The 457,496-nt window shown below is 64.1% G+C and carries 388 protein-coding genes, 2 tRNA genes and 11 pseudogenes (2 of these 401 running past the window's edge); 230 read left to right on the top strand and 171 right to left on the bottom strand.

What is annotated here, in order from left to right; translation table 11 throughout:
* The 3 genes from ACZ9A3_RS09805 to ACZ9A3_RS09795 all read right to left on the bottom strand — a co-directional run.
* Positions 1-744 carry the start of a UxaA family hydrolase gene (locus tag ACZ9A3_RS09805; protein ID WP_045198906.1) on the bottom strand. The gene continues 804 nt to the left of window position 1, outside the view, so the window shows 744 of its 1,548 coding nt (coding positions 1-744); the start codon lies at positions 742-744; its stop codon lies beyond the left edge, outside the window.
* A gap of 165 nt (positions 745-909) precedes the next feature.
* The gene (locus tag ACZ9A3_RS09800) at positions 910-1,875 is read right to left on the bottom strand and encodes a LysR family transcriptional regulator (protein WP_258597679.1); all 966 of its coding nucleotides are present in this window, start codon (positions 1,873-1,875) and stop codon (positions 910-912) included.
* Between the two features lie 34 nt (positions 1,876-1,909).
* On the bottom strand, positions 1,910-2,857 hold the full coding sequence (locus tag ACZ9A3_RS09795) for a LysR substrate-binding domain-containing protein (protein WP_476252471.1): 948 nt from the start codon (positions 2,855-2,857) through the stop codon (positions 1,910-1,912).
* Positions 2,858-2,958: 101 nt separating this feature from the next.
* On the opposite strand from ACZ9A3_RS09795, the gene ACZ9A3_RS09790 reads away from it, so the two are divergent.
* The 3 genes from ACZ9A3_RS09790 (at position 2,959) to ACZ9A3_RS09780 (ending at position 6,028) form a co-directional block, all read left to right on the top strand.
* Entirely contained in the window at positions 2,959-4,272 is a 1,314-nt protein-coding gene (locus tag ACZ9A3_RS09790; RefSeq protein WP_045198901.1) for an L-fuconate dehydratase, read from the top strand.
* Positions 4,273-4,339: 67 nt separating this feature from the next.
* Positions 4,340-5,641, top strand: coding sequence for an MFS transporter (locus ACZ9A3_RS09785; protein ID WP_093383117.1), 1,302 nt, complete (start codon positions 4,340-4,342; stop codon positions 5,639-5,641).
* A 186-nt stretch (positions 5,642-5,827) separates the two neighbouring features.
* Positions 5,828-6,028 (top strand): hypothetical protein, encoded by a 201-nt coding sequence (locus ACZ9A3_RS09780; protein WP_143013286.1) that lies wholly within the window; start codon positions 5,828-5,830, stop codon positions 6,026-6,028.
* Here the strand turns inward: ACZ9A3_RS09780 and ACZ9A3_RS09775 are convergent.
* Positions 6,012-7,118, bottom strand: coding sequence for an alkene reductase (locus tag ACZ9A3_RS09775; RefSeq protein ID WP_093383120.1), 1,107 nt, complete (start codon positions 7,116-7,118; stop codon positions 6,012-6,014). The two genes, ACZ9A3_RS09780 and ACZ9A3_RS09775, sit on opposite strands and share 17 nt — an antisense overlap.
* A gap of 19 nt (positions 7,119-7,137) precedes the next feature.
* Positions 7,138-7,548, bottom strand: a complete 411-nt coding sequence (locus ACZ9A3_RS09770; RefSeq protein ID WP_476252470.1) for a VOC family protein — start codon at positions 7,546-7,548, stop codon at positions 7,138-7,140.
* A gap of 390 nt (positions 7,549-7,938) precedes the next feature.
* Here ACZ9A3_RS09770 and leuA point away from each other — a divergent pair, with 390 nt between their 5' ends.
* The 11 genes from leuA to ACZ9A3_RS09715 all read left to right on the top strand — a co-directional run bounded on the left by leuA (position 7,939) and on the right by ACZ9A3_RS09715 (position 23,621).
* Positions 7,939-9,636 carry a 2-isopropylmalate synthase gene (leuA, locus tag ACZ9A3_RS09765; protein WP_476252469.1) on the top strand — a complete coding sequence of 566 codons (1,698 nt, stop codon included), beginning with the start codon at positions 7,939-7,941 and terminating at the stop codon, positions 9,634-9,636.
* Positions 9,637-9,646: 10 nt separating this feature from the next.
* Positions 9,647-10,381 (top strand): AraC family transcriptional regulator, encoded by a 735-nt coding sequence (locus tag ACZ9A3_RS09760; RefSeq protein ID WP_045198892.1) that lies wholly within the window; start codon positions 9,647-9,649, stop codon positions 10,379-10,381.
* Positions 10,382-10,524: 143 nt separating this feature from the next.
* Complete coding sequence (locus tag ACZ9A3_RS09755) at positions 10,525-12,018, top strand: efflux transporter outer membrane subunit (RefSeq protein WP_476252468.1); 1,494 nt, start codon at positions 10,525-10,527, stop codon at positions 12,016-12,018.
* Positions 12,015-13,169, top strand: coding sequence for an HlyD family secretion protein (locus ACZ9A3_RS09750; protein WP_476252467.1), 1,155 nt, complete (start codon positions 12,015-12,017; stop codon positions 13,167-13,169). Before ACZ9A3_RS09755 ends, ACZ9A3_RS09750 begins: the two co-directional genes overlap by 4 nt.
* Positions 13,159-14,673 carry a DHA2 family efflux MFS transporter permease subunit gene (locus ACZ9A3_RS09745; protein WP_045198886.1) on the top strand — a complete coding sequence of 505 codons (1,515 nt, stop codon included), beginning with the start codon at positions 13,159-13,161 and terminating at the stop codon, positions 14,671-14,673. Before ACZ9A3_RS09750 ends, ACZ9A3_RS09745 begins: the two co-directional genes overlap by 11 nt.
* A gap of 370 nt (positions 14,674-15,043) precedes the next feature.
* Positions 15,044-15,820 carry a DUF3050 domain-containing protein gene (locus ACZ9A3_RS09740; RefSeq protein WP_045198884.1) on the top strand — a complete coding sequence of 259 codons (777 nt, stop codon included), beginning with the start codon at positions 15,044-15,046 and terminating at the stop codon, positions 15,818-15,820.
* The gene (locus ACZ9A3_RS09735; RefSeq protein ID WP_045198882.1) at positions 15,817-16,164 is read left to right on the top strand and encodes a DUF4437 domain-containing protein; all 348 of its coding nucleotides are present in this window, start codon (positions 15,817-15,819) and stop codon (positions 16,162-16,164) included. Before ACZ9A3_RS09740 ends, ACZ9A3_RS09735 begins: the two co-directional genes overlap by 4 nt.
* Before the next feature lie 17 nt (positions 16,165-16,181).
* Positions 16,182-17,111 carry a diiron oxygenase gene (locus ACZ9A3_RS09730; protein ID WP_045198880.1) on the top strand — a complete coding sequence of 310 codons (930 nt, stop codon included), beginning with the start codon at positions 16,182-16,184 and terminating at the stop codon, positions 17,109-17,111.
* Between the two features lie 20 nt (positions 17,112-17,131).
* On the top strand, positions 17,132-20,599 hold the full coding sequence (locus ACZ9A3_RS09725) for an amino acid adenylation domain-containing protein (RefSeq protein WP_045198877.1): 3,468 nt from the start codon (positions 17,132-17,134) through the stop codon (positions 20,597-20,599).
* A 19-nt stretch (positions 20,600-20,618) separates the two neighbouring features.
* A complete protein-coding gene (locus tag ACZ9A3_RS09720; protein ID WP_093383132.1) occupies positions 20,619-21,086 on the top strand; it encodes an SRPBCC family protein in 468 nt (155 codons plus the stop codon).
* A 147-nt stretch (positions 21,087-21,233) separates the two neighbouring features.
* A complete protein-coding gene (locus ACZ9A3_RS09715) occupies positions 21,234-23,621 on the top strand; it encodes a DUF3772 domain-containing protein (RefSeq protein WP_476252466.1) in 2,388 nt (795 codons plus the stop codon).
* A gap of 520 nt (positions 23,622-24,141) precedes the next feature.
* Here the strand turns inward: ACZ9A3_RS09715 and ACZ9A3_RS09710 are convergent.
* Positions 24,142-25,200, bottom strand: coding sequence for a GlxA family transcriptional regulator (locus ACZ9A3_RS09710; protein ID WP_476252465.1), 1,059 nt, complete (start codon positions 25,198-25,200; stop codon positions 24,142-24,144).
* 33 nt (positions 25,201-25,233) lie between these two features.
* On the opposite strand from ACZ9A3_RS09710, the gene ACZ9A3_RS09705 reads away from it, so the two are divergent.
* Both ACZ9A3_RS09705 and ACZ9A3_RS09700 read left to right on the top strand, forming a co-directional pair.
* Positions 25,234-26,187: an ABC transporter substrate-binding protein gene (locus ACZ9A3_RS09705; RefSeq protein WP_476252464.1), complete on the top strand. Its 954-nt coding sequence runs from the start codon at positions 25,234-25,236 to the stop codon at positions 26,185-26,187.
* A 63-nt stretch (positions 26,188-26,250) separates the two neighbouring features.
* Positions 26,251-27,372 carry an aryl-sulfate sulfotransferase gene (locus tag ACZ9A3_RS09700; protein WP_476252463.1) on the top strand — a complete coding sequence of 374 codons (1,122 nt, stop codon included), beginning with the start codon at positions 26,251-26,253 and terminating at the stop codon, positions 27,370-27,372.
* A gap of 76 nt (positions 27,373-27,448) precedes the next feature.
* On the opposite strand, the gene ACZ9A3_RS09695 is transcribed toward ACZ9A3_RS09700, so the two are convergent.
* The 3 genes from ACZ9A3_RS09695 to ACZ9A3_RS09685 all read right to left on the bottom strand — a co-directional run bounded on the left by ACZ9A3_RS09695 (position 27,449) and on the right by ACZ9A3_RS09685 (position 29,014).
* Entirely contained in the window at positions 27,449-28,009 is a 561-nt protein-coding gene (locus ACZ9A3_RS09695) for a cupin domain-containing protein (RefSeq protein WP_093383143.1), read from the bottom strand.
* Between the two features lie 35 nt (positions 28,010-28,044).
* Positions 28,045-28,191 carry a hypothetical protein gene (locus ACZ9A3_RS09690; RefSeq protein ID WP_156160215.1) on the bottom strand — a complete coding sequence of 49 codons (147 nt, stop codon included), beginning with the start codon at positions 28,189-28,191 and terminating at the stop codon, positions 28,045-28,047.
* 88 nt (positions 28,192-28,279) lie between these two features.
* Positions 28,280-29,014 (bottom strand): TraX family protein, encoded by a 735-nt coding sequence (locus tag ACZ9A3_RS09685; protein WP_093383146.1) that lies wholly within the window; start codon positions 29,012-29,014, stop codon positions 28,280-28,282.
* 122 nt (positions 29,015-29,136) lie between these two features.
* On the opposite strand from ACZ9A3_RS09685, the gene ACZ9A3_RS09680 reads away from it, so the two are divergent.
* Positions 29,137-29,337: a hypothetical protein gene (locus tag ACZ9A3_RS09680; protein ID WP_045198863.1), complete on the top strand. Its 201-nt coding sequence runs from the start codon at positions 29,137-29,139 to the stop codon at positions 29,335-29,337.
* On the opposite strand, the gene ACZ9A3_RS09675 is transcribed toward ACZ9A3_RS09680, so the two are convergent.
* The 3 genes from ACZ9A3_RS09675 to xth form a co-directional block, all read right to left on the bottom strand.
* Complete coding sequence (locus ACZ9A3_RS09675; protein WP_476252462.1) at positions 29,334-30,611, bottom strand: NTP/NDP exchange transporter; 1,278 nt, start codon at positions 30,609-30,611, stop codon at positions 29,334-29,336. The two genes, ACZ9A3_RS09680 and ACZ9A3_RS09675, sit on opposite strands and share 4 nt — an antisense overlap.
* A gap of 4 nt (positions 30,612-30,615) precedes the next feature.
* Entirely contained in the window at positions 30,616-31,527 is a 912-nt protein-coding gene (locus ACZ9A3_RS09670) for an aldo/keto reductase (RefSeq protein ID WP_476252461.1), read from the bottom strand.
* Between the two features lie 132 nt (positions 31,528-31,659).
* A complete protein-coding gene (xth, locus tag ACZ9A3_RS09665; RefSeq protein WP_093383155.1) occupies positions 31,660-32,439 on the bottom strand; it encodes an exodeoxyribonuclease III in 780 nt (259 codons plus the stop codon).
* Positions 32,440-32,696: 257 nt separating this feature from the next.
* Between xth and ACZ9A3_RS09660 the strand changes: the two genes are divergently transcribed.
* A complete protein-coding gene (locus ACZ9A3_RS09660; RefSeq protein ID WP_476252460.1) occupies positions 32,697-41,288 on the top strand; it encodes a glycoside hydrolase family 94 protein in 8,592 nt (2,863 codons plus the stop codon).
* A gap of 60 nt (positions 41,289-41,348) precedes the next feature.
* Positions 41,349-42,089 (top strand): Crp/Fnr family transcriptional regulator, encoded by a 741-nt coding sequence (locus tag ACZ9A3_RS09655; protein ID WP_093383161.1) that lies wholly within the window; start codon positions 41,349-41,351, stop codon positions 42,087-42,089.
* Positions 42,090-42,117: 28 nt separating this feature from the next.
* On the opposite strand, the gene ACZ9A3_RS09650 is transcribed toward ACZ9A3_RS09655, so the two are convergent.
* Positions 42,118-43,077, bottom strand: a complete 960-nt coding sequence (locus tag ACZ9A3_RS09650; RefSeq protein WP_045198850.1) for an HlyD family secretion protein — start codon at positions 43,075-43,077, stop codon at positions 42,118-42,120.
* Between the two features lie 2 nt (positions 43,078-43,079).
* A complete protein-coding gene (locus tag ACZ9A3_RS09645; protein WP_045198848.1) occupies positions 43,080-43,448 on the bottom strand; it encodes a DUF3302 domain-containing protein in 369 nt (122 codons plus the stop codon).
* 150 nt (positions 43,449-43,598) lie between these two features.
* On the opposite strand from ACZ9A3_RS09645, the gene napE reads away from it, so the two are divergent.
* The 10 genes from napE (at position 43,599) to ACZ9A3_RS09595 (ending at position 52,400) form a co-directional block, all read left to right on the top strand.
* Positions 43,599-43,769 carry a periplasmic nitrate reductase, NapE protein gene (gene napE / locus ACZ9A3_RS09640; RefSeq protein WP_045198846.1) on the top strand — a complete coding sequence of 57 codons (171 nt, stop codon included), beginning with the start codon at positions 43,599-43,601 and terminating at the stop codon, positions 43,767-43,769.
* A 22-nt stretch (positions 43,770-43,791) separates the two neighbouring features.
* Positions 43,792-44,052, top strand: a complete 261-nt coding sequence (locus ACZ9A3_RS09635) for a chaperone NapD (RefSeq protein WP_045198844.1) — start codon at positions 43,792-43,794, stop codon at positions 44,050-44,052.
* Positions 44,049-46,553, top strand: coding sequence for a nitrate reductase catalytic subunit NapA (gene napA, locus ACZ9A3_RS09630; RefSeq protein ID WP_476252459.1), 2,505 nt, complete (start codon positions 44,049-44,051; stop codon positions 46,551-46,553). Before ACZ9A3_RS09635 ends, napA begins: the two co-directional genes overlap by 4 nt.
* An 11-nt stretch (positions 46,554-46,564) precedes the next feature.
* Entirely contained in the window at positions 46,565-47,050 is a 486-nt protein-coding gene (locus ACZ9A3_RS09625) for a nitrate reductase cytochrome c-type subunit (protein ID WP_476252458.1), read from the top strand.
* A gap of 9 nt (positions 47,051-47,059) precedes the next feature.
* Complete coding sequence (locus tag ACZ9A3_RS09620; RefSeq protein ID WP_045198838.1) at positions 47,060-47,656, top strand: cytochrome c3 family protein; 597 nt, start codon at positions 47,060-47,062, stop codon at positions 47,654-47,656.
* A gap of 186 nt (positions 47,657-47,842) precedes the next feature.
* Positions 47,843-48,442, top strand: coding sequence for a paraquat-inducible protein A (locus ACZ9A3_RS09615; RefSeq protein ID WP_045198836.1), 600 nt, complete (start codon positions 47,843-47,845; stop codon positions 48,440-48,442).
* Positions 48,439-49,065, top strand: a complete 627-nt coding sequence (locus tag ACZ9A3_RS09610) for a paraquat-inducible protein A (protein ID WP_045198835.1) — start codon at positions 48,439-48,441, stop codon at positions 49,063-49,065. Before ACZ9A3_RS09615 ends, ACZ9A3_RS09610 begins: the two co-directional genes overlap by 4 nt.
* Positions 49,058-50,710, top strand: a complete 1,653-nt coding sequence (locus tag ACZ9A3_RS09605) for a PqiB family protein (protein ID WP_476252457.1) — start codon at positions 49,058-49,060, stop codon at positions 50,708-50,710. Before ACZ9A3_RS09610 ends, ACZ9A3_RS09605 begins: the two co-directional genes overlap by 8 nt.
* 16 nt (positions 50,711-50,726) lie before the next feature.
* Positions 50,727-51,272 (top strand): PqiC family protein, encoded by a 546-nt coding sequence (locus ACZ9A3_RS09600; RefSeq protein ID WP_213601354.1) that lies wholly within the window; start codon positions 50,727-50,729, stop codon positions 51,270-51,272.
* Positions 51,273-51,302: 30 nt separating this feature from the next.
* The gene (locus ACZ9A3_RS09595; RefSeq protein ID WP_093383186.1) at positions 51,303-52,400 is read left to right on the top strand and encodes an AI-2E family transporter; all 1,098 of its coding nucleotides are present in this window, start codon (positions 51,303-51,305) and stop codon (positions 52,398-52,400) included.
* Between the two features lie 2 nt (positions 52,401-52,402).
* On the opposite strand, the gene ACZ9A3_RS09590 is transcribed toward ACZ9A3_RS09595, so the two are convergent.
* Entirely contained in the window at positions 52,403-54,019 is a 1,617-nt protein-coding gene (locus ACZ9A3_RS09590; RefSeq protein WP_093383189.1) for a mechanosensitive ion channel family protein, read from the bottom strand.
* A gap of 155 nt (positions 54,020-54,174) precedes the next feature.
* On the opposite strand from ACZ9A3_RS09590, the gene ACZ9A3_RS09585 reads away from it, so the two are divergent.
* Positions 54,175-55,071 (top strand): universal stress protein, encoded by an 897-nt coding sequence (locus ACZ9A3_RS09585; protein ID WP_093383192.1) that lies wholly within the window; start codon positions 54,175-54,177, stop codon positions 55,069-55,071.
* Positions 55,072-55,078: 7 nt separating this feature from the next.
* Here ACZ9A3_RS09585 and ACZ9A3_RS09580 read toward each other — a convergent pair whose 3' ends face one another.
* From ACZ9A3_RS09580 to ACZ9A3_RS09545, 8 genes are all read right to left on the bottom strand, one after another.
* Positions 55,079-55,900: a helix-turn-helix domain-containing protein gene (locus ACZ9A3_RS09580; RefSeq protein WP_476252456.1), complete on the bottom strand. Its 822-nt coding sequence runs from the start codon at positions 55,898-55,900 to the stop codon at positions 55,079-55,081.
* 73 nt (positions 55,901-55,973) lie between these two features.
* Entirely contained in the window at positions 55,974-57,392 is a 1,419-nt protein-coding gene (locus tag ACZ9A3_RS09575) for an aminotransferase (protein ID WP_093383194.1), read from the bottom strand.
* Between the two features lie 32 nt (positions 57,393-57,424).
* On the bottom strand, positions 57,425-58,528 hold the full coding sequence (locus ACZ9A3_RS09570) for a polyamine ABC transporter substrate-binding protein (RefSeq protein WP_476252455.1): 1,104 nt from the start codon (positions 58,526-58,528) through the stop codon (positions 57,425-57,427).
* A gap of 113 nt (positions 58,529-58,641) precedes the next feature.
* Positions 58,642-59,343 (bottom strand): NAD(P)H-dependent oxidoreductase, encoded by a 702-nt coding sequence (locus ACZ9A3_RS09565; RefSeq protein WP_195883949.1) that lies wholly within the window; start codon positions 59,341-59,343, stop codon positions 58,642-58,644.
* 9 nt (positions 59,344-59,352) lie between these two features.
* Positions 59,353-60,999: an ABC transporter ATP-binding protein gene (locus ACZ9A3_RS09560; protein WP_476252454.1), complete on the bottom strand. Its 1,647-nt coding sequence runs from the start codon at positions 60,997-60,999 to the stop codon at positions 59,353-59,355.
* A gap of 2 nt (positions 61,000-61,001) precedes the next feature.
* Positions 61,002-61,829, bottom strand: a complete 828-nt coding sequence (locus ACZ9A3_RS09555) for an ABC transporter permease (RefSeq protein ID WP_093383204.1) — start codon at positions 61,827-61,829, stop codon at positions 61,002-61,004.
* A gap of 3 nt (positions 61,830-61,832) precedes the next feature.
* Complete coding sequence (locus ACZ9A3_RS09550) at positions 61,833-62,792, bottom strand: ABC transporter permease (protein ID WP_093383207.1); 960 nt, start codon at positions 62,790-62,792, stop codon at positions 61,833-61,835.
* A gap of 54 nt (positions 62,793-62,846) precedes the next feature.
* A complete protein-coding gene (locus ACZ9A3_RS09545) occupies positions 62,847-64,448 on the bottom strand; it encodes an ABC transporter substrate-binding protein (RefSeq protein ID WP_093383210.1) in 1,602 nt (533 codons plus the stop codon).
* Between the two features lie 220 nt (positions 64,449-64,668).
* Here ACZ9A3_RS09545 and ACZ9A3_RS09540 point away from each other — a divergent pair, with 220 nt between their 5' ends.
* Positions 64,669-65,109 carry an Rrf2 family transcriptional regulator gene (locus tag ACZ9A3_RS09540; protein WP_093383213.1) on the top strand — a complete coding sequence of 147 codons (441 nt, stop codon included), beginning with the start codon at positions 64,669-64,671 and terminating at the stop codon, positions 65,107-65,109.
* Positions 65,110-65,123: 14 nt separating this feature from the next.
* On the opposite strand, the gene ACZ9A3_RS09535 is transcribed toward ACZ9A3_RS09540, so the two are convergent.
* The 13 genes and pseudogenes from ACZ9A3_RS09535 to ACZ9A3_RS09475 all read right to left on the bottom strand — a co-directional run bounded on the left by ACZ9A3_RS09535 (position 65,124) and on the right by ACZ9A3_RS09475 (position 81,851).
* A complete protein-coding gene (locus ACZ9A3_RS09535; protein ID WP_476252453.1) occupies positions 65,124-66,539 on the bottom strand; it encodes an aldehyde dehydrogenase family protein in 1,416 nt (471 codons plus the stop codon).
* Entirely contained in the window at positions 66,532-67,722 is a 1,191-nt protein-coding gene (locus tag ACZ9A3_RS09530; protein ID WP_476252452.1) for a pyridoxal phosphate-dependent aminotransferase, read from the bottom strand. Before ACZ9A3_RS09530 ends, ACZ9A3_RS09535 begins: the two co-directional genes overlap by 8 nt.
* A gap of 28 nt (positions 67,723-67,750) precedes the next feature.
* Positions 67,751-69,359, bottom strand: a pseudogene (locus tag ACZ9A3_RS09525) (5-guanidino-2-oxopentanoate decarboxylase).
* 10 nt (positions 69,360-69,369) lie between these two features.
* Entirely contained in the window at positions 69,370-71,460 is a 2,091-nt protein-coding gene (locus tag ACZ9A3_RS09520) for an acetate--CoA ligase family protein (RefSeq protein WP_476252451.1), read from the bottom strand.
* A 14-nt stretch (positions 71,461-71,474) separates the two neighbouring features.
* Positions 71,475-72,635, bottom strand: coding sequence for an acyl-CoA dehydrogenase family protein (locus ACZ9A3_RS09515; protein ID WP_045198812.1), 1,161 nt, complete (start codon positions 72,633-72,635; stop codon positions 71,475-71,477).
* A gap of 31 nt (positions 72,636-72,666) precedes the next feature.
* Positions 72,667-73,458, bottom strand: coding sequence for an enoyl-CoA hydratase/isomerase family protein (locus ACZ9A3_RS09510; RefSeq protein WP_258597645.1), 792 nt, complete (start codon positions 73,456-73,458; stop codon positions 72,667-72,669).
* Between the two features lie 255 nt (positions 73,459-73,713).
* Positions 73,714-75,117 carry an amino acid permease gene (locus ACZ9A3_RS09505; protein WP_045198808.1) on the bottom strand — a complete coding sequence of 468 codons (1,404 nt, stop codon included), beginning with the start codon at positions 75,115-75,117 and terminating at the stop codon, positions 73,714-73,716.
* A 202-nt stretch (positions 75,118-75,319) separates the two neighbouring features.
* Positions 75,320-77,575: an ATP-binding protein gene (locus ACZ9A3_RS09500; protein ID WP_476252450.1), complete on the bottom strand. Its 2,256-nt coding sequence runs from the start codon at positions 77,573-77,575 to the stop codon at positions 75,320-75,322.
* Positions 77,572-78,345, bottom strand: a complete 774-nt coding sequence (locus tag ACZ9A3_RS09495; protein ID WP_258597643.1) for a substrate-binding periplasmic protein — start codon at positions 78,343-78,345, stop codon at positions 77,572-77,574. The genes ACZ9A3_RS09500 and ACZ9A3_RS09495 overlap by 4 nt, the downstream gene beginning before the upstream one ends.
* A 4-nt stretch (positions 78,346-78,349) precedes the next feature.
* Positions 78,350-79,066, bottom strand: coding sequence for a response regulator (locus ACZ9A3_RS09490; RefSeq protein WP_045198803.1), 717 nt, complete (start codon positions 79,064-79,066; stop codon positions 78,350-78,352).
* 69 nt (positions 79,067-79,135) lie between these two features.
* Positions 79,136-79,780, bottom strand: coding sequence for a TetR family transcriptional regulator C-terminal domain-containing protein (locus ACZ9A3_RS09485; RefSeq protein ID WP_093383240.1), 645 nt, complete (start codon positions 79,778-79,780; stop codon positions 79,136-79,138).
* Positions 79,781-79,986: 206 nt separating this feature from the next.
* Positions 79,987-80,742, bottom strand: a complete 756-nt coding sequence (locus tag ACZ9A3_RS09480) for a class II aldolase/adducin family protein (RefSeq protein WP_045198799.1) — start codon at positions 80,740-80,742, stop codon at positions 79,987-79,989.
* A gap of 71 nt (positions 80,743-80,813) precedes the next feature.
* Entirely contained in the window at positions 80,814-81,851 is a 1,038-nt protein-coding gene (locus tag ACZ9A3_RS09475) for an ABC transporter substrate-binding protein (RefSeq protein WP_258597641.1), read from the bottom strand.
* A 184-nt stretch (positions 81,852-82,035) separates the two neighbouring features.
* Between ACZ9A3_RS09475 and ACZ9A3_RS09470 the strand changes: the two genes are divergently transcribed.
* Genes ACZ9A3_RS09470 through ACZ9A3_RS09460 form a run of 3 tightly spaced genes read left to right on the top strand, consistent with a single transcriptional unit; the run spans position 82,036 to position 85,408 of the window.
* Positions 82,036-83,985 (top strand): oxidoreductase, encoded by a 1,950-nt coding sequence (locus tag ACZ9A3_RS09470; protein WP_476252449.1) that lies wholly within the window; start codon positions 82,036-82,038, stop codon positions 83,983-83,985.
* A gap of 46 nt (positions 83,986-84,031) precedes the next feature.
* Positions 84,032-84,637 (top strand): helix-turn-helix domain-containing protein, encoded by a 606-nt coding sequence (locus ACZ9A3_RS09465; protein ID WP_045198793.1) that lies wholly within the window; start codon positions 84,032-84,034, stop codon positions 84,635-84,637.
* Between the two features lie 24 nt (positions 84,638-84,661).
* Entirely contained in the window at positions 84,662-85,408 is a 747-nt protein-coding gene (locus ACZ9A3_RS09460; RefSeq protein ID WP_213601380.1) for an enoyl-CoA hydratase-related protein, read from the top strand.
* Positions 85,409-85,534: 126 nt separating this feature from the next.
* Here ACZ9A3_RS09460 and ACZ9A3_RS09455 read toward each other — a convergent pair whose 3' ends face one another.
* Positions 85,535-86,035, bottom strand: coding sequence for a GNAT family N-acetyltransferase (locus tag ACZ9A3_RS09455; protein ID WP_213601383.1), 501 nt, complete (start codon positions 86,033-86,035; stop codon positions 85,535-85,537).
* Between the two features lie 78 nt (positions 86,036-86,113).
* Entirely contained in the window at positions 86,114-87,187 is a 1,074-nt protein-coding gene (locus ACZ9A3_RS09450) for an NAD(P)-dependent alcohol dehydrogenase (protein WP_093383257.1), read from the bottom strand.
* A gap of 165 nt (positions 87,188-87,352) precedes the next feature.
* Between ACZ9A3_RS09450 and ACZ9A3_RS09445 the strand changes: the two genes are divergently transcribed.
* The 4 genes from ACZ9A3_RS09445 (at position 87,353) to ACZ9A3_RS09430 (ending at position 91,754) form a co-directional block, all read left to right on the top strand.
* Positions 87,353-88,030, top strand: a complete 678-nt coding sequence (locus ACZ9A3_RS09445) for a DUF3313 domain-containing protein (protein ID WP_093383260.1) — start codon at positions 87,353-87,355, stop codon at positions 88,028-88,030.
* Positions 88,031-88,121: 91 nt separating this feature from the next.
* Entirely contained in the window at positions 88,122-89,780 is a 1,659-nt protein-coding gene (locus ACZ9A3_RS09440) for an alkaline phosphatase D family protein (RefSeq protein WP_476252448.1), read from the top strand.
* 44 nt (positions 89,781-89,824) lie between these two features.
* Positions 89,825-90,913, top strand: a complete 1,089-nt coding sequence (locus ACZ9A3_RS09435; protein ID WP_093383266.1) for an HNH endonuclease — start codon at positions 89,825-89,827, stop codon at positions 90,911-90,913.
* Between the two features lie 76 nt (positions 90,914-90,989).
* Entirely contained in the window at positions 90,990-91,754 is a 765-nt protein-coding gene (locus tag ACZ9A3_RS09430) for a hypothetical protein (protein WP_476252447.1), read from the top strand.
* Here ACZ9A3_RS09430 and ACZ9A3_RS09425 read toward each other — a convergent pair.
* Positions 91,751-93,049, bottom strand: coding sequence for a serine/threonine transporter (locus ACZ9A3_RS09425; RefSeq protein ID WP_258597633.1), 1,299 nt, complete (start codon positions 93,047-93,049; stop codon positions 91,751-91,753). The genes ACZ9A3_RS09430 and ACZ9A3_RS09425 overlap by 4 nt on opposite strands.
* A 114-nt stretch (positions 93,050-93,163) precedes the next feature.
* Entirely contained in the window at positions 93,164-94,540 is a 1,377-nt protein-coding gene (locus tag ACZ9A3_RS09420) for an L-serine ammonia-lyase (protein ID WP_093383272.1), read from the bottom strand.
* Positions 94,541-94,686: 146 nt separating this feature from the next.
* On the opposite strand from ACZ9A3_RS09420, the gene ACZ9A3_RS09415 reads away from it, so the two are divergent.
* Positions 94,687-95,646, top strand: a complete 960-nt coding sequence (locus ACZ9A3_RS09415) for a LysR substrate-binding domain-containing protein (RefSeq protein WP_093383275.1) — start codon at positions 94,687-94,689, stop codon at positions 95,644-95,646.
* Positions 95,647-95,679: 33 nt separating this feature from the next.
* Here the strand turns inward: ACZ9A3_RS09415 and ACZ9A3_RS09410 are convergent, their stop codons facing one another.
* The gene (locus ACZ9A3_RS09410; RefSeq protein WP_476252446.1) at positions 95,680-100,770 is read right to left on the bottom strand and encodes a dermonecrotic toxin domain-containing protein; all 5,091 of its coding nucleotides are present in this window, start codon (positions 100,768-100,770) and stop codon (positions 95,680-95,682) included.
* An 85-nt stretch (positions 100,771-100,855) separates the two neighbouring features.
* Positions 100,856-102,565, bottom strand: coding sequence for a sulfatase-like hydrolase/transferase (locus ACZ9A3_RS09405; RefSeq protein ID WP_476252445.1), 1,710 nt, complete (start codon positions 102,563-102,565; stop codon positions 100,856-100,858).
* A 405-nt stretch (positions 102,566-102,970) separates the two neighbouring features.
* Between ACZ9A3_RS09405 and ACZ9A3_RS09400 the strand changes: the two genes are divergently transcribed.
* The 16 genes from ACZ9A3_RS09400 to ACZ9A3_RS09325 are packed head-to-tail and all read left to right on the top strand — an operon-like array spanning position 102,971 to position 120,877.
* Complete coding sequence (locus ACZ9A3_RS09400) at positions 102,971-104,323, top strand: UDP-glucose dehydrogenase family protein (RefSeq protein WP_476252444.1); 1,353 nt, start codon at positions 102,971-102,973, stop codon at positions 104,321-104,323.
* Complete coding sequence (locus ACZ9A3_RS09395; protein WP_476252443.1) at positions 104,320-105,390, top strand: NAD-dependent epimerase; 1,071 nt, start codon at positions 104,320-104,322, stop codon at positions 105,388-105,390. Before ACZ9A3_RS09400 ends, ACZ9A3_RS09395 begins: the two co-directional genes overlap by 4 nt.
* A complete protein-coding gene (locus ACZ9A3_RS09390) occupies positions 105,387-106,133 on the top strand; it encodes a sugar transferase (protein WP_476252442.1) in 747 nt (248 codons plus the stop codon). Before ACZ9A3_RS09395 ends, ACZ9A3_RS09390 begins: the two co-directional genes overlap by 4 nt.
* On the top strand, positions 106,134-106,781 hold the full coding sequence (locus ACZ9A3_RS09385; protein ID WP_476252441.1) for a CpsD/CapB family tyrosine-protein kinase: 648 nt from the start codon (positions 106,134-106,136) through the stop codon (positions 106,779-106,781).
* A gap of 22 nt (positions 106,782-106,803) precedes the next feature.
* Positions 106,804-107,826: a polysaccharide biosynthesis/export family protein gene (locus tag ACZ9A3_RS09380; protein WP_045198770.1), complete on the top strand. Its 1,023-nt coding sequence runs from the start codon at positions 106,804-106,806 to the stop codon at positions 107,824-107,826.
* A 20-nt stretch (positions 107,827-107,846) separates the two neighbouring features.
* On the top strand, positions 107,847-109,436 hold the full coding sequence (locus tag ACZ9A3_RS09375) for a GumC family protein (protein ID WP_045198768.1): 1,590 nt from the start codon (positions 107,847-107,849) through the stop codon (positions 109,434-109,436).
* Entirely contained in the window at positions 109,433-110,521 is a 1,089-nt protein-coding gene (locus ACZ9A3_RS09370; RefSeq protein WP_476252440.1) for a glycosyltransferase family 4 protein, read from the top strand. The genes ACZ9A3_RS09375 and ACZ9A3_RS09370 overlap by 4 nt, the downstream gene beginning before the upstream one ends.
* Positions 110,518-111,888, top strand: a complete 1,371-nt coding sequence (locus ACZ9A3_RS09365) for an O-antigen ligase family protein (protein ID WP_093383291.1) — start codon at positions 110,518-110,520, stop codon at positions 111,886-111,888. Before ACZ9A3_RS09370 ends, ACZ9A3_RS09365 begins: the two co-directional genes overlap by 4 nt.
* Positions 111,885-112,850, top strand: coding sequence for a glycosyltransferase family 2 protein (locus ACZ9A3_RS09360; RefSeq protein WP_093383294.1), 966 nt, complete (start codon positions 111,885-111,887; stop codon positions 112,848-112,850). The genes ACZ9A3_RS09365 and ACZ9A3_RS09360 overlap by 4 nt, the downstream gene beginning before the upstream one ends.
* On the top strand, positions 112,843-113,979 hold the full coding sequence (locus ACZ9A3_RS09355; RefSeq protein WP_476252439.1) for a glycosyltransferase family 2 protein: 1,137 nt from the start codon (positions 112,843-112,845) through the stop codon (positions 113,977-113,979). The genes ACZ9A3_RS09360 and ACZ9A3_RS09355 overlap by 8 nt, the downstream gene beginning before the upstream one ends.
* A 9-nt stretch (positions 113,980-113,988) precedes the next feature.
* Positions 113,989-114,999, top strand: coding sequence for a polysaccharide deacetylase family protein (locus tag ACZ9A3_RS09350; RefSeq protein WP_045198758.1), 1,011 nt, complete (start codon positions 113,989-113,991; stop codon positions 114,997-114,999).
* Positions 114,996-116,300 (top strand): oligosaccharide flippase family protein, encoded by a 1,305-nt coding sequence (locus tag ACZ9A3_RS09345; protein WP_045198756.1) that lies wholly within the window; start codon positions 114,996-114,998, stop codon positions 116,298-116,300. Before ACZ9A3_RS09350 ends, ACZ9A3_RS09345 begins: the two co-directional genes overlap by 4 nt.
* A complete protein-coding gene (locus tag ACZ9A3_RS09340; protein ID WP_476252438.1) occupies positions 116,297-118,216 on the top strand; it encodes a hypothetical protein in 1,920 nt (639 codons plus the stop codon). The genes ACZ9A3_RS09345 and ACZ9A3_RS09340 overlap by 4 nt, the downstream gene beginning before the upstream one ends.
* 34 nt (positions 118,217-118,250) lie before the next feature.
* On the top strand, positions 118,251-118,940 hold the full coding sequence (locus tag ACZ9A3_RS09335) for an N-acetyltransferase (protein ID WP_258610551.1): 690 nt from the start codon (positions 118,251-118,253) through the stop codon (positions 118,938-118,940).
* 4 nt (positions 118,941-118,944) lie between these two features.
* Complete coding sequence (locus ACZ9A3_RS09330; RefSeq protein ID WP_476252437.1) at positions 118,945-120,117, top strand: GNAT family N-acetyltransferase; 1,173 nt, start codon at positions 118,945-118,947, stop codon at positions 120,115-120,117.
* Positions 120,089-120,877: a carbohydrate deacetylase gene (locus ACZ9A3_RS09325; protein ID WP_045198749.1), complete on the top strand. Its 789-nt coding sequence runs from the start codon at positions 120,089-120,091 to the stop codon at positions 120,875-120,877. The genes ACZ9A3_RS09330 and ACZ9A3_RS09325 overlap by 29 nt, the downstream gene beginning before the upstream one ends.
* A 140-nt stretch (positions 120,878-121,017) precedes the next feature.
* Here ACZ9A3_RS09325 and ACZ9A3_RS09320 read toward each other — a convergent pair whose 3' ends face one another.
* Positions 121,018-121,320: a DUF6124 family protein gene (locus ACZ9A3_RS09320; RefSeq protein ID WP_082075459.1), complete on the bottom strand. Its 303-nt coding sequence runs from the start codon at positions 121,318-121,320 to the stop codon at positions 121,018-121,020.
* A 763-nt stretch (positions 121,321-122,083) separates the two neighbouring features.
* Positions 122,084-124,324 carry a putative bifunctional diguanylate cyclase/phosphodiesterase gene (locus tag ACZ9A3_RS09315; protein ID WP_045198747.1) on the bottom strand — a complete coding sequence of 747 codons (2,241 nt, stop codon included), beginning with the start codon at positions 124,322-124,324 and terminating at the stop codon, positions 122,084-122,086.
* A gap of 139 nt (positions 124,325-124,463) precedes the next feature.
* Between ACZ9A3_RS09315 and ACZ9A3_RS09310 the strand changes: the two genes are divergently transcribed.
* The 4 genes from ACZ9A3_RS09310 to ACZ9A3_RS09295 all read left to right on the top strand — a co-directional run bounded on the left by ACZ9A3_RS09310 (position 124,464) and on the right by ACZ9A3_RS09295 (position 128,323).
* Positions 124,464-126,083 carry an NADP-dependent glyceraldehyde-3-phosphate dehydrogenase gene (locus ACZ9A3_RS09310; protein ID WP_476252436.1) on the top strand — a complete coding sequence of 540 codons (1,620 nt, stop codon included), beginning with the start codon at positions 124,464-124,466 and terminating at the stop codon, positions 126,081-126,083.
* Between the two features lie 109 nt (positions 126,084-126,192).
* A complete protein-coding gene (locus ACZ9A3_RS09305; RefSeq protein ID WP_093383327.1) occupies positions 126,193-126,660 on the top strand; it encodes a VOC family protein in 468 nt (155 codons plus the stop codon).
* A gap of 83 nt (positions 126,661-126,743) precedes the next feature.
* On the top strand, positions 126,744-127,937 hold the full coding sequence (locus ACZ9A3_RS09300) for a hypothetical protein (RefSeq protein WP_476252435.1): 1,194 nt from the start codon (positions 126,744-126,746) through the stop codon (positions 127,935-127,937).
* 80 nt (positions 127,938-128,017) lie between these two features.
* Entirely contained in the window at positions 128,018-128,323 is a 306-nt protein-coding gene (locus ACZ9A3_RS09295; RefSeq protein ID WP_045198739.1) for a hypothetical protein, read from the top strand.
* Positions 128,324-128,569: 246 nt separating this feature from the next.
* Here ACZ9A3_RS09295 and ACZ9A3_RS09290 read toward each other — a convergent pair whose 3' ends face one another.
* The 5 genes from ACZ9A3_RS09290 to ACZ9A3_RS09270 all read right to left on the bottom strand — a co-directional run bounded on the left by ACZ9A3_RS09290 (position 128,570) and on the right by ACZ9A3_RS09270 (position 136,996).
* Positions 128,570-129,997: a sigma-54-dependent transcriptional regulator gene (locus ACZ9A3_RS09290; protein ID WP_258717020.1), complete on the bottom strand. Its 1,428-nt coding sequence runs from the start codon at positions 129,995-129,997 to the stop codon at positions 128,570-128,572.
* Complete coding sequence (locus tag ACZ9A3_RS09285; RefSeq protein ID WP_476252434.1) at positions 129,972-131,459, bottom strand: sensor histidine kinase; 1,488 nt, start codon at positions 131,457-131,459, stop codon at positions 129,972-129,974. Before ACZ9A3_RS09285 ends, ACZ9A3_RS09290 begins: the two co-directional genes overlap by 26 nt.
* A gap of 112 nt (positions 131,460-131,571) precedes the next feature.
* The gene (locus ACZ9A3_RS09280) at positions 131,572-132,507 is read right to left on the bottom strand and encodes an SCO family protein (protein WP_093383339.1); all 936 of its coding nucleotides are present in this window, start codon (positions 132,505-132,507) and stop codon (positions 131,572-131,574) included.
* A gap of 15 nt (positions 132,508-132,522) precedes the next feature.
* A complete protein-coding gene (locus ACZ9A3_RS09275; protein WP_401290346.1) occupies positions 132,523-135,303 on the bottom strand; it encodes a multicopper oxidase domain-containing protein in 2,781 nt (926 codons plus the stop codon).
* Positions 135,304-135,538: 235 nt separating this feature from the next.
* Positions 135,539-136,996, bottom strand: a complete 1,458-nt coding sequence (locus ACZ9A3_RS09270; RefSeq protein ID WP_476252433.1) for a sensor histidine kinase — start codon at positions 136,994-136,996, stop codon at positions 135,539-135,541.
* A 249-nt stretch (positions 136,997-137,245) separates the two neighbouring features.
* On the opposite strand from ACZ9A3_RS09270, the gene ACZ9A3_RS09265 reads away from it, so the two are divergent.
* From ACZ9A3_RS09265 to ACZ9A3_RS09220, 10 genes and pseudogenes are all read left to right on the top strand, one after another.
* On the top strand, positions 137,246-138,592 hold the full coding sequence (locus ACZ9A3_RS09265; RefSeq protein ID WP_476252432.1) for a hypothetical protein: 1,347 nt from the start codon (positions 137,246-137,248) through the stop codon (positions 138,590-138,592).
* A 35-nt stretch (positions 138,593-138,627) separates the two neighbouring features.
* A complete protein-coding gene (locus ACZ9A3_RS09260) occupies positions 138,628-140,856 on the top strand; it encodes an Ig-like domain-containing protein (protein WP_476252431.1) in 2,229 nt (742 codons plus the stop codon).
* Positions 140,857-140,872: 16 nt separating this feature from the next.
* Positions 140,873-141,343: a curlin gene (locus ACZ9A3_RS09255; RefSeq protein WP_045198721.1), complete on the top strand. Its 471-nt coding sequence runs from the start codon at positions 140,873-140,875 to the stop codon at positions 141,341-141,343.
* Positions 141,344-141,359: 16 nt separating this feature from the next.
* Entirely contained in the window at positions 141,360-142,805 is a 1,446-nt protein-coding gene (locus ACZ9A3_RS09250) for a curlin (protein WP_476252430.1), read from the top strand.
* A gap of 149 nt (positions 142,806-142,954) precedes the next feature.
* Positions 142,955-143,467, top strand: coding sequence for a sigma-70 family RNA polymerase sigma factor (locus ACZ9A3_RS09245; protein WP_249744355.1), 513 nt, complete (start codon positions 142,955-142,957; stop codon positions 143,465-143,467).
* Positions 143,464-144,408: a FecR domain-containing protein gene (locus ACZ9A3_RS09240; protein WP_476252429.1), complete on the top strand. Its 945-nt coding sequence runs from the start codon at positions 143,464-143,466 to the stop codon at positions 144,406-144,408. The genes ACZ9A3_RS09245 and ACZ9A3_RS09240 overlap by 4 nt, the downstream gene beginning before the upstream one ends.
* A 115-nt stretch (positions 144,409-144,523) precedes the next feature.
* Entirely contained in the window at positions 144,524-147,448 is a 2,925-nt protein-coding gene (locus tag ACZ9A3_RS09235) for a TonB-dependent receptor (protein ID WP_476252428.1), read from the top strand.
* 183 nt (positions 147,449-147,631) lie between these two features.
* Entirely contained in the window at positions 147,632-149,878 is a 2,247-nt protein-coding gene (locus ACZ9A3_RS09230; RefSeq protein WP_093383373.1) for a FepA family TonB-dependent siderophore receptor, read from the top strand.
* A gap of 244 nt (positions 149,879-150,122) precedes the next feature.
* A complete protein-coding gene (locus ACZ9A3_RS09225) occupies positions 150,123-150,737 on the top strand; it encodes a response regulator (protein WP_476252427.1) in 615 nt (204 codons plus the stop codon).
* Positions 150,738-150,744: 7 nt separating this feature from the next.
* Positions 150,745-154,056, top strand: a pseudogene (locus ACZ9A3_RS09220) (transporter substrate-binding domain-containing protein).
* Here ACZ9A3_RS09220 and ACZ9A3_RS09215 read toward each other — a convergent pair.
* The 3 genes and pseudogenes from ACZ9A3_RS09215 to gntR all read right to left on the bottom strand — a co-directional run.
* Positions 154,031-154,462: pseudogene (locus ACZ9A3_RS09215) on the bottom strand (methyl-accepting chemotaxis protein); the annotation flags it as partial. The pseudogenes ACZ9A3_RS09220 and ACZ9A3_RS09215 sit on opposite strands and share 26 nt — an antisense overlap.
* Positions 154,463-154,567: 105 nt before the next feature.
* A pseudogene (locus ACZ9A3_RS09210) lies at positions 154,568-155,245 on the bottom strand (PAS domain-containing protein); the annotation flags it as partial.
* 212 nt (positions 155,246-155,457) lie between these two features.
* A complete protein-coding gene (gntR, locus tag ACZ9A3_RS09205; RefSeq protein WP_258597605.1) occupies positions 155,458-156,477 on the bottom strand; it encodes an HTH-type transcriptional regulator GntR in 1,020 nt (339 codons plus the stop codon).
* Between the two features lie 206 nt (positions 156,478-156,683).
* Here gntR and ACZ9A3_RS09200 point away from each other — a divergent pair, with 206 nt between their 5' ends.
* Together ACZ9A3_RS09200 and ACZ9A3_RS09195 are read left to right on the top strand one after the other, a co-directional pair.
* Entirely contained in the window at positions 156,684-157,223 is a 540-nt protein-coding gene (locus ACZ9A3_RS09200) for a gluconokinase (protein WP_093383393.1), read from the top strand.
* 99 nt (positions 157,224-157,322) lie between these two features.
* Positions 157,323-158,675, top strand: a complete 1,353-nt coding sequence (locus ACZ9A3_RS09195; protein WP_045198708.1) for a GntP family permease — start codon at positions 157,323-157,325, stop codon at positions 158,673-158,675.
* 62 nt (positions 158,676-158,737) lie between these two features.
* Here ACZ9A3_RS09195 and yiaY read toward each other — a convergent pair whose 3' ends face one another.
* The 3 genes from yiaY to ACZ9A3_RS09180 all read right to left on the bottom strand — a co-directional run bounded on the left by yiaY (position 158,738) and on the right by ACZ9A3_RS09180 (position 162,128).
* On the bottom strand, positions 158,738-159,886 hold the full coding sequence (gene yiaY / locus ACZ9A3_RS09190) for an L-threonine dehydrogenase (RefSeq protein WP_213601455.1): 1,149 nt from the start codon (positions 159,884-159,886) through the stop codon (positions 158,738-158,740).
* Positions 159,887-159,957: 71 nt separating this feature from the next.
* Positions 159,958-161,520, bottom strand: coding sequence for a threonine ammonia-lyase, biosynthetic (ilvA, locus tag ACZ9A3_RS09185; protein WP_052676528.1), 1,563 nt, complete (start codon positions 161,518-161,520; stop codon positions 159,958-159,960).
* 179 nt (positions 161,521-161,699) lie between these two features.
* Positions 161,700-162,128, bottom strand: a complete 429-nt coding sequence (locus tag ACZ9A3_RS09180) for a PACE efflux transporter (RefSeq protein ID WP_045198705.1) — start codon at positions 162,126-162,128, stop codon at positions 161,700-161,702.
* A gap of 98 nt (positions 162,129-162,226) precedes the next feature.
* Here ACZ9A3_RS09180 and ACZ9A3_RS09175 point away from each other — a divergent pair, with 98 nt between their 5' ends.
* From ACZ9A3_RS09175 to ACZ9A3_RS09140, 8 genes are all read left to right on the top strand, one after another.
* A complete protein-coding gene (locus ACZ9A3_RS09175; RefSeq protein WP_176794263.1) occupies positions 162,227-163,111 on the top strand; it encodes a LysR substrate-binding domain-containing protein in 885 nt (294 codons plus the stop codon).
* A gap of 113 nt (positions 163,112-163,224) precedes the next feature.
* Entirely contained in the window at positions 163,225-164,379 is a 1,155-nt protein-coding gene (wecB, locus tag ACZ9A3_RS09170; protein WP_213601460.1) for a non-hydrolyzing UDP-N-acetylglucosamine 2-epimerase, read from the top strand.
* Positions 164,376-166,550, top strand: coding sequence for a cyclic di-3',5'-guanylate-activated glycosyltransferase NfrB (gene nfrB / locus ACZ9A3_RS09165; RefSeq protein WP_476252426.1), 2,175 nt, complete (start codon positions 164,376-164,378; stop codon positions 166,548-166,550). Before wecB ends, nfrB begins: the two co-directional genes overlap by 4 nt.
* The gene (locus ACZ9A3_RS09160) at positions 166,547-169,516 is read left to right on the top strand and encodes an NfrA family protein (RefSeq protein ID WP_476252425.1); all 2,970 of its coding nucleotides are present in this window, start codon (positions 166,547-166,549) and stop codon (positions 169,514-169,516) included. The genes nfrB and ACZ9A3_RS09160 overlap by 4 nt, the downstream gene beginning before the upstream one ends.
* The gene (locus tag ACZ9A3_RS09155; RefSeq protein WP_213601463.1) at positions 169,516-170,361 is read left to right on the top strand and encodes a DUF4434 family protein; all 846 of its coding nucleotides are present in this window, start codon (positions 169,516-169,518) and stop codon (positions 170,359-170,361) included. Before ACZ9A3_RS09160 ends, ACZ9A3_RS09155 begins: the two co-directional genes overlap by 1 nt.
* A gap of 30 nt (positions 170,362-170,391) precedes the next feature.
* Entirely contained in the window at positions 170,392-171,480 is a 1,089-nt protein-coding gene (locus ACZ9A3_RS09150; RefSeq protein WP_476252424.1) for a GGDEF domain-containing protein, read from the top strand.
* A 286-nt stretch (positions 171,481-171,766) separates the two neighbouring features.
* Positions 171,767-175,720, top strand: coding sequence for an amino acid adenylation domain-containing protein (locus ACZ9A3_RS09145; protein WP_476252423.1), 3,954 nt, complete (start codon positions 171,767-171,769; stop codon positions 175,718-175,720).
* Positions 175,717-175,905, top strand: a complete 189-nt coding sequence (locus ACZ9A3_RS09140) for an MbtH family protein (RefSeq protein ID WP_045198690.1) — start codon at positions 175,717-175,719, stop codon at positions 175,903-175,905. The genes ACZ9A3_RS09145 and ACZ9A3_RS09140 overlap by 4 nt, the downstream gene beginning before the upstream one ends.
* On the opposite strand, the gene ACZ9A3_RS09135 is transcribed toward ACZ9A3_RS09140, so the two are convergent.
* Positions 175,902-177,200 (bottom strand): ATP-binding protein, encoded by a 1,299-nt coding sequence (locus ACZ9A3_RS09135; protein ID WP_045198688.1) that lies wholly within the window; start codon positions 177,198-177,200, stop codon positions 175,902-175,904. The genes ACZ9A3_RS09140 and ACZ9A3_RS09135 overlap by 4 nt on opposite strands.
* A gap of 6 nt (positions 177,201-177,206) precedes the next feature.
* Positions 177,207-177,908, bottom strand: a complete 702-nt coding sequence (locus tag ACZ9A3_RS09130; protein ID WP_045198685.1) for a response regulator — start codon at positions 177,906-177,908, stop codon at positions 177,207-177,209.
* 156 nt (positions 177,909-178,064) lie between these two features.
* Here ACZ9A3_RS09130 and ACZ9A3_RS09125 point away from each other — a divergent pair, with 156 nt between their 5' ends.
* The 3 genes and pseudogenes from ACZ9A3_RS09125 (at position 178,065) to mobA (ending at position 183,024) form a co-directional block, all read left to right on the top strand.
* Entirely contained in the window at positions 178,065-179,243 is a 1,179-nt protein-coding gene (locus ACZ9A3_RS09125; protein ID WP_093383439.1) for an efflux RND transporter periplasmic adaptor subunit, read from the top strand.
* Between the two features lie 11 nt (positions 179,244-179,254).
* A pseudogene (locus tag ACZ9A3_RS09120) lies at positions 179,255-182,387 on the top strand (multidrug efflux RND transporter permease subunit).
* Between the two features lie 61 nt (positions 182,388-182,448).
* Complete coding sequence (mobA, locus tag ACZ9A3_RS09115; RefSeq protein WP_195883889.1) at positions 182,449-183,024, top strand: molybdenum cofactor guanylyltransferase MobA; 576 nt, start codon at positions 182,449-182,451, stop codon at positions 183,022-183,024.
* A 13-nt stretch (positions 183,025-183,037) separates the two neighbouring features.
* Here the strand turns inward: mobA and ACZ9A3_RS09110 are convergent, their stop codons facing one another.
* A complete protein-coding gene (locus ACZ9A3_RS09110) occupies positions 183,038-184,438 on the bottom strand; it encodes a M16 family metallopeptidase (RefSeq protein WP_476252422.1) in 1,401 nt (466 codons plus the stop codon).
* 136 nt (positions 184,439-184,574) lie between these two features.
* Here ACZ9A3_RS09110 and ACZ9A3_RS09105 point away from each other — a divergent pair, with 136 nt between their 5' ends.
* Genes ACZ9A3_RS09105 through ACZ9A3_RS09095 form a run of 3 tightly spaced genes read left to right on the top strand, consistent with a single transcriptional unit; the run spans position 184,575 to position 186,410 of the window.
* Positions 184,575-184,868, top strand: a complete 294-nt coding sequence (locus ACZ9A3_RS09105) for a DUF7693 family protein (protein ID WP_476252421.1) — start codon at positions 184,575-184,577, stop codon at positions 184,866-184,868.
* A gap of 57 nt (positions 184,869-184,925) precedes the next feature.
* Entirely contained in the window at positions 184,926-185,621 is a 696-nt protein-coding gene (locus ACZ9A3_RS09100) for a helix-turn-helix transcriptional regulator (protein WP_093383461.1), read from the top strand.
* Between the two features lie 3 nt (positions 185,622-185,624).
* Positions 185,625-186,410 carry a PhzF family phenazine biosynthesis protein gene (locus ACZ9A3_RS09095; RefSeq protein WP_093383466.1) on the top strand — a complete coding sequence of 262 codons (786 nt, stop codon included), beginning with the start codon at positions 185,625-185,627 and terminating at the stop codon, positions 186,408-186,410.
* Here the strand turns inward: ACZ9A3_RS09095 and chrA are convergent.
* The 10 genes from chrA to ACZ9A3_RS09045 form a co-directional block, all read right to left on the bottom strand.
* Positions 186,403-187,602 carry a chromate efflux transporter gene (chrA, locus tag ACZ9A3_RS09090; RefSeq protein WP_476252420.1) on the bottom strand — a complete coding sequence of 400 codons (1,200 nt, stop codon included), beginning with the start codon at positions 187,600-187,602 and terminating at the stop codon, positions 186,403-186,405. The genes ACZ9A3_RS09095 and chrA overlap by 8 nt on opposite strands.
* Positions 187,603-187,747: 145 nt before the next feature.
* Entirely contained in the window at positions 187,748-188,482 is a 735-nt protein-coding gene (locus ACZ9A3_RS09085) for a TorF family putative porin (RefSeq protein ID WP_045198667.1), read from the bottom strand.
* 41 nt (positions 188,483-188,523) lie between these two features.
* On the bottom strand, positions 188,524-190,266 hold the full coding sequence (locus ACZ9A3_RS09080) for an amidohydrolase (protein WP_476252419.1): 1,743 nt from the start codon (positions 190,264-190,266) through the stop codon (positions 188,524-188,526).
* Positions 190,267-190,347: 81 nt separating this feature from the next.
* Positions 190,348-191,337, bottom strand: coding sequence for a helix-turn-helix transcriptional regulator (locus ACZ9A3_RS09075; RefSeq protein WP_045198664.1), 990 nt, complete (start codon positions 191,335-191,337; stop codon positions 190,348-190,350).
* A gap of 109 nt (positions 191,338-191,446) precedes the next feature.
* Entirely contained in the window at positions 191,447-193,933 is a 2,487-nt protein-coding gene (locus tag ACZ9A3_RS09070; protein ID WP_476252418.1) for a TonB-dependent siderophore receptor, read from the bottom strand.
* 114 nt (positions 193,934-194,047) lie between these two features.
* The gene (locus ACZ9A3_RS09065) at positions 194,048-194,998 is read right to left on the bottom strand and encodes a FecR domain-containing protein (protein ID WP_045198659.1); all 951 of its coding nucleotides are present in this window, start codon (positions 194,996-194,998) and stop codon (positions 194,048-194,050) included.
* A gap of 3 nt (positions 194,999-195,001) precedes the next feature.
* Positions 195,002-195,511, bottom strand: coding sequence for a sigma-70 family RNA polymerase sigma factor (locus tag ACZ9A3_RS09060; protein WP_045198658.1), 510 nt, complete (start codon positions 195,509-195,511; stop codon positions 195,002-195,004).
* Positions 195,512-195,547: 36 nt separating this feature from the next.
* Positions 195,548-196,738: an MFS transporter gene (locus ACZ9A3_RS09055; protein ID WP_476252417.1), complete on the bottom strand. Its 1,191-nt coding sequence runs from the start codon at positions 196,736-196,738 to the stop codon at positions 195,548-195,550.
* 90 nt (positions 196,739-196,828) lie between these two features.
* Entirely contained in the window at positions 196,829-198,733 is a 1,905-nt protein-coding gene (locus ACZ9A3_RS09050; RefSeq protein ID WP_093383489.1) for a M14 family metallopeptidase, read from the bottom strand.
* Positions 198,734-198,806: 73 nt separating this feature from the next.
* A complete protein-coding gene (locus ACZ9A3_RS09045) occupies positions 198,807-199,700 on the bottom strand; it encodes an AraC family transcriptional regulator (RefSeq protein WP_045198654.1) in 894 nt (297 codons plus the stop codon).
* Positions 199,701-199,876: 176 nt separating this feature from the next.
* Here ACZ9A3_RS09045 and ACZ9A3_RS09040 point away from each other — a divergent pair, with 176 nt between their 5' ends.
* Positions 199,877-200,929: an NAD(P)-dependent alcohol dehydrogenase gene (locus tag ACZ9A3_RS09040; RefSeq protein ID WP_476252416.1), complete on the top strand. Its 1,053-nt coding sequence runs from the start codon at positions 199,877-199,879 to the stop codon at positions 200,927-200,929.
* 5 nt (positions 200,930-200,934) lie between these two features.
* Here the strand turns inward: ACZ9A3_RS09040 and ACZ9A3_RS09035 are convergent, their stop codons facing one another.
* Positions 200,935-201,420, bottom strand: a complete 486-nt coding sequence (locus tag ACZ9A3_RS09035) for a DUF2199 domain-containing protein (protein ID WP_093383494.1) — start codon at positions 201,418-201,420, stop codon at positions 200,935-200,937.
* A 188-nt stretch (positions 201,421-201,608) separates the two neighbouring features.
* On the opposite strand from ACZ9A3_RS09035, the gene mddA reads away from it, so the two are divergent.
* Positions 201,609-202,358 (top strand): methanethiol S-methyltransferase, encoded by a 750-nt coding sequence (gene mddA / locus ACZ9A3_RS09030; RefSeq protein WP_476252415.1) that lies wholly within the window; start codon positions 201,609-201,611, stop codon positions 202,356-202,358.
* Between the two features lie 72 nt (positions 202,359-202,430).
* Here mddA and ureG read toward each other — a convergent pair whose 3' ends face one another.
* From ureG to ACZ9A3_RS08990, 8 genes are read right to left on the bottom strand one after another with little or no spacing between them, the layout of a single operon-like run.
* Positions 202,431-203,054 carry an urease accessory protein UreG gene (gene ureG, locus ACZ9A3_RS09025; protein WP_045198646.1) on the bottom strand — a complete coding sequence of 208 codons (624 nt, stop codon included), beginning with the start codon at positions 203,052-203,054 and terminating at the stop codon, positions 202,431-202,433.
* A gap of 10 nt (positions 203,055-203,064) precedes the next feature.
* Entirely contained in the window at positions 203,065-203,739 is a 675-nt protein-coding gene (locus tag ACZ9A3_RS09020) for an urease accessory protein UreF (protein ID WP_195883877.1), read from the bottom strand.
* Positions 203,739-204,284, bottom strand: a complete 546-nt coding sequence (locus ACZ9A3_RS09015; RefSeq protein WP_093383515.1) for a HupE/UreJ family protein — start codon at positions 204,282-204,284, stop codon at positions 203,739-203,741. The genes ACZ9A3_RS09020 and ACZ9A3_RS09015 overlap by 1 nt, the downstream gene beginning before the upstream one ends.
* Before the next feature lie 22 nt (positions 204,285-204,306).
* Positions 204,307-204,786, bottom strand: a complete 480-nt coding sequence (gene ureE, locus ACZ9A3_RS09010; RefSeq protein WP_093383518.1) for an urease accessory protein UreE — start codon at positions 204,784-204,786, stop codon at positions 204,307-204,309.
* Positions 204,787-204,795: 9 nt separating this feature from the next.
* Entirely contained in the window at positions 204,796-206,499 is a 1,704-nt protein-coding gene (gene ureC, locus ACZ9A3_RS09005) for an urease subunit alpha (RefSeq protein WP_045198637.1), read from the bottom strand.
* The gene (locus ACZ9A3_RS09000) at positions 206,496-206,813 is read right to left on the bottom strand and encodes an urease subunit beta (protein WP_045198635.1); all 318 of its coding nucleotides are present in this window, start codon (positions 206,811-206,813) and stop codon (positions 206,496-206,498) included. Before ACZ9A3_RS09000 ends, ureC begins: the two co-directional genes overlap by 4 nt.
* A 9-nt stretch (positions 206,814-206,822) precedes the next feature.
* Positions 206,823-207,125: an urease subunit gamma gene (locus tag ACZ9A3_RS08995; RefSeq protein WP_093383521.1), complete on the bottom strand. Its 303-nt coding sequence runs from the start codon at positions 207,123-207,125 to the stop codon at positions 206,823-206,825.
* A gap of 9 nt (positions 207,126-207,134) precedes the next feature.
* Complete coding sequence (locus tag ACZ9A3_RS08990; RefSeq protein ID WP_093383524.1) at positions 207,135-207,968, bottom strand: urease accessory protein UreD; 834 nt, start codon at positions 207,966-207,968, stop codon at positions 207,135-207,137.
* A gap of 414 nt (positions 207,969-208,382) precedes the next feature.
* Here ACZ9A3_RS08990 and ACZ9A3_RS08985 point away from each other — a divergent pair, with 414 nt between their 5' ends.
* The 4 genes from ACZ9A3_RS08985 (at position 208,383) to ACZ9A3_RS08970 (ending at position 213,158) form a co-directional block, all read left to right on the top strand.
* Positions 208,383-210,233: a caspase family protein gene (locus ACZ9A3_RS08985; protein WP_476252414.1), complete on the top strand. Its 1,851-nt coding sequence runs from the start codon at positions 208,383-208,385 to the stop codon at positions 210,231-210,233.
* Complete coding sequence (locus ACZ9A3_RS08980; RefSeq protein ID WP_476252413.1) at positions 210,230-211,117, top strand: alpha/beta fold hydrolase; 888 nt, start codon at positions 210,230-210,232, stop codon at positions 211,115-211,117. Before ACZ9A3_RS08985 ends, ACZ9A3_RS08980 begins: the two co-directional genes overlap by 4 nt.
* 124 nt (positions 211,118-211,241) lie before the next feature.
* The gene (locus tag ACZ9A3_RS08975; protein ID WP_195883871.1) at positions 211,242-212,216 is read left to right on the top strand and encodes a quinone oxidoreductase family protein; all 975 of its coding nucleotides are present in this window, start codon (positions 211,242-211,244) and stop codon (positions 212,214-212,216) included.
* Positions 212,217-212,234: 18 nt separating this feature from the next.
* Positions 212,235-213,158 carry a LysR family transcriptional regulator gene (locus tag ACZ9A3_RS08970; RefSeq protein WP_476252412.1) on the top strand — a complete coding sequence of 308 codons (924 nt, stop codon included), beginning with the start codon at positions 212,235-212,237 and terminating at the stop codon, positions 213,156-213,158.
* Here the strand turns inward: ACZ9A3_RS08970 and ACZ9A3_RS08965 are convergent.
* Genes ACZ9A3_RS08965 through ACZ9A3_RS08935 form a run of 7 tightly spaced genes read right to left on the bottom strand, consistent with a single transcriptional unit; the run spans position 213,155 to position 221,423 of the window.
* Entirely contained in the window at positions 213,155-214,969 is a 1,815-nt protein-coding gene (locus tag ACZ9A3_RS08965; RefSeq protein ID WP_476252411.1) for a dipeptide ABC transporter ATP-binding protein, read from the bottom strand. The genes ACZ9A3_RS08970 and ACZ9A3_RS08965 overlap by 4 nt on opposite strands.
* On the bottom strand, positions 214,966-215,784 hold the full coding sequence (locus ACZ9A3_RS08960) for an ABC transporter permease (RefSeq protein ID WP_476252410.1): 819 nt from the start codon (positions 215,782-215,784) through the stop codon (positions 214,966-214,968). The genes ACZ9A3_RS08965 and ACZ9A3_RS08960 overlap by 4 nt, the downstream gene beginning before the upstream one ends.
* A 12-nt stretch (positions 215,785-215,796) precedes the next feature.
* Positions 215,797-216,858 carry an ABC transporter permease gene (locus ACZ9A3_RS08955; RefSeq protein WP_476252409.1) on the bottom strand — a complete coding sequence of 354 codons (1,062 nt, stop codon included), beginning with the start codon at positions 216,856-216,858 and terminating at the stop codon, positions 215,797-215,799.
* The gene (locus tag ACZ9A3_RS08950) at positions 216,851-218,422 is read right to left on the bottom strand and encodes an ABC transporter substrate-binding protein (protein ID WP_093383562.1); all 1,572 of its coding nucleotides are present in this window, start codon (positions 218,420-218,422) and stop codon (positions 216,851-216,853) included. Before ACZ9A3_RS08950 ends, ACZ9A3_RS08955 begins: the two co-directional genes overlap by 8 nt.
* Positions 218,423-218,432: 10 nt before the next feature.
* Positions 218,433-219,608 (bottom strand): LLM class flavin-dependent oxidoreductase, encoded by a 1,176-nt coding sequence (locus tag ACZ9A3_RS08945; protein WP_213601489.1) that lies wholly within the window; start codon positions 219,606-219,608, stop codon positions 218,433-218,435.
* 9 nt (positions 219,609-219,617) lie between these two features.
* Positions 219,618-220,352 (bottom strand): class II aldolase/adducin family protein, encoded by a 735-nt coding sequence (locus tag ACZ9A3_RS08940; protein ID WP_045198608.1) that lies wholly within the window; start codon positions 220,350-220,352, stop codon positions 219,618-219,620.
* A 12-nt stretch (positions 220,353-220,364) separates the two neighbouring features.
* Positions 220,365-221,423 carry an ABC transporter substrate-binding protein gene (locus ACZ9A3_RS08935; protein WP_093383571.1) on the bottom strand — a complete coding sequence of 353 codons (1,059 nt, stop codon included), beginning with the start codon at positions 221,421-221,423 and terminating at the stop codon, positions 220,365-220,367.
* A 41-nt stretch (positions 221,424-221,464) separates the two neighbouring features.
* Here ACZ9A3_RS08935 and ACZ9A3_RS08930 point away from each other — a divergent pair, with 41 nt between their 5' ends.
* The 9 genes from ACZ9A3_RS08930 (at position 221,465) to ACZ9A3_RS08890 (ending at position 235,063) form a co-directional block, all read left to right on the top strand.
* On the top strand, positions 221,465-221,737 hold the full coding sequence (locus ACZ9A3_RS08930; RefSeq protein WP_143013291.1) for a hypothetical protein: 273 nt from the start codon (positions 221,465-221,467) through the stop codon (positions 221,735-221,737).
* Positions 221,734-222,951 (top strand): acyl-CoA dehydrogenase family protein, encoded by a 1,218-nt coding sequence (locus ACZ9A3_RS08925; protein WP_093383581.1) that lies wholly within the window; start codon positions 221,734-221,736, stop codon positions 222,949-222,951. Before ACZ9A3_RS08930 ends, ACZ9A3_RS08925 begins: the two co-directional genes overlap by 4 nt.
* Positions 222,952-222,982: 31 nt before the next feature.
* Complete coding sequence (locus ACZ9A3_RS08920) at positions 222,983-224,752, top strand: ABC transporter ATP-binding protein (RefSeq protein WP_476252408.1); 1,770 nt, start codon at positions 222,983-222,985, stop codon at positions 224,750-224,752.
* Positions 224,745-226,583: an ABC transporter ATP-binding protein gene (locus tag ACZ9A3_RS08915; protein WP_476252407.1), complete on the top strand. Its 1,839-nt coding sequence runs from the start codon at positions 224,745-224,747 to the stop codon at positions 226,581-226,583. The genes ACZ9A3_RS08920 and ACZ9A3_RS08915 overlap by 8 nt, the downstream gene beginning before the upstream one ends.
* Before the next feature lie 209 nt (positions 226,584-226,792).
* Positions 226,793-227,947, top strand: a complete 1,155-nt coding sequence (locus tag ACZ9A3_RS08910; protein WP_045198601.1) for an LLM class flavin-dependent oxidoreductase — start codon at positions 226,793-226,795, stop codon at positions 227,945-227,947.
* Between the two features lie 12 nt (positions 227,948-227,959).
* Positions 227,960-229,000 carry an ABC transporter substrate-binding protein gene (locus ACZ9A3_RS08905; protein WP_476252406.1) on the top strand — a complete coding sequence of 347 codons (1,041 nt, stop codon included), beginning with the start codon at positions 227,960-227,962 and terminating at the stop codon, positions 228,998-229,000.
* Positions 229,001-229,030: 30 nt separating this feature from the next.
* A complete protein-coding gene (locus tag ACZ9A3_RS08900) occupies positions 229,031-230,089 on the top strand; it encodes an ABC transporter substrate-binding protein (RefSeq protein ID WP_045198597.1) in 1,059 nt (352 codons plus the stop codon).
* A gap of 233 nt (positions 230,090-230,322) precedes the next feature.
* Positions 230,323-232,566, top strand: a complete 2,244-nt coding sequence (locus ACZ9A3_RS08895) for a TonB-dependent receptor (RefSeq protein WP_476252405.1) — start codon at positions 230,323-230,325, stop codon at positions 232,564-232,566.
* 37 nt (positions 232,567-232,603) lie between these two features.
* Positions 232,604-235,063, top strand: coding sequence for a TonB-dependent receptor plug domain-containing protein (locus ACZ9A3_RS08890; protein ID WP_476252404.1), 2,460 nt, complete (start codon positions 232,604-232,606; stop codon positions 235,061-235,063).
* 65 nt (positions 235,064-235,128) lie between these two features.
* On the opposite strand, the gene nfuA is transcribed toward ACZ9A3_RS08890, so the two are convergent.
* From nfuA to ACZ9A3_RS08875, 3 genes are all read right to left on the bottom strand, one after another.
* A complete protein-coding gene (gene nfuA / locus ACZ9A3_RS08885) occupies positions 235,129-235,713 on the bottom strand; it encodes a Fe-S biogenesis protein NfuA (RefSeq protein ID WP_045198594.1) in 585 nt (194 codons plus the stop codon).
* Positions 235,714-235,782: 69 nt separating this feature from the next.
* Complete coding sequence (locus tag ACZ9A3_RS08880; RefSeq protein WP_093383619.1) at positions 235,783-236,805, bottom strand: acyltransferase family protein; 1,023 nt, start codon at positions 236,803-236,805, stop codon at positions 235,783-235,785.
* A 112-nt stretch (positions 236,806-236,917) separates the two neighbouring features.
* Positions 236,918-239,218, bottom strand: coding sequence for a fatty acid cis/trans isomerase (locus tag ACZ9A3_RS08875; protein ID WP_476252403.1), 2,301 nt, complete (start codon positions 239,216-239,218; stop codon positions 236,918-236,920).
* A 156-nt stretch (positions 239,219-239,374) separates the two neighbouring features.
* Here ACZ9A3_RS08875 and metH point away from each other — a divergent pair, with 156 nt between their 5' ends.
* Positions 239,375-243,082, top strand: coding sequence for a methionine synthase (gene metH / locus ACZ9A3_RS08870; protein ID WP_213601507.1), 3,708 nt, complete (start codon positions 239,375-239,377; stop codon positions 243,080-243,082).
* Positions 243,083-243,208: 126 nt separating this feature from the next.
* Positions 243,209-243,427 carry a DUF2970 domain-containing protein gene (locus tag ACZ9A3_RS08865; RefSeq protein WP_010223692.1) on the top strand — a complete coding sequence of 73 codons (219 nt, stop codon included), beginning with the start codon at positions 243,209-243,211 and terminating at the stop codon, positions 243,425-243,427.
* 261 nt (positions 243,428-243,688) lie between these two features.
* On the opposite strand, the gene ACZ9A3_RS08860 is transcribed toward ACZ9A3_RS08865, so the two are convergent.
* Positions 243,689-244,771 (bottom strand): ABC transporter substrate-binding protein, encoded by a 1,083-nt coding sequence (locus tag ACZ9A3_RS08860; RefSeq protein WP_045198586.1) that lies wholly within the window; start codon positions 244,769-244,771, stop codon positions 243,689-243,691.
* A gap of 217 nt (positions 244,772-244,988) precedes the next feature.
* On the opposite strand from ACZ9A3_RS08860, the gene ACZ9A3_RS08855 reads away from it, so the two are divergent.
* Together ACZ9A3_RS08855 and ACZ9A3_RS08850 are read left to right on the top strand one after the other, a co-directional pair.
* Positions 244,989-246,641 (top strand): nitrite/sulfite reductase, encoded by a 1,653-nt coding sequence (locus ACZ9A3_RS08855; RefSeq protein ID WP_093383634.1) that lies wholly within the window; start codon positions 244,989-244,991, stop codon positions 246,639-246,641.
* Positions 246,625-247,119 carry a DUF934 domain-containing protein gene (locus ACZ9A3_RS08850; protein WP_045198582.1) on the top strand — a complete coding sequence of 165 codons (495 nt, stop codon included), beginning with the start codon at positions 246,625-246,627 and terminating at the stop codon, positions 247,117-247,119. The genes ACZ9A3_RS08855 and ACZ9A3_RS08850 overlap by 17 nt, the downstream gene beginning before the upstream one ends.
* Before the next feature lie 33 nt (positions 247,120-247,152).
* Here the strand turns inward: ACZ9A3_RS08850 and ACZ9A3_RS08845 are convergent, their stop codons facing one another.
* The 3 genes from ACZ9A3_RS08845 to sohB form a co-directional block, all read right to left on the bottom strand.
* Complete coding sequence (locus ACZ9A3_RS08845) at positions 247,153-248,187, bottom strand: tRNA (adenine-N1)-methyltransferase (protein ID WP_258597567.1); 1,035 nt, start codon at positions 248,185-248,187, stop codon at positions 247,153-247,155.
* A gap of 162 nt (positions 248,188-248,349) precedes the next feature.
* The gene (locus ACZ9A3_RS08840; RefSeq protein WP_476252402.1) at positions 248,350-250,329 is read right to left on the bottom strand and encodes an NEL-type E3 ubiquitin ligase domain-containing protein; all 1,980 of its coding nucleotides are present in this window, start codon (positions 250,327-250,329) and stop codon (positions 248,350-248,352) included.
* A gap of 129 nt (positions 250,330-250,458) precedes the next feature.
* On the bottom strand, positions 250,459-251,478 hold the full coding sequence (sohB, locus tag ACZ9A3_RS08835; RefSeq protein WP_093383647.1) for a protease SohB: 1,020 nt from the start codon (positions 251,476-251,478) through the stop codon (positions 250,459-250,461).
* 196 nt (positions 251,479-251,674) lie between these two features.
* Here sohB and ACZ9A3_RS08830 point away from each other — a divergent pair, with 196 nt between their 5' ends.
* Entirely contained in the window at positions 251,675-252,385 is a 711-nt protein-coding gene (locus ACZ9A3_RS08830) for a histidine phosphatase family protein (protein ID WP_093383652.1), read from the top strand.
* A 56-nt stretch (positions 252,386-252,441) separates the two neighbouring features.
* Positions 252,442-252,759, top strand: coding sequence for an SCP2 sterol-binding domain-containing protein (locus tag ACZ9A3_RS08825; protein ID WP_045198572.1), 318 nt, complete (start codon positions 252,442-252,444; stop codon positions 252,757-252,759).
* A 54-nt stretch (positions 252,760-252,813) separates the two neighbouring features.
* Here the strand turns inward: ACZ9A3_RS08825 and ACZ9A3_RS08820 are convergent, their stop codons facing one another.
* Positions 252,814-258,000: a dermonecrotic toxin domain-containing protein gene (locus ACZ9A3_RS08820; protein WP_476252401.1), complete on the bottom strand. Its 5,187-nt coding sequence runs from the start codon at positions 257,998-258,000 to the stop codon at positions 252,814-252,816.
* A 201-nt stretch (positions 258,001-258,201) separates the two neighbouring features.
* On the opposite strand from ACZ9A3_RS08820, the gene ACZ9A3_RS08815 reads away from it, so the two are divergent.
* From ACZ9A3_RS08815 to ACZ9A3_RS08805, 3 genes are all read left to right on the top strand, one after another.
* Complete coding sequence (locus ACZ9A3_RS08815) at positions 258,202-259,269, top strand: phosphotransferase family protein (RefSeq protein WP_401290192.1); 1,068 nt, start codon at positions 258,202-258,204, stop codon at positions 259,267-259,269.
* A 22-nt stretch (positions 259,270-259,291) separates the two neighbouring features.
* The gene (locus ACZ9A3_RS08810) at positions 259,292-260,059 is read left to right on the top strand and encodes an SDR family oxidoreductase (RefSeq protein ID WP_045198566.1); all 768 of its coding nucleotides are present in this window, start codon (positions 259,292-259,294) and stop codon (positions 260,057-260,059) included.
* Between the two features lie 142 nt (positions 260,060-260,201).
* A complete protein-coding gene (locus ACZ9A3_RS08805; protein WP_045198562.1) occupies positions 260,202-260,981 on the top strand; it encodes a TSUP family transporter in 780 nt (259 codons plus the stop codon).
* Here the strand turns inward: ACZ9A3_RS08805 and nudC are convergent.
* Together nudC and ACZ9A3_RS08795 are read right to left on the bottom strand one after the other, a co-directional pair.
* A complete protein-coding gene (nudC, locus tag ACZ9A3_RS08800; RefSeq protein WP_093383666.1) occupies positions 260,949-261,779 on the bottom strand; it encodes an NAD(+) diphosphatase in 831 nt (276 codons plus the stop codon). The two genes, ACZ9A3_RS08805 and nudC, sit on opposite strands and share 33 nt — an antisense overlap.
* Before the next feature lie 33 nt (positions 261,780-261,812).
* Entirely contained in the window at positions 261,813-262,625 is an 813-nt protein-coding gene (locus tag ACZ9A3_RS08795) for a crotonase/enoyl-CoA hydratase family protein (protein WP_045198558.1), read from the bottom strand.
* 158 nt (positions 262,626-262,783) lie between these two features.
* Between ACZ9A3_RS08795 and nhaB the strand changes: the two genes are divergently transcribed.
* On the top strand, positions 262,784-264,289 hold the full coding sequence (gene nhaB, locus ACZ9A3_RS08790) for a sodium/proton antiporter NhaB (RefSeq protein WP_476252400.1): 1,506 nt from the start codon (positions 262,784-262,786) through the stop codon (positions 264,287-264,289).
* Positions 264,290-264,817: 528 nt separating this feature from the next.
* On the opposite strand, the gene ACZ9A3_RS08785 is transcribed toward nhaB, so the two are convergent.
* The 3 genes from ACZ9A3_RS08785 to gnd are packed head-to-tail and all read right to left on the bottom strand — an operon-like array spanning position 264,818 to position 269,120.
* Positions 264,818-266,614 carry a glycoside hydrolase family 15 protein gene (locus ACZ9A3_RS08785; protein ID WP_476252399.1) on the bottom strand — a complete coding sequence of 599 codons (1,797 nt, stop codon included), beginning with the start codon at positions 266,612-266,614 and terminating at the stop codon, positions 264,818-264,820.
* Positions 266,615-266,637: 23 nt separating this feature from the next.
* Positions 266,638-268,140, bottom strand: coding sequence for a glucose-6-phosphate dehydrogenase (gene zwf / locus ACZ9A3_RS08780; protein ID WP_213601516.1), 1,503 nt, complete (start codon positions 268,138-268,140; stop codon positions 266,638-266,640).
* Complete coding sequence (gene gnd, locus ACZ9A3_RS08775; RefSeq protein WP_476252398.1) at positions 268,137-269,120, bottom strand: phosphogluconate dehydrogenase (NAD(+)-dependent, decarboxylating); 984 nt, start codon at positions 269,118-269,120, stop codon at positions 268,137-268,139. Before gnd ends, zwf begins: the two co-directional genes overlap by 4 nt.
* Positions 269,121-269,317: 197 nt before the next feature.
* On the opposite strand from gnd, the gene ACZ9A3_RS08770 reads away from it, so the two are divergent.
* From ACZ9A3_RS08770 to ACZ9A3_RS08730, 9 genes are all read left to right on the top strand, one after another.
* Positions 269,318-269,485, top strand: a complete 168-nt coding sequence (locus ACZ9A3_RS08770; protein ID WP_476252397.1) for a DUF6026 family protein — start codon at positions 269,318-269,320, stop codon at positions 269,483-269,485.
* Positions 269,486-269,938: 453 nt separating this feature from the next.
* Positions 269,939-271,498, top strand: coding sequence for a glycogen synthase GlgA (gene glgA, locus ACZ9A3_RS08765; RefSeq protein WP_045198548.1), 1,560 nt, complete (start codon positions 269,939-269,941; stop codon positions 271,496-271,498).
* A gap of 16 nt (positions 271,499-271,514) precedes the next feature.
* A complete protein-coding gene (gene treZ, locus ACZ9A3_RS08760) occupies positions 271,515-273,293 on the top strand; it encodes a malto-oligosyltrehalose trehalohydrolase (RefSeq protein ID WP_476252396.1) in 1,779 nt (592 codons plus the stop codon).
* A complete protein-coding gene (gene malQ, locus ACZ9A3_RS08755; RefSeq protein WP_476252395.1) occupies positions 273,286-275,358 on the top strand; it encodes a 4-alpha-glucanotransferase in 2,073 nt (690 codons plus the stop codon). The genes treZ and malQ overlap by 8 nt, the downstream gene beginning before the upstream one ends.
* On the top strand, positions 275,355-278,120 hold the full coding sequence (locus tag ACZ9A3_RS08750) for a malto-oligosyltrehalose synthase (protein WP_476252394.1): 2,766 nt from the start codon (positions 275,355-275,357) through the stop codon (positions 278,118-278,120). Before malQ ends, ACZ9A3_RS08750 begins: the two co-directional genes overlap by 4 nt.
* A gap of 18 nt (positions 278,121-278,138) precedes the next feature.
* Positions 278,139-278,390: a DUF2934 domain-containing protein gene (locus ACZ9A3_RS08745; RefSeq protein ID WP_093383704.1), complete on the top strand. Its 252-nt coding sequence runs from the start codon at positions 278,139-278,141 to the stop codon at positions 278,388-278,390.
* Between the two features lie 128 nt (positions 278,391-278,518).
* Positions 278,519-280,675, top strand: a complete 2,157-nt coding sequence (glgX, locus tag ACZ9A3_RS08740) for a glycogen debranching protein GlgX (RefSeq protein WP_476252393.1) — start codon at positions 278,519-278,521, stop codon at positions 280,673-280,675.
* Positions 280,665-281,432 (top strand): endonuclease/exonuclease/phosphatase family protein, encoded by a 768-nt coding sequence (locus tag ACZ9A3_RS08735; RefSeq protein ID WP_093383713.1) that lies wholly within the window; start codon positions 280,665-280,667, stop codon positions 281,430-281,432. Before glgX ends, ACZ9A3_RS08735 begins: the two co-directional genes overlap by 11 nt.
* Before the next feature lie 311 nt (positions 281,433-281,743).
* Positions 281,744-282,814: an autotransporter domain-containing protein gene (locus tag ACZ9A3_RS08730; protein WP_093383718.1), complete on the top strand. Its 1,071-nt coding sequence runs from the start codon at positions 281,744-281,746 to the stop codon at positions 282,812-282,814.
* A 15-nt stretch (positions 282,815-282,829) separates the two neighbouring features.
* Here the strand turns inward: ACZ9A3_RS08730 and glgB are convergent, their stop codons facing one another.
* Genes glgB through ACZ9A3_RS08715 form a run of 3 tightly spaced genes read right to left on the bottom strand, consistent with a single transcriptional unit; the run spans position 282,830 to position 290,390 of the window.
* Positions 282,830-285,040 carry a 1,4-alpha-glucan branching protein GlgB gene (gene glgB / locus ACZ9A3_RS08725; RefSeq protein WP_093383722.1) on the bottom strand — a complete coding sequence of 737 codons (2,211 nt, stop codon included), beginning with the start codon at positions 285,038-285,040 and terminating at the stop codon, positions 282,830-282,832.
* A complete protein-coding gene (gene treS / locus ACZ9A3_RS08720; protein WP_258597549.1) occupies positions 285,041-288,352 on the bottom strand; it encodes a maltose alpha-D-glucosyltransferase in 3,312 nt (1,103 codons plus the stop codon).
* A gap of 13 nt (positions 288,353-288,365) precedes the next feature.
* Positions 288,366-290,390 carry an alpha-1,4-glucan--maltose-1-phosphate maltosyltransferase gene (locus ACZ9A3_RS08715; RefSeq protein ID WP_258597547.1) on the bottom strand — a complete coding sequence of 675 codons (2,025 nt, stop codon included), beginning with the start codon at positions 290,388-290,390 and terminating at the stop codon, positions 288,366-288,368.
* Positions 290,391-290,497: 107 nt separating this feature from the next.
* Here ACZ9A3_RS08715 and ACZ9A3_RS08710 point away from each other — a divergent pair, with 107 nt between their 5' ends.
* Positions 290,498-290,692: a hypothetical protein gene (locus tag ACZ9A3_RS08710; protein ID WP_476253355.1), complete on the top strand. Its 195-nt coding sequence runs from the start codon at positions 290,498-290,500 to the stop codon at positions 290,690-290,692.
* Between the two features lie 58 nt (positions 290,693-290,750).
* Here the strand turns inward: ACZ9A3_RS08710 and ACZ9A3_RS08705 are convergent, their stop codons facing one another.
* The gene (locus ACZ9A3_RS08705; protein WP_476252392.1) at positions 290,751-292,424 is read right to left on the bottom strand and encodes an AMP-binding protein; all 1,674 of its coding nucleotides are present in this window, start codon (positions 292,422-292,424) and stop codon (positions 290,751-290,753) included.
* A gap of 269 nt (positions 292,425-292,693) precedes the next feature.
* Between ACZ9A3_RS08705 and ACZ9A3_RS08700 the strand changes: the two genes are divergently transcribed.
* The 4 genes from ACZ9A3_RS08700 (at position 292,694) to ACZ9A3_RS08685 (ending at position 298,367) form a co-directional block, all read left to right on the top strand.
* A complete protein-coding gene (locus ACZ9A3_RS08700; RefSeq protein ID WP_045198521.1) occupies positions 292,694-293,857 on the top strand; it encodes an isovaleryl-CoA dehydrogenase in 1,164 nt (387 codons plus the stop codon).
* A gap of 132 nt (positions 293,858-293,989) precedes the next feature.
* Positions 293,990-295,594 (top strand): carboxyl transferase domain-containing protein, encoded by a 1,605-nt coding sequence (locus ACZ9A3_RS08695; protein ID WP_045198519.1) that lies wholly within the window; start codon positions 293,990-293,992, stop codon positions 295,592-295,594.
* 2 nt (positions 295,595-295,596) lie between these two features.
* The gene (locus ACZ9A3_RS08690) at positions 295,597-296,415 is read left to right on the top strand and encodes a gamma-carboxygeranoyl-CoA hydratase (RefSeq protein ID WP_045198517.1); all 819 of its coding nucleotides are present in this window, start codon (positions 295,597-295,599) and stop codon (positions 296,413-296,415) included.
* The gene (locus ACZ9A3_RS08685; RefSeq protein WP_093383750.1) at positions 296,412-298,367 is read left to right on the top strand and encodes an acetyl/propionyl/methylcrotonyl-CoA carboxylase subunit alpha; all 1,956 of its coding nucleotides are present in this window, start codon (positions 296,412-296,414) and stop codon (positions 298,365-298,367) included. Before ACZ9A3_RS08690 ends, ACZ9A3_RS08685 begins: the two co-directional genes overlap by 4 nt.
* A gap of 51 nt (positions 298,368-298,418) precedes the next feature.
* On the opposite strand, the gene ACZ9A3_RS08680 is transcribed toward ACZ9A3_RS08685, so the two are convergent.
* Positions 298,419-299,078, bottom strand: a complete 660-nt coding sequence (locus ACZ9A3_RS08680) for a LexA family protein (RefSeq protein WP_045198513.1) — start codon at positions 299,076-299,078, stop codon at positions 298,419-298,421.
* A gap of 131 nt (positions 299,079-299,209) precedes the next feature.
* Here ACZ9A3_RS08680 and ACZ9A3_RS08675 point away from each other — a divergent pair, with 131 nt between their 5' ends.
* The 4 genes from ACZ9A3_RS08675 (at position 299,210) to ACZ9A3_RS08660 (ending at position 303,123) form a co-directional block, all read left to right on the top strand.
* On the top strand, positions 299,210-299,542 hold the full coding sequence (locus ACZ9A3_RS08675) for a DUF6124 family protein (RefSeq protein WP_213601532.1): 333 nt from the start codon (positions 299,210-299,212) through the stop codon (positions 299,540-299,542).
* 445 nt (positions 299,543-299,987) lie between these two features.
* Positions 299,988-300,500 carry a DUF4880 domain-containing protein gene (locus tag ACZ9A3_RS08670; protein ID WP_045198509.1) on the top strand — a complete coding sequence of 171 codons (513 nt, stop codon included), beginning with the start codon at positions 299,988-299,990 and terminating at the stop codon, positions 300,498-300,500.
* Positions 300,501-300,549: 49 nt separating this feature from the next.
* The gene (locus tag ACZ9A3_RS08665) at positions 300,550-301,698 is read left to right on the top strand and encodes a M14 family metallopeptidase (RefSeq protein ID WP_476252391.1); all 1,149 of its coding nucleotides are present in this window, start codon (positions 300,550-300,552) and stop codon (positions 301,696-301,698) included.
* Between the two features lie 108 nt (positions 301,699-301,806).
* Positions 301,807-303,123 (top strand): hypothetical protein, encoded by a 1,317-nt coding sequence (locus ACZ9A3_RS08660; protein ID WP_476252390.1) that lies wholly within the window; start codon positions 301,807-301,809, stop codon positions 303,121-303,123.
* Here the strand turns inward: ACZ9A3_RS08660 and ACZ9A3_RS08655 are convergent.
* The 3 genes from ACZ9A3_RS08655 to amaB all read right to left on the bottom strand — a co-directional run bounded on the left by ACZ9A3_RS08655 (position 303,120) and on the right by amaB (position 306,676).
* Positions 303,120-303,617: a PaaI family thioesterase gene (locus ACZ9A3_RS08655; protein ID WP_045198503.1), complete on the bottom strand. Its 498-nt coding sequence runs from the start codon at positions 303,615-303,617 to the stop codon at positions 303,120-303,122. The two genes, ACZ9A3_RS08660 and ACZ9A3_RS08655, sit on opposite strands and share 4 nt — an antisense overlap.
* Before the next feature lie 109 nt (positions 303,618-303,726).
* A complete protein-coding gene (locus ACZ9A3_RS08650; RefSeq protein WP_213601538.1) occupies positions 303,727-305,136 on the bottom strand; it encodes an amino acid permease in 1,410 nt (469 codons plus the stop codon).
* Positions 305,137-305,185: 49 nt separating this feature from the next.
* Positions 305,186-306,676, bottom strand: a complete 1,491-nt coding sequence (gene amaB, locus ACZ9A3_RS08645; protein ID WP_213601540.1) for an L-piperidine-6-carboxylate dehydrogenase — start codon at positions 306,674-306,676, stop codon at positions 305,186-305,188.
* 150 nt (positions 306,677-306,826) lie between these two features.
* On the opposite strand from amaB, the gene ACZ9A3_RS08640 reads away from it, so the two are divergent.
* A complete protein-coding gene (locus ACZ9A3_RS08640) occupies positions 306,827-307,744 on the top strand; it encodes a LysR substrate-binding domain-containing protein (protein WP_213601541.1) in 918 nt (305 codons plus the stop codon).
* 79 nt (positions 307,745-307,823) lie between these two features.
* Entirely contained in the window at positions 307,824-309,074 is a 1,251-nt protein-coding gene (locus ACZ9A3_RS08635; RefSeq protein WP_093383769.1) for a 2-aminoadipate transaminase, read from the top strand.
* Here ACZ9A3_RS08635 and ACZ9A3_RS08630 read toward each other — a convergent pair.
* The gene (locus ACZ9A3_RS08630) at positions 309,071-309,706 is read right to left on the bottom strand and encodes an ArsR/SmtB family transcription factor (protein ID WP_476252389.1); all 636 of its coding nucleotides are present in this window, start codon (positions 309,704-309,706) and stop codon (positions 309,071-309,073) included. The genes ACZ9A3_RS08635 and ACZ9A3_RS08630 overlap by 4 nt on opposite strands.
* A gap of 75 nt (positions 309,707-309,781) precedes the next feature.
* Here ACZ9A3_RS08630 and ACZ9A3_RS08625 point away from each other — a divergent pair, with 75 nt between their 5' ends.
* On the top strand, positions 309,782-310,270 hold the full coding sequence (locus tag ACZ9A3_RS08625; protein WP_258597536.1) for a DUF2938 domain-containing protein: 489 nt from the start codon (positions 309,782-309,784) through the stop codon (positions 310,268-310,270).
* A 9-nt stretch (positions 310,271-310,279) separates the two neighbouring features.
* Here the strand turns inward: ACZ9A3_RS08625 and ACZ9A3_RS08620 are convergent, their stop codons facing one another.
* The gene (locus tag ACZ9A3_RS08620; protein WP_045196837.1) at positions 310,280-310,567 is read right to left on the bottom strand and encodes a hypothetical protein; all 288 of its coding nucleotides are present in this window, start codon (positions 310,565-310,567) and stop codon (positions 310,280-310,282) included.
* Between the two features lie 172 nt (positions 310,568-310,739).
* Between ACZ9A3_RS08620 and ACZ9A3_RS08615 the strand changes: the two genes are divergently transcribed.
* Positions 310,740-311,171: a hypothetical protein gene (locus ACZ9A3_RS08615; RefSeq protein WP_045196835.1), complete on the top strand. Its 432-nt coding sequence runs from the start codon at positions 310,740-310,742 to the stop codon at positions 311,169-311,171.
* A 522-nt stretch (positions 311,172-311,693) separates the two neighbouring features.
* Here ACZ9A3_RS08615 and ACZ9A3_RS08610 read toward each other — a convergent pair.
* Entirely contained in the window at positions 311,694-312,638 is a 945-nt protein-coding gene (locus tag ACZ9A3_RS08610; RefSeq protein ID WP_093383788.1) for a LysR family transcriptional regulator, read from the bottom strand.
* Between the two features lie 83 nt (positions 312,639-312,721).
* Here ACZ9A3_RS08610 and ACZ9A3_RS08605 point away from each other — a divergent pair, with 83 nt between their 5' ends.
* From ACZ9A3_RS08605 to ACZ9A3_RS08590, 4 genes and pseudogenes are all read left to right on the top strand, one after another.
* Positions 312,722-313,774, top strand: a complete 1,053-nt coding sequence (locus tag ACZ9A3_RS08605) for a Gfo/Idh/MocA family protein (RefSeq protein WP_258610463.1) — start codon at positions 312,722-312,724, stop codon at positions 313,772-313,774.
* 53 nt (positions 313,775-313,827) lie between these two features.
* Positions 313,828-315,220, top strand: a pseudogene (locus ACZ9A3_RS08600) (MFS transporter).
* Positions 315,217-315,672 (top strand): type II 3-dehydroquinate dehydratase, encoded by a 456-nt coding sequence (aroQ, locus tag ACZ9A3_RS08595; RefSeq protein WP_045196826.1) that lies wholly within the window; start codon positions 315,217-315,219, stop codon positions 315,670-315,672. The pseudogene ACZ9A3_RS08600 and the gene aroQ overlap by 4 nt, the downstream one beginning before the upstream one ends.
* Positions 315,669-316,835, top strand: a complete 1,167-nt coding sequence (locus tag ACZ9A3_RS08590; protein WP_476252388.1) for a Gfo/Idh/MocA family protein — start codon at positions 315,669-315,671, stop codon at positions 316,833-316,835. Before aroQ ends, ACZ9A3_RS08590 begins: the two co-directional genes overlap by 4 nt.
* On the opposite strand, the gene dsdC is transcribed toward ACZ9A3_RS08590, so the two are convergent.
* The gene (gene dsdC, locus ACZ9A3_RS08585; RefSeq protein ID WP_476252387.1) at positions 316,828-317,760 is read right to left on the bottom strand and encodes a DNA-binding transcriptional regulator DsdC; all 933 of its coding nucleotides are present in this window, start codon (positions 317,758-317,760) and stop codon (positions 316,828-316,830) included. The two genes, ACZ9A3_RS08590 and dsdC, sit on opposite strands and share 8 nt — an antisense overlap.
* Positions 317,761-317,762: 2 nt before the next feature.
* Positions 317,763-319,115 carry a D-serine ammonia-lyase gene (locus tag ACZ9A3_RS08580; protein WP_258610459.1) on the bottom strand — a complete coding sequence of 451 codons (1,353 nt, stop codon included), beginning with the start codon at positions 319,113-319,115 and terminating at the stop codon, positions 317,763-317,765.
* 176 nt (positions 319,116-319,291) lie between these two features.
* On the opposite strand from ACZ9A3_RS08580, the gene fusA reads away from it, so the two are divergent.
* The 7 genes from fusA to ACZ9A3_RS08545 all read left to right on the top strand — a co-directional run bounded on the left by fusA (position 319,292) and on the right by ACZ9A3_RS08545 (position 328,226).
* Complete coding sequence (fusA, locus tag ACZ9A3_RS08575) at positions 319,292-321,397, top strand: elongation factor G (RefSeq protein ID WP_258597530.1); 2,106 nt, start codon at positions 319,292-319,294, stop codon at positions 321,395-321,397.
* A gap of 148 nt (positions 321,398-321,545) precedes the next feature.
* Positions 321,546-323,996 carry a DNA ligase D gene (gene ligD, locus ACZ9A3_RS08570; RefSeq protein ID WP_476252386.1) on the top strand — a complete coding sequence of 817 codons (2,451 nt, stop codon included), beginning with the start codon at positions 321,546-321,548 and terminating at the stop codon, positions 323,994-323,996.
* Positions 323,993-325,006, top strand: a complete 1,014-nt coding sequence (locus ACZ9A3_RS08565) for an acyl-CoA dehydrogenase family protein (protein ID WP_476252385.1) — start codon at positions 323,993-323,995, stop codon at positions 325,004-325,006. The genes ligD and ACZ9A3_RS08565 overlap by 4 nt, the downstream gene beginning before the upstream one ends.
* Positions 325,003-325,767, top strand: a complete 765-nt coding sequence (locus tag ACZ9A3_RS08560; protein ID WP_093383806.1) for a PIG-L deacetylase family protein — start codon at positions 325,003-325,005, stop codon at positions 325,765-325,767. Before ACZ9A3_RS08565 ends, ACZ9A3_RS08560 begins: the two co-directional genes overlap by 4 nt.
* A complete protein-coding gene (locus ACZ9A3_RS08555; protein ID WP_476252384.1) occupies positions 325,764-326,363 on the top strand; it encodes a class I SAM-dependent methyltransferase in 600 nt (199 codons plus the stop codon). The genes ACZ9A3_RS08560 and ACZ9A3_RS08555 overlap by 4 nt, the downstream gene beginning before the upstream one ends.
* Positions 326,360-327,019: a glycosyltransferase family 2 protein gene (locus tag ACZ9A3_RS08550; protein WP_476252383.1), complete on the top strand. Its 660-nt coding sequence runs from the start codon at positions 326,360-326,362 to the stop codon at positions 327,017-327,019. Before ACZ9A3_RS08555 ends, ACZ9A3_RS08550 begins: the two co-directional genes overlap by 4 nt.
* 112 nt (positions 327,020-327,131) lie before the next feature.
* Positions 327,132-328,226 (top strand): serine hydrolase domain-containing protein, encoded by a 1,095-nt coding sequence (locus tag ACZ9A3_RS08545; protein WP_258716927.1) that lies wholly within the window; start codon positions 327,132-327,134, stop codon positions 328,224-328,226.
* Positions 328,227-328,239: 13 nt separating this feature from the next.
* On the opposite strand, the gene ACZ9A3_RS08540 is transcribed toward ACZ9A3_RS08545, so the two are convergent.
* Positions 328,240-329,175 carry a LysR family transcriptional regulator gene (locus ACZ9A3_RS08540; protein ID WP_093383815.1) on the bottom strand — a complete coding sequence of 312 codons (936 nt, stop codon included), beginning with the start codon at positions 329,173-329,175 and terminating at the stop codon, positions 328,240-328,242.
* 114 nt (positions 329,176-329,289) lie between these two features.
* Here ACZ9A3_RS08540 and ACZ9A3_RS08535 point away from each other — a divergent pair, with 114 nt between their 5' ends.
* Both ACZ9A3_RS08535 and ACZ9A3_RS08530 read left to right on the top strand, forming a co-directional pair.
* Positions 329,290-330,486, top strand: coding sequence for an MFS transporter (locus tag ACZ9A3_RS08535; RefSeq protein WP_476252382.1), 1,197 nt, complete (start codon positions 329,290-329,292; stop codon positions 330,484-330,486).
* A 9-nt stretch (positions 330,487-330,495) separates the two neighbouring features.
* Positions 330,496-330,885 carry a nuclear transport factor 2 family protein gene (locus tag ACZ9A3_RS08530; RefSeq protein WP_476252381.1) on the top strand — a complete coding sequence of 130 codons (390 nt, stop codon included), beginning with the start codon at positions 330,496-330,498 and terminating at the stop codon, positions 330,883-330,885.
* On the opposite strand, the gene ku is transcribed toward ACZ9A3_RS08530, so the two are convergent.
* Entirely contained in the window at positions 330,886-331,746 is an 861-nt protein-coding gene (gene ku / locus ACZ9A3_RS08525) for a non-homologous end joining protein Ku (RefSeq protein ID WP_476252380.1), read from the bottom strand.
* Positions 331,747-331,924: 178 nt separating this feature from the next.
* Between ku and ACZ9A3_RS08520 the strand changes: the two genes are divergently transcribed.
* The 3 genes from ACZ9A3_RS08520 to ACZ9A3_RS08510 all read left to right on the top strand — a co-directional run bounded on the left by ACZ9A3_RS08520 (position 331,925) and on the right by ACZ9A3_RS08510 (position 333,482).
* The gene (locus tag ACZ9A3_RS08520) at positions 331,925-332,434 is read left to right on the top strand and encodes a DUF4142 domain-containing protein (RefSeq protein ID WP_093383824.1); all 510 of its coding nucleotides are present in this window, start codon (positions 331,925-331,927) and stop codon (positions 332,432-332,434) included.
* 14 nt (positions 332,435-332,448) lie between these two features.
* Positions 332,449-332,736: a hypothetical protein gene (locus ACZ9A3_RS08515; RefSeq protein ID WP_045196801.1), complete on the top strand. Its 288-nt coding sequence runs from the start codon at positions 332,449-332,451 to the stop codon at positions 332,734-332,736.
* Positions 332,737-332,867: 131 nt separating this feature from the next.
* A complete protein-coding gene (locus tag ACZ9A3_RS08510) occupies positions 332,868-333,482 on the top strand; it encodes a Yip1 family protein (RefSeq protein ID WP_476252379.1) in 615 nt (204 codons plus the stop codon).
* A gap of 20 nt (positions 333,483-333,502) precedes the next feature.
* Here ACZ9A3_RS08510 and ACZ9A3_RS08505 read toward each other — a convergent pair whose 3' ends face one another.
* Positions 333,503-333,775, bottom strand: a complete 273-nt coding sequence (locus ACZ9A3_RS08505; RefSeq protein WP_093383830.1) for a DUF1652 domain-containing protein — start codon at positions 333,773-333,775, stop codon at positions 333,503-333,505.
* A 292-nt stretch (positions 333,776-334,067) separates the two neighbouring features.
* On the opposite strand from ACZ9A3_RS08505, the gene ACZ9A3_RS08500 reads away from it, so the two are divergent.
* The 3 genes from ACZ9A3_RS08500 to ACZ9A3_RS08490 all read left to right on the top strand — a co-directional run bounded on the left by ACZ9A3_RS08500 (position 334,068) and on the right by ACZ9A3_RS08490 (position 335,185).
* Positions 334,068-334,247, top strand: coding sequence for a con-10 family general stress protein (locus ACZ9A3_RS08500; RefSeq protein WP_082075430.1), 180 nt, complete (start codon positions 334,068-334,070; stop codon positions 334,245-334,247).
* A gap of 49 nt (positions 334,248-334,296) precedes the next feature.
* Positions 334,297-334,857 (top strand): ATP-dependent Clp protease proteolytic subunit, encoded by a 561-nt coding sequence (locus tag ACZ9A3_RS08495; RefSeq protein WP_045196795.1) that lies wholly within the window; start codon positions 334,297-334,299, stop codon positions 334,855-334,857.
* 100 nt (positions 334,858-334,957) lie between these two features.
* Complete coding sequence (locus ACZ9A3_RS08490; RefSeq protein ID WP_093383833.1) at positions 334,958-335,185, top strand: DUF6555 family protein; 228 nt, start codon at positions 334,958-334,960, stop codon at positions 335,183-335,185.
* A 1-nt stretch (position 335,186) separates the two neighbouring features.
* Here ACZ9A3_RS08490 and ACZ9A3_RS08485 read toward each other — a convergent pair whose 3' ends face one another.
* The 4 genes from ACZ9A3_RS08485 to ACZ9A3_RS08470 form a co-directional block, all read right to left on the bottom strand.
* On the bottom strand, positions 335,187-336,104 hold the full coding sequence (locus ACZ9A3_RS08485; protein WP_476252378.1) for a DNA-3-methyladenine glycosylase family protein: 918 nt from the start codon (positions 336,102-336,104) through the stop codon (positions 335,187-335,189).
* 107 nt (positions 336,105-336,211) lie between these two features.
* A complete protein-coding gene (gene ycaC, locus ACZ9A3_RS08480; RefSeq protein ID WP_093383839.1) occupies positions 336,212-336,838 on the bottom strand; it encodes an isochorismate family cysteine hydrolase YcaC in 627 nt (208 codons plus the stop codon).
* A gap of 51 nt (positions 336,839-336,889) precedes the next feature.
* Entirely contained in the window at positions 336,890-337,576 is a 687-nt protein-coding gene (locus tag ACZ9A3_RS08475) for a hydrolase (RefSeq protein WP_093383842.1), read from the bottom strand.
* Positions 337,577-337,604: 28 nt separating this feature from the next.
* A complete protein-coding gene (locus ACZ9A3_RS08470; RefSeq protein ID WP_476252377.1) occupies positions 337,605-338,495 on the bottom strand; it encodes a pirin family protein in 891 nt (296 codons plus the stop codon).
* A 96-nt stretch (positions 338,496-338,591) separates the two neighbouring features.
* Here ACZ9A3_RS08470 and ACZ9A3_RS08465 point away from each other — a divergent pair, with 96 nt between their 5' ends.
* A complete protein-coding gene (locus tag ACZ9A3_RS08465; RefSeq protein WP_045196855.1) occupies positions 338,592-339,500 on the top strand; it encodes a LysR family transcriptional regulator in 909 nt (302 codons plus the stop codon).
* 13 nt (positions 339,501-339,513) lie between these two features.
* Here ACZ9A3_RS08465 and ACZ9A3_RS08460 read toward each other — a convergent pair whose 3' ends face one another.
* The 4 genes from ACZ9A3_RS08460 to ACZ9A3_RS08445 all read right to left on the bottom strand — a co-directional run bounded on the left by ACZ9A3_RS08460 (position 339,514) and on the right by ACZ9A3_RS08445 (position 342,502).
* The gene (locus tag ACZ9A3_RS08460) at positions 339,514-340,389 is read right to left on the bottom strand and encodes an alpha/beta fold hydrolase (RefSeq protein WP_045196783.1); all 876 of its coding nucleotides are present in this window, start codon (positions 340,387-340,389) and stop codon (positions 339,514-339,516) included.
* Between the two features lie 17 nt (positions 340,390-340,406).
* Positions 340,407-341,036 carry a LysE family translocator gene (locus tag ACZ9A3_RS08455; RefSeq protein ID WP_176794269.1) on the bottom strand — a complete coding sequence of 210 codons (630 nt, stop codon included), beginning with the start codon at positions 341,034-341,036 and terminating at the stop codon, positions 340,407-340,409.
* A gap of 79 nt (positions 341,037-341,115) precedes the next feature.
* Entirely contained in the window at positions 341,116-341,724 is a 609-nt protein-coding gene (locus ACZ9A3_RS08450) for a 2-hydroxychromene-2-carboxylate isomerase (protein ID WP_213601567.1), read from the bottom strand.
* 46 nt (positions 341,725-341,770) lie between these two features.
* Positions 341,771-342,502 carry an SDR family oxidoreductase gene (locus tag ACZ9A3_RS08445; protein WP_258597506.1) on the bottom strand — a complete coding sequence of 244 codons (732 nt, stop codon included), beginning with the start codon at positions 342,500-342,502 and terminating at the stop codon, positions 341,771-341,773.
* Positions 342,503-342,593: 91 nt separating this feature from the next.
* Between ACZ9A3_RS08445 and ACZ9A3_RS08440 the strand changes: the two genes are divergently transcribed.
* Together ACZ9A3_RS08440 and ACZ9A3_RS08435 are read left to right on the top strand one after the other, a co-directional pair.
* Positions 342,594-343,148, top strand: coding sequence for a TetR/AcrR family transcriptional regulator (locus ACZ9A3_RS08440; protein ID WP_093383857.1), 555 nt, complete (start codon positions 342,594-342,596; stop codon positions 343,146-343,148).
* On the top strand, positions 343,135-343,731 hold the full coding sequence (locus ACZ9A3_RS08435) for an eCIS core domain-containing protein (RefSeq protein ID WP_093383860.1): 597 nt from the start codon (positions 343,135-343,137) through the stop codon (positions 343,729-343,731). Before ACZ9A3_RS08440 ends, ACZ9A3_RS08435 begins: the two co-directional genes overlap by 14 nt.
* On the opposite strand, the gene ACZ9A3_RS08430 is transcribed toward ACZ9A3_RS08435, so the two are convergent.
* The gene (locus ACZ9A3_RS08430) at positions 343,732-344,328 is read right to left on the bottom strand and encodes a TetR/AcrR family transcriptional regulator (RefSeq protein WP_045196771.1); all 597 of its coding nucleotides are present in this window, start codon (positions 344,326-344,328) and stop codon (positions 343,732-343,734) included. It abuts the gene before it with no gap.
* A gap of 110 nt (positions 344,329-344,438) precedes the next feature.
* Here ACZ9A3_RS08430 and ACZ9A3_RS08425 point away from each other — a divergent pair, with 110 nt between their 5' ends.
* The 19 genes and pseudogenes from ACZ9A3_RS08425 to ACZ9A3_RS08335 all read left to right on the top strand — a co-directional run bounded on the left by ACZ9A3_RS08425 (position 344,439) and on the right by ACZ9A3_RS08335 (position 363,002).
* Entirely contained in the window at positions 344,439-345,494 is a 1,056-nt protein-coding gene (locus ACZ9A3_RS08425; protein WP_093383865.1) for a sugar phosphate isomerase/epimerase family protein, read from the top strand.
* A gap of 29 nt (positions 345,495-345,523) precedes the next feature.
* Complete coding sequence (locus ACZ9A3_RS08420) at positions 345,524-346,390, top strand: alpha/beta fold hydrolase (RefSeq protein ID WP_045196767.1); 867 nt, start codon at positions 345,524-345,526, stop codon at positions 346,388-346,390.
* A gap of 91 nt (positions 346,391-346,481) precedes the next feature.
* Positions 346,482-347,528, top strand: a complete 1,047-nt coding sequence (locus ACZ9A3_RS08415; protein WP_213601570.1) for a class I SAM-dependent methyltransferase — start codon at positions 346,482-346,484, stop codon at positions 347,526-347,528.
* Positions 347,529-347,582: 54 nt separating this feature from the next.
* Positions 347,583-347,690, top strand: a pseudogene (locus ACZ9A3_RS08410) (GntR family transcriptional regulator); the annotation flags it as partial.
* A gap of 80 nt (positions 347,691-347,770) precedes the next feature.
* The gene (locus ACZ9A3_RS08405; RefSeq protein ID WP_045196763.1) at positions 347,771-348,442 is read left to right on the top strand and encodes a GntR family transcriptional regulator; all 672 of its coding nucleotides are present in this window, start codon (positions 347,771-347,773) and stop codon (positions 348,440-348,442) included.
* A gap of 122 nt (positions 348,443-348,564) precedes the next feature.
* Positions 348,565-349,497: a 4-hydroxyproline epimerase gene (locus ACZ9A3_RS08400; protein ID WP_476252376.1), complete on the top strand. Its 933-nt coding sequence runs from the start codon at positions 348,565-348,567 to the stop codon at positions 349,495-349,497.
* Positions 349,494-350,609, top strand: a complete 1,116-nt coding sequence (locus ACZ9A3_RS08395; RefSeq protein WP_476252375.1) for an NAD(P)/FAD-dependent oxidoreductase — start codon at positions 349,494-349,496, stop codon at positions 350,607-350,609. The genes ACZ9A3_RS08400 and ACZ9A3_RS08395 overlap by 4 nt, the downstream gene beginning before the upstream one ends.
* Positions 350,602-350,838, top strand: a complete 237-nt coding sequence (locus ACZ9A3_RS08390; RefSeq protein WP_045196758.1) for a (2Fe-2S)-binding protein — start codon at positions 350,602-350,604, stop codon at positions 350,836-350,838. The genes ACZ9A3_RS08395 and ACZ9A3_RS08390 overlap by 8 nt, the downstream gene beginning before the upstream one ends.
* Positions 350,835-352,085 carry an FAD-dependent oxidoreductase gene (locus tag ACZ9A3_RS08385; protein ID WP_476252374.1) on the top strand — a complete coding sequence of 417 codons (1,251 nt, stop codon included), beginning with the start codon at positions 350,835-350,837 and terminating at the stop codon, positions 352,083-352,085. Before ACZ9A3_RS08390 ends, ACZ9A3_RS08385 begins: the two co-directional genes overlap by 4 nt.
* 56 nt (positions 352,086-352,141) lie before the next feature.
* On the top strand, positions 352,142-352,891 hold the full coding sequence (locus ACZ9A3_RS08380; RefSeq protein WP_093383887.1) for an AraC family transcriptional regulator: 750 nt from the start codon (positions 352,142-352,144) through the stop codon (positions 352,889-352,891).
* A 231-nt stretch (positions 352,892-353,122) separates the two neighbouring features.
* Complete coding sequence (locus ACZ9A3_RS08375; protein ID WP_401290058.1) at positions 353,123-353,941, top strand: ABC transporter substrate-binding protein; 819 nt, start codon at positions 353,123-353,125, stop codon at positions 353,939-353,941.
* A 10-nt stretch (positions 353,942-353,951) separates the two neighbouring features.
* Positions 353,952-355,733 (top strand): cis-3-hydroxy-L-proline dehydratase, encoded by a 1,782-nt coding sequence (lhpI, locus tag ACZ9A3_RS08370; RefSeq protein ID WP_476252373.1) that lies wholly within the window; start codon positions 353,952-353,954, stop codon positions 355,731-355,733.
* Entirely contained in the window at positions 355,726-356,397 is a 672-nt protein-coding gene (locus ACZ9A3_RS08365) for an amino acid ABC transporter permease (protein ID WP_045196750.1), read from the top strand. The genes lhpI and ACZ9A3_RS08365 overlap by 8 nt, the downstream gene beginning before the upstream one ends.
* Positions 356,398-356,407: 10 nt before the next feature.
* A complete protein-coding gene (locus ACZ9A3_RS08360) occupies positions 356,408-357,058 on the top strand; it encodes an amino acid ABC transporter permease (protein ID WP_045196748.1) in 651 nt (216 codons plus the stop codon).
* On the top strand, positions 357,051-357,773 hold the full coding sequence (locus tag ACZ9A3_RS08355; RefSeq protein WP_038995715.1) for an amino acid ABC transporter ATP-binding protein: 723 nt from the start codon (positions 357,051-357,053) through the stop codon (positions 357,771-357,773). The genes ACZ9A3_RS08360 and ACZ9A3_RS08355 overlap by 8 nt, the downstream gene beginning before the upstream one ends.
* A gap of 98 nt (positions 357,774-357,871) precedes the next feature.
* Positions 357,872-358,900 (top strand): trans-3-hydroxy-L-proline dehydratase, encoded by a 1,029-nt coding sequence (locus ACZ9A3_RS08350; RefSeq protein WP_045196745.1) that lies wholly within the window; start codon positions 357,872-357,874, stop codon positions 358,898-358,900.
* 124 nt (positions 358,901-359,024) lie between these two features.
* Positions 359,025-359,942 carry a dihydrodipicolinate synthase family protein gene (locus ACZ9A3_RS08345; RefSeq protein WP_093383901.1) on the top strand — a complete coding sequence of 306 codons (918 nt, stop codon included), beginning with the start codon at positions 359,025-359,027 and terminating at the stop codon, positions 359,940-359,942.
* Positions 359,943-360,011: 69 nt separating this feature from the next.
* Positions 360,012-361,394 carry a fosfomycin efflux MFS transporter AbaF gene (gene abaF, locus ACZ9A3_RS08340; RefSeq protein WP_258597496.1) on the top strand — a complete coding sequence of 461 codons (1,383 nt, stop codon included), beginning with the start codon at positions 360,012-360,014 and terminating at the stop codon, positions 361,392-361,394.
* A gap of 27 nt (positions 361,395-361,421) precedes the next feature.
* The gene (locus tag ACZ9A3_RS08335) at positions 361,422-363,002 is read left to right on the top strand and encodes an aldehyde dehydrogenase (NADP(+)) (protein ID WP_093383911.1); all 1,581 of its coding nucleotides are present in this window, start codon (positions 361,422-361,424) and stop codon (positions 363,000-363,002) included.
* A gap of 9 nt (positions 363,003-363,011) precedes the next feature.
* On the opposite strand, the gene ACZ9A3_RS08330 is transcribed toward ACZ9A3_RS08335, so the two are convergent.
* The 10 genes and pseudogenes from ACZ9A3_RS08330 to ACZ9A3_RS08285 form a co-directional block, all read right to left on the bottom strand.
* The gene (locus tag ACZ9A3_RS08330) at positions 363,012-364,019 is read right to left on the bottom strand and encodes an Ldh family oxidoreductase (RefSeq protein ID WP_093383915.1); all 1,008 of its coding nucleotides are present in this window, start codon (positions 364,017-364,019) and stop codon (positions 363,012-363,014) included.
* A 96-nt stretch (positions 364,020-364,115) separates the two neighbouring features.
* A pseudogene (locus ACZ9A3_RS08325) lies at positions 364,116-364,208 on the bottom strand (DUF1330 domain-containing protein); the annotation flags it as partial.
* Positions 364,209-364,256: 48 nt separating this feature from the next.
* On the bottom strand, positions 364,257-364,445 hold the full coding sequence (locus ACZ9A3_RS08320; RefSeq protein ID WP_045196737.1) for a hypothetical protein: 189 nt from the start codon (positions 364,443-364,445) through the stop codon (positions 364,257-364,259).
* 240 nt (positions 364,446-364,685) lie between these two features.
* A complete protein-coding gene (gene ahpF, locus ACZ9A3_RS08315) occupies positions 364,686-366,248 on the bottom strand; it encodes an alkyl hydroperoxide reductase subunit F (protein ID WP_476252372.1) in 1,563 nt (520 codons plus the stop codon).
* 121 nt (positions 366,249-366,369) lie between these two features.
* A complete protein-coding gene (gene ahpC, locus ACZ9A3_RS08310; protein ID WP_258716910.1) occupies positions 366,370-366,933 on the bottom strand; it encodes an alkyl hydroperoxide reductase subunit C in 564 nt (187 codons plus the stop codon).
* A gap of 206 nt (positions 366,934-367,139) precedes the next feature.
* A complete protein-coding gene (gorA, locus tag ACZ9A3_RS08305; RefSeq protein WP_045196735.1) occupies positions 367,140-368,495 on the bottom strand; it encodes a glutathione-disulfide reductase in 1,356 nt (451 codons plus the stop codon).
* Positions 368,496-368,584: 89 nt separating this feature from the next.
* Positions 368,585-369,424 carry a UTP--glucose-1-phosphate uridylyltransferase GalU gene (gene galU / locus ACZ9A3_RS08300; protein WP_045196734.1) on the bottom strand — a complete coding sequence of 280 codons (840 nt, stop codon included), beginning with the start codon at positions 369,422-369,424 and terminating at the stop codon, positions 368,585-368,587.
* A 181-nt stretch (positions 369,425-369,605) separates the two neighbouring features.
* Positions 369,606-370,511, bottom strand: coding sequence for a c-type cytochrome (locus tag ACZ9A3_RS08295; RefSeq protein WP_093383938.1), 906 nt, complete (start codon positions 370,509-370,511; stop codon positions 369,606-369,608).
* On the bottom strand, positions 370,508-371,158 hold the full coding sequence (locus tag ACZ9A3_RS08290; RefSeq protein WP_476252371.1) for a c-type cytochrome: 651 nt from the start codon (positions 371,156-371,158) through the stop codon (positions 370,508-370,510). Before ACZ9A3_RS08290 ends, ACZ9A3_RS08295 begins: the two co-directional genes overlap by 4 nt.
* Before the next feature lie 132 nt (positions 371,159-371,290).
* Positions 371,291-371,641, bottom strand: coding sequence for a hypothetical protein (locus ACZ9A3_RS08285; RefSeq protein WP_093383941.1), 351 nt, complete (start codon positions 371,639-371,641; stop codon positions 371,291-371,293).
* A gap of 158 nt (positions 371,642-371,799) precedes the next feature.
* Here ACZ9A3_RS08285 and ACZ9A3_RS08280 point away from each other — a divergent pair, with 158 nt between their 5' ends.
* The 8 genes from ACZ9A3_RS08280 (at position 371,800) to csrA (ending at position 377,527) form a co-directional block, all read left to right on the top strand.
* Positions 371,800-372,102, top strand: coding sequence for a DUF1883 domain-containing protein (locus tag ACZ9A3_RS08280; protein ID WP_038995738.1), 303 nt, complete (start codon positions 371,800-371,802; stop codon positions 372,100-372,102).
* Positions 372,103-372,106: 4 nt separating this feature from the next.
* On the top strand, positions 372,107-372,277 hold the full coding sequence (locus tag ACZ9A3_RS08275) for a hypothetical protein (protein WP_093383944.1): 171 nt from the start codon (positions 372,107-372,109) through the stop codon (positions 372,275-372,277).
* Between the two features lie 29 nt (positions 372,278-372,306).
* Complete coding sequence (locus ACZ9A3_RS08270; protein ID WP_093383947.1) at positions 372,307-373,380, top strand: NAD(P)H-dependent flavin oxidoreductase; 1,074 nt, start codon at positions 372,307-372,309, stop codon at positions 373,378-373,380.
* Between the two features lie 82 nt (positions 373,381-373,462).
* Positions 373,463-374,221 (top strand): molybdate ABC transporter substrate-binding protein, encoded by a 759-nt coding sequence (gene modA / locus ACZ9A3_RS08265; protein WP_476252370.1) that lies wholly within the window; start codon positions 373,463-373,465, stop codon positions 374,219-374,221.
* Positions 374,221-374,901: a molybdate ABC transporter permease subunit gene (gene modB, locus ACZ9A3_RS08260; protein ID WP_045196720.1), complete on the top strand. Its 681-nt coding sequence runs from the start codon at positions 374,221-374,223 to the stop codon at positions 374,899-374,901. Before modA ends, modB begins: the two co-directional genes overlap by 1 nt.
* A gap of 2 nt (positions 374,902-374,903) precedes the next feature.
* Positions 374,904-375,992, top strand: coding sequence for a molybdenum ABC transporter ATP-binding protein (gene modC, locus ACZ9A3_RS08255; RefSeq protein WP_476252369.1), 1,089 nt, complete (start codon positions 374,904-374,906; stop codon positions 375,990-375,992).
* Between the two features lie 42 nt (positions 375,993-376,034).
* The gene (locus tag ACZ9A3_RS08250; RefSeq protein ID WP_476252368.1) at positions 376,035-377,048 is read left to right on the top strand and encodes a DNA topoisomerase IB; all 1,014 of its coding nucleotides are present in this window, start codon (positions 376,035-376,037) and stop codon (positions 377,046-377,048) included.
* A gap of 281 nt (positions 377,049-377,329) precedes the next feature.
* A complete protein-coding gene (gene csrA, locus ACZ9A3_RS08245; protein WP_010223936.1) occupies positions 377,330-377,527 on the top strand; it encodes a carbon storage regulator CsrA in 198 nt (65 codons plus the stop codon).
* A gap of 78 nt (positions 377,528-377,605) precedes the next feature.
* Here csrA and ACZ9A3_RS08240 read toward each other — a convergent pair whose 3' ends face one another.
* The 4 genes from ACZ9A3_RS08240 to ACZ9A3_RS08225 form a co-directional block, all read right to left on the bottom strand.
* Positions 377,606-377,977: a response regulator gene (locus ACZ9A3_RS08240; RefSeq protein ID WP_045196714.1), complete on the bottom strand. Its 372-nt coding sequence runs from the start codon at positions 377,975-377,977 to the stop codon at positions 377,606-377,608.
* A 19-nt stretch (positions 377,978-377,996) separates the two neighbouring features.
* Positions 377,997-379,442 (bottom strand): ATPase domain-containing protein, encoded by a 1,446-nt coding sequence (locus tag ACZ9A3_RS08235; RefSeq protein WP_476253324.1) that lies wholly within the window; start codon positions 379,440-379,442, stop codon positions 377,997-377,999.
* A 1-nt stretch (position 379,443) separates the two neighbouring features.
* Positions 379,444-380,604: a two-component system sensor histidine kinase NtrB gene (locus tag ACZ9A3_RS08230; protein ID WP_258597490.1), complete on the bottom strand. Its 1,161-nt coding sequence runs from the start codon at positions 380,602-380,604 to the stop codon at positions 379,444-379,446.
* Between the two features lie 80 nt (positions 380,605-380,684).
* Positions 380,685-380,966: a hypothetical protein gene (locus tag ACZ9A3_RS08225; RefSeq protein WP_213601589.1), complete on the bottom strand. Its 282-nt coding sequence runs from the start codon at positions 380,964-380,966 to the stop codon at positions 380,685-380,687.
* A gap of 138 nt (positions 380,967-381,104) precedes the next feature.
* On the opposite strand from ACZ9A3_RS08225, the gene ACZ9A3_RS08220 reads away from it, so the two are divergent.
* Complete coding sequence (locus ACZ9A3_RS08220; protein ID WP_045196707.1) at positions 381,105-381,299, top strand: hypothetical protein; 195 nt, start codon at positions 381,105-381,107, stop codon at positions 381,297-381,299.
* On the opposite strand, the gene ACZ9A3_RS08215 is transcribed toward ACZ9A3_RS08220, so the two are convergent.
* A complete protein-coding gene (locus ACZ9A3_RS08215; RefSeq protein ID WP_123567729.1) occupies positions 381,293-382,054 on the bottom strand; it encodes an AraC family transcriptional regulator in 762 nt (253 codons plus the stop codon). The genes ACZ9A3_RS08220 and ACZ9A3_RS08215 overlap by 7 nt on opposite strands.
* A gap of 108 nt (positions 382,055-382,162) precedes the next feature.
* Here ACZ9A3_RS08215 and ACZ9A3_RS08210 point away from each other — a divergent pair.
* The 3 genes and pseudogenes from ACZ9A3_RS08210 to ACZ9A3_RS08200 all read left to right on the top strand — a co-directional run bounded on the left by ACZ9A3_RS08210 (position 382,163) and on the right by ACZ9A3_RS08200 (position 383,698).
* A pseudogene (locus ACZ9A3_RS08210) lies at positions 382,163-382,952 on the top strand (sulfite exporter TauE/SafE family protein).
* Between the two features lie 103 nt (positions 382,953-383,055).
* Positions 383,056-383,140, top strand: a tRNA-Leu gene (locus ACZ9A3_RS08205).
* A gap of 144 nt (positions 383,141-383,284) precedes the next feature.
* On the top strand, positions 383,285-383,698 hold the full coding sequence (locus tag ACZ9A3_RS08200) for a DoxX family protein (RefSeq protein ID WP_045196701.1): 414 nt from the start codon (positions 383,285-383,287) through the stop codon (positions 383,696-383,698).
* Positions 383,699-383,737: 39 nt separating this feature from the next.
* Here the strand turns inward: ACZ9A3_RS08200 and ACZ9A3_RS08195 are convergent, their stop codons facing one another.
* Positions 383,738-383,941: a hypothetical protein gene (locus ACZ9A3_RS08195; RefSeq protein WP_093383976.1), complete on the bottom strand. Its 204-nt coding sequence runs from the start codon at positions 383,939-383,941 to the stop codon at positions 383,738-383,740.
* 123 nt (positions 383,942-384,064) lie between these two features.
* Here ACZ9A3_RS08195 and ACZ9A3_RS08190 point away from each other — a divergent pair, with 123 nt between their 5' ends.
* Positions 384,065-384,307, top strand: a complete 243-nt coding sequence (locus ACZ9A3_RS08190) for a hypothetical protein (RefSeq protein ID WP_093383979.1) — start codon at positions 384,065-384,067, stop codon at positions 384,305-384,307.
* A gap of 73 nt (positions 384,308-384,380) precedes the next feature.
* Positions 384,381-385,046 (top strand): SOS response-associated peptidase family protein, encoded by a 666-nt coding sequence (locus ACZ9A3_RS08185; RefSeq protein ID WP_093383984.1) that lies wholly within the window; start codon positions 384,381-384,383, stop codon positions 385,044-385,046.
* On the opposite strand, the gene ACZ9A3_RS08180 is transcribed toward ACZ9A3_RS08185, so the two are convergent.
* Positions 385,010-385,342 (bottom strand): hypothetical protein, encoded by a 333-nt coding sequence (locus ACZ9A3_RS08180; protein ID WP_045196693.1) that lies wholly within the window; start codon positions 385,340-385,342, stop codon positions 385,010-385,012. The genes ACZ9A3_RS08185 and ACZ9A3_RS08180 overlap by 37 nt on opposite strands.
* Before the next feature lie 127 nt (positions 385,343-385,469).
* Positions 385,470-385,757 (bottom strand): hypothetical protein, encoded by a 288-nt coding sequence (locus ACZ9A3_RS08175; RefSeq protein ID WP_093383989.1) that lies wholly within the window; start codon positions 385,755-385,757, stop codon positions 385,470-385,472.
* A 155-nt stretch (positions 385,758-385,912) separates the two neighbouring features.
* Between ACZ9A3_RS08175 and ACZ9A3_RS08170 the strand changes: the two genes are divergently transcribed.
* Positions 385,913-386,383 (top strand): hemerythrin domain-containing protein, encoded by a 471-nt coding sequence (locus ACZ9A3_RS08170; protein ID WP_045196688.1) that lies wholly within the window; start codon positions 385,913-385,915, stop codon positions 386,381-386,383.
* A 37-nt stretch (positions 386,384-386,420) separates the two neighbouring features.
* Here the strand turns inward: ACZ9A3_RS08170 and ACZ9A3_RS08165 are convergent, their stop codons facing one another.
* The 6 genes from ACZ9A3_RS08165 to ACZ9A3_RS08140 form a co-directional block, all read right to left on the bottom strand.
* Complete coding sequence (locus tag ACZ9A3_RS08165; RefSeq protein WP_213601597.1) at positions 386,421-388,007, bottom strand: sensor domain-containing diguanylate cyclase; 1,587 nt, start codon at positions 388,005-388,007, stop codon at positions 386,421-386,423.
* Positions 388,008-388,189: 182 nt separating this feature from the next.
* Positions 388,190-388,546 (bottom strand): I78 family peptidase inhibitor, encoded by a 357-nt coding sequence (locus ACZ9A3_RS08160; protein WP_093383999.1) that lies wholly within the window; start codon positions 388,544-388,546, stop codon positions 388,190-388,192.
* Positions 388,547-388,608: 62 nt separating this feature from the next.
* On the bottom strand, positions 388,609-389,052 hold the full coding sequence (locus ACZ9A3_RS08155; RefSeq protein ID WP_213601599.1) for a GNAT family N-acetyltransferase: 444 nt from the start codon (positions 389,050-389,052) through the stop codon (positions 388,609-388,611).
* 28 nt (positions 389,053-389,080) lie between these two features.
* Positions 389,081-389,275, bottom strand: a complete 195-nt coding sequence (locus ACZ9A3_RS08150; protein ID WP_093387579.1) for a hypothetical protein — start codon at positions 389,273-389,275, stop codon at positions 389,081-389,083.
* 193 nt (positions 389,276-389,468) lie between these two features.
* Positions 389,469-389,897: a hypothetical protein gene (locus ACZ9A3_RS08145; protein WP_045196679.1), complete on the bottom strand. Its 429-nt coding sequence runs from the start codon at positions 389,895-389,897 to the stop codon at positions 389,469-389,471.
* 106 nt (positions 389,898-390,003) lie between these two features.
* Entirely contained in the window at positions 390,004-390,855 is an 852-nt protein-coding gene (locus ACZ9A3_RS08140; RefSeq protein WP_476252367.1) for a phage tail protein, read from the bottom strand.
* 321 nt (positions 390,856-391,176) lie between these two features.
* Between ACZ9A3_RS08140 and ACZ9A3_RS08135 the strand changes: the two genes are divergently transcribed.
* Positions 391,177-392,682: an MFS transporter gene (locus ACZ9A3_RS08135; RefSeq protein WP_476252366.1), complete on the top strand. Its 1,506-nt coding sequence runs from the start codon at positions 391,177-391,179 to the stop codon at positions 392,680-392,682.
* Here the strand turns inward: ACZ9A3_RS08135 and ACZ9A3_RS08130 are convergent.
* Positions 392,679-393,314: a TetR/AcrR family transcriptional regulator gene (locus ACZ9A3_RS08130; protein WP_476252365.1), complete on the bottom strand. Its 636-nt coding sequence runs from the start codon at positions 393,312-393,314 to the stop codon at positions 392,679-392,681. The two genes, ACZ9A3_RS08135 and ACZ9A3_RS08130, sit on opposite strands and share 4 nt — an antisense overlap.
* A 148-nt stretch (positions 393,315-393,462) precedes the next feature.
* Between ACZ9A3_RS08130 and ACZ9A3_RS08125 the strand changes: the two genes are divergently transcribed.
* The 4 genes from ACZ9A3_RS08125 to ACZ9A3_RS08110 all read left to right on the top strand — a co-directional run bounded on the left by ACZ9A3_RS08125 (position 393,463) and on the right by ACZ9A3_RS08110 (position 398,669).
* The gene (locus tag ACZ9A3_RS08125) at positions 393,463-393,957 is read left to right on the top strand and encodes a hypothetical protein (protein ID WP_476252364.1); all 495 of its coding nucleotides are present in this window, start codon (positions 393,463-393,465) and stop codon (positions 393,955-393,957) included.
* Positions 393,957-394,667, top strand: a complete 711-nt coding sequence (locus ACZ9A3_RS08120) for a fimbrial biogenesis chaperone (protein WP_476252363.1) — start codon at positions 393,957-393,959, stop codon at positions 394,665-394,667. The genes ACZ9A3_RS08125 and ACZ9A3_RS08120 overlap by 1 nt, the downstream gene beginning before the upstream one ends.
* Positions 394,664-395,686 (top strand): M23 family metallopeptidase, encoded by a 1,023-nt coding sequence (locus ACZ9A3_RS08115; RefSeq protein ID WP_258716894.1) that lies wholly within the window; start codon positions 394,664-394,666, stop codon positions 395,684-395,686. The genes ACZ9A3_RS08120 and ACZ9A3_RS08115 overlap by 4 nt, the downstream gene beginning before the upstream one ends.
* A gap of 133 nt (positions 395,687-395,819) precedes the next feature.
* The gene (locus tag ACZ9A3_RS08110; RefSeq protein WP_476252362.1) at positions 395,820-398,669 is read left to right on the top strand and encodes an HD domain-containing phosphohydrolase; all 2,850 of its coding nucleotides are present in this window, start codon (positions 395,820-395,822) and stop codon (positions 398,667-398,669) included.
* A gap of 50 nt (positions 398,670-398,719) precedes the next feature.
* On the opposite strand, the gene ACZ9A3_RS08105 is transcribed toward ACZ9A3_RS08110, so the two are convergent.
* Positions 398,720-399,283 (bottom strand): recombinase family protein, encoded by a 564-nt coding sequence (locus ACZ9A3_RS08105; protein ID WP_093384026.1) that lies wholly within the window; start codon positions 399,281-399,283, stop codon positions 398,720-398,722.
* 289 nt (positions 399,284-399,572) lie between these two features.
* On the opposite strand from ACZ9A3_RS08105, the gene ACZ9A3_RS08100 reads away from it, so the two are divergent.
* The 4 genes from ACZ9A3_RS08100 (at position 399,573) to ACZ9A3_RS08085 (ending at position 403,198) form a co-directional block, all read left to right on the top strand.
* Positions 399,573-400,640 (top strand): fatty acid desaturase, encoded by a 1,068-nt coding sequence (locus ACZ9A3_RS08100; protein ID WP_258597479.1) that lies wholly within the window; start codon positions 399,573-399,575, stop codon positions 400,638-400,640.
* Between the two features lie 73 nt (positions 400,641-400,713).
* Positions 400,714-401,859: a serine hydrolase domain-containing protein gene (locus ACZ9A3_RS08095; protein WP_093384033.1), complete on the top strand. Its 1,146-nt coding sequence runs from the start codon at positions 400,714-400,716 to the stop codon at positions 401,857-401,859.
* A 50-nt stretch (positions 401,860-401,909) separates the two neighbouring features.
* Positions 401,910-402,251: a hypothetical protein gene (locus ACZ9A3_RS08090; protein WP_213601616.1), complete on the top strand. Its 342-nt coding sequence runs from the start codon at positions 401,910-401,912 to the stop codon at positions 402,249-402,251.
* Positions 402,252-402,880: 629 nt separating this feature from the next.
* The gene (locus ACZ9A3_RS08085; RefSeq protein WP_476252361.1) at positions 402,881-403,198 is read left to right on the top strand and encodes a hypothetical protein; all 318 of its coding nucleotides are present in this window, start codon (positions 402,881-402,883) and stop codon (positions 403,196-403,198) included.
* Between the two features lie 7 nt (positions 403,199-403,205).
* On the opposite strand, the gene ACZ9A3_RS08080 is transcribed toward ACZ9A3_RS08085, so the two are convergent.
* On the bottom strand, positions 403,206-403,415 hold the full coding sequence (locus ACZ9A3_RS08080; RefSeq protein WP_476252360.1) for a hypothetical protein: 210 nt from the start codon (positions 403,413-403,415) through the stop codon (positions 403,206-403,208).
* 396 nt (positions 403,416-403,811) lie between these two features.
* Here ACZ9A3_RS08080 and ACZ9A3_RS08075 point away from each other — a divergent pair, with 396 nt between their 5' ends.
* Together ACZ9A3_RS08075 and ACZ9A3_RS08070 are read left to right on the top strand one after the other, a co-directional pair.
* Positions 403,812-405,641 (top strand): hypothetical protein, encoded by a 1,830-nt coding sequence (locus ACZ9A3_RS08075; RefSeq protein WP_476252359.1) that lies wholly within the window; start codon positions 403,812-403,814, stop codon positions 405,639-405,641.
* Between the two features lie 297 nt (positions 405,642-405,938).
* Complete coding sequence (locus tag ACZ9A3_RS08070) at positions 405,939-406,451, top strand: GNAT family N-acetyltransferase (RefSeq protein ID WP_213570595.1); 513 nt, start codon at positions 405,939-405,941, stop codon at positions 406,449-406,451.
* A gap of 94 nt (positions 406,452-406,545) precedes the next feature.
* Here the strand turns inward: ACZ9A3_RS08070 and ACZ9A3_RS08065 are convergent, their stop codons facing one another.
* The 5 genes from ACZ9A3_RS08065 to ACZ9A3_RS08045 are packed head-to-tail and all read right to left on the bottom strand — an operon-like array spanning position 406,546 to position 411,033.
* Entirely contained in the window at positions 406,546-407,070 is a 525-nt protein-coding gene (locus ACZ9A3_RS08065) for a lysis system spanin subunit (RefSeq protein WP_476252358.1), read from the bottom strand.
* Entirely contained in the window at positions 407,067-407,498 is a 432-nt protein-coding gene (locus ACZ9A3_RS08060) for a lysozyme (protein ID WP_401291454.1), read from the bottom strand. Before ACZ9A3_RS08060 ends, ACZ9A3_RS08065 begins: the two co-directional genes overlap by 4 nt.
* A gap of 41 nt (positions 407,499-407,539) precedes the next feature.
* A complete protein-coding gene (locus ACZ9A3_RS08055; protein ID WP_476252357.1) occupies positions 407,540-408,151 on the bottom strand; it encodes a tail fiber assembly protein in 612 nt (203 codons plus the stop codon).
* 11 nt (positions 408,152-408,162) lie between these two features.
* Complete coding sequence (locus tag ACZ9A3_RS08050; RefSeq protein ID WP_476252356.1) at positions 408,163-410,430, bottom strand: tail fiber protein; 2,268 nt, start codon at positions 410,428-410,430, stop codon at positions 408,163-408,165.
* Between the two features lie 6 nt (positions 410,431-410,436).
* Complete coding sequence (locus ACZ9A3_RS08045) at positions 410,437-411,033, bottom strand: YmfQ family protein (protein WP_195883552.1); 597 nt, start codon at positions 411,031-411,033, stop codon at positions 410,437-410,439.
* Positions 411,034-411,096: 63 nt separating this feature from the next.
* Here ACZ9A3_RS08045 and ACZ9A3_RS08040 point away from each other — a divergent pair, with 63 nt between their 5' ends.
* The 3 genes from ACZ9A3_RS08040 to ACZ9A3_RS08030 are packed head-to-tail and all read left to right on the top strand — an operon-like array spanning position 411,097 to position 412,294.
* The gene (locus ACZ9A3_RS08040; RefSeq protein WP_476252355.1) at positions 411,097-411,480 is read left to right on the top strand and encodes a response regulator transcription factor; all 384 of its coding nucleotides are present in this window, start codon (positions 411,097-411,099) and stop codon (positions 411,478-411,480) included.
* A gap of 20 nt (positions 411,481-411,500) precedes the next feature.
* On the top strand, positions 411,501-411,770 hold the full coding sequence (locus tag ACZ9A3_RS08035; protein ID WP_150776802.1) for a hypothetical protein: 270 nt from the start codon (positions 411,501-411,503) through the stop codon (positions 411,768-411,770).
* Positions 411,767-412,294: a hypothetical protein gene (locus tag ACZ9A3_RS08030; protein WP_476252354.1), complete on the top strand. Its 528-nt coding sequence runs from the start codon at positions 411,767-411,769 to the stop codon at positions 412,292-412,294. The genes ACZ9A3_RS08035 and ACZ9A3_RS08030 overlap by 4 nt, the downstream gene beginning before the upstream one ends.
* A 182-nt stretch (positions 412,295-412,476) precedes the next feature.
* Here the strand turns inward: ACZ9A3_RS08030 and ACZ9A3_RS08025 are convergent, their stop codons facing one another.
* Positions 412,477-413,346 carry a hypothetical protein gene (locus ACZ9A3_RS08025; protein WP_476252353.1) on the bottom strand — a complete coding sequence of 290 codons (870 nt, stop codon included), beginning with the start codon at positions 413,344-413,346 and terminating at the stop codon, positions 412,477-412,479.
* A 119-nt stretch (positions 413,347-413,465) separates the two neighbouring features.
* Between ACZ9A3_RS08025 and ACZ9A3_RS08020 the strand changes: the two genes are divergently transcribed.
* Entirely contained in the window at positions 413,466-414,245 is a 780-nt protein-coding gene (locus tag ACZ9A3_RS08020; RefSeq protein ID WP_476252352.1) for a DUF2786 domain-containing protein, read from the top strand.
* 97 nt (positions 414,246-414,342) lie between these two features.
* Here ACZ9A3_RS08020 and ACZ9A3_RS08015 read toward each other — a convergent pair whose 3' ends face one another.
* Positions 414,343-415,068: a hypothetical protein gene (locus ACZ9A3_RS08015; protein WP_476252351.1), complete on the bottom strand. Its 726-nt coding sequence runs from the start codon at positions 415,066-415,068 to the stop codon at positions 414,343-414,345.
* Between the two features lie 55 nt (positions 415,069-415,123).
* On the opposite strand from ACZ9A3_RS08015, the gene ACZ9A3_RS08010 reads away from it, so the two are divergent.
* Entirely contained in the window at positions 415,124-416,047 is a 924-nt protein-coding gene (locus ACZ9A3_RS08010) for a DNA cytosine methyltransferase (RefSeq protein ID WP_476252350.1), read from the top strand.
* 14 nt (positions 416,048-416,061) lie between these two features.
* On the opposite strand, the gene ACZ9A3_RS08005 is transcribed toward ACZ9A3_RS08010, so the two are convergent.
* A complete protein-coding gene (locus ACZ9A3_RS08005; RefSeq protein ID WP_476252349.1) occupies positions 416,062-416,358 on the bottom strand; it encodes a hypothetical protein in 297 nt (98 codons plus the stop codon).
* Positions 416,359-416,410: 52 nt separating this feature from the next.
* On the opposite strand from ACZ9A3_RS08005, the gene ACZ9A3_RS08000 reads away from it, so the two are divergent.
* Complete coding sequence (locus tag ACZ9A3_RS08000) at positions 416,411-416,887, top strand: hypothetical protein (protein ID WP_476252348.1); 477 nt, start codon at positions 416,411-416,413, stop codon at positions 416,885-416,887.
* Between the two features lie 36 nt (positions 416,888-416,923).
* Here the strand turns inward: ACZ9A3_RS08000 and ACZ9A3_RS07995 are convergent, their stop codons facing one another.
* Positions 416,924-417,223 carry a hypothetical protein gene (locus ACZ9A3_RS07995; protein WP_476252347.1) on the bottom strand — a complete coding sequence of 100 codons (300 nt, stop codon included), beginning with the start codon at positions 417,221-417,223 and terminating at the stop codon, positions 416,924-416,926.
* A gap of 227 nt (positions 417,224-417,450) precedes the next feature.
* Here ACZ9A3_RS07995 and ACZ9A3_RS07990 point away from each other — a divergent pair, with 227 nt between their 5' ends.
* Positions 417,451-417,693, top strand: coding sequence for a DUF4224 domain-containing protein (locus ACZ9A3_RS07990; protein ID WP_476252346.1), 243 nt, complete (start codon positions 417,451-417,453; stop codon positions 417,691-417,693).
* Position 417,694: 1 nt separating this feature from the next.
* Positions 417,695-418,744, top strand: a complete 1,050-nt coding sequence (locus ACZ9A3_RS07985; protein WP_476252345.1) for a phage integrase — start codon at positions 417,695-417,697, stop codon at positions 418,742-418,744.
* A gap of 99 nt (positions 418,745-418,843) precedes the next feature.
* Here the strand turns inward: ACZ9A3_RS07985 and ACZ9A3_RS07980 are convergent.
* Positions 418,844-418,917 (bottom strand) — tRNA-Cys (locus ACZ9A3_RS07980).
* A 309-nt stretch (positions 418,918-419,226) separates the two neighbouring features.
* Between ACZ9A3_RS07980 and alkB the strand changes: the two genes are divergently transcribed.
* Together alkB and ACZ9A3_RS07970 are read left to right on the top strand one after the other, a co-directional pair.
* Entirely contained in the window at positions 419,227-419,883 is a 657-nt protein-coding gene (alkB, locus tag ACZ9A3_RS07975) for a DNA oxidative demethylase AlkB (RefSeq protein WP_258597476.1), read from the top strand.
* A gap of 105 nt (positions 419,884-419,988) precedes the next feature.
* The gene (locus ACZ9A3_RS07970; protein WP_123567679.1) at positions 419,989-421,266 is read left to right on the top strand and encodes a bifunctional O-acetylhomoserine aminocarboxypropyltransferase/cysteine synthase; all 1,278 of its coding nucleotides are present in this window, start codon (positions 419,989-419,991) and stop codon (positions 421,264-421,266) included.
* Positions 421,267-421,335: 69 nt separating this feature from the next.
* Here the strand turns inward: ACZ9A3_RS07970 and ACZ9A3_RS07965 are convergent, their stop codons facing one another.
* On the bottom strand, positions 421,336-423,186 hold the full coding sequence (locus tag ACZ9A3_RS07965; RefSeq protein ID WP_093384052.1) for a polyurethane esterase: 1,851 nt from the start codon (positions 423,184-423,186) through the stop codon (positions 421,336-421,338).
* Positions 423,187-423,438: 252 nt separating this feature from the next.
* Between ACZ9A3_RS07965 and ACZ9A3_RS07960 the strand changes: the two genes are divergently transcribed.
* Positions 423,439-425,379, top strand: coding sequence for a DNA topoisomerase III (locus ACZ9A3_RS07960; RefSeq protein WP_476252344.1), 1,941 nt, complete (start codon positions 423,439-423,441; stop codon positions 425,377-425,379).
* 44 nt (positions 425,380-425,423) lie between these two features.
* Here the strand turns inward: ACZ9A3_RS07960 and ACZ9A3_RS07955 are convergent, their stop codons facing one another.
* Positions 425,424-426,248 carry a class I SAM-dependent methyltransferase gene (locus ACZ9A3_RS07955; RefSeq protein ID WP_258597471.1) on the bottom strand — a complete coding sequence of 275 codons (825 nt, stop codon included), beginning with the start codon at positions 426,246-426,248 and terminating at the stop codon, positions 425,424-425,426.
* A gap of 98 nt (positions 426,249-426,346) precedes the next feature.
* Between ACZ9A3_RS07955 and ACZ9A3_RS07950 the strand changes: the two genes are divergently transcribed.
* Entirely contained in the window at positions 426,347-426,739 is a 393-nt protein-coding gene (locus ACZ9A3_RS07950; RefSeq protein ID WP_476252343.1) for a VOC family protein, read from the top strand.
* Positions 426,740-426,748: 9 nt separating this feature from the next.
* Here the strand turns inward: ACZ9A3_RS07950 and ACZ9A3_RS07945 are convergent, their stop codons facing one another.
* The 5 genes from ACZ9A3_RS07945 to ACZ9A3_RS07925 form a co-directional block, all read right to left on the bottom strand.
* Positions 426,749-428,842, bottom strand: coding sequence for a TonB-dependent siderophore receptor (locus tag ACZ9A3_RS07945; protein ID WP_093384077.1), 2,094 nt, complete (start codon positions 428,840-428,842; stop codon positions 426,749-426,751).
* Positions 428,843-428,945: 103 nt separating this feature from the next.
* Complete coding sequence (locus ACZ9A3_RS07940) at positions 428,946-429,893, bottom strand: p-hydroxyphenylacetate 3-hydroxylase reductase component (RefSeq protein WP_476252342.1); 948 nt, start codon at positions 429,891-429,893, stop codon at positions 428,946-428,948.
* Between the two features lie 58 nt (positions 429,894-429,951).
* Positions 429,952-431,121 (bottom strand): p-hydroxyphenylacetate 3-hydroxylase oxygenase component, encoded by a 1,170-nt coding sequence (locus ACZ9A3_RS07935; protein WP_093384089.1) that lies wholly within the window; start codon positions 431,119-431,121, stop codon positions 429,952-429,954.
* 218 nt (positions 431,122-431,339) lie between these two features.
* Positions 431,340-432,752: a DOPA decarboxylase gene (locus ACZ9A3_RS07930; protein ID WP_476252341.1), complete on the bottom strand. Its 1,413-nt coding sequence runs from the start codon at positions 432,750-432,752 to the stop codon at positions 431,340-431,342.
* Positions 432,753-432,836: 84 nt separating this feature from the next.
* Positions 432,837-433,781, bottom strand: a complete 945-nt coding sequence (locus ACZ9A3_RS07925) for a LysR family transcriptional regulator (protein ID WP_476252340.1) — start codon at positions 433,779-433,781, stop codon at positions 432,837-432,839.
* A gap of 159 nt (positions 433,782-433,940) precedes the next feature.
* On the opposite strand from ACZ9A3_RS07925, the gene ACZ9A3_RS07920 reads away from it, so the two are divergent.
* From ACZ9A3_RS07920 to ACZ9A3_RS07905, 4 genes are all read left to right on the top strand, one after another.
* Positions 433,941-435,428, top strand: a complete 1,488-nt coding sequence (locus ACZ9A3_RS07920; protein ID WP_258597465.1) for an aldehyde dehydrogenase family protein — start codon at positions 433,941-433,943, stop codon at positions 435,426-435,428.
* Between the two features lie 139 nt (positions 435,429-435,567).
* Positions 435,568-437,001, top strand: a complete 1,434-nt coding sequence (locus ACZ9A3_RS07915) for a purine-cytosine permease family protein (RefSeq protein ID WP_476252339.1) — start codon at positions 435,568-435,570, stop codon at positions 436,999-437,001.
* On the top strand, positions 436,998-437,828 hold the full coding sequence (locus ACZ9A3_RS07910; RefSeq protein ID WP_093384109.1) for a nitrilase family protein: 831 nt from the start codon (positions 436,998-437,000) through the stop codon (positions 437,826-437,828). Before ACZ9A3_RS07915 ends, ACZ9A3_RS07910 begins: the two co-directional genes overlap by 4 nt.
* Before the next feature lie 80 nt (positions 437,829-437,908).
* Positions 437,909-438,772, top strand: a complete 864-nt coding sequence (locus ACZ9A3_RS07905; RefSeq protein WP_045196624.1) for a LysR family transcriptional regulator — start codon at positions 437,909-437,911, stop codon at positions 438,770-438,772.
* Here ACZ9A3_RS07905 and ACZ9A3_RS07900 read toward each other — a convergent pair.
* Together ACZ9A3_RS07900 and ACZ9A3_RS07895 are read right to left on the bottom strand one after the other, a co-directional pair.
* Positions 438,746-439,949, bottom strand: a pseudogene (locus tag ACZ9A3_RS07900) (HPP family protein). The gene ACZ9A3_RS07905 and the pseudogene ACZ9A3_RS07900 sit on opposite strands and share 27 nt — an antisense overlap.
* Positions 439,950-440,234: 285 nt before the next feature.
* Positions 440,235-441,158, bottom strand: coding sequence for a hypothetical protein (locus ACZ9A3_RS07895; protein WP_258597457.1), 924 nt, complete (start codon positions 441,156-441,158; stop codon positions 440,235-440,237).
* Between the two features lie 227 nt (positions 441,159-441,385).
* On the opposite strand from ACZ9A3_RS07895, the gene ACZ9A3_RS07890 reads away from it, so the two are divergent.
* The 3 genes from ACZ9A3_RS07890 (at position 441,386) to ACZ9A3_RS07880 (ending at position 443,506) form a co-directional block, all read left to right on the top strand.
* Complete coding sequence (locus ACZ9A3_RS07890) at positions 441,386-442,006, top strand: hypothetical protein (RefSeq protein ID WP_476252338.1); 621 nt, start codon at positions 441,386-441,388, stop codon at positions 442,004-442,006.
* A 99-nt stretch (positions 442,007-442,105) separates the two neighbouring features.
* Positions 442,106-442,630: a P-loop NTPase family protein gene (locus ACZ9A3_RS07885; RefSeq protein WP_093384146.1), complete on the top strand. Its 525-nt coding sequence runs from the start codon at positions 442,106-442,108 to the stop codon at positions 442,628-442,630.
* A gap of 45 nt (positions 442,631-442,675) precedes the next feature.
* On the top strand, positions 442,676-443,506 hold the full coding sequence (locus tag ACZ9A3_RS07880) for an alpha/beta fold hydrolase (protein ID WP_123567646.1): 831 nt from the start codon (positions 442,676-442,678) through the stop codon (positions 443,504-443,506).
* 21 nt (positions 443,507-443,527) lie between these two features.
* Here the strand turns inward: ACZ9A3_RS07880 and ACZ9A3_RS07875 are convergent.
* Positions 443,528-443,887: pseudogene (locus ACZ9A3_RS07875) on the bottom strand (glyoxalase superfamily protein); the annotation flags it as partial.
* A gap of 187 nt (positions 443,888-444,074) precedes the next feature.
* Here ACZ9A3_RS07875 and ACZ9A3_RS07870 point away from each other — a divergent pair.
* From ACZ9A3_RS07870 to ACZ9A3_RS07830, 9 genes are all read left to right on the top strand, one after another.
* The gene (locus ACZ9A3_RS07870; protein WP_093384152.1) at positions 444,075-444,689 is read left to right on the top strand and encodes a dihydrofolate reductase family protein; all 615 of its coding nucleotides are present in this window, start codon (positions 444,075-444,077) and stop codon (positions 444,687-444,689) included.
* Between the two features lie 56 nt (positions 444,690-444,745).
* Positions 444,746-445,417: a class I SAM-dependent methyltransferase gene (locus ACZ9A3_RS07865; RefSeq protein WP_476252337.1), complete on the top strand. Its 672-nt coding sequence runs from the start codon at positions 444,746-444,748 to the stop codon at positions 445,415-445,417.
* Positions 445,418-445,453: 36 nt separating this feature from the next.
* Positions 445,454-445,672, top strand: a complete 219-nt coding sequence (locus tag ACZ9A3_RS07860; RefSeq protein ID WP_093384159.1) for a DUF4287 domain-containing protein — start codon at positions 445,454-445,456, stop codon at positions 445,670-445,672.
* Positions 445,673-445,688: 16 nt separating this feature from the next.
* Positions 445,689-446,354: an ABC transporter ATP-binding protein gene (locus ACZ9A3_RS07855; protein ID WP_093384163.1), complete on the top strand. Its 666-nt coding sequence runs from the start codon at positions 445,689-445,691 to the stop codon at positions 446,352-446,354.
* Complete coding sequence (locus ACZ9A3_RS07850) at positions 446,354-448,807, top strand: ABC transporter permease (RefSeq protein ID WP_476252336.1); 2,454 nt, start codon at positions 446,354-446,356, stop codon at positions 448,805-448,807. The genes ACZ9A3_RS07855 and ACZ9A3_RS07850 overlap by 1 nt, the downstream gene beginning before the upstream one ends.
* Complete coding sequence (locus tag ACZ9A3_RS07845; RefSeq protein ID WP_476252335.1) at positions 448,797-449,861, top strand: lipocalin-like domain-containing protein; 1,065 nt, start codon at positions 448,797-448,799, stop codon at positions 449,859-449,861. Before ACZ9A3_RS07850 ends, ACZ9A3_RS07845 begins: the two co-directional genes overlap by 11 nt.
* A 277-nt stretch (positions 449,862-450,138) precedes the next feature.
* A complete protein-coding gene (locus ACZ9A3_RS07840; RefSeq protein ID WP_476252334.1) occupies positions 450,139-451,146 on the top strand; it encodes a hypothetical protein in 1,008 nt (335 codons plus the stop codon).
* Positions 451,143-451,544 carry a hypothetical protein gene (locus ACZ9A3_RS07835; protein ID WP_258597446.1) on the top strand — a complete coding sequence of 134 codons (402 nt, stop codon included), beginning with the start codon at positions 451,143-451,145 and terminating at the stop codon, positions 451,542-451,544. The genes ACZ9A3_RS07840 and ACZ9A3_RS07835 overlap by 4 nt, the downstream gene beginning before the upstream one ends.
* A gap of 37 nt (positions 451,545-451,581) precedes the next feature.
* On the top strand, positions 451,582-451,974 hold the full coding sequence (locus ACZ9A3_RS07830; RefSeq protein ID WP_093384178.1) for a GFA family protein: 393 nt from the start codon (positions 451,582-451,584) through the stop codon (positions 451,972-451,974).
* On the opposite strand, the gene ACZ9A3_RS07825 is transcribed toward ACZ9A3_RS07830, so the two are convergent.
* Positions 451,971-452,474, bottom strand: a complete 504-nt coding sequence (locus ACZ9A3_RS07825) for a GNAT family N-acetyltransferase (protein ID WP_258597444.1) — start codon at positions 452,472-452,474, stop codon at positions 451,971-451,973. The genes ACZ9A3_RS07830 and ACZ9A3_RS07825 overlap by 4 nt on opposite strands.
* A gap of 94 nt (positions 452,475-452,568) precedes the next feature.
* Between ACZ9A3_RS07825 and ACZ9A3_RS07820 the strand changes: the two genes are divergently transcribed.
* The gene (locus ACZ9A3_RS07820; RefSeq protein ID WP_258597442.1) at positions 452,569-453,597 is read left to right on the top strand and encodes a DUF1176 domain-containing protein; all 1,029 of its coding nucleotides are present in this window, start codon (positions 452,569-452,571) and stop codon (positions 453,595-453,597) included.
* Position 453,598: 1 nt separating this feature from the next.
* Here the strand turns inward: ACZ9A3_RS07820 and ACZ9A3_RS07815 are convergent, their stop codons facing one another.
* Entirely contained in the window at positions 453,599-454,528 is a 930-nt protein-coding gene (locus tag ACZ9A3_RS07815) for a LysR family transcriptional regulator (protein WP_045201313.1), read from the bottom strand.
* Between the two features lie 139 nt (positions 454,529-454,667).
* On the opposite strand from ACZ9A3_RS07815, the gene ACZ9A3_RS07810 reads away from it, so the two are divergent.
* Positions 454,668-455,795 carry an alkene reductase gene (locus ACZ9A3_RS07810; RefSeq protein ID WP_213601644.1) on the top strand — a complete coding sequence of 376 codons (1,128 nt, stop codon included), beginning with the start codon at positions 454,668-454,670 and terminating at the stop codon, positions 455,793-455,795.
* 112 nt (positions 455,796-455,907) lie between these two features.
* On the top strand, positions 455,908-457,496 hold the 5' portion of the coding sequence (locus ACZ9A3_RS07805; protein WP_476252333.1) for a TonB-dependent siderophore receptor. The gene runs 829 nt beyond the window's last position; the window shows 1,589 of its 2,418 coding nt (coding positions 1-1,589); its start codon is at positions 455,908-455,910; its stop codon lies beyond the right edge, outside the window.

The following is a 457,496-nucleotide window of genomic DNA, read 5'->3' as shown; positions in this document are numbered from 1 at the left end:
AGCGATGGTCTTCGAGGTACCGCCAATGCCCTGGATGGTAAAGGCGCGCAGCTGATCACCGGTTTGCAGCTGCTGGGTTTGCAGCAGGCTTTCGATCTGGTTGGTCTCGCAGCCCAGGCCGATGATCAGCACGGCGGCAAAGTTGGGGTGGATAGCGTAGCCGCCCAGGGTCCGGCGCAGCAGGCCCAGGGCTTCGCCGCTGGGGTCTACCGCGCAACCGGCGCCGTGGGTCAAAGCGACCACGCCGTCGATGTTCGGGTAGGCGGCCAGCGCCTCGGGGTGGATGTCGCGGCGAAAGTGGTCGGCCACGGCGCGGGCGACGGTGGCCGAGCAGTTCACCGAAGTCAGAATGCCAATGTAGTTGCGGGTCGCGACCCGACCGTCGGCACGCACGATGCCCTGGAACTGCGCCTCGCTGGCAGGCGTTGGCCTGGCATCGACGCCGAAGGCATAGTCGCGGGCAAAATCGCCCATCTCGACGTTGTGCACGTGCACATGCTCGCCGGCCTCGATCACTTGCGAGGCAAAACCGATGATCTGCCCGTAGCGGCGCAGCGGCTGGCCTTGCTCCACGCGCTCGGTGGCGACTTTATGCCCGGACGGGACCGCCTGGCGCACGGTGATGGCTTCGGCGTCCAGGTGCTGGCCTTCAACCAGGGCCTGGCGGGCAATCAGTACATTGTCCAGGGGGTTCAAGCGGATAACGGCAGGGTCGCCGCTGCGGGTGCTGGCAATCAGTTGCATGGGACCTCTCAGGGCGGATGCGGCCGGCTTCTTGTTATGGCGCCGCCCGTGCTGTGCCGGGCGAATCTGCGATAACTCTAAGGAGCCGGGCGCAACATTCCCAATGAGATGATCCGATCAAGCGATAACCCAGGGTTATCGCAAGCTGTCAGTCAGCCGCTTTTATCAATCGCCAGCACTGCCCTGCTCTGCCCGTCGCTGGCGGGCGAACTCCAGCAACAGCTCGACAAACGCCTGCGCCGAGGCGCTCAAGGGTTCGTCCTTGCGGGTGATCACCCCGTACTCCAGCGGCGCCAGTTGCAACGGCGACTGCAGCTCGCAGAACTGGCCGCTGCTCAACTGCGCAGCGACCATCGAGCGCGGCAACATGGCGATCATCGGCCCGGACTCGAGCAAATGCAGGAACATCGGCATCGAGATGGTATCGACACTGTCTGCCGGGGTGGCGATGCCGACCGCCCTGAAGGCCTGCTCCAGGCGCTCGCGCAGCGGTGTGCCGACCGGGTACAGCACCCACGGCCAGTCGCTCAGTGCCTGCAGCGAGGCACTGCCCGGCTGGTTGAGCGGGTGATCCTTGTTGACCACCAGGCTGAAGGGCTCTGGCTCCAGGGCCTGGAAGTCGAACAGCTGGCTGAAGCGCTCCTCGGTGAAGCGGCCGATCATCAGGTCGAGCTTGTTCTGCTCAAGCATGGCCAGCAGATGGTCGCTGGATTGCTCGACCACTTCGATCGACAGCAGCGGGCTGCGCGCCTTGATCGCGGCAATCGCCTGGGGCAGCACCAGGGGCGTTGCGGCAAAAATCCCGCCAACGCGAATAAAGCCATGGCCGCCCTTGCGCAGGCGGTTGACCTGGTCGACGAACTGCTGCGACTCGGCCAGCGCCCCTTGCGCATAACGCACCACGTACTCACCGAGTTCGGTGGGCGGCATGCTGCGCGGCAGGCGCTCGAACAGGGCAAAGCCGAACTGCTCTTCAAGGTCGCGCAGCATCTTGCTCAAGGCCGGCTGGCTGAGGTTCATGCGCGTGGCGGTGGCGTGCATGTTGCGCGTGCGCGCCAGGGTGTCGATCAGCACCAGGTGCTTGAAGCGGATCCAGTTGCAGAAACTGGCGTGGGTAATGTCTGAAGCCATCAACGAACTGCCTCTTGCCGATGAATACGCGGGGCTACTGCGCCCGCAGGTAGTGCAACAGGGTTTCCAGGGCCACCGAGCGCGGCCGCGAACGCAAGGTCAGCAGCCCCAGGTTGACCATCGAGATCGGCAGTTCCACCGGCAGAATGGCAACCATGGCGTAACGGGCATAATGCTCGGCGACGTCGTTGGGCACCACTGCAATCATGTCCGAGGCCTCAAGCATCGCCGTGGTGGCGAGGATCGAGGCGGTCTCGACGATGTCCAGCGACTGCACCATGCCGGCTGCCTGCAGAGCGTTCTCGACCCGCCGGCGCATGGGGCTGCCGATCGGGTGGAGGATCCAGGTCAGCTCGGCCAGGTCGGCCAGCGCAAGGCGTGCGGCGCTGGCCAGCGGATGCCCGGCACGGGCGACCACGCGCATCTGCTCGTCGCTGTCGAACAGTTCGATGTTCAGCCCGTGACTGTCGCTCTGATCCGGCAGGCGCCCGACCACCAGGTCGAAATCGCCGCGCAGCAGCGACGGCAGCAAGGTGTCGCTGGTACCGACCTCCAGCGAAATACGCACCTTGGGGTGCTCGCGCTTGTAGGCCAGCACCGCCTGGGTCAGCAGCCCCGGCACCGGACCCATGACACTACCGACCCGCACCAGGCCGGAGGCGCCGCGGGCCAGTTCAGCGATCTGCGCCTGGGCGTGCTCGAATTCGTGCAGGGCGCCCTGGGCGTAGCGGATCATCACCTCGCCATACAGGGTCGGCTGCATGCCCCGGGGCAAACGCTCGAACAGGCGCACGCCGAGGCGCTCTTCCAGTTGCTGCAGCAACAGGCTGGCCGCAGGTTGCGTGGTGTGCATCGCCGCCGCGGCGCGGCGCAAATTGCCGAACTCGCCCAGGGCGTTGAGCAAGGTGATCTGCCGGCTGGAGATCTTCAGCGCCCCCAGGCTGGCAGGGGCCGGTAGCGCGACGTCGGGTTTAGGAGGCATATCAAATCCGGTATCCATACTTAGGAATTGGCGATTATGCCTGTATCGCTCGACAACCTACAGTCAGGCCTCCCTGTGCCACCCCAGAACAAGAGCCCGCCATGAGCATACGCATTACCCACTTGAGTGTTCGCGACATCCGCTTTCCTACTTCGCTGTCGCTGGACGGCTCCGACGCGATGAACAGCGCCCCGGACTATTCGGCTTCCTATGTCGTGCTGCACACCGATGCCGACAGCCTCGAAGGCCACGGCCTGACCTTCACTATCGGGCGCGGCAACGAGATCTGCGCCGCCGCCGTGCAATCGCTGGCGCCGCTGATTGTCGGCCTGACCCTTGAAGACATCACCGCCGACATGGGCGGCTTCTGGCACCGCTTTACCGCAGGCGACAGCCAGCTGCGCTGGCTCGGCCCGGAAAAAGGCGTGATCCACCTGGCCACCGCCGCCATCGTCAATGCGGTCTGGGACCTGTGGGCCAAGCACGAAGGCAAGCCGGTGTGGAAACTGCTCGCCGACATGAGCCCCGAACAGCTGGTGGGCTGCCTGGACTTCAGCTACGTCACCGACGTGCTCACCCCCGAAGAAGCCATCGCCCTGCTGCGCCGTCAGGTGCCAGGCAAGGCCGAGCGCGAGGCGCAGATGCTGCGCGAAGGCTACCCCGGCTACACCACCGCGCCCGGCTGGCTCGGCTACAGCGAAGAGAAAATGCGCCAGCTGACCCGCGAGGCTATCGCTGACGGCTGGACCCACATCAAGCAGAAAATCGGCGCCAACCTTGAAGACGACATGCGCCGCGCCAGCATCCTGCGCGACGAAATGGGCTGGGAGCGCACGCTGATGATGGACGCCAACCAGGTCTGGAGTGTCGATGAGTCGGTGGCCAACATGCGCCGCCTGGCAGTTTTCGAGCCGCTGTGGATCGAAGAGCCAACCAGCCCCGACGATATTCTCGGCCACGCCGCAATCCGCCAGCGCATTGCGCCGATCGGCGTCGCCACCGGCGAACACTGCCATAACCGGGTGATGTTCAAGCAGATGTTCCAGGCCGGCGCGCTGGATTTCTGCCAGCTCGATGCCGCACGCCTGGGTGGCCTCAACGAGGTGCTGATCGTGCTGCTGATGGCGGCCAAGTACGATGTGCCGGTGTGCCCCCATGGCGGCGGCGTCGGCCTGTGCGAATATGTGCAGAACATCGCCCTGTTCGACTACATCGCCGTCTCGGCCTCGTTGCACAACCGCGTGCTGGAGTACGTCGACCACCTGCACGAACACTTCATCGACCCGGTGGTGATCCGCCGCGGTCGCTACATGCCGCCGCAACGCCCTGGCTACAGCATCGAAATGCACGCGCAAACCCTGGAGCGCTACCAGTATCCCGATGGCGCCGTGTGGCTGGACATCAACCGTGACTGACTGACCTGAGCCTGCGCGCCGCAACACGTGCGGCGCGCAGTACGCACATTTGAACGGGGAAAAAACAATGACAATCCTCACTAACGCGACAGCGGCCGCCGCGCCTGCCGTCGCCGACGACCAGCGCCTGAACCGTCTGCTGCTGCGCAAGCTGATGCCGCTGCTGATCGTGGTCTATGTGATGAGTTTTCTGGACCGCACCAACATTGCCCTGGCCAAGGCCAGCATGGGCATCGACCTGGGCCTTTCGGCCGCAGCCTATGGCCTGGGTGCCGGGCTGTTCTTCCTGACCTACGCGCTGGCCGAAGTGCCGAGCAACCTGATCATGCACCGGGTCGGCGCGCGTTTCTGGATCACCCGCATCATGATCACCTGGGGCCTGCTGTCGGCGGGCATGGCCTTCGTCCAGGGCGAAACCTCGTTCTACATCATGCGCCTGCTGCTGGGCGTGGCCGAGGCCGGGTTGTTCCCCGGGGTGATGCTCTACCTGACCTACTGGTTCGACCGCGAGCAACGGGCGCGGGCTACCGGCTATTTTCTGCTCGGGGTGTGCCTGGCGAATATTCTCAGCGGTCCGCTGGGCGGCGCCTTGCTCGAACTCGATGGCCTGCTGGGCTGGCACGGCTGGCAGTGGCTGTTCGTCATCGAAGGCCTGCCGGCGGTAGCTCTGGCCTATGTGGTGTGGAAGAAACTGCCGGACGGCCCGGCCTCCGCGCCCTGGCTGTCGGCGGCCGATGCCCGCGACATCGAGCAGCGCCTGAACGCCGAAAAAGCCTCGGCGCCGCAACAGAGCCGGCTCAGCCAGATGTTCGCCGACAAACAGATCTGGCTGGCGATCGCGGTGTACTTCGTGCACCAGATCACCATCTATACAGTGATCTTCTTCCTGCCGGGCATCATTGGCACCTACGCCGCCCTGACCCCGTTGCAGATCGGCCTGCTGACCTCGGTGCCGTGGATTGCCGCCGCCATCGGCGCCGCCACCCTGCCGCGCCTGGCCACTTCGCCGGGGCGCTGCCGCACCCTGCTGTTCTTCGGTTTGCTGACCATGGCCGCCGGCTTGCTGCTGGCGTCGTTGTCGAACTCGTTCATCGGCCTGATCGGTTTCTCGCTGACCGCGCTGATGCTGTTCGTGGTGCAGTCGATCATCTTCGTCTTCCCCTCCAGCCGCCTCAGCGGCAATGCCCTGGCGGCGGGCCTGGCCTTCGTCACCACCTGCGGGTTGCTCGGCGGTTTTGTCGGGCCATCGGTGATGGGCCTGATCGAACAGACCACCGGCAATACCCGCAACGGCCTGTGGCTGATCGCCGCGCTGCTGGTGCTGGCGGCGCTGATCAGCACGCGCTTGCGCCAGGGTCAGGAGCCCTAGCACAGCCCGAGGTGACTCCGTCCATCGCAAACCGGCCAGGCCTGTCCATTTTTTGACAAGGCTTGGCCTGCGGATTGCAGAGGCTGGCAATCACCGTCGGGCAGTGACGTAATACTGACGCGACGGCCAGCCCCCCAACGCTTATGGACGCCAGCAATCGCCTTGCTCGGTCACCGGAGAAGTCACGTGTCTACCCTCACTGAAATTGCAGCCAACCACGCCAGAATGATCAACGCCGTGGCCGCCGGCACGAGCGAACCGAGCGAGCGCCCGGCGCTGCTGGTGGTGGGCTTGCAGGCCCCCGCCGGCCTTGACGGGGTAGTCCCGGTACCGCTGGAGCTGATGCTTGCAGCCCAGGAACCCAGCCACTTCACTTGCCTGTCATAAAGGCTGGATAGTCGCTGTAGCCCAGCTCATCTCCGCCAAACAAGCGGCTGCCATCGAACTGCGCCATCGGCCAGCCGTTTGCCAGCCGCGCCGGCAAGTCCGGGTTGGCGACAAAGGGCCGGCCGAAGGCAATCAGGTCGACCAGCCCGGCCTCGAGCAAGGCCTGCGCACGATCCTCGTCGTAGCGCCCGGCAACGATGATGGCGCCGGCAAACACCTGGCGCAGCTCATGGCGGAACGGCTCGGGGATCTGCGGGGCATCGTCCCAGTCGGCTTCGGCCAGGTGCAGGTAGGCAATGCCTTGGGCGCCCAGGGCCTTGGCGGCCTGGAGGATGGTCGGGATGACGTCCGTGCAGTCCATGCCGCGGGCGGTGATGTAGGGCGCCAGGCGCACACCGGTGCGCTGCGCACCGATTTCGTCGGCCACCGCCGCGGCCACTTCCAGCAGAAAGCGGATACGGTTTTCGCGGCTGCCGCCGTAGGCGTCATTGCGCAGGTTGGAGGTGGTGCGCAAGAACTGGTCGATCAGGTAACCGTTGCCCGCGTGAATCTCGACGCCATCAAAACCCGCCTCGCGGGCATGCCGGGCGGCAAGCCGATAATCCTCGATCACCGCTTGAATGTCTGCCTGGCTCAGGGCCCGTGGCGCGCTGACCTCGACCATGCGCCCGACGCCATCATCGCCCACCACCCACACCTGGGCATCGGCACGCAGCGCTGACGGCGCAACCGGCTGGCCATCGGCATGGAAGCTCGCATGGGACATGCGCCCGACATGCCACAGCTGCAGGAAAATCCGCCCGCCTTGGCCATGCACGGCGTCGGTCACCTGACGCCAGCCGGCTACTTGCCCGGCACTGTAGATGCCGGGGGTAAAGCTGTAACCCTTGCCCTGCGGGCTGATCTGCGTGGCTTCACTGATGATCAGGCCGGCACTGGCGCGCTGGGCGTAATAGGCCGCCATCATGGCGTTGGGCACATCACCGGGCTGGCTGCTGCGCGAGCGGGTCATCGGCGCCATGACGATACGGTTGGGCAACTGCAGTGGGCCCAGTTCAAAGGGTGTGAACAACGAAGCTGAAGTAGACATGCGTGTGGCTCTCCTGAAGTCAGACAGGTGCGTGGTCGCACTGCTGGTAGTCGTGGGTAATGCCGAGGTCGTCGCGATCGAGCGGGCAGTCCAGTTCCAGGACCAGGCCGCCGGGCAGGCTGACAAACAGTTGGCAGATGCGTTGCTCCGGTACCAGCGCGACCTGGTAGGCCAGGCCACTGGCGCGGACGCGTTCGAGCACTGCCGACGCCGGCTGCCGGGTACGCAGGGCCAGATGGCTGAGCTCGGTGTGCGGCCCCTGGATCAGGTGCACCAGGGCCTGGTCGCCCTGGTACAGCCATTGCCCGGGAAATGGAAACGCCGGCCTCGGCCCGGGCTCGACGCCCAGCAGGGTTTGCAGCACAGCCTTAAGCTCGCCGTCGGCGGCGGTGGTGAAGGCCAGGTGATCGAACTGCAGGTCAAGGGTCATGCTGAGCACCTCTGTGTGGGGTGTCAGCATGATGTTTGATTGAAAGTCGCTGATAAACAGGGCTGGACTGCAATGACTTGTTAGCAATTTTTATAGATCAGTCGAAACCCGCCACTAGGTGCCGGCTGAGGCCAGGTGCAATTTGCGGCTGAGCGTCGCAGGCAGGCGCTCAAATGGTGAGGATATGCTCATAAAAATCCTTCAGCGCAATAAATCACCAATAACTGCAACTTTCAGGCGATCAGCAAAGGCTTCTTCACCCGTCACTGGCAAAATTAGCAATTATTTCTAGATGTAACAGCGCTAGAATTGGATCCCATCTGCGATTGGCATCGGTTGCTTGCGGGCAACCGGCGCTGCGCAAAACCGTAGGCACAGGAGAACGCCGCCATGATGTTGAAGGATCCTTCTACCAAGTACCGTCACTTCACCACCGTCGACCTGCCGGACCGCCAGTGGCCGAACCGGGTCCAGCAGGTCGCCCCGACCTGGTGCAGTGTGGACATGCGCGACGGTAACCAGGCGCTGATCGAACCGATGAACGCCGAGCGCAAGCGGCGCTTCTTCGACCTGCTGGTCAAGGTCGGCTTCAAGCAGATCGAGGTGGGTTTCCCGGCGGCGTCGCAAACCGACTTCGATTACGTGCGCGAGCTGGTCGAGAGCGGCGCGATTCCTGACGACGTTACCATCCAGGTGATGACCCAGGCCCGCAGCCACCTGATCGAGCGCACCTTCGAAGCCCTCAAGGGCGTGCCCCGGGCGATTGTCCACGTCTACAACGCCACCGCACCGGTGTTTCGCGAGGTGGTGTTCGGGGTCGACCGCGCCGGCTGCATCGAGATCGCCACCCAGGCCACCCGCGAGATCAAGGCCCACATGCAGGCCAACCCGCACACCCAGTGGACCTACCAGTACTCGCCCGAGACCTTCTGCTTTACCGAGCTGGATTTCGCCCTGGAGATCTGCGAGGCGGTGACCGAGGTGTTCCAGCCCTCGCCAAGCAACAAGATGATCCTCAACCTGCCGACCACCGTCGAGGTCTCGACCGCCAACGTCTTCGCCGACCAGATCGAGTGGTTCTGCCGCCACTTGAGCTGCCGCGACAGCGTGGTCATCAGCGTGCACCCGCACAATGATCGCGGTACCGGCGTGTCGACCGCCGAGCAGGCCTGCCTGGCGGGCGCCGAGCGGGTCGAGGGCACCTTGTTCGGCAACGGTGAGCGCACCGGCAACGTCGACATCCTGACCCTGGCAATGAACCTCTACACCAGCGGTATCAGCCCGCAGCTGGACTTCTCGGACATCATCCACGTGCAGCGCGAAGTCGAGTTCTGCAACCAGTTGCCGACCCACCCGCGCCACCCCTATGCCGGCGAACTGGTGTTCACGGCGTTTTCCGGCTCGCACCAGGACGCCATCAAGAAAGGCTTCGCCCACCGGCGCAACAACCCCGAGGGCTACTGGCAGATCCCTTACCTGCCGATCGATCCGGCCGACATGGGCCGCAGCTACGAGGCAGTGATCCGGGTCAACAGCCAGTCCGGCAAAGGCGGCGTCGCCTACCTGCTCGAGCAACACGGCATCGTCTTGCCGCGGCGCCTGCAGATGGAGTTCAGTGGCCTGGTGCAACAAGTGGCCGACGAGGCCGGCCAGGAGATCAGCAGCGACATGATCCTGTCGTGCTTCACCGACAACTACCTTGAGCAAGGCAAGCCCTACACCCTGCAGCAACCTCGGCTTGCCAGCGAAGACAGCTGCACCTACCTCGATGCCCAGTTGGACATCGCCGGCGCGCGCCTGGCGCTCAGCGGCGAAGGCAACGGGCCGTTGGCGGCGCTGGTCAATGCCTTCGCCCAGCAGGGCCTGAACTTCGATATCGCCGACTATCACGAGCACGCCATTCGTGACGGTGCCCAGGCCGAAGCCATCGCCTATGTCGAAATCCGCGTCAACAGCCAGCTGCTGTTCGGCGTCGGCAAAGACAACAGCATCCTCCAGGCATCGCTCAAGGCCGTGGTCGGTGCCGTGTCGCGTGCCACCCGCCAGGGCTTGCTCAAACCCCTGCACGCCGCCAGCGTTTCTGCCTGAGGAGAAAGGCATGGAACCATTAGCGATGGACTATGAACATGGCGAGGTCGTGGGCAGCCACTGCCATGCCGAGGACCAGTTGATCTACGCCACCAGCGGGGTCATGCGCGTGTGCAGCGACGAAGGCAACTGGGTGATCCCCTGCGGGCACGCCCTCTGGGTGCCGGCAGGGGTCAGCCACGAGGTGCGCATGAGCGGCGAAGTGAGCATGCGCACCTTGTTGCTCAGCGCCCACGTCGACCGCTGTCAGGTGATCGTGGTCTCGGGGCTGCTGCGCGAGCTGATCCTGGCCTCATCACGCATGCAGGAGCAGCGCGACGAGTCGTTGGGCGAGCATGTGCGCGCGCTGATTCACCGCGAGCTGGAGGCGGCTGAACGCATCGAGGCGCATGTGCCGGTGCCGCAGCATCCACGCCTGCGGGCCTGGTGCGAGCGCTTTCTCGAAGACCCTGCGCAAGACCTCACCCTGGAGCAATGCGGCGCGCAGTTGAACATGAGTGCGCGCACCGTGGCGCGATTGTTCCAGCGCGAGGTGGGGATGTCCTACGGTGAATGGCGCACCCGCACGCGCATGATTCTCAGCCAGCAGCGCCTGGCCGGTGGCATGCCGATCCTGCACGTGGCGCTCGAACACGGCTACCAGAGTGCCAGCGCCTTTGCCGCGATGTTCAAGCGCATCCTCGGCTACACCCCACGCGACTGGCAGGTCAGCGCCCTGGAAGGCAGCGCCACGCGCAGCCACTGAGACCCGCAGCGAGGATGGCGGCCACGCCCTCCTCGCTGCCGGGCCAGGTTGTCCCGGTCACGGCCATGGTTGTCCCGCTCGCGGCAGAAGCGCTGCCCTCCCCTCGTTAATCTGGCATCACGACCCTAGATGTGACTTTCGTGATGCGTGCACTTCGATCCCCGCCGTTCCCCGCCCGGCTTCTCGCCGCCACCAGCCTCCTGACTGTGCTCTGCGCTTGCACCAGCCAATCCGTAACGACCCCGGCGCCATTGGCACTGCAAGCCGATCCACTGGCCAGCCTGCCCGCCGGCGTCAGCCAGCAGGCCTTGCCCGAGCGCTGGTGGGAGCTGTACCAGGACCCGCAGCTCAACACCTGGGTCCAGCAAGCCCTGGCGCATAACCAGGACCTGGCCCAGGCCGAGGCCAACGTGCAGGCCATGCTCGCCGGTATCGGCGAGTACGACGCCAGACGCTGGCCCTCGACCAGCGTCGAGTTCGGTGCCAGCTACGGCAAAAGTGCCGACGACCAGACCCTGGCCCAGGCCACCGACAGCCATGCGCCGTCGCAATGGGAATTCAACCCGGGCATCGAGCTGGCCTATCAGGTCGATGTCTGGGGCCAGGTGCGGGCTGCCATCGAGCGCGCCCGGGCCCAGGCCGACGCCTCCCGCGAGGCCATGGAGCTGGTGCGTTTGCAGGTGGTGACCCAGACCAGCCGCGCTTACATCGACCAGTGCGTTTACGGCGCGCGCCTGCAGGAAACCGAACAATCCCTGCAGACCCTGGAGCGCAGCGTGCAGCTCAGTGACCGCCAGCGCCAGGCCGGGATCGCCACCGAACTCGATGCGGTGCGCCTGCGCGGGCTGCGCGAGCAGGTCCGCGCGCAACTGCCGATGCTGGAAGCGCGGCGGCAAATGGCGCTGTTCGAACTCAGCGTGCTCAGTGGCCAGCCGCCTGCGGCAATCAGCGCCGGTGCCGCCAGCTGCCGAAGCATCCCGACCCTGAAAGCAGCGTTGCCTGGCGGCGATGGCTGGCAACTGCTGGCCCGCCGCCCGGATGTGCGCAAGGCCGAGCGCGACCTGCGCGCCGCCGACCTTGAAGTCGACATCGTCAAGGCCGACCTGTACCCGAAGGTCAGCTTCGGCGCCTCTTTGACGTCCTCGGACCATCACCTGTCCAACCTCGGTGACAGCCAGGCGGTGATGTTCGCCGTCGGCCCGCTGATCAGCTGGGAGTTCCCCAACATCAAGGCCAACCGCGCCCGGGTCAGCAAGGCCCGGGCCCTGCAGCAAGCGCAGATCGCCCACTACCGCGGCGTGGCCCTGGGCGCGCTCAAGGATGTGCGCCAGGCCCTGGCCGGCTACGACGGCGAACGCCAGCGGGCGCAAGCCCTGGATGCGGCCCTGGCGCACAGCCAGCGCGGCTTTGCCCTGGCCCAGGACAACTACCGCGCCGGCACCGTCGATGCCCTCGAGGTGCTCGACAGCGAGCGCGACCTGATCAGCGTCCGCGCTCGCCACGTCGAGGCCCAGGGACGCCTGGCGCGGGCACAAATCAATCTGTTCCGGGCCCTGGGCGGCAGCTGGCAAACGCCACCGGCCGCGGCCGCGACCCTGGTGCAGAGCGCACCTACCGACACTGGAATCCAACCATGAATATTGCCGTTGAAAAACCACCGCTGGCTGCCGATCAGCAGCAGCGCAAAGCCCCTTTGCCCACCCTCACCCGGCGGCGCCTGGCGCTGTACGCCACAGGCGGCCTGAGCGTGGTGGCGGTGCTGGTGTTCGGCGGCTACTGGTTTAGCACCGGGCGCTTTCTGGAGACCACCGATGACGCCTACGTGCGCGCCGACTGGGTGGCCTTGAGCCCGCGCGTGGCCGGCTATGTCGCCCAGGTTGAAGTCGATGACGACCAGGCGGTAAAAGCTGGCGACGTGCTGGTACGCCTGCAAAACCGCGACTATCAGGCCCGCCGCGACCAGGCCGAAGCCGGGGTGGCCGAGGCCCAGGCTGCGCTGACCGCCGCCCAGGCCAGCCAGCAGGTGGCAGTGGAGCGCATCAACCAGCAGCAGCAAGCCATCCTCCAGGCCGAATCGGCCGTGCACAGCGCCGAGGCCGAGCGGCGCCGCAGCGAACTGGACATGCAGCGCTACCAGGGCCTGGTGCGCGACAACGCCGCCACCGTGCAGCGCCTGGAATCGGCCAACGCCAATGCCATCCAGGCCCGCGCCGCCTTGCAGAGCGCCCAGGCCCGCCAGCGCGAGCAGCAGTCGCAACTGGCAATGGCCAAGGCCCAGGCGCTGCTGGCCGAGGCGCAGATCAAACAACGTTCGGCAGCCCTGGCCAGCGCCAAGGCCCGCCACGCCCTGGCCGACCAGGACAGCCAGGACACAGTGATCCGCGCGCCCATCGACGGCGTGGTCGGCCAGCGCCGGGTGCGCGCCGGGCAATACGTGGTGCCCGGCCAGCCGCTGCTGGCGGTGGTGCCGCTGCACCAGACCTACGTGGTTGCCAACTACAAGGAAACCCAGCTGGCCCACATGCGCCCGGGGCAGCCGGTGGAAATCAGCATCGACAGTTTTTCCAGCCAGCACCTGCGTGGCCGGGTGGCCAGCTTCTCGCCGGCTTCGGGCAATGTCTTCGCCCTGCTGCCCTCGGACAACGCCACCGGCAACTTCACCAAGATCGTCCAGCGCTTTCCCGTGCGCATCCTGCTCGACCCGGCCGAGGACGGCGTGCAGGTGCTGCCGGGAATGTCGGTGGTAACCACCGTCGACACCCGTGGGGAGCCTGCCGATGAGCAGTGAACAGCCGGTCTCGTTGCGGGCCTGGGTGGCGGTGATCGGCGGCTTGTTCGGCTGTTTCATGGCCGGCATGAACGTCCACGTCACCAGCGCTGCGCTGCCGGAAATCCGCGGTTCGCTGGGCGCCAGTTTCGAGGAAGGCTCGTGGATCTCCACCGCCTACCTGGTGGCGGAGATCGTCATGATTCCGCTCACGGCCTGGCTGGTCGAAGTGTTCTCCATGCGCCGGGTGATGTGGACCGGCTCGTTCATCTTCCTGCTGGCCTCGATCGCCTGCTCCTGGGCACCCAACCTTGAGGCGATGATCATCATCCGGGTGATCCAGGGCGCCGCCGGCGCGGTGCTGATCCCGCTGTCGTTCCAGCTGATCATCACCGAACTGCCGGCCAGCAAGATGGCCATGGGCATGGCCCTGTTCAGCCTCGCCAACAGTGTCGCCCAGGCCGCGGGGCCGTCGATTGGCGGCTGGTTGACCGATGCCTATTCCTGGCGCTGGATTTTCTACCTGCAGCTGTTCCCCGGGGTGGCGCTATTGATTGCCATCGCCTGGTCGATCGAGGCCAAGCCGATGAAGCTTGAGTTACTGCGCCGCGGCGACTGGCTGGGGATCTTCGCCATGGTCGTGGGCCTGGGCGGCCTGCAGATCGTGCTCGAGGAAGGTGGGCGCCTGGACTGGTTCGGCTCGGGCTACATCCTCGGCATGTCGGTGGCCGCCGGCATCGCCCTGGTGGTGTTTGTGGTCACCCAGCTGTACGGCAGCCGCGCCTTCATCAACCTGCGCCTGCTCGGGCGCTACAACTTTGGCGTGGCCAGCGTCGCCATGTTCATCTTTGGCGGCGCCACCTTCGGCCTGGTGTTCCTGGTGCCCAACTACCTCTCGCAGTTGCAGGGTTTCAGCGCCCGCGATGTCGGCGTCAGCCTGATCGCCTATGGCCTGGTGCAATTGCTGCTGGCGCCGCTGATGCCGCGGTTGATGGCCTGGACCAGCGCCAAGTTCATGGTTGCCAGCGGCTTTCTGATCATGGCCCTAGGCTGCTGGCTGGGCGCCAGCCTCAACGTCGACAGCGCCGACAACGTCATCATCCCCTCCACCGTGGTTCGCGGCATCGGCCAGCCGTTCATCATGGTGGCGCTGTCGGTGCTGGCGGTGGCGGGCCTGGACAAGCGCGAAGCGGGCTCGGCATCGGCGGTGTTTTCCATGCTGCGCAACCTCGGTGGCGCCATCGGTACCGCCGGGCTGACGCAAATCGTTGCCACCCGTGAGCGCTACCACAGCGAGCGTATTCACGAACATGTCACGGTGTTTTCGCCAGGTTTGCAGGAGCGCCTCAACCAGGCGGTGCACACCTGGCTGCCGCAACAGCAGCAGATACTGGAGGGTCTGGCTGCAACCATACGCCGCGAGGCGTACCTGATGGCCTACAGCGATGCGTTTTATGTCGCCTGTCTGGCCCTGATTGGCTGCGCAGTAGCAGCGCTGGTGCTGCGCACCCAGCGGGCGGCCTGAAGTTTACATGTAATTAATAGTTATAACGGTATTAGCGAACAGGGAGTTCAGTGGTATGGCATGCGCTAAATCTAATTAAATAGCGATAAAAAACGCTATTAACAGCCTCTTGCCGCTTGGCAACTTCAGTAATGAAGTTGCCTTTTTCGCGTGCCTGCAAGTTATTAATCCACCCCTAAATTTTATGTTTGCGAAGTCTTGATTTGTAACTTCTTATGTCTTAGCTTTCCGTTGCCTGGCGCCATAACGGTTCCGGCCACTGCATGACGCAAACGCGCCAACGGGCCAGTTTCTGGCCACCTGTGCGGCTGCCCTAAAAACGATAACGCTGTTTTATATCCCGACAAAAAACCTGATAACCGAGGAAAACATGCACAATCAAAAAGCCGTTCTTGAACACAACAAAACCGAACTTGGCAACCACCCGATCTTCGCTGAAATCGGTTCTTTGCAGGTATTGCGCACGTTCATGGAGACCCATGTTTTTGCGGTCTGGGACTTCATGTCGCTGACCAAGCGCCTGCAGCAGGAACTGACCTGCACCCGCCTGCCGTGGCTACCACCGCTGGACCCCGCCGCCGCCCACCTGATCAACGAAATCGTCCTCGGTGAAGAGTCCGACCAGAACCTGCAAGGCGGCCACTACAGCCACTTCGAACTGTACCTGCACGCCATGCGCGAGATTGGCGCGAGCACCGACCGTATCGAGCATTTTGTCCGTCTGCTGCGCGGCGGCGTCGAGCTTGACGAAGCCCTGCAGCACTGCCATGCCTCGCCGGCAGCGGTGCGGTTTGTCAGCAACACCCTCGACACCGCCATCAACGCCAAGCCTCATGAAGTTGCCGCAGCCTTTCTGCACGGGCGTGAAAGCGTGATCCCACGGATGTTCCAGACCATTCTCGATGACTGGGACATTGGTACCGACCAGGCCCCGACCTTCCGCTACTACCTGCAGCGCCATATCGACGTCGACTCCGACGACCATGGCCCGGCCGCCGAAAAACTGCTCGATCGCCTGGTCCAGGGCGACCCGCAGCGCCAGCAGGAAGTCTACGCCGCCGCCATTGCCGCAGTCGAAAGCCGCCGCGTGCTGTGGGACGAACTGCGCGCCGAAATGGCCGTGCAGATCGCCGAGTGTGTCGCATGAAGTTCGAAGTCATCGAGCACGACCAGGCCACCTGGCAAGCGGTCAGCAGCGAGCGCGGCATCACCCTCACGGTGTTCAAGGACACCCTCGATGCCAACACCCGTACCGGTATCCGCACACGCCTGGTGCGCTTTAACCCCGGCGGCGGCACGCGTGAAATCTATACCCATGATTACCACGAAGAAGTGTATTTGATCGAAGGTGATCAAACCGAACAGGCCGCGCCGGGGCGTGCACAAAAGACCTACGGGCAAGGCAGTTACTTCTTTCGCGCGGCGCACACGGAACATGGTCCGTTTCATTCGGAGCAGGGCTGCCTGTTATTTGAAGTTCATTACTATTGAACGGTGGGCAAGGTTAAATGAACGCACATGAGTATCAGTCTTTCGCCGACTCCTGGGAGCGGCGAGCGACCATTCGCACGCGTCCGCGGCGCACTGTGGAAGATGACGGCAAGTTGATTTACCCGACCAGCCGTCAACCCCTGGTGACCAGCGCCGTCTTTATGGAACAGTGCCCGCACTTGACAGACTTTGCCCTGGTGCAAAGTCTCTACAAGTTCATTAATGACGTGGTGATCTTCGAAACCGAGATTGTCGACAAAACCGCACGCAGCATTGCCAAGGACAGCTTTGCGATCCGCTTTCCGTTTGCCTGCCGCTACGACGCCATGACCGTGGTGGTGGATGAGGACTACCACGCCCTGGTGGCCATGGACTACCTGCAGCAGACCATCGAGCTGACCGGTATCGAGCCCATCGCCCTGCCGCGGGAAATCGAGCTCAGCCGCTCGATCCCCAAAGCCATGGAGATGGCCCCCGAACACCTGAAAGCGGCGGTCGAGCTGATTTGCGTGGCGGTTGCCGAGAACACCCTGACCAATGATGTCGCCGCCTTCGCCCGCGACGACACGGTCAAGGAATCGGTCAAGGGCCTGATGGCTGACCACCTGGCCGACGAAGGCCGGCATTCGAGCTTCTGGGCGCGGCTGACGCGCATTTACTGGAGTGCGGCGCCGGCTGAAGACCGGCAGATCCTCGCTTCGATCATGCCGGTGTTCCTCAGCCACTACCTGACCAACGACATCCAGAAAGCCTTCGACCTGGCGCTGATTGCCCACCTGGACACCAGTGAGCAGGTCAAGGCAGCGCTGCGCCTGGAAGTTGAAGCCATGGACTTCCCGATCACCCCGGGGCATCCCCTGGTGGGCAACATCATGCGGTTTTTCCGCGCCAGCGCAATGCTCGAAGATCCGGCCGTGCAGTCTTCCCTGGCCGCCTACCTGATCTGACATCAAAGGAATCAATGCCGATGAGACGTCTTGAAATTCTGCTGTGCGGGAGCAGCCGCGGGCTGGCCTGCCTGGCGGACGAGTTGCGGCGAATGGGCCATGGTGCCCATTTGCTCGACACGCCGGCCAGTTACGATCACTGGCAACTCCACGCCTCGGACCTGGTCATCGACGACGCGACCCTGGCGCCGTGGCCGGAAACGGGCAACACCTGGCAAGTCTCGTTGCAGGTCAGCGGCAGCGACCTCAGCGACCCGCTGCAAGACCTGCAACTGCACCTGCTGGGCCGCCAGGGCAGCCAGCCCTGGCAATGCCTGGAACGCCAGGATGTACCTGCAGAGGCCTCGGGCAACGGCGCCGACCTGGTGAACAGGGCCGTGCAGGAACTGGTCGAGGCGGCAGCGGCGCATGTCAGCGGCTACTCGCGCCATGACGACTACTTCAGCCAGTACCGCTTCCAGGCCCTGGGCCAGGTGCCCAGCGCCGGGCTGGGCGTGCTCGACACCCTGGCCTTCGCCCACCGTTGCAACCGCACGGCAGCACCGGCCATTAGCGAGGCGGCCAGCGTGCCGTTCATCCAGCGCCTGGCCGCCAGCCTGCGCCAGCACCATGACGCCCCGGCCTTGCTGGTCGAAGGCCGCAGCGTCAGCTATGGCGAGCTGCATGCCCTGAGCGTGGCGATCCAGGAGCGCCTGGTGCCGCTGCTGGGTGAAGACCGGCAGCAGCCGGTGGTGGCCATCGCCCTGGGCAAGGGCGTGGCCCTCTACGCCTCGATCCTCGCCGTGCTTGGCTGCGGTGCCCTGTACCTGCCGCTGGACCCCAGCCACCCCGCCGAACGCCGGGCGCTGATCGTCGAACATGCCCGGGCGCGGATCGTCATCCACGACGATAACCTGGCCATCCCCGCCGGTTGCATCGGCCTGGATGTCAGCCACCTGAGCGCCGTGCACCAAGGCGCCGATGGCCACCAGGGCATTGCCCTGGCCCAGCATCAGTCGCTGCTGCGCGGCACCTGGGAAGGTGCGCGGCCGTGCGTGGCGATCTACACCTCGGGCACCACCGGAACGCCGAAAGGCGTGCAGTTGACCGTTGCCAACCTCAGCCACTTCTGTGCCTGGTACGCCGAGCATGTCGAGGTCGGGCCCAAGACCCGCGCCTTGCAGTTCTCGACCATCAACTTCGATGCTTCGCTGCTGGACATCTTCCCGACCCTGCTCGAAGGCGGTTGCCTGGTGGTGCCCAACGAGGACCAGCGCCGCGACCCGCTGGCCCTGGCGCAACTGGTGGTCCAGGCCGAAGTCAGCCATGCCTTCTTGCCACCGGCGCTGCTGAGCATCCTGCCGCTGCACAGCCTGCGCGGCATGACCCACCTGATCACCGGCGGCGATGTGTGCGAGCCGCACGTGATCGACGCCCTGGCCGAGCACTGCCACCTGCACAACATCTACGGCCCCACCGAAACCACGGTGCTGGCCACCAGCCGGGTGATGCGCGCCGGCGACTCGAACCGCCTGCTCGGCCTGCCGATCGCCAATACCCGCCTGTACCTGCTCGACGAACAAGGCCTGCCGGTGTCCGAAGGCCAGAGCGGCGAGATCTACATCGCCGGGCCCGGCGTCGGTGCCGGCTACCTGCACAACCCCGCCGCCAGCGCCGAGCGCTACCTGAACGGCAGCGGCGGCCTGCACGGCGAGCGCCTGTACCGCACCGGCGACCTGGCGCGCTGGGGCCGCGCCGGCGTGGAAATTATCGGCCGCCTGGACAATCAGGTGAAGATCCGCGGCTTTCGGGTCGAGCCCGAAGAGATCGAGCACGTGCTGCGCAGCAGCAACCTGTTCGGCCAGCAGGCCGTGGTGATCGATGAGCAGCGGCGCATCCTGGCGTTCTTCGCCGAACCGCGCAACGGTGATGCGCACAGCGCCACCGAAGCCTTGAAGGCCCATGCCCAGCAGCACCTGCCGGACTACATGCGCCCTGCCCGCTGGCGCCTGCTCGAGACCCTGCCCGCGACCACCAACGGCAAGATCGATCGCAAGGCCCTGCGCCTGATGCCCGACGACAGCCGTCAGCGCCAGGTGCGCGCCCAGCCGCTGAGCGCGGCCACGCAAAGCCTGCTGGCGATTTGGGCCAAGCTGCTGGAAATCGACGCCGACGACATCGGCCTGGACGAGAGCTTCTTCAACCTCGGCGGCCATTCGATCCTGCTCTCGCGCATGCTCATGGACATTCGCGAGACCTTCGCCAAGGGCGTGTCGATCAACCGCTTCATCGAGCAGCCAACCCTGACCAACCTGGCGCGCCTGCTCGAGCAGGACGACACCGCCGATGCCGTGGTCAGCGCCCGGGCCCTGGCCGACGCCAACCTCAGTGTCGACCTTGAGGTGCTGCCGCTCAGCCGCCAGGGTGACGTGCACAAGGTCATCGTCACCGGCGCCAATGGCTTTCTTGGTGTGCACCTGGTCGAGGCACTGCTCGAACTGGGCTCCAGCGAAGTCGCCTGCCTGGTTCGCGCATCCCCCGGGCAATCGGCGCAGCAGCGTTTTGCCCAGGCCCTGGTCGACAACCGCCTCGAACACCTGGACATGAGCCGTGTGCGGGTGCTGGCCGCCGACATCAGCCAGCCGCTGCTGGGCCTGAGCGCCGAAGAGTACGAACACCTGGACCGCGACTACGGCGCGCTGATCTACAACGCGGCCAACGTCAACCACGTGCTCGACTACGAGTCGCTGATCAAGGACAACGTGGCGCCGCTGCTTGAATGCCTGAAACTGTGCGAGGGGCGCAGCAAGAAGATCTTCAACTTCATCTCCACCCTGTCGGCCTCCAGCAGCATCGATGCCCAGGGCCGGGTGCTGGAAACCCCGCCCGCGGCGACGCCGCCGATCTACATCCGCAATGGCTACAACCTGTCCAAGTGGGTCGGCGAGCGGATTCTCTGGAACGCCTGCGAGCGTGGCGTGCGAGTCAATATCTATCGCCCCGGGAACATTGCCTTCAATACCCGCACCGGCGTCTGCCAACCGCACCAGAACCGCCTGATGCTGATGCTCAAGGGCTCGCTGCAACTGAAGGAAGTGCCGCAACTGTCGCTGAACTTCGACCTGATGCCGGTGGATTTCCTCGCGCGCTTCATCGGTTTTCATGCCAGCCGCCACACCATCAACCGCGCGGTGTTCAACCTGCACAACCCGACGCCGCTGAGCTGGGACAACTACGTCGAGGCGTTCCGCCACATGGGCCACGACTTCCAGCTGGTCCCGGTCAGCCGCTGGCAGCAGCGGCTGTCGACCATCGGCAGCGACAACGCCCTGTTCGGTGTAGTCGGTTTCTACCTCAACGGTTTTGAGGAAGACATCGGCGACATCTCGATGATCGAGCACGGCAATGCCCGCCACGGCATCGACAACATGGGCGAGGAGTACCCCGCCAAAAGCCCGACCCTGCTGCGCCGGGGTTGTGAATTCCTCAAAGAAATCGACTTCATCTAACCCGTCAAAGGAGCTCGACATGTCACATCTGGAACCCGATACCCTGATCAAAAACCCTGTTGGCGAGCCCGTGGTTGCCACGGTGGCCGTCAATGCCGACGCCCGCAGCGTGTGGAACATCGTCGGCAACTTCGCCGGTTTTCCGGTGTTTATCCCGGCGCTGTCGCACATTGAAATGACCGGCAGCGGCGTGCGCTCGGTGCGCAAGAAGCTGTTCAAGGATGGCAACGTGGTGATGGAGCAACTCAATAGCCATGATGACCAGCAGATGGTCATGACCTGGTCGTTGATCTACACCTCGCTGAACATCGGCAACCTCTGGGCGCGCATGGAGGTCAAGGCCCAGGGCGCCAATCAGTCACTGGCCACCTGGACCATCATTGGCGAGCCGCAGACCGGCGGCGCGCAAGACCTGCCGGCGTTCCAGGCGTTCCTCCAGGGCTTTGCCGATGGTGCCATGAACAACGTCAAGCAGATGTTCGCTTAAGCCGCAGCGCAAGCCCGCTCCCACCGCCCGGTAGGCGCGGGCTTTGCCTCGCGGTTCACTACACAACGCACAAGCGCAGCCGGGCAAATGCCCGCCGATGTCCTACCCTCATAAGCTGGGAGATCAATAACCGAACCGGGCATAACCATGCGCAGTGCTTTGCAGATCATCGGCTTCATTGCCCTCACCCTGCTGCTGTCCAGCCCTCCCGGGCAGGCCGCACAACCCCCTGCGCCAGCACCCGCCAGTGCTGCCGCGCCTGTGGTCAAGGTCACCCAGCAAGACCTGCAAGCCCTGCAACTGCGCCTGGACAGCCTCAAGCAGCAGATTTCCCAGGCCAACAACTACAACCAGCTCGAAGGCCCGCAAGACCGCTTGCAGGCGCTGATCGTCGATATCGACCGGCTGAGCGCGGCGCTGTTGCCCGAACAGGCGCAGTTGCGCGCGCAACTGGAAGTGCTCGGCCCGGCGCCGGTCGAAGCCCTGGTGCCCGGCACCTCGGACATCGCCGCGCAACGCACGGCGCTTACCGAGCAAAAAAACCGCCTCGACACCACCCTCAAAGCCCTGGCCGCGCTCAAGGAAAACGCCAGCAACCTGCTGACGCAGATTTCCGCCATTCGCCGCACCATGCTCGAAAGCGAGCTGACCCTGAGCACCCACAGCTTGCTCAACCCGGCATTCTGGTCGCCGGTGCTCACCCCTTCGGCAGACGACCGCCAGCGCTTGCAGGCGTTCTTCGACGAGGTCAACGATACCGCCAACGCGGTCTGGCAGCCCGGCCAGCGCTTCGCCACCCTGCTGTTGGTGCTGCTTGCCATACTGGCCTGGACCCTCGGCCGCCGGCTGCTGGAGCGCTGGCTGGCCTGGTTATGCATGAACCGCGTGCCTGAAGGCCGCCTGCGCCGCAGCTCGCTGGCTCTGGCCTCGGTAATGGCCACCCTGCTGGCCACCGGGGTAGCCCTGGAGCTGCTGTTTTACGCCTGCACCCACCACCTGCCGTTGCCGTCGATGCTGGCGACGTTTTCTGAAGAGTTCGAAAAGCTTGCCTATACCTGCGTGCTGATCACCGGCTTGAGCCGCGCACTGCTGTCGACCTCGCATCCGTCCTGGCGGCTGCCGGACATCGCCGACCCGGTGGCGCTGGCCTTGCAGCCCTTCGCCCGCTGGCTGGCCAGTACCTTGCTGGTATTGGTGGCCCTGGTGCAGATCTCCAACGCCGCCGGCATGAGCAGCCAGCTGGTGATCGCCGGGCGGGGAATCGCCGCGCTGGTGATCAGCGCCCTGATCATCGCCCTGTTGGTGCGCACCAGCCGCGCGCGCCGGGTCATGGCCGCCGCCGGCGATGCTCCGGAAGCCGCCTCGACCATGGCCGGGCTGATCTACAGCATCGCCAGCATGGCCATGGTCATCTCGGTGATTGCCCTGCTGACCGGCTACGTGTCGCTGGCGCGCTTTGTGACCTACGAGGTGGTCTGGGTGTTCATCCTGCTGGCCGGCTTCTATGTGCTCATCCAGGTGTTCAAGGACGGCTGCGAATATGTCTTCTCACCGCGTCAGGCCAGCGGCAAGGCGCTCAAGGAACTGCTGGGCATCGGCGACCGGCGCCTGGACCAGATCGAGACCCTGGTCTCCGGCTTCGGCCGTGCCGCGCTGTTGCTGCTGGCGGTAATCACCCTGTTCGTTGGCGGCATCGGCACCACCCTGGGGCAGTTGATCAGCAACATCGTCGCGTTCCTGGGCGGCGCCGGCTTGCGCCAGTTCAACATCATCCCCGGGCACCTGTTCAATGCCGTGCTGGCCCTGGTGCTGGGCATCTACCTGATCCGCACGCTGCGCCGCTGGCTGGACAACGAGTTCCTGCCCAAGACCGACATGGACCCGGGCATGTGCGCCTCGCTCAGCACCCTGTTCGCCAACATCGGCTATGCCCTGGTGATCCTCCTGACCCTGTCGTCGCTAGGGGTGAAGTGGACCAACCTGGCCTGGATCGTCAGTGCGCTGTCGGTGGGTATCGGCTTCGGCCTGCAGGAAATCGTCAAGAACTTCGTCTCCGGGCTGATCCTGCTCACCGAGCGCCCGGTCAAGGTCGGCGACCTGATCAGCATCAGCGGGGTCGAGGGTGATATCCGCCGCATCAATGTGCGCGCCACCGAAATCCAGCTCAGCGACCGCTCGATCGTCATCGTGCCCAACTCGCAATTGATCTCGCAGAACCTGCGCAACGTCACCCTCGGTGGCAGCGCCCAGGGCGTGGCGAGCCTGGAGCTGGTGTTCCCGCTGGATATCGACCCCGAGCAGGTGCAGACCTTGCTTTACGATACCTACTGCGAGCACGAAACCATCCTCGACAAACCGGCGCCGTTCGTGCGCTTCAGCAAGCTCACGGCCGACGGCATCACCCTGACCGTGACCGGTTACGTCAGCAGCCCGCGGATTGTCGGTACCACCAAGAGCGACCTGCTGTTCGAGATCCTCAAGCGCCTGGGCGCGGCGGGTATCGAACTGGCCAAGCCGGCCGCGCCGGCAAGCTGAACATTGTGGGAGCAACTGCCTTGGAAGGCTTACAAGTGTTGGGGCGGCCAGGCTGTGTTTGAGTTGATCCATTTGATGATGAGGCGCTGCCGGCGCCTTCCGCCCTTACGGCGGGTCACTTTTGCTTGGCGGCAAAAGTAACCAAAAACGCCCTGTCCCTTCATCGGCCCTGCGCTGCGCTCCGGGTTCCCTCCTTCCACCCTTGCTCCCGTGGGGGCGCGCCGAAGGGCCGTCCCTGGCCCTGCGGCGCTCGCCGGCCATCCATGGCCGTCGCCCCACTACGCAAGGGTTCCACTCGGCCTTCTGCAAGGGACGATCGGTGGCGCCTGCGATTACGTACATCTAGAAGCAAAGCGCTTCTTTGCTTTCGCTTTTCGTGCATCGCCGATCCATTCACCACCACTCGTAGCCCGCCACAAAAGCGTAAAGGTGAGGTGTGAGCAGCGTCGCCAATGGATCCGCTCACGCCTCTCAAGGCCTACGCCACCTGTGGGAACCGGCTTGCCGGCGATGAAACCTGCTAGCGCGCAAGCTGCAGCCTTGACTGCGAACGGTAGCCCAGCGGGCTGGTGCCCAGTTGCCGCTGAAAACTGCGGCGCATGCGTTCTTCGTTACCGAAGCCGGTGGTTTCGGCGATGCGCTTGATCGGTTCCTGGCTGGTTTCGAGCAAGCGGCAGGCAGCTTCAAGCCTCAGGGTTTCGACGGTTTGCGCCGGGGTGCCGCCCGTAGCCGCGGCATAGGCGCGGGCAAAGTGCCGGGGGCTCATGCCGAGTTTTTCGGCCAGGCGTTCAACCCGCAGGTCGCCATTGAGGTTTGCCGCGATCCAGGCATGCAGGCGCACCAGGCGCTGGTCGCGGTCGCGGTGCAGGGCTTGGCTCTGCGCCTTGAGCGGCGCGCTGAGCTGGGCCTGCTCGGCCGAGCGTTGCAAAAACACTGTGAAGTAACGCGCCAGGGCCAATGCCGCCTGGGCACCCAGGTCCTGTTCGAGCAGGGCCAGGCCCAGGTCGATGCCGGCCGCGGCGCCGCCGCAGGTCCATAAGCGCTCATCATGCAGGTACAACGCCTGGTGTTCCACGCGCAGCGCCGGGTAGCTGTGTTGCAGAGCCTGGGCAAACTGCCAGTGGGTGACCACCCGGCGTCCGTCCAGCAGCCCGGCGGCGGCCAGGGCGAAGGCGCCGGTGCCGATCGAACACAGGCGCCGCGCCGTCGGCGCCCGGCGTTGCAGCCAGGCGATTGCCTGCTGGTCACGCTCAAGCTCGGCAACCCCCGGCCCACCGATGACGATCAGGGTGTCGATTGCAAGCGTGCTGTCGACCTCGGCCAACGAACGGGTCATCACGCCAATCCCGGAGATCGTCTCGATCTCGCCGCCCTGGGCCGACGCCAGTATCACCCGGTAAGGCGGGTTATCGGCCAGTTCGCCGCCGAGCACCCGCGACGCCGCGGCAAATACTTCAAGGGGCCCAGCGGCGTTGAGCAGCAGCGCGCCGGGAAATGCCAGTACCAGCACCGTCCGGGCGCTGTGCATGGCAGAAAAGGTGGGGTGTTTGGCATGGTGGCTGGCAGGTTGCGTCGACATACTCAAGGCACACGTGATTCGAGAGCCCAGACGATGCCGAGAAAGTCCTTCACTGCCAAGCACCTTGGGTTGCTGACCAGCCTGCTGGCCACCTTGCAGGTTTGGGCCGCGCCCGCGCCGGAACTTGAAGTCGGCGACCAGAGCGGCCTGACCCAGGCGCTGCTGGTGGCCGCCGGCCAAGACCAGGGGCTTGCCTACCGCCTCGACTGGCACCCGTTCGGCGCCGGCACCGCGCTGATGGAAGCGCTCAATGCCGCTGCCATCGACGTGGGTGTAGTCGGTAACGCGCCACCGGTGTTTGCCCAGGCCGGCGGCTTTGCGGTGCGCGTGGTCGCCGCGGCCGAAGGTGCACAGAACAACAACGCGCTGCTGGTGCAGGCGGACTCGCCGATTCGCCAGGCGGCCGACCTCAAGGGCAAGCGCATCGCCGTGGCCAAAGGCAGCAGCGGCCACTACCTGCTGCTGGCCACCCTCGCCCGCGCCGGGCTGCAGCTCAGTGACGTCAACGTGGTCTATGCAAGCCCGGTGGATGCGCAGAACGCCTTTGCCAGCGGCAAGCTCGATGCCTGGGCGGTGTGGTACCCCTTTGTCGGCCAGGCCACCGCGCGCGGTGCGCAAAAACTGCTGGACGGCAGCCAGTGGCCGGAAACCGGGCTGAACTTTACCGTGGCAAGCCTCGCCGCCCTCGACGATCCGCACAAAGCCGAGGCGCTGGGTGATTTCGTCCAGCGCCTGGCCCGCGCCCAGGCCTGGGCCACGGCCAACCCCGAAGCCTGGGCGCAACAATTGGCCAGGGTTACCCGCCTGCCCCTGGGGCTGGTGCGCGACATGCTTGCCCAGCAGCACTTGCAGTACGTGGCCCTGGACGCCCGGGTCATCGGCCTGCAGCAACGCCTGGCCGACAGCTTTGCCCAGGCACGGTTGGTTCCGCGGCCGATCAAGGTCGCCGAGGCCTTCGACGACCGCTACAACCCCCTGCTGCCCTAACCCCCCTGCCCTTGTCGCTATGCCGCAAACGCCGGCAGGGCGGCGTTCATCTGGAGAAATGTGATGCCCACCCTCGATAGCACCACCTTGCGCCGCCAGGCCACCGGCCTGCTGGCCGTCGACACCGAACGTTCGGCCGGCGGCTACACCCTGTTTGCCCCGCAAACCGCCGGCGGCAAGGTGTTTTTGATCGACCTGCACGGCGAAGAAGTGCACCGCTGGCAACTGCCCCAGCGCCCCGGGCGCGACGCGGTGATCCTCGCCAACGGCAACCTTGGCTACAACGGCAATCACCCGGATTCGCCCGAGCTGTTCCCCGGCTGGTCGGTGTGGCACGGCGGCGCCTTCAGCGAGGTAACGCCCGAGGGCGAAGTGCTCTGGCAGCACACCGACCTCGGCCATCATCACGACGCCCAGTGGCTGGCCAACGGCAACCTGCTGTACACCACCGCCGAGCCGTTGCCGCTGGACATCGCCCGCCGCGTGCAAGGCGGTATCCCCGGCAGCGAAGCGCCTGGCGGGGTGATCTACGGTGATGTGGTCAAGGAAGTCGATCGCGCCGGCAACCTGCTCTGGCAATGGCGCAGCTGGGAACACCTGGCCCCGGAAGACTACCCGCTGCACGCCTGTTTCGAGCGCTATCACTGGCCGATGACCAACAGCGTGACGCCGGGGCGCGACGGCAAGGTCATCCTCAGCCTGCGCAGCGTATCCTCGGTAATCGCCGTCGACAAAGCCAGCGACCGCGTACTCTGGCGCCTGGGCCATGACCTGGTGGCGCAGCAGCATTGCCCCAGCGAGCTGGCGGACGGCCGTATCCTGGTGTTCGACAACGGCATCTCGCGCCCGCAGGTGTCGATGCCGCATTCGCGGGTGATCGAGATCGACCCCGTGCGCCAGCGCATCGAATGGCAATATGCCGATACCCCAGGCTACGCCTTCTTCACCCCGTTCATGGGCGGCGCCCAGCGTTTGCACAACGGCAACACGCTGATCACCGAGGCCAACTTCGGCCGCCTGTTCGAGGTCACCCGCGCCGGCGAGGTGGTCTGGGAATACATCAACCCGCACTTTGCCGCCTACCCGGACGCCGCCTCACAGGCTTACCTGCCGGGTGAAAACAATGCGATCTTCCGTGCGCACCGTTACCAGGCGCAGGATATCGCCTGGCTGCAACGCGACTAGCGTTTTAAATCCGCCAGCAGCCGTAGCCACGGCTGCCACGGATTTATCGCGCAAAACATCATCACCTACAGGGCCGCTACGCCGGATCAGCAAGCACATGCCAGGCCGACGCCAGCCAGCCGCCGGCGCCGATCACCGGGTCCTGGCAAGGTAACGGCACCTGGGCGATGCGCGCCTGGCACGCCTCATGGGTCTTGGCGCTGGGGCGCTGGATATCGTAGCCCTGCTGGCCCAGCGGGTAAGCGCCGACCACCAGAAAGTCCTCGCTGCTGTCGATGCAGCAGTGCCCGGTACCGGCCGGCAGCACCAGCACATCGCCGCGCTTGAGCCCCAGGAGCTGGCCCTGCGCACCGCCGAGCATCACCTGGGCGTGCCCGCAGGCAACGCCCAGGGCTTCGTGGGCGTTGGAGTGATAATGCTGGTAGGCAAAGATGCCCGCACGCCACAAGGGTGGCCATTGATGGGCGCGGAACAAGGCTTCGAAGCCCGCCGCGGCATCGCTCTGCGGCGCGAGCCGAAGATGATAGAGCAGCACCGGCAAGCGGCTGTTGGGGGTCGCGCCGTCATCCTCGAAATACAACAGCCGGCGATTGCCGAGCATGGTTTGCGGGTCGATCTCACTGAGGTGCGGGTTCATCACGGTTGTCCATCTGACCTGCGCTGCTGGCACCCTTAGCGCTGATTGTCGCGCTCGTGCTCGCGGGCGATGCGCTCTTCGCGCCGTCGGCGCCGGGCCAACGCCGCGCCCCAGGCCAGTACCCCGACCGAGGCGATCAGCATCGCCGCCAACAGCAAGTAGCCCCAGTGAACTTCCATCATGCTGCGACACCTGGGGCCCGAATCAAGCCCTCACTGATCGATACACCTGGGTCCGCGCGACTTCGACCGGTGAGCCAGTACCTGAAGCTCAAGTATAGTCAATGATGGTAATGAGTTTGATCAGCAACAGATGCAGCGGATAGAACCAGTAGCCCCAGCGCCCGACGCGCCATACCTGACGTTGCAGCTGCAGGCGCAACAGCCCGAGGCCGAGCGGGGCCGACAGCAATGCGGCGCCCAGGGCCATGACTGAAATGGCCTGCAGCGGATGGGCGCGCAGCCAGAGGTTGCTCAGGTTGGCCGCCACCGCCAGGCCCGCAGGTAGCAGCCAGGCCAGCGGGCCCAGGCGCAGGGCCAGCAGGAATGCCGCCGGCAGCAGCACCCCGGCCAGCCCGTACATCAACCCGTCGGCTGCCAGCGTCGCCACCACAGCTATTGCCAGGGCAACCCACACACTGCTGCGCCGACGGTGATGGTGCAGGCCCCAGGCAATCAACAGGCCCAGCGCCAGGGTCGGCATGATGTTGAGCGTCGGCGACGGGCCGTTGAGCCAGCGATACGGCCACTGCGACAGCACGGCAAAAATCACCAGCCCTTGCAGGTAGCGCGCCGTGCCCGCGGTAAAGGCCTGCCCGGGTGGGGCGCGGGCCACGTTGGCGGCAATCGCCAGGCAAAACCAGGGGAACGCCAGGCGGCCGACGACAAACAGCCAATGCTCGGCCGGCCAGATAAAACGCAGGTGATCGGCGATCATGCTGATGATCGCCAGCCACTTGAGCAGGTCCAGGCTGATGTGCCGCTGGGCGCCACGCTGCTCGCTCATGTCCGTCCCGGTCGGAAAAAGGTTAGCGAACAATGCCACAGGCACCTGCAGTTTGTCGGCTGGACTGGAAAAAGGTTGTAAACATGGATTACTGTATATGCATACAGCAACAACGAGTAACCATGATGACCGACTACGAAGAAGACTTCGCCGCACCGGATTCACCGACCCTGGTGGAAATGTGGAAGCATCAGGTGGTCCTGATGACCAACGAAGCCGAGTACCTCAACAGCGAACTGCTCAAGGCCCGGCAGAACATTGCCAAGCTGGTGGCGATCAATGCCGAGCTTGCCGCGCAGTTGCGCGGGGTGCGCAGCAGTTAAACATGGCCCGGCTGATCCTCGCGCCGGCGCTGCTGACGCCCCAGCCACCAGCCGCTGCCTGCCCAGCCCAGGGCAATCCCCGCGCCGATGAGCATCGCCAGCTGCGGATGATCGCCCATCACATCCAGGCCGCGCTTGAGCCAGCCACTCACGGCATCGGCACCGCGATAAACCACGGTGTCGGTAAAGTTCTTGGCCTTGTACTTGTGCCCGGGCTCAACCACGGTGTAGAGCATTTCGCGTCCCGGCCGCACCAGCGCGTACTCGCCCACCCGGCGCACCACCATGACCAGCACGAACACGGCAAACAGCGGCGCCAGGGCCAGCCAGATGAACCCCAGCACCATCACCAGCGGCACCGCCACCAGCAACACCCCGACCCCGAGCTTGCGGGCGACATGCCCGGTGACAAACAGCTGGGTGAGGATCGCCAGGGCCTGCACGGCGCTGTCGATCAGGCCGAACACCTGGGTCTGTTCGGTACGGCTGGTGAAGTGCGCGGCCACCAGCCGCGCCTGCTCGAAATACAAGAAGGTGCTGACGCTGGCCAGCAGCACCACGAACAGCGCTATACCCAGCAGGTAGGGCGAACGCAACACCTCGCTGGCACCGGCAAAGGGGTTGCCGCCCAACGCCTGTGAACGCGGATGCTCGGTTTGCGCCGGCAGCGGGTACAGGTCGCGCCAGTGCTGCAGGTACATGGCCGCCACCACACTGGCGAACAGGCACACCGTGGCCAGCAGCACCAGCCCAGCATGACCGATCAGGCCCACCAGCAACGTCCCAAGCAATGGCCCGAGCAAGCCACCGCCGCTCGCCCCCGCCGCCAGCAGGCCGAACAGGCGTTTGGCCTGCTCGCTGGAGAACAGGTCGGCGAGCACGCTCCAGGCCAGGGAGATGGTCAACAGGTTGAACATCGACAACCAGATATAGAACGCCCGCGCGCCCCAGAGGTTATCGGGTTGCACGGCGAACAAGGCCGCAAACAGCAACAGGTTGCTGGCCTTGAACGCGTAGGTCCAGGGCAGGATGCGCCGGCGCTGTACTTTCGAGGCCAGCCAGCCGAACAGCGGCAAGGCGATCAGGGTGACGACAAAGGTCCCGGTGAACAGCCACTGCAGGTTGTCCACGCCACCGGCCACGCCCATGGTTTCGCGCACCGGGCGCAGCATGAAGTAACCGGCGAACAGCAAAAAGAACAGCGCCAAACCGGCAACCACCGCCGGTGCCTCGCCAGGCCTGACGTTGAACACGCGGGTGCCCAAGCGTTTCATGGCTTCAGGCGAACTGCTTGATCAGGTCTTGTTGCTGCGCGCTGGTGAGCAGTGGCCCGCTACCGGCCTTGAGCTGGTCAAGCTGGCGGTCCGGGCGGCTGGTGGCCGGGATCACCGTGGTCACCGCCGGGTGGCTGATGGCGAACTTGAGAAGCAACTGCGCCCAGCTACCGATCCCCGCCTCGGTCGCCCAGCCGGGCAGCGCCTGGCCCTTGACCTTGGCAAACAGCCGGCCATCGTCGAAGGCGCGGTTGATCAACACCGCCACGCCTTTGTCCTGGGCCAGGGGCAGCACGGTGCGCGCAGCCTTGGGCGAATTGACCGAGTAGTGGATCTGGATGAAGTCCAGGGCTTCACTGCGCAGAATTTGCTCAAGCGCTTCCAGGCCACTGTCAATGTAGTGAGTCACGCCGACATAGCGGGTCAGGCCCTGGGCTTTGAGCTCGCGGGCATAGGGCAACTGGCGTTGCCAGTCGCGCAGGTTGTGAATTTGCAGCAGGTCGACCTTGTCGGTGCGCAGCTTTTGCAGGGTCCCGGCCCACTGCGATTCGGCGTCGGCGCGGCTGTCGGCGGCGATCTTGGTGGCGATAAAGGTTTTGTCCCACCAGCCGCCCTCCTCCAGCAGCTGGCCAAGGATGGCGTCGGCGCCGCCGTAGTTGGGCGAGGTGTCGATAACCCGGCCGCCACCATTGAAAAACACCTTGAGCACTTGCTTGAGCTGCTGGTAATCAGGCGAACCCGCCTCGACCTCGAAACTGCCAGACGTACCGGCACCGATCACTGGCAGCGCCTCACCCGTGGACGGGATCTTGCGGGTGAGCATTGCGCTGCTGGCCTGGGCCAAGGGCAAGCCAGTGAGGGCCAGCCCGGCGGCCAGGGTGGCACTGGCGGCAAGAAAGTGGCGACGGGTGGGCATGGCACACCTCCTGATAAAGCCTGCACTCAAGGGCTAAAAGCTTAGTGCGCGAGAGCGCTTTGCACCGCAGTATTCGTAACTGCATATGTAGTCGCTAGCTGCACTCAATCCCGAGGGCCGTTGTACGCAGGCTCACGCCGGGGCCTTGAGCTCGATCCACACCGGCGCATGATCGCTGGCGTGCGCTTCGTTGCGCACCCAGGCATCGACCCCGGCGTTTTTCAGCTGCGTGGCCAGGGCCGGGTTGAGCAGCAGGTGATCGATACGCAGGCCGGCGTTTTTCTGCCAGTGCTGGCGAAAGTAGTCCCAGAAGGTGTAGACCCGCTCATCCGGGTACAGGTGGCGGATGGCATCGGTCCAGCCCTGGGCCAGCAGGCGCTGGTAGCAGTCGCGGCTCTCGGGCTGGAGCAAGGCGTCCTTGAGCCAGGAGCGGGTGTTGTAGATGTCGAAATCGGTGGGCACGACATTGAAGTCGCCGGCCAGCAACACCGGGTGATCGTTGCCGACCAGGGTCTTGGCATGGTCGATCAGCCGCTCGAACCAGGCCAGCTTGTAGGCGAACTTCGGCCCCGGTTGCGGGTTGCCGTTGGGCAGGTACAGGCAGGCGATATGAATGCCCTGTACGGCGGCCTCCAGGTAGCGGCTCTGGCTGTCGTCCTCAAGGCCCGGCAGGCCGCGGCGGATCTCCAGCGGCTGGGCCTCGCGGGCAAGAATCGCCACGCCATTCCACGAGGCCTGGCCGTGGTGCAGCGAGCCATAGCCAAGGGCCTCGAAATCGGCGGCCGGAAACGCAGCATCGGCGGCCTTGAGTTCCTGCAGGCAGACCACATCGGGCTGTTCGCGCTGCAGCCAGTCGAGCAGGTTGGGCAGCCGCGCGCGAATGCCGTTGATGTTGAAGGTGGCGATCTTCAAGGGGCTCTTCCTCTGGCTTGCCAGCGATGGGCTGCAGCGCAGCCCTCAAAGCCTCAGACCGCCACCGTCAGCATTTGATCAACGAGATTTTCGTCCCTTCGCTACGCACCCCGGCCTGCAAGCCCCAGGAGCCGGTGACCGAGTTGTACACCTCAGCCTAAGCGCAATGGACCAAGCGCTCTGTTCGCTAGCGTACAGACCCGCCACCGCCACCGCGGCACACTGCAGCTGTCAGCCTCAGCCCATACAAGGACATCATGGACAAGCCCTGGCCCCGTGCCCTGATGCTGCTTAAGCGCCTTTCATGGCGATCCGCACCGCGTACTTTCGGCTACGAGGCGCTGCTGCGCGCGGAGCTGCTGAGCGCCGAACAAATGGCCAGCCATGGCACCCTGCTCGCCCGCCAGCACCGGCTGGACCCGACGCCCCGTGCCGATGGCCTTTTAGCACGCCTGGCCGACAATGAACGGGTCCTGGCCAGCAGTTGCGCACGCTTCATCGACGCCCAGCCCAGCAGCCGGCGAGTGACCCCCGCCGCCGAATGGCTACTGGACAACTACTACCTGGTCGAAGCCCATATCCGCCTGGCCAAGACCCACTTGCCCAAAGGCTACAGCCGCCAGTTGCCGCGCCTGGGCAACGGCCCGTCGACCGGCTTGCCGAGGGTCTACGACATCGCCCTGGAAACCATCAGCCACGGTGATGGGCGGGTCGACGACGAAAGCCTGAGCCGCTTCGTCGAGGCCTACCAGAGCGTCACCGCGCTGACCCTGGGCGAGTTGTGGGCGATTCCGATCATGCTGCGCCTGGCCCTGATCGAGAACCTGCGGCGCATCGCTGCGCGGGTCATGGCCAGCTGGGCTGACCGCAACCTGGCCAATGACTGGGCCGACCGTCTCAGCGAAACCGCCGAGCGCGACGCCAAAAGCGTGGTGCTGGTGGTGGCCGACATGGCCCGCTCCGAACCGCCGATGACCGCCGCCTTCGTTGCCGAACTTACCCGCAGGCTGCAGGGCCAGAGCGCAACCCTGATCCAGCCGTTGACCTGGATCGAGCAACTGCTGGCCGAATCCGGCCTGACCATCGAGCGCCTGGTGCACCTGGATGCCCAGCAACAGGCCGCCGACCAGGTGTCGATCAGCAACAGCATTGCCAGCCTGCGGTTGCTCTCGACCAGCGACTGGCGGGCCTTCGTCGAGCGCCTGAGCCACGTCGAGCGCCAGCTGCGCAACGACCCCGCAGGCGCCTACGCGCACATGGACTTCGCCAGCCGCGATCACTACCGCCACGTCATCGAGCGCCTGGCGCGGCATTGCCGGCACAGCGAGGAACAGGTCGCGCAACAGGCCATCGCGCTCGCCCAGCAGCGCGGCCAACCGCCGCCGGCAGCGGATGTCGCCGGGCATGTCGGCTTCTACCTGATCGGCCCGGGCCTTGAGCAACTGGAGCGCCACCTGGGCGCCGGTGTGCCGCTGGCCCAACGCTGGCAGCGGCTGTTGCACCGCGCGCCGCTGGCGTTTTTTTTAACCCCGGTAGCGCTGCTGTCGCTGGGCTTTGCCTGGCCCTTTCTGCTCGACGGCCATCGGGCCGGTTGGCCCGGTTGGGGCCTGGCACTGCTGGCCGTGGCGCTGCTGCTGATGACCAGCCGCCTGGCCATCGGCCTGATCAACTGGCTGGTGACCCTCACTGTTGCGCCGTGCCAGCTGCCGCGCCTGGACTACCGCGAAGGGCTGCCGGCCGAGGCCCGCACCCTGGTGGTGGTGCCGACGCTGATGGCCAGCAGTGCCGATGTCGAGGAACTGGTCGAAGGGCTTGAGGTGCGTTTTCTCGCCAACCGCGACGAGCAGCTGTACTTCGCCCTGCTCACCGACTTCATGGATAGCCCGGTCGAGGTGCAGGAGCAGGACGCCGGCCTGCTGACCGAGGCCAGCGAGCGCATCAGCGCCTTGAACCGCAAGTACCCGGCGTTGCTTGGCGAGCGGTTTTTGCTGTTGCACCGGCCGCGGCGCTGGAACCCCGCCGAACGCGCCTGGATGGGTTACGAGCGCAAGCGCGGCAAGCTGGCCGAGCTCAATGCGCTGCTGCGCGGGCACGGCGTTGAGCGCTTTGCGCTGATCGTCGGCGATATCGCGGCGTTGCCAGGAGTGCGCTATGTCATCACCCTGGACACCGACACTCAGTTGCCCCGCGATGCTGCTCGCCAGTTCATCGGCGCCATGCAGCACCCGCTCAATCAGCCGCACTTCGACGCCCACGGGCGGATCCATCGCGGCTACGCCATATTGCAACCGCGGGTCGGCATCAGCCTGCCCAGCGCCGCCCGTTCGCGCTATGCGCGGCTGTTCGGCAGCGATGCCGGGGTCGACCCGTACACCCGCGCGGTGTCCGATGTGTATCAGGACCTGTTCCTGCATGGCTCGTTCATCGGCAAAGGCATTTACGCGGTCGATGCCTTCGAACAGGCACTGGACGGCCGCTTTGCCGAGAACCGCATCCTCAGCCATGACCTGATCGAAGGCTGTTACGCCCATTCCGGGCTGCTCAGCGACGTGCAACTGTTCGAGGAATACCCGGCCCGCTACAGCGCCGACGTCAAGCGCCGGCACCGCTGGATTCGCGGCGACTGGCAACTGCTGCCGTGGCTGCTGCCCTGGGCGCCGTGCTGTAGCGGCTTGCAAAGCAACCACCTCAGCGCCCTGGCGCGCTGGAAGCTGTTCGACAACCTGCGCCGCAGCCTGGAGCCGGCGGCGTTCCTCGGTGTGCTGCTGTGCGCCTGGTTGATTGCCCCGCAACCGGGGCTGTGGACCCTGGCCGTGGTCGCCCTGCTGCTGACTCAGCCGCTGCTGGACAGCTTGCTCGCGCTGCTGGGCAAAACCACCGACGTGCCGCTGGCCGAGCACCTGCTGGCGGTGCTGCACGGCGCCGCGCAGCACGGCATACGCGCCACTTTCAACCTGGCCTGGTTGCCGTTCGAGGCCCATTACAGCCTGGATGCGATTGCCCGCACGCTGTGGCGCATGCTGGTGAGCAAACGGCGCTTGTTGCAATGGAGCCCGTCGCGGGAGGTCGAGCGCACCAGCGTCAACAGCCTGGCGGGGCTGTATCGCACCCTGTGGGTCGCGCCGGTACTGGCCCTGGCGCTGATCGCCGTGCTGGCGCCAACGCCGGGCCTGCTCGCCCTCGCCGCACCGTTTTTGCTGCTGTGGCTGGCTGGCCCGGCCCTGGCCTGGTGGGTCAGCCGCGCCGACAGCGGCGCCAGCCAGGCCATCTCGCTCCAGGGCGTGCAGTTTCTGCGCTTGCTGGCCCGGCGTAACTGGGCTTTTTTCAACCAGTACGTCAATGCCGAAGATCGCTGGCTGCCACCGGACAACATCCAGCAAGCGCCTTACGCCAACGTCGCCCACCGCACCTCGCCGACCAACATGGGCATGGCCCTGCTTGCCCACCTGGCCGCCCATGACTTCGGCTACCTGGGCAGCGCGCGCCTGCTGCAGCGCCTGGCAGCGATGCTACAGAGCATGCACAGCCTGGAGCGTCACCAGCAGCACTTTTACAACTGGTACGACACCCGCAGCGGCTTGGCGCTGCACCCCCTGTATGTATCGACGGTGGACAGCGGCAACCTCGCCGGCCTGCTGCTGACCTTGCGCCCCGGCTTGCTGGCCCTGGGCGATGCGCCGCTGCTCGATGGGCGCCTGCGCCAGGGGCTGTTGGACAGCCTCGATGTGCTGCTGCAAGCCTACAAGGCAGCGGGCATTGCCGATGAGCAATGGCAGGTGCTGCGCGCCGAGCTCGAGATCAACCAAGCACCGCAGCAACTGCCGGCGCTGCTGCAACAGCTGCTCGACTGCCCGCTGTCGCCAGCCGAGCCCAGCGGCGATTGCGCCTTCTGGCGCGCTGCGCTGCAGGAGCACTGCCAGGACCTGCTCGATGAATTGCGCGCCTTCGAGCTGCCTGCTGGCGACGACCCGGCAGCGCAGCTACCGCTAAGCTGGCGGCAACTGGCGCAGCTCGACGCCCAGCGCTGGCCGGCAGCCGAGCGCGCGCGGGTTAATGCCGTGCGCAACCTCGCTCGCGAGCGTATCGCCAGCGCCGCGCACCTGGCCGAACAGGCTGGCGCCCTGGCCAACATGGATTTCCGCTTTCTCTACGATCTGCAGCGCGACCTTTTCGTGATCGGCTACAACGTCGACGAACAACGCCTGGACAGCGCCTTCTACGACCTGCTGGCCTCGGAAATGCGCCTGACCAACTTCGTCGTCATTGCCCAGGGCCAGGTGCCTCAGGACAGCTGGTTCGCCCTTGGCCGCCTGCTCACCAGCAATGCCGGTGAGCCGGTATTGTTGTCGTGGTCGGGGTCGATGTTCGAGTACCTGATGCCGATGCTGGTGATGCCCTCCTACCCGGGCACGCTGCTGGAGCAGTCCTGCCGCGCGGCGGTCAACCGGCAGATCGCCTACGGCAACCAGCTGGGCATCCCCTGGGGGGTGTCGGAGTCGGCCTACAACAGCCTCGATACCCACTTCAACTACCAGTACCGGGCCTTCGGCGTGCCCGGCCTGGGTCTGAAGCGCGGCTTGGGCGAAGACCGGGTGGTAGCGCCCTATGCCAGTGCCCTGGCGCTGCTGGTGGCGCCCGCGGCGGCCTGCGCCAACCTCCAGCGCCTGGCCGCACAGGGGGTTGCCGGGCGCTTCGGGCTTTATGAGGCGGTGGACTACAGCGAAGCACGGCTGCCGCCCGGGCAGGAGGCGGTGGTGATCAAGTCGTTCATGGCCCACCACCAGGGCATGAGCCTGCTTGCCCTGACCTCATTGCTGCTCGATCGCCCGATGCAGCGGCGTTTCGAGTCCGACCCGCAGTTCCAGGCCAGCGCTCTGCTGCTGCAGGAGCGCGTGCCGAAGACTGCCGCCGCCTACCTGCACGCCGCCCAGGCCCCGGTCAGCGAAGACGCCAGCGCAGGCGAGCAACAGTTGCGGGTGTTCACCGAGCCCAACCGGCGCTGCCCGGCCGTGCAACTGCTGTCCAACGGCCGTTACCACGTGATGGTCAACAACGCCGGCGCCGGTTACAGCCGTTGCAACGACCTGGCCGTGACCCGCTGGCACGAGGATATCGCCAGCGATAGCCTGGGCATCTTCTGCTACCTGCGCGATGTTGCCAGCGGTGCGTTCTGGTCCACGGCGCACCAGCCGACCCTGTACCGGCCACAAAGCCAGGAGGCGATCTTCAGTGACGCGCGGGCCGAATTTCGCCTGCGCGAACGCGACATCGATTGCCACACTGAAATCATCGTCTCGCCCGAGGACGATGTCGAACTGCGCCGCCTGCACCTGACCAACCATGGCCGCCAGCGCCGCCAACTGGAGCTGACCAGCTACGCCGAGGTGGTGCTGGCCCCGGCGATCAGCGATGCCCTGCACCCGGCGTTCAGCAAGCTGTTCGTGCAGACCGAGCTGCTGCGCCCGCTGCAGGCCATTGTCTGTAGCCGCCGGCCACGTTCGCAGCAAGAACCGGTGCCATGGCTGTGCCACCTGCTGGCCGCCCATGGTGTGGACATCGAAGCGCTCTCGTACGAAACCGACCGTGCCCGCTTCATCGGCCGTGGCCGCACGCTCAAGGCCCCGGCGGCGTTGCTGCCTGAGGTTGAGCGGTTGTCCGACAGCGCCGGGGCGGTGCTCGATCCGATCGTCGCCATTCGCTGCCTGATCAGCCTTGATCCCGGGCAGAGTGCGACCATCGACCTGGTCACCGGCATCGCCCCAAGCCGCGAAAGCTGTCTGCAGCAGATCCACAAGTACCGCGACCGGCACCTGGCAGACCGGGTCTTTGACCTGGCCTGGACCCACAGCCAGGTGCTGCTGCGCCAGCTCAACGCGTCCCTGGCCGATGCGCGGCTGTTCGAGCAGATGGCCGCCTCGGTGATCTATGCCAACCCGTCGCTGCGCAGCGAAAGCGCAGTGCTGACAAGCAATCGGCGTAACCAGTCCGGGCTCTGGGGCCAGGCGATTTCCGGCGACCTGCCGATCGTGCAGGTGCAAATCAGCGACCCGGCCAACATCGAACTGGTGCGCCAGATGGTCCAAGCCCATGCCTACTGGCGGCAGAAAGGCCTGAGCCTGGACCTGGTGATCTGGAACGAAGACCAGGCCGGCTACCGCCAGCAACTGCAGGAGCTGATCATGGGCCTGGTGACCTCGGGCAGCGAAGCGGCGCTGCTCGACCGCCCGGGCGGGATCTTCGTGCGCCCGGCCCAGCAGTTGTCCAGCGAAGACCGCACGCTGATGCTCAGCGTCGCCCGCCTGGTGCTCAGCGACAGCCGTGGCAGCCTCGCCGAACAGGTACAGCAACGGCGCAGCGAGCACGCCTTGGCGCGCTTCGAAGCCAACCCCGGCAGCCTGGTGCAGGCGCCGGTACGGCCGGGGCCTAGCGTGCAGCCAGGGCTGCTGATGGAAAACCCCTACGGCGGTTTCAGCGCCGATGGCAGCGAGTACATCATCAATCACCGCCCGGGGCAGCCGACGCCGGCGCCCTGGGTCAACGTGCTGGCCAACCCGCAGTTCGGCTCGGTGATCAGCGAAAGCGGTGGCGCCTACACCTTTGGCGACAATGCCCATGAGTTTCGCCTGACGCCCTGGCACAACGACCCGGTCAGCGACCCCAGCGGCGAGGCCCTGTACCTGCGCGACGAAGACAGCGGCCGCTACTGGTCGCCAACCCCGCAGCCGTGCCCTGGCCAGGGCAGCTACCGCACCCGCCACGGCTTTGGCTACAGCGTCTTCGAGCATGACGAGGACGGCCTGCACAGCGAGCTGTGGGTATTCGTCGCCCTCGATGCGCCGGTGAAGTTCTCGCGCCTGAAGCTGCGCAACACCTCGGGCCGGCCGCGCCGGTTGTCGGTAACCAGCTATGTGGAATGGGTGCTGGGCGACCTGCGCAGCAAGACGGCCATGCACGTGGTCAGTGAGGCCGACCCGTTCAGTGGCGCGCTGTTTGCGCGCAATGCCTACTCCATCGAGTTTTCCGCGCGGGTGGCGTTCCTCGACAGCGACCTGGCCGACCGCAGCCTCAGTTGCGACCGCCTGGAGTTCATTGGCCGCAACGGCAATCTTGGCGCGCCGGCAGCCATGGGCCGGGCGCGGCTTTCCGGGCGCAGCGGCGGTGGCCTGGACCCTTGCGCAGCGCTGCAGGTGGCGCTGGAACTGGCCGACGGTGAAAGCCAGGAAGTGGTGTTCCGCCTCGGCGCCGAGCACGACGCCACCGCCGCCACCCGCCGGGTGCAGCAGTACCGTGGGCTGCGCGCGGCAGCGATCGAACTGGAACGGGTGCGCGCGCACTGGCGCGAAGTCCTCGGCGCCATCCGCATCGAAACCCCGGAGCCGGCCCTGAATGTACTGGTCAATGGCTGGTTGATGTACCAGGTGATTGCCTGCCGCTTCTGGGCGCGCAGTGGTTTTTACCAGTCCGGTGGCGCCTTCGGATTCCGCGACCAGTTGCAGGACAGCATGGCGATGATCCACGCTGACCCGGCCGCGGCGCGCCAGCACCTGCTGCTGTGTGCCAGCCATCAGTACCGCGAAGGCGACGTCCAGCATTGGTGGCACCCGCCGCTGCAGCGCGGCGTGCGCACCCGTTGCGCCGACGACATGCTCTGGCTGCCCCTGGCCACCAGCCGCTATGTGCAGGTGACCGGCGACCTCGGCGTGCTCGATGAACAGGTCGGCTATATCGAAGGCCGCGCGCTGAACCCTGGCGAGGAGTCCTACTACGACCTGCCGAACCGTTCGGCACTCACCGAGAACCTCTACCAGCATTGCCAGCGGGCGCTGCAACACGGCCTGCAGTGCGGCGTGCATGGCCTGCCGCTGATGGGCAGCGGCGACTGGAACGACGGCATGAACCGCGTCGGCGAACAGGGCCTGGGCGAAAGTGTGTGGCTGGGCTTTTTCGGCGTCGAGGTGCTGCAGCAGTTCGCCCGCACCGCCCAGCGCCAGGGTGACGGCCCGTTCGCCGAGGACTGCAACAGGCGCGCCGCCACCCTGCGTGGCAATCTCCAAGCCCATGGCTGGGACGGCGGTTGGTACCGCCGCGCCTATTTCGATGACGGCCAGGTGCTGGGTTCGGCGAGCAATGAAGAATGCCGCATCGACTCCATCGCCCAGAGCTGGGCAGTGCTCTCGGGCGCCGCCGCCCCTGAACGGGGCCGCCTGGCCATGGAGGCGCTGGACCGTTACCTGGTGCGCCGCGACATCGGTATCGTCAAGCTGCTTGATCCACCCTTTGACCAGGGCAGCCTGGACCCTGGCTACATCAAGGGCTACGTGCCCGGCGTGCGTGAGAACGGCGGCCAGTACAGCCATGCCGCCGTCTGGGCGAGCATGGCCTTTGCCCGCCTGGGCGACGGCGCCAGGGCCTGGGAACTGCTGCGCCTGATCAACCCGTTGCGCCAGGGCAGCGCCGAGCGTATCGACACCTACAAGGTCGAGCCGTACGTGATGGCCGCCGATGTCTATGGCGCGCCGCCCCATGCCGGGCGCGGCGGCTGGAGCTGGTACACCGGCGCCGCCGGCTGGATGTACCGGCTGATCGTCGAGTCACTGCTGGGCTTGCAGCGCAGCGGCGAGACCTTGAGCCTGCAACCGCTGCTGCCGGCCGAATGGCCGGGCTACGTGCTGCACTATCGCTATGGCGCCAGCCGCTACCGCATCGAGGTGCGCCATGCGGGCGCGGGCGCGTTGAGCCTGAGCCTGGATGGCCAGCCCCTGGCCGACGGCGTGGTCAGGCTCGTGGATGACGGTCAAACCCACCAGATCAGCGCGCATTGCCTGCCGGCCACTGCCAGCCTCCCCTAGCCTGCGCGGATAGGAGTACCCTGAGGCCAGACAGCTCTCGTCTGCCATCGGTGGCTCCGTATGCCCGCATCACCCAAGCCACAGGTCAGGCCACAGGACAATCACCTGCTGGCGGCCCTGCCGACAACCGCGCTGGAGCGCCTGCTGGTGCACCTGGAACTGATCGCCCTGCCGCTGGGCAAGGTGCTTTATGAGTCTGGCGATGCCTTGCGTCACGTCTACTTCCCGACCAACGCCATCGTCTCGCTGCTGTACGTGATGGAAAACGGCGCCTCGGCGGAGATCTCCGTGGTCGGTAACGAAGGCCTGATCGGCGTTGCCGTATTCATGGGCGGCGAAAGCACCCCGAGCCGCGCCATCGTGCAGAGCGCCGGCCACGCCTACCGCCTGCCCGGCCAGCGCCTGAAAGACGAATTCAACCGCCACGGCGAGCTGCTGGTGCTGATGCTGCGCTACACCCAGGCGCTGATCACGCAGATGGCGCAGACCGCGGTGTGCAATCGTCATCACTCGATTGACCAGCAACTGTGCCGCTGGCTGCTGTTGTCGCTGGATCGGCTCAAAGGCAACCAGCTGACCATGACCCAGGAGCTGATCGCCAACATGCTCGGGGTGCGCCGCGAAGGCGTCACCGATGCCGCCGGCAAGCTGCAGCGCCTGGGCGTGATCGAGTACAGCCGCGGGCATATCAAGGTCCTTGATCGGGCGCGCCTGGAGCAGTTGAGTTGCGAGTGCTACGCGGTGGTCAGAAAGGAAACCGAGCGCCTGCTGCCGTATCTGCCGACCCGGCCGCAGGCGTGAACCCGGCGCGGAGTACATTTGTACTCCACTAGTGGAACGGGAAGATGTAGTTCATCCACGCCGCCATGCGCAGGAGGATCTTGCGCATGGTGGCGATGTGCGGAAAGTGCTTGCTGTACAGCGCCGCCTGGCCATAGGCACCGCCGGGCATCTGCGCGCTGTACTGGGCGTACGCCGGGTCGTCGATTTCAATGATGACCGGCACCCGCCCGGGTGGCGGTGAACCGGTGTAGCCGATCAGGGTGCCGGACGGCTGCACCTGGCCCTCGGCGATCACCGCGATGACGTTCTTGACCTTGCCATGAAAGACCTTGCCCGGAATGCCGTCGAAGGCCACTTCCGCCTCATCCCCGGGCACCAGGCGCAGCAGGCTGTTCTGGCGCATCCAGGCAGCAAAGTACTGGCCTTCCTGGGGAATGAACACCATCGATGGGCGCAGCGGCAAGGCACTCGCGCGCATCCCGGTGCGCAGCGACACATGGGTGACGTAACCCTTGCTCGGCGCCCGCACCACGGTGCTATCGAGTTCGAACTGGGCGTTGTCCAGTTGCGCCTGCAGGTCATCGACCTGGGCGATGGCCGCTTCCTGCTCGCGGCGGGTACCGAAGTTGCGCTTGATCAGTTCGTTGATGCGGTACAGATCGCCCCGCGCCGCAACGATCTGCGCCTTGAGCGAGCGCACCCGGTACTCGAACGGCGCCGGATCGATACGAAACAACACATCGCCCTTCTCCAGCGGCTGGTTGCCTTTGACCGGCACCTCGATCACCTGGCCGGTAACCGCCGGGATCACCGGCACCGAGACGAAGTAGGAACGCGCCACTTCCGAATACGGGTGGTTGTAGTTCATGGTGAAGATCAGCGCGCCGATCATCACGATCCCCCCCAGCACCGCCGTGGGCACTGTCCACTTGTTCAGGGGGATGCGAAACAGCTTGAAGATCGCCACGCAAATGGCCGCGTAAGTGAGGATCAGCAGCAAGTCCATGCTCAGTGCCCTCCGTTGCCATCGTCGTGGCCGGGCGCAGGCTCGGCGGGCGCTACGCCTTCGAGGCGGGCGATGCGTTGCTGCAACTCGGCGACCTGTTGTTCAAGGCGCACCACGTGGTTTTGCGGCGACTTGCCATCGCGAAAGCCCCAACCGCGATCTTCGCGGTAGAGCATTGCCCAGATCCACAGGAACGGCCACAGCGCATGCAGGGTGAACAAGCTGACCCAGCCGGTGGCGTGGATCGCATCCTGGTGCGGGTGGTTGCGGTGTACGGCGATTTCATAGGGAATGTCGTGCAGGACGATGATCCCGTAGAACAGCACCAGGCCGACAAAAATCAAAATACCCAACGCGAAGTAATCAAGCATGTTCGCTTTCCACCGCAGCCAGGGGGTCCGTGCCAGCAGTGTAGTTCACCTGTAGTGTTTTCAAGGCCGTGTTGACCGTTGGTCGCGCCAGCCGACGTGGGCAGAGCACGCTGATCTAGGCTCAGTTCACGCTCGACAGGAGGCCGCTCCATGTCATTGGCTGAAGAACAGAAAATCGCCCGCAGAAAAGAAACGCTGCTGTTCCTGTTTCTGATCGTCTGCCTGTTCCCCTTGATGTCGGTCGCCATCGTTGGCGGCTACGGTTTTCTCGTCTGGTTTTTCCAGTTGCTGTATGGCCCACCCGGCCCTCCCAACGGCTAGCCGAGACTGCCGGAGCCCGCCCATGGACGACGTTCTGCACATTGCCAGCCTGGTGGTACATGCCCGCCCCGAACTGTTCGAGGCGGTGAAGGCCAACCTGCTGCTGCTCGACAACCTCGAACTGCATCAGCACAGCCCCGCCGGCAAGCTGGTGGTGGTGCTCGAAGCCCACCATGAACAGCAGATCCTGCAGCGCATCGAGCAGATCAACAACCTGCCCGGGGTGCTCAATGCCGCGCTGATTTACCACGAACTCCTCGCCCCAGAAGGAGACTCACCATGAGCATGACCCGCCGTGAATTTGCCAAGGCCCAGGCCGCCGCCATTGCCGCCGCCGCGGCGGGCCTGCCGATCTTCACCAGCGCCAGCAACCTGGTGACCGAAGCCGACCTGGTGACCCTGAACTGGAACAAGGTGCCCTGCCGCTTTTGCGGCACCGGTTGCAGCGTCATGGTGGCGACGCGCGACAACCGCGTGGTGGCCACCCACGGCGACGTCAAAGCCGAGGTCAATCGCGGCCTGAACTGCGTCAAAGGCTATTTTCTGTCGAAAATCATGTACGGCAATGACCGCCTGACCCAACCGCTGCTGCGCATGCGCAACGGCCAGTACCACAAGCAGGGCGAATTCCAGCCGATCAGCTGGGAAAAAGCCTTCGACATCATGGCCGAAAAGTACAAGCAAGCGCTGCACAACAAAGGCCCGGAATCGATCGGCATGTTTGGCTCCGGGCAATGGACGGTGTGGGAAGGCTACGCCGCCAACAAACTGATGAAGGCCGGCTTTCGCAGCAACAACATCGACCCCAACGCCCGCCACTGCATGGCTTCGGCGGTGATGGGCTTCATGCGCACCTTCGGCATGGATGAACCCATGGGCTGCTACGACGACATCGAGGCCACCGATGCCTTTGTGCTGTGGGGCTCGAACATGGCCGAAATGCACCCGATCCTCTGGAGCCGGGTCACCGACCGGCGCCTGAGCCAGCCGCAGGTCAAGGTTGCGGTGCTGTCGACCTTCGAACACCGCAGCTTCGACCTGGCCGACATTCCCATGGTGTTCAAGCCGCAAACCGACCTGCTGATCCTCAACTACATCGCCAACCACATCATCGAAAGCGGCGCGGTGAACAAGGACTTCATCAGCAAGCACACACGCTTCGCCCTCGGCGCCGATGACATCGGCTACGGCCTGCGCGCCGACGATCCACGCGAAGCCAAGGCCAGGAACGCCGACAAGGCCAACACCTGGAGCGACATCGATTTCGAGCAGTTCGCCGCCTTTGTGCGGCCCTACACCCTTGAGCGCGCAGCCACCGAATCGGGCGTGCCGCAAGAGCGCCTCAAGGCGCTGGCCGAGCTGTATGCCGACCCCAAGCGCAAGGTGGTGTCGTTCTGGACCATGGGCTTCAACCAGCATACCCGCGGGGTGTGGGCCAACAACCTGATCTACAACATCCACCTGCTCACCGGCAAGATCAGCGAGCCGGGCAACAGCCCCTTCTCGCTCACCGGCCAGCCCTCGGCCTGTGGCACCGCCCGCGAAGTCGGGACCTTCTCGCACCGCTTGCCGGCCGACCTGGTGGTGACCAACCCCAAGCACCGCGCCAGCGCCGAAAAAATCTGGAAGCTGCCCGCCGGCACTATCCAGGAGAAAGTCGGCTTTCATGCCGTGCAACAGAGCCGCATGCTCAAGGACGGGGTGCTCAACGTCTACTGGACCCAGGCCAGCAATAACATGCACGCCGGGCCCAATATCATGCAGGAAGTGCTGCCGGGCTGGCGCAAGCCGGACAATTTCGTGATTGTCTCGGACGTTTACCCCACGGTGTCGGCCCAGGCTGCCGACCTGATCCTGCCCAGCGCCATGTGGGTAGAAAAGGAAGGCGCCTATGGCAACGCCGAGCGCCGCACCCAGTTCTGGCATCAGTTGGTGACCGCCCCGGGCGAAGCACGTTCAGACCTGTGGCAACTGATGGAGTTTTCCAAGCGCTTCACCACCGACGAGGTCTGGCCTGCCGAGTTGCTGGCCAAGGCCCCCGAGTACAAAGGCAAGACCCTGTTCGAAGTGCTGTACAAAAATGGTCAGGTCGACCAGTTCCCGGTCGAGCAGCTGCAAGCCGGCTACCACAACGATGAAGCCAAGGCCTTTGGCTTCTACCCGCAAAAGGGCTTGTTCGAAGAGTACGCACAGTTCGGCCGGGGCCATGGTCACGACCTGGCCGCATTTGATCGCTACCACAGCGAGCGCGGCCTGCGCTGGCCGGTGGTCGACGGCCAGGAAACCCGCTGGCGCTACCGCGAAGGCCTCGACCCGTACGTGGAGAAAGGCAGTGAAGTGCAGTTTTACGGTTACCCGGACAAGAAGGCGATCATCTTCGCCCTGCCCTACGAGCCGCCGGCCGAAGCACCGGATGCCGACTACCCGTTCTGGCTGAGTACCGGCCGGGTGCTGGAGCATTGGCACACCGGGAGCATGACCCAGCGCGTTGAAGAGTTGTACAAAGCAGTGCCCGATGCCCTGGTGTACATGCACCCTGACGATGCCAAGGCCCTGAATGCACGGCGCGGCAGCGAAGTGAAACTGATCAGCCGGCGCGGCGAGATTCGCGCGCGCATCGAAACCCGCGGGCGCAACAAGCCACCGCGCGGCCTGGTGTTCGTGCCGTTTTTCGATGCCAACAAGCTGATCAACAAAGTCACCCTGGACGCCACCGACCCGATCTCCAAGCAAACCGATTACAAGAAATGCGCCATACGCATCGAGCTGATCAGCGCGGCCTGAGGAGAACCGTCATGCCCATTCGCAGCCTGCCTTTGCTGCTGTTCGCGGTCATCGGCCTGGTGGTCGCCGCCGAAGTCGACTACCCCCTCGATGCCCCCGGCCCCGATGGCCGGCGCCCGGGCGGCACGCTGAGCCAGAGTTTGCCGGCGCCGCCGCTGGCCAACGACGAGAACAAGGACCTCAAGCGCGAACGCAATTACCCCGACCAGCCGCCGACCATCCCCCACACGATTCGCGGCTATCAGGTCGACCTCAACGGCAACAAGTGCCTGTCCTGCCACAGCCGCGCCAACAGTGCGCGCAGCCAGGCGACCATGATCAGCATCACCCACTACATGGACCGCGATGGCCAGGCGTTGGCGGCGGTATCGCCACGGCGCTACTTCTGCACCCAGTGTCATGTGCCGCAAAAAGAGGTGCAGCCACTGGTGGGCAACAGCTTCGAAACCATCGACAAGCTGCTGCAAGACGACGCCAACGCCGCGCAAAAACCCTGAGGAGGCGCCATGCGAGCACTGTTCGGGCTACTCAAGCAATACTGGGGCATTCTCTGGCGGCCCAGTGTCTACTACAGCCTGGGCTTTCTGACCCTCGGCGGGTTCGTCGCCGGGATCATCTTCTGGGGCGGCTTCAACACCGCCCTGGAGGTGACCAACACCGAGAAGTTCTGCACCTCCTGCCATGAGATGCGCGACAACGTCTTTGTCGAACTCAAGGAGACCATTCACTACAGCAACCGCTCCGGGGTACGCGCCAGTTGCCCGGATTGCCATGTACCGCACGAATGGACACACAAGATCGCGCGCAAGATGCAGGCGTCCAAGGAAGTCTGGGGCAAGATTTTCGGCACCATCGACACCCGCGACAAATTCCTCGCGCACCGCCGTGAACTGGCCGAGCACGAATGGGCGCGGCTCAAGGCCAACGATTCGCGCGAATGTCGTAACTGCCACAACTTCGAGTTCATGGATTTCACCCGCCAGAGCAAACGCGCCGCAGCCATGCACTCGACCTCGCTGGCCAGCGGGCAGGCGACCTGTATCGATTGCCACAAGGGCATCGCCCACAAACTGCCGGACATGCGCGGGGTGCCGGGTTGGTAGCCGCTGCCTCATCGCGGGTCAAGTCGGGTCGCCGCACCGCCGCTCCCACAGGTCCGGTGTGTAGGAGCGGGCTTGACCCGCGATGAGGCCGGTGCAGCCAACTCCCGCAGTGGGTAAAAAATCCGAAGCCCCGCGCCAGCGCCGACTATATTGAGCTAGTCCCCGCCCGCAGCCAGAGCGCGCGCCATGCTGGATACCCATCAGTTGATCATCTGCGAACATTGCGACTGCGTGTACCAGAAAGTCAGCCTCGGCAAACATCAGAAGGCCCTGTGTCAGTGCTGTGGCGCGGTGCTGCAGCGCTATAACGGCCTGAGCGTGCAGCAACGCCTGGCCCTGAGCGTCACCGCGTTGATCCTCTGGGTGTTCGCCAATTTCTACCCGATCATGAGCATCAGCCTCAAAGGCCTGCACAACAGCGCCACCCTGTGGGACTCGGTGCGGGCCCTGGCCAATGGGCCGATCACCTTTATCGCCCTGGTGGCGGCGATTTCGATCATCATCGCCCCGGTGTTCCAGTTGCTGCTGTTGATCTGGGTGCTCGGTTTTGCCCTGGCCGGCGGCCGCGCCCCGGGCTTCAGCCTGTGCATGCGCTGGCTGGAAACCCTGCGCCCGTGGAGCATGCTCGAAGTCTGCCTGCTCGGCGCCATGGTCGCGGTGTTCAAGCTGGCCGGCATGCTCGATGTGCTGCCGGGCATCGGCCTGCTGGCACTGGCGGCCCTGAGCCTGTTGATTCTGCGCATCGCCGGGCGCGATATCCGCGAGCTCTGGGACCTGCTGCCATGAGCCGCCCACCGCGCGCCGCCGAGCTCAACCTGGTGCTCTGCCATGCCTGCGGCATGGCCTGCGACAACACTCATCAGCCGCACGAATGCGAACGCTGCGGCGCGCCGCTGCATGCGCACAAGCCCGATTCGCTGACCCGCACCTGGGCCTACCTGGTCGCCTCGCTGGTGCTCTATATCCCCGCCAACCTGCTGCCGGTGATGAACACCACGCTGTTCGGCAGCGGCGCCGACAGCACCATCATGAGCGGCGTCATGGAGTTCTGGGAGCATGGCGCCTGGGACATCGCCCTGATCATCTTCATCGCCAGCATCGCCGTGCCGGCGACCAAGTTCGTTGCCCTGGCCCTGCTGCTGATCACCGTGCAGCGCCGCAGCACCTGGGCGCAGACGCAACGGGCGCGCCTGTACCGCTTCGTCGAGCTGATCGGCTACTGGTCGATGCTCGATGTGCTGGTGGTCGCCCTGGTGGCGGCGCTGGTCAAGTTTCAGGCCCTGGGCGATATCGAACCGCGCCCGGGCATTCTGTTCTTCGGCATGGTGGTGGTGCTGACCATGCTTGCGGCAATGAGCTTCGACCCTAGACTGATCTGGCAGCACGACAAGGAGCAGGCCGATGACTGATACCCGCCAAGACAGCCCCCAACCCGGCCAGCCCGGGGTCAAGACCCGGCGCTTCAGCATCTCGCTGGTGTGGATCGTGCCGCTGGTGGCGGTGCTGGTGGGCTTGTCGCTGGTGGTCCATAACGTCATGCAGCAAGGCCCGACCATCGAGATCACCTTCAAGACCGGCCAGGGCCTGGAGGCCAACAAGACCGCGGTCAAGTATCGCAACGTGGTGATCGGCCAGGTCACCGCAGTGGAGTTGAGCAAGGACCAGAAGAGCGTCACCGCCACGGTCAAGCTGGTCAAGCAGGCCGACAATTTTACCCGCGAGGACTCCAAGTTCTGGGTAGTGCGCGCGCGCATCGGCGCCGGCGGCGTGTCGGGCATCGACACCCTGCTGTCCGGCGACTTCATCGGCGCCGATTCCGGCGAATCTCACACCCGCGCCAAAGCCTTCGTCGGCCTCGAATCGCCGCCGCCGATCACCTACGGCGAGCCCGGCAAGCGCTTCTTCCTGCACGCCAGCGACCTCGGCTCGCTGGGGGTCGGTTCGCCGGTCTACTACCGCAAGATCCCGGTCGGCCAGGTGGTCGCCTATAACCTCGACGAGAACGGCAAAGGGGTGAGTATCGAGGTGTTCATCAACTCGCCCAACGATGCCTTCGTCACCGACAACACGCGGTTCTGGAACGCCAGCGGCGTCGATGTCGAGGTCGGCGCCAACGGCTTTGCCTTTCGTACCGAATCGCTGTCGTCGGTGATTGTCGGCGGCATTGCCTTTCGCGCCCCCGACTACAGCCCCGATGACCAGGTGGCCGCCGAAGACCGCCAGTTCGAACTGTTCGACGACCGCGCCCGGGCCCTGTCGCCGCCGCATGGCAAGGCGCAGTACCTGAGCCTGCGTTTCGACCAGGCGCTGCGCGGCCTCAAGGTCGGAGCGCCGGTGGAGTTCCTCGGCGTCGAGATCGGCTCGGTGGTGTCGGTCAACCTCGATTTCGACGTCGACAAGCGTACCTTCCCGGTCAATGTCGGCATCGTCATCTACCCGCAGCGCCTGGGCCGCGCCCACACCAAGCTGCTCAAGGCGCTGAACCACGACCCCGACGACGAAAAAGCCGCCGCGCAGTTGCTCGGCACCTTCGTCGACAACGGCCTGCGTGCCCAGGCGCGCAGCGGCAACCTGCTCACCGGGCAGTTGTACATCGCCCTGGATTTCGACCCCAAGGCGCCGAAAGTGGTGTTCGACCCGAGCGCCCGGCCGATTACCATCCCCACCGTACCGGGTAGCCTGGAGCAACTGCAGGAGCAGTTCCAGGCCATAGTCGAGAAGCTCAACCGCCTGCCGATCGAGCGCATCGCCAACAACCTCGACGCCAACCTGGTGGAACTGCGCAAGGGCCTGCAGCAGTTCAACAGCCGTACCTTGCCGGGCGTCCAGGGCACCTTGCAGGAGGTCAGCAAGACCCTGCAGTCGGCCAACTCGACCCTGGCCGAGGATTCGCCGCAACGCGAGCAACTGACCCAGACCCTCGACGAGCTGGGGCGCATGTCGCGCTCGCTCCGGGAGCTGGCCGACTACCTGGGGCGCAACCCCGAGTCGCTGTTGCGTGGCCGGCCCAAGGACGCACCCGCTGACGCTTTGAAACCTTCGTCGCGCAACTGACCGCAGGAGCACACCCATGGCGCATGCCTTCAAGATTGCCGTGTTGAGCCTGGCCTTGCTGCTGGCCGCTTGCCGCAGCGACCCGATCCACTACCACACGCTGATCCCGCAACAGCCGGCCGCGGCCAGCAGTGCCGATGTGCTACTGGAACAGGTCAGCGTGCCGCCGCAGGTCGATCGCCCGCAGGTGGTGATTCGTCAGGGCAACAGCAGCCTGGCGATCCTTGAGACCGAATGGTGGGGCGCAAGCCTCGCCGACGAACTGCGCAACGCCCTGGTCAACCAGTTCGCCAGCAGCAGCGCCCAGCCACGCCTGGGCCTGCGCGTGGAAGTCCAACGCTTTGACTCGGTGCCTGGGCAGTACGCCCTGTTCGATGCCCGCTGGCGTCTGCGGGCCGCCAACGGCGGCGCGGCGCTCAACTGTCGCAGCGTGATCCAGACCCCGGCCGGGGCCAGCATCGACGCGCTGGTGCTGGCCCACCAGCAGAACCTCAAGCGCTTCACCGAACTGGTCAGCCAGGCGGCCAGCGGCGGCGCCAGTCGCTGCCCAGCGCTGCGCTAAAGCGCCGATTGCCCGCCCAAGGAGACGCCGATGGCCAACAACCGCCCCCTGCACCTGGGCACCGCCCGCGAACTGCTGGATGTGCTGATCCGCGCTGGCCTGATCGCGGTGCTGGTGATGTTCTGCTTCGAGATCTTCCGGCCGTTTTTGAGCCTGATGCTCTGGGCGGTGATCCTGGCGATCACCCTCTACCCGCTCAACCAGCGCCTGGGCAGCTGGCTGGGTGGCCGCCCTGGCTGGGCCGCGGGGGTGCTGGTGATTATCGGCCTGGCCTGCCTGATCGGGCCGTTGAGCCTGCTCGGCACCTCGGTGGCCGACACCGTGCAGCAAGGCATCCACGGCTTTGAGGACCAGCGCATCGAAATCCCGCCGCCGCCGGACAACGTGCGTGACTGGCCGCTGATCGGCGCACCGCTGTACGGTATCTGGGCCCATGCCAGCAGCGACCTGAGCTGGGCGTTGTCGCAGGTGGCCCCGCACCTCAAGGGCGTGAGCAAGACCTTGCTGACGCAACTGGCCGGGATCGGCTCGGGCATCCTGGTGTTCGTGGTTGCCCTGGTGGTCGCCGGGGTGATCATGGCCAAGGGCGACAATGGTCAGCGCACCGCCGAGGCCATTGCCATGCGCATTTCCGGGCCACAGCGCGGCGAGCAACTGGCCGCGCTGTGCACCGCGACCATTCGCGCCGTGGCCCAGGGCGTGGTTGGCATCGCCTTCGTGCAGATGCTGCTGGTGGGCATCGGCCTGGTGGTCATGGGCGTGCCCGCGGCCGGGGTGCTGGCGCTACTGGTGTTGCTGCTGGGCATCACCCAGCTGCCGGTGCTGCTGGTGACCTTGCCGGTGGTGATCTATGTGTTTGCCCATGACGGAGTCAGTGCCAGCACGGTGATCTTCGCCATCTGGACCCTGCTCGCCGGGCTGTGCGACAACGTCCTCAAGCCGCTGCTGCTGGGCCGCGGGGTTGCCGTGCCGATGCCGGTAGTGCTGATCGGCGCGCTCGGCGGCATGTTGACCAACGGCATCATCGGCCTGTTCATCGGCCCGGTGGTGCTGGCCGTGGGTTACGAGCTGTTCATGAGCTGGGTGGCGCAGCCGCTGGCCGCCGACAGCCCGGCCGAAGAGCCCTGAGTTCAGGGCGCCCCGGGCGGCTGCGCCGGGGCGCTGTACCACTGCGCCGGGGGCACCGACTTGGGCTGTTGCGGGTCGCCCAGGTAATGCGGCGACATGATCTGCACGCCGTACTCGTTGAACACGTCCTGGATATGCCCGTGCAGTTCGCTGAGCAGCACCGCCCGCGGCCGGGGCTGGCTGGGAATGGCCTGGGCCACCAGGCGGTACTCGGGATAGAAGTCCGACAGGGCGGTCTGGAACACCTGCGGCAACGGTTGCTCGAGGATGCCATTGGTACGCCGCGCCGCCTCCAGCAGCATCGCCTCGACTTGTCGCCAGGGCGTGTCGTAGCCAATGGTCACGGTGGTGTCGACCACATAGCCCTCGCCCTCGACGATCCGCGAGTAGTTCTTGGTCACGCTGGCAGTGATCAACGAATTGGGCAGCGTCAGCACTTCACCCAGGCCAGTGCGGATGCGGGTGGTGAACATGCCAAGCTCGGTGACCGTGCCCTCGTACTCACCGATGCGCACGAATTCGCCAGGACGCAAAGTGCGCGTGTAGGTCAGGATCAGCCCGGCAGCGGCCTGGCCGACGACGCTGGTGGCGCCCAGGGAAATCATCAGGCCGATCAATACCGACAAGCCCTTGAACGCGTCGGTACCCGCACCAGGCAGGTATGGGTAGGCCATGGCCAGGGCGAACAACCAGATCGCCAGGGCAGTCAGGCGCGTGGTCGGGGCCAGGGTTTCCTGGTTGAGCCAGCTCAGGGTACCCGGCACCGCCAGGCGGCGCAGCAAGCGGCGGCTGAAAGCGACCGCGCCACGGGCAATGAAAAAAATCGCCAGGGCCACCACCAGCCCCGGCACCGCGCTGATCATGCCTTCGAGCAGGTAGCGCAGCAGCTCCAGCAAGTATTCATTGAGGCGCTCGCCCCATGGCCGGGTATAGGGAAAGCGCGACAGGACAAAACCCAGCCATTCATAACTGAGCAAGGCGATCAGCAACCAGCGCACGCTCTCCAGCACCCGGCGTATCAAGGTGTAGAAGAAATTCGCCTCGATCACCGGCGTCTGCCCCACGCTCAGGGTCCGCGCGTGACGGCGCATCAGCCGCGGCAGGCGCGCTTGCAGCTTGCCTCTGGTAAACGCGATAGCCCACAACAGCGCCAGGTACAGCGCGGTGGCCAGCGCTGCTGCCAGCCCCGCGCGTGCCAGCCGTTGCAGGTTACGCGCCTCGCGCTGCTCGCCCACGGCCTGGCGCAGGTTGGCCGCGGCCTGCTCGGCGGCCTCGCGCACCGTGCCCTGGCTCAGCGGGTCAATGTCGCGGCTGGAGACAATGAACGCACGTTTGTCGCCCAGCAGCACCAGGTAGCTGGACTGCACCGGGTCGAGGCTGACCTGCGGGTCGGGGCTGTCGTCCAGGGTTTCGCCGATCACCGTGCGGGCGCGCTTGACCCGCAACTGCGGGGTTTCGCCCAGCACCGTCGCGCGAAACAGCATGATGCTGCGGTTGAACACCTTCAGCTCCACCGGCTCGGCGCTGGCCGACACTGCGCCTGGCTCCTGGGCCCAGGTCAGGGCGCCCAGCAGCAACCCGCCAATCAGCAGCCACGCCTTGAGTACCGCATTGCTCATGCCCTCACCCTCGCCCGCCCGGTCCTGTAGCGCAGCCTAGACCAGCGCGGACCGCTTGTCAGATAGCCCGCCCCGGAGCCTGCGGGCGCCCCGCTGCGATGGACTAGACTTCAAGCACCGGGGGGCTGGCAACACAACGCTACCGGAGGTACCCCATGAGCCAGTACCAACGCCTGTTCCTGATGGTAGGTTCCGACCTGCGCCACACCCCGGCGCTGGAGCGCGCCGCTGCCCTGGCCCTCGCCACCGGCGCCACCTTGCATATCTGCGCCTTTGTCGACGAAATCGATACCCTCGGGCTCATGAGCGGTGACGAACACCGCCTCGATACGCTGATGCAGAACAACCGCCAGTGGCTGGCCGATGAAGCGACCTTGCTGCACGAAAACGGTATTCGCGTCAGTACCGAGGTGATTCTCGCCCGCGACGTGCTGCAAGCGGCCCTGGCGCAAGTGGCCGAAATCACCCCCGACCTGCTGATCAAGGACGTACAGCACGAGCCGCTGCTCAAGCGCCTGGTGGTCGCGCCGCTGGACTGGCAACTGCTGCGCGAATGCCCGTGCCCGGTGCACCTGGTCAGCGAGGTGCACTGCCCGCTGCCGCGCATCGTGATTGCCGCGGTCGACCCGACCCACCCCGAACACCCCCACGACGATCTTAACGAAAGCGTGATCAACGCCGCCGCCGACCTGGCCCGCCAGTGCAACGCCGAGCTGCACCTGTTGCACGTATGCGACAGCGCCCACACCCACATGGCCGACTTCGGCGCTGGCACCGTGACCATGCCGGGCTTTGGCAGTGACGTGCGCAAGTCGATCCACAAGGCTTTCGAGCAAATGGCCGCGCGCCATGGCGTACCGGTTGAGCGCCAGCACTTTTTGTCGGCGCCGATCACCCGCAGCATCGCCGAGTTCATCGCCCACAGCCGCGCCGACGTGCTGGTGATGGGCAACCACCCGCGCAAACTGCTCGAACGCCTGACCGGCAGCACCACCGAGCATGTGCTGGAACAGCGCTTGTGCAATGTTTTGGCGATCAGGGCCGCGGCGTGAGACAGCCTCAGCCTAGGCGCAGCCAGTCGATAAAACGAGCAAACAGTTCGGACTGGGAGTTGATCTCAAGCTTCAGGTAGAGGTTCTTGCGGTGCATGCGCACGGTTTCTGGCGAAATGCCCATTTCGCCGGCGGTGGACTTCACCGAGTGGCCGCGCAGGATCATCTGCGCCACCTGCCGTTCGCGCTCGGTCAGTTTGTTGCAGCCGAAGCTGTCGAAGGCGGCCTGGACGCTGCCCTGGCTGGCCGCTTCACTGCCGGGCTCAAGGCCATGCTGGGCAAAGCGGCGGATCAGTTCGCGGACCATCGGCTCGACCGCCTGCAACACGTGCAGTTGCTCGACGCTCAGGCTGCTGCCGCCACAGCCCTGGAACAGGCTCAGGGATATTTTGCTGTGCGGGTCGATGTCGACGATGTAGTAGCTGTCTTCGCTGCAGCCGGTGCCCAGGTAGTAGGTCTTGTAGTAGTCGCTGTCGAAGAAGTGGTCCGGGGCGATGTCCTGCAGGTGGTAAAAACCCTGGGCCAGGCCTTTTTCTACCGCCAGGCAGAACGGGTCGAGCAGGTAGCCGGCGGTAAAGTAACGGTTGAGGATGGCGTCGCGGTGACGCTCGGGAATGCCCTGCTGGTACAACAGTTGCGGTGGCTGGCCCTGGCGCTCGAGGCTGATCATCATCGACTCGACCGCCACCAGTTGGCTCAGGGCGGCGGCGAGGCTTGCCAGGGCGTCGGCCTCGCCGCTGCGGGCAATGGCATGCTGCAGCGCCGCATGCCATTGCTGCAGGGCTGAGAACGACAGGCAGATCGGGGTGTCGGCAGTGGCTCGGGTCATGCCCGGCAGTCTAACCCGCCGGGGGGCTGCGATGCAGCCCATCGCCGGCAAGGTCGGCTCCCGCAAGCGCTTGTCATGCACCCGCGTACAACCCTTCGCGGCGCAGTTCTTCAGCGGTTTCGATGATGCACTGGCGCAGGGTTTCGACGATTTCGTCGACCTGCGCGCGGGTGATGATCAGCGGCGGCGACATCACGTTCAGGTGCATGATCGGCCGCACCAGCAAGCCTTTGGCCTGGGCCCGGCGGTGGATGCGCTCGCCGATGTTCACTTCATCGGCAAACAGCGCCTTGCTGCGCTTGTCGGCGACGAACTCGACGCAGGCCATCAGCTTCATGCAGCGCACCTCGCCGACCAGCGGCAGCCCGGCCAGGCTCTGCAGGCGCTGTTCCAGATAACCACCCACCTCATCGACATGGGCCAGAAGCTGCTCACGCTCGATGATTTCGATGTTCTTCAGCGCCGCCGTGCAGCACACCGGATGGCCGCTGTAGGTAAAGCCATGGGTGAAGCAGCGGCCCTTGCCCGGCTCGGCAATGACCTTCCAGATGCGCGCCGAGAAGATGCACGCGCCCAGCGGCAGGTACGCCGAAGTCAGGCCCTTGGCGGTGGTGATGATGTCCGGCTGCACGCCGAACAGCGCCTCGCTGGCGAAGAATTTGCCCAGGCGGCCAAATGAGGTCACCACCTCGTCGGCCACGAAGAGGATGTCGTAGGTCTGGCACACCTGCCACATGCGCAGGAAGTAGTCCTTGGGCGGGATGATCACCCCGCCCGAGCCCATGATCGGCTCGGCAAAGAACGCCGCGACGTTGTCGGCGCCGAGCGAGAGGATCTTGTCTTCGAACTCGGCCACCAGAAAGTCGAGAAACTCTGCTTCGTCCATGTCATCCGGCGCCCGGTAGGGGTTGGGGTTGGAGACGTGGTGGATCAGCTCGTTGGCATAGTCGAACTCGGGCACGCGGTCGGCGGCCTTGTTGCCGATCGACATGGTCAGGCAGGTCGAGCCGTGGTAGGCGTTGTAGCGGGCGATCACGTGCTTTTTATCCGGCTTGCCACGGCAGTTCTGGTAGTACTGGATCAGCCGGTAGGCAGTATCGACCGCGGTCGAGCCGCCAGTGGTGAGGAACACGTGATCGAGATCGCCCGGGGCCAGGCTGGCGAGCTTGGCGCAGAGTTCGATGGCGACGTTGTTGGCCATGTCCGAAAACGGGTTGGAATAGGCCAGCTGACGCACCTGGTCGGCGATGGCCAGGGCCATCTCTTCGCGGCCCAGGCCGATGTTGGTGCACCACATGCCGCCGACAGCGTCGAGAAAGCGGTTGCCCTCGGTGTCGTAGATATAGGCGCCCTCGCCTTCGACGATGTTCAGCGCGCCTTGCTCGGCATGCTCGTCGAACACGTGGTATCCGTGCATGTAGTGGGCTTTGTCGGCGGCCACCAGGGCATCGTTGGCAGCATTTGTTGGCAAGGCTTGGTTTGGCGTGGCCATGGCAGTGTCCTTGGCGAAGGGAAATTGAAATGTCAGCTACCGGTCTTGACCGTGCTCCAGACCCGGGTGATGGCGCGCATGTCCTTGCCGCTCTGGGTTTTCTGCGCGAACAGGCGCTGGCGGGTGGCGGCGTCCGGGTAGATCGCCGGGTCGTCGCGAATCTCGGCCTGCACCAAGGGCGTGGCAGCGGCGTTGCTGTTGGCGTAGTGGATGTAGTTGCTGACCTTGGCGATGTTCTGCGGCTGCAGGAGGAATTCGATGAAACGGTGGGCGTTGGCCGGGTGCGGCGCGTCGCTGGGCAGGTAAAGGTTGTCGAACCAGATCAGCGAGCCTTCCTCCGGGATGAAGAACGACAGCTTGATGTTGTTCTTCGCCTCCTCGGCCCGCGCCTGGGCGGTGGCGTAGTCGCCGGACCAGGTCAATGCCAGGCAGGTATCACCGTTGGGCAGGCTGGTCAGGTAGTTGACCGAGTCGAATTTGTTGATGAACGGCCGCACGCCGAGCAGCAACTGCTGGGCCGCCTTGAGGTCATCGGCGCTGGCGCTGTTGGGGTCGCGCCCCAGGTACTTGAGGGCCAGCGGGATGACTTCGCTGGGTGCATCCATCAAGGTCACGCCGCAGTCGGCGAAGCGCGAGACGATCTTCGGGTCGAACAGCATGGCCAGCGAGCCGATGGGCGCATCGGGCATGCGTGCCTTGATCTTGTCGACGCTGTAGGTCACCCCCGAGCTGCCCCAGGTGTAGGGCGCCGAATACGCAAGGCCCGGGTCGTAGCCTTGCAGGGTGCTGAGCACCTGCGGGTCGAGGTTGTTCCAGCTGGGCAGCTGCTTTTTGTCCAGCGGCTGGAATACCCGGGCCTTGATCAGCGGCGGCACCAGGGAGGCGTTGAGCACCACCAGGTCGTAGCCCGAGCGCCCGGTCAGCAGTTTGGTCTGCACCGTTTCGTAGCCGTCGAAGGTGTCGTAGATGACCTTGATGCCGGTGGCTTGTTCAAAGTCGGCGAGGGTCGTTTCGCCGATGTAGTCCGTCCAGTTGTACAGCCTGAGTGTGTTGCCCGCCCCGTCGTCGGCGGCAAGGGCCGCCGCTGCCAGGGGCGCGAGCAACAGACTGGAAATCACCTTCAGTGTCTTTCGCATAGCCACTCCGTCGTGTCACCAGATCTGCTCGGTGTGAGCCGACGGAGTTACTATCGCGGGAGCCGGTGATGGCGACCATACCCCGAATGGGTAGGTGTCGTTTTTATCGCGGGTCAAGCCCGCGGATACAACGCCTCATCAAACTGCGCCAGGCGCGGAAACACCAGCGGCTGGTCATCGGACAGATGCTCCAGGCGCTGCTGATAGCTGCGCAAAAAGTCCTTGCGCGCCTCGTCGCTGATATACGGCACGTGCCAGGCCACGAACGGCTCCAGCACCTCGAAGCCGACGTAGGCCAGGGTGCCGCGCAGGATCGGTCGCAGCATGTCCTCCAGCGGCCCGTGAATCGCCCCTTCGCCGAACATGTGCTCGCGCCCGCCGAGGGTCACGGTGACCAGCGCCTTCTTGCCCGCCAGCCCGCCCTGGTCATAAAAGCGCTTGCCGCCGTAGCACACCCCGGACACCAGCACGCGGTCGATCCAGCCCTTGAGCATGGCCGGTGCCGAGAACCAGAAGATCGGGAAGTTCAGCACCACAAGGTCCGCCCACAGCAGCTTGTCGAGCTCCTGCTGGATGTCGGCGGCAATCGACTGACTTTTGACTCCCAGGCGCTGCTCCAGGGCATACACCAGGTAATCGGGGTTCTCGCGGCTGACGAAGTCAGCGGCGCTGGCCACCGGGTTCCAGTTCATCGCATACAGGTCGCTGACCTGCACCTGGTGACCCTGGGCGGTGAAGGTTGCAACGGCCTGGTCGCGCAGGGCGGCAGTGAAGGATTGCGGCTCGGGGTGAGCGTGAACGATCAGTACATTCATGAGGGGTCCTTAAACGGTTTGCACAGGGGAAATCAGCGCCCGCTTGGCCAGCAGGCGGTCGAGCCAGTCCGGGTCCATTTCCGGCTCGCTGGAGAACAACAAGCCGGTGTAGTCGCGGTGCGGTGGGGTAAAGATCGCCTCGCGGCTGCCGTGATCGACCACCTGCCCGCGCTGCATCACCAGCACCTCGTCGGCGATGGCGCGCACGGTGGCGACGTCGTGGGTGATGAACAGATAAGCCACGCCCAGTTGCTGCTGGATGCGGGTGAGCAGCTTCAGAACGCCTTCGGCCACCAGTTGATCGAGGGCCGAGGTAACTTCGTCGCAGATGATCAGCTGCGGCTCGGCCGCCAGCGCCCGAGCGATGCAGATGCGCTGCTTCTGCCCGCCGGACAGCTCGCGGGGCTGGCGGTCCATGTAGCGCGCCGGGTCGAGCTCGATCATCTCCAGCAGTTCGGCGACCCGCTGGCGCAGGGCCTGGCCTTTGAGGCCGAGGTAGAAGCTCAGCGGCCGGCCGATGATGTCGACGATGCGCTGGCGCGGGTTGAGGGCGGTGTCGGGGATCTGGTAGATCATCTGCACCCGGCGCAGTTGCTCTTTGCTGCGCTGGCGATAATCGGCCGGCAGCGCTTCACCGTCATACAACACCTGGCCTGAAGTCGACGGCAACAGGCCGGTGATCAGCCGCGCGGTTGAGCTCTTGCCGCTGCCCGACTCACCGATCACCGCCAGGGTCTGGCCGCGATGGAGCGTGAGCGAGACCTCATGCAGCACCGGCTGGTGGCCATAACTGGCACTGGCCTTGCGCACCTCCAGCAGCGGCGTCGCCTGCGCCGGGTACGGCTTGGGTTCGGTACGAAAGCTGCGTACCGCCCACAGCGACTTGGTGTAATCCTGCTGAGGGGTGTCGAGCATGGTCCGGGTGTCGGCCTCTTCCACCAGCTTGCCGTGGCGCAGGACCATGATGCGGTCGGCCATCTGCGCCACCACCGCCAGGTCGTGGCTGATGTACAGGGCGGCGCTGTCGTAGGTTTTCAGCGCCTCGCGAATCGCCGCCAGCACTTCGATCTGGGTGGTGACGTCCAGCGCCGTGGTTGGTTCGTCGAAGATGATCAAGTCCGGGTGGCAGGCCATGGCCATGGCGGTCATGACCCGTTGTAACTGGCCGCCGGAGACCTGGTGGGGGTAACGCTGGCCGATCTGTTCGGGGTTGGGCAGGCGCAGCACGCGGTACAGCTCGACCGCTTCGGCTTGCGCCTTGGCACGGTCGATACCGCCGTTCTTCACCGCGGTCTCGACATGCTGGTCGATCAGCCGGTGTGCCGGGTTGAACGAGGCCGCCGCGCTTTGCGCAACATAGGCGATACGCAGGCCGCGCAACTTGCGCAGGGCTTCGGGCTTGGCGCCGACCAGCTCCCGGCCGTCGAAGCGCACCGAGCCACCGGTGATGCGGCAACCGTCGCGCACATAGCCCATGGCGGCCAGCCCCAGGGTCGACTTGCCCGCCCCCGATTCACCAATCAGACCCAGTACTTCGCCGCGTTGCAGGCTTAGGTCGATGCCCTTGATCAGTGGGTGCCAGGTGTCCTGGTAATGGCCTTCGATGCGCAGGTCGCGGATGTCCAGCAGCGGCTTGTCAGTTGAATGTACGCTCATGCTCAGCACTCCTTCAGGCCACTGGATTGATGCAGCACCCAGTCCACGACAAAGTTGACGCTGACGGTGATCAGCGCCACCGCCAGGGCCGGCAGCAACGGGCTGATATCGCCGAAAGTAATCAGCACGGCGTTGTCGCGGACCATGCTGCCCCAGTCGGCGGTTGGCGGCTGGATGCCCAGGCCCAGGAACGACAGCGCACTGATGAACAAAAACACAAAGCAAAAGCGCAGGCCGAACTCGGCAATCAGCGGCGCAGCGGCATTGGGCAGCACCTCGCGGCTGACCAGCCACCACAGCCCCTCGCCACGAAGCCGGGCGGCCTCGACGAAGTCCTGGACCACCACGGTCATCGCCACCGCCCGCGACAGGCGAAACACCCGGGTAGCATCGAGCAACGCGATCACCAGCACCAGCGAGGTGGCATTGGTGCCAACCACGCTGAGGATCAGCAAGGCGAAGATCAGCTGCGGGATGGCCATGAGGATATCCACCAGGCGCGACAGGCCCTGGTCGATCCAGCCGCCCCTGATCGCCGCCACCAGGCCGCAGAAACCGCCGACGGCAAAGGCCAGCAAGGTGGTCAGGAAGGCGATCCCCAGGGTGTTGCGCGCGCCATACACCAGGCGGCTGAACATGTCGCGGCCAAGGTTATCGGTGCCCAGCAGGAACTGCCCGCCCCAGGGTGCGAAGCCCTCGCCAACCACTTCGGTCTCGCCAAACGGCGCCAGCACCGGCGCGAACAACGCCACCAGAATGTAGGCAACAATCACCAACAGGCCGAACTGGGCGCTCAACGGCGCCCGCAACAACGCTTTGATCAGGCTCATGGCTTACCCCTTCGGATGCATCAGGCGTGGGTTGCTGGCAATCGACAGCACGTCGGCCGTGGTATTGAGCAGAATGTAGGTGGCGGCGAAGATCAGGCTGCACGCCTGCACCACCGGGATGTCGCGCTTGGACACCGAATCGACCAGCAACTGGCCGAGCCCCGGGTAGACGAACACCACCTCGACCACCACCACGCCAACCACCAGGTAGGCCAGGTTCAGCGCCACCACGTTGATGATCGGTGCCAGGGCATTGGGCAAGGCGTGGTGGAAGATGATCCGCGCCTGGCTGATGCCCTTGAGCCGGGCCATCTCGATATACGGGCTGGCCAGCAGGTTGATCAAGGCCGCGCGGGTCATGCGCATCATCTGTGCGATCACCACCAGGCTCAGGGTCAGCACCGGCAGCAGCGACCGCTCCAGCACCTCGGCGAAGGACGCACCCGGGGCCAGGTTGGAGATGCTCGGCAACCAGTTGAGCTTGACCGCGAACACCAGGATCAGGATGTAGGCGACGAAAAACTCCGGGAACGACACCGCACTCAGGGCGCTGGTGTTGAGCAGCCGGTCGAACCAGCTGTTGCGGTACAGCGCCGCGAGCATGCCCAGCAGCAAAGCCACCGGCACCGACACCAGCGCCGCCAGCAAGGCCAGGGTAAAGGTGTTGCCCAGGCGCGTGCCGATCAGCTCGGCAATCGGCCGCTGGTTGGCCAGCGACAGGCCAAGGTCACCGTGCAGCAGTTGCCAGGCCCAGTGGCCGAAGCGGGTCAGCGGCGGCAGGTCCAGGCCCAGTTGGGCGCGAAAGGCGGCGACGGTCTCGGGGGTTGCCGCCTGGCCGAGCATGGCCTGGGCGACGTCGCCCGGGAGCATGCCAACGGCCAGGAAGATGATCACCGACACCGCCAACAGCGCCAGCAGGCCCAGGGCCAGGCGCTGGAGCAGCAGTTTGCAAAGACTATTCACCGTACAGCTCCTCGAACAGGCTCAACGAAAGAAGGTGCAAGCAACGTGTCGGGCTTACGCCTGCCACCAACGCTCGATCAGCCGCAGGCCGTCGAGCTCGCCGTAAGGCGCGGTCAGCCCACCGTGGGCCACCCGTTTGGAGCGCGCGGCCACGGAGTTTGCGAACAGCGGCACGATCGCCCCGCCCTCGTCGCGGCACAGGGCCTGCATTTCGTTGTACATCTCCTGGCGCAGCGGCGCGTTCATCTCGCCGCGGGCGGCGTTGAGCAACTGGTTGAAGCGGGCGTTGTCCCAGTGCGTCTCGTTCCAGGCCGCGCCCTTGGCGTAGCCGATGCTGAACATGCGGTCGGCGGTCAGGCTGCTGTACCAGAACGAGGTGGTGAACGGCTGCTTCATCCACACATTGGAGAAAAAGCCGTCGGCAGGTTCGCGCACCACGTCGATGTCGATGCCAGCCTGGCGCGCCTGTTCCTTGAACAGCACCGAGGCGTCGACCGCGCCGGTGTAGGCGGCGTCGGAGGCCTGCAGGCGCACCTTGAGCGAATCGACCCCGGCCTGGCGCAGATAGAACCGCGCCTTGTCCGGGTCATAGCCGCGCTGCTCCAGGGCGCTATTGATGAAGCGGCTGCCGGGCTGGATCGGGTGATCGTTGCCGATCTGGCCGTAGCCGTAGAGCACCGAGGCCAGCAGGGTTTCACGGTTGATCGCATGCTTGAGCGCCAGGCGGATGTTGTTGTCCTGGAACTGCTGGCTGTCGGTGAGCATCGGGAAGGTGTAGTGCTGGGCGCCCTTGGTCTCTTCGATGACCAGGTTGGGATTACGCTTGAGCAGAGCGACGGTCTTCAGGTCGACCTTGTTGATCACATCGACTTGCCCTGTGACCAGGGCGTTGACCCGCGCCGCGCCATCGGCGATGGCCAGCAGTTCGGCGCTGGCGAAATGCGCGCGGCCGGCTTTCCAGTAATCCGGGCTGCGTTCAAGGTCCATGCGTACGCCGGGCTCGAAGCCCTTGAGGCGATAGCCACCGGTGCCGACCCCGGCCTGCCAGTCGGCGGCGCCGTCCTTGGCCGGCATGATCACCAGATGATAGTCGGCCACCACGTAGGCGAAGTCGGCATTGCCCGAGTGCAGCTCGAACACCACGGTGTCGGTGCCCTGGGCGCTGACCTTGGCGACATCGCCGAGCACGGTCTTGGCCGCCGAGGTGGACTTGTCGCCCAGGTGGTGCTGGATCGAGGCGACCACGTCGCCGGCATCGAGGGTCTTGCCGTTATGGAAGGTCACGCCCTGGCGCAGGGTGAAGGTCCAGACACGCGCGTCGGGGCTGGACTCCCAGCGCTCGGCAAGCTCGGGAATCGCTGTGCCGTCGACGCTGATTTCGCTCAAGGTGTTGTAGACCGCAGAGAAACCGACAAAGGTGAAGGTGTCGCTCCATGAGCCCGGGTCGCGGGAGTCGGTGGTGCTGCCACCGGCCAGGCCCATGCGCAGTACGCCACCGGCTTTCGGGGTGGCCTCCTCGGCCCGGCCGTGCAGCGGCAAACCCAGGGAAAACGCCCCGGCCACGGCCGCCGCAGCGGCGCTGTACTTGAGAAAATCCCGACGCGGCAGGCCGCTGTCGTGCATCGCTTGAGTAATCTTGTTGTTGTTATCGCTCATGGCATTGCCCCTGTAGAACTGCAGAGAAAAGGATTCAGCCAACCTCGCACGCATCGATGCAAATATTTGTAATTGTCATCGTGACAAATACATTAAACTCAAAAACACGTCGCTGCCAATCCCCTTCCTCTGTAGGAGCGGGCTTGCCCCGCGATAGGTTTTTTTCAGTCACATCGATTCGCGGGGCAAGCCCGCTCCCACAAACAAGGGACTTCGCCAGATGAGCCAGTCGACCCGCCTGATCACCGCCTCGTACATCCTCTCGTTCGTGGCCGCCAATGCGCCGCAAAAGCTGCGCACCGAGACCATCGCCAAGTGGGTCAAGACCCACCCCACGCGGGTGCGCAGCCTGGTCTCGCTGATGGTCAAGGCCAATATCCTCAAGTCCTGGCGTGGCGCCCATGGCGGCCTGACCCTGGCCCGCCCGGCCAGCGAGATCACCCTGCGCGAGGTCTATGACGCGGTGCAGGAGAGCTCGCTGATCGCCGAGAAAATCGACAACCCGTTTTCCGGCATGGAAGATCATTGCAAAGTGTTCGAGGTGTTCACCCGCCTGTTCGCCATGCTCGAAGCCAACATGCGTCTGGACCTGGGGGCCATCACCGCCGACCAGTTGTTCGTCGCCTTCGACAAGCCGCAGGACAACATCGGGCAGGCCTGAGCCTGCCCGACACTTCAGAGCTGAATGGCCTTGGTCTCGACGAACTCGGCCAGGCCCTCCTCGCCCCATTCGCGGCCATTGCCCGAGGTCTTGTAGCCGCCGAACGGCGCCTGGTAGTTGAACGCCGCACCATTGATGAAGCACTGCCCGGCGCGCAGTTGCCGGCCCAGTTGCAGGGCCCGCTCGCGGTCGGCCGCCCACACTGCGCTGGACAAACCAAAGGGCGAGTCATTGGCGATGGCCAGCGCTTGCGCCTCATCGGCATAGGGGATCAGGCACAGCACCGGGCCGAAGATCTCTTCCTGGGCGATACGCATGCGGTTGTCGACGTCAGCGAACAGCGTTGGCGCCACGTAGAAGCCACGCTCGAAACCTGGCGCCGTGTCGCCGCCACACAACAGCCGTGCGCCCTCCTCCTGGCCGATGCGGATGTAGTCCAGCACGGTGCGCCGCTGCGCTGCCGAACACATCGGGCCGAGGAAGCTGCCGGGGTCTTGCGGGTCGCCCATGACCAGGCTGCGGGTTTCATCCACGGCGATTGCCAGGGCCTCTTCATAACGGCTGGCCGGCAACAGCATGCGCGTCAGTGCCGTGCAGGTCTGCCCGGAATTGATCATTACGTCCTGCACGCCATAGCGCACCGCGGCTTCCAGGTCGGCGTCGGCGGTGATCAACAACGGCGACTTGCCGCCCAGTTCCAGGCACACGCGCTTGACCGACGGCGCCGCCGCCTGGGCCACGCGCACACCGGCGCCGGTAGAGCCGGTGAACGACACCATGTCGACTTGCGGGTGGCGGGCCAGCGCCTCGCCGACCTTGGCGCCGGGGCCGCTGACCAGGTTGAAGACCCCGGCCGGCAAGCCGATGGCATCGATCATCTCGGCCAGCAAAAAGGCATGCAGCGGGGTTTCCTGGCTCGGCTTGAGCACCACCGTGCAACCGGCGGCCAGGGCCGGGGCGAGCTTGCCGATGAACTGGTGCAGCGGGTAGTTCCAGGGGTTGATGAAGGCGCACACACCGACGGCCTCGCGCACCACCAGCGAGTTGCCGACCTCGCGCACCTCATCCATCAGCCCGGCCAGTTCGATGTACTGCTCAAGGCCGACAATCGGCCCGTCGACCTGCACCGCCCGGCACCATTGCACCGGCATGCCCAGCTCGCTGGTGATCACGGCGGCCATCTCATCGGCGCGGGCCTTGAGCTGCTCGGCCAGGGCGCGGATGAAACCTGCGCGCACGCTGGACGGGGTTTGCGACCAACTGCCAAAGGCATGGCGCGCAGCTGCCACCGCGCGGTTGACGTCGTGCTCGTCGCCCAGCGGCACCCTGCCGGCCACGGCTTCGGTGGCCGGGTTGATCACCTCGGCCAGGCCCTGCCCCGACGGCAGTTGCCAGCTGCCATCGATAAACAGCCGCGAATAGTCAGCCATGAGCCTTGCCCTCCATCAGTTCGGCGGCGCAGCGGGCAATACGCTGGCAAGCCTCGCGCAGCGGTTCGGCGCCGAGCACCAGGCCCAGGCGGATATGCCCGGCGGCGCTGGGGCCGAAGGCTTCGCCGGCAAGTACCGAGACGCCATGGTGATCGAGCAGGCGATAGGAGAACGCCTGGGCGCTAAGGCCGGTTTCGCGGATATCGACCATCACGAACATGCCGCCATCGGGCTTGAGCGCACGCAAGCCCGGGCAATCGGCCAGGCACTCGCAGACCAGGTCACGGCGCTGGCGGTAGGCTTCGCGCATGGCCGCAAGCTCCGGCAGTTGTTGCTCCAGGGCCACCACGGCGGCGTCCTGGATGAAGTCCGGCGAGCCGTAGAGCATGCACAGTGCGAGGTTTTCCAGGTGCGTGGCCAAAGCCTGCGAGCCGACCACCCAGCCCACCCGCCAGCCGGTCATGGCATGGGACTTGGACAAGCTGTTCAAGGTTGCGGTGCGCTCGGCCATGCCCGGCAGGCTGCCGGGGCTGATGTGCTCGCCGTCGTACAGCAGCTCGCTGTAGACCTCATCGGAAATCAGCCACAGGTCATGGGCAATGCACAATTCGGCCAGCGCCTCCCAGGTGCTGCGCGGCAGGCTGGCGCCGGAGGGGTTGTGCGGGCTGTTGAGAGCCAGGGCGCGGGTCTTGGGGGTGATGCGCGCGGCGACATCTTCAGCCTGGACCCGAAAACCGTTCTCCGGGCGCACCGGCACCGGGATCACCGTCGCGCCACAGGCGCCGAACACCGCTTCGTAGGTGACATACATCGGCTCGGCGACAATCACCTCATCACCGGGGTTGAGCAGGCACTGGGCCACGCAGAACAGCGCGCATTGAGCGCCGGCCAGCACGGTTACCTGATCGGCGCCGGTCGGCTGGCCGCTGCGTTGCTGATGGCGGCGGGCAATGGCCTGGCGCAGGGCCAGTTTGCCGCGCACATCGGAGTAATGGGTGTGGCCGCTGCGCAGGCTGTCGATGGCGGCCTCAACGATCGGCGCCGGGGTGTCGAAATCCGGGTCGCCGACCGACAGCAGCAACACGTCCTGGCCTTTTTCCAGCAGCTCAAGGGCGCGGTAGTGAATCTCCCAGGCAGCGGCGCCGTCACCGGCGATACGTTGGGTCAGAGCGGAAAAACGCATGGCAGTCTCCCAAAAATACGGTGTAGGCTCAGCGCGCGCAGGCGTGCTTGAGCTCGATCAGGGTCACGCCATTGCGGGCAAAGCCGCTGCGCAGTTCCCGTTGCAGGTCATCCAGGCTGTGTGGCTGCGCCACGTTGCAGCCAAAGGCCCGGGCCAGGCCGATGAAGTCCGGGTTGCGCGGCAGCACGCCGATCGGCTCGATATCCAGGCCGAGCATGTCGTCGCGAATCTGCCCCAGGGCATCGTTGTTCCACAGCAGGACCACCAGCGGGCGCTCCAGTTCTTCGACCGCAGTGGCCAGTTCCTGGGCGGTGTAGAGGAACCCGCCATCACCGACCAGCACCAGGCCCGGGCGGTCATCCGTGGCGAACATGGCGCCGATACCGGCAGGCAAGCCGTAACCGAGGGTGCCGTAGCCGGTGGGGTGCAGCCAGCTACGGGGCGCGCGGCTGGCATAGACATAGTTGCCGGTGTAGGCCAGCTGGGTCATGTCGGTGCTGATAAAGGCGTTGGCCGGAAGCGCTGCGCCAACCCGGTCCAGGATTGCCTGGTGGATTGCCTGCAGCGGGCCATGGCTGGCCTTGACCGCCTGGCGCAGGCTGGCGACCGCAGCACTGGCGGCAGCGGCATCGCGCGGTGCTGGCGGCAAACGTTCGAGCAACGCCGCGACGGTCTGCCGGGCATCGCCCTGCAAGGCCACCGCACAGGGGTAGAAGTCGTTGAACTTGCGCGGATCGATATCCACCCGCAGCAACTCACCATTGAGTTGCAACCGTTCACGCCAGAAGTCGGTGTCGGCCATTTCGGTGCCGACCGCAAGGATCACATCGGCCTCGGCGATCAGTTGCCAGCCTGGCTCCACGCACAACGCTGAGCCGGCATTGAGCGGCGCATCGGGTGGCAGCAGGCCTTTGCCGGCAACGCTGGTGAACAGCGGCGCGGCCAGGCGGGTGCTCAGTTGTTGCAGCTCCTGGGCCGCGGCCAGGGCACCGCCACCGGCGATGATCATCGGCCGTTTGGCGCCGGCCAATTTGCCTGCGGCCTGATCCAGCACGCTGCTGGCCGGCACGCCCCGGCCCGGGCGGCGCACCACTTCATTGCTCCAGTCGCGGGCGACCGGTGCGGCCAGCACATCCAGCGGCACCGAAATATGCACCGGGCGTGGGCGTTCGCTGTCGAACACCGCGTAAGCACGGGCGATCAGCTCGGGCAGGTCCTCGGCGCTCAGGGCCACCGCAGAAAACGCTGTGATCGGCGCGGTCATGGCGCGCTGGTCCTGGGTTTCGTGCAGGCAGCCCCAGCCTTTGCCGAGGCTCGCGGTATGGTTGACGCTGGAAATCACCAGCATCGGAATCGAATCGGCGTAGGCCTGGCCGATGGCGGTGGCGGCGTTGGTAACCCCGGGGCCCGGTGATGACGAAACACACCCCCGGCTTGCCGCTGACTCGCGCATAACCGTCAGCCATGAAACCCGCGCCCTGCTCATGGCGGGTCAGCACGTGGCGGATACCGCTACCGGGCAGGCCGCGGTAGAGCTCCAGGGTGTGTACCCCGGGAATGCCGAACACGGTATCGACGCCGTAGTTGGCCAACAGGCGCACCAGGGCCTGGCCACCGGTCAATGGGCTGTTGTGCATGTTCATCTCCTTACACCTGGCCGAGGCGAATCAACGCATCGACCGCGGTGGTGCCCTGGGCACCGACCATTAATGGGTTGACATCCAGTTCGAGCAATTGCGCAGCGTTTTCGCAGGCGTAGTCGGCCACCGCACGAATCGCCGCCACCAGCGCCTCGAGGTCCGCCGCTTCACGGCCACGAAAGCCCTGGAGCAAGGCGGCGCTGCGCAGGCCGAGCACGGCCCTGCGGATGGCGCCGTCGGTGGTCGGCAGCAGCAGGCTGGTGCTGTCCTTGAGCAACTCGACGAGGATGCCGCCCGCGCCTATCACCAGCGCCAGGCCGAAGTCGTTCTCGCGCTTGATGCCGACGATCAGCTCGGCCAGCGGCGCGCTGGCCATGGGTTCGAGCAGCACCTGGTCGAACACTACACCCGGTGCATAGGCCGCGATCCGCGTACGCATCTGTTCCAGGGCCGCGCCCAGGGCCTGGGGGTCACGCAGGTTGAGGGCGACGGCGCCGGCTTCGGTCTTGTGCGGCAGTTGCGCGCTGACCGCTTTGAGCACCAAAGGATAGCCAACCGTTTCAGCATCCTTGAGGGCTTGCTCAGGGCTGCTCAACACGCCCTTGGGCACCGCCAGGCCGAACGCCTGCAAGGCTTGCTTGGACTGCCACTCGGTGAGCAGCTCGCCCTCGCCATGCAGTGCCTGCGGGCACAACGGCGCCAATGCCGACTCGCCCAGATCAAGCAGCGCCTGACGCCTGGCCTGGTACGCGGCAATCCGCCCCCAGGCCGCCAGGCCATCCTCGACGCCCTGCAGCGCGGCAATGCCGTGGCCATGCAGGCGCTCGCGGGCAACGGCCGGCAGCAGCTCGGGCAAGGCCGAGGTGACAAAACCGCTCTTGCCGTGGCGTTTGAGCGCCGCGCAGTACAGCTCCAGCAGCAGGTCGCACTCCTTGCGCTCGCCGGTGAACTCGGCCGGGTAGTCGAGCACCAGCATGGCGGCATCGGCCTCGGTGCGCAGGGCGCTGTCGAGCATGCGCTCAAGCGCGCAGGCGTCGCCCCAGATCGCCGTGGTGAAGTCCAGCGGGTTGACCAGGTTGGCATAGCTTGGCAACACCTGGGTCAGCTCGCCGACCTGGCCGTCATCCAGCTTCGGCAGGCTCAGCGCGTTGCGCTCGGCATAGTCGGCGATCAGCCCGGCGTCGCCACCGGAGCAGGCCAGGGCAATCAGCCTGCCGCCCTTGGGCAGCTGGCCGCAGGCGGCGGCCTTGAGGGTTTCGACAAAGCTCACCGGGCCGCTGACGCGGATCACCCCGAGGCGCTCGAACAGGCTGTCGTACAAGGCATCGGAGCCGGACAGCGAGCTGGTGTGGCTCAGCGCCAGTTGCGCGCCGATCTGCGACACCCCGGTTTTCAGGGCGATGATCGGGATGCCCTTTTCCAGCGCCTTGTGCGCGGCGCGGGCAAAGCCCGGCACGTTCTTCAGGCCTTCCAGGTGCAGGCCGATGGCGGTCACCCGCGGCTCATCGAGCAGCGCGTCCATCAGTTCGGCGATACCGATCTGCGCCTGGTTGCCCACCGAGGCCATGTAGGCCACCGGCAGCGAGCGGTCGCTCATCGACAGGTTGTAGGCAAAGTTGCCGCTCTGGGTCAGCACCGCCACGCCCTTCTCCACCGCCTTGCCGCCATGGGCCACCGGCCACAGCGCCGAGCTGTGCAGGTAGTCGAGCAGGCCATAGCAGTTGGGGCCCAGCAGCGCCATGTCGCCGGCGGCCTTGAGCAGTTGCTGTTGCAGGGCCAGGCCTTCGGCGCCGGTTTCGGCAAAGCCCGAGGCGTAGCAAATCGCCCCGCCGGCGCCCTTGGCGGCCAGCTCGGCCACGCAGGTCAGGGTCAGTTCGCGGTTGGTGGCGATGAACACCGCATCCGGCGCACAGGGCAACTCGGCGACGCTGCGCACGCACGGCACGCCATCGAGGCTGTCGTGCTGCGGGTTGACCAGCCACATCTGCCCTGGGTAGCCGCCTTCGGCGCAGCGCTTGAAGGCCCGGGCCATGCTGCGCCCGCCGACGAAGGCCAGGTGGCGCGGAGCGAGCAGGCGTTTGAGGTTGTCTCGTAACATGAGCAGGCTCCTGGTCAGCGCAGCAGCGGGCGCAGCAGTTCACGGGAAATGATGTGCCGCTGGATCTCCGAGGTGCCCTCCCAGACCCGCTCGATGCGCGCATTGCGCCAGATCCGCTCGACCGGCCCTTCGTCCATCAGGCCCATGCCGCCATAGATCTGCACCGCCTCATCGGCGACCTTGCCGAGCACTTCACTGGCAAACAGCTTGGCCATGCCCGCCTCGCCGTCGGTCATCGTGCCCTGGTCCATCTTCCAGGCAGTGTGCAGGGTCAATAGCTCAGCGGCGCGGATTTGCGTGGCCATGTCGGCGAGCTTGAACGAAATGCCCTGGTAGGTGCCGATCGGCTGGCCGAACTGCTTGCGGTCGGCCGCCCATTGCAGCGACACATCCAGGGCGCGCTGGGCCTGGCCAACACAGTTGGCGGCGACCATCACCCGCCCGGCGGTTAGCCAGGCGTTGGCCACTTCCCAGCCCTTGCCGACCTCACCCAGCACCTTGCTGGCCGGCACCTTGCAGTCATCGAAGAACAGCTCGAAGGTGTGATAGCCGCGGTTGCTCACGCACTTGGGGCCGCGGCGGATGGTCATGCCCGGGGTGCCGCGGTCGACCAGAAAGGCGGTCACCGCGTTGCGCGTCTTGCCGTTGTGCTGGTAGGTGTCGGTGACGGCGAAGACAATGGCGAAATCGGCATGCCCGGCATGGCTGATAAAGTGCTTGCTGCCGTTGAGCACAAAGTTGTCGCCCTCGCGCACAGCGCGGGTCTTGATCGCGTTGGCATCGGAGCCGGCGCCAGGCTCGGTGAGGGCAAAGCAGTCGGTCTTCTCGCCCTGGATGCACGGCAGCAGGTAGTCGTTGATCTGTTCGTCCTTGCAGGCCATGAGGATCTTCGACGGCCGCGCGACAAACACATGCAGGGCCCACGACACCTTCGACAGCTCGCGCTCGATCAGCGCCTGGGACAGGTAATCGAGACCGCCACCGCCGACTTCCTCAGGCATGTTGAAGGCATAGAAGCCAGCGGCGATGGCCTTGCCACGAATCTGCGCGGCGAGCTCCGGCGACACCTCGTCGGCGCGGTCGACCGCCTCTTCATGGGGCAATAACTCCTTGGCGACAAAACTGCGTACCGCTTCCACCAACATTTGTTGTTCTTGGGTCAGTTGGAAATTCATGAGTCGATCCTGAAGAAGTGCTTGTAAGTGTTTATTTGCCAACGAAATTAGCAGTGCGCTTCTCGACGGCGGCGCGCAACGCTTCGGCGCCGTCTGCGCTGCGCCCGCACAGCAGCCCGGCGGCAAGCTCAGCCTGTAGCTGCTCGCCCAGGGTGCGCTGGGCGCCGTCGCGGATCAGCTGCTTGGTCTGGGCGAAGGCGAAGGTCGGGCCCTTGGCCAGGCGCCCGGCAAGTTCTGCGGTCACCGCCAGCAATTGCTCATCGGCGCACACCTCGCCGACCAGCCCGGCCGCCAGGGCCCGCTCGGCGCCCCACAGCTCATCGAGAAACAGCAGGCGCTTGGCCTGTTCGCTGCCGATCAGCCGTGGCAGGTGCCAGCTGGCGCCGGCATCCGGGCTGTAGGCCATGCTGGTGTAGCCAGCCTTGAACCGCGCCGAGGCTGCTGCTACGCGCAGGTCGCAGCACAGGGTCAGGTCCATGCCGGCGCCGACGGCGGTGCCGTTGATGGCGGCGATGGTGGGCTTGTCGAGGCTGTGCAGGCGCTGCATCAAGGCATGGGCAGTTTCGGTCCAGCCGTAGCTTTCCAGCGCGCCGCGGGCTTCGGCCTCGGCCCATTCGGCAAGGTCTGCGCCGGCGCAGAAGCTGCGGCCAGTGCCGGTCAGCACCACCACACGCACGGCCGGGTCGGCGTTATGGGCGTCGAGCAAGGCATGCAGGTTTTTCAGGCTGGGGATGTCCAGCGCGTTGCGCTGGTCGGGGCGGTTGAGGGTGATCCAGGCAATGCCGGCTTCGACCTGGCTGAGCAGCGACGCAGGAGGGGTCATGGGTGGCCTCGAATTATTGTGGTTGGCGTTAGAGGTATGACGTGAGGCCATACTAAACGAGTGTTCAACAAGGAGACAATCGGTTGCACTACTTGCTGTAACAGGTGAAGTAACAGAGCTATCTTTTTGTTTTTAAAAGATTTAAATATTTACATGAAGAAGTAATGGCCGCGCCTGTTACAACTTTGTACAACCTATCGCGGGGCAAGCCCGCTCCTACATTTACAGGTAGGAGCGGCTTGCCCCGCGATGGGTTTACACCGACGGCGCCAACACCGCCTGGCGCTTGCGGTGGATGATGAAGTACGCCGCGTAACACACGGCGATGAAACCAAAACCCCAGTACAGCGACGGCCGCTGGGTTTCGTCCAGGGCCAGGAACACGAACAGCGAACTGCACAGGGTGATGCACAGCAGCGGCACCAGCGGGAACAGCGGCGCGCGGTACTTGAGGTCGGCCAGCTTGCCGCCATCGCGCAGGTACGCACGGCGGAATTTGTACTGGGCCAGGGCAATGACGATCCAGGTCACGGTGCCGGACATGCCGCTCACCGCCATCAGCACCATGAACAAGGTGTCGGCGGCAACGAAGCTGGTCATCAGCGACACCAGGGCAAAGCACAGGGTGATGCTCAGGGCCCGCAGCGGCACGCCGCGCTTGCTCAAGGGCGACAGGCTCTTGGGCGCCATGCCGGTCTTGGACATGGCCCAGAGGATGCGCGTCGAGGCATACAGGCCGGAGTTGCCCACCGACAGGATCGCGGTAAGGATGACGAAGTTCATCAGGTCGGCGGCGTAAGGGATGCCGACCATGTCGAACACCTGCACGAACGGGCTCTCCATCAGCCCGGCCTGCTGCCACGGCACGATGGCCGAAAGCACAACGATGGCCAGCACGTAGAAGATCAGTACGCGGAACACCACGTTGCGCACCGCCCGCGGGATGCTCTTTTCCGGCTGGTCGGTTTCACCGGCGGCCACGCCCATGATCTCGCAGCCCTGGAAGGCATAGACCACGGTCATCATCACCGCGAACACCGCCGACAGGCCGTTGGGGAACATCGAGTCGCCGATCAGGTTGTTCATCATCGGCGCCGGCTCGCCGCTGGTCAGCGGGATCGCGCCGAAGATCACCAGCACGCCGACGATGATAAACCCGAGGATCGCCGCCACCTTGATCCCCGAGAACCAGTACTCGGCTTCGCCAAAGGCGCGGGTGGCCAGGGCATTGAGGCCAAACAGCACCACCACGAACAGCGCCGACCAGTACCAGATCGGCACCTCGGGGAACCAGCGCACCATCAGCATGCCGGCGGCGGTGAACTCAAGGCCGACGGTGGTGGCCCAGCTCATCCAGTACACCCAGCCGATCATGAAGCCGGTGGCCGGGCCGATGAATTTGGTCGCGTGGGTCTGGAACGAGCCGGACACCGGCATCTGCACCGACAGCTCGCCCAGGCAGACCATCACCAGGTACATCAGAAAACCGGCCACCAGGTAGGCGAGGATCGCGCCCATGGGCCCGCCCTGGTTGATGGTCACCCCCGAGCCCATGAACAGCCCGGTACCGATCACCCCGCCCAGCGACAGCATGAAGATGTGCCGGCTTTTCAGCGCACGGGTCAGGTGGATGCCTTTACGGTCAGTAGAGTCAGTCATGTCGGCACCTCAACAGTGGTTGAAGCGCGAGAGGGACAGGCGATGGTGCGAGGACGGCTGAGCTTTACGGCAGTTCATTATTATTATCTCCAATAAGCTTCGAAGACCGCGTGCAGCGGTTGCCGTCGATTATTGGAAAGCGATGTAAGCTGGCGTTGTACCTGAAGATCGAAGATGTAAAAAGTCGTAAGGTTTTTGTACGTCAGCTCTGGATCAACTGTTTGAGGGTCTGTGCGGCCAGGCGCAACTGCTCGGTCAGGGGTGCTTGCAATGCATTCAGGGCCGCCTGGTGCTTACCCAGCGCTGCTGCCTCGAGCCCGCGCAGTACCGTCGCCAGGCCGCTAAAACCCAGAGAGTCGCTGCTGCCGGCGAGGCGATGGGCCAGGTGTGCGACCTCGGTACAGTCACCGGCCTTGAGCGCCTCGGCCAGCGCGCCTTGGTGCTGTTCGAGGGCATCGCGCAGCACCGTCAGCAAACCCTGGACTTTCTGTTCGCCGAGCAGGCTGCGATGGGTGTCGAGCAGCGCCCAGTCCATGCCCTGCCCGGCCGTCGCCGCCTCGACCACCACCCCCTGTTGCGCCAGCGCCTGGCGCAGGCTGTCGAGCTTCAGCGGCTTGGCGAGGATGCCCTGCATGCCCGCCGCAAGAAATCCGCGCACCAGCGCCGGTTGCACGCTGGCGGTCAGCGCCAGGATCCGGCAAGCGCGGTTCGGCCCGGGAATGCGGCGGATCTGCCGGCACAGCTCGACGCCACTGATACCCGGCAGGTGCACATCGAGCAGGATCAGCTCGAAGCGCCGCTGGGCGCAGAGCTCCAGCGCCTGTTCACCGTCTTCGGCCATCCACAGGCGGTGGCCGTCACGCTGCAGCAGGCCGCGCACCACCTCGCGGTTGAGCTCGACGTCTTCGACCACAAGAATATCCAGGGCCTGCACCGCTGCCGCCGGCAGCAGCGCCGGGGCCTCGGCGGCCGCCGCTTGCAGCTGCAGCTCGAACCAGAAACAACTGCCCTGGCCCTCAACGCTTTCAAGACCGATGCGCCCACCGAGCAGCTCGACCAGGTGCTTGCAGATCGCCAGGCCCAGGCCGGTGCCGCCGTAACGCCGGGCCACGGCGTCGCTGGCCTGGACGAAGCGATCGAAAATCCGCCCCTGCACCGGCGCAGCGATGCCGATGCCGTTGTCGCGCACGCTGACCCGCAACTGTTGGCGGCCTTGCGCCTGGTCCAGCACCTGGACATCGACACTCACCTCGCCGGCCTCGGTGAACTTGATGGCGTTGGCCAGCAAGTTGCTAAGCACCTGACGCAAAAACTGCTCGGCGCCGTGCTGGCGAGGCGCCAACTGGCTATCGATGCGACAGCGCAGCACCGTATCGTTGTTCAGCGCTCGCGGCTCGAGCAGGGTCATGACCTCGTCGCATAATTGGCGCAGGGAGAAGTCCACCGGCTCCGGGTGGCTTTCGCCCTCTTCCAGGCGGGCGAAATACAGCACTTCGTTAAGGATGGTCAGCAAACCTTCGCCGGCTTTGTACAGGGCATCCAGGCGCTTGCGGTCACGGGCGTCGAGGTCCGCTTCGCGCAGCAGTTCGGCCATGCCGAGGATGCCGTTGAGCGGGGTGCGCAGTTCATGGCTCATGGTTGCCAGGAAGCGCGACTTGGCCAGGTTCGCCGCCTCGGCCTCCTCCTTGGCATGCATCAGGCTGGCGGTGCGGCGCTCGACCATCTTCTGCAGTTCGTCGCGTTTGTCCTGCAGGGCCAGGCGGTCGATTTCACGGCGATCGATATCGCTGAGAATATTGCGCCGCATGTCGTCCAGGGCGTGGGCCACGGTATCGATTTCGTCTTCGCGGCTGGAGCGGCGCTTGTCCAGGCGCAGCGGCTCCTGCAAATCGCCGGCGCCTATACGGCGGGCAAACTCGGCCATCACCTGCAGGTGGCGGGTGACCAGGCGGTAGAACAACCCCGACAGGGCCACGGCCAGGCCGCAGAGGAACACGCTCATCCACAACAGGCTGGCCAGCCCGGTGGCGAACAGGCGTCGGTGCACCGCGCCCAGGTCGATGCTGACTTCCAGCTCGCCCAAATGGCGTGGCGGCCCTGACGGCGGCTGGTAGTCGAGGGCGAAACGCTCGATGCGCAGCGGCCCTTGCGGCGCGGCCTCGCCCTGCAGCAAGTCGAAATCGGCGCTGCTCAGGCGCACCCGCGCCACATCGGAGAAGTCCACCAGGCCGCGCAATTGCACGTTCAGTTGCTCCTGGTTGAGGTCCCAGAGGCTGCGCTCAAGGCTTGCCAGGTAGCCGGCACGAATCAGCGCCATGCGCGAATCGATGTCGCGCATCTCGCGGCGGTACTCGAAATACAACTGCACGGTGCTGGCCAGCACGGTAAAGCACAGGCTGAACAACAGGATGAACAGCAGCAGGCGCCGCAGCAGGCCACCGGGTTGCAGGCGCATCAACGGGCGTCCGCCGGCAGGTTGACCATGTCGCGGTAGGTGACTTCGCTTTGTTCCAGCCAGCGCTGGATCTCACCGTTGTCGGTCATGCGCTGCAACTGCTCGTCGATTTGCGCCATGTGCTGGCTCAAGGGTGAATGACGCGACACCGCCACCCGCAGGTAGTCGACGCTCAGCGCGGTGGGCAAGGCCTGGATGTCCTGGGCGCCAGGCAGGTGTTCGACAAACAATTGGCCGGTGCGCCGCTCCTGGATGACGAAATCGATGCGCCCGCGAATCAGCTTGCCGAAATTCTGCTGGCTGTCGGAGACCCACTCGATGTTCTGGTGGCGGGCGACGAAGCGGTCGAAGTCAGGGCCGTAGCTTTCGCCGAACAACAGCCCGCCGCGGTAGCTGGCAAGGTCTTCAAGGCGCTCGAATTTCACCGGCCGCTGGCGGTTGAAAAACACCGCCACCTCTTCGCGCAGCACTGGCACCGTGGAAAAACGCATGCCCTGGTCGCGCTGGTCGCTGTTGTAGGCCAACACCACGTCGACCCGGCCTTCGGCGGCATCGAGCAGGCAGCGCTTCCAGTTGCCGAGCACGACGATCTCCACCTCATAGCCCAGGCGCGCGAACAACTGGCGTACCACGGTCGGCGCCAGGCCGCGCACCTGCTTGCCGTCACTCCAGGAGACCGGCGGGTACACCGGGTAGTCGCAATAGCGGATGCGCTCGGCGCCCTGGGCCTGGGCGCCGAGCACCAGCAGGGCCAGCCATAACCACCGCCACATGCGCTCAGGCCGCCACGCTGGCGGTAAACAGGTAACCGGCGCCGTGAATGGTGATGATCAACTGCGGTTCGGCCGGGTCATCGTGCAACTTGCGTCGCAAGCGGCCGACCAGCACATCGATGGAGCGGTCGTTGGGCACCCATTCGCGGTTGCGGATCTGGTCCATCAACTGGTCGCGGCTGAGGGTATGGCCGCTGTTGCGCAGGAACACGCTGAGCAGCTGGAACTCGCCATGGGTCAGCAGGGTTTCGCCGCCCTGGGGGTCGATCAGGCGCCGGCGGTCGGTGTCCAGGGCCCAGTCGGCAAACTGCTTGAGCGGATGATTGGCGCCACTGGGCGGCTTGCCGGCCTGGGCATGGCGCACCCGGCGCACCAGGTTCTTGGCCCGCGACACCAGCTCGCGCGGGTTCAGCGGTTTGATCACGTAGTCGTCGGCGCCGCATTCCAGGCCAACGATGCGGTCGATGTCATCGTTGCGGCCAGTGATGAGGATGATGCCGACTTCCGAGCGCACCCGCAGTTCGCGGGTCAGGGTCAGGCCATCCTTGCCCGGCAGACGGATGTCGAGCATGACCAGGTCGACGGCCTGCTCGCCAAGAAAATGCTCGGCCTGCTCCGCCGTGGCGGCGCAGTGCACGTCGTAGCCTTCCTGGGACAGGTAGGCGTGCAGCAAGTCGCGAATCAGCGGATCGTCATCGACGACCAGTACCCGAGGCGTCATTGCGTGTTGTCTCTTATAAAAATTGTTGTATGACTCACGACAGCAGCGTACCCATTACTGAACGACCGATCAACAGCCCTCGATCAGGGTGAAGCGCCGGCGCCCACCGGCTTGCAAACCATCGACCCAGGCCTCGCAGATCTGCACGCCCTGCTCGGGGGTGAAGGTCCCGGGGTTGAGCCCCGACTCCAGCCACAGGCCGTCAAGCAAGGCACTCAGGCTGATGGCCGCAAGGTCGGCGTTGAATGCCTGCCAGCCCTCCTCTGTGGCCAGGTCCGCCAGCAGCCGGCCCAGTTCGTTGCGGTACTCGCCGTAGGAATGATCGTGCACCTGGTTGATCGCCTCGGCGGTTTTCACCGCGCCCCAGAACGCCAGCCAGGCATCGAGCAGTTGCGGGTCGAGCAATTCGGCGCAGAACGAGGCGCGAAAGAACGCCGACAGCCGTTCGCGGGCATTGGGCGCGGCCTGGGCCATGGCTTCGCGGATCAGCCCCATGACCCGGCCGGTGACCGCCATGTAGGCCTCGGCGACCAGTTCGTCCTTGCCCGAATAGTGATGGCTGATCAACCCCACCGAGACGCCGGCCTCGGCGGAGATCTTGCGGATCGAGGCGCCCTGGAAGCCGTGGCGTTTCAGGCACACCAGGGTCGCTTCGACCAGGTTGGCCTTGCGCAACTCCGGGACCATACGGCTGTAACGGGCTTCCTGAGACATAGGGTTTCTCGAACAGAGTGAGTTGCAGGAACCCGGTGGGAGCGGGCCTTGCCCCGCGATCGAGCGCGAAGCGGTCGTAAAAGCGGCCAATGCGGTGTGTCTGCTTGCACCGTGTCGACAGGTTTTACTGCTGCTTCGCAGCAGATCGCGGGGCAAGGCCCGCTCCCACAGGATTGCGTATTGAACGACTGTACAACAACTGCTGATCAGTCGCGATAGCCCGGCGCCACCCGATCGAGCAGACGCAGCAACGCCGACCAGGCCAGTTGCATGCCGTCCGGATCGCTCAGCTCACCTTCCTTCAGCGGCCGCGCCGGTTCGTTGAACTGGCGTTCGGTGTGGGCACAGACTTCTTCCGATGGCAGCACCAGCTCGCCGGCCGCCATCGCCGTGAGCTGGATCTCGCAGGCTTTTTCCAGGTAGTACATGCGCAGGAACGCCTCGCTGACACTGCGCCCGACACTGAGCAAGCCATGGTTGCGCAAAATCAGCACCGCCTTGTCACCCAGGTCATCGACCAGGCGCGCTTGTTCGGCCATGTCCAGGGCGATGCCTTCGTAGTCGTGGTAGGCGACCTTGCCGTGGAATTCCATGGAAATCTGGTTGACCGCCAGCAACCCGCACTTGAGCGCCGCCAGCGCGCAGCCGGCCTTGGTGTGCGTGTGCAGCACGCACTGGGCGTCTTCGCGGGCACCGTGGATGGCACTGTGAATGACAAAACCGGCCGGGTTCACCGGGTACGGCGAAGCCTCCACCGCCCTGCCCGCCAGGTCGATCTTGACCAGGTTAGAGGCGCTGATTTCATCGAACATCAAACCATAGGGGTTGATCAGAAAATGATGCTCGGGGCCGGGAATGCGCACCGAGATATGAGTGAAGATCAGATCGGTCATGCGAAAGTGCGCGATCAATCGATAGCAGGCGGCCAGTTCCTGGCGCAGGCGGATTTCAGTCTCGGTCATTATTGTTGTCCTCAGGCGAAAAACTGGCCAGACAATAGGGCTGGACACCGTACGATGTCCAGCCACAGGGGTTAGCGACTGGCCCAGGCGTTGAAGCGCTCTTCCAGCTCATCGCCGTGATCGACCCAGAACTCGACGTTCATCGACAGTGCGCCCTCAAGGTTCTGCCTGGACGTCGGCACCCAGCTCGCCAGCTTCGGATCAAGCTCGGCGGCAGCCTGGGTGTTGGTCGGCCCGTAGGGGATTTGCTTGACGTAGCGCACCTGGGTGTCGGGCTGGTTGGCGAAGGCGATCAGGCGCTTAGCCTGGTCGACATGCCTGGAGCCCTTGATGATCGCCCAGTAGTCCATGCCGTACAGGCTGCCCGGCCACACCAGGGCCAGCGGGCTGCCCTCCTGGGCGGCGACGGCGACCCGACCGCTGTAGGTCGAGGTCATGACCACGTCGCCGGCGCTCAGCCACTGCGCCGGTTGCGCGCCGGCTTCCCACCACTGGATATAGGGCTTGAGCTCGCTGAGCTTGTTGAAGGCGCGGTCGACACCCTCGGGGGTGGCCAGGACCTTGTAGACGTCCTCGACCTTGACCCCGTCGGCCATCAGCGCGAACTCCAGGTTGTACACCGCACGCTTGCGCAGGCCGCGCTTGCCGGGGATTTTCTTGACGTCCCAGAAATCCGCCCACGAGGCCGGCGCCTGGGCCAGCTTGTTGCGGTCGTAGGCAATCGCCACGCTCCACACCAGCACCGCCGAGCCGCACTCCTGGGCGGCGTCGGGTATCAGCTGTTCAGCACGCCCGAGCTGGGTCCAGTCGAGGCGCTCGTACATGCCCTCGTCGCAGCCGCGCATCAGGTCCGGGCCTTCGATCTGCACCAGGTCCCAATCGACGTTGCCGGTATCGACCATGACCTTGATCCGGGCCATTTCGCCGTTGTATTCACTCTGGATCAACGTGCTGCCGTCCTGGGCACTGAAAGGCTTGAAGATCGCCGCATCCTGGGCTTTCTGGCCGGCGCCGCCATAGGCGACCACGACCATGTCCGGTGCTGCCTGGACGCCGCCGACCGCAAGGGCAAGCAACCAGGGAGAGAGCTTGAGCAGGTTCGATTTCATCAATGCTTCCTCTTGCCGGTACCACGTGATGCGTGGCCCGTTTTCTTGTTGTTGTGAGGTGTGCCCCAGGACCCGGGGTGATTTGCAAACTAGTCAAAGGCCAGTAAAAAAACAAGTTGATTTTTTACTGGCGGTACACTTCTATAGAAAAATAATAACAACACCCCGCTGGAGCCTGACCCGCATGTCGACCTTCGCGCACCTGTTCGAACCGCTGCACATCCGTGGCAAACGCCTGAAGAACCGCATCATGTCCAGCGGCCACGACACCTCGATGCCCACCGACAACCTGGTCAACGAGCGCCTGATTGCCTACCACCAGGCCCGTGCCGCCGGCGGCGTCGGCCTGATCGTGCTGCAGGTGGCCGGGGTGCACGACAGTGCGCGCTACACCTCGCACGTGTTGATGGCCACCGACGATGCCTGCATCGACGGCTACCGCCAACTGGCCGAGACCTGCCATGCCCACGGCACCGTGGTGCTGTCGCAGATCTTCCACCCCGGGCGGGAAATCATGGAGTCCAGCGACGGCTTGCTGGCCGTGGCCTACTCGGCCTCGGCGGTGCCCAACGAGCGTTTTCGGGTGATGCCACGGGCGCTGGACCAGGCCATGATCGACGAGATCGTTGCCGGCTATGCCGCTGCGGCCCGGCGCCTGCACCAGGCCGGCATCGATGGCGTCGAGGTGGTGGCCAGCCACGGCTACCTGCCGGCGCAGTTCATCAACCCACGGGTCAACCGCCGCAGCGATGGCTACAACGGTGAGCTGCAGCAACGCCTGCGCTTTGTCCGTGAAGTAATCGCCGCAGTGCGGGCGGCGACGGCAGACGACTTCATCATCGGCCTGCGCATCAGCGCCGATGAGCGCGACGCCGAGGGCCTGACCGAGGATGAGTCGCTGGCGGCGGTGAAGCTGCTTCAAGCAGAGCTGGACTACGTGCATATCGTCGCCGGCACCTCGGCCTCGCTCGGCGGCGCCGTGCACATCGTCCCGCCCATGGCTATCGAGGCGGCGTACCTGGCGCGCGAGGCCGGGACCTTCAAGGCGCAACTGAGCATTCCGCTGTTCGTCACCGGGCGCATCAACCAGCCCCAGGAAGCCGAACTGATCCTCGCCCGTGGCCAGGCCGATGTCTGCGGCATGACCCGCGCGCTGATCTGCGACCCGCAAATGCCCAACAAGACCCGCACTGAGCGCGTTGAAGATGTACGCGCCTGCATCGCCTGCAACCAGGCCTGCATCGGCCACTTTCACAAGGGCCTGCCGATCTCGTGCATCCAGCATCCGGAAACCGGGCGTGAGCAGCAGTTCGGCAGCCTGCAGCCGGCAGTTGTGCGCAAGCGCATCATGATCGCCGGTGGCGGCCCGGCCGGCATGAAGGCGGCGGCAGTGGCGGCAGCGCGCGGCCACGACGTGACTTTGTACGAAGCCAGCACACAGCTGGGCGGCCAGGTGCTGCTCGCGCAATTGCTGCCGCGCCGGGCCGAATTCGGCGGCGCCAGCACCAACCTGCAACGGGAGATGCAGTTGGCCGGGGTCAAGGTGGTGCGTAATACCCGGGTGGATCGCGCCCTGGTCGAGCGCGAACAGCCAGACCTGGTGATCGTCGCCACCGGCGCCGAACCCTACTGGCCGGCCTTCGAGCGCGGTGGCGAACTGCAGGTGCTCGATGCCTGGCAGGTCCTGCGTGGCGAGGCCCGGCCCGGGCGCTCGGTGCTGGTGGTCGACTGGCGCTGCGACTGGATCGGCCCGGGCATCGCCGAGCGCCTGGTGCGTGAAGGCCACCAGGTGCAACTGGCGGTCAATGGCACCCACTGCGGCGAAAGCCTGCCGCTGTACGTGCGCGACCAGATGGCCGGCGAACTGCACAAGCTGGGTATCCCGATCACCCCCTATGCGCGCCTGTACGGCTGCGACGACACCACCGTGTACCTGCAACACACCGCCAGCGGCGAGCCGATGATCTTCGAAGACATCGACACCCTGGTGCTGTGCCAGGGCCATCAGCCGGTCGATACCCTGGCCGCTGAACTGCACGGCCTGGTCGAGGTAAAACGCATCGGCGACTGCCTGGCCCCGCGCACGGTGGAAGAAGCCGTCTACGACGGTTTGAAGGTCGCCTGGAGCCTGTAAGCCTGTTTATACTCCGGGGCTTTGACAGTGCGGTTCGGAGCACGCCATGAGCAACAGCAGCAAGACGCCGCCCGCCGCCAGCCAGGAAGGCACCAGCACCGCGCATTTTCTCGGCACACGCATCCGCGGCCTGCGCAAGCGCCGCGGCATGACCCTGGCCGAGCTTGCCGAGCAGAGCGAGCTGACCGCCGGCTACATCAGCCAGCTGGAGCGCAACCTCTCCTACCCGTCGATCCCGGCGCTGTTCAACATCGCCCGCAGCCTGGGCGTGACCATCCAGTGGTTTTTCGCCAGCGAAGCCAGTACTGCCCCGGAAGACAACGGCTACGTGGTGCGCAAGCACAGCCGCCTGAGCGTGCACTACGAAGACGGCATCGTCGACCAGTTGCTGACCCCGCAACCCAACCGCCAGCTGGAAATCCTCCACTCGCGCTTCCCGCCGGGCACCTACAGCCAGCAAAGCTACAGCCATGACGGCGAAGAAGCCGGCTACCTGCTGTCCGGCAGTTTCGAGCTGTGGGTTGGCGAGCGCTATTTTCAGCTCGGCGAAGGCGACAGCTTCAGTTTTTCCAGCCAGGAGCCGCACCGTTACGGCAACCCCGGCGAAGTGGATGCGGTGGTGATCTGGGTGATCACCCCGCCGACGTTCTGATACCTACAACAACACAGGCACGCCATGAACGAACTGATCACCCGCGAACTGCACCAGGGCCTGCTGACCCTGACCTTCAACCGCCCGGACAAGCTCAATGCGCTGAACAACGCCATGTACAGCCAGCTGGGCGAGCTATTGCTGGCGGCCCAGGAGGACGCCCAGGTCGAGGTCATCCTCCTGACCGGCGGCGCGCAGTGCTTCAGCGCCGGCAACGACCTCAAGGACTTCCTCGACAACCCGCCCGGCGACATGGACAGCCCGGTGTTTCGCCTGATGCGCGTAGTGCTGGCGCTGGACAAGCCGCTGATCGCAGCGGTTGCCGGCGCCGCCATCGGCATCGGCGCCACCTTGCTGCTGCACTGCGACCAGATACTGGTCAGCCGGTGCACTAAACTGCGCATGCCGTTCGTGCCGCTGGGGGTGTGCCCGGAGTTTGGCTCCAGCCTGCTATTGCCACGCCTGCTCGGTCATGCCCGGGCCGCGCGCTTGTTGCTGTGCAATGAACTGCTCACAGGCGAACAGGCCGTCGAATGGGGCCTGGCCAATGAGCTGCATGAAGATGGCGAACAGTGCCTGGCGGCGGCGCGCAAGCTGGCGGCACGGCTACAGGCCCTGCCCCAGGATGCGCTGCGCATCAGCAAGCGCCTGCTCAAGGATGCCCATCGCCAGGAATTGGAAGCGACGGTTCAACGTGAAGGCTTGCTGTTTATCGAACGGTTGCAAACGCCGGAGGCGAAGGCGGCGTTGCGGGCGTTGGTCAAGGATTGACGCTGGCGGCCTCATCGCGGGTCAAGTCGAGGCGTCGCACCGCCGCTCCCACAGAGGCACCATCGATCCTGTGGGAGCGGCGGTGCGGCGACCCGACTTGACCCGCGATTGAGCACCGAGTTTGAATCAACGCCTCAACTCATAGCGCAACCGCGCATTCGCCCCAGCCGCCGACGCCACCCGCTTGAACCCCAATCCCTCCACCAGGCGCTGGCACGCAACATTGGCCGGCGACGTGGTCAGCCACAACAGCGAGCCTTCGAGCAGTGGTAGCAGGGTTTCCAGCGCCTCGGTCATCAAGCCCTGCCGGGCATGGGCCTCGGCGATCCAGTAACCCAGGCCGACCTTGCCCTGGGCATCCGGGCGCACACCGAGGCAACCGATCAGCTCACCACTGGCGAGGAACAGGTAGTAGCGTTTTTCACCCTGGGGCGCCGCCCAGTTCTGCCGGGCCTGGAGCAGGCTTTGACGCGCCTGCTCCAGGGTCCAGTCGTCACGGGCCCAGGGCAGAAACTCACGGTGAAAGTCGTAGTTGGCGTTGAGCACCGCCTGCAGTTGCGCAGCGAAGGTCAGTTCCGGGGCGTGGAGTTTCAGCTGTTTGCTGCGCAAGCGGCGGGGCAGGTCCATTGCGGGGTCCAGGGGTGGGTAAGGATTGACCAGTATTGCATAGTCAAAATCATTGCGAGCGCTTTGCGCTCGACACACTCAAGGGGTAATCGCCACCTTCATCACCCCATCCCGCTGATGGGCAAACAACTCATACGCCGCCTCAATGTCATCGAGCTTGAAGTGATGGGTCACCAACGGCTTGAGGTCCACCTGGCCGCTGCCTACCACTTCCATCAGCCGGCGCATGCGCTCCTTGCCGCCGGGGCACAGGGTGCTGACGATGCGGTAGTCGCCAAGCCCTGCGGCAAAGGCGTCCAGCGGCAAGCGCAAGTCGCTTGAGTACACGCCCAGGCTCGACAAGGTGCCGCCGGGGCGCAGCACCCGCAACGCTGATTCGAAGGTCGATTGCGTGCCCAGCGCCTCGATGGCGACGTCAACCCCACGGCCATCGGTGAGCTGCATGATCTGCTGGACCACATCGCCCTGGTTGAAATCCACTACATGGGTTGCACCGAGCTTGTGCGCCACTGCAATCCGCGCCGCGACGGTATCGACGCCAATGATCGTGGTCGCGCCCTTGAGCCGCGCGCCGGCGACGGCACACAGGCCAATCGGGCCGAGGGCAAAGACCACGACCGTGTCGCCTATCTGCACCTCGCCACGCTCGGCGCCAGAAAACCCGGTAGACATGATGTCCGGGCACATCAGCACCTGCTCGTCGCTCAGGTGATCGGGAATGGCGCAGAGGTTGGCGGTGGCATCGGGCACCAGCAGGTACTCGGCCTGGCTGCCGTCGATGCTGTTGCCGAATTTCCAGCCGCCCGCCGCACGAAAGCCGTGGCGGGTATCCGGGCCGTCCTGGGCGCCGCAGCCGCACAGGCAGGCAAAGCTATGGCCGCTTGGGGTGATGGCGCCGGCGATCACCCGCTGGCCTTCGACAAAACCCTGCACCTGGGAGCCGAGCTTTTCGATCACCCCCACCGGCTCGTGGCCGATGGTCAAGCCCTTGGCCACCGGGTACTCACCGCGCAGGATGTGCACGTCGGTGCCGCACAAGGTTGTGGTGGTGATGCGGATCAGCGCATCCAGCGGGCCCACTTCGGGGATCGGCTTTTCGTCCAGCACGATGCGGTTCTTTTCAACGAAAATCGCAGCTTTCATCTTGGCCATGGCGGTGTCCTCGACGGGGCGGTAGTGATTGTCCACCCTGCGCCCGACAGGCCCGGGTGCGCTTGACCGGGGTCAATGAACTGGCGGCCAGGCCAAGAGCTGCTAGCGTTGTTCAGGCGATCAATTCCCCGTCCCGTGCGGTCATTGCCAAGGATACGAACGTCGATGAAACCCACCTTGCGCTCCACCCTGCTCTGCTCTGCCCTTATCGTCCTTGCCGGTTGCTCCAGCAGCCAGGTCGACCCCAGCCAGTACTCCGGGTTTCTCAAGGACTATAGCCGCCTCAAGCCCGCCGAAAGCAGCTCCGGCAAGCCGGTGATGCGCTGGATCGACCCACAAGTGAAGGCCGCGCGCTTTACCCAGGTGTTTATCGAGCCCAGCCAGTTCTACCCCAAGCCCCAGCCTACCGCGGCGATTTCGCCGCAAATCCTCAGCCAGATCACCCAGTACTACAACACCGCGCTCAAGCGTGAACTGGGCGCCGAATTGCCCTTGGCCCAGGGCCCGGGCCCCGGCGTGCTGGTGGTGCGCCCGGCGATCACCGCGGTATCGACCAAGACCGAAGGCCTGAAACCCTACGAAGTGATCCCCATCGCCCTGGTGGCCGCTGCGGTCAATACCGCCGCCGGCGGCCGCGACCAGGAAGTCGACATCGCCACCGAGGCGGCCTTCCTCGACGGCGGCAATAACAAGGTGATTGCCCAGGTGGTGCGCAAAGGCACCGGCGAGGCCCTGGAAAACGACACCTCCAAGCTGGCCCTGGAGAACGTCAAGCCGGTGCTGGACGGTTGGGCCAGTGACCTGCGCAAAAGCTTCGCCAAGCTCAAGAGCGAGTCGCGCTAGCTACTGACACTGGAGCGCACCGGGTTCACTGCGTTGATCCCGGCGTGCGCTGCAGGGCTTTTCGGCGTGCGAACTGATAGGGAAATCGACCATGTCCCAGCTCCTGGACCCCACCTCCAACGAAAGCAAGTACGCCAAGCTCGCCAGCACCGCGATCATCGGCGCGATCACCCCCACCAGCGTGCGCCTGTGGTTTCGCGTGTACCTGCCCGGCGAGTGGGTGCTGGTGGTCACTACTGCGCCGCTGAGCGGCGACCTGCAGCGACTCGATGAGCTGCCGGTGGCCGATTTCCTGAAAAAGTACAAGATCAAGCCGGTGTTCACCCAGGCGCAAACCTTCAGCTTCGACAGCGACCTCACCGGTGTCTTTGCGGTGACTGGCCTGAAGGCGCAAAGTACCTACTACTACGCCCTGATCAGCAACATCAGCGACCGCGACATCATTCGCCGGCGTACCGAAATCGGTGGCGACAGCCCGAAAAGCCTGATTACCCCGGCGGCCAACCCGCAGACCCTGACCTTCGGCTTCTACAGCTGCCACGACCCGATCAGCGCCGACGGCAGTGCCGGCGCCTGGCCGCTGCTGCACCAGCAACTGGTCGACCAGCGCGCGCAATTCGTCATCGGCGGTGGTGACCAGATGTATGTCGACACCAACAAGAAAAACGGCTTCCTGGATATCTGGGAATGGCTCAAGGACAACAAGCAGGCGCTGCTGGCCCAGTTCAAGCGAGGCAGCAGCTACGACAAGGCCGGCATCGAGAAGTACCTGCTGAACATCTACCGCTGGTACTACCGGGTGTACTGGAACATCCCGACCCTGCGCGAGGTGTACGAGCAGTTCCCCCAGTACATGATCTGGGACGATCACGAAATCATGGACGGCTGGGGCTCGCTGACCAACAAGGAGCGGCAAAAGCGTATCTCGCTGTTGTTCGAAAGCTCAAGCAACGGCGCCACCAATCAAATGCTCGTCGACCTGATGTGGCGTGCCGCCTGCCGTGCCTACTACGAGTATGAGCACAGCCACAACCCGGTTACCTCGATCAACCTCGACAAGCCCGACGACTGCCATTGGGACTACGCCTTCGAGCAAGGCGGCTCGGCCTTTTACGTGCTGGACATGCGCGGCCACCACGATGTCGAGGCCAAGGACCCGCACAAGATTCTTGGCAGCGCACAGATGAAGCGCTTCAAGGACTGGTTGAACAGTGCCGTGGTGCAGAACGCCAAGGCGGTGTTCATCGTCTCGCCGGTGCCGGTCATGCACTGGAAGAACGTGGTCACCAACGGCGCCGATTTCGGCTCGCTGAAGGATGACTGCATGGATGAGTGGGACCACAAGAGCAACCAGGCCGAACGCAAGGTGCTGCTCGATCAGGTCTACGCGGCGTTGGGCAAGAGTGCCAGGCCGGTGGTGTTTCTCAGCGGCGACGTGCACTGCGCGGCGGTGTTTCGCCTGTTGCACAAGCAATACCCGGCGGCCAAGGTGTTCCAGGTCACCTCCAGTGCCATCTCGCGCGTACCAGCGCCAGGCATGCTCAAGCTGGCCATCAGCGGCGGCGGCGAGATGCCGGGCATTGCCAACATGGTCTGCGAGCGCTGGTACGCCATGGCCGGTTCGAAGAACTTCGCCATGCTCAGCGTGCGCCCGTCGCTGGACGGCCAGCAGACTGAAGTGCTGGTGGAACTGCATTGGCCCAGTGGCGAGGACGGCGAACTGACCAAGCGCCGGGTGTTGCTCAAGTAGCGCTACACTGATTGGGTGTCACCGTTGCCCATGAGGGCTGAGTCATGCGTCCGGTCACCAAGCAGCCACGCCATGCGAAATACTCGCCGCCGCAGAAGCTCTTGCTAGGCGGCACCGTGGCGGCCCTTTTTCAGAAAATCGCCGGTGTCACGTCTGCGACGCCAACCTACCAGATACCCCTGACTCTGGCCTTGCAAGTACTGTTGGACCACGTTACAGGCCTGCGTATCCGGCGCATTACGCCTGCCGAGCAAACCGTGCTGGCAAGTGGGCTGATGCAACGGATCAGTAAAATCTACAAAACGGCTGCATTGCCTCTGACTGACGAACTGGGCGCCTTCTGCTCTTATTGCGGTACTGCCTTGCCTGGCCTGATCGAAGTCGAACACGCCCTACCCAAGAGCCATTTCCCTTACTACGCCGTGGAGTGGAAGAATTTCCTTCTGGCCTGCAGCCCATGCAACACGTGCAAAGCAGATGACCCGGATCGAAAAACCGCAACAAGCTGGGCACAGGCTTTTTCCCCGACCGAACAACAATTGCATAACAGTATCCGTCAGCAACACTACATCTGGCCGGACCTGAACGCTGGCTGCTGGCAGGCATTGCCCAACCAACTGCAGTACCTGGACCCTAAAGTGCAGACATGGACTGTGTTGAATGCAGCAGAATCGGTCAGTGCGGGAATCAGGCTCACTGCTTATGACGTGATACAGCACAAGGTCCTGGCCAACCTCGATGCCAGTATCGGCGGCGGCCCCTTCGGCGACGTGGAGGTTGCCGTGGTTGTCAGTGACGCCAACGGCCGGGCGACAGAGATGATCGACTTGCTGGGCTTGAATGCCGACTCTTCCAGCGTCTTCGATCGACGGCTGATGAATCGCACCAGGGCCTGGTTCGATGCCTTGGAGGAGTGCCGATTGCTCAGCCGCGTCGACCCCGACCCCAAACACAACTGGCTGTGGCCGATCACTCTGCGACGCGCAGCAAGTTCCGGATTCTATTCAGTCTGGCTGACGGTCATGCAGGCGTTCGACAACTCGCACGGCACCCACTATGCAAAAGCTTTCGTCAATGACTCCGCCAGCAAGTTGTATTACCCCAGCACCAACATCAGCCAGCTCCCCTGCTGAGTGAGGCGCCATGAGACCCTTAGTACGCCCATTGCTGCCGAATCGGCTACGCCAGGCTCCCGCAGCACGACTGTTGTTGAGCGCTTTCGGCAACTTCTGTTCATTCTGCGAGCGCCCGCTGCTCGATGACGTTTGGGTGTGGAATGCCCGGACAGGCGCATGCGTTGAAGGGGACAACTGCAGTGCCCAGGACTGGGAGCACCTCTATCTGCTTGATCATGATTGCCACCAAGCGCAACAACAGGCCGATCAACAGGAGTTGCCGTTGCTGATGCTGCCGACCGAATCGCTCGTGTCTTACCCTCATGGCGCCAACTATCCGTTGAGCTACTCATTCCAGTCGATTCAGAGGGTTTTGCTTGACGAAGACAACAGCGAGTATGAACGCGAGCCAATCGGCGCTGTGCTGATCTCTACAACCCACTACCGGGCCCAAGCCACCCTGCGTTACTTCGCGCTCAATACGTCATACATCAATGCAGATGCCAACGAGTTGAGGATCCCTCGCCTGGACTATCTGTCGTTGCTTGACCGGCGCCTGGATCAACGTACCGATGCCTGGAATTTTACCCAGGAAGCAGCCATGAGGATCAATGAAAGCCAGACGCAAGCGGTCAGAGAAGCTGGGCTCCAGCAGTTGCGGCTGCTTGTCGGCACAGTGGGCTTCTGGTCCACCTGCCGGACAGCCGCAGGAACCATCCTGCCCTATGAACAGTTGCAACAGGTGTTTGATCCGATCCCCTTGGGCCAGCTGGCCATTACCGTCCAGCCCCTGGAACACCACGCAGGCTTTCTCGGCAACGGCCCGCACCAGCCCTTCCCTGGTACAGCTCGGATCTAGGCAAAAAACGAAAACAGAATCGCCGACAGGGTAATCAGGCCAATCAGCACCACAAACACGTTCGAGGCCTTGCCCGAGTATTTGCGCAGCGCCGGCACCTTGTGGATGGCGTACATCGGCATCAGGAACAGCAGGCAGGCGATGATCGGCCCGCCGAGGTTCTCGATCATGCCGAGGATGCTCGGGTTGAGGGTCGCCACGGCCCAGCAGGTGATGACCATGAACAGCGCAGTCATCTGTTCCAGGCGCTTGCTTGAGACCTGTTTGCCGCGGCTGCGCAGGCTTTTCACGATCATGCCCTGGAAGCCTTCGCTGGCACCGATGTAGTGGCCGAGGAACGACTTGGTGATTGCCACCAAGGCGATCAGCGGCGCGACAAAGGCGATCACCGGGGTCTGGAAGTGGTTGGCCAGGTACGACAGGATCGAGATGTTCTGCTGTTTGGCAGCGGCCAGGTCCGCCGGGCTCAGGGCCAGCACGCAACTGAAGCAGAAGAACATCACCGTCAGCACCATCATCACATGGGCGCTGGCGAGGATCTTGCCGCTCCTGGCGTCGGCCTGCTCGCCGTAGCGGTGCTTCTGGTCAACGGCAAAGGCGGAGATGATCGGCGAGTGGTTGAACGAGAACACCATTACCGGGATGGCCAGCCACAGGGTCTTGAAGAACAGCTCCAGGGGCATGCCCTCGCTGGCCTGGGCGAAGAAGGCGCCGTTCCAGTTGGGGATCAGGCTCACCGCCAGCAGCAACAGCGCGGCCACGAACGGGTAGACCAGCAGGCTCATGACCTTGACGATAATGCCCTGGCCGCTGCGCACCACGATCATCAGCCCGCAAATCAGCAGCAAGGCCAGCAGCGCCCGCGGCGGCGGGGTCATGTGCAGCTGGTGCTCCATGAAATTGCCCAGGGTGTTGGTCAGGGCGACGCTGTACACCAGCAGGATCGGGAAGATGGCAAAGAAGTACAGCAAGGTGATGAGCTTGCCGGCGCCGACGCCGAAGTGCTCTTCGACCACTTCGGTGATGTCTTCGCTGGCGCCGCGCTTGCCGGAAAGCACGAAGCGGGTCAGGCCGCGGTGGGCGTAGAAGGTCATCGGGAAGGCCAGTACCGCCAGTACCAGCAGCGGCCAGAAGCCCCCTACCCCGGCGTTGATCGGCAAGAACAGGGTACCGGCGCCGATGGCGGTGCCGTACAGGCCCAGGACCCAGGTGGTGTCGTGACGGCTCCAGGCACGGCTTTGCGCAGGCGCGGCCGAATCCACACGAACGCTCGTGGTGCTATTTACATCAGTCATCGATATTGCCTTGTAGTTGTTTTTGTTGCGTATGAATAACTTTGGAACAGGGGTGCAGCTATCGCGGGTCAAGCCCGCTCCCACATGTAGGAGCGGGCTTGACCCGCGATGGGATCAACACTCGACGAAGGCGACCGCCAGGCCGCCGCGTGACGTCTCCTTGTAGTTGGCATGCATGTCGGCGCCGGTGTCGCGCATGGTGCGGATCACCCGGTCGAGGGAGATGAAGTGCTCGCCATCGCCACGCAAGGCCATCTGCACGGCGTTGATGGCCTTGACTGCAGCAATCGCGTTGCGCTCGATGCACGGCACCTGGACCAGGCCGCCGACCGGGTCGCAGGTCAGCCCCAGGTTGTGCTCAAGGGCGATTTCGGCGGCGTTTTCCACTTGCATGGGCGTTGCCCCCAGCACGTCGGCAAGGCCGGCCGCGGCCATGGCGCAGGCCGAACCGACCTCGCCCTGGCAGCCGACTTCGGCGCCGGAGATCGAGGCGTTCTTTTTGCACAGGATGCCCACCGCAGCGGCGCTGAGGAGGAAGTCGACGACGTCGTTGTCGCAGGCCTCGGGGTTGAATTTCATGTAGTAGTGCAGCACCGCCGGGATGATGCCGGCGGCGCCATTTGTCGGTGCGGTGACCATGCGCCCGCCGGCGGCGTTTTCTTCGTTGACCGCCAGGGCGAACAGGTTGACCCACTCCATGGCGCTCAGGGTCGAGCCGATGACGTTGGGCTTGCCCAGCTCCTGCAGGCTGCGGTGCAGCTTGGCGGCGCGGCGCTTGACCTTGAGCCCGCCCGGCAAGATGCCCTCGTTGCGCAGGCCGTTGTCGACGCACTCGCGCATCGCCGCCCAGAGTTTCAGCAGGCCGCTGCGCACCTGGGCTTCCTCGCGCCAGGCCAGCTCGTTGGCCATCATCACCTGGCTGACCCGCAGCTTGTGCTGCTTGCACAGCGCCAGCAGCTGGGCGGCGCTGTCGAAGTCATAGGGCAGTTGCACCTGCTCGGCGCTGTTGCCGGCCGTGCCCACTTGCGCGGCCTCGACGATAAAACCGCCACCGACCGAATAGTAGGTTTGCTGCAGCAACGAGCCCGATGCGCTGCTGGCTTCCAGGGTCATGGCGTTGGGGTGATACGGCAGGCTTTCATCGAGCAGCAGCAAGTCGCTGGCGCAGTCGAATGCAATCGCCTGCGTGCCGTCGAGCATCAGTACCTGGCTTTGCTGCAGTTGCGCGATCAGCGGCTCGATGCTTTGCGGGTCGATCTGGTCCGGCCATTCGCCCATCAGCCCGAGCAGGCAGGCGCGGTCGGTGGCGTGGCCGACGCCGGTGGCCGACAACGAGCCGTACAGGCGCACTTCGACCCGGCTGACCTGCTCCAGCAGGCCTTGCTCACGCAGGGTCTGGGCAAAGGTTGCCGCCGCACGCATGGGGCCTACGGTGTGGGAGCTGGAGGGGCCGATGCCAATCTTGAAAAGGTCGAAAACACTGATAGCCATGCTAATGCCTGACCGAGGCAACAATCCATGTCACGCAACGGCACTGTTAAAAAATTGATGGGTGTCGCGAAGTTGCGCGATACTGCCCGGTCACTTGCGTGTTGACCAACGAAACTTTCTAAGCAAGCCTTTAGCAGAGCTAAACGATGAAGCGACAAATGAATGGCCAGATGTACGTCTGGCTGCATGTGTTTGCCTGTGCGGCGCGGCACCTGTCGTTCACCCGCTGCGCCGAAGAACTGCACATCACCCCCGGCGCAGTCAGCCAGCAGATCCGCCAACTGGAAGAGCGCCTGGGCTTTCGCCTGTTCCTGCGCCGCGCCCGCGGCGTCGAGCTGACCGCCGAAGGCCAGCGCCTGGCGCAGACCGTCGGCGAAGCCTATGGCAGCATCGATGCCGAGTTGCGCCGCCTGGACGCTGGCGAAATCCGCGGCACCCTGCGCCTGCGCTCGATCCCGTCGTTTCTGGCCAAGTGGCTGACCCCGCGCCTGCCGCGCCTGCAGCAACGCTACCCGGACATCCAGCTGCGCCTGGTGGCCGAAGACAGCAGCCAGGCCTTGCACGAAGGCGACTTCGACCTGGCCATCGACCTCAACGACGGCAGCTACCCGGGCATGCATTCCACACCGCTGCTCGACGAACAGATCTTCCCGGTCTGCGCCCCTTCCCTGCTGCGCGGCCGCCCGCCGCTGCATGGCCCGGCAGACCTGGCGCATTACCCGCTGCTGCACGACATCACCGCCTGGCGCGGCAGTTCGGAATACGCCGAATGGGAGTTCTACCTCGAGGGCATTGGCGCCAGTGGCCTGGACGTGCGCCGTGGGCACACCTTCAACCGCAACCACCTGACCATCGAGGCGGCGATTGCCGGCATCGGCGTGGCCATTGCCCGGCGAACCCTGCTCAATGACGAGCTGGAACGCGGCGCGCTGATCGTGCCGTTCGGCCTGCCGATCGCCAACCACAAGCGTTATGTGTTGCTATACCCGCCCGGTGGCCTGGCGCATCCGGGGGCGCGGGCGGTGCATGACTGGCTGGTGGAAGAAGCCGAAGGCTTTCGCGTGTTGCATGCCCAGGACGCCAGTGCGCTTGCCTTGCGCCGTTAGTGCAGCGACGCAAGGCAAGGCCGTTCAGGCCGCTTAGCTTTCGCTGCTGCGGGTCAGTTCGAGGATGAGGCCGTGCTCGGCCGCAGTGCTGACTTCTTTCAACTGCTGCTCAGCGGTGAAGTAGCGCCCTTCCGACAGTGCCAGACGCTGCAGGTGCCCCTGCCCGTCCACGGGTGCATCGGGCAGGATCTGCTGCACCGCTCTGCGCACCTCGGGCGCCAGCGGCCCGTCGAACTCGTGCCAGTCGTACAGGCAGCTCAACAGGTAGTCGGCGGCATCGCGCCATTGCTGTTCGAAGGTCGCAAAGCGCTGCCCGTGCAGTTTGCGCAAGGAGCGCTTCCAGCCATGTTGCAGCACCATCCATTGCTGCCTGGCCTCCACCTGGCTGCTCAGGCGCTGGACTTCGCGCTCGACACTCTTGACCACACGCGCGTCAACACCGGCCCTGTGCGCATAGAGCATGCCGCTGGACGGCTCGGGGAAGTCGAGCCGGGTGGCCAGTTCCTGACGCAACTTCAGGCGAATTTCCACCGGGTCGGACTCATGCTCCAGGTCCTGGTCGGTAAGGTTATCCAGCGGGTCGAAGGCCGGCAACGGGCGGCTGCCGGCACGCATGGCATCGCGGCGCAGATCGCGGGCAAGGCCGATACGCTGGGCCAGGGAGTTGACCAGCTCGCGGCGATAGAGCTGTTTGTACAAGCCGACCACTGCCGCCGTGCGCTGCAGCGGGTCAAGCGCCTCCTGGCTTTGGCGATAGGCGAGAAACTCGACTTCCAGGGCACTGAAGCCGTCGGCCCCGGCGTCGCCACAGGTTGGTGGGTAAGCGTCGGCAACCGCCTGCAAATCACTGAACAGCTGGTCGCAACCTTGTGCGGCGCGCAGCAGCTCCCAGACCCTGGCGGACATGTTGTTGAAATCGAACCGGGCCTCGCTGGACTCCAGCGCCCGGTCGAGCACCAGCAACAGCGGGCGATGGGTGTCTTCATCGGGGAACAAGGTGTCCCACAGTTGCTGCTGTTCGGCGCTCGCCTCACGTAACCAGCCGGCGGCCAGGCCGCTGGCACGGCGACTGAACGGCATCCCCAGGCCGCGCAAGTGGGTGGCAGCGGCCTCGCTGAGCGGGTTCTGGTTGAGCAGCAGCCAGCGGCTGCGCTGGCCGTCGGCACGCAACGCACCGCCAAAGGCCGTGGCCGCAAGGTCGGGAAGCTCGCTCAGCTCGTTGCTGCTCAGGTCCACCGTGCGCAGCTGATGCTCTGGCGGCTGCATCAGCTCCAGCAATCCTTCAGGCCAGTCTTCGAGTTGGCAGCCACGCAGGCTCAGGTGCTCAAGCATCCGCAGGCCGGCCAGCTGCGGCGCCCGGCCCAGGGGGTTGTCGGCCAGGTTGAGCTTGCGCAACCGCACAAGGCCGGCAAAGGCTGCGGCCCCGTCTTCGTCCAACTGGATGTTATTGCGGGCAAGGTCCAGCTCCTGCAACGGGATTGCCGCCAGGGCTTGCAACTGCTCGGCATCGAGGGTCGCGCCATTGGCCCGAAAGCCCAGCGTGGTCAGGCTATCGAGCTTGCCCAGGGCATTGATCGCTTCAACCGGCAGCGTGGCCATCTGGTTACCGGTGAGGCCCAGCCCACGCAAGGCCCGCAAGCTTTGCAGCGGGTCGAACATGCGCGCATTGACCGCGATCTGGTTGCCCTCGAGGCTGAGCAACCGCAGCTTGGTCCGGGTGCCAAGCGCAGCGGGTATCTCGGTCAGGCGGTTGTGGTCCAGGTTCAGTTCCCTGAGTTCGGTAAACGACGAAAGGAATTGCTCCGGCACTGCGCTCAGTTCCATCCGATGCAGGAACAAGCGGGTGACATGGCGAAAGCGCACATTGATCGCTGGCAATCCGCCAGGCCTCCAGGAGGACAGGTCCAGTTCATGTTTATGATCGCCACCCACACGGCGCCAGGCGGCTTTTAGCCGGTCACGAAGCATTTCCCGGTCCACCCGCTCGCCAGCGCTGGGTCGCTGCGCCACCCAGTTGTCGAGGGTCTGCCCGAGCTGGCGATACTCATCTTCCAGGCCCTGGATCGCAACACCAAGGTCTTCATTGGCGAGTCTCAGCTGGTTCTTGATCTCGGAAATTTCATTGGCACGCAACTCGGGGTACAAGGCACTCAAACGGCGATATTCGCTGGAACGCAAGGTCCCCACCGCGCCGCCCAGCGGGTAGCCACGGCGCCCGTCGGCCAGGCGCAACGGCGATTGCAACCAGGGCCGCGAGGGTTGCTGGCCGATCAGGGTCGAACAGCGGGCGCGATTGCCCAGGGCTTGCTGGGTCAGACGCTGGCGCAGTTGCGCGGGCTCGTAGATCTCTACCCCAAGTGACTGGCGCAGGGTGTCGGGCAGTGCGCGTAACAGCGCAGCAAAAAAGTCATCGCTCAGCCCCAGTTCATTACCGCGGGCATCGAAAACGCGATAGCCACCCTCGTACTTGAGTATCGAGCGCAGCTCTGCCTCGGTGTCACCGACGCTGGCCAGCACCGCGCTGGCCAGCGTCTGCTGGTGTAGCTCAAGGCGAATACCACTGTTCCAGCCGGGCAAATCGGCGAGCAATTGCAGTGCCAGGCGCTCGCTGTCCAGGGCCATTCGTGCAGGGAACACCAACCCTTCAAGGGCACGATTGAGGCGCAACTGGCGCTGATAGGCCCGGGCTTCTTCGGCCAAGCGTCCAGGTACGCGCGCTTGCTCGCCAATCAGTTGCCCACGCTCCTGGGCAGTGGCGTGCCGCACAATTTCCTCGGCAAGCGAATCAGGCAGCGAGGCGAAGTCACGCTGCAAGGTCTTGGCGCCCAGGCCGGGGGCGCTTTCGATACTGGCGTACAGACTGTCGAACACCGCGCTGCGCTTGCGCTCTGCCAGATCGGCCAATTGCTCGCGCAAGGCCGGCAAGCGTGCCTGCTCGGGCAAATGCTCACCCAGCAGCTCGCTGCGTTGCGCCTCACTCAAGGCCTGCAACAGCACCTGGGCGAGCTTGCCGCTGCGCACATCGGCGGCCAGCACCTTGAAGGCGTGACCCTGGGGCCAGCGCTCCAGGCCATAGGTCTGCGATTCACCCCACAGCTCCGGCCCCCTGAACACCTGCAGTACCCGGTTGGCCGGCCATTTGGGCAACTCGACCAGCAACGCCAGCGGATAGGTCATGCCCGCCTCCAGCGCCGCACCACTGCGGATATCGGCGACCATCCGGGTAATGCGCCGGTCCAGTTGCAGGCGCTGCAAGGTATCGGCCAGCAGCGGTGCAAGCGGCCCCTGCTCGACATGCATGTGGCGCAGCACGTCGTCGTCGACCCCGCTGATGTCGGCAGCCTGTGCCAGGCTGGCATCGTCCAGGCCCTTGGCCAGAACGCCGATGCGCCGCAGCAACTGGCCACGCTCCCAATGCAGCGGCTGTTCACCCTGGAACTGCCAGGCGCCGTTACCGTAGTGTTTGAGCGGCGGCTCGAAGGCGTCGTTGTTGTCCGGGTGCCTGATTCGCCATTGTTGAAGACCGGCATCATAGCGTTGCTTGTACAGCTTGCCATCCAGGCGGATGTACAACTGATCGTTCAGTGCGTACTGCCCCAGGGCATTGGGCGCCAGGCCCTCGGGTAGTTGCACCGGGCTTGCATAACCGCTCAGGTCGGGCTTCCACAAGCGCACTTGGCCATTGGCCAATTCGACACGCTCCAGACCATCAACAAACAGCGACGGTTCGGCGGCGCTGCCGGCTACCCCCAGCCCTGCGATCAAACCCAGGTTGACCACCAGCGACTCGACCTGCGCCAGGGCTTCGGCGGTTTCCCCGGCTTCCCAGGCCTCGACGCCATGGAACACGTTGGCCATCAGTTGCGCGCCGGTCACCGCCAGCATCAGCGGATTGAGCGCCGGGACTAAAAACGCCGCAGCGTTGAGCACATTCAGGCCGATATCCAGCCAATGCTGCAAACGCGCCAGGCGCGCGGCGCGGTCTTCATCGGCGGTCGGCACCGCCAGTACCCGGGCATTGGCCTTGAGCCTGCGCACCTGCAGGCGCTGCAAGCGGCTCCACAGCTCGCCGTCGAGCGCATGTTCCTCGACCTGCAGGCGCGGATTGCGGATCGGTTGGCGGATCTTTTCCTCGCCCTCAAAGCGTTCGACGTACAGCGCCTGATTCAAGGCGCGCACAAATGCCGGGCGCTCGGCCTGGGGCACACATTTGAGTATTGCCTGGCGGTAATCGTCAGCTTGCAGGCTGGTAGCCAGGTCGTGGGCAAAGGCGCTGGTCGAGGAATACTCCTTGATCGGGTACAGCGGCGCGCCGGCGATCCAGGCCACACAGCGTTCAGTGACATTGCTCGCCGCCGGATCCGGGCCGATCAACAGCGCTCCGTCCAGCACGCTGCCCAGCACGCTGATCTGCCGACAGACCACGGCTTTGCCATCGAGCCGGGGCGCAGCGCCATTGGCCAGCAGCAATAACGCGGCCTGTACTGCGTCGGTGATTTCACCGTAGCTTCGCGCCCGCTGCACTTGCGCGACGAACTCGGCCCGGGTCGCTGCCGTCATGCTGGCGGCCCTGACGGGGTCCTGCAGCACCTCGGCCAGGTGCTGCTGATACTGCCGACCCAGGTCGAGTTCGCGGCACAGGGCGACGAAACGCTCACAGCTCAGGCTCACGGTTTGACCTTGCGCGTCAGCCAGGTAGCTGAAAGGGCCCAGGTCTTCGTTGGCGCTGAAATTCTGCAGCGCCGCCTCAAGCAGGCTGCTGCTGTGGGTCGCGCCCTTGGGCAAGGTACGCCCGCCAAGGGTTTCAAAACCGACCTGGTGCAGTTGCGCCTTGAGCACATCCACTTCCACCCCATGGGCCTCACGTAATGAACGGGCCAACAGTGGTGCACAGAACTGGCTGATGCCCTTGAGCGCGGCAAGCTGAACTGCCAGCGCCTGGCGTGCAGCCCTCGAAGCCTTGAGCGCAGCCTGTAGCTGCGGCTCTATCGCCGACGGCAGTTGCTGGCTCTGCAGCAGGGTTTGAAAGTCCTTGGCCGCCAGATGGCTGACCCAGGCAGGAATCGCCGCGCCGATCAAGGTGCGGTGGAAAATCAACGCAGGGTTTGGCTTTGCAGGTGTCATTGGAAAAGTTCCTGACAGTGGGGGGCTGTCAGGAGAGCAGCACCGCCGTTGACGGCGGTGCTAGATAAATAGTGCCTTCACCCGCTCAATCAGCCTGGCCCACCGGCATCTGCGCATTCGGCAAGGCCGCCCCCGGGGTCACCACTTCGCTCAGGTCAATATGCTTGAACACCGGCTTGGCCCCCAGCCGCGCATTGAAGCGGGTATTGAAGCTGAACGGGTCGTCGCTCGGCACTACCAGCGAGCGCCCGTACACCGCGGCGATGCCGGCCGGGTCGTAGCCGAGCAGCTGCAGCAAGGTGGGAAAGATGTTGTAGTGACTGGAACGGTCCTTGTTGGTTGCCAGTTGCGCCTGCCAGTCGAGGGTTTGCAGGCCCTGGCCCTGGATCACCACCAGCGGCACCAGGCCCTCCTCTTCCACCGGGTTGCTGTCGCAGTGGGTGTTGAGCCCCGGGTTGCCGCGCTCGTGCAGGTCCTGGCCGTGGTCGGAGGTGTAGATGAGCACCGCCTGGCTGAGGTCGGCCTTGGCGAACAGGCGGTTGAAGAACTCGCCGACGTTCCACAGCAGGCTGTTCATGTACGAATTGCGGTACAGCACCCAGTCTTCGGGCTGGCCATTGAATCCGTCGCGCCGGCCGGTGTCGGTGATGTCGGTGTACTGCCCGCGCGGCAAGGCCGGGCGGTAGGCCATGAAGTCGTCGGGGTATTTGTCGTGCACCGGGAAATGCACGCCGACCTTGTTGATCACGATCAGTTGCGCCTTGCCGTCGGCCAGCAGCTCGGTGAGCTTGGCCACAGCGGCCATGTCGCGGTCACGCACCGGGGTGCTGTCGAACTGGATGAACTGGTCGATGTCGCGTTTTTCCGCCGCGTTCATCAGGTTCTGCAGGTTGCCGCCGGTGCGCTGGGCGTCGATGTACACGGTGCCCAGGCCGGCAGCCTTGGCGTACTGCCAGATCGACGGCAGGGTCGAGTTGATACGCAGGTAGTCGTCGCGGGTGCCGCCATAACGCAGGGTGACGTTGGTGTCGGAGCTGCAGTTGGCGATCGAGGCGGCGTAGCCATAATTGAAAATGCTCACCCCGGGCCGGGCCTGGTTGAGCTGGCTGCGTACGCCATGGGCGGTGTTCAGGTCCAGGTAATTGCCCGAGACGCTTTCGTCGATGATCAGCACGATGTCGCGGGCCAGGGCCGGGCCGCTGCGTGCCAGGGTCACCGGCTCACGGGGGCCGACGCTGTCGTGCAGCGACTCGTAGAGCATCAGGTTGGCATAGGCCAGCGGCGTGTACATGATCGGCAGGCCGCGCGCGCCTTCGCCGGCGCGCACGAACAGAATCGCCGTGAGCAAGGCAATGCCCAGCAGCGGCGCCGCCCACGGCAGCGCCCTGGGCCCGGGCACAGGGTGGCGTGGCTTGAGCCCCAGGCCCAGCAGCAACAGCAGCGAACTGCCCAGTACCCGGAGGATCACGCTGTGGTACTGCTCGATGGCCTCGCCGATAAAACCACCGGAATACACCATCGAGATAAAGCCGCTGTAGGTCAGATAGTCGGCGGTAATACGCGTGTAGGCATCGAAGAACACCGCGCTGGCGCTGAACACCAGGGCAAAGCCCCAGCGCAGCCAGGCCTGGCGGATGTTGGCGCACAGCAGCAAGGCCAGCACCAGCAGCACCAGGACGCCGAGGTACAACAGCAACGCCGGGCTCAGGCCGATGGCCTGCAAGCGCTCCAGGTAATAGGGGTAATTGCTCAGCAGGTACAGCGCCAGCAGCAGTTCCTTGACGTATTTGAACATCTTCCCCTCGCCCAATTTTGACCTTGCAAGCACCCGGACATTGACACGTTAGCAGTCGCCACCCAAAGCGCAAACCGGAACAACGTCAGTTTTTTGACCTAACTTGGCGGCGCCAATTCTGACAGTTCAAAAACGCGAAAGCGTTGCATTCGTGAAACATCCACATCCATAAACGCCTTGTTTATCGCGGGCTTCGACCGTTCATCGTTTTGCGATGCGGCAATTGGCCAGTGCTCACCAATGCTAACCCCCGGATTTAGAACGGCTTGATAGCAAAAAGCCCAAATCACAGCGAGTGTAAATCCGACGAAACATGCCATTTGATTGACACGACTTCCCACGGGTGGGCTATACCGAAATCACACCACTGTTTCATCCTCATTACTCCATACGAGGCACGCCGACATGGACGTGAGCGTATTTGGCACCGGCTATGTCGGTCTTGTGCAAGCTGCGGCCCTCGCAGACGTAGGACACCGGGTTTTGTGCGTCGATGTCGATGCGCACAAGATCAGTCAACTGCGTCAGGGCGTACCGCCGATCAGCGAGCCGGGGCTTTCGGCCATGCTCGAAGAAAACATCAAGGAAGGCCGCCTGCTGTTCAGCACCCAGGCCAGTGATGCGGTCAGTCACGCCGAGCTGATCTTTATCGCCGTCGGTACGCCGCCGGATGAAGACGGCTCGGCCGACCTCTCCCATGTCCTGGGGGTGACCCGGCAGATCGCCGGGCTGATGGAAGCCGATCGCACCCTGATCATCAAGTCCACCGTCCCGGTCGGCACCGCCGACAAGGTCGCCGCCCTGGCCGGCGAAGAACTGCAGCGCCTGGGCAAGGGCGCGCTCAAGGTGCGGGTGGTGTCCAACCCCGAGTTCCTTAAAGAAGGCAGCGCCCTGGCCGACTGCATGCGCCCGGACCGGATCATCGTCGGCACCGCCGATGACCAGGCCCACGACCAGCTCGCCGAGCTCTACGCGCCCTTCTGCCGCAACCATGAAAAGCTCATGTTCATGGACAACCGCAGCGCCGAGCTGACCAAGTACGCGGCCAACGCCATGCTCGCCACGCGCATCAGTTTCATGAACGAGCTGGCCAACCTCACCGAGCACCTGGGCGCCGACATCGAAGCGGTGCGCAAGGGCATCGGCTCCGACCCGCGCATCGGCTACCACTTCATCTACCCCGGCTGCGGCTTTGGCGGCTCGTGCTTCCCCAAGGACCTGCGCGCCCTGCTGCACACCGCCGAACGCAGCGGCATGCCGCTGCGCCTGCTGCAAAGCGTCAGCGAAGTCAACGACAGCCAGCGTCAGATCCTCTTCGCCAAGCTCAAGCAGCGCTTCCCCGGCAGCCTGGCCGGCAAGTCGATTGCGGTCTGGGGCCTGGCCTTCAAGCCCAACACCGACGACATGCGCGAAGCACCGAGCCGCTACCTGATGGAAGCGCTGTGGGCCGAAGGCGCTACCGTGTGCGCCTTTGACCCTGAGGCGATGTCCGAATGCCGGCGCCTCTACGGCTACCGCAAAGACCTGCAGCTGTGCGCCACCCGCGACGACACCCTGGAAGACGCCGACGCCCTGGTGATCTGCACCGAGTGGAAAAACTTTCGCGTGGTCGACTTCGCCCTGCTGGCCAAGAAGCTGCGCAGCCGCCTGATCATTGACGGGCGCAACCTGTACAACCCCGAGCAGGTCGCCACTTTCGGCCTGAGCTACAGTGGCATCGGCCTGCGCCAGGTGCAGCCGGAGGTACCGGCGCCATGAAGATCCTGGTCACCGGCGCCGCCGGTTTCATTGGTGCCCATTGCAGCCTGCGGCTGTTGCGCGACGGCCACCAGGTGATCGGCCTGGACAACTTCAACGACTACTACGACCCGGCGCTCAAGCATGCGCGGGTGCGCTGGGTCGAAGCTGAGGCCAGAGCCTTTACCCTCTACCGCCTCGACCTCAACGATGCCGCCGGCATGGCCGAGCTGTTTGCCAGCGAGCAACCCGAGGTAGTGATTCACCTGGCCGCGCAAGCCGGGGTGCGCTACTCGCTGGAAAACCCGCGGGCCTACATCGACAGCAACCTCAGCGGCTTTCTGAACATTCTCGAAGGCTGCCGCCGCCATCCGGTGCAGCACCTGCTGTATGCCTCGTCGAGCTCGGTGTACGGCGCCAACCAGCACACCCCGTACCGCGTCGAGGATGCCGTCGACCACCCGCTGTCGCTGTACGCGGCGACCAAAAAAGCCAACGAGGCCATGGCCCACAGCTACAGCCACCTGTTCGGCATCCCCACCAGCGGCCTGCGCTTTTTTACCGTGTACGGCCCCTGGGGCCGCCCGGACATGTCGCCGATCCAGTTCGCCCGGGCGATTGCCGAAGGCCGGCCGATCCAGCTGTTCAACTACGGCCAGCACCAGCGCGACTTCACCTACATCGATGACATCGTCGAAAGCCTGGTACGCCTGATCCCGATGGCGCCAACCGCCAACCCGGCCTGGGACCGCGAGCATCCGGACCCGGCCAGCAGCCACGCGCCGTGGCGCCTGTTCAACATCGGCGGCCAGCGCCCGGTGGAACTCACCGACTACGTGGCCTTGCTGGAAAAACACTTGCAACGCAGCGCCAGCATCGAGCTGCTGCCCTTGCAACCGGGTGATGTGCTGGCCACCTGTGCCGATGCCAGCGCCCTGGAACAGGTCACCGGCTTCACCCCCCAGGTTTCGCTGGATGAAGGGCTCGGGCGTTTTATTGCCTGGTTTCATCAGTACTACCCGCAACTTGACCGGGACGCGGTGCGGGTCAACGGGCACTTGCCCGCGCAGCAACGGAGAACGGTATGACAGGACAACCTAAAAGTGCGCAACTGCAGGCACTGTATCAAGACAAGCGCATGGACCCCGCGCACCGCCAGCGCATCGACGCGGCGATTCACATGCAAGGCCGTGGCTGGCTGACCGGCCGTGCCGGCGGGCGCCCCTGGACCCTGTCGCGCACCAACCGGGTGGTCGCCTGCTTTGGTGCCTTGTGCATTCTGGCGTTCATTTCGCCACTGCTGCTGGGCCTGGCCGTGCTGGTCAAGTTCAGCAGCCCCGGCCCGGTGTTCTTCGTGCAAAAGCGCACCGGCTATCGCGGCCGCGCCTTCGGCATGTACAAGTTCCGCACCATGGTCGCCAACGCCGAGGCCTTGAAGGACTCGGTGCGCCACCTCAACAAGCACGGCGCCGATGCCATCGATTTCAAGATCGACAAAGACCCGCGCGTCACCCCGATCGGCCAGTGGCTGCGGCGCAGCAGCCTGGACGAGTTGCCCAACCTGTTCAACGTGGTGCTCGGTGACATGCGCCTGGTCGGCCCGCGCCCCACCTCGTTCAACGCCTATCGCTACAAAGACAACCACCTCGCCCGCCTGAGCATCTACCCCGGCATGACCGGCTTGTGGCAGATCTCCGGACGCAGCGACATAGACTTCGACCAGCGAGTCGAACTGGACCTGAGCTACATCAACGAACAGAGCTTGATGCTGGATCTGAAGATCCTCTTCAAGACTCCCTTCAAAGTCTTCAGCGGCCACGGAGCAAGTTGAATGGACGGTTCTACTTCAAGAAGTCTGACGATCGCCACCCCGAGCGAAACCAACCTGACCTCCACGGTGCTCGATGAAGACCAGCGCATCCTGCTGCTGACCGCTGCCAACACCGGCAGCGGCACCAGTACCAGCGCCCTGGCCTTTGCCAGCCAGTTGGCGTTGATGAGCGGCGGCCCGGTCTTGCTGGTCGACAGCAGCCCCAGCGGCAACAACCTCAGCCAGCAGTTGAGCCTGCACAAGCTGCGCGGCTTCAACGACCTGATGTTCGACCAGGACACCCCGCCGTTGATGCAGGACTGCATCGTGCGCCTGTCCGACCAGCCGTTCGACGTGCTGCCGGCCGGCACCCACAAGCGCGGCAAGGAGCGCCTGAACCCCGACCTGCTGCGGGTGCTGCTCAAGCACATGGGCGAGCACTACCGCTTCGTGGTGATCGACGGCGAGGCGGTGTACGCCAGCGCCGACAGCCTGATCATCGGCACCCTGGTCGATGGCGTGATTCTCGTCGTGTGCGCCGAGGAAACCCGCTGGGAAGTGGCCCAGGCCGCCGCCCAGCGCCTGACCCAGGCCGGCGCCAGGCTGATCGGCAGCGTCTTCAACCGGCGCAAGTACTACATGCCCAAGTGGCTGTACAACAACCTTTAGGCCAGCAGACCAGGAGCCTCACATGAAATACACGACGTTCGCGCTGTGCCTGCTGACCCTGGCCGGCTGCGCCAATCAGGACACCCGGCAGATGCCGGTACAGATCATGACCGCCAATGCCGCCAACGCCCAGGACGCCGAACTGCCGCGCAGCGAACAGGTGCTGCGCCCGCAGGACGTGCTCGATGTGATCTTCCACATCAGCACCAGCGGCTCGGCGTCGTACCGTATCCAGTCCGGCGACACCGTCGGCCTGGCCTTCCCGGCAGCCAGCTCGCTCAACGGCAACCAGCTGGTGCTGCCCGACGGCACCATCGAACTGCCGCGGGCCAACACCTCGGTCAACGTTGCCGGGCAAACCCCGGACCAAGCCCGGCGCACCATCCAGCAGGCCTACCGCAACAAGCGTCTGTTCCAGCCCGGGCGCGACAACGTCACCGTGCAGGTGATCAGCCCGCTGACCAACGAGCAGAACCTCAAGAGCGCGCTCAACCACCCGGCCACCGGCATGAGCCGCGAGATCACCGTCGGCAGCGACGGCCAGGCGAGCTTCCCGGAAATCGGTTCGGTGCCGCTGCAGGGCATGACCGTCACCCAGCTGCAGACCTACCTGAACAAGCGCTACGCCGACCTGCCGGGGCGCATGACCGTGGACGTGATGCTCAAGTCCACCGCCGTCAACGAGATCTACGTACTGGGTGAAGTCGGCCAGCCCGGCGCCTACCCGATCCGCCGCCCGGTGTCGGTGCTTGAAGCCCTGACCCTGGCCCGTGGCCCGAACGTCAAGGCGCGGCTCGACTCGGTGGTGATCATGCGCCGCAACGGCAACCAGGTGCAGGCCGTGCCCTACAACGTCGACAAGGCCCTGGATGCCAGCGCCGCGCAAGTCGCCTACCTGCAGCCGGACGACATGCTCTACGTGCCCAAGACCAAGCTCGCCAGCGCCGGCGACCTGGCCCGGCAACTGGCTGACGTGGTGCTGTTCCAGGGGGTCGGCTTCAGCTTCGGTTATCGCGTTGACAACAAAGACAGCGACAACAACTAATTCCAGGCGGGTATCCGAGCATGAATACAAAAGAAAACTACCTGCATGAATTCTTCAGGATCTTCTTTGCCAACCGCCAGTTGGTCAAACGGGTGTTCCTGGTCTTCGCAGTGATCGCCTTGCTGTTGCCGCTGGTGCTCAAGCAGAGCTTCGACATTACCGCCGAAGTGATCGTGCAGTCGAAAAAACTGTCCCAGAGCGACACCAACACCACCCTCGCCCAGGAGACCGACAAGTTCATCCCGCCGTCGCTGGCCGACATGGAGACCGAGAGCAATATCCTGCGTTCGCCGACCCTGATCCGCGAAACCATCAGCCAGCTGCGCGCCGAGGGCAAGTACGAGATCCCGCCCAGCTTCATGCAGCGGGTGGTGTTCGGGCCGATCCGCAGCGGCATCATCAACCCGTTGCGCGAGTACGTGGTCAACCCGGTGCGCTCGCTGTTCGGCCTCGAGGTCGACCCGGTGCGCGACACCCAGCTCGACACCCTCACCGACGACGCCATCAAGGACCTCAAGGTCGAAACCCTGCCCGGCTCCAACGTGGTCTCGGTGACGTATAGCTTTCCCGACCCGAAACTGGGCACGCTGTTCGTCAGCCGCCTGCTCGACAACTACCTGCGCAACCGCCAGAACCTGCAGTCCAACGAGCTGCCCGAGCAGTTCTACGAGCAGAAGAAACTGCAGTACCAGGTGCGCATGGATGACCTCGAAGGCAAGCGTCTGGGCATGCTCGAAAGCATCGGCTCCTCGGACCCCAAAGAAGAGATCACCTTCCGCCTCAACGCCATCAACACCGAAGAACAGGCGCTGAACCAGTACCGCGACCGCCTGCTGCAAAGCCAGCAGTGGCTGGACTACCTGAAAACCAGCCTGGCCGCGGCCAGCAACGCCAACATGCGCGATTTCGCCTTCCCCTACACCTTCACCACCACGGTCGACAACGTGGCCTTTGAAGACCGCGAAATCAAACAGCTCGGTGAACAGCTGACCACCCTGGTGCTGACCTACGTCAGCGACCTGGCGGTGTTCCAGCCCGGCAGCGAGCAAATGCTGTTGCAACGCGAACAGATCGCCAAGACCCGCCAGCAGTTCTTGAAGATCGTCGCCAACCGCATCAAGGAGCGCGAGAAAGACCTGGCCGTGGTCCAGGACGTGATCGCCCAGAAGACCGCGCGCATCGCCGACTTCAAAGGCCGCGTGCACCAGTTGCAAGAAACCCAGAGCAAGGCGCGCCAGCTCGACACCGAGATCGACGCCCTGCACAAGGCCTACTTCACCTACACCCAGCGCTACGAAGAATCGCGCGGCGCCGACCTGCTCAACGGCCTGTCCAACGCGCGCATCCTCAGCGCCCCGTACGAGCCTGCGGAGCCGGCGTTTCCCAAGCCGCTGCTGATCGTGCCGTTCGGCATGCTCACCGGCCTGCTGCTGGCGATTGCCCTGGTGTACGTCAAAGAGTTCTTTGACCGGCGCTTCAAGCACCCGGCGCAAATCAGCCATCAACTGGACCTGCCGGTACTGCTGGTGATCAACGACCAGACCCCGGAAACCCCCAACCCTTACAAGGGCTGGTCGCTGCCGCGGCTGGTGCACTGGGTGCGCAATTGAACGCAGCCCTGAGTCCACAGCGCCCGATCCTGCACCTGCTCAGCAGTGGCGGCTTCTACGGCGCCGAGCGGATGCTGCTGGACCACTGCCAGGCCACCCCGGGGCAGCACCAGGTGCTGTTTCTCGGGGCCCCGGAGCAACTGGTGGCGCGTTTTCGCGCCGCCGGCGTGGCCTGCCAGACCTGCGACGGGGTCGGCGAGCTGCTGGCTGAACTGCGTCGGCGCCACGACCAGCAGCCGCTGATCAACAGCCACAACTTCAAGGGCCTGCTGTTCGGCTGGCTGGGCGCGCAGTTGTGGCGCCTGCCGATGGTCGCCACCCAGCACGGCTTTACCCCCAGCAGCCGCAAGCAGCGCCTGTACACCTGGATCAGCCTGCAGCTGTGCCGCACCGCCACCATCGAGCGGGTGGTCTGCGTGGCCGAGAGCATCAAGCGCATCCATCGCCAGGCCGGGATCGCCGAGCACAAGCTGCAGGTGATCCCCAACGGCTTGCCCGAGGCCGACGCCCTGCCCGCACGCCACCCTGGCGCTGGCCGCTGGCTGGCCGGCTATGTTGGCCGCTTGAGCTGCGAGAAAGGCCCGGACCTGTTTCTCGATACGCTGATCCCGCTGTGCCAGCGTCACCCGCAACTCGACGCAGTGATGCTCGGCGACGGCCCGGAGCAAGAGGCGCTGCAAGCGCGCATCGACGCCGCCGGCCTGACCCAGCGCATCCGCCTGCCCGGCTTTCAAGCCGACATGCGCCAGTGGATGGGGCGCCTGGATGCCCTGGTGATCAGCTCGCGCACCGAAGGCACGCCGATGATCCTGCTCGAAGCCATGCAGGATGGCGTGCCGGTGGTGGCCTTTGCGGTCGGCGGTATCCCCGATGTGATCGAGCACGGGCGCAGCGGCCTGCTGGCCCGGCCCCTGGCGGTGCAAGAGCTGGCCGCCCAGCTTGAGGCGCTGATGCTCGACCCGGCCCAGGCCGGCGAGCTGATCGCCCAGGCGCGGCGCACCCAACGCGAACGTTATCACCTGCCGACGCTGGCGCAACGCTGGGCCCGGGTTTACCTGGGCGCGGCCACGGAGACCTGCGCATGATCATTCCCCTGTCCCTGATCGGCCTGCTGGCCATCGCCTGCGTGGCATTGCTGGCCAGCCCCTACCCGTTTCTCGCCCCCGGCGCGGTAATCGGCCTGGCCGGCCTGCTGGCGCTGTACAAACGCCCGGCCTGGGGACTGCTGGCAATTATCACCCTGGTGCCGCTGGAAGGCCTGTTCAAGGACAGCGAGCTGACCGCCTCGAAAATGATCGGCGCGGCCCTGGCCCTGGTGCTGGTGCTGCAACTGGCGGTCAAGCAACTGCCCGCCGAGCGTCTGCGCAGCAGCATGTGGCGGCTGCTGCTGGGGTTTATGGCGCTGTACCTGCTGAGTTTCTGGGCCAGCGACAGCAGCGAGATGTCCCTGGGGCACTTTCGCGAGCTGGCCGTGGGCCTGCTGTTGTTCGGCATCACCCTGCTGGTTGGCCGCGACCTCGACCTGCCGATGATGTACCGGCTGGTGACCCTCAGCGTCAGCCTGACCTGCATCATGGCCATGGCCTCGGCCAAGTACCAGGACGAGGGCCGCGCCGCCGGCCTGCTGGAAGACCCCAACGTGTTCGCCATGCTCATCGCCATCGCCGTGCCCATGGCCTTGTGGCTGGTGTTCAACAGCCCGCGGCGGCTGCACAAACTGTTCTGGATCGCCTGCTGCATCCTGCTGCTGGCGGGCATGACCAAGACCAACTCGCGCTCGGGCCTGGTGGTGCTGTTGATCAGCCTGGGCATCGTGCTGGTGCACTACCGCACCCAGGTCGCCCACCTGCGCCCGCGGCACCTGGGCTTTGCCATGCTTGGCCTGGCCATTCTGCTGCCGACCATGGTGGCGCTGATGCCGGCCAGCTACGTTGCGCGCATCCAGTCGCTGGCGCTGCTCAAGTCCGGGGTCAATGCCTTCCAGGACGATTCCCTGGGCCGGCGCTCGTCGTACATCGTGGTCGGCAGCAAGATGATCCGCGAACACCCGGTGCTCGGCACCGGCCCCGGCACCTTCCCCCTGCACTACGCCACCACCGGCTACGCCAAGGCGTTTTCGGCCAACCGCAAGGTCGGCGACCTGTACCGCCGCGCGCACAACACCTACCTGGAGATCTTCAGCGAGGTCGGCATACCGGCCGGCATCCTCTTTGTCAGCATGGTCTTGCTGGCCCTGTACAACGTCTGGTACGCCCGGCGCCTGTGGCTGCGCCAGGGTGAGCAGGGCCAGGCCGACCTGCTCACCCACCTGTGCATGAGCATGCTCGCCATCAGCCTGTTCCTGATGTTCCTCAGCGCGCCCAACCACAAGTACCTGTGGATCATGCTGGCGCTGTCCAGCGTGCTGCGGCTCAAGGCCGAACAGGCGCAACCGGCGCAGGTGAAGGCATGAAGGTCAGTGTCGTGGTGCCGATGTTCAACGAAGCCCGGCACATCGCCCGGACCCTGCAGTCGGCGTTGAACGCCGCCGCCGATGCCGGCCTTGACTGCGAGCTGGTGGTGGTCGACAACGGCTCCAGCGACGACGGCCCGCAGATCGCCCGCAGCCTCGGCGCCCAGGTGCTGAGCCTGCCCGGGCTGACCATCGGCGCCTTGCGCAACCGTGGCGTACAGGCCAGCAGCGGTGAGTGGCTGGCGTTTCTCGACGCCGACATCGAAGTGCCCGAGCACTGGCTGAGCCTACTGCTCAAGCTGCATGGCGAAGGCCGTGGCGACGTCTTCGCCCTGGACTGCGACACCCCGCGCCAGGCGCCCTGGTTCGCCCGCGCCTGGCAACGCCGGACCCTGCGTGCAGGCTTGCCGGCACTGCACCCGATGCAGTGGCTGCCGACCCCCAACCTGCTGATGCAACGCCACTGGTTCGATCAGGTGGGCGGCTTCAACGAAACCCTGCGCACCGGCGAAGACAAGGACTTTACCTGGCACCTGAACAAGGCCGGCGCGCGGCTTTTGGCCCTGCGCGAGCCGGTGGTGCTGCACTGGGGTTTTGAGGGCAGCTGGCGCGAGTGGCTGGGCAAGGAGCTGTGGCGTCAGGGCAGCAACCTGCAACTGCTGCGCAGCAACGGCCCGAGCCTGCGCCTGCTGCGCTTTCCGCTGCTGTCGCTGGGCGCCTGGCTGCTCGACTTCATGGCTTTGTCAGCGCTGCTCGACGGTTACCCGCACCTGGCGCTGTTGTTGCTGCTGGTCACCAGCTTGCCCGCGCTGGCCCTGAGCCTGCGCCAGAGCCTGAAACACCGCGACCTGTTGTTCGCCCTGCAGCTTTGGGGCCTGCACTGGATTCGCCTGCACCTGGCCGGCGCGGCCTTCGTGCTCAGCCTGTTCAACTGGAACGCAAGGAGGCCCGCCCGTGGCTGAGTTCATCTTTTGGTTGTGCCTGTTGCTACCGTTTTATGCCTGGCTGGGCTACCCGCTGCTGCTGACCCTGGTGGGGCCGCTGTTCCCCCGTCACCGCCCCGCGCCGCTGGCGCCGCAGCGGGTCAGCGTGGTGGTGGCCGCGCACAACGAAGAACGCAATATCGACAACAAGCTGCGCAACCTGCTGGCCCAGGATTACCAGGCCCAGAGCCTGCAGATCGTCGTCGCCAGCGATGGCTCCACGGATAGCACCGTGGCCCTGGCGCGCAGCTTTGACGACCCGCGCATCCAGGTCCTCGACCTGCCGCGCATGGGCAAGAACAGCGTGCTCAACGTCGCCGTCACCCAGTGTACGGGCGACATCGTGGTGTTCACCGACGCCGATGTGCACTGGATTGACGGCACCCTCGGCGCCTTGCTGGCACCCTTTGCCGACCCTGAAGTGGGCGGCACGGTGGGCAAGATGATCATCCCCGAGGCCGGCAAGGGCCTGAGCCTGGGCGAAAGCCTGTACCGCCACTACGAAGCCTGGCTGCGCCGGGTGGAGAGCCGCACCGGCTGCACGGTGTCGGCCGATGGCGCCCTGCAGGCACTGCGCCGCGAGCTGTACCAGCCGATTCCGGCGCGGGTCAACGACGACTTCTACATCAACACCTGCGCACCGGTGGCCGGCAAACGGGTGGTCTACGTTGACGAAGCCCAGGTGCTCGACCAGGGCGTGGACGAGGCCGACCGCCAGTTCAGCCGCCGCCAGCGCGTCACCGTCGGCGGCCTGATCAGCCTGGCCGCTCGCCGCGAACTGCTCAACCCGCTGCGCCACGGCCTGTACGCCATTGCCCTGATCAGCCACAAACTGATCCGCCGCCTGGCGCCGGTGCTGCTGTTGCCCCTGCTGCTGGCCAACCTGTGGTTGCTCGACGGCCACGGCTTTTACCAACTGACCCTGGCCGCGCAACTGCTCGGCTATGCCATCGCCATCGCCGGCCTGCTGGACGTGCGCCAGCGCCTGCCCAAACCGTTTCGCCTGGCGGCCTTCGTGCTGGTGACCCTGGCCGGCATGAGCGTCGGCCTGTGGCAGTTTTTACGCGGGCACAGCTACAACCAATGGAACCCCGACCAGACTCGATGAGCACCTGACATGCCGATAAAAACCAGTATCAAGCGTGCCAGCGGTTGGCTGTACCTCAACTCCCCCAAGGGCCGCAGCCAGTTGCGCGGCGCCGGGGTGATCCTCATGCTGCACCGGGTGCTGGCCGACGACGACAGTGCCGCCCTGCCGCACCGCAATGAACTGTGCGTCGGCCCCCAGGCCTTCGAACGCCTGCTGCGCTGGCTGCAACGCCACTTTGACTGCGTACACCTGATGGACCTGCTCAAGGCCCACGAACACCCGCGCACCGGCAACCGGCCGAAAGTGGCCCTGACCTTCGACGACGGCTGGCGCGACAACGCCCTCAATGCCTTCCCGCTGCTGCAGCAATACCAGGTGCCGGCGAGCATCTTTTTGTCCACCGACTACATCGGCAGCCGCCAGCGCTTCTGGTGGGAAAGCCTCGGCGAAACCCTGTGGGGCACCCACGGCGAAATCTCCCGCCGGGCGCTGATCGAGCAACTGCGCAAGATCGGCCGGCCGCTGCCGGCGGCCTACTTCATGAACGAGCGCCCACACGCGCGCAGCCAGGCCCTGGGCAAATACCTGCAAAGCCTGAAAAGCCTCAGCCCGATGGCCCTGCATCACCTCACCGACGCCTGCCCGGCTGAATCCCTGCCCCAGGCCCTGGACTGGAACCAGGTACGCCACCTGGAAAACTCCGGGCTGATCAGCTTCGGCCCCCACGGCGCCAGCCACGCGCTGCTGCCGGGCCTGGACGACCAGCGCCTGGAAGAAGAACTGAGCCGCAGCCACTACGCCCTGCAACAGGGCTGCAAACAGCCGCTGCCGGTGTACTGCTACCCCAACGGCGACCACGACGCGCGGGTGCGCGAGCGCCTGGCCGCGCACCGCTACCCCTTTGCCCTGAGCACCCGCGCCGGGATCTGCCAGGGCCATGACGACCCCTTGGCCCTGCCGCGTATCAGTGTCAGCCAGCGCAGCGCCAGCCGCCCTTCGCTGTTGGCCTGGCGCATCAGCCGCGGAGGCCGCCCATGAGCCGCAGCCACTACGTGCGCCACCTGCTGCTGAGCATGGGCACGCGCCTGGCGATGATCGCCCTGCGGCTGATGCGCAACGTGTTGCTGGCGCGCATTCTTGGCCCCAGCGAGCGCGGCCTGTTCGCCCTGCTCAGCACCCTGCCCGACCTGATCAGCGCCGCCACCAGCGGCGGGCTCAACACCGCCGTCGGTTACCAGGCGGCCAAGCAGCGCAGCATGGGCCTGCTGCTCAGCCAGGTGCTGATCTACGGCTGCCTGGTGGCCGGCGCCCTGACCCTGGTCTGCGTGGCCCTGGCCCGGGAGTTCGGCACAGAACTGGAAGTGACCACCCAGCTGGGCCTGCTGGCCTGGCTGTTGCTGCTGGCGGTGCCGCTGACGGTGCTTAAAAGCGGCCTGCTGACCCTGCACAACGCCACCGGCGGCGTCGGCGCCTTCAACGCCCTGCGCCTGACCGAGTCGCTGGTGCCGCTGCTGCTGTTTGTCGGCCTGTTCTGGATGTGGCAGCACGCGGCCCTGGAAGCGGCGCTGATCAGCTGGCTGCTGGGCCTGAGCCTGGTGGTCATGCTCGGTTTGTACTGGCTCGGCCGGCAGCACTCGATCCGCCTGTGCTGGGACCGCAGCGGCCAGCGCGAGCTGCTCTCCTATAGCGCCAAGAGCCACCCGGACTTATTGTTCCAGCAGGTGATTCTGCGCTCCGACTACCTGTTCATCAGCGCCATGCTCGGCAGCGCCGCGCTAGGCCATTACGCCATGGCCAGCGCCGCCGCCGAACTGCTGCTGATCGTCCCTGAGGCGGTGACCACACCGCTGATGAAACGCCTGCTGCAGCAGGACGCCGGCATGGACAAGCTCACCCCGCTGGCCCTGCGCCTGACCGCCACGGTGATGCTCGGCGCCTGCCTGAGCATGGCGCTGATTGGCGAGTGGCTGATCGTCACCCTGTTCGGCGCCGAATACCAGCCGGCCTATCCGGCGCTGCTGGCCTTGCTGCCGGGGCTGTTCGGCCTGTGCTATGCGAGCATCCTGCGCCTCGACCTGCTAGGCAAGAACCGCCCCGGCACGGTATCGCTGATGATGGGCCTGGGCGCAGCGCTGAACCTGCTGCTCAACGTGCTGTTGATCCCCACCTATGGCATCGTCGGCGCTGCGGCGGCCTCATCCATCGCTTACCTGGCGGTGACCCTGGCGATGCTGCTGTTGTACTGCAAACTCAGCGGCGTGCCGTTCTGGCAAACCCTGCTGGTACTGCCCAGCGACCTCGCGCCGCTTCGGCAGATGCTGCAACGGCGGCCGGCATGAAAGCCCTGGCCCTGGTGGTGAGCGGCGTGCTGGTGAGCGCCACGCTACAGGCTGCGCCCCTGCAATGGGGCGACTTGCGCGATGGCAGCCTGTACCTGCAAGCGAGCAAGGCCGACACCGTCACGGTCAGCTGGCAACCGGCCTGGCAGGCCGAGGCCAACCCCGAGCGCATCTTTTTGCTCGACGGCCAGGGCCACTTGCAGGCCGAGCGTGCGATCGAGGCCAATGAAAGCCGAGGCCGGGTGCAATGGCCGCTGGCGGCGAGCGCCAGCGACTACCAGGTGGAAATCCCCGGCTACAGCTTTCGCCGTTACCGCATCGAGCATGCCGACAGCACCCGGGCGCTGTTCGCCCCGGCCAAGGTGCACTTCAGCGCCGAAGTCGGGCCCAATGTCGAGCTGTACTTCAAAGTGCCCGCGGGCGAGAAAGCCACCCTGGCCGGCAAATATCATGGCGGCGTACGCAGCCTGCAGGTGCAGCGCCTGGGCGACAACCAGCAACTGAGCCTGGCGCTCAAGCCCTACCCCGCCTATTGGCAGTTCGATCGCCTGGCGCTGCCGCAGTCGAGTAAAGAGCAAACCTTCCGCCTGCAACTGCAAGGCCGTGGCAAGGTGGCGTTCTGGCTCGACGGCAGCGCCAACCTGTTCGCCCAGCAGCCCGGGCAACTACGCCCGCTACACAACAGCGACGGCAAGGTCGCGCTCAGCCTTGGCCACACCGTACTGGGCCGCACCCCGGACCTGGGCGTCAACCTGCCCTATGTACTGCCGCCGCCATCGAGCTACGCCGTGCTCGATGCCCTGCAACCGCAAGCAGCCGGCTACTACAGCTTCGCCGACCTGCTGGCACGCAAGCCCGGCTATGAAACGGCCTTTCGCAGCTTTTATCAGCAACGCTACAACATCAAACAGGACATCACCCTGCTGGCCGGCACCGGCCGCGAATCGGTACTGGCCGCCGACCGCATCCGCAACGACGGCCTCGACGACTGGCTGAACACCACCCGCACGCTGGGCGGCAACAGCCTGCACTACCTGGCCTTCGCCGACGAACCGAACCTCAACTACAGCGACTACCCCACCTTCAGCCGCTACTTCCAGGCCATGGCCGAGCGCGTACAACGCAGCCCCGGCGCCCGCGAAGCCGGGGTGCGCATCGCCATGCCGGCAAGCTCGCGACTGGTCAACGGCCCGCTGCACAGCGACAGCGAAAAGCGCATCGGCCTTGACTGGGCACAGCGCCTGCTCAAGGAGCACGGTGCGCAGATCGACGCCCTGGCCTGGCACGAATGGATGGTCCGCGACCTGCTGGCCACCCGCAGCTACCGCGACTCGGTGCGCCAGGCCGCCAGGCTGGTCGGCCTCGATGCCCAGGGGCGGCCGAACAAGGCGCTGCTGCTGGACCAGACCAACCTCTCCAGCGGCTCGAGCCTGAGCCCCTACGACCAGGAAACCCACTTCACCGCCCTGTGGTGGGCCTCGGTGGTGATCAACGCCTCCCAGGACGGCCTGCTCGACATGCTCAACTGGTTCCACGTCGCCGACGAGCCCGAATGGCCCAAGGGCATGGTCCGGGTGCTGGGCGAAAACCGTTTTGAACTCAAGCCCGTGGGCCTGGCCCAGCAGTTCATCCAGCAGCACTGGCTCGACCAGGTGCTGGCTCTGGACAACGACGCCTTCGAAGTCGACGCCCTGGCCATGGCCCGTGGCAAGCAGCGCAGCCTGTTGGGGGTGAACAAGGGCGAGCGCCTGCAACAGGTGACCCTGGCCACCGAACAACGCTGCGCTGCAGGCGCCCTGAGCTTTTTCGGCCCCGACTACAGCACACGCCGCGCGCAGTTTGTCTGCGAGCAAGGCCGTATCCATTTTCAATTGCCAGGGCAAACCTTGTTCGCCCTGACCTGGAGCGCGTCATGAGCGCGCACCTCACCTGCCAGAAACAGGAGGCACCATGAGTGCTTTGAGCAAGATCCAGGATCGCATCCAGCGCAAAGGACTGCGTAATACCATCAACGCTGGGGTCAAGCGCTACCTGTTCTACCATTGGGAGCTGCTGTGGATGGAGCGCGACCTGGTCAGCCCCGTGCCGCCGCACAAACTCAAACCCTACCCACCGCTGCGGGTCGAGCCGATCACCGTGCACAACGTGCGGGCTTTCGCCAAACACTTTGGCGACCGCATCGAGACCATGCGCGAGCTGGCCGCCGAGGGCCACACCGGGCTGATGTTCCTCGATGACGCGGGTGACGTGGTGGCATTCATCTGGGGCAGCCTGCGCCACTACCACGACCGCCACTTCTACGGCTGCTGGTTCCCGGTCGAGCCCGGGCAGTTCTTTGAATTTGGCGGCGAGCTGGCGCGCAAGTACTGGGGCACCGAGCTTTCGGTCGACCTGCAGCTGGAGCTGTGGAAGGCCATGGCCGCCCAGGGCTGCGACACCGTGGTGGACGTGTGTGAAAGCCACAACATCCCGGCGCTCAAGCTGCACCTGCGCATGGGCTATAAGGAACAAGGACGGGTGATGAATGTGTACTGCCTGTTCGGCCGCTGGAAGTTCTACCGCGAAACCCGCTACAGCGAATCGCGCCTGGAGCCCCTGCGCAAACCTGAAGCCAGCCCCGCCCCGGCCACGGTGACCTGAACCCATGAGCCTTGAACTGCAGTGGTACCCGTCGCTGGCGGCGGCGGACTTCCCCGCCGCCGACTACGAACAACTGCGCCAGCAACTGGCCGACAGCACGCCGTTCAACCACCTGGGCTGGCTGCTGGCGGCCGAAGCGGCACTGACGGCCGGGCAACAACTGCAGGTGCTGGTGGGCCGCGACCAGGGCCGGTTGTGCCTGTGCCTGCCGCTGGTGCGCGGCACTGAGCGCTTCGGCCCATTGACCGCGCAGGTGGTGCGCCACCTGGGCTACCCGCTCAGCGACCGCATCGCCCTGCTCTGCGACCTGCCGGCCAAAGCGGCCGCGCAGGTGTTACGGGCGATCCGCAAGCAACTGCCCCATGCCCTGCTGCAACTGGACGAAGTGCCCGACGACGCGGCAACCCACAGCCTGCTCAGCCGCTGGGCAAGGCGCAGCTCTACCCATGAGCAGCGCCTGAACTGCCGGGTGCCGGTGCACCGCATCGTGCCCGAAGACCGTCAGGAAATCAGCGGCGACCCGCGCTACAAACTGCGCCGCGCGCGTAAGCGCATTGCCGCCTGCGGCGCCCAGGTACGCAGGGTTACCCCGAATGCAAACACCATCACGCCACTGCTCGATGCCATCAGCGCCGTCGAAGAGCTCAGCTGGAAAGGCGACGACGAGGTCGGCATCTTCTCTGGCCGCCTGCGCCGCCAATGGATGTACCAGGCTTTCACCGCCCTGGCGGCCCAGGGCCTGGTGCGCATGGTACTGCTGGAGCTCGATGGCCGCTGCATCAGCTACCGCCTGGGGGTGTTCGAGCGCGGCCGGGTGTACGACTACAACCTGGCCTTCGTGCCCGCCTATGCCGAGCTTGGCAGCGGCCGGGTGCTGCTCGAAGAATGGATTCACTGGGGCCTGGACGACGGCTGGGAGTGGGTCGACGCCTCGCGGGTGAGCCTGCACAACTCCAGCCACCAACTGCACGAACGCATGAGCGGCGCCGTTGAACACCAGCGCCAAAGCTTCTACAGCTGGCGCCCCAGCGGCCTGGCCCTGGGCCTGGCCTTGCGCCTGTGGCAACGCTTCAAGCCACAGTTGCAACGCCTGCGCCAAAAAACCTCGGCCACAGCCGCCGAGCCCGACTCGCCACAGGAGAACCCGGATGCCCTCACAGGTCATAGTCAACGCTGACGACTTCGGCCTCAGCGCCCACACCAACGCGGTCATCCTGCATGCCTTCCAGGCCGGACTGATCAGCTCGGCCACGGCCATGGCCAATATGCCGGCCTTCAGCGCCGCCTGCAGCCTGGCGCAACTGCCGGCCTTGCGCGGGCGTATCGGCCTGCACTTCAACCTCACCTACGGCCGGCCGCTGAGCCAAGCCATTCGCCAGCAGCCACGCTTCTGCGCGCCCAACGGCGAATTCGACCTGCGCCTGAAACAACGCACCCTGCGCCTGAGCCGCGCCGAGCGCGAGGCAGTCGAGCAGGAACTGCAGGCGCAGTGGCAACACTGCCTGAACCAGGGCCTGATGCCCAGCCACCTGGACTCGCACCAGCACGTGCACAACATCTGGCCGATCGGCGTGATTGTCGCCCGCTTTGCGGCACGTGAAGGCGTTGCGGTGCGGCTGGCGCGCAACCTCGGGCACAACATCGGGCCGCTGAAGCGGGTGTTCAAAACGTTGCTTAATCGGCGCTTGAAGCAGTTGGCGGGGGCGACGGCGGATTATGTATGTACGCCGGCGGATTTACGCGCGGGGTTGGCGCCGGCGGATGGGTTGCTGGAGGTGGTGGCGCACCCGAGTGCGTTGGGGGGGCATGATTTTGGGGATGCTTATTTGGGCAGTGGGGAGTCGTTGAAGGCGTTGGTGGAGTTAAGGTTGGGGGGGGTGCCTAGGGTTGGGTATGGGGTGCTTACCGGGGGACGAACTGTGCTGGCCCCCTCTTAAAATATTTGAGCGTAAACGGTCAGCGAATAGATTTTGCGCTGATTGGTTTGTACCCCCCGGTGAGACGTCCAGTCACTGAAAGCGAGTGTCTTTCATCCTTATAGAGCAGGATCCAAGACATTCTCGCTTTCAGCCATTGCTCAGACCTTTAGCTGTCGAGCTTCGACTCCATCTAGCAATGCGTCCATCAGAGCGCTGGCCATTTCAACAGAGTGTTGCGAAGACCATACAAAAGCACGTCCTTCATTATCTGTATGCTTAACGACCTGCGAAATCGTTGCGCTCGCACATTTCAGGTATAGGACTGCATGCACTAGAGCATCTTCTGCACAGATCCCGGCTCGCACATTGAAAAGTGGTGGATGATCCGGACAACTTTTGACACTAGTCTCTAAGGTCTCGACAAGATGAAGTGATGGCGGATCAGGTACTGGTTTTTTCATCGATAGGCTCCTGGTTGAGTTGACTGGAGCTACCACGCACTCGTCGCCAAACGAGATAAGGTGGCAGCTGTACGCGGGTTGGCGAACCGGATCAACGCAGGAAACCCCGGCAGGGCATAAGCCCTCCCGCATACAGCCACCATAAAGGACAAACGGACACTAAAACGCCCGCCCTTCATTCAGGGGCATATCTGCATATAGATTCCGGGTCGCCAAACCCGATCACCAAGTTTTCAGTGACCGAGCGAGCCTAGTTTGAATATACAGAGCAAGCAAGAGAATGAAGGTGACAGAAAGCGTAGGATAATTCCTAAGAACCATTTCAACTAGCTTAAAATGTCGTGAGGAAGGAATTTTCAAGTAGAACTGTGAATTTTTCTTATTTCCAACAGCAAAGATTTCAGCCGATTCACAGAGAGCAGACACTCCGAAACCAGTGAGAGTGAGAGTTGAAGCCTATCTGCCTAATTTTTCTAAATAAAAAAGTTGCAGCCTAGCAAATTGTGACTCAGCTTCGAGCCGAAGACTCTCGACGTCATCCTCAGCAAGCCTTCCTTTCGAATCGCTATATCTACGCATAGAATTCATAGCATTCAGATATAAGGTTTGGTCACTCAATAACTGAATCGCATCATACGGATCTATGGCCGGTGCTCTGTCGTTTCGCATTTCTTCTACTCCGCCCAGGCTACATGTAGATCGAGTATAGAAAAAGGCGAGTGAATTGCTACCGCATGTCACCCGATATTCAATTCCTTTGAACTCATCGAACCAAAATGCTGAGATCCACCTTTTTTGATTCCAACCAGCTATCAAACTCGGCCACCGGCATCGGCCGGCCCATCCAGAAGCCCTGGCCCTGATCACACCCGGCATTGCGCAAAAACGCGTACTGCTCGGCGGTTTCGATGCCTTCGGCGGTGATCTTGAAGCCCAGGGCGTGGCCCAGGTCGATGATCGCCCGGGTAATGGCGGCGCCGTCGTCGTCTTCGGGCAGGTCCTTGATAAAGGCGCGGTCGATCTTCAGGTGGTCGATCGGCAGCATCTTCAAGTACGCCAGCGACGAATATCCGGTGCCGAAGTCGTCCACGGCGGTGGTCACGCCCAGTTCCTGCAACTGCGCCAGGACTGCGCAGGCGTGCTGCTGGCTTTCCATCAGCAGGCTTTCGGTGATCTCGACTTCCAGCAGGGTCGGCGCCAGGTCATAGCGTTTGAGGCTGCGCCTGAGGCTGGCGACATAGTCGCTGCGCTCGATCTGCAGGGCCGCGACGTTGATTGCCACCGGCCCCGGCAGGCAGTCGGCGGCGCGCCAGGCGGCGATCTGCGCGCAGGCAAGATCCAGCACTTTCTCGCCCAGGGGGATGATCAGCCCGGTGCGCTCGGCCAGCGGGATGAACTGCGCCGGCGACACCAGCCCGTGCTCGGGGTCACGCCAGCGCAGCAGCGCCTCGGCGCCTTCGACGCGGCCGCTGAACAGGTCGATCTTGGGCTGGTACCAGAGCTCGAATTCATTGTGCTTGAGCGCCCGGCGCAGGTTGTGCTCCAGGTCCAGGCGCTGCTGCAGGCGCTGGGTCATTTCCGGCTGGTACAGGCGGTAGGCATTGCGCCCGCTCTCCTTGGCCGCGTACATCGCGGTGTCGGCGTGGCGCAGCAGGCGGTCGGCGCTCTGCCCGTGTTCCGGGCACCAGGCCAGGCCGATGCTGCCGGTCACCAGCGCGGCGTTGCCCTTGAGGTCAAACGGCAATTGCAGGGTTTGCAGCAGGGCCTGGATACGCTCGATGCAACGGTCATCCGGCCCTTTGAGAACAAAGGCAAATTCGTCGCCACCCAGGCGGCACAGGCAATCCTCAGGCTCGATGATCTGCATGAAGCGCGCCGTGGCCTGCTGCAGCAACAGGTCGCCCATGGCGTGGCCGAGGCTGTCGTTGATCTGCTTGAAGCCGTCGATGTCGAGCACCAGCACGGCCAGGCGCTGGCCCTGGCTGATGGCTTCGAGCAACTGCTGCTGAAAGCGCAGGCGGTTGGGCAGCCCGGTAATGGCATCGAAATGCGCCAGGCGCTCCAGTTGCGCCTGGGACTGCTTGAGTTCCAGGTTGCGCAGGTTGATCAGGTGATTGCTGCGGTTGAGCTGGGCGACAAACACGCTGAACAGCCCGGTGCAGGTCAGGGCAAACAAAAACAGCGGCGAGGCGAACAGGCTCATCGACGGCCAGCCGCCCAGGGGGCTGGCCGCCAGTTGCCAGAGCCCGCCGGGCACATCGACATTGACCGTCACCGGGTGCTGTTCGAACAACTGCGGGTCGCCCCAGATCACCGCGCCCGCCGGGCCCTGGCCGTCGGCGCCGCGCAGGGCCAGCTCGAAGCCCGGGTCCAGATCGAGCCCGGCGGTGCTGAGCAAGCGGTCGATATCGGCAACAATCGAGACATTGCCCCAGTACAGGTTGACGCCCTTGTGGCCCTTGAGGAACACCGGGCGCCGGTAGATCAGCCCGCGCCCGCCCTGCAGCAACTGCACGGGGCCGGCCAGCACCGGGCTGTAGTTGTCGCGGGCACGCTGCAGCAGCGGGTACTGGTCGGGCAGCCGGCGGTAGTCCATGCCCAGCACGCCCTGATTGCCATTGAGCGGGTAGACATCGGCGATCACATCGTTGGGCGCCAGGGAAACATGGCGGATGTGCGGCACCGAGGCGATGGCCTGGCGGGCCATGTCGTGAAAATGCTCGGGGCTGATTTCGCCATCGGCACTCAGCAGTTGGGCAATGCCCTCGGTCTCGCCGAACGCCGAGCGCAACTGCGCCTCGATGCTGGCGCGCACGCCCGACAGGCGCGCGCTGGCATTGGCGATCACCTCGGCTTCCTGGCGCTGCACGTCCAGGCGCCCGAGCACCACCGACAGGCCGATGCCGATCAGGGCAAAACCTACGGGCAGCAGGCGATTGAGGGTGGTGCGCAGGTTCTTCGACAGGACCGGATTGTCATCAAGGGCGAGGATTCTTGTGCTCATAGGTCCGTAATTCGCATCGCATTACTGCTTTATCGGCGCCGGCGGCGCATTGTTTAGCCAGGCTGGCTTTTTTTAGCGCGCTGGCGTTATGCTCAAACTGAAACGTTTCACCCATTACAGAAAAAGAGGTGCTGCGCCCATGGACCGTCTGCTCGATTCGCTGTTTCCCACCGCCAACGAGATCCCTGAGGCGTACCGCCTGGGTGAGCCGCTGGTGCAACGCGAGTACCTGGTCAACGGCCAGTTGCAGCAATGGGACGGGCCGCTGGCCACGGTGCGCAGCCCGGTGTGGCTCAAGGAGGGCAATGAAGAACGCCAGGTGATCCTCGGCAACACGCCACTGCTGGACGCCGACACCGCCCTCACCGCCCTGGACGCCGCCGTGCAGGCCTACGACAAGGGCCGCGGCGCCTGGCCCAACATGCGCGTGGCCGAGCGTATCCAGCATGTCGAAACCTTCCTGGCCAAGATGCGCGAACAGCGCGCGGCGGTGGTCAAGCTGCTGATGTGGGAAATCGGCAAGAACCTCAAGGACTCGGAAAAAGAGTTCGACCGCACCTGCGACTACATCGTCGACACCATCGGCGCCCTCAAAGAGCTGGACCGCCGCTCCAGCCGCTTCGAGCTGGAGCAGGACACCCTCGGCCAGATCCGCCGCGCGCCGCTGGGCGTGGCCTTGTGCATGGGCCCCTACAACTACCCGCTGAACGAGACCTTCACCACCCTGATCCCGGCGCTGATCATGGGCAACACCGTGGTGTTCAAGCCGGCCAAGTTCGGCGTGCTGTTGATCCGTCCGCTGCTTGAGGCCTTCCGCGACAGTTTCCCGGCCGGGGTCATCAACGTTATCTACGGCCGTGGCCGCGAGACCGTCAGCGCGCTGATGGCCAGCGGCAAGATCGACGTGTTCGCCTTCATCGGCACCAACAAGGCCGCCAGCGACCTGAAAAAACTCCACCCGCGCCCGCATCGCCTGCGCGCAGCCCTGGGCCTGGATGCCAAGAACCCGGGCATCGTGCTGCCCGAGGTTGACCTGGACAACGCGGTGAACGAGGCGGTCACCGGCGCGCTGTCGTTCAACGGCCAGCGCTGCACGGCGCTGAAGATCCTCTTCGTCCATGAAGACGTGGTCGATCAATTCCTCGATAAATTCCAGCGCAAGCTGGCCGCGCTCAAGCCAGGCATGCCCTGGGAGCCGGGCGTGGCCCTGACGCCGCTGCCCGAGGCCGGCAAGATCGATTACCTCAATGGCCTGGTGGCCGATGCCATCGACAAAGGCGCCAGGGTCATCAACGAAGGCGGTGGCGCCAGCCGTGGCTCGTTCTTCTACCCCGCCCTGCTATACCCGGTGAATGCGCAGATGCGCGTGTACCAGGAGGAGCAATTCGGCCCGGTGGTGCCGGTGGTGCCTTATCGCGACCTGCAGACGGTGATCGACTACGTGCTCGATTCCGATTTCGGCCAGCAACTGAGCATCTTTGGCACTCATTCGGCCGAGGTCGGCAGGCTGGTCGATACCTTCGCCAACCAGGTCGGGCGCATCAACCTCAACGCCCAGTGCCAGCGCGGCCCCGACACCTATCCGTTCAACGGGCGCAAGAACTCGGCCGAGGGCACCCTCTCGGTTCACGACGCCCTGCGGGTGTTCTCGATCCGTACGCTGGTGGCGACCAAGTTCCAGGACAGCAACAAGCAGTTGATCAGCGACATCATCCGTAACCGCGAGTCGAGCTTCCTGACCACCGATTACATTTTCTGACTGCCGCTCGTCCAGAGCCGCGACTTTTGATTTGCCCAATCGCCGAAACTGTATAAATATACAGTTTCGCGCCATTCACCCTGCGGCGCCTTAAAGGAGGATCAATAAAATGGCAGTCAAACCAATCCCCGAAGGACAGCACAGCATTACCCCCTACCTGGGCATCAAGGATGCCGCCAAGGCCATCGAGTTCTACAAGAAGGCCTTCGGCGCGCTCGAGATGTTCCGCCTCGACGGCCCCGACGGGCGCGTCGGCCATGCCGAGCTGAAAATCGGCGATTCCTCGCTGATGCTTGCCGACCCGTGCGATCAGTCTGGCGGGCTGGTCAGCAGCCAGTCGCTCAATGGCACGGCCGTTGGCCTGCACCTGTATGTCGAGGACGCCGATGCCACCTATGCCCAGGCCCTCGCCGCCGGTGCCAGCCAGGTTACCGAGGTCAAAGACCAGTTCTACGGCGACCGTAGCGGCACCCTGAAAGACCCGTTCGGCAACCTCTGGTTCGTCTCCACCCACAAGGAAGACCTGAGCGTGGAAGAGATCCGCGAGCGCGCCGCCAAGCTGTTTGGCGGCCAGTAGGGCCAGGTTCGGCTGGCGGGCATGTTCGCCAGCCGGGCTTTGCATTAAGGTGGCAGGCACAGGAAGGCAGGCCAGGATTGTCCATGCGAATCATCGAAAAAAACGCCGCGCTGGTGCGCACCCTCACCCCTGCTGAAGACGAGCTGTTGCGTAGGTTTGTCCAGGGCAACCTCGAAGGCCCGCGCCTGCTGCAGGCCAACCAGTTGCTGATCAAGGTGCGCGCTGCCGGCCATTGGCTGGCCTGTGATTGCCAGCCCAAGGCGATGCCGGTGCTCAACGTCAACCTCAACGGCAACACCGGCACCCTGTTCCTCAAGAACAACCCGGGCACCGCCGAGCACGCGCCAGACTGTGCGTTCATCAAGGACGAGCGTGAAAGCGCCAGCCGCGACAGCGACACTGATGCACCACCGGCCGCGTGGCTGGCGCCCGATGCGCCGCTGCGGCTGATTGGCGATTTCAAGCGCGCCAGTGAAGCCAGCAGCGAATCCGCGGGTACTGGCGACAAACGCGAACAGCACCGGTTGCTGTCGTTGCTGCTGACCCTGATCGAGGCCAGTGGCCTGAACGTCTACGCCACTCACCTGAAAAAAGACCTCACCGGGCAGTTTGCCGAGTTGCGCGGGGTGGCCAGCCGTTATCCGCTGATCGAACGGGTGCCGGCCAGCAACTACCTGGAAACCCGCCTGGACATGAAGCACATGATGATGCTCAAGGCGCGCTTGCGCGAGTCCACGGCCTTTGGCACCCATCGCCGGCATGGCTTGCTGCTCGACTGCGTCAGCCAGATCAAGGCGCGCAAGGTGTTCAACGAGCGCAGCGAGGACGGCTTCGACTTCCAGGGCCATCACCTGCTCTGGGGTGGCAGCAAGACTCCGGGGCCGTTGCTGGCCCTGGCGATCTACTCGCCGGCCAGTGCCGGCAGTCATTTCTATGAGCTGATCCACGTCGCCAGCGTGCCGGTGCTGTCGCGCGGGCAGCTGTTTGCGGTGTACCGCGATGAAGAGCGCGAGCCGCTGAAAATGCTCATCTCGCTGATCGACTGGATGGCCAGCAAGGGCGTCAAGGTGATCATGCGCCGGCCGGTGCTCGGTGGCCAGGGCATGGACGCGCTGGTGCTCAGCTCCGACCAGGACCGGGTGCTGTCGGTGTCGCTGACCGAGCAGCCACTGGGGCCGGAGCCAGAGGGCGAGGCCTTCAAGCGCTATGCCGACTTCAAGAGCCTGGATACCTTCCGTAAGTACGTGGCAGGTTTTTTCATGCGCGGGCGCGAGTAGCGCCGTTGGTCGCGTGCGTCGCACCTTCCCTTCGCGGCTGGGCCTAACCTCTGGCACCTGCCCTGAAAAGGAGTTTGACCATGACCCGTAGCGCCCTCGCTGCCTTATTGTTTGCCGCATTGCTCGGCACCCAGGCGGTTGCCGCCGGCACCGGCCCGACCAACCCCAACCCGGACACCACCCCGACCACGCCGTTGCCGGGCATCAACACCGGCACCAACCCCACCGACACCCCACTGCCCAGCGGCACCGACCCGCGCACCCAGGGCAATGACGCCGGGCGCCAAGGTGGTAGCGAGACCGATGGCAGCCGGCGCGAGCCGAAGAAAGACGGCAGCGGCTCGGAGAATGGCGGCGACGCCGGGGGCAGTGCCGGTAGCTACTAGGGTTTGTACGAGAAGTCGCCGAGCGGCGATCAGGCAAGGCGAAAACAGGCGAGGAACGGCCGGGGTCGCGCACGACTTTACGAGTTGTAAATGAGCATTCCGAGCCTGTTTTCAACGCAGCATGATCGTCGCGCAGGCACTTTTCGTACAAAGCCTAGGGCTGACCTCCAATGTGGATCTGATTACGACCGCTGCGCGCTCGATCGCGGGTCCAGCCCGCTCCCACAGGTTTGGCATTATGTACGCCTACCACTGGCGCTTGTCCGGCCGGGTCAGGCCGAGCTTTTCGATCCGGTAGCGCAACATGTCCCGGCTCAGGCCCAGCAGCCGCGCCGATTTGGTGACGTTCCAGTCGGTGCGGTCGAGCATCTTGCGCACCATGTCGCGCTCCACTTCCGGCAAGCTCGCCGAGGCCATGGCCTCAGCATTGCCGAACGCTTCATGCACGGCAGGCGCCGGCATTTCCAGCGGCTCGTCGACCAGGCTCATGCACACGTTGAGCTGGTGCGGGGCGATCAGCTCCTGGGGCGCCAGCAACACCGTCTGTTCAAGCATGTTGCGCAACTCGCGCACGTTGCCCGGCCAGCTGTAGTTGAGCATCAACTCCTCGGCCTCGTCGCAAAAGCGCAGGTTGGGCTTGCCATAGCGTTTGCCGTGCAGGGCAAGAAAATGCCGGGCCAGCAGCAGGATGTCTTCACCCCGGGCATACAGCCTGGGCACCTTGATCGAGATAATACGCAGGCGGAAGAACAGGTCACGGCGAAACTTGCCCTGCTGGACCATCTGCTCCAGGTTGCAGTTGGTGGCGCTGATAATGCGCAAGTCGACCTTGCGCTCTTTCACCGCGCCAATCCGGCGAATGGTGCGGTCTTCCAGTAGCTTGAGCAGCTTGGCCTGCAGCAGCAGGTCCATTTCGCCAATCTCGTCGAGGAACAAGGTGCCGCCGTCGGCCGCCTCGACCAGGCCCACCCGGCGATCCTTGGCATCGGTAAACGCGCCCTTCTCATGGCCGAACAGTTCAGCCTCCAGCAGGTTGGCCGGGATCGATGCGCAGTTGAACTCGATAAACGGCCCCTTGCTGCGCACTCCGTCAAAATGCAGGGCGCGGGCTACCAGCTCCTTGCCGGTACCGGTCTCGCCTTCTACCAGCACCGGCGGCAGGTCGCCGCTGGCCATGCGCTGCTCGGCATCGAGCAGCTGGCGGATGGTGTGCTTGAGGCCGAGCATGGCTGGTGATTCGCCTATCAGCGCCTGGCCACCTGATTTTTGCGCCTCGCGTTCCTGGTAGAACGACAGGGTGCGCTCCATGCGCTCGGTAGCCAGGGCCTTCTCCAGCATCAGTTTGAGCTCGGCCAGCACCACCGGTTTGGTCAGGTAGTGGAAGGCGCCCTCCTTCATCGCCAGCACGGCGTCTTCGACGTTGCCGTAGCCGGTCATCATGATCACCTTGAGCTCCGGCGCGCGCTGGGCCAGGGCCTTGAGCAGCTCGTGGCCGTTCATGCCCGGCAGCGAGTTGTCGGTCAGCACCGCATCGGGCTGGCAGCGTGGCAGCTGCTCCAGGGCCTCTTCGGCGCTGTGGCAAACCGTGACCTCGAAGCCTTTGCGCTCAAGGTAGGTCTGGATGTTCTCGGCGAGGATTTGATCGTCCTCAACCACCAGGATGCTCTGCTCCATGGTCCCCTCCCGCTGCAATATTGAAGATCAGGCACACGCGGGTTCCTTCCTCTTCGCGGCTGGCCAGGCTCACCGAGCCACCAAAACGTTCCATGATCCGCTTGACCAGTACCAGGCCGACCCCGAGGCCGCCCTGTTTGGTCGTAAAAAACGGCTTGAAGACCATCCGCTCCTGCTGCTGGGTCATGCCCTTGCCGGTGTCGCTCAAGGTCAGTTGCAGCTGTTTGCCGTCTTCCAGCGCCTGCACCACCACGCTCAGGCGCCCGCCCGTGGGCATGGCTTCGAGGGCATTGGCGAACAGGCTGTTGAGAATCTGCGTCAGCAGCACCGGCTGGCTGATCACCCAGGCCGCCTCGGGCGTGTCGATCTGCACCTGGACCTTATGCCGCTCCAGTTGCTGGGCAAAGGCATGGCGGGTGTCGTCGATCGCTGCCACCAGCTCGACCGCTTCGGCATCGTCGTTGACCGGGCGCAGCGACACCAGCAAGTCGCGCACCCAGCGCGACATGCGGTCGACCTGGCTGATGATGTCGCCAATGTTCTTCTGCGCCGGGGCACTGGCGATGTCCTGGGCAAGTTCGGCGCTGGAGCGGATATTGGCCAGCGGGTTGCGCAGGCTGTGGGCCACCGCCGAGGACATTTCGCCAAGGGCGACGAAGGTTTCGCTGGCCACCAGCTGGGTTTGCTGGGTCTGCAGCATGCTCGCGGCGCGGCGCACGATCCAGAACAGGCCGAAGTAGATCAGCGCCCCGCCGACCAGGGTCGAGGCCCAGATCAGCACGTAGCCGCGCTGGATGCGCCGCACCAGGTCCTGGGGTTCCTTGTACACCTCGACCATCGACAGCACCTTTTGCCCGTCGCTGTCGAACATCGGGATGTAGTTCTCGATGAACAGGTACTGCGGCGCGCGCTGGAACTTTTGTTCATCGCGGTCTTCATTGGCCTTGTGGTAGCTGGCCGAGACCGGCACTTTCGAGGCGAACGATTCATCCAGGTCGTCGTCACCGACGATTCTCTCCCCGATCAGCTGCGGGTTGGTCGACCAGACGATGGTCCGGTCCAGGGCATAGACGTTGGCCAGCAAGGTGTCGGGCAGGTGTTCGACATGGTCGAGAAACTCCACCCGGGTGGACTCGGCCAGGGTCGGGCTGACCCCCGGGTGGTGCTGGTCCAGGCGCGGGTCGAGCAGCTCGCCCATGGTGGTGCCCGGCGGAATGCGCGAATGGCGCACTTCGGCCTGGGCCATGGCCTGGATGAACTGGGCGGTGAGCATGGCATCGCGCTCGACGCTGTCGGTGACCACGAAGCGGGTCGAGACATAGCCCAGCCCGCCCGCCACCGAAGCGATGATCAACAGGCTGACCAACGAGAACCAGCGCAACAGGTTGAACTGGCGCAAGGGTCGGTCGGCTGCCTGGCTGTCGAGGCCCTCATCGGCCAGTTTTCCGTTGAGCATCTGCATCGGGTCTGGTCCTGCCGTGGATGCTTCTTTTCTTAGAACTTATAGCCCAGCGTGCACACAGGCGTGGCACATCAAAACTAATGGCCACGGCGCCAGTGATAGTATTTTGCCTTTATGGCTGTTGGCGTTCGGCCTCCTGCTCGAGAAACGCCAGCAAGGCCTGGGCATCGGCCTCGTTCAGGCGCAGGTTGGGCATGGCCACGCCGTTGTATTGCCGGTACAGCGCCATGACCTGCGGGTCTTGCTCGGCGAGCATGCGATCCGGCTCGCGGATCCAGCGGCTCAGCCAGCGCTGCTCGCGGCGCCGGGTAACGCCGAGCAAGTCCGGGCCGACCGCGCGCAGGCCGGTAGCCTGGCCATCTTCCGGGCCGAGGCTGTGACAAGCGGCGCAACGGGTGCGAAACAGCTCTTCGCCGCTGCTCGGCGGGCGAATCTGCGGGGCATCGGCGTAGCTCTGCTCGCTACTGGGTTGCTTCCAGTTCTGCAGGCTGTTGGCCAGTTGGTCGGCGAGAATCCACGGGTTTTCGAAGGGTGAGGCCTTCATCCAGCGCCCGGTGGCCTGGTTGCCGACGATCAGGCTGAGGTTGTGGTCGCGACTGCGGCCGTTGTCGACGCCTTCGATAAACAGGCCCAGGCTGCGGCGCAAGGCATCGATCTGGCCTTTGTCGCCGGTTAGAAAGCGCCAGCCGGGCGCCACCTTGAACTTTGCCGCATAGGCCTTGAGCACCTCGGGGGTATCGCTGAGCGGGTCGATGCTGATCGAGTAGAAGAACACCTCGCGCCCGACCCGCTCGCCCAGCAGTTGCTGGACCTGGCGCAGGCGCGCGGTCTCCAGCGGGCAGGAATCGCCACAACCGGTGAAGATGAAGTTGATCACCACCACCTTGTCCTTGATCAGGTCGTCGAAAAAGCGCAGGTGCTCACCGTTGTGGTCGATCAGCTCGGTATTGGGGAAGTACTGCGCCCCCCAGGGCGTGGCCTCCTCGGCCAGCCCCGGCAGGCTGCTGCACAGCCAGCAGAGCAACAGGCAACGTGCGATAACGCCCATGGCAACCTCCCCCGGCTACTTGCCGACCTTGACCTGCGGGCCCTTGCCATCGCCGTTGCGCCAGGTCGGCAGCGCCGCCGAGTTGACGTACTTGACCCCGTCCCAGCTAGGCAAGGGCGTGGGCATCAACTGCAACTGGCCGGGGTGCTCGATGTCCCAGCGCAGCAGCATCGAGTTGTCCTCGTGCTGGGTGTTGTGGCAGTGCTCCATGTAGGTGCCGGCGAATTCGCGAAAGTTGATCGCCACCTCGACGTTGTCCAGGCCGTCGGCTTCGCTGCCGATCCGGTAGACGTCCTTGCGCGCCCACTTTTCCCATTCCGGCGGCGCCTTGCCGCCGCGGCTGAGGATGATGCCCTCCTCGAAGTGCACGTGCACCGGGTGGCTCCAGCCGTTGCCACCGTTCTGGATCTTCCAGATTTCCAGGGTGCCGAAGCCGCTGGCGCCGGCGTCGGTGGGGCCAGTGGCCAGCTGAGGCGCGGCGTTGAGCCGGCGCGGGTCCATGTGATAGCCAAAGCCGCCGTCGGTCTTGACCGTCCACGGCGCCTGGTCGGTGCCATCGGAGCGGCCGAAGATGAAGGTGCGATGGCGGGCCTGGGCCAGGCGGGCGATGTCTGCCGGGTTGTCGCGGTGCAACTTGAGCGGGATCATCACCTTGCCCTCGGCCTTGCCGGGTTTGGCCGGCTCGTAGGCGGCCGGGTCCATGGCCAGGTCCTGGCCGCTGTAGGGCTTGACGTTGAACTGCAGGATCTTGTTGACGGTGGGGTCGCCTTTATCCCATTGCGGGCCCTTGCTGGTCTGCTTGATCACCGCCTGGTACTTCTCCGACAGCACGTCGGCCAGGGCGATGGCCTCTTTGGGGCCCTTGCCGGTGTCGTGGGCCTGGAGGTTGAGCAAGAACAGCTTGTCGCCGGGCTTGATCCCGTTCTTGGCGAAGTTGACGACAATGTCGAAGCGCTCGGCGATGCCCTGGGTCGGCAGGATGGCGTTGTGGTCCTGTTTGTCGCCGTTGGCGTCCAGGTCCATGCTGCCGTCGAACGGCACCGCGTGTTCCATGATGTTGCCGTCGTTGGCGATCATGTGGAATGGCACCCGCGCATAAGAAAGCCCCGAACCCTTGGGCCCGGCGAACTCGCCGCCGCTGCCCTTGATTTCACGCACCAGCGCCAGTTTCAGGTAGCGCGACACCGAACCGTTGAGGATGCGCAGGCGGTAGCTGCGGGCGCGCACGTCGAGGTATGGCTTGTATTGCCAGTTGACCAGGATCTGGTCGCCGAGAAAGCCGTCGGTGTTGAACGGGTTGAACCACAGCTGGCCGTTCTGGCCCCAGGCCTTGTCGGCGATCAGCAGGTTGAGGTCATAGTCGCGATTGCCCCATGACAGCGCCGAGCCGCTGGGCAGGCGCAGATTGACGCCATCGTCGAAGGCCTCGTTGCCGCGGTCCAGGGCACTGTAGTAGTTCATCATCGCAGCGTTGCCCTTGTAGACGTTCTGCGCGGTGAAATCGAGCATGTGGTCATGAAACCAGTGGGTGCTCATGGTTTCGCGCCAGTCGCCGCGAATGCGGATACTGCCGTTCTCGCAGGTTTTCAGCCCCGGGTTGGCGTCGTTGACCCACAGGGTTTCGCCCGGGGTGCAGGGGAACGCCGCGCGCGGGTCTTCGGCGCGGGTGTTGATGCTGTCGTAGCCGGCCAGCTGGATCGGCCAGCGGTAGTCGTAGTACTGGCCCGGGAAGAAGAACGCGTTGGCGTAGCCGTCGCTTTCGGCCGGGGCGTGGCCGTTGTGTTCATGGGTGCTGATGGTGTGCAGGCCAAAGCCGTGGTTGGCGGCGGGGTCGATCGGCAAGGCGTTGTAATGGCGCATCAGCAGCGGCTGGCCGTATCGCACCATCAACAGCTTGGCCGGCAAGGTGCCGTCGAAGGTCCATAGCGACTTGTGATCCTGCAGCGGCATGTTGGGGTGGAAGCGGGTATCGACGCCCTTGGTGGTGCCCAGGGTGTTGGCCTGGCCGGCGGTGTTGTAGTAAAGGCCGCCGGGGCCGAACTCGCCGACGCTGTAGTGGTGCATCTGCATGGCGTCACGCAGGCCGCTGTTGATCCGCGCCCCGGCTTGCGCGGTTTTGTAGGCGGCCTGGGGGTAGAACTCGTTCCAGCGCTGGTGCGACCAGCCCTTTCCTGGTGGCCGGCCTTCGGCGGCAGAGCCGATGTGGCGGTTGAGGAACAGCTCGATCTGCTGCTGCCAGGGGTTGCGGTCGACAACGTTGGCAAACTGGCCGGGGAACGGGGTCAGGCCCGGCTGCTTGAGAAAGGCATCGAGCAACGGCCCGGACGGCGCACTGCGCGCGACGTTGAGCGGGTCTTGCTGCGGCGCCGGGCCGGTGCTGGGCGCCGGGAACACCAGCAGCCCGGCGGGGGTGGTCGGGTCGAGGCGGGTCGGGCCGAATTCTTCGAACAGCAGCAGTTGCTGGCTGAACGGCTGGGCGCCGAACATCGGGCTGGGGGCGCCATTGGTGGGGTAGTTGAAGCTGGTTTGCAGCGCTGGCGGGCGCTCGTTCTCCTGGCGCGGGGTGGTGCGGTCGCCCTCGCCCTCGGGCAGGTCGAAGGCGCCGAGGTTGGCCTCGGGCAGCGACAGCAGGTTGTTCAACGCTGCGGCGCTGTCGGCGGGTGGATCGCTAAAGGCCGAGGGGTCGCCAGGCTCTGGCGGCTCGACATCATCCAGGCGGCTGGCGTTGGCATCAGCCATTAAGGCAATGGCCAGGGCGATGCTCAGGACAAGAGGGGTGGGGGTTGGGGTTTTCATCATCTTCACCCAGATTCAGGGACTGGTAATGTCGTTTTGCAATTACCTGGCCATATCTGTATCAGGATGTGTATTCGTTAATTATCAATAGGTTATGCCTACTACCTAATATTATTTACGAAGAGTGATGTTGGAAAACCACCCCCAGTTCTGGGTCTTTACCCTGCGGGAGCTAAAAAACAGTAATGTGTTTAAATTCATATAGTTATTAGTATTTATTAAAGTGCTTTATCCGTTACTTCCCCACCGCCCTGAACGTCAGCAACACACACGTACCCTGCCCCTCCTCGCTACTGAGCTTCACCGTTCCGCCAAAGCGCTCCATGATCCGCCGCACCAGCACCAGGCCAACCCCCAGTCCGCCTTGCTTGGTGCTGAAGAACGGCTTGAAGGCCATGCGTTGCTGCTCCTCGGTCATGCCCTTGCCGCTGTCGCACAACTGCAGGGTCAGGCCCTGGCGCGTGTGCCGGCGCCGCTCGACACGCAGTTCACCGCCTTCGGGCATGGCCTCCAGGGCGTTGGCGATCAGGCTGTTGAAGATCTGCCCGAGCAGTACCGGCTGGCACAACACCAGGGCCTGGGGCAATTCGCCCATCTGCAGGCGCACGCCCTGGCGCAGCAGTTGCGGGGCAAAGCCTTGCAGGCTGTCCTGCAGCACCCGCAGCAGGTCTACCGGCTCCGGGGTATCGTTCAAGGGCCGCAGCGACTGCAACAGCTCGCGCACCCAGTGGGACATGCGGTCGACCTGGCTGATGATGTCGCCGATGTTCTTCTGCGCCGGCCCCTCTTCGATCTCCTGGGCCAGTTCGGCGCTGGAGCGAATGCTCGCCAGGGGGTTGCGCAGGCTGTGGGCTACCGCCGACGACATCTCGCCCAGGGCCACATAGGTTTCGTTGTTGATCAGGCGTTTTTGCTGCACCGCCAACTGCCGGGCGGCGCGGCGCATGATGCCGTACAGACCGATGTACACAAGCCCGGCGCCGATCGCCGTGGCCAGCCAGATCAGCAACAGGCCGCGTTCGATACGCAAAATCAGGTCGCGGGGCTCCTTGTAGATCTCGACCATGGCGGTGACGTTGCCGCCCTCGGCATCGAACAGCGGGATGTAGTTCTCGATGAACAACTGCTCGGGCGGGGTAATGAACTTCTGCTCGCTGCGCGCCTGGTCGACGTCGTGGTAGCTGGCCGAGACGCGCATCTTCTGGTCGAAGGCATGGTCAAGGTCGTCATCGGCGTCGATCATCTTGCCCACCAGCGCCGGGTTGCTCGACCAGATGACCATGCGGTCCGGGGCGTAGATATTGGCCAGCAACACGTCGGGCAGGTGGGCGATATGGTCGAGGAACTCGCCCCGGGCGCTGCGCCGGACCTCGGGGTCGACATCCGGGAAGGCCTGGTCCAGGCGCGGGTCGAGCAACTCGCCCATGGTCCGCACGTTGGGGATCGACACGTGGCGCACTTCGGCCAGGGCGATGGCCTGGATGAACTGGGCGGTGAGCAAGGCGTCGCGCTCGACGCTTTCGTTGATCACGAAGCGGCTGGAGATCAAGCCCAGGCCCACGGCCACTGAAAGGATGATCGCCAGGCTGACGAAGGCGTACCAGCGCAGCAGGTTGAACGGCTTGCGCGCGGCGGCCGGGGCCGGGCTTGCGAGCTGCAGGGACGACGAATCGAGGCGTGGCTGGCTGCTCATCACTGACTCCCGAATGAACGCTCCTTAGGTTATAGCCCAGCCCGCGCAATTCCCCCGCCCGCTTGCCCCACTTGCCCCCAACCCTGGGGCCAGCGCCCCGAGTCGAGTGGCTCTGCCGACACCCTGTAACCGCACGCCAGGCCTTGTGCAGCAAGGCCTGCAGGGTCTTGAGAATAAATTGGTACGGATGTTGCCGATGCCTGTGCAGACGACCCAAGTCCATGGGCCCGATTGCAAGAGGGAAGACTCATGCACCGTCCAACGCCCCACCCACTGGCTCTGCTGATCCTGGCGAGCATTATCCAGGCACCGGCCCAGGCCGCCCTGTTCGAAGTAGACCCCGGCCCTTACCTGCCCGCTACCGGCGGCTTTGCTGCCTGGTACCAGGACACCCATGGCCGGGTGCTCGATCTGTGCCTGTCCAAGGCGGTCAGTTCGCGGGTGCCCGGCGCACCCGGGGCGCCGTCGTACATGTGCGTGCTCAACCCCGCCCCCGGGGTGTTCGACGACACCCGGCCGATCAGCTTCCCGAGCAACTACCCCGACGAAACCTTCTGGTTCACCGCCGATGCCGCCATCACCGACGCCGCCAGCGGCATCGACCTGACCTACGGCACCGCCATCGAGGCCGCCTTCGCTGCCGAAGACGTGGTCGACGGTGATCAGGTCAGCTTTGCCCGGGTGCGTATCCGCGTCGACGTGCCCACGCCAGGCACCTACATCGTCACCCACCCCTACGGCGTCGAAGTGTTCGATGTACCGGCGGCCGGGCGGCGGGCAATCAACATGACCCGCGACATCGGCATCGGCGCGCCGAAAACCTACAGCGGCGCGCTCAAGGGCGATGTCGGCCCGTTCCTGCGCGGTGCCGGTGGCCCCTACAGCGAAACCAACCCGGCCACTGGCGCCAGCGAACGCTTCATCGGCGACCCGAACCTGCAGGAAGCGGTGACCGGCAGCCCGTTCAACACCAACTTCGTGCGCATCGAGGGCCCCAACGGCCTGGATTTGCGTACCGAACTGTTCTCGGTCTCGGGCAAGCTCTCCACCGTCGCCCGCCCGACCCCGGTGATCGCCCAGCGCAGCACCTATTCGCGGCACAGCGAGAACGGCGACCTGCGTGCCCAGCAGGACCTGTTCGTACAAGCCCCGCCGCCACCGGCGACCGCCACCCTGGTCAGCCAGACCCCCAACCTCAACCTCAGCGAGGCCAACACCACCGGTGCCTGGTACGCCCAGTCGGTGCTCAACCCGTCGCTGCCGCTGAACCTGCAGGTGACCGCCGACAACAGCCTGGCGATCCCCACCAGTACCCCGACCACCCTGACCCTGGCGCTGACCGACCTGGTGGTGATCGAGCGCGCCGAGTACAGCCTGGCCTCCGGGCAACTGACCCTGGTTGCCAGCACCAGCGACGAAACCAGCCCGCCAGTGCTCAGCGCCCGCACCGGCAACGGCGCCACGATCGGCACCCTGAGCGGCAATGGCGCGGTCAAGACCCTCACCACCGGCCTGTCGCCGATTCCGCCCGCCAAGGTCACGGTGACCAGCACCAACGGCGGTAGCGACAGCGAAGAAGTGGTGCTCGTGCCATGAACACTCTTACGCCACGTCCCGTAGCAGGAGGCAGCATGAACAACTGGCCACGCCTGGCGCTCTGCGCAGCCGGGCTTTCCCTCTCGCTGGCCGGCACTGCCTGGGCCGGCCTCAAGGCGGTCGATCCCGGCCCCTACACCCTGGCCACCGGGCGTTACCCGATGTGGTACCAGGACCACGGCAACCTGTCGCTGGAGCTGTGCCAGTCGCGGGCGGCAAGCTCGCGGGTAGCGGTTTCGGTGCCGCCGGCCTACATGTGTACCTTGCTGCCGGAGCCCGGGGTGTACGACGACGCCCTGCCGCTGGTGTTCCCCGACAACTGGCCGCCGGAGATGTTCTGGTTTCTGGCCGAGACCGAAATCCCTGAAGTGGGCAACAGCGGTTACGAGCTGGAAGTCTATGTCGCCGGTATCGAGGCGGCGTTTGCCGCCGAAAACCCGGTGGACGGCGACCAGCAAAGCTTCGCCCGTATCCGTATCCGCGCCTCGGTGCCGCGCACCGGCACTTACGTGATCACCCACCCGTACGGGGTCGAGACGGTCAACGTCACCACCGCCGGGCGCCGCGCCATCAACATTACCCGCGACATCGGCATCGGCGCCCCGGGCAACTTCAGCGGCGTGCTCAACGGCGCGATCGGGCCGTTCCTGCGCGGCGTCGGCGGCCCCTACACCGAGATCAATCCGGACACCGGCGCCAGCGAAACCTACGTCGGCGACCCGAACATCACCGAAGCGGTCACCGGCAGCCCCAACAACACCAACTTCGTGCGCATCCAGGGCCCGGCCGGGACCATCCAGACCAACCTGTTCACGGTCTCCGGCAAGGTCCTCGACCCACGCAAGCAAACCCCTGCCGAACTGCAGCGGGCCAGCTACCGGCGCACCTCGGACGGCACCCGCGTCGAGGTGTTCGCCAAGGCGCCGAACAACGCCACGCTGTGCATGCGCGAGACCCTTGCGCTGGTGCCGGGCACCCCGCCCTCGCCCTGCCAGTTCAACCTGCTGGCCGACAACAATGGCCTGTTCTTCGCCCAGCACCTGAGCAGCGCCGCACCGCCGCCAGTCATCGTCGTCACCGCCAGCGACCCGACCGGCGCCACCCGCCCCACCGCGCTGTCGAGCAAGCTCAGCGACGTAGTCAAGGTCACCACCGCCCGCTATGACTGGGCCAACAAGCGCCTGCGCATCGAGGCCAGCTCCAGTGATGAAGTGCAGGTGCCCGACCTGGTCGCCCAGGGTTACGGGCGGTTGTCGAAGTCCGGCACCCTGCAGACCCTGACGGTCAACGAGCTGAGCCAGCCGCCTGCGATCGTGACGGTGAAATCCGCCGCCGGCGGCAGCGACAGCGAGCCGGTGGTGGTAATCGGCAATGCCCCGGTCGACGCCGCCAACCAGCCGCCAGTGGCCCAGGCCGACGTCGGCAGCACCCGCGTTGGCGTGCCGCTGAGCCTGAACTTGCTGCCCAACGACAGCGACCCTGACGAAAACGTGCCGCTGAGCATCAGCGACCTCACCCAGCCGGCCACCGGCCAGGGCACGGTGGTGCTCAACGGCACCACGGCCGTCACCTACACCCCACCGGCAGTGGTCAATGCGCCGCTGGTGGCCACCTTCACTTACCGTGCCCAGGACAGCAAAGGGCTGAAATCGGCCGTTACCAACGTCACCGTCAACGTCGCCGCCAACCAGCCGCCGCTGGCTGTCAACGACACCGCCAGCACCCTCGGCGTGGCCTTGCCGATCAACGTGCTGGGCAACGACAGCGATCCGGATGGCAACGTACCGCTGACGGTCGCCAGCGTTACCCAGCCGGCGCTGGGCCGCGGCACGGTCAGCACCGACGGCAACCAGGTCACCTACACCCCGCCGGCAGTGATCCTGGCCGCGTTCAGCACCACCTTCACCTACATCGCCCGCGACAGCGCAGGTGCCCTGTCGGCACCGGCCACGGTCACGGTGCAGGTGTCGCCACGGCCACCGGCAGAGAACTTCACCGTCACCGCCGCAACGGTCACGGCGCGGGCTGGCGGTCGCTTTACCTGGGACATCTCCGGCACCACCTCGGCGATCCTGCTCAACGCCGTCACCGTGCAGGTCAGCACCCCGACCGGCCTGGTCAGCCTGGGCACCACCCCGGTACCGCTGACCGGACGCTGGCGGCTGAGCGTCACCAACAGCGTCGCGCCGAGCACACCGGCACCGACGGCAACCGTCACCACCAGCCTGGGCACCGTGCGCACTGTGCCGGTCACCGTGCAGTAACCACAGGAGAACGACCATGGCGCGCCTGACCACCTTGCTGCTGTGCCTGAGCCTGAGCGCTCAGGGCGCCCTGGCCGACGACCTGATGGACAACGCTGACCTGGCCATGGGCAGCGACCTGGGCGAGCTGTCGATGCAGCCACTGGCGCCTTCAAGCGGCCAGCAGGCGCTGGTCGAGCAGAACGGCCAGAGCAACCGCGCAGCGATTGGCCAGGACGGCCAGGCGCTGCTCGGGCGCATCGTCCAGCAAGGTGGCGCGCAGGAGGCGTACATCCTGCAACAAGGCAACGACCTGATGGCCTCGATCAGCCAGCAGGGCTACGGCAACAGCGCCTCGATCAGCCAGAGCGGCAGCAACAACCGCGCGCAGATCGAGCAATACGGCAACAGCAACAGCGCCAGCATCGAGCAGGCCGGCAGCGGGCTTTCCAGCTCGGTGATCCAGGCCGGCAACGGTCAGCGCGTGCAGGTCAACCAATACCGTTAAACCTGGAGGCACCACCATGTTCAAGCTCGCTCCTTTAAGCGCCGCCATTGTCCTGGCCCTTGCCGGCCAGGCCATGGCTGACGACAGCCAGTCGACCCAGAGCCAGTTCGGCACCGAGAACATCGCCGAGGTCAAGCAGACCGCCGCGCCGCTCAGTACCACCACCCAGAACCAGCTGGGCCTGGGCAACAACCACGCCGCCAAGCAGGACGGCGGCAACAGCCAGATCCAGCAAAGCGGCGCCGGCGACTACAACGCCGGCTACGCCGAGCAGTTGTACGAGTTCGGCAGCCAGATCAACCAGCAAAACGCCGGGGCCCTGAACAACACCCACGCCAGCCAGTCGCTGGGGGTCGAGAACAGCGCCCAGCAGACCCAGCAAGGCACCGGCAACTTCTCGTTCATCTACCAGGACACCCAGGCCGGCAGCCAGGGCACCACCTTGCAATTCGGCGATAACAACCGCGCCTTTGTCGAGCAGCAGTACGGAGGCGGCGGCAACAACGCCCTGAGCATCCAGGCCGGTAGCGGCAACTACAGCGCCGCCGAGCACCTGAACTACAACAATGGCCAGATCGGCATCTACCAGGCCGGCGATGACAACTGGGCCTATGGCGATCAGCGCGAAGGCCAGGATGGCAGCGTCACCATCAGCCAGACCGGCAGCGCCAACTCCAGCGAAGTCTGGCAAGACACCCAACTGGGCAGCCAGGCCACGGTGACCCAGTACGGGCAAACCAACGAAAGCGTGCTCGACCAGAGCTTCGGCGAGGGCAACGTGGCCAGCATCACCCAGGCCGGCAGCCTCAACGCCAGCTATGCCGACCAGTTCGGATCGCAGCAGTCGACCACCACGGTGTTCCAGAACGGCCAGGGCAACGTCCACTACACCTACCAGAATGGCGACAACCACGTGCTCACGGTGAGCTCCACCGGCACCGGCAACAAGATCCTCGCCAGCAACTGGAAGGGCGACAAGTCCGGCGGCCAGTTCGGCAGCGCCCAGCGCGCCGAGGTCAACCAGAACGGCAGCGGCAACAGTGCCAACTTCACCCAGGACGGCAGCACCCAGCTCGCCCGCCTGAACCAGAACGGCAGCGGCAACAGCGCCGAACTTGCCCAGGTCGACAACAACAACGAGCTGTATTTTGAACAGAACGGCAGCGACAACCTGCTGATCGCCGACCAGCGCGGCACCGCCAACTACGCCACCGGCGTCAGCAGCGGCGCCGGCAACAGCGTCAAGGTCGAGCAATCGGGCAGCGGCAACCAGAGCTACACCTGGCAGCTGTACGGCGACAACAACCAGGCCAACATCAAGCAGACCGACGGCGTCAACGTCGCCTACGTGACCCAGGGCGGCTCGGCCAACCAGGCGATGGTCGACCAGAGCGGCGCAAACATGGCCGCGACCATCCAGCAGTTTGGTGCGGGTAACCAGGCGACGGTGTTGCAGCAGTAATTAATTCGGGGCCGCTTCGCGCCCCATCGCCGGCAATCTGATTCTCCCCCCCTTGACCGTGACTCGCCGACAGGCTGGTCACGGTTCTTTTTTTGCCCTTATAATGCGAACAATTCGCAACTGCATCTTTCATGTTTCAGGATCTCCGGGTGTCCCCTACCTCCCCCGCTCCCCAGCAACAGCTCCATGGCCTCTATCGCGATCACCACGGCTGGCTGCAGGCCTGGCTGCGCAAGCGCCTGGGCGACCGTGAGCGTGCTGCCGACATCGCCCACGACACCTTCCTGCGCCTGCTGGTGAGCGGCCGTTTGCCCGGCCACGACGAGGGCCGCAGCTACCTGGTGCAACTGGCGCGCAACCTGGTCATCGACCAGTGGCGCCGGCAACGCATCGAGCAGGCGTACCTGGCCAGCATCGCCCACCTGGACGAACCGCAAACGCCGTCGCTGGAGACCCGCGCGATGATCCTGCAGACCCTGCAACAGATCGACCAGATGCTCGACAGCATGCCGGCCAAGGTGCGCAGCGCCTTTTTGCTGTCGCGCTTCGAAGGCCTGGGCTATGCCGAGATCGCCGAGCGCCTGGGGGTCACCGTAAGCTCGGTGCAAAAGTACATGATCCGCGCCATCCAGGCCTGCTACCAGGTGCTCTACAGCGAATGAGCGCGGTAAACGATGCACCGATCGACGCGGCGATTGTCGAGCAGGCCAGCCACTGGCTGATGCTGCACTGGGACGGCCCGCTGGATGCCGGGCAACGCCTGGCGTTTGCCGATTGGCAAGCGGCCGATGCCGAGCACCGGCGCGCCTGGCAACGCCTGCAAACCCTGCAGCAGACCCTCGCCGCCGTGCCTGCGCAAACTGCCCGCAGCGTGCTCGAAGAGCGCCAGAGCCGGCGTTCGCTGCTGCGCCAACTGTGCGTCGTGCTACTGCTGGGCGGCAGCGCTTACCTGGGGCAGCGCCATCTGCCGTGGCGCGAGGCGATGGCCGACCAGCGCAGCGCCCCCGGCGAAGTGCGCCGCCTGCAACTGGCCGATGGCAGCCAGCTGCTGCTCAACAGCCGCAGCAGCGTCAACATCCAGTTCAGCGCACAAGAGCGGCGCATCCACCTGCTCGAAGGCGAGCTGCTGCTGACCAGCGGCAAAGACCCAAGGCCGCTCAAGGTCCAGACCCTGGCCGGTGAAGTACAGGCCCTCGGTACCCGCTTTGCCGTGCGCGAGCTGCGGGGTGGCAGCCGCGTCGAGCTGTTCGAAGGCGCCTTGATGATTCGACCCGGAGCGGGCACCGAGCAGTTGCTCACGGCCGGCCACGGCCTGTGGTTCAACCGCCAGGGCTGCGGACCACAGCATCCGGCCGACAGCAACAGCATTGCCTGGGAGCACGGCCGGCTGATTGCCGAGCGCCTGCCGCTGGGGCGTTTTCTCGAGGAACTGGGCCGCCATCGGCGCGGGGTCATCCGCTGCGAGCCGGCCATCGCCGAACTGCCAATCACCGGCGTATTTGCCCTCGCCGACAGCGAGCGCACCCTCACCGCCCTGCAAGACAGCCTGCCGATCCGCGTGCACTACCTGAGCCGCTACTGGGTGACCGTTACCGCGCGTTGACCGCCCGTGCTTGCACTTTCGCAAAAATAACTGCGCAAGCCGTTGTCGGTTTGCGCCGCTCGTTCGGGTTAGTCATCAAAGCTAACCAATACGCATTCTCAAAGGAGTCTTCGGGATGCCGAACCTGCCGCCCCCCTGCCCGTCCCCCCTGAGCTTGGCAATCCGCAGCGGATTGCTCGCCGGCCTGCTCGGCAGCGCCTGCTGCAGCCTGGCCATGCCCGCCCAGGCCGAAGCTGCCCGCCAGGAACAACGCTTGTACCAGATTCCCGCTGGCACCCTCGACCAGGCCCTGACCCAGTTCGCCGCCAGTGCCGGCCTGCTGCTGTCGGTGGATGCGCGCCTGACCGCCGGCAAGCCGTCGCTGGGCCTGCAGGGCCATTACGCGCCGGCCCAGGCCTTGAGCAAACTGCTGGCCGGTAGCGGCCTGAGCGCCTACTTCAGTGACGACGGCCGGGTGCTGATCGAAAAGGCCGCGCACGCCAGTGATGCCCTGGAGCTCGGCGCCACCCGGGTCAAGGGCCAGGCCGAGGACGACGGGCTCAAGGACTACGGCGTGCCACGCTCGGTGGAAACCCGCAATCTGGAGCAACTGGAGCGTTTTCGCGGTCGCTCCAATGCCGACCTGCTCGCCGGCATCGCTGGCGTGCAGACCTCCGACGGGCGCAACGGCGGCGGTATCGAAGTCAACATCCGCGGCATCCAGGGCCAGGGCCGGGTGCCGGTCAAGGTCGATGGCAGCCAGCAGTCGCTGGATGTTTACCGCGGCTACGCCGGCACTGCACAGCGCGCCTACATCGACCCGGACCTGATCAGCAGCGTCACCGTCAACAAGGGCCCGAGCCTGGACGCCGGTGCTTCCGGCGCCATCGGCGGCTCGGTCGAGATGCAGACACTGACCGTCGATGACATCCTCAAACCCGGCGAGACCACCGGCTGGCGCCTGCGCGGCTCGCTGGCGGACAACAGCAGCGCCGACGTCCCCAGCGACTATCGGGTGCGCCCACGCACCGAGCGCAATGACCTGCTGCACGCGCACGACTGGTCGCGCAGCCTGGCCTTCGCCCACAAGGACGAAGCCTTCGATGTGGTCGCCGCCTACGCCGAGCGACGTAACAACAACTACTTTGCCGGCAAGCACGGTTATTCGCGCTACGACACCTCGGTAATCAGTGGCGGCGCCCTGGTCGATGCCAACACCGTGGCACGCAACTACTGGCCCGGCGAAGAGGTGCTCAACTCCAGCACCCACAACAAATCCTTCATGCTCAAGGGCACCCTGTACCGCGACAACGGCCTGGAGCTGGGCCTGGGCTACCGCTACATGGATTCGAGCTTTGGCGAAATCATGCCCTCGCAGATTGGCCGCTCAGGCCCGTCGATGACCCAGCCACTGGGCGACTTCAAAAAAGACATCGACCGCTACGACGAAGCCTTCTGGATGAGCGCCGCCCCCGAGTATTACCAGCAATGCTCGGCCATCGCGGCCCCGGTGCCGGACGGCGACAATATGTGGGACAGCACCGGCTGCTTTGTGCGCGAGACCCTCGACCCGGTCTACGACTACAGCGGCGCCAACCAGATGATCCAGTTCAAGCCCGGCAACATGAAGCTGCACACCCTCACCAGCGAGTTCAAATGGCGCCCCGAGGACGACAGCCTGGCCCGCTACATCGACCTCAACGGTCATGCCTGGGCAACCTTCGGGCGCAGCATCATGTACAACAACGTCGGCTTTACAGCGCCGCAACGCGGCCAGGGCTATCAGGACGAGCAAAGCGAGCACTACCGCCAATCGCTCAAGTCCGACCTGAGCAACCTCAAGGTCGGCACTGACATCAGCAACACCAGCCGCCTGCTGACCGGCAGCGGCGACTACGCCCTGACCTATGGCGCCTCGTACCAGTACGAAAGCATCGACCCTAGCCGCAAGCCGTGGCAGGACGACCTGGAAAACAACCGCATCGAACGCAATGGCTATCGCCACGAATACAGCCTCAGCACCGCCCTGGAATACAAACCGGTCCCGCAGCTGACGTTCACCGCTGGCGGGCGCTACAGCGGTTACCGCATCTATGACCGCAACCGCCAGGCGCTGTATGCCGCGCCGGCCGGGGCCGGCCCCGACGAGCCGTGGTGGAACGCCGAATTTGCCGGCTTCGCCGACAATGCCGAACTGTCTGGCCACGGCTTCGCCCCGGCCTACAGCGTCAGCTATGCCTTTACCCCCAATGTCATGGCGTATGCCCTGTACAACCAGGGCATGCGCATGCCGTCGCTGTTCGAGACCACCCTGGGCAGCTGGTCGGCAGAACCGAACTACGACTTGCGCCCGGAACGGATGAAAACCTTCGAGGTCGGCGCATCGTTCAAGGGCAGCAACCTGCTGCTGGACAACGACCAGGCCGGGTTCAAGCTGGCCTACTTTCACAACACCATCGATGACATGGTCACCCGCAACTACCGCTACAACCCCAAGGGCCGCCCCGGCTTCAACGGCGAGCTGAAGATCCGCAACGTCGACAGCTTCACCACCCAGGGCATCGAGCTGCAAAGCCACTACGACAGCGCCTGGTGGTTCGCCGACGCCTCGTACGTCTACAACATCAAGGCCGAAACCTGCGACCGCGCCTTTGCCCAGGCCCTGCGCGACGGCGGCAAGAGCGAAACGCCGGACTGCACCACCGGCGGTTTCCAGGGTTCCTACACCAACACCCAGAACCCGCCGCGCTACAGCGTCAACCTGGTGCTGGGGGCCAAGGCCTTCGAGCAGAAACTGGCCAGTGGCATACGCATGCGCTACACCAGCGGGCCGATGTACGTGCTGGACAAAAGCTGGCACGTAGGCACCACCACACCGCAGCAGCACTACCTGGAAGCGCGCATCTATGATTTTTTCGCCGACTACCAGGTCAGCGATGAACTCAAGGTCAGTTTCAATGTTTACAACTTTACCGACCAGTACTACCTCGACCCCATGTCGCAAAGCATGATGCCAGCACCCGGCCGCACCTCAAGCCTGGCAGCATCCCTACAGTTCTAAAGGCCTTTTGCCATTAATCTGTCGGAATCGCCGTAGCAGGGTTTTACCGCCCTGCTTCGTTAATATTTTATTTTTCTCCTTAAGGGTTTACACGCGAATGGTAATTCTTATCATTCTTGACTTCCCGAACGGCCCGGCCCTTCCGTCCAGGCCGTTCACCCTTTGTTTCAGGAGAGATCTGACATGGTGTCGCGCTTCAACCTCAGCCGCTTGAGCATTGCCTTGCTGGCCACCCTGGGTTCCACGGCACTGGCCGCAGCGCCCCTGGAGCTGCAACCGGATGAAGTCCAGGTGCAGCCCACCGACCTGCCAGTGGACGGCAGCCGGCAGGCGATCGAGCTGGAGAACACCCGGGTGCTGGGCACCGCCGAAGAGGAGCTCAAGCAAGCGCCAGGCGTGTCGATCATCACCGCTGAAGACATCAAGAAGCGTCCGCCGGTCAACGATCTTTCCGACATCATCCGCCGCGAACCGGGGGTCAACCTCACCGGCAACAGCAGCAGCGGCGCGCGTGGCAACAACCGCCAGATCGACCTGCGCGGCATGGGCCCGGAAAACACCCTGATCCTCATCGATGGCAAGCCGTCGACCTCGCGCAACGCCGTGCGCTACGGCTGGAGCGGCGACCGCGACACCCGCGGCGAAACCAACTGGGTGCCGGCCGAAGAAGTCGAACGCATCGAGATCCTCCGCGGCCCGGCCGCCGCACGCTACGGCTCGGGTGCCATGGGTGGTGTGGTCAACATCATCACCAAGCGCCCGACCCAGGACCTGCGCGGCTCGATGACCCTCTACACCATGCTCCCCGAGGACGACTCCGAAGGCACCGGCAAGCGGGTCAACTTCAGCCTCAGCGGGCCGCTCACCGACAGCCTGATCTTTCGCGTTTACGGCAACCTGAACAAGACCGACGCCGACGACATGAAGATCAACTCGGCGCACCAGGCCTATGAAGAATCGCTGATGGCCGGCCGCGAAGGTGTGCGCAACAAGGACATCAACGGCCTGCTGAGCTGGAAGATCGACCCGGCCAACACCGTCGACCTGGAGTCCAGCTACAGCCGCCAGGGCAACATCTTTGCCGGCGACACCATGCTCAACGCCGGCGGCGAGTTCGTCGAGAGCCAGGTGGGCAAGGAAACCAACGTCATGCAGCGCTCAAGCTTTGCCCTGACCCACCGTGGCGACTACGACTGGGGCACCTCGACCGCCTCGCTGTCCTACGACCTGACCCGCAACGAGCGTCTCAACGAAGGCCTGGCCGGCTGGGGCGAAGGCGCGCCATCGGGCGGTGCCGGGCGCTTCGAGTCGCGCCTGCGCAACACCCGCGCCACCGGCGAGGTCAACCTGCCGCTGAGCATGGGCCTGGAGCAGGTGCTGACCCTGGGCGGCGAGTACCTCTACGAGTCGCTCAACGACCCGGGTTCGCTGCGCCCGCAAAGCTATGACCCGGGTGCCGAGCTGCCGGGCTTTGACCGCACCCAGACCAAATCCACCGCGCGCAGCTTTGCCCTGTACGCCGAGGACAACATCGAAGTCGGTGAAAACACCATCGTCACCCCCGGCCTGCGCCTGGACCACCACGAAGACTACGGCGACAACTGGAGCCCGAGCCTGAACGCCTCGCACCAGATCACCGAGGCCCTGAGCATCAAGGGCGGCATCGCCCGCGCCTACAAGACCCCCAACCTGTACCAGGCCAACCCCAACTACCTGCTGTACAGCCGCGGTACGGGCTGCAACTCCGGTGAAGTCAACAACGGCGGCTGCTACCTGCTGGGCAACGCCAACCTCGACCCGGAAACCAGCGTCAACAAGGAACTGGGCCTGGCCTACGACAAAGGCACCTGGCGCACCAGCGCCACCTACTTCCGTAACGACTACAAGAACAAGATCGAAGCCGGCAACCAGACCTTGTTCCGCCTGCCCAACGGCCGGCGCATCCTGCGCTGGGAAAACACCGGCAAGGCCGTGGTGCAAGGGGTTGAGGGCAACCTGTTCGTCGAGCTGACTCCGGCGCTGGACTGGAACACCAACTTCACCTACATGATCGAGTCCAAGGATAAGAAAACCGGCGAGCCGCTGAGCATCATCCCCGAGTACACGGTCAACTCGACCCTGGACTGGAATGTCACCGACAAGCTGTCGTTCCAGCTCAACGGCACCTACTACGGCAAGCAGGAAGCGCCAACCTACAACGCCCGGGCCAATGAAACCCTGGACAAGAAGGTGCAGAAGGACGTCGACCCCTACGGCATTGTCGGCATCAGCAGCGGTTACGAGTTCACCAAGAACCTGAGCATGCGCGTGGGCGTCAACAACCTGTTCGACAAGCGCCTATACCGCGAGGGCAACTCCGATGAAGCCGGGGCACTGACCTATAACGAAGCGGGCCGGGCGTACTTCGCCTCGTTTACCACGTCGTTCTGATGGAGTGAGTGGGGGGTGGAAGCTGGCCTCGCAGGTCTCAGGCCGAGTCATTCACCCCGACAAGCCACAACTCAAGTGCGTAGGAATTTTCGACAATTCCTACCACAATTTTCAACGCCTCTATACTTCCCATACTCTTGCAACCTGATTCGACGTATCGTTGGCGACTCGCCGGCTCCGGCCCGATTCGTCTTCCTGAATGATTCAGGAAACGGCCTACCCTCTTCGTCAAGGAGTTGCGCCAATGCCTACGGTACTCATCGTCGATGATCACCCCACGATTCGTCTTGCGGTGCGTATGCTGCTCGAGCGTGACCGCTACGAAATAGTCGGTGAAACCGGTGACGGCGTGGCCGCCGTGCAAATGGCCCGCGAGCTGCGCCCGGACGTGGTAATCCTCGATATCGGCCTGCCCGGGCTCGATGGCCTGAGCGTGATCAAGCGCCTGCACCTGCTGGAAAAAACCCCGAAAATCATGGTCCTCACCGGTCAGCCGGCCGCCTTGTTCGCCCGGCGCTGCCTGGATGCAGGCAGCTCCGCCTTCGTCCACAAAGACGAGGACCTGGAGGCACTGATCTTCGCTTTGAAAGCCATGATCAAGGGTTACTCGACCTTCCCGGACATGTCGGCCAACCGCGGCCCGCTGGGTAGCGAAAAAGATCGTCTGGGCAGCCTGTCGCACCGCGAGATGGAAGTGTTGCGCATGCTTGCGGCCGGGCTGTCGAATAACGACATCGGCAAACGCATGCTGCTGAGTCCGAAGACCATCAGCACCTACAAAAGCCGGATCATGGAGAAACTCAAGGTAGGATCTTTCGTCGAGTTAATGGCTCTGGCCACTCGTAACCAGGTGATCTGAGCCCATCATGAACATCCGCCCTGCTCTGCTGGCCCTGGTGCTGGGCTGCCTGCCGCTGTTGCTGCTCGACAGCAGCCTGGCCGATGAGCCCGGCGAGCCACGTACATTACTGGCGCGTTCGGTGGTCGGCGGCGAAGGCGTGGCCCTGTCAGCAGATGACCGGCGCTGGCTGAAGGAAAAAGCCGTGCTGCGCCTGGGAACCTCGCGCCCGGACTACCCGCCTTTTGATATCAACGTCAGCCAGAACGAATACGAAGGCCTGACCGCCGACTACGCCGGGCTGATCAGCGAGCTGCTGGGCATCCGGGTAGAGGTTCGCCGCTACAACAGCCGTCAACAGGCAATCACTGCCCTGCACACCGGGGCCATCGACCTGCTCGGCAGTTCCAATGGCTTTGAAGCCGCCGATGCGCAACTGGTGCTCAGCCAACCCTATGCCGACGACCTGCCGGTGATCGTCACGCCCCAGGGCAAAACCCGCGCCGTCGATGACGAGCTGGACGGGCTGCGCCTGGCCATGGTCGATCACTACCTGCCGGATGAAGAAGTCCAGCACCTGTTTCCCAAAGCCCACCTGCAGCTGTACTCCTCGACCATGGCCGGCTTGTCGGCAGTGTCGCTGTGACAGGCCGACGCCTTTGTTGGCGATGCCATCAGCAGTGACTACCTGATCGGCAAGAGCTTTCAGGAAAGTGTGCAGATCTCGCACTTCGTCAGGCACGAGCGCGAAACCTTCCCCTTCGCCCTGGCTCGTGGCAACGACCGATTGCTGCGCTTGCTCAACCAGTCACTGGCGGTCACCAGCGAAACCGAGCGGCTGAACATCCTGCGCCGCTGGAGCAGCGGCAGTACCAGCATGCTGCTGGATCGCGATGTGCTGGTATTGACCGCCGAGGAGCGCCGCTGGATCGCACAGCACCCGATTGTGCGAGTGCTGGTCAACAAGTACTTTGCACCCTTGAACTTCTACGATGACCAGCAGCAGGTCCGTGGCATTACCGCCGATGTGCTGGAGCAGATCAGCCTGCGCACGGGGCTGAAATTCGAGTTCGTCGAAGCCGATGCCGGCGCCGCCGCGATCACGTTGTTGCAACAGGGCAAAGCCGACCTGGCCGGGACCCTGGTCTATAGCCCCGACCGCGCCAGGCAGGTCAACTTCACCCGGCCCTACCTGGTCGATCCCTGGGTGCTGGTCAGCCGGGTTGACAGCGACGACGGGCAAACGCCGGAGCAGTTGCAGGGTAAACGCCTGGCGGTGATCCGCGATTCACCCTTGAAGCCCCAACTACGGGAACGCTACCCGTCGCTGACGCTGATCGAGGTCGATAACCCGCTCGCATTGATGGAGGCGCTGGCGCAAAAGCGCGTCGATCTGGTGCTGAGCTCGCGTATCAACGCCGCCTACTTCATCAGCCGGCTGTTCAAGGATCGCCTGCGCATCGCCTCACTGTACGGCGATCAACCGATTACCTCCTCGTTTGCCACGGCTTTGCCGGCCACCGAACTCCACGCCATCATCGACAAAGCCCTGCTCAGCATCCCGCCCGACGAACTGGCGAAGCTGACCAACCGCTGGCGCACCAACGCCTTGATCAGCGACAGCCCCTGGTACAACTACCGCTCGCTGATCGTACAGATCCTCATCGTCGCCAGCCTGCTGATCGCCTGCGTGGTGTTCTGGAACCGCTACCTGCGCAGCCTTATCCGCCAGCGCAGCGAAGCCCAGCAGGCATTGCAGCATGAGCTGGGCTTCAGCAAACGCCTGCTCGAAGAGCTGCGCCTGGCCAAGGACCAGGCCGACGATGCCAGCCGCGCCAAAAGCACCTTTCTGGCGACCATGAGCCATGAAATCCGCACGCCGATGAACGCGGTGATCGGCCTGCTCGAGCTTGCGGTCAAGGACGCCGAACAGGGCCGCGCCGACCGTGCGTCGCTGCAGGTCGCCTTCGACTCGGCCAACGGCCTGCTGGCGCTGATCGGCGACATTCTCGACATCGCCCGCATCGAGTCCGGGCACATGCAACTGAACGCCGAAGCGACCGACCTGACTGCCCTGGTCGCCGCCACCGTGCGCGTGTTCGAGGGCAATGCGCGGCTCAAGGGCCTGGCCTTGGTCACCGACCTGCAGACCCTCGACGAAGGCCTCATGGTCGACCCGCTGCGGCTCAAGCAAGTGCTGTCGAACCTGCTGGGCAATGCCCTGAAGTTCACCGAGCAGGGCCAGGTGCAAGTCACCCTGCGCTACGGCCCGGCGCAACCCGGGCAACTGCGTCGGGTGCTGCTGAGCGTGCAAGACAGCGGCATCGGCATCAGCGCTGCAGACCAGGCGCACTTGTTCCACAACTTCGCCCAGGTGGGCGAGCAACCCGCGCGCCAGGGCACCGGCCTGGGCCTGGTGATCAGCCGCACCCTGTGCGAGCTGATGGGCGGCCGCCTGAGCCTGAGCAGCAGCCCGGGCCGCGGCACCCGCGTCGATATCGAATTGCAACTGGCGCTGGCGACGGTGGTGCACGCCCCGGTGGCGCCGATCGAGCAAGCGCCAGCCACGCAGGCCTTGAACATCCTGGTGGTGGACGACTACCCGGCCAACCTGATGCTGCTTGAGCGCCAGTTGAGCGTGCTCGGCCATCAGGTCAGCCAGGCCGGCGATGGCCAGGCGGCGCTGGGGTTGTGGCTGCAGGGGCAGTTCGAGGTAGTCATCACTGATTGCCATATGCCCGGCATGGACGGCCATCAACTGGCACGGCGTCTGCGCAATGAGGAGCAGCAACAGCAACGCCAGCCCTGCCTGATCCTCGGCCTGACCGCCAACGCCCAGGCCGAAGAGCGCGAGCGTTGCCTGGCCAGCGGCATGAACGATTGCCTGTTCAAGCCGATCGGTCTCAATGAACTGCGCCGTCACCTGACCGGCATCGACAGCCCGGCTGCGCCGGTAGTGGCAAGCGATAACCTTGAAGCACATGCCAGCGGCTTCGAGGTCGACAACCTCAGGTACCTGACCCTGGGCGACCCGCAACTGGTCGAACGCCTGCTACGGGAACTGGCCCAGAGCAACGGCGACGACCTCAAGGCCCTGCGCGCCCTCGGCCCGACGCCCACCCGCGATGCCTTGCGCAGCCTGGCTCACCGGATCAAGGGCGGCGCCAAGATGCTCAAGGCGCGGGGCGTGGTGCAGCGCTGCGAAGCGCTTGAGCAAGCCTGTGTCGGCGACGCCGGTATCGAGCACCTGCAGGCCCTGGCCAGGGCCCTGGAACTGAGCCTGCAGACCCTCGAGACCGAGCTCAATCAGCGCGTCAGTGCAACTGCAAGGTCGAGTTGATCTGGCTGATCGCATCGACCACATGCTGCGAGCCCTGCTGAATTTCCAGAATCACCTCACCGGCTTCGTTGGCCAGCTCCACGCCAAGGCCCGTGCGGCTCAGGCTCGACTGCATGCTGGCCACGGCAGTCAACGACAGGTCGTGGTTCTGGCGCACCACTTCGACGATCTCCAGGGTCGCCTTGCTGGTGCGCGCCGCCAGGTTACGCACCTCATCGGCGACCACCGCAAAACCGCGTCCGTGCTCGCCAGCGCGCGCCGCTTCAATGGCCGCGTTGAGGGCCAGCAGGTTGGTCTGGTCGGCGATGCTGCGGATGGTCTGGACGATCTGCCCGATCAGTTCCGACTGTTTGCTCACGGCATCGATACTGCGCGCGGCGGCGTTGAGGTCCTGGGAGATTTCCTCGATCACCTGCACGGTTTGCTGCACCACCTGCGAGCCTTTGCGCGCGCAGGCGTCGTTCTGCACCGAAGTGGCATGGGCCGACTCGGCGGCGGTCTGCTGGGTGCTGACCTGGCGGGTGATGTCGCTGGCGAACTTGACCACCTTGTACAGGCGCCCGCGGGTGTCGAAGATCGGGTTGTAGGAGGCTTCGAGGTAAACCATCTGCCCGAGCTTGTTGACCCGCTCGAATCGGTGGGAATGGTACTCGCCACGGTTGAGCGAGGCCCAGAAGGCTTTGTAGGCCGCCGACTCGCTTTCGCTTTTGTGGCAGAACAGGCTGTGGTGCTTGCCCACCACCTCGTCGAGGCGGTAGTGCATGGTATTGAGGAAGTTCTGGTTGGCGTCGATGACCTTGCCATCCGGGGTGAACTCGATCATTGCCATCGAGCGGCTGATGGCGTTGATCAGGCTCTCGGTCTCGTGCTCGTGCTGCACCCGCTGAGTGATATCGGAAGCGACCTTGATGACGCTGGTGACCTGCTGCTGGGCGCCAAGCACCGGCATGTAGCTGGCTTCGAGCCAGACTTCGCGGCCGCGCTTGTCGATCCGGGCGAAGGTGCCGCTGCGCGGCTCGCCACGGTTCAGGTCACGCCACAGCTGGCGGTATTCCTCGCTTTTGCCGAAGGCTTCGTCGCAGAACAGGCGGTGATGCTTGCCACGGATCTCTTCGACGCCGTAGCCCATGGTCTTGCAGAAGTTTTCGTTGGCGTCGAGGATGATCCCGTCGGGGCTGAACTCGATCATCGCCATCGAGCGGCTGACCGCCGCCAACTTGGCAGTCATCTGGCCCAGGGCCTGGGTGCAACGCTCGATTTCAGCCAGATCGGACTTACGATGCAAATCAAACATTTTGTAACACTCCATGCTCGGGATTTGCTGAGCATAGATGGCGATTGGCACCGTGCAAGCACTAGATGGCGATGACATCACCTTGCAGCGCCCGCCGACTGGCGGTTTCAGCTGCTTTCGCGAACCATCAGTTCGAAGCCCAGATCCTGGCACTGCAACTGACTGCGCTTGCCATCAAGCAGGCCCAACAGCGCCTGCGCGGCGCAACGGCCAATGGCCGCGCGCGGGGTGCGGATCGAGGTCAGGCGCGGAACCATGTGCGCCGAAGCCGGCAGGTCGTTGAAACCGACCATGGCCACCTGCTGCGGCACCTTGATGCCCTGGCGCAAGGCTTCAAGAATCGCCCCCTGGGCCAGGTCGTCGTTACAGAAGAAAATGCCATCGACATCGGCATGGCGCTGCAGCAGCTGGGCAAACAGCTCGCCGCCCAGGCCGATCGATGAAGGTTGTGGTGCCAGCAGCTCTCGGCCGTGGGCATCCAGGCCGGCTTCGGCCAGGGCCAGGCGAAAGCCTTCGGCGCGCTGCATCACCCGTGGGTCAAGTTGCGCGGCAATAAAGCCCGGGCGCTTGCAACCGCGCTCGAGCAGATGGCGCGCCGCCGCCCTTCCCGCTTCCTGTTGGGAAAACCCTACCGACATGGCCTGGCCTTCGCCGCCCAGCTCCATCATGTGTACGCACGGCACGCCGCTGGCGGCGAGCATCTGCTTGGCGGCGTCGCTGCGGTCAAAACCGGTGAGCAGGATGCCGCGCGGCTGATAAGCCAGGTAGTTGCGGATCAGGTTTTCTTCTTCGGCGATATCGTAGTGATAGTTGCCGATCAGCACTTCAAGGCCACGGGGACGCATGACCTCGTGAATGGCTTCGAGGGTGTCGATGAACAGGTGGTTGGACAGCGACGGGATCAACACCACGATCGACTGGCTCTGCTTGGAGGCCAGTGCCCGCGCAGCCGGGTTGGCCACATAGCCGAGGCTGGCGGCGGCGACCTGGACCTTTTCCACGAGCTCAGGGGCAACCGTGCTGACCCCGCGCAGTGCCCGCGAAGCGGTGATCGGGGAAACCCCGGAAAGCCTGGCAACTTCCGCCAGGGTGGGACGACCGGTAGTACGAGAGCCAATGCGGGTCATGAGGGGTTTTATTTTCGACTTGCAAAGAATGGGGAACGGGCACTAAGGTAGCGCTGTCTCAGACCACAGGCAATGCAAAACTGCATGAGGCCAGGAATGAGCATCCAGACTGCTTTTACAAAATCAATAACATCTGGGTGGGAAGCGCCCGAGACGTTAGCCGTCTCGCTTCAAGATAGCGCTATCTTGCCCTGCAGGAGGTACCGATGAACCCACCCCTCTCCGCGATTGTGGTCATGGGCGTCGCTGGCTGTGGCAAGAGCTACGTCGGTGCCGCCATTGCAGGCCTGAGCGGCGGTCGCCTGATCGAAGGCGACGACTTCCACCCCGCTGCCAATATCCAGAAAATGAGTGCCGGCATCCCCCTGGACGACGACGACCGTGCCGGTTGGTTGATTCGCCTGGGCGAGGAACTGCAAGCGTGCCTGAAGGCTGGCGAGCGTCCGATCCTCACCTGCTCGGCGCTGAAGAAGCGCTACCGCGATGCCCTGCGCCATGCCGTGCCGGACCTGGGCTTCGTGTTTCTCGATCTCACCCCCGCTGAAGCCAGCCGCCGCGTGCTCGCCCGCCCCGGCCACTTCATGCCCGCCAGCCTGATCGACAGCCAGTTCGCCGCCCTCGAACGGCCCAACAGCGAGCCGCTGACCCTGGCGCTGGACGCCACCCTGGCGGTGGACAAGCTGGCCATCGAGGTAGACCAGTGGCTAAAGCCCTGCGGTGAACCGCTGCTGGCGCGAACGGCCTGACCCTGGCTGTTTTTTCGGCTCACCCAAGATAGCGCTGTCTCGACCCGTAAACGCTGTAATAGTTCCGCCCACAACAATGACAATACGAGGCACTGAACCATGTTTGGTTTGGCAACTGATACCTACCTGCTGCTCGATGCGGTGGTCACCATCATCGGCCTGGTGCTGCTGATCACCCACTTCAAGGTCCACCCTTTTGTCGCCCTGACCCTGGCGGCCGGTTTTCTCGGCCTGACCTCGGGGATGCCGGTGGCCAAGGTGATGAAATCATTCCAGGACGGCTTCGGTGGCGTGCTGGGTTTTGTCGGCATCGTCCTGGCCCTGGGCACCATGCTCGGCAAGCTGATGGCCGACTCCGGCGGCGCCGACCAGATCGCCCAGACACTGATCCGCGCCTTCGGTAAACAGAAGGTGCACTGGGCGATGATGTTCGCCGCTTTCCTGGTGGGCATTCCGCTGTTCTTCGAGATCGGCTTCGTGCTGTTGATCCCGCTGGTGTTCATCGTCGCCCGGCGCTCCGGGGTGTCGTTGATCAAGATCGGCATTCCGCTGCTGGCCGGCTTGTCGGTGGTCCACGGCCTGGTGCCGCCGCACCCGGGGCCGCTGCTGGCGATCGGCATCTTCAATGCCGACATCGGCAAAACCATTTTCTACGGGCTGATCGTCGCCCTGCCCACGGCGATCATTGCCGGTCCCCTGTACGGCAACTTCATCTCCAAATACATCCCGGGCAACCCCAACAAGGAGCTGATGGAGCAGATCGCCCGCGAGTCCGACCAGCAGAACCTGCCCAGCTTCAGCATCACCCTGATCACCGTGCTGCTGCCGGTGTTCCTGATGCTGCTGAAAACCTTCGCCGACGTGGTGCTACCGGCCGAGCACATCGTGCGCCAATGGATGGACCTGATCGGCCACCCGATCAGCGCCCTGCTTGCCGCCTTGCTGCTGGCGTTCTACACCTTTGGCGCGGCGCGCGGGTTCTCCCGCCAGCAGATCATGAAGCTGCTTGACCAGAGCCTGGCGCCGACGGCGGCGATCATCCTGATCGTCGGTGCCGGCGGTGGCTTCAAGCAGATGCTGGTCGATACCGGGGTGGGTAATGTGATCGGGCAGATGGCCGTGCAGGCACAGATTTCGCCGATCATGCTGGCCTGGCTGGTGGCGGCGGTGATTCGTATCGCCACCGGTTCCGCGACGGTGGCGACCATTACCGGCGCGGGCATCGTTGCGCCAGTGATCGGCATGATGCCGGGGGTCAACCGTGAACTGCTGGTACTGGCGACCGGCGCCGGCTCGTTGATTTTGTCGCACGTCAACGATGCCGGCTTCTGGCTGGTGAAACAGTACTTCAACATGACCGTGGCCGAGACCTTCAAGACCTGGAGCATGATGGAGACCATCCTCTCGGTGGTCGGCATCATCTTTATCATGCTGCTGTCGTTGGTGGTTTGAGGGCCTCATCGCGGGGCAAGCCCGCTCCTGCACTGTAGGAGCGGGCTTGCCCCGCGAGGCTGTTAAAAGGCTGCTTTAAAGATCGCCTCGATCTCCGTCTGACTGGCCACCCGCGGGTTGGTCAGACCGCAGGCATCCTTCAGGGCATTGGCCGCCAGGGTCGGAATATCGGCCTCCTTGGCCCCCAGCACCGCCAGCCCCGGCGCAATATCAATGGCCCGCGACAGCTGCTCGATCGCCGCCAGGGCGGCATCGCTGCCCTGCTCGGCACTCATGGCGCTGACATCCACGCCCATGGCCTTGGCCACATCGCGCAGGCGCGCGGCGCTGACGCTGGCGTTGAAGCGCTGCACATGGGGCAGCAGCACCGCGTTGCACACGCCATGGGGCAAGTCATAAAAACCGCCGAGCTGGTGGGCCATGGCATGCACGTAACCCAGCGAGGCGTTGTTGAACGCCATGCCGGCGAGGAACTGGGCGTAGGCCATGTTTTCCCGGGCCTTGAGGTCGCTGCCGTCGGCCACGGCCTGGCGCAGGTTGTCGCTGATCAGCTCGATGGCCTTGATCGCGCAGGCGTCGGTGATCGGCGTGGCGGCAGTGGAAACGTAGGCCTCGATGGCGTGGGTCAGGGCATCCATGCCGGTGGCCGCGGTCAAGCCCTTGGGCATGCCGACCATCAGCGCCGGGTCGTTGACCGACAGCAGCGGCGTGACGTTGCGGTCGACAATGGCCATTTTCACGTGGCGCGCTTCGTCGGTGATGATGCAGAAGCGGGTCATCTCACTGGCGGTGCCGGCGGTGGTGTTGATGGCAATCAGCGGCAGTTGCGGCTTGGCCGACTGGTCCACCCCTTCGTAATCACGGATATGCCCGCCGTTGGTGGCGCACAGGGCAATGCCCTTGGCGCAGTCATGGGGCGAACCGCCGCCCAGGGAAATCACGCAGTCGCAACGCTCGCGCTGCAACAGCGCCAGGCCCTGCTCGACGTTGGCAATGCTCGGGTTGGGCTTGGCGCCATCGAAGATCGCCGAGTCGATGTCGCGCATCGCCAGCATTTCGGCAATGCGCTCGGCGATCCCGGCCTTGGCCAGGCCCGCGTCGGTGACGATCAGGGCCTTGCGCAGGCCGTATCCGGCAATGGCAGCCATCGCCTCTTCGAGGCAATCGATGCCCATGATGTTGACGGCGGGGATGAAAAACGTGCTGCTCATGGCGAAATCCTCATGCAATGTTCCTTTGCCATGAGGATCCGCCTGTCTGCCCTGCCCCGTGTTGATCTGAGTCAGCCGAGGAACAGCCGGTAGGCCGGGTTGTCGCTTTCGTCCCAGTAGCGGTAGCCCATGGCGTCCAGCGCTGCGGGCAGGCCGGCCTGTTCGTCCTGCGGCACTTCCAGGGCGGCAAACACCCGCGCTTCGGCGGCGCCGTGGTTGCGGTAGTGGAACAGGCTGATGTTCCAGCGCTTGCCCAGGCGCTCGAGAAAGCCCAGCAAGGCCCCCGGACGCTCGGGGAATTCAAAGCGCAGCACGCGCTCGTCCGCCCCAGGCCCGGCATGCCCGCCCACGGTGTGGCGCACGTGGGCCTTGGCCAGTTCGTTGTCGGTCAGGTCGAGCACGCTGTAACCCTGATCGCGCAGGCTGGCCAGCAACTGGTCGCGCGGGTCGGTCTGCGGATGGGTCTGCACGCCAACGAACAGTCGCGCCTCCTTGCCGGGGTAGTAGCGGTAGTTGAACTCGGTGATCTGGCGCTTGCCCAGGGCCTGGCAAAAGGCGCGGAAACTGCCCGGCTGCTCGGGGATGGTCACGGCGATGATCGCTTCGCGCTGCTCGCCCAGTTCGGCGCGCTCGGCAACATGGCGCAGGCGGTCGAAATTGACGTTGGCACCGGAGTCGATCGCCACCAGGGTCTGACCCTGGGCGCCTTCGCGGGCCACGTACTTCTTGATCCCGGCCACAGCCAGGGCGCCGGAAGGTTCGGTGATCGAGCGGGTGTCGTCGTAGATGTCCTTGATCGCCGCGCACAGCTCGTCGCTGCTGACGGTGATGACCTCATCGACATAGTGGCGGCACAACTCGAAGCAATGGGCGCCGATCTGCGCCACCGCCACGCCTTCGGCAAAGCTGCCGACCTGGGCCAGCACCACCCGCTCGCCGGCGGCCATGGCCGCTTGCAGGCAGTTCGAGTCCTGCGGCTCGACGCCGATCACCTTGACCTCGGGGCGCAGGTACTTGACGTAGGCGGCGATGCCGGCGATCAGGCCGCCGCCACCGACCGGAACGAAGATCGCATCCAGCGCGCCGGGTTGCTGACGGAGGATCTCCATGGCCACCGTGCCTTGACCGGCGATCACGTCGGGGTCGTCGAACGGCGGCACGAAGGTCGCGCCTTCGCTGTCAGCCAGTTTCAGTGCATGGGCCAGGGCGTGGGGGAAGCTTTCGCCGTGCAGCACCACCTGGCCGCCGCGCGAACGCACGCCTTCGACCTTGAGCTCCGGGGTGGTGGTCGGCATCACGATAGTGGCGCGCATGCCCAGTTCGCGGGCGGCCAAGGCCACGCCCTGGGCGTGGTTGCCGGCGGACGCGGTGATCACCCCGCGCTGGCGCTGGGCCGGGCTCAGGCGGCTGAGACGGGTGTAGGCGCCGCGGATCTTGAAGGAAAAGGTCGGCTGCAGGTCTTCGCGCTTGAGCAACACCTGGTTGCCAAGGCTGCGCGACAGCGCCGGCGCCGCTTGCAGGGGCGTTTCGATCGCCAGGTCGTACACCGGCGCCGCAAGAATGCGCCGCACGTAGTCAGACAGCAGGTTCAGCGGCGCGGCAGGTGTGCGGGGGCTAACGGCAAGGCTGGTCATCGGTGACTCCTGGTTTTTTTAAAGTGCCCAGGAGAGAGAGAAAGAACCCGCCTCCAGGGCGGGTTCGGTGCAAGTGCCAGCTAGCCCGCCAAAACGATAATGGCGGTAATAATGCTGCGCTGAGGCGACTGCAGGAATGTGTTCATGCCAGCGAAACTAGCGCAGCCGCCCAGGCAAAGTCAAGCAGGCTCGCGGGCAGAATCGGGCACATCGAACACCCGGTCGAAGGCCCACTGGAACACGAAGGCATAGACAAAGAAGAATGCGAACAGCGCAAGGTTGGTCAGCAGCGCCTGCCACAGGCTGATCTGCAGCCAGCCGGCGACCACCGGCAAGAGGATCAGCACCAGCCCGCCTTCAAAGCCCAGGGCGTGGAGAAACCGCCGCCACAGGGTGCGCTGGCGCTGGGCCTGGCGGGCTTCCCAATGCTCGAACGCCCAGTTGTAGAACATGTTCCAGGCCAGGGCCACCGCCGACAGAATCAGCGACAGCACCGTGGAGTGGGCCATGCCGGCATCGAAGGCCCAGGACAGCGCCGGCGCCACGCACAGCACGGCGATGGTTTCGTAGAGAATGGCCTGGACGACCTTGCGCGACTTGCCTTGCATATCTGCCTCCCTGAACGTCAATGAAGCCCCACCCTAGCGGCGTTGAGGCGATGCTTCAATTGAGCTAAATTGAGCCTCCCTCAATTGGCTTGAGCACCGTGTTCGGCAAACTGCCCCTGACTGCCCTGCGCACCTTCGAATCGGCGGCCCGCCTGGGCGGCTTCAAGGCTGCCAGCGACGAACTGGCAGTCACGCCTGCGGCGGTTTCGCACCAGATCAAACGCCTGGAATCGCAGCTGGGCCTGCTGCTGTTCGAGCGCAGCCGCCAGGGTGTCAGGCTCAGCGACGCCGGCGAGCGCCTGTACCTGCAGGTGCACCAGGGCCTGGCCAACCTGCAGCAAAGTCTTGACGACCTGCAACCGCCCTGTGATCGCCAGCAACTGACCCTGACCACCACCGCGGCCTTCGCCAGTGCATGGCTGATCCCGCGGCTGGGCGATTTCCATCGCCGCCATGCCGACATCCAGGTGCGGGTGCTGACCGGCAACGAGGTGGTCGACCTGCAGCGCGAGCACCGTTTCGACCTGGCCTTGCGTGCCGAATTCAATCCTGATCCGGCGTTGCAGCGGTTGCCATTGCTGGCCGAGCATTTCGCGGTATACACCCCGCCCGGTTGGCAGCCGCCGCCTGCCAATCTGCCGCTGTCGATGCTTGAAGTGCCGTGGGCTTCGGTCAGTGGCGTGGTCATCGACTGGGCCCGCTGGTGCGCCCTGGCCGGGTGTGAAGACTGGCTGCAACGGGCGCGTTTTCATCACTATGACGATGAGCACCATGCCCTGCAGGCGGCCGCTGCCGGCTATGGGCTGGTGCTGGCCAGCAACGTGCTGGTGGCCGACAGTGTGCGCCAGGGTGTGCTGCAGCCGTGGCACCCTGAGGTGCGCTTGCCGGCCGCGCAGTACAGCGCCGTGTGGTTGCCGGGGCGCGAGCGCGAACCTGCGCTGCGGGCGTTTCTCGACTGGCTGGCACTCTCCCTGGGGCCTTGAGCAATCGCTGACCCGCCCATTGGACAACCCCGCCTTCTACTGCTTGTATCTAAACCTTACAAGAGCGGCAGAACGTACAACTTCTCAGAAAAGGACGGACGAGGAGCGGGATAATGGCGTACACAGTCATGATGGTGTTTGGCACACGCCCGGAAGCGATCAAAATGGCCCCGCTGGCCCAGGTGTTGCGCCAGTGGCCGGATATCGAGCTGAACATCTGCTCCACCGGCCAGCACCGGGAAATGCTCCAGCAAGTGCTGCACGATTTTGGCCTGAGCGTCGATGAAGACCTCAAGGTGATGACCCAGAACCAGACCCTCAACGGCCTGTCCCAGCAATTGCTCAAACAGCTCGACGACACCTACGCACGCATCCAGCCCGACATCGTCCTGGTGCACGGCGACACCACCACCAGTTTCATCGCCGCGCTGGCGGCGTTCAACCGGCAGATCCCCATCGGCCACGTCGAGGCAGGGCTGCGCACCGGCAACCTCAAGGCGCCGTGGCCCGAGGAAGCCAACCGGCGCCTGACCGGGGTGATCGCCGACCTGCATTTCCCGCCCACCACCAAGGCCCGCGACAACCTGCTGCGCGAAGGCGTGGTGCTCGAGCACATCGAAGTCACCGGCAACACCGTGATTGACGCGCTGCTGTGGATGCGCGAGCACCTGAACAAGAGCCAGTGGAAACCTGCGCCCGAGTCGCCGCTGGCGCAACTGCGCGACGACCAGCGCCTGGTACTGATTACCGGCCATCGCCGGGAAAACTTCGGCCAGGGTTTCGAACGCATCTGCCTGGCCCTGGCCGAACTTGCCTTGCGTTACCCGCACGTGCAGTTCGTCTACCCGGTGCACCTCAACCCGCAGGTGCAAAAAGCCGTGTACGCGCTGCTCTCGCATCAGCCGAACATCCTCCTGGTGGCGCCCCAGGACTATCAGCATTTCGTCTGGCTGATGGACCGTGCCTACCTGATCCTCACCGATTCGGGCGGCGTCCAGGAAGAAGCGCCGGCACTCGGCAAGCCCCTGCTGGTGCTGCGCAAGGTCACCGAGCGGCCGTCAGTGCTCGAAGGCGGCACGGTGATGCTGGTGGGCACCCAGACCGAACGCATTGTCAAGGAAGCCAGCCGCCTGCTCGATGACAGCGAGGCCTACCAACGCATGAGCCGGGTGTTCAGCCCTTACGGCGACGGCCATGCCAGCGAACGCATCGCCGAACGCCTGAGCCGCTGGCTCGAGGAAAACGCCGCTGAGCGAGACGAGGCATGAGCCTGGCCTGGGTCGATTTCTTCACCTATGTATTGTTCGGCCTCAAGCTGCTGGCCATCGTCCTTGCCAGTTTGATGTTCCTGCTCGGCCTGGATGACCTGTTCATCGACATCGTCTATTGGGGCCGCAAGCTGATTCGCCGCTTTCGCATCTACGACAAGTACGAGAAGGCCGACGAAAAACGCCTTTTCGAAGTGCCGGAAAAACCCCTGGCAATCATGGTCCCGGCCTGGAACGAGGTCGGTGTGGTCGGCGAGATGGCGCGCCTGGCGGCCTCGACCATCGACTACGAAAACTACCAGATCTTCGTCGGCACCTACCCCAACGACCCGCAGACCCAGGCCGACGTCGACGCCGTGTGCCTGCACTACCCCAACGTGCACAAGGTGGTGTGCGCGCGGCCCGGGCCGACCAGCAAGGCCGACTGCCTGAACAACATCATCGATGCGATCCTGCGTTTTGAGCAGGACGCGCGCATCGAGTTCGCCGGCTTCATCCTGCACGACGCCGAAGACGTGATCTCGCCCATGGAGCTGCGGCTGTACAACTACCTGCTGCCGAACAAGGACATGATCCAGATCCCGGTCTACCCCTTCGCCCCCGAGTGGCGCGGTTTTACTGCCGGGCACTACGTCGACGAGTTCGCCGAAAACCACGGCAAGGACGTGATCGTGCGCGAAGCGTTGACCGGCCAGGTGCCCAGCGCCGGGGTCGGCACCTGCTTCAGCCGCAAGGCGATCAGCGCCCTGCTCGAAGACGGCGACGGCATTGCCTTCGACGTGCAGAGCCTGACCGAAGACTACGACATCGGTTTTCGCCTCAAGCAAAAGGGCATGAAGTGTATCTTCGCCCGCTACTCGATGAGAGATCCGCAACTGGCCCTCAAGCGCGACTGGCGCTGGGGCATGAGCCGAGAGTTCGCCCAGGTCATCTGCGTGCGCGAGCACTTCCCGCGCGACTGGCAGCATGCGATCCGGCAAAAGTCGCGGTGGATTGTCGGCATTGTCTTCCAGGGCACCAGCAACCTGGGCTGGAGCCGCACCGGCGCGCTCAACTATTTTCTCTGGCGCGACCGCCGCGGCTTGTTCGCCTACCTGCTGAGCTTTCTGGTCAACCTGCTGTTCCTGGTGCTGATCGCCATGTGGCTGGTGACGATGCTGGCGCCCAACGCCTGGCGCTTCCAGTCAATTCTCAGCGACAGCCCGCTGCTGATGACCCTGCTCTGGCTCAACGGCCTGTTGTTGATCAACCGCCTGTTCCAGCGTGGCTTTTTCGTCACCCGTTACTACGGCATCTTCGAGGGGCTGCTGTCGGCGCCGCGGATGATGTGGAGCAACTTCGTCAACTTCTTCGCCAACCTGCGGGCGCTGCGCCAGGTCATGGAAATGGGCGACTCGCGCCGTGTGGCCTGGGACAAGACCACCCACGAGTTCCCGGCCCTCGGCGCGCCGGCACGCACGCCTCTGGGTCAGCGCCTGGTGGCCAAGGGGCTGATCAGCGAGGCGCAATTGCAAGTGCTGATCACCAGTCCCGTGCGCCGGCGCCTGGGCCGCGAACTGCTGCTGCGCGGGCTGTTGACCAGCGAGCAACTGGTGCAAACCCTGGCCGAACAACTGGATTTACCCTGGGCGCCATTAAATCCATTCAAACTTGAGCGCAAATTGATTACCCTGCTGCCCCGCCGCCTGGCAGTGCACTACGGGGTGCTGCCGGTAGCGCAAGACGGCGATACATTGATCCTGGCCAGCGAAGGCCCGGTCAGCCAGGTGTCCCTCGGGGTCATCAGCCGTCAACTCAAGCGCCCGGTGCAATATCGCCTGGCGCCCCAGGGCCGGGTCACCCTCGGCCTGCGTTACCACTACCCCAGCCCCTGGCAGAAGGAGGAGACCCGGCACATGCTCGCGGTTCTCGAAAAGCATCAGGACGATGCCGCGTTGCTTGAGCGGGTCAGTCACCACCAAATCATGCTCGGCACCCTGTTGCAGGTGCGCGGCATGGTCCCCCCCACGTTGTTCAACCAGGCCTTGATCGATTTCAACCCGGAGCACATGTCCCTGGGCGAGCACCTGATTGCCCGCGGCATCATCAGCGAAGCGGTACTGCAAGACGCCCTCGCCGAGCAGCTCGAAGAACAGCAAGCCGCTTATGACCTGACCCGGGAGGTGGCATGAGTGTGCGCCCGCCGCTGACGCTGGCCAGTTTGTTGTTGTCGTTCTACACCGTGCACGGCCTGGCCGCGCCGCTTAGCGACTTCGAACGCTTTCGCAGCTACCCCTTCCTTGAACGCAGCTACCGCGAGGCCAAGGCCGACAACTGGAAAGAAGTCGAACGCCTGACCCGCCACCTGCTCGAGCGGGTACCCAACAACAGCGAAGCCCGCGCCTTGCTGATCCAGGCCCTGGCCCATCAGCGCCGCTACCGCGAAGCCGAGCAACTGGCCGAAGCCGCCAGCAGCAGCGACGCCCTGCTGGAGCTGCGCCTGACCTGGATCGAGCAGGACCCACCCGCCGCAAGCCGGGTCGAGGGCTGGATCGCCACCAGCAGCCTCAACCAGCGTATCCGCCTGTGGCAGGCCTACAGCCTGAGCCTGGCCAAGTTCGGTGGCGCGGCCAAGGCCCTGGAGTGGCTCAACCACCTGCCGGCCCATGGCGACGACAACATCCTGCGCCTGGCCCGGGCCAACTGGGCCGAGCAACTGCGCAACTGGAGCCAGACCATCGCCGCCCTGGCGCCGCTGGCCGAGCGCGGCGAGCTGCCGGCGCAAGACTGGCAGCGCCTGGCCAACGCCTACGTGCAGCGCCTGGACGAGGCGCCACTGCAACAACTGCTCAAGCAGGCGCCCACCCCCGAGATCGCCCGCCAGACCCGCCTGGCCATGGCCAACCGGGCAATTGCCATGGGCCACACCGAGCTGGCCCAGCGCTGGCTGCAGTCGCTGCCCGAGCAAGACCTGCACGACCCGGCCAATCGCCGGCAGCTGTGGGAACTGGCGCGCCAGGGCGATGATGCCGCGCTGGTACGGCGGCTCAGCAACGAGCTGAACCGGCCATGCCTGGAAACCACCGAATGGCTGTCGCGCCACGATCCGCAGGCCGCCCGCGAGCAGCTCAAAGGCTGCCGCGCCGATGACAACCCCAAAGCCTGGCTGGTACTCAACCAGCGCCTGCAGGGCCCGGGTGGCGAGGCGCGTTCCGCACAGATGTGGGAGCGCCTGTACCGCCAGAGCGGCGACCTGCAGGCCCTCGAACAAGCGAGCTTCCTGCAGCTCAAGGAGGGCCGCAAGGAGCATGTGCGCCAACTGCTCGAACAGGCCTACGACCGCCGCCAGGGCCGCTTGCCACAACCCTTGCTGCAGCGCCTGGCCGGGCTTTACAGTGCCGACGATGCGCCGCTCGACAGCCGGCGAATGGCCGGCTTGATCCCGCGGGTCGATGCCGCCAACCGCGCCCTGCTGCTCGCCCGCCTGGCCGAGCGCGGGCAGTGCGACACGGTCCGCCAGGCGATCCCCGCCACACCCAGCGAAGTCGGCCAGTTGCGTGCCCTGGGCCGCTGCGCCATGCCCGAGCGCCCTGGCGAAGCGGTGGTCTATTACCAGGCCGCCGCAGACCTGGGCGATACCGGCAGCCGCCTGCCGCTGGCCTACGCCCTGGAAGCCGCCGGCGATTCCTACGCCGCGCAACCGCTGTGGAAAGCCCTGGCCGACAGCGAGTGGACCGCCAACGCCCGGCTTACCGCCGCGCGCAGTGCGCTGAACGCCGACAATCCTCACCTGGCATACACCTATTGGAAACAGGCAACGCCGGTAACGGCCGATGACTGGGCGCTGGGCGCGGCCATCGCCCAGCGCGACTACCAGGTCCACGACGCCATGGACTACCAGCGCCAGGCCCTCGCGCAGCAACCGCGCCCCGACCATTACTATGGCGCTGCGGTGACCGCCGCGCAGAATGGCGACCTGGCGCAGAGCACCGCCTGGCTTGCCGAGGCCGTGCGCCTGGCGCCAGAGCAGCCGCGCTACAGCGCCGACTACGGCATGCGCCTGGCGGGCTCGGAACAACAAGTAACCCGCGCCCGCTCGACCCCCTACCTTGAGCGCGCCGCTCAGGCCTTCCCCGAGGATTACCGGATCGGCGAAACCCTGGCCTGGCGCTACGACGAAGTCGAGAACAGCGCGGCGGCCCGTAAAGAGCTGCGCCGGGTGCTGGACGTCGAACACGACCTGGTCGATGGCGACGACCAGTTCGGCAGCCTGGACGCCCGCAAGTACCGTCAGCGCCGCGCCCACGAGGCGCTGTCGCGGCGCGACAGCTTCACCCTGGCCAGCACCTGGTCGCCGGCCGGCGTCTCGACCAACGACAACTTTCGCGATGACCGCCAGGACCGCCGCGCCACTTCGCAAAACGTGCAACTGGCGATGTGGGACCACGCCCTCGGTGAAGAGCCGAGCCGCAACGGCAGCACCTTCTCGGTCTACGGCCGGGTGCTGTTCGGCGGCAGCGGGCGCAACGACTATGCGCAGAGCATGGGCACCGGCGTCGGCCTGCGCTACAAGCCGTTGGGCACCAGCAACCTGAACCTGTACACCGAGCTGTACCACCAGCGCCAGATCGACGATGCCCGTTACGGCGGCCTGAGCCTTGGCCAGTTGCTCAGCCCGAGCAAGGTCGGCGACAACTATGGCGACCTGCGCGGCCATGCCGAGTCGAGCAACGACCTGCTGCTGCGCGCCACCGCCTCGTACCTCGACCAGGGCAAATGGCGCAACGACTGGCGGGTCGACGAGGACGAGTGGGACGAGCGCTTCCTCTACCTCGATGCCGCCTGGTGGACCCGCGCCGGCGACCATCAATGGCTGTCGCGCTACCAGCGCGGGCACACCTGGAAGCTGCCCAGTGCCTCGCCACAAACCCTGATGCCGTATGGTTTTCTCGAGTTCTCAAGCCAGGACCCGAGCAACGACTGGCGCCAGGACCTGCGCACCGGCCTGGGCCTGCGCTGGCAATGGTGGTTCGACGACGACCGCTACAACGCCTATCGCGGTTCGCTGAAAGTACGCGCCGAATACCAGCAGTCGCTGGGCGGCAATCTTTATGAACACGCCAACGGCGTGTTGCTGGGTGCGGAGTTGACCTTTTGATGCGCCGCTTGATCGCTGTGATGCTGTTCGTCCTGAGCCTGCAGGCAACTGCCGACGAGCGCCTGTTCTACCAACCGCTGAACCGCGACGCGCAGTTGAGCGAGGCGCAGTGGCGCGCGCTGTGGCAAGCCACTGCGGCCCAGGGCGGCAAAACCCTGATCGTGCAGTGGAGCGCCTATGGCGACAGCGACTTCGGCGGTGCCCGGGGCTGGCTGGCCAACAGCCTGCGCCTGGCCCACGAACAAGGTCTGCAGCTGGTGCTGGGGCTGTACATGGACGCCGCCTATTACCAGCGCATCGACGAACTCGATGGCGCCGGCCTGGCCGCCTATTGGCGCGCGCAACTGGGCAATTCCCTGGCCCAGCAGCGCAAGATCCGCCAGGACTGGCAGTTGCCGGTGGCCGGCTGGTACCTGCCGATGGAGCTGGACGACCTGCACTTTCACAGTGCCGACCGCCGCCAGGCGCTGTACACCCAGCTACAGGCCTTCAATCGCCGCCTGGATGCGCCGCTGCACATCAGCGCTTTCAGCGCCGCGCGCCTGAGCCCGCAAGTCAATGCTCGCTGGCTCGAGCAGCTGGCCAGCCTCAAGCTGCAGGTCTGGTGGCAGGACGGCGCCGGCACCGGGCGCCTGGCGCCGCTGGTGCGCCACAACTACGAGGATGCCCTGCCCTGCAGCATCGGCATCGTCAACGAAGCCTTTCGCCAGACCAGCGCCGCCGGCCAGCCCTTCACTGCCGTGGCAGCGCCACCGCAGCTGCGCAGCGACTGTCATCCGCGGGCAGTGTTCTCGTTGCGCTACCGGCCCTGGACCCAGGGGGTACTGCCCTTGGCCGGGCACTGAAACCGTCTTCTTCGAGCATTCAGGGCTGCCATGTACAAGACCATCGAACAGCAAGTGCGCAGGAACGTCGCACCGCCGCAACTGCGCGAAGAATTCCGCCAGCACGACTTCGAAAGCCTGAAGTCGTTCAGCTTGCTGGTGTTCGTGCTGAGCCTGGGGATCTGGATTCTGTTCGACCTGATCGTCAGCTACCAGGGCAATCAGGGCCTGACCTGGCTGTCGGCGCTGTTCATTGCGGTGATGGGCATGCTCACCATCATCCTCGGCTTCGTCCGCAAGGCGGCGCATTTCGATGTGCTCAACCTGGTGTTCATCGCCGTGATCACCCTGGCGGTGCGCCTGGTGATCGACGGCCTGCCGCAAGCGCTGCGCCCGGCCTGGATGGTCCTCGGCGCCTCGAGTGTGCTGTACAGCGTGTCGGTGCTGCCGGTGCGGCGCTGGTCGTTCCTGGCGACAATGCTGGTGACCTGGATCAACCTCAACCCGTTCCAGGTCCCGGACATGCACCTGTTAGAGCTACGCGGCAGCATGTTCGTCTGCTATGCGGTGTTTCTCAACGGCCTGACCCTGTACAGCTACCTGAAGATGCGCCGGGCCAAGCTGTACAACTTCTACATGGCCAAGCTGCTGCTCGAGCAAGCCTACGTCGATGCCCTGACCGAGATCCCCAACCGCCGTTCGTTCATGGCCAAAGCCGAAAAACACCTGCAGCAGGACGCGGCCGCCACGCGCTACCTGGCGATGATCGACATCGACAACTTCAAGAAGGTCAACGACCAGTTCGGCCACGACATCGGCGACGTGGTGCTCAAGCGCATCGCCGCCAGCATCAAGGCCTCGATGAGCGAATTCGAGTACGCACGGCTGGGCGGTGAAGAGTTCGTGATCTACGTCTGGGGGCTCAACCAGGCCGACGCCGAACGGCGCATCGACGCCCTGTGTCGGCGGGTCCGTGACGAAGTCGCCGAGCATCCGGTGACCATCAGTATCGGCCTGGCGCAAATCCTCGCCGAAGACACCCTGAGCAACGCCCTGGTCAAGGCCGACCAGGCGTTGTACGAGGCCAAGCGCAGTGGCAAGGACCGCTACGTGCTGTGGCGCGAGCCTCTCGGGTTGTAAGCCTTCAGCCCTTCGCGGCGGCCGCCAATGGCGCCGCGCCTTCGCCGAGATGCTCCCGCCACCCCTGCCGAGCCGCCTGGCAGCGAGTGCAAGCCTGCGGCCAACCGCGACCATCCTGCCGGTAAAGGCCGCAATCGTGCCGTCACAGCGGCTGTAGTAGTGCTCTGCCGGTCATCGCCAAGCCCCCTTGCGCTGCCTCTCAAAGCCCCCGTCCGCGTGCACTTGCAGATCATTTGCGCCGCTCTACGCTGCAATTTCGCGCAAACCCGGACAGAGGAACACTCGAATGGATTCGAACATCACCAGCGAAACCGGCCACCCCTTGACCGCAGGCCAACTGTGCATGTGGTTCAACGCCCAGCTTGCCCCACCCCAGACCAACATGAACCTGGCGGAGTCCGTCGACATATTTGGCGCGGTGGACGTCGAGCGCTTCATGACCGCCCTGCGCCGAGTGGCTGATGAGGCCGAAGCGGTGCGGCTGAACTTCGTTGACAGCGCCGAAGGCCCGCGGCAACTGCTGGCCCCGCGATTCAGGGGGGAACTGCCGTTTCTCGACTTCAGCACGGCGGATGATCCACGGGCCAGTGCCGATGCCTGGATGCATGACGACATCCAGCGCCGCGTCGACCTGGGCTGCGACCCGCTGTGGATGTCGGCGCTGCTCAAGCTGGGCCCGGCGCATTTTGTCTGGTACCAGCGCCCGCACCACATCATCCTCGACGGCTTTGGCGCCGGGTTGCTGGTGCGGCGCCTGGCCGACACCTACCAGGCCCTCGGCGAAGGCCAGCCGGTGTCCGCCGCCAGCGCCTTGCTGCCGATCAGCGAACTGGCCGAACAAGACAGCGAGTATCGCCAGTCGGAGCGCTTTCAGCGTGACCGCGAGTACTGGATGCAGCGCTTCGCCGACCTGCCGGCGCCGATGAGCCTGGCGCGCCAGCGCACCCTCAACCACGACGGCCTGCTGCGCCGCACCGCCCACCTGCCCGCGGCCAGGGTCGACGCCCTGCGCCAGCGCGCCAGCGAACTGGGCAGCACCTTGCCGCAGATCCTCACCGCCGCCACCGCCGCCTACCTCTATCGGGCCACCGGCAACCAGGACATGGTCATCGGTGTGCCGCTCAGCGCCCGGCGCAACGCACGCATGCGCCAGGTGCCGGGCATGGTCGCCAACGCCATGCCGATGCGCCTGAGCATGCGCCCGGACATGAGCCTGGCCGAGCTGGTCCAGGAGGTATCGCGGCAAATGCGCCAGTTGCTGCGCCACCAGTCATACCGCTACGAGCACCTGCGCAACGACCTGGGCCTGCACGGGGCTCATCAGCAGCTGTTCACCACCCTGGTCAATATCGAGCCCTTCGACTACGCCATTGCCTTCGACGGCCACCCTACCCGCGCACGCAACCTGTCCAACGGCACCACCGACGATTTGGGCATCTTCTTCTATGAGCGCGGCCTGGGCCAGGACCTGCAGTTCGATTTCGACGCCAACCCCGGGCTTTACAGCGCCCAGGCACTGGCCGAACACCAGCAGCGCCTGCTCAAGGTGTTCGACGCGCTGATCGAACAGCCCCAACAGATGGTTGCCCGCATCGAACTGCTGAGCGACGAACAGCACCAGCAGTTGCACGCCTGGAACCGCACCGCGGTGGACTACTCGCCGTGGCAGCCGGTCAGCCAACTGATCGAGCAGCAGGCCCGGCGCACACCCGATGCCTGCGCGCTGCTGTTCGCCAACCAGCAGCTCAGCTACGGGCGCCTGAACCAGCAGGCCAATCGCCTGGCCAATCGTCTGCAACAGCACGCCATCGGCGCCGACAGCCTGGTCGCCATCGCCATGCCGCGCTCGCTGGAACTGGTGATCGGCCTGCTGGCCATCCTCAAGGCCGGCGCCGCTTATGTGCCGCTGGACCTGGAGCTGCCGCGCGAGCGACTGCGCTTCATGATCGAGGACAGCGCAGTCCAGTTGTTGCTGACAGCGCAGGCGTACAGCGGCCTTGGCGCCAATCTTGCCCCTGAACTGATGCTCGATGACCTGCTGGACGATGAGCACGGCAACGACGATACCCCCCTCAGCCACGTGCAAGGCAGCAACCTCGCCTACCTGATCTACACCTCCGGCTCCACCGGCCAGCCCAAGGGTGCCGGCAACAGCCATGAGGCCTTGTACAACCGGTTGATGTGGATGCAGGCGGCCTACCCGTTGACGAGCGCCGACACTGTGCTGCAGAAGACCCCTTGTGGCTTTGACGTGTCGGTCTGGGAGTTCTTCTGGCCGTTGATGAGCGGTGCCCGCCTGGCTATCGCCGAGCCCGGGGCCCACCGCGACCCGCAACAGTTGCTGGCGCTGATCCAGCGCTACCAGGTCACCACCCTGCACTTCGTGCCGTCGATGCTGCAGGTGTTTGTGCCCGAGCTCCAACCCGGCCAGGGCCAAAGCCTGCGGCACATCATCTGCAGCGGCGAAGCGCTGCCCGCCGAGCTGCAGCACCAGGTGCTGCAGGCGCTACCCAATACCGCCCTGCACAACCTCTATGGCCCCACCGAAGCGGCCATCGATGTCAGTCACTGGACTTGTCGCGACGATGGTAGCCACAGCGTGCCGATCGGCCAACCGATCGCCAACCTGCAGGCCTATGTACTCGACAGCAGCCTGCACCAGCAGGCAATCGGCAGCCCTGGTGAGCTGTACCTGGGCGGCATCGGCCTGGCCCGGGGTTATCACCGCCGCCCGGGGCTGACCGCCGAGCGCTTTGTCGCCAACCCGTTCGGGCCGCCCGGCAGCCGCCTGTACCGTACCGGCGACCTGGCACTGTGGCGCGCCGACGGCCAGCTTGAATACCTCGGGCGGGTTGATCAGCAGGTCAAGCTGCGCGGCCTGCGCATCGAGCTCGGCGAGATCGAGCACCTGCTGGCCAGCCATCCGCAGATTGCCCGCTGTACGGTGCAGGTGCGCGAAGACTGCCCCGGCCAGCAACAACTGGTGGCCTACCTGGTGCTGGCCGGTGAACAGGCGCTGGACCTGGGCCAGCTTGGCTATTACCTGGGCGAGCGCCTGCCCGAGTACATGGTGCCCAAGGTATTTGTGGTGCTGGCGCAACTGCCGTGCACCGCCAATGGCAAGCTCGACCGCCGGGCGCTGCCGGTGCCGGCGCAGCACCTGCAGGCACAACGCCCCGCCGAGCCTGCGCAAGGCCCGCTCGAACAGGCCTTGGTGCAGATCTGGAGTGAACTGCTGCAGCGCCAGGGTATCGACCGCAACAGCCACTTCTTCGAACTGGGCGGCCATTCGATCCTGGCAGTGCAAGTCGCCGCACGCTTGCGCCAGCAACTGGGCATAGAAGTGATGCCCACCGATCTGTTCACCCGCCCGGTGCTGCACCAGTTTGCCGAGCAGCTCCAGCGCAGCGCGGACCTGGTCCGTCCTGGCGACCCGTTCACGGTGCTGCTGGAACTGCGCAGCGAGGGCAGCCAGGCGCCGCTGTTCTGCCTGCCGCCGGGCGGCGGCCTGGGCTGGCCTTACGCGGCGCTCAGTGGTTACCTGCCCGACCGCCCGCTGTATGCCCTGCAGGCTCGCGGCCTGCGCAACCCGGGGCTACGCCCGCAGAGCGTCGAAGCCTGCGCCAGCGACTACCTGGCGCAGATCCGCAAGGTCCAGCCGGTTGGCCCGTACCATTTGCTCGGCTGGTCATTCGGCTGCCATGTCGCCCACGCCGTGGCGACCTTGCTGCAGCGCGAGGGCGAGTCAGTGGCACTGCTGGCGCTGCTCGACGGCTACCCGCTGCAACCTCACAGCCAGGTCCCGCAACTGAGCGACCAACAACTGCTGGCCCTGCTGATCGGCACCCTGACCAACAGCCCGGCAGACTTCAGCCAGCCCTTGCAACCGATCGCCGAGCAGCGCCGTTACCTGGCCGAAGTGCTCAACCTGGAAGGCGCGATCGTCCAGGCCTTCTGCGATGAAGTGCGCCAGACCGTGCCGTTGATGGAGCGTTTCAAACCGCAGGTGTTTGCCGGCGAGGTGTTGTTCCTGCGCGCTACCGAAGGGCTGCGTGACGCCCTGTGGCAAGACCCCGAGCACTGGCGCACCCACGTCGATGGCCGGTTGCAGGTCCACGATATTGCCTGCATGCACGAAAACATGCTGCGTGCCGACGCCGTGGCGCAGATCGCACCGCTGCTGGCCAGGGCCCTGCAGGCCAGCGAAAGCGCCCGCCGTGCCCAGGAGGTGAACCCATGAGCAGCCCATTCGACAACCCGCAAGGGCAATTCCAGGTGCTGCGCAATCACTTGCACCAGCACAGCCTGTGGCCGGCCTACCTGGCCTGCCCGCCCGGCTGGCAGGCGGTGTTCGGCCCGCAGCGCAAAGCGCTGTGCCTGGACTACGTCGAGCAGCACTGGCGCGACTTGCGCCCGCGCCGCTAGCCGCGCGGCAGCCTGATCTTGAACTGCGCACCGCCCAGCGCCGACTGCCCGACCGTCAGGGTGCCGCCCTGGCCTTCGATGGCCCGGCGGCTGATCGCCAGGCCCAGGCCGAAGCCGCCGGTGGTACGGTCGCGGCTGCGGTCCAGGCGGTAGAACGGCTGGAAGATCAGCTCGCGCTGGTCGTGGGGGATGCCGATGCCGTTGTCCTCCACGGTCAGCAGGCAATGGCCCTGGGGGTCGAGGCTCAGGCGCAGGAGGATCTGCCCGTCGCAGTAGCGCATGGCGTTGCGTACCAGGTTCTGCAAGGCACGGGCGGTCAGCCGTGGGTCGAGGATGAAGCGCGGCAGGTTGTCGTCGGCGCGCACCTGCCATTCGATGCCACGGCCATCGAGCTCTTCGGCAAAGCTGCCGAGGATGCTGTCGACCAGCTCCAGCAGCGACACCTCGACCCGCTCGCGGGCCTGGTCGGCGTTCTGCAGACGGCTGTAGGACAACAGCTCGAGCACCAGTTCATCCAGCTCGCGCACATGCCCGACCAGTTCCAGCAGGCGCTTGCGGCAGTTGGGCGGGACTTCGTCAAACAGCAGCACCAGGCCAAAATCCAGGCGTGTCAGCGGCGTGCGCAGCTCATGGGACACGGCATTGAGCAGTTCGCGCTGCTGGGTCAGCAGGCGTTCGACGTCCTGGGCCATGGTGTCGAACACCTGGGCCAGTTCGCCGATGTTCGAGCGCGGCGGAATATGCGTGCGCTGCGACAGCTCGCCCTGGCCCAGGCGCCGGGCGGTTTCCTTGAGCCGTTCAAGGTCGCGCCAGTGCGGCCAGACCCAGAACAGCAGGCAGCCGAGCAGCGCGGCGCCGATCAGCACGGTCACCACCCAGGACAGCAGGCTGATGTCCAGGGGGTCGGGCGGATTGCTCAGTTCCACCAGCCAGGTGTCGTCCAGTGGTGCCAGGGCGGTCTCGTAGTAGCCCCAGTCGCCCAGGCGCACCACGTTCAGGCCGGCCTTGAGGCGGTCGCGCTCCGCATAGCTGAGGCCAATCTGGTCCTGGCGGCGCAGTTGGATTTCCAGCGGGGCGAAATCCGCCGCCAGTTCCTTGGCCTTGGCCGGCCATTCAGTGCTCGGCACCTGCTCGAACTGCTTGACGATCAAGCGTTGCACGCCACGGGCCTGGTCAAGGTTGTAGGCAATGAAACGCTGGTGAAAGGCGCCGACGATGGCATCGGGAATCAAAAAGATCGCCCCGGCATAGGCGACGATGGTGATCAGGTACAGGCGGATGAGGATTTTCAGCATGAGCCGCTAGAACTCCCACTCGACCCGGCTGAACAGATACCCCTTGCCCCACACGGTCTTGATCTTGCGCGCCTCGCCTGCGCTGTCGTCGAACTTGCGCCGCAGCTTGGAAATCGCCACGTCCACCGAGCGGTCGGTGCCGTTGAACTCGATGCCGCGCAGTTGCTGGAGGATGCGGTCGCGGCTGAGCACCACGCCGGCATTGCGCGCCAGCACCACCAGCAGATTGAATTCGCCGCTGGACAGCTCCACCGGCTGCTCGCGCCAGAACACATTGCGCTCGGCCAGATCGATGCGCAGGCCGCCGACCACGATCAGGTCGCTCTCAAGGCGTGGCTCGTTGATGCTGCTGCGGCGCAGCAAGGTGCGTATCCGCGCCAGCAGCACCCGTGGTTCGCACGGTTTGGTCACGTAGTCGTCGGCGCCCATTTCCAGGCCCAGCACCTGGTCGTGGCTATCGTCGCGGGCGGTCAGCATGAGGATCGGCAGGGCCTGGGACTCGGCGCGCAACAGCCGGCACACCTGCAGGCCGTCGAGGCCCGGCAGCATCAGGTCGAGGATCACCAGGTCCGGTTTGTTGCGCCGCGCCTCGGCCAGCACGTGATCGCCACGAGCAATCACGCTGACGCTGAAGTCGTTGCGCTGCAGGTAGCTGGCGATCAGTTCGGACAGGGCGCAGTCGTCTTCGACCAGGAGAATATTGGGCATGGGCAGTTTGACAGGCTGGGAAAGTCAGGCAGGATATAAGAGCTCACGCGCTCGCAGGATAAAGCTTCACACTTTTTTACACATGGCCTACACAGCTTAACTGTTGCCCGTCGGTCGCCTGCCTTAGCATTGCCGGGTCATTTTCGGAAGATCCGCATGTCCAGTTCAAGTCCCGCCCGTCTGCGCGCCCTGGCGCCGCTGTTGTTGATCACTTTCGCCCTGAGCGCCTGCGACGACAAATCGCCTGCCGAAGAAAAGGCCCCGCCCAGCGCAGTGCGGGTCGAGACCGTGCAGGTGCAGCCGCTGGCGATCACCACCGAGCTCAATGGCCGCATCCTCGCCCCGCGCACTGCCGAAGTGCGCGCGCGGGTGGCCGGCGTGGTGCTCAAGCGCGTGTACCGCGAAGGCAGCGACGTCAAACAGGGCGATGTGCTGTTTCGCATCGACCCGGCGCCGTTCCAGGCCGACTTCGACAGTGCCCGCGCCGCCCTGGCCCGCGCCGAGGCCACGCGCTACCAGGCGCGCCTGCAGGATCAGCGTTACCGCGAACTGATCGCCATCAATGCCATCAGCCGCCAGCAGCACGACGATGCCCGCGCCGCCTTCCTGCAGGCCGATGCCGACGTCGCCGCGGCCAAGGCGGCGCTTGAGCGAGCCAGGCTCAACCTCGGTTACGCCACCGTCACCGCGCCGATTTCCGGACGCATCGGCCGCGCCCTGGTGACCGAAGGGGCATTGGTCGGGCAGAACGAAACCACACCGCTGGCGACCATCCAGCAGCTCGACCCGATCCATGCCGACGTCACCCAGTCGACCCGCGAACTCAATGCCCTGCGCCGCGCCCTGCGTGCCGGCGAACTGCAGCAGGTGGGCCAGGACCAGGCCAGCGCGACGCTGATCCAGGACGACGGCACGCCCTACCCGCTGCCGGGCAAACTGCTGTTCTCGGACATCAGCGTCGACCCGAGCACCGGCCAGATCACCCTGCGCAGCGAGTTCCCCAACCCCGACCTCGACCTGCTGCCGGGCAGCTTCATCCGCGTGCGCCTGGAGCAGGCGGTCAAGCAGCAAGGCATCAGCGTGCCGCAGCGGGCCATCCTGCGCGACAGCGCCGGCAAGCCGAAGGTCATGCTGGTCGATGGCGAACAGCGCGTCAGCGAACGCCCGGTGGTGCTGGGCAGTGTGCAGAACGACCGCTGGATTGTCAGCGAAGGCCTGGCCCCCGGTGACCGGGTGGTGGTCGAAGGCCTGCAGCACATCAGCCCCGGCGACCAGGTAGAGGTCGACAACGCGGGCAAGGACGCCCTCCCCATCGTTCAGTCCAACGGCCAGTGAGGGCCTGATTCATGCCGCAGTTTTTCATTGACCGCCCGGTGTTCGCCTGGGTGGTCGCCTTGTTCATCCTGCTTGCCGGCGCCCTGGCCATCCCGCAATTGCCGGTGGCCCAGTACCCCGACGTGGCGCCGCCGCAGGTGGAAATCTACGCCGTGTACCCGGGTGCCTCGGCGCAGACCATCGACGACAGCGTGGTCAGCCTGATCGAGGAAGAGCTCAACGGTGCCGACAACCTGCTCTATTTCAGCTCGCAAAGCAGCCTGGGCAGCGCCACCATCACCGCCACCTTCGAACCGGGCACCAACCCGGACCTGGCCCAGGTCGATGTGCAGAACCGCCTGAAAGTGGTCGAGTCGCGCCTGCCGCGCCCGGTCACCCAGCAAGGCCTGCAAGTCGAGAAAGTCTCCACCGGCTTCCTGCTGATGGTGACCCTCACGGCCATGGACGGCAGCCTTGACGAAGTCACCCTGAGCGATTTTCTCGCCCGCAACGTGATGAACGAGATCCGCCGCCTCAAGGGTGTCGGCAAGGCCCAGCTGTATGGTTCGGAGCGGGCCATGCGCATCTGGATCGACCCGGCCAGGCTGATCGGCTTCAACCTCACCCCCGATGACGTCAACGAGGCCATTGCCGCGCAAAACGCCCAGGTGGCGCCGGGCAGCATCGGCGACCTGCCGGGCACCGGCACCCAGGAAATCACCGCCAACGTGGTGATCAAGGGCCAGCTCAGCACGGTCCAGGAGTTCCAGGACATCGTCCTGCGCGCCAACCCCGATGGCTCGACCGTGACCATTGGCGATGTCGCCCGGGTCGAGATCGGCAGCCAGGAGTACCAGTACGGCACCCGCCTCAACGGCAAGCCGACCAGTGCCTTCAGCGTGCAGCTGTCGCCCGGCGCCAACGCCATGGAAACCGCGACCCTGGTGCAAGCCAAGCTCAGCGAGCTATCGCGCTACCTGCCGCCGGGGGCCAAGTTCGACATCCCCTACGACACCTCGCCGTTCGTCAAGGTCTCGATCCAGCAGGTGATCACCACCCTGCTCGAAGCCATGGCCCTGGTGTTCGCGGTGATGTTCCTGTTCCTGCAGAACATCCGCTACACGCTGATCCCGACCCTGGTGGTGCCGGTGGCGTTGATGGGCACCTTTGCGGTGATGCTGTCGCTGGGCTTCTCGGTCAACGTCCTGACCCTGTTCGGCATGGTTTTGGCCATCGGTATCCTGGTGGACGACGCCATCGTCGTGGTCGAGAACGTCGAGCGGATCATGAGCGAGGAAGGCCTGGCGCCGCGCGAGGCGACCAAAAAGGCCATGAGCCAGATCAGCGGCGCCATCGTCGGCATCACCCTGGTACTGGTGGCGGTATTCCTGCCGATGGCCTTCATGAAAGGCAGGCTCAGTGGGGGTCATCTATCAGCAGTTCTCGGTGTCGATGGCAGTGTCGATCCTGTTCTCGGCGTTCCTCGCCCTGAGCCTGACCCCGGCCCTGTGCGCGACCTTGCTCAAGCCGATTGCCAAGGGTTCGCACCACGAAAAAACCGGCTTCTTCGGCTGGTTCAACCGCCGCTTCGAGAGCATGACCAACGGCTACCAGCGCTGGGTGATCCAGGCCCTCAAGCGCAGCGGTCGCTACCTGCTATTCTACGCGGTGCTGGTGGCCGGGCTGGTGTACGGCTTCAGCCAGTTGCCCTCCTCGTTCCTGCCCACCGAAGACCAGGGCTACACCATCACCGACATCCAGCTGCCGCCGGGGGCCAGCCGCGCCCGCACCGAACAGGTGGCGGCGCAAATCGAGGCGCACAACGCCACCGAACCTGGCGTGGGCAACAGCACGCTGATTCTCGGTTTCAGCTTCTCTGGCAACGGCCAGAACGCGGCGCTGGCATTCACCACCCTCAAGGACTGGTCCGAACGCGGCAGCGACGACAGCGCGCAATCGATCGCCGACCGCGCCAACGCCGCCTTCAGCCAGCTCAAGGACGCCATCGCCTATTCGGTGCTGCCACCGCCGGTGGACGGCCTGGGCACTTCCAGCGGTTTCGAGTTCCGCCTGCAGGACCGCGGTGGCCTCGGCCATGCCGGGCTGATGGCGGCGCGTGACCAGTTGCTCGCCGCCGCCGAGAAGAGCCCGGTGCTGGTCAACGTGCGCGAAAGCGCCCTGGCCGAAAGCCCGCAGGTGCAGCTGGAAGTCGACCGCAAGCAGGCCAACGCCCTGGGCGTATCGTTTGCCGATATCGGCAACGTGCTCAACACTGCGGTGGGTTCCAACTACGTCAACGACTTCCCCAACCAGGGGCGCATGCAGCGCGTGGTGGTGCAGGCCGAAGGCGACCAGCGCAGCCAGGTCGATGACCTGCTGAAAATTCACGTGCGCAACAGCAGCGGCAAGATGGTGCCCCTGTCGGCGTTCGTCCAGGCCAAGTGGATCACCGGCCCCGTGCAGCTGACCCGCTACAACGGCTACCCGGCGATTGCCGTGTCGGGCGAGCCGGCACCGGGCTATAGCTCCGGCGAGGCGATGAACGAGATCCAGCGCCTGGTCGACCAACTGCCCTTGGGCATGGGCCTGGAATGGACCGGGCTGTCGCTGCAGGAGCGCTTGTCCGGCTCCCAGGCGCCGATCCTCATGGCCTTGTCGCTGCTGGTGGTGTTCCTGTGCCTGGCGGCCTTGTACGAGAGCTGGTCGATCCCGACCTCGGTGCTGCTGGTGGTACCGCTGGGGGTGCTCGGCGCGGTGATTGCGGTGAGCCTGCGCGGCATGCCCAACGATGTGTTCTTCAAGGTCGGCCTAATCACCCTGATCGGCCTGTCGGCGAAGAACGCCATCCTCATCATCGAGTTCGCCAAGAGCCTGGTCGATGAAGGCCACGACCTGGTCGATGCCACCGTGCAGGCGGCGCGCCTGCGCCTGCGGCCGATCGTCATGACCTCGCTGGCATTCATCCTCGGCGTGGTGCCCCTGGCAATTGCCAGCGGCGCAAGCTCCGCCAGCCAGCAGGCGATCGGTACCGGGGTGATCGGCGGCATGCTCAGCGCCACCCTGGCGGTGGTGTTCGTGCCGGTGTTCTTTGTTGTTGTGATGCGCCTGACCGGCAAACGCCGGGCCAAGGCTCAAGCCCCTGCGCCAGAAGCCAGCGACAGCTGATCTGGACAGACCGCGGCGTGCATGGGAAGGTGAGCGGCTGATACTGCCAGGAACCCTGACCATGCCCGCCGCCCCGCCTCCCTGCTCCATCCTCATTCTTGCCGGTGGCCGTGGCCAGCGCATGGGCGGCCAGGACAAAGGCCTGCTCGACTGGCAGGGCCAGCCGCTGATCGCCCACATCCACGCCGTGGTGCGGCCGCTGACCGACGACCTGATCATCTCCTGCAACCGCAACCAGGACCGCTACCGGGCCTATGCCGATCAACTGGTCGGCGACGCCGAGGCGGACTTCCCCGGGCCGCTGGCCGGAGTACTGGCCGGGCTTGCAGTGGCGCGCCACGACTGGATACTGGTGCTGGCCTGCGATGCGCCACTGATTGACCAGGCACTGATCCTTGAGCTGATGAACCTGGCCAATGACCAGCAGCAACCGGCGATGATTCGCCAGGGTGGTTACTGGCAGCCGATGTTCAGCCTGATCCCCTGCGCCTTGCGCAGCGACTTGCAGCACGCCTGGGACGCCGGCGACCGGGGGGTGCAGCGAACCTTGCGCCAGCATCCGCTGCGGGCGCTGGAGTGCGCCGAGGGAGACCCGCGCCTGAGCAATTTCAATACCCCGGATTTTTTGCGCGGCTGATCGCGAGGTAAACTCAGTAGTCCTGCCCCGCCACCACCGTCGCCTGTTTACCCGGCTGTACGACGCGCTGGAATGCCGCTTTTACGTGCGCAGGCGTCACCGCCTCAAGCTGCTCGCGCCAGGTCACCAGGGTGTCGTCCGGCAGCTGGTTCAAGGCGACCTGCGCCACGTGCTCAAGCAGGCGCTGGCGGCTGGTACCGTCAAAATGGGCAAGCAAACGCGCCTTGGCCTCGTCCAGCTCCTCCGGTCTCGGGCCTTCGCTGACAAAGCGTGCCAACGCTTGATGAACCGCTTGCTCGGCCTGCTGCTGGTACCCGGCGCTCACTTCCACAGAGATCACAAACGCCCCGGCTTGCTGGCCTATGGCGAAATAGCTGGCCGACTGCCAACTGACATCACCGCCAAGCGCCTGGCCGATGGCCCGATTGAGCCGCGTCGGCCAGTGCTCGCCACCGAGAATGTCGCTGCCCAGCAGCAACGGGAAAAAGTCCGGGTCGCTACGCGGCACCGCCGGCTGGCCGATCTGTATCCAGATCGTGCCTTGCTGTGGCTCGATCTGCTGGTGGCTGGCCCGGCTCAGGGCCTGCACCTTGGGCAGCGCCGGCAATGCCGTGCACTGACCGCTCGGCAAGCGCCCCAGTACCGCGCTGGCCACGGCATCGGCCTGGGCCCGGTCAAGCTTGCCGACCAGGCTGACCGTGGCCCGGCACGGCAGCATCATTGCCGTGTAATGGCTGCGCAGATCTTCCATGCGGGTACGTTCGAGCATGGCCGGGGTCAGGGCATAGCCGAACGGCAGCGCGTATTCGTACAGGTCGATCTGCTTGTTGCGCTGCAGCCCCGGGCGGGTCAGCTCGCGGGCATAAGGGTGGTCGCCGTACAGCGCCTGGGCAAAGCGATGCCCTACCCCGGGAAAACGCTTGGTGGTTTCACCGTTGACCTGGCGAATGTAATAGGGCTTGGCGCGAAACCAGATACTGCCGGCAAAGGCCGGCTCGGCAATCTGCCGGCCGAGCAAGGCGCTGGCCTCGGCCTGGCGCTGGGGGTTGTTATCGGTAATGGTCAGGATGTAGCTGAAACGGTCGGCATCGACCTGGGTATTGAGTTGGCTGTCCAGGCGCATCCAGTCCATGCGCAGCGCGTTGCCGCTCAGTTCCGGGGCGTCGCCCTGGGCGTGCACACCTTCCACCGCGAGGACCGCGCCAAGCACCGCCAGGCCCGGTTGGTCCTGTGGGTCGCGGCGGCTGCCGGCATCGAAGTCGACCTGGATCTGCAGGTCGCTGGCCTGGCTTTGCGCCAACAGGTAGACCCGCGCGCCACTGGGCTGGGTCCAGTGTTCAATGGCCAGGCTGTCGGCGGCCACGGCCGGGGCGATTGCGCTCAATCCCAACGCGCAGGTGAAGAGTCGTTCCATCAGGGTCATAGCAATTTCTCAAAGGACCAGGGCGCGGACGCTACGCACTTGGCTCGCGCAGATCAAGCCCGGGCAACGGCTGACACTGGCGCCGGCAGGCTTTAAGCTCAGCCCCCCGCTTTTGAGAATGAAACAGATGCCAGCCCTGAGTGCCCGCGAAATTTGCCAGCAACTGCGTGACGCCGCCCTCGGCCTTCGCCCGTTGCGCCGTGTCGGGGTTGAGATCGACATCGATGGCTGGCGCCTGCACCTGGATTTCGACGGCAGCCACTTGCACCATTGCCTCGCCTGCCGCAGCAGCGATGGCCGTGTAGGCACGCTGGACAGCTGGCAATGGGGCACAGATCCGGTGAGCTTGCTCAGCACCTGGGAGCTGGCGCAGGTCGAGCGGTTGCTGCGACTACAAACAGCAAATTCAACACAGTGTTGATATTTAAAATTTACGTTGATAGCCTACCTTCACCGTCCAACGCCCACGAAGGCTGCGATGAAGGTTTGCCCAGCAAAGAACCACGAACAGCAACTTATCCTCGGCGTACTGCACAGCACCCTGAAAATGCTCAGCCAGGTCGTCGGTAACCATACCGAGGTTGTCCTGCACGACCTGCTTAACCCTGAGCGCTCGATCCTCGCCATCGCCAACGGCCATGTCACCGGGCGCCGGGTCGGTGATTCGCTGCTCGGCAGCCCGCGTCATGATCTGGGCTTTGCCGCGGTGCGCCGGGCCATGGACGATCGCAGCAGCTGCGAGCCGATCGTGGTCGACAACTACGCCACCCTCGCCCCCGACGGCCGCACCTTGCGCAGCGCTACCGTGGTCTATCGCGACAGCAGCGGGCAGCCGTTTGCCAGCCTGTGCGTGAATGCCGATCTGAGCGCCGTCGAAGCTGCGCACCAGTTGCTCGGCGGGCTGCTGGGCCTGGCCAGTGCGGCCGCGCCGGTGGCGGACGAGACCAGGGACCTGCAACAGCTGATGGCCGAGATCATTCACGACGCCTGCCCCGGCGGTGTGCTCGGCATGAAGACGGCGCAAAAGCGCGAAGCGGTGCGGCTGATGCAGGAACGCGGCCTGTTTCTGGTCAAGGGCGGCATCGAAAAGGCCGCGGCATCGCTCGGCGTGACCCGCTACACCATCTACAACTACCTGGAGCAGCTCCGGGCAACAGACAACGGACAGCAATGACCCATGCAAGTTGAAATATTCCAGGTAGACGCGTTCTCAGCCACGGCGTTTGGCGGCAATCCGGCAGCGGTGTGCCCGCTTGAAGCCTGGCTGGCAGACGCGACGCTGCAGCAGATTGCTGCCGAAAACAACCTCTCGGAAACCGCGTTCGTGGTCGCCAATGGCGAGCTGTTCGAGCTGCGCTGGTTTACCCCGACGGTAGAAGTCGACCTGTGCGGCCACGCCACCCTGGCGGCGGCCTGGGTGCTGTTCGAGCAATTGGGCGAACAACGCGACACCCTGCGCTTTGCCACCCGCAGCGGCGAGTTGCGCGTTCGGCGTGACGGCGCTCGCCTGGCCATGGACTTCCCGGCCCGCCAGCCACAGGCGCTGGCCGTGCCCGAGGGCTTGTTGCAGGCGTTGGGGCTTGAGCGGATCGAGGCGCTGTACCGCACCGATGACTACCTGGTGGTGGTCGACGACCCGGCGCTGGTCGCAGCGCTTGCCCCCGACTTCGCCGCCCTGGCCGCCTTTGACGTGCGCGGCATCGCCGTCACCGCCCCGGGCCGCGAGGTTGACTTCGTCTCGCGCTGGTTCGGCCCGCGGGTAGGCGTCAATGAAGACCCGGTCACCGGCTCTGCCCATACCTCGCTGGCGCCCTACTGGGCCGCGCGCCTGGGCAAGCACAGCCTCAGCGCCGAGCAAGGCGGCCTGCGCAAAGGCCAGTTGCATTGCCAAGTGCTCGACAACGGCCGGGTGATCATCAGCGGCCAGGCGGCGCTGTACCTGCGCGGCACGATTTTTATCTGAGCAGGCTCAAGCACTGCCCGCCCAGGCCACAGGCGATCACCACCAGCCAGGGCGGCAGCTTGAAGGCCATCAGTGCGACCAGCGCCAGCAACACCAGGACAACATCCAGCGGCTGGCCAATGGCGCTGGTCCACAGCGGCTGATACAACGCCGCCAGCAACAGCCCCACCACCGCCGCATTGACGCCCAGCATCGCCGCCTGCAGGCGCGGGTTGCGGCGCATGCGCTCCCAGAACGGCAACGCCGCGAACACCAGCAAGAACGCCGGGGCGAAGATCGCCAGCAGGCACAGCACCGCCCCCAGCCAGCCGGACTGCGGCCCGTGCATCGAGGCGCCAAGAAAGGCGGCAAAGGTGAACAAGGGGCCGGGCACAGCCTGGGCAGCGCCGTAACCTGCCACAAACGTCTCGTTGCCGACCCAGCCGGTGGGCACCACTTCAGCCTGCAGCAGTGGCAGCATCACGTGTCCGCCACCGAACACCAGCGCGCCGGTGCGGTAGAAGGCATCAATCATGCTCAAGGTCGGATCGGGCCAGAGCCCGGCCAGCAGCGGCAAACCGAGCAACAGGGCGAAGAACAGCAGCCACCACCAGCCGCCAGCGCGCTGGCTGACCCCGATCGGCAAAGGCTCGTGGACAACGCTGTCGCCCGGTTTCAGCAGCATCAACCCCGCGCCAGCCGCTGCAACCATCACCGCCACCTGCGCCCCGGCACCGGGCAGCAACAGCACCAGGCCGGCAGACGCCAGCATCAGCACAATCCGCGGCGCATCCGGGCACAACGTGCGGGCCATGCCCCACACCGCCTGGGCGACAACCGCAACCGCCACCACCTTAAGGCCATGGAGGGTGCCGGCCGGCACCGCCTCGGCATAACCGCCCAGCCCCAGGGCCAGCAGGGTCAGGGCCAGCGCCGAAGGCAGGGTGAATCCCAGCCAGGCCGCCAGCGCCCCGGCGTAACCTGCGCGCGACAGGCCCAGGGCGATGCCGACCTGGCTGCTGGCAGGGCCCGGCAGAAACTGGCAAAGCGTCACCAGGTCGGCATAGCTGCGCTCGCTCAGCCAGCGCCGGCGGCTGACGAACTCCTGGCGAAAAAAGCCAAGGTGGGCGACGGGGCCACCGAACGACGTCAGGCCCAGGCGCAGGAAGATCAGGAAAACCTGCCATGGCGTGTGATCGTTGGCGTGGGGCATACAACGCTCGTTCTACCGGACTGCGCCCATCTTGCCAGCGATGGGCTTTGTGCAGCCAGAAAATTACCAGCGCTGCGCACTCGATCGCGGGGCAAGCCCGCTCCCACAGGTTCGGCGCTGCCTTCAGCATTGGATTGATGCCGGCTCAGAACGCCTTGCTGGCACTTACCACCACAGTCGCCGAGCACAGGTCGTCATAGCCATACCAATTGCTGCACTCGCTTTTGGACAGGTCGGTGTCGATGTAACTCAAGCCCCAGGTCACGCCGACAAACTCGCGACTCAGCTTTGCCTCCCACTCATAGTACGCATTGCGGTCATCGCCACTGGCCGACCAGAACGCCGGGTCCTTGACATCGTTGCGCCCTGCCCGCAGTTCCAGGCCGACCTCGGCCGGCAAGGCGAAGCTGTAGGCAACATAGCTGTACAGGGTGTCCTGGTCCTTGCCAAAGGCGTTGGGCGCATCGCTTGAGTAATAGGCGCCCAGCTTGAGCCCATAGAGGTCAAGGATGGCGTAGACCTCGCTCATGTTGAACTGGCCTTCCTTGGGGTAGCTGTATTTGAGGTAGCCAATATCCAGGCTGATGGCATCGCTGGCCTGCCAGTACCAGCCGGCGTAGTACTCGATTTCCTGGCGGGTCTTGTAGTCGAAGCCGTAATCCACCGTCGAAGTCCAGGCGCCCAGGTACAGGCCGCTGCTGTGCATCAGCGTGGCGCCGGCCTGCAGCGCCGGGTCGCCGAGGCTTTGCGAGATGCCCCGGGAGCGGTAGTCGCTGGTCGCGGCCAGGCTCATGTCGAGGCTGAAGGAATCGTTGAGTGTCAATGCCTGGGCCGTCAGCGGCGCCAGGCAGGCGAAAGCAATGAGCAAGCGTGTGTTCATACCAGACCCTTGTTGTTATGCGTGTGCGGGTAACGGCGCTGTCAGGACTCGCTGGCGTACACCTGCTTGCCGGCGAAGTAGGTCTTGAGCACCCTGGTGTCGAACAGCTCCTGGGCGCTGACCTTGAACACATCGCGATCGAGCACGATCAGGTCGGCCTGCTTGCCGGGCGCTAGCGAGCCGATCTGCCGTTCCAGGCGCAGGGCCTTGGCGGCGTTGAGGGTGTAGGCCTGGAACATGACCTGGCGGTCGACACGTTCCTTGGCATTGAGCACACCCAGCGGGCCCTTGCGGGTCATGGCCTGGGCAATGGCATTCCACGGGTTGGGGCTGGACACCGGCCAGTCGCTGGCGCCGGCGATCAGCGCACCGGCCTGTTGCAACGAGTGCGCCGGGTATTGATAGGCGTAGCCCTGGGCACTGACGTAGGGTTTGACCAGCTCGACGGTGTAGTTTTCAGCGGTCGCCCAGAGCATCTGCATGGAGGCGATCACCCCCAGTTGCTTGAAGCGCGCAAAGTCCTTGGGGTCGACCATCTGCAGATGGCTGATGCTGTGCGCCAGCGGCTTGCCTTGCAGCGTGCGTGCATAGGCCACGCCATTGAGCGATTCGCGCACCGCCCGGTCACCGACCGCATGCATGTGCACAATCCAGTCGCGCTGCTCGGCCGCGGCCACCAGCTCGCCGAAATGCTGCGGCTCGATCAACAACTGGCCGTTCTTGTGGCTGTTGCTGTACGGGGTGATGACCGCCGCCGACTGCCCCGGATATTCGAGCACGCCATCGACAAACACCTTGATGCCCGGGAAACTCAGGTTGGGCACCCCCTCGAACTGCTTCACGACCTGGGCCAGCACCTCAAGGTCGGCCGGCCGGCTCTTGGGGTTGGTGATCATCAGCGCCGCGACATGGGCATTGAGCTCACCGCGCTCGGCCAGCGCCCGGTACAGCGGCAGCACGCCAACGGTTTGCGCCGTAGCCTTGAAATCGAACAGCGAATCGCCGCTGCCGGCATTGGCTGCGGCATCCATCCAGGCGGTGACGCCATACTGGTTGTTGACCCTGACCGCCTCGCGTGCGGCCTTGAGCATCACTTCCTGGCTGGCTGCGGGGATCTGGCTGCGGACCTGGTCCCAGCGCGCTTCGGCGAAGTAGCCGTTGGGGCTGAAGTCGGCCTCGTGGCCGACATAACTGCGGTCTTGCTCGGACAGGCTTTTGACCCACGCCGCGTCGATCTGCATACGCTTGAGCATGGCCTGGTTGGCCCAACCGGTATGGCCGTCGATGCCACTAAGCACCAGCGGCTGAGTGGCCCAGCGGCCCTGGTTGAACAACTGGCCAAGTTCGCGACTGTTGTCCCAGTAGGCCGAACTCGCCCCGGCGACACTGATCACATCGCCAGCCTTGCCACGGCCTTGTTCGACCTCGGCAAGGATCCACTGCTCAAGCGCGGGCAGCGGCTTGACCTCATCCTGCAGGTTGGCGCCGAGGCTGTCGTAGGCCGCCACCACCGGGTGGCTGTGGCTGTCGATCATGCCGGGCATCAGCACCTTGCCGGCCAGGTCGATGCGTTGCGTATGGGCGTCGGCCAGGGCCTGGATCTGCGCATCGCTACCCACTTGCAGGACCTTGCCATCCTTGACCGCAACCGCCTGCATCAGGCCCTGGCCGGGTTCGCCGGTGTAGACCTTGCCGTTGAACAGCACCAGGTCGGCGGCGGCCAGGGCCGGCAGCGAAGCACAGGCCAGGGCAGTGGCCAACAGCGTGGGGATCAATCGTTGCATTGCAGCGCTCTCTTGTTGTTATAGGGCTGGTGACACCCTATAGCGCGCAGCGCGGCAATGGACCTCTGCAAATGAGGAGGGTCAGGCGGTTTTTTCCGCCACCGGCATCGACAGGCGCAACGCCGCACCCAGCTCCACCTTGCTCTTGACCCCCAGTTGCACGTAGCAATTGCGCAGGTAGGTGCGCACCGTCGCCGGACTCAAGGACAGCATCCGGGCGATTTCCTTGTAGGAGTGCCCGGCGGCAAACAGCATGGCTGCGGTGCGCTCGCGGGGCGCCAGCAGCACCCCTGGCGCGGGTGCTTCCAGCGACACAATCACATGCTCGCCATTGGCGCTGAGGGTCAGGCTGCTGCGCCCGAGGCGCATCACGCACGGCGCCCTGGCCAGTTGCGCGCACACCTGGGGCGGCAGCAACGAGCCGCTCCAGCCCGGCAGCGCCTGCTCGATTGCCGCGCACACCCGCGCGCCCACATACAGCAAGCTGCCATCGAGACGGGCAATGGCGAAATCGGCAGCCGCGTTGCCGGTATCGAGACGGATCATGTCCTGCACCTGGAAGCGCCACAGTTGCAGCAGCTGCTCGCAGAAGGCGGCGAACAAGCCGTCTTCGCTTTCGCAAAAGGCAGCGTCGTGCTCGCCGCGGTACAGGCAGACGTAGAAGTTCAGGCCGCTTTGCGGCAGCTCGAAGGTAATGCACATCAGGTGATAGAGGTCGTAGCGGCGGGCGAAGACATTGACCGCCTCGTTGGGGTCGGTGAACTCGCTGTCGCGCACCACCTGCCCTGGCCGCGCTAGGGTGGTGTGGGCGAAACAGTCGATGCCGGCAACCTCGCTCCATTCGCGGGCAAAGGCCGGCGGCAGGTCGATGCGCCCGTGCATCCAGCTTTGCGGCGCAGCGGTTGCGCCAGCCCCAGACATCTCGCCCCACCAGGCCGAGGCAAACGGCACTATTGCGCGAAACGCCTGCAGGCCCTCGGCGATGAAATGCGAGCCGCCACCCTCGCGGGCCAAGCTCGCCAGTTGCAGGACACAACGATTGAACGCCTTGAACTGGGTACTGCTGAGCATTGGCCAACCCTGTTTGCTGCCGAACGGTGGCGCCGACAGTGACACAGGGGTGCAAGAGCGTCCAGCCCAGGGCCGCTATGCGGCCCATCGCCAGTGAGGCCGGCTCATATCACCAGTCGTAAGTCATTTCAAGCGACGCCACCCGCTCCTGCCCGTAGTAGCAGCCAAAGGAATAGTTGCAGTCCGAGACATACTCGCGGTCAAACAGGTTCTGCACGTTCAGGCTGGTCTGCAGCCCGCGCAGGCTTGGGTCGAGTTTGCCCAGGTCGTAGCGGATAGTGGTGTCGTAAACGACGAACGCCGGCACGTCGAAGGCGTTGGCCGAATCCCCCGGCTTGCGCCCGGTGTAGCGCGCGCCGGCACCGACGGTCAGGCCGTTGAGCGCAGCCTGGGTGAAGTGGTAGTCGGCCCACAGGGTAGCCGACACCGGCGCTTGCGCCTCGGAACGGTTGCCCTTATCGCCATAGTTGCTCTTGGTGTAGAACGAGTCGATGTAGGTGGCCGCCGCCAGCACGTCGAGGTTGTCGAGGCGGGTCTTGAGCTCGAGCTCGACACCGCGCGAGCGCACTTCGCCGTCCTGGCTTTCGTACTCAGGGTAGAGCTTGTCGCCGGTCTTGACGTTCTTCTGGGTCAGCTCGAACAGCGAGGTGGTGATCAGGGTCTTGTCCAGCGGCTGGTACTTGACGCCGATTTCATACTGCTCGCCTTCGGTCGGCTCAAAGGCCTTGGCGCCGCGCTGCGGGGCGCTGGTGCCGATGGTCGGCAGGAACGACTGCGAGTAGCTGATGTAAGGCGCCAGGCCGAACTCGGTGACGTAGGTCAGCCCTACCCGGCCGGTGAACTTCTGGTCGTTCTGCTCGGTGATGGTCCGCGCCAGCAGGTCCTTGTTTTCGACCTTGGCCCAGTCCTGGCGCCCGCCGACGGTGATGATCCACTGGTCGAGCCTGATCTGGTCCTGCACATACAGGCCGGTCTGGCCGATGGTGTTGTCCCATTGGGTGGTCAGCTGCGGCACCACGTCGTCGGTGGGGTAGTTGCTCGGGTTGTACAGATCGACCGGGGCCACGCCATAGGCATTGTAGCCGGTGTACTTGCGGTTGAAGCGGCGGTAGTCGAGGCCCACCAGGGTGGTGTGCTGCAGGCGGCCGGTGGCGAACTTGTACTCCAGGTTGTTATCGATGGTGTAGGCGGTGTTGTGCTGGCGCCAGTCGAGCTTGGTGCGGGTGGCGTGGGTCTGGTCGAGCACGCCGGTGTCGGCATCGCTGACGAAGCCGCGCAGGTAGAAACCCTTGTAGCGGTCGCGGATGTCGATGTAGCGCGCGGTCTGGCGGTACTTCAAGTCGTCGCTGAAGGCATGGCTGAAGTCGTAGCCGAGCACAAACTGGTCGCGCCGGTAGTCGTTGTAATGGGAGTCGCCGAGAAACGCATCGCGGTCGATGCGCTGGCCATCGGGGCCGCGGTCGAGCGAGCCGATTTTCGGCAAGGCCTGGTAATCGGCCAGGCCGTCATCGCGCTGCAGCTGGGCATACAGGGTCAGCGCGGTGTCTTCGTTAGGCGCCCAGGTCAGGCTCGGCGCCAGCAGCATGCGCTGGCTGTTGGTGTGGTCGAGCTGGTCGTTGCCCTTTTTCGCCACGCCCACCAGGCGGTAGCTGAGGGTCCCGGCTTCATCCATCGGGCCGCTCAGATCAATCGCGCCATTGACCCGGCTGTAGCTGCCCAGGCCGAACTTGACCTGGTTGCGCTGTTCGCGGGTCGGGCGTTTGGAGACCATGTTGACGATACCGCCCGGCTGGTTCTGGCCATACAGCACCGACGACGGGCCCTTGAGCACTTCGATGCGTTCGAGGGTGTAGGGGTCGATCTGCGGCGCACCGCCCAGGCTTCCGGCGTACGGCAGGTAGGCACCGTCCAGGTACAGCGGGGTCGGGGCGAAGCCGCGGCTGGTGATCTCGTCGGCAATGTTGTTGCGGTCGGTAAAGCCGTTGACGCTCAGGCCCGGGGTGTAGCGCAGGGCCTGGGTGAGATTGCGCGCGCCCTGGGTTTCGACCTGGGCGGCGGTGACCACGTTGACCGCCTGGGGGATTTCCAGGATCGGCGTGTCGGTCTTGGTGCCGGTGGCGCTGCGGGTGGCGACATAACCATCGACCGGCCCGTAGGCCGACTCGACCGCCTTGCCGTTGATGGCGGTGGCGTCTAGCTGCACGCTGGCGTCATCGCCCGCCCCTGGCAGCAGCGAGTAGCTACCGCTGTCCTGGCGCAGCAGTTGCAGGTTGCTGCCGGCCAGCAGCTGGCGCAAGCCGGCCTCGACGCTGTAGCGGCCATGCAAGCCTGGCGATTGCAGGCCACGGGTATCGGCCGGCTGGAACGACACGGTGACCCCGGCGCTGGCGGCAAAGCGGGTCAGCGCCGACTCCAGGGAGCCGGCGGGAATGTCGAACTGGCTTTCGACGCGGGTCTCGGCCCAGGCCGGCGCAGCGGCCATCAGGCTGGCGCCGGCGCCTGCCAGGGCCGAGCCGAACAGCGCGGCCTGAATGGCACGGCGCAAAGGGGTGAGTGTGCGCAGGTTGCGCGTGGAGTGTGGATTACAAAGGGACATGCAGTTTCCTTTCGCCCGTTGGCAGTGGTGGTGGCGTCTGAGGCGCCTCTACCTACAAGTCGAATGAGAATCTGAATCAACACCCCCCTTGTGAAAATAATTTTCTGCTGCGTTTCAGGCCGCTTCGACCCTGACCCAGTAGCGGCTGAACTGGCGAATACGCACCGGCAAGGTGCTGCTCAGGTTGGCGAGAATAGGGTCGCTGTTGGCCAACTGGAAGGCCCCGGAAATTCTCAGGCCGGCCACCGCCGGGTGGCACCCCAGGTGCCCGGGGCGGTAGCGCTGCAATTCGTTGATAAAGTCGTCCAGGCGCCAGTCGTGCACCACCAGCAGGTCGCGCAGCCAGGCGTCGGCCTCGGGGTTGGCGGGCTGCAACGGGCTGATGCTGGCGCGCTCAAAGCTCAGTTGCTGGCCGGCCTCGACCCGCACGGGGGTGAGCAGATCAGCGCTGCAACGCACTTGCACGGCATGCTCCTGCACGCTCACCCGGGTGCGCCCGGCGTCGCGGCGTACGATAAAACGCGTGCCCAGCGCGCGAATGCTGCCTTCGCCGGTATGCACGATGAAGGGCCGGGCCAGGGCATCTTTTGCCGTTTCGATGAGGATCTCGCCGCTGAGCAGGCGCAGTTCGCGCAGCTGCCCGCTGTAGTGAATATCCACCGCGGTAGCGGTGTTCAGGTGCAACTGGCTGCCATCCTGCAGGCCTATGCTGCGCCGCTCGCCGGTGCCGGTGCGCTGGTCGGCGATCAAGGCCGGCAACGGCGTGGTCTGCCAGGCCAGGGTCCCTGCCCCGCCCGCGGCCAGCAGCAGCGACAGCACCTTGAGCACTTCGCGGCGCTTGGCCTGGGCGCTGGCCAGCAGCGGCCGGGCAACGCCAGCACTGACCTGAGCAAAGGTGCCTTGTACCCGCTGCAAGCGCTCCCAGGCCTGGCGGTGGCGCGGATCACCGGCCAGCCACTGTTGGTGGGCAAGGCGGGTAGCCGGGTCTGGCGCTTCGCAGCGCAGTTCGACGAACCAGTGGGCGGCCGCTTCGAGGGTGGCGCGATCCAGGCGCTGGGCGCTCACCGCTCAGTCCTCGGCCAGCAGCAGGCAATGGGTCAGGGCGCGCACGGCGTGTTTCTTCACCGTGTTGACCGCGAGGTTCTGGCGCCGGGCGATTTCCACGTAGCTCAGGCCGTCGAGCTGGGCCATGAGAAAGATCTCGCGGGTCTTGCGCCCCAGACCGTCAAGCATGGCGTCGATTTCCATCAGCGTCTCGATCACCAGGGCGCGGGTTTCCGGCGAGATGTCGAGCAGCTCCGGGCGTGCGGCGAGGGTTTCGAGGTAGGCCTGCTCCAGTGCGCGGCGGCGGAACAGGTCGATCATCAGGCTGCGCGCGACGGTGCTCAGGTAGGCCCGTGGCTCACGCAGTTCCGGGGCCTTGCGCTGGGTCATGACGCGGATGAAGGTGTCCTGGGCGAGGTCCGCGGCATGCTCGCGGCAGCCCAGGCGCTTGCGCAGCCAGCCGCACAGCCACGGGTGATGCGCCTCATACAGCGTGTGAACAGCGAGTTGCAGCGAAGGGTCAGCGCTGGACATGGAGGCGGCCTGGGCAAAGTTATCTGGTAATGAATCTCATTCATTATAGTTAGATCCAAATTTGCCAGGCAAGCCGCAATGCAGTTGCCGCTCCACCCACCAGGACAGCGGCAGGGTCAGCAGCAGGAGTGCCGCCAGGCTGATCACCGCCGTGGTGATGCCGGCGCTATCGCCAACAGCGCCAAACACCACCGGTGCCAGGGCGCCGCCGCCGATGGTGCCGGTGTAGAACAGGGCAAAGGCCTGGTCGCGCCTGCCCGCCCCCGCCAGCTCCGGCACCACGCCGTAGAGCACCGACGAGGTGCCATTGAGCACCAGGCCCAACAGCGGCAACAGCACCAGCATCGGCGTCAGCGGCAGGTACAGCATCGACACGATCAGCAGCGCAGTGAGCGACTCGGTGCACCACACGGTTTTCATCATGCCGATACGTGCGCCCAGGTAGCCGCACAGCAGCTTGCCGAAGGCGCCGCCGACGAACAGCAGCATCAGCGCCAGGCCGATACCGGCGGAGCCTGCGCCCTTGGCTTGCAGCAGAAACGGCAGAAAGGTGAGAAAGCCCATGCGTACCGCACTGTCGAGGGTGCCGGTGAGCAGCAAGGCGGCCAGGCCGCTGCCGGAGTCGCCGCCAACAGCAATCACTGCTTTGCGCACACTCGGCGCCGCCGACGGCTGCGGCGCGATCAGCCACCAGAGCAGCACAGCGGCCGCAAGGCCAAGGATGCCCAGCACGGTGACGCTGGTTTGCCAGCTGGTCACCACCAGCAACAGGCCGACTCCGGCGGGCACCAGCATCTTGCCGATATCACCGGCAAAGTTGTAGTGCGCCAGCGCCTCCTTGACCTCGCCGCCGGCCTCATGACTATCGCTGACCAACGACGATGCCAGCGGGTGCTGGGTACTGGCACCGAGGCCGCCCAGCAACAAGGCGAACAGCAGCATACCCAGGCCCCCGGCCTGGCCAGCCACCAGGTAGGCCAGCCCGGCCAGGGCGGTGCCGCCGACCAGCAGACGCTCACGGCCCCAGCGTTTTGCCGCGCGGCTGGCCAGCAATTGCAGGCCAGCCATCATCCCGGCGTAGGCGCCACGCAGCAGGCCGACCTGGGCGAAGCTCAGGGCAAACTGCGCCTGCCACAGCGGCAGCAAGACGTAGATGACATCGGTGAGGCCGTCGTGCACGGCGTGGGCCATGCTGGCGGCAATCAGTGAACGACGGCGGGTGTTCATGCATAAAGGCTCGGGCGGGAAGACCAAAGCCTTTATAGATCACGGTTTTTGCGTATGACCAATACCGTTTTCAGACCGATCGATACCGGTTCAGTACACCGCCCCCACCGGATAGACAAAGGCATTGACGTCATAGAACGGCGTACGCTGGTAGAACCAGTGCAAGCGTGCGCTGGGGCTGGCGGCGAAGGCCTTGTCACCCTTGAGCTTGCTGTCGAACTCGGCCTTGAGCTCGGGGCTTTCGGCGAGCATCTTGCGCGCCATCGGCTCCATCACGTATTCCTCCGGTTCTTCCGCCGCCACCAGGGTCGCATTGAAAAAGCCCCAGGCCCAGAACGAGTCGGGGCTTTCGGGGTACAGCAAATTGACCGCCAGCACGCCCAGCGGCTGGTCGGTATCGATCACCACCGAGCCGGCCGGGAAGGTCTGCAAGCGCTCCAGCGGCTTGGCCACGCCACTGACCAGCAAGCGCCCTTCGTAGCCCGGGATCTGGTTGACCTGGGTGCGATCGGGCTCGAAGCCCCCCGCCACTTTTACCTGGTCCATGCGATACAGGGTGACGGCAATCGGCGTCGGCTTGTCGAGGGTGGTCATGTGGATGCCATGGGCCTTGAGCCGGGCAATCACCTCGCGCCACTGGCCCGGCACCACATACTGTTTAGGCCGTTTGACCACCAGGTCGGGCTCGGTGTTGCCCGTCACCGGCACGCTGAGCTTCTTCGGCGTGTTGCTCCAGACGAGGGTCCTGGCACCGGTGATCGGCGACTGCTCATAGCGGTAGTCACCGACAGTAAAGGCGGTGCTCTGGGCCTTGCCCGGTTTCCAGGTGAGGGTCACCTGCTCCTGGGCTTCGAGGCGTTCGCGGTCCTGGCGGATGGCTTCGCCAAGCGACGTGGCCTGATCGCCAATCACCTGGAACATGCTCTTGAGCATCACGTAGTTGCCCAGCACCTGGGTTTGATACGGGTGCAAGGCGTGCTGCTCGATGAGGATCGACGGCACGTTGCGGATGTCGCCGTACTGGTTGGAAAAGCGCGCGTAGTCGGTGCGGTACGGGTAGTAACCCTGGGTCGGGTCCTGGTTGCTGTTGAGGCTGATGCATTCATGCACCACATGGCCGTCGGCCTCCAGCGCCTGGTACACCGGTGCGCGCATGACCTTGTCGATCCAGGCGCTGCTGGCCGGCGACCAGCCGTTGCCATTGTGGCAATAGGAGCTGTCGTAGGGGTACATGGCGCCGTCGGTGGAATGGGTGTCGGCAAAAAAGCTCAGCTGGTAGGTGTTGAACACCCAGGCGACGTTGCGGATCTCGGCGCTGTCGAGCTTGGTGAAATCGCGGTTGAGGTTGTAGTTCAGGCCGTTGACCCGCCAGCCGGTTTCATCCGGGCCGTTCTGGTTGATGCGCCCGTAGGCGCTGCGGCGCAGGTCGCCGTCGACATTGACGGTGGGAATGAAAAGGATGTTGACCTTCTCCAGTAACGCAGCCAGCGGTTTGTCGCCAGTGGTCATGTCGCGCAGGAGCATGAACATCGCGTCCTTGCCATTGGCTTCGCCGGGGTGAATCTGGGCTTCGACGAAAATCGTCGGCTTGCCCGACTCGTTGAGCCCGGCCGGCGACTTGTCGACCTCAAGGGAAGCGATGGCCATCAACATCGGGTGGCCTTCGGCGCTTTTCTCCGGCAGGTCGTTGAGCACGATGCTGCCCCCGGAGGCGGCGGCCAGGCGGGTCATGTAGGCACGGGTTTCGTCGTAGTTGCTGGTCTGGCGAAATTCGCTCGCCTCGGCCTGGGTGATCAGCGGGTTGTCCGGCCTGGCCAGGTAACGGGTGCTGGCCAGGGTCTGGGCGAACATCGCTGGCAGGATGCGCTGCTTGGCAGCCGGGGAATACAGGCTATCGTCGATATACGACGGCGCGCTGGGCAACGCCGCCGGGGCTTGCACGGCAGCGCCCAGCAACAGCGCGACAACGAGGGGCTGCAAAAGCGGGTGTTTCATGATCGATCCCTGTCATGAGAGGCAGGTGCCCACCTTAAACCACAATGTGTAAGCAGACGAGAGCCAGGCCGGGTCACAGATACGGCTGTTCTTCCCCCGGGCTGCGCTGGAAATGGCGCTTGTACTCGCGGCTGAACTGCGAGGTGCTCTGGTAGCCCACCCGGTGAGCCGCCTGGGCCACGCCCATGCCCTCACCGATCAGCATCTGCTGGGCCTTGAGCAAGCGCAGGCGCTTGAGGTACTGCATCGGCGACAGCAAGGTGCTGCGCTTGAAGTGCTCGTGAAAGGTCGAGGCGCTCATGTTCGCGCACGCCGCCAGCGCTTCGACGCTCAGCGGTTCGGCATAGTGCTCGCGCAAGTAGCTGAGCGCCGCCGCGATGCGGGCAAAGTGGCCCTGCTGCTCGACCAGTGCCCGCAACACCCCGGCCTGCGGCCCGCGCAAGGCCACATACAGCACCTCCCGCACCCGCGCCTGGCCCATTACCTGGCAGTCCAGCGGGTCGAGCAGGCAGCGCAGCAAACGCTCGACGCTGTCGCGCATGGCCTCATCCAGCGCCGCCGAGGTCATCGACTCCGGGGTTTGCGCCGTGATCGCCCGGTCTGGCGCCAGGCCCATGCTCTGCACCAGCTCCCCGAGCACGCCGCGGTCGATGGCCACCGACACCCCCAGCAGCGGCTCCTGCTCGGTGGCAAAGGTCTCACACATGAACGGCACCGACAGCGCCTGCACCAGGTAATGCCCGGCGCCGTATTCCAGGGTACGCGGCCCAAGGCGCGCCAGCTTGCTGCCCTGGGCGAGGATCATCAGGCTCGGTTCGTAAATCTGCGGGCTGCTGGCCACGTAGTGACTGGCCGACAGCACCTGCACCTGGGCAAGTGGCGTGTCGACAAAACCCGGGCGCAGCGCCAGGGAGCGGATCAGGGTACAGAGGGTGGCGTTGGCATCGGAGTGGCGAGTGAGCTGCATGAAAAACCGCACGGAGGATTGGACACTGACATCATCGCAGCTTCGCGGCCAGGCGCCAGAGTCCGGCGACCAAGTACGGAGTTTTAGGCATGACTGGCGGAGGAATGACGATAGGCGAGCCGACGCTGGATGCGCAGAATGCGCAGCCTTCACCGATCACCGTTTATTGAGGCCCTATGTACACAGCCATCGGTTACGCCGCCCAGTCCGCCACCGCGCCCCTGGCGCCCATGACCTTCCAGCGCCGCAGCCCGCGCGCCGACGATGTGGCGATCGAGATCCTCTACTGTGGCGTGTGCCACTCCGACATCCACCAGGCCCGCAACGAGTGGGGCATCGCCGTGTATCCGCTGATGCCCGGCCACGAGATCGTCGGCAAGGTCACCGCCGTCGGCGCCAAGGTCAGCCGCTATCAGGTCGGTGACCTGGTGGGCGTGGGCTGCATGGTCGACTCCTGCCGCCACTGCGAAGCCTGCCAGGCGGACCTGGAGCAATACTGCCTGCAAGGCCCGACCATGACCTACGCCACCCCCGACCGGGTCGACGGCAGCAACACCATGGGCGGTTACTCCAGCAGCATCGTGGTCAGCGAGCACTTTGTCGTGCGCATTCCACAAGGCCTGGACTTGCCCAGCGCGGCGCCGATCCTCTGCGCCGGCATCACCACCTACTCACCGCTCAAGCATTACGGGGTCAAGCCCGGTGACCGCGTGGGCATTCTCGGCATGGGCGGCCTGGGCCATATGGGCATCAAATTCGCCAAGGCCATGGGCGCCGAAGTCACCCTCTTCACCCGCTCGCCGGCCAAGGCCGAAGAAGCCCGGCGCCAGGGGGCTGACCACGTGATCGTGTCCACCGATGAGGCGCAGATGCGCGCCGCGGCCGAGCGTTTCGATTTTCTTCTCGACACCATTCCGGTCCAGCACGACCTCAACCCCTACCTGCAGACCTTGAAGTTCGACGGCGTACACATTCTCGTCGGCCTGATCGAGCCGGTCGACCCGGCGCTGCACGCCGCCAACCTGGTAATGAAGCGCCGGGTGCTGGCCGGCTCGCTGATCGGCGGCATCGCCGAAACCCAGGAAGTGCTGGAGTTCTGCGCCGAGCACGGCATCAGTTGCGACATCGAGATGCTCGATATCGGTAACATCAACGAAGCCTTCAGCCGCATGATCGCCGGCGATGTGAAGTACCGCTTCGTCATCGACATGGCCACGCTCAAGGCCTGAGCCTGTCAGGCAAACACCTGGCTGTACTCGTGGGCGCGGTGCAGGGAAATGCCCTTGGCCTGCTCCACCGCCAATGGGTGGCTGCTGGCGGCCAGGGTCACGCTGGGGCGCGAGGTCGGGCCGCTCAACTGCAACCGGCCTTCAAGCCCCAGGGTTTCTGCCAGGGTCGGAATACTGTTGGCCAGGCGCACGGCAAAAGGCGGCTCGGCGGCCTGGTGCTCATCGCGCCAGAGCTCACAGACGCGCTCGAAATCCGCCGGCTGCAGTTCGACCCAGATACCGATGCAGTAACTATCGTTGATTTGCGCCACGGCCAGCGGCAACAGTGCCCGCAAAAAAAACCGCTCGCCGGCGATCACGCACCAGTCGTTGCTTTCCCTGACCTTGCTCTGGCGTTCCTCGGCGGCTAGCGCGAACAGCGCATCCGGGCGCCGAAACGCAAGTTCCCCCAGTTCATCGCCGTGGTCGTTACCGCACTGACTGCACATCATCAAAGCTGCCTCCTGCACCGGATTGATTGGTTAAGGGGCGCGACTCTAGCAGGCTCGCCGGGTAAAGTTGAGCTGCGGCTGATTGCCCCACCGGGTCTGGCAGCCGTTGTACTGGTCTAGGGTTAAGGGTTCAGCCGTTGCACCCCACCTGAGCAGGACGTTCAGGTGCTGACTCAAAGGAGCCCCTCATGGACGAGATCCCCCTGCTGCGCAAATGCCTCGGCTTGCTCTATAGCCTGGTCTGTTACCTGTTCTCCATGCTGGTGCTGGCGTACTTCGTGGGCTTTATTGGCCCCCCGGAAGTTCCCAAGGACATCAACTCCGGCCCGCCGACCGCCTGGTACTTCGCGGTGCCGATCAATGTGCTGCTGATCAGCCTGTTCGCCCTGCAGCACAGCGGCATGGCGCGCAAGGGCTTCAAGCAGTTCTGGCTGCAATGGGTACCGGCGCCCATCGAGCGGGCCACCTATGTGCTGTTCAGCAGCCTGGCGCTGAGCCTGCTGTTCGTGCTCTGGCAGCCGATTCCCCTGACCCTGTGGGATGTCCAGGCGCAACCGGCCCGCGGGCTGATCGAGGCGCTCTACTGGCTGGGCTGGATCATCCTGGTGCTGGCCACCTTCCTGCTCAGCCACTTCGAACTGTTCGGCCTCAAGCAGGCGTTCGACGCCTTTCGCCCACACCCCGGCGAAGCCAGCGCCTTCAAGACCCCCTGGCTGTACCGGCTGGTGCGCCACCCGTTGTACCTGGGCTTTGTCATGAGCTTCTGGGCGACGCCGCAGATGACGGTTGGCCACTTGCTGTTTGCCGGGGTGAGTACCTTGTACATCCTGATGGGCACGCTGCTGGAGGAGAAGGACCTGGTGCAGTTGTTTGGCGAGCAGTATCGGCAGTATCAGCGCAAGGTCGGGATGTTGTTGCCTTTTGTGGGGCGCAGATAGATTGATCGCGGGGCAAGTCGAGGCGTCGCACCGCCGCTCCCACAGGATTGCGCGGCCCCGCGATGCTTTTGGCTACACCGACACTTTCAACATCCCCCGCTCGACAATGAAATCAATCACCCGCTGCAACCCCTGCCCGGTCTTGAGGTTAGTGAAGGCCCAGGGTCTTTCCGGACGCATACGCCAGGTGTCCTTTTCCATCACCTCCAGCGAAGCGCCGACATAAGGCGCCAGGTCGATCTTGTTGATCACCAGGAAATCCGACTTGGTGATCCCCGGCCCGCCCTTGCGCGGGATCTTCTCGCCTTCGGCAACATCGATCACGTACACAGTGAGGTCGGCCAGCTCCGGGCTGAAGGTGGCGCTGAGGTTGTCGCCGCCGCTCTCGACGAAGATCACTTCGAGGTTGCCGAATTTGCGCGCCAGCTCTTCCACCGCCGCCAGGTTCATCGAGGCATCTTCGCGGATCGCGGTGTGCGGGCAGCCGCCGGTTTCCACTCCGACGATGCGCTCGGGGGCCAGGGCGCCGGCCTCGGTGAGGATGCGCTGGTCTTCCTTGGTGTAGATGTCGTTGGTTACCACGGCGATTTCATAGTGGTCGCGCATGGCCTTGCACAGCGCTTCAAGCAGCGCGGTCTTGCCGGAGCCGACCGGGCCGCCGACACCAACGCGCAGGGGTTGCTGATAACTTTGCATGGGGCTTTCCTCAGGAGCGGAACAATCGGGTGTATTGGGTTTCGTGGCGCGCCGAGGCAATCGCCAGCAGCGGCAGGCCGCCGCCAAGCTGGTCATCGTCCAGGGCCAGAGCAGTTACCAGCACAGCGGGCAAGGTTTCGCTCAGGTCACGCAACAGGGTCTGCGCTGCTTGCTGGCCGAACGGCACCAGCTTGACCCCGGCCATCACCGCGCCTTCGAGCCAGGCATAGCCGTGCGCAAGGGCCAGGTCAGCCAAGGGGATATCCCAGTGCACGCCCAGCCAGGCCATGCCGCCGAGTTGGCTGAGCTCAAGCGAACTGCGCCATTGGGGTGCCTGGCCCAGTTGCCAGCCGTCGAGCAAACGGGTCAGGGCCATGCCGCGCTGGCGTTCTTCCAGGCGCAGTTCGGCGGTTTCGCGGTTGGCCAGCAAAAACCGGCTCCAGCGCGCGAAGGCTTCGGCGTCATCCGCCAGGCAAGCCTGGTACAAGCGCGCCAGCAGCGGCCAGTCGAGGTGGCACAGGGTGTCCTCGATCTGCTGGCGTTGCCAGGCGCGAAAACCATCGGCGCCCTGCACCCAGCCGGCCTCCACCGCCCACTCCAGGCCTTGCGAGTAGGTAAAGCCGCCTACCGGCAGGCTGGGGCTTGCCAGCTGCAACAGGCGCAGCAGCTTCAGGTTGCTGCTCATCAGCCGGCCAGCACCAGCGCGGCACCGGCCAGCAAGCCGCCACCGAAGACTTTCTGCAGGCCGGTGTGCCGACGCAGCAGGCAACCCCCGGCAAAGCCTGCCAGCAGCAACAGGCCACTGACCGTGACGAAACCTGCGCTGAACACCCAGAACGCACCCGGGCTGGCTTCAACGCCGTGGGCCCAGCCGTGGAACAGGGCAAACAGCGGCATGGCCAGGGCCAGCAGCACCTGGCGGCTGGGCAGCAGCAGCGCGGCAGCGGCCACCAGCAGCGAGCCGATGATCATCTGCTCCATGCCGATCACACCGCCGAACACATGGCCCATCAGCGCCCCGCCGAACATCGCCCCGAGGGTCAGCAACGGCAGCGCCAGGGTACGCCCGGTCAGCGCCGCGAGCACCCCGGTGCCAAGCAGCATGAGCAAGTGATCGAGGCCGGTCAGCGGGTGCAGCAAACCATCCTGCAGCGGATTGGCATCATGGCCGGGGTGGGCAAAGGCCGGAAGCGCAACCAGCAGCAACGCGAGGGTGACGAGTTTTTTCATGGGACAATCTCCTTATCGACAATCAGTGGTGAGCGACGCGAACGAACAGGTGGTTACTGTGGGCATGGCTGTGCGGGGCACTCTGGTAGGCCCCGGCTTCAGGCTCGAACGGTGCTTGCTCGACCGTTACGTCAAGGCCCAGGCCACGGACCATTTCATCCAGCACATGGTCGTGCTGATAGCGCAGCAGGCCGGCCTCGATCTGCAGCGGCACATGGCGGTTGCCCAGGTGATAGGCGGCGCGGGTCAGCAACAGTGGATCGGCGCAGCGCACGCTGGACACCTGCTCGGCCGCCGCCAGCACGCGAATCACCTCGCCGCCCTGCGCTTCGCCAAGCAGCTCGCCACCGCGCAGCAACTGCCCGCGTTCGAGCATCAGGCCGGCCTCGCGGCCATCGTCGAGGGTGACGCGCACGCGGCTCTTGATCCGCGTATCGACAGTGAGGGTGACGGTGCCGCTTACCGTGGCGGCGTCGCTCAGGCGACGGGTCAACAGGATCATCTTCGCTCCTTAAAACAGAAAATAACGCTGGGCCATCGGCAACACCGTGGCCGGTTCGCACACCAGCAGTTCACCGTCGGCGCGCACCTCGTAGGTTTGCGAGTCGACCTCGATCATCGGCAACAGGCCGTTATGGACCATGTCGCCCTTGCGCACTGTGCGACAGCCCCGGGCCTCGCCGATCAGGCTCTGCAGCCCCAGTTGCCGGTGCACGCCACGCGCGATCGCCGCCTGCGACAGGAAGGTCATGCGCGTGGCGTGGCGCGCGGCACCGAGGGCGCCGAACATCGGCCGGTAGTGCACCGGTTGCGGGGTCGGGATCGAGCCGTTGATATCGCCCATCGGCGCCATGGCGATCATCCCGCCCTTGATCACCAGCGCAGGCTTGACGCCGAAGAACGCCGGCGCCCAGAGCACCAGGTCGGCGAGTTTGCCGGCCTCCACCGAGCCCACTTCGTGGGCGATGCCATGGGTCAGCGCCGGGTTGATGGTGTACTTGGCGATGTAGCGCTTGACCCGGAAGTTGTCGCTGCGCGCGGTATCCGGCGCCAAGGGGCCACGGCGTAGTTTCATCTGGTGCGCCACCTGCCAGGTGCGCAGCACCACTTCGCCGACCCGGCCCATGGCCTGGGAGTCGGACGAAGTCATCGAGAACGCGCCCAGGTCATGGAGGATGTCTTCGGCGGCAATCGTCTCGCGGCGGATACGCGACTCGGCAAACGCCACGTCCTCGGCAATACTCGGGTCCAGGTGATGGCAGACCATGAGCATGTCCAGGTGCTCGTCGACGGTGTTCTGGGTGTAGGGCAAGGTCGGGTTGGTCGAGGACGGCAGCACATTGGCAAAGGCCGCCGCGCGGATGATGTCCGGCGCATGGCCACCGCCGGCGCCTTCGGTGTGGAAGGTATGGATGGTGCGATCGCCAATCGCCGCCAGAGTGTCCTCGATACAGCCCGACTCGTTGAGGGTGTCGGTATGGATCGCCACCTGCACGTCGTGCTCTTGCGCCACGCCCAGGCAGCAGTCGATGGCTGCCGGGGTCGAACCCCAGTCTTCGTGCAGCTTGAGGCCCACGGCGCCGGCTTCGATCTGCTCGCGCAAGGCTTCGGGCCGCGAGGCGTTGCCTTTGCCCAGCAGGCCGATATTGATCGGCAATTGGTCGGCGGCCTGGAGCATGCGCGCCAGGTACCAGGGCCCGGAGGTGCAGGTGGTGGCATTGGTGCCGGTGGCAGGCCCGGTGCCGCCGCCAATGAAGGTGGTAATGCCCGAGGTCAGCGCCTCTTCGACCTGCTGCGGGCAGATGAAGTGGATGTGCGAGTCGATGCCGCCAGCGGTGACGATCTTGCCTTCGGCGGCGATCACTTCGGTGCCCGGCCCGACTGGCAAGGTCACTCCCGGTTGCACATCGGGGTTGCCAGCCTTGCCGACACCGACGATGCGCCCGTCCTTGATGCCGATGTCGGCCTTGACGATGCCCCAGTGGTCGATGATCAGCGCGTTGGTCAGCACCAGGTCCAGCGCCTGCGCGGCAAGCATCTGGCCCTGGCCCATGCCGTCGCGGATGACCTTGCCGCCGCCGAACTTGACCTCCTCGCCATAGATCGTGAAGTCCTTCTCGACCTCGACCCACAGCTCGGTGTCGGCCAGGCGTACGCGATCGCCCACTGTCGGGCCGAACATGTCGGCATAGGCCCTGCGCGATATGCGGCTCATGCCTGATTCTCCAGCTTGCCCATGACCTTGCCCTGAAAGCCGTAGACCTCGCGCTTGCCGCGGTACGGCACCAGCGGGACGGTCCGCGCCTGGCCCGGTTCGAAACGCACGGCGGTGCCAGCGGCGATGTCCAGGCGGTAACCTCGGGTCGGCTCGCGCTCGAACACCAGGGCGTTGTTGACCTCGAAAAAGTGATAGTGCGAGCCGACCTGCACCGGCCGGTCGCCGTGGTTGGCGACGGTGACGCTGATCACCTCAAGGCCGGCGTTGAGTTCGATGTCGCCGTCGGCAACCTGTATTTCTCCGGGAATCATCCTGTGCTCCTAGACAATCGGGTCATGGACGGTGACCAGCTTGGTGCCGTCGGGAAAGGTCGCTTCCACCTGCACATCGGCGATCATCTCGCTGACCCCGGCCATCACCTGGTCACGGCGCAGCACCTCGCGGCCGAGGTTCATCAGCTCGGCAACGGTGCGCCCGTCGCGGGCGCCTTCCATCACCGTGGCGCTGATCAAGGCCACCGCCTCCGGGTAGTTGAGCTGCAGGCCACGGGCCAGGCGCCGTTCGGCCAGCAGTGCAGCGGTGAACAGCAGCAGTTTGTCTTTCTCTCGCGGGGTCAGCTCCATGGCGTTCTCTCAGGTGGCCCAGATACGCGGCGGGCATGGCGCCAGGCCGACCACGACGGGTCGCAAGGCGTGCCAGAGCCGCTGCAGGGTAAGTTGCAGGCGTTGGTTGTCGTGATCGAGCAGGCGTACCACCAGCAACTGGCCAAGCAGGGTCGCGCCGGCCGGAGCGCCCAGGTCTTCAAGCAAGGCGCGGCTCTGTTCAAGCAGTTCGCTGCTGGCCGGATAGGCGCAAAAGGTTGCTTGCAGCGGCAAGCCGGCGACTTTGTCGAGCTGCCCGCCGTCGATGCGCAGACGCTCGTGCAGGCCCGGGTCGTCGGCCAGCTCGATGTGCAGGCGACTGTCGACGGCGCCGTGACTGAAGGTCTCGGCCATCACCGGGCGGCCCAGGCACAGGGTTTCCCAGGCCAGCAGGCGCGCGCCAGGCGCCAGGGTAAAGCGGTTTTCCAGGCGCACGCGGGCGCCGGCAAAACAGATGTTGCCCTGGGGCAGCCATTCGAGCGTGCTGTTTTCGTCCAGGTAAAAATGCTGCTGGAGGATCGAGGTCGGGCCGCCGCTGCGGTAGAACTTGGTCGCTCCGGGCATGGTCAGCAGCGCATGGCTGCCGGGTTCCAGGTGCACATCGAGCAGCAGTTTGTCGCCGCCGACCACGCCACCCGGCGGGTGCAGCACGTAGACGTGGCACGGTGCGCCTTCGGGATAGAACGGCCGCTGCACCAAAAGAGGACCGAAATGGCGCCGCGCACCAATACAGGTCTTGCTCTCGCCCCGAACGAAACGCAGCCGCAGCTCGGCGCGCCAGCCGGCATCTGCGGTGTCCAGGTCGGGGGTTGCGGGGAGCGACATGCCTCAGGTTCCAGTAAACGCTGCACCAACTCGGCGACAGACGCATTTGCAAGAAACAACCTACGCGCTCAAGCGAATCCAGCGACTTGCAGGTTTGACCAATCGATCAGTAATCGATAGCTGAGGCAAAGCACATAGCGGGCCAAGATGGCGCGCTGGAGGGGGTTGTTTAAACAGCCGGCATGCACCGGTTTAGCGCTGTGTGCTTGCCGCGCGTTTAAACCCGGGCATCAGACCATGCCTACAACAGCGGCTACTCCTGACGCAGCCGCTTGCGGTGCGACTTGGTGCGCTCGTAGAACCAGATGCAATCCTGCTGGTACCTCGTCGCCCGGCAGCGGCACAGCACTGGATAAGCGCAAAAACCGCCCCATACTGATAGCACTACGCCTCTAGCGGACCGAGGGCCGGACCATGAGCCGAAACGTTGGTTTGATTGCCGTCGGGGTGGATCACACTGGCATTCTGGATTCGTTGAAAGGCGCGGCCAGCGGGGCACTGCAATTTGCCCGCTGGCTGGAGGAGCAACAGCAGTTCGGCATCAGCCCGAGCATCAGCGTACTGACCGATCAGAATGACCAGGTGGTCGAAGCCAAGGCGATCCAGACCGCCGCCCGCGACTTGCTCGCGGTCGGCGGGCTCGACCTGCTGATCCTGTATTTCTCCGGGCACGGCATTGTCAAGAACGGCGCCGATGAACAAGTCTTGCTGTCGAACGTCAAGGACTACCCCGACGAAGCCATCAACATTGCTGCAACGGCGCTCAACGCCCGCCATATTGGCGTACCCCATGTCGTGATCATCTCCGACGCCTGTCGCAATGCGGTCGACCCCTTTGGCTCACTGGGCCAGGTCAGTGGCAGGCCCGCGGTGAAACGCGGTGCGGTGGTCGGCATCAAGCCCGGCAAGGTCGATATCTTCTACGCCACCGAACCGTCACAAACCGCCAAGGAGTACAAAGGCGAAGGATTCTTTACCAAGGTCCTGCTCGAAGCGCTGCAAAGCCCTCCGACAGAAATTTGCGAGACCTGGCCGGGCTCCAGCGTGCCGATCATTCCCACCTGGCTTCTGGAAGACTACCTGTACAACCAGGTGCCGACCCGCGCCCAGCAGCAAACACCGCGCTTCGAGCAAACGCCGGACATCATTGTCCAGGCGCGCCAACCGCTGTTCCTCGGCTATGCCAGCCCGCCGCTAGTCTTTGCCAGCCCTCCCCCGCTGCCTGGCCCCGGGCCGCTGGACTACGGCCTGCCCGCTGAAGCCGGAGCACCCTACTTTGAGCAAATCCAGATCCTGCCGCTTCCCGAGCTGTTTCCAGCAAACCTCAGGGTCACCAGCCGAAACCAGGCGATACAACAGGTGGCCAGCAGCTTTCTCAAGGAACCCGAGGCGTACATCAGCACCACATTGCTTGAACAAGCCGGCCTCGACGAAGCCTACCGGCGCAACCTGCGGCGCTACACAGCACTCCCCCAGAGCCCGGCCGAAAGCGGATTGCGCATCATCGGTAGCCAGGCCATCAGCGTCCTGGTGGCCCCCGGCCAAGCGGCGCCCGATGTGCAAACCGATGACCAGCAGAGCATCATCAGCCTGGCGCCGTCTGCTCAGGCGCAGTCAGTCATCGTCACGTTCAGCGACGACACCCTGATCGTCTTACCGGTCATGCCCGGCTACATAGGCACAGTCCACGTAGACGAAGGCCTGGTGCAGTCGGTTTCGTTCGAGATGGGTAGGACCCTGGCCCAGACCTTTGCGCAAACTCCGAGCAGGCGCCTGCACCTGCACCACTTGCAAGCACTTGCCGCAGCCTTCGCCAGCAGCGCCAAACTGCGCACCCTGGCCGCGACCCAGGCATCGAGCTTCGCCGATGTCCTGCGCCAGGAAAAGCGCCTGGACCCGACCTTGGGCATCTACGCCGCCTACGCCTATCTGCTGGCCGCTGACGACCAAGGCGTGCGTTCGGTGCTGAGCTACTTCCTTGACTACCAGGCATCGTCCCAACCGCCTTTGCCCGTGCCGTTCGATGTGGCTTTGCTCGCCGGCGCCCAGGCACCCGGCAAGCGCAAGGCACGGCCGCTGATCGCACCGTTCTGCCCGATGATGAGCCTGGGCTGGACAGTGCTGGCAGCCCATGGCAAGAACCAGAAGCTCCACCCTGCAATCCTCGAAGCCGGTAAATACCGGCTCAATACTGAATGGTCGACCTTTCGCCGCCGCGATACCCAACCGCTTATCGAAGCTTTTCTACAAGGAGAGTTGTCATGAAAGTCGTGTTCATCCATGGCCGGTCGCAACAAGGTAAAAACCCGCTCACCCTGCAAAACACCTGGACCAATGCCTTGATCAAGGGTTTTGAAGGCATCGGTTCGCCCTACCCTGGCGTGGTCGATGTGGCCTTCCCTTACTACGGTGATCTGTTGTTCGACGAAACCTACCGCAGAGCGCAGAAAGACTTTCAGGTACTCACCGACAAAGGCGCCGACGCCGCGGCCCCGGGTGGCGAGGAAGAAGAGTTCATGCGCCAGGTCATTTACGACATCGCCAAGCAGCAAGGTATCAGCAAGGAACAGATCAACGCCGAGGCCAATGGCGAGATGCTTGAGAAAGGTGTTCAGAACTGGCGCGGCGTGCTGGCGGCCCTGCGCCTGCTCGACCAGTTGCCCGGTGTCGGCGCGACTTCGGTCGAGCTGTTCACCCGCGATGTGTGGTACTACCTGACCGAAAAAACCATCCGTGACGCGGTCAACAAATTGGTCGATGCCCAGCTTCCAGAAAACGATCCGTGCATCGTGGTAGCTCACTCTCTGGGCACCATCATTGCCTATAACCTGCTGATGAACCGGCCTGCACGCAGCAACATCAAGGGCCTGGTGACCCTCGGCTCGCCCCTGGGCATTGAAGCCATCCTGAGCCGGCTGCCCTCCAACGGTTCGCCGCGCAAGGCCCCGGATGGCGTACCCAGCTGGGTCGACATTCGTGACAAACGCGATGTGGTGGCGCTCTACGAAATTCCCGCCGCGCGCTTCAGTGGAGCACCTGCGGTGCAAAACCACAGCAACGCCAGCAACGGCAGCGATAACCGCCACGGCATCGTCGAGTACCTCAACGACACCATCGTAGCGGGCGTATTACGGCCTTTGCTGGCATAAGCAGGTTCAAACACTCAGACTCGTGCACTGGCTGCAGCAATCAACTGCATGCAAGCCGATTGCTGGACCCTGGTTGAAAAAATACCCTTGAACGCACCTTAACTGTGTCTCAGGACTCTCAACCATGGTCATGCACATCCGCCTCCAGCAGACGGGCGCACCAAGTGTTCTGCACCTCGAACAAACCAGCGCGCAAGCCCCCGGCCCCGGCGAGGTCTGGCTTGAACAGGCGGCGATCGGCGTCAACCCGCTGGACGTCAGCCAGCGCAAGGGCGATGTGCCCATCGCCCTGCCCTGCGGGCTGGGCCTTGAGGGCGCCGGAACGGTAGCGGCAATCGGCGCCGGCGTCAGCGGCTTGGCTGTCGGCGAGCGCGTCGGCTACGCCACCGGCCCCCTGGGCGCCTATGCCAGCGCCCGACTGTACCCCGCCGAGCGGCTGGTGAAACTGCCCGATGATCTTGGCCTGGAACAGGCCGCCGCCGTGCTGTTCAAGGGCATCACCGCCCATTACCTCCTTCACAGCACGTACCCGGTCGGGCCCGGCACGCGGCTGATGATCTACGGCGCCGCCGGGGCCCTGGGGCAGTTGCTGGTGCCTTGGGCCAAGCACCTGGGCGCATTTGTGATTGGCGTGGTCTCCAAGCCGGAAAGTGTCGCCCGCGCCCGTGCCGCCGGCTGTGATCAGGTGCTGGTGTTCGACGCCGCGACCCTCGCTGCGCAGGTGCTGGATATCACTCAAGGGCGCAAACTCGACGTGGTCTACGACCCGATTGGCCGGCTGTCGTTCGAGGCCTCACTGGACAGCCTGCGCCCGCGCGGCTTGCTGGTGTCCTGCGGCATGGCCTCGGGAGCGCCGCCAGCCATCGAGCTGAGCACCCTCAACGCCAAGGGCTCGTTGTTCATCACCCGGCCCTCGCTGGCGGCGCACACGGCAAGCGCTGGCGAGTACCAGCAGCGCGCCGGGGAGGTGCTGGCAGCGCTGGCGGCAGGTATCATTCGCGCGCAGATCTGGCAGCGTTATGCCCTGGCCGACGCCGCACTGGCCCATGACGACCTGCAACAAGGACGCTCACAGGGCGCAATCATCCTCACGCCCTGACCTACCGAGGTAACCGCGATGGACCCGTTCGACAGTCGCCAGGCCGATGAGCTTGCCACCCTCCTGACGCTGTTCGAGCACGGCTCGTTTGCCGCTGCCGGGCGCACGCTGCAGCGCCACCCGTCGGTGCTGTCCAAGCGCCTCGGGGCCCTGGAACAGCGCTTAGGCATTCGCCTGGTCGAGCGCACCACCCGCCAGTTGCGCTTCACCGACGAAGGCGCACGCCTGGTCGAGCGCCTGCGCCAGGCCGCCAGCCTGATCAGCGAGGCCGAGCGCGAAGCCGCCGAAGGTGCGACCCAGGTGCGCGGGCGCCTGCGCATCGCCCTGCCCTCGTCCATGGGCCGGCTGTGGCTGAGCCCGATGCTTGCCGAGTTTGCCCTGGCGTTTCCCCAGGTGCAGCTTGAGACCGAATACGCCGAACGTTTTGTCGATATCGTCGCCGAAGGCTTCGATGCGGCGATCCGCATTGGCGAGCTGGCCGACAGCCGCCTGGTGGCGCGCAAGCTCTGTGAGCACCGGCGTATCCTCTGCGCAGCGCCAGCCTACCTGCAACAGCACGGCCAGCCGCAAACCCCGGCCGACCTCGCCGGGCATAACTGCCTGGGTTTTACCGGCCTGCGTTCGTACCCGGAGTGGCGCCTGGCCGGTCTGGGCCAGCAACACACGGTTAAAGTGCGCGGCTCGCTGGTCAGCAACGACAACGAAGCGCTGCTGACCGCCGCCCGGGCCGGGGTTGGCATCCTTGCCGGCGGCGACTGGCTGATGCAGCACGACCTCGACAGCGGCCGCCTGCTGCGGGTGCTGCCCGACTGGCAGCTGGATGCCGACGCCGGCATTTACCTGGTGCGCCCCGGCGCCCGCTACAACAGCGCCGCGACCCTCGCCTTCAAGCAGTGGATCGAGGCGCGCTTTGCCCACGGCGCGCCCTGGCGCAGCCGCTAGACCGCCGCCAGGCGTGGCGTATGGGCCAGCAGGCTCTGGGTGTAGCGGTCTGCCGGCCTGTCCAGCACCTGATCCACCGGGCCCTGCTCAACGATGCGCCCCTGCTGGATCACCACCACCCGATCGGCAATCGCCCGCACCACCCCCAGGTCGTGGGTGACGAACACCAGGGTCATGCCTTCGCCTTGCAGTTGCTTGAGCAACGCCAGGATCGCCGCCTGCACCGAAACGTCCAGCGCCGAGGTCACTTCATCGCAGATCAGCACGCTGGGTTCGCACACTAGCGCGCGGGCAATCGCCACCCGCTGGCGCTCGCCACCGGAGAGGTGATGGGGGTACTTGTCAGCCACCGAGGCGGGTAAGGCCACCCGCTGCAGCGCCGCCTCGATACGCGCCCGGCAGGCCTGGCCCTTGAGTTTGAAGAAGTGCTCCAGCGGCGCCTGCAGGCACTGGGCCACGGTCTGCCGGGGGTTCAGGGCGCGGTACGGGTTCTGAAAAACATACTGGATCCGATGTCGGCTGGCGCTGGGCCGCTGCCGGGCCAGCAGGCTCAACGGCTGGCCGTCGAAACGCAGCTCACCGCTGGCGTTGTCGCCAAGGCCTGCCAGGGTGCGGGCCAGGCTGGTCTTGCCCGAGCCAGACTCGCCGACCACCGCCAGGCATTCGCCTGCCTGCACGTCGAGGGCCAGGTCGAACAGCACCTGGCGGTCGTAGCTGAGGTTCAGATTGCTGATCGCCAGCAGCGGTGCCTGATCGGCGCGAATCGCCCGAACCTGCAGCGCCGCGATCGGTGCTGGTGCCTCAAGCTGCGGATGCAGGCAAGCGACCTGTTGCTGCGCCTCGAGGGTTTGCAAGCCCGGCTCGGCCTGTTCACAGGCAGCCGTTCGCCGTGGGCAGCGCGGCGCAAACGCGCAGCCATGGGCACGCTGGCCCGGCGCCGGGGCATGGCCGGGAATTGCTTGCAGCGGGTGCTGGCGGGCAACGTCTGGAATCGCCGCCAGCAAGCCCAGGGTGTAAGGGTGGCTGGGGCGGGCGAACAGCCGTTCGCGGCTGGCGACTTCGACGATGCGCCCGGCGTACATGACCATCACCCGGTCGACCAGGTCCTTGATCACCGCCAGGTCGTGGGACACGTACACCGCCGCCACGCCCTGCTCCTTGCACAGCCGGCGCAGGGTTTGCAGGATGTGCGCCTGAGTGCTGACGTCCAGCGCCGTGGTCGGCTCGTCGAGGACGATCAGCCGTGGACGCAACACGAAGGCCAGGGCGAGCATCACCCGCTGTTGCTGGCCGCCAGACAACTGATGAGGGAAGCGCCGCAGGAACTCGGCGTCGCCCGGCAGGCCGACGTCTATCAGGGTCTGCTGCAGGCGCTGTTGCTGCGCCTCCTTTGCCAATTGCGGTTCGTGGGCGTGCAGGGTTTCCAGCAACAAGCGGCCGATGCGCAGCGCCGGGTTGAGGGCTTGCGCCGGGTCCTGGGCAACGTAGCCGATCAGCCCGCCTCGGGCCTGGCGCAGGGCTTCGCCGCGCAGCTCAAGGAGGCTGACGTCGGCGACCGCGATCTCCCCGGTGGCAATCCGTGCACCGCGCCGGGCGTGGGCCAGCAAGGCGGTGGCCAGGGTGGTCTTGCCCGAGCCGGACTCACCGACCAGGCCGAGGATTTCACCGGGGGCCAGGCTGAAGTTGATGTGGTCGATGATGTCGGCGCTTGTGTTGAGTTCAACCCGCAGGTTTTGCACCCGCAGGGCCGGCTTTTCGCGGGTCAAGCCTGTGGGAGCGGGCTTGACCCACGATGGCGCATAGGAATTCATCGGCGCTCTCCCGCGCTGTGCCGGGCAATGCCTTCGGCGAAGATGTTGGTGCCGTAGGCGAACACCCCGATCAGCAGCGCCGGGGCCAATACCGCCCAAGGCTGAACCAGCAGGCCAGCCTGGTTTTCATTGATCATCAGGCCCCAGTCGGCAGCCGGCGGCGCCACGCCGTACCCCAGGTAACTGAGGCCCGAGAGCATGCCGATGCCCCAGGTGAGCATGTTGCCAAAGTGCACCAGCAACGGTGTGAGCACGTTGGGCAGGATCTCGCGCACAAGGATGCGCGTGCGCGAAAAGCCCATCATCTGCGCCGCCTCGACGAACTCCTGGCTGGCCACCGCTACCGCGCTACCCCGGGCCAGGCGGATCACCCCGGGGGTAAAGGCAATGGCCACGGTAAGCACGATCAGCCACGGCGCGCGGCCGAGCATCGAGACGATCAACAGCACCAGGATCAGGTCGGGGAACGCCAGCCAGACATCCGCAAGCCAGGTGATCGCCTGGTCCAGGCGCTGGCGCGACAGACCGGCCAGCAGACCCAGTACGGTGCCGACGACCAAAGCAATCGCCGCTGCCGCCAGCGACATCCACAAAATCGACAGGCCGCCATTGAGCAACCGCGACAGCACGTCATGGCCAAGAAAATCATGGCCCAGCGGCGCATCCGTTGCCGGCGTGCCGTACACCCCGCCGACCATGTCGGTGGGCGCATGGGGCGCCAGACACGGCCCGAACAGCGCCAGGAGGACAATGGCCAGGGTCACCAGGGCGCCGCGGCGAATCTGCGGCTCACGCCACCAGCGTGAATTGAACATGGGCGATTCCTCTCAAGGGGCTTTGGCTGCCGGGCGCCGCCACCAACTCTGGATACCACGGCGGTTGCGCTGGATCAGGGTGGCACGGCGGGCGGTGCGCAGTTTTGGGGTCAGCAGCACGGTGAGCAGGTCGGCCACCAGGTTGATCAGCACCACCCCGAGGGTGATCACCAGCACCACGCCCTGCACCAGCGGCAGGTCGCGCATCTGGATCGCGCTGTTGAGCTGGGTGCCGATGCCCGGGTAGCTGAAGATCACCTCGGCAAGCAAGGCGCCGCCGATCAAGGTGCGCAGAGTCAGGGCCACGCCCTGGATCGCCGGCACCAGGGCATTGGGCAAGGTGTGGTGCCAGACGATGCGCCATTCGGCGATGCCGCGCAGGCGCGCCGCGCTGACGTAGTCCGACTCCAGCGCTTCGATCATCGAGGCGCGGACCATGCGCGCCAGGTACGGCAGCGACGACAGGCTCAACGCGAAGATCGGCAGCAGCAGGTACTCAAGCTGCTGCCACAGGGCCTTGTCCGGATCAAGGATCGACACCGCCGGCAGCAGGTTGACCTGGGGCATGGAGAACAGCAGCACCAGGCCGATGGCCAGCAAGAACCCAGGCGTGGCTTTAAGGAAGATCAGCGCCGACAGGCCAAAACGGTCCAGGCGGCTGTCGCGGCGCAAAGCCAGGCTGACGCCGATGCCCAAGGCCAGCGGCACCACCAGTACCAGCACGCCGGCCAGCAGCGCCAGGGTATTGCCGAAGCGGCTGAAAATGATCGAGGCCACCGGCTGGCTGGAGTCCAGCGAGATGCCCAGGTCACCGCGCAGCACCTGGCCAAGCCAGCTGCAATACTGCACCAGGATCGGCCGGTTCAGGCCCAGTTGCTCGCGCAGGGTCAGCACGCTTTGCAGCGGCGCCTCGGGGCCGAGGATGACCCGCGCCGGGTCCGACGGCAATGCCTGGGTGGCGATGAACACCACCAGGCTGATAACCCAGGCGGTAAGCAGGCCGTAGCCCAGGCGGCCGATGAACCAGGGCAGCCAGGCAGGCAGTCGGGAAGTTCGTGCGCACGGTTCAGGCATGGTTCAACCACAGGCTGTCAAAGCGCCAGGAGGCGAAGGTGGTCTGTTCGCCGTGCAAGCCGCCGACCTTGCTGGAGGCGGCATCGAGCACGTCGGTAAAGCCCCAGATCAGCAAGCCGCCGCGCTGGTGCTGGATGCTCTGGGCCTCGTGCACCAGTTGCTTGCGCCGCTCAAGGTCGGGCTGGCCAAGGGCCTGGGTGAACAGCTCGGAGAAACGCTCATCGCGAAAATTGCTGCGGTTGTAGATCGCCAGCGGCGCGTCGTTGTGCAGGCCGGTGGCCAGGAAGCCACGGGCAGGCGTGGAGCCTGGCGACATCAGCCACTGCTCTTTCTGCGGGCCGTTGAACACCGAGCTGTCCACGGGTGTGACCTTGACCTGGACCCCGGCCTTCTTCGCCTGTTGAGCGAACACCAGCGCGGCGTTGACTTCGTTGGCGGTGGTGGTCAGCTCGACGCGCAGGTCGGTGGCACCGGCCTGGCGCAGCAGCGAGCGGGCCTGGTCGAGGTCGTAGCCGCGCTGGGCGATAGCGTGGTTGTAGGTCGGGTCTTGCGGCGAATACAGGTCGTTGGCGATGCGCCCGAAACCATTCAGGCCACGGCCGATCAGCTCTTGCCGATCGGCCAGCAGGCGAAAGGCCTGACGCACCCGCTCGTCCTGGAACGGCGCCTTGGCGGTGTTGAGGTTGAAGCCGCTGAACGAGGTGGTTGGCGAGACCACCAGTTGCAAGCGTGGGTCGGCCTTGATCAGGGCGCTGTGCTCGGCCTGCACACCGCTGGCGACGTCGATCTGCCCGGCGCGCAGGGCGGCGACCCGCGACACCTGGTCCTTGAATTCGATGATCTCCAGCTCGTCAGCGTAGGGCTGGTTGGGTTTGTAGTAATTCTCGAAGCGGGTGAACAGCGCGCGCTGGCCTGGCACGAAGCTTTTCAGCCGGTACGGCCCCGCCCCCACCGGGTTGCTTAGCGGATCGTAATCGGTCGGCACAATCGCGCCGAAGGCAATCAGGGTTTCGTCCAGCGGGAAGAAGCTGCGGCCCTGCTTGAAGCGGATCTCGATGGTACGCTCATCGAGCTTGCGCAAGGCCTGGCGGTCGATGGCACCGACCAGCCCGGCAAACGGCGAGGCCAGTTTCGGGTCGGTCAGGCGCAGGATCGAAAACAGCATGTCGTCGGCAGTGATGCTCTTGCCATGGTGGAACTCCAGGCCCGGCTTGATGCGGATGGTCCAGGCGCTGGCATCGGCGTTGGGCTCGGCGAACTCGGCCAGGCCCAGGCGCGTGCTGACGTCGTCGTTCCACTCCCAGAACTTGCTGTACAACGCCCAGCCGCGAATGATCCCGCCGCCAGACGGCTTGTGGGCATCAAGATTGCCGGCCTGGTCGCCGTCGATGATGCCAACCCGCAAGCGCCCGCCACGCACCGGCTGGGTGGGCCGGCTGATGGCGCCGACCACCGCCGGCTCGCCGGCGCCGCAACCTGTGAGCAAACTGGAGCCGAGCAACAGGCCGCCACCGACGGCCAGGCTGTTGCCGAGAAACACCCGGCGGGAAAATTCGTTTGGCATGGGCAACTCCTTAAGCCGGTTCGGCAACCGTGCGCGCACTCAGGTGCGCAATGTCGAAACCGTGGTCCAGGTCGAGCAAGGGGAACAGCAGGTCGGCGACCCGGTGGGCTTCATCAATCAGCGGGAAGCCCGAGAGGATGAACGCCGAGGTGCCCTGGGCCTCGTACTCGCGAATCCGTTCGGCCACCTGCTCGGCGCTGCCGACCAGGTAGGTACCGGCCGCTGGGCCGAGAATGTTGAAACCGAACAGGCTCGGGCCGGTCCAGACGTTGGGATAGATCTCAAGCTCCCGCGCGGTGGGCAGGCGGCCGTCGCGAATGCTCTGCACATTGCGCTGGATCTGCGGGTTGTCACTGCTGAAGGTCTCCAGGCTCTGCCCGGGCGGCAACTGGCGTTCGATGGCGGCGCGGGCGGTGGCCAGCGAAGTCTGCTGCAGCAGTTTTTCGGCGTGGGCCCAGGCCTCTTCCTCGGTTTCGCGCACGATGATCTGCAGGCGCGTGCCAAAGGTCAGTTCGCGGCCGATCTTCGCCGCCTCTGCCGCTACCCGGCGGAACTTGTCGCCAAGCTTTGGCGGGGTGTCGGCAAAACTCAAGTAAACGTCCAGCAGTTGCACCGAATGAGCCACGCCCGGGCCCGAGGTGCCGGCGCCCCACAGCGGCACGCTGGCGCGTTTTGGCGGGTGCCAGCCGCCCAGCGGGTGACGTGCCGCCGCAGCCGGGCGCGGCGCCAGCTTGACGTACTGACCGTCAAAGCCTGCGGTTTCGCCGGCATAAATACTCTGGAACGCGCGCCAGTATTCCAGGCTGAACTGGTAGCGCTCGTCGTGCGGGTAATGCACGCCGAGAGTGGCCAGGCCGGCGTCGCTGCCGTTGACCACGTTGAACAACAGGCGGCCGTTGGAGAACTCGTCAAAAGTCAGCGCCCACTTGGCCAGCACCGCCGGCGACAGCTCGCCCGGATGCTGGGCCACCAGAAAACGCAGGCGCTCGGTGGCGTCGATCAGCGCGGCGGCCACTGCCAGGCTTTCGTTGGGGCTTGAACCCAGCAGCGAGCCGTAGTAACCCAGGCGATCGCTGGCCACCGCCAGTTGCTTGAGGTGGGCGAAATCGGTTTTCCAGCGCCCCTGGGCTTCCCACGGATAGGGGCCATCGGGGCTGGTCAGGTACCAGAGAATTTTCACTGCCATGGTCTTTCCTCAGGCGCGAATGCGGTCGGTGGCGGGAATCAGGCCCAGCTCGCTGGCCTTGTCGATCAGCCTGCTCATCTTCCATTGCTGGGTGAGCACGCCCGGGCCGAAGGGCCGCGAGCCGCCGATGGCTTCGGCCAGCAGTTGCAGTTGCGCGCCCTCCTCCAGCAGCACGATGAACTCGGCAGTGGCGCGCAGGCCCTGCTGGCCCCACACCGTGGCGCCACCGTTGGCTTCAAGGATGGCCGGGGTGAAGGGGTTCTCGGCCAGGCGTTCGAGGATGAAATCGACCTCGTCCTGGCGCCGGTCGATGTAGGTCGGCAGCTCGCGGGCCAGCTGGAAGCGCTGCACCGGCACGTAGTTGAACGGCAAGGTGCGCTGGGTCTGGGCCCAGGCGCCGAGGTACGGCGAGTGCACATGCGACACCGTGGTGATCTGCGCCTGCTCGCGGAACAGTTTGGCGTAACGGCCCAGGCCACCCTTGCCCTGGCCATGCACCAGGTTGCCGGCCAGGTCGCTGACCGTGGCCTGCAGCGGTTTGCGGTACTCCCACGGCCCCGGGTAGTTGACCGACACCAGCAGCTCGCGCCCCGGTACCCGTTCGATAAAGCCGACGGTGCCGTTGGCGGTGATGGTGTTGGTTTCGCGGAACACGGTGAAGGCCTGCCCGGCCTCGTCGAGCACCTGCTCGATGAAGGTTTGCAGCTCGGCGTCGATCAGGTGCTCGGTGGTCAGTACGGTCATGGCAATGCTCCTTTAAGCGCGGGCGCGGCGTTCAGCCAGCAGTTGCTGGGCGGCTTGCAGTGGACGCGGGTCGACCCAGTCGGCCAGGGCAAAATCGGCTTCGAGAAAGCCGTGCAGGTTGAGGAAGGTTTTCTGGATGTCGAGGTACGCCAGGCGTTCGGCCGAAAGGTCCGGGGCCAGGGTGGTATGAAAGTCGCCGCGGTAGGCTTGATCGACGCCTTCGGCACCGGCGCGGGTTTCGTCCTGGAGGATGCGCAGCAGGCCGTCGCGGTTGTCGCGGGCCCAGTCGGCGGCGCGCAGGGTCTGGGCAAGAAAGCGCACCACCAGCTCGAAGTGATCGTCGAGCAGGCTCTGGTGCACGGTGATCGGCCGTGGCGTGCCGTTGTTGATGCGATAGCGTGGGTCTGTGATCTGGTCCAGGTCAATGCCCACCACCAGGCCCAGGCGCCGGGCGGCATCGGCGGCGGCAGCGCCCTTGACGTAGACCGCATCGACCTCGCCGCGCACCAGGTAATCCAGGCCCGACCACAGGCGTTGCAGGCCCTGCTGCGGGGTCGGTGCATCGTCCTGGGACTGCAGCGCCACCTCCACCAGCTGGACATCATCGAAGCTCAGCCCGGCCAGGCTCAGCGCGCCCTTGTAGCCGTGCAGGCTCATGGCCCGGGCGATGCTGCCGGGGCGGTTGGCGCCCCAGGCCGGTAGCGCCAGGCGCTTGCCCTTGAGGTCGGCGGCGCTGCGAATGCCCGAATCCGGGCGCACCAGGATGGTCTGCCATTCCTCGATCCAGGTCAGGCCGATCAGCCGGCTCGGTGCACCGGCGGCGCGGGCGGCCAACGCCGGCACGTTACCGCCCTCGCGAAACAGCCCGGGCAGTTGGTGATCGTAGTGGTGATGACCCAGTTGCCGGACTTCCTGCAGGGTTTCTACCGGCAGGCCGTCGGCGGCGAATTCTTCCGTGAGCCAGCCCAGGGTGTAGGCGATGCCGGAAGCGGTCGGCACCGGGCAGCGGGTGAACCAGAGTTGCTCAAGCGTGGTTGCGCTGGGCAGTGGCAAGGTGGCGGCGATTGTCATGGGCATGCTCCATCAAGCGGATCGAATCGGCCAGGTGGCCTGTGCCTGAGCTATTGCAGCGCCCGTGCCAACTCGGCAAAGCCCTGATTTCATTGGGCTTTGCCCCTTGCCGCAAGGCCCGACTGCTGATCTGCCAGCAGTCGGGCCGCAAGCCTGCTGCTGCCAGAGCAACAATCACCGGCTTACTGCTGCCCCAGCAACACCCGGCACCGGCAAAAACGCCGCAAGCCCTGCCCCACGGGGCTTTGCCGCCACTGGCACAGAACCTGCTCAAGGCCCTGGGTACCTGTTCATTCAAGGAAGCCCTATCGTGAGTACCCTGCCCCATCGCCTGCACAGCCCCGCCCAGGCCATCGCCGCGGCCCATGAAATTGCCGAGCAAATCGCCGCCCTCGCCGCCGACCCGTTGCTCAACCGCGAACTGCCCCGGCGCCAGGCGCAGTTGCTGTCCGACAGTGGCATCACCGCCATCGGCGTACCGACAGCGCTCGGCGGCCTGGGCGCGTCGGTCGAGACCATCGTCGAGACCGTGCGGATCATCTCCCGCGCCGACGGCGGCGTCGGCCAGTTGCTGCAGATTCACAACGTGATGCTGCGCGGCGTGCTCAGCGGCTACCCGGATGCCGTGCGCGACCGGCTGATCGCCGATGTACTGGCCGGCAAGCGCCTGGGCAATGCCCTGGCCGAGGTCGGCGGCAAGAACAAGTTCGCCCTCAAGACCCGGGTCGAGCGCCGCGCCGATGGCAAGCTGATCCTCAACGGCAGCAAGTTCTACTCCACCGGCGCCTACCTGGCCGAGTGGATCTCGCTGACCGCCGCCAGCGATGACGGCGGCGCCGGCGTGCTGCTGCAGCGCGACACGCCCGGCCTGACCCTGGTCGATGACTGGGACGCCTTCGGCCAGAACAACTCGGTCAGCGGCACGGTAATCTTCGACAACATCGAGCTGGACGAGCGCTACGTGCTGCGCCGCCAGGGCCCGATGAAGCGCACCGGCCTGACCTTCCCGCAGATCCTTCACGCCGCCATCGACACCGGTATCGCCGCCGGCGCCCTGCAGGCCGGCATCGACTACCTCAACCAGCACGCCCGGCCGTGGGTCGAGAGCGAGGTGGAACGGGCCAGCGACGAGCCGCACATCATTCGCCAGATCGGCGAGTACGCGGTGGCCCTGCGCGCCGCCGAATCACTGCTGCGCGACGCCGCGCGAACCTTCGACGCCCACGAGCAGGACCCGGACAACAAGGCCCTGCAAGACGAGCTGATCCTTTCGGTGGCCAGCGCCCGCGCCCATTCCGATGGCGCTGCGCTGAAGATCTCCAGCGACATCTTCTCGCTGCTCGGCGCCAGCTCATCCTTGAGCAAGTGGAACCTCGACCGTTTCTGGCGCAACGCCCGGGTGCACACCACCCACGACCCGATCCGCTGGCGCCTGCACCACGTCGGCAACTACTACCTCAACGGCATCGACCCCGGCGAATACACCGCCATCCTCAATGCCAAGCAAAAGGCCGGCGCCAACCGCTGAGCACACACTTTCCTCCTGCCGCGAGTCCTTCATGAGCCCTCGACACCCGCTGCTGCGCAGCCTGGCGATCTACGGTGAAATGCCCTGGCGTTTCGCCCTGGTCGCCGGGCTGTTCGTTTCCATCAACCTTGGCCTGGTCTGGCAGCAATGGCTGATCGGCCACGCCCTCAACGAGGTCAGCGCCGGCACGGCGGTGCAGCGCCTGGCCGATGGCAACCTCGACGGTCAGCGCGCCTGGGGCTGGTTCTGGCTGATCCTCGGCGTGGCCCTGGGCCGCGCGCTGCTGCAGTACGCCGCCGCCATCGGCTCGCTGATCCTTGGCCAGGCGCTGCTCACGCGCCTGCGCGAGCGCCTGCTGGAGCAGGTGCTGCGCCTGCATCTGGGTTATCACTGGCAGCACGGCATGGGCGAGATGGTCACCCGCACCACCCGCGATGCCGACAAGGTCCGCGATGCACTGGTGAGCTTCTGGCGCCAGCTGGTCGAAACGCCACTGGTGATACTCGCCACCGTCGGCCTGCTGGCCTGGTACCACCCGTGGCTGGCGTTCGGGCCGCTGCTGCTGACGGTGATCGGCGTGTGGATATTCGTAGTGCAGACCGAGCGCCTGGTCAGCCTCGACCGCGCGGTCGGCGCCGCCTACGACCGGGTCAACCAGGACCTCGCTGAAGGCATTGGCGCGGTACGGGTGATCAAGTCGTTCGGCCTGCAAGCCCAGCGCATCGACGGCTTCGAGCGTCAGGTCCTGCAGTTCAGCAGCCTGGCACGCCAGGCCCTGGCCTACGCCAGTTCGCGGATTCCACTGCCGCAAGCGGTGGTGGCGCTGGGGCATGTGTGGATACTGGTGGTGGGCGCGCAATTGGTCGCCGCCGGCCGGATCGGCATTGGCGAACTGGTCACGTCGCTGCTGATCGCCACCACCCTGGTGTTTCGCATCGAAGGCATCGGCCGGGTGATGCAGACCTTCGCCGACGCCCGCGCCTCGGCCGGGCGGATCTGGCAGTTGCTGGATGCGCCGGCGGCGATTGTCGGCGGCAGTCAGCGCCTGCCCGAGGGGCCGCTGGGGCTGAGGCTTGAAGACGTCAGTGTCGCCGCCCCTGGCGGTGGCCAGGCGATCCTGCGTCACTGCTCGTTCGAGCTGGCCCCCGGTGAAACCGTCGCCCTGGTTGGCGCCACCGGCACCGGCAAAAGCCTGCTGGCCAGCCTGTTGCCACGCCTGAGCGATGTTGCCCAGGGCCGTGTGCTGCTCGGCAACGCGCAGTCCGGTTGGCAGGACATTCGCGACCTGGAGCTGAGCGACCTGCGCCGACGCGTGCATGTGCTGCCTCAGGAGAGTTTTCTGTTTGCCGACAGCCTGGCCGCCAACCTGCGCCTGAGTGCGCCCGACGCCAGCGACCCGCAACTGCTCCAGGCCCTGCACCAGGCCGCCGCCGACGATATCCTCGAACGCCTGCCCGCAGGCCTCGACAGCCCGCTCGGCGATCGCGGCGTGACCCTCTCCGGCGGCCAGCGCCAGCGCTTGTGCCTGGCCCGGGCCTTGCTCGCGGCGCCGGCCATTCTCTGCCTGGACGATGCCACCAGCGCCCTGGATGCGCTGAGCGAAGGCCGGGTGCTGGACAACCTGCGCCAGCAGGCAAGCGCCACCACCCTGCTGCTGATCGCCAGCAAAGTTTCCACCGTGCAACGCGCCGACCGCGTGCTGCTGCTCGACCACGGCGCCATCGCCGACAGCGGCACCCACGCGCAACTGCTGCAGCGCAACCCGACTTACCGTGACCTGCTGGGGATCGACCATGGCTAAGCCACTGCCGGGCAACGCCCTGAGCGATATCGAGATCGAAGAGCTGCTGGCAAAAAAAGCCCTCGATCGCAGCATGTTCCAGCGCCTGCTGCCGTTGTTGCGGCCTGTGCGCAAACAGATCGCCTGGGTCATCGGCCTGGAGCTGCTGCTGGTGTTTACCGTGTTCCTGCGACCCTGGTTCGTTCGTGAACTGCTCGACCGCGGTCTGATCCACGACGGCAATCGCTGGCTGCTCGAGCAACCGCTGGTGATGTGGCTGGGGCTGGGCCTGGCGGCCAGTTGGCTGGGGCGCTTTGTGCTGGCCGGGGTATCGCAGTATATCGCCGGCAGCGCGGCGATCCAGGTGCTCAACCAATTGCGGGTGCGGGTGTTTGCCCACGTCCAGGCCTTGAGCGTCGGTTACTTCGACCGCACCCGCGCCGGGCGTATCATTTCCCGCGCCGACCGCGATGTCGATGCCCTGGAGCCGCTGCTGATCCAGGGCCCGCCGGAACTGCTCGGCGCCCTGCTGCGCTGCAGCCTGGCGGCGGTGATGCTGTGGCTGATCGAGCCGCTGTTCTTCTTCAGCCTGATCGGCAGCGTGCCGCTGCTGCTGGCGGCGACCTGGGCGTTCAAGCGCATCGCCCAGCGCAACTGGGCCAAGGTCGCCGAACAGCGCAGCCGCTTCACCGCGCACCTGGTCGAGAGCGTCAGCGGCGTGCGCCTGCTACAGCAGACCGGCCAGCAGGCGCCGAACCTTAAGCGTTACACACAACTGCTGCACGACTTCAACGAAGCGCTGATCATCGGCAGCCTGCGCTCGGGCTGGTTCGCGCCCTTTACCGCGCTGCTCAGCGCCGCCGGCATGGCGGTGCTGGTGCTGGTCGGCGGCTACAGCCTGGCCAAGGGCACGGTCACGGTCGGCCAGGTCGGCGAAAGCCTGTTCTACGTGATGCTGTTCCTTGGGCCATTGCAAGAACTGACCGACCTGTTCGAACGCTATGCCACCGGTTCCGCCTCGGCTCAGCGGATCTTCCTGTTGCTCGACACCGCGCCGCAGATTGTCGACCCGGTTGCCCCGGTGGACTTGCCCGCGGCACGCGGCGAGGTGCATTTTCAGCAGGTGCGCTTTGCCTATTTGCCGCAACCCACCCGGCCGGTGATCAACGGCCTCGACCTGCGCATCAATGCCGGTGAAGTGCTGGCGATTGTCGGCCCGTCCGGGCATGGCAAGAGCACCCTGGTGCAGTTGCTCACACGCTTCTACGAAGTTGATCACGGCGCGGTGACCCTCGATGGCGTCGATATTCGCCAGCTCAGCCAGCAACAGTTGCGCCGCCACGTTGGCGTGGTACTGCAGGACAACGTGCTGTTCAACGGTAGCATCCTCGACAACCTGCGCCTGGCCGCGCCGCATGCCGATGACGACACGCTGATTGACGCGGTGCGCGAGCTGGGCGCCGACGAGGTGCTGGAGCGCCTGGCGCATCGCTATGACACCCAGGTCGGGCCGCTGGGCAGCCACCTCAGCCAGGGCCAGCGCCAGCTGGTGTGCCTGGTGCGCGCCTACCTGGCGGACCCGGCGGTGCTGGTGCTCGACGAGGCCACCTCGGCGGTCGATGTGCACACCGAGCGGCGCATCCAGCGGGCGCTTCGGCGCCTGTGCGAGGGGCGCACGGCGATCATCATCGCCCACCGCCTGGCGACCATTCGCGATGCCGACCGCATCGTGCTGATTCGCGAGGGCAAGCTGGTCGAGCAAGGGCCGCATCAGCAGTTGCTGGCCAAGGGTGGCGATTATGCGGCGTTGTATCGGCGCTATAAGCACGGTGCCGAGTTACAGGTTGGTTGAGGCCTTTCGCGGGTCAAGTCGGAGCGCCGCACCGCCGCTCCCACAAGGTCAATGCTTGACCCGCGATGCTTTGTGCTGCAACCGCCGCAGCCACTGCTGACCGGTTGCTGCCCTGGCAACACCCCTGCCGCCAACCCCCAATGATTACGGGCCCGCGCGGCGTGGCATGGGCGTTGCACCGCTGTCTCTACCTTCATCGAGGAACAGCCATGAGCACCGAATTCTTCTGGCGTCTGCCCCTGGGCACCGACGGCCCGCAACTGAGCACCGACAAGCACAACCGCGGCAGTTTCAGCCGCAGCCCCGGGCATATCGCTCCCGGCCTGTTGCAGGACGGCAGCGCCGATGGTTTCACCTACATCGACTACATCGCCCAGGTGGCCAAGGCCGCAGAACTTGCAGGCTTTGAAGGCGCGCTGCTGCCCACCGGCCCCGAGCCGTGGATCGCCGCCGCGGCCCTGGCCCGGGAAACCCGCCGCCTGCGCTTTCTGATCGCTTTCCAGGCCACCTGGACCCTGCCCGCCTACGCCGCGCAGCAGGCGGCAATCCTCCAGCACCTGAGCCACGGGCGCCTGGACTGGAACATCATCACCGGCGGCAACCCGGCCAGCCAGCGCGCCCAGGGCGACTTTCTCGACCACGACCAGCGCTACAAGCGTACCGGCGAGTTCCTCGACATCATCCAGGGTTTGTGGAGCAACGAGCGCTTCTCTTACGACGGCGACATCTACCGCCTGGAAAACGGCGCACTGCCGCCGCACCTGGGTAACGAACGCAAGCCGGGGGTGTACTTCTCCGGCTTCTCCGAGCCGGCGCTGGAAGTCGCCGCCCGCCACGCCGACGTGTACCTGAACTGGGCCGAGCCGGTTGAGCAGCTCAAGCCGCACATCGAGCGGGTACGCGAGCTTGCCGACAAGCAAGGGCGCACGGTGCGCTTCGGCCTGCGCGTCGACCTGTTCGCGCGTGAAACCGAAGACGCCGCCTGGCGCGACCTGCGCCGCCAGTTCGACAAGCTCGAAGGCAAGCCCAGCGCCGTCTCCACGGCCTTCACCAGCGCCAGCGACTCGGTGGGTGGCGCGCGGCAAACCGCCTATCACCAGAACATCCAGCGCTTCGACGACCTGATCATCGGCGCCAACCTCTGGGCCGGTTTTGCCAAGGCCAAGCCTGGTCCGACCGTGGGCCTGGTGGGCAGCCACGAGAACATCGCCGAACGCCTGGCCGAATACCGCGACGCCGGTTTCTCGACCTTCATCCTGGCCGGCAACCCGCACCTGGAAGAAGCCTTGCGCATCGGCCAGGAGGTGCTGCCGCTGGTGCGCCAGGCGCCGCTGGCCAGCCTGCCGCTGACCGCCAGCGCCTGACCGGAGCCCGATATGAGCACACCCCTCGATACCCTCTGGTACACCCGCTGCCCGGTGCCCACGGGCCTGGGCATTGCCGTTCAGCAAGGCTGGCTGCAGGACAGCCTGCACACGCTTGGCACCCAGGTGCTGTCGATTCGCGAGGCCGACGATGCTGCGGTGCGCGAGTCGCACTTCGATCACAGCCTGCGCCATTCAGTGCGTCATGGCGGCAGCATTCCAGCAATCTGGGCCCGCGCCCAGGGCCGCGAGACGCGCCTGATCGGGCTGTCCTGGGCCGATGAGGCGCAGTTGATCCTGACCCGCGCCGACAGCGCCATTCACAGCATCAGGCAACTGGCCGGCAAGCGCTTCGGCCTGCCCGACCGCGCCCGCGCGCAAATCGACTTCACCCGCGCCCAGGCCCTGCGCGGGCTGGAGAACGCGCTGAAACTCGAGGGCTTGCAGGTCGGCGACTTGCAGCTGGTCAACTACCGCTACGACAGCGGTTTCAGTGACAGCCCGCTGCGCGTTGTTGCCGGCAGCAGCGTGGCCAGCAGTGACGAGGCGCGCAACCTGGAGCTGATCGGCCTGCTGCGCGGTGAAGTCGATGCGATCTTTCTCAAGGGCGCCAGCGCCGTGCAGCAGGCCCATGATTTCGGTCTGCGCACATTACTGGACATCGGCGCCCACCCCGATCCGCTGATGCGCAGCAACAACGGCACGCCGCGCACCCTGACGGTCGACCAGGCGCTGCTCGACCAGCACCTGCCGGTGGCCACCCAAGTGCTCGACAGCGTCCTGCGCGCCGAAGCCTGGGCCCATCAGCACCCAGAGCAGACCCGCCGCTACCTGGCGCTGGAAACCAACAGCAGCGAGTACTGGGTCAGCCGCGCCTACGGCGAAGACGCGCACCTGCGCTTGCGCACCGCCCTCGACGAACAGGCCATCGCCGCACTGCAGGACTTCGTGACCTTCCTGCGGCGCTGGCGCTTTATCCGCACGGCGTTCGATGTACGCCAATGGATCGACCGCCGCCCCATGGACGGGCTGCATACCGCACTGGCCGGCTAACCGGCCACCTGACAAGGACTAGAACCGACAATGAGCACACCCCTCGATACCCTCTGGTACACCCACAGCCCGGTGCCCACCGGCCTTGGCATCGCCGTGCAAAGCGGGCGCCTGGCCGAAGCCTTCCAGCCGCTGGGCACCTCGATCCAGTCGCTGCGCGAATCGAGCGAGCGCGAAGTGCGCGAAGCCCATTACGACCATCACCTGCGCAACTCGGTGCGCCACGGCGGCAACATCCCGGCGATCTGGGCCTACGCCAGCGGCGTGCAGACCCGCGTGCTGGGCCTGAGCTGGGCCGATGAAGTGCAGTTGATCCTGACCACCGAAGACAGCGGCGTACGCACCGTGCGCGACCTCAAGAACCGCCGCTTCGGCCTGCCGAAATGGGCCAACGTGCAGATCGACTTCACCCGCGCCCAGGCCCTGCGCGGGCTGGAGAACGCGCTGAAGCTCGAAGGCCTGAACGTCGCCGATGTCGAGCTGGTCGACTACCCCTACGGCGGCACCCACAGCGATGAACAGGTCACCCATGTGCATGGCGCGGCGGTGACCCTCGGCGTCAACCGCGTCAGCCGCCGCAACAACGAGCTGATCGGCCTGCTGCGCGGCGATATCGACGCGATCTTTTTAAAGGGCGCCACGGCCCTGCAACTGGCCCACGAATTCGGCCTGCGGGTAGTGATCGACACCGGCTCCCACCCTGATCCGCTGATTCGCGCCAACAACGGCACGCCGCGGACCCTGACCGTGGACATCAACCTGCTGGAGCAGCACTTCGGTGCCTGCAAGCGCATCGTTGATGTGCTGCTGCGGACCGAGCAGTGGGCCTGGGCCAATGCCGATGAAACCCGGCGCTATCTTGCCCGCGAGCTGAACACCAGCGAGTACTGGGTGGCAGCGGCCTATGGCGAGGACGCCCACCGGCGCTTGCGCACCACCCTCGATGGCCGCTCGATCGAGGCGTTGCAGGACTTCACCGATTTTCTCCATCGCTGGGACTTTATACCGCGGCGTTTCGATGTGCGTGAGTGGATTGATTTCAGTGTGCTGGAGGCGGTGATCGGCTCTACTTCGCGGGTGGCTACCTGATCGCGGGGCAAGTCGGGTCGCCGCACCGCCGCACACCCTGTAGGAGCGGAGGTGCGGCGCCCCGACTTGCCCCGCGATTGCTGCCCCAGCAACAGGCATTCCACACCCCCCTGCTGAATAACTAGCAGCCACCGCTAAAAAACTCAATAAAATCCTTTAAATACAACAAGATACAAACATGGCACAAACCCTGCTCTATCCCCTTCAACTGCACATTCGGGGAGACCAGCAGCATGCACACACTTAACCCAATCGCCAAAGGCATCGGCCTGAGCATCCTGCTGGCCAGCCAGTCGGAGCTGCTCAGGGCCGAAGACAACACCAGCACTACACCGGCGCTGAAAACCGTTACGGTCACCGCCCAGCACCGCGAAGAAACCCTGCAGGAAGTGCCGGTGGCGGTCACCGCAGTGCAAGGCAGCAGCATCACCGCCGACGGCGTGCGCGCCATGGGCGATATCACCACCTTCATCCCCAACGCCTCGGCGAAGAACCCCGACGGCGATGGTCGCCCGCGCTGGTACATTCGCGGCCTGGGCACCGGCGACACCGGCGCCGCCACCGTCTACCCGGTGGGTATCTACGCCGACGACGTCTACCTCAATGCCCCGGTGGCCGGCGGCGGCCCGTTGTTCGACCTTGAGCGCATCGAGATCCTGCGCGGCCCGCAAGGCACCCTGTATGGCAAGAACACCACCGCAGGCGCGGTGAACATCATCTCCAAGAAGCCGGGCTTCGACACCGACGGCTTCGGCACCCTCGGCTTTGGCAGCAAGAACGAGCGAATCCTCAGTGGCGCTATCGGCGGCGCCCTGGTCGATGAGCGCCTGGCAGCAAGGGTGTCGCTGTACTCCGAAGAGCGCGATGGCTTCACCCACAACCTGAGCAACGACCAGACCTACGGCGACGTCAACAAGAAGGCCGTGCGTGTGCAGTTCCTGGCCAGGCTCAACCCTGACCTTCAAGCGCTGTGGAAGGTCCACGGCCGCCAGTTCAAGGGCGATGGCAGCAGCGGTTCGCTGACGCTGGGGCGCTACTACAACGTCGGCTACCAGCGCCCGGAAGGCCGGCGCATCGAGCTGAACGTCGATGAAGATGCCAAGCTCGACCACAACGGCACCTCGCTGACCCTGAACTGGGACATCGGCGACTACAAGCTGACCTCGATCACCGCCTACGACTACATCCGCAACCAGCAACTCAGCGACGCCGACTACACCCCCTATGAAGTCAACGGCGCCGCCGACAGCGACAACCGTTACGACCAGTACTCCCAGGAATTTCGCCTGGCCTCGCCGCAACAGGAAACCCTGCGCTGGATGCTCGGCGCCCACTACTTCCACGAAACCCTCGACAGCAGCGCCTTGCGCACCGTCACCCCGGGGCCTACGCCCAACGGCACCGGTTCCAACCAGACCGGCGGCACGGTGGATTTTCGTGACCTGAGCTACACCCACAAAACCGACAGCTACGCGCTGTTCGGCAACCTCGCCTACGACCTGAGCGACAACCTGACCGTTACCGGTGGCCTGCGCTGGACCACCGAGAAAAAGGACATCGACCTTGACCTGGTGCAATTGACCCGCGCCACTGCCAACGGCCCGCTGATCCCGCTGACCGCCAGCGGCAGCAACGGCTCTCAGGAAGAGGCCAAGCGCTGGGACGCCTGGACTTACGACCTGACCCCCGAGTACCGCATCAACGACAACCTGCGGGTGTTCTTCCGTTATGCCCATGGTTTTCGTTCCGGCGGTTTCAACACCGGTCTATCCACCAGCCTTGCGCAGTTGACCACGGTCGATCCGGAAGAGCTGGACGCCTACGAGCTGGGCCTGAAGTCTGAATGGCTCGACCACCGCCTGACAGTCAACGCCAACCTGTTCTACTACGACTACCAGGACATCCAGGTCAACCTGCTGACGGTCAACAACGGCATCCTCACCACCGCGCTGACCAACGGCGCCAAGGGCAAGGTCAAGGGCGCCGAGCTTGAGCTCGAAGGCCAGCCGACCGACTACCTGCACCTGCGCGCGGCGCTGTCGTTCCTCGACACCGAGTACACCGACTTCAAGAACACCAACCCCACCACCGGCGCGGTGACCGCCGACTACAGCGGCAACAGCTTCGTGCGCTCGCCGCGTTACGTGGTGTCGCTGGGCGGCGACTACACCATCCTGCTGGAAGTCGGCGGCAAGCTGGTGGCCGGTGCCGATGTCAGCTTCCGTGACCGCGAGTACTTTCTGGCCGACCGCCAGAGCAGCGCCGACCAGCCGCTCAACCAGGCGCACTACACCCTGGCCAACAGCCGCCTGACCTGGTTCAGCCCGGATGAAAAGCTCAGCGTCACCGGTTTCGTCAATAACCTCACCGACCGCCGCTACCAGGTTCACGGCCGCCCCAACGGCACCGCCGGCCAGTACGTGATCACCTATGGCGACCCGCGCACCGTGGGCCTGAGTGTCACCAGCCGGTTCTGATCGCTGCATCCTTTCTGCCTTACAGGAGTCTGTTCCCATGTTCCGACCTACCTCCTTGGCTGGCGCCATCGCGCTGGTCATCGGCGGCTTCGGCGCGCCCGGCGTTTACGCCCAGGCGCCGGGCGCCAGCGACAGCAAGCTCGACACCGTGGTGGTGGTCGGCACCCGCCGCAGTGATGTCACCGCCCTGCAGAGCGCCGCCCCGGTGGATGTGCTCAGCGCCGAGCAGTTGCAGGAAACCGGCGCCCAGGATTTGTCCGGGGCGCTCACCGCGCTGTCGCCTTCGTTCAGCTTCCCGCAGTCGCCGCAAGGCGCCTTTGCCGGCTCCATCGCCCAGGGCGCCTCGTTGCGCGGCCTGGCCTCCGACCAGGTCTTGGTGCTGGTCAACGGCAAGCGCCGCCACAGCAGCGCCAACGTCACCCGCCAGGGCCTGGCCAACGGCCGCGGCGCGGCGGCGGTGGACTTGAGCCTGATCCCGTTGAGCGCCATCTCACGGGTGGAGATCCTGCGTGACGGCGCCGCCGCCCAGTACGGCTCGGATGCCATCGCCGGGGTGATCAACATCGTGCTCAAAGAGAACGACGCCGGTGGCAACCTCGGCAATCGCTTCGGCGGCTACGCCAAGGGCGACGGCCTGCAGCGCAAGCTCAGCGGCTGGAAAGGCCTGGCGCTGCCCAACGATGGCTTTCTCAACCTGAGTTTCGATGCCGGCAGCCAGGACCCGGCCAGCGACACCCGCCCGGACAACCGGATCTTTTACCCAGGCTCGACCAACATCAACAGCGAGCGCGAACAGAACAACCGCTACCGCACCTGGAACTGGGGCTCGGGCAATGTCTCGGACCAGTACAACCTGGTGGCCAACAGCGAGCTGGGCATCGGCGACGGCCTGAGCGCCTACGGCTTTGCCACCTACGCGCACAAGAACACCGACGCCGAAGGCTTCTTCGACCCGCCGACCACCCTGCGCAACAACTACGCCAGCGTGGCCCTGCAGCGCTATCCGGACGGGCGCCTGCCGATCACCCGCTACAACCTCGAAGACTACGCCGTAACGGGTGGCCTGCGTTACGAAGACGAACACCTGGGCAAGTTCGACCTGGCCGCCAACTACGGCAACGACACGCTCAAATCCACCGACCGCAATGCCATCAACCCCAGCTGGGGCAACGCCAGCCCGGATAAAATCTACACCGGCGAGCGCGAGAACGAGCAGACCAACCTGACCCTGGACTGGGTCCGCGACTTCCCCACCGACCTGCTGGCCAGGCCGCTGACCCTGTCGGCGGGCCTGGCCTGGCGCAAGGAGCACTACAGCCTGAGTGCCGGCGAAGCGGCCGGCTGGCAGAACGGGCCGCTGTTCAACACCCTCGACCCGCTCACTGGCCGGCGCATTCCCGGTTACTACGCTGGCATCACCCAGGTCGATGCCGCCTCGCTTGAGCGCAAGGTGCTCGGTGCCTATGTCGATGTTGAAGGGCAGATCACCGACAAGTTCCAGGCCGGGGTGGCGGTGCGTTCCGAGCACTATTCGGACTTTGGCGACACCACCAACGGCAAGCTGTCGCTGCGCTACGACTTCACCCCGCAGATTGCCGCGCGCGGCAGCATCAGCTCCGGCTACCGCGCGCCGTCGCTGGTGCAGAGCGGCCTTTCGTCGTTCAGTGTGCAGGTAGTCGAGCAGCCTTCGGGCAGCGGCAACTGGGTCGAGGTGCAGCAGCGCACCCTGCGCGCCGACAGCCCGGAAGCGGCCTTGCTGGGTGGCCGGGCGTTGAAGCCGGAAGAGTCCACCAACCTGTCGCTGGGGCTGGTCTGGCGGCCACTGAGCAATGCCTCAGTGACCCTCGACGCTTACCGCATCGATATCGACAACCGCATCACCCTCTCCGACCAGCTGCCGGGCAACGTGGTCGGGCCGATCTTTGCCGGCACGCCCTACGCCAACATCCAGAGCGCGGCGTTCTACACCAACATCGCCGACACCCGCACCGACGGCGTCGAGCTGGCCGGGCAGTACCAGTGGGACTTGCAGCAGTTTGGCCGGCTCAACCTCAACGCAGGCTTTGCCAAGACCCGCACGCGGATCACCGAGCTGCGCGATGTCGGCGGCATCAGCGGCGAGCAGATCGTCGGCCGCGCCACCCAAGGCCTGATCGAACACGGCACGCCGGAAGACAAACTGACCTTGAGCGCCAACTGGCTGTACGAGAACTGGGGCGTGACCCTGACCCAGCGCCGCTATGGCGAGTGGCAGAGCCTGAACAGCAGCAACCCGGACCTGGACCAGACCTTCAGCGCGCAGTGGATCACCGACCTGGACCTGAGCTACAGCTTCGACCAGGGGCTGAAATTATCGGTGGGCGCGATCAACCTGTTCGACAGCCATCCGGACAAGCTTGATGGGCCGCAGTTGTATGGGGTGCCGAAGTATTCGATTACCTCGCCGGAGGGGGCGCAGGGAGCGTTTTACTATGCGAGTGTCAGTTATGACTTTTGAGGCTTGAAAACCATCGCGGGTCAAGCCCGCTCCCACAAGAAGCGTGCTTGACCCGTGATCAGACTTTAGTAGTAAGCGTTTTCTTTCTGACTGTGGTCAGTCACATCACGCACACCCTTGAGCTCGGGAATGCGCTCGAGCAAGGTCCGCTCGATGCCTTCCTTCAAGGTCACGTCGGCCTGGCCGCAGCCCTGGCAACCACCACCGAACTGCAGCACGGCGATGCCGTCCTCGACCACTTCGATCAGGCTGACCTGGCCGCCGTGGCTGGCCAGCCCCGGGTTGATCTCGGTCTGCAGGTAGTAGTTGATGCGCTCGTTGACCGGGCTGTCTTCGTTGACCATCGGCACCTTGGCGTTCGGCGCCTTGATGGTCAGCTGGCCGCCCATGCGGTCGGTAGCGTAGTCGACCACGGCATCCTCAAGAAACGGAATGCTGACCGCGTCAAGGTAGGCAGTGAAGGTCTTCAGACCTACCGCCTCGTCTTCCGGCTTCTCCTCGCCCGGCTTGCAGTAGGCAATGCAGGTTTCAGCGTAGGTGGTGCCCGGTTGGGTAATGAAAATGCGAATGCCAATACCCGGGGTGTTCTGCTTTTCCAGCAGATCGGCCAGGTAATCATGCGCGGCGTCGGTAATAGTTATGGCGCTCATGGAAGTTCCTCACAGACTTGCCGGCAGTTTACGCCAACCTGGCCGCCGAACAAAGTCCTAGTAATTCTGTCAGGAAAGGGTTACCGCCACTGGCGTGCCGCGCCGGGCCTCGAACCAGGCGCTCATGCGCCGGTACAAACGCTTTTCCAGCAGCAGGTAACTGGCCCACGACAGCCCGGCGATCAACGGTACGCACAGGGCAAATACCGCATACGGGCTGAGGTTCAGGCGCTCGCTTGCAAACCAGCCGGCATACAGCACCAGCACGTGGATCAGGTACACCGAGTACGAGCAATCGCCCAGCGCCTTGAGCAGGCGGTTGCCCTTGAAGTACGGCTCCAGGGCAATGCAGGCGAAAACAATCAACGCGCTCGGCACGCCCCAGTGCAGCAAGCGCATCGAGGCATCCAGGTGATAGATCGCCAGCCCCGCCGCCGCCAGGATCGCCAGCGGCAGCCACAGGCCCTGGGCGATCCAGCCGCGCCGGTAGAGCACGCCGATGCCGATACCGAGCAAAAATTCATAGACGATATTGTTACGGTAGAAGTGATTGAGCAGCCCGGCGCGGGTCAGCACCTCGCTGACCAGCAGCAATGCTAACGCCACCAGCAATAGCCGGTGTTGCTGGCGGACCACGAACACCAGCGAGAACAGCAGGTAGAAGAACATCTCGTAGTTCAGGGTCCAGCCGACATTGAGGGTCGGGTACTGGCCGTAACCGCCGGGGTTCTCGGCCGGAATGAACAGCAACGACAAGAGAAAATGCTCAAGGTCGATGGCCTGGTGCGGCATCCACTGGCTGGCGGCGACCAGCAGCAAGGCCATCAGTGCGGTGTAGAACCAGTAGGCCGGCACGATGCGCAGCGCCCGGTTGAGCAGAAAGCGCCGGGCCGGCATGGCCTTGTCGCGGGTCGAGAGGTAGATCACCAGACCGCTGATGACGAAGAACACATCCACGCCCACGGCGCCGCGGTCAGTCAAGAACTGTCCAATCGGGCCACTGGCATGGAAGTCGAAGAAAATCTGCATGAAGTGATGGCAAACCACCACCCAGGCGGCAAGTGCCCTTAAAGCCTGAAGCGAATACAGCATCCGGTTACCTGCGTCTCAAGTCCCACTCAAGCCCCGGCCGGAACCGGGGCCGCATGAGAGCTCGGACCACAGGTTGCCGGGAAAGGTCAGGCGACCTTCCCGGCGGTCATGCTTACAGGTTCTCGTAGCGGTTCATGTCGAGCACCCCCGACTCCACCGCGTCGGTCTCCTTGATGTAGCTGTCGAGGTCGTGGAAGTACTGCCAGAACTGCGGATGGCTGCGGCGCACACCCCAGCGCATGACGATGCGCTCGAACCTGGCGGTGTCGTCGCGAGCCGCTTCCAGGTCTTCGACGAACTCCGGCACATCGCTGGCCGGAACGTTGAACATGAAGTTGGGGTAGCTGCTGAGCACGCCCGGCACCAGGGTCAGGGTGTCCAGGCCCGGCTGGTAGCGGTAGGCCTCGCCGAGCATGAAGGCGACGTTGCTGTGCGCGCGGTTGCGCAACAGGCTGTAGACCTGGCGCTGGCCGCCCTGCCCTTCGATGCGCAGCATGGTCGCTTCAGGCAACTGATTGATCACCTTAAGGCCCGCCGCCGGGCGCGAGACCAGGCGGCTCAGCGACTGCTCGACATCACGGAACTCCTCGCTCATTTGCGGCCGCGAGCAATAGGCGCCCTGGCAGCGGTTGATCGGGTCGGGCGCGGCGTTGAGGCTGCCGGTGCGCTGGATCAGCTTGAGACCGAAGTCACGCTTGGGGTCGCGCTTGTCGAGTTTCAGTGCGCTCGGGGTGTCGGTGTCGATGTCCTCATAGTCCATCCACATCTTCACCTTGCCGCCGTTCTGGTACCAGTCGCTGAGGATCGCGCCACGGGCATCGGCCGGCATCAGGCGCAGGAAGTTGACCTCAGCGCCATTGCGGATCAGGTCGAAGTACAGCCGCGTCTGCGCCTGGTGCGAGACGTTGCCATAGACATCGAAGTTGACCGCCAGCTGGTAGTAGGTGCGTTCGAACAGCGGGTAATCGAACAGCCAGATGGTTTTTGGCACGTCACCGATCAGGCCCTTGCTCACCGAGGCGCTGTCAAAGTGACGGAAGATGGTCAGCAGCGCGTTGTCGTTGCCGGCCCAGAGGGTCGACCAGCTCGGCGGCGGCACTTCGGCATAGGCCTCGCGGCGCAGCTTTTCGTACTCGTTGCGCTTGTCGCGGTAGGCATGCCAGAGGGTCAGGATGCTGCCGACGTCGTCGATCTGCCCGGGCATCGCCAGCAGCGGCGTGGCCTGGCCGCGGTACTCGGCATCGGTCAGGTAACGGTCGTGGGCCGGCTCCTGGAACAGCGTCCAGAAATTATCGCGGATCACGTCGGTGGCAATCTGGCCTCGGCACACCGGGCCGCGGATGAAGGTGCGCACGAAGTATTCGGCGTTATCCAGCATGAACTGGTAACGGGCCACCGCCGGGATCGCTTCGAAGGTCTCGAACGGGTTGGCGCGATGACGCGGGCCGTAGCCAGGCAGCGCATTGGCGTGCCAGTCGCCGCTGTAGAACAGCTGCTTGACGCGCTTGAGCTTCTGCGGGCCCATCGGGTAGGTGATGTGGGTTTTATGCACGATCACGCCCTGCACCGGCATCAGCCGGTAATAGAAGTCGGTGCCCGGCGGGTCGTTGGGCCGGCGCGTGGCGATCAGGTCGATCGGCTGGCCGCTTGGGGTGCGCGAACGTACCCACTGGAAGAAATGCCCCTGCTCGCCGCCAACAAAGTGGATGTGGGCAAGGAACAGGTGCTCGTACAGCCAGCGCCCGACCAGCGCTTCGGTCGAACCGGGGCGGTTGAGCAACGCTTCCCAGTCGGCAATTTGCGCGGCCTCCCTGGCGCTCGGCTGGATCGGCTCGTGCTCCACCGGCGCACCGGCCGCCAGCCAGCGCTGCAGGGTCTGGTACTGGGCATCGGTGAGGCCGTTAACTGCCAGCGGCATGCCCTCTTTCGGGTGCGCGCCGGCATAGGCGTCGAACTCCCCGGGCAATGGGCACATGTTGTTGCGGTTCAGGCCCAGGACAATCTCCTCGGGCAACTTGGCGTTGGGCGTCAGCGGGGTCTTGTGCCCAAGCTCGAGCATGCGCGCCATCAGCGCGGCCTGGCTGCCCTGGTTGTCGAGCACCGAGTAAAAGCCCTTGCGCTGCCAGCCTTCGGTGCTGGTGGCATCGTAGAACAAGCGCGTCGGCGCGACCGCCTTGCTGCGCTCGCCCTGGTACACCGGCACCTTGGAGGCACCGCGCGAGGCGCCCTCGGCACTGCCCAGGTTGAGCTGGCAGGCCGCGTCGTTGCAGGCGTGGCAGGCCACGCATTTCTCGGTGAAGATCGGTTGGATGTCCCGGGTATACGAAATAGCCGAGCTTGATTGAGGGGCTTGCCCCAACGCCACGCCGCTGATGAACAGAGCGAAAGCGCCGGCAAGAAAGCGATGCACCATGTGCCGAATGTCCTGGGTATTGATAGCTTCACGATTCTACCGGTGCTGGCGGCGTGCCAACATGAATGAAATTCATGTAAATCTTCAACACGTCTAAAAACCGCGCAGCTTTGTTATTATTCCGCAACTTTTGTTTTTGCCCGACCAGGTAGTCCTATGTCTGACCGCAGCGCTCGTTTCCAAGCACTTCAGCAAGCACTCAAAGAGCGCATCCTGATTCTCGATGGCGGCATGGGTACTATGATCCAAAGCTACCGCCTCGAGGAACACGACTATCGTGGCACGCGCTTCGCCGATTGGCCAAGCGATGTCAAAGGCAACAACGACCTGTTGCTGCTGTCGCGCCCCGACGTCATCGCCGCCATCGAGAAGGCCTACCTGGACGCCGGCGCCGACATTCTCGAAACCAACACCTTCAACGCCACGCAGATTTCCCAGGCCGACTACGGCATGGAGTCGCTGGCCTATGAGCTTAACCTCGAAGGCGCACGCATCGCCCGTCAGGTCGCCGATGCCAAGACCCTCGAAACCCCGGACAAACCGCGCTTCGTTGCCGGCGTGCTCGGCCCCACCAGCCGCACCTGCTCGATTTCCCCCGACGTCAACGACCCGGGCTATCGCAACGTCACCTTCGACCTGCTGGTAGAAAACTACCTTGAGGCGACCCGCGGCCTGATCGCTGGCGGCGCCGACCTGATCCTGATCGAGACCATCTTCGACACCCTCAACGCCAAGGCGGCGATCTTCGCCGTGCAGCAGGTGTTCGAGGAAGACCGCGTCCAATTGCCGATCATGATCTCCGGGACCATCACCGATGCTTCCGGCCGCACCCTGTCGGGGCAGACCACCGAAGCGTTCTGGAACTCGGTGCGCCATGCCAACCCGATCTCGGTGGGCCTGAACTGCGCCCTCGGTGCCAAGGACCTGCGCCCCTACCTCGAAGAGCTGTCGAGCAAAGCCGGCACCCATGTCTCGGCGCACCCCAACGCCGGCCTGCCGAACGCCTTCGGTGAGTACGACGAAACCCCGGCCGAAATGGCCGTGGTGGTCGAAGAGTTCGCCGCCAGCGGCTTCTTGAACATCATCGGCGGCTGCTGCGGTACCACCCCGGGGCATATCCAGGCGATTGCCGAGGCGGTCGCCAAGTACCCGCCACGGGCCATTCCCGACATCCCCAAAGCCTGCCGGCTGTCGGGCCTTGAGCCGTTCACCATCGACCGCAACTCGTTGTTCGTCAACGTCGGTGAGCGCACCAACATCACCGGTTCCGCCAAGTTCGCCCGCTTGATCCGCGAAGAGAACTACACCGAAGCGCTGGAAGTCGCCCTGCAGCAGGTCGAGGCCGGCGCCCAGGTGATCGACATCAACATGGACGAAGGGATGCTCGATTCCCAGGCGGCCATGGTCAAGTTCCTCAACCTGATCGCCGGTGAACCGGACATCTCCCGCGTACCGATCATGATCGACTCCTCCAAGTGGGAAGTGATCGAAGCCGGCCTCAAGTGCATCCAGGGCAAGGGCATCGTCAACTCGATCTCGATGAAGGAAGGCGTCGAGGCCTTCAAGCATCACGCCAAGCTGTGCAAGCGCTACGGCGCCGCCGTGGTGGTGATGGCCTTCGACGAGGTCGGCCAGGCCGACACCGCCGCGCGCAAGCGCGAGATCTGCCAGCGCAGCTACGACATCCTGGTCAACGAAGTGGGCTTTCCGGCCGAAGACATCATCTTCGACCCGAACATCTTCGCCGTTGCCACCGGCATCGAGGAGCACAACAACTACGCCGTCGACTTCATCGAAGCCTGCGCCTATATCCGCGACCACCTGCCCTACGCCCTGAGCTCGGGCGGTGTTTCCAACGTGTCGTTCTCGTTCCGTGGCAACAACCCGGTGCGCGAGGCGATCCACTCGGTGTTCCTCTACCACGCGATCCAGAACGGCCTGACCATGGGTATCGTCAACGCCGGCCAGCTGGAGATCTACGACGAGATCCCGCCGGCGCTGCGCGAGCGGGTCGAGGACGTGGTGCTCAACCGCACCCCGGAAGGCACCGACGCCCTGCTGGCGATCGCCGACGACTACAAGGGCGGTGGCGCGGTCAAGGAAGTCGAGAACGAGGAATGGCGCTCGCTGCCGGTTGGCAAGCGCCTGGAACATGCGCTGGTCAAGGGCATCACCGCCTTTATCGTGGAAGACACCGAAGAGTGCCGCCAGCAATGCGCGCGCCCGATCGAGGTGATCGAAGGCCCGCTGATGAGCGGCATGAACGTGGTCGGCGACCTGTTCGGCGCCGGCAAGATGTTCCTGCCCCAGGTGGTCAAGTCGGCGCGGGTAATGAAGCAGGCGGTAGCGCACCTGATTCCCTTCATTGAACTGGAAAAAGGCGACAAGCCCGAAGCCAAGGGCAAGATCCTCATGGCCACGGTCAAGGGCGACGTGCACGACATCGGCAAGAACATCGTCGGCGTGGTGCTCGGTTGCAACGGCTATGACATCGTCGACCTCGGCGTCATGGTCCCGGCCGAGAAGATCCTGCAGACCGCCCGCGAGCAAAAATGCGACATCATCGGCCTGTCCGGCTTGATCACCCCGTCGCTGGACGAGATGGTCCATGTTGCCCGCGAAATGCAGCGCCAGGACTTCCACCTGCCGCTGATGATCGGCGGCGCCACCACCTCGAAGGCCCACACGGCGGTGAAGATCGAGCCCAAGTACAGCAACGACGCGGTGATCTACGTCACCGACGCCTCACGCGCGGTGGGTGTCGCCACCCAGTTGCTGTCCAAGGAACTCAAGCCAGGCTTCGTCGAGAAGACCCGCCTGGACTACATCGAGGTGCGCGAGCGCACCGCCAACCGCAGCGCCCGCACCGAGCGCCTGAGCTACGAGCAGTCGATCGCCGCCAAGCCCAAGTATGACTGGGCCGGTTACCAGCCGGTGGTGCCGAGCTTCACCGGCGTCAAGGTACTGGAGAACATCGACCTCAAGGTACTGGCCGAGTACATCGACTGGACGCCGTTCTTCATCTCCTGGGACCTGGCCGGCAAGTACCCGCGCATCCTCACTGACGAAGTGGTCGGCGAAGCCGCGACCGCGCTGTTCAAGGATGCCCAGGAAATGCTCGCCAAGCTGATCGACGAAAAGCTGATCAGCGCCCGCGCGGTGTTCGGTTTCTGGCCGGCCAACCAGGTCAACCATGACGACATCGAAGTCTATGGCGCCGATGGTCAGCCACTGGCGCAGCTGCACCACCTGCGCCAGCAGACCATCAAGCCGGACAACAAGCCGAACTTCTCCCTGGCCGACTTCGTCGCACCTAAAGACACCGGCATCACCGATTACGTCGGCGGTTTCATCACCACCGCCGGCATCGGCGCCGAGGAAGTGGCCAAGGCGTACCAGGACAAGGGCGACGACTACAACTCGATCATGGTCAAGGCCCTCGCCGACCGCCTGGCCGAGGCCTGCGCCGAGTGGCTGCACGAACAGGTGCGCAAGGACTACTGGGGTTACGCCAAGGACGAGCACCTGGACAACGAGGCGCTGATCAAGGAGCAGTACTCGGGTATCCGCCCTGCCCCGGGCTACCCGGCCTGCCCGGACCACACCGAGAAGGAAACCCTGTTCCGCCTGCTCGACGGCACCGCCATCGGCGAAACCGGGCCCAGCGGCGTGTTCCTCACCGAGCACTTCGCCATGTTCCCGGCGGCGGCGGTCAGCGGCTGGTATTTCGCCCACCCGCAGGCGCAGTACTTTGCCGTCGGCAAGGTCGACAAGGACCAGGTGCAGAGCTACACCGCGCGCAAAGGCCAGAAGCTGAGCGTGAGCGAGCGCTGGCTGGCGCCTAACCTTGGTTATGACAACTGAAGCTGCAAGCTTCAAGCTACAAGCTGCAAGCTGCAAGAAGGCGCATCAGCCTCTTGTAGCTTGAGGCTCATAGCTTGCAGCTTCCGTCTACACTGAGAGGGGATGCCTTTTAACCAGGAGCCCCTCATGGACGAACCCGCCCAAGGCAAACCCCCGACCTTCTGGCAGATGCTGCAAAGCATCCTGGCAGCGGCCTTCGGGGTGCAAAGCGGCAAGAACCGCGCCCGCGACTTCAACCACGGCAAGGCCAGCCACTTCATCGCGCTGGGCACCGTGTTCACCTTGCTGTTCATTCTGGTATTGATCGGGCTGGTGCAACTGGCCATGCACCTGACCGCCCGCTGAAAAGCAGTCCGCCCGCAGATGTCCATTCTGCGGGCGGTTCACTGTTACCCATCGGGTGATGTCACTGGTGGCTGACCCAGTACACGGCGGTCACTACCACGAGGATGATCAGACAGAGTATCGCCCAGGCATCGACACTGCTGTCAGGCTTACCCGCTTTGGTCGAATTTCCCATTGCATCGCCTCTTGTAGTGTTTATGGGAATGCATGTCACCCGTAGCAGTTAAGTTCAGCAATGGCCATTGCTCAAGCAGGGGTATTTCAATATTCGACCGGGGCGTTGAGAAACGGGTAGCGGTAATCCGGCGCATGGCCCTGAGCGCTGAAACGGTTGAAATCCAGGCCGTAGTCGGCTTGATCCTGCAGGTTCAGCCAGCGCCGGGCCCGTTGCGGGTCGATCATCTGCAGCACCGGCACCTGGTAATCGCGCCGGCCATCTCGGTCGATTGGCAGTTTCAGCGCATCATCGTGCAGTAACACCATGGCCCAGCCGCCGAGGGAAAAGTGTCCGCCCATGAGCACGCTCAGGCGCCCGTCGATGCGCGCCTGCAACGCCGCCGGCGAGCTGTTGACGGCGCTCAGCAGCACATCCTTGCCCGGCACGCGCCCAGCTTCCTCCAGCGCCTGCATGGCGCCAAAGGCCATTTCGTCGTTGGCCGACCACACCAGCTCGACCTTCGGGTAGCGCTGTAACAGCTGGCGGGCCTGTTCGTAGGCACGCTCGCGGCCCCAGCCGCCATACACCACCTGGCGCAGGCGCACCTCGGGGTGCTCGGCCAGGGCGCGGCGCATGCCCTGCTCGCGCAACTGCGAGGCCGGGGTGGTCTTGAGCCCGGAAAACGCCAGCAGCTCCAACGGCCGGGTCACCCCCGGGCGGGCACGCAGGGCAATCAGGGTTTTGAGCATCTGGTAGCCGGCCTGCTCGTCATTGCCCACCAGGGTGGCGAGCAAGGGCGGGTATTTGTCCGGGTGGCTGGCAATCAGCTCGACCTGATTCGGTGTCAGGCCGTTATTGACCAGGAACAGCTTTACCCCGCTGTCGCGGGACAGGCGGATGATCTCCGGAGCAATGTACTGCTCGTTCACCAGCACCAGGTAATCGGGGCGCTGACGGCCTTCGAGCACTTCACGGGCCTGGGTCAGCGCCAGCTCCGGCCGGCGCTCGCTGTACTGGATACGCAACTGCAGGCCCAGATCGTCGGCGGCAGCCTGCATGAAACGCGAATAACTGACCCAGAAAGTCTCGTTGGAATAGCCCGGATTGAGAAACACCACTGAAGCCGCCTGCGCACCGGCCACCAGTGGCAGGCTCAGGCAAAGGCTTTGGCACAAGGCCTTGAGCATGCGTTGACGCTCCCGCTATTCAAACCGGCAATTATAACCGCCCGTAGTGGCACATTGGACAAATGCCAGTCAGTCTCACTTAGTCCAAATGGTTCTTTTCATATGCAAAAACTTCACTTTTGCGCATAAACGCAAACTGCTATCTTTCCTCGGCTCCGCACCGGAGTGCGCGGCCGTGCGCGCGATTAGCTGCAAGCAGCTTGAGAACAGGACCCCTATGTACGTATACGACGAGTACGATCAGCGGATCATCGAGGACCGCGTCAAGCAGTTCCGGGATCAGACCAGCCGCTACCTGGCCGGTGAACTGAGCGAAGAAGAGTTCCGCCCCCTGCGCCTGCAAAATGGCCTCTATATCCAACGTTTTGCCCCGATGTTGCGGGTCGCCGTGCCTTATGGCCAGCTGACCTCGCGCCAGACACGGATGCTGGCGAAGATCGCGCGCGACTACGACAAGGGCTACGCCCACATCAGCACCCGGCAGAACGTGCAGTACAACTGGCCAGCCCTGGAAGACATCCCCGAGATTCTGGCCGAGCTTGCCACCGTGCAGATGCACGCGATCCAGACCAGCGGCAACTGCCTGCGCAACGTCACCACCGACCAGTTCGCCGGTGTCGCTGCCGATGAAGTGATCGACCCGCGCCCCTGGTGCGAGATCGTCCGCCAGTGGACCACCTTCCACCCAGAATTCGCCTACCTGCCGCGCAAGTTCAAGATCGCCATCAACGGCTCGAGCAGCGACCGCGCGGCCATCGAAGTGCACGATATCGGCCTGGAGCCTGTGTACAACGCAGCCGGCGAGCTGGGCTTTCGCGTACTGGTCGGTGGCGGCCTGGGCCGTACCCCGGTGGTCGGCGCCTTCATCAACGAGTTCCTGCCCTGGCAGGACCTGCTCAGTTACCTGGACGCGATCCTGCGGGTGTACAACCGCTACGGCCGTCGCGACAACAAGTACAAGGCGCGGATCAAGATCCTGGTCAAGGCGCTCACCCCTGAAGTGTTCGCCGAAAAGGTCGAGGCCGAAATGGCCCACCTGCGCGGCGGCAGCACCACCCTGACCGAGGCCGAAGTGCACCGCGTGGCCAAGCACTTTGTCGACCCGGACTACAAGGCGCTGGACAACCTCGACTTCAGCGAGCTCGAACAGCAGCACCCAGGCTTTGCCCGCTGGCGCGCGCGCAACGTGCTGGCGCACAAGCGCCCTGGCTACGTCGCCGTGACCCTGTCGCTCAAGCCTACCGGCGTCGCCCCCGGCGACCTCACCGACAAGCAACTGGATAGCGTGGCCGACCTGGCCGAGCGCTACAGCTTCGGCCAGCTGCGCACCTCCCACGAGCAGAACATCATTCTTGCCGACGTCGAGCAGAGCCAGTTGCATGCCCTGTGGCTGGAGCTGCGCGAGAACGGCTTGGCCACGCCGAACATCGGCCTGCTGACCGACATCATCTGCTGCCCGGGCGGTGACTTCTGCTCGCTGGCCAACGCCAAGTCGATCCCGATCGCCGAGTCCATCCAGCGTCGTTTCGACGACCTCGACTACCTGTTCGACATCGGCGAACTGGACCTGAACATCTCCGGCTGCATGAACGCCTGTGGTCACCACCACGTCGGCCATATCGGCATCCTCGGGGTGGACAAGAAAGGCGAAGAGTTCTACCAGGTCTCCCTGGGGGGCAGCGCCAGCCGCGACGCCAGCCTGGGCAAGATCCTCGGCCCTTCCTTTGCCCAGGACGACATGCCGGATGTGATCGAGAAGCTGATCGACGTCTACGTTGAAAAACGCACCGAAGACGAGCGCTTCATCGACACCTACCAACGTATTGGCATCGACCCATTCAAGGAACGCGTCTATGCAGCGAATCATTAAGAACAACCAGATCGTCGACGAAACCTGGCACCTGCTGCCCAAGGATTTCAACATCGACGAAGTGACCAACTGCGACGACTACATCGTGCCGCTGCAGCTGTGGCGTGAACACGGCCATATGCTCAAGGCCCGCGACGGCGGCCTGGGCGTCTGGCTGGACGCCGACGAAGAAGCCGAAGAAATCGGCGAAGTGGCCAACCAGTTCCAGGTCATTGCCCTGAACTTCCCGGCCTTCACCGACGGGCGCAACTACTCCAACGCGCGCCTGCTGCGTGACCGCTACAAGTTCACCGGCGAGCTGCGCGCCATTGGCGACGTGCTGCGCGACCAGTTGTTCTACATGAAGCGTTGCGGCTTCGATGCTTTTGCCCTGCGTGCCGACAAGGACCCGGTCGAAGCGCTGAAGAGCCTGCAGGACTTCTCGGTGACCTACCAGGCCGCCACTGACGAACCGCAACCGCTGTTCCGTCGTCGCTGAATGCATTGCCGGGCGACCCGAGTCGCCCGGCGATCAATCTCCAGATCGTTGCTCATCCTGCATTAACCCCGTACCCTCTGCCGCAGCCCTCGCAGCCCGGCGCAGCTTGCGGCCTGAGGTGGGGCGCCTGGTCGTCTCGATGGCGTTCCAGGCTTGAAGGTCTTCATCGGCAAAAGCTTTCTTCTGCCCCACCGACACCAATGGCCCTGCCCCGTCGGCAAAGCGCCGGGTCAGCAGCAAGAAGCCGGTGTGCGCGACCATGCGGTGTTCAGGACGCACCGCCAACCCCTCAAGGTGCCAGCCACGAACCATCGATTCCCAGGCCTGTGGCTCGGTGAAGCGCCTATCGGCGCAAATCGCCTGCGCCGTACGTGACAGCTGGGTGACGGTGGCAACATAACTAATCCAGACGCCGCCCGGGACGAGCACCTCGGCGATTGCCTCCAGGCATTCCCACGGCGCCAGCATGTCGAGCACCACACGGTCGATGCTACCCGGAGCTTCGTGCTTGAGTACCTGCTCCTGCAAATCTCCCAACGTTACCCGCCAGGCCGGATGCGCCTGCCCGAACAGGCTCTGGACGTTGCCACGAGCGATATCGGCGAATTCCTCGCGGCGTTCGATCGAGTGCAGGTAACCGTGGTCACCTACAGCACGCAACAACGCAATGGACAGTGCCCCGGAGCCAACGCCAGCCTCGACCACCCGCGCCCCGGGAAAGATGTCGGCCATGGTCACGATCTGGCCGGCATCCTTGGGATAGACCACTGCTGCACCTCGCGGCATGGACTGGATAAAATTGCTCAGCAGCGGCCTGAAGACAAGGTACTGCCGGCCTTGACTGCCAGTTACCCGCGAGCCGTCCGGGCGGCCAATGATGTGGTCATGGGCAAGATAGCCTTTGTGGGTGTGAAAATGCCCGCCCGGCGCCAGGCAGATGACATTCAGATGGCCACGTTCATCACTGAGCTGGACACGCTCCCCAGCACGCAACGGGCCACGTCGCTGGGACGCCCCTACCGGTAGCTGACATGCGGCTTGGGCCGATGGCGAGCAAAAACTGTTCAAGCGGCGTACTCCTGCAGACTCTTGGAAAAATTCCATGTATCGAGACTGGAGTCGCACCAGGGCAAAGTGTTACGCAACCGGCACCTGTCACGCCGGTGCTTGTGTAATGGCATGTGTAAGAGAGCGGCTCCCGAACCCGGCCAGGCATGGGAGCCAAGTGGTTCATAGATGGGTAACCTGGTCCGGCACGCTGTTCCAGATATCCGCGGTCAGTGTCTCGATCAGTTCGCGCTCAACCTCCTTTGCCTTTTCAAGGTTGGCATCGCTTCTTTCCTTATATTCCTGGGACGTAATCGTGTCTGCGTCGAGGTCCAACTGATTCTGCAGGGCAGAAATCGGTTTGTTGGCCTCTTCGAATCGAGACTTGTAATTATTTTTGAGAAACTCGATCCAGAAGTCCCGACTCGAGAGCTCAGCCTTCAGGAGCTCTGGCGTTTCCCCCGCAAGCACCTCGTTTTCAGCGGCCTCAAGCTGCGCCTGGGTCACATTGGCTATGCGCCCGAACAGCATGCTTTGCGGCTGCCCCGGCAGGTCCAGGCGTTCGGCCAGACCAATGCGATAGGCCAAACGCACTTCCACATCGTCAACAGGCACCCCTGCCGCCCGTCGCGCAGTAATATCACGCAAGGCAATCCGCTCCACCGCATCCAGACGGCTTGTGCCACGAGCCAGGTTGACCAGCGCGTATTCGGCGCCGACCACTGTCCCGGCTTGCTTCGCTTGTTGCACCAGCACCAGCACCTCAAACTGGCTGAACACCAGAATGACGCCGTCGCCGCAGGTATCCAAGCCATTGGCAAATTCGAACAACGAAGCGCGGACTTCTGTATCGCTTTTGGCAGCAGCGAGCACGTTCAGTACACGCTCGCGCAACCCGGTGTAATCGAGGCGAAAATCGGCGGTGCCGGGTAAATCGTTGAGCAGACGGAAAAACTCGCCACTTCCCGCCATGTCAGCCAGAACGGCCCAATCGCTTTTGATTTGCTCCGCTCTGACCGCGTCGACGCCGGTCAACCAGAGCGCTACAGGCGATTCAGGTGTTATAAGGTGCGGCCCGCGCAGGTTCTGCACTACCTGGAAATGCACGCCAGTGCGCTGGTGGTAAGTTTCGAGCCGCTCAAGGCTGAATTGATCCAGGAGATTGCCATGCAGGCTGGTGATGCCATTGACCCTCACAACCTGCGGCGTGGTCTGCAGTACCGCCTCGGGTATATGGCGAATCCGGTTGAGGCGCAAATCCAGCACTACCAGCCGCTCAAGCTCGAACACCCCGTCAGGCCAGGTGCTGATCTGGGTGCTTCGCAAAGACAGGTTGAGCAACTGCGACATTGCTGCGACTGCAGGTGGCTGGCCCAGCGGATTGTCATCCAGATACAGCAGTTTCAATTGCGTGAGCCGCCCCAGCACCGCCTGGGTCGCCTCGGTCATCTCCAGGTTGTTATGGCGTACTTGTAGCCGGGTCAGGCCCTGCAGCTCGCCGATTGCCTCGTCAAGCCCGGTCAGGCGGTTGCCGTTGAGGTCGAGCCAGCGCAGCCTGCTGAAAACCTGCAGAAAGCTTGCCGGCACTGATCGCAAGCCCATTGCCGAGAGAACCAGGTCGCCAATGTGACTGAAATCTGCGGTCAACGGCGGCAGCGCGCCCAGACGCCAGTTGCTCAAGTCCAGACGGTAGCCGATAAAGCGTCCGTCACCGGCGTGGATACGGGCAGTTTCCCGGCGCCAGGCCTTTTTGATTCGTTCAACTACCCGAATCAGCGCCGGCGAGTTTGCCGGGGCTACCATCGCACCAAACCCTAAATCCTGCTCCTGGCCGGCCCATTGCTTCAACGTTTCACTCAACTGCCGGTACTCTTGCCGACGCTGTTCCAGCGCCTGGGCCTGCTCAACCTCGGTCGCGCCCAGTTCCTGAAGCAAACGCTGCGCCTCTTGCGGCTCCAGAATCGGATACAGGCTGCGGACCTGGCTCAGCAAGCTGTTGTCGAATCGACTGCCCACCGCCCCACGGCCACTGAGCGGGTAGCCCAGGCGTCCATCGGCCAGGCTCAGCGGCGAGCGCAACCAACTGCGCGCCCATGCGCTCGAAGTCTTCGGGCCGGGCATGGCGAAGCCAGGCCGGCAGGCGTTGCGAAATGAACGGGCCATGCAGGCCGGGAACGGATAGTGAAGAGGGGGTGGTCATGGCAAGTCTCCTGTTGGCTTGAATGCCTAGGAGACCTGCCGCAAGCACCGCCAGGGTGCTAATTAATGCTTGGGCGTTGCAGGGCTAGCCGGTTACCACAGCCGGCCACTGAGACGGCTCCAGAGCTTGACCGCCAGGTGTTCGAGCGAACCGCTGGCTGCCAGGCCCACACGTTCCTGCAGGCTTTTGCGCTCGGCAAAGTGCAGATGATACAGGTTGGCCTCGCGGGCGCGCTGGCTCAGGTACTCGTCGCTGGTCATCAACTGGTCGACCAGTTGCTTGTTCAGCGCGGCAACGCCGAGCCAGACCTCACCGGTGGCAACATCATCGATGTGCAACTGCGGGCGGTAGCGCGAGACGAAGTCCTTGAACAACTGGTGGGTGATGTCCAGGTCTTCCTGGAACTTCTCCCGGCCTTTTTCGGTATTCTCGCCGAACACGGTCACGGTGCGTTTGTATTCACCGGCGGTGAACACTTCGAAGTCGACGTCGTGTTTTTTCAGCAGGCGGTTGACGTTGGGCAACTGCGCCACCACGCCGATCGAACCAAGGATGGCAAAGGGTGCGCTGACGATCTTGTCGCCGATGCAGGCCATCATGTAGCCACCGCTGGCGGCGACCTTGTCGATGCACACGGTCAATGGCACGCCAGCCTGGCGAATACGCGCCAGTTGCGAGGCCGCCAGGCCATAGCTATGGACCATCCCACCGCCGCTTTCAAGGCGCAGCACCACCTCGTCCTGGGCCGTGGCCAGGCTCAGCACCGCGCTGATTTCATGGCGCAGGCTCTCGGTGGCCGAGGCCTTGATGTCGCCGTCGAAGTCGAGGACGAACACCCGGCTTTTTTCTTCGGGCTTTTTCTTCAGTTGTTTTTCGGCCTTGGCCTGCTGCTTGCGCAAGGCTTTTAACTGGGCCTTGTCCAGCAAGCTGCTTTCCAGGCGCTCGCGCAAGTCTTTATAGAACTCATTGAGCTTATTGACCTGCAACTGGCCGCCGCCCTTGCGCCGGCCCTTGCCGCGCAGACCGGCAATTGCCGAGAGGACAATCAGAATCGCGATCACCAGGGTCGCGGTCTTGGCGAGAAAGCTTGCGTACTCTGCAAGAAACTCCACAGTAACTCCTTAACATGCCTGCGCCCGTGCGGCGCGAACCGATAGTCAAGCATACCGAGGCCGCCCTGCCCCTGCCAGCGCAGGAAATCTTCGGCAATGCAGTTCAAACGCTCTTTTCAAACGCTTGTATGTTTTTTCGTTGACAGCCTGACAGCGGCAACCTAACCTCGGCTCATCCTTAGCGCAGGCGGACGACGTGGGCAGTATCTACCTGATTCGACATGGCCAGGCTTCATTTGGTGCAGACGACTACGACGTCCTCTCGCCCGTGGGCATGCGCCAGAGCGAGGCCTTGGGCGAGCACCTGGCGCAACTGGGCTTGCGCCTGGACCGCTGCCTGGCCGGCGACCTGCGCCGCCAGCAGGACACCGCGCGACTGGCCTTGGCAGTGATGCACAACGCCGGTTGCGAAGTGCCCACGCTGGAAACCGACAACGCCTTCAACGAATTCGATGCCGACGGCGTGATCCGCGGCCTGCTGCCCGGCCTGTTGCCGGACGAGCCGGAAGCCTTGCACGTGCTACGCAACGGCACCCAGAACCGCAGCGAGTTCCAGCGCCTGTTCGCCTTGCTGGTGCAGCGCTGGCACGGCGGCGAACATGCCTGCGAAGGCGCCGAGAGCTGGCAGGGCTTTGTCCAGCGGGTCGATGGCGGCCTGCAGCGGGTGCTGCAACAGGCCGGCAACGGCGACAACATTGCCATTTTCACCTCGGGCGGCACCATTGCCGCCCTGCTCCACCTGGTAACCCGTATCACTGCCGGCCAGGCTTTCGAGCTGAACTGGCAGATCATCAACACCTCGCTCAGCCAACTGAAGTTTCGCGGCCGCGAGGTGGCCCTGGCTTCCTTCAACAGTCAGGCCCATGTGCAGCTGTTGAAGGCGCCGGAGCTCATCACCTACCGATGAACCCCGGCTCGTTGTGACCTCACCCGTCACGCAAATCACTTAATAAGGAACACACCATGAGCGATGTAGCAAAAGCCGTCGAAGCGATGAAAGCCAAGTTCAACCCAGCCGCCGCCGCTGGCCTGGACCTGGTATTCGGTTTCAACATCACTGACGAAGACAAGCACTACGCCCTCATCGTCAAGGATGGCACCTGCGAAATCCAGGAAGGCGAAAACGCCGACGCCAACTGCACCCTGGTGCTGGACAGCGACACCCTCAAGGGTATCGTCAGCGGCGAAACCGACGGCATGCAGGCCTTCATGGGCGGCAAGCTGCGCGTTGAAGGCGACATGATGCTGTCGATGAAACTGAGCGAGCTGTTCCCGGCCTGATCGGCTGGCAGCGAAAAAAAAACCGAAGCCTGGGCTTCGGTTTTTTTTGCTGGCTCAACCAGCATCACGTCCAATTTCTTCTTTTGTCAGCACCCCTGGAAGCTCGTTTTCCCTCACTTCCCGGGCATCCTGCAGTTTCCTGTAGGCCTGAATCCATGTGGCTTCATCGTACGCTAGCTGCGCCAGCTCGCTTGGTGCCAGCGCAAATGCCGAGGCCAGCTGTTCAGCCGTCTCCCCCGCTACCACAGGAAGCGGCGTCGTCAGGTCTGCTTGCGTTCCTCGTAGCCGTTGCAAGTCTTCCATGAAACCGGTCGCAGGATCGAAGATGCCGGCCAGTTGAGCCTGTAGCGCCTCGTAGCGCGCGCGATACCTGCGCTTGAGGTAATCTTGCCAATAGATTTCCTGGGTCATCCATTCAGGCAGCAGAGCCGCCTGATCCTGGCGGATTATACGCGCAGCCTCAGCCAGCATATCGCTGGTGACCCAGAACACCGTATGGCCATGGATCATTTCTGTCGGTTGATGACGCAAGCCCAGGCGTTCAGCCAGATGAATCCGGTAATACAGTTCCACTTCGATCGCATCGATGAAGTGCACGAACTGCGGATCGGCCTGCCAGCCGCGGATCTGCTCCGCCACATAGGTGCGCAGGCGTTGCAGGCGCCAGCGGCTGATGCCCAGGGCCAGCAACTGTCGACTTGCCTGGCCACCCTGACCGAGTGCCTGATCGGCCTCTCGCAGCCCCTGCAGGTCACTGAATACCACGATATCGCGGTCCTCGCAGGTATCGGCGTCAACTGCCTGGGCGAACAGTTGCCTGCCCAGTTGTTCAGGGTCCGCTGCAGCCGCCTCGATCAGTTGCACAGCCTGAGGCTCGGTTACTTGTCCGTTGGTCAGCAACCGGGCCAGTAAACGCCTGAACGAGCGTGACTCAGGCAGGCGAAACAGCTCCAGCGCGGTGTGCTCCTGCTCTTGCGTCAGTTGCTGATAGGCGCTCAGGTCGGTGTCCCCTCCGTCATCCAGCACCTCCTCGATACGCACGTCCGCCCCGGGCTCGGCCTGAACCGCCATGCGCTCACGAATCAAGCGGGTAGTCAGCGCCTCGCTCATGCCCTCGTAGCCAAACAACAGCCGCGGCATTCGTCCGGCGCCAGCAGGCACTTCGATAATGGCATTGCCTTCGAGGCGAACGTCAAAGTTCGCGGTGGTCTCAAGCCCCAGCGGCCAGCCAGTGATGTGCGCGTCCGGCAACGCCAAGAGGCGCAGCCGCGGCATCTGGCGAATGTCCGGAGTAAGCACCAGCGGGTTATGGCCCATGGACAACTCACGCAAGTTGGTTATGCCCGCCAGCTCACTGACATCGGCTTCGCTCAGGGTAATGTTGTTGCGCGTCAGGTACAGCCGGCGCAGGTTCGGCATCCCGGCCAATTCGGCAAACGCGCCTGGGCCGAAGCTGGCTTCGTTCTCCATCAGTGACAAGAAGCGCAAGCCGGACAGCTGCCGCAAGGGCGCCAGTTGCTCGGCCGTGACAGTGACCGGCGAGGGCGACACGCCCCGAAGATCCAGCGACCACAAACGCCGAAGCCCGCCCAAGCGCGCCAGGTGGGCCAACCCTGTTCGGCTATAGGTGAGATCCAGCACCCGCAACTCACTCAGTTGGCCAATGTTCTGCGGGATTTGCGTGATCGGCGTGTGACGTACGCTCAAGCGACGCAGATTGGGGTAGGCGCTCAAGAACTCTGCCGGCAACTCACTGATGGCCGTCATGCTGCTCAACTCGAGTTCGAGAATCTGGCCGACGGCGCTCGTAAGAGGCGGCAGCGCATCAACCCTGGGGGAGTTGAGTGTCAGTACGTAGCCGGGCGCCCCATCCACTTGATACTCGCTGACCTCAAGTGGCGCCCTGCTGCGCAGTTGCCAGACATCCAGCAACTGCATCGCCAATTGCCGGCGCCTTTCGCGGGCCGTGTTTGTAGCCCCCTGTTCCACCCACGACGACAGGCCTTGGCGTTCGGCTTCCAGCTCCTGCTCCAGATCGCCGACTAAATTTTCCAGGTTTTCACCCTGCAAAACCGCATTACGGACAATATCGCGCAACTGTTCATCGGTCTTGTCGGGAAACAGGCTGCGCAGACGCTGCTCATACGTGCGCGGCAACAAGCGCCCGATCGTACCACCCAAGGGATAGCCACGGCGCCCGGCCCCGACCGGCAGGGGCGGCCTGAAACGCCCCTGCTCCACCGCCATGCCCAACGCCAGCCGCGCCTTGGCAGGCTGACGCGCCGCCTGCACCAGCAGGGCGCGGCGCAGTGCGGTGCTGTCACCGATGTTCAAGCCAAGCGCCACGCGCTCGCTATCGGGCAAAGCCTGCAGCAGGCTGGTGAAGAAGCCGTGATCCGCTGTCTCAAGCCCGCTCAACTCGGCGTCATTTTCGTCGAAAGCGCGCCAGCCCTGGGCACTTTTAACCAGGGTTTTTCGCGACGTCGCGCCCGCGCTGCCAATGCTGTCGAGCTCAGTGCCGGACACACTGTCGCGGCGCACGCTCAAATGAACCGAGTCGCTCCAGCCGGACAATTCCGGCAACAAATGCAGGGCCAGCCGGTAGTTGTCGTCATTGGCCAGGTAGCTGATTTCGAGGCCTTCGCAAGCGCGTGACAGGCGTACCTGGCGCGACGCCTCGCGGGCCCGTTTGGCAAGCGTCAGCGGCACCCGCCCGGAAGCCTGCCAGCGGCTGCGCTCAACTTCGCTGGCCGCCTTGACCAAGGCTTCGGCGAGCGGCCGCGACAGCCCCTGGAAATCCCGCTGCAACGCCGTTTGCAGGGGGTCGAGCGGTTCACTCACATTCAGGTACAGGCTGTCGAAAATCCGTGACCTTGATGCCTGCATCTGCTCAGCCAGTTGCTGGCCGATCTCGGCTTCAAGGTCGCGGGCCAAGTGGTCATTACCAAACCAGCGGCTGCGTTCGGCCACGCTCAAACCCTCTACCACCCTGCGAATCAGGCGTCCTGCGGCCAGGTCACTGCGCGAGAGCTTGATGGCGGCCACCTCAGGCTGCGCACGACCATACACCATCGGTTGCCCCCACAGTTCGGCACTGTCATACAGCTCGACGGCTTTGCCTTGCGGCCAGCGCGGTAACTCCGGCAGCAGCGATACCGGGTAGTTGAAGCCTGATTGCAACCCCTGCCCGGTCCTGACATTGTCGATCTGTGCCGCGATCAGGCGATCGATTTCAAACCGCCGCCTGACGTCGAGCAAGGCTGCCGGGGCGGGTTGGTCGTCACTGTAGACCGCACGCAGCTCAGCATCGCTGACGCCGCTGATGTCGGCCATGCGCTCAAGCGCCGCGTCTGCCCAACCTTCGAAGGCGTGCCCGAGCCTGCGCACCAGGGTCGGGCGTGGCCAACTGTCGACGCGCTCCAGCGCATGATGCCAGGCACCCTCACCGTTATGCTCAAGTACAGGCCGGTAAGCCTGAGGGTCGTCGGGGTGCTCGACACGCCATTTGCCCAGGTGCGAATCCTGGGTGATTTCCAATGGCTTGCCCTCGATGCGGATGTAGCGTTTGCCTGCGACCCGGTAAATGCCTTGCGCATCGGCAAAGTGGCCCTCCAGCAGTGCTGTGCTTTGCTGGTAAGGGGCAAGATCCGGTCGCCACAGGCGGACCTCACCCCCTGGTAGCTCGACCACTTCCAGCGCATCGATCGCCAGCGGCTGGCTCAACGCTGCGCCCGCGGCTCCCGCAGCCACACCCAGTCCGGCAGTGATAGCCAGGTTGATACCGAAGGACTGCAAGTAGCTGATAGCCTGCTGCTGGTCATTGGCCTCCCAGGCTTGCAGGCCGTTGAACAGGTCGCCCAGCAGCTGCGCACCGAGGGCCACCATCATCACCTCGCCCAGGCCCGGCACGAAGAACGCGGCTACGTTGAGCATACTAAAGCCCAGGCCCAGGTAATGGTTCAGCTCCTGCAACCAGGCGTCGCGATCGACGTCAGCGGTCGGCACCGCCAGGGTCCTGGCGTCGTCCCAGGCCCTGGCCAACATCGCGCTGTGCAGGTAGTCGAAGCACTCGCCGCGTATTTCCTGAAGCCTGGGTGGGTGCGCGTGCCAGTTGTCGCTTTGCTTCAATTGAGCGAATACGGTGGATTGCCCGCGGCGCCCGACGAAGCGACTGAAAAAGCCCTGGAACTGCGGGTCTTGCAGGCGCGCCTTGAGGCTGCGGTAAAAATCAGCGTAGGAGTCGTATTCCTGCACAGGCTTGGCATCGCCCGGCATTATCACCACGACCGGCACCGGCAGCGCCTGGCCGGCAGGATCGGGGCCAAGCAATAGAAAACCGCCGCCCAGGGTGCTACCGAAGAGGTTGAGCAGGTAGCAACGCGAGCCGTCGAACGCGCTGTTGCCACTCTCATACACCTTGTCGACCCTCAAGGTCTGTGTCGCCGGGGCGCTTGCCGACTGCCTGAGCATCTGCTTGAGCATGTGGTAAGCCGGCTCGCTGATGTGGCCGGCGATACGCGCCGCGTGCACGTTGCTTTCGCAGCGGTCCCTGGCCGCTGCTACCAGCGTGCGGCGCACGGCGTCGCGACTGTGGGCGGCATCTAGAATCGACTTGAGATGGTCCTGGTACTGTTGGCCGATATCCAGCTCCCGGCACAGCTTTGCAAACTGCTGGGGGCTGATGGGCAGCTTGCTGGCGTAACGGATGGATTGATGGGCGCGCCGCTCAGGGTCCACTGTCGAGGGGAAAGGTTGCAAGGCACCGACCGCCGTCACCGCACTGTAGGTATCGGTGCGAAAGATCTCTGCGTCGCTTGCAGTAAAATTCTGCAAGGCCGCCTGCAATAACGGCTGGCGTGATATCAACACCGAGGCCAGGCGATCTTCGCGCAACGAAGCATCATCGCGCATGTGCACCAGCTCATTGGCCGTTACGCTGATATCCAGCGCCAAGCGCTTGTTTATTTCAGCGCGTAGCAGCGGCTCGGCAAACTCGCTGATTCCCTTGATTTGCCTCAAAACCCGGGCGGCCGCAGCGCTGGAGGCCTGGGTACGCCTCAGGCTGTCGCTCAATGCCTGGCGCAGTTGCGCGTCGGTATCTGCGGCACTCTGCGCGCAAGGCAGTTGACGTTGATGCAGCTCTTTGATGGCATGGGTGCTGGCATGGCTCAGCCAGGTGGGGATCTGCTGGTTGAAATAGCGCTCATGGCTCTTGAAAGGCGTCAGGGTGTCGGTGGTCATTGTCGCTGCCTCATGGATGGCGGAAGGCAGCAGTCAATCAAAGGCACGCAGGGAGCGGGGTGTAGTTATATATGCTCAGCCGATCAAACCTGCTGATTGTGCTGCAACACGCTCACCTATAACGCCCGGGTGTGCTTGTGAGCGTGCGCGGCAGGAATTAGATTGGCCAATAATCTCTGGCTTTGAACATAAGGGAAACGCATGACGCTCACCGACCAGTCCACCCAGGTCCGACCCGGCGAAGAACTTGATGCCGCAGTGATCGACCCTTATCTGAAAGCGCATATCCAGGGCCTGACCGGTGCGCCGACCATCAGCCAGTTCCCCGGTGGTGCCTCGAACCTGACCTACCTGGTGCAATACCCCGGGCGCGAGTTTGTGTTGCGTCGCCCGCCGTTTGGTCACAAGGCCAAATCCGCCCATGACATGGGCCGCGAGTTCCGCATCCTCAACCAGCTCAACAGCGGCTTCCCCTACTGCCCCAAGGCCTACGTGCATTGCACCGACGAGTCGCTGATCGGTGGCGAGTTCTATGTCATGGACCGGGTCAAGGGCATCATCTTGCGCTCGGACCTGCCGCCGGAGCTGGGCCTGGATGCCCAACGCACCGAGGCCCTGTGCAAGAGCTTCATCGAGCGGATGGTCGAGCTGCACCAGGTCGACTACAACGCCTGCGGCCTGGGCGACCTGGGCAAGCCCGAAGGCTACGTGCAACGCCAGATCGAGGGCTGGGCCAGCCGCTACGAAAAAGCCCTGACCGCCGATGCGCCACGCTGGGAAAAGGTCATCGCCTGGCTGCGCGAGAAAATGCCGGCCGATCACCCCAAGCCTGCCATCGTGCACAACGACTACCGCTTCGACAACGTCATCCTCGATGCCGACAACCCCATGCGCATCATCGGCGTGCTCGACTGGGAAATGACCACCATTGGCGATCCGCTGATGGATCTGGGCAACACCCTGGCCTACTGGATTCAAGCCGACGACCCGGCGCCGGTGCAACTGATGCGCCGCCAGCCAAGCAACGCCCCGGGCATGCTCACCCGCCAGCAGTTTGTCGATTACTACGGCGAACGTGCCGGGATCAAAATCGACAACTACGACTTCTACTACACCTACGGCCTGTTCCGCCTGGCCGGCATCGTCCAGCAGATCTACTACCGGTTCTTCCACGGCCAGACCCAGGACAAGCGCTTCGCCCAGTTCATCCACATGAACACGCTGCTGGAGCACATGAGCCTGCAGGTCATCGGCAAGTCCCCACTCTGACGACTCCAACAAGGAAAAGACCATGTCCAAGACCCACCTGTTCGACCTCGACGGCAAAGTCGCCTTCGTCTCCGGCGCCAGCCGCGGCATCGGCGAAGCCATCGCCCACCTGCTGGCCCAGCAAGGCGCCCATGTGATCGTCTCGAGCCGCAAGCTCGAGGGTTGCCAGCAGGTTGCCGAAGCGATCATCGCCGCCGGTGGCAAGGCCACCGCGGTTGCCTGCCACATCGGCGAGATGGAGCAGATCAGCCAGGTCTTCGCCGGCATTCGCGAACAGTTCGGGCGCCTGGACATCCTGGTCAACAACGCCGCCACCAACCCGCAGTTCTGCAACGTGCTGGACACTGACCTTGGCGCCTTCCAGAAGACCGTCGACGTCAACATCCGCGGTTACTTCTTCATGTCGGTGGAAGCCGGCAAGCTGATGCGCGACAACGGTGGCGGCAGCATCATCAACGTTGCCTCGATCAACGGCGTGTCGCCGGGGATCTTCCAGGGCATCTACTCGGTGACCAAGGCGGCGGTGATCAACATGACCAAGGTCTTCGCCAAGGAATGCGCGCCGTTCGGTATCCGCTGCAACGCCCTGCTGCCAGGCCTGACCGATACCAAATTCGCCTCGGCGCTGGTCAAGAACGATGCGATCCTCAACACCGCGCTGCAGCAGATCCCGCTCAAGCGCGTGGCCGACCCGAAAGAGATGGCCGGGGCGGTGCTGTACCTGGCCAGCGACGCATCGAGCTACACCACTGGCGTGGCGTTGAATGTCGACGGTGGCTTTTTGTCCTGATGAAAGCATCGCGGGGCAGGCCCGCCCCTACAGTAGGAGCGGGCTAGCCCCGCGATGAGGCCCTGACAGACAGTCCCGATCTCCATTACCATATCGACCCTTCGGCGCAGCCCTTCTGCGCCCAGTCGATTAAGCCCACGCCATGCCTTTCGAACTCAGCGTAGACCCCACCACCCTGGCGATTCTTGCCGCCGTCGCTTTCGTTGCCGGTTTCATCGATGCCATTGCCGGCGGTGGCGGCCTGCTCACCACCCCGGCGCTGCTCACCGCCGGCATGCCACCGCACCTGGTGCTGGGCACCAACAAGCTCAGCTCGACCTTCGGCTCGGCCACCGCCGGCTTCACCTACTACCGGCGCAAGCTGTTCCACCCGGCGCAGTGGCGTCATGCCCTGGTCGGTACTTTTATCGGTGCCCTGATCGGTGCGGTGGTGGCCCACTACCTGCCGGCCGAATGGCTGAACAAGATGCTGCCGGTGATCGTCTTTCTCTGTGGCGTCTACCTGCTGTTCGGCGGCACGCCCAAGGCGCCGCTGGATGCCGATGCGCCGGTGAAAAAGAAGTGGCAGATCCCCCAAGGCTTCACCCTGGGCTTCTACGACGGCGTGGCCGGCCCAGGCACCGGCGCGTTCTGGACCGTCAGCACGCTGCTGCTCTATCCCATCGACCTGGTCAAAGCCAGCGGCGTGGCGCGCAGCATGAACTTCGTCAGTAACGCCGCAGCGCTGTCGGTGTTCATCTTCTCCGGCCAGGTCGACTGGCTGGTGGGCCTGTCGATGGGCTCGGCGCTGATGGTCGGCGCGTTCTTCGGCGCGCGCACCGCCATCAGCGGCGGCAGCAAGTTCATCCGCCCGGTGTTCATCACCGTGGTGCTGGCGCTGACCGTGCGCCTAGCGTGGCAGCACTGGTTCGGCCAGGCCTAGGCGGCGGGCCACGTACAGGTCGATCAGATAGCGCGCAATCGAACGCCCCGCCGGCAACGGCGGTAGCGCATCGACGCGAAACCACTGGGCGTCCTCGATCTCGTCCGGCTGCATGACGATCTCGCCGCCGGCGTACTCGGCATGAAAACCGAGCATCATCGAATGGGGGAACGGCCAGCACTGGCTGCCGACGTACTGGATGTTCTGCACCTCGATCGCGACCTCTTCGCGCACTTCGCGCACCAGGCAGTCTTCGGCCGATTCGCCAGGCTCGGCGAAGCCTGCCAGGGTGCTGTACACGCCGCTGACAAAGCGCGGTGAACGGGCCAGGAGGATTTCGTCGCCACGGCTGATCAGCACGATCATGCTCGGCGAGATGCGCGGGTAGCTGCGTAAATCACACGGCGCGCAGTACATCGCCCGCTCCCAGTGGATTTGCTCCATGGCCTGGCCGCAACTGCCACAGAAGCGGTGCTCGCGGGCCCAGGTGCCGATCTGCGCGGCATAGCCAAGAATCTTGTAGGTCTCGAAGTCGCCTTCGAGCATGAACTGACGCAAGCCGCGCCAGCTGCAGCCGGCTACCGCCTGGGGGCTGCGCAACTCCAGAAGGAACACCGGCTGGCCATCGAAATGGCCGATGCCGTGCTCGCAAAGCACGTCCAGCTCCTGGCGCTTGAGCCAGTCGCGCGGGAACAGCGCGCCGTTGTCATCGACCAGAAAACCCTCACTGCTGCGGGCGACCGCCCAGCCGCCGGTGAGGTTTGTGTCCAGTACTGCGGTGGTCCAACGCGCTGACATGTGCCGGTTCCTTGCGGGGTTCGCCGCCGGGGGTCAGTCGGCGAACTCGGGTTTCTGTTTGCTCATGTGGGCGGCAACCGCCACCCGCAGATCGGTGGATTGCAGCATGGCGGCGTTCCAGGTGGCGATGTACTCCAGGCCATCGTCGATGCGGTGATCGCGCATGTAGCTGATCATGTGCTTGGTGCCGGCCACGGCAATGGGAGATTTTCCCGCAATTTCGGCGGCAATGGCAAAGACTCCGTCAAGCAGTGCCTCATGGCTGTCAAACACACGGTTGACCAGGCCGATGCGCTGGGCTTCGTCGGCGGCGACATTGCGCCCGGTGTAGGCCAGTTCGCGCATGATGCCGTCGCCGATGATCCGTGGCAGACGCTGCAGGGTGCCGACATCGGCGGCCATGCCCATGTCGACTTCCTTGATCGAGAACTGCGCGTCGCTGCTGCAGTAACGCATGTCGCAGGCCGAGACCAGGTCGATGGCGCCGCCGATGCAGTAACCCTGGATTGCCGCCAGCACCGGCTTGCGGCAGTTGTCCACGGCATTGAACGAGGCCTGCATGCGCAGGATGGTGCGGCGCAGCAGGCGCGCGTTGCGGCCGACGTCCTTGCCCAGTTCGTTGGCCACCGAGGCCAGCAGCATCAGGTCGATGCCGGAAGAAAAATGCTTGCCGGCACCGCTGATGACCACCGCGCGCACTTCGTCGGTTTCATCGATCCAGCGGAAGATCTCGACGATTTCGCTCCAGAACGCCGCGTTCATGGCGTTGTACTTTTCCGGGCGGTTGATCTGCACGTGGGCGATGCGGTTGTTCAGTTCGACCTTGAACGCTTGGTAGTCAGTCACGGTGCTCTCCTTGAAGACGGCGAGGTTGATCGCAGGACTATAACAAGGTGCCCGTCGGCGCCAAGGCCGCGCTTGTGCCAAAACCGGGACTTTTACCTTGATCTCCGTTCACACATGCGGCACTTTGCCCAGCTGTTGAATCATAAGGATACATTTTCATGTCCCGCTCCCTGGCCGGCGCCCTGGCCCACAATTTTCTTGGCCAGTCGCCGCGCTGGTACAAGGCTACCTTGTGCCTGTTCCTGCTGCTCAATCCCCTGCTGCTGTTCACCCTCGGCCCGGTGGTGGCCGGCTGGGTGCTGGTGATCGAGTTCATCTTCACCCTCGGCATGGCGCTCAAGTGCTACCCGCTGATGCCCGGCGGCCTGCTGATGGTCGAGGCCCTGCTGCTGGGCATGACCACGCCGCAAGCGCTGTATGAAGAGCTGCAGCACAACTTTCCGGTGATCCTGCTGCTGATGTTCATGGTCGCCGGTATCTACTTCATGAAGGACCTGCTGCTGTTCGTGTTTTCGCGGATTCTTCTCGGCGTGCGCTCCAAGGCCCTGCTGGCCTTGCTTTTCTGTTTTCTCTCGGCCTTTCTTTCGGCGTTTCTCGATGCGCTGACGGTGACGGCGGTGATCATCAGCGCGGCGGTCGGCTTTTACTCGGTGTATCACCGCGTCGCTTCCGGCGCCAACCCACGGGAAGACTCGGACCTGGACAGCGACCAGCACGTCGCCCACCTGCACCGCGAAGACCTGCAGCAATTTCGCGCATTCTTGCGCAGCCTGCTGATGCACGGCGCCGTGGGTACCGCCCTGGGCGGCGTGTGCACCCTGGTCGGCGAGCCGCAGAACCTGCTGATCGGCCACGAAATGGGCTGGCACTTTGCCGAGTTCTTCCTCAAGGTGGCGCCGGTGTCGCTGCCAGTACTGGCCGCCGGGCTGGTCACCTGCGTGCTGCTGGAGAAACTGCGCTGGTTCGGCTACGGCACCCTGCTGCCGGACAACGTGCGCCAGGTGCTGGCCGCCTCCTATGCCGCCGAAGACGACGCCCAGCGCACCACCCAGCAACGTGCCGCACTGGTGGTGCAAGGCCTGGCAGCGCTGATCCTGATCATCGGCCTGGGCCTGCATGTGGCCGAAGTCGGCCTGATCGGCCTGCTGGTGATCGTGCTGATTACCGCCTTTACCGGCATCACCGACGAGCACCGCCTGGGCCGTGCGTTCCAGGACGCCATGCCGTTCACCTCATTGTTGGTGGTGTTCTTTGCCGTGGTCGCGGTGATCCACCAGCAGCAGCTGTTTACCCCGCTGATCCAGTGGGTACTGGCGCTGCCGGCCGATCAGCAGCCGGGCATGCTGTTTATCGCCAACGGCCTGTTGTCGGCGATCAGCGACAACGTGTTCGTCGCCACTATCTATATCACCGAGGTCAAGCAGGCGTTTGTCAACGGCGGCATGAGCCGCGAGCACTTCGAGACCCTGGCGGTGGCGATCAACACCGGCACCAACCTGCCGAGCGTAGCCACGCCCAACGGCCAGGCGGCATTCCTGTTCCTGCTGACCTCGGCGATTGCGCCGCTGATTCGCCTGTCGTATGGGCGCATGGTGTGGATGGCGCTGCCCTATACCGTGGTCATGGGTGGGCTGGGGTGGTGGGCGGTGACCTACTGGTTGTAACGCTGACTGCACGGGCCTGTGGGAGCAACTGTCTTAAGCAGCTTGCAAGTATTGGGGCAGCCAGGCTGTGTTTGAGCTGATCCATTTGATGATGAGGCGCTGCCGGCGCCTTCCGCCCTTACGGCGGGTCACTTTTGCTTGGCGGCAAAAGTAACCAAAAACGCCCTGTCCCTTCATCGGCCCTGCGCTGCGCTCCGGGTTCCCTCCTTCCACCCTTGCTCCCGTGGGGGCGCGCCGAAGGGCCGTCCCTGGCCCTGCGGCGCTCGCCGGCCATCCATGGCCGTCGCCCCACTACGCAAGGGTTCCACTCGGCCTTCTGCAAGGGACGATCGGTGGCGTCTGCAATTACGTACATCTAGAAGCAGAGCGCTTTTTTGCTTTCGCTTCTCGTGCATCGCCGGTCCATTCGCCGACAAGGCGCAAAGGTGAAGTGTGAGCAGCATCGCCAATGGATCAGCTCGCGCCTCTAAAGGCCTACGCTACCTGTGGGAGCGGCGGTGCGGCGACCCGACTTGACCCGCGATGCCTTTAACCACATTGCGCCCGGTCGCGCACCGGGCACTGGGCGCGGTGCAGGTTCAGCGCGGTGTTGATGATGCCGATATGGCTGAAAGCCTGGGGGAAATTGCCGAGCATGCGCCGGCCCAGCGGGTCGTACTGCTCGGCCAGCAGGCCGACGTCGTTGCACAGGGCCGCAAGACGTTCGAACAAGGTCCTGGCCTCCTCCTCCCGCCCCAGCAGCACATAGACATCCGCCAGCCAGAACGAACAGACCAGGAAGGTCCCCTCACCCGGCGTCAGCCCATCGCAACCGCTGTCGCTGTCATAGCGCAGCAACAGGCCATTGCGTAGCAGACGCTGCTCGATGCGCGCAAGGGTGGCGAGAAAGCGCGGATCATCCGCCGGCAGGAAGCCGGTCAGGGCAATCTGCAGCAGGCTGGCATCCATTTCGGTCGAACCATAAGCCTGGACGAAACAGCCCAGCTGCCCATCGAAGCCCTGTTCACACACCTGCCGGTGAATCCTGGCCGCCACCTGACGGTAATGCCCGGCGCGCGCCTGACCTTCTTCGGTGGTATCGCTCAAGCCGGCAGCGCGGTCGAAGGCCACCCAGGCCATGACTTTGGAATGGGTGAAGTGCTGCTGCCCGCCACGCACCTCCCAGATGCCCTCGTCCGGCTGCTGCCAGGTTTTTTCCAGGTACGGCATGATCAACCGGGCAATCGCCGCGCTGCGCGGGTGGCGCGGCAGGCCACCACGAATTGCCTGGCTCATGGCATCGGCGACCTCGCCATAAATATCCAGTTGGTGCTGCAACGCTGCGGCATTACCGATACGCACCGGTTGTGCACCTTCATAACCGGCCAGCCACGGCACTTCATACTCCGCCAGCCGCCGCTCGCCGGCCAGGCCGTACATGATCTGCATCTGCTCGGGGTTGCCGGCCACCGAGCGCAGCAGCCATTCGCGCCAGGCCTGGGCCTCTTCGAAGTAACCAAGGTTCATGAACGCCAGCAAGGTCATGGTCGCATCACGCAGCCAGCAATAGCGGTAGTCCCAGTTGCGCTCACCGCCCAGGCGCTCGGGCAACGAGGTGGTCACCGCCGCGACAATGCCGCCGGTGGGCGCGTAGGTCATGGCCTTGAGGGTAAGCAGTGAGCGCTTGACCAGCGCCGTCCAGGGGCCGACGTCCGGGCAGCGCGCCGAAAACTGCTGCCACTGCTCCCGGGTCCGTTGCAAAGCTTGCTCGGCATCGAACGCTGCAGGCAATGGCAGGTGTGACGCCTGGTGGCTCAGGCTGAAGGCCAGGCGCTGGCCGGCCTTGACGGTAAAGCGGCTGCCGGTGTGGTGATCCAGGGCCTGGGTGGCGGCGCCGCTGCGCAGTATCAGCCGGTCGGGGCCAACCACCGCCGAGAGCACCAGCGGCTCGGCCTTTTCGACCCAAGGCACACTGTTGCCATAGTCAAAGCGCATCACCAGGTCCATCTCGAACGGCACTTCGCCTTCCAGGCCCTCGACAATGCGCAGCACGCTGTTGTGTTCAGCCAGGGGCATGCAGTCGATCAGGCGCGCACGGCCGCTGGCGGTGGTGAAGGTGGTGTGCAGGATCAGGGTGCCGTCCAGGTATTCACGGCTGACCTGCACCAAAGGCTCGCTCGGCGCCAGGCGCCAGCGGCCGTTTTCTTCATTGCCGAGCAAGGCGGCAAACACCGCCGGGGAGTCGAACCTGGGCAGGCACAGCCAGTCCAGGGAGCCGTCGCGGCCTACCAGCGCGGCGCTGCGACAGTTACCCAGCAGGGCGTAGTCTTCGATCAAACCCGGCATTCATCCCCCTTGTGCGTGAACCCTCAACCAATCGGGTGCCAGACCCGCCGATCGCGGGTCAGCAGTTCGTCCGCTGCAGTCGGGCCGTTGTCACCGGCGGCATAGAGCTGCACCTCGCCTCCCTCCTGCCAGGCATCGAGGAACGGCTGCACCGCGCGCCAGCCGTTCTCGATGTTGTCGGCGCGCTGGAACAAGGTCTGGTCGCCGGTCAGGCAGTCGTAGATCAGCGTCTCGTAGCCGGTGGACGGCTGCATCTTGAAGAAGTCCTTGTAGGCAAAACCCAGCTCGACGTTCTCCATGGCCAGGGCCGGGCCCGGGCGCTTGGCTTGCAGGTCGAACCACATGCCTTCGTTGGGCTGGATCTGGATCTTCAGATAGTTGGGCTTGAGCCGCTCGACTTCGGTATCGCGAAACTGGGCATAGGGCGCTGGCTTGAAGCAGATGGCAATCTCGGTGTCGCGCACGCTCATGCGCTTACCGGTACGCAGGTAGAACGGCACGCCGACCCAGCGCCAATTGTCGATCATTACCTTGAGGGCGACGAAGGTTTCGGTGTTGCTGTCGGGCGCGACCCGAGGTTCTTCGCGGTAACCGGGGACCTTCTTGCGCCCTTGTTTGCCAGCGCTGTACTGGCCGCGTACCGAGTTTTTCAGGGCCATGTTCTTCGACCAGGGCCGGATCGCGCCGATGACCTTGGCCTTCTCGCTACGCACCGCATCGGCGCCAAAGGCCGCCGGCGGCTCCATGGCGACCATCGCCAGCAACTGGAACAGGTGGTTGGGGACCATGTCGCGCAAGGCGCCGGTACTGTCGTAGAAGGCGCCGCGGCTTTCGACGCCGACGGTTTCGGCAGCGGTGATCTGCACGTGATCGATGTAGTGGTTGTTCCAGAACGCTTCGAACAGGCCGTTGGAAAAACGGCTGACGAGGATGTTCTGCACCGTCTCTTTGCCCAGGTAATGGTCGATGCGGTAGATCTGCTTTTCGCTCATGACCTTGAGCAGGCAGGCATTGAGCGCTTCGGCGCTGGCCAGGTCCGAGCCGAAGGGTTTTTCCACCACCACCCGGCGAAAGCCGGCGCTTTCGTCGAGCAGGCCAGCGGCGCCCAGGCGCTGCACCACTTCGCTGAAAAAGCGCGGTGAGGTGGCCAGGTAGAACACCGCGTTGGCGCTGGGGTTGCTGCGGATGCGTTCGGCGATGGCCTGGTAGGTGGCCTCGTCGAGAAAATCGCCGGTGAGGTAGCCGATGCGTTTGGCCAGGCGCGCCCAGAGTTTGTCATCCAGGCACTTGCTGGCGCCTTCGCTGGCCCTGTCGCGTTCGCGCATGAAGGCTTGCAGGCGCGCGGCGAATTCGTTGTCGGTGGCGGCGTTGTGGTCGACGCCAACGATGCGCAAGCCCTTGTCGAGCAGGCCATCACGGCTCAAGTTATACAAGGCCGGCATCAACAGGCGCTTGACCAGGTCGCCGTTGGCACCAAACAGGAACAGGTTGCAAGGCGGTGCCGCTTCGATCTGTGTTTTGCTCATTCGGCTTTCTTCTCGACGTGGCCACCAAAGCCAAAACGCATGGCCGACAGCATGCGGTCGGCGTAGGTGCCCTGCTGCTGGCGCGAACGGAAGCGGGCGAACAGCGCACTGGACAGCACCGGCACCGGCACCGCCTGCTCCACCGCCGCATCGATGGTCCAGCGCCCTTCGCCGCTGTCGGCCACCGAGCCGCTGTAGCCGCCCAGTTGCGGGTCTGCCACCAGGGCGTCGGCGGTAAGGTCCAGCAGCCAGGAGGTGACCACACTGCCACGGCGCCACACTTCGGCGATTTCCGCCAGGTTCAGGTCAAAGCGCTGCTCGGCCGGCACGGCATCGCTGCCCTTGCTCTTGAGCAGGTCGAACCCTTCGGCATAGGCCTGCATCAGGCCGTATTCGATGCCGTTGTGGATCATCTTCACGTAGTGCCCGGCACCTGCGGGCCCGGCATGAATATAACCCTGCTCGGCACGCCCGGCCGGGCCCTGGCGGCCACGGGTGCGGGGGATCTCGCCAACGCCGGGGGCGAGGGTGGCGAACAGCGGGTCGAGGCGGTCGACCACCGCCTGCTCGCCGCCGATCATCATGCAGTAGCCGCGCTCCAGGCCCCAGACGCCGCCCGAGGTGCCGACATCGATATAGTGCAAGTTGCGCTTGCCCAGCTCGGCGGCGCGGCGCATGTCGTCCTTGTAGAAGGTATTGCCGCCGTCGATGATCACGTCGTCGGCGTCCAGCAGGTCAGCAAGCTGGGCGATGGTCTGCTCGGTCGGCTCACCGGCCGGCAGCATCACCCACACCGCCCGGGGTTTCTCCAGTTTGCCTACCAGCGCGCCAAGGTCATGGGCGCCGTTGGCGCCTTCCTTGACCAGGGTTTCCACTGCCTGACGATCGCGGTCATGCACCACCATGCGGTGCCCGCCACGCATCAAGCGCCGTGCAATATTGCTGCCCATGCGGCCCAGCCCCACGATTCCCAATTGCATGTGCGATGCTCCCCTGGAATGAAAAATAGCGCTTCAGGCCTTCAAGGTTAGTCCAGCCCTGGCGCGCTTGGTTCAGCGACGAACGGCAAGACAGCCAGAAACAAAAAAGTTCCCAAGGCCTGCAAAAGAATTCAGAATCGCCGCCGATCCAGCAGCTACGCTGTTAGAAAAACGAACCACCCTATGCGAGGTGTGCAATGGGAACCCTTCTGCCAAAAATGCCTGCCCAGACCCTCTACGTGACGGTACACCGCGACGAGCTGCGTCGCCTTAAAGAAGAGCGCGAGCAGTTGCAACAACAGGTCGCCCAACTCAGTCTGCTTCTGCAGCAAGCCCAGGACGGCCAGTTGCCAGCGCTCAGCTGAGCGTCCCCGCGGCGGGTTGTGCACCTGATGTTTTCTGCCCTGCTTGACGGCATTTCTCCCGCCTAAGCCGTCTGAAACGTTGTGCCACAACCTGCAGTCGCGCTGCTGCAGGTTCCTGCGAGCAAAAGTGACCAGCGGGTCACATTCTTCACGAATTCTCTCCTACACTCGGTATTCGGCCAGACATCGCCCGGAAAACTCGACTGAAAATAGTCGAAACTTCTGCAATCGCGGTAGGTCAGGAACTAAGTAGGCCAACGATTCCGCTTCAACGGACGCGGCCCACCCACCCCATATCGTCACCACGCCGTCGGCAGGACGCCGGCTTGCGTAGCGCTTGTGCGCTTGGCTGCGGGGCATGGAAGGCAAGGCAATACCACTCACAGAGAACAGTATCGGTAGACAAACAACAACGGGCGCCCACGCCCGCACAACATAGGGACGGAGAGAAGTATGATCAGTGCCGCTGTCGAACCTCATGTAGAGCAATTCACCCCGGATTCGCGTGAACCGCTTGCAGCGGATTTCACGCCGACAGCCAAGGCACTGGGTGCTGACCCCAGACATTCTTCACATAAACGCAAAGTGTTGTTCGTCACCTCGGAAATCGCCGACCTGGTCAAGACCGGCGGCTTGGGCGATGTCTCGGCGGCGCTGCCACGGGCCATGCGTCACCTGCACGATGTGCGGGTGCTGATCCCCGGTTACCCGCAGGTGCTGGAAAGCGACAACCCGATCCACCTGGTCGGCGAGCTGGGCGGCCACGCGGCCTTGCCGCCCTGCAAGATCGGGCGCATGGACCTGGCCGATGGCCTGGTCATCTATGTGTTGATCTGTCCCGAGCTGTACCAGCGCGAGGGCACGCCCTACGGCGCCAACAACGGTCGCGACTGGCCCGACAATCACATCCGCTTTGCCCGCCTGGGCCTGGCCGCGGCAGAAATCGCCGCCGGTGAAGGCATGGTCCACTGGAAGCCCGACCTGGTCCATGCCCACGACTGGCCGGCCGGCCTGGCCCCGGCCTACATGCACTGGCGCGGCCTGCAGACGCCGACCCTGTTCACCATCCACAACCTGGCCTACCAGGGCGTGGTCAGCCGCGCCTGCTGCCCGGAACTGGCGATCCCCGACCACGCCCTGCAACAGGAAGGCATGGAGTTTTACGGCAAGCTGTCGTTCCTCAAGGCCGGCCTTGCCTACTCCAGCCACATCACCACGGTCAGCGCCACCTATGCCCGGGAAATCACTACGCCCTCGTTCGGTTGCGGGCTGGATGGCTTTCTCGCCAGCAAGGCCCAGCAAGGCCTGCTCAGCGGTATTCCCAACGGCATCGACGAGAGCTGGGACTCGGCCAGCGACCCGCACCTGGATCACCCCTTCAGCCTCAACGACTGGCACGGCAAGGCCGCCAACAGCCGCCAGGTGCGTGAGCTGTTCGGCCTGCAACCTTCGAACGGGCCACTGTTCGCAGTGGTTTCGCGCCTGGTCTACCAGAAAGGCCTGGACCTGACCCTGGGGGTGGCCGAATACATCGTCCGCCAGGGCGGCCAGATCGCGATCATCGGCCGTGGCGAACCGGAAGAAGAACAGGCCATGCGCGAACTTGCCCTGCGCCATCCCGGGCAGATCGGCGTGCGCATCGGCTTCAACGAAACCGATGCCCGGCGCATGTTCGCCGGCAGCGACTTCCTGCTCATGCCGTCGCGCTACGAGCCCTGCGGCCTGAGCCAGATGTACGCCCAGCGCTTTGGCTCGCTGCCGGTGGCGCGCAACACCGGGGGCCTGGCCGACACCATCGAGAATGGCGTCACCGGTTTTCTGTTCGATGAATCGACCGTCGACAGCTACCGCGAAGCACTGGGCCGGGCGTTCTACGTGTACAGCAAGAAGAACCTGCTCAATGCCATGCGCTGCCTGGCGATGACCCAACCGTTCAACTGGTGCCAGGCCGTCGAGCCTTATGCCCGTCTTTATCAGGAGCTGGTCGAAAACGCCCGAGCAACCCCACGCTGAAGCGGAGATGGCAGGTATGCCCTTGAGGTCACAGGAACACGCGACCCACGGGGCCGTGATGCTGGACAGCAACAGCGCCCGGTTTGCCCTGTGGGCACCGGACGCACAGCAGGTGGAGGTTGAATTCGACGCCGGTGCGCGCCAGCCCTTGCAGGCCCAGGCCGACGGTTGGTTCGTCGGCCAGCTGCCGTGCAAGGCCGGTGACCGCTACCGCTACCGGATCGACGCCACGCTCACGGTGGCCGACCCGGCGTCGCGCTACCAACCCGACGGCGTGCACGGCCCCAGCCAGTTGCTGAACCCCGCAGCCTACCGCTGGCAGTACCCCGACTGGCGCGGGCGCCCCTGGCCTGAGGCGGTCATCTACGAGCTGCATGTCGGCCTGTGCGGCGGCTATGCCGGGATGATCGAGCGCTTGCCGGCCCTGGCCGAGCTGGGCATTACCGCCATCGAGCTGATGCCGCTCGGGCAATTCCCCGGCGAGCGTAACTGGGGCTACGACGGCGTCCTGCCGTTCGCTCCACAGCACAGCTATGGCAGCCCCGAGCAACTGCGCGAACTGATCGACCAGGCCCACGGCCATGGCCTGATGGTGCTGATGGATGTGGTCTACAACCACTTCGGCCCGGACGGCAATTACCTCGGCCAGTACGCCAGTGGCTTTTTTCGCCAGGATCGCCAGACCCCGTGGGGCGCGGCGATTGATTTTCGCCGCCGCCAGGTGCGCGACTTTTTTATCGAGAACGCCCTGATGTGGCTGCAGGAGTACCGCGTCGACGGTCTGCGCCTGGACGCCGTGCACGCCATCGACGACCCGGATTTTCTTGCCGAACTGGCGCGCCGGGTGCGCAGCGAGATCACCCCGGGGCGTCAGGTATGGCTGACCCTTGAGAACGAACACAACCAGGCGCACCTGCTTGAACAGGGCTTCGATGCGCAGTGGAACGACGACGGTCACAACGCCCTGCACGTGCTGCTCACCGGCGAGCAGGAGGCGTACTACGCCGACTACAGCGAGTCGACCATCGAAAAACTCGCGCGCTGCCTGAGCCAGGGCTTCGTCTTCCAGGGCCAGCCCGACCGCAACGGCCGTCCCCGCGGCGAGCCCAGCGGGCATTTGCCCCCCACGGCCTTCGTGCTGTTCCTGCAGAACCACGACCAGATCGGCAACCGCGCGTTCGGCGAGCGCCTTAACCAACTGTGCCCGCCCCAGGCCTTGCGCGCGGCCACCACCCTGTTGCTGCTGGCGCCGATGATCCCGCTGCTGTTCATGGGTGATGAATGGGGCTGCGAGCAACCTTTTGTGTTTTTCACCGATCACCACGATGAACTGGCCGATGCCGTACGCGAAGGCCGGCGCGCCGAGTTTGCCGGTTTTGCCGACTTCGCCGATGCCGTCACCCGCTCGCGGATTCCCGACCCCAATGCCCTCGATACCTTCGACGCTTCGCGGCCGCGGCCAACACACTCAAGCCAACAGCCATGGTTGCAGTTGTACCGGCAATTACTGGCCCTGCGCGCCCGCCACATCGTCCCCAACCTGCCCGGCATCCATGCCCTCGGCGCCCGGGTGCTGGGGCCGCAGGCCTTGACGGTGCGCTGGCAGCTCGAACGCGGCGGCGAGCTGCGTATTGACCTCAACCTTGGCCCTACCGCGCAAGTGGCCGACCTGCCGGCCAACGCTGCACGCCTGTTCAGCTGTAGCGAAAGCTGCATCGGCAACACGCAATTGCCGCCCTACACCACCCTGGTCAGCCTGCTGCCGACCACCCCAGCGGAGCCTGCCCATGACTGACCCACGCTTGCAGCAACTGGCCGAACTGGCGGGCCTGGCGGTGGACTGGATCGACGCCAACGGCCGCGCCCAGCGGGTCAGTGACCCGGCGCTGCAGCGGGTGCTGGCCGGCCTAGGCCACCCGGTCGACAGCGTTGAGGCGATCGAAGCCAGTATCCAGGCGCTGCTGCGCGCCCACGATGCCCGCCACCTGCCGCCGCTGTTGACGGTTGACCACGGCCTCCCATTGCAGCTGTCCGGCTATTTTCCGCCAGCGATGGACTGCCAGGTGCTGCTTGAAGATGGCAGCGAACAACCGTTGCAACTGGATGATCAGGCCAGGCTCCCCGCCGGCTTGCCGATCGGCTATCACCAGGTGCAGATCGACCAGCAACAGTTCACCCTGGCCGTGGCGCCAACCCGCTGCTACAGCATCGCCGATGCGCTGGGCACGCCGACGCCTCGCAGCTGGGGACTGAGCGCCCAACTGTACAGCCTGCGTCGCCCCGACGATGGCGGCTATGGTGATTGCCTGGCCCTCGAGGCGCTGGTGCGCAGCGCCGCCGAACGCGGCGCCGATGCCCTGGCGATCAGCCCGCTGCACGCCATGTTCGCCAGCGACAGCCAGCGCTACAGCCCGTACTCGCCCTCCAGCCGGCTGTTTCTCAACAGCCTGTATGCAAGCCCGGCGGCGCTGCTCGGGGACCGTGCGGTGCGCATGGCCATTGAAGCCTGCCAGTTGCACGGGCCGCTGGAGCAGCTTGAACAACTGCCGCTGATCGACTGGCCGCAGGCCGCATCGTTTCGCCAGCGTTTGCTGCGTGCGCTGTACCGCGACTTTATCGCCACCGAGCACCCGTTGTTCGCCGACTTCGACAGCTATCGCCAGCACGCCGGCCCCGCCCTGGAACGCCACTGCCGCTTCGAGGTACTGCTGGAGCACGCGCTCAAGCGCGACATCGGCCAGGACTGGCGCGACTGGCCCGCTGCCTGGCACGACCCGCACAGCCCCGAGGTGAGTGCCTTCGCCCGCCAGCACAGCGAGGAGGTGGCGTTTCACGCCTTCTGTCAGTGGTTGATCGAACGCAGCCTGCAACGTACCCAGGATGCGGCGCGCAGCCATGGCATGGGCATCGGCCTGATCGCCGACCTGGCGGTGGGTGCCGACGGCGCCGGCAGCCAGGCCTGGAGCCGCCAGGACGAGCTGCTGGCCGGCCTCAATGTCGGCGCGCCGCCGGATATTCTCAACCGCGCCGGGCAGAACTGGGGCATCTGCGCCTTCTCGCCCGAAGGCCTGCGACGCAACGGCTACCGGGCGTTCATCGAGATGCTGCGGGCCAACTTTGCCCATGCCGGGGGCCTGCGCATCGACCATGTCATGGGTTTGCAACGGCTGTGGCTGATCCCCCAGGGTGCCACCCCGGCCGAAGGAGCCTACCTGCACTACCCGCTCGATGATCTGCTGCGCCTGCTCAGCCTTGAGTCAGTGCGCCACCAGGCCATCGTGCTGGGTGAAGACCTCGGCACCGTGCCCGAGGGGCTGCGCGAAAAGCTCGCCGCGCGGGCCATCCTCGGCATGCGCGTACTGCTGTTCGAGCAAGACCCGCCCGGCCATTTCAAGCCCATCCTCGACTGGCCCGACAACGCCTTGGCCACCACCAGCACCCATGACCTGCCGCCGCTGGCCGGCTGGCTGCAGGCCCGTGATATCGACTGGAACCAGCGCCTGAGCCTGATCGACGGCATCACCGAGCGGCACTGGCGCGACAGCCGCCAACACGAGCGCCAGGGCCTGCGGCGCACTCTTGAACAGAACTACGGCCAGGCCCTGGCCGAGAGCGACGCGCTGATCGATGCCAGCATCCGCTACCTTGGCCATACCCGCGCGCCGCTGGTGCTGGTACCGCTGGAAGATCTGCTGGGTGTCGATGAGCAACCCAACCTGCCCGGCACCATCGACAGCCACCCCAACTGGCGCCGGCGCTTTGCCCTGGCGGCCAGCGCGCTGCTTGACGACGCGGATGCGGCGCGGCGCCTGGAGCTGCTGGCGCAGGCCCGCGAACAAGCCTGGGAGCGTGACCGATGAAAGCCCTGACCGCGACCCTGCGCCTGCAGTTTCATGCCGACTTCGGCCTCGACCAGGCGGCGGCGCTGGTGCCCTACTTCGCCCGCTTAGGCATCAGCCACCTGTACGCCTCGCCGCTGCTGCGCGCGCGCCCCGGCTCGCGCCATGGCTACGATGTGGTCGACCCCGGGCAGGTCAGCCCGCATCTGGGCGGCGAAGCTGCGCTAGAGCGCCTGGTGGCAGCGCTGCGCCTGCACGGTATGGGCCTGATCCTCGACATGGTCTCCAACCATATGGCGGTCGGCAGCGACAACCCCTGGTGGCAGGACCTGCTGGCCTGGGGCCGGCGCAGCCGCTATGCCGAGTTCTTCGACATCCAGTGGCACTCGCCCGACCCGCTGCTTGAAGGTCAGTTGCTGCTGCCGTTTCTGGCCGGTGACTACGGCGCGATGCTGCAAGGCGGCGACATCCCGCTGCGCTTCGACGCTGCAACCGGCCAGTTGCATATCCAGCACCACGAGCACCGCTTTCCGATCTGCCCGGCCGACTATGGCCTGGTGCTCGCCGAAGGTGGCGCAGCCCTGCAGACACTGGCCAGCCGCTTCAATGCCTTGCGCAGCGCTGACGATGCGCCGGCGCAGGCCAGGCCGCTGCTGGCCGAACTGGCGGCGCTGGCCCGCCAACAGCCCCTGGACGATGTGCTCGGCGCCTTCGACAGCCGCAGCCCCGAAGGTTTCAAGCGCCTGCACGCGCTGCTCGAACGTCAGTCCTACCGCCTGGCCAGCTGGCGCACTGCTGGCGACGATATCAACTGGCGGCGCTTTTTCGACGTCAACGAGCTGGGCGGCTTGCGGGTCGAACGCGCGGCGGTGTTCGAGGCCACCCACAGCAAGGTCTTCGAGCTGATCGGCCGCGGCCTGGTCGACGGCCTGCGCATCGACCACATCGACGGCCTGGCCGATCCGCGCGGCTACTGCCGCAAGCTGCGCCGGCGGGTCGACGGGCTCTTGGCCCAGCGCCCACTGGAGGCAGCGCTGGAGCACTTTCCGATCTATGTCGAGAAGATCCTCGGCGCCGACGAGCAGCTGCACCGCGACTGGCAGGTCGACGGCAGCACCGGCTACGAGTTCATGAACCAGGTCTCGCTGCTGCAGCATGATCCAGACGGCGAAGCAGAGTTGGCGGCGCTATGGAGCGTGCTAAGCGAACGCCCGGACTTCAGCGAGGAAGTGCGCCTGGCCCGCCAGCAAATCCTCAATGGCAGCCTGGCCGGCGATTTCGAGTCGGTGGCCCAGGCGCTGTTGCAAGTGGCCCGCGACGACCTGATGAGCCGCGACCTGACCTTGGGCGCCATTCGCCGGGCGTTGCAGGCGCTGATCGAGCACTACCCGGTGTACCGCACCTACATCAATGCCTGCGGGCGCCCGGTAGAAGATGAAGCGTACTTCCAGCAAGCCATGCGCGGTGCCCGCCAGTGCCTGAGCGAGGCTGACTGGCCGGTGCTCGACTACCTGCAGCGCTGGCTCGGCGGCGAGCCCTGGCGGCGCTTGCCGCCGGGCCGGCCGCGCAAGCACCTGCGCCACGCCTGCGTGCGCTTTCAGCAACTGACCTCGCCCACCGCCGCCAAGGCCGTGGAAGACACGGCCTTCTACCGCTCGGCACTGTTGCTGTCGCGTAACGACGTAGGTTTTGATGCCGAACGTTTCAGCGCCCCGGTCGAGGACTTTCACCAACATTGCCTCACGCGCCTTGAGCAGTTCCCGGACAACCTGCTGGCCACCGCCACCCACGACCACAAGCGCGGCGAAGACAGCCGTGCGCGCCTGGCAGTGCTCAGCGAACGCAGCAGCTGGTTTGCCAGCCGGGTCGAACACTGGCGCGAGCTGGCCAGCCCCTTGCGCAGCACCCTGGCCGACGGCGAAGCGCCAGGTGCAGGCGATGAGCTGCTGCTGTACCAGACCCTGCTCGGCAGCTGGCCACTGGACCTTGATGAGAACAATCCGTTGGCGCTTGAGGCCTATGCCGAGCGCCTGCGCCAATGGCAGCGCAAAGCCCTGCGTGAAGCCAAGTTGCGCAGCAGCTGGAGCGCCCCGAACGAGGCCTATGAACAGGCCTGCCTGGATTTCATCGACACCCTGCTGCTGGAGCGCGCCAGCCAGCAGTTGCGTCATTCCCTGGCCGAGGCGGCGCAGGCCATCGCCTGCCCGGGCGCCCTCAACAGCCTGGTGCAGTGCCTGCTGCGCATGACCGTGCCCGGGGTGCCCGATCTGTACCAGGGCAACGAGTTCTGGGACTTCAGCCTGGTCGACCCGGACAACCGCCGCGCGGTGGACTTTGCCGGTCGGCGCCAGGCCCTGGCGGATGGCACCACAACGGCGCAGTTGCTCCAGGACTGGCGCAGCGGCCGGGTCAAACAGGCGTTGATCAACCAGGTGCTGGAGTGGCGCCAGCAGTCCCCGCAGCTGTTCCTGCGCGGTCAGTACCTGCCGATCGAAGTGCGCGGCAGACACGCCGGGCGGGTCCTGGCGTTTGCCCGGGTGAGCGCCGAACAGCGCGCCGTGGTGGTGGTGCCGCGCCTGGCCTGCAGCTTGCTTGGCCAATCACCGCTACCGCTGATCCCGGCACAGAACTGGGACGATACCCGGCTGGTTTTGCCGTTTGCCTTGTCGCCTGGCAATTGCTCGGGACTTTTTGCCACAGGCGCAGTCACAGCCTCAAAGGAGCTGTGGCTGAGCACTGCACTCAAGGAGTTTCCGGTCAATCTGTTCGTTGAACATCGTTAAGTCCTCAGGAGCGTAGAGATGAGTGTCGAAGAAAAACGTATCCGTGAATTCGCCTATCAGATCTGGGAGTCGGAAGGTAAGCCCGAAGGCCAGGAAGAGCGGCACTGGGCGATGGCGCGCAAGCTTGCCGAGGCCGAAGCGCTGGCGCCCAAGGTAACGCCGCGCAAACCGGCCAAGGCGCCGCCGGCCAGTAACGCCAAGGCCAAGCCGGCAAGTACTGCGCCAGCGCCGAAAAAGCCCAGGGCAAGCAAAAAGCCACCGACTGCATGAACCTGATCGCCGGGCAAGTCGAGGCGTCGCACCGCCGCTCCTGCACAGCCTGTGGGAGCGGCGGTGCGACGCCTCGACTTGCCCCGCGATAACCCCTGTGCCAACCCCCGGTCTGATCAAGGATTTCCATGAGCAAGCCAAAGCCTACCGCCGAAGTTCACCTCGAACCCTCGCGCATCCGCGAGGGCCTGCCCTTCCCGCTGGGCGCCAGCTGGGATGGGCTGGGGGTCAATTTTGCCCTGTTCTCGGCCAACGCCACCAAGGTTGAACTGTGCCTGTTTGATGCCAGCGGCGAGGTCGAGCTCGAACGCATCGAGCTGCCGGAGTACACCGACGAGATCTTCCACGGCTACCTGCCCGATGCCCATCCCGGGCAGATCTACGGCTACCGCGTACACGGCCCGTACGACCCGGAAAACGGCCACCGTTTCAACCCCAACAAACTGCTGATCGACCCCTACGCTAAGCAACTGGTCGGCAGCCTGAAATGGTCCGAGGCGCTGTTCGGCTACACCATCGGCCACCCCGACGGCGACCTTAGCTTTGATGAGCGCGACAGTGCGCCGTTCGTGCCCAAGTGCAAGGTCATCGACCCGGCCTACACCTGGAGCCGCGACCAGCGCGTGGGCATTCCCTGGGAGCGCACCATCCTCTATGAGGCCCACGTGCGCGGTATCAGCATGCGCCACCCGGCGGTGCCAGAGGCCAATCGCGGCACCTTTGCCGGGCTGATGTGCGACGAACTGCTGGGGCATATCAAGCAGCTTGGGGTGAGCTCGATCGAGTTGCTGCCGATCCATGCCTTCGTCAACGACCAGCATCTGCTGCAAAAGGGCCTGAACAACTATTGGGGCTACAACAGCATCGCCTTTTTTGCCCCGCACCCGCGCTACCTGGCCAACGGCAAGATCGCCGAGTTCAAGGAGATGGTCGCGCACCTGCATGACGCCGGTCTGGAGGTGATTCTCGACGTGGTCTACAACCACACCGCCGAAGGCAACGAGCTGGGCCCGACCCTGTCGATGCGCGGCATCGACAATTCCTCCTACTACCGGCTGATGCCCGATGACAAACGCTTCTATATCAACGACTCGGGCACCGGCAACACCCTCGACCTGAGCCACCCCTGCGTCTTGCAACTGGTCACCGACTCGTTGCGCTACTGGGCCGGCGAGATGCACGTCGACGGTTTTCGCTTCGACCTGGCGACCATTCTCGGCCGCTACCACGAGGGCTTCGACGAGCGTCACAGCTTTCTCGTTGCCTGCCGCCAGGACCCGCTGCTCAGCCAGGTCAAGCTGATTGCCGAGCCCTGGGACTGCGGCCCCGGCGGCTACCAGGTGGGCAATTTCGCCCCCGGCTGGGCAGAATGGAACGACCGTTTTCGCGATACCGTGCGGGCTTTCTGGAAAGGCGACGAAGGCCAGCTGGCCGACTTCGCCGCGCGCATGACCGCCTCCGGCGAGCTGTTCAACCGCCGCGGGCGCAGGCCCTACGCCTCGGTCAACTTCATCACCGCCCATGACGGCTTCACCCTGCGCGACCTGGTGTCGTACAACGACAAGCACAACGAGGACAACGACGAAGGCAACCAGGACGGCAGCAACAACAACCTGTCATGGAACCACGGCGTCGAAGGCCCCACCGACGACCCCGAGATCAAGGCCCTGCGCCTGCGCCAGATGCGCAATTTCTTCGCCACCCTGCTGCTGGCCCAGGGTACGCCGATGATCGTCGCCGGCGACGAGTTCAGCCGCACCCAGCACGGCAACAACAATGCCTACTGCCAGGACAGCGAGATCGGCTGGATCAACTGGGAGCTGGACGAGGATGGTGCGGCGTTGCTCAAGTTCGTCAAGCGCCTGACCAAGCTGCGCCTGGCCTACCCGGTGCTGCGCCGTTCGCGTTTTCTGGTCGGTGACTACAATGAGGCGATCGGGGTCAAGGACGTCACCTGGCTGGCGCCGGACGCCAGCGAGATGAGCGTCGAGCAATGGCAGGACGCCCACGGGCGCTGCCTGGGCATGCTGATGGATGGCCGCGCCCAGGTCAGCGGTATTCTGCGCCCCGGCGCCGATGCCACCTTGCTGCTGATCGTCAACGCCCACCACGATACCGTGGCCTTTACCTTGCCCGAGGTGCCGGAAGGCGAATACTGGAACTGCCTGATCGACACCGACCGGCCGCAACTGCGCAAAGGCGAGCATCATGACTTTGGCAGCGAGTTCCAGGTCAGTGGCCGCTCGTTGCTGTTGCTGGAGCTGTTCCGTGACGATGATGTCTGAAAACCAGGCGGCCGCGGTCAAGCGCCTGCGGGTGCTGACCGTCAATACCCACAAGGGCTTTACCGCCTTCAACCGGCGCTTCATCCTCCCCGAACTGCGTGAAGCGGTGCGCAGCACCCGCGCTGATATCGTCTTTCTCCAGGAGGTGCTCGGCTCCCACGACCGCCATGCCGCCCGTTACGCCGGCTGGCCGCAAACCTCGCAGTACGAGTTTCTCGCCGACAGCATGTGGAGCGATTTCGCCTACGGGCGCAATGCCGTGTACCCGGACGGCCATCACGGCAACGCGCTGTTGTCCAAGTACCCGATCATCGAACACCGCAACCTGGATGTCTCGATCACCGGCCCCGAGCGCCGCGGCCTGCTGCACTGCGTGCTGGATGTGCCCGGGCAGCGCGAGGTGCATGCCATTTGCGTGCACCTGTCACTGCTCGAAAGCCACCGGCAACAGCAGTTGCAACTGCTGCGCAAGCTGCTCGACTCGCTGCCTGGCGATGCCCCGGTGATCATCGCCGGCGACTTCAACGACTGGAAACTGCGCGGCAACCGCACCCTCAACCTGCACCGCGACCTGCACGAAGCCTTCGAGCGTCATCACGGCCTGCTTGCCCGCACCTATCCGGCGCGCTTGCCGCTGCTGCGCCTGGACCGCATCTACCTGCGCAACGCCCACAGCCATGCCCCGCAAATTCTCGGCAACAAGCCCTGGAGCCACCTCTCCGATCACCTGCCATTGGCCGTGGAAGTGCAGCTTTAGCAATCATTCGGCATAGCCGCACCGCTGGAAAGAGCGGTTGCGGCTATAGGATGTAAATTTTTGTTTAATTTCAGCTAATTGCCACTACCAATAGCTTGACAACGGTTATTTCACGCTTTCTTGACGCCCGCCCCGTCCTCTCCTTAGCTACAAGTAATGCAGCAACTGCAGATTCCATTCCGAGCCTCTAGCGCGCGCCTTTCAGCGCGCGAAAGGGACCGGTTTGCTGGTTTGGGTCGCCCTCTGGTTTTGCTTTACAGCCCGTGACATCAGGCCAGAACCCTGGCTTATAAAAACAGAGGAGAACCGCCATGAAAAAAACTCCGAATCCTGCGGGCTTTGAGTATGTTTTCTATGCGGTTTCCACGTCGCTGCTACTGGCAACCCCGTTGGAAACCCATGCATTGGGCCTGGAGGATAACGACCCGTTCAACAACCTGGTACAGGCCCAACCTGCACTTTCGCTCAACCCGGTCAGCGCCAGCGGCCTGGGCCTGAGCACCCTCGGTGCGTTTTCCGAACGCCTGGCCGAACGCCATGCGCCAGCACCGAACGACAGCATCGCCAGCCAGTGGGCGCAGTTTTTCCCGACTGCGGTGCGCACCTCAAGCCCAGAGGCCGACAACCTCGCCACGCCGAACCAGAGCCTGCAAATCAGCCCTGATCTGTTCGTTCGTGAAACCGGCGGCGGCAATACTCACCGCGCCGGTTTCTTTGTCGGCCACAGCAACCTGCAAAGCGGTTTCGACGGCCTGCGCAAACCCCAGGTCGGCAACAAAGAGAGCGTGCTCAACCTCGACGGGCAAAGCCTGGGTGTGTACTGGAGCATGACCCACGACCAGGGCTGGCACCTGGATGCGGTGGCCATGGGCACGCGCTTTGATATCAATGGCCGCAGCGAGAGCGGCCAGCGCCTGGATGGCAACGGCCACGCCCTGACCCTCTCGGTCGAGGGCGGCTACCCGATCAGCCTGGGCAACAACTGGACCCTGGAACCGCAAGCACAGTTGATCAACCAGCAGTACTTTCCTGGCAGCCAGACCCAGACCGACACCCAGCAAGCCTTTGACCAGCAGCCCAACTGGACCGGCCGGGTCGGTGCCAAATTGTCGGCGCGCTACAACGTGCGCGGCATGCCGATCGAGCCGTTCGTGCGCACCAACGTCTGGTACGACTTCTCCAATGCCGACACCGTGAGCCTGGACAAGGTCGACAAGATCAGCAGCGGGCGCAACTCCGCCACCGTCGAACTGGGCTTGGGCCTGGTGGCGCGGGTCACGCCGAAAGTGGCGCTGTTTGTCAGCGCCGACTACAGCAGCGATGTCGATGACAATGACCTCAACGGCCTGATCGGCAACCTCGGTGTCAGGGTGCGCTGGTGATGCGAGCGCTGGCCATCACTGCGGCCGCAGGATCAACACCCCCAGCGGCGGCAGGTTGAGCCGCAACGACAGCGGCTGGCCATGGCTGGGCTGGGCCTGACTGGCCACCTCGCCAAGGTTGCCGTAGTTGGAGCCGGCATAGCCCTCGGCGTCGCTGTTGAACACCTCGGCCCAGCGCTCGCCAAACGGCACGCCGATGCGATAGCCCTCGCGCGGCACCGGGGTGAAGTTGGCCACCACCAGCAACGGCTCGCCGTTCACGCTCCAGCGCAGCCAGGCATACACACTGTTGTGCGCGTCATCGCCGATCAACCATTGAAAGCCTTGCGGCACGCAGTCCTGTTCGTGCAGCGCACGCTCGTCGCGGTACAAACGGTTGAGGTCGCTGACCAGCCGTTGCACACCCAGATGCTCGGGGTACTTGAGCAGGTACCAGTCCAGTTCGCTGTCGTGGTTCCACTCGCGCCACTGGCCGAACTCACAGCCCATGAACAACAGTTTTTTGCCCGGATGGGTCCACATGAAGGTCAGGTAGGCGCGCAGGTTGGCGAACTTCTGCCAGCGATCGCCAGGCATCTTGTCGATCAGAGAGTGCTTGCCGTGCACCACCTCGTCATGGGAGATCGGCAGGATGAAATGTTCGGAATAGGCGTAGATCAGGCCGAAGCTCATTTCGTTGTGGTGATAGGTGCGGTGGATCGGGTCGTTCTGGATGTAGTGCAGGGTGTCGTGCATCCAGCCCATGTTCCACTTGTAGGCAAAGCCCAAACCGCCCTGCTGGGTTGGCTGGCTGACGCCTGGCCAGGCCGTGGACTCCTCGGCAATCACCAGGGCGCCGGGGGCCTCCAGGGCCACCACGTCGTTGAGGTGACGCAAAAAGTCGATGGCTTCGAGGTTCTCGCGCCCGCCATGGCGATTCGGCACCCACTCGCCGGCCTTGCGCGAGTAGTCGCGGTAGAGCATCGAGGCCACGGCATCGACGCGCAGGCCGTCGATATGAAAATGCTTGAGCCAGTGCAGCGCCGAGGCCAGCATGAAGCCGTGCACTTCGGTGCGCCCAAGGTTGTAGATCAGCGTGTCCCAGTCCTGGTGGAAGCCCTCCAGCGGGTTGTCGTACTCGTACAGCGCGGTGCCGTCGAAGCGCGCCAGGCCGTGGGTGTCGGTGGGGAAATGCGCCGGCACCCAGTCGAGGATCACGCCGATCTGCGCCTGGTGGCAGGCGTCGATGAAGGCGGCAAAGTCTTCGGCACTGCCGTAGCGCGCGGTCGGCGCGAACATCGACAGTGGCTGGTAACCCCAGGAGCCGCCAAACGGATGCTCCATGATCGGCATCAGCTCGATATGGGTAAAGCCCAGCTGCTGGATATAGGGCACCAGGCGCTCGGCCAGCTCGCGCCAGTTGTAAAAGCGCGCCACTTCGCCATTGTCGTCCAGCTCACATTGCCAGGAGCCGGCGTGCAATTCGTAGATCGACAGCGGCGCGCTGCTGGCCTGGCGTTCACCGCGCTGCTGCATCCAGTCCTGGTCTTGCCAGTCATGGGCCAGGGGGCCGGCGACCCTTGAGGCGGTGCTCGGCGGCAACTCGGTGGCGCGGGCCAGCGGGTCGGCCTTGAGCGGCAGGATGCCGTCGCGCCCGAGCACTTCGTATTTGTACGCTTCGCCGGCCCGCAGGCGCGGCACAAACAGTTCCCAGACCCCGGACGGATGGCGCAGGCGCATGGGGTGACGGCGGCCGTCCCAATTGTTGAAATCACCAACCACCGAGACCCGCCGGGCGTTCGGTGCCCACACCGAAAAGCGCACGCCATCGACACCTTCGACATTCAGCGGTTGCGCGCCCATCGCCGCCGCAAGATCACGGTGATTGCCCTCGGCAAACAGGTACAGGTCCATGTCGCCGAGCAACGGCCCGAAGCTGTAGGGGTCTTCGGTGATCTGCTCGCCGCCGGCCCAGTTGATCTGCAACAGGTACGGCTGCGATTCGCGCAGATGAGTGATGAACAACCCCGGTACCGGGCCCTGCTCCAGCTCTGCCAGCACGCGACTGTCGTCACGGGCCAGCACTCGTACGTTCAGAGCGTTGGGCAGGTAGGCGCGGACAAACTGGCCACCGGCACCATCCGGGTGCGGACCGAGCACCGCGAACGGGTCGGTATGTTCGGCTCTTACCAGGGCATCGATATCGCGCTGCCCCAGTCCTCCTTCCTCGCGCTTGCGTTGCGTCATTTACTGCTCTCCCCAGGTACTGATCAGACCATGCAGGCCATGCAAAGGCACGGCCAGCCAATGCGGACGGTTCTCGGCTTCGTAGAGGATTTCGTAGGCGACTTTCTCGAGGCTGAACAACGCCAGCGCCGCCTGCTCGCCGTCAGCCTGCTGCCAGGCATGGGGCATGGCCGCGGTGGCCAGCCCATAGGCCTCGACAAAAGCATGCCGGGCCTGGTGCAGGTAACGGCGGGCGACGCGCTGACGCGCCTGACGGGCAGCCTCGCAAAGGTCGACAGCAGAAGCACTGCGCAGCACCATCGCTGCAGCATAGTCGAATGAACGCAGCACGCCGCTGACATCCTTGTACGGGCTGTGCCTGGCCCGCCGCTCATCCAGCGGTCGCGCCGGTTCGCCTTCGAAATCGATCAGGTAGGCATCGCCCTGCACCACCAGCACCTGGCCCAGGTGCAAGTCGCCATGTACACGCATCAACAGCCCGCCGACCGCCTGTTTGCTCAGTTCGGCTATGTGCTTGAGCAGGCTCTTGCGTTGCTGTTGCAGGTCGTCGACCAGGGCCTGGCTGGCGCTGTCGAGGCTGGCGCGATGTGCTTGCAGCAGGTCCAGGGCGCGGCTCAGCTGGGCGCTGATGTGCTTGTTCCAGGCCTGGCTGTCGCGGCTGCTGCTGGCCCGCGGCTGGAACGCCGGATCGGCGCTGGGCGCCGCCAGCAGCAGGTGCATCTCGCCCAGGCGCTGGCCGAGCAAGGCGGCAAAATCGGCAAGGTCCTGCAGGGCATCGGTGTGCACGTCCTGATCGTTGCTCGATGGCTCCATCTCGTCGCGGATGGCCCGTTCGAGGTTGTTCTGGGTCCAGTCCCAGGCGTCGCCCTGATTGCTCAGGTAGCCCTGGGCGATCATCAGCAGGTGCGGTTGCGCCTTAGCGTCGACGCGGCTGACCCAGGCCAGCAGCGGCGAGATATTGGCAAAGCCTGCGGCCGTCAGGTAGGCGCTCATCTCCAGCTCGGGGTGCACCCCGGGGTTGACCCGGCGGATCAGCTTGAGCACCAGGCTGCCACCGACCACCACCGAACTGTTGGACTGCTCGGCGCTCAGGTAGCGCACTTGCGCGTCGTCGCCCAGGTTCAATGCCGCCAGTTGTTCTGTGGCGGTAAAACGCAGCTCGCCCTCGCTGCACGGCAAGCGCAAGCCGTCCTTGCAGCCGGCCAATACCGCGCGCACGAAGCTCTCAAGCACGAAGCCATCGGTGATCAGCCCCACCTGGCGGCCGCGGCGCACCCGCGCCAGGGCCAGTTGCTGCGGCGCCGGGCTGTTGATGTTTTCTTCGCCGATCAGGCCGAACGGCAGTTGATAGCGGCTGCTCTGGCCGCCGCCCTGCACGTCGATCTCGCTGAGCAGCACCGGGCTGGTGGTGTCGCCAAAACGCACGCCGTAGGCGATCTGCACCTGTTCGATGCGGCTTTCCTTGCCGGCAAACCAGCGGCGCTTGGGCAGGTACTGGGGCAGGATGCTGTCTTGCAAAGTGGCCCGCGACGGCGCTTCAAGCAGCTCTTCCATGCGCTTTTTCAGCACCAGTGTGGTGAACTCCGGCAGGCTCTGGGCCGGCTCCATGTGCCAGCTGGGCATCTGGTCCTTGTCAGCGAGCAGGAACCAGTAAAAGCCGTAAGGCGGCAAGGTCAGCAGAAACGGCAACTGGCCGATCGGCGGGAAGGCACTGCCGCCGAGCATCTCCACCGGCACCTTGTCGGCGTACTGCTGCAGCTCAAGCTCAGCCGCCTGTGCGGCGCGCGAGACGTTGGCCACGCAGAGGATGATCTCGGTCTTGCCGTCGCTGCCGGTGTACTCGCGGATGTAGGCGAGAATCCGCCGGTTGCTCGGCGTGAGCATCTTCAGTGCGCCGCGGCCGAAGGCTTTTTGCTGCTTGCGCACCGCCAGCAGGCGGCGGTTCCAGTTCAATAGCGAATGCGGGTCGTGGGCCTGGGCCTCGACGTTGACCGACTGGAAACCGTACAGCGGGTCCATGATCGGCGGCAGCACCAGGCGCGCCGGGTCGGCGCGCGAGAACCCGCCGTTGCGGTCGATCGACCACTGCATCGGCGTGCGCACGCCATCGCGGTCGCCCAGGTAGATGTTGTCGCCCATGCCGATTTCGTCGCCGTAGTACAGGGTCGGCGTGCCGGGCATCGACAGCAGCAGGCTGCACAAAAGCTCGACCCGGCGCCGGTCGCGCTGCAGCAGCGGCGCCAGGCGCCGGCGAATGCCGAGGTTGATCCGCGCCCGGCGATCCTCGGCGTAGTAGTTCCACAAGTAGTCGCGCTCGCGGTCGGTGACCATCTCCAGGGTCAGCTCATCGTGGTTGCGCAAGAAGATCGCCCATTGGCAGTTGGCCGGGATCTCCGGGGTCTGACGCAGGATGTCGGTGATCGGAAAGCGGTCTTCCTGGGCCACGGCCATGTACATGCGCGGCATCAGCGGGAAGTGAAAAGCCATGTGGCATTCATCGCCCTGCCCTTCGCCAAAGTACAACTGGGTGTCTTCCGGCCACTGGTTGGCCTCGGCCAGGAGCATGCGGTCGGGGTAGTTGGCATCGATCTCGGCGCGGATCTTTTTCAGCACCTGGTGGGTTTCGGGCAGGTTCTCGTTGTTGGTGCCGTCGCGCTCGATCAGGTAAGGGATGGCGTCCAGGCGCAGGCCGTCGACGCCCAGGTCGAGCCAGTAGCGCATGACCCCGAGCACCGCCTTGAGCACCTGCGGGTTGTCGAAATTGAGGTCCGGCTGGTGCGAGTAGAAGCGGTGCCAGAAGTATTGGCCGGCCACCGGGTCCCAGGTCCAGTTGGATTTCTCGGTGTCGAGGAAGATGATCCGCGTGCCGTCGTACTTCTGGTCGCTGTCGGACCACACGTAAAAGTCCCGGGCCTTGCTCCCCGGCTTGGCGCGCCGGGCTTTCTGGAACCACGGATGCTGGTCGGAGGTGTGGTTGATGACAAGTTCAGTGATCACCCGCAGGCCGCGCTTGTGGGCCTCGGCAATGAAGCGTTTTACGTCAGCCAGGGTGCCGTAGTCGGGGTGCACTGCCTTGTACTCGGCGATGTCGTAGCCATCATCGCGCCGTGGCGAAGGGTAGAACGGCAGCAGCCACAGGGTGTTGACCCCAAGCTCGGCGATGTAGTCGAGCTTGGCGATCAGGCCGGGGAAGTCACCGATGCCGTCGTTGTTGGAATCAAAGAAGGATTTGACGTGTACCTGGTAGATGATCGCGTCCTTGTACCACAACGGATCATCGATAAAGGCGGCTGGGCGGGCGCGCTTGGCCATGCTCGACTCCTTTCTAGTGGGCTTTTTCGATACGCCAGACAGCGAACGGCAGGTGCCAGGGCTCGATGCGCATCCATTGGGTCTTGCCATGCCAGGTCCAGCGATGGCCGCTCATCAGGTCTTCGCCGAAGGTGTCGGCATGGTCGTCCAGGCCCAGCTCCCACAACGGCAGTTCGAAGTGCGCCTCCTGGGCGTTGTGCGGGTCGAGGCTGACGGCGATGAGGATGAAGTTGTCGCGCTCGGCAGTGCGTTTGCCGAAGTACAGGATGTTGTCGTTCCAGGCGTTATAGAAAGCCACGCCCAGGTGGGTGTGCAAGGCCGGATTCTGCCGGCGGATACGGTTGAGCTGGGCGATTTCGGCGATTATATTGCCTGGCTGGCTGAAGTCGCGCGGGCGGATCTGGTACTTCTCCGAATCCAGGTATTCCTCCTTGCCTGGCACCGGCGTCGCCTCGCACAGCTCGAACCCTGAGTACATGCCCCACAGGCCCGAGCCCATGGCCGCCAGCGCGGCGCGAATAAGGAAGCCGGCGCGCCCCGATTCATGCAGAAAGTACGGGTTGATGTCCGGGGTATTGACGAAGAAGTTCGGCCGGTAGCAGTAGCACCACGGCGGCTGGTTGAGCTCCTCGAAGTAGCTTTGCAGCTCGGCCTTGGTGTTGCGCCAGGTGAAGTAGCTGTAGCTCTGGGAGTAACCGACCTTGCCCAGGCGCGCCATCATCGCAGGCTTGGTGAAGGCCTCGGCGAGGAAAATAACGTCCGGGTACTGGCTGCGCACATTGGCGATCAGCCAATGCCAGAACGGCAAGGGCTTGGTGTGCGGGTTGTCGACGCGAAAGGTCTTGACCCCCTCCTTGACCCAGCCCACCACCACATCGCGCAGTGCCAGCCACAGGGCCGGTACCGAATCGGCGGCATAGAAGTCGACGTTGACGATGTCCTGGTACTTTTTCGGTGGGTTCTCGGCATAGCGGATGCTGCCGTCCGGGCGCCAGGAGAACCAGCCCGGGTGCTCCTTGAGCCAGGGGTGGTCCTGGGAACACTGGATGGCAAAATCCAGGGCGATTTCCAGGCCGTGCTCGGCGGCGGCGGCCACCAGCCGGCGAAAATCCTCGCGGCTGCCCAGTTGCGGGTGAATCGCCTCGTGCCCGCCTTCGGCGCCGCCAATCGCATAAGGGCTGCCGGGGTCACCGGGCTCGGCCTGCAAGGCATTGTTGCGGCCCTTGCGGTGGCGCACACCGATCGGGTGGATGGGCGGGAAGTACAGCACGTCAAAACCCATGTCGCGGATCATCGGCAAGCGTTGGTGCACGTCATTGAAGGTACCGTGCCGCTCGGGGTCGTCGGTGACCGAGCGCGGAAACAGCTCGTACCAACTGGCGAACCGGGCCTGGATGCGTTCGACATCCAGCGGGTATTCAGGGCTGCGGCTGAGGTAGGTACGGTGCTCGGCCTCGGCCATCAGAACGGCGGTGTCCGGGTGCAGCAGCAAGGCCACCTGCTCATCGACGGGCAAACCGGGCAGGTGCTGGTACAGGGCCTGCAGCTGGTCACGCAGGGGGCCGTTGCTGCGACCGATATTGTGCTCGATCTGCAGCAGCCCTTCCTGCAGCTCCAGGGGCACCGCGACGCCTGCGTTGAATTTCTTCTCCAGGTCGTGGCAATAGGTGGCGAACGGGTCAATCCAGGCCTCGATGCTGAACAAGTGGCGGCCCTGCTCGCTGACAGTGAACTCGGCCTGCCACAGGTCATTGCCGGCAAACTGCATCGGCACGCAGTGCCAGCGCCGGCTGTGGGCCTGGCGCCAGTTGAGCATCACCGCCAGGGCGTCATGGCCATCGGCGTAAACCTTGCTGCTGACCTGCACCGGCTCAGCGACCACCGCCTTGACCGCAAACAGCCCGCCATCAAGCACCGGCACGGTGTTCTCGATCACGATCCGTGGTTCGAGCAAGGCCTGGGACAGGCTCAGGGCCTGGTCCGGGTGGTCGCTAGCCGCAGTCATACGGTCGGTTTCGAAGGGCTCATCGCGGGTCATCGAACGTTGCTCCGTTATGAAGTGGCGGTAAAGGTTCAGAGCGGGGGCGCGGCCCGGGGTTCAAAAAAAATGAGCGATTGGCCGGGCCCGGGGTCGAAACCCTGAGCATGCCATCCACAACCCCGTTGCGAGGTCAGGCCATGAACATTCCCATCCCGGCTGAAACGCCCGATCCGAATATCGACGACCCGACACTGCCACCGCCGGTGCCAGAGCAGGACCCTGATGAGGTGCCGGTGCAACCGACGGTGCCGCCCACCGTGGGCGACCCGCCGAGTAAAGAGCCGCCGGTGAAAGCGTAGACATCGCGGGGCAAGCTCGCTCCTACAATATCTAGGAGCGGGCTTGCCCCGCGAAAAATCAGCGTTTGATCAGCTCTTCAATGCTGATCTCGCGCATCCTGAACTTCTGCACCTTGCCGGTCACCGTCATCGGAAACTCATCGACAAAGCGGAAGTAGCGCGGGGCCTTGAAGTGGGCAATGCGGCTCTTGCACCACTGTTGCAGTTCGATCTCGCTGGCGCTGTGGCCGGGGTGAAACTTGATCCAGGCGACGATCTCTTCGCCATAACGCTCATCGGGTATGCCGATCACCTGCACATCCGCCACCGCCGGGTGGGTAAAGAAGAACTCTTCCAGCTCGCGCGGATAGATGTTCTCACCGCCGCGAATGATCATGTCCTTGTTGCGCCCGGCGATGCACACATAGCCGGCCTCGTTCATGCTCGCGAGGTCGCCGGTGTGCATCCAGCCGGCCGGATCGATGGCTTCGCTGGAGGCCGCCGGGTTGCCCCAGTAACCGAGCATCACGCTGTAACCGCGGGTGCACAGCTCGCCGATCTGCCCGCGCGGCACAATGCAGCCCTGCTCATCGATGATCTTGCTTTCCAGCTGCGGCTGGGTCCGCCCTACCGTGGTCACGCGAAGTTCAAGGTCGTCATCGGCGCCGGTCTGCAACGACACCGGGCTGGTTTCGGTCATGCCGTAGGCGATCTGCACCTCGCTCATGTGCATCTCGCCGATCACCCGGCGCATCACCTCGATCGGGCAGGTGGCGCCGGCCATGATCCCGGTGCGCAGGGTCGACAGGTCCATCTCGCTACGCTGCGGGTGATCGAGCATGGCGATGAACATGGTCGGCACGCCATACAGGGCGGTGGCCCTCTCCTCGATGACGCAGTTCAACGTCAGCAGCGGATCGAAGGCGTCGTTGGGGTAGATCATGGTGCTGCCATGGGTGACACAGCCGAGGTTGCCCATGACCATGCCGAAGCAGTGGTACAGCGGCACCGGGATCACCATGCGGTCGTGCTCGCTCAGGCCCAGGCTCTCGCCGACCATGTAGCCGTTGTTGAGGATGTTGTAGTGGCTGAGGGTCGCGCCCTTGGGGAAGCCGGTGGTGCCGGAGGTGTACTGGATGTTCACTGGTTGGTCGAACTGCAGGCTGTGCTGACGGGCCTGGAAGTCGGCCGGGTCGGTTTCGCTGGCCAGCCAGGCCAGGCGCTCCCAGGGCAGAAAGCCTGCTGGCGGCTGGGCATCAAGGCTGATCAACCCGCGCAGCTCCGGCAGGCGTTCGCTGCGTAGCTGCCCTGGCGCTTGCTGGGCGAGGTTGGGCAGCAGCTCGCCAAGCATGGCGTGGTAATCGCAAGTCTTGAAGGCACCGGCGCTGATCAGCCACTGGCAGCCCGACTGCTTGAGCACGTATTCAAGCTCGCTGGTGCGATACGCCGGGTTGATGTTGACCAGGATCACGCCGATCTTGGCGCTGGCGAACTGGGCAATGCACCACTGCGCGCAATTGGGCGCCCAGATGCCTAAGCGATCGCCGGTTTTCAGCCCCAGCGCCATCAGCGCGCGGGCATGCAGGTCGACGCTGGCGGCCAGCGTCTGCCAGGTGTAGCGCTGCTGCTGATGTCGCACCACCAGCGCCTCGCGCTGGGCAAAGCGGGCGACCGTCTGGTCGAATGCCTGGCCGATGGTCATGGCCAGCAACGGCTTGTCCTGACGGCCCTGGGTATAGCTCGGTTGATTCATGGCGGTCCCTTTTTGTGGTTGTTCTGGGAGCTGATTCAAGCGCGACTTACTCTGGCGCATATTTACGTTAACGTAAAGGTCATGGCGAGATTGACAGCTAACGATGGCAGGTTTACGTTAACGTAAAGGTTACTGACAAACAGGGTTTGTGTTGTGAGGCTATCGCGGGGCAAGCCCGCTCCCACCAAGAACTGTAGGAGCGGGCATAACCTGCGATGAGGCCAGCACAAGCACCCTTAATCCAAGAACAATCAACAATAGGTGCCCGCATGCGTTATCCGACCCTGAACTTCGCCCTGGGCGAAACCATCGACATGCTTCGCGACCAGGTGCAGTCCTTCGTCGCCGCAGAGCTGGCGCCGCGCGCCGCGCAGATCGACCAGGACAACCTGTTCCCCGCCGACATGTGGCGCAAGTTCGGTGACATGGGCCTGCTGGGCATCACCGTCAGTGAAGAATACGGCGGCGCCGGCCTGGGCTACCTGGCCCACGTGGTGGCCATGGAAGAAATCAGCCGCGGCTCGGCCTCGGTCGCCCTCTCCTACGGCGCCCATTCCAACCTCTGCGTCAACCAGATCAACCGCAACGGCAACGCCGAGCAGAAAGCCAAGTACCTGCCCAAGCTGATCAGTGGCGAGCACATCGGCGCCCTGGCCATGAGCGAGCCGAATGCCGGTTCCGACGTGGTATCGATGAAACTGCGCGCCGAACAGCGCGGCGACCACTTCGTCCTCAACGGCAGCAAGACCTGGATCACCAACGGCCCGGACGCCAACACCTACGTGATCTACGCCAAGACCGACCTCGACAAAGGCGCCCACGGCATCACCGCCTTTATTGTCGAACGCGACTGGAAAGGCTTCAGCCGCAGCAACAAGTTCGACAAGCTGGGCATGCGCGGCTCGAACACCTGCGAGCTGTTCTTCGACAACGTCGAAGTACCCAAAGAGAACATCCTCGGCGTGCTCAACGGCGGCGTCAAAGTACTGATGAGCGGCCTGGACTACGAGCGTGTGGTGCTCTCCGGCGGCCCGACCGGGATCATGCAGGCCTGCATGGACCTGGTGGTGCCCTACATCCACGACCGCAAGCAGTTCGGCCAGAGCATCGGCGAGTTCCAGCTGATCCAGGGCAAAATCGCCGACATGTACACCCAGCTCAACGCCAGCCGCGCCTACCTGTACGCCGTGGCCCAGGCCTGCGACCGCGCCGAAACCACGCGCAAGGACGCCGCCGGGGTCATCCTCTACACCGCCGAGCGCGCCACCCAGATGGCCCTTGAGGCGATCCAGATTCTGGGAGGCAACGGCTACATCAACGAATTCCCGGCCGGCCGCCTGCTGCGCGATGCCAAGCTCTACGAGATCGGCGCCGGCACCAGTGAGATCCGCCGGATGCTGATCGGCCGCGAACTCTTCCAAGAGACGCGCTGAAGCGCTTAGCAGCAAGCTACAAGCGGCAAGTCGATGCAGCCCGCGCAGTGCTGACGGCTCGCGACTGCCGCCATAACACAGATCAGTCTTGCAGCTTGAAGCTTGTCGCTTGATTCTGCGTGAGGAACCACAATGATCATCAAGTCTCACATCAATCCGAAGTCAGCAGAGTTCGCGCAGAGCTACGCCGCCATGGCGAACCAGGTCGACGCCTTGCGCAGCCTGATCGCCCAGGTGCACCAAGGCGGTGGGCCCAAGGCCCAGGAGCGACACACCTCGCGGGGCAAACTGCTGCCACGCGAACGTATCGACCGCCTGCTCGACGCAGGTTCGCCGTTCCTTGAAATCGGCCAGCTGGCCGCCCATGAGGTGTACGGCGAAGACGTCCCGGCCGCAGGCGTGATCGCCGGCATTGGCCGGGTCGAAGGCGTCGAATGCATGATCGTCGCCAACGACGCCACGGTCAAAGGCGGCTCCTACTACCCGCTAACGGTGAAAAAACACCTGCGCGCCCAGGCCATCGCCCTGCAGAACCGCCTGCCGTGCCTGTACCTGGTGGACTCCGGTGGCGCCAACCTGCCGCGCCAGGATGAAGTGTTCCCCGACCGCGAGCACTTCGGGCGGATCTTCTTCAACCAGGCCAACATGAGCGCCCTCGGCATTCCCCAGATCGCCGTGGTCATGGGCTCGTGCACCGCCGGCGGGGCCTATGTGCCGGCCATGGCCGACGAAGCGATCATGGTCCGCCAGCAGGCGACGATCTTTCTTGCCGGCCCCCCGCTGGTCAAGGCTGCCACCGGCGAAGTGGTCAGCGCCGAAGACCTCGGCGGCGCCGACGTACACTGCAAAACCAGCGGCGTCGCCGACCACTATGCCGACAACGACGAGCACGCCCTGGCCATCGCCCGGCGCTGCGTGGCCAACCTCAACTGGCACAAGCTCGGCGAGTTGCAGCAGCGCGCGCCGGTGGCGCCGCTGTACAGCAGTGAAGAGCTGTACGGCGTGGTGCCGGCCGATGCCAAGCAGCCGTTCGATGTGCGCGAGGTAATTGCGCGGCTGGTCGACGGCTCGGTATTCGATGAGTTCAAGGCGTTGTTCGGCACCACTCTGGTGTGCGGCTTTGCCCACCTGCACGGGTATCCGGTAGCGATCCTGGCCAACAACGGCATCCTCTTCGCAGAAGCTGCGCAAAAAGGCGCGCACTTCATCGAGCTGGCCTGCCAGCGCGGCATCCCGCTGCTGTTCTTGCAGAACATTACCGGCTTCATGGTCGGCCAGAAGTACGAGGCCGGTGGCATCGCCAAGCATGGCGCCAAGCTGGTCACCGCGGTGGCCTGCGCCCAGGTGCCGAAGTTCACCGTGATCATCGGCGGCAGCTTTGGCGCCGGCAACTACGGCATGTGCGGCCGCGCCTACGACCCGCGCTTCTTGTGGATGTGGCCAAACGCACGGATCGGCGTGATGGGCGCCGAACAGGCCGCCGGCGTGCTCGCCCAGGTCAAGCGCGAGCAGAGCGAGCGCAGCGGCCAGGCCTTCAGCGCCGAAGACGAAGCGCGTCTGAAGCAGCCGATCCTCGACCAGTACGAGCACCAGGGCCACCCTTACTACTCCAGCGCCCGGCTCTGGGACGACGGCGTCATCGACCCGGCGCAAACCCGCGAGATCCTTGGCCTGGCGTTGTCCGCGGCCCTCAACGCACCGATCGAACAGAGCCGTTTCGGCATTTTCCGGATGTGACCATGAGCGACTTCACTACCCTTGAACTGATCAAGGACCCCCGTGGTTTCGCCACCCTGTGGCTGAGCCGGGAAGACAAGAACAACGCCTTCAACGCGCAGATGATCCGCGAGCTGATCATCGCCATTGACCATATCGGCGCCGACAGCAGCCTGCGTTTCGTGCTGCTGCGCGGCCGTGGCCGGCACTTCAGCGCCGGTGCCGACCTGGCCTGGATGCAGCAGTCGGCGCAACTGGACTACAACACCAACCTTGACGACGCCCGCGAGCTGGCCGAGCTGATGTACAACCTGGCGCGGCTCAAGGTGCCGACCCTGGCGGTGGTGCAAGGCGCAGCCTTTGGTGGCGCCCTGGGCCTGATCAGCTGCTGCGACATGGCCATTGGCGCCAGTGACGCGCAGTTGTGCCTGTCGGAAGTGCGCATCGGCTTGGCGCCAGCGGTGATCAGCCCGTTCGTGGTCCAGGCCATGGGCGAGCGCGCCGCACGCCGCTACGCCCTCACCGCCGAACGCTTCAGCGGTGAGCGCGCCCGTGAGCTGGGCCTGCTGGCCGAAGCCTACCCGGCCGCCGAGCTGGAACAGCAGGTCGACAACTGGATCGACAACCTGCTGCTCAACAGCCCGCAGGCCATGCGTGCCAGCAAGGAGCTGCTGCGTGAAGTCGGCCCCGGCGAGCTGACCCCGGCCATCCGCCGCTACTGCGAAAACGCCATCGCCCGCATTCGCGTCAGCCCTGAAGGCCAGGAAGGCCTGCGCGCCTTCCTGGAAAAACGCAGCCCGGCCTGGCAGGGCCAACCGTCGCACAAGGAGCCGCGCCCATGAGCCGCACCCCGTTGACCACCCTGCTGGTCGCCAACCGCGGCGAGATCGCCTGCCGGGTGATGCGCACCGCCAAGGCCCTGGGCCTGACCACTGTGGCCGTGCACAGCGCCATCGACCGTGAAGCGCGGCACAGCCGCGAAGCTGACATTCGCGTCGACCTCGGCGGCGCCAAGGCCGCTGACAGCTACCTGGACATCGACAAGCTGCTGGCCGCGGCCAAAGCCAGCGGCGCCCAGGCGATCCACCCCGGCTACGGCTTTTTGTCCGAGAACGCAGGCTTTGCCCGTGCCATCGAGCAGGCCGGGCTGATTTTCCTCGGCCCACCGGCCAGCGCCATCGATGCCATGGGCAGCAAGTCGGCGGCCAAGGCCCTGATGGAACAGGCCGGCGTGCCGCTGGTGCCGGGTTATCACGGCGAAGCCCAGGACCTGGAAACCTTCCGCGCCGCCGCCGAAAAGATCGGCTACCCGGTGCTGCTCAAGGCTACCGCTGGCGGCGGCGGCAAAGGCATGAAGGTGGTCGAGCACGAAAGCCAGCTCGGCGAAGCCCTGGCCTCGGCCCAGCGTGAAGCGCAGTCGTCGTTCGGCGATGCGCGCATGCTGGTGGAAAAATACGTGCTCAAGCCGCGCCACGTAGAGATCCAGGTGTTCGCCGACCAGCACGGCAACTGCCTGTACCTCAACGAGCGCGACTGCTCGATCCAGCGCCGGCACCAGAAGGTCGTCGAAGAAGCCCCTGCCCCGGGCCTGAGCAGCGCCCAGCGCCAGGCCATGGGCGAAGCGGCGGTCAAGGCGGCCCAGGCCATCGGCTATGTCGGTGCCGGTACCGTGGAGTTTCTGCTCGATGCCCGCGGCGAGTTCTTCTTCATGGAGATGAACACCCGCCTGCAGGTCGAGCACCCGGTCACCGAAGCGATCACCGGCCTGGACCTGGTCGCCTGGCAGATCCGCGTCGCCTGTGGCGAGCCATTGCCAATCACCCAGGCGCAGGTGCCGCTCAACGGCCATGCCATCGAAGTGCGCCTGTATGCCGAAGACCCGGCCAATGACTTTCTCCCGGCCACCGGCCACCTGGCGCTGTACCGCGAGTCGGCGCCGGGCGAAGGCCGACGGGTGGACAGCGGCGTCAGCGAAGGCGACGACGTCTCGCCGTTCTATGACCCGATGCTCGGCAAACTGATCGCCTGGGGCGAAACCCGCGAGCAGGCGCGCTTGCGCTTGCTGGCGATGCTCGACGAGTTTGCCATCGGCGGGCTGAAAACCAATATCGCCTTTCTGCGGCGCATCCTCGCCCACCCGGCATTTGCCGAGGCCGAGCTGGATACCGGTTTCATCCCGCGTTATCAGGAACAATTGCTACCGGCACCGCAAGCCTTGCCGGCGGCGTTCTGGCAGGCGGCGGCCGAGGCCTTTATCCAGAGTCAGCCGCTGCGACCGCGTGACGATGACCGTCACTCGCCGTGGGCCGCCAACAACGGCTTTCGTGCCGGCGTGCCGGCGCAGGTCAGCCTGCACCTGACCTGCAACGGTGAAGCTCGGGTCATCAACCTGACTCAGGCGGATGCATCGAAGCTGACCCTGGACGGCGAGCAGCTACTGATCGACGAAGACGGCCTGCGCCGCCGGCACCTGGCAATCCGCCGTGGCCAGACCCTGTACCTGCAATGGGACGGCGAGCTGCACAGCGTCAACCGCTACGACCCGATTGCCGAGGCCGATGCCAGCCACAGCCATCAGGGCGGCCTTGGCGCGCCAATGAACGGCAGCATCGTACGGGTGCTGGTGGAGGTTGGCCAGGCGGTGGAAGCTGGCACGCAGCTGGTGGTGCTGGAAGCCATGAAGATGGAACACAGCATCCGCGCGCCCCATGCCGGGACGGTCAAGGCGCTGTTCTGCCAGGAAGGCGAGATGGTCAGTGAAGGGGCTGTGCTGGTGGAGCTGGACGAGGCTTGAGGGCCTCATCGCGGGGCAAGTCGGGTCGCCTGCCCCGCGATGAGATTCAGCTCAAAACTTGACCAATGCCTGCACCACCACCCCCAGCAACTCACACTGCTCGCTGCACAAGGCCTTGGGATAGGTCGGGTTGAGCGGGCGCAAGTAGCGCTGGCCGCCCTCCTCGCTCAACTGGCGAAAACTCGTTGCCGTGCTGCCTGGCGAACGCGCGATCACCAGTTTGCCGGGTTCGGCCGCAAGCCCGGTATCGACCAGGATCAGCATGCCCTCCGGCACGCTCAAGCCCAACGGCGCGGTCATTGCGTCGCCTTCGACCCTGAGCCAGAACGCCCGCCCCTGCGCTTTATAGTCGGTTGACTGCAACGGCGTGTCATCGGCCACCTCAACCGGGTCAAGATTGCCCCAGGCCAGAATCGGGTAGCGAAAATACAGTTCGTGCTGTAGGCCATCGGCGCCAGCCACAGTAGTCGGGTTGCCCGATACCGTGTAGGAACCGTTGCTTTCCGACACCTGATTGGGGAAAACCATCTGCAGCGGCGGCAGCCCCACTTCCACCAGAATCTGGTTGAGCACCCGCAGTTTCGGCTCGCGCTCCTCGCGCAGCCAGTGGCCCACGGCGCCCTGGGTGACTCCGATGCGTTCGGCGAGATTTTCCTGCGTGACTTTCAGTTCACGCATCCTGGCTTTAACCAGGTCAGTCCATTTATCCATCGCTGGCACGATACGGACTGCCTTCTGGCGCTCAATACACATATTGTAGTATTTAAACAATAGTCATAACTACAGAGCGTATTAATATCTGCCAACACCTTTCATCGCTTATCCAAACAGCAGGCAGACGCATGAAACCGATATCCCCTGAAACGGACCTCAGCCTTGATTCCGAAGCATTAAGTAACAGTGATGCCGCCCGGCGCGCGCTGGATTACTACCTCAACCCGGCACCGGTGACCTTTGGCCCCGACGAGCCGCTGCTGGTCGCCCGTGAGGGCCTCAGCAGCGCCCAGGCCACCGCCCAGGCCAGCAATATATTGCGCTGCGCTGCCGCCACCGCCTACGAATCGGCTGACGGCATGCAAGGCGTACCGCGCGACCTGGCGCTGGCGTCGATGCACATGATCAACATGGCCAGGGCCATGCTCGAGCGCACGGCAGCCAATCAGGAGCATTCCTGAGCCTGTTGCAGAACGTTACGTGGGAGTCGACCGAAGGCGGGTGCTGGTGTCCGCCGGTCAGGAGGGAGCGCACTGCGTAAAAGTTTTTACGCAATGACAGAAAATTCATTTGACTTGCAAATGATAACGATTATTATTGCTCACAACTGGTCGCGAGACTGGTTGGATAAACTGAAAGCCCTTAGGTCGGACTCTCAGATTATCTCCTCATCAGGCTAATCACGGTTTTTGACCCGGCTTTTTGCCGGGTCTTTTTTTTGGTCTTCAGGCTAATGAAGATGGGTGTTGCTTGAATGGCCGCGATGATAGCAAATGAATGTCGCACAGTGAATGGTTGTAACAGCGCTTTGCGGAATTAGCACTTGAGAATCAATCTCGTTACGAATAAGCTGTTGCAGCGTCAAGGAAGACGCCCCCACTCCACCGACCAGCAAGGAGCTTGTACATGACCCGTCTGTTGCTGCCCCTTGAACACAATCCCCTTTCCCACCATCTGGCGGACGATGCCCTGCTGCAGCGCCTGAAAAAGCTGCCGCGCCGCGTTCAACAGGTATTCCTCCTCAGCCGCCTCGATCAACTGTCGTTCGCCAGCATTGCCGAGCGCCTCGACCTGCCGGCCATCACTGTCGAGCGCCACATGAACCAGGCGCTGCAGATTGCCCGCGAAGAGCGCGACGCCCTGGCGAGCATCGCCGGCCAGTGGTACGTACGCCTGCAAAGCCCGGACGTGACGGCCAGCGAACGCATCGATTTTCGCCGCTGGCTAGACAGCGCCCCGGCACACCGCGAGGCGTTCCACGCCACCGAGCTGCGCTGGCGCTCGCTGCTGGCTCCGGCGCGCCAACTGGGCGAGGACGGCTGGTACCGGCAACCACGCGCCGCACTGTCGCTGGGCGGTTGCTCGGTGGCCATCGGCCTGGGCCTGGCGGCATTGGCAGCGATCGGTTTCTGGTCCTGAGCCAGGCGTGTAGAGTAGTTGCCACAACAACTCTACATGGAGCCTGGTGATGACCGTGACGCTGTCCCCCCTGCACATCGACTGCGATTTCGATTCCGGCAACATCCTCGTCAAGGATGCCAGTGACCCTGCACGGGTGCGCCTGGAGATCCGCCCCGACACCCGCAGCGAGCACTTCCAGTGGTTCCACTTCAAGGCTGCGGGGCTGACCCCGGGCCAGACCCATGGTTTTGTCCTGGAAAACGCCGGTGCCTCGTCCTACCACGAGGCCTGGAGCGGTTACCAGGCCGTGGCCTCCTACGACCAGCAACAGTGGTTCCGGGTGCCCACCACTTTCGACGGCAAGGCCCTCGAATTCAGCCTCAAGGCCGAACAGCCCCAGGCCTGGTTTGCCTATTTCGAGCCCTACCCGCGCGCGCGCCACAATCAGTTGATTGAACGCGCCACCAGCCTGCCTGGCGTTGAACTGCTGGCCACCGGCCGCAGCGTCGAAGGCCGTGACATCCAGTTGCTGCGCGCCGGCGACGGCGCCGCAACCAAGCGCAAACTGTGGATCATCGCCCAGCAGCACCCGGGTGAGCACATGGCCGAGTGGTTCATGGAAGGGGTGATCGACCGCTTGCAAGACAATGACCCGACGATCCAGGCCTTGCTGCAGGAAGCCGACCTGTACCTGATCGCGAACATGAACCCCGACGGCGCCATCCACGGCCACCTGCGCACCAACGCCAAGGGCCAGGACCTGAACCGCGCCTGGCAGGATGCGAGCATCGACAAGAGCCCGGAGGTATTCTTCGCCCAGCAGCAGATGAAGCTGCACGGCGTCGACCTGTTCCTCGACGTGCACGGCGACGAAGAAATCCCCCACGTGTTCACCGCCGGCTGCGAAGGCAACCCCGGCTACAACGCGCGTATCGCTGCCCTGGAAACCACCTTCCGCGACAGCCTGTGCAAGCGCACCGTGGACTTCCAGCAGGTCCATGGCTACCCGCGCTCCGCCCCTGGCCAGGCCAATATGACCCTGGCCTGCAACAGCGTCGGCCAGGCCCATGACTGCCTGTCGCTGACCCTTGAGATGCCGTTCAAAGACCACGACGACGCGCCCAACGCCGAAACCGGCTGGAACGGCCAACGCAGCAAGGACCTGGCCAGCGCCGTGCTCGACGTGTTCGCGAAGATGGCCGCTACCCTGCGCTAAACCTGCTGGCGAGCAGGATCAACCGCCCTGGCAGGCAAAGCAAAGACCTGCCGGGGCCTTCGAACCCTAAATGGCGGCCACCAACGCCTCCTTTAGGGAACCTGCGCCATGACCACCCGCCTCCCCCATTTGCTCAAGGGCACCAGCCTCAGCCTGCTGCTGGCCCTGCCCCCGGTTCAGGCACTTGAGCTGTATGCCGATGACGACACCCACCTGAACGCCAACTTCCTCGCCGTGTACGGCCTGTTCAACAGCCGCAAGAATTACGACGACACCCCAGGCGGCTCGACCTGGCGCGAAGGCTTTATCAAATATGGCTTGAGCGCCGACCAGCGCCTGGGCGAACTGGGCACGGTTTATGGCACCGCCAACCTGGTCAGCTCGGCGACCTGGGGCGACGGCGATGCTGCCGGCATCAGCGATGGCAGCGAACGCACGACTAAATTCGACGAAGCCTTCGCCGGCTGGCGCTCGGGCAAACTGATCCCGGCACTGGGCGAGGATGGCCTGGACCTGTCGTTCGGTCGCCAGGTCATCACCCTCGGCGATGGCTTCATCATCAACGACGACGGCCTGAACTTCGGCAAGGGCCCGGCCGACGGCGAGCTCAATCGCGGCGGCGCCTATTATCTGGCCGCCCGCCATGCTTTCGACAAGACCGCAGTACTGCGCCTGGGCGCCAAGGATGGCCTGCATGGCAGCCTGTTGTGGATGAAGTCGGACAACCGCGCCCAGGCCAACAGCGAACTGGCCGCCGGCACCCTGGCCTACAGCACTGCCCCCGGCACCCTGGATCTGACTTACATTCGCGGCCTGAATGTCGATGATCGCTATGCCAGCGAGTTCCAGAAACAACGTGAAGGCATGGACATCTACAGCCTGCGCGGCGCCGGTGATGCTGGGGTCGAGAACGCGCATTTCGCCTTCGAATATGCCTGGCAAAACAAGCACGCAGGGCCGGAGAAAGCCTGGTACGCCGAAGCCGGCTACACCTTTGCCGAGGTGCCCTGGCGCCCGGACCTGACCTACCGCTACAGCCGCTATTCCGAAGGCTGGGACTCGATGTTCAACGGCATGAACCGCGGCTACGGCACCTGGTTCCAGGGCGAGGTCACGGGCAACTATTCAGGCCCGTTCAACAGCAACAACGACGTGCACTTTGTCGGCCTCAAGGCCACCCCGGTCGAGGCCCTGACCCTGGGCGTGCTGCTGTTCAACTACAAGACCCTGCACGAGCGCGGCACGCTGAACCTCGACGGCCGCGAGCTGGACCTGTACGCCGAATGGGCGGTCAGCGAGCACCTGATCATCAGCCCGCTGCTGGGCCTGTACCAGCCGCGCAAGAGCAGCGATGACGGCGGCAACCAGGTTGGCGGCAATGGCACCAACGTCTACAGCCAGTTGACCATTGCCGTGCCGTTTTAAGCGGTGCCGTGGGCCTTGTGCTTGAGCTTTTCGGTGTCGACCCGGACGAACACCGAGTCAGCGCTGACGGTCAGCACGTCGTCGGCCCAGACTTCGCAGATCACCCGGCTCTTACGCCCCACTTCACCCTCGACCCGGGCCTTGAGCAGCAGCTCGACGCCCATCGGCGTGGGTTTCAGGTAGGTCAGGTTGAGTTGGCCGGTGACGCAGTCGATACGCGGCAGGCTGCCCGGCTCGCGGCCTTCGGCGCGGTAGTGGTAGGCCATGGCGGTCCAGTTCGAATGGCAGTCGACCAGCATCGCCAGCAAACCGCCATAGACCAGCCCCGGCCAGCCGAGGAAGGTGCTGTCGGGCGAGTGGCGGCACAGCAGGTGGATACCGTCGGCGTCCCAGTGGCTTTTCAGGTGCAGGCCGCTGGGGTGGGAACAGCCACAGCCGTAGCAGACGCCTTCGGGGGCGGCCAGTTCCTGCAGGGATAAGGCTTGGGTACTCATAGGCTTCCTGATTGTCTGTTTTTTAAAGGGAAAGCAACGCCGATAGTAACGCCGGACAACGAAAAAGCCCATGAACCGGTCATGGGCTTTTGCCGTGCCAAGCGCCGCGCTAGAGGCCTTTGGCCGATACCGCCGGGCTGCCGGCCGCCTCGCTGGCCGGTGTTTTACGGCGGGTCAGCGAGATCAGCAGGATGGCCAGGGTCACCCCCGCGGTCATCAGGGTTTCATAGCGGTAGGCCGGGCTGATCAGCATGTAGCCGAGCACCAGGGTAATCAGGCCGATGACCAGCCAGGTCAGCCACGGGAACAGCCACATCTTGAACGCAAGCTCCGTGCCCTGGCGATCGGTGATGGCGCGCATACGCAGCTGCGACACAGCAATCACCAGGTACACCAGCAAGGCGATGGCGCCGGTGGTCGAGAGCAAAAAGCCGAAGACCTTGCCGGGGAACACGTAGTTGACCAGGCAACCGGCAAAGCCTGCGAAGGTCGAGAGAATCACCGCCACGGTCGGCACGCCGTTGCCGGAGATACGCTTGGTCATCTTCAGCGCCTCGCCCCGCGAGCCCAGCGAGTAGAGCATGCGCGAGGCGGTATAAAGCCCCGAGTTCATGCAACTGGTCACCGCCACCAGCACCACCAGGTCGACCATCAGCTTGGCGCCCGGCACGTTGAGCACTTCCAGCACGCGCTGGAACGAGCCAACGGCCTTGAGGCCCGGGTCGTTCCAGGCTACCAGCGAAACGATGAAGAAGATCGAGACGATGTAGAAGATCGCGATGCGGTACACCACCAGGTTGGTGGCCCTGCGGATCTTGTCCTTGGGGTTGGACGTTTCGTCGGCGGCGATGGTGACGATCTCGGCGCCGAAGAACGAGAAAATGGTCACCAGCACACCGCCGAGCACCGCGCCAAAGCCGTTGGGCATGAAGCCGCCAGTGGCCCACAGTTGCTGCACGCCGGAGACTTCGGCCAGTGGCCAGAAGCCGAACACCGCCAGGGTGCAGACGCCAATAAAGGCAAGAATGGCAATGACCTTGATCAGCGCGAACCAGTACTCGAACTCGCCGAAGTTCTTCACGCTGATCAGGTTGGTGCCCGACAGCACGATCATGATCAGAAAGGCGAACAGCCACGACGGCACGCCGGGGAAGTAGGCATGCAGGATATCGGCACCGGCAATCGCCTCGACCGGAATGATCAGCACCCAGAACCACCAGTACAGCCAGCCGATGGTAAACCCGGCCCAGGGCCCGATGGCCTGGCTGGCGTAGGTGGAGAACGAGCCGCTGTTGGGGTTGGCGATGGCCATCTCCCCGAGCATGCGCATCACCAATAGCACCAGCAGGCCGGTCATGGTGTAGGAAATCAGAATGGCCGGCCCGGCGGTGGCGATGGCCGTTGACGAGCCAATGAACAGCCCGGCGCCGATGATCCCGGCAATGGAGATCATCGACACCTGGCGCGAGGTCAGACCGTGTTGCAGCGAACGCTGTTTCTTTTGTTGTAGCGATGCCATGGGTAACCCTCTACTGCTTGTTCTTGTACGGTGGTGTACTTATCGCGGGTCAGTCGAAGACAATCCCCTGCGCCAACGGCAGCTCGCGGGAATAGTTCACGGTATTGGTCTGCCGGCGCATGTAGGCCTTCCACGAATCCGAGCCCGACTCACGGCCACCGCCGGTTTCCTTCTCACCGCCAAAGGCGCCGCCAATCTCCGCACCGCTGGTGCCGATGTTGACGTTGGCAATCCCGCAGTCACTGCCCGCGGCGCTCTGGAAGCGCTCGGCTTCGCGCAGGTCGGTGGTGAAGATGCACGACGACAAGCCTTGCGGCACTTCGTTGTTCAGGCGCAGGGCTTCTTCGAACTCGTCGTAGGCCAGCACGTAGAGGATCGGTGCAAAGGTTTCATGACGAACCACGGCGCTCTGGCCAGGCATCTCGACGATCGCCGGGGCCACGTAGTAGGCATTCGGGTACTGCTCCTGCAGCTGCCGCTCGCCACCGAATACCTGGCCGCCTTCATCGCGGGCCTGGGTCAGGGCATTGTGCATGGCGCTGAAGGACTGCTTGTCGATCAGCGGACCGACCAGGTTGTCTTTACGCGGGTCGCCGATACGAACCTTGGCGTAGGCGGCTTTGACCCGAGCAACCACTTCGTCCTTGATCGAGCGATGGACGATCAGCCGGCGCAAGGTGGTGCAGCGCTGGCCAGCAGTACCGACGGCGCTGAAGAGGATGCCGCGCACGGCCAGATCCAGGTCGGCACTCGGTGCAAGAATCATCGCGTTGTTGCCACCCAGTTCGAGGATGCTGCGGCCGAAACGTGCAGCCACCCGCGGGCCGACTTCACGGCCCATGCGGGTGCTGCCGGTGGCGCTGACCAGCGGCACGCGCGGATCGTCGACCAGCGCTTCGCCGGCCTCACGATCACCGATGATCAACTGGCTCAGGCCTTCTGGCGCATCACCAAAGGCTTTCAGGGCTTTTTCGAACAGCGCCTGGCAGGCCAGCGCGGTCAGCGGGGTTTTCTCCGACGGCTTCCAGACCACGGCGTTGCCGCACACCAATGCCAGGGTGGTGTTCCAGGCCCAGACCGCGACGGGGAAGTTGAAGGCGCTGATCACTCCAACCACGCCCAACGGGTGCCAGGTTTCACGCATATGGTGGCCCGGACGCTCGGAGGCGATGGTCAGGCCGTAGAGCTGACGCGACAGGCCGACGGCGAAGTCGCAGATGTCGATCATTTCCTGCACTTCGCCCAGGCCTTCCTGGGTGATCTTGCCGGCTTCGATCGACACCAGCTCGCCGAGTGCAGCCTTGTGCTCACGCAGCACTTCGCCGAACAGCCGCACCAGTTCGCCACGCCGTGGCGCCGGCACATCACGCCAGCGCAAGAAGGCCCCATGGGCGGCGTCGATACGACGGGTTACCGCCGCTTTGTCTTCCAGGGTAAGCGCTGCGATCTGGCTGCCGTCGATGGGCGTAAAAACAGCATGAGTGCCGCCGTTATATAAACTTTCAGGCACGCCCAAACGGGTAAGTAGTTCAGCAACCATCTTATTATTCTCCTACAGCGGATACGGGTTGAAATCGTTGATGCAGGTCAGTATTAATCTATAGGGCCGCTGCTCACAAACGACCTTTTAGAAGCACATGATTCCGTAACGGAATGACCTCATCTCTTTTTCGCCAGGTTGAACCCGCCCATGTCCAAACGCCTGATGCCCTCCACCACCGCCCTGCAGTGCTTCGAAGCCGCCGCCCGGCACCTGAGTTTTACCCGTGCAGCCCAAGAGCTGCACCTGACCCAGAGCGCGGTGAGCAAGCAGGTCGCGCAGCTTGAAGAGATGCTCTCGCACCCGCTGTTCCAGCGCATCCGCCGGCGCCTGCACCTGACCCCGGCCGGCGCCCTGTACCTGGCCGAGGTGAACAAGATCCTGGTGCAACTGGACATGTCCAGCCGCTACATCCTCAGTTATGGCGGCGAGACCGAAGTGCTGCGCATCGCCACCCAGCCGACCTTCGGCGAGCGTTGGCTGGTGCCTAATCTCAAGGGCTTCGGCGAGCGCCATCCGCGTATTCACCTGGACATCCGCAACGAACTGGAGCCCTTCGACCTGGTTCAGGCCAAGGCCGACATCGCCTTCTTTTTCGGCCAGGGCACCTGGCCCGGGGCAACCTGCATCGAGCTGTTCAAGGAGCAGGTGGTGCCGGTGTGCGCCCCGGACCTGCTGGTCCGGCAGCACTTCGACAGTGCCGAATCACTCACCGAACACCGCCTGCTGCAGTGCACCTCGCGGCCCGAGGCCTGGCATGAGTGGTTTCTCGGCCAGGGCCTGCACAGCCAGAACAGCTACCACGGCCCACGCTTCGACACCTTCTACATGTGCATCCGCGCCGCCCAGGCCGGCTGCGGCATCGCCCTTGTCCCGCGTTATCTGGTGGCCGAGGAGCTGGCCGAAGGCAAATTGGCGATCCCCTGGAACCACCCGAAAACCAGCGAGGGCTCGCATTTTATCGCCCACGCCGAGCATGCCGCCGAGGTGCCCAAGGTCCGCGCCTTTGTCGAGTGGATCGTTGAGCGCGTGGGCAGTGGCGGGCAAGTTCCGGAATTGAAGGAATGATTGCAATCCTTTATTTCGTTTGCACTGAATAACCGCGGCTCGCTTAGATAATAAGAAACTGCAGCGAGGCCGCGGGCAAATGAGTCACGAAACTATCAGCCAGTCTATTTCCGTAGTTCACCCTATTACTCTGTCACACGGTAAAAACGCGGAAGTCTGGGACACCGACGGCAAACGTTATATTGATTTTGTTGGCGGTATTGGCGTGTTGAACCTGGGCCACTGCCACCCGCGAATTGTTGCCGCCATCCAGACGCAGGCCACGCGCCTGACCCACTACGCCTTCAACGCCGCCGGGCATGAGCCCTACATCGAGCTGATGCACCGGCTGGCGCAGTTCGTGCCAGTGTCTTACCCGCTCAGTGGCATGCTCACCAACAGCGGTGCGGAAGCTGCAGAAAACGCCCTGAAGATCGCTCGCGGTGCCACCGGCAAGACTGCGATCATCGCCTTTGACGGCGGCTTTCATGGCCGCACCCTGGCGACCCTCAACCTCAACGGCAAGGTCGCCCCCTACAAGCAGCGCGTCGGCGTGCTGCCGGGGCCGGTGTATCACCTGCCCTTCCCCAGCCAGGACACCGGGGTGAGCACCGAGCAGGCGCTCGAGGCCATGCAGCGCCTGTTCAGCGTCGAGATCGACGTCAATGACGTGGCCGCCTTCATCTTTGAACCGGTGCAGGGCGAGGCCGGCTTCCTGGCTATGGAACCTGCGTTCGCCCAGGCCTTGCGCAGCTTCTGCGACCAGCACGGGATCCTGCTCATCATCGATGAAATCCAGTCGGGTTTTGGCCGCACCGGCCAGCGCTTCGCCTTCCCGCGCCTGGGCATCGAGCCGGACCTGCTGTTGCTGGCCAAGAGTATTGCCGGCGGCATGCCGCTGGGCGCGGTGGTCGGGCGCAAGGCGCTGGTCGACAACCTGCCCAAAGGCGGCCTGGGCGGTACCTACTCCGGCAACCCAATAGCCTGCGCCGCCGCGCTGGCCACCCTGGATGAAATGAACGATGCCAACCTGGCAACCTGGGGCGAGCAGCAGGAAGCGGCGCTGCTCAGGCGCTTCAAACGCTGGCAGGCCAACAAACTTTCACCTTACCTGGGCCGCCTGACCGGCACCGGCGCCATGCGTGGCATCGAGCTGGTCAACGCCAATGGCAGTCCGGCCACGGCGCAGCTGGCACACCTGCTGGCATCTGCCAGGAGCGCCGGCCTGCTGCTGATGCCCAGCGGCAAGGCGCGGCACATCATCCGCTTGCTGGCACCGCTGACCATCGAGCCTGAGGTGCTGGAAGAAGGCCTTGATATCCTCGAACGCTGCCTTGGCGAGCTGGCTTAACCCTGCAGCGGCCCGGGCCACTGCTCAACGCCCGCAAGGTAATGACGCGCCTTGAAGCCCCCGGCTTTCAGGGCCGTCACCGCATCGCGGGAAAACACGCACCAGGGCCCACGGCAATAGGCGACCACTTCCTGGCTGGCCGGCAGTTCTCCCAGGCGCTGCTGCAATTCGCTGAATGGAATATTGATCGCCCCCGGCAAGTGCCCTTGGGCAAATTCCTCGGCCGGGCGCACATCGAGCAGGGTCACGCTGTGCGCCTGCAAACGCTCAAGCAGCTCTTCCCTGCTGATCCCTTCCAGCTGTTCAGGCGCACTCAGGCTATCGCTCATCAGCTCGCGGATCGCCGCACGGTTGAACGCGGCCAATTGCCCGAGCGCCGCCAGCACCTCGGTGATCGGCCCGGCGCTGAGCCGGTAGAGCACGCGCTTGCCATCACGGCGGGTCTGCACGAAGCCGGCGCGGCGCAAGTGCTGCAGGTGCTGGGAGGCGTTGGCCACCGACAGCTGGCACTGCTGGGCCAGTTGCTCGACGGCCAGCTCACCGCCCGCCATCTGTTCGAGCAGATTCAGGCGGTGGGCGTGGCCAAGGGTCCGCGCCAGCTCGGCAATCTGCTGGTGTTGCTGGGTTTTCATATCAGTCATTGACAGCAAGGTAGCATTGGCCAATCATTCAATCAATCTATTGAATGTTATTAAAAGGAGTACGCCATGCTTGAAGGATTGACCCTTGCGATACTGATTGGCGTAACGGCCACCGCCATTGCCGATCTCTGGTCGCTGTTCCAGCTGCGCGTGCTGGGCATGGCCGGGCCGAACTGGGGCTTGGTCGGCCGCTGGATTGGCCATATGCCGCGCGGGCAGTTCGCCCATCAGAGCATCGCCAAGGCGCCTGCGCTGGCCAACGAACGGCTGATCGGCTGGAGTGCGCATTACCTAATAGGGGTGATGTTCGCCGCTTTGCTGCTCGCCCTTTGCGGGCTGGAGTGGGCGCAACAGCCACGGTTTATGCCAGCATTTGTGCTTGGCCTGGCGACCGTGGCGGCGCCCTACCTGATCATGCAGCCCGGCATGGGCGCCGGTGTCTTTGCCTCGAAAACCCCCAAGCCGAATGTGGCGCGGGCACGCAGCCTGCTGGCCCATGGGGTGTTTGGCGTGGCCTTGTACCTGGCCGGGTTGTTCTGGGCTGGCGTGCTGTAGCCCAACGGATTACAGGCCCAGTTCTTGCGGAGTAAGCATGTCGCATTCAAAGGCGATCCAGCCGCCTTCCAGCTCGGCATGGCCGTTAACGATCGGGCCGTAGTAGCTCAGGCCGTTATCGAGGGTCACGCAGATGTGCGTCGCCTTGTCCGGAGCGGCCAGGGCACCGACAAAGTGGACCTTCTTCAGCGTCTCGGTAACGGCTTCAAGACCCACCCGAATTGCAACGTTTTCCACCGCTTCAACGTCTGCATGCAGGTCGTCGCTGACGGTTACGGTGGCTGTGTAGTTGTACATGGTCGAACTCCAACGACAATTCTATCGGCGTCTGCTGACGCTCACGGGCGCATAGGGTAATGGAGCGGCCCGGAAAAAGCCCGCGCCTATCGACGAGGCGACGCACGAAGGTACCCTCGGCCCGCCCCGGCTGGTATTGTGCCCCCCGGTAAAACCTGTCAGAGGAATGACATTGAGTGCTGAACAGAACCTGACCTCGGACATGTTCGAGGTCGACAAGCGCCTGGGGCTCAAGCCCGTGGTGGATTTCAACAACTACCTGCAAAAAGCCTTCGGCGACGGGCCTTGCACCTGTATCCGCTGCCGCACCAGCGGCGGTGACGAAACGGGCTACGAGTACCAGCACACCTTCGTGCTCGACGGCCAGACGCTCAACCGGCGCTTTGCCAACACCGCGGGCAGCGATGTGCTCAATGCACTGAAGAAGGCCTGGCTTTCGTACACCAAGGCCGACCTGCCGGCGCTGGGTGCGCTGGACCTGAGCGCAGTGAAAGGTTTTGTTGAACCGCAGCTGCACAAGCGCCTGCTGCCGTTGTTCCTGGCCAGCGGCCTGGTGCGTGAAATCGACGGGCAGTGGATGCTGCAGGTGCAAGCCGGCGATTGAGTGCTTGGGGCTGCTTGTGCAGCCCATCACCGGCAAGGCCGACTCCCACAGGTAGCGTAGGCTTTTAGAGGCGCGAGCTGATCCATTGGCGATGCTGCTCACACCTCACCTTTGCTTCTAGATGTACGTAATTGCAGACGCCACCTATCGTCCCTTGCAGAAGGCCGAGTGGAACCCTTGCGTAGTGGGGCGACGGCCATGGATGGCCGGCGAGCGCCGTAGGGCCAGGGACGGCCCTTCGGCGCGCCCCCACGGGAGCAAGGGTGGAAGGAGGGAACCCGGAGCGCAGCGCAGGGCCGATGAAGGGACAGGGCGTTTTTGGTTACTTTTGCCGCCAAGCAAAAGTGACCCGCCGTAAGGGCGGAAGGCGCCGGCAGCGTCTCATCATCAAATGGATCAGCTCAAACACAGCCTGGCTGCCCCAATACTTGCAAGCTTCTTAAGACAGTTACTACCACACTTCCAGGCCTGTACAGCACCTGTGGGATCGGCGATGCGGCGACGGCCTGCCCGCGATGCCCCTCAGCCACCCACCGCCAGCGCAAACGGCCCCTGCGCCAGTTGCTCACGCAAGAACGCCACGCAACTGCGGACCTTCGCCGAGCTACCCGAACGCGCCGCCGTCACCGCCCAGACATCCGCCGGCTGGTGATATGCCGGCAACACCCTGACCAGCGACCCCTCCTGCAAGCTGGCGGCCACGTCCCAGTACGAAGCCATGATGATGCCGTGCCCGTCCATCGCCCATTGGCGGACGATATCGCTGTGGTTGGCGGCCATGGGACCGGTGACCTTGACCGTTTCCGGCCCGCCCGGGCCGACCAGTCGCCACACGCCAAAGCGGTCGTCGCGGCTGCGAAACAGCAGGCAATCGTGCTGGGCCAGTTCCGCCGGTACCCGCACCGGGCCGCGCCGCGCCAGGTAATCCGGCGATGCCGCCAGTACCCGCTTGTTCTCGGCAATGCGGTGAGCGATCAGGTGTTTTTCCTGCACCTCGCCGACGCGGATGTCGATATCGAAGTTCTCGCCAATCAGGTCGACCCGGCGGTCGAGCAGTTCCAGCCAGATATCCAGGGTCGGGTGACGCTTGCGCAACAGCGACAAGATCGGCGCGATGTGCTCGCGGCCCAGGCGCAGGCTGGTGCTGATACGCAGGGTGCCGCGCGGCTCGCTGTGGGCAGCGGACAACGACTCAAGCATCGACTCGACGTTCTCGAGAATCTTCTGCGCCCAGATGAACGCCGCCTCGCCGTCGCTGGTGATATTCACCCGCCGCGTGGTGCGGTTGAACAGCTTGACCCCCAGCAAGGTCTCGAGGGTGGCAATGCGCTTGCTGACATGCGCCGGCGACAGGCCGATCTCGGTGGCGGCGGCGATGAAGCTTGAGCGGCGCGCCACTTCGCAGAACAACTGCAGGTCGCGCAGCAGCGGTTCATTATTCGCTAATAGCGCATTCTGATTCTTCATCTGGCCCGATTATCTCCTGGGAGTTTTTTATTAGCCTCTCACAAAACCGCTGCCGCGGTCCGCATAACAATAACGAGAGCGCCATGAACAAACTTCGCATTGCCGTTGCCGGTGCCGGCCTGATTGGCCGCAGGCATATCGAACTGATCCAGGCCAGCGCCGAGTGCGAACTGGCCGCCCTGATCGACCCGGCCCCGGCCGCCGCCGAGCTGGCAGCCAGCCACGGCGTTGCCCTCTACCCTTCACTTGAGCAACTGTTTGCCGAGCAGCGCCCGGACGGGGTGATCCTCGCTACGCCCAATCACCTGCATGTCGAAGGCGCCCTGGCCTGCGTCGACCACGGCGTTGCCGCGCTGATCGAAAAACCCGTGGCCCACACCCTGGAGGAAGGCAAGCGCCTGCTGGCGGTCGCCGAGCAAAGCGGTGCGCGGTTGCTGGTCGGCCATCACCGTGCCCACAGCGCGATCCTCGCCAAGGCCCGCGAGGTAATCGCCGAAGGCTTGCTCGGCAACCTGGTGGCGGTGATGGGCAGCGCGCTGTTCTACAAGCCCGACGACTATTTCGACGCCGCGCCCTGGCGCCGGCAGCTCGGCGGCGGGCCGGTGCTAATCAACATGATCCACGAGATCGGCAACCTGCGTTCGCTGTGCGGCGAGATCGTCGCCGTGCAGGCCCAGGCTTCCAGCGCCACCCGTGGCTTTGCCGTGGAAGACAGCGTCGCCATCAGCCTGCGCTTTGCCAACGGCGCCCTCGGCACCTTCATGCTCTGCGACACCGCCGCCTGCGCCCGCAGCTGGGAGCAGACCGCGCGGGAGAACCCCGATTACCCCAGCTACGCCGACGAAGACTGCTACGTGATCTGCGGCACCCAGGGCACGCTGTCGATCCCGACCATGCGTCTGAAGTACTACGAGCAATCTGCCGAGCGCTCATGGTGGAAACCCTTCAGCACCGCCGTGGCGCCGCTGCAAAGCGCCGACCCGCTGGCCCGCCAGCTGGCGCACTTCTGCCAGGTGGTGCGTGGCGAACAAGCGCCGCTGGTGAGCGTGCGCGACGGCCTGCGCAACCTGCAGATCGTCGAAGCCATCAGCAGCGCCGCGCGCAGCGGGCAGATCGTCGACACCGACAGCCTCTGAAGCCTTTTATCCAGTCCTACCGCTCCATAACAACAACAAACGGAGACAGACAGATGGCCAACCATCCCCAAGGGCTGCATGCAGCCCGGCAAACCAAGAAAGCCACGGCCAGCGGCTGGGTCGGCTCGGCGCTCGAGTACTACGACTTCTTCATTTATGCCCAGGCTGCGGCGCTGATTTTCCCGCAGATCTTCTTCCCTTCCAGCGACCCGAAACTGGCCATCGTCGCCTCCCTGGCCACCTACGGCGTCGGCTACCTGGCGCGCCCGGTCGGCGCCTTCGTGCTCGGCCACTGGGGCGATACCCGCGGGCGCAAGCATGTGTTGCTGCTGTGCATGCTGTTGATGGGCCTGGCCACCTTCGCCGTCGGCCTGCTGCCGACCTACAACCAGATCGGCTACTGGGCGCCAGTGCTATTGGTGGTGCTACGCCTGGTCCAGGGCTTTGCCGTGGCCGGGGAAATCGCCGGTGCCAGCTCGATGATCCTCGAACATGCGCCGCCCGGGCGTCGTGGCTTTTACGCAAGCTTCACCCTGCAGGGCGTGCAGGCCGGCCAGGTGCTGGCGGCGGCAATCTTCCTGCCGCTGGCCTATTTCATGCCCGAAGAGGCCTTCAACAGCTGGGGCTGGCGCATCCCCTTCCTGCTCAGTGCCGCCGTGCTGCTGGCAGCATTCATCATCCGCCGCGAGGTCGAGGAGCCGGCGGCGTTCACCCAGAAAGTCGCCAAGGTGGTGCGCCAGCGCTCGCCCATCGGTGAAGCCTTCAAGCACAGCTGGCGCGGCATGCTGGTAGTACTCGGGGTGTCGCTGATGAACGTGATCCCGGTGGTGACCACCGTGTTCGGCGCCGCCTATGCGGTACAGCCGGCCTACGGCGTGGGTTTTGACAAGAGCGTGTACCTGTGGATCCCGGTGGTCGGCAACATCGTCGCAGTGCTGGTGATCCCCTTTGTCGGCAACCTCTCCGACCGCATCGGCCGCCGCCCGCTGATCATCGGCAGCGCCATCGGCTGCGGGTTGATGTCGTTCCTTTACCTCTATGCCATCAGCCTGCACAACCTGCCGCTGGCGTTTGCCGCCTCGCTGCTGATGTGGGGGATGATCTACCAGGGCTACAACGCCATCTTCCCAAGCTTCTTCCCCGAGCAGTTCCAGACCCATTACCGGGTCTCGGCCATGGCCGTGGCGCAGAACATCGGCTACATGATCACCGCCCTGCTGCCGGCGCTGTTCACCGCCGTGGCGCCGCCGGGCTCCGACAACGTGCCGCTGCTGATCGGCGCCATCACCTGCCTGGTCACCGCGCTGTCGGCCATCGCCGCCTGGAGCGCCCCGGAAACCTACCGCACGCCCATCGACCAGCGTCGGCAAAGCCGACGCGGTAAGCCTGGACAAACCCACCTACGACGCCCTGCGCGCCAACGCCCTGACTGGAAACCAGCCATGAATACCCTGCTCGTGCTCAACGGCCCCAACCTGAACATGCTCGGCCTGCGCCAACCCGAAGTCTACGGCCGCGAAACCCTGGCCGATGTCGAAAACCTCTGCCAGCAGGCCGCCCGGCGCCTGGAGCTGAAGCTTGAGTTCCAGCAGACCAACCACGAAGGCCAACTAATCGACTGGATTCACCAGGCCCGTGGCCGGGTCGCCGGAGTCGTCATCAACCCCGGCGCCTGGACCCACACCTCGGTGGCAATTCACGACGCTTTGATTGCCGCCGAGGTACCGGTGATCGAGGTGCACATCTCCAACGTCCACCGCCGCGAAGCCTTCCGCCACCACTCCTATGTGTCGCTGGTGGCCAAGGCGGTACTGGCCGGCTTCGGCACCCACGGCTACGTGCTGGCGATCGAACATTTTGCCCGCGAACTCAAGCACGCCAACGGAGGCGCCCAATGAAAACCATGGCCAACCCACAACAACGACTGCGCCTGGGCTTTGTCGGCGGCGGCCTGGAGTCGTCGATCGGTTCGACTCACCGTTACGCGGCGTCCCTGGACGGCCATTACCAGCTGGTCGCCGGGGTCTTCGCCCGCGACCCCGAGCGCAACCTGGCCGCAGCCCAGGCCTATGGCGTGGCGCCAGAGCGCGCCTATGCCGATTTTGAAGCCATGGCCAGGGCCGAAGCCGCCCGCGCAGACGGCATCCAGGTGGTGGCGATCATGGCGCCCAATGCCGTGCACGTACCGGCCAGCCTTGCGTTTCTCAAGCACGGTATCGATGTCATCTGCGACAAGCCGCTGGCGGCGAACCTTGCCCAGGCCAATGCCCTGCTCGATCAGGTTCGCCAAGGCCCGGCCCTGCACCTGCTGACCCACAACTACAGCGGCTACCCGTTGATTCGCGAAGCCCGCGAACTGATCGCCCAGGGTGCGATCGGCGAGGTGCGCCTGGTGCAGGTCGAGCACGCCAGCGCCTTCGGCACCCACCCGCTGGAGCAGCAAGGGGTCAAGGCCCTGGCCTGGCGCACCGACCCCAGCCAGGCCGGCGCTTCGTCGGTACTGGCCGATGTCGGCGTGCATGCCCACCAACTGCTGCGCTTTGTAACAGGCCAGGAGGTCAGCCAGGTCTCGGCCGAGCTCAGCACCCTGGTGCCGGGCCGCGCCTCGGACGACAACGCCCACGTCAAACTGCGCCTGAGCGGCGGCGGCCGAGGCCTGCTATGGGCAAGCTTCGTCGCTGCCGGCCAGCGCCATGGCTTGCAGATCCGGATCTTTGGCTCAAGCGGCTCGCTGTACTGGCACCAGGAACAACCCGAGCGCCTCGAACTGCGCCACCAGGACCAGCCGCACCAGGTGCTGCGCCGGGGTGAAAGCTGGCTCAGCGATGCCGCCAGACAAGCCACGCGAATCAAGGCCGGCCAGCCCGAAGGCCTGCTCGAAGCCTTCGCCAACATCTACAGCGACGCCGCCGAACTGATCAGGGCCCGCCGCGAACAGCGCGCCCCGGCGCCCTTGGCACGCCTGTGCCCGACCGCTGAAGACGGCCTGCGCGGCATGGCATTTATCGAGGCGTGTGTGCAGTCGGATCGCCAGGAGGGGCGCTGGATCGAAGTCAATTGAGCGCGCACTCGCGCAACCACTCAATCATCACCCGCAAACGCAGCGGTAACCTCTCCCGCGGCGGATGCACCAGGTAATAACCCTGCCCCGCCGTCTGGCAGAAGCCCCCCAGGGGCAGGATCAACGCGCCCTGGTCGAGCAAGGGTTGCACCAGGCGCTGGCGACCGATGGCCACGCCGGCATGGTGGCTGGCGGCGGCGCTGCACAGGTCGGAGCGGTCGAAGGTCAGGTGGCGGGCGGGCAGGTGCTGCTGTACGCCCTGCTCGCCGGCCCAGCGTTGCCACTCGGCGTCGAAGGCGGCATGTTCCCAGGCCAGGGCATCGTGCAGCAAGGTGCACTGGGCCAGGCGCCCGGGGTGGTCGATCAGGCCGTGGCGCTCGGCATACTGCGGGCTGCACACCGGGGCGACGTGCTCATCCATCAACAACTGGCTGGCCAGCCCGGGAAACTCGCCATGGCCATACAACAAGGCCAGGTCCACCGGGCGGGTGCGAAAATCCACCGGCTCGTTGCCGGTGCGGATGTCCAGGCTGACCTGCCGATAGCGCTGCTGGAAATCCGCCAGGCGCGGCACCAGCCAGTGCTGGGCCAGCGACGGCCGTACATACAGGCTCAAGGCACCGCTGACTTCTTCAGTCGACGGTTGCAGGGCTTCTTGCAGTTGCGCTTCCAAGCCTTGCAGCACTTGATAGAGGCGCTCGCCTTCAGCGGTCAGGCGAATGCGCCGGGTCAGGCGTTCGAACAGGCGCAACGCCAGGGCTTGCTCCAGGCGGGCGATGCGATGGCTGACGGCGCTGGCAGTCAGGCACAGCTCTTGCGCGGCCTGACTGAAGCTCAGGTGCCGGGCAACCGCGACAAAGGTGTGCAGGTTGGCGAACTGGGCGCAGCTCTTGCGGCTGCCAAGGCGATCGGGCAGGTTGAGCATGCTCAGTTACCGGCCAGTTCTGCGCGGCCCCTGGCCAGGTAGCGGTCCATCTCCTCGCGCGGCACCATGCTGCCGCCGGTGCCCCACACCAGGTGGGTGGCGCGGGCCATGCGCGCCTCACTCAAGCCCAGGCGCTGACGGTAGCCCTGCTGCTCCTGCAGCACAGTGCACATGCCCGCGAGCCCGGCCAGCGCCGACGGCTCGAGTTCGATGCCCTCACACGCCTGCATCTGCGCCAGCTGGCGGTACAGGGTGGCGTCGCTGACGGTGTAGTAGCCATCGACCAGGCGCTGCAACGAACGGCCGACAAAACCCGAGGGCCGGCCCACCGCCAGGCCGTCGGCGGCGGTCTGGTTGTCGATGCCGAAGTCGTACACCGACACCGCGTCGTGCAGGCCGGTGTACACGCCTAGGAACATGCACGGCGAGTGGGTCGGCTCGGCGAACAGGCAATGCACCGCGTCGCCAAAGATCTGCTTGAGGCCGAAGGCCACGCCACCAGGCCCCCCGCCGACGCCGCAAGGCAGGTAGACGAACAGCGGGTGCTCGGCATCCACCACGATGCCCTGTTCCGCCAACTGGCGCTGCAGGCGCTCGGCGGCCACGGCGTAACCGAGGAACAGGTTCAGCGAATTTTCATCATCGACAAAGTGACAGTGCGCATCGCCCTCGGCCTCCTTACGGCCCTGCTCCACCGCCACGCTGTAATCGGCGCTGTACTCGCGCACCTCGACGCCGCAGGCGCGCAGGCGCTCCTTTTTCCACTGGCGGGCATCGGCAGACATATGCACGGTGGCCTTGAAACCCAGGCGCGCGCTGATGATGCCGATCGACAAGCCCAGGTTGCCGGTGGAGCCGACCGCCACGCTGTACTGGCCGAAGAACGCCCGGGCGGCATCGCTGTCGAGCCTGGCGTAGCTGTCGCCCGGTTGCAGCAGGCCGCCTTTGAGGGCCAGGTCTTCGGCATGCTTGAGCACTTCATAGATGCCGCCACGGGCCTTGATCGAACCGGAAATCGGCAGCAGGTTGTCGGCCTTGAGCCACAGCGCGCCGTTCACTGGCAGTTGCTGCTCGGCGCACAGCACCGCCTGCAACGCGTGCAGCGCCATCAACGGCGATTCGATGATGCCGGCGCTGGCCGAGGTTTCGGGGAACGCCGAGGCGATGAACGGGGCAAAGCGTTCGAGCCGCGCGCTGGCCTCACGGATATCCGCAGCGGTCAGCGCCACGTCAGCGAGAGCTTCGGCGCTCGGCGCCAGGGCCGGGTTGAACCAGCAGGTCGGGCGCAGCGCCACAAGACCTGCGATCAACGGATGACTTTGGCACCAGGCAGTAACGGATTTTTCCAGCGGCATCGGGCAGCTCCATGAGGCGAATACAGCGATTAAGCGACAGCCCCGGGCGCTTTACAACCGATGCCTGCTCAGCCCATGGATGAACCTGCTTCAGCCATGGCCCGCCGTGCAAGGCGCTGCACTTCTGCTACCTTGGGAATACCCTCTTCTTGTGCATCACACACAGGTGACCCCTCATGGCGCGCACCACCCCTATCGAGCTGTACCGCAACATCGGCATCGTCGCCCATGTTGACGCCGGCAAGACCACCACCACCGAACGCATCCTGTTCTACACCGGGGTCAACCACAAGATGGGCGAGGTGCACGACGGCGCCGCAACCATGGACTGGATGGCCCAGGAGCAAGAGCGCGGCATCACCATCACTTCGGCGGCGACCACGGCGTTCTGGCAGGGCTCGACCAAGCAGTTCCCCGACAAGTACCGCTTCAACATCATCGACACCCCCGGCCACGTCGATTTCACCATCGAGGTCGAGCGCTCGCTGCGCGTGCTCGACGGCGCGGTGGTGGTGTTCAGCGGCGCCGACGGTGTCGAGCCGCAATCGGAAACAGTCTGGCGCCAGGCCAACAAGTACCATGTGCCGCGCCTGGCCTACGTCAACAAGATGGACCGCCAGGGCGCGGACTTTCTGCGCGTGGTCAAGCAGATCGACCAGCGCCTGGGCCACCACCCGGTGCCGATCCAGCTGTCGATCGGCGCCGAGGAACATTTCGCCGGGCAGATCGACCTGGTGAAGATGAAGGCCATCTACTGGAACGACGACGACCAGGGCACCAGCTACCGCGAAGAAGAGATTCCCGCCGACATGCTCGCGCTTGCCAACGAATGGCGCGCGCACATGGTCGAGGCCGCCGCCGAGGCCAACGACGAGTTCATGGAGCTGTACCTCAACGGCCAGGAGCTGAGCAACGAGCAGATCAAGGCCGGCCTGCGCCAGCGCACCCTGGCCAACCAGATCGTCCCGGCGATCTGCGGCTCGTCGTTCAAGAACAAGGGCGTGCCGCTGATGCTCGACGCGGTCATCGACTACCTGCCGGCGCCCTCGGAAATCCCGGCGATCAACGGCACCGACCCGGACCACGAAGACAAGCACCTGGAACGCCATGCCGACGACAACGAACCGTTCTCGGCGCTGGCGTTCAAGATCGCCACCGACCCCTTCGTCGGCACCCTGACCTTCGCCCGGGTCTACTCCGGCGTGCTCAGCTCCGGCAATGCCGTGCTCAATTCGGTCAAGGGCAAGAAGGAGCGGATCGGGCGCATGGTGCAGATGCACGCCAACCAGCGCGCCGAGATCAAGGACGTGTGCGCCGGCGACATCGCCGCGCTGATCGGCATGAAGGACGTCACCACCGGCGACACCCTCTGTGACATCAACCAGCCGATCATCCTCGAGCGCATGGACTTCCCCGACCCGGTGATCTCGGTGGCGGTCGAGCCGAAAACCAAGGCCGACCAGGAGAAAATGGGCATCGCCCTGAGCAAGCTGGCCCAGGAAGACCCGTCGTTTCGCGTGCGCACCGACGAAGAGACGGCGCAGACGATCATCTCCGGCATGGGCGAGTTGCACCTGGACATCATCGTCGACCGCATGCGCCGCGAGTTCGGCGTCGAGGCCAATATCGGCAAGCCGCAGGTGGCCTACCGCGAGAAGATCCGCAACACCTGCGAGATCGAAGGCAAGTTCGTTCGCCAGTCCGGCGGTCGCGGCCAGTACGGCCACTGCTGGATCCGCTTCGCCCCGGGCGATGAAGGCAAGGAGGGCCTGGAGTTCGTCAACGAAGTGGTCGGCGGCGTGGTGCCGCGTGAATACATCCCGGCGATCCAGAAAGGTATCGAAGAACAAATGCAAAACGGCGTGCTCGCCGGTTATCCGCTGATCGGCCTCAAGGCTACGGTGTTCGACGGCTCGTACCACGACGTCGACTCCAATGAGATGGCCTTCAAGGTCGCCGCCTCCATGGCCACCAAGCAACTGGCGCAAAAAGGCGGCGCGGTGCTGCTGGAACCGGTGATGAAAGTCGAAGTGGTGACCCCCGAAGAATACCAGGGCGACATCATGGGCGACCTCAGCCGGCGCCGCGGGATGATCCAGGAAGGCGGCGAGACCCCGGCGGGCAAGGTAGTGCGCGCGGAAGTGCCGCTGGGCGAGATGTTCGGCTACTCCACACAGATGCGCTCGATGACCCAGGGCCGCGCCAGCTACACCATGGAGTTCACCAAGTACGCCGAGGCGCCGGCGAGCATCAGTGAGGCAATCATCAAGAAACAAGGCTGATACACCGACCGCTGGCACCCTGTGGCAGCCGGCCTTGCCGGCGATGGGGTGCGCAGCGGCCCCACCTCGAACAAAAGCCGATTGAACTCCCACCCCTGCCGCCCTATCCCAATGCTTAGGACCCGCCCAAAAGCCGCAGGACACCGCCATGGCCAAGCCGTTGCAGGAGTACGCGCGCAAGCGCAATTTCGACGCTACCCCGGAGCCCGCAGGCCATCAGCGCAGCGGCAAAAAAACCGCCCACGCCCTGCAGTACTGCATCCAGAAACACGACGCCAGCCACCTGCACTATGACTTTCGCCTGGAGCTGGACGGCACCCTGAAAAGCTGGGCCATCCCCAAGGGCCCGTCGCTGGACCCCAAGGTCCGGCGCCTGGCCGTGCACGTCGAAGACCACCCGCTGGACTACGCCAGTTTCGAAGGCACCATCCCCGAAGGCCATTACGGTGCCGGTGATGTGATCGTCTGGGACCGTGGGGTATGGATTCCCGAAGAAGATCCACACAAGGCCTATGCCAAGGGCAAGCTGCGCTTTCGCCTGCAGGGCGAGAAACTCTCGGGCATCTGGAACCTGTTTCGCACTCACCTGGCCGGCAAGAAGGAGCAGTGGCTGCTGATCAAGTCCGACGATGCCCAGGCGCGCCCGCAGGCCGACTACGACATTCTCGAAGCCGAGCCGGACAGCGTGGTCAGCGAACGCACGCTGCCCACGCGCACACCCAAGGCAGACGGCAACAGCGAACTCGGCGGCGCGAAAAAAGCTGCCCTGCCCGCCTCGCTCAAGCCGCAACTGGCCACCCTGGTAGAGACGCCGCCCGAAGGCGACTGGCGCTACGAAGTCAAGTTCGACGGCTACCGCATCCTCGCCCGCATCGAAGGTGACGAGGTGCGCCTGTTCACCCGCAACGGCCATGACTGGACCGACAGGCTGCCCCGGCAAGCCAAGGCCCTGGCCAGGCTCGGCCTGCACTCGGCCTGGCTCGATGGCGAGATGGTGGTGGCCAATGAGCACGGCGTCGCGGATTTCCAGGCCCTGCAGAATGCCTTCGACCAGCAACGCGACGAGCAGATCCTCTATTACCTGTTCGATGTGCCCTACCTCAACGGCATGGACCTGCGCCAGTGCCCGCTGGAGCAACGGCGTGCGGCGTTGGCAAAGGTGCTGGAAAAGGCCGATGAAAAGCGCCTGCGCTTTTCCGCCGACTTTGACCAGAGCGTCGAATCGCTGCTCGACAGCGCCTGCAAAATGCAGATGGAAGGCCTGATCGGCAAACGCCTGGGCAGCAGCTACCTGAACCGGCGCAGCAGCGACTGGATCAAGCTCAAGTGCAAGCAGCGCCAGGAGTTCGTCATCGTCGGCTTTACCGAGCCCAAGGGCTCGCGCGAGGCCTTCGGCGCGCTGTTGCTGGCCCTGCATGATGACAACGGCGAGCTGCGCTATGCCGGCAAGGTCGGCACCGGGTTCAACAGCGCGACCCTGGCCCATATTCACCAGCGCCTCAAACCCCTCGAAGTGGCCAGGCCGCAGTTTGCCAAGCCGCCCAGCGGCGCCGAGGCCAGGGGGGTGCACTGGCTCAAGCCAAGGCTGCTGGCCGAGGTCGCCTATGCGCAGATGACCCGCGACGGCGTGGTCCGCCATTCGGTGTTTCATGGCCTGCGCGACGACAAACCAGCCAAGGCCATTGGCCTGGAGCAACCCGTGAAAACCCCGGCAAGCAAAACGTCCAACCTGCACCTGACCCACCCCGACCGCGTCATCGACGCCAGCACCGGCATCAGCAAGCGCCAGGTCGCCGAGTACTACGCCCAGGTCGCCGAGTGGATCCTGCCGCACCTCAAGCGCCGCCCGGTGGCGCTGGTGCGCGCACCCGATGGCCTGGCCGGCGAGCTGTTCTTCCAGAAGAACGCCGCGCAATTGAACATCCCGGGCCTTGAGAGCCACGCCAAGGCCGAAGCCGGCCAGGCGCTGATGATCATCGACCAGGCCCGGACCCTGCTCGGCGCGGTGCAGATGAACACCCTCGAGCTGCACACCTGGAACGCCACCGCCAAGGATTTCGACAGGCCCGACCGCCTGATCCTCGACCTCGACCCCGACCCGGCGCTGCCGTGGAAGGCCATGCTCGAAGCCACCCAGCTGACCCTGGCGCTGCTCGACGAACTGGGCCTGCAGTCATTCCTCAAGACCAGCGGCGGCAAGGGCATGCACATTGTCGTGCCGCTGACCCGGCGCGCCGGCTGGGACGAGGTCAAAGGCTTCAGCCACGCTATGGTCCAGCACCTGGCCGGGCTGTTCCCCGAGCGCCTGTCGGCGGTGTCCGGGCCGAAGAACCGGGTCGGGCGGATCTTCATCGACTACCTGCGCAACGGTAAAGGCGCGACCACGGTTTGTGCCTATTCGATCCGCGCCCGCGAAGGGCTGCCGGTGTCGGTGCCGATTCGCCGTGAAGAGCTGACCGAGCTTAAAGGCGCGAACCAGTGGAACCTGCTCAACCTCGGCGAACGCCTGGCCGCAGGCGATGACCCTTGGGCCGGGTATGGCCAGGTACGCCAGTCGATCAGCAAGGAACTGCGCCGGCGCATGGGGGTTGAGCCATGAACCACCTGGAGCTGTTACAGACCTTCGCCCGTCGCCCGCAGGCGCTGACCCTCGACCGCCAGTTGCAACGCTGCCTGGAACAATGCCGGGAGACCGGTCTCGACCAACTGCCGCTGCCCGGCCATGGCCGCACCCTGCAGCGTTGGCAGGTACTGGCCGAGGTCGCCGGGGCTGATCTGGCCCTGGCCAAGCTGTTCGAGGGCCACACCGACGCCCTGGCGATCATCCATGAGTGCGCCGCCAGCCATCTGGACCCGGCGGGCAGTTGGGGGGTATGGGCAGCCGAGCCGGCCAATGCGCGGGTGCGTATCGTCCGTCGCACCGGCAACGACGTGCACCTGCAAGGCCGCAAGGCCTGGTGCTCCGGCGCCCTGCAGATCGACCGGGCGCTGCTCACCGCCTGGGACGAACAAGACCGTCCGCAACTGGTGGCGGTGGCCTTGAACCAACCGGCGCTGCGCATCTTCAATGACGGCTGGCAGGCGGTCGGCATGGCCATTACCGCCAGCGTCGATGTCGAGTTCAACGACTGCCCGGCGCACCTGGTCGGCAGCAGCGGCCAGTACCTGTCGCGACCGGGCTTCTGGCACGGTGGCGCTGGCATCGCTGCCTGCTGGTACGGCGCGGCGCAAACCCTGGGCGAGTTTTTGCTCGAACACTGCCGCAGCCATGAAGACGCCCACGCCCAGGCGCATCTGGGTGCAGTCGACGCTGCGCTTGCCGGTGCCCGGGCGGCCTTGCACGAAGCCGCGGCGTGGATCGACGGCCACCCTGGCAGCGATGCCGAGCTGAGCGTCCGGCGCCTGCGCGCGCAGGTCGAAAACGCCGCGCTGTGTGTGCTCGATCACGTCGGCCGGGCCCTGGGGGCGACGCCGTTCTGTCGCGACAGCCAGTTTGCCCGGCTCAGCGCCGACCTGCCGGTGTTCCTGCGCCAGAGCCATGCCGAGCGCGACCTGGCCGAGCTGGGCCGGCAAGTGCGTGCAACCCCAGAGGGAGGCTGGCGGCTATGACCCTGCAACCACCGCAAAACCCGATCCAGGCGCCGGGCACACCGCTGGCGCACTGGCAAGCGTCGGCGATCCTGCAGTCGGTGCCGGCAATTACCCATGACCAGTTGGTGCCTGTTGGCAGGCGCCTGGTGGTGGTCGCCCCGCACCCGGACGACGAAGTGCTCGGCTGCGGCGGCGTGCTGGCTGGCATGCGCGGCCGTGAACACGAGTTGCTGCTGGTCTCGGTCAGCGACGGTGAGGCCAGCCACCCCGATTCGCGCCACTGGACCAGCGAACGCCTGCGCCAGCAGCGCCCACGGGAAAGCGCCGATGCCCTGCGCCGCCTCGGGCTGGACCTGAGCCGCCTGAGCTGGCTGCGCCTGGGCCTGGCCGACAGCGCCGTGGCCAACCATGAACGCTGGCTGGCCGAACGCCTGGTGCAGCTACTGCGCGCCAGCGACCGGGTGCTGACCACCTGGCGCCTGGACGGCCACTGCGACCATGAAGCAGTAGGCCGCGCTTGCGCCCGCGCCTGCGACACTGTCGGTGCGCGCTTGATCGAAGTGCCGATCTGGGCCTGGCACTGGGCCCGCCCCAGCGACCCGCGGCTGCCCTGGCAGCGCGCCCACAAGCTGTTTCTCGACCGCGCGGTGCTGGCCCTCAAGCAACAGGCCATCGCCGCCCATACCAGCCAGTTGCAGGCCGACGAGCAGACCCCGCCGGTGCTTGACCGCGAGGCCCTGGCCCGCCTGCAGCAACCCTTCGAACTGGTGTTCACATGAGCGTCTCGGCCAGCTACTTCGAGCACCTGTTCGCGCACAGCGACGACCCCTGGGCGTTTCGCACCCGCTGGTACGAAAAACGCAAGCGCGAGCTGCTGCTGGCCAGCCTGCCGCGCCAGTACTACGGCCGCGTATTCGAGCCGGCCTGCGCCAATGGCGAACTCAGCGCCGCCCTCGCCGAGCGCTGCGAAAGCCTTTTGTGCCAGGACCTCAACGCCACCGCCGTGCAACTGGCCGCTGAACGCCTGCGGCCATGGCCCAACGCCGAGGTCATGCAAGGCTGCCTGCCTGGCGACTGGCCGGCCGGCGAGTTCGAGCTGATCGTGCTCAGCGAGATCGGCTACTACCTGGACCCCGGCCAGTGGCTGGAAGTACTGGAGCGCGCCACGGCCAGCCTGACCTCTGACGGCGCCCTGCTGCTGTGCCACTGGTTGCACCCGATCGACGGCTGCCCGCAAACCGGCCACCAGGTCCATGAACTGCTGGCGGAGCGCTTGCCGTTGTACCGCAGCCTGCGCCACGAAGAGGCTGACTTTGTTCTTGAATACTGGTGCGTCCAGCCTTATGCCATCGACCTTGACGAGCCCTGCCTATGATTGCCGTGATTGTCCCCGTGCATAACGAAGAACAACTGCTCGGCCGCTGCCTGCGCGCCCTTGGCCGTGCCGCCCGGACGCTAACGGCGCGGGGCGAAGAGGTACAGACAGTGGTGGTACTGGACGCTTGCAGCGATGCCAGCGAGGCCGTCGCCCGCGCCCATGGCGTGGAGCTGCTCAAGGTCCAGGCGCGCAATGTCGGCCAGGCGCGCCGCGCCGGTGCGGCGTTGATGCTCGAGCGTGGCGCGCGCTGGCTGGCCTTCACCGATGCCGACAGCTGCGTACCGGCTGACTGGCTGTTATGCCAGCTGGCCTTTGCTGCCGATGCGGTGTGCGGCACGGTGCATGTTGAAACCTGGCAGGCCCACCAGGATGCGGCGCTGCGCGAACGCTACCTGGCCCATTACCAGGCCTGCGAAGGCCACCGGCACATACACGGCGCCAACCTCGGCATCTGCGCCCGCGCCTACGAAAAGGTCGGGGGGTTCCAGCCATTGCCGCTGCACGAGGATGTGCAACTGGTCAACGACCTGCAGCAAAGCGGCGCACATATCGTCTGGACCGCGCGCAACAGCGTGTCGACCAGCAGCCGCAAGGACTGCCGGGTGCGCGGCGGCTTCGGGGATTTTCTCAACAACCTGAACGGCCTGGCCTGAACAGAGAAACCTGTTAACCGTCCGCCGCACTTTTTCACAAATGCCCTCAAGTTAATCATCAGCGCGGTTCTTATGATCAGGCCTGCTTGATCAACCACGAGGGAGAAACACCATGGATGTCAGTTGGCAGTATCTGAGTACCCCGGCCGCCGAGTACTTCAGCGAGGTACTGCAGACCACACCTGCCCAGGTCAAGAATGACATGAAGCAGATTTTCAAGCGCCTCACCGCACAGGCTGGCCCCGGCTGTGTCTTCAGTGTGGAAAAACAGCAGGCCTTTGTGCTCGAAGGCGCTACCGGCTATGCCGACATCGAGCAGCGCAGCCCTTTGACTGCCGACTCGGTGTTCAACCTTGCCTCGGTTTCCAAACAATTCACCGCCTTCGCCATTCACTTGCTGGCCCGCGAAGGCAAGTTGTCGCTGGATGACTCTATCCGCCGCTACGTACCTGAGCTGGGCAGTTACGCCGATCCGGTGACCTTGCGCCACCTGCTGCATCACAGCGGTGGCCTGCCCAGCTACGAGGATGCCGCCCAGGCTCAAGGCATCGCCGATACCCAGCCCCTGACCCAGGCCCAGGCACTCGCCTTGCTGGCAGCACAGAAACAGGCGGAGTTTGCCCCCGGCACAGAGTTTTCCTACAGCAACAGCGGGTACTTCATGCTCTCGCTGGTGGTCGAGCGCGTCAGCGGCAAGAGCATCCGGCGCTTTTCCCAGCAGGCGATCTTCACACCGTTGCAGATGACCCATACCCGGATTGTCGACCAGTACCCGCTTGATTTCGCTGTAGTGCGGGGTTATACGCGTGCGCTGTGGGGCCCGGTCAAACGGTATGAGAGCCCGTGGGAGGTGACCGGCGACGGCCAGGTGCATTCCAGCGTACGCGACCTGATGAAATGGGGAGCCAATCTGCACAGCGGCAAAGTGGGCGGCCCCGACCTGCTGGCGGTGATGTCCAGAAGTGGCCCGCGGGTGGCAAGGCACCATGAGGACTACGCCATGGGTTTGTCGCCGCGCCTGTACAAAGGCACGCGCCTGCTTGAACACTCCGGCGGCTGGGCCGGCTATGCGACGCAGTTCATGTACTTTCCGGATGCGCAGACCACCGTTGCGGTGTTGTGCAACGAAGAAAACATCGACGCCACTGAATACGCCACGAAAATCGCCGACGCGTTGGCGCTCGAAAAGTGGACCCATCCCCTCTAGGCAAGCCTGCACCTCAAGCCGGTGGCGTGAGAACCGCCTCGATGTGGCGCGCTTGGGCAAGGTGAGCCTTGATGAAGTCGATCCAGGCGCGGACCTTGCGCGGTACGTGGCGGCTGGACGGATACAGGGCATACACGCTTTGCGGCGCAAAACCATAGCCGGGCAGCCCATCGAGCAACTGCCCGCTGGCCAGCTCATCGGCCACCAGCCAGTCCGGCAGCAGCGCCACGCCTGCGCCCTGCACGGCAAAGGCACGCAGGATCGAGGCGTTGTCGGCGATCAGCAATGGCGTGCCCTGAGGGACATACTCCGAACTGCGCGCCTTGCTGTCGACCAGCGCCCAGCGGTTGTTCTGCTCGAAACGGCTGTGCACCAGTTGCGGCAGCTGAGCCAGGCGCGCGGGTGAGTTGATCAACTGCTCGCCGTGGGCAGCCAGCAGGCCGGGCGCCAGCACCAGGCGCACCTGGTAGCTCGCCAGGCATACGCCACGGTAATCGGAGTCGTGTGCCTGGCCCAGGCGGATGGCGACATCGAAGCGCTCGCGCACCAGGTCGACCTGAGCGGTGTGGGTTTCCAGACGCACGCTCAGCTGCGGGTGCAAACGGCAGAACGCTTGCAGTGCCGGGGCGAGCACCTTCAGCCCGTACTCGACCGTGGTGGTAATCCGCAGGCTGCCCTGCAAGCTGGCGTGCTCGGCGCGCGCTTCGTCGATGGCGATGCGGGCATCTTCGACCAACAGCAGGCAACGCTGGTAAAAGCGCTCGCCGGCATCGGTCAGGGCGATGCGCCGGGTGGTGCGGGTCAGCAGGGTGACGCCCAATTCAGCTTCCAGTTGCTTGATGCTGAAGCTGACCGCAGCGCGGGTTTGCTGCAAGCGCTCGGCGGCGCCGGTGAAGGAGCCTGCCTGCACCACGGCGCAAAACAGTTCGAAACGGTCGAGGCTGACCATGCGTGTGGGTTCGCCATTGTCAAAATAATTCGACCAATCTGCCGGGTTTACGCACCTTATTCAAGCGCCAACAAGCCACTAGACTGCGCCTTTCTCCAGCCCTTCGAAGCACTCATGCCCTATCGTGCGAAAGTCACCCTGGTCTATCTGCTGGGTTTCACCCTCGACCTGCTCAACATGTTTGCCCTCAACGCCGCTTATCCCGCCCTGGGCCAGGAACTGCACGCCTCGGTGGCGCAACTGAGCTGGAGCAGCAACCTGTACATGCTCGGCCTGACCCTGGTGATCCCGCTGGGCACCTGGCTGGCCACGCGGCTGGGTGAACGGCAAACGCTAATGCTGTCGCTGGCGCTGTTCGGCCTGGGCTCGGCGCTGGCAGGCAGCGCCGGTTCGATCGACAGCCTGCTGGTCTGGCGCCTGCTGCAAGGCCTGGGTGGCGGCCTGCTGATTCCGGTGGGCCAGGCCATGGCTTATCGCCTGTATGCGCCCGAGCAGCGCCACCACCTGACCTCACTGGTGATGATGGTCGCCTTGCTGGTCCCGGCGTTGTCGCCGGCACTAGGCGGGGTGGTAGTCGATCAGGGCTCGTGGCGCTGGATCTTCTTCGCCATGCTGCCGCTGAGCCTGATCACCCTTGCCCTGGTGCTGGCCTGGCTGCCGGCAAACCCGCTGTTGCCTGCGCCGCAGCCAATGCTGGATTTGCGCCTGCTCGGCCAACCGCTGCTGCGCACGGCGATGCTTATCTACCTGTGCGTGCCAGGCGTGTTCATCGGCGCCAACCTGGTGGCCGCCCTGTACCTGCAGCAGCGCCTTGGGCTCAGCGCCACGGCCACCGGCGCCCTGATGCTGCCCTGGTCAGCGGGCGCCCTGGCGGCGATCGCCTGGGTGCGCTGGCGCTTCAACCTGAGCGGCCCCAAGCGCCTGCTGATTGCCGGGATGCTGATCCAGTGCGCCGCCCTGCTGTGGCTGGCCCTGCCCTCGGTTGCCGGGCACCAGGCCTGGCTGGCGCTGATCTTCGCCCTGCTCGGCATGGGCAGCAGCCTGTGCAGCAGCAGCGCGCAAAGCCTGGCGTTCCTGGCCATCGCGCCGGCGCAAATGGGCCAGGCCAGCGCCTTGTGGAACCTCAACCGCCAGCTGAGCTTCTGCCTCGGCGTCGCCGTGCTCGGCGCCGTGCTTAACCGGTTGCTGCCCGGTGACCAGGCGTTCCGGCACACCTTCATCCTCGCCGCGCTGCTGACCCTGATTCCGCTACCGCTGGTGCTGAAACTGCCCGGGGCTCGCGGCCTGGGGCTTACTACCACTACTACTTGAGATGTGCCCATGACCCATCCCGCTTTCAAGGAAGTTCTCGACGCCCACGTAGCCATCGAACAATGGCTGTCCGGCGCAGCCCACGCCACAGAGCTGGACGCATTGATGGCGCGCTTCAGCGCGCAGTTCTCGATGATCAACCTGCCCGGCCAAATCGTCGATTATCAGGGCTTGCAGCAACTGTTCGCCCACGCCCACGGCCAGCGCGCCGGGCTGCAAATCAGCATCGATGAGCTGCAAGTGATTGGCGAAGGGCCAAGCCTTTGCGTGGTCAGTTATCGCGAATGGCAGGTCGATGACGCCGGCAATCGCTCGGTGCGCCGCTCGACCGCAGTGTTCGAGCGCCACGATGGCGCCCTGCGCTGGCGCCATCTGCATGAAACCACCGTGGCCGGCTGATCAGGCCTTCTTGCGCGGCTTGCTGCCGGCAGGCTTTTTCGCCGCTGGCGCGGCTTTCTTCGCCGCCGGTTTGCGCCCGCCCAGGCTGCGTTTGAGCAGCTCGGTAAGGTCGATGATATCGGCGCTTTTCTGCTCGCCTTCGCCTTCCAGCGGCTCGACCGTGGCGATCTTGCCCTGGCTGGCCTTCTCTTCGACCAGGCTCATGATGGTGTCCTTGAAGTCGTTGCGGTATTCCTCCGGCGTCCAGTGCCCGCTCATGTCCTCGACCAGGCGCCTGGCCATTTGCAGCTCACGCTTGTCGATGCTCGAGTCGCGCACGCTGGCGTCCAGTTCCAGGCTGTCGAGGCCGCGCACTTCCTCGGGCCAGCGCAGGGTGATCATGACCATGGCGTCTTGCAGCGGGCGCAGCAGCGCCAGGTGCTGCTGGGTGTGCAGCACCACCTTGGCCAGGGCCACCTTGCCGGTGCTCTGCAAGGTTTCGCGCAGCAAGGCATAAACCTTGCCACCACGCCGGTCGGGGCTCAGGTAATACGGGGTGTCGAACTGCTGCAGGGGGATTTCGTCGCTGTCGACAAACGAGAAGATATCGATGGTCTGGGTCGCCTCGGGGCGGGCCTTGCGGATCTCCTCCTCGCTGATCACCACGTACTGGCCTTTCTGGTATTGCACGCCCTTGACGATGTGCTCGCGGGCGATCTCCTTGCCGGTGACTTTGTTCACCCGCTTGTAGCCCACCGGTTCCATGCTGCGCTCATCGAGCCAGTCGAAATCGACCCGGTCGCTGCTGATCGCGGTACTCAACGACACCGGGATATGCACCAGGCCGAAGCTGATGGCACCTTTCCAGATAGCTCTGGCCATGACGTTCTCCCAGGGGTATTTGAAGGGCCCTTTGTCAGTCTGACTGTGCCGGTCGGTGAAGGTTTGCTGCAACTGCGCAGATCCGCTACTGCACAGCATTGAAGCTGAACTCTGGCGCCGGCAGCCTTTCGTAAAACTAACAGCCGTCCGTTTGTTCACACCCACGGAGATACCGCTCATGAGCCCGTTCCTGCGCCCCACCCGCCTCGCCCTGGGGCTTTGCGCCCTGCTCAGCATCGGCGCCCAGGCCGCCAGCAACAATGCCTTTGTCGACGAAGCCATCAGTGCCGGCATGGCGGAAATTCAGACCAGCCAGCTGGCCCTGGAAAAAACCCGCTCGCCCGAGGTAAAGGCGTTTGCCCAGCAGATGATCAAGGATCACACTAAAGCCAATCAGCACCTGCTTGAGCTGGCCAGACAACATGGCTTCAGCGTCCCGGACGACGCTGCCCTGACCAGCAAGGCGCGCAAGATGATGCTGCAGGTGCAGGACGGCGCGTCGTTCGATGCGGCCTATGCCACCCATCAGGTCGACGCCCATGAACAGGCGGTGCGCCTGTTCGACGAAGAGAGCCGGTCGACCTCCGCCCCGGACGACCTGCGCACCTTTGCCAAGACTACGTTGCCGACCCTCAAGCATCACCTGCAAATGGCCAAGCAACTGCAAAACGCGCACCGCAAGAACTGAAGGAGGGCCCTGGAATGAGAAAGGTCAGCCCGGCCAGCCCGACCAGCCTGCAGATCGACTTTGTCCAGGACACGCTGTTCGGCCCGGTGGCCCACAGCGCCGAATGTGAAGTGCAACTGGCGCCATTGAACATCAATGGCCTGCCGGGCCTGCGCCTGCAGGTACGCGCGCCGGTACCGGCCAAGCTTGAGCGTTCACACAGCGTGGCGTTTGTCTGGGAGGGTCGCACTTATCGCGGGATCGTCCAGTATCACCGGCGCTGTGATGACGGCGGCTTGCAGTTGCAGCTGGAGCTGCAGTAACCCGGCTCCCACAACAGCGGTGTATACACCGGGCCTTGGGCTGGGTGGTTCAAATAAATGAAACCCCGACGCCGGCCAGACCTCCATAGAACAGGGAGAAGTGTTTCCCACCCTGCTTACCGGAGGTCACCATGAGTACCCATCTGGTTCAACTCTTCACCCACCCCGATGACGCCTGGATGGAAACCCGCCAGGAAGAAGAACTGCACCCGCGCCATTACCTGCCGCACCTGCTGCTGATGGCGCTGATTCCCGCCCTGTGCCTGTTCATTGGTACCACCAGTATTGGCTGGAGCCTGGCCGGCACCGAGCGGGTGCGCCTGAGTGTGGCCAGCGCCGCCGAGCTTGGGGTGCTGTTGTATGCCGCCTGCGTGGTCGGGGTGATGATCATGGGCGGGTTCATTCGCTGGATGTCGCGCACCTTCGATGCCCGCCCCAGCCTCAACCAGTGCATCGGTTTTGCCGCCTACACCGCCACGCCGTACTTTGTCGCCGGTGTCGCCGGGCTCTACCCCGGGCGCTGGCTGGCGTTGATCGTGCTGGGTGCGGCGTCGGCCTATGCGACGTTCCTGCTGTACGTTGGCCTGCCGACCTTCCTGCGCCTGCGCAAGGAAGACGGCCTGCTGTACTCGACCAGTGTCTGGGCGGTGGGGCTGCTGGTGCTGGTGACCATCCTGGTATCGATGATCCTGTTCTGGTTCAACGTCCTCAGCCCCGAATACCTGCGCCCGGCCAGCCTCGGCTGACTGGACGCAGTCGGCGTGGTTCAGGCAAGCGCCTGGGGCTTGAACGGAATCTGGCTACGCCCCAGGCGCTGCTCTTCGCGCACCTGGGCCACCAGCGCGGCAAGTTCGTGGCAGGTGGTCAGGCTATGCACCTTGATGCCGGTGACGGTCAGGCAGTCGCCCAGGCTATCGCCCTGCCCCAGCTGGATGGTCAGGTGCTCGCCATCGGTGCACGACACCACACTGTGTTCAGGCAGCAATGCCTGTTCAATCATATGGCACAACTCAAGCGTGGAAACTCCAATCAGTGACATGCTGCAATCCTCGTGTCGGAGGGCCCGACTATTCAGTTAGTACTGCGTCGGCCCTCGATGCCAATTGAAATTGCTGATGCCGCGCCGTTCCCCCATGCAGGGCAGCAATGGTCTTTCGGAAGAGCCACCCGTGGCTCGCCAAGTTCAAAGCATTCGCGGCTATCGGGGATGAACGGCGGCCCCGGACCGTTCGTCCCGCAGCGGCGAAATATTTCAAACTTTGCCTGCGCCGACCGCCTCCCAACCTGTGTAAGGCAAACGCCTTGCGAACATTCACAAGAGGAAGAGAATCATGGCTAGCAAAGACACTTCGAATCCCGGGAATTTCGCGAACGACCGGCAAAAAGCGTCTGAAGCCGGGAAAAAGGGTGGCCAGGCTTCCGGTGGCAATCAAAAGCCAAGTGACCAGAGCCGCAAGCCCGACATGGGCAAAGACCAGACCCGCAAACCAAGTGGTGGCGGCCGTAGCTAAAGGACGAAAGGCCGGCGCACGCCACGTGCGTCGGTCCCGAGGCACTGCCATGAGCCAACAGGTGATCCACTTTCATTGCCAGATCGATCAGGACACCACCGAGCGTTTTCGCGACCGCTGCCTGCAGGCCGTCGACGATGGCGCCACCTCCTTGCTGCTGTTTTTGTCGACCACCGGTGGCAGCACCAACTTCGGTTTCTCGCTGTACAGCTTTCTCAAGTCCTTGCCGGTGCCGTTGTGCGCAGTCAACGCCGGCAACATCGAATCGATGGGCATCATCATGTACCTGGCCGCTGGCGAGCGTGTCGCCGCGCCGCATTCGCGTTTTCTCATCCACCCCATGACCTGGCACTTCAGCCAGAGCGCGGTGGACCATTCGCGCCTGCGCGAATACCTGTCGAGCCTGAACAACGACCTGGAGCGCTACGTGCGCATTTTCGAGCTGGAGACTGCCCAGGCCGAGCGCAAACTGGACATCTTCCATTGCCTGTCGACCGAAGAAAAGGTCATCCCCGCCTACGATTCGCTGGCCTGCGGCATCGCCCATCGCCTGGAGCAGGTGGTGTTCGAAAAGGATGCCCGGCACCTGACCATCAGCGGCGCTCACTGACAGGCTGAAATCCGATGGAATTTTTCTACCGGCGCAGCACTCACTAGAGGCATTGAAGGGATTTTCTTGGTCACTGCTCTGTAAGGATCATTCCAGACCCATGAACAACGCAAAACTGTTCGTCATCGACTACCAGCTTCACGGCGATCACAAGTCCTTCATCATCCGCGCCGAGACGATGGACAACGCTGAAGCCTGGCACTGGGCAAGTTGCGACGCCGGTATCGGTCGCATAGGCCGGTACGGTCGCGAAAAAGTCAAAAAAGTCAGCAAGCCACTGGCCGAACGCTACGGCATTACCGATGTGACCTGGCGCCAGTCCAGCTGAGTCAGCTCAACGACGCCCACAGGTGCTGGGCGGCATAGGCGCGCCACGGGCTCCAGGCCGGTGCGCGCTGGGCCAGTTGCGCCTCGGGGCCTTCGAGCAGGCGCAGGGCCTTGACCAGTGCCACGTCGCCCAGCGGCAAGGCATCGGCCGCGCCCATCTGGCGCAAGGCCAGGTAGTGGGCGCTCCACGGGCCGATGCCGCGCAGCCGGCACAGGCGCTGGACCCAGGCCTCCAGGTCGCGCTCAGGGCGCAGCAGTTGCGGGTCTAGCAGCAGCGCCCGGGCCAGGGTCGAGAGTGTCGCGGCCCGCGAGCGCGGCATGCCCAGGCCACTGAGGTCGACGTCAGCAACAGCCTCTGCGCGGGGGAACACGTGGGTCAGGCCGGGTACACACTGAAGCTGCGCGGCCAGCGGCTCGCCGTACCCCGCCACCAGGCGCCCGGCCAGGGTAATCGCCCCGGCGACGCTGATCTGCTGGCCCAGCACTGTACGCATGGCCTGCTCGAACCCATCCCAGCCCCGAGGCACGCGCAGGCCCGGGCGCAGTTCGATCAATTGCGCCATCAACGGGTCGCGGCGCAGCAGTGCTTCGATCTTCAGCGGCTCGGCATCCAGGTCGAATACTCGCCGGACCCTGGCCAGCAACCCCGGCAACGCACCGGCAGAGCTAGCGATCACAGTGACTTTCAGCCGGTGCCCACGCGCCTTCGCGACCTGGACGATGCCCTGGCCACGAGCGAGATCAAAACTGCGGGTATAGACTCCCGCTACGACCGTCTCTACCCCGCTAATCGCCCGCGCAGCAAGAAACCCCAGCAGCGACGGCCAGTGCAAGGGTGGCTGGTAAGCCAGCCAGAAACTGATGGCGCTGGCGGGCCGAATGCTGCGGCGATGGCCTGCCAGGCTGGAAGTAGAATTCATGCGCCGATCATCACCTGGGCAACGGCAACGACGCCAGGGATTTCGACGACTGTCAGACGACGTCGGCCGGGCCACGCCAGCGCCCGGCCGTCGATCATTGAACGGCGTTACTTGCCGTTGGTGAGGGTGTTGTAGCTGGTCATCAGGTTGCGGTAGTCGGGGATGTGGTTGGCGAACAAGGTGCCCAGGCCTTCGATATCGTTGCGCCAGTCGCGGTGCAGCTCGCAGGCCAGGCCGAACCAGGTCATCAGCTGGGCGCCGGCTTGCGACATGCGGTTCCAGGCCGAGTCGCGGGTCAGTTCGTTGAAGGTACCGGAGGCATCGGTGACCACAAACACCTCAAAACCTTCTTCCAGGGCCGACAGCGCCGGGAAAGCCACGCACACCTCGGTCACCACACCGGCAATGATCAGCTGCTTCTTGCCGGTGGCCTTGACCGCCTTGACGAAGTCTTCGTTGTCCCAGGCGTTGATCTGCCCCGGACGGGCAATGTACGGCGCCTCGGGGAACTGCGCCTTGAGCTCGGGCACCAGCGGGCCGTTGGGACCGGTTTCGAAGCTGGTGGTGAGGATGGTCGGCAGCTTGAAATACTTGGCCAGGTCGCCGACGGCCAGCACGTTGTTCTTGAAACGGTCCGGGTCGATGTCTCGCACCAGCGACAGCAGGCCGGTCTGGTGGTCGACCAGCAGGACGGCAGCGTTGTTCTTGTCCAGGCGGACGTAGGGCTTGGTCATGGTCTTACTCCTTGCGTTGAGACGCCGGTGCCAGGCACCGGACATGAGGGATCAGCGTTGCGAATCGAGCAGTTCGTTGTCGCGGGCTACCTGTTGCGCCTTGAGGTAGCTTTCAATCAGCAGCTGGTAATGCGGGAACACCGAGCTGTAGGCCTCGGCCCATTGCTGGGCGTCTTCGCGGTTCCAGCTGCGCTGGACCTCCGAGCACACCGCAGCGGTGTCCATCGGCACCACACCGGCCTGCATTACCCGCGCCAAGGTGATTTCCTCAGCCATCTTCGAGTAGGTACCGCTGGCGTCGATCACGGCAAACACCTGGTAGCCTGCAGCAACTGCGCTGATGCTCGGGAAGGCCATGCACACACTGGTGATGGTGCCGGCGATGATCAGTTGCTGCTTGCCGGTAGCCTTGACTGCCTCGACGAACTCGGGATTGTCCCAGGCGTTGATTTCACCTTTACGGGCGATATAGCGGGCATGCGGCGCGGCTTGGTGAATTTCCGGAATCAGCGGGCCATTGGGGCCTTGTGGCACCGAAGCGGTAGTGATCACCGGGATCTTCGCCAGGCTGGCAATCTTGGCCAGGGTGATGGCGTTGGCCCGCAGCTCGGTCATGGGCATGTCCTTGACCGTCTGGAACAGGCCGCTCTGGTGGTCGATCAGCAGCATCGCGACATTTTCAGGGTCTATGCGCGGCACCTGGCCGTTGAAGTTGGCAACGTTGGCAAAGGTACTCATGGCGTATTCTCCTTCAGGGGTTATGAGACTAGTTGTGGTGGCGCGGACCGGCCTGCCCGCTCATCTGGCCGAAGCGCCCGGCGCGAAAATCGTCAAAGGCCTCGGCGATTTCGGCATCGCTGTTCATCACGAACGGGCCGTAGCCAACGATCGGCTCATCCAGCGGCTCGCCACTGAGCAGCAACACCGACACATCGCTTTGCGCTTCAAGCAGCAGCTCGTCACTGGCGCGGTCAAACAGCACCAGTTGCGCGGCGCCAACCTGGCGCTCGCCGTTGACCAGCAACTGGCCGCGCAACACCACCAGCGCGGTGCTGCGCCCGGCGGCACTGGGCAAGCGCACGGGCGCGCCGGCCTTGAGCTGCAGGTCCCAGACATCCATGGCCGAGAAAGTCTGCGCCGGGCCCTGGTGGCCGCGAAACGCACCGGCAATCACTCGCAAGGTGCCGGCGCCGTTGCCCAGTGGCACCAGCGGGATGTCGCTGCTGAGCAGGGTCTGGTAACCGGCCGGCGCCGATTTGTCCCTGGCTGGCAGGTTGACCCACAGCTGGACCATTTCCAGGGTGCCGCCCTTGGCAGCGAACGCCGGCGAGTGGAACTCTTCATGGAGAATGCCGCCGGCGGCGGTCATCCACTGCACATCGCCCGGGCCGATCAGGCCGCCGGCGCCAGTGGAGTCGCGGTGCTCCAGTTCGCCCTGGTAGACGATGGTCACGGTTTCGAAACCGCGATGGGGATGCTGGCCGACGCCGCGACGCGCCGTGGTCGGGGTGAAGTCGTGGGGGCCGGCATAGTCCAGCAGCAGGAACGGGCTGATGTGCTGGGCCAGGTTGTCGTAGGTAAACAGGCTACGGACCGGGAAGCCATCACCTACCCAGTGGGGGTTCGGGCTGCTGTAGACGCCTTGGATCTTTTTCATCAGATGCCTCCTCTCGTGCATGGCTATAACCATACGAGCGCAACGACATCGGCGGTAGATCGGTTAAACTGCCTTCAGCGTTCCATATGGAGAACACTGGTGGAAGACCTCAACGACCTTTATTACTTTGCCCAGGTTGTCGATCACGGCGGCTTTGCCCCGGCCGGCCGCGCCCTGGACATGCCCAAGTCCAAGCTCAGCCGGCGTATTGCCGGGCTGGAAGAACGCCTGGGGGTGCGCCTGATCCAGCGTTCGACCCGGCATTTTTCGGTGACTGAAATCGGCCAGGCTTACTACCGCCACTGTGTGGCCATGCTGGTGGAGGCCGAAGGCGCCGCCGAGCTGATCGAGCGCAACCGCGCCGAGCCCCAGGGCATCGTGCGCCTGAGTTGCCCGACGGCGTTGCTGGATTTCTGGGTGGGGGCCATGCTCACCCGCTTCATGGTCCAGTGCCCGCTGGTGCAGTTGCATATCGAAAGCACCAATCGCCAGGTCGACCTGATCCAGGAAGGCATCGACATTGCCTTGCGCGTGCGCGTACCGCCTTTGGAAAGCAGCGACCTGGTGATGAAGGTACTGGCGCGCAGCACCCAGTACCTGGTGGCGGCGCCCGCCTTGCTCGAACGCCTGCCCCCGCGCCCGGTGCCCGCCGACCTGAGCGCCCTGCCGAGCCTGCACTGGGGCTACCCGCAACGCGATTACCACTGGCACCTGCTCGGTCCCGACGGCGTCCGCGCCAGCCTGCGACACAGCCCGCGGCTGGTCACCGACGACCTGGTGGTACTGCGCCAGGCGGCGGTGGCGGGTGTCGGCGTGGTGCACTTGCCGCTGGTGGTGATCCGCGAAGAACTCGACGCCGGCCGCCTGCTGCAAGCCACGCCGAACTGGGCACCGGAGTGCGGCGTGGTGCACGCGGTGTTCGCCTCGCGGCGCGGCTTGCTGCCGTCGGTGCGCAGCCTGCTGGACTTTCTGGCGGCGGAGTTCGAGGCCAGTGATATCGCCTGAACCTGCGGCTTGATTACTGTTCCAGCAAAAACGCCGCGACCCGCTCGCTGCACGCCGCCGGATCTTCCTGCATGAAACAGTGCCCACCCGCCACCTGGCTGGCGCTGACCTGAGGATTGCCCAGGGCCCAGCGCTGCACCGACTGCGGCACGAAGGGATAGGTGGTTTGGCCATACAGCACCAGGCTCGGGGTGCTCACCTGGGCCAGCGACGCCCACATGCGCCGGGGGAAGGAGCTGAAGATTTCCACTTCACGGCTAGGGCGGCACTTGAGCACCACGCCTTCGCCGCAATCGCCAATGGCGTGTTCGATATAGGACTGCAACGCCGGCTCGCTCCAGCCCTTGAAGATCCCCCGCCCTTCCAGCGATGCCCGCGCCGCCGTGCGGTCAGGCCAGTGGCTGCGACGGGTGGCAGCCTTGCGCGCCAGAGCATGGCGACGGTGCAGGCCGACCAGCGCCGCCGCGCCCATGATGCCCATCATCGCCCGGGTGAACAGCACCGGGTCAAGCAGCACCGCACGCTGGAACAGCTGCGGCTGTTGCGCCAGCATCAGGCCGGTGAGCACCCCGCCAAAACTGTGGCCGACGGCAAAGCGTGGTACATCGCCGTACTCGCCACGGCCGGCCTCGAAGGCTTCGATGGCAAGCTCGGCAGTGCGGTTCCAGCCGGCGAACGGGCCGCCATGGTCGCTGTCGCCATGGCCCTGGACATCGCACAGCCACAGGTCGAACTGCTCGGCCAGGCGCGCCAGCAACGGCTGGTAGGCCAGGCAGCAAAAGCCGTTGCCGTGCAAGAAATGCAGCAGCGGCTTGCCACTGGCTGGGGAGCGCCAGCCGCGCAGGGTGAAGCCAGCACTTGTGTCATGGGACCAGGGAATCAACTGCATGTGCCAGCGCACTCACGTCAGGAAAAACCCGATTCTACAAACAGCAGGGGGTACAGGGATATCACCAGCAGCGCCGCCATCAGCAGATTGAACAGCATCAGCCAGCGCGGGTTCTGCAACACCGTGCGCAAGGCGCTGCCGAACATCACCCAGACGCAGACACTGGGCAGGTTGACCAGGGCGAACACCGCGGCAATGACGATGACGTTGGTGACGTAGCCCTGGGCCGGGGTGTAGGTGGTGATCGCGCCCACGGCCATCACCCAGGCTTTCGGGTTGACCCACTGAAAGGCTGCCGCGCCCCAGAAGCCCAGGGGCTTGCGGCTCGACGAGTCGCTGACCGACAGCGGCCCGGAGGTGGCAATCTTGTAGGCCAGGTACAACAGGTAGGCGGCGCCCACGTAGCGCAGCACGGTATAGATCGGCGGGTAGGCTTTGAACACCTCGCCCAGGCCAAAACCCACCGCCAATACCATGACCATGAAGCCGACACTGATGCCCAGCGCGTGAGGAATCGAACGGCGCACGCCGAAGTTCACCCCGGAGGCCAGCAACATGGTGTTGTTGGGCCCCGGGGTGATCGAGGAGACAAAGGCGAACAGCACGAAGGCAGTGATCAGGTCCAGTGAGCCGAGCATGGCAGGCATCCAGTATTTTTATTGGGCTGCCCTGACACTAACGGAGTCCTGATCCGCCTCGACCATACAGTTAGTTAAAATAATGCCGCTACACTTGACTGTCCTGCTCGGCCAGCGCTTCGACGACGAACTCCAGGCGGTCCTGGCCGAAGAACATCTGCTCGCCGACAAAGCAGCTTGGCGCACCGAACACGCCACGGCGCACCGCTTCTTCGGTAGCGTCCTTGAGTGCGGCCTTGACCTCGGGCTCGGCGCTCCAGGCCTGGTATTGCTCGGGGTCGAAACCGGCCTCCTGCAGCACTGCCGCCAGCACCTGCGGGTCGGCAAGATTGCGCTGGCGCACCCACAGGGCCGTGAACATCGCGTTCAGGTAGGCCTCGAAACGCTCTGGCTGGTAGCGCTGCACGGCCACCGTGCCGCGCATCAGGCCCAGGGTGTTGATCGGGAAGCCCGGCGGCAAGGCCAGGGTCACGCCGTAGCGTTTGGCGTAGCGCTGAAAATCAACGAACACATGCCGGGCCTTGGCCGGCACCATCGCCGGCGAGGCGTTGCCGGTGGCCTGGAATACCCCGCCCAGCAACATCGGCCGGTACACCAGTTGCGCATCGTGCTCGGCGCAGAGTTTCGGCAACTGGGTCCAGGCCAGGTAGCTGGCCGGGCTGCCCAGGTCAAAGAAGAATTCTACGGTTTTGCTCATCTGCAGCAGGTCCTTTTTTGTTGTTGCGCAGGCTGTTGTCAAAGGCTTACCAGCACTCCATCCACGGCCGCAGGTCAAGCTCGAAGGTCCAGGCGTCGCGCGGCTGGCTGTGCAGAAACCAGTAGCTGTCGGCGATATGTTGCGGGTCGAGAATGCCGTCCTGGTCCTTGAGCGCATAGCGCTCGGGGAAGCTGTCGCGGATGAACGCGGTATCGATGGCACCGTCCACCACCACATGGGCGACATGAATATTGCGCGGCCCAAGTTCGCGGGCCATGCTCTGGGCCAGGGCGCGAATGCCGTGCTTGGCGCCGGCGAACGCGGCAAATCCGGCTGCGCCGCGCAAGCCTGCAGTGGCACCGGTAAACAGGATAGTCCCACGCTCGCGGGTCACCATGCGCCGCGCCACCGCCTGGCCGCTGAGAAAGCCTGCGAAACAGGCCATTTCCCAGATCTTGAAGTACTTGCGCGCGGTCTCTTCGAGAATGCTGCAGGGCACGTTGGCGCCGATGTTGAAGACAAAGGCTTCGATCGGACCGACGCTGCTTTCGATCTCTTCGACCAGCGCCGCCACCTCCTCTTCCTTGCGCGCATCCGAGGCAAAACCGTAGGCCTCGCCACCGGCGGCGCGGATCTCGTCCACCAGCGGCTGCAGCTTGTCGGCGCTGCGCCGGGTCACGCAGGCGACATAACCCTCGCGGGCAAAACGCCGGGCAATCGCGCCGCCGGTTGCATCACCGGCCCCTACCACCAGTACCACCTTCTTGCCTTGGGTCATGTCTCGCCTCCATTGGTAAACGATCATTTAGTAAACGAACGCTATGCTATGATTCAGGCTTCGTCAAGCCAGCCCTGTGGAGCCTACCGGCGTGCGCTATTCCACCACTCACAAAGAACAAACCCGGCAGAAACTGCTGCAAAGCAGCGGCGCCCTGGCCAAGCGCGGCGGCTTTGCAGCCACTGGCGTGGCCGGGCTGATGAAGGCCATCGGCCTGACCGGCGGCGCCTTCTACAACCACTTCCCGTCCAAGGACGAGCTGTTCACCGAGGTGGTGCGCCGCGAGCTGTCGCACAGCCCCATCGCCCAGCAGGCGATGAACCGCGCGCGGCTCGAGCGCTGCCTGGAGCAGTACCTGAGCATGGCCCACCTGCACAATGTCGAAGGCGGCTGCGCGATCCCGACCCTGGGCGCGGAAATCGCCCGCGCCGAGCAGCCGGTGCGCGCGGAAGCCGAACACTGGCTGTGCCAGCTCCAGCAAGCATGGGCGCAAACCCTCGAAGACCCGGCCCTGGCCTGGGCGCTGATCAGCCAGTGCGTGGGCGCGCTGGTGCTTGCGCGCATGCTCGCCAGCGAGCCGATTCAGGAAGAGGTGCTCAAGGCCTCCCGCGATTTCATTGCCGGGGCCCTGCATGAAGCGCCTTGAGTCGTTGCTGCTGAGCCTTGCCCTGAGCGCCCCGCTCACCGCCCTCGCCGCCTGCCCGGCCGGACAGTACGAAATCTGCCTGGGCAGTTGCATCTGTTCGCCCATCGACCCCGGCCAGGCCGGCACCGTGCTCGACGACCTCGGCCGGGTGGCCAGCAGCTCCCTGGCCCTGGCCTTGCAGCAGGCGCGCAACACCGCTGCGGCCGGCACACTGCTGCCGATCCCCCTGCACATCCGCGCCCAGCTCGAATCCTATTATGACTTCCAGGTGCTCGACGCGGCGCGCTACAAGGTCGGCGACCAACAAGCCCTGGACAGCGCCAACGCCCTGCTGCAGAACCCCGACGTCAACGCCGTGACCCTGATCGACATCATCGTTTTTCGCAACCAGGCCGACGCCGAAAACAACGTCGCCCTCTGGGCCCACGAACTGCACCACGTGCAGCAATACCAGCAATGGGGCGTGGAAGCATTCGCCCGGCGCTACTCGCGCGACTTCGACGCCGTCGAAGCGCCGGCCTACGAGATCCAGGCAAAGGTCAGCAAGGCCCTGCGCGAGCGGGCCTCGGGCCAGGCGCGCTGATCAGGCCAGGGCGGCGTGCAAAGCGCACAACGCCGGTTTGATCATCGCCTGCAGGCGCGCCGTGGCAATGCCGTCGCGGGCCTGGATGGCAATACCGTGCAGCAAGGTGGCAAACAGGTCGCCCAGCGCCTGCGGGTCGGCCTCGGCCTTGAGCTCGCCACGGCCATGGGCCTGCTGCAGCAGGTCGATGATCGACTGGGTACGCTGGCGGCGCAGCTCGCTCATCCAGTCCAGTACGCCGCTGATATCCGGGCCGCCGCTGGCGGTCGATGACACCGCCAGGCAACCGCGCGGGCCGTCCGCTGCGGTGTAGGTGGCAATGGCCTCGAGGAGGATCTGCTCCACGGCCTGGCCCACCGCCAGCTCACGGTTGATGACCCGCTCGGCAAAGCCGCCCTGCTCGGCCAGGTACAGCGCCACCACCTCGCGAAACAGCTGCTCCTTGCTGCCGAAGGCGGCGTAGATGCGTGCCGAGGCAATGCCCAGGGCACTGACCAGCAAGGCCATTGACGTGCCTTCGTAACCGTATTGCCAGAAGGTCGCCAGGGCCTTGTGCAGGGCCTGGTCGCGATCGAATTCCCGGGGACGTCCGGCCATGGGTTGTGTGTCCATCAAATCAGATGGGGCGGATTCTACCCTGCAAGACAGTTGACGCAAGCGCGTTGTCGCCCTATTGTTTGTCGATCGACAAACAATAGGAAGTCATCATGCGTACCCTCAAAGGTCCTAGCCTGCACCTGGCCCAGTTCAGTGCCGAACAAGCCCCTTTCAACAGCCTGCCCGAGATCGCCCGCTGGGCTGCCGGCCATGGTTTCAAGGCCTTGCAGGTGCCGGCCTGGGACCGGCGCCTGTTCGACCTGGAACTGGCCGCACAAAGCCAGACTTATTGTGATGAGCTGCGCGGCATGCTTGCCGAACACGGCCTTGAGGTCAGCGAGCTGAGCACCCATCTGCTCGGCCAGTTGGTAGCGGTTCACCCGGCCTACGACGCCCTGTGCGACAACTTCGCCCCACCGCAGCTGCACGGCAAACCCCAGGCACGCACAGCATGGGCGCTGGAACAACTGCAGCTGGCAATCAAGGCCTCGCAACGCCTGGGCCTGACCGACATGGGGACTTTCTCAGGCTCGCTGGCCTGGCCTTACCTGTTCCCGTTTCCGCAGCGCCCGGCGGGCCTGATCGAGGCGGCTTTCGAAGAGCTGGCGCGGCGCTGGCGGCCCATCCTCGATGCCTGCGAAGACCACGGCATCAACCTCTGCTATGAGATTCACCCCAGCGAAGACCTGCACGACGGCAGCAGCTTCGAGCGCTTCCTCGACCTGGTGGATAACCACCCGCGCTGCAACCTGCTGTTCGACCCCAGCCACTTCGTCCTGCAGCAACTGAACTACCTCGACTACCTGGACATTTACCACACGCGCATCCGCATGTTTCACGTCAAGGATGCCGAGTTCAACCCAACCGGTCGCCAGGGCATCTACGGCGGTTACTGCGACTGGACCGAGCGCGCCGGGCGCTTCCGATCCCTGGGCGACGGCCAGGTCGATTTCAAGGCGATCTTCTCCAAGCTTGCGCAATACGACTTCCCCGGCTGGGCCACCCTGGAATGGGAATGCTGCCTCAAGGACCAGGAAGACGGCGCCCGCGAAGGCGCGGCGTTCATCCGTGAGCACATCATCCAGGTCACCACTCGCACCTTCGACGACTTCGCCGGCGCGCCGGTCGACCCGCAACAGATCCGGACCCTGCTGGGCCTGGCTTGAATCCCCCTCTTTCACCTGGAGTGCAACCGATGTCCATCACCCCCGAAGCCGACTTTGAACACCGCTACCTGATCCTCGAACCCGGCCGCCGCCTGCATTGCGTGCAACTGGGCAGCGGCCAGCCGGTGCTGCTGATCCCCGGCTGGCCGCAGACCTGGTACGCCTGGCGGCATGTCATGCGCGCCTTGGCTCGCCAGGGTTACCAGGCGATTGCCGTCGACCTGCCGGGCACCGGGCTGTCCGACCCGGCCAGCGAAGGCCATGACACCGGCACCATCGCCGCCCTGCTGCACCGCGCCATGGGCCAGCTCGGCCATCAGCGCTACCGCCTGGCCGGGCATGATGTGGGCATGTGGGTCGGCTACGCGCTGGCCAGCGATTACCCCGAGGCGGTCAGCCAGCTGGTGCTCAGCGAAGCGGTGATCCCGGGCCTGGCCGAAGCGCCGCCGATCTTTGTCAGCGCCGAGCAGAACATCTTTATCTGGCACTTTCTCTTCAACCAGTTGCAGGATCTGCCCGAAGCCCTGATCACCGGCCGCGAGGACCGCTACCTGACCTTTATGTACGAGCGTTGGGCGCACCATGTCGACCGCGTGGCCGTCGACACTTACATCAGGGCCTACAGCAAGCCCGGCGGCTTGAGCGGCGGCCTGGCCTACTACCGTTCGATCAGCCAGACCATCGCCCAGAACCGCCAGCGCGCCGGCAAACGCCTGGGCATGCCAGTGCTGGCCATCGGCGCCGAGCATGCTACCGGCGAGGTGCCGTTGCAGACCCTGCAGGCCCATGCCGACAACCTGCGCGGCAGCGTCATCGCCGACTGTGGGCACTTTGTCATGGAAGAGGCGGACGAAGCGTTCAGCGCCCAACTGCTGGCGTTCTTCGAAGCGAACTAGACTTAAAGGTTGCCCCCGCAACACATTGGCCCGAGGTTGCCGGCCCGCCGGCAGCCCCGTTGACGTTGGACTTCTTGCAGGAGAACACGCAATGGACGAAGCCAGACTCAATGACTTCATGGGCAAGCTGGTCACCGACATGGGTGCCGCGGCCATGCTTGCCAACCTGATCCTCGGCGATGAACTCGGTTTGTACCGGGCCATGGCCGACAGCCAATTCATCTCCCCCGAACAACTGGCCGACAAGACCGGCTGCAATCCCCGCCTGCTGCGCGAATGGCTGAGCGCCCAGGCCGCGTCCGGCTATATGGAGCACAGCGACGGACGCTTTCGCCTGCCCGAAGAACAGGCCATGGCCCTGGCCATCGAAGACTCGCCGGTGTATGTCGCCGGCGGCGCCTCGGTGATCGCCGCGCTGTTCCACGACAAGGACAAACTGGTCGCCGCCATGCGCGGCGATGGCGCCCTGGCCTGGGGTGATCACCATCCGTGCATGTTCAGCGGCACCGAACGTTTCTTCCGCCCCGGCTACCGCGCCCACCTGGTGGCCGAATGGCTGCCGAGCCTGAGCGGGGTGGTCGACAAGCTGCAGGCCGGGGCCAAGGTCGCCGATATCGGCTGCGGTCACGGCGCCTCGACGGTGATCATGGCCCAGGCCTTCCCGGCCTCGCGCTTCAGCGGCTTTGACTACCACGGCCCGTCGATCGCTATCGCCAGCCAACGTGCCGCCGAAGGCGGTGTGGCCGAGCGCACGCAGTTCGTCCAGGCCAGCGCCAAGAACTTCCCCGGCACCGATTACGACCTGATCTGCTATTTCGACTGCCTGCACGACATGGGCGACCCGGTCGGCGCCGCCCGGCATGCCTATGAGTCGCTCAAAGCCGATGGCACGGTGCTGCTGGTCGAGCCCTATGCCAACGACACCCTGGATGAAAACAGCACCCCCGTCGGGCGCTTGTTCTATGCCGCTTCGACCTTTATCTGCACGCCGAACTCGTTGTCGCAGGAAGTTGGCCTGGGGCTCGGCGCCCAGGCGGGCGAGGCGCGGCTGCGCGCGGTGTTCGAGGAAGCCGGGTTCAAGCACTTTCGCCGGGCGACCGAGACGCCGTTCAATTTGATCCTTGAAGCGCGCAAGTAAGCGCTGATACCTGGTCGGGCCAGCCTCCACCCAACCTGGGGGGCTGGCCTCATCGCCGCCAAGGTCGCGCTGGATTACCTGCGCTTGAAACACAACGACAGCAGCAACCTGCGCGACATCGCCGCGCCCATTGCCCTCAAAGAACCCCGCATAGGCCGCTGAGCATGCCAGCGGGCAGGTCTGGCGCCATGCATGGCGAGTTTCGTATACCATATCCATAAATAACTTCGGACGACGCCACCGTGACCGTACCCCGCCTCAACGCCCCGGACCTGGGCAACACGCCCTCGACTTCGGAAATCATCACCCGCCACCTGCGCGATGCGATCATTGCCGGGCACTTCGCCGAAGACGAACCAATCCGCCAGGACGATATCGCCCGCCAGTTCAACGTCAGCAAGATTCCGGTGCGTGAAGCGCTCAAGCGCCTGGAAGCCGAAGGCCTGGTGATGTTCCAGCGCAATCGCGGGGCGATGGTTACGCGCATGTCCGAACCAGAGCTGGCGCAGATGTTCGAAGTGCGCATGCTGCTCGAAGACAAGGCCCTGCGCCTGGCCATCCCGAACATGACCGAGGAAACCTTCGCCCGCGCCGAGCGCATCTGCCAGGAGTTCGTCGGCGAGAACGACGTCGGCCGCTGGGCCGAACTCAACTGGGAACTGCACGCCTGCCTGTATGAACCGGCGCAGCGGCCGTTCCTGGTCAACATGATCCGCTCGGTGAACGACAAGCTGGAGCGCTACCTGCGCATGCAGATGAGCCTCTCGGCAGGCAAGGAGCGCGCCGACCACGAACACCGCGACATCCTCGACGCCTGCCGGGCCAAGGATGTCGAGCTGGCAGTGAGGCTGCTCGACGAACACATCGCCGGCGTCTGCAAGACCCTGTTCGAGCACCTGCCGCCGAGCAAGTGACAGAAACCTGTAGGTTGCGCCACTGTGCCGATTTCGTCATCGGCACGACATAAAGGCATCAAGCCTGCGCGCCGCATGACACGCCACTCTGTCCTTCACTTCCCTGAACGGACGCGGCCTCCATGAAACGCATTACCGTGATCGATTCCCACACCGGCGGCGAACCGACCCGCCTGGTCATCGACGGCTTCCCCGACCTTGGCAACGCCAGCATGGCCCAGCGCCGCCAACGCCTTGCCGAGGCACACGATCAATGGCGCACTGCCTGCATGCTGGAGCCGCGCGGCAGCGATGTGCTGGTCGGCGCGCTGCTGTGCGAGCCGGTGGACCCCAGCGCCTGCGCCGGGGTGATCTTCTTCAACAACACCGGTTACCTGGGCATGTGCGGCCACGGCACCATCGGTCTGGTGGTGTCGCTGGCGCACCTGGGCAGGATCGGCCCGGGCGTGCACCGCATCGAAACCCCGGTCGGCACCGTGCAGGCGACCCTGCACGAGGACCGCTCGGTCAGCGTGCGCAACGTGCCGGCCTACCGCTACCGCAAGGACCTGGCGCTGGAGGTGCCCGGCATCGGCAAGGTAGTGGGCGATGTGGCCTGGGGCGGCAACTGGTTCTTTTTGATCGCCGACCACGGCCTGGAGGTCGCCGGTGACAACATCGAGGCGCTGACGGCCTATACCTACGCCGTGCAACAGGCCCTGGAAGAGCAAGGCATTCGCGGTGAAGACGGCGGCCTGATTGACCATATCGAGCTGTTCGCCGACGACCCCGACGCCGACAGCCGCAACTTCGTGCTGTGCCCCGGCAAAGCCTACGACCGCTCGCCCTGCGGCACCGGCACCAGCGCCAAGCTCGCCTGCCTGGCTGCCGACGGCAAACTGCAACCCGGGCAGACCTGGCGCCAGGCCAGCGTGATCGGCAGCACCTTCGAGGGCTCGTTCGAGGCCGACGGCCAACGCATCATCCCGACCATTCGCGGCCGCGCGCACATTAGCGCCGAAGCCACGCTGATCATCGAGGAGGACGACCCGTTCGCCTGGGGCATTCGCCCGTGAGCCGTGGTGCCGTGGCCGATGTCATCGTCATCGGCGCCGGAATCATCGGCGCCGCCTGCGCGCAGGCGCTGGCCGCGCGCGGGCTGCAAGTACTGGTACTCGATGCCGGGCTGCACGGCGCCACGGCCGCCGGCATGGGCCATTTGCTGGTGCTCGACGACAATCCCGCAGAGCTTGCGCTCAGCCAGTATTCGCTACAACGCTGGCGCGAACTGGCCCCGCAACTCCCCGAGACCTGCGCCTATCGCAGCAACGGCACCCTGTGGCTGGCGACCAACACCGAAGAAATGGCCGTGGCCGAACACAAATTCAACCTCCTGCAAGCACAGGGGGTGGCCTGCGAATTGGTCGCCGGGCACGCCCTGCGCCAGCGCGAACCGGCGCTGCGCGAGGGGCTCGAAGGCGGTCTGCTGATCAACGGCGACGGCATTCTCTATGCCCCGGCCACTGCCGGCTGGATGCTGCAAACAGCAGGGATCGAACAGCGTCGGGCGCGGGTCAGCGCAGTAGAGGGCAACCGTGTGCGCCTCGACAGCGGCCAGTGGCTGAGCGCCGAGGCCGTGGTGTTGGCTAACGGCATCCAGGCCACGCAGCTGTGCCCGGAGCTGCCGATCGAGCCGAAGAAAGGCCACCTGCTGATCACCGATCGCTACCCCGGCACCGTCACCCATACCCTGGTGGAGCTGGGCTACGTGACCAGCGCCCACAACGCCAGCGGGCCGTCGACTGCCTGCAATATCCAGCCACGGCCCACCGGCCAGCTGTTCATCGGCGCCTCGCGCCAGTTCGGCACCACTGACCCGGCCGTGGAAGGCTGGATGCTGGCGCGCATGCTCAAGCGCGCAACCGAGTACATGCCGGACCTGGCAAATCTGAACGGCATCCGCGCCTGGACCGGCTTTCGCGCCGCCAGCCCCGACGGCCTGCCGCTGGTGGGCCGCCATCCGCAGCAGGATGGCCTGTGGCTGGCGGTCGGTCATGAAGGGCTGGGCGTGACCACGGCGCCGGCGACCGCCGACCTCTTGAGCGCGCAGCTGTTTGACCAAACGCCGCCGCTGGCGGCCAGCCCTTACCTGCCAGATCGCTTTCTTGGAGCCCTCGCCCATGCCTGACCTGACCCTCGATGGCCGCCCGCTACGCGTGGCCGACGGCACCAGCGTCGCTGCTGCTCTGGCCCTGGGCGGCGATGGCTGCTCGCGCACTTCGGTCAGCGGCCAGCGCCGCGCCCCGCTGTGCGGCATGGGCGTTTGCCAGGAGTGCCGGGTGACGATCGACGGTCGCCGGCGCCTGGCCTGCCAGACCCTGTGCCGTGACGGCATGCAGGTGGAGACCCGCGCATGAACGAACACACCAACTTGCTGATCATTGGCGCCGGCCCCGCCGGGCTGGCTGCGGCCCTGGCCGCCGCGCCGCGGGCCGCGCGCATCGTGCTGCTCGACGACAACCCGCTGCCGGGCGGGCAGATCTGGCGCGACGGGCCACAGGCCAAGCTGCCCAAGCAGGCGCGCCGGCTGCGCGAGCAGGTGCTGGCCTGTGCCAATGTGCACTGGCACAGCGGCACGCGGGTGATCGCCACCGCCGGCCCCAGCAGCCTGCTGGTGGAGAACGCCGAGCGCGGCTGGCAAATCCACTACGAGCGCCTGGTCCTCTGTACCGGCGCCCGTGAACTGCTGCTGCCCTTCCCTGGCTGGACGCTGCCTGGGGTGACCGGTGCCGGTGGCTTGCAGGCGCTGATCAAGGGCGGGATGCCGGTACGCGACGAGCGTATCGTCATCGCCGGCAGCGGCCCCTTGCTGCTGGCCAGCGCCGCCACCGCCAAGGCCAATGGCGCGCGGGTACTGCGCATCGCCGAGCAGGCCTCGCTTGCGGCCGTCAGCGGCTTTGCCGCACAGTTGCCGCGCTGGCCGCACAAGCTGCTGCAATCGTTTAGCCTGTTCGACCGCCAGTACCGCAGCGCCAGCCATGTGCTGGCCGCGCTGGGCACCGACCGGCTCGAAGGCGTGCGCCTGCAGCAGCACGGCCAGATGGTTGAAATTGCCTGCGATCGGCTGGCTTGCGGCTTCGGCCTGATCCCCAACATCCAGTTGGGCCAGGCCTTGGGCTGCGCCGTGGAGCAACAGGCGCTTGCCGTCGATGCCTGGCAGGCGACTTCACAACCCGGCGTTTACGCGGCAGGCGAATGCACAGGTTTCGGTGGCAGCGAGCGCGCTCTGGTTGAAGGCGCTATTGCCGGTCTTAGCGCCACCGGCAATCGCCAGGCGGCGCAGCGGCTGTGGCGCCGCCGGGCGCGCTGGCACGCCTTTGCCCGCGCATTGAACACGGCCTTCGCCCTCGACCCCGCACTGAAGTCGCTGGCAACCGCCGACACCCTGGTGTGCCGCTGCGAAGACGTGCCCTATGCCGCCCTCGCCGGGCACAGCGACTGGCGCCAGGCCAAGCTGGCCAGCCGTTGCGGCATGGGCGCCTGCCAGGGCCGGGTGTGCGGTGCGGCCACCGCCCACCTGTTCGGCTGGCAGCCCTCGGCGCCGCGCCCGCCATTCAGCCCGGCGCGCATCGACACCCTGCTGCACCTTGAGAGCGACACTTGAGGTAAACACCGGGGGCGCTCTATGATCCCGACGGTCGCCCCCGGAACGTCAGCGCCATGCACGCCACGCTCAACCACTTCGCGCCCTGCGACCTGCCGACCCTGCTCAGCAGCCTGCAGCCGATTGCGCCGCTGCTCGACACCCTCAACGACGTGGTGTTCTTCATCAAGGATTGCGAGGCGCGCTACGCCTTCGTCAACCAGACCCTGGCCCGGCGCTGCGGGCGCAAGCACCGCGAAGACTTGCTCGGGCTTACCGCCGAGCATGTATTCCCCGCCCGCTTCGGCCCGCTCTACACCGAGCAGGACCGCCGCGTGCTCAGCAGTGGCCGGGAACTGGCCGACCAGCTTGAGCTGCACCTTTACTTCGGCAACCAGCCGATCTGGTGCCTGACCCACAAACGGCCACTCAAGGACGCCGAGGGCACTATCGTCGGCCTCGCCGGCATTTCCCGCGACCTGCAACTGCCCCAGTCCAACCACCCGGCGTTCCACAAGCTCGCTGCCGTCGATGCACATATCCGCGCCCACTTCACCCGCCCCATCAGCCTTGCAGAGCTGACCGCCATCGCCGGGCTGTCGGTGGCGCAGCTGGAGCGCCACTGCAAGCGCATCTTCCAGCTCACGCCGCGACAGATGATTCACAAGGCGCGCCTAGAAGAAGCCTCGCGCCTGCTGCAGGAGCTCGACCTGCCGATCACCGAGATCGCCCTGCGCTGCGGTTACACCGATCACAGCGCCTTCAGCCGACAGTTTCGCGCCCTCACCGGGCTTTCACCGAGCCAGTACCGCGACAGCCAGCGCTAAGTGTTCCTTTATCGGGCGCTGCGCACAGGCAGTGCTCCGATATGTAACACCTGCCCCGCTCCCCTGCTGCAGCACCCCAACTGCCCTTGTTTGCTTCGAGCGCCCTAGCCCACGGGCCGAAAGATTATTCCTACATCGGCGACAAAACAGGCACGGCCATTGCACTAGAAAATATCGTATACGAAATTACCAATACGATATTTAACAGCACGCTCCCAACCCGAGGCCTCTATGAAAAACCGCACATTTGCCGTAGCCCTCAGCGCTGTTCTCAGTACCACCTTTATCGCCAACGCCCAGGCTGACAAGCTCGATGACATCATCGGCTCCGGCAAGCTGCGCTGCGCCGTGACCCTGGACTTCCCACCGATGGGTTTTCGCGATGAGGCCAACAAGCCCGCCGGCTTCGACGTCGACTACTGCAGCGACCTGGCCAAGGTGCTCGGGGTTGAGCCGGAAGTGGTCGAAACGCCCTTTCCCGACCGCATTCCGGCGCTGGTTTCGGGCCGTGCCGACGTGATCGTCGCGTCCACCTCCGACACCCTCGAACGGGCCAAGACCGTCGGCCTGACCGTGCCCTACTTCGCCTTCCAGATGGTCGTGCTGACCCGCGACAACACCGGCATCAACAGCTTCGACGACCTCAAGGGCAAGGCGCTGGGCAACACCAGCGGCACCTATGAAGCCATTGCCCTGGAAAAAGACGTGAAGAGCTGGGGCAGCGGCACCTTCCGTGCCTACCAGTCGCAGAACGACACCCTGCTGGCGGTCGCCCAGGGACACATCGACGCCACCGTGGTCACCAACACCGTCGCCGCCGCCACCCTCAAGTCCGGTAAGTACAAGAACCTCAAGGTCGCCGGCAATGCCCCTTACGTGATCGATTACGTGTCGCTGGGCGCCAAGCGCAACGAGTATGGCCTGCTGCGCTACCTCGACCTGTTCGTCAACCAGCAGGTGCGCACCGGGCGCTACAAGGAGCTGTTCACCAAGTGGGTCGGCACCGAAATCGCCCCGACCGACCTGACCGTGCCACAGGTCTACTACTGAGGTGGGCAGCATGACCAGCACACCGATCCCCCAGGCCGGGCGCAGCCTGGTCGCGGGCGCGGCCCAGGGCCCCTTGCTGTTCGCCGATACCGGGCTGAGCTTCTGGGGCGGGGTCGACGCCGCCAGCGGCGAAGTCATCGACCGTCATCATCCACTGAGTGGCCAGTGCATCGCCGGGCGTGTGCTGGCGATCCCCAGCGGGCGCGGCTCGTGCACCGGCAGCAGCGTGATGATGGAGCTGATCAGCAACGGCCACGCACCGGCGGCACTGGTGCTGGCCGAGGCCGACGAGATCCTGACCCTCGGCGTGCTGGTCGCGCAAACCCTGTTCCAGCGCTCCCTGCCGGTGCTGTGCATCGGCAAGCAGGCCTTCGCCAGTTTGCCCGGTGCAGGCTGGGCAAGGGTCGAAGGCGATTGCCTGAGCCTGTATGCCCAGGCCCCGGCCGATCACTGGCAAGCCGCGCCGTATGACCACAGCGCCGAGTCTTTCAGCACCCGCCTGAAGCTGCAAGCCGAGGACCAGGCGCTGCTCGACGGCACGCACGGCAAGGCGGCGCAAATGGCCATGCAGATCGTTTTGCGCATGGCCGAGCTGCAAGGCGCCGAGCAGTTGCTGGACGTCACCCAGGCGCACATCGACGGCTGCATCTACACCGGCCCCGCCAGCCTTGGCTTTGCCGAACAGCTGGTGCGCTGGGGCGCAAAGGTGCGGGTGCCGACCACCCTCAATGCCATCTCGGTCGATCAGCGCCGCTGGCGCGAGCTTGGCATCGACCCGGCGCTGGGCGAGCCGGCCAGCGCCCTGGGCGATGCTTACATGGCCATGGGTGCGCAGATGAGCTTCACCTGCGCGCCGTACCTGCTCGACAGCGCGCCGAGCCAGGGCGAACAGATCGTCTGGGCCGAATCCAACGCCGTGGTCTACGCCAACAGCGTGCTCGGCGCGCGCACCCTCAAGTACCCCGACTACCTGGATATCTGCATCGCCCTGACCGGCCGCGCGCCGCGCATCGGCTGTCACCTGGACAGCCAGCGCAAGGCGCAGTTGTTGGTGCAGGTGCCGGCGCTGGCGGCACTGGACGACAGCTTCTACCCGCTGCTCGGCTACCATATCGGCGCCCTGGCCGGCTCGCGAATTCCGCTGATTTACGGGCTGGAACAGGCGCAGCCGAGCCTGGACGACCTCAAGGCGTTCGGCGCCGCCTTTGCCACTACCTCGGCGGCGCCGCTGTTTCATATCGCCGGGGTCACCCCCGAAGCGCTGGAGCCGGCGCAGGTCCTCGAACCGGGCGCCAACCTGCCCACCGAGCGCATCCAACTGGCGGACCTGCTGCACAGCTGGCACGCGCTCAACAGTGCCCGCGAGCCGCAGGTGGATGTGGTGTCGCTGGGCAACCCGCATTTTTCCTTCAGCGAGTTCGCCGCGCTTGCGCAGCTGTGCCAGGGCCGGCACAAACACCCGGAGGTGGTCGTGGCCATCACCTGCGGTCGCACAGTGCTCGAACAGGCCCGCGCCGCCGGGTACATCGCCGAGCTTGAGCGCTTCGGCGTGACCCTGGTGACCGACACCTGCTGGTGCATGCTGGGTGAGCCGGTGATCCCGCCAACGGCGCGTACGCTGATGACCAACTCGGGCAAATATGCCCACTACGGGCCGGGCCTGGCCGGCCGCCCGGTGCATTTCGCCAGCCTCGCCGAGTGCGTCGCGTCGGCCTGCAGCGGCCAGGCCAGCGGTCGCTTGCCGGCCTGGCTGCAAGCGGCCCAGAGCCAGGAGGGCCGCGCGCATGTTTGACTTTGACTACACCTTCCAGTGGCGCTCGGCGTTGCGCGCGCTGCCCGACATGCTCGCCGGCGCCTGGGTGACCTTCGAGACCGCCGCCCTGTCGATGATCTTCGGGGTGCTGATCGCCCTGGCCCTGACCGTCATGCGCGAAGGCAAGCAACCGCTGCTGCGCGGTTTTGCCAACGGCTGGGTGTCAATTGCGCGCAACACGCCGTCGCTGTTCCAGATCTACATCCTGTACTTCGGCCTCGGCTCGCTGGGCCTGCACGTCAGCTCGTGGATCGCCCTGCTGGCGGGCATCACCTTCAACAACGCGGGGTACCTGGCGGAGAACTTTCGCGGCGGCCTCAAGGCCGTGCCGACTACGCAAGTGCGTGCGGCGCGTTCGCTGGGCATGAGCGCTTTCCAGACCTACCGGATGATCGTCATCCCGCAGCTGCTGCGGGTGGTGTTCTACCCGCTGACCAACCAGATGGTCTGGGCGGTGCTGATGACCTCGCTGGGGGTGATCGTCGGCCTGAACAACGACCTCACCGGCGTGACCCAGGACTACAACGTAAAGACCTTCCGCACCTTCGAATACTTCGCCCTGGCGGCGGCGCTGTACTACCTGATTGCCAAGGCGATCGTCGCGCTGGCCCGGCTGATGGCCTGGCGGCTGTTCCGTTACTGAGGAGCTCGGCATGTTTTCCACCGGTTTTACCTGGAACGACTTTGTGTTCCTGCTCGACGGGGCGCGCATCACCTTGCAGCTGACCTTCTGGGCGATTTTGCTGGGGACCTTTGCCGGCTTGCTGTTCGGCCTGGCCCGGGCCCTGTGGCCACGGCTGAGCCTGCCACTGGCGTGGGTGCTGGATGTGTTTCGCAGCGTGCCGCTGCTGATCCAGTTCGTGCTGTTCAACTCGTTCAAGAGCATCGTCGGCCTCGACATCAGCGCCTTCAGCGTCGGCTGCATCGTGCTCGGCGTCTACACCGCCGCGTACTTCACCGAGATCGTCCGCGGCGGCGTGCTGGCGGTGTCGCTGAGCGTGCGTCGGGCCAGCCGCTCACTGGGCATGAGCTACCTGCAGGACCTGCGCTGGATCGTCTTGCCAATGGCCACCCGGGTGGCGTTTCCCGGCTGGCTGAACCTGGTCCTGGGGGTGATGAAAGACACGGCGCTGGTGATGTGGATCGGCATCGTCGAATTGCTGCGCGCTTCGCAAACCATCGTTACGCGGATTCAGGAACCCCTGCTGGTGCTGTGCATCGCAGGCCTCATCTACTACGTCATGAGCCTGGTGGTTGCCCGCCTGGGCGCCCGTCTGGAAAGAAGGTGGCAGGAAAATGATTGAGATCGAGAACGTACACAAATCCTTCGGCGACCTGGAAGTGGTCAAGGGCGTAAGCCTGACCGTGAACAAGGGCGAAGTGGTATCGATCATCGGCGGCTCGGGCTCGGGCAAGTCGACCTTGCTGATGTGCATCAACGGCCTGGAGCCGATCCAGAAAGGCAACATCCGCGTCGACGGCGTCGAGGTTCACCACCGCGCCACCGACCTCAACCGCCTGCGCCAGAAGATCGGCATCGTCTTCCAGCAGTGGAACGCCTTCCCGCACCTGACCGTGCTGGAAAACGTCATGCTCGCGCCGCGCAAAGTGCTCGGCAAAGACAAGCACGACGCCGAGGCGCTGGCCGTCAAGCAGCTGACCCACGTCGGCCTGGGCGACAAGCTCAAGACCTTCCCCGGCAAGCTCTCGGGCGGCCAGCAGCAACGCATGGCGATTGCCCGGGCGCTGGCGATGTCGCCGGACTACATGCTGTTCGACGAGGCCACCTCGGCACTCGACCCGCAACTGGTCGGCGAGGTGCTCGACACCATGCGCATGCTCGCCGAGGACGGCATGACCATGGTGCTGGTGACCCATGAGATCCGTTTTGCCCGCGATGTGTCGGACCGCGTGGCGTTCTTCCGTAACGGTCTGGTGCACGAGATCGGCTCGCCCGACCAGGTGATCGGCAATCCGTTACAGCCGGAGACGGCGGCGTTCTTGAAGTCAGTGAAATAGAAGCATCGCGGGTCAAGCCCGCTCCCACACCACTATCCCTGTGGGAGCGGGCTTGCCCCGCGATGAGGCCCTCCCTAACAACACAAGGAGTCCTGCGAATGCGCTCATCGAAAATCATCCACATCGTCAACTGCCACGCCGAAGGTGAAGTCGGCGACGTCATCGTCGGCGGCGTCGCCCCGCCCCCCGGCGCCACGGTCTGGGAGCAGTCGCGCTGGATCGCCCGCGACCAGACCCTGCGCAACTTCGTCCTCAACGAGCCACGCGGCGGCGTGTTCCGCCACGTCAACCTGCTGGTGCCGCCCAAGGACCCGCGGGCGCAAATGGCCTGGATCATCATGGAGCCGGCCGACACTCCGCCGATGTCCGGCTCCAACTCGCTGTGCGTGTCGACCGTGCTGCTCGACAGCGGCATCCTGCCGATGACCGAGCCCGAGACGCACCTGGTGCTCGAAGCCCCGGGCGGCCTGATCGAAGCGGTCGCCCAATGCCGGGACGGCAAGGTCGAACGGGTGGAAGTGAAGAACGTGCCGTCCTTTGCCGACCGCCTCGACGCCTGGATCGAGGTCGAAGGCCTGGGCTCGCTGCAGGTCGACACGGCCTACGGCGGCGACAGCTTCGTGATTGCCGATGCCCGGCAACTGGGCTTTGCCATCCGCCCGGACGAAGCCAAAGATATCGTCGAGGTCGGCCTGAAGATCACCCAGGCCGCCAACCAGCAACTGGGTTTCAGCCACCCGCTGAATCCGGACTGGGCGCACATTTCCTTCTGCCAGATCGCCGCGCCCATCGAGTATGAGGACGGCGTTGCCAGCGGCGCCAACGCGGTGGTGATCCGCCCCGGCAAGATCGATCGCTCGCCCTGCGGCACCGGCTGTTCAGCGCGCATGGCGGTACTGCAGGCCAAAGGCCTGATGAAAGTCGGCGAGCGGTTCATTGGCCGCTCGATCATCGGCTCGCGCTTCGACTGCCGCATCGAATCACTGACCGAAATCGCCGGCCGCCCGGCCATCTACCCGTGCATTTCCGGCCGCGCCTGGATCACCGGCACCCATCAATTGCTGCTCGACCCCAGCGACCCCTGGCCACAAGGCTACCGGTTGTCGGACACCTGGCCCGGCGCCTGAACGCTAAGCCGTTGATTTGCAAACACCCTTGAAAACCGATCGGTAAACGAAGTGAAAAAACACTGGTCCACTTCAAACACTTAAAATATCGTATACGAAATACAATAAACAACCGGAGAACACCATGAGCAAGTACGTAAACTGGAGCGGCGTCTTCCCTGCGGTCACCACTCAATTCAACGATGACTTCTCGATCAACCTGGAAAAGACCCACGAGGTGATTTCCAACGTGATCCGCGACGGCGTCTCGGGCCTGGTGGTGTGTGGCTCGGTGGGCGAGAACACCTCGCTGAGCGCCGAGGAGAAAATCGCCGTCACCGAAGTCGCCGTCGATGCCTCGCGCGGCCGGGTTCCAGTGATCTGCGGCGTGGCCGAGTTCACCAGCGTGCAGGCCGCCAAGGTGGCCAATGCGGTGCGCCAGGTCGGCGTCGACGGGGTGATGCTGATGCCGGCGCTGGTCTATGGCTCCAAGCCGTTCGAGACCGCCGAGCACTACCGTTACGTGGCCAAGCACACCGACGTGCCGCTGATGGTCTACAACAACCCGCCGATCTACAAAAACGACGTCACCCCGGACATCCTGATTTCCCTGGCCGACTGCGACAACGTGGTGTGCTTCAAGGACTCCTCCGGCGACACCCGCCGCTTCATCGACGTGCGCAATGAAGTGGGCGACCGCTTCGTGCTGTTCGCCGGCCTCGACGACGTGGTCCTGGAAAGCATCGCGGTCGGCGCCCAGGGCTGGGTCTCGGGCATGTCCAACGTGTTCCCCAAAGAGGGCGAGACGATCTTCCGCCTGGCCAAGGCCGGGCGCTTCGCCGAGGCCATGCCGATCTACGAATGGCTGATGCCGATCCTGCACCTGGATGCCCGCGCCGACCTTGTGCAGTGCATCAAGCTGTGCGAAGCCATCGCCGGTCGCGGCAGCGCCCTGACCCGTCCGCCGCGCCTGGCCCTGCCGGAAAGCGATCGGCTTTACGTCGAGCAGATCATGGCCAAGGCCCTGGCCAACCGTCCGCAACTGCCGGACGTCGGCCTCTGAGTGATTGCCGGGCCGGCTCCATCATGGAGACCGGCCTGCCTGTTTTGCGCCCATACAGGAAACGCCAGCATGTCCAGTCACCCCTCCAGCGCAACCAGCCCTTCGGGCTTGAAACGGGTCGTCGCCGCGGCCATGGCCGGCACCGTCGCCGAATGGTATGAATTCTTCCTTTACGGCACCGCCTCGGCACTGGTCTTCGGCCAGTTGTTCTTCCGCCAGACCGACAGCCCCGTCGACGGCATCATCGCCGCCTTCGCCCTCTATGCCGTAGGCTTTCTCGCCCGCCCCCTGGGCGGTTTGGTATTCGGTCACTACGGTGACAAATTCGGCCGCAAGCGCTTGCTGCAACTGAGCCTGGTGGTGGTCGGCATCACCACCTTCCTGATGGGTTGCCTGCCGGGCTTCGACACTATCGGTTATGCCGCGCCGGTGTTGCTGGTGCTGCTGCGGCTGATCCAGGGTTTTGCCTTCGGCGGCGAATGGGGTGGCGCGATTTTACTGGTGTCCGAGCACTGCCCGGACAACCGTCGCGGCTTCTGGGCCAGTTGGCCGCAAGCCGGGGTGCCGGCCGGTAATCTGGTGGCGACGGTGGCCTTGCTGCTGTTGTCGAGCAACCTCTCGGAAGAACAGTTCCTGGCCTGGGGCTGGCGCGTGGCGTTCTGGTTCTCGGCGGTGGTGGTGCTGATCGGTTACTGGATCCGCACCAGCGTCGACGACGCACCAATCTTCAAAGAGGCCCAGGCGCGCCAGGCGCAGAAAGCCGAGCAGCAACTGGGCGTGGTCGAGGTGTTGCGCCATCACTGGCGCGCGGTGCTGGTAGGCATCGGCGCCCGCTTTGCCGAGAACATCCTCTATTACACCGTGGTGACCTTCTCGATCACCTACCTCAAGCTTGTAGTGCACAAGGACACCTCGCAGATCCTCTTGCTGATGTTCGGCGCGCACCTGCTGCATTTTTTCATGATCCCGCTGATGGGCTACCTGTCCGATCTGGTCGGGCGCAAGCCGGTGTACCTGACCGGCGCGGTGCTCACCGCCTTCTGGGGCTTCATCGGCTTCCCGCTGATGGACACCGGCAACAACTGGCTGATCATGGCCGCGATCACCCTGGGCCTGGCCATCGAGTCGATGACCTACGCGCCCTACTCGGCGCTGATGGCCGAGCTGTTCCCCACCCATGTGCGCTACACCGCGCTGTCGCTGTGCTACCAGGTGGCGCCGATTTTCGCCGGATCCCTGGCGCCGCTGATCGCCATCAGTTTGCTCAATGAGTTCCACAGCTCGACGCCGATTGCCTGGTACCTGGTTGGCGCTGCGCTGATCTCGATTGTCGCTGTTGGCCTGACCCGCGAGACCCGCGGCAAGTCGCTGCACCAGGTAGACGCCGAAGCGGCCGCGCGCATCGCCGCCGGGCAAGCGGCGCCGGTTCGCCCGGGCAGTTCGCTGGCCTGACCCCACCTTTTTTTTCAGGAGTAATCCATGGCGGATATCATCGGCCACAACTACATTGGCGGCGCGCGCAGCGCCGCTGGCAGCCTCACCCTGCAGAGCCATGACGCAACCAGCGGCGAGGCCCTGCCCTATCGGTTCCACCAGGCCACCGGCGCAGAAGTGCATGCCGCTGTCCAGGCGGCGGCCGAGGCCTACCCGGTGTTTCGCAGTTTGTCTCCGGAGCGACGGGCGCAGTTTCTTGAGGCCATTGCCGCGCAACTGGAGGCCCTGGGGGATGATTTCATCACCCTGGTGACCGGCGAAACGGCGTTGCCCGCCGCGCGGATCCTCGGCGAGCGCGGGCGCACTTGCGGGCAGATGCGCCTGTTCGCCCAGGTGCTGCGCCGCGGTGACTTTCTCGGCGCACGCATCGACCGCGCCCAGCCCGATCGCCAACCGCTGCCCCGCGCCGACCTGCGCCAGTACCGCCTGGGCGTCGGCCCGGTCGCGGTGTTTGGCGCCAGCAACTTCCCCCTGGCTTTCTCCACCGCCGGCGGCGACACCGCCGCGGCCCTGGCCGCCGGCTGCCCGGTGGTATTCAAGGCCCACAGCGGCCACATGGCCACCGCTGAGCGGGTGGCCGATGCGATCATCCACGCGGCCGAACAGACCGGCATGCCCAAGGGCGTGTTCAACATGATCTACGGCGCCGGCGTCGGCGAAGCGCTGGTCAAGCATCCGGCGATCCAGGCGGTGGGTTTTACCGGCTCACTCAAGGGCGGCCGTGCGCTGTGCGACATGGCGGCGGCACGGGCACAACCGATCCCGGTGTTCGCCGAAATGAGCAGCATCAACCCGGTGCTGGTACTGCCCCAGGCCCTGAACCTGCGCAGCGAGCAGATCGCCCGCGAACTAGCGGCCTCGGTGGTGCTCGGCTGCGGGCAGTTCTGTACCAACCCGGGGCTGGTGATCGGCCTGCGCTCGCCGGCATTCAGTGCATTTACCGAACAACTGGCCGCGCAACTGGCCGCGCAACCGGCACAGACCATGCTCAACGCCGGCACCCTCGCCAGTTACACCAAGGGCGTCGAGGCGCTGCTCGCTCACCCTGGCATCAGCCACCTGGCCGGGCAGCCGCAACAGGGCAAGCAGGCGCAGGCGCAGCTGTTCAAGGCCGATGTCAGCCTGTTGCTCGAAGGCGATGCGCTGTTGCAGGAAGAGGTGTTCGGGCCGGCCACGGTGCTGGTCGAGGTGGCCGACAGCACGCAGTTGCAGCAAGCATTGCACGGCCTGCACGGTCAACTCACCGCTACCCTGATCGCCGAAGCTGAAGATCTGCAAAGCCACGCTGAACTGCTACCGCTGCTGGAGCAGAAGGTCGGCCGGGTACTGTTCAACGGCTACCCGACCGGCGTCGAAGTCTGTGATGCAATGGTGCACGGCGGCCCCTACCCGGCCACCTCCGATGCCCGCGGGACGTCGGTGGGCAGCCTGGCCATCGAGCGCTTCCTGCGCCCGGTGTGCTACCAGAACTGCCCGGATGCGCTGCTACCGCCAGCGTTGCAGAACGCCAACCCGCTGGGCATCGCGCGCCTGGTCGACGGCCAGAGCAGCCGCACCGCCCTGTAAGGGTGGGTTTCAGGCCAGCAGCGCCCTGAGATCGTTGTACAGGGCCTGCGGGATTTCCACCCCTTCCACCAGGCTGCGCGCCCGTGCTGTATAGCGGCGCGCAGACGGCAGCCGCGCGCCCTGCCCCTCGATGCTCTCGAATACCACCTCGGCCCGGGCCAGGTGTTGATCGGCGGCGTCACCCAAAAACCTGCGCGGGTCCAGGGCAATCAGCAACTCACCATGATAAGGCGAGGATTTGCTGCCGTCGGCATGGGCCAGTGATTCGGCACTGGTCAGGTCGCCGATCAACGGCCCGGCGATCAGTTCGACCATCGCCGCCAGCGCCGAGCCCTTGTGCCCGCCGAAGGTGAGCATGGCGCCACGGTCCAGCACCACGTTGGGGTCGGTGCTGGGCTGGCCGTGCTCATCCACGCCCCAGCCTTCGGGAATCGCCTTGCCGGCACGCCGATGCAGCTCGATGTCGCCACGGGCGATGGCGCTGGTAGCGAAGTCAAAGACATACGGATGCGTGCCCGCCCTCGGCCAGCCGAAGGCGATGGGGTTGGTGCCGAACACCGGCCGATGGCCACCGGCAGGCGCCACCCAGGCATGGCTGGGGGTGAATGCCAGGGCCACCAGGCCGGCCTCGGCCAACTGCTCGATCTCGACCCACAAGGCCGAAAAGTGCACACAGCGGTTGATCGCCAGGGCGGCGATGCCGTTGCGTTGGGCCTTGGCTTGCAACAACGGCAAGCCGGCCTGGAATGCCAGCTGAGAGAACCCGCCGCCAGCATCCACGCGCACGATCGACGGCGCCTGGTCGATGACTTCGGGGCGGGCATCGGCAACCACCTTGCCGGCCTTGAGCGAGCCGACGCAGCCCAGCACCCGGTACAGGCCATGGGAGGCGCAACCATCGCGCTCGCCGGCGACGATGGTATCGCTCACCGCCCGGGCATGGTCGGCGTCAAAGCCGTTGTGCAAAAGGATCGAAAAGGCCAGCGAATGGGCTTCGGACAGGGTCAGGCGGATCATGGTCATCTCCTTGGGCTGACTGTCCAGCCTGCCTCAAGCCCGCTGCGCCGACTTGATCGCTTTAGCCCCCGGTGATGACGATCTCGGCATAGCGGGGAAGGCTGCAAGGGCCGCCAGTGCCCGCTGGATGTACTGCTGATACCGCTCAGGGTCGCTGACCTCGACAGGGGCAATCCAGCAGGCCTTCAATGCATGCTCCCGCCCCAGGTAGATTTGTATTACGGCATACCCTATAGCTTACTCCTCAGCCTCGGGAAAGTTGCGGCAGCTTTTGCGCTCGGCCAGTTCCTGGTCGGTAGGTCGCTGCTCGACGAACACGGCGCGGCCATCCTTGTAGATCTCCAGATACCCCCATTCCAGATCCTGCTCTCGCTGACCAGGCTTGGGCGGATTGCGCCACCAGGGCTCGCGACTGATCAGTTGCATGGCAATGGCTCTCGCTGAAACACACTACTTCACTATAGACACTGGACCACGAGCGCTCTGGCTCGGCCATCGGCGCCCGCACACCGATGCCGGGTGATAGCCGGTAGCTTGCAGACTCTTGTCAAAGCGCCGCTGGAATGGCCGGTGTTCCCGACACCGGGCTGGCGCATTGAAACCATCGCGGGGCAAGCCCGCTCCTACCTGGTCTGTAGGAGCGGGCTTGCCCCGCGATAAAGCCGGTCAGGCTGGCGCCGAGGTGCGAATCAGGTGATCAAAGGCCGCCAACGAAGCCTTGGCGCCCTCGCCCACGGCAATCACGATCTGCTTGTATGGCACGGTGGTCACGTCACCGGCGGCGAACACGCCCGGCAGGTTGGTCTGGCCGCGGGCATCGACGATGATCTCGCCGCGCGGGGTCAGCTCGACCGTGCCTTTGAGCCAGTCGGTGTTGGGCAGCAGGCCGATCTGCACGAAGATCCCTTCCAGCGCCAGGTCATGCAGCTCATCGCTGTTGCGGTCCTTGTAGCGCAGGCCGTTGACCTTCTCGCCATCACCGAGCACCTCGGTGGTCAGCGCACTGGTGATCACCTTGACGTTCGGCAAGCTGTGCAGCTTGCGCTGCAGCACGGCGTCGGCACGCAACTGGCTGTCGAACTCGATCAGGGTCACCTGGGCGACGATACCGGCCAAGTCGATAGCCGCTTCCACACCCGAGTTGCCGCCACCGATCACCGCCACGCGCTTGCCCTTGAACAGCGGGCCATCGCAGTGCGGGCAGTAGGCAACGCCGCGGCTGCGGTATTGCTGCTCGCCGGGTACGTTCATTTCGCGCCAGCGTGCACCGGTGGCGAGGATCACAGTCTTGGCCTTGAGCGAGGCACCACTGGCCAGGCGCACTTCGTGCAGGCCGCCGTCGGTGGCCGGAATCAAGGCTTCACCGCGCTGCAGGTTGATGATATCGACGTCGTACTGCTTGACGTGTTCTTCCAGGGCCATGGCCAGCTTCGGCCCTTCGGTTTCCTGCACCGAGATGAAGTTCTCGATGGCCATGGTGTCGAGTACCTGGCCGCCGAAACGCTCGGCGGCAACGCCGGTGCGGATACCTTTACGGGCGGCATAGATCGCCGCTGCGGCGCCCGCCGGGCCGCCACCGACCACCAGCACGTCAAAGGCATCCTTGGCGTTGATCTTCTCGGCCTGACGCTCGCCGGCGCTGGTGTCGAGCTTGGCGAGGATTTCTTCCAGGCCCATGCGGCCCTGGCCGAACACTTCGCCGTTGAGGTAGACGCTGGGCACGGCCATGACCTTGCGGCGCTCGACTTCGGCCTGGAACAGCGCACCGTCGATGGCGACGTGGCGAATATTGGGGTTGAGCACCGCCATCAGGTTCAGCGCCTGGACCACATCCGGGCAGTTCTGGCACGACAGCGAGAAGTAGGTTTCAAAGTTGAACTCACCCTTGAGCGCGCTGATCTGCTCGATCACCTCCAGGCTGGCCTTGGACGGATGACCGCCGACCTGCAGCAGGGCGAGCACCAGCGAGGTGAACTCGTGGCCCATGGGGATGCCGGCAAAGCGCAGGCTGATGTCAGCGCCAGGGCGATTGAGCGAGAACGACGGGCGACGGGCGTCGCTGCCATCTTCACGCAGGGCAATCAGGTTCGACAGGCCGGCGATTTCCACCAGCAGGTCGCGCAATTCGCGGGACTTCGCGCCGTCATCGAGGGAAGCAACGATCTCGATCGGCTGAGTGACCCGTTCCAGGTAGGCTTTCAACTGAGTTTTAAGCGTGGCGTCCAACATACGGGCGATTCCTTTTTCAAACGGTAGAAATAACAACGCCCGGGCGAAAGCGCCCGGGCGTTTTGCGGGGCGGTGACAACGTCAGGTGCGGTAGACCACCGCCCTCGGCTGGCTCACGGTCTTAGATCTTGCCGACCAGGTCCAGCGATGGCGCCAGGGTCGCTTGGCCTTCTTTCCACTTGGCCGGGCAGACTTCGCCTGGGTGGGCGGCAACGTACTGGGCAGCCTTGACCTTGCGCAGCAGCTCGCTGGCGTCACGGCCGACACCACCGTCGTTGAGTTCGACGATCTTGATCTGGCCTTCTGGGTTGATCACGAAGGTGCCACGGTCAGCGATGCCGGCTTCTTCGATCAGCACGTCGAAGTTGCGCGAGATGACGTGGGTCGGGTCACCGATCAGCGGGTACTGGATCTTGCCGATGGTGTCCGAAGTGTCGTGCCAGGCTTTGTGGGTGAAGTGGGTATCGGTGGACACGCCGTAGATTTCCACGCCCAGGTCTTTGAACTGCGCGTAGTTGTCGGCCAGGTCGCCCAGCTCGGTCGGGCAGACGAAGGTGAAGTCGGCCGGGTAGAAGAACACCACCGACCATTTGCCTTTCAGATCGGCATCCGAGACTTCGACAAACTTGCCCTGGTGGTAAGCGGTAGCTTTGAACGGTTTAACCTGGCTGTTGATGATAGGCATGAGTGACGCTCCTTCAGGGGGTTGAAAAAACTGATGGGAGAATCGTAGCCAATGCATTGGATTAATGCTCATTGGCAAAGCTCATGTTGTTGATTGGTTTTGGCTATAAGGCGGGGCTATTAATAGAGGGTTTGAAGCTATCGCGGGGCAAGCCCGCTCCTACCGGCCAGTAGGAGCGGGCTTGCCCCGCGATTGGAGTACGCCGTTTAACGCGATGGCGTACGCAAGGTGACGAACTCTTCCGCCGCCGTAGGATGCACGCCAATGGTCTCGTCGAACTGCTGCTTGGTCGCCCCGGCCTTGAGGGCAATGCCCAGGCCCTGGATGATTTCGCCGGCGTCCGGGCCGACCATATGGCAACCCAGCACGCGGTCGGTGTCGGCATCGACCACCAGCTTCATCAGGGTCTTTTCCTGCACCTCGGTGAGGGTCAGCTTCATCGGCCGGAAGCGGCTTTCGAAGATCTGCACCTTGTGGCCCTGCTCCAGCGCCTGTTCTTCGGTCAAGCCAACGGTACCAATCGGTGGCTGGCTGAACACGGCGGTAGGGATGTTCTGGTAATCCACCGGGCGGTACTGCTCGGGCTTGAACAGGCGCCGGGCCACAGCCATGCCTTCGGCCAGGGCCACCGGGGTCAGTTGCACACGGCCGATCACATCGCCAATCGCCAGGATCGACGGCGCGGTGGTCTGGTACAGGTCGTCGACGCGGATAAAACCACGCGGGTCGAGTTCGACGCCGGTGTTTTCCAGGCCCAGGTTGTCGAGCATCGGTCGCCGGCCAGTGGCATAGAATACGCAGTCGGCCACCAGTTCGCGACCATCCTTGAGGGTAGCCTTGAGGCTGCCGTCGTCCTGGCGCTCGATACGCTGGATATCGCTGTTGAACTGCAGGTCCATGCCGCGTTTTTCCAGCTCCTCCTTGAGGTGCTCGCGCACACTGCCATCAAAGCCGCGCAGGAACAGGTCGCCGCGGTACAGCAGCGAGGTTTTTGCCCCCAGGCCCTGGAAGATTCCGGCAAATTCCACGGCGATGTAACCGCCGCCAACCACCAGCACGCGCTTGGGCAGGTCTTTGAGGTAGAACGCCTCGTTGGAGCTGATCGCCAGCTCCTTGCCCGGAATATCCGGGATCTGCGGCCAGCCGCCGGTGGCAATGAGGATGTGCTCGGCGCTGTAGCGCTGGCCATCGACTTCCACCTCATGGGCACCCGTCAGTTTGGCGTGGCCTTCCAGCAAGGTCACGCCGCTGTTGACCAGCAGGTTGCGGTAGATACCGTTGAGCCGCTCGATTTCGCGGTTCTTGTTGGCGATCAACTGGCCCCAGTCGAACTGGGCATCTTCCAGCGACCAGCCAAAGCCTGCGGCCTGCTCGAAGTCATCGGCAAAATGCGCGCCGTAGACCAGCAGCTTTTTCGGCACGCAGCCAACGTTGACGCAGGTACCACCCAGGTAGCGGCTTTCGGCAACCGCCACTTTTGCACCGAAGCCTGCGGCAAAGCGCGCAGCGCGCACACCGCCAGACCCGGCACCAATCACGAACAGATCAAAATCGTAGGTCATCTCGATGCTCTCAAGCTGCAAGTCTCAAGCTACAAGCTACAAGAAAAAGCCACCCGAAGGTGGCTTTATCAAACCGCTAGCTACCAGGCTCAGTACGCTTTGCCGGTTTTGTAGAAGTTCTCGAAGCAGAAGTTGGTCGCTTCGATGTAGCCTTCGGCACCACCGCAGTCGAAACGCTTGCCCTTGAACTTGTAGGCAATAACGCAGCCATCTTGGGCCTGCTTCATCAGGGCGTCGGTGATCTGGATTTCACCGCCTTTGCCCGGCTCGGTTTCTTCGATCAGTTTGAAGATGTCCGGGGTCATGATGTAGCGGCCGATGATCGCCAGGTTCGACGGAGCATCTTCAGGCTTTGGCTTCTCGACCATGTTGCGCACGCGGTACAGGTCGTCACCGATCAGGTCGCCGGCGATCACACCGTATTTGCTGGTTTCCTGCGGGTCGACTTCCATGATGGCAACGATGGTGCAGCGGTACTGTTTGTACAGCTTGACCATCTGCTTGAGCACGCTGTCGCCTTCGAGGTTGACGCACAGGTCGTCCGCCAGTACCACGGCGAACGGCTCGTCGCCGATCAGCGGGCGGCCGGTGAGGATCGCGTGGCCCAGGCCTTTCATTTCGGTCTGACGGGTGTACGAGAACGAACACTCGTCGAGCAGACGACGGATGCCGACCAGGTATTTTTCCTTGTCGGTGCCCTTGATCTGGTTTTCCAGCTCATAGCTGATGTCGAAGTGGTCTTCCAGGGCGCGCTTGCCACGACCGGTGACGATGGCAATTTCGTTCAATCCAGCTTCCAGCGCTTCTTCAACGCCGTACTGGATCAGTGGCTTGTTCACCACCGGCAGCATTTCCTTGGGCATGGCTTTGGTAGCGGGCAGGAAGCGAGTGCCGTAACCGGCTGCCGGGAACAAGCATTTCTTGATCATATACGTCCTTAACAAGGGCTTTGCGTACGAAATTCGGCGCAGTCTAATCAGGCAGCGGTCACCTTACAATGCCCCACCACGCTGGCCGATGCCATCATAGATGAAATCCCGGGGGGGATAGTTCCCCGGGAGCATAAATAATGCGCCGGTAGCTGACCACCGGCAGTTAAACAGCCGATGCCTACATGCCCTGCCCGACCAGCACCCCGTCGACCTTCTGGCCATAGAGGTTGACGCCGTCATTGGCGTGGAACTTCAGCCGGGTCTTCTCGATCGAGCCGTCGACCAGGCGCGGGTCCTGCGGCCGTTCGTGGCGGTTGATGTAAGCGGCCACGTCCCAGGCCTGCTGGTCGCTCAGGCTGCCGGGCTTGCCCAAGGGCATATTGTGCTTGATGAAGGAGGCGGCGGTATTGATCCGGTGCATGCCGGCGCCCCAGTTGTAGGAGTCCTTGCCCCACAATGGCGGCATCACGTAGTTGCCGGCTACCTTCTGCCCTTCGCCATTGGCGCCGTGGCAAATGGAGCACTGGGCCTGGTACACCTGCTCACCGCGTTTGAAGTCGTAACCTTGCGCCGATTGCGCCACCTCCGGGTAGCCGCGGCCAGCACTCTCGACGCCAATCGGCGCCTTGCTCGCCAGCCAGTAGGCATAGACCGACAAGGCTGTCATCTGCGGGCTGTCGGCCGCTGGCGGCTTGCCGTTCATGCTGAACTGAAAGCAGCCCTGGATGCGCTCGGCGAAGGTGTTGACCTTGTCGTTTTTCTTGCGATAGGCCGGGTACATGGGATACGCGCCCCACAGCGGCGCCGAGTTGCCCAGGCGGCCCTGGTCGAGGTGACAGTTGCTGCAGTTAAGGCCGTTGCCAACGTTGTCAGGCATGAGCCGGCGTGTGTCGACAAACAAGGCGTAGCCATCGCGGACCATCTTGCCGTAGGCGTTGTCGGGCAGCTCGCTTTCTGCCGGCGGGGTAAAGCCAGGCGCGGCAGCTGGCGGGGTCTTGAGTTGCGACTGGTCTTCCATGGCAATCGGCGCAGCATGGACACTGCCAAAGGCCAGGGTCAGGGCAGCGAGAATCATCGGCTTCATGGCTTGACCTCCGGGCTGACAGGGTTGGCGAAGTAGTTGGCCACGGCCTTTATTTCGTCATCGGTCATCGCCTTGGCCACACCGACCATCAACTGATTGGGGTCGTTGCTGCGGCTGCCGTCGCGCCAGGCGTTGAGCTGGGCAACCAGATAGGTGGCCGGTTGATGGGCCAGTGGCGGAAAATGCTCACCAACACCGGCGCCGCCCGGGCCGTGGCACTGCACACAGCCGGGGATCTTGCGGTTCCAGTCGCCGTACAGCGCCAGCTTCTGCACCGGGTCGGCAGCCATCTGCTGGCGGTGGATATCGCTGGCAGGCTCGCTGGGCATGGTCGCCAGGGTCGTGGTCACCGCCTGGATTTCCTCGGCGCTGAGGGCCTTGGCCAGCGGCTCCATGATCGGGTGCTTGCGGCTGCCGTTCTGAAAGTCGTGCAGTTGCTTGCTCAGGTACGCCGCAGGCAGGCCGGCCAGGCGCGGAAAGCCGGCAGGCGCAATGCCCTTGGCGTCGGCGCCATGGCAACCCAGGCAGGCCATGGCGGCCGGGTTCTGGCCACCCTGGGTGAAGATTTTCTGGCCATCGACGGCATGTGCGGCAGGCAATGAAAACAGCAGCAGGCTGCTGATCAGGATGCGATCCAGTGGGATCATCACGGACTCCATTTTCTTGTTATAAGCTTAGGCTTAATAAGTATAAGCCTATGAATAGTAGGCCTATACGCCGCAAGCTACAACGCAGAAAGATGGCTAGATGCCAGCTGAATCGATTAGCCGAAAAAGGATTTAGCCCGAGATGCAGCGCGTCGCTGCCGTCTTCACATCACCCAGGCGCAGCGGGAAGTTGTTCAGGCGCTCATACAGCTTGATGCTGCTACCGCTACCGCGCTTGTCGATATCCACCAGCGCCGCCGGGCCGCCGCCGACCTTTTGCGGCACCACCAGGCGCAGACCGTCGTGGCGTTCTTCCACGGTCAGTTGTCCGCGCGACTCGGTCAATTGCTGCTGCACGCAGTCCGCGTATTCCTGGGGTTTTTTGCCAGAAATCACATTGAGGGTTTCCGGGCTGTGCTCCAGCTCCGACACACTCACACAGCCACCCAGCGTTACTGCCAACGCTGCTACGACCCACTTCATCAAGCACACCTCCACCACGGAAAAAGAATAAGACCGCGCGCAGACCATTTTGCTCCCTTGATTGGCAGTTTTATCCTGGGCCTGGCACGAAGGCCGACAGTGTAACCGACATCATGGTATCGTTTTGATTTGCTGACAGATCCAATGCGGAGTGCAACATGAAATTCGTACACCAGCGCGAGCACCTCAACGAGGATGACATCGTGGTCATTCATTGCTCCCAGCGCTGCAATATCCGCCTGATGAACGATGCCAACTTCCGCAGCTTCAAGAACGGCGGCCGTCACACCTACCACGGCGGCGCCTTTGTCGACTTCCCGGCGAAGATCACCGTGCCCAGCACCGGTTTCTGGAACATCACCATCGACACCGTCGGCCCGCGCGCCCTGTCGGCAGTGACCAAGCCAACCTTCACCCATACCATCAAGTTCATTCGCCGTTCGTCGTCGAAGCTGAGATAAGCCCATGAGCCAGACCACCAAGTTCGTGATCAAGTACAAGATCGATGGCGAGCAACGATTCGACTTCGCCCAGATGATCAGCGATGCGCCTGAGCACGTGCAGGCAGCGCTGCAACAATTGCACGGCGAAGACGCCAAGAAAATCACTGATATCAAGGTGAGCAAAGCGCTGTAACACCCTCCTCAGCACAAGGAACCCCAGGCATGCGCCAATGGCCGGACACCCGTCTCCTCGATCTGCTCGGCATCGAGCTGCCGATCCTTCAGGCGCCAATGGCCGGCTCCACCGGTTCAGCCATGGCCATTGCCGTAAGCAACGCCGGCGGCCTGGGTTCGCTGCCGTGTGCCACCTTGAGCCTGGATCAGATCCGCGCCGAGTTGCAGGCCTTCAACGAGGCCAGCAACGGCCCGCTCAACCTCAACTTCTTCTGCCACCAGCCGCCGCAGCCGGACCCTGAGCGCGATGCGGCCTGGAAGCAGGCGCTCAAGCCGTATTACCTGGAGCTGGGCGCCGACTTCGATGCGCCCACACCGGTGTCCAACCGCGCGCCCTTCGACGACGCCAGCTGCCAGCTGGTCGAGCACTACAAGCCGGCCGTGGTGAGCTTCCACTTCGGCCTGCCCGAAGCCAGCCTGCTCAAGCGGGTCAAGGCCACGGGCGCCAAGGTGCTGTCCAGCGCCACCACCGTGGATGAAGCGCTGTGGCTGGAAGATCACGGCTGCGACGCAATCATCGCCATGGGCTATGAAGCCGGCGGCCACCGCGGGATGTTCCTCAGCAGCAACCTCACTACCCAGGTCGGCACCCTGGCGCTGGTGCCGCAGATTGTCGATGCTGTGAAGGTGCCGGTGATTGCCGCGGGCGGCATTGGCGACCACCGCGGCATCGTCGCCGCCCTGGCGCTGGGCGCTTCGGCGGTGCAACTGGGCACCGCTTACCTGTTCTGCCCCGAGGCCAAGGTCTCGGCGGCTCATCGCCAGGCGCTGCACAGCGCCAAGGAAAGCGACACGGCGCTGACCAACCTGTTCACCGGGCGCCCGGCGCGTGGTATCAACACGCGCATCATGCGCGAGCTGGGGCCGATGAGCGAGCTGGCACCGCGCTTTCCCCTGGCCGGCGGTGCGCTGATGCCGCTGCGGGCCATCAGCGAGCCAAAGGGCAACAGCGATTTCAGCAACCTCTGGGCAGGCCAGGCGCTGCGTCTGGGCCAGGCCCTGGCGGCCGGTGAACTGACCCGCACACTGGCACAAAACGCCCTCGCCCAGCTCAAACGCTGAAGCAGTACTTCCCGTTGGTCGGGCATTCGCTATATATTCACCTATATAACGACTACCCCCTCAGCCTGTGGAGCTGTTTTTCATGAGTAAGTGCGCACCTCGTTTTGCCCTGGCCGCCCTGGCCACCTTCATGACCTTCAACAGCGCCTGGGCCGATGAGGTACAGGTAGCCGTCGCCGCCAACTTCACCGCGCCGATCCAGGCGATTGCCAAGGATTTCGAGAAGGACACCGGCCACAAGCTGGTGGCCGCCTACGGCGCCACCGGCCAGTTCTACGCGCAGATCAAGAACGGCGCACCGTTCGAAGTGTTCCTTGCCGCCGACGACAGCACCCCGGAAAAGCTCGAGAACGAAGGCGACACCGTCAAGGGCTCACGCTTCACCTACGCCATTGGCACCCTGGCACTGTGGTCGGCCAAGGAAGGCTATGTCGATGCCAAGGGTGATGTGCTGAAAAAGAATGAGTTCAAGCACCTGTCGATTGCCAACCCGAAAGCTGCGCCCTACGGCCTGGCCGCTACCCAGGTACTGAGCAAGCTGCAGCTGACCGAGGCCACCAAGGGCAAGATCGTCGAAGGCCAGAACATTACCCAGGCGTACCAGTTCGTCTCCACCGGCAATGCCGAACTGGGCTTTGTCGCCCTGTCGCAGATCTACAAGGACGGCAAGGTCAGCAGCGGCTCGGCCTGGATCGTGCCGTCCAACCTGCACGAGCCGATCAAGCAGGACGCGGTGATTCTCAACAAAGGCAAGGACAACGCCGCGGCCAAAGCCCTGGTTGAATACCTCAAGGGCCCGAAAGCCGCAGCCGTGATCAAATCCTACGGTTACGAAATCTGATGCCACTGGATGCCAGCGACCTCGGCGCCATCTGGCTGACCTTCAAACTGGCCAGCCTGACCACGCTGATTCTGTTGCTGATTGGTACCCCCATCGCCTGGTGGCTGGCGCGCACGCGCTCATGGCTGCGCGGGCCGGTGGGCGCGGTGGTGGCCCTGCCGCTGGTGCTGCCACCGACGGTGATCGGCTTTTACCTGTTGCTGGCTTTGGGGCCCAACGGCTGGATCGGCCAGACCACCCAGGCGCTGGGGCTGGGCACCGTGGTGTTCAGCTTCAGCGGCCTGGTGATCGGTTCGGTGGTGTATTCGATGCCCTTCGTCGTACAGCCGCTGCAAAACGCCTTCAGCGCCATCGGTGAACGCCCGCTGGAAGTGGCCGCGACCCTGCGTGCCAGCCCCTGGGACACCTTCGTCCATGTGGTATTGCCCCTGGCCCGGCCAGGCTTTATCACTGCCAGCATCCTCGGCTTTGCCCATACCGTCGGTGAGTTCGGCGTGGTGCTGATGATCGGCGGCAATATTCCCGACAAGACCCGGGTGGTCTCGGTGCAGATCTTCGACCACGTCGAAGCCATGGAGTACCTGCAGGCCCACTGGCTGGCCGGGGCCATGCTGGTATTCTCTTTCCTCGTGCTGCTGGCGCTGTACTCCAGCCGCCGGGGCAAATCGGCCTGGAGCTGAGCATGGCGGCGATGATTCACGCCCGATTGAAACTGGACCGCGCCGACTTCAGCCTGGATGTCGACCTGCAACTGCCCGGGCGCGGCATCAGTGCGCTGTTCGGCCATTCAGGCTCCGGCAAGACCACCTGCCTGCGCTGCCTGGCCGGGCTGGAACGGGCCCCCGAAGCCTACATCGAGGTCAATGGCGAGATCTGGCAGGACTCGCGCCGCGAGCATTTCATTGCCCCGCACCAGCGCCCGATCGGCTACGTATTCCAGGAGGCCAGCCTGTTCGCGCACCTGTCGGTGCGCGCCAACCTGACCTTCGGCTACAAGCGCATCCCCACCCAGCAGCGCAAGGTCAGCCTCGAGCAGGCCTGCGAACTGCTCGGCATCGAGCACCTGCTACAGCGCAAGCCAGCCACCCTGTCCGGCGGCGAAGCCCAGCGCGTGGGCATTGCCCGGGCGCTGCTGAGCAGCCCGCAACTGCTGTTGATGGACGAGCCGCTGGCAGCCCTCGACGGCCCGCGCAAGCGCGAGATCCTGCCCTACCTCGAGCGCCTGCACAGCGAGCTGGAGATTCCGCTGGTCTACGTCAGCCACGCCCAGGATGAAGTGGCACGGCTGGCCGATCACCTGGTGCTGCTTGAGCAGGGCAAGGTCCAGGCCAGCGGGCCGATTGCCGCCACCCTCGCGCGCCTCGACCTGCCGCTGGCCCAGGGCGACGACGCCGGGGTGATCATCGAAGGCCAGGTCAGCGCCTACAGCAGCGACTATCAGTTGCTCAGCCTGCAACTGCCGCACAGCCACCTGCAATTGCGCGTGGCCCACGAACCGCTGGCCGTGGGCATGCCGCTGCGCTTGAAGGTGCAGGCGCGGGACGTCAGCCTGAGCCTTGGCGCCGACCAGCAATCGAGCATCCTCAATCGCCTGCCGGTGACCGTCAGCGGCCATCGCCCGGCCGACAACAGTGCCCACGTGCTGGTCAGCCTGGACGCCGCCGGCACCACCTTGCTGGCGCGCATCACCCGCTACTCCGCCGACCAGCTGCAGCTGCACGCCGGCCAGTCGCTGTGGGCACAGATAAAGTCGGTGGCACTGTTGGGTTGAGCTTGCGGTCCATAGTACAAACCCCGCAACCGGACCTGCGCCATGCCCGACACCGCCCTGCCCGCCGCCTTGCATTATGTCGATGACAGCCAGCCAGGCCTGCGGCGCAAAAGCCTGCGCGGCAAGTTCGCCTACTTCGATGGGCAAGGCGGGCGGGTCAAAGATCCGGCCACCCTTGAGCGGATCAAGGCCCTGGTGATCCCCCCGGCCTACACCGATGTGTGGATCTGCGCCGACCCGCAAGGCCACCTGCAGGCTACCGGCCGTGATGCCCGCGGGCGCAAGCAGTACCGCTACCATGCCGACTGGCGCAGTTACCGCGACAGCCACAAGTACGCGCGCATGCTGGACTTTGCCAGCCTGCTGCCCAAGCTGCGCCGGCAACTGGACAGCCACCTGGCGCGGCCGGGGCTTGATCGGCAAAAGGTCATGGCCCTGGTGGTGAGCCTGCTCGACAGCACCTTGATCCGCATCGGCAACCGCCAGTACGCCCGCGACAACAAGTCTTACGGGCTGACCACCCTGCGCACCCGTCACGTCAAGGTCGACGGCAGCGCCATCCGCTTTCAGTTTCGCGGCAAGAGCGGTATCGAGCATCAGGTGACGGTGAAGAACCGGCGCCTGGCCAACCTGATCAAACGCTGCATGGACCTGCCCGGCCAGGACCTGTTCCAGTACCAGGATGACCAGGGCCAGCGCCACAGCGTCGGTTCAGCCGACGTCAACGCCTACCTGCAGGAGCTGACCGGCAGCGACTTCACCGCCAAGGATTACCGCACCTGGGCCGGCAGCGCCCTGGCCCTGAGCCTGTTGCGCCAGCTTGAATGGCAACCGGAGCAGGAGGCCAAACGTCAGATCGTCGAGACCGTCAGGCAGGTCGCCAGCCGCCTGGGCAACACCCCGGCGGTGTGCCGGCGCTGCTACATCCACCCGGCGCTGTTCGAGCATTTCACCCTCGGCGAGCTGGCCAAGCTGCCACGGGCGCGCACGCGCAAGGGGCTGGAGGCCGAGGAAGTGGCCCTGGCGCTGTTTCTGCAAAACCTGGCGGCCCCTTGAAAAGCCATTCAGCGAAACCCACCTTGGGTATCATGCAGAGAAATTTCCCATATTCCTTCAACCCCCCTATGCTTGCGGGTACGGGCAGCACTCGCTGCTTCGGAGTGCTCATCCAGCCAATCGGCACCTGCGACTAAAGACTCACTACAGAATCTGTGTTCGGGGGAATTAATATCCGCCGAAAGCGTCTTTAATGAAGGGAAAGAGGGATGCACCCCTGTGTGATCCCGGCTTCTGCGGGCCGCGCCCGCAAGGCAACTTACGTTACCAAGGAGATATACATGCTGATACTCACCCGCAAGGTTGGCGAAAGCATCGTCATCAACGATGACATCAAAGTCACCATTCTGGGCGTCAAAGGGATGCAAGTGAGGATCGGCATCGATGCACCGAAAGATGTTCAGGTGCACCGCGAAGAGATTTTCAAACGCATTCAGGCCGGTAGCCCGGCACCGGAAAAAGGAGGCGACGAGCACTAAGCAGCCCCCAACCGACTCAAGCCGCACGGATGCGCTTGATCCTGACACTGGCAACCCGCCCGGTTGCAGTCACAGGCCTCAAGGCGCCTCGGGCGTATCGACCAGTTCCTTCACTTTGGCAATCAGTTGCTCGATGTCGAAGGGTTTGTCGAACACGGCGGCGAACAGCCCGGGATTGTCCCGCCCCTTGTGAGCCTGCGCCCCGCTCATCAGTATGATCGGCAAGCCTTGCAAGAGTGGCTCTGCACGAATACTGACGGCCAACGCCTCGCCATCCATCACCGGCATCATGTAATCGGTGATCACCAACTCCACCCGCTTGCCTTTCAATACGTCCAGGGCCTTCTGCCCATTGCCGGCCAGCTCCACGTCGAAACCTTCGTCTTCCAGGGCCCAGCCGAGGATATTGGCGATCAGGTACTCGTCGTCGACGACCAGAATGGTGCTCATGCCGTTGCCACCCCCGGCCTCATGATCCAGGCACCTGCGAAGGCGTGCCGGACATCACCCCCGTGGCCTGGGTAAAGGCTTTTTGCAGGTCGATGCCATGGTCGCTGATGATCAGCTCCAGCAGGGCCGGGTCGTAATAGCTGTCGCGCACCTTGAGGATCGACAGCAAGCGCTTGAGCTCCGAGTCCATCTCGACAAAGCGCATCAACAGCAGGTTGTCGACAATGCTCGAAAGGTCCGGTGCCGGCGCGTTGATTTCCGAGCCGAAGATATCGCGCATCTCCCAAGTGGCCAGGACGCTGACGTCACGGGCCCGCAGCTCGCCGGTCAGGGCGCGGAAGAATTCATTCAGGCGCGTCGGGTTGCTGGCCAGGCGGGTGAACGCGCCGAGGCTGTCGATCAGCACGCGTTTGATGCTGTGCTGCTCGACCAGGCGCAACAAACGCATGCCGACATCATCGAGCACGCCTTCGGTGGTCGGTTGCCAGGCAATGTGCAAGGCCCCGGCGCGCTCCATGGCGGCGAAGTCGTAGCCCAGGGCGCCAGCCTTGAGACGCAGGCGCTGCGGGGTTTCATAAAAGCCGAAATGCAGGCCGGGTTCTGCCGCTGTTGCCGCACCGAGAAAGCTCACGCCCAGTGAAGTCTTGCCGATGCCCGAGGGGCCCATCACCAGGGTCACCGAGGCGGCCGGCAGGCCGCCGCCGAGCAGGCGGTCGAACACCGGCACGCCGCTGGGAATGCGCATCAGTTCGCCCATGCCGTGCCCGCTGGGGTGGCTGTACAGTGATTCCAGGCGCGGGTAAACCTGCAGGCCGTGTTCGGTGATTTCGCATTCGTGAATACCCGACAATGCACCACTGCCGCGGGTCTTGCGCAGCTGGATCCGGCGCACCGAGCGGCTGCCCAGCAGCTCGTCACCCAGCTCGATGACGCCGTCGACCATGGTGTGTTCGGGGCTGCCGTCCTCCAGCCGCGAGCTGGTCAAGAACAGCACGGTGCAACCGGCGAAGGCGGCATGACCATGCAGCTCGGCGATGAATTTCTTGGTGTCCAGCGGCGTTTCCGCGCGCGATCGGGCATTGAGCAGGCCGTCGACGATCAGCAGGCTGGCCTGGTGGCGGCTGATCTCGCCGCGCAGCAGTTTTACCACTTCATCCAGGCCCTCTTGCTCGAGGGTGTCGAAGGCGCTGACGAACTGCAGCTGCGCGCCGATTTTGCCGGGGTCGAAAAAGCTCAAGGTCGACAGGTACTGGAACAAACGCTCGTGGGATTCGCTCAGTAGCGTCGCCACCAGCACGCGCCCACCCTGGCTGACGTGATTGAAGGCCAGCTGGTTGGCGAGGATGGTCTTGCCCGAGCCAGGCCGGCCCTGGACGATGTAGGAAGCACCGACCACCAGCCCACCCTTGAGCAGTTCGTCGAGACCGGGAATACCGGTGGCCAGGCGTTTGAGTTGTTCCACGATGCTATGCACCTCCGCGTTCAGGGCCGGGGTTGGCGGTGTAGACCGGCAGGTAGACACTCATGCAGGTGCCCTTGCCCGCTTCACTGCTGACGCTGACCGTGCCGTTGCTCTGCTTGGCAAAACCATAGACCTGGCTCAGGCCCAGGCCGGTGCCCTTGCCAAAACTCTTGGTGGTGAAAAAAGGCTCGAAGATGCGCGGCAGTATCTTGCTGTCGATACCCCGCCCGGTGTCGCTGACACTGATGCAGACAAAGCGCCCGAGCAAGCCGTCGGGACGCCCCTGCAGCTCGCAGTTGCGCGCCTGCATGGTGATCGTCCCCTCGCCGTCGATGGCATCGCGGGCATTGAAGATCAGGTTGAGCAAGACCATCTGCAACTGCCCGGCGTCGACTTCGACATCCCACAGTTCGTCGGCCAGCAGCACCTGCAACTCCACCGAGACAGGCAAGGTCTGGCCAAGCAGCAGGCGTGTCGACTCGACCAGATCCGGTACCTTGATGCGGCCGAACTTCAGCGCCTTGTGGCGGGCGAAACTGAGCAGCTGCTGGGTCATCTGGCTGCCACGCTCGCCAGCGTCAAGGATGTGTTCGAGCAAGCGCCGGGTGCGCTGCGGGTCGCGGCTGTTGAGGGCCAGTCGCGCCGAGCCGATGATGATGGTCAAAAGGTTGTTGAAGTCGTGGGCCATGCCCCCGGTCAGCTGGCCGAGGGCTTCGAGCTTTTGCGACTGGAACAGCTGGGCTCGGACCTCATCGAGTTGCAGCGCCGCGTCACGGCGGTCGGTGATGTCGCGGGTGATCTTCGCCAGCCCGACCACCTCGCCGTCCGGCGACTTGATCACATCCAGCGCCACCAGCGCCCAGAACAGCGTGCCATCCTTGCGCTGGCGCCAGCCTTCATCCTGGGCGCCACCGGTGCTCAAAGCCCGTTCAAGCAGTCGGGCCGGCTTGCCATCGGCACAATCTTCGGGGGTGAAGAACATCGAGAAATGCTTGCCGATGACTTCTTCGGCGCGGTAGCCCTTGATCCGCTGGGCGCCTGCGTTCCAGGACACCACATGGCCTTCGAGGTCGAGCATGTAGATGGCGTAGTCAACCACGGTTTGCACCAGTTGCTCGAAGCGACTGGCGTGCATCACATGAAGATCGGAGTCGGATGAGACCATGGCTGCCCCACGAAGCCGTAAATGGCTTGTCTGGATATGACAGCATACGCTGCAAGCGATTCCCTGCGCTGGTCTAAAACTTAGTCGGAATCTTGCGCCACTGCCAACCGCCGACGCGGCAACGCCAGCTGGCCCAGGTAGGTACAGGTCGCCAGTACACCGATACCGGCAGTCAGCGCCAGCCAGCGCTGGCTGGCATCAAGGCTGCTGTCGGCGCTGGTCATCAGCAGCAATACCCCCGCCCCCAGCAGGCTCAGGAACAAAAACGCGGCAGCCAGCCAGACCTTGGCGAACAGCACGCGCCAGTACCATTTGACGCGCGGTTTGCCGGTGACGGTTTCAGCTGCGGCGTGCTTGGCCACGTTCCCTTGCCTCTATTGGATCCAACATGAAACCCACAGTGGCGCAATGACAGCAAGGAGTCAATTGCTCTATAGTCGCCCCGCACTTAAGACCTGCCACCTACCTCGAGGGAACGACGCGTGGCCGCAGACTTACGAATGAAAGCCATACACGACGATTTGCAAGCGACCGCCGCCGATCTTGAGCGGGTCTCACGCGACCTGCGCGGGCATGTGTTGTACCTGCAGCACTCCGTCCACCAGGCCGATGCCGTTGAAGTGCTGGGCAGGATTGCCGGCCTGAAGACTTCGGTGGATGACTTGCGCGGCGTCGCCGATAGCATCCACTACTGATCGCGCAGGCTGCGCGGCGTCTGCCCGAGGGTGCGGCGGAACATGCTGGAAAACGCCGCCGGGCTGTCGTAGCCAAGGTCCAGGGCAATTCGCGTGATCGCTTCGCCCTGGGCCAGCCGCGCCAGGGCCAGCAGCACACAGGCACGCTGGCGCCACTGGCTGAAGCTCATCCCGGTTTCGGCGCGAAACCAGCGCCCGAAAGTGCGCAGGCTGACATGCAGTTCACCCGCCCAATGCGCGGGTGACTGGTGCACATCAGGCGTGCGCAAAAAAGCCTGGCAACGCATGAGCAGCGCCGGGTCACGCGGCAGCGGTATGTGGAACGGCAAGCTGGCCGCGGCCCTCAGCTCATGCAGCAGCAGGTTGACCAGCGCCCCGTCCCTGCCCTGCTGGTCGTACTCCAGGTCCATCTCCACCGCCGCCAGCAACAACTGGCGCATCAGCGCTGAAACCTCCAGCACCTGGCACTCGCCCGTCAACATCAGCGCATCGGCTTCGATGTACAGGCTGCGGGTACTGACGCCGAGCATCAGCACCTCATGCTCCACCCCCGGGGCAATCCACACCGCCCGTTGCGGCGGCACGACCCAGTCGCCGGCCGGCGTGCGCACCTGCATCACTCCGGTGGCACCATAGAGCAGTTGCGCGCGACGATGGCGATGGCGCGCCAGCAGGAAGCCGTCGGGATAATCAGTGCCAATGGCAACCACGGCGCGGGGCGTAGCATCGAGCAGATTGATCGAGACATTGTACATGGGGCAAGTCCGTGGCCGATTGGCGATCATTATTGACCGCTTTGCTCAAGCCGGCCAAATCACTGCTGGTTAACCTGTCGCTCCTGACCCGCAAAAGGACGACCTTCCATGCTTCTTGTACTCCTGGCCCTGTTCGGTTGCCTGAGCGGCATCACCACGGTGCTGTTCGGCTTTGGCGGCGGCTTCGTCGTCGTGCCGCTGTTGTATCACCTGCTGCGCATGAACCCGGCCACCACCGGCTCGGCCATGCAGATTGCCGTGGCTACCTCCACCTGCGTGATGATTGTCAGCGCCGCACTGGCCACCCTCAAGCATTGGCGTGCTGGCAACCTCAACCGTGAATTCCTGTGGCCATTGGCAGCGTACATCGCCCTCGGCGCGGTGTTCGGCGCCGCCCTGGTGGGCGCCCTGGCCAGTGAATGGCTGCGCTGGGCGTTCATCCTCTACCTGGCATTTACCCTGCTCGACTGCCTGCTGCGCGAGGGCTTTGTCCACGGCCAGGCTTCAGCGCGCCCGCTCGGGCCCGTGAGAACCGCCACTTGCGGTGTGCTGATCGGCGGCATTGCCAGCGTGCTGGGGGTGGGGCGGCAGCGTCATGAGCGTGCCGTTGCTGCGCCGCCGCGGGCTGGGCATGACCCAGGCCACCGCCATGGCCAGCCCGCTGACCTTGCCGGTAGCGCTGGCGGCGACGGCGACCTACCTGATCACCGCCAGTAGCGATTTCGGAGCGCGGTTTGTCGGTTATGTCGATCTGTCGGCGTTTGCCCTGCTGGCCTTCGGCGCCTGGCTCGGCACCCGGCTGGCGGCGCGCTGGATCGGCAGAATCGATGATCGCAAGCATGCGCAGGTCTATCTCGGGCTACTCGCCCTGGTGCTGCTGAGCATGCTCTGGAGTTAGCCTGGGGCGCCGTCCAGAGCCTTGCACGCGGTTGACTCGAATATAACGATGGGTTATAAAGCTCGCTTGATTGAGGGATCAAATGCATTTCCCTCGAGCCAGTGCGAGTGTGGTGGAATTGGTATACACAGCAGACTTAAAATCTGCCGGCGTGAGCCTTGCGGGTTCGAGTCCCGCCACTCGCACCATCTTCTGAAAAGGCGCCTTAGGGCGCCTTTTTGCTGCCTGAGATTTACCCAGGGCTGCCCTTATGCCTTTTTTGTGCAAGCCGGGCCGCAAAACCTTCCGGCAACTGCTAAGGTAAAATTGCCCAACAACAAAGGAAGGCCGCCATGCGCTACACCCTCTTCGACAACCAGCGCGACGTTATCATCCTGCTGGCGCGGATTCTGCTGATGATCCTCTTCGTCATGTCCGGCTGGAGCAAGCTCACCGGCTTCGAGGGCACGGTCGGCTACCTGGCATCGCTCGGCGCGCCAGCGCCTACAGTGGCAGCCGCGGTGGCGGTGATCATGGAGTTCTTCGTCGCCATCATCCTCATCCTCGGTTTCTACACCCGCCCGCTGGCGTTCCTGTTTGCCCTGTTCGTGATCGGCACGGCACTGATCGGCCATCCGTTCTGGACCATGGTCGAGCCGGCCAAAGCAGCCAACACCGTGCAGTTCTTCAAGAACATGAGCATTGTCGGTGGCTTGCTGTTGCTCTCGGTCACCGGCGCCGGACGCTTCTCGCTGGACGGCCGCTAAACACGCCCTGCTTCCAGGTGCCGGCGGCTGCGCTGGTGCCTAGAGGTCGTCAAGGGTGTCGACGCCCTCGTCCCAGAATCCTTCGTCATCGCCTGCACAATCGCGGGCATCCTCGTCATCGTCATCCTGCGGATCGAACAGCGGATTGACCTCGTCCTGCGGCTCGTACTCGTCCTCGGCAAACTCATGGTCAAGCAGGTGATCATGTTCGGGCTCGTGAATGTCCAGATCGTCGTCGTTCATCTCGGGGTCCTGTAGCATCGGGAACGTGGGGGCGCCTGTATAAGCCGAGCTCGCCACGGCGTCAATATCAGCCCGTGCTGACAACCCGTGCTGAAAAGGGAAGCGTATTGCCAAGGAGCGACAGTGAAGTACCTGCTGATAGTCATCGCCAGCTATGGCGCAACATTCTTCGTGGTCGGCTCGGTCATCGAGGCCCGGCTGCATGACCTGGCCGAGAACCTGCGCTACCGCGAACGGGCCCCTACCAAGGCGCAGTACCTGCGCGAGGTGCGCGCCAGCGTGCAACGTTCGAAATTTGAGGCCAGCGCCTGGCTGGGCACCTTGCTGGCCCTGCTGCTGTCGCTGGCGGCCTGGTGGTTGAGCTGAGCGTCGGCGCCGCAAGCGTGCCCGGCGATTGCGTCTATCCTCCAGCGATAGGCCCCTCACGGAGCAACGCGCCATGTGCGGCAGGCTTTCTCAATACCGTGGCATTCACGACTTCGTCGACGCCCTGAGCATGCCAGGCGCCCTGGTCAACAACGTCGGCGATCAGGCACTGGGTCACTACAATGTGGCGCCGAGCACCCGCGTGGCGCTGTTGCACCTGCAGGCCGGTACCCTCCAGGCCGACTTGTTGCCCTGGGGCTGGCGCCCGCACTGGGCCAGGGACCGCGCAGCGCCGATCAATGCGCGCGTGGAGAAAGTCGCCCACGGCGCATTCTTTCGCGCCATCTGGCCACACCGGGCCATCGTGCCGATCGACAACTGGTTCGAATGGGTTGACCAAGGCGCAGCGAAAAAACAGCCTTACTTGATTCGCCGCAGCGATGGCCGCCCTGCCCTGTGCGCGGCCATCGGCCAGTTCAGTGGCGAGCATGCGGGGTTCGTGATCCTCACCGCAGACAGTGAAGGTGGCCTGCTCGACGTGCATGACCGCCGGCCGATCGTGCTGGCGCCGGCTGTCGCCCGGCAATGGCTGGACCCGGCCACCGCAGGCGAGCACGCCGAGCAGATGGCCTTGAACCTGGGCGAGCCGGCGGCGCGGTTCGAGTGGTACCCGGTCAGCGCGGCGGTCGGCAATGTGCGCAATCAGGGCGCCGAGTTGATCGATCGCAACCCGGCGTAAGCATTCATGGAAGGCAGTTCGTGAAGCTCGATGACTTCGGCGGCAATCGCCCGACAGCGTTTTACCCCCCAGACCATGGCCCGGGTCAGCGTAACTTCATCGAGACGGTCGTGATACTCCTCGACGACCGGTAAGCCGGCACTGGTATAAACCCCGAGAAACAACTGCGTACAACCACTGCGCGAAAGCCGCGCCTTGACATCAAGGGTAATTCCGGACTCCAGCGATTCTTCATGCTCCTGGCTGTGCAGTTGGCAGTCTGCCCAAGCCCAGTAGTGCGCGCCTCTGTACCTCATTATTATTTTCCTTGGTGAGTCGGCAGCACACGAAAGATATATAAAAAAAGTATGAAACAGAAGAACTCAATTGGCTGTTAAACAGGGTGCAATAGCGCCAGTGGCTATAAAGCATCCGGCGCAAGCTTCACGTCAGCGAGACATACCAGGCGCCAAACGCAAGCAGCCCTACCGCCTGCAAAATCAACAGCGTACCGGCCCCTGCAGGCTTGCCGGCGAGATACCAGTAAGTGCCGACCAGCGCCAGGCACAGGCCGTTGGTGACGCCCAGGGTAAACACTGCCAGCGCACTACTAAGGCCGGGGAACTGGCCGCCGGGGTTGGCCAGCAAGAACACGAAAATAGCGCCGCCAATTAGCGCGACAACAATCGCCGCCCCGGCAAAAAAGCGCTGTGGCAAGAAAGGGTCGTCCATAATCAGTCCGTGGTTGAGATAAGCCGAGCATCATACCCGTTGGCGAAACCGCGGTTAATGAGCAGTTGGGCAATCCGGTTGAATCCCTGGCGCCGGGCCGAGTCACTACTAACGCAAGGCCCCTTTTCAACCATCCGCTTTGCCGAGGATCCACCATGAATGCCATCGACCTGCTTAAAGCTGACCACAAGACCGTCAAGGCCCTTTTAACGCAACTGAGCGAGTCCACCGAGCGCGGGATTAAAAAACGTTCGGAACTGCTGGCCAAACTGGAGATGGAAGTAGCCGTGCATACCCGGCTTGAAGAGGAGATCCTCTACCCTGCCTACAAGAAAGCCGGGGCCAAGGAACAGGTGATCATGTACCACGAGGCCAAGGAAGAACACCGCACCGTCGACTCGTTGGTGCTGCCCGACCTGAAAGTCACCGACCCGGGTACACCCGAGTTTTCCGGGCGGGTGAAAGTGCTCAAAGAGTTGCTCGAGCACCACATCGAGGAAGAAGAAACCGAGATGTTCCCGCAAGCCAAGAAGCTGCTTGGCAAGGACGTGCTTGAGGCCATGGGCGAGCAGATGGAAATGATGAAAGCCCAATACCGCAAGGACATGGCCAAGCAGGCGGCGTGAGGTTTATGTTGGTGGGTTAGTCACCAGGCTGCAGTGATCAGTCGTGGGCTAACGGTGCTGGCCGCTCACTCAAACCATCGATCAGGCACCAGCCATTGCGGCCTTTATCCTTGGCCTGGTATAGCGCCGAGTCGGCGGCGCCCATCAGGGTGTCGGCAGCTACCGGTTCCTTGACCGGGTAACCCAGGGCAATCCCGGCACTTGCCGTGACCCGCCCCGCCGGGCTTTGCACATGCTCGATCGCCAGCGAGCGGATGGCCTCGAGAATGTCTTCGACAATCCTGCTGGCCCCGGCAGCATCGGTGTTGGGCAGCAGCAGGGTGAACTCCTCGCCGCCGTAGCGCACGGCCAGATCACCCGGTCGCTTGAGGCTGCTTTGTATTGCCGCGCCCACCGCACGCAGGCAATCGTCACCAGCAGGATGGCCATAGTTGTCGTTGAAGCGCTTGAAGTAATCCAGGTCCATCATTACCAACGCCAACGGGTAGCGTTGGCGCTTGGCGCGGCGAATTTCTTCTGCCAGGGCCGTATCAAGGCGGCGTCGATTACCCAGCCCCGTGAGGCTGTCGCTCAAGGCCAGGTCGCGGACTGTTTGATGCGCACGGCGCAGCGCGGCCTCCATCACCATGCGCTCGCGCAATTGGCGCAGCACCAACGCGCCAAAGCCGCCCAACCCAACCAGCAGCAACAGCAGCACGACGGCGGTCTTGATCAGGTCCTCTCGCCAAGGGTCAATGATCGATGCCCTCGACAGCCCGGCCTCCACCACCAGCGGGTAGGCGTCCAGGGCCTTGTAGGCATATAGGCGTTGAGTGCCATCGACTACGGCCGTGGTTTCGACGACGCCTTCGGGGGCCTGCGGCAGGTAGTCCTGGAAGATCTCGCTATCGGCCAGGCTGCCGCCGATTACCCGCTCGACAAACGGCCGGCGAACCAGGATGGTGCCGTCGCGCTTGGCCAGTACCAAGGCGCCACGGTCATCGATCTTGAACGCGCCATAGAACTCGACGAAGTAATCAACCCTGACAGTCCCCAGCAGCACGCCGAAGAACGAGCCGTCGGGGTTGTTCAGGCGTCTGGAAATAGGAATGATCAGATCACCGGTCGAGCGGCTTTTGACCACCGCGCCGATGTAGACGCCGCGGTCGGTATGGGTGCGGTGATAGTCGAAATAATCGCGATCGGCGTTATTGGCATTGGTCGGTGTATCGCTCTTGTCGGTGACGATCCAGCGCCCGTCCGCGCCATACACGAACAACCCGTGCAACTGTGGCATCAACAAGGCTTGCTGCTTGAGCAGCCGGTGCAGCCGCGGGATGTTCATTCGGGTAAAACCGTCACCTTCAAGCCGCTCACCGAGCATCGCGGTAACCACATCGACCTGGCGGATCGCGTCTTCGGCATGCTGGGCGGTGGCGCTGGCAAGGTTGGTGACCGAATCATGGGCGCTGGCGAAAGCGTGCCGGTAGTCGCGCCAGATCCGCCAGCCCTCGATGGCGACGAACAGCAGCACGACCACCAGCATGAAGCTCAGGATCAAACGGAACAGCGGCGCTGAACGCCCTTCACGTGGCGAGAACGACTCGGCGGCTTCTTGCCCGTTCAGGTCATCGGATGGGTGCATACAGGTCCCTGCTCCATGAAACTCCCACCCCAGTGATAAACCACCTCCAGACCGACTGTTAATGCTTGCCGTTTAACATAGACCACCCAGGCCCGCGCACCTAGCGCCGCTGTGCAAAAAAGCGAATGAACATTCGAGGAAATCGGCCGCTTGCATGACCGTGGTGACCCGGCACTGCGGCACTAGCCGCAGAATGCCCCGTAGATCCGCTGCTGCTCGTTGACCTCAAGGTTCAGGCGGTCGGGAACGTAGCTCAGGTCGCGCCCAGGCGTCGACAACACGCGCACCGAACTCACCCCCGAAAGCACCTTGGCGACCAGCAGTACCTCCTTGCCCACTTCCTGACCAAAGAGGATCTGCAGCGGCTCTGACGAGCACTCCTGAAGGTCGCTGGTATAGGCACTGGAATCGTCGTTGAGGGTATCGGCGAGCTCGACTACAACGACGCGAAACACCAGCCAGCCGACCAGCACCAGGGCGAGCCCGAGGATAAGGGTGGGGAGTGCGTCAAGCACGCTGCGTGCTGCACTGTTGTCCATAAAAGAGCGCCTTGAAAGTCAGCTCAGACCGATCAGGCGAGCGCGAGTTCCCTGACCGCAATTCAAGCGCGAATGCGCTTGAAATACACCAGTTCCGGATCGTGCTCGTCGAGGTTCTCGATGACACCGCTGGGCACGAAGCCGGCCTTGAGAATGAGCCGGCGCGAAGCCAGGTTGGATTGATTGGTCGAGACAAACAGCTTTGCCGTAGTACAGGCGGCTTCGGCGGCGGCCAGGAGTCGGGAGGCGACACCCTGGCGTTGATGACCTGGCGCCACGACCACCAGGCTGACAAAGCCGTGGTCGAAGAAGTGATAGGTAAGTACGACGTAGCCGATCACCGCGCCCGCGCGCAACGCCACCCAACACTGCTGCTTGCCGACGGACTCTTCAAGGAAGCACTGACGCTCAGGGTGGCTGCTGGCGTAGGCATCGAACGCGAGCATTGTGCACACATCTTCAAACGTAGCCGGGCGAATCAGCGGCGTATCCTGCATTGTGTCCATGGGGCCTCCTGCCTGATGTTTGCGCTGCTCAGCGTGGGCCCAGCAATGCCGCGTTGGCCTGGCGCACCATCGCCACCCACTCCCCCGGGCTGACCCGGCCGGACTGTTCGAGCTGTTGCGCGGCCATCAACGCCCGGTCGTATTCAGCTTCCTGCAACCTGCCTTCCCCCAGGAAGCGGGCTCGCCATTCCACAATCGCCGCCATCCCTTTGTTCGTCTCCATCCCCGCCCCCAAGTGCACTGTAAACAGGTGTGCGACCGGGTCGCCACCTGAGCGGCGGCGAGATTACAGGAGAACAGTAGGCTTGAGAATGCTTCGTAATACCGTTTGTCGTCAAAATGGCATACGCGACGCCTACAGTTGGGCCCCGCCATTCCTCGGGCTGGGCCACTGCCATAGGGTCAATAGCTGGTGATTATTGCTTCGCTGGCGGACAGTCCGCTTGCAGAAAAACCATCGAATATGTGAAATGCCTGTCGAACGTAAAAGGGGCGGTACCCGGCGCTGTCCATTCGGCGTAGTTGCCCGTCATGGTGGTAGCACTGTCCAGGTTACCCATTGCCATGCTCGCGACATTGCCAATGTGAGAGATCGGAATACCGCCGTACCAGCGCACCTGTTTTTCATTCTGGAACCAGCCGCCATTCCAGTTCGGCTGACTGGTGGAGTACCAGGTGTGATCAGATTTGAGACAGACCGTCTGGACCGTCGCAGCAGCCCCACCTGGACTGGTGAACGTCGACACTCGCCAGAGGCCAGCAGGCGAGCTATCCGCGTGTGCCGCGCCAACAGAGCCTGTGGCAAGGCCGAACAACAGTGCAAAACGAGTAAAACTTCCCTTCATGATGTTTCTCCATGGAAATATGCGCTAGCGGGTTGAGCTGCAAACATTTGTGCGTACCTTTACGTCGTCGTGAAACAGCGCCAAGGCCTCAACCCGAGCAATCTATTCAGTATTTGATAAGTGCGAGCATTGCGATGTTGCGTGGGCGCGTCACACCCGAATAGCCTCGGTCCAGCCCCACCCCAGGCAACGGGAAGTTGTTGACCGCATCGGCGCCGCCGATGGTGACGGTTGCGTAGTCGTTGACCTCGTAGGGGTCGACACCCATTGCCACTTGCGAAGCCGCACCGGTTTTCAGTGAGGTGCAGGCACTCCAGACGCCATTGGCCTTGTTGTACTCGGTGGTGTCGTAGGTCTGCAGGGTGCCCTTCTGGCGCGAGCCGAACACGCGATCGGCGTCCACCCCTCTGCCGCCGTCAAAGCCACGGATGAACTCGCCACGCAAGTCGGGCAGCGTGAAGGTAGAGGTACCGTCGCCTTCGCCGTAAGTCGTGCCGATTGCGGCAAAGAGCGCCGCATAGGTGCAACGCGATACCGCTGCGCCATCGGCCTTGAGCCAACCGGCAGGAACGGCATTAGCCGCAGAATATTTAACATCACCCGGCGCAGCCCCCGAAGCGATGGAGATCTGCCCCAGGGTTACCGCGTGATGGCTACGGGTTGCGTTGGCGACCTGTTGCGCGCCGCCGTCACAGCTGAGCAATACCCAGCACAACGCGCCGCCGTTGAGCAAAGGACCAATGTGCGAAACCAGCGTGACGTTGCCGCCAGCAACGATCTCGTCACCCTGCAACAGGTGCCCGCCCAGGCCGTAGATCGGTGCTGCCGCCAGCCCGTCAGGGGCATAAGTGGCATCGGCAGGGTTGGTCATGCTGGCGCGAAAATACTGGACCACACCGTTGGTGGTGGGCAACGCGGCAAAAGGAAGAGAATTTGCAGCGGTGTAGATAATTGTCATCTGACATTCCTTGTTAGCTGACATGGAAAATGAATACGCATCGGCCGTGATTCGCCCCACCCGGGGCACCTTCGGCTGCGTGAAAATACTGTATATCCATACAGCATTATTGACAAGAAAATTTTTCATCATACGTGCCGAGCCTGGGCACGCTTACGCGGTTCTCACTGTTGTCCCAGGGAGAAAACGACACTCGCGTTACGCCTGGCTAGCGCCTCTACGCTGGCGGAATATTTCCAACAGCCCATTGACCGACGGTCAGTCGATTAATTATGGTCTGCTTTCCCCGTTTATTTTCCGACGGCTCTGGAGACCTCAAGCATGCATCGCTACAAGCGCCCCGCCGTGCTCGCCGCCGCTTACCTGGGCACTTTTCTCGCCTCGCTGGACATCAGCATCGTCAACCTCGCCCTGCCCTCGCTGCAAAACGCCCTGGCCACTGATCTTGGCGGCTTGCAATGGGTGGTCAGCATCTACGCCGTCGCGCTCTCTGCGTTCATGCTGTCGGCAGGCCCAGTGGCAGACCGTTTCGGCCACAAACGCGCCTGGCTGACAGGTGTTGCACTGTTTACTGCAGGCTCCGCGCTGTGTGCCCTGGCCGAGGCGCTGCCGATGTTGCTGTTCGGGCGGGCAGTCCAAGGTATCGCTGGCGCCTTGCTGATTCCCGGAGCCATGCCGCTGATCACCCATGCCTTCCCCGAGCCCAGGGCCCGCGCCCACGCCATCGGTGGCTGGTCGGCCTTCAGTGCCCTGGCCCTGGTGCTCGGCCCTTTGCTTGGCGGTGTACTGCTGCAGCACTTCGGCTGGCAAAGCATCTTCCTGATCAACCTGCCGCTGGGCGGCCTGGCCCTGTTACTCGGCGCCTGGGGCATCAGCGAGCGAGCCCACCCGCAACAGGCCGCACTCGACCCCTGGGGCCAGTTGCTCAGCGTGTGCTGCCTGGGCGCGTTGAGCTACGGCCTGATCCGCGCCGGCGAATCGGGTTTTGCCGCACCGGCACCGAGCATTGCCATAGGCCTGGCGCTGATCGCGCTGCTGGCCTTGATCGCCGTGGAAAAGCGCGTAGCGAGGCCGTTGGTTCCCCTGGACCTGTTTCGTGACCGACGCTTTGCCGTCAGCAACCTGGCGTCATGGGTGCTGGGCTTTTCCAGCTACAGCAGCCTGTTTTTCTTCTCACTGTTCCTGCAACAGGCGCAAGCCCTGAGCGCCACCGAAAGCGGTTTGCGGATGATGCCGACGTTCATCGCCAGCGGTGCGTTATCGTTGATGTTCGGTCGGTTGCAACGTCATTTCGCCCTGGAACACTTGCTGGCCTGGGGTTACAGGCTGATCGGCATGGCGATGACCGCCATGGCGCTACTCAGCGCCAACACGCCCTATTGGCCATTGTTACTGTGCTTTGTGACCCTCGGCCTGGGCATGGGCCTGGCCGTACCCGCCACCGGCCTGGTAGTGATGAACGCGGTTCCCGCCAGCCGCGCCGGTATTGCTTCGGCAACCATGAACGCCCTGCGCCAGACGGGCATGAGCCTGGGCATCGCCCTGCTTGGCAGCCTGATGAGCTTGCGCGCCAGTGCCGAACTGACGCGTTTGCTGACGGTTGCAGGCGTCGACGATGCGGCGGCCCTGGCGCAACAAGCGGTTGCCGAGCACCCATTGAGCAGCGCCACGCCGTTGTTCGCCCAGGCCTACGCCACGGCGATGGCCGCAGGCTTCAATCTGGCAATGCTGGCTGCCGGGCTGTGCAGCCTGGGATGCGCCGTGTTGCTGCGGCGGCAATTGCCGGTGCCCAGCGCGTCGGCGACCAACGAGAGAGCACAGGGTTAGGCGTTGCCGGCAGCGCCGAGCATGGCCAGGCAGGCATCGGCAACCGATTTGGCGAACGCCGTGCAGTCGTCGAGACGCTCGACGATGGCGTCGTCGCTGACCCCATGCACCGCGGCGTAGATCATCAAGGCGCTGATGCGCGGCTGCGGCAAGGCCCAGGCACCGGCGGCGCGCCCGCCTTCGAGAATGCCCTGCAACTGGTCGAGAATGTCGTTCCTGGCCTTGTTGCTGCGGTCATGGTGGTGATGGTTGGTGTAGACGATGTCGTGCACCGCGAAGGTTTTCAAGTAAGTGGCGATATTGGCATGCACCCAGGCGCGCAGGCGGCCGGTCCAGTCATCAGCGGCGCACTGCTCCACCGCCTGTTCGAGTTGCTCGAGAAAGGCCTGGGTGTAACGCTCGCCGAGGGCTACCAGCATGTCCTGCTTGGATGGGAAATAATGATAGAAGGTGCCCTTGGCCACCTGTGCCTGCTCGACGATGTCACTGATGGTCGTAGCTTCCACGCCTTTGGCCAGAAACAAACGTTGCGCCGCCGCCATCAATTCCTCCAGACGTACCTCGGCCGGCTTGGTTCTCGGCTCATTGGCCGCTTTGCTAGGGGGCGCTGTGCGTAGGCGTCGCTGATTCATCAGAGGTTCCGGCAGACAAGAAAGACCCCGTAGTTTATGCGAATGCTGATGGCGCTGGCCAATAGGGCCAAAATGAGAATCGTCTGATTTCGATTCGCAGGTGGCGTAGGTAATTTGAACTTTCCATTCTGGTCAGTACGAATTAGCAATGAACTTACATAATTCGGAATTAACGCCAAGCAAGCAAGCAAGCAAGCAAGCAAGCAAGCAAGCAAGCAAGCAAGCAAGCAAGCAAGCAAGCAAGCAAGCAAGCAAGCAAGCAAGCAAGCAAGCAAGCAAGCAAGCAAGCAAGCAAGCAAGCAAGCAAGCAAGCAAGCAAGCAAGCAAGCAAGCAAGCAAGCAAGCAAGCAAGCAAGCAAGCAAGCAAGCAAGCAAGCAAGCAAGCAAGCAAGCAAGCAAGCAAGCAAGCAAGCAAGCAAGCAAGCAAGCAAGCAAGCAAGCAAGCAAGCAAGCAAGCAAGCAAGCAAGCAATTATAAGTTAGGTGCCGCCTGCTTTGCAAGTATTATATCCGTTCTTTCTGGGTGCGCGCTTACTTCGCAACCTGCAACTAGCGACTACTCGCTAGTTGCTCAATACCTCACCACACTAAAGTCCGAAAACCCCAATTACCATTGGGCGTTCATCGAGAGGCCAGATCAATAATGGCCTTCACTTCCTCGACACCCTTATCTTTCATTAACGTCATCCTGCTGTGGCTCGCCGTCGGTAGCAGCGCTGAGGCCATGATAAAAATCGATGGCACACGACTTATTTATACAGGCCAACACCGCGAAGCCACCCTCCGCGTCACTAACGTATCGTCGCAAACCGTCGCACTTCAAGCCTGGGTCAGTTCATCCGAAGAAAACAGCAGCGATGTCCCCTTTGCCTTGGCCCAGCCTCTAATTAAACTGAATCCGCAGCAAGTAGACGTACTGCGAATACTCTACAGGGGCGAAGGCTTACCGGAAGATAGAGAATCACTGTTCTGGCTAAACGTCATGGAAATCCCCCTTAAGCCCGACAGGCAAAACAGCGTTCAAATGGCAGTCCGCCAACAGTTGAAGCTGTTTTTTCGACCGCCAGGGTTGCAAGGCACATCCTCCTCATGTATCGCCGGATTGAGCTGGAAAGTAAAGAATGTTGACTCTATCGAAGTCACCAACACCTGCGCCTTTCACCTGTCGCTGGTGGATTTGCGGATAGAAAGCAGCGACCGCAGCACCGCGCTCGACGAATACACCTTATTAAAGCCAGGCGAAACACATCTCCTGCGCAGCACTGTCGCCGCCATCCCTGCCGATGCAAAAATAATTTTCACTGAAATCAATGATATTGGGCTGCGCCACGTGCATGAGGCAAACATCCAATGAGTACGTCCTTCAGTTACTTGCGAACCCTCAAAATGATGCCCTTGAAAACGTTTGCTTTGATAATGCTGCTGGCCGCATCCGCCAGCCCGGCTACCAGTTTTGCCCTCACCTGTGTAGAAGAGGGTACACACTCTGCTGTCATCAGCGAGTCGCTGGGCACTGCACTGGCTGTTCCCGCAGACGCTCCGGACGGCACGATAATTTGGGAATCGTCGTTATACTCAATAAACGTTAAATGTGCAGATGACTACAATTACGGTGCAGAGACTATCTACTTTCATATGAATCCCGCCAGCGTCAGTATCGGCGACGGTATACGGGCCGGCATCAGATACAATAAAACTGCCATAACCTCAAGCAGCGGAAAGGTCAGCACAGGCTTCTCTTCTCATACGGGCTGCAATTGGGTCAATTGCACAGGATGGGACAATGCCAAGTTCACCCTTACCTTCAGCATTTTTATTGAAAAATACGGCGCCACCCCCTCTTCCGGGCAAGCGGGTTCACGGCCGGACTATAGAGTGTTTCAACTGGATGGCACCGGCGGCCAAAACATCAAACCCAACAGCAACCTCAATTATGTCGTCACCGGCATCAACAACATTCGCTTTATTCCCTGCTCACCGGAGCTGACAATAACGCCAAGCACCGTCAATTTCCGCAGAGCGCTCTCTGGCACCGCAACTGTCGGAAACGTCGCTAGTAGCGCTAACTTCAGCCTGGGACTATCACGCGCCTGCGACACACCCTACACAGTAAACGCCCGATTCGCTTCCACTCCAGGCGGAGGGTCCGTCATCAACAATCTGTTGGTGCCGGCGAGCAACAGCTCCGTAGGTATCTCCCTCGCTCGCGTTGATAACAACGAGAAAATCCCGTTCGACACCTGGTTCAAATTGGCAGACCTGACCGGTCGTGAGCTGAGCAAAAATGACTTCAAAGCAGACCTGATCTGGCGCGAGCCTGCTAAACCCGGGGTGTTCGAAGCCTCTGTGATCGTCGACCTGTTCTATAAGTAAGCTAACAGGCCGCTGACGGGGATTGTCAGGCGCCGATCCCAGCCTGTGCGGATTAGCAGCTAAGCTTTTCGCGATTGAGCTTCGAGTTCCTGACTACCCGTCGTTAAGTGCCAAGAGCGCAAGGTCACCCGCCATGAATGAACAGAGGCACAGCTTCTCCCTGCAATGGATGGTGGCGCTGGCCATCATGCTGGGCCTGCTGCTGCTGGGCACAGGGCTCGCCTGGCAGGGTAATCGGGCAATCCAGAAGGCGCTGGTGGCAGCCGCAGGCGATTCCGCCCTGCAGCTTGGCAAGACCATCGACGAACGGGCGCGGCGCCTGCTCGATCCGGCGCAAAGCAGCATCCGGCTGCTGGCGTTCAACCCTGGCGCAGGCACTCTGGCCGAGCGCCTGGAGCAGGTCCCGCAACTGATCGAGAGCCTGAACGCCAACAAAATGCTCAGCGCCGCCTACATCGGCTATTCCAGCGGCGAATTTCTCCTCGTTCGCCGGCTACGCGACCCGCAGCTCATGCAGCACTTCGGCGCACCGGCCGGCAGCCGCTTCCTGGTGCAGAGCATCAGCAAGGGCGACGACGGCGCGCTGCAAGGCGAATGGCGCTTCTACGACCGGCAACTGACCCTGCTGCAAACACAAGCCCAGCCGGACTATCACTACGACCCCCGCCCGCGCCCCTGGTTCGTCGAGGCCTTTAGGCAATCCAGCACCGTGCTGACCCGCCCCTACGTGTTCTTCACCACCCGCGAGGTCGGCATCACCCTGGCCCAGCGCAGCGTCGATGGCGCCGCAGTGATCGGCATGGATGTCTCGGTCGATGACCTGGCCAGCGAGAGCCGCGACCTGCGCATGACCGCCGGCACCGAGACGGTGGTTATCGACCAGCAGGGCAACGTGGTGGCGTACCCGGACCTGCAGCGGGTGATTGTGCAAGAAGGTGACGCGGTGCGCCTGTCACACGTAGCCGAGCTGGGGGTGCCCAGCCTCGAGCACCTTTATGCCAGCCCGAGCCTGGGCCCTGCGCCGCAACCGTTCCAGGTACAAGGCAAGACCTGGTACGGCATGCGCATACCGCTGACGACCCTGGCCGGGCAAGACCTGCAGGTGCTGATCGCGGTACCTGGCAACGAACTGCTTGCCGACGCGAGCAAGGTGCTCTGGGAACAGGTGCTGTGGACGGCGGTGCTGATGGTCGTGCTGCTGTTCCTGGGGGGCGTGCTTGGCCAGCGCATTGGCCACTCGCTGCGGCTGCTGGCCGAGCAAGTACGGGGCCTGGCCGGTTTTGATTTCAGCCGCGAGGTGGGGGTGCAATCGCGGGTGTCCGAGGTGCGGGAATTGAGTCAGGTGCTGAGCCAGATGTCCGCAACCATCCTCAACTTCCAGGCCATCACCCTCACCCTCAGCCGCGAAACCCAGCTGGAGCGCATGCTCGACGGCGTCCTCAGCCATCTGGTGGACGCCGCCAGGGCAAGCGCTGGCGCGGTGTACCTGTTCGACGCCGAGCGTGGCCTGCTGCGCCTGGCTGCCGCTTGCCGAGGCAGCGGTTACCCTGCGCAACTTGCGGTCGACGAAAACCAGCATGAGGATCTGCCAAGCACTGTGACACGCGCCCTGAAGCTGGGCCGACGCAGCCATGCGGTGGTGCTCCGGGACCGCAGCCAGGCGCTGCTCGGCATTTTGCTGTTGCAACTGCAAGATGAGCCGGCGGGCGATGAGGTCGGCCAACCGTTCCGGCGTTTTGTCGAGGAATTGTCCGGCGCGGCCGCCGTGGCCATCGAAACCCGCCAGTTGGTCGAGGCCCAGCAACAGTTGCTGGATGCCATGATCAAGCTGCTGGCCGATGCCATCGACGCCAAGAGTCCTTACACCGGCGGCCATTGCGAACGGGTACCGCAACTGGCGCAAATGCTGCTCGACCAGGTTGCGCTGGCTGACAGCGGCCCCTACGCCGAGTTCAGCATGACCGAGGCCGAGCGCTATGAGTTTCGCGTCGCCGCCTGGCTTCACGATTGCGGCAAGATCACCAGCCCCGAGCATGTGGTCGACAAGGCGACCAAGCTGGAGGCCCTGTACAACCGAATCCACGAGGTACGCATGCGCTTCGAGGTGCTCTGGCGCGATGCCGAGCTTGCCTACTGGCAAGGGCTGGCCAACGGCGAGCCGCAGCAGCGGCTGCAAGCAACCCTGGCGCACTGCCAGGCGCAATTACAGGAAGACTTCGCCTTCGTCGCCAGGGCCAATGCCGGTGGCGAGTTCATGGAAGAAGCCGACATCGAGCGACTGCAGCAAATTGGCCAGCGCCGCTGGTGGCGGCATTTCGACAACCGCCTGGGCATTTCCCGCGAGGAAGATGAACGCTTCAAGGATGTGCCGCCGGCGCAACTGCCGGCGGACGAGCCGCTACTGGCCGACCGTCCCGAGCACCGGGTGCCCTGGGGCGCGCGCAAGCCGCCGGTGCTCAAGGACGACCCGCGCAACCATTGGGGCTTCGACATGCGCCTGCCGGCCAACGCCAGCAACCTGGGCGAGTTGTACAACCTGTCGATCCGGCGTGGCACGCTGAACGACGAAGAGCGCTTCAAGATCAACGAGCACATCGTGCAGACCATCGTCATGCTCAACGCCCTGCCGTTCCCGCGCCACCTCAAGCGCGTGCCGGTCATCGCCGGCAACCACCACGAGAAAATGGACGGCAGTGGTTATCCGCGTCGGCTGGGCAAAGATCAGTTGGGCATTGCCGAGCGGGTGATGGCGATCGCCGACATCTTCGAAGCGCTCACCGCCGCAGACCGGCCGTACAAGACGCCCAAGACCCTCTCCGAGTCGGTGAAGATCCTGGTGTTCATGGCCCGCGACAAGCACATCGATGGCGACCTGTTGCGGCTGTTCCTCAGCAGCGGGGTCTATCGCCAGTATGCCGAGCGGTTCTTGCAGCCCGAGCAGATCGACAAGGTGGATGTCGAGCACTGGCTGCGGCAGATATAGCGGCGAACAACGCTGCACGCCAGCGCAGGCCGCCTTGCGCTGGACAGTCACTAGGTCGATTTCAAGTACCGATAAAGTGTCTGACGGCTGATATCAAAATCACGCGCCAATTTGGATTTACTTTCTCCTGCACCGGCGCGGTCAATTAAACTTACAACCTGATTGTCAGACAGTTTCTTCTTGCGCCCACTGTAAGATCCACGATTTTTGGCAGCGGCAATACCGGCTGCCTGTTTTTCCCTGGCCACAACGCGTTCAAACTCTGCAAGTGCCTCCATTACCGAAATAATAGGCCGTACAACCTCCAGATCGTCATGCCGGAACACCAGGCTTTCGTTCAAAAACTCCAGCGTTACCTGCTTTTCAACCAACTGTCGAATCAGCGTGCACAGCTGCTCGGTACTGGAGCTGAGCGATGCCATGCTGTCCACTACCACAGTATCCCCGCCCTGTATGTAGCGAAACAGCTTTTCAAGGCCTGCACGATTGGCGGCATTGTCCGTAGGTTCATCGCAAAACACGGCGTCAAATACATCATGGCTGGTTCTTTTCTCTACGCGGCCCTCGGCGTCTTGTAGAGAGAGCCGGAGATATTTGATGCGGTGCAATCTCATGGTGCCTCCTTGGCATTAGCTGTACGCCGTACTCAAAACTTATACAAACTGTAACTAAATCATCAAATCCTTACACAAACGCCTGTCACACTTAGCCCACCCAAAATACACAGTTGCAAAGACTTAAACTTACCTTATCATTTTGAAGCTTGAAATGATCCTAACAAGTTTTTGCCACACCGTCGATTTCGCAGTTCTTGAATGAGCCGCGTCCATTCACGCGGCGAGTGCGAATGCGCCTGTTTTACCGTGCACACGCAATTCCCCGACGTAAACAGAGGACACAGGGATGAATGCCTTGGAAAACACCGTCGAAACTGACCAGTCAATTACCGACCAGGAAAAAATTGAAAATGTAACCCGGCGCATTACCGAGCATGGTAATTACCTGCGCAAGCGTTATCCGATCTTGCAGTATCAAAGTGCCTTGGGCGCGAGTGTCATGGTATTTTCCCTGGTGGGAATGGTGGTTACCGGCGGGCTCTACCTGAAGGGTTTTATCCCGGCATGGACGTGTATTTTAATCAACGCGCTGTTGACGTCGTTCATACACGAAATTGAACATGATCTGATTCATCGCCTTTATTTCAGAAAGCAGCCGCTGGCCCATAACGCCATGATGTTCATGTGCTGGCTGGCCCGGCCAGGAATGCCCAGCCCGTGGCTAAGGCGCAGCCTGCATTTTCATCATCACAAGGAGTCCGGCACGGATTCGGATGTCGAAGCATGGATCACCACCAGTGGCAACCCGTGGGGCGTATTGCGGCTGTTGAAACTGATGGATGGATTTATATTTGGATTTTTAAATGCGATCTTCGCGCCGGGATGGCGCCAAAAGGTAAGGTTGTTAGGCAAAATTATTCGCCTCAATACACCGTTCGGGCTTTTGTACTGGGGCTGCTGGTACGTATTTCTCGGCTATCACCTGTATGGGTGGCTGGGGTCAATCATCGGCGCCGAAGTTCACCGCTCTGCGGCAACCCTGGCACTGATGGATGTCGTTAATAGCGTCGTGGTTATCCTTATCGCGCCGAACCTGATACGGCAGTTTTGCCTGTTCTTTATAAGTTCAAACATGCACTATTATGGCGATGTCGCTCCGCGCAATGCGCTGCAACAAACCCAGGTAATGAACCCGTGGTGGCTGTGGCCGTTTCAGTTGTTCTGCTTCAACTTCGGCAGCACCCACAGCATTCACCATTTCGTGGTAAGAGACCCATTTTATCTTCGCCAGATGACCGCACCGTATGCGCATAAAGTCATGGCCGAGGCGGGTGTGCGCTTCAATGACTTCGGCACTTACAAACGAGCCAACCGTTTTTCCATGAACCACGCTCAAACTCGCTCGCGGGGTTGATGGCGGCGGCCGACGCTGCGCCATCAATGTTTTGGCCCTCGGTAATGGTGTTCAGCTACAAGGAGTGTGAAATATGAAAGCGCAAGGGATATGTGCGAGTCAGTTCGACGCGGTCAGGCAGGCCTTCGAGGACATGTTTGATGATCCGCAGGAGCGCGGGGCCGGGCTCTGCGTGCAGATTGACGGAGAGATGGTTGTCGACCTGTGGGCCGGCGTGGCGGACCAGGAAGGCACCAGGCCCTGGACCCGCGACACGCTGGCCAACACCTTCTGCGTGGTGAAACCCTATGTCGCGGTGGCGGTACTGATGCTGGTTGAACAGGGCAAGCTGGAGCTCGATGCGCCGGTTGCCCGTTACTGGCCTGAGTTCGCCCAGAATGGCAAGGCAAAGGTCACATTGCGCCAAGTGATGAGCCACACCGCAGGCCTGCCGGCGCTACGCGCCCCCGACCATAACGCCATGATGTATGACTGGGAGCATATGGTCCGGGTTCTGGCCGCCGAGCCGCTTTGGTGGGAAGCGGGAACCGACCTGGGCTACGGCACCACCACCTTTGGCTGGATTCTCGGCGAGTTGATTCGGCGGGTGGACGGACGAGACCCCTGCGACTTTATCCACGCAGAGATTCTGCAGCCCCATGGCCTGGACGTTCACCTTGGCGTCGACGAAAAACACTTTCACCGTATCGCCCGTTTCGACAGCGCCAGGGGGCGGGTCGGTGACCCTTACTCGCAAGGCTTGCGCGCCGTGCTGAAAAACCAGCCAACGCACATCGCGACCTTCGCCTTCACCAACCCCGGCATGGTGCCTAAACGCACCAGCGACCCGCGCTGGTGGGCCTATCGGCAACCGGGTGTGTGCGGGCATGGCACCGCGCACGGCCTGGCCGGTTTCTACAGCGCACTATTGGCAGGCAACTTCATCGGGCGCGAACTGCTCAATGAGTTCAGGCGAGAACACAGTCATGGCATGGATCGGGTCTGGATGCGGCCAATGCGTTACGGACTGGGCTGCATGCTTGAGCAGCAACGCGACCCGACGGCCTCCCACGCCATGGGCCCGCAGACTTTTGGCCATATCGGGCTTGGCGGCCCGATAAGTTTCGCCGATCCCGAACGGCAAGTGAGCTTTGGTTTTGTCACCACCACCTCGGGCAGTCATACGATGATCGATCCGCGCCCTAGCCGGCTGTCATCGCTGGTCTATGCGGCGCTTTGATTCAGGGGCTGCCTGGGGGTAGGATGGCCGCCCTGATAAGGAGATCAAGATTGCAGCCATCCGAAAAACAATGCCCCTTCTGCGCTGAAACCATCAAGGCGCAAGCGCGACGCTGCAGGCATTGCCATGCCGACCTGAGCAAGAAAACCATAGGCGTCTTTGCCAAGACAGGCATTACGGTTGTTGTTCTTGGCATTGTTTTGCTTGGGTTCGGCGCATTTGTCGCAAGCTCACCTGAAAGCAAGGAACAGTCCGAAGCGCAAGCTGCAATTGACCTCTGCCGCGAACGCGAAGCGTCCTACACGGGGCCTGCCAATGGGCGCAGCATAATCAGCGCTGCCTGCCAGAAGATCGAGGATGAACTGCGGGGTAAATTCGGGCACGCACCGTAAGCCACTGCATTGCTCTTTAGAAGAGCTGGAGCGAGACGGCATTATCGGCTCGCTTGTGCCATGACACTCCTGGCAGAGGCCGGGGCCGTCAAGCGCTCTTGCGGCGCTGGACACGCCGGTGCACAGCAAAAGCGATGTTCGGCAACATCATGATTGTGAACATGCCCCAAAACCCGACCTTGCCGGCGCCATGTAGGTAGCCACCCAGCGCGATGAAAGCCACTGTAAGCAAGAATTGAAGCGATACGAATTTCTCTAGACCTCTCATCCTGACTCCTTTTCTGGCGCAAAGAAAAACCCCGCAGACGTTAATCTGCGGGGCTTTCAATAATGGAGGCCGAGGTCGGAATCGAACCGGCGTAGACGGATTTGCAATCCGATAGCAAGATACCCGCCCGCTGCGGCTTTCAGCCGCTTTTCAGTTCCAGAACTTCCGAGTTTCAACACCCCTGGAAGCCGCATTCTACAAGGGTGTCCCGCTTGAGTTTTGGAACTGATTTTCACCCATCCTCCGGCGTTCTGCCGACCGAACACATCCCCCTCTCCCACCTGCAGCTCGTCCCCCAAATCTAGTCAGAACTACCCTGCCTCGATAACTGTATATCCAAACAGTATTAATGCGCCGCACCGTGATCATTGAAGACGACAGCTTCGCGCTGGGCATGCCCACGCCTGTTCAAATGTTGCGCCAGCATGCGCGCCTGGTCGAAGCCGAGTGCGAGCAGTTGCGGCACGAGCTCGACCGGGCCCGGGAGAACATCGAGAAGCTGATGGCTATCCATCAGACCCAGGCCGCCGAGATCGCCAAGCTCAATGCCAGAATCGAGCGCATGACCTGGGAGCTTTCTGACGCCCTCGTGGAAAACACAGAGCTGAAGAATCGGCAGATCGGCGGCTTCCCTTCCACCTACGGCGGCATGCCGTCGGCGCCAGACGGCCGGAGGTGAAGCGAGCTCATTGCAGTGAGCGTGCGGGCCCGCTAAGTGATCGCAGTTGGTACTCGGTGACGGCCTGATAAAGCGACTCGGCCTCCAAGCGCAAGCGCTCTACCTCCTGGGCAGGCCGACCTGAGTCCTGGGCTGCGTGGTATCGCCGCTGCGCATCGATGGCCTGCTGAATCAGGGGCTCGCCGGCCTCGATAACTCCCGTCAGGGTCTTCTTCACGCTCGCCGCTCCAGTAATTTGATCAAGCAGTATAGGCCAATAGCGATTCAGGCCTTGCTGTGGGGCGGCAAGACCAGTGACGATCACCAATGTCTGCTTTCGGCCAAAAGCGGTCAGTCATGACCGGTTGAATCCACAACCCATAGCTGCCTTTCAGGATGGGCAGCTAACGGCCAGGAGCAGACTGCCTGCTCTATAACAAATGTGTCCCCTTTTCGGTCCAAGGATTGGGCGAATGGAGAGGAGGTCGATGACGCAGCTGGTGAGCGCAGCAGTGATAATTTCAGATAGCCATTATTGATAGGTATCGCTACGCTCAACCTATCTTACGGACTCACAACCAACCTAGACAACAGCTGATAGCCCCCTCACAAAAATCCATGCATGGAGAGCCATATGTCAGAACTTTCAGGAAACCCGTCATCCAGAGCTATTGGAAGCGTTTACAAAGAGAATAAAAGATTTGTTGTAATTGGTTTGACGGGAAGAACTGGTTCAGGCTGCTCTACATCAGCAGAAATTCTTTGTAGTGCCTCCATTGAGCTCCCAGAGAATGCCTATTCCGGAATCACAAATAATGAGCTCAGAAAACATCGAATAATCAAAAAATTTATTGAGCACCGATGGCAGCCATTTAAGTGTCTTCAAGTTAGAACGGTCATAACCAGATACATTCTCGCACTAAATTTTTCAGAATTTTGCCGCTTTATTTCTGACGTAATGTCTAGAGATATAAATACAATCTCCGAAACCATGAGAGAAATAAAAGAAGAATACGACGATCTTCATATTGAAATATCTGAGTATCTTAGGAGCCCTGAAAACACACTTGACGAAATAGAAGCCAAGCAAGAATTTGCTTTCGATTTTTACTTCAAAAGATTACCAGACTTCTCAAACAAAATACGAGAATCCCTAAAAAACATCTCGATAGATGCATACACAAAAATATACCAGAGTGCAGGGGACAATATTCGAGCATCAGGGCAGGTAAACAGCTCTAAATTTGACGATTCAAAAGTCTTTCATTTCCCAAGAACTATAAACAAAATAATAAAATCCGCACACCATGTAGCCCGAAAAAACAATGAGTCCTGCTTCATTGTGGTTGACGCCATCAGAAACCCATACGAAGCAATATTTTTTAAAGAGCGTTACGCTGGTTTTTATCTAGTATCAATAAACACAGAAAATGAAAATAGACTAGCCCACCTCCGCAGCACGCACAAATTTTCTGAATCCCAGATAAAAGAGCTTGATGAAAAAGAGTACCCAAGCAAACTTGCCGGGTATAGCAAATTTATCTCGCAAAACATACAAAAGTGCATAGAAATATCCGACATTCACATACACAACCCTAGAAAAGAACAGTTTAATAACGTTGAACTGAAATGCCAGCTTGCCTGGTATATTTCTTTAATACAGCACCCAGGCTTGGTGATGCCAACCTCTTTAGAAAGCTGCATGCAAATTGCTTACACGGTGAAGCAAAGTTCTGGCTGCATATCAAGACAGGTGGGGGCAGCTGTAACTGACGAGGAATTCTCCGTCAAGTCAGTTGGATGGAACAACACGCCACAAGGGCAAGTACCATGCCTTCTCAGAAATGCCGAAGACTTACTACTTGGCCAGGACACTCATGCATACAGCGAATATGAAAGAAATGATAGTAAATTTAGGGATGTTCTACATGGGAAATTTGACAAGCTAAGAAAATCACCCTTATTGGAAGGTCGCAATTTATCTTTTTGCTTTAAAGACATGCAAAATGAAATAGACGGTGAAAAAAACCAAGTTCACACACGCTCACTACACGCGGAAGAGAATGCATTCCTTCAGATTTCAAAGCATGGCGGAATTAAGCTTAGGAACGGGATACTATTTACTACAGCCAGCCCATGCGAACTCTGCTCCAAGAAAGCATACCAACTTGGAATCAGCAAAATTGTATTCATTGATCCATACCCTGGAATCGCCACCCGACATACTCTACTAGTAGGGGACAATAGTCCAGAATTACAGCTTTACAGGGGCGCAGTTGGCAGAGCATACCACCAGCTTTACCAGCCAATAATGCCCTACAAGGATGAGCTTGAAACGCTGCTATCAATTCCCGGCAACGCAAATAAAAAAGCTATTCGGACAAAGATGCTAGAAAAAGAAAACCTAGAATTACGAGAGGAGCTTGAGCGACTAAAAATCCAACTAGATAGTCTTAGTAAATAATAATAACCCCCATATAACCATGAGTGAGATGGGGGCGAGCAGGTAAGGAGTGGTAAAGACCGAAAGGGGACGGATTTATTAATAGGGTAGGCAGTCCGCTTTTGGCCGATTGCTTCCTTTCGCCACCGGCAGCTTTGGGTCGAAAGCGGTCTGTCGCGAATGGCAGCTTTCGACCCATAGCTGTCATTCAAGGCATGCAGAAAGCGATCATCAACAGGCGAAAAACTGATTGATTACCTCTTGGGCCGACTAGATAGGGAGATTGGCGCGGTGGAGCTACACAGTGAGCGTTTAAACATGAGGCAGATAATCGAAGATGACTGGCCGCTGTTCCTCGCGCTGCACGGCGATCAGCGTGTCACCCGATACGTCTGCGATACGCAAACACAATCCGAAGTCCGCGAAAGGTTCGAGTCAAGGCTGCCCCTGTGGTTGCCCGGCTCAACGCACTGGCTATGCCTCGTCATGTTCGATCCACATATCCAAGAAGCTATCGGTGTGACAGGTCTGAAGCTGGCAGAGCCGACCGGCTCGACAGCTGAAGTCGGCTATATGTTGCTCCCGCAATTTCAAGGCAAAGGGTATGGTTCTGAATCTCTACAAGCAGTGATCAGCTATGCCCGAGATGTTCTTTGTTTGGATGCACTCAAGGGCGTCGTTACCGATGGAAATATCGGGTCATGTCGTGTGTTAGAAAAATGCGGTTTTGTGCTTGAAGAACGGCACGCCGATGCCTTCTGCATTGGTGAGCAACTATTTGACGACTTGGTCTATTTGAATCGAATAGGCAGGTGTCTAGAGGGACGCTAATCTGCCTGGTTCAGCCTTTGATCTGTGGCAGCTATTGGCCGATTGCTGCCCTTCGCGAAAGCCCGCTTTGGGTCGAAAGCAGTCTCTTTACTGCTTACTTCCCGATGCCTCGTGCGTAGGCCTGGCACGCTCGCAGGGCAATCAATCCTTGGTCACCGGCATCGGTGATGGCGACAATTCGTTGAGCAGCCGCTGCGTCAAGTTCTCCTCTCTTGGCTCCATGAACCAAGCCGCCGGCGGCGGTGGTGGCTGACATCCCACAACCACTACCCTGGGCTGGGGCGGCGAGTAAGACTGACAGCCGGAGATCAGAAGTAGCGAGGCGATCGCGTAGGCGAGCCTGGGTTGCTTGAGCATTGGTTAGCTCCTGATGGTGGGTTTTATCGTTGGCCTGTAGCCGATCTTCAAGGGTGCGGCGCAGGGACTGCTCTGCGTCCTGCCAGTTGATCACCGCCACAGCAGCGGCCTCTCGTTCAGCCTGGAATTCATTGGCCTGCTTCTCGCTCTTAGCCTGCCATTCCGCATCCATGGTCGAACGCCCGTGCTCGTAAGCTCCCCAGAGCGCCCAGACAACCAGCGCCAGCGAAACCGCGGCACCAATCGTGCGCGCACTGATCATGCCGCCTCCAGAAAGAGCTTCCGCTCAGCCTCACGCCGGCGAACAAGGCCAGCCAGAACCTTGCCACCGGCTTTGTTCCAACGCGGGAACTGCTCAGCAGCGCCTGCATAGTCTCCACTGTTCAGCAGACGCAACAGCGTCGACGACTCAAGATTGGCCGAGCCCAGGTTGTAGGTAAAGCTGATCAAGGCATCATGCTGGTTGGTGGTTAGCGGCACCTTCACCAGGCGCTCAACTTCCACTTCGAAACGCGGCACATCATTGGCCAGCATCCGCTCGGCCTGGTCCTTGGTGATCGACATTCCAGGTTTGATGCCGCGCGTGGTGCCATAGCCGATCGTCCACACGCCAACGGCGTCCTGGTAGGACTGCAGACGCAGCCCCTCGAAGGATTTGATGAGGTTGAGGCCTCGTTGGGAAGTTCGCATACATTTACTCCAGATAAGAAAAAGCCCCGACAGTGCGGGGCTTATTGGGCGTGTTCCGCCTCTTGTGGCGGCGGCGCGGTAGCATCCTCGGGGCTTGGCGGCCAGTCGATTGACAAGGGGTAATCGGGCTGCTGGTCCAGGCGATTCAGGGCGATGCGGTAGCGCCTCCAGGCCAGCAGCGCTTCCTGCTCATGCGCTGATGCCTCGCCGAGGTCTACCGCATCCTGCAGGGGCGCAATGCGAGTCGAGGCATAGGCCAACTTCTCGTCGCGCAAGGCCAACCCCTTGGTGCGGATACTCTCGTTCTGCGCCACGGTATCCAGTACCCAGGCGGCGCCGTCCCAGTAATAGAATTCGCCTGGGTATTCCTGGCGGGTCAGTTCGGGAGGCAGCTCGCCAAGGGCGCTGTGCTCCTTGGCATTGCCGGTGGCCACCTCGTAGACGGTGCCCCGGTTGTCCTCAACCAGGGCCCAGACGCTTCGGGCCAGATCACGAACCACGGCATGGCCGGGCACGGACTCGGGCGGCGTATCGAGGTAGGCATACGCCGGAATCAACCAGTGCTCGGCATCGAGCGGGTCCGGATCTGCCACACCCTGACCGATGTACTGCAGGGTTTCAGGGTGTGCGTTGTAAATGATTGGAGCGTCCATTAGAGGCCTCTTCAGTATTTGATACAGGCAAGCAGTGCGATGTTGCGCGGACGCGCTTCGCTGCCGCCATCTGCATGAATCGTTACGCCGTGAACGTGGTCTTCAACAGCAGCCGCAGTGCCAACCACGGGGTGCGCGTGATTACCACCAGAAGAAGTAAAGTTTCTCCATGCACTAACCCCAGAGGTGTTGCCCGCCAGCGATGCAGCGGTTTCTCCCGGGGCGATGCTGCCGAAGCCGCCCACCCCCACTCGATCAGCGGCGTTTGGACCGGCCGTGGCGGTACCGCTTACAGAGTGGCCATGCCCACCGGCAGCGGAAACCGTACCGCCGTGTACGTGGCTTGCGTTCTGGCTGGTTTGAATTGAGGCAATTAGGCGCCCCGGGTCAACACCACGCCCATCGTCGAAGCCGCGGATAAACTCTCCGCGTAGGTCCGGTACGTTGAAGGTGCTGTGACCATCGCCGGCACCGCCAAACACCCTGATTGCCGCGAACAACGCCGCATAGGTGGTTCGACTGATCACCGCACCGTTCGCCTTGAGATAGCCGGGCGGCGGAGTGTTCGAGGCGAAATAAACAATGGTGCCAGGTGGCGTGTTGTTGTCGAGCCGCGTCCAGGTATTCCACTGCTCCCCGTAGCAGCTACGGGCATAGACGGCATTACCCTGGTCGTACTGGATGGCCAATTGAGAGCGGTTCGCTCCCGGGGCCAGGTACCCGTAAAACGTCGTAGTGATATGCCAGTAGTGCTTGTCATCCGGCGTGTTGGCGTGATTGGTCAAAATGACTTGATTCACAGCCAGGTTGGGGTCTTGATCGACCGGCCCCTGATTCATGCCACTGGCTGCCGTGAGTGCTGCAGCCAGGCCTGCGATGTCCGCCATGGCATGGTTGTGCGACGCCGCTGCAGCGCCCAGGGTGTCCCGCGCGGTTGCGGTATTAGCGGCGCCGAGAAGCCCGCGCATCAGTGCCGACAGCGGCGCCATAGCGAACTGATCGACCCCGGTGCTGAAAATGATCTGATTTGCTGCTGTGCTCAGCGCTGCCAGAGCCGACAGGGTGTTATCCATCGGCTGCTTACTTGCCAGCGCATTGGTCATTGTCGTGGCAAAGTTTGGGTCGTTGCCCAGTGCATTTGCCAACTCGACCAGCGTGTCGAGTGCGCCAGGGGCGGCGCCGATCACGCTATTGATCACGCTCTTAACCCAGGCGGTGTTCGCAATCTGGGTGTCATTCGCCGCTGCTGCAGCGGTCGGCACTTTCGGTGCGCCGGTAAAGCTCGGGCTGTCGATCGGTGCCTTGCTGGCCAGCACGGCATTGATCGCCTCCAGGTCAGCGATAGTCAGTGCCCGCGACCACTTCATTGACTCGGGGCCTCCCGGGGGCTTGGCGAACTCGCCAAACCAGACCCGGTGCCCGTATTCAAAAACAATGAAGTTCGTCATGTCGGCACGCGGCGTGCTGGCAATAACCCCCAGCAGCACCGAGCCCGTTCCAGCCGGAGCGTTGGGCGTCGGCGCCGACGTCGCCGCACCGTTTGCCTGGTAGAAACCACCCGGCACAATTGCCTTGAAGTCAGCCAGTGCCGGTGCTTTCGTTGCATCCAAGCCCACTTGGCCAATTTTCAAGGCATCGGTAATGCCCATGCCGGCGAGCGTGTCCGGGCTCGAAGCGCTCACTACGCGGCCGTCAGTAGCTACCTTGACCTTGGTGTACTCACCTGCAGCCACGCCAGTACGCCCCAAGGCCGGGGCGAAGTTCAGCGGGGTGCTGCCCAACGTCGGCGGCACCAGGTTGGTCAGCTGCCAGGTAGTACCGCCGTTGGCCGTGCCGCTCTGCACAGGCACCAGGTGGCCCGGGATACATTCAACGCTTTCGTTGGCGTCCTGAGCCCGCACCCAGGCCCCGGCAGCGGCAGTGTAGATCCAGTTCTGTGCGGCGTTGGCTTGGTTCTTCACCAACACCCGGTCGCCGGCCAGCACGCTCACGCCGTCAATGTTCTGCAGGCCGCTCAGGGCGATAGGCCCCGTGGTCGCGCAGCGCACCGAACGTTTGGCATCGGTCGCGGTGATGGTCTGAATCGCCTTAAGCAGCTGGCTCAAGTCGCCTTCGGTCGGCGTCATGCCGGCCGAGAGGATCACGTTCAGGATCTCTTCCGTGACAGCGTTGCCCCAATGCGCCGGGATCAGCGAACCGATCTGGCCGAGGGTTGGGTTTTCGTCCACAAACTTGCCGTCCACCAGGCCAACGCCGGGCGTACTCTTGGGGTAGTCCATCAGGGTTTATCCGTATTGAATGAATTCGAGGGTGTGCGCCGGCGCCGAACGCCTGATCACACATTCCAGGGCACCGCTTGGGTTCGTCCCGAAGCGTTGCCCCCAGTAGCTCGCGCCAAAGCGGCGCCCAAGGCGCAGGCGCGGCCCGGTTTCTAGGGTCCACATAAACTGGGCGGTCCACGTCCCGAAGTGCGCGGCGCCAAAGCGTGACCGGCCAAAGCGTGGCGCGCGGTGCTCGACCACCCGGGCCTGCGTGTAACCCAGGCTGAAAGCCAGCTCGACAAAGTACGCCGGCGTCTGCCCGCCGACCTCGACCAGCCGGCGACGCACCGCCAGTTGCCGGTCATCGAAGGTCGGCGACTCGCCCAGGCACGGGTCGGGCAGTTTCATGACCCGTTCCCAGTCCGGTACCAGCTCGCGCACGGTGTCCGGCTCGCTCTCGGTCAGCAGGTCCGCCACCCGCAAATCCTCGCGGGCCAGCTCCTGGGCGGCGGCAGCCAACAACGCGTCAACCTGCGGGTTAAGCTCACGGTCCCAGGCCGGGCCCGGGGGCAGTAGCGCGCGCAATTGCCCGTGGTAGTCCTCTGCCGTCCTTACAGCCACAGCACACCCCCATAGGTCAGCAGCTCATGGGCGGCGGCCGACACGTTGCCCAGGTAACTCATCATGGAAACGATCACCAGCGGCTCATGGAAGGGCTTCCTTGGGCGCGGCCTGGCTCCGCGTGAATTGGAATGCCTGCTGGCCGTGGCCCAAGGCATGACCGCAAAAGAGATTGCCCGCTTAGTCGACATAGCCCCTGGCACCGTTGTGAAACGGTTGAGCGCGGCCATGTTCAAGCTCGGCGTTCAAAGGCGCACCGCCCTAGTCGCCGAGGCAATGAAGCGCCAGATCATCAGCCCGATGTGCATCCTACTGGCCGGTTTGATGGCCATGCATGCAGTCATCGGCGACACCGACCCGATGCGCCGCGACCGCCGCGTGCCAGAGCGCCGCATTGCCCAAGTTCGAATCATCCGCAAGGCCGAATCCTTCGACCTGCACGCTTGATCCCAACAGAGGAAGACACCATGCAATCCGCCATGCAAGAGCGTGTAAGCGGCCTTGCCGACCTGCGCGCCCGCACCACCCTCTCCACTGCTGAGTTCTTCGCAAAGATCGGGCGCCCGGCTCCGGTGCAGAGCATCCGCTACCAGGTCGTCACAAAGGCCAAGGCCTACCACATCGTGGAGCTGGCCACCGGCAAGACCAAGGGTTTCTGCTTCAGCTACCGGGCAGCAGTGAACTTCGCTCAGGCTCTGGAGGCAGCTGCAACGCGCAAGCTGGTTGGGCGGCAATGATCGGCGGCCCTATCCCCAATGAGCGCCAGCAGGTGCTGGATCAGCTCAGCGCCAGCATTGACCAGTTCTTTGCGGGTGGCAGGCAGCCAATCGAACTGCCCGCCTTCGAATACCGCCCTCGCCGTCCACACCACGGCAGCCATAACGCCGAAGGCGACTCAACCGCCCGGGATGCTGCCACGCAGAAGCGCCAACTGGTAGAGCGCGCTCGGGAGGCGGCGAAGACCCTGACCCTCGACGAAGCCTATCGCTCCCTCGACATGAGTCGCATGGAGCTGCACCGTCTGGCCAAGGAGGCCGGGATCTTCTTCCAGAGCTGCGACAAAGAGCGCCAGCGCCGCGAAGTTGCCCGCCAGGCAAAGGTCGAAGAGAAAGCCAAGCTGGTCGAGCTGATCAGAACAAACAGCGGCATTGGCCTGAGCCGGAACTTCGTCGCCAAGAAACTCGGCATCAGCAATCACTACCTTTTGCGCCTGGCCGAGGAAAACGGAATCGACTTTCCGCGCTGGAGCGACAGACCTTGAAGCTCATGAACCGCGTCCAGCATGTTCGGCGCCAGCAATGGATCAACCTCCCGCCCAGAGGCTTGCGTGGTAGTAGCAGTGGCGGAGCTGAAGCGCTACCCGGGCGACGACGTTGACGGCACTGCGATGCAAAACCCAGCGCTATGCTTAGTCCAGATTTTCTCAAAGAAGATGTTACTTGATCAACTTTGGAATAGGTGGAAGTTAGCCTTACAAAATCCATCTACAGCCTTTTTAAACTGCGCAGAGGTTGCATACCTCACGGGAACGGTAGAGTTATCAAAAATATAGTTATAGAAATTCTCGTTATTTATGCAGGTGTCAAATGTAGCACCAGGATTTGCCTCCTTGTACCCGTTAATTACGGAAATCATTTCAGACACAAATTCGCCAGCAGCTCGATCGTGAGCCACCGATGCAGGCACATAACTATCTGAACTTATTCTTCGGCCAATCCTCGTAATCTCTCTCGACAAATCCTGCATCATATCAAGCATAACTTGATCAGGAGTCCCTACTGTCTGATCAACTGACGCTACTTTAAAGCTACCAAAATTTTTCAGGAAAGTTGAGTGCGCCGGGTCATTTTTGGATGCAAGATAAGTTGCCAAGACCTTATCCGCCAAAGACTTCTTAAATGACACAATTCGAGAAAAACGGAGATCTCGCGGATATACCAGATGTTCAATAACCCCAGTATCAAATGAGAAGTCAGTTTTGTCATCCTTGATCAGAATAGTTGGCTTATCAAATGCCAACCTCATGCCGAGCTCAAACATTACGTTTGCGTTTTTGCAGCTCACATCACAGACAACTATATCTGACGAATATATATTCTGAACAATGCGCTTCTGTATAACGCCAACATCGTCTTGCTCGCTTACCAAGCGCGGTAAAAAAACAACATCCTCAATACTTGCTACAGCATCACAAATTATATTCTTAACCTCTACCCAATGTTCCGCAGTACAACCATCAATAGTTGAAATCGGCATTACTAAACCACAAGTCAGCCCTGTTGTTGCTTGGACTTCATCACCTTTCTTAGCCATAGGATCTCCTGCGCGATCAAGCCAGGGCGGCAAATGGCCACCCACCCCCAACTACATACCTCAACCATCTAAATTTTGCCACCCCGGCGAGGGCGGCGCCTGCACGCAAGGACCACAAAATGACCGAGCAACAGCACGACGAAAGCAAACTCGAAGGGGTCATCCGCAAGATCAAACGCTGCCTTGCCCTTTCGAAAAGTTCGAACGAGAACGAGGCAGCCACGGCCATGCGTCAGGCGCAGGCGCTGATGCGCGAGTACCGCCTGACCGAAATGGACGTGCACCTGAGCGATGTGGGCGAAGTCGAGTCGGAGAAGGCCAGGGCCAAGCGCAGGCCAACTTGGGACCAGCATCTGGGCTCAATCGTTGGAGAGGCATTCGGAGTTCGGTCGTTCTCCAGGCGTAGTTGGTGCAAATCGACAAGCCGCGTCATGGACCGCGAATTGTTCGTTGGAGTGAGCCCAGCCCCGCAGATCGCTATGTATGCCTACGAAGCACTGCTGACCAAACTAACCCAGGCCCGGCGTGAGTATGTGTCGCAAGTGCGAGCTGGCAAGCAACGCAGTTCCTATTCACCTGAAACTGCTGGAGATCATTTTGCGCTGGCTTGGGTGTCGGCAGTGCACAACAAAATTCACGAACTGGTGCCCCGGGGTGAAGAGGATCTCGCCATCGGCCAGCACTCGAATGGCCGCGAACTGGTGGCGGTCGAAGAGAAAGACAAAGCCCTGATCGAGCAGTACCTGTCGGGAAGAGAGATTAGCAAGGCCAGAAAAACCCGCGAGGTCGAACTCGATCTGGATGCCCAAATTGCCGGGCTGCTAGCCGGTCAACGTGTGGAGCTCAATCCGGGGCTGGCCACTGGTGGCCAGGAGGCTCTACAAATCGGCGCGGCCTGATACGGAGAGCCCCATGAGCACATTCGCAGTTCTCGACATGACCGCCGACGTAGCGCTGGCTGAGGTCAGGAAGACCTCCAAGACAACCTGGCTGCAGTCAGAGCTTAAACCTAGTGTTACTGAAACCTTCATGCCAAAACACTAAAGCGCGCACTATCAAATGTGACTTTATGTAATGCACAGTTCCAGACTTTTGGCTTGCTCGTATCGCCACGCCCACCCACGTCTGGTCGCCATTAATCATCCCGAAAATCGGCGCACCACTTATCCCACTCAAATCACTCTCTGAAGGAGTGCCATTGAGCTTACCAAAGTTTTTCCCCAGCAAAGATGATGAGTTGACACCATCTTTGATCAGCATATGATTATGGACAATTTTCTTATCCCAGTCGTACCTATTGCCTTGAGTCGGATAACCAACCAATCGTAGCACTGCACCTTCAGCAATTTCAACTTCATCTTCACTGACGATGTTGATTGCCCGCTCTCGCAACCCGGTCACACCAACCGACCTAGCTTTATCATCATCAACTCGACAGAAAAGAAAGTCACCGGAATCCTCACACTCATCATCAAATTTTGTGAACATGCAAACATCAAAAGGAACCGGCCCTACTTTTCCTTCGAGAGCAATAAAAAGGTCACTCAATAGATTCTCGCCATCTTTCTTAACATTATGAGCGGCAGTAATGAGGTACGTTGCCTCCTTATAGCGAACAAAAAAAGCTGTACCTTCACCCCAAAGGTATTTGCTGCAGTTATCAAAGCTGATAGAGCGAATAAAACCAGAATAGTATTTTGCAATATCGTGATCTGTATTCATTTAATGCCTGCTCTTCTAGAGGTTGCACAACCCTAACATACTTCCAGGAGCCCCCATGCCCACAGCAATCGACCTGTTCGCCGGCCTCGGCGGATGGAGCACCGGCGCGCGCGCCGCAGGCGTCCAGGTTCTCTGGGCGGCAAACCACTGGCCGGTAGCCGTTGAATGGCACAGCGCCAACCACCCCGACACCCAGCACGTCTGCCAAGACCTGCACCAAGCGCGCTGGGAGCAGGTGCCCTCTCACGACATCCTGCTCGCCTCCCCTTGCTGCCAAGGCCACGCAAAGGCCCGGGGCAAGAAGTCGGGCAACCCTGAGCACGACGCCTCGCGCTCGACGGCCTGGGCGCCGGTGTCGGCGCTTGAGGTTCACCGGCCGCCGGCCGCAGTGATCGAGAACGTACCAGAGTTCACCGACTGGGTGCTCTATCCGGCCTGGCTTGCAGCGGTACAGGCGCTGGGCTACCAGGCCGCGCCACACATCGTGGACTGCGCCGACCTCGGCGTGCCGCAGCACCGGGTGCGCCTGTTCATGGTGCTGACGCGCAGCAAGGCACCGCTGATGCTTCAGTTGCCACAGGAACGACATGTGCCGGCAGCGAGCTTTCTCGACTTCGATGGCGGGCGATGGTCGTCAATTGAGAAGCCGGGCCGAGCCCAGGCCACGCTCGACCGGGTGCGCAACGGTCGCGAACGCTTCGGTGAACGGTTCATCATGCCCTACTACGGTAAAGGTTCAGGCACCACCGGCCGCGACATCAACCGCCCAATCGGCACCATCACCACTCTGGACCGCTGGGCCCTGGTCGATGGCGACCGGATGCGGATGCTCAGCGCCAAAGAGGCCCTGGCCGCGATGTCGTTCCCTGCTGACACCCTGCGCCCGGAAAACCACCGGCTGACCATGCACATGGCCGGCAATGCCGTACCGCCGCTGGCAGGACAGCGTGTCATCGAGGCCCTGCTGAAAGCCGCATGATCGCCTTCCTACCCTCAGAACGTATCGAGGTCAGCAATACGCCTACCTTGCTCATCCGGCTCTTCTGTAAGTGACCCTTTGCCATCCGGAATGATCCGGCCGCCAATGACCCTCGAATCGAACGGGCCAAACGCCAACAAAAAGGTATCTCCGCCCTCGATCATCTCCAGTACTTGAGGTACGGCAAAGACCTGAAGCTCTGCAGATACTCCGGGCAAAGTGTCGGCCACGTAACCATGCGTTTCTTGTCCCTGAAGCTCCATCAGCGGTCCATGTTCGGGGCGTCTTGCAGTGATAACGAAAGTAGCCATAGCCATTACCTCCCCATGAATCCTTAACTATAGCTGCCCATGAGGTATCCCCATGCCCACAGAAAACCGATCCAGCAACACCGAACAGATGGTCAGCGTGCCGCGTGATGAAGTTGAGCGCCTGGTGAAGCTGCTGCAGTACCAAGCCCATCCCTATCCGTCGCCTCATGCTGAGTTCTGGCAGGACCTGCTTGATGCGCCAGCCGCCCAGCACCAGGGCGAGCCGGAGAGAGATGCGAGAGATTACGCTATTGAGCATGCGGGCTTTCTTGCTGACGCTGCCGACCAGGTTCTGGCCGACTATAAGGCCTACAGCCTTGCCCAGATGCTGGAGTCGGAAGGCGGTGATGACGGCGACGGCGAGTTAAAACATGCGGTTGATGCAGCAAGAGATGATCTGCGTGAAGGTCTAGCCAATCTGCGCAGCATGGCCTATGAGTTCAGGAAGCGTAGAGGTCGAAGTGACCGTTCGGCCAGTGCCGACGCGCACCTGCTTCCAGCGCCTGAACATGCTCGCCGCTCAGTGTGAATAACCAAGGAGTACATTTGTACTCCGCGCATTGAGTCAGGCCTTCCGAGCACGCATCGGCGACTGAGCAACACCCTCCTCGGCGATGTGCCGAGCCTTGCCCACACTCCAGGCTAGGGCGCGAGTCATTGATTCATTAGAGCGGCAGTCGATGCCCTCTTCATGGAGCGCCATCCCAGATGCTGAATACACCCCTATGAACAACTGGGTAACGCCTGCCCGGGACAGCCTGACCTGAACATCGATAGTTGCCCCACCACTGAGCTCCTCTTCATGAGTTCGGCAGTGAAGCGTTGGGTCTGCCCATTCCCAATAGGCCTTACCTCTGGTGCGCATCTCGTTCCCCTTTGTTGACCATTAAGTAAGGCATACGGGGGGACGAACGGCTACATCGCTATTCCGGTTCTTTGAACCAATTCGAAATTAGAACACGCAATTCTTGATAGCCGCGGCAGCGCCGCTGAAGTTGGCCACGCGCTGACGAAGGCCGGCGAGCTGATCATCAAGCACCGAACCTAACCCCTCCCCACCTCTGCCGCCATGCGCGGCGTGGAGCCTATCCCATGGAAACCGAAATTCTCTCGGAGAAAGAACTGGCCGAGTTGACCGGCTACAAGGCCAGGGGCTACCAGCGCCGCTGGCTTAACGAGCGCGGCTGGCACTATGTCGAGAGCCGCGGAGGTCGCCCCTTGGTGGGCCGTCAGTACGCACGCATCAAATTGGCCGGAAACGTTGTAGAGGTGGTGCCGACTTCGGCGCCGCCTGTATCGCCGGCTTGGACACCAGATTTTTCCCGAGTGAAGTGAAATGCGACCAAGGAAGACCGAAAACCGCGACTTACCACCTGGAATGTATCGCCGTAAAAGAACGAGAGCAAACGGCAAGGTGTGGGAAGCACTGTACTACCGCGACAAGTCTGGCAAGGACATATTCCTTGGAGCCGATCTCGTAAAGGCCAAGCTGAAATGGGCGGAGCTTGAGGCTAAGTCTGTACCCAAAGAGCTGACCACGATGAAGGGTATTTTCGATGAGTACCTGCTGAAGATCATCCCGGGCAAGGCGCAGCGGACGCAAAAGGACAACATCTACGAGCTCAAGCAGTTGCGTGAAGTCTTTGATTCGGCGCCCATCGATGCAATCACGCCGGCGATGATTGCCAAGTATCGCGACTCGCGGTCAGCCAAGACCCGTGCGAACAGAGAGATCGCCCTGCTCTCACATGTTTTCAATACAGCAAGGGAGTGGGGCCTCACAACCCGGGACAACCCCTGCTTGGGCGTGAGAAAGAACAAGGAAAAGCCGCGCGACTTCTACGCCAACGAAACTGTTTGGCAGGCGGTGTATGCAGAGGCTCCCGAGGAGCTGAGGGATGCGATGGATCTGGCCTACCTAACCGGCCAGCGGCCGTCAGACGTGCTGTCCATGAGGAAGGACGACATGGAAGGGATCTACCTGCTGGTCTCCCAAGGCAAGACCGGCAAGCGATTGAGGATCGTCCTGGAAGCGGATGAGCTGAAGAACAGCCTTGGGCTACTGCTCGAGCGCATCATGCGGCGCACCAGCGAACACTTGTCCCCGTTCTTCATCGTGAACGAGCACGGCAAGCGGATGAGCTGGCCAATGCTGCGCAACCGGTGGGCGGATGCGCGCGAGGCTGCTCGGGTGAAAGCAGAGCTGGGGAAGAAGCCTGACCTTGCCAATCGAATTTCCCAGTTCCAGTTCAGGGACATCCGACCGAAGGCGGCATCTGAGATCAACGATCTGAGCGATGCGAGCGTACTACTCGGGCACTCGAAAGAGGGGATCACAGAGCGCGTTTACCGTCGCGTTGGCGCCATCGCAAAGCCCTCCAAGTAAGGAAGTTTTGGGACCGCTGTCTATTTGTTTTGGGACTGACGCACTTTCCGACCCACAAAGAAAAACCCCGCAGACGTTAATCTGCGGGGCTTTCAATAATGGAGGCCGAGGTCGGAATCGAACCGGCGTAGACGGATTTGCAATCCGGAGCATAACCACTTTGCTACTCGGCCTCAAATGCCCGAGACCCTGAAACTGCGATCTCAAACATGTACAACTCTTTAAGGAAACAACTTGCTAAAACTGCTATCTCCTTGAAAACGCTAGGCTTTTTTCGTGCCTCGTTTTCGATGGACGCAATTATGTACTCATTCCCCTGCTCTGGCAACCCCTTGAATTCAAAAAGTTTTATTTTTTTCTTCGAGGGGCTTCGGGCGCCCTGCAGTGCGGGCTTTGCGCGCAAGTAACAGGGTGACAGCACAGGCGCCAAAGCGCGTTACTATACAGGCTCTACACACCATCCGCTGCCCAGATTGCTGCTTATGATGCAAACCGAACTGGACCTGTTCAACCCCGCCAGCCCCGCCGAGCCGCAATGGATCGGCAAGCAGGCCGTGGTGTTGCCCGGCTTTGCCCTGGCCTGGGTCGAGGCGCTGCTGCCTGAGTTGCGCAAGGTCATCGCCTGCGCGCCGTTTCGGCACATGGTCACCCCCGGTGGCCTGAACATGGCGGTAGGTTTGACCAACTGCGGGGCGCTGGGCTGGGTCAGTGATCGCCGCGGTTATCGCTACAGCCCGGTCGACCCACTCAGCCAGCAGCCCTGGCCAGCGCTGCCAGCGGCGTTGAGCGAGCTGGCAGCGCTGGCCGCTGCAGCCGCAGGCTTTGCCAATTTTCAGCCCGATGCCTGCCTGGTCAACTGCTACCAGCCGGGCAACCGCCTGAGCCTGCACCAGGACCGCGATGAGCGCGATTACAGCCAGCCGATTGTTTCGGTGTCGCTGGGTTTGCCGGCGGTGTTCCAGTTCGGCGGCCACAGCCGCAGCGAAGCCACGCAGCGCATCGGCCTGCGCCATGGCGATGTGATGGTCTGGGGCGGCGCAGACCGCCTGCGCTTTCATGGCGTGCTGCCGCTCAAACCGGGCAGTCACCCTGTGCTGGGCAGCCGGCGGATCAACCTGACCTTGCGCAAGGCAGGCTAGGCAGCTCGAAATTGCGTAGCAAGCCCGCGCCTGCAGGCCTTGACCGTCGCTCCCTGGCCGCTCCATGCTCTAGCCCCCTTCCCCCGACTTTCAAGGAACGATTGCATGAAGCTGGAAACCCTGGCCATCCACGCGGGCTTCAGCCCCGACCCGAGCACCAAGGCCGTCGCGGTACCGATCTACCAGACCACCTCTTTTGCCTTCGACGACACCCAGCACGGTGCCGACCTGTTTGACCTGAAAGTCGCCGGCAACATCTATAGCCGGATCATGAACCCCACCAACGACGTGCTTGAACAGCGCATGGCGGCGCTGGAAGGCGGCGTCGGTGCGCTGGCCGTGGCCTCGGGCATGGCCGCGATCACCTACGCGATCCAGACCGTGGCCGAAGCCGGTGACAACATCGTCTCGGTGGCCAAGCTCTACGGCGGCACCTACAACCTGCTGGCCCATACCCTGCCGCGCTTCGGCATCCAGACCCGTTTTGCCGCCCACGACGACATCGCCGCCCTCGAAGCGCTGATCGACAGCCGCACCAAGGCAGTGTTCTGCGAGTCGATCGGCAACCCGGCCGGCAATATCGTCGACCTCCAGGCCCTGGCCGATGCCGCCCACCGCCATGGCGTACCGCTGATCGTCGACAACACCGTGGCCACGCCGATCCTCTGCCGGCCGTTCGAGCACGGCGCCGATATCGTCGTCCACTCGCTGACCAAGTACATCGGCGGCCACGGCACCAGCATCGGTGGCATCGTCATCGACTCGGGCAAGTTCCCCTGGGCCGACAACAAAGAGCGCTTCGCCCTGCTCAACACCCCCGACCCGTCCTACCACGGCGTGACCTACACCGAAGCCTTTGGCCCTGCGGCCTTTATCGGCCGCTGCCGGGTGGTGCCGCTGCGCAACACCGGCGCGGCGCTGTCGCCATTCAACGCTTTCCTCATTCTGCAAGGCCTGGAAACCCTGGCCCTGCGCATGGAGCGGCACACCGAGAACGCGCTCAAGGTCGCCCACTATCTGCAAGGCCATGAGCAGGTCGCCTGGGTGAAGTACGCCGGTCTGCCCGATCACCCCGAGCACGAACTGGCCCGGCGCTACACCGAAGGCAAGCCGGCTTCGATCCTGTCGTTCGGGATCAAGGGCGGCCAGGAGGCCGGTGCGCGCTTTATCGATGCGCTGCAGCTGGTGGTGCGCCTGGTCAATATCGGCGATGCCAAATCCCTGGCCTGCCACCCGGCCTCCACCACCCATCGCCAGCTCAACGATGAAGAACTCGAACGCGCCGGCGTGCCGCGGGACATGGTGCGCCTGTCGATCGGCATCGAACACAGCGATGACATCATTGCCGACCTGAGCCAGGCGCTGGAGGCCAGCCGCGGCTGATGCTGTCCGACCACATCAGCGCGGCCTGACTGCGCAGGATCGCTTGAGGCTAGCGGGCGCAGCGGTGACTCAAGCGATCACCACCTGCGCCGCACTCAGGCTATCTGCCGACACCCCGACCAGGGTCACGCTATCGCTACCGAAGCTCAGCACCGCATCACTGCCCACCTGGCTCAGGTGCTGGCGAATGTCCGGTTGCGCCGTGCCACCCTCGACGCCGATGAATACCAGTCGGTCATCGGCGTCGAAGCCCTGTACCTGATCCTGGCCGAAGTGGCCGCTGAACAGGAAGGTGTCGCTGCCACCGCCCGATACCAGCACGTCGTTGCCGGCGCCACCGACCAACACGTCGTTGCCACGGCCACCTTGCAGATGGTCGTTGCCGTCCAGGCCAAACAGCCATTGGCCTTGCGCGCCCGCCTTGAGGCTGTCATTGCCTGGCGTACCGTTCTGGCTGGCGGCGTAGGCGTGAACCTTGCCGCTGCTCAGCAGCCCCGCCGGGTCGATCTGGTGGCTGACTTGCTTGCTGAAGAACAGCAGGCTCGATTCCTTGCTGACCAGGGTTTCGACCTGCTTGACCAGGCTGATGCCGCCGCTGCTGTCACGCAGGTACAGGGTGCCGTTGCCATCACGGGCGACATCAAATTTGTCCAGCGCCTGGCCGAGCTTCAAGGTGTCGTGGCCGGCGCCGCCGTCGATCAGGTTGTAGCCGCCATCGTCACGGAAAGTGTCGTTGCCGGCGCGCCCTTCCAGGTAATCATTGCCGCGCCCGCCATGAATCAGGTCGCCGGCGTCGGAGCCGATGATAAAGGTGCTGCCCTTGTGCGCTTCGGCGTTGCGGTTCAGGTCCTCGACCCAGGTCGAGCCACGGCGAACGTCGGACAGGTTGCTGACGACAATGGTCGAGTCCTTGGCCGTCCATTCATAGAATGCCGAGTCCAGCACCCGCCCCAGGCCGTCGCCGTAGGCGCTCGGCAAGTGCGAGAGCCAGGTGGCGATGTTGCCGATCGAGTACGGCAGCAGGTTCCAGGCATCGGAGGCATAGTGGTCGTTGAAGTTGACGATGTTGTCGGTGCTCGAAGGCTTGGCCGCATCATGCACACCGAAGGTTGCCCAGTCGGCTTTCGAGCCATTGAGCGCGCGGAACACCGGGTCGTTCTCGTAGCCGATGTTCAGCACCTTGCTGCTGTCGCTGGCCTGGGTGGGTGAGGCAAAGGCAACGTAGCGGGCGTCCTGATAGAAGCCGCCCCAGGTGTCGTTGCTAAGCTCGGCCAGGCTGTTGACACCAAGGCCACCGAGGCTGTGGCCACTGACGGTGATGTCGCTGCCGCTCAGGCCGTTGGCCTGGGCGAACCGGGCGACATCATCGAACAGCCGGCCGAAGGCATTGGCGGCGTAGTTCTTGGCAAAGTCAGCCGGGCCGAAGGCCGCCATCAGGTCGTGGATGGCATCGCTGATGGTGTCGCCAATCAGGTTTTCCCGCGGCCCGCTGGTGCCGCGAAAGGCGATGCCCAGGCCGCTTAACTGGCCGGCGGCGTCGTACTTGCCAAGTATCTCGACCTGGGCACTGGTGTAGCCGCGGGTTTCACCATGGAAGGTGCCACGAAAATCCGTAGTGCCCTGGTAACCCAGCTGGCTGGCGCTGATCGGCGTCCAGCCTGCCGCTTTTACCGCGGCGAGGGCCTGGGCTTCGGCGTCGGGGTTCCAGGGGATGCCAGGGATCGCGCCCTGGCTGTCGGTGCCGCCGATCAGGGCCTTGATCAAGGTGGCCGGTAAACCGAGGCCAAAACCGTGCTGCTGGTAGCCAACGGCAAAGCCGTTGTCGATGCCGTGGTAGGCATACAGAGTCAGCGCCATGGCGTCGCTGTAGAGGGCTTTGGAAGCGGCGCTGTCGAGGTGGCGGTAATCGAAAACAGGCATGGCTATACATCCTTGTGCAGGTGGCAGGTAACCCTGGCGACATCGTCCGTTGACACACCCGTGGGCAAACCCAAACGCTGCCACAGGGGCAATTGGCCCGTCCATGGCAACATCGATGGCAAGCTGGCCAAAAGCGCGGGGGATTCTTCGTCAGCACCGGCAACATCAAGCTGTATATCCATACAGATAAAACTTGCCACGCCCCTCAATCCTGCGCATCCTATGGCCTTCACCCACCATAGATCGAACGGCATGCGCCTGTTTCTCTGCGAAAAGCCTTCCCAGGCCAAAGACATCGCCAAGGTTCTCGGCGCCAACCGCCGTGGCGACGGCTGCTGGGTCGGCACCGAGGTTACCGTCACCTGGTGCATCGGCCACTTGCTCGAGACCGCTCCACCCGACAGCTACGACGCGCGTTACAAGCGCTGGGTGCTGGCCGACCTGCCGATCGTGCCCGAAAAGTGGAAGATGCTGGTCAAGCCCAAGACCGCCAGCCAGTTCAAGGCGGTCAAGCGCCTGCTTGGCGAGGCCCGCGAGCTGGTGATCGCCACCGACGCCGACCGCGAAGGCGAGATGATCGCCCGCGAGCTGGTCGAGCATTGCCGCTACCGCGGGCCGATCAACCGCCTGTGGCTGTCGGCACTGGACGACGCCTCCATCCGCAAGGCCCTGGCGGCACTCAAGCCCGGTAGCGAAACCTTCAGCCTCTACCATTCGGCCCTGGGCCGCTCGCGGGCCGACTGGCTGATCGGCATGAACATGAGCCGGCTGTTCACCCTGCTCGGTCGCCAGTCCGGCTATCAGGGCGTACTGCCTGTGGGTCGGGTTCAAACGCCGACCTTGCGCCTGGTGGTCGACCGCGACCGCAGCATCGCTGACTTCGTGCCGGTGGCCTACTGGGCCATCGACGTGCAGCTGCAAAGCGCCGGCGAGCAATTCGCCGCGCAGTGGCGCGCCGCCGAAGATGCCTGTGACGACCAGGGCCGCTGCCTGAACCAGGCCCTGGCCCGGCAGGCCGCCGCCGCCATCGGCGCGGCCAGCAGTGCGCGGGTGGTCAAAGTGGCCACCGAGCGCGTGCGCGAAGCAGCACCGCTGCCCTTCGACCTGGGTACCTTGCAGGAGCTGTGCTCGAAGAAGTTCGGCCTCGGCGCCCAGGAAACCCTCGACATCGCCCAGGCCCTGTACGAGACCCACAAGCTGATCACCTACCCGCGCAGCGACTGCGGCTACCTGCCGTTAAGCCAGCACAGCGAGGCGCCGGCCATTCTCGCCGCCTTGCAGCGCGCCGACGCGAGCCTTGCGCCGCTGCAGCCGCACCTGCAGGCCCAGCGCCGTTCACGGGCCTGGAACGATGCCACGGTCAGTGCCCACCACGGCATCATCCCCACCGCCGCCGCCAGCGACCCGTCGCGCCTGCCGGGCAAACACAAGGCGGTCTATACCCTGATCCGCGCCCGCTACCTGGCGCAGTTTTTGCCCAACCACGAATACGACCGTACCCAGGCCGAGTTCGATTGCGCAGGCCAGGCGTTGCGCGCGGTGGGCAAGCAGATTGTCGAGCCGGGCTGGCGCCGCGCCCTGCCCGAGGCCCTGACCCCGGCCAAAGGCCGTGAGGCGCCGGTGGCCCAGGTACTGCCGCTACTGCGCGAAGGCCAGGACTGCACGGTGGCCGCGGTCACCCTCAAGGACCTCTGGACCCAGCCGCCCAAGCCGTTCACCGAGGGCGACCTGATCAAGGCCATGAAGAACGTCGCCAAGCTGGTGGACGACCCGCGCCTCAAGCAAAAGCTCAAGGACACCACCGGCATCGGCACCGAGGCCACCCGTGCCGGAATCATCCAGGGCCTGCTCGATCGCGGTTACCTGGTCAAGAACGGCAAGGCCCTGAGCGCTACCCCGGCAGCCTTCAGCCTGATCGATGCGGTGCCGCGGGCAATTGCCGACCCAGGCACCACGGCGATCTGGGAGCAGGCGCTGGACATGGTGCAAAGCGGCGAAATGAGCCTTGAAGAGTTCGTCGCCAAGCAATCGGCATGGATGAGCAAGCAGGTGGAGCGTTGTGCCGGCCTGCGCCTGACCATCAGCGGCCCGGCGACCCCGGCCGGGCGCGGTGGCACGCCGTGGAAGAAAAAGCGCAAGAGCAGCGCTGCGGCAGGCAAGCGAACGCGCAAGCCGAAGGCAAAAGCGCAGTGAGATTGCTGGCCTTGCCAGCGAAGAGGCCCTCACGGTCAACACCCCTACCCCTGCTTGACCGCCTGCAAGGTATAACTCAACGGCAAGCGCCAGCGATCCTTGTCCAGCGACCACTCGCCGCCTTCGTCCTTGCTCATCTGCCCTGGCAGCGCCTCCCAGGGAATGCTGTCATGTTCTTCCAGTGCGGTAATCTGCAGCCCATGCTTGAGCAAGGCGCTGATGATCTCGCCCAGGCCATGGTTCCATTCGTGGGTTACCGTCTGCTCCAGCACCCCGTCGGTCTCGACATAGGTCTCGCCACTGTCCCACACCGTCGGCGCCTCGCGCTCGAAGTACGGGTACTCGATGACCAGCTTGTCCTGATGGTCCTCGTTCACCGCCAGCAGCATCGGATGACCCTCGCGCAGAAACAGTCGGCCACCAGGCTTGAGCAAAGCCGCCACGGTACGCGCCCAGCGCTCGATGCTCGGCAGCCAGATCAACGCGCCGATACCGGTGTATACCAGGTCGAAGGCCGCGGCTGGCAGCACCTGGTCGGCGGCATAGACATCCGCCTCGACATAGTCGATCCGCGCTGCACAACGCTGCGCCAGGGCCCGCGCCTGGGCCAAGGACTGTGCAGAAAAGTCCAGCCCGCTGACCTCGGCGCCCAAGCGCGACAACGACAAGGTGTCGGTACCGATATGGCATTGCAGGTGCACCGCGCGCTGGCCGCGAATATCGCCCAGGCGCGGCAGGTCGAAACGCACCACTTCGGACAGGTGCGCGGGGTCGGCGACGAATGTTTCCACTTCGTAGTCGCCGGAGGCGGCATGCAGCGGCGCACGCTCATCCCAGTTGCGACGGTTGAGTTCGATCGGGTCGGTCATCTTGGCGCTCCTTTGCAGCCGCAACCTTAGCGGCGTACCCAAGGCCTGGGCAAGTGCTGTATAAACCGCCCACACCCTCCTCAATCAAGAATGCATTGATGAAACTCGGATACACCATCGTCTACGTCCCCGATGTCGCCGCCTCGCTGGCTTTCTTCGAGCAGGCCTTCGGCTTGAGCCGGCGCGTTCTCCATGAGTCCGGCGACTATGGCGAACTGGACACCGGCGCCACCACCCTCGCCTTTGCGTCATTGGCCCTGGGCAATAGTCACTTTGCCGGCGGCGTGCTGGCGGCCAGCGAATCGACAAAGCCATTGGGTATGGAGATTGCCCTGGTTACCGACGACGTTGCCAGCGCCCATGCCCGCGCCGTGGCGGCGGGCGCGGTGGCGCTGAAGGCCCCCGAAGCCAAGCCCTGGGGGCAAACCCTGTCGTATGTACGCTGCCCCGATGGCACCCTGGTGGAGCTGTGCACGCCGGTTGGCATCTGATCGCAGGCGTTACAGCGCCAGGCTCAGGCTGACCATCAAATTGCGCGGCTCCCCCGGCATGTTCCACGCCGCGTTGTAGCCGCGCTCGTAGTACTTGCGATCGAACAGGTTGTTCAGGTTCAGGCCCACCGTGGCCTGTTCGCTGATTTTGTAATGGGCCAGCAGGTCGACCGTGCTGTAGCTGGGTAAACGAAAGCTGCTGCCGGCCTGGCCGGAACGCTCGCCGACGTAGTTGGCTGCAGCGCCAATGTCCGAGCCAAGCAATGGTCCGCTCTGAAACTCATACACCGCCATCAGGCTACCGCTATGTTGCGGGATGCCCAGCAAGTCGCTGCCCTTGGGCAAGGCGGCATCGCCCTTGGTCACTTCGGCATCGATATAGGCATAGGCGCCGATCACCCGCAGCGCTTCGCTCAACTGACCGCTGAACTGCAGGTCGAGCCCCTGGCTGCGCGCCTTGCCGGCGGCGATGCTGTCGCCGAAGGCATCGGTGGTGATGACGTTTTCCTTGTCGATCTGGAACAGCGCGACAGTCGCCCCCAGGCGGCTGTCGAACAGGTCCAGCTTGAGCCCGGTTTCATAGCCCAGGCCCTTTTCCGGTTTGTAGATCTGGCCCTGGGTGCCGATACTGTTGGGCTTGAACGAGGTCGAGGCATTGGCGAATACCCCGACTTCAGGTGTGAGCTGGTACAGCAGTCCCACCCGCGGGGTGGCGACGTCCTTTTCCTGAGTGTTGCTGACGCGCGTGGAGCGGTTCTGCGCGGTTTGTTCGATATGCTCCAGGCGTACGCCCACCAGAGCGCGCAAGCGCTCGGTAAAGGCGATCTGGTCCTGCAGGTTGAGCGCGTAGCTCTCGGTGCGCTCGAAAAAATCATTAGGGTTGATCAGCGCCGGTTTCGCCTGGCCATACACCGGGTTGTAGATGTCCAGGCCATAGCCGAGCGAAGTGGCGCTTTGCGGGTACTTCTGGCTGTTGCGGTAGTTCTCGTACTCAAGGCCCAGCAGGCTCTGGTGCTCCCAGCCGGCGAACTGGAACTGGCCGTGCAGTTCGGCCTGGGTGATGTTGTCGTTCCACTCGAAATCGCGCTCGCGGTAGAAGCGGCTGATGCTGGTGCCGACCACTCGCGACGGTTCCGAGCTGTTGCCCTTGAGCCGGCCCTGGGTGTAGTGGTTGGCCAGGCGCAGCTTCCAACTGTCGTTGAGGTGGTGCTCCAGGGTCAGGTCGAGGGTCTGGTTGTCATTGCGGATGCGCCCGTCGTTGGGCTCGCCGAGAAAGGTCGAACGGCTGACCGAGCCCAGTTCGTTGTTGACCGCCGGGATGCCGCGGTCGAACACCGACTCGGTACGCGAGAACTCGGTGTCGATCGACAGCAGGGTCTCGGGGCTCAACTGCCAGCTCAGCGACGGGCTGACGATTCGCCGCTCACTGCCAACGTAATCGCGAAAGCTGCCGTTGTCCTCCACCGCCATATTGACCCGCGACAACACCCGGCCGTCTTCGCTGAGCGGCGTGTTGACGTCCAGGCTGCTGCGGTAACGGTCCCAACTGCCGGCGCTGGCCTTGAACCGAGTGAAGGCTTCGGCTTGCGGACGCTTGGTGACGATGTTTACCAACCCGCCGGGATCGCCGCGCCCGTACAGACTGGCGGCCGGGCCCTTGAGCACTTCGATGCGCTCGATGTTGGAGGTGTCGGGGGCGCTGTAGCTGCCGCGGTTGACGGCAAAGCCGTTCTTGTACAGCTCGCCGGTGGTGAAGCCACGCACGCTGTAGTTGAGGAAGGTCAGGCCGCCGAAGTTGTTCTGCCGGCTGACCCCGCCGGCAAAATCCAGGGCGCGGTCGATGCGCGTGCTGTTGAGGTCCTCGAGCACCTGGCTGGGCACCACGGCGATACTTTGCGGGGTGTCGCGGATGTCAGTGTCGGTCTTGGTCGCGGTGCCCGAACGAGTTGCACGATAGCCCTGCACCGGGCCGCTCGCACTTTCTTCATAGTGGCGTTCATTGACGTTGAGGGCATCAAGCAACACGGTATCGGCAGCGGCAGCTGGCAAAGCGAGCAGCGAGGCGGACAGGCCGAGGGATAACCTTCCTACGGGGTAGTTCATGAGGGCTCCTTAAAATTATGTAATAACATAACAATTTAAGAAGAAAGATAAAAGCAGCACAGCGCAAGCCCCTGTAGGAGCGGGCTTGCCCCGCGATCACCCCTCAACAGCTACGAATCACCGCCTGCAACACGGTCTTGAAGAACGCGATCTGCTCTTCGCTGAATTGCCCGAACACCTTGTCCTGCTGCTCGCGGGCGATGCTCCACAGGCCTTCGGTCTGGTCGATACCGGCAATGGTCAGGCGCACATGCCCGGCCGCTTCGCTGTCGCACACCAGGCCCTTGCGCTTGAGGTTGGCCACTGCCTCGTCGATTTCCCGCGCCGGCATCGCCACTTCGCGCTGCAGGTCGGCAAGGTTCAGCCCGGCGTCGTTCTCCAGCACCATAAGCATCCGTGCCTCGCTGGTTCGCAGGCCGCTGGACAATTGCCGTGGCTGATAGCTGCCCTGGTAGGCGCGCAGGGCCTGGGTCATCAAGTAGTACAGGTTATGGCTCAGGCGCCCCTGGAAGTGGCTGTTCGGCGGCTGACCTTCTTCGCGGCGGGTCATGCGCGTGTGTGGCAGCACCATGGAATAGGCGCCCTGGTGATACAGCAACGGCGAGCGGCCGCAGTCATCGAAGTCCACCACCTTGCCGAGCATGATCCAGTGATCGCCACCGTCGAGTAGCTGCTGGGTTTCGCACTGAAAGCACGCCGAACAATCGGCGAGGATCGGCGCCCCACCCTCGCCTGCCTGGTAGCTGATACCGGCAAAACGGTCATCCTTGGGCTTGGCGAAGTTGTTGGACAGGTCGATCTGGTCGGCGGCGAGGATGTTCACGGCAAAATGGCTGGCCGCCTCGAACACCGCCAGGCTGCTCGAGCGTTTGTCCAGGCTCCAGAGAATCAGCGGCGGGTCGAGGGATACCGAGTTGAAGCTGTTGGCAGTGACGCCGACCAGGTTGCCCTGGGGATCGGCGGCGGTGACCACGGTGACGCCGGTGGCGAAGTTGCCCAGGGCACGGCGAAAGGCGCGGCTGTCGAAGGCCGATGCGGTTGCGGTAGACATGCAAGACTCCCCGGCTGCCGTGCGCGGCAGCCGTCATTGTTGTTATTGGCGAGGCCTATCAGACCATGCTTGGATCAGGTTCCAGGCCCATCAGCTCGCGGCCGAGAATCTGCGCGCAAACGTCGTAGTCGGTGTAGGCATGGGCGCCGGTCATGTGCGCATCGCGCCACAGCCGCTGCATTTCGTTGCTGTCGAACCAGGCAGTGCCGCCAGCGGCTTCGAATAGACGATCGACCGCCTGGATGCACATTTTCACCGCGTAGCCCTGGTTGGTGCGCCAGAACGCCAGGGTCTCGCGCGTCGGGTACTGGTGACGTTCGCTGTGCTCGGCGTGTTCCTGCCAGGTTTTTTCCAGAAATGCGCGAGCGGCGGCAACCTGATGGGTGGACTCGGCCAGGCGCATCAGCGCGGGTGTGGCGGCGCCGACATTGACCCCGGTATAGGCACGCACACGGTTCTTGGTCTTTTCGCGGAAGGCTTCGAGCATGCGCTCGGCAATACCGAGGCTGACGGTCGAGAAGCCGCTGGCGAAATATGGCCGGTACGGCGAGTAGAACACCTTGCTGTCCGGATACAGGCCAAAGCCTGCCGACTTGCCTTCCATCATGTCCTTGGCTTTCTGGATGCGGTGCTCGGGGACGAACACCTTGTCGATCACCAGGGTCTTGGTGCCGCTACCCCTCATGCCGGCGGCGAACCAGTCGTCGCGAATCTCGTAGTCGCTGCGCGGCAGCACGGCAAAGCAGTAGTCCTGGGTGCCTTCGGCATTGGCCCGACGGCAGCCGACAATCGCCCACTCGGCATGGTCGCTGCCGCTGCTCCAGCCCATCTCGCCGCTGAACAGCAAGCCGCCCTCGACCTCCTCGACCTTGCCGAACGGGGCGATACTGCTGCTGGCGGTGGCGTCGGGGTTGTCGCCCCAGATCTCCTCCTGCAGCTTGGCCGGGAACATCGCCAACTGATGGCTGTGGGTGCACAGCAGGCTCATGGCCCAGGCGGTGCTGGCGCAAGCGCCGGCAAGCAAGGCGATGCAGTCGGCAAATTGCGGCAGGGAGATTTCCAGGCCGCCGTAGGGCTTGGGCAAAAAGGCACGGTGCAGGCCGATGCTTTTCAGCAGGGCGATGTTTTCGGCCGGGACTTTGCGGTCCTGCTCGGCACGGGCGGCGTTGGCGGCGATGGCAGGCAAAATCGAACGAAGGTCTTCGAGCAGCGGGTTTGGCTTTTTCATGAGGGGCCCTGCTTATTATTGGATGTCCGCCAGGGCCTGCGAAGTGGCAGGTGGCGGCGGATGCAGGGGCCAGTATGGGAGGCTTGGCTCAGGGGGAAAATGCAACTTCCATAGGCAAGATTGTACTTTTCATAGGATGTTAAAAGCATCGCGGGTCAAGCCCGCTCCCACAGCGAACACCATCAATTCTGTGGGAGCGGGCTTGCCCCGCGATAAATTCACCCCGCCACGACGTTCTGCAAATTGCGCCAAAGCTCAGCCACATGCTCACGCTCGGTCGGCAACGCCCCCACCGACACCCGCACCATCCAGCGGCCATGCAAGGTCGCCGGAGTGACGTAGGCTACCCCCGAGGCATTGAGCTGATCCGCCCAGCGCCGGGTATGTGCATCCAGCGCCTCACCCTGCAGGCCCTCACCTCGATGGCGAATGCACAAGGTCTGCAGCTGTACCGGCGCCAGCAACTCCCAGCCCTCGGCCCCGCGCACCTGCTCGGCCAGCCACTGGGCGTTGTCCAGGTCGCGGCGCAAGCGCTGTTGCAGGTTCTCGATGCCCTCGCTGCGCAGCATGAACCACAGCTTCAGGGCACGGAACCGCCGCCCCAGCGGGATACCCCAGTCGCGCAGGTTCTTGACCTTGCTGTCGACCGCCGACTGCAGGTAGCTGGGGTTGGTGCTCATGACCCGGATCAGGTGCTGCGGATCACGCACGAAGTACAGCGAGCAATCGAAAGCCACACCGAGCCATTTGTGCGCATTGACCACTATCGAGTCGGCCTGCTCGATGCCGTCCCACATCCAGCGGCATTCCGGCAGGATCATCGCCGAACCCGCCATGGCCGAGTCCACGTGCAGCCACAAGCCATGTTCGCGGGCGATCTGGCCGATCGGTTGCAGCGGGTCGAGGGCGGTGGTTGCCGTGGTGCCGGTGGTAGCCACCACCGCGCAGGGTTGCAGGCCGTCGGCCAGGTCCTGTTCGATGGCTGCGGCCAGCGCTTGCGGGCGCATGGCGAAGTCGTCGTCGGTATCGATGTAGCGGATGTTGTCCTTGCCAAAGCCTGCCAGCAGCGCGGCCTTGTCTACCGAGCTGTGGGCCTGGGCGCTGGTGTAGATCATCAGCGGCTTGCCCTGCCCCTGCAGGCCGCCCTTGGCCAGGGCGTAGTCGCTGCTGCGCTCGCGGGCGCTGATCAAGGCGACCAGGGTGCTGGTGGACGCGGTGTCCTGGATCACCCCGCTCCACTGCGCCGACAAACCGACCATCTGCCGCAGCCAGTCCACGGTGGTTTCTTCCAGCTCGCTCAGGGCCGGGCTCGATTGCCACGACAGGCCGAGCACGCCAAGGCCGGTGCTGAGAAAATCGCCAAGCACCGACGACAAGGTGCCGTTGGAGGGGAAGTAGCCGAAAAAGTCCTGGTGCTGCCAGTGCGACAGGCCGGGCATCAGCAACTGGTCTACGTCCTTGAGAATGTTCTCGAACGGCTCGCCCTGAACCGGTGCCGAGCCGGGCAAGGCCGCCTTGAGGTAACCGGGCTCGACCTGGGCCATCACCGGCAGTTCGCCGACACCCTGGCGGTAGTCGGCGATCAGGTCGATCAGTTGGTGGCCATGTTTGCGAAATTCTTCCGGGCTCATGCAGCGGCTCCTGTTATTGGCGGTAAGTGGGCCTGAGTCTAGGCCCTGGCTGACCGCCAAAAAACGCCGCCCGGCGCATAGCTGCTATGGCGAATGCGCATGGCCGCCGTGCACGCCGAACTGCGACTGCTGCCACTGCTCGAACACCAGGTTGCGCAACCAGCGGTGCTCGGCCGAGCCGTGCAGGCGCTGGTGCCAGACCACCCAGTAGCGTTGGCTGTGCTCGACAAACGCCAACGGCCGCCAGGTCAGTGGATGCAGGCGGCTGAGCTGGCGGGCAATGTGCTCGGGCACGGTGACCAGCGCCTGGCTGCTGCCGACCACCTGCACCGCCGCCGAGTAGAACGGCACCTGCAGGCTGATGCGCCGGCTCAGGCCCTGCTCACGCAGGTGGCGGTCGATAAAGCTGTCCTTGTCGCCACCGCCGGAAATGCGCACATGGTTCCAGGCGCGGTAATCGTCCTGGCTCAGTTCGGTTTTTGCCGCCAACGGGTGCTCGCGATGCATCAGGCACACCGCGCGGTCTTCACCGAGCATGCGCCCGTGCAGGTTGGTCGGAGCATCGTCGAACAGCGTGGTAGCCAGGTCGACTTCGCCGCTGGCGAGCAGTTCATACTGCCCCGGCTGCCAGGTGCGGTACTCGATCGACACCCCCGGCGCTTCGCGCTCCAGGGTGCTGACCAACAGCGGCAGCATGTGTTCGGCGATGTAGTCCGAGGCCGCCAGGCAAAAGCGCCGCTCGCAGCGCTTGGGCTCGAAGGCCTGCGGTTGGCGCAAGGCCTCGAGCTCGGCCAGCACCTGGCCCAGCGGCAGCAGCAGGCTTTCGCCGCGTTCACTCAAGACATAGCCGCGGCCCTGGCGCACCAGCAGCGGGTCGTCAAAGGCTTCGCGCATATGTGCCAGCTGGCGGCTGAGCACCGACTGGCTGCTGCCCAGGCGCTCGGCGGCATGGCTGAGGTTCTTCAGCTGCAGCATGCTCTGCAACGCGCGCAGGTGGGCGATGCTCAGGGAGGCGAAAATCGGGTTCAAGGGGCGCTCCTGCACAGGCGGATGCCGCAGCCTAAGGCCAAACCTTGCAGATTACAAAGCGCCTGGCAGGCCGGTGCATGGCCGGCGGCAGGCTCAGTCAAGCCACTGCCGGGGCGCTGCGCTAGGGTCGGGGCTTTGCTTTCCCTTGAGGTTCGTCCCATGAGCAACATCAGCCTTTTGCCCCAGGTGCGCGTTTTTTTGCAACGCGAGCACAGCAGCTTTATCGACGGTCGCCAGCAGCCACAGGCCGATGCCCGCTACCTGGAGGTGATCGACCCGGCCAGTGACCAGGTCATCAGCCGCGTGGCCGAAGCCACCGCGCAGACCATCGACGATGCCGTCGCCTCCTCGCGCCGTGGCTTTGCGCAATGGTCACAAACCGCCCCCGCCGTGCGTGCCAGCGTGCTGCTCAAGCTTGCCGACCTGATCGAGCAACACCGCGAAGAACTGGCGCAGCTGGAGACCTGCCAGTCGGGCAAGCTGATCACCCTTTCGCGCAATTTCGAGGTCGATCAGGCCGCGCATTTCTTGCGCTACTACGCCGGCTGGGCGACCAAGCTCAGCGGCCAGACCCTCACCCCGTCGCTGCCCTCGTTCAACGGCGAGCGCTACACCGCCTTTACCCTGCGCGAGCCAGTCGGCGTGGTGGTGGGCATCGTGCCGTGGAATTTCTCGACCATGATCGCCTTGTGGAAGCTCGGTTCGGCACTGGTGACCGGTTGCAGCATCATCATCAAGCCCAGCGAATTCACCCCGCTGACCATCCTGCGCATTGCCGAACTTGCCATCGACGCCGGCCTGCCCGCAGGCGCACTGAACGTGGTGACCGGCGCCGGCCTGGCCGGCAAGGCGCTGATCGAGCACCCGGGCACCGACAAGGTCTCGTTCACCGGCTCCGTGCCCACTGGCCTGGCCGTCGGCCAGAGCGCCATGGCCGCCAACCTGACCCGCGCCACCCTGGAGCTGGGCGGCAAGAATGCGGCCGGATTCCTGCGCGACGTACCAGTGCACACGGCGGTGGACGGCATCATCGAAGCGGGCTTTTTGCACGCCGGGCAGATCTGCGCGGCAGCCGAGCGCTTTTATCTGCATCGCTCGCAGATCGAGGCGGTGACCGGGGCCTTGAGCGAGCGCCTGGCCCAGCTGAAGATCGGCTCACCGCTGGATGAAAGCAGCGAATTCGGCCCGGTCTGCAACAAGCAGCACCAGGCCAGGCTCGGCGCACTGTTTGCCAAGGCGCGCAGCGAAGGCAGCCAGATCATCCATGGCGGGCGTTTGCTCGAAGGCCCGGGCTGCTACGTCGAGCCGACGGTGATCCTGGCCAATTCGGTGGACGACAGCCTGCTCAACGAGGAAACCTTCGGGCCGGTGGCGACCTTCTTGCCGTATGACGATGAAGAGCAACTGATCGCGCTGATGAACGCCAGCCCCTATGGCCTCAGTGCCAGCCTGTGGACCAACGACCTGAGCAAGGCCTTGCGCCTGGTGCCGCAGGTGCAGGCCGGTACGGTGTGGGTGAACATGCATACCCTGCTCGACCCGGCCGTGCCGTTTGGCGGGGTAAAGGCTTCAGGCATAGGCCGTGAATTTGGCGGGGCGTTTATCGAGGATTACACCGAGCTGAAGTCGGTGATGATTCGCTACTGACACTGCCCGCGATGGGCTGCACCGCAGCCCATTACTTCTGAATTCCATGAAGTAATTTTTTGATACCAACGATTCCCCTCACCCACCGTCTGTCGGACCATCGGCCAGTTACCCCATAAAAACAACACGAGGTTCTGCCGTGGACAACGCCAACAAGGCGGGGGCTGCACGCCCGCGCATCGAGGTTCGCTCAATCGGCTATGTGCCGCGCAGCGAGCGCCACGGCAAGGTCTGGCACCAGGCGCCGTTCTGGTTCACCGGCAACTTCGTGCTCACCACCATGGTCACCGGTTTCACCGGCCCGGCCCTGGGCCTGGGGGCGCTGTACTCGATCCTGGCGATCGTGCTCGGGGTGTGCTTTGGCACCTTCTTCATGGCCTTTCACGCCAACCAGGGCCCACGTATGGGCTTGCCGCAGATGATCCAGTCGCGCGCCCAATTCGGCCTCAAGGGCGCCATCGTGCCGTTTGCCGCTGTGGTCTTCGTCTACATCGGTTTCAACGTCTTCAACGTGATCCTCGCCACCGATGCGATCAACACCGTGCTGCCCGGCCAACGCACGCCCTGGTACCTGGGCCTGATCGTCATCGCCGTGCTGCTGGCGGTGGTCGGCCACGACTTGCTACACACGGTGCAGCGCTGGCTGACCTACGTGATGATCCTGGTGTTCGGCGTGCTCACCGTCAGCGCCCTGCTGACCCTGCAGGCCGACGCCGCCCTGCAGGATCCGCAGTTCTCGTGGGGCGCATTCCTGGTGCAACTGTCGGCGGCCGCCGGTTACCAGATCAGCTATTCGGTGTACGTCTCCGACTACTCGCGCTACCTGCCCCACGACACGCCGACGGCGAAAGTGGTGTTCTGGACCTACCTGGGCGCGGCCGGCTCGGCCCTGTGGCTGATGTCCCTGGGCGCCTTTCTCGCCTCGGCCTTGCCAGCGCCTGACGCCATCGCCAGTGTGCGCGAAGTGGGCAACCAGTTCCTGCCGGGCCTGGGCACCTTCACTGTGCTGATCTCGGTACCGGCGCTGGTGGGCATCATGGCGGTCAACTGCTACGGCGCCATGCTCACCAGCATCAGCGCCATCGACTGCTTCAAGCAGGTCACGCCGTCGCTGAAGATCCGCGTGGCCGGCATCAGCGTGATTGCCACCATCGTCTTTATCGTCGCCCTGGCCATCCCCGAGAGCTACCTGGGCAGCTTCAACACCTTCGTGCTGCTGATGCTGTACTTCCTGGTGCCGTGGACCGCGGTCAACCTGGTGGACTTCTACTGCGTGCGCAAGGGCCACTACGTGATCAGCGAAATCTTCAACCCCGACGGCATCTACGGTGCCTGGGGCAAGCCCGGGCTGATCGCCTACGGCCTGGGTTTGCTGGCGATGGTGCCGTTCATGGCCTTGAGCTTTTACACCGGCCCCGCAGCCGCCGCGCTGGGTGGTGCCGACATTGCTTTTGTCATTGGTCTGCTGGTCACCGGCAGTCTCTACGCCCTGCTCTGCCGCTCGCTCGACCTGCCTGGCGAACAACGCCTGGCAGCGGCCAGCGAGCGCCAGCTTGAGGAAACCCTCGCATGAGTCCAACCCTGATCCAGGTCGCCTGCTGCCAACTGGCGCCGCAGGTCGGCGAACTTAAATACAACCGCGAGCGCGCCCTACAGGCTGTCCGCAGCGCCGCCGGACAAGGCGCCCAGGTGGTGGTGCTACCGGAGCTGGTGCAAAGCGGCTATGTGTTCGCCGACCGCAACGAAGCCCTGAGCCTGGCCGAAACCCCCAACGGCGAAACCCTGCGCCAGTGGGCAGCGCTGGCGGCGGAGCTGGACATCGTCATCGTCGGCGGCTTTTGCGAGCGCACCGAGCGCGACGAGTTGTACAACAGCGCCGCCCTGGTCGATGCCGACGGCGTGCGCGCGGTGTACCGCAAGGCGCATTTGTGGAACGACGAAAAGCGCATCTTCAGCGCCGGTGGGCAACCGCCGCCGGTGATCGATACGCGCTTCGGACGCATTGCGGTGATGATCTGCTACGACCTGGAATTTCCCGAGTGGGTGCGCTTGCCGGCGCTGGCCGGGGCCGAACTGCTGTGCGCGCCGGTGAACTGGCCGGACGGCCCGCGACCGCTCGGCGAGCGGCCCGCGGAAGTGGTACGGGTGCAGGCCAATGCTTCGGTCAACCGCTTGTACATCGCCGCCTGTGACCGCAACGGCCATGAGCGCGAAGTGGACTGGGTCGGTGGCTCGGTGATTGTCGATGCCAACGGCTACCCGCTGGCCGGGCCGCTGCATGAAGCGCCGGCCGGCACGCAAATCATCCATGCCCGCCTCGACCTGAGCGAGGCGCGGGACAAGCGCATCAGTGCCTTGAACGATGTGCACCGGGATCGCCAGCCGGTGCTGTACGACTGATTTCTCTGGCGGCTGTGCAGCCACGCCCCAAACCCGTGCAAAGCCACTAGAATAGGCCACCGCAAACACCAGGCTGCCCCATGGATATCGAGCTCGCCCGCACCTTTCTGGAAATCGTCCGCACCGGCAGCCTGGTGTCCGCCGCCGAGCGCCTGCACGTCACCCAGACGGCCATCACCGCCCGGGTACAAAAGCTCGAACAGCAACTCGCCTGCCAGCTGTTCATTCGCAGTCGCAGCGGCGCCAGCCTCACTGCCGACGGCGAGGCCTTCGTGGTGTATGCCAACCAGCTGGTGCAAACCTGGGAGGCCGCGCGCCGCGACCTGCCGTTGCCCGAAGGCTGCCACCAGGTGCTGCACATCGGCGGCGAAGTCAGCCTCGGCAACCCCATGGTGCTTGGCTGGGTCAGCGCCCTGCACCGGGAAATGCCCGGCCACGCCATTCGCAGCGAAGTCAGCGATGGCGAGTCGTTGCTGCACAAGGTGGAAATGGGCGTGCTCGATGCCGTGCTGGTCTACCAGCCCACCTACGGCCCCGGCCTGCAGGTGGAGCAACTGATGGAAGAAAAGCTCATCCGCATCCGCCGCAAGGACAAACCCGAGCCCTACGTGTACATCGACTGGGGCCAGGCCTTTCGCCGCCGTCACGACGCCGCCCTGCCCGAATGCGCGCGCCCGGCGCTGAGCTTCAACCTCGGGCCGCTGGCGCTGCAGTACATCCTTGAACACGGCGGCAGCGGCTACTTCCGTACCCGCGTGGTGCAGGCCTACCTGGACAGCGGCGTATTCGAACGCGTGCCGCAAGCGCCCGAGTTCACCTACCCCACCTACCTGGTGTATGCCCGCGAGCGCGACAGCGAGGCGCTGCAACAGGCGTTCAGGGTACTGCGCGAAGTGGTCGCCGGTGAGAGCGACTGGTCACAGCGCTGGGATCCGGTGATCTGAGGCCGCCACCTCACTCAACAACTGCCGCTTGAGCCCGGCAATCAGATCGGTCTGGGTAATCACCCCCACCAGCGCTTCGCCGTCCATTACCGGCAAGCAATGCAGCCCCTGCTCGCTGAGCAACGGAATCAGCGCCACCGCCGGCTCGTCGCTGCGCACGGTAATCACCGGCCGGCTCATGATCTGCTCCAGCAGCACCTTGGGCCGGCGCCCGAGCAATGCGCGCCAGCTGCACCGCCCCTGGGCCATGGCCGGGCCGATCAGGTCGGTGAGGCTGACTATCCCCACCAGGCGCCGGGCGTCATCGAGTACCGGCAAGGTGTGCAGATGGTGGCTCGACAGCAACTGCCAGGCCTGTTGCAAGGTGGTTTGCGGGGTCGCCAGTTGCACGTCCCGGGACATCACCGAGGCGGCGGTAATGCCGCCCAGGCTGCGTTTGAGCGCGTGTTGCTCGGTGGCCATGATGATGCGTTCGAGCTCGTCACGGGTGACGTCGACGAACTCGCCGAGCTCCTCCAGCGCCTGGTCGAGGTCTTCACCACTGACGCCGACCCGTTCACCCGGCAGCACGTCGGCGGTGTGGTGCAGGTCTTTGCGCGCCGCGGCGGTCTTCGGGTAGCGCACGCCGGTCAGGCGGTTGTAGATCACCGCCACGGCCACCAGCACCAGGGCATTGAGCATGATCGGTTCGAACACCTGGTCGCCCATCGCCGCCAGCGACGAGTCGGCCAGCACCACGCTCACCGCCACGCCGCCACCCGGCGGGTGCAGGCAGCGCAGCAGGCACATGAGCAAAATCGCCACGCCCAGGGCCAACGCCGCGACCCACAGGGCCGAACCAAAGCAGTGATGCAGCACCAGGCCCACCGCGGTGGCGCTGGCATAGCTGCCAATAAACGGCCAGGGCTGCGCCAGCGCCCCGGAGTGCACGGCAAACAGTAGCACCGCCGAGGCCGCCAGCGGCCCGAGCAGGTGCAGCGCCACTGTCGGGCCAAAGGCCAGGCTGCAGGCCAGGCCTGCGAGAAACAGGCCGAGCAGTGCGCCAACGCCTGCGCGTAGCCATTCTTTTGGGGGGATGTTCAGAGGGGCCGGCAGCAGCCGGTTGAACCCGTTGTTCAGAGCGCGCAGAGACATGGGTAGATCGGGCACCTGGGCAGTAAAAAAAGCCCGGCCAAATTGACTGGGCTGAGTATTGCGAGGGGGCAATACCAATGGGCTCCGTCCGTGGAGATGGAATTTTTGGGTGTTGCGTGGGCGGGGATTTTGCCGGGGTTGGGCTGGCGAGTGGTAATTCAAAAAACTGAGGGGTGAGTGCAGTTTTTTTGAGGGATGGCACGAGTCGGCGGCAAGGCCGCCGACTTCGCCAGGCAATCAATGCATGAACAGGGCGATCAGGATGATCACCGGAATCGGTACACCCAGCATGAACAACAGTAGTGAACGCATGGTAGTTCTCCTCGGTTCAACGGACTTGGGCACTGACGTAGTCATCGACCAGCACCACGGCATCGCGACGACGGCCGCCGTAAGTGGCGGCGAGGCTGGCGAAGAACGCCCCGCACAGCAAGGCAATGAACATCCACAATGCCGACAGCGCAGCCGCCTTGCTGGCGGCATCAGCCGCTTCACGGGCAGCCTTTTTGGCGTCGTCCACTGCCTGGCGCGCCTGGGCGAAGACCTGGTCGACACGCTGCTCGGCCTGGGCCGGCGCAAGGTTGGTGCGCTGACTGACCAGTTGCGCCAGGTACTGGCGGTCTTCGCCGCTCAGTTGCCCGCCGTTGCTCAACGCGCGCGCCATGATCCGGGTCACCGCTACTTGTGCAGCATCTTCGTTGACCGTCACCGTGCCATCGCCACGGAACAGGGTATCGACGAAATAACCATAGGGGTCGCTACCCTGGGAACCGCTGGCAGCCGTCGCTGCCGCAGTAACGCCACCTGCAGCACCGGCGGCGACCTGAGCCCCCGCCTGCACGCCGCCAGCGACGATACTGCTGACCGAACCGACCACCAGCGTTGCCGTGACCAGCGTGGCAACGGCCCAGGCCAGAAAGCCGTGGGCGGTATCGCGAAAGTACACCTCATCGCCATGCACGCTCGCCCATTTGACCCGCAGACGGCCCGCCAGGTAACCCCCCAGGCCGGAGGCGATAATCTGCGTCAGCGCCAGCCAGACAATCGTCGAGATACCCAGGCCCTTGGCGCTCATGCCGTCGCCAACCCACGGCGAAACTGCCGAGAAGCCCAGCCCGATACCGAGCAAAACCAGTATCAACGACAACGCCGCGGCGCCCGCCGCGCCGGCAAATATAGCCGCCCATGACACGCCGGAGCGGCTTTGCGCTTCGACGATGGAGGTGGAGTGGGTTTCTGATGTTGTAATCATTGTTGTAGAGCTCCCGTGAGGAACATCGAATGTTCACTACAACGGGTGCACGCCCTGTGCCAAACCGGTTGAAAGGGCAATGGCTATAAATTCAATAGGTTGCAGCACGTTGCGAACATGCCCATCATGCAAAGTGCATGATCAGGCCAGCGCCAGCGGGTGTTCTGCACACCAGGGCAATCGCCAGGGGCCGGTCTTGTCCGCAATTTTTCGACCCAGAGCCCGCGATGACTAATGAAGCGTTGATAATCGATTTGTTTGAAGCCGCTGACGCCTTGGCCAATGGCGACAACAGGGCAATGCAGCGCCTGCTTGCACCGATCAAGAACCGCGAATCCTATAACGGCACTCCTGTTCTGTTCTATGTGGCTGAAAACATTCAGGCGCTGGAATTTCTTGCGGCCAATGGCGTTGATTTTCTACAAAAAAACAGCCTTGGCGGCAATAACCTGCTGCACCGGGTGTCATTGGACAATGATGACCCTGTGTTCGAATGGGTGCTGGCCTGGTACAGCAGCAACAACAGTGTCGATGCAGCGAGCGACGATGGCTTCACCGTACTCTCGACGCTGCTCAAGTTCGGTCGGGCGGACCGCGCCAAGCGCTTGATCGAGTGTGGTGCAAGCCTTTCATCGGTCGCCAACAACGGCCTCACCCCGGCCCGGCAAACGGTCATTTGCATGGAGCAAGAGCACGATGCGCTTGAGGGTCTGGCGCTACTCCTGTCCCACGGATTGACCCTCGGCACTGCAGAGTTGGCCTATCTGGCGCACATGGCGCGCGCTATCAACCGGCACCGGCTTGCCCAGTGGATTGAAGACGATCTGATTCCCTCTGCGCCCGGCTAGTGAGTGCCCGGATAGCTGCAAAATCCCTACCGATACACTTTCACTGCCCCGACAAAACCTGCACAATCGCCGGCTTTTTTTCCGACAAGGCAGTCCCTCATGCAACGGATCGTAATTCTGGGCAACGCCGGCAGCGGCAAGTCCACCCTCGCCCGCGCCCTGGGCAAGCAACTGGGCCTGGCGGTGGTACACCTGGACAGGTTGTTCTGGGAGCCCGGCTGGGTCGAGCCGGATGCCGAGCAGTTCCGCTCGCGCGTGCGCGAGGCAGTGTCGCAGGACGCCTGGGTGTGTGAAGGCAACTATGCGCGGCGCACCTTCGACCTGCGCCTGCCGCAGGCTGACCTGGTGATCTGGCTGGATACGCCGCGCCTGACCTGCTTGATGCGGGTGATCAAGCGCAGCGTGCTGAACCGCCCGCGCCCTGACCTCGCCGACGGCTGCAGCGAAAAGCTGGACCGGGCGTTTCTGACCTTCCTGAAATTCGTCTGGACCTTCGATCGCGGTTATCGCCCGGGGATTGAAAGGGTACGTGAAGCCATCGGGCCGCAGGTACCGGTGGTGCATTTGTGCGGTAGCCGGCAAATTGCGGCGTTTGTCGAAGGCTTCAATCACGTTCCAGCCTGATCTCCTATGCTCATGGTTCGCCCACACCTCAGAGGAGCAGCGAACATGGCATTCGTGACCACTAACGATGGCGTTGAGATCTTCTACAAAGACTGGGGCCCGCGTGACGCCGAGGTGATTTTCTTTCACCACGGCTGGCCGCTCTGCAGCGACGACTGGGATACGCAGATGTTGTTCTTTCTGGCCCAGGGTTATCGGGTCGTCGCCCACGACCGCCGTGGCCATGGGCGCTCCAGCCAGGTCTGGGATGGCCACGACATGGACCATTACGCCGATGACGTGGCGGCGCTGGTCAAGCACCTGGGTGTTCAAAAGGCCGTGCATGTCGGGCATTCGACCGGCGGTGGCGAAGTCATCCATTACATCGCCCGCCATGGCCAGGAGCGGGTGGCCAAGGCCGCCCTTCTCGCCGCGGTTCCGCCGCTGATGGTACAGACCGCCAGCAACCCCGGCGGCCTGCCAAAATCAGTATTCGACGACCTGCAGGCGCAACTGGCGGCCAACCGCGCCCAGTTCTACCACGACATCCCTTCCGGGCCGTTTTACGGCTACAACCGTCCGGGCGCTAAGCCGTCGCAAGGGGTGATCCTCAACTGGTGGCGCCAGGGCATGATGGGCAGCGCCAAGGCCCACTACGACGGTATCGTCGCCTTCTCGCAGACCGATTTCACCGAGGACCTGAAGAAGGTCACGGTACCGGTGCTGGTGATGCACGGCGATGATGACCAGATCGTGCCCTACGACAACTCCGGGCCGCTGTCGGCGAAACTGCTCGGCAACGGCACGCTGAAAACCTACAAGGGGTTCCCTCACGGCATGCCTACCACCCATGCCGACATCATCAATGCCGACCTGCTGGCCTTTATCCGCAGTTGATCGCGGCTCAATGCCGTTCTATCAGCTCTGGCAGAAGCGTATCCGGTTGCCAAACGGGTCGTAGACTTCCAGCACTTTACCCCAGCCCTGCTCGACGATATCCGGGCGTCCATAGCCATAACGCTTGGCCTGCAGTTCGTCGCGCAGTTGCTCGATGTTGTGCGTGGGCACGAAGATCGTCGCCCCCGGGCTGGCATCGCCATGATGTTCGGACAGGTGCAGTTGCAGGCCGTCACGGCTGATGCCCAGGTACAGCGGCAGGTCAGCTCCGAAACGGTGCTCGAACTCAACGCTGAAACCGAGGAAATCCAGGTAGAACTCGCGGGCCTTGGCTTCGTCAAAGCTGCGCAGGATGGGAATGGGCTTGTCGAAGCGGATTGCCGTCTGCTTGGCTTGCTCGGTTGAAATCATCGTTTTTCTCCTGAAGCCGAGGCCGTGTGGGCGCGAGCGGCGGGCAGCATTAGCCTGGGGGCGATAGTACACAGATGATCGAAGCGCTGTCGATTTCGCCGGCGCCGGTTCGACTAGTGTCAGGCAGTTCCGCCTGCAGCCCCATCAGGAGCCACTCATGCGCAAACTCATCGTTGCCGCCTTCACCAGCCTCGACGGCGTAATCCAGGCCCCGGGCGGGCCGCAAGAAGACACCAGCGGCGGTTTTGGCTACGGCGGCTGGGTCGTGCCGTTTGCCGACCAGGCCTTCGGCGAGGCCATGCAGACGCTGTTCTCGCAGCCGTTCGAACTGCTGTTGGGGCGGCGCACCTACGACATTTTTGCCGGCTATTGGCCGCACCAGACCGACTCTGCGGATCAGTTCATCGCCGACCTGTTCAACCGTGTGCCCAAGCATGTCGCCACCCACCACCCCGAGACCCTCGACTGGCACAACAGCCATGCCCTGGTGGGTGAGCTAGCCGGGGCTATTCGTACCCTCAAACAGCAGGACGGCGCCACCTTGTTGACCCAGGGCAGCGGCGAGCTGGTGCGTCAATTGCTGACGGCGGGCCTGGTGGATGAACTGCGGCTGTTGATTCACCCGATCATCCTCGGCCGTGGCAAGCGCCTGTTCGATGACCAGGCGCAAGCAGCGTCCTTTACTTTGGCCGATTCGAGCAGCACGCCAGGTGGAGTGCTGATTACCCGTTATGTGCTTGACGGGGAGGTGCGCACCGGCTCATTTGCCTAGACTGCAGCTGTGCATGCTGGCCTTGCCAGCGCTGGTAATGTTGAATGGAGAGCGCAATGCCTGCCCCCGAAAACGAGCTGTTGCAAAGCTGGCAAGACAACGCCCAAGCGTGGATTGAAGCCGTTCGCAGCGGCGCCATCGAAAGCCGCCAGCAAGTCACCGACCAGGCGATTCTGCTGGCGGTGCTCGGCCGCCAGCCCGAACGCGTGCTCGACCTGGGCTGTGGCGAAGGCTGGCTGTTGCGCGCACTGGCCAAGCGCGGCATCGACGCGGTAGGGGTGGACGGCGATCCGACCCTGGTCGAGGCGGCGCGGGCAGCGGGGACGGCCCAGGTGTATCTGGCCAGCTATGAAGCGCTGGCAGACGCACAGGTTGATATCGGCCGCGACTACTCGCTGGTCTGCGCCAACTTCGCCCTGTTGCACCAGGACATCATCCCCCTGCTCGGCGCCATGAACGCCCTGCTCGCCGCTGGCGGCGCCCTGGTGATCCAGACCCTGCACCCGTGGGCGGCCGCGGCCGGCAACTATCAGGACGGTTGGCGGCAAGAAACCTTTGCCAGCTTTGCCGGCCAGTGGCAGCCCATGCCCTGGTACCTGCGCACTTTGTCCAGCTGGTTCACTGCACTGGACATGGCGGGTTTCAAGCTGGTCGCCGTGCAGGAGCCGCAGCATCCACAAAGCCCGCTGCCGCAATCATTGTTGTTGATAGCCGAGCCTAAAAATTGAAGCGCATCCCACCCACCTAATCAGGAACCACATACCATGAGCGAAGAGACAAAAGTAAAAGGGCCAGCGTCGTACTTCCCCTCCATCGAGAAGACTTACGGCCAGCCCGTCAACCACTGGCTGGAGCTGATCGGCACGGTCAGCGGCAAGAAGCACATGGAGATCGTCAGCTGGCTCAAGGCCGAGCATGGCTTGGGCCATGGCCATGCCAATGCACTGGTGGCGTATTTTTTGGCGAGCGCTAAAAACAGCTGAGGATAGAACCCGCCCCATGCTGGTCATCGAACAGTTGCACAAGTCGTTCAGCACTGCCCAAGGCCTGCTGCCGGTATTGCAGGGCGTCGACTTGCGCCTGGGCCAGGGCAGCAGCCTGGCATTGATGGGTGAGTCCGGCAGCGGCAAAAGCACCTTGCTGCACCTGGTCGCCGGTCTCGATCGCGCCGATAGTGGGCGCATCCTGATCGATGGCCAGGCGCTGGACGCCCGTTCGGAATCAGCCCTGGCGCGCTGGCGTCGGCAAGGCATCGGCCTGGTGTTCCAGCAATACAACCTGATCAGCAGCCTCGATGTGGCGGCCAATCTTGCCTTTCAGGCCAGGCTGGCGGCGCGGTTTGACCGCCAATGGCTGGACTACCTGGCTGCCCGCCTGGGTCTGGCCAGCCTGTTGCAGCGCTACCCCGAGCAACTCTCCGGCGGCCAGCAGCAGCGGGTCGCCATCGGTCGGGCGCTGGCCGCTCGCCCGGCGCTGGTGCTGGCTGATGAACCCACCGGCAGCCTCGACGAGCGCAGCAGTGATGAAGTGCTGGCGTTGATGCTGCAACTGGTCGCCGAAGCTGCCAGCAGCCTGCTGATGGTGACCCACAGCCCGCGCCTGGCAGCGCGCCTTGAGCAGCGCTGCGTGCTGCACGCCGGGCGTGTGCAGGTCGAGGCGCACTGATGGGCCCGCTGCTGATTGCCCTGCAGGCGCTGCTGAGCCACTGGCGGCGCCATCGATTGCAGTTCTTCAGCATCTTTACCGGTTTGTGGCTGGCCACTGCGCTATGGACCGGGGTGCAGGCGCTCAACAGCCAGGCGCGGGCCGACTACGCCCGCGCCAGCGCAGTGCTGACCGGGCCCACCCAGGCGCAGTTGATAGCTGGCAACGGTGAGCGTTTCGAGCAAGCACTGTACCTGCAACTGCGCAGGCTCGGCTGGCAGGTGTCGCCGCTGCTCGAAGGTCGCTTGCGCTTTGCCGGGGAACAAGCGCTGACGGTACGGCTGATCGGTATCGAGCCGCTGAGCCTGCCAACGGCAATGACCGTCGCCGGCACGCCGTTGCAAGGCTTCGATGTGCAGGCATTCATTGGCGAGCCCGGGCAAGCCTGGATCGGCCCCGATACCCTGCGGCAACTGCCTCTGAATGCCAGCGGGCAAGCAACCACCAGCGACGGCCAGGTACTGCCGCCGTTTGTTGTGCAGCCGCAGCTGGCACCAGGGGTGATCGTGGTGGATATCGGCCATGCGCAAACCTTGCTGCAAGCCCCCGGGCAGCTGTCGCGACTGCTTTTGAATGATAACGCCAGGCCCTTGCCCGCAGACATCGCCGCGCGCCTGACCCTGCAAGCGCCCAGCGACGACGGCGACCTGCAGCGCCTGACCGACAGCTTTCACCTCAACCTCACGGCGCTGGGCCTGCTGGCGTTCGTCGTCGGCCTGTTCATCGCCCACGCCGCCATCGGCCTGGCCCTGGAGCAGCGCCGCGGGCTGATTCGCAACCTGCGTGCCTGTGGCATCAGCCTCAACACCCTGTTGCTCGGCCTGAGCCTGGAACTGGGAGTTTTCGCCGTACTCGGCGGCCTGGCCGGGGCCGCCAGCGGCTATGGGCTGGCCGCGCTGTTGCTGCCCGATATCGCCGCCAGTTTGCGCGGCCTGTACGGCGCCCAGGTGGCCGGGCAACTGAGCCTGCCAGCCGGGTGGTGGCTGGCGGGCATCGCCGTGAGCGTGCTCGGTGCCTTGCTCGCCGGAGCCGGCAGCGTGTTGCGCGCCGCCCGTTTGCCGCTGCTGGCCCTGGCCCAGCCGCAGGCCTGGCGCATGGCCCAGGGGCCGTGGCTGCGCCGTCAGGCAGCGGTCGCCGGGCTGTTGCTGGTGGTCGCGCTCGCTTGCTGGCAATGGGGCAACAGCTTGGCCAGTGCCTTGATCCTGCTGGCAGCGCTGTTGCTGGCGGCGGCCTTGTTGCTGCCCGCCCTGCTCGACGGCGCGCTGGCCTGGCTGGCACGCGGGTGTCGCGGGGCGCTGGCCGAGTGGTTTGTCGCCGACAGCCGTCAGCAGCTTCCGGCACTGAGCCTGGCGCTGATGGCGCTGCTGCTGGCATTGGCCGCCAGCGTCGGCGTCGGCAGCATGACCGAGGGCTTTCGCAAGACCTTCAGCGGCTGGCTCGACCAGCGCCTCTCTGCCGACTTGTACCTCACACCGCAGGACACGACTCAGGCCCTGCAACTCACTGACTGGCTCGCCGAGCAACCGGCAATCACCACGTTGCTGCCCAGTTGGCGTGCCGAAATACGCGTGCAGCAGTGGCCGGTGCAGCTCCAGGGCATCATCGATCACCCCGCCTACCCCGCGCGCTGGCCATTGCTGGAGCAAAGCCCGCAAGCCTGGGCGCAACTGGCCAGCGGCAATGCGCTGATGCTCAGCGAGCAACTGGCCCGGCGCCTGGGCGTGCAGCTGGGCGACAACCTGCAATTAGCCAATCAAGCCATGGCTGTGGTGGGCATCTATGCCGACTATGGCAACCCCAAGGGCCACCTGCTGGTCAATGCCGACTGGCTGCGTGGGCACCTGCCGCAGGCGACGCTGAGCACCATCAGCCTCAATCTTGCGCCCGAGCGCATCGCCACGTTCAAAGACGAATTGCAACAACGCTTCGCCCTGGACGACAGCCGCGTGGTCGAGCAAGCCAGCTTGAAACGCTGGTCGACTGAAATCTTCAGCCGTACTTTCGCCGCCACCACCGCCCTCAATAGCCTGACCCTGGGGGTGGCGGGCATCGCCCTGTTCATCAGCTTGCTGACCTTGAGCCAGAGCCGCCTGGGCCAGTTGGCGCCGCTGTGGGCCCTGGGTGTGCGGCGCACGCAGCTGGTAGGGTTGTCGCTGGGGCAAACCCTGATGCTGAGCAGCCTGACGGTGCTGCTGGCGATCCCTCTCGGGCTGTTGCTGGCCTGGTGCCTGGTGGCGGTGGTGAATGTTCAGGCTTTCGGCTGGCGCCTGCCGCTGCATGTGTTTGCCGCGCAACTGCTACAGCTGGCGCTGCTGGGCCTGTTGACCAGCCTGCTGGCCAGCGCCTGGCCCTTGTGGCAACTGGCGCGGAGCCAACCCAGCGAACTGTTGAGGCAGTTTGCCGATGAAACCTGACCTTTGCCTGATGATCGGCCTGTTGCTGCTGGGCGGCTGCGACCAACCCACGCCTGCTGCCAAAGGCTTTGCCGGGTTGGGCCAGGACGCTGCGGCCTTCACCCCGGTAACCCGCGATCATCCGCTGCTGTTCCCCCTCGACCACGGGTCGCACACAGGCTTTCGCATCGAATGGTGGTACGTCACCGCCAACCTCAAGGACGCTCAGGGCCGCGACTGGGGCGCGCAGTGGACGCTGTTCCGCTCGGCCCTGCGCCCAGGCACCGAAACCACCGACTGGAACAGCCCCAACCTGTGGATGGGCCACGCCGCGCTCACCGGCCCCGGCGGCCATCAATACGCCGAAACCCTGGCGCGCGGCGGCATCGGCCAGGCGGGTGTTACCACCCAGCCGTTTCACGCCTGGATCAACGATTGGTCGCTACAAGGCAGCAACGACATCGGGCGCCTGCGAATGAGCGCCAATGGCAAGGGTTTCAGCTACACCCTCAAGCTGGTCAGCAACGGCCCGCTGGTGCTGCACGGCGCTCGAGGCTACAGCGAAAAATCCGGCAAGGGCCAGGCCTCGTACTACTACAGCCAGCCGTTCTACCAGGTCAGCGGCGAGGTCGAACGCAACGGCCAGCGCGTGGCGGTGACCGGCAACGCCTGGCTCGACCGCGAATGGAGCAGCCAACCCCTGGCGGCCGGGCAATCGGGCTGGGACTGGTTCTCCCTGCACCTGGACAGCGGCGCCAAACTGATGCTGTTTCGCGTGCGCGAAGCCCAGGGCACGCCCTACCGCGCAGGCACCTGGATCAGCGCCGAAGGCAACGCCCAGGCTCTGCAGGGTGCGCAGATCCAGCTGCAGGAACTGGCCTGGAGCAAGCAGAACAACGGCCACAAGCTGCCAACCCGCTGGCGTGTGCAGGTGCCGGCGCACGGGGTGGATGTCCAGGTCGATGCACTGGAGCCCAAAGCGTGGATGTCGACGCGCTTTCCGTACTGGGAAGGGCCGGTGCGCTTTAATGGCAGCATGAGCGGCAAGGGCTATCTGGAGATGACCGGTTACTGATGCTGCAGGTGCGGGCTCGCACCAATCCTGTGGGAGCGGGCTTGACCCGCGATCGAGCGCGAAGCGGTCGTAATTCGGCCAGCACCTGAAGTGCTGGCTGTACCGGTCTCATCGTACGCCCGCCAATCCGAATCCGCTGTCACTGTAGGATCTTTCCGATTCCGTCCAGCGGTGCGCTAGATCGCGAGCGGCGGTGCTAGGTTCCGGCCTTCATTGCCCAAGGAACCTGCGCATGACAAGGATGCCACCCTCAACACCTTCCCCAGCTCACTCGATAATGTCTTCCTCAGAATTGCTGCAGCCCGGCTTCTACATCGTGCCGCGCAGCATGACTGGCGGTCAGATAGTGGCTTCGCTGACTACGGCACATGGACCGCAATTGATCGCCCGGCTACAGCGGCTCAACCCGACCTTTGCCAGCGGCTTCAAGGCAGGTGAGATCTTCGTCATTGGCGACCCGAGCATCGACAATGCCTGTACTCGCGAAGAAGCCCAACTGATGAATTCAGCAACTCAGGTACGCGAAAGCCTGGCAACGCTCACTTCCCAGGAAGCAGACTTCATGATGCGCAACCTGCCCGAAATCGCCGGCATGCTGGGCACAGCAAGTCTGTCGATGGGCATCGGCAAAGATATGCTGGAGAAGGGGTTAAGACAGGTCGACGGTACACTGCGCAGTATCGAACAGTTGCACCAGCGCGAATTCAGTCGCAGTGGCAGGTTCAACAGCCCGGCATTCTTCAACGCCCGACGCGCGCTCTTCCAGCAGCTTGATGCGCAGTTGAAGAGCATTTTTCTCAACAAGCAACTCAATCTTGGAGACCACGAGCGCTTGCGCAAGAGCCTGGGAATTTCGACCCGAAGCCTGGTGCACCACTGGAGCCGCGCCGGTGGAGCTGGACAGATTCCTGGCTATGCTACGCATCTGGAACAGGTGGCAAAGACGGCGAAGTATCTCAAATATGGTGGTTATGTCGGAGTCGGGCTGGGTGGAACGGCATCCTGGTTAAACGTGCAGGCAGCATGTCGCGCTGGAGCGACAGAAGAATGCAGGAAAATCCGCTTTACCGAGACCGGCAGCTTCACTGGCGGGCTTGGAGGCGGGCTGGCTGGAGCATACGCAGGCGGCCGGGCCGCCGCTTCGGTGTGCGTAGGCATCGGACCGCACGGCGGCGCCGTTTGCGGCATAGTCCTGGTAGGCATGGGCACTTATGTGGGAAGCATGATTGGCAACACATCGGGCGATCTTGCTGGAGAACTATTTTACAACTGGACAGGCCCATGATTATTGACCCTCGTTCCTGGCCCCTGGAAGTACAGATGGTACTGATCCTAGGCCCATGGATCATCATGATGACTGGGATCGTGATGAATGCGTGCATCGCAAATGGCCGAGATTTCGAAAGATCGCTTTCAGCGCTGCAAAGCAGCACTTGGCTTGAGCAGCAGATTCGCGTTTGGGGGACTTCAAGCCTGTTGTCACGTTGGGTACTGGTCGGAATGATAAGTGGCTTGCTGGCCTCCCCCCACAAACATATTCGCCGAGGCCAGCTCGATGCAGCGCAAGTGCAAAACTTTCCCTGGCAGCTCAAGCGTCGCGTGCTTGTTTCCGGCAGGCTGATCTTTATTGGGTTCGTGTTAATGATCATAAGTCTCGGGTTGTACAAAATCTGCGAACCCTAGCCCGCGAGGGCCGCTAACACACATGAGGAGCCCCACCATGGACCCACTCACCGGCGGTTGCCTGTGCGCCAACGTGCGTTTTGCAGCCTCGGGACGCCCCTACCGGGTCGGCCTGTGTCACTGCCTGGACTGTCGCAAGCACCACGGCGCGCTGTTTCACGCTTCGGCGATTTTCCCCGCAGAGGCAGTCAGCATCGAAGGCGAAACCCGTGACTACGCCGGGCGCTATTTTTGCCCACGTTGCGGCTCGTCGGTGTTCGCCCGCTCAGGCGATGAAGTCGAGATCAACCTCGGCGCGCTGGATGCCCCCAACCTGTTCACGCCCACCTACGAAAGCTGGACCACCCGCCGCGAATCCTGGCTGCCACCCTTCCCGCTCAGCCACCACTACGAAAAAGATCGCGACCCGTCGGGGCGCTTCGAGGACTAGACGGCCAGCTGTCGCTGCATCCCCTGCGACATCAGGCTGGACCCTTCGCGCAATGGCTGCGGGGCGCCGACCGGCTGAAAGCCATGGGCCTGGTACAAGCGCATCGCCGGGCTGTCGGCGAGGGTCACGCCCAGGCCCACCCGGCGCACGGCAACGCTGGCAGCCCAGTCCAGTGCGGCCTTGAGCAAGGCACTGCCGGCGCCCAGGCCACGCGCGGCCGGGTCGACCCACATCTGGTAGATATCGGCCACACCCGGCTCGGCCGCGGACAATTTGCACCAGACCATCCCGCACAGGGCGTCGCCGTTAACGGCGAAAAACGCCCGGTCGTTGCCGCTGGCATGGGCCGCCGCTATCCGCGTGGCCCAGTTTTCATCGCTGCGTTGCGACTCGGCGGCGAAGGTGCTGCCAAAGGCATCTGGCGAATCCTGCAATGCCTGCAGGCGCAGATCGCGGTAAGTGGGCCATTCATGGGGTAAAACGGGGCGGACGGCGATCACAAGGCTTCCTTGGCTGATTGATCCTGAACAGCTGCCAGACTACCACCAAGATGCGATCATGCCGCCCTTCATCGACACCGCAGGATCGACCACGATGTTTTCAGCAAGATGGACCTGGCTGGCCCTTGGCCTGTTACCCGCCCTGACCCAGGCCGCCACCCCGGAGCCGGTGCCACTGACCCGGGTATTCCAGGACTGGCGGCTGGCCTGCGACAACACCCGTCGCTGCACGGCGGTGTCGGGCAGCACCGACAACCCCGGGATGGGCCTGTACATCGCTCGCGAAGCCGGCGCCAAAGGCAGCACCCGGGTCAGTGTGATCGGCTACGACGACGTCGGCCTGCGCTATGAGTTTCACCTCGACGGCCGCCCCACCGAGCCCTGGCAGTACGGCTCGAGCGACCGTGAGTACTACTACCTTGAGGGCGACGCCGCCGTCGAAAAACTGCGCGAGCTGCGCAACAGCGACACCCTGAGCTCCAACAGCAACTTTGGCGAGCGCCGGGTATCGCTGCAGGGCTTGAGCGCCGCCCTGTTGCTGATGGACTCGGTGCAAGGGCGCATCGGCCACCCCAGCGCCTTCGTGCGCCCGGGCTACCAGGCGGACAGCCGCGTGCCGCCGGCCCCGGCGATTCCCAAACTGCCGCGCTTTACCCTGGCCCCGGCCTTGAGCGACGCCGAGCAACAGGCCATCGGCGACTACCTGATTGCCCTGACCAAGGACGAACTGAGCGCCGCGCCCCATCAGAACTGGCAGGCCCAGGCCGAGGTCTACCCCCTGGACCCGGCCCACGCCCTGGTGCGCCTGCGTTACGGCTGCGCCGAGGACGGCTGCAACCACAGCCTCTATCGTGTCTCGCGCACGGCGCCGTACCAGGCGACACCGCTGGAACTCAAGGCGGCGCCCGAGGCTCACTTCTCCCCTGACCTGTATGGGCAGATCAACTTCAACCCGGTCAGCGGCCAGTTGAAGATTTTCCGCGAGATGGGCAAGGACTGCGGTGATAGCTCGACCTGGCAATACGACGGTGCGGCCATGCAGCTCAAGGACCGGCGGACCATGTGGCGCTGCGACAGCATCAACGAGGAGTACTGGCCGGTGACCTGGCGTGCCAAGGGCTGACTCAGGCGCCGAGGTCGTCCCAGTACGGCGGCGTGCCGATGGCGTCGAGAAAGTAGTCCCACACCCGCCGCACCTTCTGCGAGCGCAGGCGGTTTTGCGCTGACAACAAGTGGATCTGGCTCGGCGTCGCCTCCACGGCGCCTTGCCAGTCGGGCAGCAGTTGCACCAGGGCCTTGCTGGTAAAGCTGTGTTTGCTGAACAGCCAGGTCGGAAAAAACACGATGCCGCGCCCGGCCAGGGCCGCTTCCACCAGCACCTGGGCATTGTTGCTGCGCAGCGGCCCGTGCACCTCGACCACCTCGACGCTGTCGCTGCCCGGTCGGCGCAAGTACCAGCGCTGCGCACCGCCGGTGCCTTTGTAGACCAGGCAGCTATGCTGGCGCAGGTCCTGCGCGCAGCCCGGCTGGCCATGTTTTTCAAGGTAGCTGGGGCTGGCACACAGGACATAACGCTGGGTGCAGATCTGCCGGCCGATCAGCCCCGAATCCTGCAGATGGCCGACGCGAAAGGTGATGTCGGCGCCCTCCTGCACCGGGTCGATGTAGGCATCGGTGGCGGTCAGCTCCACGGTCAGTTCCGGGTATTGCTCATGCAAGCCATTGAGCAGGCGCACGAGATGCAGATGGGCAAAAGCCACCGGCGCGTTGATCCGCACCAGGCCGCGAATGTCGCCGGGCTTGCCGCTGATCGACTCGTCGGCAGCATCCAGCAGCTCCAGCACTTCGCGAATCTGCAGGTAATAGCGCTCACCGGCTTCGGTCAGCTTCACCGCGCGGGTGTTGCGGTACAGCAACTGCTGCCCGACCTCGCGCTCCAGCGCGGCGATAAAACGCGACACCGACGAGGCCGGCACCTGAAAATGCCGGGCGGTGGCAGAGAAACTACCGGTCACCGCGACCATGGCGAAGAAGCGGTGGGCCTTGAGGTGCATGGGCGGCTCCTGAACGGGAAATCCGTCCAGTATAGGTGCTCATATTGCTGTTACAGCAATAGTGTTTTGCCTTTGGCCTTGATTGTGGCTGTTTTCGCAAGCCCCTAGCATGGCGCCATTCCACCCAGAGGCCCCACGCATGAAAGACCTGTTTGCCCCTTATGACCTCGGCCCACTGCAGCTGAGCAACCGTTTCGTCATGGCGCCGATGACCCGTTCACGCGCCCCGCAAGACATCGCCACCGAACAGATCGCCCTGCATTACACCCAGCGCGGCACCGCCGGCCTGATCGTTTCCGAAGGCACGCCGATCTCCCGCGAAGGCCAGGGCTACCTGTTCAATCCGGGCATTTTCAGCGAGCAGCAGATCCACGGCTGGAAGCTGGTGACCGACTCGGTGCACAGCGTCGGCGGCAAGATCTTCGCCCAGCTGTGGCATGTTGGCCGGGTCTCGCACACCTCGATCCAGCGCGATGGCCTGGCCCCGGTCAGCGCCACCGGCAAGGTCGCCCAGGGCGCGATTGCCTTCGGCTACACCGACAGCGGCGAGCCGGGTTTTGTCCCGACCTCGACGCCGCGCCCGCTGAACACCGAAGAAGTCGGCCGGGTCGTCGAAGACTTCGCCCAGGCCGCGGCCAACGCCATTGCCGCAGGCTTTGACGGCGTCGAAATCCACGGCGCCAACGGCTACCTGATCGAGCAGTTCCTCAACCCGCTGGTCAACGACCGCAGCGACCGTTACGCCGCCGACACCCTGGAGAACCGCCTGCGCTTTGTCTTTGAAGTGGTCGATGCTGTGGTCAACCGCATCGGCGCCGACAAGGTCGGCATCCGTATCTCGCCTTACGGCCAGCTGTTCGACATGCCGATCTACGCGCAAATCGACGAGACCTACTCGGCCCTCTGCGCCGGCATGGGCGCGCGCGGTATCGCCTATGTGCATGTGATGGACCAGACCCACTTCTTCCTCGCCAGCGCAGGCGCCGTGGCCCAGGAACAGGCCCTGCGCGCGCTGCTGGCCGACTGCAAGGCGCAACTGCGCCAGACCGCGTTGATCCTGGCCGGCGACATGACCCTGGAGCGTGCCCAGGACCTGGTTGACGCCGGTCTGATCGACCTGGCAGGTTTTGGCCAGCCGTTCATCGCCAACCCCGATCTGGTCGCCCGGCTGAAAAACGGCTGGCCGTTGACCACCCCGGACCGCGACACCTACTACGGCGGCGGCGCCAAGGGCTACCTGGACTACGCCCCGTACGCACCGGCCTGAAGCGCGAGCAGGCCTGCCGTGGCCAGGCGTGGCATTATTTGCGCATACCGCTGTCCCCTTTTGTTCGCTCGCTTGTCATCAAGGGCATGTGAATCGAAAAGAGAGCGCAACAATGCCCGTACTGACACGCCACCGAACGCGCCTGGCGTCTTCGTTTTCGTCCCCTACCCTGTGCCTGGTGCTGGGCCTGGCGTCGTTGGCGCCGCCAGCGGCGCTGGCCGACGGAGCCAGCCGCAGCTACCAGGTACCGGCTGGCGAACTGGGCACGGCGCTGACCCGCTTTGCCGCCCAGGCCGGGGTCAGCCTGTCGGTCGACCCGGGCCTGGTCAATGGCCGGCGCAGCGCCGGCTTGAGCGGCAGCTTCAGCGTCGATGAAGGCTTTGCCCGGCTGCTGCAGGGCTCGGGCCTGCAACTGCAGCCGGTGACAGCGGGCGCCTACACCCTGGTGCCTACACCGCAAAGCGGCGACGCCGTGGAGATCGCCCCGACCAGCATCCTCGGCGCCCACAGCGGCGGCGACGATGATGGCCAGCGCTATGCTGGCGGCCAGGTTGCGCGCCGGGGCTCGCAAGGCCTGCTGGGCTCGCGGGACTTCATGGAAACGCCGTTCAGCATGACCACCTATACCAGCGAGGCGATCAAGGGCCAGCAGGCGCGCACCCTTGGCGACCTGATCGCCAGCGACCCGTCGGTGCGCGCCACCAACCCCGCCGGCGGGCGCTTCGAGCAATTCACCATTCGCGGCTTCAGCCTGTTCAATAGCGATGTTGCCTACAACGGCCTGTACGGCATCCTGCCGACTTACTCCATCGACATGGAAATGGCCGACCGCGTCGACATCATCAAGGGCCCCAGCCAGCTGATCAACGGCATCTCGCCGCGCGGCAGCGTCGGCGGTGGCATCAACGTGGTGCCCAAGCGCGCCAGCGACACGCCGATCACCGAGTTCACCGGCAACTACGCGTCCGACAGCCAGGTGGGCGGTGCGGTCGACATCGGCCGGCGCTTTGGCGAGGACGGCAAGTTCGGCCTGCGCTTGAATGGCGTCAAGCAAGCCGGCGACACCGAATGGGACCAGCAGAGCGTCGACCGCGAAATGGCCGTGCTCGGCCTGGACTTTCGCGGCGAGCGCCTGCGCCTGTCGAGCGATGTCGGCCATACCGAGCGCAACACCGATGCGCCCCAGGAGCGAGTCATCGTTGGCGCCAACGCCAAGGTGCCGGACGCCGGCGACGTGCGCCGCAACTACGCCCAGGCCTGGAGCAAGGCGCGCACCAACGACACCTTCGGCACAGTCAACGCCGAGTTCGACCTCAATGACTCGCTGATGGCCTACGGCGCCGTCGGCGCGCGCAAGAGCAACCACGACTTCCTCCGCCACAACGTACCGGTGTCCAACGATGCCGGCGACTTCAGCGTCCAGCCGCGCGACTTCACCCGCGACGAGAACGTGCGCACCGCCACCGCCGGCCTGCGCAGCTGGTTCGCAACCGGCCCGGTGAGCCACGAGTTCAACCTGGCGGCCAACTACTTCTACATGGACTTCGAGAACGGCGGCGGGCGCTATGCCGCCGCCCCCAGCAACCTCTACAACCCGCGCCCGACCCCGACGCCCGGCACCCGGCTGCGCTCGGACCCCAAGGTCTACACCGAGAACCGCTTCAGCGGCGTGGCGTTGTCCGACACCCTGGGCTTTTTTGA

The sequence above is a fragment of the Pseudomonas sp. TE4620 genome (assembly GCF_056279045.1).
Note: the sequence above shows the minus strand (reverse complement) of the source record. Positions and strands in the feature narration are given on the sequence as shown.

Bases quoted from the DNA above. Each gene is read 5' to 3' on its own strand.
- ACZ9A3_RS09800 (WP_258597679.1), bottom strand. From the start codon at position 1,875: ATGGCTTCAGACATTACCCACGCCAGTTTCTGCAACTGGATCCGCTTC.
- ACZ9A3_RS09795 (WP_476252471.1), bottom strand. From the start codon at position 2,857: ATGCCTCCTAAACCCGACGTCGCGCTACCGGCCCCTGCCAGCCTGGGG.
- ACZ9A3_RS09790 (WP_045198901.1), top strand. From the start codon at position 2,959: ATGAGCATACGCATTACCCACTTGAGTGTTCGCGACATCCGCTTTCCT.
- ACZ9A3_RS09785 (WP_093383117.1), top strand. From the start codon at position 4,340: ATGACAATCCTCACTAACGCGACAGCGGCCGCCGCGCCTGCCGTCGCC.
- ACZ9A3_RS09775 (WP_093383120.1), bottom strand. From the start codon at position 7,118: ATGTCTACTTCAGCTTCGTTGTTCACACCCTTTGAACTGGGCCCACTG.
- ACZ9A3_RS09770 (WP_476252470.1), bottom strand. From the start codon at position 7,548: ATGACCCTTGACCTGCAGTTCGATCACCTGGCCTTCACCACCGCCGCC.
- leuA (WP_476252469.1), top strand. From the start codon at position 7,939: ATGATGTTGAAGGATCCTTCTACCAAGTACCGTCACTTCACCACCGTC.
- ACZ9A3_RS09760 (WP_045198892.1), top strand. From the start codon at position 9,647: ATGGAACCATTAGCGATGGACTATGAACATGGCGAGGTCGTGGGCAGC.
- ACZ9A3_RS09755 (WP_476252468.1), top strand. From the start codon at position 10,525: ATGCGTGCACTTCGATCCCCGCCGTTCCCCGCCCGGCTTCTCGCCGCC.
- ACZ9A3_RS09750 (WP_476252467.1), top strand. From the start codon at position 12,015: ATGAATATTGCCGTTGAAAAACCACCGCTGGCTGCCGATCAGCAGCAG.
- ACZ9A3_RS09745 (WP_045198886.1), top strand. From the start codon at position 13,159: ATGAGCAGTGAACAGCCGGTCTCGTTGCGGGCCTGGGTGGCGGTGATC.
- ACZ9A3_RS09740 (WP_045198884.1), top strand. From the start codon at position 15,044: ATGCACAATCAAAAAGCCGTTCTTGAACACAACAAAACCGAACTTGGC.
- ACZ9A3_RS09735 (WP_045198882.1), top strand. From the start codon at position 15,817: ATGAAGTTCGAAGTCATCGAGCACGACCAGGCCACCTGGCAAGCGGTC.
- ACZ9A3_RS09730 (WP_045198880.1), top strand. From the start codon at position 16,182: ATGAACGCACATGAGTATCAGTCTTTCGCCGACTCCTGGGAGCGGCGA.
- ACZ9A3_RS09725 (WP_045198877.1), top strand. From the start codon at position 17,132: ATGAGACGTCTTGAAATTCTGCTGTGCGGGAGCAGCCGCGGGCTGGCC.
- ACZ9A3_RS09720 (WP_093383132.1), top strand. From the start codon at position 20,619: ATGTCACATCTGGAACCCGATACCCTGATCAAAAACCCTGTTGGCGAG.
- ACZ9A3_RS09715 (WP_476252466.1), top strand. From the start codon at position 21,234: ATGCGCAGTGCTTTGCAGATCATCGGCTTCATTGCCCTCACCCTGCTG.
- ACZ9A3_RS09710 (WP_476252465.1), bottom strand. From the start codon at position 25,200: ATGTCGACGCAACCTGCCAGCCACCATGCCAAACACCCCACCTTTTCT.
- ACZ9A3_RS09705 (WP_476252464.1), top strand. From the start codon at position 25,234: ATGCCGAGAAAGTCCTTCACTGCCAAGCACCTTGGGTTGCTGACCAGC.
- ACZ9A3_RS09700 (WP_476252463.1), top strand. From the start codon at position 26,251: ATGCCCACCCTCGATAGCACCACCTTGCGCCGCCAGGCCACCGGCCTG.
- ACZ9A3_RS09695 (WP_093383143.1), bottom strand. From the start codon at position 28,009: ATGAACCCGCACCTCAGTGAGATCGACCCGCAAACCATGCTCGGCAAT.
- ACZ9A3_RS09690 (WP_156160215.1), bottom strand. From the start codon at position 28,191: ATGATGGAAGTTCACTGGGGCTACTTGCTGTTGGCGGCGATGCTGATC.
- ACZ9A3_RS09685 (WP_093383146.1), bottom strand. From the start codon at position 29,014: ATGAGCGAGCAGCGTGGCGCCCAGCGGCACATCAGCCTGGACCTGCTC.
- ACZ9A3_RS09680 (WP_045198863.1), top strand. From the start codon at position 29,137: ATGATGACCGACTACGAAGAAGACTTCGCCGCACCGGATTCACCGACC.
- ACZ9A3_RS09675 (WP_476252462.1), bottom strand. From the start codon at position 30,611: ATGAAACGCTTGGGCACCCGCGTGTTCAACGTCAGGCCTGGCGAGGCA.
- ACZ9A3_RS09670 (WP_476252461.1), bottom strand. From the start codon at position 31,527: ATGCCCACCCGTCGCCACTTTCTTGCCGCCAGTGCCACCCTGGCCGCC.
- ACZ9A3_RS09660 (WP_476252460.1), top strand. From the start codon at position 32,697: ATGGACAAGCCCTGGCCCCGTGCCCTGATGCTGCTTAAGCGCCTTTCA.
- ACZ9A3_RS09655 (WP_093383161.1), top strand. From the start codon at position 41,349: ATGCCCGCATCACCCAAGCCACAGGTCAGGCCACAGGACAATCACCTG.
- ACZ9A3_RS09650 (WP_045198850.1), bottom strand. From the start codon at position 43,077: ATGGACTTGCTGCTGATCCTCACTTACGCGGCCATTTGCGTGGCGATC.
- ACZ9A3_RS09645 (WP_045198848.1), bottom strand. From the start codon at position 43,448: ATGCTTGATTACTTCGCGTTGGGTATTTTGATTTTTGTCGGCCTGGTG.
- napE (WP_045198846.1), top strand. From the start codon at position 43,599: ATGTCATTGGCTGAAGAACAGAAAATCGCCCGCAGAAAAGAAACGCTG.
- ACZ9A3_RS09635 (WP_045198844.1), top strand. From the start codon at position 43,792: ATGGACGACGTTCTGCACATTGCCAGCCTGGTGGTACATGCCCGCCCC.
- napA (WP_476252459.1), top strand. From the start codon at position 44,049: ATGAGCATGACCCGCCGTGAATTTGCCAAGGCCCAGGCCGCCGCCATT.
- ACZ9A3_RS09625 (WP_476252458.1), top strand. From the start codon at position 46,565: ATGCCCATTCGCAGCCTGCCTTTGCTGCTGTTCGCGGTCATCGGCCTG.
- ACZ9A3_RS09620 (WP_045198838.1), top strand. From the start codon at position 47,060: ATGCGAGCACTGTTCGGGCTACTCAAGCAATACTGGGGCATTCTCTGG.
- ACZ9A3_RS09615 (WP_045198836.1), top strand. From the start codon at position 47,843: ATGCTGGATACCCATCAGTTGATCATCTGCGAACATTGCGACTGCGTG.
- ACZ9A3_RS09610 (WP_045198835.1), top strand. From the start codon at position 48,439: ATGAGCCGCCCACCGCGCGCCGCCGAGCTCAACCTGGTGCTCTGCCAT.
- ACZ9A3_RS09605 (WP_476252457.1), top strand. From the start codon at position 49,058: ATGACTGATACCCGCCAAGACAGCCCCCAACCCGGCCAGCCCGGGGTC.
- ACZ9A3_RS09600 (WP_213601354.1), top strand. From the start codon at position 50,727: ATGGCGCATGCCTTCAAGATTGCCGTGTTGAGCCTGGCCTTGCTGCTG.
- ACZ9A3_RS09595 (WP_093383186.1), top strand. From the start codon at position 51,303: ATGGCCAACAACCGCCCCCTGCACCTGGGCACCGCCCGCGAACTGCTG.
- ACZ9A3_RS09590 (WP_093383189.1), bottom strand. From the start codon at position 54,019: ATGAGCAATGCGGTACTCAAGGCGTGGCTGCTGATTGGCGGGTTGCTG.
- ACZ9A3_RS09585 (WP_093383192.1), top strand. From the start codon at position 54,175: ATGAGCCAGTACCAACGCCTGTTCCTGATGGTAGGTTCCGACCTGCGC.
- ACZ9A3_RS09580 (WP_476252456.1), bottom strand. From the start codon at position 55,900: ATGACCCGAGCCACTGCCGACACCCCGATCTGCCTGTCGTTCTCAGCC.
- ACZ9A3_RS09575 (WP_093383194.1), bottom strand. From the start codon at position 57,392: ATGGCCACGCCAAACCAAGCCTTGCCAACAAATGCTGCCAACGATGCC.
- ACZ9A3_RS09570 (WP_476252455.1), bottom strand. From the start codon at position 58,528: ATGCGAAAGACACTGAAGGTGATTTCCAGTCTGTTGCTCGCGCCCCTG.
- ACZ9A3_RS09565 (WP_195883949.1), bottom strand. From the start codon at position 59,343: ATGAATGTACTGATCGTTCACGCTCACCCCGAGCCGCAATCCTTCACT.
- ACZ9A3_RS09560 (WP_476252454.1), bottom strand. From the start codon at position 60,999: ATGAGCGTACATTCAACTGACAAGCCGCTGCTGGACATCCGCGACCTG.
- ACZ9A3_RS09555 (WP_093383204.1), bottom strand. From the start codon at position 61,829: ATGAGCCTGATCAAAGCGTTGTTGCGGGCGCCGTTGAGCGCCCAGTTC.
- ACZ9A3_RS09545 (WP_093383210.1), bottom strand. From the start codon at position 64,448: ATGAGCGATAACAACAACAAGATTACTCAAGCGATGCACGACAGCGGC.
- ACZ9A3_RS09540 (WP_093383213.1), top strand. From the start codon at position 64,669: ATGAGCCAGTCGACCCGCCTGATCACCGCCTCGTACATCCTCTCGTTC.
- ACZ9A3_RS09535 (WP_476252453.1), bottom strand. From the start codon at position 66,539: ATGGCTGACTATTCGCGGCTGTTTATCGATGGCAGCTGGCAACTGCCG.
- ACZ9A3_RS09530 (WP_476252452.1), bottom strand. From the start codon at position 67,722: ATGCGTTTTTCCGCTCTGACCCAACGTATCGCCGGTGACGGCGCCGCT.
- ACZ9A3_RS09520 (WP_476252451.1), bottom strand. From the start codon at position 71,460: ATGTTACGAGACAACCTCAAACGCCTGCTCGCTCCGCGCCACCTGGCC.
- ACZ9A3_RS09515 (WP_045198812.1), bottom strand. From the start codon at position 72,635: ATGAATTTCCAACTGACCCAAGAACAACAAATGTTGGTGGAAGCGGTA.
- ACZ9A3_RS09510 (WP_258597645.1), bottom strand. From the start codon at position 73,458: ATGACCCCTCCTGCGTCGCTGCTCAGCCAGGTCGAAGCCGGCATTGCC.
- ACZ9A3_RS09505 (WP_045198808.1), bottom strand. From the start codon at position 75,117: ATGACTGACTCTACTGACCGTAAAGGCATCCACCTGACCCGTGCGCTG.
- ACZ9A3_RS09495 (WP_258597643.1), bottom strand. From the start codon at position 78,345: ATGTGGCGGTGGTTATGGCTGGCCCTGCTGGTGCTCGGCGCCCAGGCC.
- ACZ9A3_RS09490 (WP_045198803.1), bottom strand. From the start codon at position 79,066: ATGACGCCTCGGGTACTGGTCGTCGATGACGATCCGCTGATTCGCGAC.
- ACZ9A3_RS09485 (WP_093383240.1), bottom strand. From the start codon at position 79,780: ATGTCTCAGGAAGCCCGTTACAGCCGTATGGTCCCGGAGTTGCGCAAG.
- ACZ9A3_RS09480 (WP_045198799.1), bottom strand. From the start codon at position 80,742: ATGACCGAGACTGAAATCCGCCTGCGCCAGGAACTGGCCGCCTGCTAT.
- ACZ9A3_RS09475 (WP_258597641.1), bottom strand. From the start codon at position 81,851: ATGAAATCGAACCTGCTCAAGCTCTCTCCCTGGTTGCTTGCCCTTGCG.
- ACZ9A3_RS09470 (WP_476252449.1), top strand. From the start codon at position 82,036: ATGTCGACCTTCGCGCACCTGTTCGAACCGCTGCACATCCGTGGCAAA.
- ACZ9A3_RS09465 (WP_045198793.1), top strand. From the start codon at position 84,032: ATGAGCAACAGCAGCAAGACGCCGCCCGCCGCCAGCCAGGAAGGCACC.
- ACZ9A3_RS09460 (WP_213601380.1), top strand. From the start codon at position 84,662: ATGAACGAACTGATCACCCGCGAACTGCACCAGGGCCTGCTGACCCTG.
- ACZ9A3_RS09455 (WP_213601383.1), bottom strand. From the start codon at position 86,035: ATGGACCTGCCCCGCCGCTTGCGCAGCAAACAGCTGAAACTCCACGCC.
- ACZ9A3_RS09450 (WP_093383257.1), bottom strand. From the start codon at position 87,187: ATGGCCAAGATGAAAGCTGCGATTTTCGTTGAAAAGAACCGCATCGTG.
- ACZ9A3_RS09445 (WP_093383260.1), top strand. From the start codon at position 87,353: ATGAAACCCACCTTGCGCTCCACCCTGCTCTGCTCTGCCCTTATCGTC.
- ACZ9A3_RS09440 (WP_476252448.1), top strand. From the start codon at position 88,122: ATGTCCCAGCTCCTGGACCCCACCTCCAACGAAAGCAAGTACGCCAAG.
- ACZ9A3_RS09435 (WP_093383266.1), top strand. From the start codon at position 89,825: ATGCGTCCGGTCACCAAGCAGCCACGCCATGCGAAATACTCGCCGCCG.
- ACZ9A3_RS09425 (WP_258597633.1), bottom strand. From the start codon at position 93,049: ATGACTGATGTAAATAGCACCACGAGCGTTCGTGTGGATTCGGCCGCG.
- ACZ9A3_RS09420 (WP_093383272.1), bottom strand. From the start codon at position 94,540: ATGGCTATCAGTGTTTTCGACCTTTTCAAGATTGGCATCGGCCCCTCC.
- ACZ9A3_RS09415 (WP_093383275.1), top strand. From the start codon at position 94,687: ATGAAGCGACAAATGAATGGCCAGATGTACGTCTGGCTGCATGTGTTT.
- ACZ9A3_RS09410 (WP_476252446.1), bottom strand. From the start codon at position 100,770: ATGACACCTGCAAAGCCAAACCCTGCGTTGATTTTCCACCGCACCTTG.
- ACZ9A3_RS09405 (WP_476252445.1), bottom strand. From the start codon at position 102,565: ATGTTCAAATACGTCAAGGAACTGCTGCTGGCGCTGTACCTGCTGAGC.
- ACZ9A3_RS09400 (WP_476252444.1), top strand. From the start codon at position 102,971: ATGGACGTGAGCGTATTTGGCACCGGCTATGTCGGTCTTGTGCAAGCT.
- ACZ9A3_RS09395 (WP_476252443.1), top strand. From the start codon at position 104,320: ATGAAGATCCTGGTCACCGGCGCCGCCGGTTTCATTGGTGCCCATTGC.
- ACZ9A3_RS09390 (WP_476252442.1), top strand. From the start codon at position 105,387: ATGACAGGACAACCTAAAAGTGCGCAACTGCAGGCACTGTATCAAGAC.
- ACZ9A3_RS09385 (WP_476252441.1), top strand. From the start codon at position 106,134: ATGGACGGTTCTACTTCAAGAAGTCTGACGATCGCCACCCCGAGCGAA.
- ACZ9A3_RS09380 (WP_045198770.1), top strand. From the start codon at position 106,804: ATGAAATACACGACGTTCGCGCTGTGCCTGCTGACCCTGGCCGGCTGC.
- ACZ9A3_RS09375 (WP_045198768.1), top strand. From the start codon at position 107,847: ATGAATACAAAAGAAAACTACCTGCATGAATTCTTCAGGATCTTCTTT.
- ACZ9A3_RS09365 (WP_093383291.1), top strand. From the start codon at position 110,518: ATGATCATTCCCCTGTCCCTGATCGGCCTGCTGGCCATCGCCTGCGTG.
- ACZ9A3_RS09360 (WP_093383294.1), top strand. From the start codon at position 111,885: ATGAAGGTCAGTGTCGTGGTGCCGATGTTCAACGAAGCCCGGCACATC.
- ACZ9A3_RS09350 (WP_045198758.1), top strand. From the start codon at position 113,989: ATGCCGATAAAAACCAGTATCAAGCGTGCCAGCGGTTGGCTGTACCTC.
- ACZ9A3_RS09345 (WP_045198756.1), top strand. From the start codon at position 114,996: ATGAGCCGCAGCCACTACGTGCGCCACCTGCTGCTGAGCATGGGCACG.
- ACZ9A3_RS09340 (WP_476252438.1), top strand. From the start codon at position 116,297: ATGAAAGCCCTGGCCCTGGTGGTGAGCGGCGTGCTGGTGAGCGCCACG.
- ACZ9A3_RS09335 (WP_258610551.1), top strand. From the start codon at position 118,251: ATGAGTGCTTTGAGCAAGATCCAGGATCGCATCCAGCGCAAAGGACTG.
- ACZ9A3_RS09330 (WP_476252437.1), top strand. From the start codon at position 118,945: ATGAGCCTTGAACTGCAGTGGTACCCGTCGCTGGCGGCGGCGGACTTC.
- ACZ9A3_RS09325 (WP_045198749.1), top strand. From the start codon at position 120,089: ATGCCCTCACAGGTCATAGTCAACGCTGACGACTTCGGCCTCAGCGCC.
- ACZ9A3_RS09320 (WP_082075459.1), bottom strand. From the start codon at position 121,320: ATGAAAAAACCAGTACCTGATCCGCCATCACTTCATCTTGTCGAGACC.
- ACZ9A3_RS09315 (WP_045198747.1), bottom strand. From the start codon at position 124,324: ATGAGCACAAGAATCCTCGCCCTTGATGACAATCCGGTCCTGTCGAAG.
- ACZ9A3_RS09310 (WP_476252436.1), top strand. From the start codon at position 124,464: ATGGACCGTCTGCTCGATTCGCTGTTTCCCACCGCCAACGAGATCCCT.
- ACZ9A3_RS09305 (WP_093383327.1), top strand. From the start codon at position 126,193: ATGGCAGTCAAACCAATCCCCGAAGGACAGCACAGCATTACCCCCTAC.
- ACZ9A3_RS09300 (WP_476252435.1), top strand. From the start codon at position 126,744: ATGCGAATCATCGAAAAAAACGCCGCGCTGGTGCGCACCCTCACCCCT.
- ACZ9A3_RS09295 (WP_045198739.1), top strand. From the start codon at position 128,018: ATGACCCGTAGCGCCCTCGCTGCCTTATTGTTTGCCGCATTGCTCGGC.
- ACZ9A3_RS09290 (WP_258717020.1), bottom strand. From the start codon at position 129,997: ATGGAGCAGAGCATCCTGGTGGTTGAGGACGATCAAATCCTCGCCGAG.
- ACZ9A3_RS09285 (WP_476252434.1), bottom strand. From the start codon at position 131,459: ATGCAGATGCTCAACGGAAAACTGGCCGATGAGGGCCTCGACAGCCAG.
- ACZ9A3_RS09280 (WP_093383339.1), bottom strand. From the start codon at position 132,507: ATGGGCGTTATCGCACGTTGCCTGTTGCTCTGCTGGCTGTGCAGCAGC.
- ACZ9A3_RS09275 (WP_401290346.1), bottom strand. From the start codon at position 135,303: ATGAAAACCCCAACCCCCACCCCTCTTGTCCTGAGCATCGCCCTGGCC.
- ACZ9A3_RS09270 (WP_476252433.1), bottom strand. From the start codon at position 136,996: ATGAGCAGCCAGCCACGCCTCGATTCGTCGTCCCTGCAGCTCGCAAGC.
- ACZ9A3_RS09265 (WP_476252432.1), top strand. From the start codon at position 137,246: ATGCACCGTCCAACGCCCCACCCACTGGCTCTGCTGATCCTGGCGAGC.
- ACZ9A3_RS09260 (WP_476252431.1), top strand. From the start codon at position 138,628: ATGAACAACTGGCCACGCCTGGCGCTCTGCGCAGCCGGGCTTTCCCTC.
- ACZ9A3_RS09255 (WP_045198721.1), top strand. From the start codon at position 140,873: ATGGCGCGCCTGACCACCTTGCTGCTGTGCCTGAGCCTGAGCGCTCAG.
- ACZ9A3_RS09250 (WP_476252430.1), top strand. From the start codon at position 141,360: ATGTTCAAGCTCGCTCCTTTAAGCGCCGCCATTGTCCTGGCCCTTGCC.
- ACZ9A3_RS09240 (WP_476252429.1), top strand. From the start codon at position 143,464: ATGAGCGCGGTAAACGATGCACCGATCGACGCGGCGATTGTCGAGCAG.
- ACZ9A3_RS09235 (WP_476252428.1), top strand. From the start codon at position 144,524: ATGCCGAACCTGCCGCCCCCCTGCCCGTCCCCCCTGAGCTTGGCAATC.
- ACZ9A3_RS09230 (WP_093383373.1), top strand. From the start codon at position 147,632: ATGGTGTCGCGCTTCAACCTCAGCCGCTTGAGCATTGCCTTGCTGGCC.
- ACZ9A3_RS09225 (WP_476252427.1), top strand. From the start codon at position 150,123: ATGCCTACGGTACTCATCGTCGATGATCACCCCACGATTCGTCTTGCG.
- gntR (WP_258597605.1), bottom strand. From the start codon at position 156,477: ATGACCCGCATTGGCTCTCGTACTACCGGTCGTCCCACCCTGGCGGAA.
- ACZ9A3_RS09200 (WP_093383393.1), top strand. From the start codon at position 156,684: ATGAACCCACCCCTCTCCGCGATTGTGGTCATGGGCGTCGCTGGCTGT.
- ACZ9A3_RS09195 (WP_045198708.1), top strand. From the start codon at position 157,323: ATGTTTGGTTTGGCAACTGATACCTACCTGCTGCTCGATGCGGTGGTC.
- yiaY (WP_213601455.1), bottom strand. From the start codon at position 159,886: ATGAGCAGCACGTTTTTCATCCCCGCCGTCAACATCATGGGCATCGAT.
- ilvA (WP_052676528.1), bottom strand. From the start codon at position 161,520: ATGACCAGCCTTGCCGTTAGCCCCCGCACACCTGCCGCGCCGCTGAAC.
- ACZ9A3_RS09180 (WP_045198705.1), bottom strand. From the start codon at position 162,128: ATGCAAGGCAAGTCGCGCAAGGTCGTCCAGGCCATTCTCTACGAAACC.
- wecB (WP_213601460.1), top strand. From the start codon at position 163,225: ATGGCGTACACAGTCATGATGGTGTTTGGCACACGCCCGGAAGCGATC.
- nfrB (WP_476252426.1), top strand. From the start codon at position 164,376: ATGAGCCTGGCCTGGGTCGATTTCTTCACCTATGTATTGTTCGGCCTC.
- ACZ9A3_RS09160 (WP_476252425.1), top strand. From the start codon at position 166,547: ATGAGTGTGCGCCCGCCGCTGACGCTGGCCAGTTTGTTGTTGTCGTTC.
- ACZ9A3_RS09155 (WP_213601463.1), top strand. From the start codon at position 169,516: ATGCGCCGCTTGATCGCTGTGATGCTGTTCGTCCTGAGCCTGCAGGCA.
- ACZ9A3_RS09150 (WP_476252424.1), top strand. From the start codon at position 170,392: ATGTACAAGACCATCGAACAGCAAGTGCGCAGGAACGTCGCACCGCCG.
- ACZ9A3_RS09145 (WP_476252423.1), top strand. From the start codon at position 171,767: ATGGATTCGAACATCACCAGCGAAACCGGCCACCCCTTGACCGCAGGC.
- ACZ9A3_RS09140 (WP_045198690.1), top strand. From the start codon at position 175,717: ATGAGCAGCCCATTCGACAACCCGCAAGGGCAATTCCAGGTGCTGCGC.
- ACZ9A3_RS09135 (WP_045198688.1), bottom strand. From the start codon at position 177,200: ATGCTGAAAATCCTCATCCGCCTGTACCTGATCACCATCGTCGCCTAT.
- ACZ9A3_RS09130 (WP_045198685.1), bottom strand. From the start codon at position 177,908: ATGCCCAATATTCTCCTGGTCGAAGACGACTGCGCCCTGTCCGAACTG.
- ACZ9A3_RS09125 (WP_093383439.1), top strand. From the start codon at position 178,065: ATGTCCAGTTCAAGTCCCGCCCGTCTGCGCGCCCTGGCGCCGCTGTTG.
- mobA (WP_195883889.1), top strand. From the start codon at position 182,449: ATGCCCGCCGCCCCGCCTCCCTGCTCCATCCTCATTCTTGCCGGTGGC.
- ACZ9A3_RS09110 (WP_476252422.1), bottom strand. From the start codon at position 184,438: ATGGAACGACTCTTCACCTGCGCGTTGGGATTGAGCGCAATCGCCCCG.
- ACZ9A3_RS09105 (WP_476252421.1), top strand. From the start codon at position 184,575: ATGCCAGCCCTGAGTGCCCGCGAAATTTGCCAGCAACTGCGTGACGCC.
- ACZ9A3_RS09100 (WP_093383461.1), top strand. From the start codon at position 184,926: ATGAAGGTTTGCCCAGCAAAGAACCACGAACAGCAACTTATCCTCGGC.
- ACZ9A3_RS09095 (WP_093383466.1), top strand. From the start codon at position 185,625: ATGCAAGTTGAAATATTCCAGGTAGACGCGTTCTCAGCCACGGCGTTT.
- chrA (WP_476252420.1), bottom strand. From the start codon at position 187,602: ATGCCCCACGCCAACGATCACACGCCATGGCAGGTTTTCCTGATCTTC.
- ACZ9A3_RS09085 (WP_045198667.1), bottom strand. From the start codon at position 188,482: ATGAACACACGCTTGCTCATTGCTTTCGCCTGCCTGGCGCCGCTGACG.
- ACZ9A3_RS09080 (WP_476252419.1), bottom strand. From the start codon at position 190,266: ATGCAACGATTGATCCCCACGCTGTTGGCCACTGCCCTGGCCTGTGCT.
- ACZ9A3_RS09075 (WP_045198664.1), bottom strand. From the start codon at position 191,337: ATGCTCAGCAGTACCCAGTTCAAGGCGTTCAATCGTTGTGTCCTGCAA.
- ACZ9A3_RS09070 (WP_476252418.1), bottom strand. From the start codon at position 193,933: ATGTCCCTTTGTAATCCACACTCCACGCGCAACCTGCGCACACTCACC.
- ACZ9A3_RS09060 (WP_045198658.1), bottom strand. From the start codon at position 195,511: ATGTCCAGCGCTGACCCTTCGCTGCAACTCGCTGTTCACACGCTGTAT.
- ACZ9A3_RS09055 (WP_476252417.1), bottom strand. From the start codon at position 196,738: ATGAACACCCGCCGTCGTTCACTGATTGCCGCCAGCATGGCCCACGCC.
- ACZ9A3_RS09050 (WP_093383489.1), bottom strand. From the start codon at position 198,733: ATGAAACACCCGCTTTTGCAGCCCCTCGTTGTCGCGCTGTTGCTGGGC.
- ACZ9A3_RS09045 (WP_045198654.1), bottom strand. From the start codon at position 199,700: ATGCAGCTCACTCGCCACTCCGATGCCAACGCCACCCTCTGTACCCTG.
- ACZ9A3_RS09040 (WP_476252416.1), top strand. From the start codon at position 199,877: ATGTACACAGCCATCGGTTACGCCGCCCAGTCCGCCACCGCGCCCCTG.
- ACZ9A3_RS09035 (WP_093383494.1), bottom strand. From the start codon at position 201,420: ATGATGTGCAGTCAGTGCGGTAACGACCACGGCGATGAACTGGGGGAA.
- mddA (WP_476252415.1), top strand. From the start codon at position 201,609: ATGGACGAGATCCCCCTGCTGCGCAAATGCCTCGGCTTGCTCTATAGC.
- ureG (WP_045198646.1), bottom strand. From the start codon at position 203,054: ATGCAAAGTTATCAGCAACCCCTGCGCGTTGGTGTCGGCGGCCCGGTC.
- ACZ9A3_RS09020 (WP_195883877.1), bottom strand. From the start codon at position 203,739: ATGAGCAGCAACCTGAAGCTGCTGCGCCTGTTGCAGCTGGCAAGCCCC.
- ACZ9A3_RS09015 (WP_093383515.1), bottom strand. From the start codon at position 204,284: ATGAAAAAACTCGTCACCCTCGCGTTGCTGCTGGTTGCGCTTCCGGCC.
- ureE (WP_093383518.1), bottom strand. From the start codon at position 204,786: ATGATCCTGTTGACCCGTCGCCTGAGCGACGCCGCCACGGTAAGCGGC.
- ureC (WP_045198637.1), bottom strand. From the start codon at position 206,499: ATGAGCCGCATATCGCGCAGGGCCTATGCCGACATGTTCGGCCCGACA.
- ACZ9A3_RS09000 (WP_045198635.1), bottom strand. From the start codon at position 206,813: ATGATTCCCGGAGAAATACAGGTTGCCGACGGCGACATCGAACTCAAC.
- ACZ9A3_RS08995 (WP_093383521.1), bottom strand. From the start codon at position 207,125: ATGGAGCTGACCCCGCGAGAGAAAGACAAACTGCTGCTGTTCACCGCT.
- ACZ9A3_RS08990 (WP_093383524.1), bottom strand. From the start codon at position 207,968: ATGTCGCTCCCCGCAACCCCCGACCTGGACACCGCAGATGCCGGCTGG.
- ACZ9A3_RS08985 (WP_476252414.1), top strand. From the start codon at position 208,383: ATGAGCCGAAACGTTGGTTTGATTGCCGTCGGGGTGGATCACACTGGC.
- ACZ9A3_RS08980 (WP_476252413.1), top strand. From the start codon at position 210,230: ATGAAAGTCGTGTTCATCCATGGCCGGTCGCAACAAGGTAAAAACCCG.
- ACZ9A3_RS08975 (WP_195883871.1), top strand. From the start codon at position 211,242: ATGGTCATGCACATCCGCCTCCAGCAGACGGGCGCACCAAGTGTTCTG.
- ACZ9A3_RS08970 (WP_476252412.1), top strand. From the start codon at position 212,235: ATGGACCCGTTCGACAGTCGCCAGGCCGATGAGCTTGCCACCCTCCTG.
- ACZ9A3_RS08965 (WP_476252411.1), bottom strand. From the start codon at position 214,969: ATGAATTCCTATGCGCCATCGTGGGTCAAGCCCGCTCCCACAGGCTTG.
- ACZ9A3_RS08960 (WP_476252410.1), bottom strand. From the start codon at position 215,784: ATGTTCAATTCACGCTGGTGGCGTGAGCCGCAGATTCGCCGCGGCGCC.
- ACZ9A3_RS08955 (WP_476252409.1), bottom strand. From the start codon at position 216,858: ATGCCTGAACCGTGCGCACGAACTTCCCGACTGCCTGCCTGGCTGCCC.
- ACZ9A3_RS08950 (WP_093383562.1), bottom strand. From the start codon at position 218,422: ATGCCAAACGAATTTTCCCGCCGGGTGTTTCTCGGCAACAGCCTGGCC.
- ACZ9A3_RS08945 (WP_213601489.1), bottom strand. From the start codon at position 219,608: ATGGCAGTGAAAATTCTCTGGTACCTGACCAGCCCCGATGGCCCCTAT.
- ACZ9A3_RS08940 (WP_045198608.1), bottom strand. From the start codon at position 220,352: ATGACCGTACTGACCACCGAGCACCTGATCGACGCCGAGCTGCAAACC.
- ACZ9A3_RS08935 (WP_093383571.1), bottom strand. From the start codon at position 221,423: ATGACAATCGCCGCCACCTTGCCACTGCCCAGCGCAACCACGCTTGAG.
- ACZ9A3_RS08920 (WP_476252408.1), top strand. From the start codon at position 222,983: ATGAGCCCTCGACACCCGCTGCTGCGCAGCCTGGCGATCTACGGTGAA.
- ACZ9A3_RS08915 (WP_476252407.1), top strand. From the start codon at position 224,745: ATGGCTAAGCCACTGCCGGGCAACGCCCTGAGCGATATCGAGATCGAA.
- ACZ9A3_RS08910 (WP_045198601.1), top strand. From the start codon at position 226,793: ATGAGCACCGAATTCTTCTGGCGTCTGCCCCTGGGCACCGACGGCCCG.
- ACZ9A3_RS08905 (WP_476252406.1), top strand. From the start codon at position 227,960: ATGAGCACACCCCTCGATACCCTCTGGTACACCCGCTGCCCGGTGCCC.
- ACZ9A3_RS08900 (WP_045198597.1), top strand. From the start codon at position 229,031: ATGAGCACACCCCTCGATACCCTCTGGTACACCCACAGCCCGGTGCCC.
- ACZ9A3_RS08895 (WP_476252405.1), top strand. From the start codon at position 230,323: ATGCACACACTTAACCCAATCGCCAAAGGCATCGGCCTGAGCATCCTG.
- ACZ9A3_RS08890 (WP_476252404.1), top strand. From the start codon at position 232,604: ATGTTCCGACCTACCTCCTTGGCTGGCGCCATCGCGCTGGTCATCGGC.
- nfuA (WP_045198594.1), bottom strand. From the start codon at position 235,713: ATGAGCGCCATAACTATTACCGACGCCGCGCATGATTACCTGGCCGAT.
- ACZ9A3_RS08880 (WP_093383619.1), bottom strand. From the start codon at position 236,805: ATGCTGTATTCGCTTCAGGCTTTAAGGGCACTTGCCGCCTGGGTGGTG.
- ACZ9A3_RS08875 (WP_476252403.1), bottom strand. From the start codon at position 239,218: ATGGTGCATCGCTTTCTTGCCGGCGCTTTCGCTCTGTTCATCAGCGGC.
- metH (WP_213601507.1), top strand. From the start codon at position 239,375: ATGTCTGACCGCAGCGCTCGTTTCCAAGCACTTCAGCAAGCACTCAAA.
- ACZ9A3_RS08865 (WP_010223692.1), top strand. From the start codon at position 243,209: ATGGACGAACCCGCCCAAGGCAAACCCCCGACCTTCTGGCAGATGCTG.
- ACZ9A3_RS08860 (WP_045198586.1), bottom strand. From the start codon at position 244,771: ATGCTCAAGGCCTTGTGCCAAAGCCTTTGCCTGAGCCTGCCACTGGTG.
- ACZ9A3_RS08855 (WP_093383634.1), top strand. From the start codon at position 244,989: ATGTACGTATACGACGAGTACGATCAGCGGATCATCGAGGACCGCGTC.
- ACZ9A3_RS08850 (WP_045198582.1), top strand. From the start codon at position 246,625: ATGCAGCGAATCATTAAGAACAACCAGATCGTCGACGAAACCTGGCAC.
- ACZ9A3_RS08840 (WP_476252402.1), bottom strand. From the start codon at position 250,329: ATGGCCCGTTCATTTCGCAACGCCTGCCGGCCTGGCTTCGCCATGCCC.
- ACZ9A3_RS08825 (WP_045198572.1), top strand. From the start codon at position 252,442: ATGAGCGATGTAGCAAAAGCCGTCGAAGCGATGAAAGCCAAGTTCAAC.
- ACZ9A3_RS08820 (WP_476252401.1), bottom strand. From the start codon at position 258,000: ATGACCACCGACACCCTGACGCCTTTCAAGAGCCATGAGCGCTATTTC.
- ACZ9A3_RS08815 (WP_401290192.1), top strand. From the start codon at position 258,202: ATGACGCTCACCGACCAGTCCACCCAGGTCCGACCCGGCGAAGAACTT.
- ACZ9A3_RS08810 (WP_045198566.1), top strand. From the start codon at position 259,292: ATGTCCAAGACCCACCTGTTCGACCTCGACGGCAAAGTCGCCTTCGTC.
- ACZ9A3_RS08805 (WP_045198562.1), top strand. From the start codon at position 260,202: ATGCCTTTCGAACTCAGCGTAGACCCCACCACCCTGGCGATTCTTGCC.
- nudC (WP_093383666.1), bottom strand. From the start codon at position 261,779: ATGTCAGCGCGTTGGACCACCGCAGTACTGGACACAAACCTCACCGGC.
- nhaB (WP_476252400.1), top strand. From the start codon at position 262,784: ATGTCCCGCTCCCTGGCCGGCGCCCTGGCCCACAATTTTCTTGGCCAG.
- ACZ9A3_RS08785 (WP_476252399.1), bottom strand. From the start codon at position 266,614: ATGCCGGGTTTGATCGAAGACTACGCCCTGCTGGGTAACTGTCGCAGC.
- zwf (WP_213601516.1), bottom strand. From the start codon at position 268,140: ATGAGCAAAACACAGATCGAAGCGGCACCGCCTTGCAACCTGTTCCTG.
- gnd (WP_476252398.1), bottom strand. From the start codon at position 269,120: ATGCAATTGGGAATCGTGGGGCTGGGCCGCATGGGCAGCAATATTGCA.
- ACZ9A3_RS08770 (WP_476252397.1), top strand. From the start codon at position 269,318: ATGGGAACCCTTCTGCCAAAAATGCCTGCCCAGACCCTCTACGTGACG.
- glgA (WP_045198548.1), top strand. From the start codon at position 269,939: ATGATCAGTGCCGCTGTCGAACCTCATGTAGAGCAATTCACCCCGGAT.
- treZ (WP_476252396.1), top strand. From the start codon at position 271,515: ATGCCCTTGAGGTCACAGGAACACGCGACCCACGGGGCCGTGATGCTG.
- malQ (WP_476252395.1), top strand. From the start codon at position 273,286: ATGACTGACCCACGCTTGCAGCAACTGGCCGAACTGGCGGGCCTGGCG.
- ACZ9A3_RS08750 (WP_476252394.1), top strand. From the start codon at position 275,355: ATGAAAGCCCTGACCGCGACCCTGCGCCTGCAGTTTCATGCCGACTTC.
- ACZ9A3_RS08745 (WP_093383704.1), top strand. From the start codon at position 278,139: ATGAGTGTCGAAGAAAAACGTATCCGTGAATTCGCCTATCAGATCTGG.
- glgX (WP_476252393.1), top strand. From the start codon at position 278,519: ATGAGCAAGCCAAAGCCTACCGCCGAAGTTCACCTCGAACCCTCGCGC.
- ACZ9A3_RS08735 (WP_093383713.1), top strand. From the start codon at position 280,665: ATGATGTCTGAAAACCAGGCGGCCGCGGTCAAGCGCCTGCGGGTGCTG.
- ACZ9A3_RS08730 (WP_093383718.1), top strand. From the start codon at position 281,744: ATGAAAAAAACTCCGAATCCTGCGGGCTTTGAGTATGTTTTCTATGCG.
- glgB (WP_093383722.1), bottom strand. From the start codon at position 285,040: ATGACGCAACGCAAGCGCGAGGAAGGAGGACTGGGGCAGCGCGATATC.
- treS (WP_258597549.1), bottom strand. From the start codon at position 288,352: ATGGCCAAGCGCGCCCGCCCAGCCGCCTTTATCGATGATCCGTTGTGG.
- ACZ9A3_RS08715 (WP_258597547.1), bottom strand. From the start codon at position 290,390: ATGACCCGCGATGAGCCCTTCGAAACCGACCGTATGACTGCGGCTAGC.
- ACZ9A3_RS08710 (WP_476253355.1), top strand. From the start codon at position 290,498: ATGCCATCCACAACCCCGTTGCGAGGTCAGGCCATGAACATTCCCATC.
- ACZ9A3_RS08705 (WP_476252392.1), bottom strand. From the start codon at position 292,424: ATGAATCAACCGAGCTATACCCAGGGCCGTCAGGACAAGCCGTTGCTG.
- ACZ9A3_RS08700 (WP_045198521.1), top strand. From the start codon at position 292,694: ATGCGTTATCCGACCCTGAACTTCGCCCTGGGCGAAACCATCGACATG.
- ACZ9A3_RS08695 (WP_045198519.1), top strand. From the start codon at position 293,990: ATGATCATCAAGTCTCACATCAATCCGAAGTCAGCAGAGTTCGCGCAG.
- ACZ9A3_RS08690 (WP_045198517.1), top strand. From the start codon at position 295,597: ATGAGCGACTTCACTACCCTTGAACTGATCAAGGACCCCCGTGGTTTC.
- ACZ9A3_RS08685 (WP_093383750.1), top strand. From the start codon at position 296,412: ATGAGCCGCACCCCGTTGACCACCCTGCTGGTCGCCAACCGCGGCGAG.
- ACZ9A3_RS08680 (WP_045198513.1), bottom strand. From the start codon at position 299,078: ATGGATAAATGGACTGACCTGGTTAAAGCCAGGATGCGTGAACTGAAA.
- ACZ9A3_RS08675 (WP_213601532.1), top strand. From the start codon at position 299,210: ATGAAACCGATATCCCCTGAAACGGACCTCAGCCTTGATTCCGAAGCA.
- ACZ9A3_RS08670 (WP_045198509.1), top strand. From the start codon at position 299,988: ATGACCCGTCTGTTGCTGCCCCTTGAACACAATCCCCTTTCCCACCAT.
- ACZ9A3_RS08665 (WP_476252391.1), top strand. From the start codon at position 300,550: ATGACCGTGACGCTGTCCCCCCTGCACATCGACTGCGATTTCGATTCC.
- ACZ9A3_RS08660 (WP_476252390.1), top strand. From the start codon at position 301,807: ATGACCACCCGCCTCCCCCATTTGCTCAAGGGCACCAGCCTCAGCCTG.
- ACZ9A3_RS08655 (WP_045198503.1), bottom strand. From the start codon at position 303,617: ATGAGTACCCAAGCCTTATCCCTGCAGGAACTGGCCGCCCCCGAAGGC.
- ACZ9A3_RS08650 (WP_213601538.1), bottom strand. From the start codon at position 305,136: ATGGCATCGCTACAACAAAAGAAACAGCGTTCGCTGCAACACGGTCTG.
- amaB (WP_213601540.1), bottom strand. From the start codon at position 306,676: ATGGTTGCTGAACTACTTACCCGTTTGGGCGTGCCTGAAAGTTTATAT.
- ACZ9A3_RS08640 (WP_213601541.1), top strand. From the start codon at position 306,827: ATGTCCAAACGCCTGATGCCCTCCACCACCGCCCTGCAGTGCTTCGAA.
- ACZ9A3_RS08635 (WP_093383769.1), top strand. From the start codon at position 307,824: ATGAGTCACGAAACTATCAGCCAGTCTATTTCCGTAGTTCACCCTATT.
- ACZ9A3_RS08630 (WP_476252389.1), bottom strand. From the start codon at position 309,706: ATGAAAACCCAGCAACACCAGCAGATTGCCGAGCTGGCGCGGACCCTT.
- ACZ9A3_RS08625 (WP_258597536.1), top strand. From the start codon at position 309,782: ATGCTTGAAGGATTGACCCTTGCGATACTGATTGGCGTAACGGCCACC.
- ACZ9A3_RS08620 (WP_045196837.1), bottom strand. From the start codon at position 310,567: ATGTACAACTACACAGCCACCGTAACCGTCAGCGACGACCTGCATGCA.
- ACZ9A3_RS08610 (WP_093383788.1), bottom strand. From the start codon at position 312,638: ATGAAGAATCAGAATGCGCTATTAGCGAATAATGAACCGCTGCTGCGC.
- ACZ9A3_RS08605 (WP_258610463.1), top strand. From the start codon at position 312,722: ATGAACAAACTTCGCATTGCCGTTGCCGGTGCCGGCCTGATTGGCCGC.
- aroQ (WP_045196826.1), top strand. From the start codon at position 315,217: ATGAATACCCTGCTCGTGCTCAACGGCCCCAACCTGAACATGCTCGGC.
- ACZ9A3_RS08590 (WP_476252388.1), top strand. From the start codon at position 315,669: ATGAAAACCATGGCCAACCCACAACAACGACTGCGCCTGGGCTTTGTC.
- dsdC (WP_476252387.1), bottom strand. From the start codon at position 317,760: ATGCTCAACCTGCCCGATCGCCTTGGCAGCCGCAAGAGCTGCGCCCAG.
- ACZ9A3_RS08580 (WP_258610459.1), bottom strand. From the start codon at position 319,115: ATGCCGCTGGAAAAATCCGTTACTGCCTGGTGCCAAAGTCATCCGTTG.
- fusA (WP_258597530.1), top strand. From the start codon at position 319,292: ATGGCGCGCACCACCCCTATCGAGCTGTACCGCAACATCGGCATCGTC.
- ligD (WP_476252386.1), top strand. From the start codon at position 321,546: ATGGCCAAGCCGTTGCAGGAGTACGCGCGCAAGCGCAATTTCGACGCT.
- ACZ9A3_RS08565 (WP_476252385.1), top strand. From the start codon at position 323,993: ATGAACCACCTGGAGCTGTTACAGACCTTCGCCCGTCGCCCGCAGGCG.
- ACZ9A3_RS08560 (WP_093383806.1), top strand. From the start codon at position 325,003: ATGACCCTGCAACCACCGCAAAACCCGATCCAGGCGCCGGGCACACCG.
- ACZ9A3_RS08555 (WP_476252384.1), top strand. From the start codon at position 325,764: ATGAGCGTCTCGGCCAGCTACTTCGAGCACCTGTTCGCGCACAGCGAC.
- ACZ9A3_RS08550 (WP_476252383.1), top strand. From the start codon at position 326,360: ATGATTGCCGTGATTGTCCCCGTGCATAACGAAGAACAACTGCTCGGC.
- ACZ9A3_RS08545 (WP_258716927.1), top strand. From the start codon at position 327,132: ATGGATGTCAGTTGGCAGTATCTGAGTACCCCGGCCGCCGAGTACTTC.
- ACZ9A3_RS08540 (WP_093383815.1), bottom strand. From the start codon at position 329,175: ATGGTCAGCCTCGACCGTTTCGAACTGTTTTGCGCCGTGGTGCAGGCA.
- ACZ9A3_RS08535 (WP_476252382.1), top strand. From the start codon at position 329,290: ATGCCCTATCGTGCGAAAGTCACCCTGGTCTATCTGCTGGGTTTCACC.
- ACZ9A3_RS08530 (WP_476252381.1), top strand. From the start codon at position 330,496: ATGACCCATCCCGCTTTCAAGGAAGTTCTCGACGCCCACGTAGCCATC.
- ku (WP_476252380.1), bottom strand. From the start codon at position 331,746: ATGGCCAGAGCTATCTGGAAAGGTGCCATCAGCTTCGGCCTGGTGCAT.
- ACZ9A3_RS08520 (WP_093383824.1), top strand. From the start codon at position 331,925: ATGAGCCCGTTCCTGCGCCCCACCCGCCTCGCCCTGGGGCTTTGCGCC.
- ACZ9A3_RS08515 (WP_045196801.1), top strand. From the start codon at position 332,449: ATGAGAAAGGTCAGCCCGGCCAGCCCGACCAGCCTGCAGATCGACTTT.
- ACZ9A3_RS08510 (WP_476252379.1), top strand. From the start codon at position 332,868: ATGAGTACCCATCTGGTTCAACTCTTCACCCACCCCGATGACGCCTGG.
- ACZ9A3_RS08505 (WP_093383830.1), bottom strand. From the start codon at position 333,775: ATGTCACTGATTGGAGTTTCCACGCTTGAGTTGTGCCATATGATTGAA.
- ACZ9A3_RS08500 (WP_082075430.1), top strand. From the start codon at position 334,068: ATGGCTAGCAAAGACACTTCGAATCCCGGGAATTTCGCGAACGACCGG.
- ACZ9A3_RS08495 (WP_045196795.1), top strand. From the start codon at position 334,297: ATGAGCCAACAGGTGATCCACTTTCATTGCCAGATCGATCAGGACACC.
- ACZ9A3_RS08490 (WP_093383833.1), top strand. From the start codon at position 334,958: ATGAACAACGCAAAACTGTTCGTCATCGACTACCAGCTTCACGGCGAT.
- ACZ9A3_RS08485 (WP_476252378.1), bottom strand. From the start codon at position 336,104: ATGAATTCTACTTCCAGCCTGGCAGGCCATCGCCGCAGCATTCGGCCC.
- ycaC (WP_093383839.1), bottom strand. From the start codon at position 336,838: ATGACCAAGCCCTACGTCCGCCTGGACAAGAACAACGCTGCCGTCCTG.
- ACZ9A3_RS08475 (WP_093383842.1), bottom strand. From the start codon at position 337,576: ATGAGTACCTTTGCCAACGTTGCCAACTTCAACGGCCAGGTGCCGCGC.
- ACZ9A3_RS08470 (WP_476252377.1), bottom strand. From the start codon at position 338,495: ATGAAAAAGATCCAAGGCGTCTACAGCAGCCCGAACCCCCACTGGGTA.
- ACZ9A3_RS08460 (WP_045196783.1), bottom strand. From the start codon at position 340,389: ATGCAGTTGATTCCCTGGTCCCATGACACAAGTGCTGGCTTCACCCTG.
- ACZ9A3_RS08455 (WP_176794269.1), bottom strand. From the start codon at position 341,036: ATGCCTGCCATGCTCGGCTCACTGGACCTGATCACTGCCTTCGTGCTG.
- ACZ9A3_RS08450 (WP_213601567.1), bottom strand. From the start codon at position 341,724: ATGAGCAAAACCGTAGAATTCTTCTTTGACCTGGGCAGCCCGGCCAGC.
- ACZ9A3_RS08445 (WP_258597506.1), bottom strand. From the start codon at position 342,502: ATGACCCAAGGCAAGAAGGTGGTACTGGTGGTAGGGGCCGGTGATGCA.
- ACZ9A3_RS08435 (WP_093383860.1), top strand. From the start codon at position 343,135: ATGAAGCGCCTTGAGTCGTTGCTGCTGAGCCTTGCCCTGAGCGCCCCG.
- ACZ9A3_RS08430 (WP_045196771.1), bottom strand. From the start codon at position 344,328: ATGGCCGGACGTCCCCGGGAATTCGATCGCGACCAGGCCCTGCACAAG.
- ACZ9A3_RS08425 (WP_093383865.1), top strand. From the start codon at position 344,439: ATGCGTACCCTCAAAGGTCCTAGCCTGCACCTGGCCCAGTTCAGTGCC.
- ACZ9A3_RS08420 (WP_045196767.1), top strand. From the start codon at position 345,524: ATGTCCATCACCCCCGAAGCCGACTTTGAACACCGCTACCTGATCCTC.
- ACZ9A3_RS08415 (WP_213601570.1), top strand. From the start codon at position 346,482: ATGGACGAAGCCAGACTCAATGACTTCATGGGCAAGCTGGTCACCGAC.
- ACZ9A3_RS08400 (WP_476252376.1), top strand. From the start codon at position 348,565: ATGAAACGCATTACCGTGATCGATTCCCACACCGGCGGCGAACCGACC.
- ACZ9A3_RS08390 (WP_045196758.1), top strand. From the start codon at position 350,602: ATGCCTGACCTGACCCTCGATGGCCGCCCGCTACGCGTGGCCGACGGC.
- ACZ9A3_RS08385 (WP_476252374.1), top strand. From the start codon at position 350,835: ATGAACGAACACACCAACTTGCTGATCATTGGCGCCGGCCCCGCCGGG.
- ACZ9A3_RS08380 (WP_093383887.1), top strand. From the start codon at position 352,142: ATGCACGCCACGCTCAACCACTTCGCGCCCTGCGACCTGCCGACCCTG.
- ACZ9A3_RS08375 (WP_401290058.1), top strand. From the start codon at position 353,123: ATGAAAAACCGCACATTTGCCGTAGCCCTCAGCGCTGTTCTCAGTACC.
- lhpI (WP_476252373.1), top strand. From the start codon at position 353,952: ATGACCAGCACACCGATCCCCCAGGCCGGGCGCAGCCTGGTCGCGGGC.
- ACZ9A3_RS08365 (WP_045196750.1), top strand. From the start codon at position 355,726: ATGTTTGACTTTGACTACACCTTCCAGTGGCGCTCGGCGTTGCGCGCG.
- ACZ9A3_RS08360 (WP_045196748.1), top strand. From the start codon at position 356,408: ATGTTTTCCACCGGTTTTACCTGGAACGACTTTGTGTTCCTGCTCGAC.
- ACZ9A3_RS08355 (WP_038995715.1), top strand. From the start codon at position 357,051: ATGATTGAGATCGAGAACGTACACAAATCCTTCGGCGACCTGGAAGTG.
- ACZ9A3_RS08350 (WP_045196745.1), top strand. From the start codon at position 357,872: ATGCGCTCATCGAAAATCATCCACATCGTCAACTGCCACGCCGAAGGT.
- ACZ9A3_RS08345 (WP_093383901.1), top strand. From the start codon at position 359,025: ATGAGCAAGTACGTAAACTGGAGCGGCGTCTTCCCTGCGGTCACCACT.
- abaF (WP_258597496.1), top strand. From the start codon at position 360,012: ATGTCCAGTCACCCCTCCAGCGCAACCAGCCCTTCGGGCTTGAAACGG.
- ACZ9A3_RS08335 (WP_093383911.1), top strand. From the start codon at position 361,422: ATGGCGGATATCATCGGCCACAACTACATTGGCGGCGCGCGCAGCGCC.
- ACZ9A3_RS08330 (WP_093383915.1), bottom strand. From the start codon at position 364,019: ATGATCCGCCTGACCCTGTCCGAAGCCCATTCGCTGGCCTTTTCGATC.
- ACZ9A3_RS08320 (WP_045196737.1), bottom strand. From the start codon at position 364,445: ATGCAACTGATCAGTCGCGAGCCCTGGTGGCGCAATCCGCCCAAGCCT.
- ahpF (WP_476252372.1), bottom strand. From the start codon at position 366,248: ATGTTGGACGCCACGCTTAAAACTCAGTTGAAAGCCTACCTGGAACGG.
- ahpC (WP_258716910.1), bottom strand. From the start codon at position 366,933: ATGCCTATCATCAACAGCCAGGTTAAACCGTTCAAAGCTACCGCTTAC.
- gorA (WP_045196735.1), bottom strand. From the start codon at position 368,495: ATGACCTACGATTTTGATCTGTTCGTGATTGGTGCCGGGTCTGGCGGT.
- galU (WP_045196734.1), bottom strand. From the start codon at position 369,424: ATGATCAAGAAATGCTTGTTCCCGGCAGCCGGTTACGGCACTCGCTTC.
- ACZ9A3_RS08295 (WP_093383938.1), bottom strand. From the start codon at position 370,511: ATGAAGCCGATGATTCTCGCTGCCCTGACCCTGGCCTTTGGCAGTGTC.
- ACZ9A3_RS08290 (WP_476252371.1), bottom strand. From the start codon at position 371,158: ATGATCCCACTGGATCGCATCCTGATCAGCAGCCTGCTGCTGTTTTCA.
- ACZ9A3_RS08285 (WP_093383941.1), bottom strand. From the start codon at position 371,641: ATGAAGTGGGTCGTAGCAGCGTTGGCAGTAACGCTGGGTGGCTGTGTG.
- ACZ9A3_RS08280 (WP_038995738.1), top strand. From the start codon at position 371,800: ATGAAATTCGTACACCAGCGCGAGCACCTCAACGAGGATGACATCGTG.
- ACZ9A3_RS08275 (WP_093383944.1), top strand. From the start codon at position 372,107: ATGAGCCAGACCACCAAGTTCGTGATCAAGTACAAGATCGATGGCGAG.
- ACZ9A3_RS08270 (WP_093383947.1), top strand. From the start codon at position 372,307: ATGCGCCAATGGCCGGACACCCGTCTCCTCGATCTGCTCGGCATCGAG.
- modA (WP_476252370.1), top strand. From the start codon at position 373,463: ATGAGTAAGTGCGCACCTCGTTTTGCCCTGGCCGCCCTGGCCACCTTC.
- modB (WP_045196720.1), top strand. From the start codon at position 374,221: ATGCCACTGGATGCCAGCGACCTCGGCGCCATCTGGCTGACCTTCAAA.
- modC (WP_476252369.1), top strand. From the start codon at position 374,904: ATGGCGGCGATGATTCACGCCCGATTGAAACTGGACCGCGCCGACTTC.
- ACZ9A3_RS08250 (WP_476252368.1), top strand. From the start codon at position 376,035: ATGCCCGACACCGCCCTGCCCGCCGCCTTGCATTATGTCGATGACAGC.
- csrA (WP_010223936.1), top strand. From the start codon at position 377,330: ATGCTGATACTCACCCGCAAGGTTGGCGAAAGCATCGTCATCAACGAT.
- ACZ9A3_RS08240 (WP_045196714.1), bottom strand. From the start codon at position 377,977: ATGAGCACCATTCTGGTCGTCGACGACGAGTACCTGATCGCCAATATC.
- ACZ9A3_RS08230 (WP_258597490.1), bottom strand. From the start codon at position 380,604: ATGGTCTCATCCGACTCCGATCTTCATGTGATGCACGCCAGTCGCTTC.
- ACZ9A3_RS08220 (WP_045196707.1), top strand. From the start codon at position 381,105: ATGAAAGCCATACACGACGATTTGCAAGCGACCGCCGCCGATCTTGAG.
- ACZ9A3_RS08215 (WP_123567729.1), bottom strand. From the start codon at position 382,054: ATGTACAATGTCTCGATCAATCTGCTCGATGCTACGCCCCGCGCCGTG.
- ACZ9A3_RS08200 (WP_045196701.1), top strand. From the start codon at position 383,285: ATGCGCTACACCCTCTTCGACAACCAGCGCGACGTTATCATCCTGCTG.
- ACZ9A3_RS08195 (WP_093383976.1), bottom strand. From the start codon at position 383,941: ATGAACGACGACGATCTGGACATTCACGAGCCCGAACATGATCACCTG.
- ACZ9A3_RS08185 (WP_093383984.1), top strand. From the start codon at position 384,381: ATGTGCGGCAGGCTTTCTCAATACCGTGGCATTCACGACTTCGTCGAC.
- ACZ9A3_RS08180 (WP_045196693.1), bottom strand. From the start codon at position 385,342: ATGAGGTACAGAGGCGCGCACTACTGGGCTTGGGCAGACTGCCAACTG.
- ACZ9A3_RS08175 (WP_093383989.1), bottom strand. From the start codon at position 385,757: ATGGACGACCCTTTCTTGCCACAGCGCTTTTTTGCCGGGGCGGCGATT.
- ACZ9A3_RS08170 (WP_045196688.1), top strand. From the start codon at position 385,913: ATGAATGCCATCGACCTGCTTAAAGCTGACCACAAGACCGTCAAGGCC.
- ACZ9A3_RS08165 (WP_213601597.1), bottom strand. From the start codon at position 388,007: ATGCACCCATCCGATGACCTGAACGGGCAAGAAGCCGCCGAGTCGTTC.
- ACZ9A3_RS08160 (WP_093383999.1), bottom strand. From the start codon at position 388,546: ATGGACAACAGTGCAGCACGCAGCGTGCTTGACGCACTCCCCACCCTT.
- ACZ9A3_RS08155 (WP_213601599.1), bottom strand. From the start codon at position 389,052: ATGGACACAATGCAGGATACGCCGCTGATTCGCCCGGCTACGTTTGAA.
- ACZ9A3_RS08150 (WP_093387579.1), bottom strand. From the start codon at position 389,275: ATGGAGACGAACAAAGGGATGGCGGCGATTGTGGAATGGCGAGCCCGC.
- ACZ9A3_RS08145 (WP_045196679.1), bottom strand. From the start codon at position 389,897: ATGAAGGGAAGTTTTACTCGTTTTGCACTGTTGTTCGGCCTTGCCACA.
- ACZ9A3_RS08140 (WP_476252367.1), bottom strand. From the start codon at position 390,855: ATGACAATTATCTACACCGCTGCAAATTCTCTTCCTTTTGCCGCGTTG.
- ACZ9A3_RS08135 (WP_476252366.1), top strand. From the start codon at position 391,177: ATGCATCGCTACAAGCGCCCCGCCGTGCTCGCCGCCGCTTACCTGGGC.
- ACZ9A3_RS08130 (WP_476252365.1), bottom strand. From the start codon at position 393,314: ATGAATCAGCGACGCCTACGCACAGCGCCCCCTAGCAAAGCGGCCAAT.
- ACZ9A3_RS08125 (WP_476252364.1), top strand. From the start codon at position 393,463: ATGAACTTACATAATTCGGAATTAACGCCAAGCAAGCAAGCAAGCAAG.
- ACZ9A3_RS08120 (WP_476252363.1), top strand. From the start codon at position 393,957: ATGGCCTTCACTTCCTCGACACCCTTATCTTTCATTAACGTCATCCTG.
- ACZ9A3_RS08115 (WP_258716894.1), top strand. From the start codon at position 394,664: ATGAGTACGTCCTTCAGTTACTTGCGAACCCTCAAAATGATGCCCTTG.
- ACZ9A3_RS08110 (WP_476252362.1), top strand. From the start codon at position 395,820: ATGAATGAACAGAGGCACAGCTTCTCCCTGCAATGGATGGTGGCGCTG.
- ACZ9A3_RS08105 (WP_093384026.1), bottom strand. From the start codon at position 399,283: ATGAGATTGCACCGCATCAAATATCTCCGGCTCTCTCTACAAGACGCC.
- ACZ9A3_RS08100 (WP_258597479.1), top strand. From the start codon at position 399,573: ATGAATGCCTTGGAAAACACCGTCGAAACTGACCAGTCAATTACCGAC.
- ACZ9A3_RS08095 (WP_093384033.1), top strand. From the start codon at position 400,714: ATGAAAGCGCAAGGGATATGTGCGAGTCAGTTCGACGCGGTCAGGCAG.
- ACZ9A3_RS08075 (WP_476252359.1), top strand. From the start codon at position 403,812: ATGTCAGAACTTTCAGGAAACCCGTCATCCAGAGCTATTGGAAGCGTT.
- ACZ9A3_RS08070 (WP_213570595.1), top strand. From the start codon at position 405,939: ATGAGGCAGATAATCGAAGATGACTGGCCGCTGTTCCTCGCGCTGCAC.
- ACZ9A3_RS08065 (WP_476252358.1), bottom strand. From the start codon at position 407,070: ATGATCAGTGCGCGCACGATTGGTGCCGCGGTTTCGCTGGCGCTGGTT.
- ACZ9A3_RS08060 (WP_401291454.1), bottom strand. From the start codon at position 407,498: ATGCGAACTTCCCAACGAGGCCTCAACCTCATCAAATCCTTCGAGGGG.
- ACZ9A3_RS08055 (WP_476252357.1), bottom strand. From the start codon at position 408,151: ATGGACGCTCCAATCATTTACAACGCACACCCTGAAACCCTGCAGTAC.
- ACZ9A3_RS08050 (WP_476252356.1), bottom strand. From the start codon at position 410,430: ATGGACTACCCCAAGAGTACGCCCGGCGTTGGCCTGGTGGACGGCAAG.
- ACZ9A3_RS08040 (WP_476252355.1), top strand. From the start codon at position 411,097: ATGGAAACGATCACCAGCGGCTCATGGAAGGGCTTCCTTGGGCGCGGC.
- ACZ9A3_RS08035 (WP_150776802.1), top strand. From the start codon at position 411,501: ATGCAATCCGCCATGCAAGAGCGTGTAAGCGGCCTTGCCGACCTGCGC.
- ACZ9A3_RS08030 (WP_476252354.1), top strand. From the start codon at position 411,767: ATGATCGGCGGCCCTATCCCCAATGAGCGCCAGCAGGTGCTGGATCAG.
- ACZ9A3_RS08025 (WP_476252353.1), bottom strand. From the start codon at position 413,346: ATGGCTAAGAAAGGTGATGAAGTCCAAGCAACAACAGGGCTGACTTGT.
- ACZ9A3_RS08020 (WP_476252352.1), top strand. From the start codon at position 413,466: ATGACCGAGCAACAGCACGACGAAAGCAAACTCGAAGGGGTCATCCGC.
- ACZ9A3_RS08015 (WP_476252351.1), bottom strand. From the start codon at position 415,068: ATGAATACAGATCACGATATTGCAAAATACTATTCTGGTTTTATTCGC.
- ACZ9A3_RS08010 (WP_476252350.1), top strand. From the start codon at position 415,124: ATGCCCACAGCAATCGACCTGTTCGCCGGCCTCGGCGGATGGAGCACC.
- ACZ9A3_RS08005 (WP_476252349.1), bottom strand. From the start codon at position 416,358: ATGGCTACTTTCGTTATCACTGCAAGACGCCCCGAACATGGACCGCTG.
- ACZ9A3_RS08000 (WP_476252348.1), top strand. From the start codon at position 416,411: ATGCCCACAGAAAACCGATCCAGCAACACCGAACAGATGGTCAGCGTG.
- ACZ9A3_RS07995 (WP_476252347.1), bottom strand. From the start codon at position 417,223: ATGCGCACCAGAGGTAAGGCCTATTGGGAATGGGCAGACCCAACGCTT.
- ACZ9A3_RS07990 (WP_476252346.1), top strand. From the start codon at position 417,451: ATGGAAACCGAAATTCTCTCGGAGAAAGAACTGGCCGAGTTGACCGGC.
- ACZ9A3_RS07985 (WP_476252345.1), top strand. From the start codon at position 417,695: ATGCGACCAAGGAAGACCGAAAACCGCGACTTACCACCTGGAATGTAT.
- alkB (WP_258597476.1), top strand. From the start codon at position 419,227: ATGATGCAAACCGAACTGGACCTGTTCAACCCCGCCAGCCCCGCCGAG.
- ACZ9A3_RS07970 (WP_123567679.1), top strand. From the start codon at position 419,989: ATGAAGCTGGAAACCCTGGCCATCCACGCGGGCTTCAGCCCCGACCCG.
- ACZ9A3_RS07965 (WP_093384052.1), bottom strand. From the start codon at position 423,186: ATGCCTGTTTTCGATTACCGCCACCTCGACAGCGCCGCTTCCAAAGCC.
- ACZ9A3_RS07960 (WP_476252344.1), top strand. From the start codon at position 423,439: ATGCGCCTGTTTCTCTGCGAAAAGCCTTCCCAGGCCAAAGACATCGCC.
- ACZ9A3_RS07955 (WP_258597471.1), bottom strand. From the start codon at position 426,248: ATGACCGACCCGATCGAACTCAACCGTCGCAACTGGGATGAGCGTGCG.
- ACZ9A3_RS07950 (WP_476252343.1), top strand. From the start codon at position 426,347: ATGAAACTCGGATACACCATCGTCTACGTCCCCGATGTCGCCGCCTCG.
- ACZ9A3_RS07945 (WP_093384077.1), bottom strand. From the start codon at position 428,842: ATGAACTACCCCGTAGGAAGGTTATCCCTCGGCCTGTCCGCCTCGCTG.
- ACZ9A3_RS07940 (WP_476252342.1), bottom strand. From the start codon at position 429,893: ATGTCTACCGCAACCGCATCGGCCTTCGACAGCCGCGCCTTTCGCCGT.
- ACZ9A3_RS07935 (WP_093384089.1), bottom strand. From the start codon at position 431,121: ATGAAAAAGCCAAACCCGCTGCTCGAAGACCTTCGTTCGATTTTGCCT.
- ACZ9A3_RS07930 (WP_476252341.1), bottom strand. From the start codon at position 432,752: ATGAGCCCGGAAGAATTTCGCAAACATGGCCACCAACTGATCGACCTG.
- ACZ9A3_RS07920 (WP_258597465.1), top strand. From the start codon at position 433,941: ATGAGCAACATCAGCCTTTTGCCCCAGGTGCGCGTTTTTTTGCAACGC.
- ACZ9A3_RS07910 (WP_093384109.1), top strand. From the start codon at position 436,998: ATGAGTCCAACCCTGATCCAGGTCGCCTGCTGCCAACTGGCGCCGCAG.
- ACZ9A3_RS07905 (WP_045196624.1), top strand. From the start codon at position 437,909: ATGGATATCGAGCTCGCCCGCACCTTTCTGGAAATCGTCCGCACCGGC.
- ACZ9A3_RS07895 (WP_258597457.1), bottom strand. From the start codon at position 441,158: ATGATTACAACATCAGAAACCCACTCCACCTCCATCGTCGAAGCGCAA.
- ACZ9A3_RS07890 (WP_476252338.1), top strand. From the start codon at position 441,386: ATGACTAATGAAGCGTTGATAATCGATTTGTTTGAAGCCGCTGACGCC.
- ACZ9A3_RS07885 (WP_093384146.1), top strand. From the start codon at position 442,106: ATGCAACGGATCGTAATTCTGGGCAACGCCGGCAGCGGCAAGTCCACC.
- ACZ9A3_RS07880 (WP_123567646.1), top strand. From the start codon at position 442,676: ATGGCATTCGTGACCACTAACGATGGCGTTGAGATCTTCTACAAAGAC.
- ACZ9A3_RS07870 (WP_093384152.1), top strand. From the start codon at position 444,075: ATGCGCAAACTCATCGTTGCCGCCTTCACCAGCCTCGACGGCGTAATC.
- ACZ9A3_RS07865 (WP_476252337.1), top strand. From the start codon at position 444,746: ATGCCTGCCCCCGAAAACGAGCTGTTGCAAAGCTGGCAAGACAACGCC.
- ACZ9A3_RS07860 (WP_093384159.1), top strand. From the start codon at position 445,454: ATGAGCGAAGAGACAAAAGTAAAAGGGCCAGCGTCGTACTTCCCCTCC.
- ACZ9A3_RS07855 (WP_093384163.1), top strand. From the start codon at position 445,689: ATGCTGGTCATCGAACAGTTGCACAAGTCGTTCAGCACTGCCCAAGGC.
- ACZ9A3_RS07850 (WP_476252336.1), top strand. From the start codon at position 446,354: ATGGGCCCGCTGCTGATTGCCCTGCAGGCGCTGCTGAGCCACTGGCGG.
- ACZ9A3_RS07845 (WP_476252335.1), top strand. From the start codon at position 448,797: ATGAAACCTGACCTTTGCCTGATGATCGGCCTGTTGCTGCTGGGCGGC.
- ACZ9A3_RS07840 (WP_476252334.1), top strand. From the start codon at position 450,139: ATGTCTTCCTCAGAATTGCTGCAGCCCGGCTTCTACATCGTGCCGCGC.
- ACZ9A3_RS07835 (WP_258597446.1), top strand. From the start codon at position 451,143: ATGATTATTGACCCTCGTTCCTGGCCCCTGGAAGTACAGATGGTACTG.
- ACZ9A3_RS07830 (WP_093384178.1), top strand. From the start codon at position 451,582: ATGGACCCACTCACCGGCGGTTGCCTGTGCGCCAACGTGCGTTTTGCA.
- ACZ9A3_RS07820 (WP_258597442.1), top strand. From the start codon at position 452,569: ATGTTTTCAGCAAGATGGACCTGGCTGGCCCTTGGCCTGTTACCCGCC.
- ACZ9A3_RS07815 (WP_045201313.1), bottom strand. From the start codon at position 454,528: ATGCACCTCAAGGCCCACCGCTTCTTCGCCATGGTCGCGGTGACCGGT.
- ACZ9A3_RS07810 (WP_213601644.1), top strand. From the start codon at position 454,668: ATGAAAGACCTGTTTGCCCCTTATGACCTCGGCCCACTGCAGCTGAGC.